The sequence below is a fragment of the Taibaiella koreensis genome, assembly GCF_003545715.1.
Taxonomy (GTDB): Bacteria; Bacteroidota; Bacteroidia; order Chitinophagales; family Chitinophagaceae; genus Taibaiella; species Taibaiella koreensis.
Genome location: NZ_QVNU01000006.1, coordinates 57672 through 457986, shown reverse-complemented (window position 1 = coordinate 457986; position 400315 = coordinate 57672). Strand labels below are relative to the sequence as shown.

Annotated in this window: 321 protein-coding genes, 4 tRNA genes and 1 pseudogene (1 of these 326 running past the window's edge); 165 read left to right on the top strand and 161 right to left on the bottom strand. The window is 47.8% G+C overall.

Annotation, left to right across the window (positions count from 1 at the left end; all coding sequences use genetic code 11):
• Positions 1-211: hypothetical protein (locus DZK30_RS26000; RefSeq protein ID WP_162903281.1), on the bottom strand; the 211-nt coding region annotated here is incomplete at its 3' end.
• Here DZK30_RS26000 and DZK30_RS20220 point away from each other — a divergent pair.
• Positions 210-620: a ribosomal maturation YjgA family protein gene (locus DZK30_RS20220; protein ID WP_118975986.1), complete on the top strand. Its 411-nt coding sequence runs from the start codon at positions 210-212 to the stop codon at positions 618-620. The two genes, DZK30_RS26000 and DZK30_RS20220, sit on opposite strands and share 2 nt — an antisense overlap.
• A gap of 70 nt (positions 621-690) precedes the next feature.
• Here DZK30_RS20220 and DZK30_RS20215 read toward each other — a convergent pair whose 3' ends face one another.
• Positions 691-1602 (bottom strand): T9SS type A sorting domain-containing protein, encoded by a 912-nt coding sequence (locus DZK30_RS20215; RefSeq protein ID WP_118975985.1) that lies wholly within the window; start codon positions 1600-1602, stop codon positions 691-693.
• A gap of 26 nt (positions 1603-1628) precedes the next feature.
• The gene (locus DZK30_RS20210) at positions 1629-2276 is read right to left on the bottom strand and encodes a hypothetical protein (protein ID WP_118975984.1); all 648 of its coding nucleotides are present in this window, start codon (positions 2274-2276) and stop codon (positions 1629-1631) included.
• 346 nt (positions 2277-2622) lie between these two features.
• Here DZK30_RS20210 and DZK30_RS20205 point away from each other — a divergent pair, with 346 nt between their 5' ends.
• On the top strand, positions 2623-2841 hold the full coding sequence (locus tag DZK30_RS20205; RefSeq protein WP_118975983.1) for a hypothetical protein: 219 nt from the start codon (positions 2623-2625) through the stop codon (positions 2839-2841).
• 350 nt (positions 2842-3191) lie between these two features.
• Here DZK30_RS20205 and DZK30_RS20195 read toward each other — a convergent pair whose 3' ends face one another.
• On the bottom strand, positions 3192-3932 hold the full coding sequence (locus DZK30_RS20195) for a hypothetical protein (protein ID WP_118975981.1): 741 nt from the start codon (positions 3930-3932) through the stop codon (positions 3192-3194).
• A 291-nt stretch (positions 3933-4223) separates the two neighbouring features.
• On the opposite strand from DZK30_RS20195, the gene DZK30_RS20190 reads away from it, so the two are divergent.
• Positions 4224-5990 carry an ATP-dependent nuclease gene (locus tag DZK30_RS20190; RefSeq protein ID WP_118975980.1) on the top strand — a complete coding sequence of 589 codons (1767 nt, stop codon included), beginning with the start codon at positions 4224-4226 and terminating at the stop codon, positions 5988-5990.
• A 267-nt stretch (positions 5991-6257) separates the two neighbouring features.
• On the opposite strand, the gene DZK30_RS20185 is transcribed toward DZK30_RS20190, so the two are convergent.
• Positions 6258-6785, bottom strand: coding sequence for a hypothetical protein (locus tag DZK30_RS20185; RefSeq protein ID WP_118975979.1), 528 nt, complete (start codon positions 6783-6785; stop codon positions 6258-6260).
• A gap of 161 nt (positions 6786-6946) precedes the next feature.
• On the bottom strand, positions 6947-7357 hold the full coding sequence (locus DZK30_RS20180; RefSeq protein WP_118976008.1) for a helix-turn-helix domain-containing protein: 411 nt from the start codon (positions 7355-7357) through the stop codon (positions 6947-6949).
• Positions 7358-7517: 160 nt separating this feature from the next.
• Between DZK30_RS20180 and DZK30_RS20175 the strand changes: the two genes are divergently transcribed.
• The 3 genes from DZK30_RS20175 to DZK30_RS20165 all read left to right on the top strand — a co-directional run bounded on the left by DZK30_RS20175 (position 7518) and on the right by DZK30_RS20165 (position 11854).
• A complete protein-coding gene (locus DZK30_RS20175; protein WP_118975978.1) occupies positions 7518-7775 on the top strand; it encodes a hypothetical protein in 258 nt (85 codons plus the stop codon).
• Between the two features lie 1011 nt (positions 7776-8786).
• Positions 8787-9077, top strand: coding sequence for a GIY-YIG nuclease family protein (locus tag DZK30_RS20170; protein WP_118975977.1), 291 nt, complete (start codon positions 8787-8789; stop codon positions 9075-9077).
• Positions 9078-9838: 761 nt separating this feature from the next.
• Positions 9839-11854: an FG-GAP-like repeat-containing protein gene (locus tag DZK30_RS20165; protein WP_162903280.1), complete on the top strand. Its 2016-nt coding sequence runs from the start codon at positions 9839-9841 to the stop codon at positions 11852-11854.
• Between the two features lie 737 nt (positions 11855-12591).
• On the opposite strand, the gene DZK30_RS20160 is transcribed toward DZK30_RS20165, so the two are convergent.
• Positions 12592-14835 carry a hypothetical protein gene (locus DZK30_RS20160; protein ID WP_162903279.1) on the bottom strand — a complete coding sequence of 748 codons (2244 nt, stop codon included), beginning with the start codon at positions 14833-14835 and terminating at the stop codon, positions 12592-12594.
• 544 nt (positions 14836-15379) lie between these two features.
• On the opposite strand from DZK30_RS20160, the gene DZK30_RS20150 reads away from it, so the two are divergent.
• The 3 genes from DZK30_RS20150 to DZK30_RS20140 are packed head-to-tail and all read left to right on the top strand — an operon-like array spanning position 15380 to position 19745.
• A complete protein-coding gene (locus DZK30_RS20150; protein ID WP_118975973.1) occupies positions 15380-15694 on the top strand; it encodes a hypothetical protein in 315 nt (104 codons plus the stop codon).
• A 3-nt stretch (positions 15695-15697) separates the two neighbouring features.
• Positions 15698-18244: an Hsp70 family protein gene (locus DZK30_RS20145; protein ID WP_118975972.1), complete on the top strand. Its 2547-nt coding sequence runs from the start codon at positions 15698-15700 to the stop codon at positions 18242-18244.
• Between the two features lie 43 nt (positions 18245-18287).
• A complete protein-coding gene (locus tag DZK30_RS20140) occupies positions 18288-19745 on the top strand; it encodes a hypothetical protein (RefSeq protein ID WP_118975971.1) in 1458 nt (485 codons plus the stop codon).
• A gap of 39 nt (positions 19746-19784) precedes the next feature.
• Here the strand turns inward: DZK30_RS20140 and DZK30_RS20135 are convergent, their stop codons facing one another.
• Both DZK30_RS20135 and DZK30_RS20130 read right to left on the bottom strand, forming a co-directional pair.
• On the bottom strand, positions 19785-20417 hold the full coding sequence (locus DZK30_RS20135; protein WP_118975970.1) for a response regulator: 633 nt from the start codon (positions 20415-20417) through the stop codon (positions 19785-19787).
• Positions 20418-20463: 46 nt separating this feature from the next.
• Positions 20464-22515 (bottom strand): tetratricopeptide repeat-containing sensor histidine kinase, encoded by a 2052-nt coding sequence (locus DZK30_RS20130; protein ID WP_118975969.1) that lies wholly within the window; start codon positions 22513-22515, stop codon positions 20464-20466.
• 291 nt (positions 22516-22806) lie between these two features.
• On the opposite strand from DZK30_RS20130, the gene DZK30_RS20125 reads away from it, so the two are divergent.
• The gene (locus tag DZK30_RS20125) at positions 22807-24699 is read left to right on the top strand and encodes a T9SS type B sorting domain-containing protein (RefSeq protein ID WP_162903278.1); all 1893 of its coding nucleotides are present in this window, start codon (positions 22807-22809) and stop codon (positions 24697-24699) included.
• Between the two features lie 118 nt (positions 24700-24817).
• On the opposite strand, the gene DZK30_RS20120 is transcribed toward DZK30_RS20125, so the two are convergent.
• On the bottom strand, positions 24818-27241 hold the full coding sequence (locus tag DZK30_RS20120; protein ID WP_118975967.1) for a T9SS type A sorting domain-containing protein: 2424 nt from the start codon (positions 27239-27241) through the stop codon (positions 24818-24820).
• A 536-nt stretch (positions 27242-27777) separates the two neighbouring features.
• Between DZK30_RS20120 and DZK30_RS20115 the strand changes: the two genes are divergently transcribed.
• The 3 genes from DZK30_RS20115 (at position 27778) to DZK30_RS20105 (ending at position 39585) form a co-directional block, all read left to right on the top strand.
• The gene (locus DZK30_RS20115) at positions 27778-28554 is read left to right on the top strand and encodes a LytR/AlgR family response regulator transcription factor (protein ID WP_162903277.1); all 777 of its coding nucleotides are present in this window, start codon (positions 27778-27780) and stop codon (positions 28552-28554) included.
• A 91-nt stretch (positions 28555-28645) separates the two neighbouring features.
• Positions 28646-31600, top strand: a complete 2955-nt coding sequence (locus DZK30_RS20110) for a sensor histidine kinase (RefSeq protein WP_162903276.1) — start codon at positions 28646-28648, stop codon at positions 31598-31600.
• Between the two features lie 524 nt (positions 31601-32124).
• Positions 32125-39585 (top strand): Ig-like domain-containing protein, encoded by a 7461-nt coding sequence (locus tag DZK30_RS20105; RefSeq protein ID WP_118975964.1) that lies wholly within the window; start codon positions 32125-32127, stop codon positions 39583-39585.
• A gap of 111 nt (positions 39586-39696) precedes the next feature.
• Here the strand turns inward: DZK30_RS20105 and DZK30_RS20100 are convergent, their stop codons facing one another.
• The 5 genes from DZK30_RS20100 to DZK30_RS20080 form a co-directional block, all read right to left on the bottom strand.
• Positions 39697-41715: a M3 family metallopeptidase gene (locus DZK30_RS20100; protein WP_118975963.1), complete on the bottom strand. Its 2019-nt coding sequence runs from the start codon at positions 41713-41715 to the stop codon at positions 39697-39699.
• 207 nt (positions 41716-41922) lie between these two features.
• Positions 41923-42516 carry a DUF1684 domain-containing protein gene (locus DZK30_RS20095; RefSeq protein ID WP_118975962.1) on the bottom strand — a complete coding sequence of 198 codons (594 nt, stop codon included), beginning with the start codon at positions 42514-42516 and terminating at the stop codon, positions 41923-41925.
• Between the two features lie 68 nt (positions 42517-42584).
• Positions 42585-43634, bottom strand: a complete 1050-nt coding sequence (locus tag DZK30_RS20090; protein WP_118975961.1) for a fatty acid desaturase family protein — start codon at positions 43632-43634, stop codon at positions 42585-42587.
• 99 nt (positions 43635-43733) lie between these two features.
• On the bottom strand, positions 43734-44609 hold the full coding sequence (locus tag DZK30_RS20085) for a lysophospholipid acyltransferase family protein (protein WP_118975960.1): 876 nt from the start codon (positions 44607-44609) through the stop codon (positions 43734-43736).
• A 92-nt stretch (positions 44610-44701) separates the two neighbouring features.
• Positions 44702-45382 carry a hypothetical protein gene (locus DZK30_RS20080; RefSeq protein WP_118975959.1) on the bottom strand — a complete coding sequence of 227 codons (681 nt, stop codon included), beginning with the start codon at positions 45380-45382 and terminating at the stop codon, positions 44702-44704.
• Positions 45383-45534: 152 nt separating this feature from the next.
• Here DZK30_RS20080 and DZK30_RS20075 point away from each other — a divergent pair, with 152 nt between their 5' ends.
• A complete protein-coding gene (locus DZK30_RS20075; protein WP_118975958.1) occupies positions 45535-47811 on the top strand; it encodes a serine hydrolase in 2277 nt (758 codons plus the stop codon).
• 27 nt (positions 47812-47838) lie between these two features.
• Here the strand turns inward: DZK30_RS20075 and DZK30_RS20070 are convergent, their stop codons facing one another.
• On the bottom strand, positions 47839-48180 hold the full coding sequence (locus DZK30_RS20070) for an MGMT family protein (RefSeq protein ID WP_118975957.1): 342 nt from the start codon (positions 48178-48180) through the stop codon (positions 47839-47841).
• A gap of 153 nt (positions 48181-48333) precedes the next feature.
• Between DZK30_RS20070 and DZK30_RS20065 the strand changes: the two genes are divergently transcribed.
• The 4 genes from DZK30_RS20065 (at position 48334) to DZK30_RS20050 (ending at position 51947) form a co-directional block, all read left to right on the top strand.
• The gene (locus DZK30_RS20065) at positions 48334-48990 is read left to right on the top strand and encodes an outer membrane beta-barrel protein (protein WP_118975956.1); all 657 of its coding nucleotides are present in this window, start codon (positions 48334-48336) and stop codon (positions 48988-48990) included.
• Between the two features lie 309 nt (positions 48991-49299).
• Positions 49300-49512 carry a hypothetical protein gene (locus DZK30_RS20060; protein ID WP_118975955.1) on the top strand — a complete coding sequence of 71 codons (213 nt, stop codon included), beginning with the start codon at positions 49300-49302 and terminating at the stop codon, positions 49510-49512.
• A 3-nt stretch (positions 49513-49515) separates the two neighbouring features.
• The gene (locus DZK30_RS20055) at positions 49516-50166 is read left to right on the top strand and encodes a hypothetical protein (RefSeq protein ID WP_118975954.1); all 651 of its coding nucleotides are present in this window, start codon (positions 49516-49518) and stop codon (positions 50164-50166) included.
• 356 nt (positions 50167-50522) lie between these two features.
• Complete coding sequence (locus DZK30_RS20050) at positions 50523-51947, top strand: T9SS type A sorting domain-containing protein (protein ID WP_118975953.1); 1425 nt, start codon at positions 50523-50525, stop codon at positions 51945-51947.
• Between the two features lie 138 nt (positions 51948-52085).
• Here the strand turns inward: DZK30_RS20050 and DZK30_RS20045 are convergent, their stop codons facing one another.
• The 7 genes from DZK30_RS20045 to DZK30_RS20015 all read right to left on the bottom strand — a co-directional run bounded on the left by DZK30_RS20045 (position 52086) and on the right by DZK30_RS20015 (position 60845).
• The gene (locus DZK30_RS20045; RefSeq protein ID WP_118975952.1) at positions 52086-53954 is read right to left on the bottom strand and encodes a phosphatidylinositol-specific phospholipase C domain-containing protein; all 1869 of its coding nucleotides are present in this window, start codon (positions 53952-53954) and stop codon (positions 52086-52088) included.
• 81 nt (positions 53955-54035) lie between these two features.
• Complete coding sequence (locus DZK30_RS20040) at positions 54036-55022, bottom strand: helix-turn-helix domain-containing protein (RefSeq protein WP_162903275.1); 987 nt, start codon at positions 55020-55022, stop codon at positions 54036-54038.
• A 458-nt stretch (positions 55023-55480) separates the two neighbouring features.
• Positions 55481-56230 carry a carbon-nitrogen hydrolase family protein gene (locus DZK30_RS20035; protein ID WP_118975950.1) on the bottom strand — a complete coding sequence of 250 codons (750 nt, stop codon included), beginning with the start codon at positions 56228-56230 and terminating at the stop codon, positions 55481-55483.
• A gap of 27 nt (positions 56231-56257) precedes the next feature.
• Positions 56258-56617 carry a cupin domain-containing protein gene (locus DZK30_RS20030; protein WP_118975949.1) on the bottom strand — a complete coding sequence of 120 codons (360 nt, stop codon included), beginning with the start codon at positions 56615-56617 and terminating at the stop codon, positions 56258-56260.
• Positions 56618-56976: 359 nt separating this feature from the next.
• The gene (locus tag DZK30_RS20025; protein WP_118975948.1) at positions 56977-58755 is read right to left on the bottom strand and encodes an RCC1 domain-containing protein; all 1779 of its coding nucleotides are present in this window, start codon (positions 58753-58755) and stop codon (positions 56977-56979) included.
• 743 nt (positions 58756-59498) lie between these two features.
• Positions 59499-60182, bottom strand: a complete 684-nt coding sequence (locus DZK30_RS20020; RefSeq protein WP_118975947.1) for a CPBP family intramembrane glutamic endopeptidase — start codon at positions 60180-60182, stop codon at positions 59499-59501.
• Between the two features lie 75 nt (positions 60183-60257).
• On the bottom strand, positions 60258-60845 hold the full coding sequence (locus DZK30_RS20015) for a Crp/Fnr family transcriptional regulator (protein WP_118975946.1): 588 nt from the start codon (positions 60843-60845) through the stop codon (positions 60258-60260).
• Between the two features lie 375 nt (positions 60846-61220).
• Here DZK30_RS20015 and DZK30_RS20010 point away from each other — a divergent pair, with 375 nt between their 5' ends.
• The 4 genes from DZK30_RS20010 (at position 61221) to DZK30_RS19995 (ending at position 65983) form a co-directional block, all read left to right on the top strand.
• Positions 61221-61682: a hypothetical protein gene (locus tag DZK30_RS20010; protein ID WP_162903274.1), complete on the top strand. Its 462-nt coding sequence runs from the start codon at positions 61221-61223 to the stop codon at positions 61680-61682.
• An 8-nt stretch (positions 61683-61690) separates the two neighbouring features.
• Complete coding sequence (locus DZK30_RS20005; protein WP_118975944.1) at positions 61691-62401, top strand: hypothetical protein; 711 nt, start codon at positions 61691-61693, stop codon at positions 62399-62401.
• A gap of 642 nt (positions 62402-63043) precedes the next feature.
• Positions 63044-65080, top strand: a complete 2037-nt coding sequence (locus tag DZK30_RS20000) for a gliding motility-associated C-terminal domain-containing protein (RefSeq protein WP_162903273.1) — start codon at positions 63044-63046, stop codon at positions 65078-65080.
• 309 nt (positions 65081-65389) lie between these two features.
• The gene (locus DZK30_RS19995; RefSeq protein ID WP_162903272.1) at positions 65390-65983 is read left to right on the top strand and encodes a carboxypeptidase-like regulatory domain-containing protein; all 594 of its coding nucleotides are present in this window, start codon (positions 65390-65392) and stop codon (positions 65981-65983) included.
• A gap of 326 nt (positions 65984-66309) precedes the next feature.
• On the opposite strand, the gene DZK30_RS19990 is transcribed toward DZK30_RS19995, so the two are convergent.
• Positions 66310-68178 (bottom strand): energy transducer TonB, encoded by a 1869-nt coding sequence (locus DZK30_RS19990; RefSeq protein ID WP_118975941.1) that lies wholly within the window; start codon positions 68176-68178, stop codon positions 66310-66312.
• Positions 68179-68764: 586 nt separating this feature from the next.
• Positions 68765-68838: transfer RNA gene (locus DZK30_RS19985), tRNA-Asp, on the bottom strand.
• A gap of 86 nt (positions 68839-68924) precedes the next feature.
• On the opposite strand from DZK30_RS19985, the gene DZK30_RS19980 reads away from it, so the two are divergent.
• The 7 genes from DZK30_RS19980 (at position 68925) to DZK30_RS19950 (ending at position 76846) form a co-directional block, all read left to right on the top strand.
• On the top strand, positions 68925-69953 hold the full coding sequence (locus DZK30_RS19980) for a glutamate--tRNA ligase family protein (RefSeq protein ID WP_205529510.1): 1029 nt from the start codon (positions 68925-68927) through the stop codon (positions 69951-69953).
• 178 nt (positions 69954-70131) lie between these two features.
• Positions 70132-70530, top strand: a complete 399-nt coding sequence (locus DZK30_RS19975; RefSeq protein ID WP_118975940.1) for a hypothetical protein — start codon at positions 70132-70134, stop codon at positions 70528-70530.
• Between the two features lie 334 nt (positions 70531-70864).
• Entirely contained in the window at positions 70865-73165 is a 2301-nt protein-coding gene (locus DZK30_RS19970) for a gliding motility-associated C-terminal domain-containing protein (protein ID WP_118975939.1), read from the top strand.
• Between the two features lie 144 nt (positions 73166-73309).
• The gene (locus DZK30_RS19965; protein ID WP_118976006.1) at positions 73310-74089 is read left to right on the top strand and encodes an enoyl-CoA hydratase/isomerase family protein; all 780 of its coding nucleotides are present in this window, start codon (positions 73310-73312) and stop codon (positions 74087-74089) included.
• A 183-nt stretch (positions 74090-74272) separates the two neighbouring features.
• A complete protein-coding gene (locus DZK30_RS19960; RefSeq protein WP_118975938.1) occupies positions 74273-75316 on the top strand; it encodes a WD40/YVTN/BNR-like repeat-containing protein in 1044 nt (347 codons plus the stop codon).
• A gap of 151 nt (positions 75317-75467) precedes the next feature.
• Positions 75468-75541 (top strand) — tRNA-Asp (locus tag DZK30_RS19955).
• A gap of 444 nt (positions 75542-75985) precedes the next feature.
• Complete coding sequence (locus DZK30_RS19950; RefSeq protein WP_118975937.1) at positions 75986-76846, top strand: RteC domain-containing protein; 861 nt, start codon at positions 75986-75988, stop codon at positions 76844-76846.
• 77 nt (positions 76847-76923) lie between these two features.
• Here DZK30_RS19950 and DZK30_RS19945 read toward each other — a convergent pair whose 3' ends face one another.
• The gene (locus DZK30_RS19945; RefSeq protein ID WP_118975936.1) at positions 76924-78591 is read right to left on the bottom strand and encodes a recombinase family protein; all 1668 of its coding nucleotides are present in this window, start codon (positions 78589-78591) and stop codon (positions 76924-76926) included.
• Positions 78592-79435: 844 nt separating this feature from the next.
• On the opposite strand from DZK30_RS19945, the gene DZK30_RS25995 reads away from it, so the two are divergent.
• The 3 genes from DZK30_RS25995 (at position 79436) to DZK30_RS19925 (ending at position 81106) form a co-directional block, all read left to right on the top strand.
• Positions 79436-80038: a hypothetical protein gene (locus tag DZK30_RS25995; RefSeq protein WP_162903270.1), complete on the top strand. Its 603-nt coding sequence runs from the start codon at positions 79436-79438 to the stop codon at positions 80036-80038.
• Positions 80039-80215: 177 nt separating this feature from the next.
• Positions 80216-80806, top strand: a complete 591-nt coding sequence (locus DZK30_RS19930; RefSeq protein WP_118975934.1) for a YciE/YciF ferroxidase family protein — start codon at positions 80216-80218, stop codon at positions 80804-80806.
• An 81-nt stretch (positions 80807-80887) separates the two neighbouring features.
• Positions 80888-81106 carry a hypothetical protein gene (locus DZK30_RS19925; RefSeq protein WP_118975933.1) on the top strand — a complete coding sequence of 73 codons (219 nt, stop codon included), beginning with the start codon at positions 80888-80890 and terminating at the stop codon, positions 81104-81106.
• A gap of 660 nt (positions 81107-81766) precedes the next feature.
• Here the strand turns inward: DZK30_RS19925 and DZK30_RS19920 are convergent.
• Positions 81767-82528 carry a DUF72 domain-containing protein gene (locus DZK30_RS19920; RefSeq protein ID WP_162903269.1) on the bottom strand — a complete coding sequence of 254 codons (762 nt, stop codon included), beginning with the start codon at positions 82526-82528 and terminating at the stop codon, positions 81767-81769.
• Between the two features lie 441 nt (positions 82529-82969).
• On the opposite strand from DZK30_RS19920, the gene DZK30_RS19915 reads away from it, so the two are divergent.
• The 6 genes from DZK30_RS19915 to DZK30_RS19890 all read left to right on the top strand — a co-directional run bounded on the left by DZK30_RS19915 (position 82970) and on the right by DZK30_RS19890 (position 88870).
• Positions 82970-83770, top strand: coding sequence for an SDR family NAD(P)-dependent oxidoreductase (locus DZK30_RS19915; RefSeq protein ID WP_118975932.1), 801 nt, complete (start codon positions 82970-82972; stop codon positions 83768-83770).
• A gap of 1 nt (position 83771) precedes the next feature.
• Positions 83772-84947: a zinc-dependent alcohol dehydrogenase gene (locus DZK30_RS19910; protein ID WP_118975931.1), complete on the top strand. Its 1176-nt coding sequence runs from the start codon at positions 83772-83774 to the stop codon at positions 84945-84947.
• Between the two features lie 33 nt (positions 84948-84980).
• Positions 84981-87149, top strand: a complete 2169-nt coding sequence (locus tag DZK30_RS19905; RefSeq protein ID WP_118975930.1) for a catalase — start codon at positions 84981-84983, stop codon at positions 87147-87149.
• A 105-nt stretch (positions 87150-87254) separates the two neighbouring features.
• A complete protein-coding gene (locus DZK30_RS19900; protein ID WP_118975929.1) occupies positions 87255-87743 on the top strand; it encodes a low affinity iron permease family protein in 489 nt (162 codons plus the stop codon).
• On the top strand, positions 87709-88194 hold the full coding sequence (locus DZK30_RS19895) for a CinA family protein (protein WP_118975928.1): 486 nt from the start codon (positions 87709-87711) through the stop codon (positions 88192-88194). Before DZK30_RS19900 ends, DZK30_RS19895 begins: the two co-directional genes overlap by 35 nt.
• Position 88195: 1 nt before the next feature.
• Entirely contained in the window at positions 88196-88870 is a 675-nt protein-coding gene (locus DZK30_RS19890; RefSeq protein ID WP_240432958.1) for a DUF6766 family protein, read from the top strand.
• A 135-nt stretch (positions 88871-89005) separates the two neighbouring features.
• On the opposite strand, the gene DZK30_RS19885 is transcribed toward DZK30_RS19890, so the two are convergent.
• From DZK30_RS19885 to DZK30_RS19870, 4 genes are all read right to left on the bottom strand, one after another.
• Complete coding sequence (locus DZK30_RS19885; protein ID WP_118975927.1) at positions 89006-89746, bottom strand: SDR family NAD(P)-dependent oxidoreductase; 741 nt, start codon at positions 89744-89746, stop codon at positions 89006-89008.
• A gap of 92 nt (positions 89747-89838) precedes the next feature.
• Complete coding sequence (locus tag DZK30_RS19880; RefSeq protein ID WP_118975926.1) at positions 89839-90393, bottom strand: YciE/YciF ferroxidase family protein; 555 nt, start codon at positions 90391-90393, stop codon at positions 89839-89841.
• A 65-nt stretch (positions 90394-90458) separates the two neighbouring features.
• Positions 90459-91982, bottom strand: coding sequence for an FAD-dependent oxidoreductase (locus DZK30_RS19875; protein ID WP_118975925.1), 1524 nt, complete (start codon positions 91980-91982; stop codon positions 90459-90461).
• 10 nt (positions 91983-91992) lie between these two features.
• Complete coding sequence (locus tag DZK30_RS19870; RefSeq protein WP_118975924.1) at positions 91993-92442, bottom strand: hypothetical protein; 450 nt, start codon at positions 92440-92442, stop codon at positions 91993-91995.
• A gap of 611 nt (positions 92443-93053) precedes the next feature.
• Between DZK30_RS19870 and DZK30_RS19865 the strand changes: the two genes are divergently transcribed.
• From DZK30_RS19865 to DZK30_RS19845, 4 genes and pseudogenes are all read left to right on the top strand, one after another.
• Complete coding sequence (locus tag DZK30_RS19865) at positions 93054-93938, top strand: SDR family oxidoreductase (protein WP_118975923.1); 885 nt, start codon at positions 93054-93056, stop codon at positions 93936-93938.
• Between the two features lie 199 nt (positions 93939-94137).
• Positions 94138-94568 (top strand): annotated as a pseudogene (locus DZK30_RS26635) (inorganic diphosphatase).
• The gene (locus DZK30_RS19850) at positions 94565-95044 is read left to right on the top strand and encodes a DUF421 domain-containing protein (RefSeq protein ID WP_118975920.1); all 480 of its coding nucleotides are present in this window, start codon (positions 94565-94567) and stop codon (positions 95042-95044) included. Before DZK30_RS26635 ends, DZK30_RS19850 begins: the two are co-directional and overlap by 4 nt.
• Before the next feature lie 319 nt (positions 95045-95363).
• Entirely contained in the window at positions 95364-96653 is a 1290-nt protein-coding gene (locus tag DZK30_RS19845) for a PQQ-dependent sugar dehydrogenase (RefSeq protein ID WP_118976003.1), read from the top strand.
• A gap of 65 nt (positions 96654-96718) precedes the next feature.
• Here the strand turns inward: DZK30_RS19845 and DZK30_RS19840 are convergent, their stop codons facing one another.
• The gene (locus DZK30_RS19840; protein WP_118975919.1) at positions 96719-101266 is read right to left on the bottom strand and encodes an AAA family ATPase; all 4548 of its coding nucleotides are present in this window, start codon (positions 101264-101266) and stop codon (positions 96719-96721) included.
• Between the two features lie 664 nt (positions 101267-101930).
• Between DZK30_RS19840 and DZK30_RS19835 the strand changes: the two genes are divergently transcribed.
• From DZK30_RS19835 to DZK30_RS19820, 3 genes are all read left to right on the top strand, one after another.
• Positions 101931-104753: a DEAD/DEAH box helicase gene (locus tag DZK30_RS19835; RefSeq protein WP_118975918.1), complete on the top strand. Its 2823-nt coding sequence runs from the start codon at positions 101931-101933 to the stop codon at positions 104751-104753.
• An 898-nt stretch (positions 104754-105651) separates the two neighbouring features.
• On the top strand, positions 105652-107943 hold the full coding sequence (locus DZK30_RS19825; RefSeq protein WP_118975916.1) for an argonaute/piwi family protein: 2292 nt from the start codon (positions 105652-105654) through the stop codon (positions 107941-107943).
• A complete protein-coding gene (locus tag DZK30_RS19820; RefSeq protein ID WP_118975915.1) occupies positions 107931-109157 on the top strand; it encodes a PD-(D/E)XK nuclease domain-containing protein in 1227 nt (408 codons plus the stop codon). The genes DZK30_RS19825 and DZK30_RS19820 overlap by 13 nt, the downstream gene beginning before the upstream one ends.
• Before the next feature lie 603 nt (positions 109158-109760).
• Here the strand turns inward: DZK30_RS19820 and DZK30_RS19815 are convergent.
• Entirely contained in the window at positions 109761-110924 is a 1164-nt protein-coding gene (locus DZK30_RS19815; protein ID WP_162903267.1) for a recombinase family protein, read from the bottom strand.
• Positions 110925-110957: 33 nt separating this feature from the next.
• A complete protein-coding gene (locus DZK30_RS19810; protein WP_118975913.1) occupies positions 110958-111419 on the bottom strand; it encodes a recombinase family protein in 462 nt (153 codons plus the stop codon).
• A gap of 121 nt (positions 111420-111540) precedes the next feature.
• Here DZK30_RS19810 and DZK30_RS19805 point away from each other — a divergent pair, with 121 nt between their 5' ends.
• From DZK30_RS19805 to DZK30_RS19790, 4 genes are all read left to right on the top strand, one after another.
• The gene (locus tag DZK30_RS19805; RefSeq protein WP_118975912.1) at positions 111541-114591 is read left to right on the top strand and encodes a DEAD/DEAH box helicase; all 3051 of its coding nucleotides are present in this window, start codon (positions 111541-111543) and stop codon (positions 114589-114591) included.
• A 225-nt stretch (positions 114592-114816) separates the two neighbouring features.
• The gene (locus DZK30_RS19800) at positions 114817-119991 is read left to right on the top strand and encodes a DEAD/DEAH box helicase (RefSeq protein WP_118975911.1); all 5175 of its coding nucleotides are present in this window, start codon (positions 114817-114819) and stop codon (positions 119989-119991) included.
• Position 119992: 1 nt separating this feature from the next.
• Positions 119993-122815: a helicase-related protein gene (locus DZK30_RS19795; RefSeq protein ID WP_118975910.1), complete on the top strand. Its 2823-nt coding sequence runs from the start codon at positions 119993-119995 to the stop codon at positions 122813-122815.
• A gap of 4 nt (positions 122816-122819) precedes the next feature.
• Complete coding sequence (locus tag DZK30_RS19790; RefSeq protein ID WP_240432957.1) at positions 122820-126668, top strand: Eco57I restriction-modification methylase domain-containing protein; 3849 nt, start codon at positions 122820-122822, stop codon at positions 126666-126668.
• Here DZK30_RS19790 and DZK30_RS19785 read toward each other — a convergent pair.
• The gene (locus DZK30_RS19785) at positions 126665-127669 is read right to left on the bottom strand and encodes a type IIL restriction-modification enzyme MmeI (protein WP_205529509.1); all 1005 of its coding nucleotides are present in this window, start codon (positions 127667-127669) and stop codon (positions 126665-126667) included. The two genes, DZK30_RS19790 and DZK30_RS19785, sit on opposite strands and share 4 nt — an antisense overlap.
• A gap of 182 nt (positions 127670-127851) precedes the next feature.
• Between DZK30_RS19785 and DZK30_RS19780 the strand changes: the two genes are divergently transcribed.
• Entirely contained in the window at positions 127852-128976 is a 1125-nt protein-coding gene (locus DZK30_RS19780; RefSeq protein WP_240432956.1) for a site-specific integrase, read from the top strand.
• Between the two features lie 673 nt (positions 128977-129649).
• Positions 129650-129958 carry a hypothetical protein gene (locus DZK30_RS25990; RefSeq protein ID WP_162903266.1) on the top strand — a complete coding sequence of 103 codons (309 nt, stop codon included), beginning with the start codon at positions 129650-129652 and terminating at the stop codon, positions 129956-129958.
• Positions 129959-130074: 116 nt separating this feature from the next.
• On the opposite strand, the gene DZK30_RS19775 is transcribed toward DZK30_RS25990, so the two are convergent.
• Positions 130075-130148 (bottom strand) — tRNA-Arg (locus DZK30_RS19775).
• Between the two features lie 79 nt (positions 130149-130227).
• Between DZK30_RS19775 and DZK30_RS19770 the strand changes: the two genes are divergently transcribed.
• On the top strand, positions 130228-130701 hold the full coding sequence (locus DZK30_RS19770; RefSeq protein WP_118975907.1) for a 23S rRNA (pseudouridine(1915)-N(3))-methyltransferase RlmH: 474 nt from the start codon (positions 130228-130230) through the stop codon (positions 130699-130701).
• Positions 130702-130708: 7 nt separating this feature from the next.
• Here the strand turns inward: DZK30_RS19770 and DZK30_RS19765 are convergent, their stop codons facing one another.
• From DZK30_RS19765 to DZK30_RS19755, 3 genes are all read right to left on the bottom strand, one after another.
• On the bottom strand, positions 130709-132046 hold the full coding sequence (locus DZK30_RS19765) for a DUF58 domain-containing protein (RefSeq protein WP_118975906.1): 1338 nt from the start codon (positions 132044-132046) through the stop codon (positions 130709-130711).
• 72 nt (positions 132047-132118) lie between these two features.
• On the bottom strand, positions 132119-132661 hold the full coding sequence (locus tag DZK30_RS19760; protein ID WP_162903265.1) for a calcium-binding EGF-like domain-containing protein: 543 nt from the start codon (positions 132659-132661) through the stop codon (positions 132119-132121).
• A gap of 193 nt (positions 132662-132854) precedes the next feature.
• On the bottom strand, positions 132855-133757 hold the full coding sequence (locus DZK30_RS19755) for an ABC transporter ATP-binding protein (RefSeq protein WP_118975904.1): 903 nt from the start codon (positions 133755-133757) through the stop codon (positions 132855-132857).
• A 172-nt stretch (positions 133758-133929) separates the two neighbouring features.
• On the opposite strand from DZK30_RS19755, the gene DZK30_RS19750 reads away from it, so the two are divergent.
• Positions 133930-135459, top strand: a complete 1530-nt coding sequence (locus tag DZK30_RS19750) for a lipopolysaccharide biosynthesis protein (RefSeq protein WP_118975903.1) — start codon at positions 133930-133932, stop codon at positions 135457-135459.
• Positions 135460-135618: 159 nt separating this feature from the next.
• Complete coding sequence (locus tag DZK30_RS19745) at positions 135619-137037, top strand: T9SS type A sorting domain-containing protein (protein ID WP_118975902.1); 1419 nt, start codon at positions 135619-135621, stop codon at positions 137035-137037.
• Positions 137038-137292: 255 nt separating this feature from the next.
• Here DZK30_RS19745 and DZK30_RS19740 read toward each other — a convergent pair whose 3' ends face one another.
• From DZK30_RS19740 to DZK30_RS19730, 3 genes are all read right to left on the bottom strand, one after another.
• On the bottom strand, positions 137293-138156 hold the full coding sequence (locus DZK30_RS19740; protein WP_205529508.1) for a helix-turn-helix domain-containing protein: 864 nt from the start codon (positions 138154-138156) through the stop codon (positions 137293-137295).
• 125 nt (positions 138157-138281) lie between these two features.
• Positions 138282-139025, bottom strand: a complete 744-nt coding sequence (locus tag DZK30_RS19735; protein WP_118975900.1) for a L,D-transpeptidase family protein — start codon at positions 139023-139025, stop codon at positions 138282-138284.
• Between the two features lie 117 nt (positions 139026-139142).
• Positions 139143-139874, bottom strand: coding sequence for a Bax inhibitor-1/YccA family protein (locus DZK30_RS19730; protein WP_118975899.1), 732 nt, complete (start codon positions 139872-139874; stop codon positions 139143-139145).
• 267 nt (positions 139875-140141) lie between these two features.
• On the opposite strand from DZK30_RS19730, the gene DZK30_RS19725 reads away from it, so the two are divergent.
• The 3 genes from DZK30_RS19725 (at position 140142) to rsmI (ending at position 142127) form a co-directional block, all read left to right on the top strand.
• Positions 140142-140939 carry a CDP-alcohol phosphatidyltransferase family protein gene (locus DZK30_RS19725; RefSeq protein WP_118975898.1) on the top strand — a complete coding sequence of 266 codons (798 nt, stop codon included), beginning with the start codon at positions 140142-140144 and terminating at the stop codon, positions 140937-140939.
• A gap of 53 nt (positions 140940-140992) precedes the next feature.
• A complete protein-coding gene (purS, locus tag DZK30_RS19720; RefSeq protein ID WP_118975897.1) occupies positions 140993-141244 on the top strand; it encodes a phosphoribosylformylglycinamidine synthase subunit PurS in 252 nt (83 codons plus the stop codon).
• Positions 141245-141416: 172 nt separating this feature from the next.
• Positions 141417-142127 carry a 16S rRNA (cytidine(1402)-2'-O)-methyltransferase gene (gene rsmI / locus DZK30_RS19715; protein WP_118975896.1) on the top strand — a complete coding sequence of 237 codons (711 nt, stop codon included), beginning with the start codon at positions 141417-141419 and terminating at the stop codon, positions 142125-142127.
• 163 nt (positions 142128-142290) lie between these two features.
• On the opposite strand, the gene DZK30_RS19710 is transcribed toward rsmI, so the two are convergent.
• A complete protein-coding gene (locus DZK30_RS19710; protein WP_118975895.1) occupies positions 142291-143898 on the bottom strand; it encodes a tetratricopeptide repeat protein in 1608 nt (535 codons plus the stop codon).
• Between DZK30_RS19710 and DZK30_RS19705 the strand changes: the two genes are divergently transcribed.
• The 4 genes from DZK30_RS19705 to DZK30_RS19690 all read left to right on the top strand — a co-directional run bounded on the left by DZK30_RS19705 (position 143889) and on the right by DZK30_RS19690 (position 149594).
• Positions 143889-144284: a VanZ family protein gene (locus DZK30_RS19705; protein ID WP_118975894.1), complete on the top strand. Its 396-nt coding sequence runs from the start codon at positions 143889-143891 to the stop codon at positions 144282-144284. The genes DZK30_RS19710 and DZK30_RS19705 overlap by 10 nt on opposite strands.
• A gap of 127 nt (positions 144285-144411) precedes the next feature.
• Positions 144412-146082 carry a coiled-coil domain-containing protein gene (locus tag DZK30_RS19700; RefSeq protein ID WP_118975893.1) on the top strand — a complete coding sequence of 557 codons (1671 nt, stop codon included), beginning with the start codon at positions 144412-144414 and terminating at the stop codon, positions 146080-146082.
• Positions 146083-146092: 10 nt separating this feature from the next.
• Positions 146093-147145 carry a lytic transglycosylase domain-containing protein gene (locus tag DZK30_RS19695; protein WP_162903264.1) on the top strand — a complete coding sequence of 351 codons (1053 nt, stop codon included), beginning with the start codon at positions 146093-146095 and terminating at the stop codon, positions 147143-147145.
• Between the two features lie 109 nt (positions 147146-147254).
• Positions 147255-149594: a T9SS type A sorting domain-containing protein gene (locus DZK30_RS19690; RefSeq protein WP_118975891.1), complete on the top strand. Its 2340-nt coding sequence runs from the start codon at positions 147255-147257 to the stop codon at positions 149592-149594.
• Between the two features lie 81 nt (positions 149595-149675).
• Here DZK30_RS19690 and DZK30_RS19685 read toward each other — a convergent pair whose 3' ends face one another.
• Positions 149676-151304 carry an acyl-CoA carboxylase subunit beta gene (locus tag DZK30_RS19685; RefSeq protein ID WP_118975890.1) on the bottom strand — a complete coding sequence of 543 codons (1629 nt, stop codon included), beginning with the start codon at positions 151302-151304 and terminating at the stop codon, positions 149676-149678.
• Positions 151305-151492: 188 nt separating this feature from the next.
• Here DZK30_RS19685 and DZK30_RS19680 point away from each other — a divergent pair, with 188 nt between their 5' ends.
• Positions 151493-152572, top strand: a complete 1080-nt coding sequence (locus tag DZK30_RS19680) for an endonuclease (protein WP_118975889.1) — start codon at positions 151493-151495, stop codon at positions 152570-152572.
• Between the two features lie 412 nt (positions 152573-152984).
• On the opposite strand, the gene DZK30_RS19675 is transcribed toward DZK30_RS19680, so the two are convergent.
• Positions 152985-154655: a glycosyl hydrolase family 28-related protein gene (locus DZK30_RS19675; protein WP_118975888.1), complete on the bottom strand. Its 1671-nt coding sequence runs from the start codon at positions 154653-154655 to the stop codon at positions 152985-152987.
• Between the two features lie 332 nt (positions 154656-154987).
• Here DZK30_RS19675 and DZK30_RS19670 point away from each other — a divergent pair, with 332 nt between their 5' ends.
• The 3 genes from DZK30_RS19670 to DZK30_RS19660 all read left to right on the top strand — a co-directional run bounded on the left by DZK30_RS19670 (position 154988) and on the right by DZK30_RS19660 (position 158547).
• Positions 154988-156979: a glycosyl hydrolase family 28-related protein gene (locus tag DZK30_RS19670; RefSeq protein ID WP_162903263.1), complete on the top strand. Its 1992-nt coding sequence runs from the start codon at positions 154988-154990 to the stop codon at positions 156977-156979.
• A gap of 267 nt (positions 156980-157246) precedes the next feature.
• Complete coding sequence (locus tag DZK30_RS19665) at positions 157247-158083, top strand: helix-turn-helix transcriptional regulator (protein ID WP_118975886.1); 837 nt, start codon at positions 157247-157249, stop codon at positions 158081-158083.
• An 11-nt stretch (positions 158084-158094) separates the two neighbouring features.
• On the top strand, positions 158095-158547 hold the full coding sequence (locus DZK30_RS19660; protein ID WP_162903262.1) for a DUF1440 domain-containing protein: 453 nt from the start codon (positions 158095-158097) through the stop codon (positions 158545-158547).
• A 46-nt stretch (positions 158548-158593) separates the two neighbouring features.
• Here DZK30_RS19660 and DZK30_RS19655 read toward each other — a convergent pair whose 3' ends face one another.
• Entirely contained in the window at positions 158594-160705 is a 2112-nt protein-coding gene (locus DZK30_RS19655; protein ID WP_118975884.1) for an FG-GAP-like repeat-containing protein, read from the bottom strand.
• A 275-nt stretch (positions 160706-160980) separates the two neighbouring features.
• Between DZK30_RS19655 and DZK30_RS19650 the strand changes: the two genes are divergently transcribed.
• The 3 genes from DZK30_RS19650 to DZK30_RS19640 all read left to right on the top strand — a co-directional run bounded on the left by DZK30_RS19650 (position 160981) and on the right by DZK30_RS19640 (position 162730).
• Positions 160981-161427: a DUF1801 domain-containing protein gene (locus tag DZK30_RS19650; protein WP_118975883.1), complete on the top strand. Its 447-nt coding sequence runs from the start codon at positions 160981-160983 to the stop codon at positions 161425-161427.
• A 256-nt stretch (positions 161428-161683) separates the two neighbouring features.
• Positions 161684-161830, top strand: coding sequence for a hypothetical protein (locus tag DZK30_RS19645; protein WP_240432955.1), 147 nt, complete (start codon positions 161684-161686; stop codon positions 161828-161830).
• A gap of 81 nt (positions 161831-161911) precedes the next feature.
• The gene (locus DZK30_RS19640) at positions 161912-162730 is read left to right on the top strand and encodes a helix-turn-helix domain-containing protein (RefSeq protein WP_118975882.1); all 819 of its coding nucleotides are present in this window, start codon (positions 161912-161914) and stop codon (positions 162728-162730) included.
• A gap of 650 nt (positions 162731-163380) precedes the next feature.
• Here DZK30_RS19640 and DZK30_RS19630 read toward each other — a convergent pair.
• The 7 genes from DZK30_RS19630 to DZK30_RS19605 form a co-directional block, all read right to left on the bottom strand.
• Positions 163381-164508: an FAD-dependent monooxygenase gene (locus DZK30_RS19630; RefSeq protein WP_118975880.1), complete on the bottom strand. Its 1128-nt coding sequence runs from the start codon at positions 164506-164508 to the stop codon at positions 163381-163383.
• Positions 164509-164575: 67 nt separating this feature from the next.
• Positions 164576-165145, bottom strand: a complete 570-nt coding sequence (locus DZK30_RS19625; protein WP_118976001.1) for a Crp/Fnr family transcriptional regulator — start codon at positions 165143-165145, stop codon at positions 164576-164578.
• 259 nt (positions 165146-165404) lie between these two features.
• Complete coding sequence (locus DZK30_RS19620) at positions 165405-165632, bottom strand: hypothetical protein (RefSeq protein WP_118975879.1); 228 nt, start codon at positions 165630-165632, stop codon at positions 165405-165407.
• Positions 165633-165900: 268 nt separating this feature from the next.
• Positions 165901-166179 carry a hypothetical protein gene (locus DZK30_RS19615; RefSeq protein WP_118975878.1) on the bottom strand — a complete coding sequence of 93 codons (279 nt, stop codon included), beginning with the start codon at positions 166177-166179 and terminating at the stop codon, positions 165901-165903.
• A 179-nt stretch (positions 166180-166358) separates the two neighbouring features.
• Positions 166359-166616 carry a hypothetical protein gene (locus DZK30_RS19610; RefSeq protein WP_118975877.1) on the bottom strand — a complete coding sequence of 86 codons (258 nt, stop codon included), beginning with the start codon at positions 166614-166616 and terminating at the stop codon, positions 166359-166361.
• A 160-nt stretch (positions 166617-166776) separates the two neighbouring features.
• On the bottom strand, positions 166777-166911 hold the full coding sequence (locus tag DZK30_RS26500) for a hypothetical protein (protein WP_262706917.1): 135 nt from the start codon (positions 166909-166911) through the stop codon (positions 166777-166779).
• A 435-nt stretch (positions 166912-167346) separates the two neighbouring features.
• Entirely contained in the window at positions 167347-167589 is a 243-nt protein-coding gene (locus tag DZK30_RS19605; RefSeq protein ID WP_118976000.1) for a 4a-hydroxytetrahydrobiopterin dehydratase, read from the bottom strand.
• A gap of 111 nt (positions 167590-167700) precedes the next feature.
• Here DZK30_RS19605 and DZK30_RS19600 point away from each other — a divergent pair, with 111 nt between their 5' ends.
• Positions 167701-168465, top strand: a complete 765-nt coding sequence (locus DZK30_RS19600) for a M90 family metallopeptidase (RefSeq protein ID WP_118975876.1) — start codon at positions 167701-167703, stop codon at positions 168463-168465.
• Positions 168466-168468: 3 nt separating this feature from the next.
• Here the strand turns inward: DZK30_RS19600 and DZK30_RS19595 are convergent, their stop codons facing one another.
• Positions 168469-168930, bottom strand: a complete 462-nt coding sequence (locus DZK30_RS19595) for an SRPBCC family protein (protein ID WP_118975875.1) — start codon at positions 168928-168930, stop codon at positions 168469-168471.
• The gene (locus DZK30_RS19590) at positions 168927-169391 is read right to left on the bottom strand and encodes an META domain-containing protein (RefSeq protein WP_118975874.1); all 465 of its coding nucleotides are present in this window, start codon (positions 169389-169391) and stop codon (positions 168927-168929) included. Before DZK30_RS19590 ends, DZK30_RS19595 begins: the two co-directional genes overlap by 4 nt.
• Before the next feature lie 213 nt (positions 169392-169604).
• Between DZK30_RS19590 and DZK30_RS19585 the strand changes: the two genes are divergently transcribed.
• From DZK30_RS19585 to DZK30_RS19575, 3 genes are all read left to right on the top strand, one after another.
• Positions 169605-170237 (top strand): deoxynucleoside kinase, encoded by a 633-nt coding sequence (locus tag DZK30_RS19585; protein WP_118975873.1) that lies wholly within the window; start codon positions 169605-169607, stop codon positions 170235-170237.
• Between the two features lie 192 nt (positions 170238-170429).
• On the top strand, positions 170430-171140 hold the full coding sequence (locus DZK30_RS19580; RefSeq protein WP_118975872.1) for a response regulator transcription factor: 711 nt from the start codon (positions 170430-170432) through the stop codon (positions 171138-171140).
• A 99-nt stretch (positions 171141-171239) separates the two neighbouring features.
• On the top strand, positions 171240-171503 hold the full coding sequence (locus tag DZK30_RS19575) for a hypothetical protein (RefSeq protein WP_162903261.1): 264 nt from the start codon (positions 171240-171242) through the stop codon (positions 171501-171503).
• Positions 171504-171505: 2 nt separating this feature from the next.
• On the opposite strand, the gene DZK30_RS19570 is transcribed toward DZK30_RS19575, so the two are convergent.
• From DZK30_RS19570 to DZK30_RS19560, 3 genes are all read right to left on the bottom strand, one after another.
• Complete coding sequence (locus DZK30_RS19570) at positions 171506-171823, bottom strand: hypothetical protein (protein ID WP_118975870.1); 318 nt, start codon at positions 171821-171823, stop codon at positions 171506-171508.
• Positions 171824-171825: 2 nt separating this feature from the next.
• Positions 171826-172293 (bottom strand): hypothetical protein, encoded by a 468-nt coding sequence (locus tag DZK30_RS19565; RefSeq protein ID WP_118975869.1) that lies wholly within the window; start codon positions 172291-172293, stop codon positions 171826-171828.
• A 94-nt stretch (positions 172294-172387) separates the two neighbouring features.
• On the bottom strand, positions 172388-173836 hold the full coding sequence (locus tag DZK30_RS19560; protein WP_118975868.1) for a glycine--tRNA ligase: 1449 nt from the start codon (positions 173834-173836) through the stop codon (positions 172388-172390).
• A 78-nt stretch (positions 173837-173914) separates the two neighbouring features.
• Here DZK30_RS19560 and DZK30_RS19555 point away from each other — a divergent pair, with 78 nt between their 5' ends.
• The 4 genes from DZK30_RS19555 to DZK30_RS19540 all read left to right on the top strand — a co-directional run bounded on the left by DZK30_RS19555 (position 173915) and on the right by DZK30_RS19540 (position 179552).
• Positions 173915-174121, top strand: a complete 207-nt coding sequence (locus tag DZK30_RS19555; protein WP_118975867.1) for a hypothetical protein — start codon at positions 173915-173917, stop codon at positions 174119-174121.
• Between the two features lie 362 nt (positions 174122-174483).
• Entirely contained in the window at positions 174484-176562 is a 2079-nt protein-coding gene (ppk1, locus tag DZK30_RS19550; RefSeq protein WP_118975999.1) for a polyphosphate kinase 1, read from the top strand.
• A gap of 97 nt (positions 176563-176659) precedes the next feature.
• A complete protein-coding gene (locus tag DZK30_RS19545; protein WP_118975866.1) occupies positions 176660-177559 on the top strand; it encodes a Ppx/GppA phosphatase family protein in 900 nt (299 codons plus the stop codon).
• Positions 177560-177725: 166 nt separating this feature from the next.
• Positions 177726-179552: a T9SS type A sorting domain-containing protein gene (locus DZK30_RS19540; RefSeq protein ID WP_118975865.1), complete on the top strand. Its 1827-nt coding sequence runs from the start codon at positions 177726-177728 to the stop codon at positions 179550-179552.
• Between the two features lie 142 nt (positions 179553-179694).
• On the opposite strand, the gene DZK30_RS19535 is transcribed toward DZK30_RS19540, so the two are convergent.
• The 6 genes from DZK30_RS19535 to DZK30_RS19510 form a co-directional block, all read right to left on the bottom strand.
• Positions 179695-180831, bottom strand: coding sequence for a hypothetical protein (locus DZK30_RS19535; RefSeq protein ID WP_162903260.1), 1137 nt, complete (start codon positions 180829-180831; stop codon positions 179695-179697).
• Positions 180832-180848: 17 nt separating this feature from the next.
• Positions 180849-181493: a hypothetical protein gene (locus DZK30_RS19530; RefSeq protein WP_118975863.1), complete on the bottom strand. Its 645-nt coding sequence runs from the start codon at positions 181491-181493 to the stop codon at positions 180849-180851.
• 41 nt (positions 181494-181534) lie between these two features.
• Complete coding sequence (locus DZK30_RS19525) at positions 181535-182065, bottom strand: RNA polymerase sigma factor (protein WP_118975862.1); 531 nt, start codon at positions 182063-182065, stop codon at positions 181535-181537.
• 109 nt (positions 182066-182174) lie between these two features.
• Positions 182175-183410, bottom strand: coding sequence for a BaiN/RdsA family NAD(P)/FAD-dependent oxidoreductase (locus DZK30_RS19520; RefSeq protein WP_118975861.1), 1236 nt, complete (start codon positions 183408-183410; stop codon positions 182175-182177).
• A complete protein-coding gene (locus DZK30_RS19515) occupies positions 183400-184842 on the bottom strand; it encodes a serine hydrolase domain-containing protein (protein ID WP_118975860.1) in 1443 nt (480 codons plus the stop codon). Before DZK30_RS19515 ends, DZK30_RS19520 begins: the two co-directional genes overlap by 11 nt.
• Entirely contained in the window at positions 184843-186558 is a 1716-nt protein-coding gene (locus DZK30_RS19510; protein WP_118975859.1) for a glycoside hydrolase family 3 protein, read from the bottom strand.
• Positions 186559-187066: 508 nt separating this feature from the next.
• Here DZK30_RS19510 and DZK30_RS19505 point away from each other — a divergent pair.
• Complete coding sequence (locus tag DZK30_RS19505; RefSeq protein WP_118975858.1) at positions 187067-190153, top strand: DUF7619 domain-containing protein; 3087 nt, start codon at positions 187067-187069, stop codon at positions 190151-190153.
• 83 nt (positions 190154-190236) lie between these two features.
• Here DZK30_RS19505 and uvrB read toward each other — a convergent pair whose 3' ends face one another.
• The 3 genes from uvrB to DZK30_RS19490 all read right to left on the bottom strand — a co-directional run bounded on the left by uvrB (position 190237) and on the right by DZK30_RS19490 (position 197031).
• The gene (uvrB, locus tag DZK30_RS19500) at positions 190237-192267 is read right to left on the bottom strand and encodes an excinuclease ABC subunit UvrB (protein WP_118975857.1); all 2031 of its coding nucleotides are present in this window, start codon (positions 192265-192267) and stop codon (positions 190237-190239) included.
• A gap of 656 nt (positions 192268-192923) precedes the next feature.
• Complete coding sequence (locus DZK30_RS19495) at positions 192924-194702, bottom strand: T9SS type A sorting domain-containing protein (RefSeq protein ID WP_162903259.1); 1779 nt, start codon at positions 194700-194702, stop codon at positions 192924-192926.
• Between the two features lie 313 nt (positions 194703-195015).
• Positions 195016-197031, bottom strand: a complete 2016-nt coding sequence (locus DZK30_RS19490; RefSeq protein WP_118975855.1) for a T9SS type B sorting domain-containing protein — start codon at positions 197029-197031, stop codon at positions 195016-195018.
• Between the two features lie 150 nt (positions 197032-197181).
• On the opposite strand from DZK30_RS19490, the gene DZK30_RS19485 reads away from it, so the two are divergent.
• From DZK30_RS19485 to DZK30_RS19465, 5 genes are all read left to right on the top strand, one after another.
• Positions 197182-199341 (top strand): S46 family peptidase, encoded by a 2160-nt coding sequence (locus DZK30_RS19485; protein WP_118975854.1) that lies wholly within the window; start codon positions 197182-197184, stop codon positions 199339-199341.
• A 109-nt stretch (positions 199342-199450) separates the two neighbouring features.
• Positions 199451-200200: a 3-deoxy-manno-octulosonate cytidylyltransferase gene (kdsB, locus tag DZK30_RS19480; RefSeq protein WP_118975853.1), complete on the top strand. Its 750-nt coding sequence runs from the start codon at positions 199451-199453 to the stop codon at positions 200198-200200.
• A gap of 161 nt (positions 200201-200361) precedes the next feature.
• The gene (locus DZK30_RS19475) at positions 200362-201438 is read left to right on the top strand and encodes an iron-containing alcohol dehydrogenase family protein (RefSeq protein ID WP_118975852.1); all 1077 of its coding nucleotides are present in this window, start codon (positions 200362-200364) and stop codon (positions 201436-201438) included.
• Positions 201439-201591: 153 nt separating this feature from the next.
• On the top strand, positions 201592-202293 hold the full coding sequence (locus tag DZK30_RS19470) for an outer membrane beta-barrel protein (RefSeq protein WP_118975851.1): 702 nt from the start codon (positions 201592-201594) through the stop codon (positions 202291-202293).
• 246 nt (positions 202294-202539) lie between these two features.
• Positions 202540-205971 carry a T9SS type B sorting domain-containing protein gene (locus tag DZK30_RS19465; protein WP_118975850.1) on the top strand — a complete coding sequence of 1144 codons (3432 nt, stop codon included), beginning with the start codon at positions 202540-202542 and terminating at the stop codon, positions 205969-205971.
• 11 nt (positions 205972-205982) lie between these two features.
• Here DZK30_RS19465 and DZK30_RS19460 read toward each other — a convergent pair whose 3' ends face one another.
• The 5 genes from DZK30_RS19460 to dnaN all read right to left on the bottom strand — a co-directional run bounded on the left by DZK30_RS19460 (position 205983) and on the right by dnaN (position 210604).
• A complete protein-coding gene (locus DZK30_RS19460) occupies positions 205983-206438 on the bottom strand; it encodes a hypothetical protein (protein WP_118975849.1) in 456 nt (151 codons plus the stop codon).
• A gap of 93 nt (positions 206439-206531) precedes the next feature.
• Positions 206532-207017: a hypothetical protein gene (locus DZK30_RS19455; protein ID WP_162903258.1), complete on the bottom strand. Its 486-nt coding sequence runs from the start codon at positions 207015-207017 to the stop codon at positions 206532-206534.
• Between the two features lie 121 nt (positions 207018-207138).
• Positions 207139-208203 carry a hypothetical protein gene (locus DZK30_RS19450; protein ID WP_118975847.1) on the bottom strand — a complete coding sequence of 355 codons (1065 nt, stop codon included), beginning with the start codon at positions 208201-208203 and terminating at the stop codon, positions 207139-207141.
• A 13-nt stretch (positions 208204-208216) separates the two neighbouring features.
• Positions 208217-209398: a carbamoyl phosphate synthase preATP-grasp domain-containing protein gene (locus DZK30_RS19445; RefSeq protein ID WP_118975846.1), complete on the bottom strand. Its 1182-nt coding sequence runs from the start codon at positions 209396-209398 to the stop codon at positions 208217-208219.
• A 63-nt stretch (positions 209399-209461) separates the two neighbouring features.
• On the bottom strand, positions 209462-210604 hold the full coding sequence (dnaN, locus tag DZK30_RS19440) for a DNA polymerase III subunit beta (protein WP_118975845.1): 1143 nt from the start codon (positions 210602-210604) through the stop codon (positions 209462-209464).
• Positions 210605-210768: 164 nt separating this feature from the next.
• Here dnaN and DZK30_RS19435 point away from each other — a divergent pair.
• Positions 210769-210841: transfer RNA gene (locus DZK30_RS19435), tRNA-Phe, on the top strand.
• Positions 210842-211095: 254 nt separating this feature from the next.
• Here the strand turns inward: DZK30_RS19435 and DZK30_RS19430 are convergent.
• From DZK30_RS19430 to DZK30_RS19410, 5 genes are all read right to left on the bottom strand, one after another.
• A complete protein-coding gene (locus tag DZK30_RS19430; RefSeq protein ID WP_118975844.1) occupies positions 211096-212529 on the bottom strand; it encodes a T9SS type A sorting domain-containing protein in 1434 nt (477 codons plus the stop codon).
• Between the two features lie 39 nt (positions 212530-212568).
• Positions 212569-213207 carry a hypothetical protein gene (locus tag DZK30_RS19425; RefSeq protein WP_118975843.1) on the bottom strand — a complete coding sequence of 213 codons (639 nt, stop codon included), beginning with the start codon at positions 213205-213207 and terminating at the stop codon, positions 212569-212571.
• A gap of 95 nt (positions 213208-213302) precedes the next feature.
• On the bottom strand, positions 213303-214055 hold the full coding sequence (locus tag DZK30_RS19420; protein ID WP_118975842.1) for a LytR/AlgR family response regulator transcription factor: 753 nt from the start codon (positions 214053-214055) through the stop codon (positions 213303-213305).
• Positions 214052-216283, bottom strand: a complete 2232-nt coding sequence (locus DZK30_RS19415) for a sensor histidine kinase (RefSeq protein WP_118975841.1) — start codon at positions 216281-216283, stop codon at positions 214052-214054. Before DZK30_RS19415 ends, DZK30_RS19420 begins: the two co-directional genes overlap by 4 nt.
• A gap of 382 nt (positions 216284-216665) precedes the next feature.
• A complete protein-coding gene (locus tag DZK30_RS19410; protein ID WP_162903256.1) occupies positions 216666-217538 on the bottom strand; it encodes a retropepsin-like aspartic protease in 873 nt (290 codons plus the stop codon).
• Between the two features lie 592 nt (positions 217539-218130).
• Between DZK30_RS19410 and DZK30_RS19405 the strand changes: the two genes are divergently transcribed.
• A complete protein-coding gene (locus tag DZK30_RS19405) occupies positions 218131-218523 on the top strand; it encodes a VanZ family protein (RefSeq protein ID WP_118975839.1) in 393 nt (130 codons plus the stop codon).
• Positions 218524-218762: 239 nt separating this feature from the next.
• On the opposite strand, the gene lpdA is transcribed toward DZK30_RS19405, so the two are convergent.
• The 4 genes from lpdA to DZK30_RS19385 all read right to left on the bottom strand — a co-directional run bounded on the left by lpdA (position 218763) and on the right by DZK30_RS19385 (position 222175).
• Positions 218763-220166 (bottom strand): dihydrolipoyl dehydrogenase, encoded by a 1404-nt coding sequence (lpdA, locus tag DZK30_RS19400; protein ID WP_118975838.1) that lies wholly within the window; start codon positions 220164-220166, stop codon positions 218763-218765.
• A 180-nt stretch (positions 220167-220346) separates the two neighbouring features.
• Positions 220347-221111: a metallophosphoesterase gene (locus DZK30_RS19395; RefSeq protein ID WP_118975837.1), complete on the bottom strand. Its 765-nt coding sequence runs from the start codon at positions 221109-221111 to the stop codon at positions 220347-220349.
• On the bottom strand, positions 221112-221654 hold the full coding sequence (locus tag DZK30_RS19390) for a hypothetical protein (protein WP_162903255.1): 543 nt from the start codon (positions 221652-221654) through the stop codon (positions 221112-221114).
• Between the two features lie 68 nt (positions 221655-221722).
• The gene (locus DZK30_RS19385) at positions 221723-222175 is read right to left on the bottom strand and encodes a GNAT family N-acetyltransferase (protein ID WP_118975835.1); all 453 of its coding nucleotides are present in this window, start codon (positions 222173-222175) and stop codon (positions 221723-221725) included.
• Positions 222176-222461: 286 nt separating this feature from the next.
• Here DZK30_RS19385 and DZK30_RS19380 point away from each other — a divergent pair, with 286 nt between their 5' ends.
• Positions 222462-222689, top strand: coding sequence for a hypothetical protein (locus DZK30_RS19380; RefSeq protein WP_118975834.1), 228 nt, complete (start codon positions 222462-222464; stop codon positions 222687-222689).
• Positions 222690-222777: 88 nt separating this feature from the next.
• Here DZK30_RS19380 and DZK30_RS19375 read toward each other — a convergent pair whose 3' ends face one another.
• The 3 genes from DZK30_RS19375 to DZK30_RS19365 all read right to left on the bottom strand — a co-directional run bounded on the left by DZK30_RS19375 (position 222778) and on the right by DZK30_RS19365 (position 228950).
• Complete coding sequence (locus DZK30_RS19375) at positions 222778-226080, bottom strand: hypothetical protein (RefSeq protein ID WP_118975833.1); 3303 nt, start codon at positions 226078-226080, stop codon at positions 222778-222780.
• 150 nt (positions 226081-226230) lie between these two features.
• A complete protein-coding gene (locus DZK30_RS19370) occupies positions 226231-227751 on the bottom strand; it encodes a sulfatase-like hydrolase/transferase (protein WP_118975832.1) in 1521 nt (506 codons plus the stop codon).
• Positions 227752-227969: 218 nt separating this feature from the next.
• Positions 227970-228950, bottom strand: coding sequence for a GlxA family transcriptional regulator (locus DZK30_RS19365; protein WP_118975831.1), 981 nt, complete (start codon positions 228948-228950; stop codon positions 227970-227972).
• Between the two features lie 170 nt (positions 228951-229120).
• Here DZK30_RS19365 and DZK30_RS19360 point away from each other — a divergent pair, with 170 nt between their 5' ends.
• The 3 genes from DZK30_RS19360 (at position 229121) to DZK30_RS19350 (ending at position 230958) form a co-directional block, all read left to right on the top strand.
• Positions 229121-229612, top strand: a complete 492-nt coding sequence (locus tag DZK30_RS19360) for an SRPBCC family protein (protein ID WP_118975998.1) — start codon at positions 229121-229123, stop codon at positions 229610-229612.
• A 91-nt stretch (positions 229613-229703) separates the two neighbouring features.
• Positions 229704-230192: a DUF1572 domain-containing protein gene (locus DZK30_RS19355; RefSeq protein ID WP_118975830.1), complete on the top strand. Its 489-nt coding sequence runs from the start codon at positions 229704-229706 to the stop codon at positions 230190-230192.
• Between the two features lie 163 nt (positions 230193-230355).
• Entirely contained in the window at positions 230356-230958 is a 603-nt protein-coding gene (locus DZK30_RS19350) for an ankyrin repeat domain-containing protein (RefSeq protein ID WP_205529507.1), read from the top strand.
• Positions 230959-231010: 52 nt separating this feature from the next.
• Here DZK30_RS19350 and DZK30_RS19345 read toward each other — a convergent pair whose 3' ends face one another.
• The 6 genes from DZK30_RS19345 to DZK30_RS19320 form a co-directional block, all read right to left on the bottom strand.
• The gene (locus tag DZK30_RS19345) at positions 231011-232600 is read right to left on the bottom strand and encodes an ABC-F family ATP-binding cassette domain-containing protein (protein ID WP_118975829.1); all 1590 of its coding nucleotides are present in this window, start codon (positions 232598-232600) and stop codon (positions 231011-231013) included.
• A 141-nt stretch (positions 232601-232741) separates the two neighbouring features.
• A complete protein-coding gene (locus tag DZK30_RS19340) occupies positions 232742-233155 on the bottom strand; it encodes an EamA family transporter (protein ID WP_118975828.1) in 414 nt (137 codons plus the stop codon).
• Positions 233156-233171: 16 nt separating this feature from the next.
• Positions 233172-233843: a phosphatase PAP2 family protein gene (locus DZK30_RS19335; protein ID WP_162903254.1), complete on the bottom strand. Its 672-nt coding sequence runs from the start codon at positions 233841-233843 to the stop codon at positions 233172-233174.
• Positions 233844-233879: 36 nt separating this feature from the next.
• Positions 233880-236330, bottom strand: a complete 2451-nt coding sequence (locus DZK30_RS19330) for an outer membrane beta-barrel protein (RefSeq protein ID WP_118975826.1) — start codon at positions 236328-236330, stop codon at positions 233880-233882.
• Between the two features lie 56 nt (positions 236331-236386).
• Positions 236387-237637 carry a sensor histidine kinase gene (locus DZK30_RS19325; protein WP_118975825.1) on the bottom strand — a complete coding sequence of 417 codons (1251 nt, stop codon included), beginning with the start codon at positions 237635-237637 and terminating at the stop codon, positions 236387-236389.
• Between the two features lie 11 nt (positions 237638-237648).
• Positions 237649-238329 carry a response regulator transcription factor gene (locus DZK30_RS19320; RefSeq protein ID WP_118975824.1) on the bottom strand — a complete coding sequence of 227 codons (681 nt, stop codon included), beginning with the start codon at positions 238327-238329 and terminating at the stop codon, positions 237649-237651.
• Positions 238330-238417: 88 nt separating this feature from the next.
• Between DZK30_RS19320 and DZK30_RS19315 the strand changes: the two genes are divergently transcribed.
• The 3 genes from DZK30_RS19315 to DZK30_RS25985 all read left to right on the top strand — a co-directional run bounded on the left by DZK30_RS19315 (position 238418) and on the right by DZK30_RS25985 (position 241228).
• Positions 238418-239452 (top strand): sulfite exporter TauE/SafE family protein, encoded by a 1035-nt coding sequence (locus DZK30_RS19315; protein ID WP_118975823.1) that lies wholly within the window; start codon positions 238418-238420, stop codon positions 239450-239452.
• Between the two features lie 148 nt (positions 239453-239600).
• On the top strand, positions 239601-240881 hold the full coding sequence (locus DZK30_RS19310; protein ID WP_118975996.1) for a TCR/Tet family MFS transporter: 1281 nt from the start codon (positions 239601-239603) through the stop codon (positions 240879-240881).
• 194 nt (positions 240882-241075) lie between these two features.
• Positions 241076-241228: a hypothetical protein gene (locus tag DZK30_RS25985; protein WP_162903253.1), complete on the top strand. Its 153-nt coding sequence runs from the start codon at positions 241076-241078 to the stop codon at positions 241226-241228.
• 108 nt (positions 241229-241336) lie between these two features.
• On the opposite strand, the gene DZK30_RS19305 is transcribed toward DZK30_RS25985, so the two are convergent.
• From DZK30_RS19305 to DZK30_RS19275, 7 genes are all read right to left on the bottom strand, one after another.
• Entirely contained in the window at positions 241337-242080 is a 744-nt protein-coding gene (locus DZK30_RS19305; RefSeq protein ID WP_205529505.1) for an SDR family oxidoreductase, read from the bottom strand.
• Positions 242081-242149: 69 nt separating this feature from the next.
• Complete coding sequence (locus tag DZK30_RS19300) at positions 242150-242722, bottom strand: Crp/Fnr family transcriptional regulator (protein ID WP_118975822.1); 573 nt, start codon at positions 242720-242722, stop codon at positions 242150-242152.
• 177 nt (positions 242723-242899) lie between these two features.
• Positions 242900-243349, bottom strand: a complete 450-nt coding sequence (locus tag DZK30_RS19295; RefSeq protein WP_118975821.1) for a GNAT family N-acetyltransferase — start codon at positions 243347-243349, stop codon at positions 242900-242902.
• Between the two features lie 57 nt (positions 243350-243406).
• Complete coding sequence (locus tag DZK30_RS19290) at positions 243407-244291, bottom strand: cupin-like domain-containing protein (protein ID WP_118975820.1); 885 nt, start codon at positions 244289-244291, stop codon at positions 243407-243409.
• A gap of 472 nt (positions 244292-244763) precedes the next feature.
• Positions 244764-246713 (bottom strand): peptidylprolyl isomerase, encoded by a 1950-nt coding sequence (locus tag DZK30_RS19285; RefSeq protein ID WP_118975819.1) that lies wholly within the window; start codon positions 246711-246713, stop codon positions 244764-244766.
• A gap of 370 nt (positions 246714-247083) precedes the next feature.
• Positions 247084-247368 (bottom strand): hypothetical protein, encoded by a 285-nt coding sequence (locus tag DZK30_RS19280; protein ID WP_162903252.1) that lies wholly within the window; start codon positions 247366-247368, stop codon positions 247084-247086.
• Positions 247369-247657: 289 nt separating this feature from the next.
• Positions 247658-249088, bottom strand: coding sequence for a S1C family serine protease (locus DZK30_RS19275; RefSeq protein WP_162903251.1), 1431 nt, complete (start codon positions 249086-249088; stop codon positions 247658-247660).
• A 251-nt stretch (positions 249089-249339) separates the two neighbouring features.
• On the opposite strand from DZK30_RS19275, the gene DZK30_RS19270 reads away from it, so the two are divergent.
• The gene (locus DZK30_RS19270) at positions 249340-251136 is read left to right on the top strand and encodes a T9SS type A sorting domain-containing protein (RefSeq protein WP_118975816.1); all 1797 of its coding nucleotides are present in this window, start codon (positions 249340-249342) and stop codon (positions 251134-251136) included.
• A 254-nt stretch (positions 251137-251390) separates the two neighbouring features.
• Here the strand turns inward: DZK30_RS19270 and DZK30_RS19265 are convergent, their stop codons facing one another.
• Positions 251391-252302: a T9SS type A sorting domain-containing protein gene (locus tag DZK30_RS19265; protein ID WP_118975815.1), complete on the bottom strand. Its 912-nt coding sequence runs from the start codon at positions 252300-252302 to the stop codon at positions 251391-251393.
• A 139-nt stretch (positions 252303-252441) separates the two neighbouring features.
• Here DZK30_RS19265 and DZK30_RS19260 point away from each other — a divergent pair, with 139 nt between their 5' ends.
• The 3 genes from DZK30_RS19260 to DZK30_RS19250 all read left to right on the top strand — a co-directional run bounded on the left by DZK30_RS19260 (position 252442) and on the right by DZK30_RS19250 (position 256105).
• Positions 252442-252711: a hypothetical protein gene (locus tag DZK30_RS19260; RefSeq protein WP_118975814.1), complete on the top strand. Its 270-nt coding sequence runs from the start codon at positions 252442-252444 to the stop codon at positions 252709-252711.
• The gene (gene clpB / locus DZK30_RS19255; protein WP_118975813.1) at positions 252698-255319 is read left to right on the top strand and encodes an ATP-dependent chaperone ClpB; all 2622 of its coding nucleotides are present in this window, start codon (positions 252698-252700) and stop codon (positions 255317-255319) included. The genes DZK30_RS19260 and clpB overlap by 14 nt, the downstream gene beginning before the upstream one ends.
• Positions 255320-255427: 108 nt before the next feature.
• Positions 255428-256105, top strand: coding sequence for a hypothetical protein (locus tag DZK30_RS19250; RefSeq protein WP_118975812.1), 678 nt, complete (start codon positions 255428-255430; stop codon positions 256103-256105).
• 67 nt (positions 256106-256172) lie between these two features.
• Here the strand turns inward: DZK30_RS19250 and DZK30_RS19245 are convergent, their stop codons facing one another.
• A complete protein-coding gene (locus tag DZK30_RS19245; RefSeq protein WP_118975811.1) occupies positions 256173-256436 on the bottom strand; it encodes a hypothetical protein in 264 nt (87 codons plus the stop codon).
• Between the two features lie 273 nt (positions 256437-256709).
• Positions 256710-257516: a universal stress protein gene (locus DZK30_RS19240; protein ID WP_118975810.1), complete on the bottom strand. Its 807-nt coding sequence runs from the start codon at positions 257514-257516 to the stop codon at positions 256710-256712.
• A gap of 245 nt (positions 257517-257761) precedes the next feature.
• Here DZK30_RS19240 and DZK30_RS19235 point away from each other — a divergent pair, with 245 nt between their 5' ends.
• A complete protein-coding gene (locus DZK30_RS19235) occupies positions 257762-259291 on the top strand; it encodes a GH3 family domain-containing protein (RefSeq protein WP_118975809.1) in 1530 nt (509 codons plus the stop codon).
• A 110-nt stretch (positions 259292-259401) separates the two neighbouring features.
• Here the strand turns inward: DZK30_RS19235 and DZK30_RS19230 are convergent, their stop codons facing one another.
• Positions 259402-260283, bottom strand: coding sequence for a cyanophycinase (locus DZK30_RS19230; protein WP_118975808.1), 882 nt, complete (start codon positions 260281-260283; stop codon positions 259402-259404).
• A gap of 133 nt (positions 260284-260416) precedes the next feature.
• Between DZK30_RS19230 and DZK30_RS19225 the strand changes: the two genes are divergently transcribed.
• Both DZK30_RS19225 and DZK30_RS19220 read left to right on the top strand, forming a co-directional pair.
• Positions 260417-261241, top strand: coding sequence for a hypothetical protein (locus tag DZK30_RS19225; RefSeq protein ID WP_118975807.1), 825 nt, complete (start codon positions 260417-260419; stop codon positions 261239-261241).
• Between the two features lie 173 nt (positions 261242-261414).
• Positions 261415-264459 carry a fibronectin type III domain-containing protein gene (locus DZK30_RS19220; protein ID WP_118975806.1) on the top strand — a complete coding sequence of 1015 codons (3045 nt, stop codon included), beginning with the start codon at positions 261415-261417 and terminating at the stop codon, positions 264457-264459.
• 146 nt (positions 264460-264605) lie between these two features.
• On the opposite strand, the gene DZK30_RS19215 is transcribed toward DZK30_RS19220, so the two are convergent.
• Positions 264606-265457 (bottom strand): N-acetylglucosamine kinase, encoded by an 852-nt coding sequence (locus DZK30_RS19215; protein WP_118975805.1) that lies wholly within the window; start codon positions 265455-265457, stop codon positions 264606-264608.
• Positions 265458-265569: 112 nt separating this feature from the next.
• Here DZK30_RS19215 and DZK30_RS19210 point away from each other — a divergent pair, with 112 nt between their 5' ends.
• From DZK30_RS19210 to DZK30_RS19175, 9 genes are all read left to right on the top strand, one after another.
• Complete coding sequence (locus tag DZK30_RS19210; protein WP_118975804.1) at positions 265570-266271, top strand: phosphodiester glycosidase family protein; 702 nt, start codon at positions 265570-265572, stop codon at positions 266269-266271.
• Positions 266272-266321: 50 nt separating this feature from the next.
• Positions 266322-267707 (top strand): tRNA uridine-5-carboxymethylaminomethyl(34) synthesis GTPase MnmE, encoded by a 1386-nt coding sequence (gene mnmE / locus DZK30_RS19205; protein ID WP_118975803.1) that lies wholly within the window; start codon positions 266322-266324, stop codon positions 267705-267707.
• Between the two features lie 253 nt (positions 267708-267960).
• Positions 267961-268815, top strand: a complete 855-nt coding sequence (locus DZK30_RS19200) for a helix-turn-helix transcriptional regulator (RefSeq protein WP_118975802.1) — start codon at positions 267961-267963, stop codon at positions 268813-268815.
• A complete protein-coding gene (locus tag DZK30_RS19195) occupies positions 268790-269929 on the top strand; it encodes a site-specific integrase (protein ID WP_118975801.1) in 1140 nt (379 codons plus the stop codon). Before DZK30_RS19200 ends, DZK30_RS19195 begins: the two co-directional genes overlap by 26 nt.
• A gap of 344 nt (positions 269930-270273) precedes the next feature.
• Positions 270274-270786, top strand: coding sequence for a hypothetical protein (locus DZK30_RS19190; RefSeq protein ID WP_118975800.1), 513 nt, complete (start codon positions 270274-270276; stop codon positions 270784-270786).
• Between the two features lie 157 nt (positions 270787-270943).
• On the top strand, positions 270944-271237 hold the full coding sequence (locus DZK30_RS25980; RefSeq protein ID WP_162903250.1) for a hypothetical protein: 294 nt from the start codon (positions 270944-270946) through the stop codon (positions 271235-271237).
• 121 nt (positions 271238-271358) lie between these two features.
• Complete coding sequence (locus DZK30_RS19185; protein WP_118975799.1) at positions 271359-271622, top strand: hypothetical protein; 264 nt, start codon at positions 271359-271361, stop codon at positions 271620-271622.
• 28 nt (positions 271623-271650) lie between these two features.
• A complete protein-coding gene (locus tag DZK30_RS19180) occupies positions 271651-272460 on the top strand; it encodes a GLPGLI family protein (RefSeq protein ID WP_118975798.1) in 810 nt (269 codons plus the stop codon).
• Positions 272461-272465: 5 nt separating this feature from the next.
• The gene (locus DZK30_RS19175) at positions 272466-275132 is read left to right on the top strand and encodes a carboxypeptidase-like regulatory domain-containing protein (protein ID WP_118975797.1); all 2667 of its coding nucleotides are present in this window, start codon (positions 272466-272468) and stop codon (positions 275130-275132) included.
• A gap of 54 nt (positions 275133-275186) precedes the next feature.
• On the opposite strand, the gene DZK30_RS19170 is transcribed toward DZK30_RS19175, so the two are convergent.
• The 14 genes from DZK30_RS19170 to DZK30_RS19095 all read right to left on the bottom strand — a co-directional run bounded on the left by DZK30_RS19170 (position 275187) and on the right by DZK30_RS19095 (position 295402).
• On the bottom strand, positions 275187-275864 hold the full coding sequence (locus DZK30_RS19170) for a hypothetical protein (protein WP_118975796.1): 678 nt from the start codon (positions 275862-275864) through the stop codon (positions 275187-275189).
• A 656-nt stretch (positions 275865-276520) separates the two neighbouring features.
• On the bottom strand, positions 276521-277288 hold the full coding sequence (locus DZK30_RS19160) for a metallophosphoesterase (protein WP_118975794.1): 768 nt from the start codon (positions 277286-277288) through the stop codon (positions 276521-276523).
• Positions 277289-277373: 85 nt separating this feature from the next.
• Positions 277374-278537 carry a hypothetical protein gene (locus tag DZK30_RS19155; protein ID WP_118975793.1) on the bottom strand — a complete coding sequence of 388 codons (1164 nt, stop codon included), beginning with the start codon at positions 278535-278537 and terminating at the stop codon, positions 277374-277376.
• A 647-nt stretch (positions 278538-279184) separates the two neighbouring features.
• Complete coding sequence (locus DZK30_RS19145; RefSeq protein ID WP_205529503.1) at positions 279185-280141, bottom strand: hypothetical protein; 957 nt, start codon at positions 280139-280141, stop codon at positions 279185-279187.
• Between the two features lie 12 nt (positions 280142-280153).
• Positions 280154-281053 (bottom strand): hypothetical protein, encoded by a 900-nt coding sequence (locus DZK30_RS19140; RefSeq protein ID WP_118975790.1) that lies wholly within the window; start codon positions 281051-281053, stop codon positions 280154-280156.
• 488 nt (positions 281054-281541) lie between these two features.
• Entirely contained in the window at positions 281542-282111 is a 570-nt protein-coding gene (locus DZK30_RS19135; RefSeq protein WP_118975789.1) for a hypothetical protein, read from the bottom strand.
• Between the two features lie 115 nt (positions 282112-282226).
• Positions 282227-282853, bottom strand: a complete 627-nt coding sequence (locus tag DZK30_RS19130) for a hypothetical protein (protein ID WP_118975788.1) — start codon at positions 282851-282853, stop codon at positions 282227-282229.
• 1 nt (position 282854) lies between these two features.
• Positions 282855-287183: a DUF6443 domain-containing protein gene (locus DZK30_RS19125; protein WP_205529502.1), complete on the bottom strand. Its 4329-nt coding sequence runs from the start codon at positions 287181-287183 to the stop codon at positions 282855-282857.
• An 11-nt stretch (positions 287184-287194) separates the two neighbouring features.
• Positions 287195-290614, bottom strand: a complete 3420-nt coding sequence (locus DZK30_RS19120; RefSeq protein WP_118975787.1) for a hypothetical protein — start codon at positions 290612-290614, stop codon at positions 287195-287197.
• A 305-nt stretch (positions 290615-290919) separates the two neighbouring features.
• Positions 290920-291993 carry a grasp-with-spasm system SPASM domain peptide maturase gene (gene gwsS, locus DZK30_RS19115; protein WP_118975786.1) on the bottom strand — a complete coding sequence of 358 codons (1074 nt, stop codon included), beginning with the start codon at positions 291991-291993 and terminating at the stop codon, positions 290920-290922.
• A 195-nt stretch (positions 291994-292188) separates the two neighbouring features.
• Positions 292189-293175 carry a grasp-with-spasm system ATP-grasp peptide maturase gene (gene gwsG / locus DZK30_RS19110; protein ID WP_118975785.1) on the bottom strand — a complete coding sequence of 329 codons (987 nt, stop codon included), beginning with the start codon at positions 293173-293175 and terminating at the stop codon, positions 292189-292191.
• Between the two features lie 3 nt (positions 293176-293178).
• Positions 293179-294114 (bottom strand): hypothetical protein, encoded by a 936-nt coding sequence (locus tag DZK30_RS19105; protein ID WP_162903248.1) that lies wholly within the window; start codon positions 294112-294114, stop codon positions 293179-293181.
• Positions 294115-294183: 69 nt separating this feature from the next.
• The gene (locus DZK30_RS19100) at positions 294184-294426 is read right to left on the bottom strand and encodes a hypothetical protein (RefSeq protein WP_162903247.1); all 243 of its coding nucleotides are present in this window, start codon (positions 294424-294426) and stop codon (positions 294184-294186) included.
• Positions 294427-295171: 745 nt separating this feature from the next.
• Positions 295172-295402 carry a hypothetical protein gene (locus DZK30_RS19095; protein ID WP_118975782.1) on the bottom strand — a complete coding sequence of 77 codons (231 nt, stop codon included), beginning with the start codon at positions 295400-295402 and terminating at the stop codon, positions 295172-295174.
• A 454-nt stretch (positions 295403-295856) separates the two neighbouring features.
• On the opposite strand from DZK30_RS19095, the gene DZK30_RS19090 reads away from it, so the two are divergent.
• Both DZK30_RS19090 and DZK30_RS19085 read left to right on the top strand, forming a co-directional pair.
• Positions 295857-296915, top strand: coding sequence for a histidine kinase (locus tag DZK30_RS19090; RefSeq protein ID WP_118975781.1), 1059 nt, complete (start codon positions 295857-295859; stop codon positions 296913-296915).
• Positions 296890-297576: a LytR/AlgR family response regulator transcription factor gene (locus DZK30_RS19085; RefSeq protein WP_118975780.1), complete on the top strand. Its 687-nt coding sequence runs from the start codon at positions 296890-296892 to the stop codon at positions 297574-297576. Before DZK30_RS19090 ends, DZK30_RS19085 begins: the two co-directional genes overlap by 26 nt.
• Before the next feature lie 80 nt (positions 297577-297656).
• Here the strand turns inward: DZK30_RS19085 and mobC are convergent, their stop codons facing one another.
• The 4 genes from mobC to DZK30_RS19065 all read right to left on the bottom strand — a co-directional run bounded on the left by mobC (position 297657) and on the right by DZK30_RS19065 (position 302422).
• Complete coding sequence (gene mobC / locus DZK30_RS19080; protein WP_118975779.1) at positions 297657-299645, bottom strand: conjugal transfer protein MobC; 1989 nt, start codon at positions 299643-299645, stop codon at positions 297657-297659.
• 22 nt (positions 299646-299667) lie between these two features.
• Positions 299668-300957 (bottom strand): relaxase/mobilization nuclease domain-containing protein, encoded by a 1290-nt coding sequence (locus DZK30_RS19075; RefSeq protein ID WP_118975778.1) that lies wholly within the window; start codon positions 300955-300957, stop codon positions 299668-299670.
• Complete coding sequence (locus DZK30_RS19070) at positions 300941-301333, bottom strand: plasmid mobilization protein (protein ID WP_118975777.1); 393 nt, start codon at positions 301331-301333, stop codon at positions 300941-300943. Before DZK30_RS19070 ends, DZK30_RS19075 begins: the two co-directional genes overlap by 17 nt.
• Before the next feature lie 183 nt (positions 301334-301516).
• Positions 301517-302422 carry a toprim domain-containing protein gene (locus DZK30_RS19065; protein ID WP_118975776.1) on the bottom strand — a complete coding sequence of 302 codons (906 nt, stop codon included), beginning with the start codon at positions 302420-302422 and terminating at the stop codon, positions 301517-301519.
• 153 nt (positions 302423-302575) lie between these two features.
• Between DZK30_RS19065 and DZK30_RS19060 the strand changes: the two genes are divergently transcribed.
• Both DZK30_RS19060 and DZK30_RS19055 read left to right on the top strand, forming a co-directional pair.
• Entirely contained in the window at positions 302576-302869 is a 294-nt protein-coding gene (locus tag DZK30_RS19060) for a hypothetical protein (RefSeq protein WP_118975775.1), read from the top strand.
• Between the two features lie 140 nt (positions 302870-303009).
• The gene (locus DZK30_RS19055) at positions 303010-303552 is read left to right on the top strand and encodes a hypothetical protein (RefSeq protein ID WP_118975774.1); all 543 of its coding nucleotides are present in this window, start codon (positions 303010-303012) and stop codon (positions 303550-303552) included.
• A 328-nt stretch (positions 303553-303880) separates the two neighbouring features.
• Here the strand turns inward: DZK30_RS19055 and DZK30_RS19050 are convergent, their stop codons facing one another.
• The 13 genes from DZK30_RS19050 to DZK30_RS18995 form a co-directional block, all read right to left on the bottom strand.
• Positions 303881-304687 carry a PRTRC system ThiF family protein gene (locus DZK30_RS19050; protein ID WP_118975773.1) on the bottom strand — a complete coding sequence of 269 codons (807 nt, stop codon included), beginning with the start codon at positions 304685-304687 and terminating at the stop codon, positions 303881-303883.
• Positions 304684-305400 carry a PRTRC system protein B gene (locus DZK30_RS19045; RefSeq protein ID WP_118975772.1) on the bottom strand — a complete coding sequence of 239 codons (717 nt, stop codon included), beginning with the start codon at positions 305398-305400 and terminating at the stop codon, positions 304684-304686. The genes DZK30_RS19050 and DZK30_RS19045 overlap by 4 nt, the downstream gene beginning before the upstream one ends.
• Positions 305397-306257 carry a hypothetical protein gene (locus tag DZK30_RS19040; RefSeq protein WP_205529501.1) on the bottom strand — a complete coding sequence of 287 codons (861 nt, stop codon included), beginning with the start codon at positions 306255-306257 and terminating at the stop codon, positions 305397-305399. The genes DZK30_RS19045 and DZK30_RS19040 overlap by 4 nt, the downstream gene beginning before the upstream one ends.
• Before the next feature lie 101 nt (positions 306258-306358).
• A complete protein-coding gene (locus tag DZK30_RS25975) occupies positions 306359-306529 on the bottom strand; it encodes a hypothetical protein (RefSeq protein WP_162903246.1) in 171 nt (56 codons plus the stop codon).
• Positions 306530-306533: 4 nt separating this feature from the next.
• Positions 306534-306752 carry a PRTRC system protein C gene (locus tag DZK30_RS19035; RefSeq protein ID WP_118975770.1) on the bottom strand — a complete coding sequence of 73 codons (219 nt, stop codon included), beginning with the start codon at positions 306750-306752 and terminating at the stop codon, positions 306534-306536.
• A 23-nt stretch (positions 306753-306775) separates the two neighbouring features.
• Positions 306776-307288: a PRTRC system protein E gene (locus DZK30_RS19030; protein WP_118975769.1), complete on the bottom strand. Its 513-nt coding sequence runs from the start codon at positions 307286-307288 to the stop codon at positions 306776-306778.
• 58 nt (positions 307289-307346) lie between these two features.
• The gene (locus DZK30_RS19025; protein ID WP_118975768.1) at positions 307347-307664 is read right to left on the bottom strand and encodes a hypothetical protein; all 318 of its coding nucleotides are present in this window, start codon (positions 307662-307664) and stop codon (positions 307347-307349) included.
• A complete protein-coding gene (locus tag DZK30_RS19020) occupies positions 307639-307929 on the bottom strand; it encodes a hypothetical protein (protein ID WP_118975767.1) in 291 nt (96 codons plus the stop codon). Before DZK30_RS19020 ends, DZK30_RS19025 begins: the two co-directional genes overlap by 26 nt.
• Before the next feature lie 24 nt (positions 307930-307953).
• Positions 307954-308439 carry a hypothetical protein gene (locus tag DZK30_RS19015; protein ID WP_118975766.1) on the bottom strand — a complete coding sequence of 162 codons (486 nt, stop codon included), beginning with the start codon at positions 308437-308439 and terminating at the stop codon, positions 307954-307956.
• Between the two features lie 20 nt (positions 308440-308459).
• Positions 308460-308864 (bottom strand): hypothetical protein, encoded by a 405-nt coding sequence (locus DZK30_RS19010; protein WP_162903245.1) that lies wholly within the window; start codon positions 308862-308864, stop codon positions 308460-308462.
• A 46-nt stretch (positions 308865-308910) separates the two neighbouring features.
• On the bottom strand, positions 308911-309981 hold the full coding sequence (locus DZK30_RS19005) for a DUF932 domain-containing protein (protein ID WP_118975764.1): 1071 nt from the start codon (positions 309979-309981) through the stop codon (positions 308911-308913).
• Positions 309982-310025: 44 nt separating this feature from the next.
• The gene (locus tag DZK30_RS19000; protein ID WP_118975763.1) at positions 310026-310421 is read right to left on the bottom strand and encodes a single-stranded DNA-binding protein; all 396 of its coding nucleotides are present in this window, start codon (positions 310419-310421) and stop codon (positions 310026-310028) included.
• A gap of 395 nt (positions 310422-310816) precedes the next feature.
• On the bottom strand, positions 310817-311284 hold the full coding sequence (locus tag DZK30_RS18995) for a JAB domain-containing protein (protein WP_118975993.1): 468 nt from the start codon (positions 311282-311284) through the stop codon (positions 310817-310819).
• A 368-nt stretch (positions 311285-311652) separates the two neighbouring features.
• On the opposite strand from DZK30_RS18995, the gene DZK30_RS18985 reads away from it, so the two are divergent.
• Together DZK30_RS18985 and DZK30_RS18980 are read left to right on the top strand one after the other, a co-directional pair.
• A complete protein-coding gene (locus DZK30_RS18985) occupies positions 311653-313095 on the top strand; it encodes a toll/interleukin-1 receptor domain-containing protein (RefSeq protein ID WP_118975761.1) in 1443 nt (480 codons plus the stop codon).
• Between the two features lie 95 nt (positions 313096-313190).
• Entirely contained in the window at positions 313191-313454 is a 264-nt protein-coding gene (locus DZK30_RS18980; RefSeq protein ID WP_118975760.1) for a DUF6965 family protein, read from the top strand.
• 33 nt (positions 313455-313487) lie between these two features.
• Here the strand turns inward: DZK30_RS18980 and DZK30_RS18975 are convergent, their stop codons facing one another.
• The 5 genes from DZK30_RS18975 to DZK30_RS18955 form a co-directional block, all read right to left on the bottom strand.
• On the bottom strand, positions 313488-314069 hold the full coding sequence (locus DZK30_RS18975; RefSeq protein WP_205529500.1) for a hypothetical protein: 582 nt from the start codon (positions 314067-314069) through the stop codon (positions 313488-313490).
• A 6-nt stretch (positions 314070-314075) separates the two neighbouring features.
• Complete coding sequence (locus DZK30_RS18970; protein WP_118975759.1) at positions 314076-315119, bottom strand: ComEC/Rec2 family competence protein; 1044 nt, start codon at positions 315117-315119, stop codon at positions 314076-314078.
• A gap of 181 nt (positions 315120-315300) precedes the next feature.
• Entirely contained in the window at positions 315301-318528 is a 3228-nt protein-coding gene (locus tag DZK30_RS18965) for an error-prone DNA polymerase (RefSeq protein WP_118975758.1), read from the bottom strand.
• A 15-nt stretch (positions 318529-318543) separates the two neighbouring features.
• Positions 318544-320043, bottom strand: coding sequence for a Y-family DNA polymerase (locus DZK30_RS18960; protein WP_118975757.1), 1500 nt, complete (start codon positions 320041-320043; stop codon positions 318544-318546).
• A gap of 2 nt (positions 320044-320045) precedes the next feature.
• Positions 320046-320771, bottom strand: coding sequence for an ImuA family protein (locus tag DZK30_RS18955; protein ID WP_118975756.1), 726 nt, complete (start codon positions 320769-320771; stop codon positions 320046-320048).
• An 85-nt stretch (positions 320772-320856) separates the two neighbouring features.
• On the opposite strand from DZK30_RS18955, the gene DZK30_RS18950 reads away from it, so the two are divergent.
• Complete coding sequence (locus tag DZK30_RS18950) at positions 320857-321654, top strand: XRE family transcriptional regulator (protein ID WP_118975755.1); 798 nt, start codon at positions 320857-320859, stop codon at positions 321652-321654.
• Positions 321655-321751: 97 nt separating this feature from the next.
• Positions 321752-322828: a PAS domain-containing sensor histidine kinase gene (locus tag DZK30_RS18945; protein ID WP_118975754.1), complete on the top strand. Its 1077-nt coding sequence runs from the start codon at positions 321752-321754 to the stop codon at positions 322826-322828.
• A gap of 255 nt (positions 322829-323083) precedes the next feature.
• Here the strand turns inward: DZK30_RS18945 and DZK30_RS18940 are convergent, their stop codons facing one another.
• The 4 genes from DZK30_RS18940 to DZK30_RS18925 all read right to left on the bottom strand — a co-directional run bounded on the left by DZK30_RS18940 (position 323084) and on the right by DZK30_RS18925 (position 325962).
• Positions 323084-323761 (bottom strand): methyltransferase family protein, encoded by a 678-nt coding sequence (locus DZK30_RS18940; RefSeq protein WP_118975753.1) that lies wholly within the window; start codon positions 323759-323761, stop codon positions 323084-323086.
• A 193-nt stretch (positions 323762-323954) separates the two neighbouring features.
• Positions 323955-324371, bottom strand: a complete 417-nt coding sequence (locus DZK30_RS18935) for a hypothetical protein (RefSeq protein WP_118975752.1) — start codon at positions 324369-324371, stop codon at positions 323955-323957.
• On the bottom strand, positions 324359-324859 hold the full coding sequence (locus tag DZK30_RS18930; RefSeq protein ID WP_118975751.1) for a hypothetical protein: 501 nt from the start codon (positions 324857-324859) through the stop codon (positions 324359-324361). Before DZK30_RS18930 ends, DZK30_RS18935 begins: the two co-directional genes overlap by 13 nt.
• A 254-nt stretch (positions 324860-325113) precedes the next feature.
• Positions 325114-325962, bottom strand: a complete 849-nt coding sequence (locus tag DZK30_RS18925; protein ID WP_162903244.1) for a LytTR family DNA-binding domain-containing protein — start codon at positions 325960-325962, stop codon at positions 325114-325116.
• Between the two features lie 124 nt (positions 325963-326086).
• Between DZK30_RS18925 and DZK30_RS18920 the strand changes: the two genes are divergently transcribed.
• Positions 326087-326464: a hypothetical protein gene (locus DZK30_RS18920; RefSeq protein WP_118975749.1), complete on the top strand. Its 378-nt coding sequence runs from the start codon at positions 326087-326089 to the stop codon at positions 326462-326464.
• 219 nt (positions 326465-326683) lie between these two features.
• Here DZK30_RS18920 and DZK30_RS18915 read toward each other — a convergent pair whose 3' ends face one another.
• Positions 326684-327208: a YciE/YciF ferroxidase family protein gene (locus DZK30_RS18915; RefSeq protein ID WP_118975748.1), complete on the bottom strand. Its 525-nt coding sequence runs from the start codon at positions 327206-327208 to the stop codon at positions 326684-326686.
• 17 nt (positions 327209-327225) lie between these two features.
• Complete coding sequence (locus DZK30_RS18910; protein ID WP_118975747.1) at positions 327226-328173, bottom strand: manganese catalase family protein; 948 nt, start codon at positions 328171-328173, stop codon at positions 327226-327228.
• Between the two features lie 368 nt (positions 328174-328541).
• Between DZK30_RS18910 and DZK30_RS18905 the strand changes: the two genes are divergently transcribed.
• The 5 genes from DZK30_RS18905 to DZK30_RS18885 all read left to right on the top strand — a co-directional run bounded on the left by DZK30_RS18905 (position 328542) and on the right by DZK30_RS18885 (position 336622).
• The gene (locus tag DZK30_RS18905; RefSeq protein ID WP_118975746.1) at positions 328542-329138 is read left to right on the top strand and encodes an RNA polymerase sigma-70 factor; all 597 of its coding nucleotides are present in this window, start codon (positions 328542-328544) and stop codon (positions 329136-329138) included.
• Between the two features lie 126 nt (positions 329139-329264).
• Positions 329265-330419 (top strand): FecR family protein, encoded by a 1155-nt coding sequence (locus DZK30_RS18900; protein WP_118975745.1) that lies wholly within the window; start codon positions 329265-329267, stop codon positions 330417-330419.
• A 180-nt stretch (positions 330420-330599) separates the two neighbouring features.
• Positions 330600-333905, top strand: coding sequence for a SusC/RagA family TonB-linked outer membrane protein (locus tag DZK30_RS18895; protein WP_162903243.1), 3306 nt, complete (start codon positions 330600-330602; stop codon positions 333903-333905).
• A gap of 10 nt (positions 333906-333915) precedes the next feature.
• Positions 333916-335304, top strand: coding sequence for a RagB/SusD family nutrient uptake outer membrane protein (locus DZK30_RS18890; RefSeq protein WP_118975743.1), 1389 nt, complete (start codon positions 333916-333918; stop codon positions 335302-335304).
• Positions 335291-336622, top strand: a complete 1332-nt coding sequence (locus DZK30_RS18885) for a TlpA family protein disulfide reductase (protein WP_118975742.1) — start codon at positions 335291-335293, stop codon at positions 336620-336622. The genes DZK30_RS18890 and DZK30_RS18885 overlap by 14 nt, the downstream gene beginning before the upstream one ends.
• 34 nt (positions 336623-336656) lie before the next feature.
• Here the strand turns inward: DZK30_RS18885 and DZK30_RS18880 are convergent, their stop codons facing one another.
• Positions 336657-336989, bottom strand: coding sequence for a hypothetical protein (locus tag DZK30_RS18880; protein ID WP_118975741.1), 333 nt, complete (start codon positions 336987-336989; stop codon positions 336657-336659).
• Between the two features lie 841 nt (positions 336990-337830).
• Here DZK30_RS18880 and DZK30_RS18875 point away from each other — a divergent pair.
• Together DZK30_RS18875 and DZK30_RS18870 are read left to right on the top strand one after the other, a co-directional pair.
• Positions 337831-338844, top strand: coding sequence for a sensor histidine kinase (locus tag DZK30_RS18875; protein ID WP_162903242.1), 1014 nt, complete (start codon positions 337831-337833; stop codon positions 338842-338844).
• Positions 338841-339542, top strand: coding sequence for a LytR/AlgR family response regulator transcription factor (locus DZK30_RS18870; protein WP_118975739.1), 702 nt, complete (start codon positions 338841-338843; stop codon positions 339540-339542). Before DZK30_RS18875 ends, DZK30_RS18870 begins: the two co-directional genes overlap by 4 nt.
• Here DZK30_RS18870 and DZK30_RS18865 read toward each other — a convergent pair.
• Entirely contained in the window at positions 339517-342285 is a 2769-nt protein-coding gene (locus DZK30_RS18865) for a lantibiotic dehydratase (protein ID WP_118975738.1), read from the bottom strand. The genes DZK30_RS18870 and DZK30_RS18865 overlap by 26 nt on opposite strands.
• A 382-nt stretch (positions 342286-342667) precedes the next feature.
• On the opposite strand from DZK30_RS18865, the gene DZK30_RS18860 reads away from it, so the two are divergent.
• The gene (locus DZK30_RS18860) at positions 342668-343516 is read left to right on the top strand and encodes an RteC domain-containing protein (RefSeq protein ID WP_162903241.1); all 849 of its coding nucleotides are present in this window, start codon (positions 342668-342670) and stop codon (positions 343514-343516) included.
• Positions 343517-343611: 95 nt separating this feature from the next.
• Here DZK30_RS18860 and DZK30_RS18855 read toward each other — a convergent pair whose 3' ends face one another.
• A complete protein-coding gene (locus DZK30_RS18855; RefSeq protein ID WP_162903240.1) occupies positions 343612-343908 on the bottom strand; it encodes a hypothetical protein in 297 nt (98 codons plus the stop codon).
• Between the two features lie 443 nt (positions 343909-344351).
• Between DZK30_RS18855 and DZK30_RS18850 the strand changes: the two genes are divergently transcribed.
• The 20 genes from DZK30_RS18850 to DZK30_RS18750 all read left to right on the top strand — a co-directional run bounded on the left by DZK30_RS18850 (position 344352) and on the right by DZK30_RS18750 (position 361057).
• Positions 344352-344801, top strand: a complete 450-nt coding sequence (locus DZK30_RS18850; RefSeq protein ID WP_162903239.1) for a hypothetical protein — start codon at positions 344352-344354, stop codon at positions 344799-344801.
• A 79-nt stretch (positions 344802-344880) separates the two neighbouring features.
• Positions 344881-345996, top strand: a complete 1116-nt coding sequence (locus DZK30_RS18845) for a hypothetical protein (protein ID WP_118975734.1) — start codon at positions 344881-344883, stop codon at positions 345994-345996.
• A 268-nt stretch (positions 345997-346264) separates the two neighbouring features.
• Positions 346265-346600, top strand: a complete 336-nt coding sequence (locus DZK30_RS18840) for a DUF4134 domain-containing protein (protein ID WP_118975733.1) — start codon at positions 346265-346267, stop codon at positions 346598-346600.
• A gap of 8 nt (positions 346601-346608) precedes the next feature.
• The gene (locus DZK30_RS18835) at positions 346609-347028 is read left to right on the top strand and encodes a hypothetical protein (RefSeq protein ID WP_162903238.1); all 420 of its coding nucleotides are present in this window, start codon (positions 346609-346611) and stop codon (positions 347026-347028) included.
• A gap of 1 nt (position 347029) precedes the next feature.
• Positions 347030-347461 (top strand): hypothetical protein, encoded by a 432-nt coding sequence (locus DZK30_RS18830; RefSeq protein ID WP_118975731.1) that lies wholly within the window; start codon positions 347030-347032, stop codon positions 347459-347461.
• Positions 347462-347471: 10 nt separating this feature from the next.
• A complete protein-coding gene (locus DZK30_RS18825; RefSeq protein WP_118975730.1) occupies positions 347472-347825 on the top strand; it encodes a DUF4133 domain-containing protein in 354 nt (117 codons plus the stop codon).
• Positions 347803-348612, top strand: coding sequence for a hypothetical protein (locus DZK30_RS18820; protein WP_162903237.1), 810 nt, complete (start codon positions 347803-347805; stop codon positions 348610-348612). Before DZK30_RS18825 ends, DZK30_RS18820 begins: the two co-directional genes overlap by 23 nt.
• Positions 348613-348638: 26 nt before the next feature.
• Complete coding sequence (locus tag DZK30_RS18815; RefSeq protein WP_118975728.1) at positions 348639-351110, top strand: TraG family conjugative transposon ATPase; 2472 nt, start codon at positions 348639-348641, stop codon at positions 351108-351110.
• 2 nt (positions 351111-351112) lie between these two features.
• On the top strand, positions 351113-351790 hold the full coding sequence (locus tag DZK30_RS18810; RefSeq protein ID WP_118975727.1) for a conjugal transfer protein TraI: 678 nt from the start codon (positions 351113-351115) through the stop codon (positions 351788-351790).
• A gap of 17 nt (positions 351791-351807) precedes the next feature.
• A complete protein-coding gene (locus DZK30_RS18805; RefSeq protein ID WP_162903236.1) occupies positions 351808-352449 on the top strand; it encodes a hypothetical protein in 642 nt (213 codons plus the stop codon).
• Between the two features lie 7 nt (positions 352450-352456).
• Positions 352457-353089 carry a TerB family tellurite resistance protein gene (locus tag DZK30_RS18800; protein WP_118975725.1) on the top strand — a complete coding sequence of 211 codons (633 nt, stop codon included), beginning with the start codon at positions 352457-352459 and terminating at the stop codon, positions 353087-353089.
• A gap of 13 nt (positions 353090-353102) precedes the next feature.
• Entirely contained in the window at positions 353103-354323 is a 1221-nt protein-coding gene (traJ, locus tag DZK30_RS18795; RefSeq protein WP_118975724.1) for a conjugative transposon protein TraJ, read from the top strand.
• Positions 354324-354329: 6 nt separating this feature from the next.
• Complete coding sequence (traK, locus tag DZK30_RS18790; RefSeq protein WP_118975723.1) at positions 354330-354947, top strand: conjugative transposon protein TraK; 618 nt, start codon at positions 354330-354332, stop codon at positions 354945-354947.
• Position 354948: 1 nt separating this feature from the next.
• Entirely contained in the window at positions 354949-355407 is a 459-nt protein-coding gene (locus DZK30_RS18785; RefSeq protein ID WP_118975722.1) for a hypothetical protein, read from the top strand.
• Complete coding sequence (locus DZK30_RS18780; protein WP_118975721.1) at positions 355404-356228, top strand: DNA-methyltransferase; 825 nt, start codon at positions 355404-355406, stop codon at positions 356226-356228. Before DZK30_RS18785 ends, DZK30_RS18780 begins: the two co-directional genes overlap by 4 nt.
• Positions 356229-356234: 6 nt before the next feature.
• The gene (gene traM, locus DZK30_RS18775; RefSeq protein ID WP_118975720.1) at positions 356235-357491 is read left to right on the top strand and encodes a conjugative transposon protein TraM; all 1257 of its coding nucleotides are present in this window, start codon (positions 356235-356237) and stop codon (positions 357489-357491) included.
• Positions 357492-357522: 31 nt separating this feature from the next.
• Complete coding sequence (gene traN, locus DZK30_RS18770) at positions 357523-358356, top strand: conjugative transposon protein TraN (RefSeq protein ID WP_118975719.1); 834 nt, start codon at positions 357523-357525, stop codon at positions 358354-358356.
• Between the two features lie 37 nt (positions 358357-358393).
• Positions 358394-359299 (top strand): hypothetical protein, encoded by a 906-nt coding sequence (locus DZK30_RS18765; RefSeq protein WP_118975718.1) that lies wholly within the window; start codon positions 358394-358396, stop codon positions 359297-359299.
• Between the two features lie 7 nt (positions 359300-359306).
• Complete coding sequence (locus tag DZK30_RS18760) at positions 359307-360311, top strand: hypothetical protein (RefSeq protein ID WP_118975717.1); 1005 nt, start codon at positions 359307-359309, stop codon at positions 360309-360311.
• Positions 360312-360622: 311 nt separating this feature from the next.
• Positions 360623-361057: a helix-turn-helix domain-containing protein gene (locus DZK30_RS18750; RefSeq protein WP_205529499.1), complete on the top strand. Its 435-nt coding sequence runs from the start codon at positions 360623-360625 to the stop codon at positions 361055-361057.
• 50 nt (positions 361058-361107) lie between these two features.
• On the opposite strand, the gene DZK30_RS18745 is transcribed toward DZK30_RS18750, so the two are convergent.
• A complete protein-coding gene (locus DZK30_RS18745) occupies positions 361108-361350 on the bottom strand; it encodes a hypothetical protein (RefSeq protein WP_118975715.1) in 243 nt (80 codons plus the stop codon).
• Between the two features lie 455 nt (positions 361351-361805).
• Between DZK30_RS18745 and DZK30_RS18740 the strand changes: the two genes are divergently transcribed.
• On the top strand, positions 361806-362063 hold the full coding sequence (locus DZK30_RS18740) for a hypothetical protein (RefSeq protein WP_118975714.1): 258 nt from the start codon (positions 361806-361808) through the stop codon (positions 362061-362063).
• A 261-nt stretch (positions 362064-362324) separates the two neighbouring features.
• Here DZK30_RS18740 and DZK30_RS26630 read toward each other — a convergent pair whose 3' ends face one another.
• The 5 genes from DZK30_RS26630 to DZK30_RS18725 form a co-directional block, all read right to left on the bottom strand.
• Positions 362325-362504 (bottom strand): class I lanthipeptide, encoded by a 180-nt coding sequence (locus DZK30_RS26630; RefSeq protein WP_205529498.1) that lies wholly within the window; start codon positions 362502-362504, stop codon positions 362325-362327.
• A gap of 93 nt (positions 362505-362597) precedes the next feature.
• Complete coding sequence (locus DZK30_RS25970; protein ID WP_162903234.1) at positions 362598-362963, bottom strand: class I lanthipeptide; 366 nt, start codon at positions 362961-362963, stop codon at positions 362598-362600.
• 652 nt (positions 362964-363615) lie between these two features.
• On the bottom strand, positions 363616-364068 hold the full coding sequence (locus DZK30_RS18735) for a DUF1579 family protein (protein WP_118975713.1): 453 nt from the start codon (positions 364066-364068) through the stop codon (positions 363616-363618).
• A 384-nt stretch (positions 364069-364452) separates the two neighbouring features.
• Positions 364453-364776, bottom strand: coding sequence for a nucleoside triphosphate pyrophosphohydrolase family protein (locus DZK30_RS18730; RefSeq protein ID WP_118975712.1), 324 nt, complete (start codon positions 364774-364776; stop codon positions 364453-364455).
• 210 nt (positions 364777-364986) lie between these two features.
• Entirely contained in the window at positions 364987-365883 is an 897-nt protein-coding gene (locus DZK30_RS18725) for an NAD(P)H-binding protein (RefSeq protein ID WP_162903233.1), read from the bottom strand.
• A 214-nt stretch (positions 365884-366097) separates the two neighbouring features.
• Between DZK30_RS18725 and DZK30_RS18720 the strand changes: the two genes are divergently transcribed.
• From DZK30_RS18720 to DZK30_RS18695, 6 genes are all read left to right on the top strand, one after another.
• Positions 366098-366499 (top strand): winged helix-turn-helix transcriptional regulator, encoded by a 402-nt coding sequence (locus tag DZK30_RS18720; RefSeq protein ID WP_118975710.1) that lies wholly within the window; start codon positions 366098-366100, stop codon positions 366497-366499.
• Between the two features lie 115 nt (positions 366500-366614).
• Positions 366615-367001, top strand: coding sequence for a hypothetical protein (locus DZK30_RS18715; protein ID WP_118975709.1), 387 nt, complete (start codon positions 366615-366617; stop codon positions 366999-367001).
• Positions 367002-367243: 242 nt separating this feature from the next.
• On the top strand, positions 367244-369481 hold the full coding sequence (locus DZK30_RS18710) for a right-handed parallel beta-helix repeat-containing protein (protein ID WP_162903232.1): 2238 nt from the start codon (positions 367244-367246) through the stop codon (positions 369479-369481).
• 257 nt (positions 369482-369738) lie between these two features.
• Positions 369739-370464, top strand: a complete 726-nt coding sequence (locus tag DZK30_RS18705) for a hypothetical protein (RefSeq protein ID WP_118975707.1) — start codon at positions 369739-369741, stop codon at positions 370462-370464.
• Positions 370465-371188: 724 nt separating this feature from the next.
• Positions 371189-371488, top strand: a complete 300-nt coding sequence (locus tag DZK30_RS18700; RefSeq protein ID WP_118975706.1) for a hypothetical protein — start codon at positions 371189-371191, stop codon at positions 371486-371488.
• A gap of 17 nt (positions 371489-371505) precedes the next feature.
• Positions 371506-372993 carry a calcineurin-like phosphoesterase C-terminal domain-containing protein gene (locus DZK30_RS18695; protein WP_118975705.1) on the top strand — a complete coding sequence of 496 codons (1488 nt, stop codon included), beginning with the start codon at positions 371506-371508 and terminating at the stop codon, positions 372991-372993.
• Positions 372994-373073: 80 nt separating this feature from the next.
• On the opposite strand, the gene DZK30_RS18690 is transcribed toward DZK30_RS18695, so the two are convergent.
• Complete coding sequence (locus DZK30_RS18690) at positions 373074-373673, bottom strand: FMN-dependent NADH-azoreductase (protein ID WP_118975704.1); 600 nt, start codon at positions 373671-373673, stop codon at positions 373074-373076.
• Positions 373674-373781: 108 nt separating this feature from the next.
• Between DZK30_RS18690 and DZK30_RS18685 the strand changes: the two genes are divergently transcribed.
• From DZK30_RS18685 to DZK30_RS18665, 5 genes are all read left to right on the top strand, one after another.
• The gene (locus DZK30_RS18685) at positions 373782-374138 is read left to right on the top strand and encodes a winged helix-turn-helix transcriptional regulator (RefSeq protein WP_118975703.1); all 357 of its coding nucleotides are present in this window, start codon (positions 373782-373784) and stop codon (positions 374136-374138) included.
• Positions 374139-374227: 89 nt separating this feature from the next.
• Positions 374228-374683: a GNAT family N-acetyltransferase gene (locus tag DZK30_RS18680; protein ID WP_118975702.1), complete on the top strand. Its 456-nt coding sequence runs from the start codon at positions 374228-374230 to the stop codon at positions 374681-374683.
• A 363-nt stretch (positions 374684-375046) separates the two neighbouring features.
• Positions 375047-375607, top strand: a complete 561-nt coding sequence (locus DZK30_RS18675; RefSeq protein WP_118975701.1) for a hypothetical protein — start codon at positions 375047-375049, stop codon at positions 375605-375607.
• 47 nt (positions 375608-375654) lie between these two features.
• Positions 375655-376284, top strand: coding sequence for a hypothetical protein (locus tag DZK30_RS18670; protein ID WP_118975700.1), 630 nt, complete (start codon positions 375655-375657; stop codon positions 376282-376284).
• Between the two features lie 287 nt (positions 376285-376571).
• Complete coding sequence (locus DZK30_RS18665) at positions 376572-377066, top strand: VOC family protein (RefSeq protein ID WP_118975991.1); 495 nt, start codon at positions 376572-376574, stop codon at positions 377064-377066.
• An 8-nt stretch (positions 377067-377074) separates the two neighbouring features.
• Here the strand turns inward: DZK30_RS18665 and DZK30_RS18660 are convergent, their stop codons facing one another.
• From DZK30_RS18660 to DZK30_RS18650, 3 genes are all read right to left on the bottom strand, one after another.
• Complete coding sequence (locus DZK30_RS18660; protein ID WP_118975699.1) at positions 377075-380242, bottom strand: right-handed parallel beta-helix repeat-containing protein; 3168 nt, start codon at positions 380240-380242, stop codon at positions 377075-377077.
• Between the two features lie 119 nt (positions 380243-380361).
• On the bottom strand, positions 380362-380985 hold the full coding sequence (locus DZK30_RS18655) for a response regulator (RefSeq protein ID WP_118975698.1): 624 nt from the start codon (positions 380983-380985) through the stop codon (positions 380362-380364).
• Between the two features lie 10 nt (positions 380986-380995).
• Positions 380996-382933 carry a tetratricopeptide repeat-containing sensor histidine kinase gene (locus tag DZK30_RS18650; RefSeq protein WP_118975697.1) on the bottom strand — a complete coding sequence of 646 codons (1938 nt, stop codon included), beginning with the start codon at positions 382931-382933 and terminating at the stop codon, positions 380996-380998.
• A gap of 206 nt (positions 382934-383139) precedes the next feature.
• Between DZK30_RS18650 and DZK30_RS18645 the strand changes: the two genes are divergently transcribed.
• The 4 genes from DZK30_RS18645 to DZK30_RS18630 all read left to right on the top strand — a co-directional run bounded on the left by DZK30_RS18645 (position 383140) and on the right by DZK30_RS18630 (position 389554).
• Entirely contained in the window at positions 383140-385752 is a 2613-nt protein-coding gene (locus DZK30_RS18645) for a T9SS type B sorting domain-containing protein (protein WP_118975696.1), read from the top strand.
• 51 nt (positions 385753-385803) lie between these two features.
• On the top strand, positions 385804-387777 hold the full coding sequence (locus tag DZK30_RS18640; RefSeq protein ID WP_162903231.1) for a T9SS type A sorting domain-containing protein: 1974 nt from the start codon (positions 385804-385806) through the stop codon (positions 387775-387777).
• 141 nt (positions 387778-387918) lie between these two features.
• A complete protein-coding gene (locus DZK30_RS18635; protein ID WP_118975694.1) occupies positions 387919-388338 on the top strand; it encodes a hypothetical protein in 420 nt (139 codons plus the stop codon).
• A gap of 127 nt (positions 388339-388465) precedes the next feature.
• Entirely contained in the window at positions 388466-389554 is a 1089-nt protein-coding gene (locus DZK30_RS18630; RefSeq protein WP_118975693.1) for an aminotransferase class V-fold PLP-dependent enzyme, read from the top strand.
• A 79-nt stretch (positions 389555-389633) separates the two neighbouring features.
• Here DZK30_RS18630 and DZK30_RS18625 read toward each other — a convergent pair whose 3' ends face one another.
• The 4 genes from DZK30_RS18625 to DZK30_RS18610 all read right to left on the bottom strand — a co-directional run bounded on the left by DZK30_RS18625 (position 389634) and on the right by DZK30_RS18610 (position 395995).
• Positions 389634-391067, bottom strand: coding sequence for a TolC family protein (locus DZK30_RS18625; protein WP_205529497.1), 1434 nt, complete (start codon positions 391065-391067; stop codon positions 389634-389636).
• A 23-nt stretch (positions 391068-391090) separates the two neighbouring features.
• Positions 391091-394312, bottom strand: a complete 3222-nt coding sequence (locus DZK30_RS18620; RefSeq protein WP_118975692.1) for an efflux RND transporter permease subunit — start codon at positions 394310-394312, stop codon at positions 391091-391093.
• A gap of 24 nt (positions 394313-394336) precedes the next feature.
• Positions 394337-395416 (bottom strand): efflux RND transporter periplasmic adaptor subunit, encoded by a 1080-nt coding sequence (locus DZK30_RS18615; protein WP_118975691.1) that lies wholly within the window; start codon positions 395414-395416, stop codon positions 394337-394339.
• Positions 395417-395584: 168 nt separating this feature from the next.
• The gene (locus DZK30_RS18610) at positions 395585-395995 is read right to left on the bottom strand and encodes a hypothetical protein (protein ID WP_162903230.1); all 411 of its coding nucleotides are present in this window, start codon (positions 395993-395995) and stop codon (positions 395585-395587) included.
• A gap of 144 nt (positions 395996-396139) precedes the next feature.
• On the opposite strand from DZK30_RS18610, the gene DZK30_RS18605 reads away from it, so the two are divergent.
• The 5 genes from DZK30_RS18605 to DZK30_RS18580 form a co-directional block, all read left to right on the top strand.
• On the top strand, positions 396140-396688 hold the full coding sequence (locus DZK30_RS18605) for a GNAT family N-acetyltransferase (protein ID WP_118975689.1): 549 nt from the start codon (positions 396140-396142) through the stop codon (positions 396686-396688).
• A 199-nt stretch (positions 396689-396887) separates the two neighbouring features.
• A complete protein-coding gene (locus tag DZK30_RS18600) occupies positions 396888-398507 on the top strand; it encodes a T9SS type A sorting domain-containing protein (RefSeq protein WP_118975688.1) in 1620 nt (539 codons plus the stop codon).
• Between the two features lie 323 nt (positions 398508-398830).
• Positions 398831-399367, top strand: coding sequence for a hypothetical protein (locus DZK30_RS18590; RefSeq protein WP_118975686.1), 537 nt, complete (start codon positions 398831-398833; stop codon positions 399365-399367).
• Between the two features lie 145 nt (positions 399368-399512).
• Positions 399513-400094, top strand: a complete 582-nt coding sequence (locus DZK30_RS18585) for an RNA polymerase sigma-70 factor (protein WP_118975685.1) — start codon at positions 399513-399515, stop codon at positions 400092-400094.
• Positions 400078-400315, top strand: the start of a protein-coding gene (locus DZK30_RS18580; protein ID WP_118975684.1) for a FecR domain-containing protein. 737 nt of this gene lie beyond the right edge of the window; only the first 238 of its 975 coding nucleotides appear in the window; its start codon is at positions 400078-400080; the stop codon falls past the right edge of the window. Before DZK30_RS18585 ends, DZK30_RS18580 begins: the two co-directional genes overlap by 17 nt.

The window sequence follows — 400315 nt, the reverse complement described above, 5'->3', positions numbered from 1 at the left end:
TTTTATGGCCATAACCGCCGCGGCCGGAACGTGCTTGCTGCAAGCTGCAGCAGGAGCCGCAACGCGTCTGTGAGAAGGGTATCCCCAGGGATAGCTGAGCGCGCAGCGATCTGAACGGATCTGGATGATCTTCCCCCACAATCATGCTCCAGGTGCCGCCGCCGTTCAGGCCGCTATGCGTCCCGACCGGCTTGCTTATCTTTGGACCCATGAAGCTCCGTTTTCATCTTCCCGCTTTTATTGTTTTCCTCATCCTGCTGCTCGTAGAGATCTTTATTGCCCTGTATGTCCACGATAGAATCATCAGGCCTTATGGTGGTGATCTGCTTGTGGTGGTGCTGATCTATTATTTTATCAGGAGCTTTATCGATAGCAAACCTGTACCAACTGTAATCGCAGTTTTTCTTTTTGCCTGCGCGGTAGAGATGGCACAATACTTTAACCTGGTAGCACACCTGGGCCTGCAAAAGAGCCGCTTCTGGAATATCGTTATTGGCAACTCCTTTCATTGGCTCGATATATTATCCTACGCTTTAGGCGCTATCGCAATATTGATTATAACGCTTGTTGGATCGGCAAAGAACAGACAACCTGGCTCACCGGATACACTTTACCCCTAAAAGCAAAACACCTTCTGTTGCAAGAACAGGAGGTGTTTTTTATTGATGCGCATTCCGGGGAAGGTCTCGGTTATTGGATGCTCACACGCTGGCGCAGCGGTGTGCCGTTCAGCTGCAGGAAATAGATTCCGCGCGCCCAGGACGATACATCGATGCTCAGCGTATGTTTACCCTGGCCCAATGATGTGCTGTACACCTGGCGGCCGGTAGCATCGCAGAGGCTCAGCGCACCTTCCTGTCCTTCAGGAAGATTGATCACGGCATTCAAGCGGTTGCTTGCCGGGTTGGGATAGCAGTTGAGACTGGGCTCGGCGCCGGGTGCAAAGGCGCTGATGTCGATAGGCGCCTGGCCTTTATTGTAAATAGTACCATAGGGAGCGCTATTGTCCATGCGCAGCGTATGTGTCCAGGTGGCGCTGCCATACGAAGTGCTGAAATTGGCATAGCTCCATATATAGGCGCTGCTCGACAAGGGGTTGTTGAAATAAACATTGCCGTCTTTGTAGCGGTTGATCACCACAAAGTGACCGCCACCGCTGTTCCAGCCCCAGCGGGCCACCATATGCTTGCGGGCAGCCGTAGCGTTGGCCACATCGGTAGCAGAAAATGCGTAGCCGTAGCCGGTGGAAGAAATGCCGTAATTATCCAGGATACTTTCGATGGAGCCATCGCAGCCGTAGATGCTCTGTGGCGAGTTAAAGGTAGCCGGACTGGTGCAGGGACTGGCCGTGCTATTGCTCAGGCTATTGCAGCCGCCAAATATATTGCCGTTCTCCTTGTCGCGCGCTACGCCCACCAGCGTACACTGGCTTTGTGTGCCCGAGCCATAGGCCCAGTACAGCATCGCGCTACAGGCGGCCCAGCACCATTGTGTTTGTTCCTGTACATATACCGGCACATACGATCCGGTAGTTTGCGCGTTCACCGCGCCGCTCAAGGGCAGCAATACCACCCCTAAGATATAAGTATAGATCCTTTTCATGTTTGGAATGATTTTGATGAATGAAATCAGCTACCGGCATCTTCTTTTACCGTAGCCCTGGCTTCTGCCGCAATACGTACCGCTACGCGGAAAGCCTGGTCGGCCTGTAGTACCTGGCCATTGTTGTGACCGGGGCCTACGCTAATGTCTTGCCAGTTCCGGCTTTCTGTTTGCCACAGGTAATCGGCATTATTTTGCGGTATATGCAGCAAGGTAAGGTAGCCCGCAGTTGTGGCTTCTTTACCCTTCATCATAGCGTCCCAGCTGATAGCCTCGTTGTGGCCGCCCAGACCATTGGTACTCCACCGACCCTCTTCATTAGGGCTCAGGTAGATAAAGCAACGCGCAGTGCCTTTCAATACCAGTGGCAGCATAACCATATGCGTTTGCACCATGGGATTACTGCCGGCAATCACCGACTCATCGGAGAAGGCCGTAACATATAGCGGCGTACCGATGCTGATCGCAGAAAAATCGTCCTGGTCGGAGAAACCGTATACTTCCAGGTGATCGGGCGGAAGCCATTCCAGTACCCTGTTGAGGTCGTGCACGGCAATGTCGCGGGCCTGCATAGGGCTCAGGGGCAGTGTGGGCGACTGGGCAGCGGCATACAGCGGCAGCGCCAGGCCCAGACCCAGCAGCAAGGCCTTCCAGCGGGGGGATCGTTGTAACATAGTTGGGGTGTTGTTTAGTTACCTTAAAGATAATATCGCTTAAAGCCCTTTACACCCCATCATTGCTGGTTTTAACAGAGCCTTCCGGTTTTGCCTGCGTTATGGAAGCCGCCACAGGCCTTCTTTATAGCCTGTTAAGTTTTTATAGATCAGCAGCTAAGCAGTTGTACCCGAAAAGAAGTTCTGGCAATCACCCGGAAAAATAGCTGGTATTTGACGGGGGTAAACAGCCGCACCATGAAGGCAACGTATATCTTGTTCCTTAACCTCAAAATACCGAGGCATAGGTATAGCAGCGCCGGTAAGAAAAGCCAAACTTTACACGGCCAACACCTATCTATAACCTATGAACCGTATGCTGCTTATCTGCCGGCTGTTGCTGCTGAGCTGTTTTTGCGCCTGCAATGGCAATAATGTATCTGTAACAGTGGTAGAAGAGCATAACGAACCGGCCCATAGCCGTAGCTGGGGCTGCAGCGGCGATAAGCATTGCCAGGCCTGTAAAAATTGTAAATACTGCAAGCATTGCAGCAAGCGGGGCGGTACCTGTGGGGTATGTAAGTGAGGTGCGTATCCGGAATACGGGACTGAAATATCCCGGAACCTTATTTTGAAATTGTGGCGACCTGTTCTGAAATGATGGGAAGCTATTCTGAAATTTCAGAAGCCTTTTCGGATTTCCCGGGTAGCTATTCCGGAATTGTTGGCACCTTTTCGGATTTCAAGGAAGGCTATTCTAAAATTTGGGGAGCTTATTCTGAAATCATGGAAGGTTATTTTGAAGTCACGGGAGGTTATTCTGAAATTCAGGAAGCTTGTTTGGTTAATACGGAAAGCTATTGCAACCCAAGGGCAGGGATATACAACTTGGCGCCCCTTGTAAATCGATATCCCATACCGGGATGCAACAACGCACTAACCGGCCGAGGTAAAGTGCAGACCTGTAACATGCTTGTACTGGGCCGATGTGGCGCCGTACACACTCTTAATATACGTCTTGGCGGCCCTGGCTACATCGGCTACGCCAGTACCCGGCGTATAGAGCAGCGCATCGCGCTTGTCGCGCGCTTCCTGCAGGCCCGCCAGCGCTACCGACACCTCGCGATGGCTTTGGCGCATATCGTTGAGCCGTATTTCGAGACCGGCTACCGACAGGTGTTGTTCGTTGGGCTGGTATAGACCGCCCGATCTCAGGGTTTCGATCAGCAGGGCAAAGTTGTCGATACGGTTGGCATAGCTCATTTGTGCAGTCGATATCGTGCTTTTGGCATTGACAGGCATACCAGCCTCGGGAGCAACCGGTGCTTTAGGCTTGGTAGCGCGTACGCCCTTAAGCCGGCGCAGCACCGACTCGAGTGTAGCCTGGTCCTGGGCAGTGGTACCGGCAGCCTTAAAAGCATTACCTATATGGGTAGCCAGGCGCGAGAGATCGGTAAAGTTAAGCTGTTGCTTATCCACCGCCAGGCTATAGGCCGACTTGCGCTGGTTGCACAGTTCTTGTGCCTCCTGGGCTTTCAGCAGTTGTACTTCCATAGCCGGCAGTGCCAGCAGCGGATTGACCGGCCGGTAAGTGGCGCCAAAGGTTAGCAGCACATCGATCAAGGCTGCGAAGTGGGTGAGGTTTTTGGCATTGGTGCTTTCTGATTGTTTTGCCATGATGCTTGTTTTTAAAGCGTGAACAATACCCAAAACGCATCAAGCGCTGTGCCAAAAGGAGGAAATGCGTGCCAAAAGAGCGGAAAATCACCTGTTAGGGTGATGGGAGGGACGAATGTGGGGGTTGTGGGAATGGGCGGAAATGATAATCTTTGATTTCTTAAATAAAACCAATCTTATGAATGACAAGCCTGATTTATCCACAGCTAAGAAATTGCCTGCTATAATGGATAAAACTGTTAAGGCTAGTCCACAGTAAAAAAAGAATTTAAATCTAACCTTCTCACTATTATGATCATTAAGCAAATAACTATTAAATATTTCCGGTCGATTGGAAACATCACTATCGACTTGAATGACCTTTCTCTATTTGTTGGCAAAAATGATGCTGGAAAATCTAATGTTCTTAAAGCTCTTAATTTATTCTTTAATAATGAAACTGACTACGGTAAGCCATTCGACTTTGATCAGGATTATTGTATTTATGCTCCACAAAGAAACAAGAAGGCCCCGGAGATTTTTATTGATCTAATAATTACTCCACCCAAAACTTATAAGGGAAGTAAAGACATTAAATGGTCAAAATCATGGAGGAAGAATGGTTTACAACCTGATAATGTGACCTTCGCAAATGGAACACGTTTCCCTCGTAAATCGAAATTGTTCTCTTGGCTAAGCAACATAAGATATGCTTATGTTCCTGCGATTAGAGGAAATACTTATTTCCAGATTTTACTTGCACAATTGCATGATTCTTTAGCTGAGACAGTTGAAGATGATTTAAGAAACGCCGGTGATGATTTTATAAAAAAAATTAAATTGACTACCTCGTCAATGATTTCTGAAATTGATGATAGACTCTCTCTAAAAAGTCAAATTCGGTTACCTCCAAATTTGCAAGCTCTATTTAAAACATTAGATTTTTCAACTGTGGATGGAAAATCGGAAATTTCACTTGATAATAGAGGTGATGGCATCAAGACAAGACACATTCCAGTTATACTTAAATTTGTTTCCGATCAACTTAATAGAAATAAAACTAAGGGTTCTCCAAACATAAACATGATTTGGGGATACGAAGAACCTGAGAACAATTTAGAAATGTTTACCAGTTTCAAATTGGCAGAAAACTTTCAGGAGTACTCGAAAGGTATTCAAATATTAATCACTACACATTCTCCTGGCTTTTATTCACTATTTACAAAACATGTAGGGAAGGTTTACTTATACAAAGTTTTAAAAAGCCCGGGAATTGAATCAAGTTTGCAGATGATGCAAGAAACTAATGAAATGGATACCGAGATGGGACTAATGCCAGTTGTGGCTCCTTATGTTGCGAAAAAGAGCGAGGAGATTGAAACCTTGAAAGCAGATTTACAGCAATACAAGAAAAAACTGCAGCAAATACATAGCGATGTTCTATTCGTAGAAGGACGGGACGAGGTGAGGATATTTCAATGGCTATTGGATCAGAAATTTCCACACCTTAATCTGAAAGTTAAAGATGATGGACTTGGATGTTCTGGTGTAAAGAATCAAGTTATGGCATGGGCTTGGATATCGGGAGCTACTGAATTTAAAGCTTTGGGGATTTTTGATAATGATGAATCTGGAAATAGGGAATTATTAAAACTAAGGAGTGAAGACGCCTATAAAAATGCTGAGAGCAATAAGAGAGTGAAGGGCCTGAAATATAAAGTTCCGGGGCATTTGATAAGGATTAAACAGAAAGTTTCAATTTTTCCTATTGAATTGGAAGAAATGTACCCTCCTGTTGTATGGAATATGGCAGCAAAGAAAGGATGGCTTGAAGAAAGAAGTATTGAAGAATTAAATTCATTTGTTAAACTAGATAGAATCGATCAAACAATTGATGAGAAATTAGGGGCATTTAAATTTTCAGAAGAGGAACTTCTATATATAAAAATGAAAGTACCGGATGGGAATAAGGATAAACTCTCAAAATTTATGATTACAACTCAACCTGACAGTCTTGGATTTGAGCCTATTCTAAAGTTTGTTAGTGATGAAGTTGTGCCTTTTTTTAGAAATAGATAATGATGAAAGTTCGTTATTTGGACTTGCATTATGCTTCTCCTTGATCAAACTTTCCAACTTTTCTATCATCTTAGCCCGTTGGAACAACGTTCTTAAAGCTGCAGCAGTCATCATCGCCAACCTAACGGTGGGGCATCGAAAAAGCGGGAATGGATAATCGCAGCTTTCTCTTTTCGCATTCTCCTGTATAAATAATTACTTTTTCTTAAGCGGAATTGTTCCTCGTTTATGGTTCCTTCATAAGGAGCAGAGAGATATAGGGTTTCATTATTTTATTCTTACCCTGAGTTTCGTTTTAAAGCTGCCGGTGTACTTATGAAATAGAATAGTAGCAAACTCACCAGGTCTTATTTTGAGCAACCAGGTACCATTGCCGCAAAAGTCGTACACCCGCGCTTCTATAGGCCACCAATTGCCTTTTTTGTCCATAGCTTCTTGTATGGCGAAGGTGTAGCTGTCTTTTCCTGCAAAGGCCCTGATTGTTCCCGTAGAGTTGACAAGATATACGGGGTAAAACGTAACGGCAATATCAGGAACATATTCATTCTTTAGTACGGTGGTATTGTAGTCGGGAACTACTTTTAGGCTGTCGAAACTAAAGGTTTTCGGATCGGCTTCAAATTCCCATTCTCTTATCACATCGCTGGTATAGGTGGTTTTTAAGTCTGTTTCTTTGCAAGGGATCAATAGCGTATCGGTAAAGGCAGATTTGCCTGCAAATATATTGGCGCAATCTTCCAGGCTTTTAAGTTGGTAACAAACAACTGTATCTTTAACTAAGGGCTGAGCAAGCACTGGTTTAACAAAGGGAGGGATTGGCTTAGCTATTATTGTGCTCAGTGTTCGTTTCTTTTGCTGCACCGGATTACAGGCAGCCAGTAGAGGAACCAATAACAAAAACTTCATGGCTTTCATAGGCACTTAACGAATAGAAGAAACAGACCTTTGGTGTCATCTCACTTCTCCTTTATCAACCGTTCGAGCTTCTCAATCATCTCGGCCTGCTGGGCTATCATGCGCTCGTAGAGTTCCACCATTTTATCGAGCGGGTTGAAATTGCATTTGTAGTTATCAATATTACCTACAGCAATAGCTTCGTCATTATCAGTAAATGTATTTGCAATAATATTGATTGCACCTTCATCATCCATATTTTCGAGGGCTGCTACGGGTACCTTGAGTATAGCGGCCACCTGTTGCAGCAGGGCTGGCTCTATGGTCTCCTTGGTCTCCAGGTGCGATACCTTTTTCTGCGTCCAGTCGTCGCCCAGCTCTATGGCTATGGCTTCCTGCTTGATGCCCAGCATTTCGCGAAAGCGCTTGATGTTGCGGCCCTGGTGGATGTGTTTTTCGGAATGGCTTGTCATGCCACAAATATAAAGATTTAATGCTATCCCAGCGGGCGGCTTGCTGAAATATGCCACTTTTTTGCTGCGGTATCCGGGCATGGGCTTGGGTAGTTAATGGAGGTTACCTTGCTTTGTACTTACCAATACCGCCGCCAAACATAAACACAATCTTGTTTTTATGAACCGGCTGATTAAAAAAGAACTGACTGCGCTGCGGCGCAGCAACCGCCTGCAGCTGCGAGCCACACATTCCCACTTTCTTCAACAGTATTCGCACGAGCGTTGCCATGCTTTACTGGAAGTGTTGTTTAACAGCTGGGCCACGGGCAAGCTGCTGCGCACTGAGGATGCGACGGCGCTGGAGCTCATGCGTTTTTACAAAGATCTATCGGTACTGCTGGAGGCCGATTATTTACTGGCGCTAAGGGAGGGGTAATTTTAGCTTCTTCCCCAAGGTAGTAGCTAAAAGTACTGCTTCACAGTTGAGATCCTTCACTTCGCAAGCTGCGCAAGCTACGATCAGGATGACAATGGGGTGTTTATAGTTGGGATTGGCGTTAAATCATAAAGACGCTATTACTGAGGTTTGCGGGCGCCACCGAAGCATCTTGATCGTTATATTCACTGGCACAGTAGGAGCCAAGAATGTTTGTCGTTGCTTTTTGGGTTGCACTTGATGCAACTGCATTATTGAGATCCTTCACTTCGCATGCTGCGCAAGCTACGTTCAGGATGACAATGGGGCGTTTATAGTTGGGATTGGCGTTAAATCATAAAGACGTTATTACTGAGGTCTGCGGGCGCCACCGAAGCATCTCTGTTATTATATGGGCTGTGGAGGCAAGGTTGTTCATCGCTGTTTTTTGGTTGCTTTTGTACGAATGCATATTTGAGATCCTTCACTCCACATGCTGCGCAAGCTACGATCAGGGCGACAATGGGGAGTTTACAGTTACGTTAGCCCCAACCATAAACATCGCATTGTCATGCTGAGGTCTGCGCAGCTACCGAGGCATCTTGATCATTATATTCGCTAGCGCAGTAGGAGTTGAGAATGATTATCGTTGCATTTGTGATGTACTTGCTTCTGCTGCATCATTGAGATCCTTCACTCCGCATGCTGCGCAAGCTGCGATCAGGATGACAATGGGGTGTTTATAGTTGGGATTGGCGTTAAATCATAAAGACGTTATTACTGAGGTCTGCGGGCGCCACCGAAGCATCTCTGTTATTATATGGGCTGTGGAGGCAAGGTTGTTCATCGCTGTTTTTTGGTTGCTTTTGTACGAATGCATATTTGAGATCCTTCACTCCGCATGCTGCGCAAGCTACGATCAGGATGACAATGGGGCGTTTACAGTTACGTTAGCCCCACCATAAACTTCCTATTGTCATCTCAATCAAACATAAATGCATTTACTATCTTCGAAGAAATACAACGCTGGATATGCGAAGCTATTTTGTATATATCCTTACAAACAAGACAAAGACGGTTTTATATACTGGTGTTACAAACGACCTTTCGAGAAGGATTGATGAGCACATGCAGGATGCGTTGGGAAATAAACAGTCCTTTTCGGGGAAGTATAATTGTATTCATTTGCTCTATTATGAGGAGTACAGAGATATTCGTGAGGCAATTTCACGAGAGAAAGAAATAAAAGGATGGACAAGGGCAAAAAAAGTAACGTTGATAAAATTGGCCAATCCTGAAATGCAGTTCTTGAATATTGGCTAAAAGGTAAATCAAGATCCTTCACTTCGCATGCTGCGCAAGCTACGATCAGGATGACAATGGGGTTTACAGTTACGCAAGCCCCAAGCATAGACATCGTATTGTTATGCTGAGGTCTGCGGGCGCCACCGAAGCATCTCTGTCATTATATGGGCTGTGGAGGCAGGGTTGTTTATCGCTGTTTTTGGTTGCTTTTGTATGAATGCATATTTGAGATCCTTCACTCCGCAAGCTGCGATCAGGGCGACAATGGGGCGTTTACAGTTACGTTAGCCCCAAACTGTAAACATCACATTGTCATGCTGAGGTCTGCGCAGCAACCGAAGCATCTTGATCATTATATTCGCTAGCGCGGTGGGAATCGAGAATGATTATCGTTGCTTTTGTGATGTACTTGCTTCTGCTACACAATTGAGATCCTTCACTCCGCATGCTGCGCAAGCTACGATCAGGATGACAATGGGGCGTTTATAGTTGGTGTTGATGTCGTGCCGAGGTCTGCGGGAGCTACCGAAGCATTTCTTCTCCTTTATTCATCCTGGATTCTTCACTCCGCTCTGCCAGGTGCGGGATGACAATGGGGCGTATTATTTTCTCGTGGCGGCGCAGTGTCTCTTTGTATGCTGGTGCACGCGCCATCGCGTGTGCCTATTACCCCATATACTGATGGTAAACCAACCATCTTATTTCAATAACAATAAATAAACATAACGCATCCATTATGTATGATACTTTTGTGCCTTGCCAATAATCACATAACCAATATGCGCTTCCTCTACACCATGCGATACTGCCTGCCGGTATTGCTCCTGCTGCTATCTGTTAGTGGCTTTGCCCAAACACAATTCAGCATTGTTCCCAGTACGCTCAACATGACTATGGCTTTTCGCGGTCGCCAGCTCTTCGGCGATTTTGATAAGGATGGCGACGTGGACGTGCTATACCAATCGGCCAATAATATGGGTCAGGGTTTCGGTTATATGAAAAACAACGGCAGCGGTACGTTTACCAATTATCCCAATGCGAATGTTGCCGGCACACCTTTTGCCACGCTCAATCTTACCCACCAGCAAATTTCTACCGCGAGTATGTTCGTGTTTGATTACGATCATGACGGGGATGTCGATATTGTAGACCGGGATAGTGTTGGTGGCGGCGAACAGGATGTATGGGTTAACAATAACGGCGTGTTCCAGTATGCTGCGGGCAATCCGCTCCCGATGACCATGGCTTTTGGCGGTCGCTTGCTCTATGGCGATTTTGATAATGACGGCGATATCGATGTGCTATACCAGTCGAGTAACGTTATGGGCGCCGGTTTCGGTTATATGAAAAGCAATGGCAATGGTACTTTTACTTCGTATACCAATGCCAATACCGCGGGCACTCCTTTTGCAACGCTTGATCTGACGCACCAGCAAATTGCCACGGCGACTATGTTTGTGTTTGATTATGACCACGACGGGGATGATGATATTGTGGACCGGGATAGCGCTGGCAATGGCGCATTGGGCGTATGGGTAAACAATAGCGGAGTATTCCAGTATGCTGCTTCCAACCCTTTTACGATGACGATGGCCTTTTCGGGCCGTTTGCTTTATGGCGATTTTGACAGCGATGGCGATGTTGATCTATTGTACCAGGCCAGCAATACAGCAGGCGCTGGTTTTGGTTATATGAAAAATGGTGGCAACGGCACTTATACCGATTACCCCAATGCCAATGTCGCAGGTACGCCTTTTACCTCGTTTAATTTTGCCAACCAGCAATTGGCATCCGCGTCTATGTTTGTATATGACTACGACAACGATGGTGATGTTGATATCGTAGACCAGGACACCACAGGCGGTACTGGTATGTGGACGGTGGCGGGCAGTCCCCCCCGGCTGGTATCGAGCAATCCGGCTAACGGCGCTGTGAATGTAAGCACTACGGCCAACCTGGTACTCACCTTCTCGGAGCCGGTAGTATCCGCCGGCGGGAATATGTACATTCGCCGTACTGCGGACAATTCAATTTTTGAAACCATAGCCATAGGCGGCGCTGCCGTAAGCGGATTGAATACCACGACTATTACGGTGAACCCGGTAGGCAACTTAAGCGGCTCTACGGGCTACTATCTTACTTTCGATGCTACGGCATTCAGGGATAACGAAGGACATCTCTTTGGTGAGATACCGCCGGGCGACTTTGCGGTGGCGCCGATCAGGCGCAACAACTTTATCGCTTTTACCACCGGTACTGCACTGCCGGTAACTTTGCTTTCCTTTACCGCACAAAAGCAAGGGACGGCAGCGGTATTGGATTGGGAAACGGCATCTGAGCTACATGCGGCTTATTTCGAGGTGCAGTATAGCACCGATGGAAAGAACTATACTTCCCTGGATCAGGTGGCCTGCAAGGGCGGCGAGGGTTTGACGGCATCTTACCATTATGTGCATGCAAAGCCCGGGGCCGGCAAGGCTTACTATCGCCTGAAGCAAGTGGATCTCGACGGGCAGGCTATGTATTCGCCGGTACAGCAATTGTTTTTTGAACAAGAGGGCCTGGTGCAGGTGCATCCTAATCCTGTTTCCGGAAGATTGTCGGTTGATGTGGTCGCAGGAAATTACCAGCAGGTACAATTATCCGATATCAGCGGAAAGGTATGGTACCATATGGCTATCGCTGCGGAAGCGCATCACCTGGAATTGGACCTGAGCAATAGAGCGGCGGGCGTGTACTTGCTACAGCTGAAAGGAGCATCGGGCGATCGTGTGATCAGGATACTGAAACAATAATGCTGCTATTCGGATAGCAGTCGATCCCTATACACCTGCCGGCACGGATTTCCGTCGCCGGCAGTTTTTTTAGTCTTTATTGTTTGCCTGTTTTTTTACGTTGCGGCATTTCTCCCGTAACGTGTTATTCTGTTGCAGGCCCTTCGGATTGGGGATCACCCTGTTCTTCCTGGCCTTCCGGTATTTACGGCATTTTTGTCCCATGAAGATATAACGTAGATCGAAGTATTAAGTTGAAACATCGGATAGGGGCATGGGCAACAAACGCAGAGGGTGCAAAGATTGCAAAGTAGGCTAACCGCAAAGATCGCAAAGGTCGCAAAGCAGGCCAGGTGCAAAGGGTATGAGAATTAACACCAGATGGTGATGTGTCTAAAACGGCAAAGGGCGTGAAATGGGTAACCGCAAAGATCGAAAAGGTTCACGCAAAGGTCGCAAAGCAGGCCAGGTGCAAAGGGTATGAGAATTAACACCAGATGGTGATGTGTCTAAAACGGCAAAGGGCGTGAAATGGGTAACCGCAAAGATCGCGAAGGTTCGCGCAAAGGTCGCAAAGATGGGACGCTGCAAGGAGCTTCAATTTAGAACATAACAAAAGCCGGAGCAGGTATCCACCTGTTCCGGCTTTTTGCGTTATTCATGTCCTGGATCCTGGCTCTTGAATTCTGATTCCTGATTCTTGAATCCTGAAGCCATCTAACATCTAATCTCTAACGTCTCACATCTAACGTCTCCACCTAAGGCTCATTGCCATTAATGATCTTCACGGGGAAGTAATAGTTGCCGTTGTTGTGGTTGGTGTACTCACTCACGATAGTCTTGTCCTGCACATACAGGATGAAGTTGTAGTTACAGCTGGTGCCCTCGGCCAGTAGCTGATCCATGGGCCAGCCTGCAGGATTGGTCGCCATATCGAGATTGGCCAGGTTGAAGCTGGTGAGGCTGCCTTCGACGGGCGCCAAGGCCGGCCTGGCCGGTACGGGGCTGGTGCTGTGTACGAGCTGTGGCGGCGCCGACACCGAGCTTTGCTTCTGGATCACCATGCGGTAGAAATCGAAATTGTCGCTGGTAGGGGCCGAGAAGTCGGTGGCGATGATGAGCGGATCGAAGGCGATGCCTTTGATATCGATGGTCTTGAAATTGCCATTGCGGTCGCGCATATACAGGTCGGTGCAGGGGGGCTGGTCGCCGATCTTGGTAATGATGCCGGTAATGGTCTCGTTGTCGACCCATACCCGTTGGATATCGTAATAGTAGCTACCTCCGGTGTCGGCCACTTCGAGCAATACGCTGTACCGACCGCTGGCGCCAGTGCCCCAGGAAGAAGGGTTAAGCTTGGGTGTGGGTATGTGTATCCAGGTATGCAGCAGCGGGAAGTAGACCGGCATCTGGTAGGTATAGAAGCCGCTGTTGGTGAGGCGGGATAAAGGTCCTGGCAGCTCGTTGTTGCCTATGAGCTCGGCCGGTGTAAAGGTAGAATAGCTGCTGTAGTCCACATGGCATATCTGCGTCCAGCCATTGGCCGAGGCATTGTACTGCGGACCGGTTGGGGGCTGTGCGCTGCCGAAGTCGTCTTTCTTATAGTATAGCGCGTATTCTTTTATTTGCTCGTTGCTGCAACCGTATACCCTTGCGGCGCCATAGACGCCTACGCTGCCACCTACGGTACCGAGGTCGGCCGCGGGATTGTCGCCTACATGGAGCTGCTCGGCGGGGTTGAGCACATCGGGCGCTGTACGTCCGCCAATGTTTTTGATATATACTTCGGCAGTGTCCAGTTGGAAGCTTATGGTGGCATGGGCGGTGCTGCCGTTGCCGCTATAGGCGTCGAGCTGCACGGTAAAGCTGGTGGAGGTGGCCACACGTGCGCCGGCATTCTCGATTGCCTTCTGCAGATCGATAAAGCCTAAGGGCCCGTTGAAGACGCTGTGATTGCCCTGTGACAGGCTGGTGTCGGGATTGCCGGCGGTGTCGGCGTATACGATGCTATTGGCGATGGTATCGGTACCATCCCACAGCAGGGCCAGCTCGTAGCGTTCCATGCCACAGCCGCTCGCAGTGCCGGTAATGGGAATATACTTGCCATTGAGCAATTGGAAACTGCCGTCGTAGCAACCGGAAGGGGCGGTAAGGCCTGCTACCAGAGAACCTTTGGGACATTCTACGCAGAAGTCGATGCAGAAGCAGTTGGACAGGTTGGCGCGATCGCGATCGTGTCCGCGCTGGCGGTTCTCGTTGAGCAGCACGGTGCCGTCGGCAGCCTCGATGCGGAAATACACATCGGGACCGGCGGGCCATTCCACGTTAAGCCAGCTGAAAATGGTATGGCTGTAATCGGCTATGGTATAGTAGATCTTAAAATGCCCGTCGTTGGCAGTAATGCCATAGCCCAAAGGATCGTCCTGGATGAGGTCCACATCGAAGGCCGATACTTTAACGCCACCCACAGGTTGTTTGCCTTTACAATCGTTTACCTGTCCACAGATGACATACAGGCCGAAGAGACGCAGGATATTGCACCAGAACCGGTGAGGAATGGCATACTCCCAATAGGCGGTAACTACATCCTGCTGCTCACGGATGCCGCCTTTCCAGGTGGGTTGCAGGGTGGTGATGTGAAACTGTAAAGGGCCCTCTGCTTTAGGCTTCAGCGTATCGCGTTGCCTGATGTCGAGCGGTAGCGTATCGCAGGCAAAGTCGATTTCCACTGGCCCGCCTTTGTAACCGGTCTTTTCGTCGTCGAATACAAAAGTAAAATTGCCCTGCGCATCGGTCTCTGCTTCGGCGATAAGCCGCTTGTCCAGTGCCTTTAGTTCTTCTTTGCTGCGCAGGTGAAAGGTGTCTTTCTCGCTGGCAACGGCCAGCACGGTAACCTCGGCGCGGGGATCGGCCTGGTATAGGCGCACTTTTGCATGATAAAGCCAGTCGGCGCAATCGCCGCAGTAGTACGCTTTAAGATTGCCTCTGAATTGGTGTTTCATAGGAAGGGTAAATTTGAAGAAGCATGCCTACTCTATACCCTTTTCGGCTTCCGGGCGCTTACTCTCTTTAAAGGATTTTGGGCTTCCTCCTTGATGGATAATGACCGGCATGATCAGGTGGTCCCGGCACGATCGGTACAGGGGACTTGCCGGAGGGGACAGCAGCCTGAGTGTCATCAACAGATGATGGCAAACGGCCGGATAGCGTACAGAAAAGGGATCGGGAGTAGCGTAATTCGTTTCAGGGTTCTACAGGTCGGGATCAGATAGGGCCGTTTTTTTCTCCTGGTGATGAAGAAGGAACCATAAGCTCCGGAACAAAGGTACGGCCGTGCAAAGGCGTAGCAATACGTTTTAAAACGTAATTATCGTTATCTGTTTTGCCGGGGAACAAATACGATACGGTCTTTCAGTTCATTTTTGTTGCTTCGACAGGCTCAGCAAACGAGCTTCGGCGGGCTCCGTTACTGGGCCGGGAGGTATGGTAATTGTTTGTTGCGCCATATTTCGGGGACACGCAATATCTTTACCAAAATTCTACACTATGGATGCTATGATCGCGGTGATGAACCAGGTATTCGAGATCAGTCAGAAGCTGGATCAGGATAGCCTATCGTCCCGTTTTGAACGTAACCTGAACCGGCTCGCGCATATCTTTGAGGAGGAAGGCTATACCTGGAATAATCCCCTGGGTGAAAAATATACCGATGCCCGTACCGATTGCACGGCCAGTATTGCGGGCGATGAGGGAAGGGACATGGTCATTACGCAAGTGATCAAGCCGGTGATCTATCAAAAAAAAGAAGGTACGCTTAGCCTGGTGCAGAAAGGTATCGTGATCGTAGAAAGAAAAAAATAAGTTATGATGAAGCCTGTCAATTTCGGCATCGATCTGGGTACCACCAATTCCCTCATCAGCCGGTTCGACAACGGGAATATAACCGTATATAAAAATCCTATTGGCCATAAGGAAACGCTTGCTTCTGTAGTCGCCTTTCGCAACGATCGTATACTTGTGGGCGACAAGGCCAGGGAGTATATGCTCAAGGATGCCGTAAATGTATTCGGCGGCTTTAAGCGCCGTATGGGTACAGAGGAGCGGTATTACGTGGTGAACCTGGACGAAAATGTAACGCCTGTACAGCTGTCGGCCTATGTGCTCCAGGAGTTGCAGCAGTTTGTACACAGCGGCGAAAAGCCGGAGGCAGCTGTTATCACGATACCTGCTTCTTTTGATACCATGCAGAGCAATGCTACGCGTATAGCGGGTAATGAAGCCGGATTGAAAGAAGTATTTCTGCTGCAGGAACCCATCGCCGCCAGCCTGGCCTATTTCAACCAGCAACAGGGAGAAGACCACGAAGGTTATTGGCTGGTGTATGATCTTGGCGGCGGTACCTTCGACGTGGCGCTCGTGCAGATCAAAGAAGGCGAAATGAAAGTGGTTGATCACGAAGGCAACAATTTCCTGGGTGGCCTGGACTTTGACCTGATGATACTGGAGCAATTAATTGTTCCGGAGATCGTGCGGCAAACGGGCGCTTCCGGCTTTGAAGCGGAATGGAGTACACCTTACGGGCCATATGAAAAGCTGTATTACGAGCTGCTGTATAAAACGGAAGAGGCCAAGAAGGAGCTTTCGACCTATGCTTCGGCTATAGTCGAGTTTAGTGCGGTGATCGATGACCGCAGACATGATTTTGAAATAACGATCAGGAGGGAGGCCTTTAATCAATTGCTGGAAAAGCGGGTAAAGGAAACCCTTAATATGCTGCAGCAGGTGCTGGATCGCAATCACCTTAAGGTGGAACAAATAAGGCAGCTGATCCTTGTGGGCGGCAGCACCTTTATCCCTTATGTGCAGGAAACATTGGAGCAAAGTACAGGCATTGTGGTGAATAAAAGCGTCGATCCGACTACAGCTGTTGCGGTGGGTGCCGCCTACTATGCAGCCAATAAATATTATACGCCGTCGGCAGTGGATAAGCCCACGGAGCATGCTGATATAGATGCTTTGCTGGAGGGCATTGCCGGCGGAACCGAAACGGAGTTGCCGGATATACAGCTGCTGCTTTCGTTCAGCAAGATGAGCAAGGAGCCGGAGGAGGTGTTGCTGGTGAAGGTGAACGGCAATTATTTTGACCATAGCTATCGCATCGTAAGGGGCGACGGTGGTTTCGACACGGGCTTCGTGCCGCTGAAAGCCAAATTTACCGAGTTCCTTCCCCTGTTGCCCAATGTCGCCAACCCCTTCCGCCTGGCAGTATATGATAGCCAGAACCGGGAGCTTAGCACCCTTGCGCAGGAGCTGGTGATCACGCAGGGGCAATATAATATTGCCGGCCAGCCCTTGCCGAAGGATATATGCATCGAGGTGGATGACCGCGAAAACCATACGACGCGGCTGGAACTGATCTTTGAAAAGAACAGCGTGCTGCCTCTGAAGAAGACCTTGTACCGCGAGGTATCCAAAACAATCAAGAAGGGTAGCGACGATAAGATCATCATCAATATACTGGAAGGCGACCGCTATGCACGGCCCTTGTCCAATCTTACCATCGGTTGTATCGAGATACAGGGAAAAGACCTGAAGTCGGACCTGATCAAAGGCTCCGATATCGAGATCGGACTGTTCCTGTCGGACAATCGTGAATTGAGCACCGAGGTATTCCTGGTGATGACCGGACAGGATTTCAAAAATGTATTTTCGATAGCTGAAAAGCGTATCAGCATTGCCCGCCTGAGGGAACAGTTCAACGACCTGGAAACAGAAGTAAGGAAAACCGTGAAAGCCTTCAATTATGAAGACAACGAGATATGGGCAATACAAGCCAATGGTCTGCTGGACGAGTTGCTAAGTCATAAGCCGGCGTTGTCAAAGCTTAAAGACAAAGAGCGTTCCGACAAAAAATATGTGATCGCGGAGGCGATCGGCCGTATCTCACAAGAATACGATAAGATCGGTGGCAACGAACGGCTGCAGCAATTGCAGTCGGAATACCTGCATGCCCGCGACTATGCAGAACAGCAGCTGCCGGCTTGTGATTTTGAACAGGACCGGCTGAAGGCCAAGTTCCGGCAATTGGTTCAGAACGAAAGCCTGGTATTGCGTACCCGCAATCCTTCTATATTGCAAAAGGCGATCGAACAGCTGAATGAGCTGATATGGGAGATACTGACCAATACGACCAGCTACCTGATCGTATATTTTCATCGCATCAAGGCAGCACCCGACGATGCCTTTACTAACTCCGGCGGGGCGCAGACCATAATCCGAATGGCAGATAAAGCACTTGAGCAGGAGCGCTTTTTCGAATTCAGGCAGCACGTATATAACCTTTCGCACCTGCTGCGCCAGGCACAGCCCATGAAGGGTATTACTGATTTTAAAGGCACCGGGATAGGGTAGTATGCAGTATCGATCGTTGATCCGTTTTTTTGAATACGCTGGCATGGCGCCGGAAACCATAGCGGCGGCAAGCCTGTCCCGTATGAAGAAGCTGGCACAGGCCGAGTTTGCGCTGCAACCCGATGGCGTGATCACGCTCGACGGGATCAGCTTTACCGGGAACGATGTGCTGCAAGAGCTCGACCAGGCCGATGCGCAGCAACGATTGCACTACCACCTGTTGCTGTGGGAACACAAAGAATTGCTGGAACTGCTGGAAAAGGATCACCTGCATATGGATAACATGGGGCAGTGGTATGCTTTGCACCGGGATGAAGGGTTCCGCGATTTTGTGTCGCCTTATTTCGCGACGGCATTCCATAGCGCCATGAATACCTTGCTGCACAACCAGGATCTTTATAGCGCTGCGTCCTGGATGGATTTCCTAGTATTTGTAAGGCCGGAAGATGAAGAGCAGGCGATACGCAGCGTACGGGTGTTTCTCGAGGAAGCGTTGCGGCTGTTCCGCAACCTGAACGACAAGTCCTATCGCGACCGTTTGCCGGAGCTGGCCCCCTGGCGCGATAGCTCCTGGAGCCTGCTTATCAATAAGCTGCCCTCCTCCCTGATGCCTTATACCGACGAGCTGGCCAATGCTATCATTAACTTTACCGTCAGGATACAGAAAGCCAATCCAAAATTGGGCTTTGAGATCAGCGCGGGGTTAATGGGATTGCAGCGTGTAGACCCTTCTTTAAGACGATTGATCAACAGCAATCATGAAGTGTACCGGAAAAAGAATAATCGTGGCGTTTTCAATATGCCTTCGCTGTATCCGGTCGTGGTCGGTCTCATTATCCTGGTCCGTGTATTGTCGAGCATAGATTTTTCGGGTGATAAGGCCAATAGGAGTACCAGTACTTTTAAGGTGGAAGACTATCAGTCGGCAATGGCCGACCTTAGCTACGAAGGCATTCGCCTTTTTTACCAGCAGCAATACCGTGACAGCAAATCGTCAAAGCTTCCTGTAGATTTCGATGTGAATAAAGCTATTTTTTCAGACCGGCCTATCTATCTCCTCGTTGAAGCGGGACCCCTGGATAGCCTGTATCCTATGGCCCTGGTCAACAATACCGGAGAACGCATCAAAGTCGATGTCATCAGCGCCGGCAATGTGTCCAATGTCGCCGTGGGCGAGCACGATATACTGGCGATACGGGCGTATCAGAGCCGGAGCATAGATATGATGCTTACTTTTCACCAGGCCGATGTCAGCAAGGTCATTGTACCTGCTACAAAGGACCTGCAATACCTGCATGTGGCTGCCGATGCACGGCAACCTTATCATAAGCTTAATTTGGTCGACGGACAATCTATAGATCTGCCTTCGGTGCAAAGAGACAAGCTTAAAAACATGCCACTGGTAGTGACCATCGACCAGCGTAACAGCGGCTATGTGCTCTCTCTGAAGGGTAAAGTCCAGGCCGTAAACTACAGGGCACTACCCTTCGTTAAAAACTGAACGCTGAATTTTTCATCCGCTGGCCCCGGGTAAGATTCCCTATCCCAGTAATTGATCTTCTATGGCTTTGCGGACTAATGAAGCCGTGTTTTTTACGGCGAGCTTTGCCATTAAGTTTAAGCGGTAGGTTTCTACCGTACGCTGACCCAGGAATAAGGTGGCTGCAATTTCCTGATTGGTTGAACCCGCTACAATTAACTGTAACACCTCTTTTTCCCGTCTGCTCAGGGAAGGCAGTGTTAATGCTTTTTTCCGCTCTGCAATAATATGAGCCTGCAAAGGGGCTTTCAGCAAAGCATCTATATACTGCTTGCCGGCGTATACTTTGGTCAGCGCCGCTACCAGCGTTTCCTGGTCGGTACTCTTCAGCAGATAACCCAGAGCGCCTTGTTCCATCATTTGTTTCACCTGGTAGGGTTGTTCCACGTTGGTGAGCACCAATACCGACAGGGCAGGATAGAGGCCGATGATTTGTGGCATTAGCGTATTGCCGTTAGCATAAGGCATGTGTATGTCCAATAGCAATACGTCGGGTTGTTGTTGCTTCAAACCATCCATGAGTTGTTTCCCGTTTTCATATACCTGTCCTATGCTAATGTGAGGATAGTCGCGTAGCATGTTTTGAATACCTTTGATCACCATGGGATGATCGTCAGCTATGGCTATTTGCATGTTGTTTTTTATTTGGCCTCACTTGATATTTCATCAGATGAAGGAATTACAGGAACACATTGCTTTCTTTTTTTGTCAAATAAAATTCCAGGTTAATCGTCGTTCCTTCGCCTGGTACAGAGTCGATAAAGCAAGTGCCTTGCAGCAATTGCACACGCGTTTTTAAGTTACTTAATCCCATTCCATCATTATTTTTTTCTTCCCATTGCACGGGTAGTCCCGTCCCGTTATCCTCTACCATTACCTGCAGCTGGCCATGGTGCGCGTTCAACTGCACCAGTGCATGCGTGGCATGAGCATGTTTCACAATGTTCTGTATCAATTCCTGTACAATCAGAAAAACCGCTCTTTTTAGTCCTTCGGTCAGCAGGTCTTCTGCCATGTACGCCTGGAATTCCACGACGAGCAATTTCTGGCCCGCATTGATTTTATCACAATATTGTTGCAGTGCGGTTTTTAGTCCCTGTTGTTGCAACAGGCCTGGCATGAGGTTGTGAGCGGTTTTGCGTACTTCGTCAGCTGTACTATTAAGCAGATGAAGCGTGTCCAGGTAATCGGCCGAATCCCTGAGCGGGATATGATGGTGCTGTAAGATGCTAAAATTCATTTTTACTGCGGCCAGCATGCCTCCTATGCCGTCGTGCAGCTCCTGGGCCAGGCGGGTACGTTCCTTTTCTATGCCTTCCATTTGGGCGCTTAATATATTTACCTGTTGTTCATGTTGCAGGCTGTGCATCTTTTCCGTTTGCAATTTTAATTTGTGCCGGTAAGAACGGTAGAAACTGAAAAATACAGCAAGGCACAGTATGGCTGCGCCGGTCATGACGATGACCACCATATTTTTATCCTTTAGCTCGATCTCCCTGCGGGCAAGCAATAGCTGTTTTTGAACCAGTTCCTTATCCTTTTCTGAGCTGCGGTATTGCACTTCAAGGGTATTGACGATCCTGGTCTTATCTGCATTGAGCAGACTATCTTTCAGCTCCAGGTATATATTCTGGTATTGGTAAGCCTGTGCATTGTCGCCTACATGATGATAGCTCCCGGCAAGTTGCTGGTATATAGCCATGTCATTACTATTGGTTCCTTTTTGCAGGATAATAGCCAGCGCCTTTTTATAATAAAGTATAGCCTTATTATAATTTCCCGCGGAAGCGTATACAGAACCATAGCCTTGCTGCAGGAATTCATTACTCCGGGCTCCTCCCGGGTCTTCCCTGGTTGCTGAGTCCAGGTATATCTTACTCCATTTCAGGTTGTCCTGCCCCTTCCAGCTGATGCCCATATTGATATACGCCGCCTGTACCCGCTTTTTATTGTTCTGCCGGCGATACAATCTTATAGCGTAGCTGAGGTAATGCCGGGCAGAATCCGGTTGCTTTAGGAAGATGTAATTAGTACCCAGGTTCATATAGTTTTGGGCAAGGAGGACACTATCCTTTAATTGAAGCGCGAGGTCGGTACTTTTTTTGTAATAGAAGACAGCCTTTTCATGTTGCTCCACATTACTTAAGGTGGCAGCAGTGCTGGAATAGACCTGCGATACCATTGCCGTGTCTTCACACTTATCCTGGTCCAGCCTGGCCAGCGACTTCTGAAAGAGATAAATAGCGGAGTCGAACTGGCCCCGTACTTTAAAGATACTAGCCTGGAGCAAGTACAATTTGGGGATAAGCAGCTTATCTTCAGACGAGGCGGTAAGGCAATAAGGCGTTGCCTCCTTAAGACAACGGGATGCCCTGGCGTATTCTTCCTTATTAAAATAATAAGCCGTCATGTTGAGTAAAGACAGCGCAATGCCCCTCTGGTACAAAATACCCCTGCTGGCCGTTAATGCTTCGGTGGCCAATAGCAGCGCACGATCTGGTTGGCTATGCAATAAACGCTTCGTGCGTTTCAACAGCTGGTTAATGGTGGCAGTATCGGTCTGCGGCGGCAGGTTACTGAATATGGTGCTTTCCCTGAAACCATTTTGTGCTGTTACGGCATAAGGCAGACAACAGGCAGTGCCCCATTGAACCAGGAACAATACCCAAAGATGCCGGCAGAACAGCAGGCATCTTAATGGGCTTGCAGGGCGCATCGTTATCGGAAACATGGGTTAAAGGAATGACAGATATATAGACGGGTAAATGCCTTGTTTAAGCAGGGACTTTCATTTTGCTGTTTGGTTCCTTGTAAATATAACGAAAAACAAGGCAAAAACTGTAGTTATACGGTAGTGGGAAAATATGGGGGCTACTAACTTTGGCTGAGCGCCTTAGGGTAAATGCCGATGCCTGTAATGTAGTCGCATGAACGGAGATGAAGACCAGGTGCTGCTCTTGACTATCCTGTTGTAAAGCCTTAAGCCGTCCGAAAAACCAATAAAGACAATAAAAGCATGCGTATGAATTATCTCTCCCTAAGCAAGAAGTATTGGCTCTTTTTTTTCCTGCTCTGCAGCGCTCAGTTCTCCTATGCACAATTGCCCCAGGCCGATAAGGTTTACCTCCTGGTTTTTGATATGACACTATTCGTACCCCGGATCTATACTTACGATCCGGCCCAGCCCATATCTGCAGGCAATCCTTCTTTAAACAGTATTACGCTGCCGACTGCCCTTAATTCTTTGGGGCTACCGGCGCTGGCACTTACTGTGAGCCCGGTTTTAGGATCGGGAGATCCTACTTTGACCTTTTATACCGTGGCGGGTAACACCTACTGGTATTATAATCCTGTTACCCTGTCCTGGGTGAATACCGGTCATTCTGCGAGCGGGCTCAACCTTGGCTCCTCAGGGCTCAGCGCAGCGGGTACTACGGAAGTGATATACAATTTAGAACCATTTTCATCTGCCATTTATAGATATGATGGTACGGGGAATGATGTATTGGTGGCTCTAACCCAAGATAACCTGGGGGATATTGTCGGAGACTGCGAAGGTAATTTTTACGTGTTGCAGCTTGCAGCTTCAGGTTCAGGCGGAACTTCTACATCCTATCTGGAAAAATACGGTCCTACCGGAGCAATATTACAAACATGGACGGTCAATAATCCTAATAATTATACTTCTCCTTTCGGCCTGGGCATAGTGGGTAATACCCTGTATTTTGATCATTTTGACACCGATTATGATACGACAAGCATTGCCTCTGGTACCATAATGGGCGCCTTACCCATTGATTTGAATGCCACCACCTCTATTACAGCACAAATCAATAACGGTTTAGTTGCCGATATTGGCACACGTGGCAGGGCCATGCTTCCTTCAGTCATCACAATCGCAGCGTCCGCAACAGCGGTTTGTAGCGGAAGCCCGGTGTCCTTTACCAGCACTGTAACGGCAGGGACCGATCCGCAGTACCAATGGTTTGTCAACGGAGCAGCAGTTGCCGGCGCTACACTCAGCACCTTCGATTATGTTCCCGGCCAGGGCGACCAGGTGCGCTGCCAGCTGGCCAGTAGCACCTGGTGTGTCACGGTCATGAGCAATGTCATCACGATGCAGGTAGAGACTCCCGCTACCCCTCAGCTTTCCTTCGATACCAAAAAGTTCTGCCTGAAGGGTAGCGGTAGCTATACCCCGGTCTTTACCCCGGCCGGTGGTGTGTTTTCCGCTGCGCCAGCCGGTCTGTCGCTTAATACGACCACGGGAGAGATAGACCTTGGGCAAAGCGTATCAGGTACCTATATCATCGCTTACGCTTCGTCCCCAAGCTCCCTATGCCCTCCCTGGAGCCTGTCGGATACTATCCTGCTGGCGCCCGTACCCCTTGCTGAGATCAATCCTGTGCCGGAAGGGGACAGATGCTATTTCGATACACTTCAACTATCCACTGTTTTTACAAACGGTTATACTTACTTATGGTCGCCGGCTACTTATTTCCCGCAATCCAGCACAAGCAGTGCAACGGTTGTAGCGCACCTGGTAAACGCCGGGCAGATCGTCTTAACTGTGACGAGCGATAAGGGATGTATCAGTACCGACTCTCTTGCTGTCGATCCCATCGATTGCTGCGATGTACTTATGCCAAGCGCTTTCTCTCCCAATGGAGATGGCTTGAACGACATATTTGGCCCGGTCATCCGGGGCGAATGCCCGGTGGGTGGCTTTGTACTGGACATTTACAACCGGTATGGCACCCGTATCTATTCGGGACATGATGCCAGCAAGGGCTGGAACGGCTATGCCGGAGGCCAGCAAGCTGATGTGGGAACGTATATGTATGAAATAAGATTGCTCCGGGGCGTGAAGCAGACCCAATATTATCGCAGGGGAGATGTAACACTGATACGATAAATGCATCGGGACAATAAACAAAAGACCGGCTATAAATATAGCCGGCCCGAACCTCCAATGAAAACGAAACAGTCTTTGTGCTGCGAGGCGTATTGTAGCCGCCTCATTTAGCCTGGTACTATTTTTTAATGATCTTATAATTCATTTTTCTGCTGCCGCTCTGCGACCGTATATCCAGCAGGTACATACCCGGTTGCCAGGCGCCCATATCTATAGCTGCCTTGCCGTTATCCGAAACGCCTTTCCATAGCAGTAGTCCTTCCAGGCTATATAAAGATAGCTTGCTGCCGGCGTCGAGGTGGTACACCTGCAGTATATCGGTCACCGGTATAGGATATACCTGGGGTATTGTTTCACTGCCGTCCAGGACCAGGGTAGCCACGGGAGAATACTCATAGACACTGTTTTCTTCTGTGATGCGGATGCGGTAATAATTGACCCTGCCGGGCGCGGGGCTATGCGTCAGGGAATAGCTGGCGCCGGTAGCACCCTTACCTTTTGCCGGCAAGGTACCAATAGCCTGCCAGTCATTATTGCGCCCGCCGGTAATGCTCCATTCTGCGGTAAACGATCTGATGTTCTCTTCAGTTGCGGTAGCCCAATTGAGCTGTGCTTTATCGTTTACTTTCCTCACCGTAAAGGCGGTCATCTGCAACGGCAAGGGGTTGCTGCAACCGGTAGATGCTACAACAATTACGGTGTCTGCATATATAGGGCAGGAATTATTGGAGTCGCTGGTAGTCCAGCTGAACATATAGGTTCCCGACAGTGCGGTAGCAGTAGTACCGACGGTAGTACTCGGGTTGTGGGCATTAGCGAATTGCAACACTGTAGGTCCGCTTATCTGGGTCCAGGTACCGTATGAAGGAGAAGGGATCACATTGCCCACCAGCGAATAATTCTGGATGCAGGCTACGTTCTGGTCCGTACCGGCATTGGCGCCGGTAGCGTTGTACACGTTAATAGAAAAGGTATCTGCATCCGGCCCGGGACTGCAGGCCACTTCATCGGCAAAAGGACTGTTGCTCAAGGGTTGGATCTTATACGTATACTGTCCTGCAGTAAGACCGCCAAGCACTGCGGTTGTCGCATAATAAGCGCCTACTAAAGTGCCCGGGCCAGCTACGGGGCCAGATAGCTTGGTAAGCCTGTACCTGGGGCCGTAATCGGCCGTAAGATAAGGTGCGTAGCCGGGCAGCGTCACCATAGCATCAACAGTCGTATTACCCGTAGGGATGCAGACATTCATATCTGCAACAGACATACTGATAGGCAGACTATCGTAGACAACGATGAGTGCTGTAAACATTTTGGGACAATACCCGCCGGTGTCCTGGGCACTCACTGCTTTAAAGTTCAGGTAGTAATCGCTGGGCGCCCAGCCCGTATTAGGCGTTACCGAAAAAGTCCTGTTGTAACCTGTGCCCGACTGGGTAACATTGATCGGGTCGGCGCCAGTAGGAACAGCGCTGCTGACCAGGGTAAGCACAGTAGTGGAATCGGCGAGCGTAAAAGGGAACGACACCGTGGAGGGTATGGCTTTGATACAATAGGCTACGGAGGTGCTGCCGGTTACCGTAGGTGGCGGTGGTAGCACCGTAATATCGAAAGGGCCTACGGTAGTATTACCACAGGGCGAGGCCAGCGACGCATTGAACGTGTAGTGCCCTGCCATCGTAAGGCCATTTACACCAATGTCTCCGCCTACAGTAGTACTGAGTGTTACGGTACCGGTAAACCCTGCAGGCGCGCTGGTTACAGTGGTCGTAAAGACGTAGTCGGGATTATAGCCACCCCAAAAGCCGCAACCACCGTTTTTAAAGAACAGGATGGGCGCACCCATACAAACCGTCACGGGGGGCGTATTCCATTGGAGGGTAGCCGGATCGGGATTCCATATACCGTGAACCGATTGGGTATATTGGCACAGGCCATTGGGGCTGGTCACTTCCCATTTAAAGGTATAGCTATTAAGCGGGCAGCCCGGGTTGCTATACGTTACAGTGCTGGTAGGTGAATGAATATCGGAGAACGTAAAACGGAATGTCTGATCGGAACCGGGGTTCGTGGCGTCACCCACGCTCCAGGTACCTGTCCAGCCTGCCGGCAAGGTTGCATTCATCGTCTGGACGCCCGAAGTACCACAGAAGGCAAAGGGCGTGCCGGCCGTAAATGTTGGCATCGCATTGGCAGTAACATTAACGTTTTGGGATACGGTATCTCCCGACTGGCACGCCAGGCTCAGTTTGAATGTATAAACACCCGAAGCAGTCATACCGGTTACCTGGCTATTGAGGCTGGCAGGAGATACGATGGTAGGCGTTACCGGCCCTGATACAAATGTCCATTCCGGGCTGGCGCTATAGTTGCCGTTCGCGTTGCCGGTAAGACTGGTACTGCTGGTACAGATGCTTTGCGCGACACCTGCATTGACGGTACAATTCTGGGCCTGCACGGAGGTGTTAAAGAACAGGCACAGGCATACCAGCCAGGCAGGTAGCGTGATGCGTACATTTTTCTTTGGGGTAAATTTTGTTTTCATTGCTCTCGTTATTTTTTTATTGCTATAGTAATTACTCCTGGCGACGCCGTATTGCCGGCACAGATCACGATCATTGGGTGAATGCACCTTACCCTTCGCACTGCGGCTGTGTTACCGGAAAATGATTTTTAATGATTTCAGGAGGCATGGGACTTGTCCGCCGGCAGGTAGATGCATTTTTACAAGACGCTTTCGTTTCCTGTTTACAATGCAAAATTAGAATCTGTATCAATGAAATTAAAATAAGTGATATATATAAACTACAAAATACCAAATTCGTTAAGCGAAATGCAGATTCTGTTCGACGAAATGTGCATTCTGATTCAAGCCTGTATTTCACCGGGAACAGGTAGTGATCTTCGTTTGTAATAGCCCTTGATCACTTGCAAATCATTGACGCTTTTGTTATTGTATTTGCTGTTAAAATGATATTTTTGAGCGCAGCTATCTATCGCTTCTGGTATCCACCTGGAGAAAGGGCATGGATCTTGATATTATTCAGGCAGAGCATTACCAATAAACAATTACCAATTTTCATGAGTCCCGCATCTGCAAAACTGAAGACCATATATGTGGAAGACGATCCCGCATACAGCAAAATGCTGCAGGAGGCACTTGCCGCCACCGAACAGTTTGCGTTCCTGGGCGATTTTAGGACGGCAGAAGAAGGCCTAGCCTATCTGCAACACAATGAAATTGATCTTGCATTTATAGATATAGAGCTGGGCGGTGCACAAAACGGATTGTGGCTGGCAGAGCAGATCCGGGATATGCCGCTGGCAGTTGTATTCCTCACTTCTCATACCAACTACGCCATACAGGCTTTTGAAGCCTGCGCCATAGATTACCTGGTCAAGCCGGTTTCGGCCGGAGACATTGCCGGCATGATGGAGCGGATACGTATAAAGCATGCTGTTCCACTTTTTAGCGAACAGATAGAAGAGCTGCATTACAACTATATGGCTGATCAGGCTGTTCCCAAACGCATCTTCCTGAGCATGGTGGGCGAAATGATCGTGGTGCAGCTCAGCGATGTACTTTACTTTACCTCGGTGAACCGCTATACCAATATCCAAATGGCCGATGGCGCCAAACACTTATCCAGCAAGCACCTTAAGGTCTACATTGAATCGCTTTCCGGCAATACGGACTTTGTACGTATCCACAGATCTTCCATCGTAAATAAAAATTATGTGCGGTCTGTAATACGGGACAGTAAGCTGAACCAGTATTATGTAGTGATGGCCAATAACCAGAAACTTGAGATGTCGGCTCTGAAGAAAAAAGAGATATTGGAAGAGCTCAAGCGCTGAGGTTGCCCCGTAACCTTCGTTAAAAAGATATACCTACATCATTTCACTTATGCATATCCTATTCCATCGGCTTCGGCGGCAATGTCTGCGTATGTACCGTATAATAATGCTATTGCTCATTATATGCTTAACCACTACTGCCGGGCGGGCGCAATTTGTAGAAGGCGGCTATCACCAGAAAAAATTCGGATATGCCGAGGGCTATACGGGTGCTAGATGTGTTAATACGTACTTTGATCATACGGGACGCTTCTGGTTTGTAAATAACCTGGGTGTAAGCAGCTTTGATGGTACAGAATTTACTAACTATACTATTAAAGACGGGCTGAACAACGAAAATCCCTCATTCTTTTCAGAAGATATAAATGGTGTGCTGTATATCAGCGACGATCATACCATCTGTGCCTGGATGCCAGGCCGGAAGCCGCAGTTCCGTACCTTTTACCGGCTGCCGCGCGCCAGTATTCTCGGTGATATTACGGTTGTTGACAGCAATGATTTTTATTATACAGGCGATGATTACAAAACCATCGGCCATGTGTTCCACAAAAAAGACGCACCCGTGGCCGGTATCACGGAACAGATCATCCGCCTTACCCACAATGGCAATGTGGTCTATGGCATTTCCGAAGAAGGGAATGTTTTTGTCATCCGCAACGGGCGGCAGATCGCTAAGTACCCTGTTCCTATAGGCCAGCTAAGCATTAGCCTTGCACTGCCGCCTTTCGTGACCGATAAAAAAGGCTACAGCTGGTTCATAGGCCCCAAGCTCTACCGGCTTAGTCCTTCCGGCATCACCGACAGTCTCCCCATGCCGGAAAATGCCGCAACAGAATACTACCGTGTCGCATTCGACAGCAAGGACCGTTGCTTTTATGCCATGGCGCGCAACTGGCTGTATTATTATAACGGTAGCACCATGAACATGGTGCCCGGGCAGCTCAGTGTCACCGATTCTGCGCTCGCCGTCGCATCGTCTATGTCCCGCGGGCTGTATACAAATGGGAGGGGTGTCGTTTACAAGATTGAGGATAAATTTGGATTGGCGCAGCTGACCAAGCTTAATTATGCTACCCCGCAAACCACACTCTGGTTTGCCAGCTCCGACGGGCATAACGGCAGGGTATTCAGCTATGATACCAGCCTTCGCCGCCACCCGTATATGCAGCAGTATATAATGCCTGCTATCGGTAATAGGATAATCAGTGCCTACGACGACCGGCAGGGCAATACCCTGTATTGCCTGCTCGATGGCCTGGCCATCCAGAAAAAAGGGGAAAAGACTTGTAGCTACCTGTACAGGGGCGATAGCAGCCAGAGTAGTGTTGTGGGAGATCAGGCTATCGGTATCGTGATGGAAGACCGGGAAGGCAACCTCTGGGCCAAAGGCGAGACCCGTATCGTGCGCTTGTCTGGTAACAGTCGTAAAGTATATGAGACGGAAGCCAGTCACTTTAAATTATGTCTCGACAAAAATGATCACCTATGGACAGCCGGGACGTTCCACCTGTATGTATGCGATGAGGATACGATACATGATGTGACTGCTAAAATGCCTGTCAGGCTAAAAAGCATTACCAGCCTTGCCAACGACCGGAACGGAGATGTATGGATCAGTGGCTCCAACTATACGATCTATAAACTAACTACCGCCGGCAAGGACCGATACCTGTGTACAGATAGCGTTGTACTGGATCAGCGCAATAAAACCGTTGACGTGCAGAGCATCCAGTTCGACAGCCGGGGCAATCTCTGGGCCGCATTTCCCGATTATCTCTATGTATTCTTTGCAGACGGTAAAGGAAGCTATGACAAGGAGCACTATCTATGCCTAACGGAAGAAGATGGCATCGGTAAGCTATTTGAAGGAAACCTGATCAATATGCAACGGACCGTCGAGGGTAATATGCTGCTTATAGAGCCCCCTATGCCGGTGCTGCGCGTAGATGAGATATTGGAACGGTACCGCCGCGAGGCGCCTCAGGTATACTTTACCGGCCTGCAGCTCTTTGGCCATGACCAAAATTGGGCTGCGGACGGTTTTCGCCTGCGGGCAGACGGGCTGCCGGACGACCTGCGACTGCCTTACGACCAGAACACCCTTACTTTCCGTTTTAGTAGTATAGTCTTTCACAATGCAAGCTATTGTCACTACGAGTACCGGCTGGAGGGCATGGGAAACAACTGGCAGGAAGCAGATGTTGCCCGCAAAGTAACGTACAACAATCTTCCGCCTGGGCATTATACCTTCCAGGTACGTGCTGCCAATGAGAATGGTTTTATGAGCGCGCCGTTGAGTTACTCCTTTACGATCGCGCCGCCCTGGTACAAAAGCTGGTGGGCCATTACGCTCTGGATAGTATTATCCTGCGGTCTGTTGCTTGTTGCTTTTTACCTGCGCCAGCGTGCTATTGTGCGCAAATACCAGGCAGAGCAGATGATCACCGAACAAAAGCTGATTGCACTGCGTGCGCAGATCAATCCTCATTTCCTGCAGAACACATTTGCCTTCCTGGCGCAGCATGTACTGTACGAAACGAAGGAATCAACCGTAAACGCCATAAAAAAAGTGTCGGCCTATCTGAGAGGCGTATTACGTGGCTCAGACAGCAGTGTGGTGACGCTGGAAGAGGAGCTGGAATTTACCGAAGAATACCTGCGTCTGCAGCAAATGCTGCTTCATGACCGGTTTGTTTATGCTGTGGATATAGCCGACGATGTGGATACCTTAGGTATCCAGGTGCCCTCCATGCTCTTTCAACCACTCGTGGAGAATGCGGTTAAGTATGGCGCCATGCACAAGGATGCTTGTACGATAACGCTGCAGGTTACCCGGGAGCTGCCTTATACCGTATGCACGATAAGCAATACCGGCAGCCGGGAGCAGGGTGCGGCAAAAGAGGCCGGCCATATCTCGAAAGGAATGCAGCTGACCCGTAACAAGCTGGAGCTGGTATTCGCCAGGTCAAAACACAAACCTGTATTTACTGCGGGCTATACTGGTACCGATGTGTACACAGTCGTTATAAAAATACCGCTTGCCTAAGGTTTCGAAGTGTATTTATTGTCTACCTCTTCATAATAACAAGACCATTCCCGTTATGGTCCAATAGCTGATTTTACAATGGGCATTTCGTCGAACGGAATGCCCATTTCGTTTAATAGAATTGATATTTTGTTATTTATGAATATTATTTCTAATAAATTAAAGAGCCTCTTGCCTAATTTTGCCTTGGAAATAGATACGATATCCTTATGCTTAGACTTCTGGTTGGGCACATTCCCGGAACAACTCAAATCGGCTATAAGCGTATAGGAAACATTGGGTCAGGCTACGACATCTGCGGTTGCTGCGCTTATTGAGGCGACACGCTACAGTGGGGCGTGATGCCCGGTGATAAAGGTTCGGTGATGCCATGCCGGGGTGATGTGTTTCCTGTACGGCGTCAGCATTTAAGGAGCCATTTCCCGCTAGCAATCTTTGCGATGAGCGTGATAGGCCCGTTGTTGACCGGAATGCTCGTCGGATATCGGGAATAACCACAATAAGAGACCAATAAACGAAACGAAATGAAAACAAAATCTACCTCAGGAAAAAATGCACGCAGGGCTTTCTCAGTCCGGCCGGCGCTGTTATTGGCGCTGATCTGCTGTCTTGCGGGTGTGCAGCTGTATGCTCAGCCGCCGGCGCCTGCCGTTACCGGTACTACAGTCGCCTGTACCGGTACTACTATTATGCTGACCGCAAGCGGGCAGGCCGGCGCGAGTTTTCAATGGTGGGATGCACCTACCGGTGGGGCGCTGCTCGGCACCAATGCCAGTTACAGTCCCGGTTCACAAACTACAGCAGGTACTTATCACTGGTATGTACAACAGACGGTCAACAACCTTACCAGTGCCCGCACGAATGTAACGGTAACCGTTAACCAGACGCCTGCAGTCAGCGTTTTGCCGGCAAGTCCATCCGTTTCCTGTCCGGGCAATAATATTGTGCTTACTGCATCCGGCGCTACTACCTATAGCTGGTCGCCCGGCGGTGCTACAGGAAGTGCCTTATCCGTCAATCCGGTGGTAAATACAAGCTATACCGTTACCGGCACAGCGAACGGTTGCGCTGCATCTGTTACAAAAAACATTACGGTAAATGGCATTACGACCGCATCTGCCAATGTAGCGATTTGCCGGGGAGATACGGCCATCTTATCGGCTACCGGCGCATCCTCCTATGTATGGAGCCCGGGTGGTCAGAGTGGCAATTCCTTACAGGTGTCACCAACAAATACGACCACCTATATTGTATCCGGCACCAGCCCCGGTTGTACCTCAACCGATACCGTAGTGGTTACCGTACATGCGCCTGCGGCTGTTCCTACAACAGGTTATAATATCTTTATGGCCGAAGGTACCATCGCAAACCTGACTTGTTCCTCAGCTTTGCCCGCTACTTATGTCTGGACACCCAATGACGGGAACGCCGGTACCTTATCCGGCAATTCAGTAATGGTAGTACCTACACAAACAACAACCTATACGGTTACCGCCACCGATGGCCTGGGATGTAAAGCCACGGCGACCCAAACCGTTACCATAAACCGGCTGCCGGTTGTAAGCGGCACGGCTACGGTATGCAGTGGTACGGCTACCACACTGACGGCTTCCGGTACAGGCCCCTTTGCCTGGTACGATGATCCCGGAGTCGGTAACCTTTTGGGTACCGGTGCTACCTTTAATACCGGCAACCTGAGCGCAAACAAATCGTACTGGCTATCGGACAACAGCAGTACGCGCAAGGAAGTAAAGGTTACCGTCGCCGGCTTAGTATCCTCTATATCGGCTACGCCTTCCAGCCTCTGCGGTAGCGGTACCAGCAAGCTGAGATCAACTTATGCTCTGGGACCTGTCAACTGGTATGATGCGCCTACTGGTGGTAACCTTATTGGCACTACGGCATCAGATACATCGTCGTTATCCGTAACGCCCACCGCCACGACTACTTATTATGCCCAGGCGGGTGCGTCTTCGCAATACAACCTGACCTTTAATTATACCGGCACTGTACAAACCTGGACCGTACCGGCCGGGGTGACCAGCATTACTATTGACGCTTATGGTTCGGCCGGTGCGCGGCCTCCCACTGCAACGTCCAAAAACTATATAGGTAAGGGTGGCCGGGTACAAGCCACCATGAATGTAACACCTGGACAGGTACTGAACATTTATGTGGGTGGAAAAAATATGTTTAACGGGGGGGCAAACGGGCCACAGGGCTATGCTTTCAGTGGTTCGAAGGGAGGAGATGCCACTGATATCCGTATCGGTGGTACCGCCCTTACCAACAGGGTACTTGTTGCCGGCGGCGGCGGCGGTATTGGCGCCTACAGCGCTACCGGAGTTGCAGTCCCCCTCAGGGGCAATGGCGGCGGACTTGTTGGCCAGGATGGCGGCTACTATAATACTTCATCCATCAGGGCCGGCACCGGCGCTACGCAAAGTATCGGTGGTAACCCCGGGAAGATTTATGCAAGCGATGTTTTCCCCACTGCAGGGTTGCCGGGCGCCTTCGGGCAAGGCGGGCAGGCAGGCGGAAGTGTAGGCGTCGGTGGTGGCGGTGGTGGTGGTGGCTGGTATGGTGGTGGTGGTGGCACTGATATTGGTGACGGTGGTGGTGGCAGCAGCTACGCCAACCCGGCGCTATGTCACAATGTGATCCATACACAAGGCGCCTGGGATACTACAGGCGTGCTGTTGATCAGCTATGGTATTTCCTGTGCCGGTACTACAGCCCGTACACCGGTTACGATAACGGTGAATCCCGTTCCGGCTTCTGTATCCTTAAGCGGCCCTCATTGTAGTGGCGATACGATAATGCTTACAGCGCCATTTATGCCGGCGCAGATACAATGGAAATCGGGCAACACCGTAGTGCTTAACGATGCCCCGGCTACCTGGAACGCCAGTGCCAATGTGGCTCTTGCTGCGGGCAATGGTACCCTTGGCCCGGACCCGAACCAGCTTTATTGGCCCCGTCATGCTTTCGTAGATGGCGCGGGTAATGTTTTTGTCGCCGACCAGAACAATAACCGAATAGTTAAATGGGCGCCGGGGGCTACCTCCGGCGTCACGGTAGCAGGTGGTAATGGTCCGGGCTCATCCCCCGGCCAGCTTTACTGGCCTTATGGTGTTTGTGTAGATGCGTCGCAAAATGTATATGTCGCAGATTATAACAACGGCCGCATTCAGAAATGGGCTCCGGGCGCTACTTCCGGCGTTACAGTAGCGGGTGGTAACGGCACAGGTCCCGGCGCCGATCAGTTCTACCACCCGGTTAATCTTACAATAGATACCAGCGGTACTCTATATGTGGCCGATTACGGCAACAATCGTGTCCAGAAGTGGACGCCGGGCGCCACACAGGGCGTTACCGTTGCAGGCATGATCAATGGTACGCTTAGTGGCCCTACTGCGGTTAAGCTGGATGCTGCAAACAATATCTATGTATCAGAAGAAAACAACGGACGGGTAACCAAATGGACGCCAGGTAACAACAACAGCGGCACTATTGTGGCCAGCGGGCTTAACGGTCCTTCAGACCTAGATATAGACGGCGCGGGCAATCTGTATATCAACGACAAGAATAATTACCGTATCCAACGCTGGGCGCCCAATGCCGCGTCGGGTACTACTGTGGTAGGTGGCGCTTCGGGCACCGGGCCTAACCAGCTCTCCGATCCCTTAGGTGTTGCGCTGGATAAAGCAGGCAATATATATGTGACGGAATTTGGCGGCCGCGTAAAGAAATTTATGCTGCAGTATAACACTGACTCTTCATCCTTCGCCCCCACGGTAGCAGGTAACTATACCGTTAAGGTAACCAACTTTGCAGGATGCTCTACTATAGCTACCAAAGCAATAGACCAACAAGCAGTGATCGGCACAGAGCCTGCGGGTAAAACAGTATGCAGCGGCAGTGCTATCGCGCTTAGTACAACAGCCACGGGCGCTACCGGTTACCAATGGCAGAAGAACGGAACCAACATACCCGCTGCGACAGGAGCTACTTACAACTTGACCAACAGCACTACGGCCAATGACATTGGTCTGTACAAGGTAATTGCAAAAGGTGGCAACGGTTGTAACGATACTTCTGCCAACGCTGCCGTAATCGTAAATACGGTACCTGTCGTATCCCTGGCAGGACCGTCCTGTAGCGGCGATACGCTGAATCTTACCGCTTCATTTGTGCCGGCACAAATACAATGGCAGTCGGGCAGTAATCTGCTACGCACCGATACCGCTACCTGGAATAGTAATGGAACAACTGTGATCAGCGGCAGCATCAGTCCCGCACCGGCGCAGCTATTCGGTCCCCGTCACGCCTTTGTTACGGCTACAGGTAACCTATACGTGGTCGATGCAGGTAATAACAGAGTAGTGAAATGGGCCGCCGGCGGATCTTCCGGCACGGTAGTAGCGGGTGGCAACGGCCAGGGCGCCAATGCCAATCAGCTCAATCAACCCTATAGTGTGTATGTAGATGCAGCGGAGAATATGTATATAGCAGACTTTGGCAATCACCGTGTACAAAAATGGGATAAGAACGCCATTACCGGGACTACCGTAGCAGGTACCGGAACTGCCGGTACAACACCCGCTCAGCTCAATGGCCCGGATTATGTTACCATGGATGCTTCCGGCAATCTCTATGTAACTGAATACAACAATCACCGTGTTACCAAATGGGCGCCGGGCGCCACACAAGGTACTACAGTAGCCGGTATTGGCAATGGTGCCAACGGATCGGGCAACAATGCGCTCAACGCGCCCAATGCAGCAAGAGTAGACAGTGCCGGCAATATTTATGTAGCCGACGGTGGTAATAACCGTGTGGTTAAATGGACGGCCGGCAATGGTACTCCCGTTGTTACCGGCTTTGCAGGTTGGGCTTCTGACCTGGAGATCGACAGGAAGGGCAATATCTATATCACCGATGAAACCAATAACCGTGTGCAACGCTGGACACCGGCCACAGCTTCCCTTGTTACCATAGCCGGAACCGGTACAGCCGGCACTGTTGCTAATCAGTTGAACAGCCCCTCAGGTATTGCACTGGATCAGAACGGCAACTTATATGTATCAGATCGGGTGAACAACCGTGTGCAGATGTTTGCCATCAATAATACTTTCCTGTATTCTTCAACCACGTCAGCAGGTAGCTATACGGCTACAGTAACCAGCTTTGCCGGATGTGCAGCCACAACAGCTGTCAAGACGATCGGTCAAAAGGCCATTATCAGCACCAATCCTGTTGGTGGTACAGTTTGCTCCGGTAGCGCTTTTGCGTTCACGCCGGTTATTACCGGTGCTATCGGTGGCTACCAGTGGACGAAGAACGGAACGAATATTCCTGCTGCAACCGCTGCTGCTTTGAACATAGTCAGTACTGCAGACAGTGATAATGCTATCTACCAGGTGATGGCGATCGGATCGGGCGGCTGTAACGCTACTTCTGCTAAGGTTACACTGACTGTAAATCCCACGCCTGTCATATCGTTGAGCGGATCGCTCTGCAGTGGCGATACCATCAATCTCAACACTTCATTTGCCCCGGGGCTGCTGCAATGGAAGTCGGGCAGTACGGTAATGCGTACCGATACGGGTTTCTATAATGGTGGTATCAGCTTTACCGCGTATGGCGACGTTTATACCAACCAGGGCCTGACAGGATTAGCAGGCGCCCGTAATATTTACGTGGATCATGCACAGAATTTGTACGTGGCTGACGATAATAATGGCTTGGTGATTAAATGGCCTCCGGGGGGCTTGTATGGAATGGGGGCAGGTATAGCAGTAGCTGGAGGCTATTTTGGCTCAGGTCCCTCTTCCAACCAGCTCAGTCAGCCTAATGGCGTTTATGTAGATGCTGCAGAGAATGTTTATGTGGCGGATTTCGGCAATCATCGTATCCAGAAATGGGCGCCCAATGCTCCGTATGGTGCAACAGTAGCGGGTATCAGTAGCTACCCCGGTACGGGAGCCGATCAGTTGAATGGTCCGGTACACGTCACCATGGATACTGCAGGCAACCTGTATGTAACCGAGTACTACAATAACCGCGTGACCAAATGGGCGCCGGGTGCCACACAAGGGGTAACTGTAGCGGGTAGCAGCAATGGTGCTGCCGGCTCTGGTAATAACGAGCTGAACCATCCGCGTGCGGCAAAAGTGGATGCCGCTGGTAATATATACGTAGCCGATAACGGCAACAACCGTGTGGTTAAATACACGGGCGGCACAGGTGTAGTTGTTGCCGGTATGGGCGGTAGCGGATCGGGCCCTGCTCAGCTTAATTCACCTATGGCCCTGGACGTTGATGCAATGGGTAATATTTATATTGCTGATGAGAACAACAATCGTATACAGCGCTGGGCGCCAGGCGCGGCTTCCGGTACTACCATAGCTGGTCCCGGCACCGCGGGGTATGGTTCTAACCAGCAGTTGAATGACCCTGTGGGTGTGGCGTTGGATGCAAATGGTAATCTTTTTGTATCGGACAGGGGCAATTACCAGGTGGCGGAATACCCGATACATATGAATACACTTTCTCCCCCTACTACTGCAGGCAATTATACGGCTACAGTCACCACCCTTACCGGATGTGCGGCTACTACGCCTGTTCAGGCGATCAACCAAAGTGCAACATTCGGTACAGAGCCGGAAGCAAGTAAAATGGTATGTACCACCAACCCCATCGTTTTAACCTCTGCAGCCACCAATACCAGCGCTTATCAATGGCAGCAAAACGGAACAGATATTCCTGCGGCAACAACCGCTGTGCTGAATAAGGCCAATAGCGTGATCGCTGATGCGGGTACCTATAGAGTGATTGCAACCGGCGCTGCCGGCTGTAACGATACCTCTACGATCAGCATCGTGTCGGTAAACATTATGAGCAATAGCCTGCCTTTAATCAATACAATGGCCAGTAATATGCACATCGATGGATTGGCGTATAACTACACCGATAGCTCCTGCCGCCCGGTTGCGGGTATTACAGATGCAGCGGGAGGCAATGTACTGGGTAGTGTTGATGCTTCGCTTGTATTCGATAGCACAGTACAGGTGTTTAATGGTACGCCTTATGTGCAGCGTCATTTTAACCTGCAGCCATCCAGCGATGGTGCCGCTACGGTAGAGTTGTATGCCTTGCAATCGGAATTCGATGCTTACAATACCTACGTTGCTGCGCATACGCTGGGCCTGCCGCTACTTCCTACAGGACCTTCTGATTCGGCCGGCAAAGCGAATATAATCGTCGCACAATACCATGGAACACCCGCTTCCGGCACTAGCGGTCCGGGTGGACAATATAATGCAGGCCAGTCAGAACAGATCCCCAACAATATGATCACTACGAGCTGGAACGGCAGCTACTGGACGCTTGCTTTCCCTGTCAATGGTTTCAGCGGCTTCTTTATCAGTACCGCCGATATCGGTACACCCTTGGTCATTCGTTTAAAGGATATCTCAGCCAGAAACGCCGGCAGTCGCAACATTGTTGACTGGCAAACCGCTGCAGAAGATGCCGGCGATTATTTTGAAGTAGAACGCAGCCTGGACGCTAAGCTGTTCTCCAGGATCGGTGTGGTTGCAGCACGGTATAGGACAGGAGGGAGCTACCAGCTTATTGATGAGCATCCCGGATCAGGTATCAATTATTACCGGTTAAAGATGATGGATGCATCGGGCGGCAGCAATTACAGCAAAGTGGTTACGGCCAATGTTAATGGCGCCGGTTTTGTGATAGAAGTGTTTCCCAATCCCGCAAAGGGCGTTATCAACGTCCGGACCAATGGAAAGACGGATAGTGAAGCGACCATAACGCTGTCGGATATATCCGGCCGAACGATTTACAGCACACCGGTCGACGGCAATCAGACCACGCTGGATGTTCAGGGACTTGCGGGTGGCGTTTACCTGCTCCGTTATCAAAGCGGATCATACAGCCAGAACATACGGTTTACCAAAGAATAAAAGCAGCTGAGCGGGTGGGGAAGGATGGCAGCACCGATGGCCATTTGTTGCGTGAAACATTAAGGCCCGGTTTATCATTTAAACCGGGCCTTAATCTTAAATTGCTTACAGCTATTTTAATCCCGCTCGTTCCAGCAGCGCGTCTACCGTCGGTTTCCGGCCACGGAAAGCTACATACAAGTCCATTGGATCTTCGGTGCCGCCCTTGCTCAGCAGGGTTTTGAATTTAGCCGCCGTTTCGGGACTAAAGATGCCTGTCTCTTTGAAATAGGCAAAAGCATCGGCATCCAGTACTTCCGACCATTTGTAGCTATAGTACCCCGAAGAATAGCCGCCCGGGAAGATGTGTGAAAAAGAGGGGCTCTGTGCCGTTCCGGAGATCGTGGGATACAGTTGGGTTTCTTGTGTTGTCAGTTTTTCAAAGGCTTCTATGCTTTCATTAGCCTGCAGCTTACCGGTATGGTAAGCCATGTCGAGCAAGCCAAACGAAAGCTGACGCATGGTCTGGTAGCCTTCCATGAAATTGGCTGAGGCCACGATCTTATCAATCTTTTCTTCAGGCAATATCGCGCCTGTCTCATAGTGGCGGGCAAACGTGGACAGGAATTCTTTCTGGTAGCAATAGTTCTCCATGAACTGCGAGGGCAGCTCCACAAAGTCCCAGTAGACATTTGTGCCGCTCAATGTTTCGTAAACGGTATCGGCCAGCATGCCGTGGAGTGCATGACCAAATTCATGGAACAGCGTAGTGACTTCGTTGAAGGTAAGTAAGGAAGGTGTCTCACCTGCAGGCCGGGAAAAATTGCACACGATAGAAATATGCGGTCGGTGATCGGCACCCTTGCTTTTGCTTTGTCCTTTGAATGAGGTCATCCAGGCGCCGGCGCGCTTGCCTTCGCGGGGATGCCAATCGGTATACAGCAGCGCCTTGTGCTGCCCGTTTTCCATTACCTCGTATACGGTCACCTCTTCGTGGTAGGTCGCAATGTCGTTGCGCTCCTTAAAGCTAAGGCCATACAGCTTACCTGCTGCGTCAAAAGCAGCTTGAAGCACCTGCTGCAGCGGGAAGTAAGGTTTCAGCTCCTCTTCGGAATAGTCATATTGCTGTTCCCGCAGGCGTTCGGCGTAGTAAGCATGGTCGTAGGGCATCATGGTATCGACGCCATCTTTTATAGCCAGCGGCTGTAACGCCGCCACATCTTTACCTGCGTGCGCTTTGGCCTTATGCAGCAAGTCGTTTAGAAAATCGAATACGGCATCCGGTTGGGAAGCCATGCGCTCTTCCAGCACGAAGGCAGCATGAGAACCGAAGCCCAGGAGCCTCGCCCTTTCGTCGCGCAATTGCACGATGCGCCTTATGTTTTCCTCATTGTTGTATTCATTGTTTTTAAAGGCTTTTTGGCCATTGGCGAGGTGCAGCTCTTTGCGCCGTTCCCTGTTGGCCGCGAAGGTAAGGAAGGGAACAAGGCTCGGGTATTGCAGGGTAACGACCCAGCCTTCGAGCTTGCGCTTTTCGGCCTCCTGGCGGGCCTGTGCCCTGATCGAATCCGGCAGGCCGGCAATATCCGCTTCGCTGGTGAGGTGCAGGCTATAGGCATTGGTCTCCTGCAGCACATTCTGCGAAAATTTTACCTTCAGCTGGGCCAGCTCTTTATCTATGCTGCGTAGTCTTTCCTTGGCAGCCTCGTCCAGCAGCGCGCCGTTACGGGTAAAGCTTTTATAGGTCTTGTCGAGCAGGCGCCGTTCTTCTCCGCTCAGGCGGGTTTGATCCGTATGTTCGACCACGTATTTTACTTTCCGGAAGAGGCCCTCGTTTAAGGTGATGTCATTGCCGTATTCCGCCAGCAATGGCGACACCTCTTCCTGTACTTTTTCCAGGTAGTCGCTGGTTTCGGCTGATGTAAGGTTGAAAAAAGCCTCGGTTACACGGTTGAGCTGCTTGCCAGCGCCTTCGAGCACAGCGATGGTATTGTCAAAATCAGGCGTTGCTTCGTTGCCGACGATCATCTGGATCTCCTCTTTCGCCGCTTCAATCAGCTGCAGTATAGCCGGTTGGTAATCTTCTTCTTTGATCTGGTCAAAAGGTACACTCTCAAAAGGGGTCTGGAAAGGTTGCAGTAGTATGTTCATGTTAGATATTAGACGTTAGATGTTAGACGTTAGATATGAGATGTAAGTGGTATTAGGTATTAGGTATTAGTATTAGGTATTAGGTATTGGATATTAGGTATTGAGTATTAGGTATTAGGTATTAGGTATTGGGTATTGGGTATTAGGTATTAGGTATTGAGTATTAGGTACTGATACTTGGTACTTGGTACTTGGTACCTAATACAATCAATGTTTGAAATGTGCCGGACGGTAGCGCTCCCCGGCTTTAATGGCAACAGGCAGGCTATTCTCCCTGGGCGGTATGGGGCAATTGTATCCGGTTGTAAAGGCACAGTAAGGATTATACGCTTTGTTGAAGTCGATTACGATCCTGCCTTCGTGTATATCTGTCAGCTGCAGGTCGATGTATCGCCCACCGCCATAGCTTTCTTTGCCACAAGTGGGATCGATAAAGGGCAGGAACAGCTCATTGGCGGTCTCCGCCTTTTCTTTGAGCGCCAGGAGCTGGTATGCATATAGCTGGTAAGGCTTGCCGTTGAGCGAGAAGCGCAGCAAAGCGTATTTCTGCGCCTCTTTGGTTTTTCCCGATGAGGTGGTCAGCTTAAAGGGCTTCTCATTGGTCAGCTGCTCCACGGTGGCGGTAACGACCATTTGTCGATTGGCCGGAAAAAAGGACAGGAATGCCGTATCGTCTTTAATAATAGGATAGAGGTCGGCGGTATATTGCCGGCGGTGCTCCTGCAGGGAATCTTTATAATTTTTTTGTGCCAGGGCGCCGAAGCCCGGCAGGCAAAGGATGCAAAATAGAATGCCTTTCATGCCGCGTTTTTATTTTTTCAAAAATACGGATAGCGGGGCAAACCGGCTTATTGAAATTGGTAATGTGCCTAAATGGCGGCGCCAGCTTTTTTGGCCGTCAGGCATACCGGCTGGCCTGCTGCGAGACCTACCATTTGCTGCAGCTCAGGATCCCATACTTTAAGACGCAGGCAGGCGGCGATATCCTTGATGGAAAGGGTGGTTATCTTAGGCTGCTGCAATTCGGGCAGGGCCTGCATTACCTCGGGCAGGCGATAAAAGGGAATGCGGGAATTGAGGTGGTGAATATGGTGGTAGCCGATGTTGGCCGTAACCCAGCGCCAGAAGCCGTTGGTCTTCATATAGCTCGACGACTGCAGGGCCGCGGTCTCGTAGGCCCAGTCCTGGTTGGATTTGAAGATCACACCGGGAAAGTTGTGTTGGGCATAAAAAAGATAAGCGCCGATGGCCGTGGAAATGAAAAACGGGATCATAATGCCGGCCAGCCAGGATGTTGCACCTAGGAACAGGATGGTTACGGTGATGAATGCGGCATGCAGGATAAGTGACAGTAGGGAGTCCAGGTGACGGCGCGGGCTGCTGAGCAGCGAATTGATGCACATGCCGAACATGAACATGGAAAAATAGCCCAGCAGGATCGTGAGCGGGTGCCGGATCATCAGGTATTCCCGGCGTTCTTTGGTGCTCATGGTCTCAAATTTGCGACGTGTAGCAACCGGATACGAGCCGATGCTTGCGCTGAAGAGCTTGGAATTGTGGCTGTGGTGGTAATCGTGCGACCGTTTCCAGATGCTTTTTGGCGCCAGGATATAGATGCCGAAGGCCGTCATGATGGCATTGGCCAGCGGCGATTTTTGAAGAATGGTATGATGAAGGTAGTCGTGATAAATGACGAAGAAACGGACAATAATGAGTCCCTGGGCAATACCTGCCACCAGCTGAAGCCACAGCCAGGGCGCAAAAAGCGCTACAGACATGGCTCCCAGCATCAGGACAAAGGTCGATAGCATGTACCACCAGCTCTTCTGCCGGTCTTCTTTGGCAAAAGCCTTGGTAGCCAGGATCAACTCTTTTCCCTTCCTGAGGGGCTTCGGTTCCGACGCTTCAGTTACTAACATGATACTTATTGTAATATTGGTCTGACTAAGATACTAACATAACGGTAAAGATCCTGTTTTTATTAGACAATTCACCGCTTAATTACCCTACATGAAATTTTACGGCCGTTTATGTTTCCAGCGGCGATGCGACCATAGCCAGGTTTCGGGCTGCATCATGATGTCTTGCTCTAGGCGGTGCGTATGAGCCTCAGTAATCTCGCCATCGCCTGTAGTGGCCGGGTTTTCAAATAGATTTTCTACATGAATTTGATAGTAACCCCGCTTAACTTTTCTTACAAAAGCATACACTACGGGATATTTGAGCTTACGGGCAATCCGCTCGGTACCCAGAAATACAGGCGTATCCTGGTGGAGAAAGGTCATCCAGTGCGCATTGTCGGGTTGGGGCGTCTGATCGGCGATAAAGGCCGTAGTGGTCACCTGCGACCGGTGTGCCACCATTTCCTTGAAGGTATCTTTCATGGCGATCAGGTCGGTGCCGAAACGGCGGCGCATTTTGGTGATCAGGCCGTTCATGTACGGATTGGCCAGGGGGTGGTAGATCACGTATAGCTGGGAGCCGGGCACTTCGAGGCTGCAGGTATTGCCCGCCCATTCCCAGTTGCCCTGGTGTCCCATCACCAGGATCACGCTTTGTCCCTGCGCAGCATAGTCGTTGAGTAATTGCTTCGAGGCGGGTTCAAAGCTGCAATGGCGCAGCATGGCCGCACGGCTTATGGTCAGGGTCTTGAACGTTTCCAGGAAAAGATCGCAGAGATGACGGTAAAACTTCCGGCGGATCTTCTTCAGCTCTACTTCTGTCTTTTCCGGGAAAGAACGCTGCAGGTTTTGCAATACCAATCCTTTGCGATAGCCAACCATGTAAAAGAGGATCAGGTAAAACAAGTCGGAAAGCGCGTAAAATAAGGGAAAAGGCAATAGCGAAAGCAGGTACAGGAAGGGCAGGGAAAGGTAATAGAAGACAGCTCTCAAGGACGATTGCGTGTTTATGATGAAAAAGCAGGGCAAAAATAACAAAAAAAGCGCTTTTGTTTGCTTGAGGCCTTGAGACAGCCTCGTAAGGCTTAATTTATATCTACCCTTACCCCAAGCTGGGCCATATAGTTGTTAAAATCCTTGCTGCTGCCAAAATGGGCATTGCCGATAAAGAAGTTGTACGCTGCGCTGCCTTCGATCTGTATACCGGGTGTTATGCTATAGCGCAGCACAAAAGCCGGCGCCACGCGCATAAAGTAATTGTTGTCGATCGACAGCGCCCTTTCGCCTTCGTAAGCAAAACCATTCTCGTCGTACCAGGTGTAGGGAACCTGGATCGAATTGTCGGCCAGGTGAAAAGCGGCAAAGCCGGTGTAGAGTCGTACCGCAGCCTGCAACCGGCCCCATTGCTGTACCTTGAATTCGTTGAACAGGCTGATGTCGTAATAAGTAAGCAGCGGCTGCCCGATAGCATAGCCGAAAGAGGGCGTTACCTTACGCCCGGTTATGGTGAAACTGAGACCGACCGACAAGTCTTCTGTATACCAGGTCTGCATATCAACGCTGGCGCCAAAGGATTGTTGTTTCATAAAGGGGGTGGTAACGCCGTGGATGCCCGTTTGCGTCCTGGGATGCTCAAGCAGCCGGAAGGTGTTGTGTTGCCGGTAATTAACATATTCGTCGCCGTCGGGCGTGTTGGTCTCATCCTGGGCATTGGCTGCAAGCGCCAGGAAAAACAGCGGGAAAAGGATATAGGTAAAGCTTTTCATAAATCAGGGATTATATCGGTTTTGTTTTTTTGATCAACCAGGTTGAGAAAAGTTTAATCTGCCCGCAAAATCCCCCGTTTTGCGTTAGGGACAAGATACCGGCATTCCTGTAACCTTTGGCGATCAGCAACGATATAGGCTAAAATTAAACCATGATCCGATACCATTGCTTGTTGCTATTTTTACTTGGCCTTACCGCCGGGACTGTCTCCGGCCAGCCGGCAACAACACCAGTGAGCGGTATTGTGACCGACAGTGTCAGCGGAGCCCCGCTGGAAGGCGTCAGTGTTGGCGACCAGAAGGGCAACGGGACCATAACCAATAGAGAAGGCCGTTTTGTGCTTTACCTGCCGGCGCCGGCCGATTTCCTGTATTGCAGCATGCTCGGTTATGCATTGCAAAAGACGGCCTTAACCGGGGCGGCCGGTTGGGGCAACCTGCATATTAATATGGCTACTGATCCTACGATGCTTACCGAAGTCGTAATCCGGGATGTGAGCGCCTTGTCCATCGTACAAAGAGCCATTAAGGCTATACCGGCGCATTACCTGGCGCGGGGACATGTGCAGCACGGCTTTTACCGGGTAGCCACAAAAAGGGATGCAGCTTATATTCAGCTGTCTGAGGCCGTATTCGATATTTATCATTATGGCTACGGCAGTCCGAAGACCAGCCAGCTGCGCCTTGAAAAAATGCGGGCGCTCAAAGATGAGCAACAATCGCATGGTATTGATCTGGGATTACGGCCGGAATCGCTTTTTGAATACGATGCGTTGCAACGGGTGGCCGACCACCCGCTACTGGATAAGAAGGGGCTACGCAAACATCGTTTCACGCTGGACGGCGTGGTCAACTACAAGGGGCAGCAGGCTTACAAGATTGATTTTGACCAGATCGAAGGGCTACACGAATCGCTTTACCGGGGTACGATCTATATACTGACGCAGGACGATATCATTGTGGCCATGGACTACGGACTTAGCCCCAGGGGGCTGGCTTATGCGCAATATGGCAGCCTGGCTTACCGGGGCCTGCTACAATTGATGGGCTTGTCCATCCAGCTGAAAAAAGAGGAAAATCATATTGAATACCGGGCCATGGGCGACAAATGGGTATTGTCCAACGTGCGCAACAATACAGTGCTCCGGTTCCGAAGCAAGCGCCGGCAGTACGATTTTACCGCCGACGCAACCGTCGATTATGTTACTACCGGGATCGATACTATGCACAGCAACCCTTTCCCCGCAACCACAATACTGGGTAATGGTAAGTTTATCGAGCACCAGGAGATAGCGCCGGACACACAATTCTGGAAAAACTATACCATCGTGTTGCCCGACTTCCCGGTAGATACGGTGATTAGGAGGATCAATGCGGCCAATGAAAGCAATAACCTGAAGCAAAGCGCAGCCCGGTCGATGAAGCAGTGGCAGAAACAGCCGGGAGAGATCGACTCGCTGTTGTCGTTTTATGCCGGGCGGGGCCAATTCAACGGAACGGCATTTGTCGTACATAACGACCAGCTGGTGCTGGACAAAAGCTACGGCTATGCCGATCGTACAGCGAAAAGGATTGCAGATAAGCATACCCGTTACCGTATCGGCTCGCTTTCCAAAGCCTTTACGGCGATCGTGATCCTGCAGCTCGCAAGGGAAGGTAAGCTTGCCCTGGACGCACCGGTCGGTCGCTATTTGCCGGGGTACAAGCATCCCGGTATTACGGTATCGCAGCTGCTGACACATACTTCCGGTCTGCCTAACTGTACCGGCAACCCGGCTTATATTACAGCGCTGATGGACCGGCCATTGCCCCGGCAGGATATCATCGGCCGTTTTTGCAGCGATCCGCTTGAAGCCGATAGTGTGGCTACGCTGCACTATTCCAATTCGGGTTATATGCTATTGGCCTTCCTGGCAGAAACCCTGGAGCAGAAAGACTTTGCCACGATCTTAAGTGAACGCATTTTTACACCGTTGGGTATGCACGAAACCTATCTGGGTTGGGCGCCGCAGCAAGACAATACGGTACGGGGCTACCTGTATGGCGAGCCGGAAAAAGATTACCCGGTGACCAATCTTGCCGGCGCCGGCGGCATTACCAGTACCGCCTGGGACCTATGGCTCTGGTATAAAGGCCTGCAAAGCGGCAAGCTGCTGACAGCGCAGGAACGGGCCTTGATGTATGAGCCGAAGGCAAGCTATATCGACTGGAATGCGGGCTACGGCTATGGCTGGATGACGGACAAGGGCCTGTTTGCCATATCGTCGAAGGATAAAGTGCGTTATCATCCCGGTACAGACTTCGGCTGTTATACGATGCTGGCGCAAGTGGAAGGTAAGGGAGACCTCGTTATCCTGTTGAACAATACAGGCGATTTTCCCCGCTTCGATCTTACCGATCTTATTCTTTCCAGCCTGGATAAAAAGTAGGTTCTGGTCGTTCGGACCTGTTGCGCCTCAAAAGCCCAACTCTTCAAGCGGATCCCAGAACCGTTTGGAAAAGTCGACGATCTTGTTGCCTTTAACCATGACGCCTTCCGCTTCCAGCTTCTTTTTCCGGCCGCCGCCCTCGTCACCGTTGAGCAGGCCTGAGGCGCTCACGACGCGCTGTACGGGAACCACCGGTTTTTGGCCCATGGTATAGCCCATGGCCCGGGCTACCATGCGGGCGCCCGATGTAAGGCCCATGGCTTTGGCTATGGCGCCGTAGGTGGTGACCCTGCCTTTGGGGATGCTGCGTACGATCTCGAAGATCCCTTTGTAGATTTCTTCGTTATCGGGTTTGCTATTGGCTGTCATCGTATGCGGTTTTATAGGTAAGCAAGTTACAATAGTTTGGGGTTTAATAGGGTTTCAGTCTTTGATTTTCCAGTCTGTTTTACAGAGCAACAGCGTTGTGAAAATTGGACCCGGGCGGCAGCAATAAACCGGCCGGCAATGCGTTAATGGGTTATGCGCCTGATCTCCCTGTTCTTCAGCTTTGCTCTGCTGTTACCGGCAATGCCGCTTCATGCCCAATGGATGCATGTAGGCCTCGATGGCATTCTCGGTCTTCATTACAATACCCTCGACGCCGCTTCCTATAAAACACCGGTGTGGAACGCTGCCGTGGGGGCTCACCTTACCATTGCCGATCCCGACAACCCCCGTAAGGCGTATTTTAATGGCCGGCTAACCTTCGAAAACGACTTCGAGACCTATACCGTATGGGGCAATATCAAGCAGGATTTTTCCTTCCGCGACCTTGTCGGTTCCTTGCAGGTGCACCAGCGGCTGAATGATGCATTGTCTGTCTATGTAGGACTTAACTTGTCTGTTAATGTGATCAATACTGTGGCGCTGCGCTCTGAGGGTAGTGTGTTTAAGTACTGGGGACAACGTTCGGGGCAGCTCGAAGCCGAGGTGCGGCAAAGCATCCGTAAGCTCAATGCCGGGCTGGAGGCCGGTTTTATGTATCCTCTTGGCAATGGCTTTAACGTGGGATTGCATGCTACTTATTATCTGCTGAAGCGATTGAATGAAGATCTCGATCTCGTATATCCCGAGGGGGCTTCCTTAAATTTCAGACCTGTGGCGCTTAAGGCGCAATGTACCTTCGACTTTCTCTGATGCCACTATGCCATCAACGCTGTCACTTTGCGTCGGTATGACCTGCATCGAAAGGCGAACTTTTCCATCCCGGATAAATGCTGCCGGGACGGCAATATAGCCGGTGTATATTCATCAGTACAAAAGCAGCAAATTCCTCACAGCTATGTGGGGCTTTTTTGTGTGGTAATGCATGCAGGACCGGGCATTTGCACCATCTGAATATTGCGTATTTCCACGCACGAAAAAGAGGCGGTTTTACGGAGGATGAGACATGAGCGCCGTGTTACTTTTGTAGAGCATTCATTGGTCAGGCTAAACTTAAAGCATATGGAAACATGGAAGGCAAAATGCCCTGTTTGCGGCAGCCCTGCGTATTATTATCCGGCAAAGCTGCTCCTGGAAAGGACGAAGGCTGCAAGGGAAAGGGATACGGAGCAGAGGAGCAGCTCCAGGATCGTTTCCTGCAATTGCACCGGAAAAGAAGGCGGTGTGAAGCATACGATAGATTATTCATTCCCCGAAGATTTTCAAAAAATATAGCATATGCCAGGAATAGACAGGGATTATTGGCTGGATTTTGCCAAGGAAAGTGTTGCGAAAAGTATTCAAAGCAGGGAAGATGCTGCGATCAAACTGGACGATTTCCTGGCCTGGCTATGGGGGATCTATACTTCGATATTTGCACTGGCAAGCCTGCTGGGCTATATAGGTAACGACGTTAGCCAATTGGTTGCGGTAAGCCAGCCTATCCTCGTGATTATGCTGGCGAGGTTTGCTTGCAAAATGGTCCTGATGCCTGCCACCTCAGATAATGAGAGCGCCGATCCTAATGTGGTGCCGGAGATCATTGAAAGCTTTATCATAATCGTTTCCAGGAAGAAAGAGAAGCTCCGGTTTGCGGTAGTCCTTACCTGGATATCTATATTCAGCCTGTGCTTCGCCTTGGTTGGATACAATCTGTTTGACGCGAACAAAGAAATCAAATTGGCGATTCAGCAAGCGAAGCTTAAGAAGGAATTGCGTGATCAGGCGGTTGCGGTTCAAAAACAACAACAGGCAATAAACGATAGCCTGAAGCTGATCAATGAGTTCTATGAGCAAGCCATTCAAAGTGAGATAAAAAAGCGAAAACTCGATTGTATCAGAGCGAATGACGGGAGATGCCTGGATAGCCTGAAAAAGTGGGAAAAATAAAATGATTGGTTTTAAGGGGCGCGGTTGGTTTAACGGCGCCGAGCCTGAGCAAGACAAAAATTTCTGCAAAAGATTACTACCTCTTAAATAATTGTCATTGGCAACGGAGTCGAAGCACGACAAAAATGACGGTTCAAGCCTGTTTACATTTCGAATCGCTCGATGTGACAGGCTTGATACCTTTTGAGGCAGTCTCGTTTATTCCCGGCCATGAACCATACCGCAGTACCTGCACGAAAACAGGCCGTAAGCCCCTGCCGGCCGTTCTACCTTACCGCCATAATTTAACATACAGCCGATACGGATGCGGGTTATTTTTAGGGTAGTAATACTTTAAACCAAACCCCCAAACGATTATGAAGAAGCTCTTCTTCCCTGCGCTGCTTTCCCTGGCAGCACTGGTGGGCATGTCTCCCGCTGCAACAGCCCAGGCGCCAGGCCCGCAGAAGCTGGCCTACTATTGCAATCCCGGCCCAGGCTTCAACCGCTTTACCGAAATGCCGGTCATCAGCGATACGGATCCCGATTCGATCAAAGTGGCTTATAACCTGCTGTACCGCCAGGCACAGCCCTGGAATGCGACCACGTTGCAATCGCTTTATATGGATGTGTATTACCCCGATACAACCCTGGATCCGCTCCGGAAGAGGCCTTTTATTCTCCTGGTCTTCGGCGGCGGCTTTACCGACGGTGACCGTACTATGATGAACAACTACTGCTATGAGTTTGCCAAACGTGGCTTCGTGGCAGCTACGATCGACTATCGCCTGGGTAAAAACACCAAAGATTGCACCGACCCCATCACAGGGGATCCCGATCCTTATTCGGACGAAAAGGCGCAATACAGGGCCATACAGGATGGCGATGCCGCGATGCGCTATATCGTAGCGCATGCCGCCGACTTTAAGATCGATACGGCCTGGCTGTTTGCCGGTGGCTACAGTGCCGGCGCCGGCATATGCAATGGCCTGGTGTATGTGGAGCAATCGGAGGCCAATACCCTGATCCCCTTATCGCCCAATATCGAAGCGCAGCTGGGACCGATCAGGGGAACCGGCAACAAGTATAAGATCAAGGGCATTTTCAACAACTGGGGCGGTATCAATCTCGATTATTTCGATGCCGGCCAGGCCGTGCCCATGGTGGGCTTTCATGGCGCCAATGATAAGGTGGTACCGGTAGGTGTCGATATCAAGTATGGCGATAAGGTGCCGGCGTGCGGCATGAACGACTCTATTATGGGAACCGTAGGATTGTTCGACTCCTTAAGTGCACACCACATTTGTGTAGACATCAGCATCCTGGGCGGCACCGGACATGGCGCCTGGAACGGCACCCAGGCAGGACTGCTGTTCCGCGTGGGCAGAGCCGCCTGCTTTTTCAAGCAGCTGATGTGCGGTACCTGTAATCCAAACAATCCGTATTCCCAGCTGATCGATAAAAGCCATGCTACTGATTTTGATCAGCCCGGAGGGCCCGCGCTGGCACATTGCTCCCAAAACAGCTCACCGATGAATGGGGCTTTTATTGCCGGTGTGAGCGGGACGCCCGTCGTTTATCCCAATCCGGCTACCGGTGATTTTCAGCTGCTTCACCTGGATCATGCTGCGGCCTACCATGCTGCGCTGTACGATTTGTCGGGCCGCCTTATCCGCAGCTATGTCCCGGTGGCTGCGGGCGCCAGTCTTTCTTTGCAGGGCATTCGCCCGGGCATTTATTTCCTGAGGATCATCAACCGTACACAAGCGGCAACTACCAGCCTGAAGGTGGTGGTAGAATAGTCTTTTGAAAACAATTCGCAGGTAAGCCCTGTGTCCGTAATTTGCGATCCTAAAGGAGGCTGTCTCCTACATTTGACAAGGCAAACATAGGAGACAGCCTCTTTACCTGTAACGCTTGTGTCCTGGGTGTTTCAGGACCTATAGCTTTACGAGTTCCCATTGGGAAGCCAGGTCCCCTTCATGAAAGGTATAAATCACCAGGGGCTTGCCATTGCTGCTATCATAACCGTAAAGATTGAGCGCTTTATCGGGGGCATGTTTCGGGCTGATGCGGAAACGCCCGTTCCCCAGGTTAGTAAGGCGCCATTTTTGGTTGTCTCCGCGATGCAGGGAATGGATAATAACGGCTGTCTGGTCGGTTTTGGCTCCGCCGCTTACATCCAGCACGGCAGCGGGCGCATGGCAGGGATGTATGTAGTAATAGCCTTCTCCTGCATCTTCAAATGTCCATTGCTGGTTGGCGCCGTTATGGGCATCATAAATAATAACGGGTGTGCCCGCTTTGGTTTTACCACCCTGTACATCCAGGGTCTTTTGCAGGTTATACAAAGGCCGGATTTCGTACCGGTCTTTGGTGCTCACCACCTGGTTGAAAGCCGCTTTCAGCGAAAGCTCGTTTTGCATGATGAGCTGGGGAATCAGCAGACCCTGGTAAGGCGTCTCCGGAAAGTCCATGGGCAATATGCCGTATTTCCGTTGTGTGGTCAATGCTACGTAATCAAACAGCAAGCCATTTGTTCCCACGAATTGGGACATATAGCCATTGGCCAGCGTTTCGGGGTATATGCCACCGGTGCCGCTCATGAAATTCACATACAAATGCTGAGGGTCCCGATCGGCGACCGCTTCTTCCAATCGCTTTTTCGCATAGTTGTTGAACTTGTGATCCAACTGGCCAAGCACATAGTTGTTGTATTCGTCCTGTACCCTGATCTTTACCTTATTGTTCAGCCACTCGCTGCTGTTGTCGGGCCATCCGTCATATGCATTAATACCAAAGTCAGTAGCGCCATGATTGGCAAATCGCCGGAAGAGCACTATTTTACCCCGCACCTCTTTGAGCCTTGGCAACTGGTCGGCAGTATGCCACGAAGCGGCTTTGCTTATGGTGTCAAAGATTGCCTGGTAAAAGGCTTTATCGTTTGTCCTGCTTTCGTCCTTGATGGACATAATAATGGTTTCGCTCTTGTTTTTGGCGAGGAAGTCGTAGCAGCATCGCAATACTTCGTCAAAATTGATGTGCAGCCGTATGCCGCCATGATAGGCTTCCAGTTTACTACCATCGCGTTTCAGCCGGATATCCAGAAAACGGATACCTTTATGCAGCTGCTGTACCAGGCTGAGCCGCTGGCATTGTGTGGCATGCAGGATAATTTCGGGGGTTATACCGGCAGCGATTGTCAGAAAGCCGTTCATCGTGGCGCTGATAGCGGCGGCAAGCCCCGACAGCACATCGCCGGGCAAGCCTTTGATCAGTCCCTCATTCAAGCCGTATGTAAGTGTGTCGTGCGTGCCCGGGATCGTTAGCTCGGAAATAAGCTTTTCACCATCGGCAAATTTCATCCAGTTCGGATTTTCCTGCTCCCGGTCAAAAAACAAAAAGCCATCCGTTTCGTTACCGGCCAATCCGAGACTCACCCGTAACTCCTCCTGTTTGATGAAGTACTTTTTTCGCTTTTTGCCCAGCAACGGCGCAAAGCCATTGCCAACGGGAGCAAAGCCTTCCAGTTCCGTATAAAGCGCTGCTTCGTCGCTGTATACGCCATGGAGCTTGAATTTAAGGGGTCGTTTGGTGCCCAGCATCGTGAAGGTAACCCAGGCCTGGTCGTCGCTTTCAACCGTGAATGGCCCTTCGTGAAATTCTACATAGGCAGAGATGCCTGATCCCGGTTCGATATATTCCGGAAAAGAGTGATCCCAGGCATCCAATTGGTAAGAAGAAACATCTCCTCTTTTCCAGCGGTACGGGGTTTTGTTCACCAGGATAATTTTTACGCCTTGTCCCATAATCTAAATTTTTGAGGGGTTTGAAAGCCGTAAAATTAGTATGGCGGGTACCCGGGGGCGGTACCCGGAACGCATTATTATTTACCCGAAAAGCATTTTCTTTACCTTGCCCGGCCTATACCCAAACTCTTTAAAAAATGCACGTGAAAAAGCGGCCGCATTATTGTAGCCATAGTCGATGGCAGCCTGTGTTACATTGTAGCCGGCATGGGTGAGCTGATCGTGCGCTTTGTACAGTAATTGCTGCCTGTAGTACCGGATCACCGTGGTATTGAACAGACTTTGAAATCCCATGTTTAGCTTAAACCGGTTAATGCCATAAGCCTTGCAAAGTTGCGCAATAGAAACATTGCTCAGGCTCGCAGCGGATAAGGCCTTCTTTATCTCCTGGAGCTTGGCGATGTCGGCGCCGGAAAACGTGATTTCTTTTGCTGCGCCTTCGGTTATGGATTGGAAATAATAGGCCAGCAGCTCAAATAATTTGCATTCGAGGAACACACGCCTGAAGTTGGCGCGTAGCCTGCAGCTCAGTATTTGCCGGACAATGATTTTTACATCCTGCACAATCTCGTGGGTATTTCCCTGTAGGTTGCCCGAAAATATTCCCGCCTTCAATGCTTCTTTTTTCAACGACTCATCGGGAGAGAAAAAGCGGTCGAGACATTGGTCAAAAAAGGCATGATCGAAAACCAATGCTGCCATTTCGAAACGTTTTGTGGCAGGATAAGCGACATAGGAGATGTCTTTAAGAGTGGCATAAATAAAGGACTGTCCCTGTGCGACGGGTTGGGTAATATGTGTTCCCAATGAGTGCGTAGCCGTCCCGGAGATCATAAGGCTGATCATGATCTTATCCTGGAAGTACTGGCTGTAACGTAGCTTAAATGCATGTTCGGGAGCACCTTCGTTATAAACAAATATGGCTTCCGGTGCCAGCGGAATGAAGGCGGTAAGCCCTTTACCCATAACCGGGGCACTGAAGCGAAGCATTTCGTCTTCACAGTCGAGGCGGGCAACTTCATAAAAAGCGGCATCCTTCATCTCGTCAATAACAATAATGTTTTCCATAATGCGCCGGGATTTATAATGGGCGAAGTCTTTTAAGGATAATGCAAAATACATTAAAGCAGGAATGGGAAGTCGCTAACCTTAAAAAAATAAGAAGGAACCTATTCTTATTTAAAGCCAACAGGACCGGGCTCTAAACAGAGGATATCAAGGGAATGAGAATATACGTTGTAGTGTTAGTTCTACAGCTCTATCATGCCTGTACGGCGTATCTTGCGTCCGGTTTATATCCCTATGGGTTTATTGGTTATGTACAAGTCTGCCTTTTGGGGCGGACTTGTTTTTTTAGGATTATAGTACCATCGTAGCGTAAAGTGAAGATTCCGTTTGGTCCGGTCCACATTGCGCAGTCACGGCGCAGCGGTAAGCAGGAGACTATCAAAAGGAAAACCCCACATCAGTGAGGCTTTTTGCGGAGAGCATTATTGCAATGTTCAATCCATTTCAAAAGACATGCTTCATTTGGTTCCCGGAATATTACCTTCTACAAGTATTGAAACTTGTTCCGTTTCTGTGTCAAATACAATTATCCCTTCGTCAATATCATTTAATTGTGCGAGCAATTGCCCGTTTTTTGACCAAACAGCGCTTTGTCCAACACTCAAGAAATTATCGCAGTAGCCAACAGAATTCGTCATTAAGACAGGTATTGAATATTGCGTGGCTATTTTCGGGTAATGAGTATATGCTTTACCAATTCCATTTTGCGATTTCGCAACGCTTGCCACATAAATTTCTGCACCAAGTTTGTTTGCATTTTCTGCATGATCATTTTGTAAACTTTCATAACAGATAGCAGGTGCAATGCTATTGTTTTCAACGTTCAAAATGATTTGCTTTTCTCCATTTACAAAATAGGGAAATTCATCAGCGTGCAATTGTTGTTTAGCATAAGTTTGTCTTGGTGCGTTTGGTTGGAAAGCGATCATACCTATTCGAATGCCAACATCTGTCTTTATGGGCATACCAAGCCCAATTGTTATTTGATTTGTATTACTGATTTCTTGAAAACTGTCAAAAATTTTGTCGTCTTGACTTGTTGCCAGATTTATTGCTAGCTCCGGCTCATAACCTGTTATTGAAAGCTCAGGAAAGAATATCGAATTCGCGCTTAACGAGACAGCGCGCTTAACCAAAATTTTATGCTTTTCAATATTGGCTGAAATATCGCCTTTAATTGGTCTCAATTGTGCCACTGAAATTTTCATACCATATCTGCATTAGTAAATGTTTTTTCAAATTGACTGCAAGTCATGTCTTGTCAGGTCACTTTGTGTGTTACCTGTATTTAAAGTCGTCATTGGTTCAAACAGCATTACAGAAACTTCTTCTTCTGCAACGGGTCTATGCTCCATTCCCCTAGGGACAATAATAAAATCGTTTTCACTAAGTTCAACCTGTCTGTCACGGAATTCCATCCTAAACCGACCGCTGACTACAAGAAACATTTCATCTTCGTTATCGTGCTTATGCCAAACGAACGTTCCTCGAAATTTAACTAATTTAACGTGTTGTCCATTCAGCTCCCCAACGATTCTTGGATTCCAATAATCGTTGAACAGCGACAATTTTTCTTTAATATTGATTGCTTCCATTCAATGGTGTTTTATTATTTGAATTTACTGCATATTAAGTTGTCGTTAGTGGTTTAAATTTTGTCGTTCCTATTTTTAGTTCTTTGTAAAAATTGTTTTTCGTAACAAGTAGCATCGCAAAGATAGTAATGCAAGATTGTTTTGTTTATCATCGTCGTACCAGCGTTGTAAGCACAGAACCGATGTGGAAAATGGCCGGCAATGAAGGTAACACAGCAATTCACCAGAGATTGAGGGAACCACTTATGGTAATTGCAAATGGCCTCCCCGGAAAGAAGGAGACCATTTGACGTTCACAGTAAAAACGCGAAGGGACCTTTTTAAAACCAGCAAAAGGGTACTACGCCTTCACACGGATGTTATTCTTTCACTACTTTTTGTCGTTCGATTTTCTGTTCATGCTCCAGGGTAAGTATATAAACACCGCTGCTGAGTCGTTGGAGATCTGCTATAGTCATCAGATCGGCACCTTTGGCTATTGTGCGTGATGTTTCCGCAACCATTTTTCCGGTTATATCATACAACCTGCAAGTGCAACGGCCGCCGTCCTCAGAATAAGTTGCGATACTCAGTGATGTGCAGAAGGGCGAAGGGCTTACCTGCATTGCTGCAGGCAATAAACCTGTTTTCAACCTTACCGCACGGACTATACTATATTCGCTTTTGCCGTCAATGTCGACCTGGCGCAACCGGTAATAAGCATAGGGACTGGCCAGTTGACTTACGGTCTTATCAAGATAATCATATTGTTGCCGTACCGCGCTATTGCCATGCCCTTTCACATTGCCGATTTTTTGAAAATGCTGGCCGTCTGTACCTCTTTCAATATCAAAATAACCATTATTGGTTTCTTCGGCGGTTTCCCAGAGCAGTTGCGTGCCCCTTTCTGTCGCCTGGGCGGTAAACAATACGAGCTTCACGCCCAGCGGCGTAGCGGGCGTTATGGTCAAAATCAGATTTTGATTTAAGGGTAGACCATTAATAGCCATGGTATGATATGAGCCGGAAGAAATGGCAGCCCAATGTGTATCCTCACTGATCTTGGTGGGTATAAGAATATCATCGGTAGAAGTGCCGCTGCCTTCGTTGTAGCCATTGTACCCCCATTTCCACAGCGTATGATCGGCCTTAAGGGCGCCGGAACCAAACCAGGAAGCAGAGATGGCGGTCCAGTTGGTTTCGGTACCGATTCGCGTGGGTATGGTTACATTGCTGTTGGCGCCCGTTCCCAACTTCCCGTTACTACCTTCGCCCCAAGCCCATAGGCTGCCATCAGCCTGCAGACCCAGGCAATGGTATTCGCCAACAGATACGGCGACCCACTTCTGGGTCAAAGAGCCGATCTGTGCAAAAAGAGGCTCATAGGCGCCTGTAGTGCCGGGGGTGCCGTTGCCTAGCTGTCCATAGGAATTATTGCCACAGCTCCATAAGGTGCTATCGGAGCGGATGGCAACGGTATTATAACGACCTACGGCTATTGCAATCCATGTATCGGTACCCACCTGAGTCGGTAAATATATATTGCTGGTACTACCCGTCCCCAGCTGTCCCCAATTGTTCCAGCCCCAGGTCCACAGCGTGCCATCGGCCTTGATGCCGGCGCTATGATAGTCGCCTGCATCAATGGCTTTCCACTTATCGGTACCGATCTGGATAAAAGACAATTTATCGGAAGAGGTATTATCACCCAATTCTCCATACCCGTTATACCCGCTCGCCCATAAGGTACTATCTGTCTGGATGGCCAGCGTATGGTAATAGCCGGTGGCGACTTTAAGCCAGGAGCCGCTGCTAACCTGGGTCGGGGTTTCGATATAGTAAGTTGTGTTATTTAATCCCAGGTTTCCATAATTGTTATAACCCCATACCCAAAGGCTCCCATCGTCTTTGATGGCAGCAGTACTGTAATACCGGCTGGAGATCTCTTTATAGGTACCCTCGGTTCCAACCCGGTAGGGCTGCTGATGATTAGTATCGCTGCCGTCTCCGATCTGGTAGTAGCCGTTATAGCCCCAGCCAAAAACATACCGGTCCTGGGAATGTGCGGGAGTGAAAGTAAGGAAGATTGCAAATGCGAGGAGTGAACTCGTGGAGAAGAACCGCAACAATGCTTTTGAGGAATTGGATAAATGTTTCATAAGAAATCGTGTTTGGGTTAGAAAATGAGTCCTTGATAACTATTATTAACGCACAGGCAGATTTACAAGTAACAATATATCCGGCGCCGGTTAACATAGAATGCCGGCAGCGAACCAATAACTTATGGGCAACAGGATAGCGACACCTTGCGATCTGATACCGAAGTACCCAAGCTCCTTACCGGGTACATCACCATGAATACCTAAACACAAGGAGTCCCCCCCACTTTCCGAAATGAAACAAACTTAAAGAAACGATACACGATAGCCCGGCACAGCGATACATTGGCAAGCCTGTAATGAAAGCAGATTTACAGGAGCCAGGTTAAAAAAACAATAGCTTGCACACAAGTATGTTGAAGACAATCAGGGCCGGAAAATGCCGGGCGTGTCATAAATGTCAATCGAAGATAGAACATCTTTTGGCTGGGCACATCAGGCAAAAACCAGTGATTTGCTTTTTGATCCGCATCACCGGACCTGGAGGCGATGGGGTTATCGCTCATGCGAATGCAAAGAATAGGATATTGGAATTTATCCAGGAAAAGAATTAGCGATCGGGATTTTCAACGTCTATATCTGTATCCGGCCGGTTTATCCGGCATCTGCACAGGGTCATCTGCTCTGTTGCACAGATGTACAATAAGGGTTGGGGTAGCAACAGACAGAAAGGACATTGGAATTGCCCGTGCGAGGATAAACAACAGGCATGTTTAACTGATTGGCGGGTGGAAATGGTAAGCTTACTGCAGAGTAAATCTTTTCCCCCGAAAGTTCATGATCATAACGGTACCTACCCATATGATTACCAATGTAAGCAGGATGAATAATTTAGTTGTATCAAAATCGAAGAAAAAGTTATTTAACGAATGAAAGGCGGAAACGGCCAGTAACGAATGGGTTTTATCTGCTACTTTACCGATACCCCATGTTCCTGCAATTAGAATTACAAAGAACATTACGTTGGCGGTAGTTAATTCAAAATTCAAATGCCATATAAACCATAACGCTGCAACGGTGATAATATTCACTATTTTGGGTAATGACTTCAATTCATTTTGCAAAAATCCTCTCCACCCCAGTTCTTCTAAAAGCCCATAGAGCAATACAGTTAAAACTGCGCCAAAGGGAATGGTACCTTTCGTAATATAAGCTACAGTCGATATAAACACGACAGGCACTACTGCGAAGACGGCAAGGGGTATAATAATATTTCTAAAGTTGCCTTTAAAGGATAGCCAAGGTTTAATATTAAACAGCTTAAAAACAACAATGGCGCCAATCGCGGGACCTATCCCGTCAAGGGCGGTTTTTATCAGGCCGTTATCTATACCGTTAAGTAAATCAGTTCGGGTGGTTAAGTAGCGAAAGGTAATCGCAATAGCGTAGAATATAATTACAGCGGGGAAATTGATTTTGGGCTTCATCTTTTTATGGTTAATTATGACCCAAAGCTACTGCCTCTAATATTGTATAAAATTGACTTTAGGTAAGAAGTCGTATTATACAATGCGCTTGCGAATCCTGCTTAAACTTTCCGCTGTTAATCCGAGATAGGAAGCAATTACTTTTAGAGGCGTTCTTTGAACAATTTCCGGACGTTCCTTTATCATCTTTAAATACCGTTCCGTTGGTGTAAGGGTTAGAAGGTCGGTCTGTTCCATTTGTTTTTTGATAAACAAGGCATCGGAGATGGCTTTACCTATCATGATGCCTCTTACTGATTTCGAAAACAACAGGTTCAAATCCCTGTGGTTAACAGACCAGGTTATGGTATCTTCCAACGCTTCAGATTTAAGGACAGTTGGTTTTTGACTAAGAAAGGATAGATAATCGCTGAAAATATTATTTTCGTAATATAGGCTGATACAAATGTCCCTGTCTCCATTCCATACAAAGTGAGCAGCAGAACCTTTTATGAGAATGTTTATATACTTCTCCGTGGCATGATAATCTTTGATGACCTCATGTTTTGCGAAAGTACGGACGTTGATATATTTTGCAAACTCGCTCCATACTTCAATATCTGCCACAAAAAAATTATCAAATACCTTCTTGATCCCTTCAGGTGTTGGATTTTCGTAGACCATTCTGAAAAATGTTAAACAATATCAATTTGATGCAATTTTTCATTCTTTTTAAAGCGCGTCAAGTAATCAAAATGGAATAGGTAGTGAACATCATAAATGCCCTTTACTTTTTGTCTTTTCTCTCCACATTGCCGTTAACCATCCGGTGCTATCAGTTGATGGCAAAATGGTGCTCTTTTTGCTCCAGCCTCTTTAGCAGTATGGCTACGGTGATGGTTATGGGATCTTATTTGGTCGGAGCAAGGAGCAAATTACCTGATTCCCGGTATTAATTGTGCAATACAAAATAGTAACTTCATATAATAAAATTTGTGAAAACATGAATGTCCGCATTGAATCGGATAATATTAGAAATCTACAGATAAATTTTAAGGTATGAGGCAAGTTCTTTTGTACATGATAACAGGTATTGCCATTACCACTCAGAGCTACGGGCAAGAAACTGAATTTCAAAATTCTGCTATGGAGCGACGGTACCAGAGAGACAAGGGTTTCGCCGAGGGTAAGAGGATCAGTTTTAATCAATCCACTTGGATTGGTGCAAAATTATCGGATTTGATTGCTTCCTGGGGGAAACCGACAAGCGCTTATACTGACGAAGGGGGAGGGAGGGTAATACTGTATGAACGGACCAGTGTTTATAATTCGGGCAGCTATGTACCCGGATATAAAGTGGTGAATGCCGCAAACCCCAATCAGGTTATCGAAGAGCATGATGCTATTGATACCAGGCAGTCCTATACAGATTACAATGCAACCCGGGTTCATGCGGACAAGAATGATATTATTACTAAAATTGACTTTGTTATTGATACCAAGGATAATTTAAATAGATAGTCTCGGATATGAATAAGAAGATGCGGTTTTACGCGATAGCGGTGATGATTTGCTTATCTGCAACTTGTTTTGGGCAAGAGAAGTTTTTTGAGCTAAAATTCCATGGAGAGGACCGTTCTTTTATCTATGCACAAATGGAGTCGGTTGTTAGACCCGGCAAACAATACATTAATATCAAATTTAAAGGTAAGACCAGGCAACAGCTGGTTGCCGCGGTGCTTAAATATATAAGAGACCGGCCAGCCTATGTACTTCATGATGCGGACTCAACCGGCGCATCAGCCTTCGCTGGTATACCGCATATTAGCTACAGGGACTTCAGACTTGTTTGTCCGGAGAAAACCTGTAAGGCGGACATAGTGGCTTTAGCCTATATCCATATTTATTTTGCAGGCGATACCGTAAACGTAAATCTTCAAATGGATACGGAAATATACGCAACAATATTCAAGGCAAAGTTGCGCATTACCCCAGAAGGTAAAGTGGCTTCTGACGACGACCTGCCCTTTAATGTACTTATGCTTGTACGCCCTGAGTCAAAAGTTAAAGTCGGTAAATTCAAAAATAGCAGCGATGGCGACGCCTATCCCGACAGTATTTTTGACTCGAAGGGTAATATACTGAATCAGCCTGCTAAAGAAGCGCTTGAATTGTACTACAATGATTTGATGAATGACCTGAAAAGTTACATTACTAATTACCTTCAAAAGCAAAAGTAGAAGCCGTTTATCCTGCACATTTCCCTGCGATCCTGACCTGCTTGCCGGTAAATACGCGTGTCCGGATCCCGATCTTGAGCGGATTCGTTATTGCTATTGGGCTTCCCACCTTATTCAAAATCCCGGTAGTTTAGATTAATCTCCGAGCAGAGAAAAGAGCCAGTTACCTATTTGCCGGTAGACATTAGTACCTGAGAATAGGTATATATGAAAAATGTCCAACCGTTTCGCCATAGCTATGGTCTAACCTGGTATTATGCCATAAATCATGTGACGAAATTAAATGCACAGAAATGGGCAAAAACTATTGACGGCATATAACAAGTCTGCCTTGTATTTCGGCTGTTCGGGCATAACAATGGCGCTGGCAGGCAAACTCATGTTGTCCATTGGGTTGTCGCATCGAAATCGGAGAGGGATTCGATTCCGGAACGAATATCTTTTGCATGGCACGGCGTCCGGAGGACGGCATGAACCATATCAATAGGTGTTCCCTGTTCAATGTAGCAATTCCCGGGCACTTGTTGCTGTCCACAGCTGCGTCCCGAACTTCAAATGCAGCGGCGCAATACCATAATCAACAGCCTGACTTATTGCACATATCATACTTCAGTTGGCGTAATTAACCAAACATCTGCACTCATGAAGAAAAATTTCCTATCTCTATCCGGCTGTTTGCTATTCCTGGCCTGTAGCCTATCCTCATGGTCGCAAGGAGAGAACACAAACTGGTGCTTCGGGTATCATGTCGGTATCAGTTTCGGCAGCGGAGGCCCGGTTTTTTTTCAAGACAGCATGCAGGTACGTGAAGGTGCGGCCAGTGTATCCGATGCTGCAGGCAACCTCTTATTCTATACTTCCGGTTCCAAAATATGGGACCGTAACCATAACCTTATGCCTAATGGCTCAGGCTTGTCCGGCAATATACAGTCAGGCTACAATAGTGTCGCCATAATGAAGTCTCCGGCCAATCCCAATCAATATTATATAGTCACCACTGACGAGATAGAAAGTGGGATGCACAATGCCTATTATACCGTAGTGGACATGAGCCTGAATGGTGGCCTGGGCGATGCGATACCGGCGCAAAGCAGCGTGGTGCTCAGCACAGGTGTTACCGAAGGCGTCTGCATCGCACCTGCCGGCGATTGTGTAAGCTACTGGATTATCCTGCATCGCTTTAGTGCCAACGAATACCGGGCCTTCAAGGTGGACGCCTCCGGAGTGAGCACTGTGCCAGTCGTTTCGGCAGGGTCAGCGGGCTTTCTTGGCGGACTCAGCGGCTATGGTAATTTTGGTAATATCCAGTTCAATAATGCCTTTAACCGGATTATACGTACAGGCGGCTCCAAGACGGAGACGGCAGCATTCGATCGCAATACCGGCATCTTTTCCGGCTTTGTCATGCTTAACACTGTTCCCAATATCGCCTGGTATGCCTGTTTTTCGCCTGATGACAACCTGGTCTATTTTTCCGGTTATCCCAATCTTTGCCAGATGAACATTTCTTTGCTACCAAGTATTGCTGCCGTGGAAGGCTCCATCCTGCCCTTGGGGCTGGGCTTATATTCCGGTATGCGCAGAGGGCCTGACAATAAAATATACGCGGTCAATTTTAATTCCCATTACATCGGCCGCGTGAACAACCCCAATGTCCTGGGTATGGGCTGTAGCTTAGACCCTACTGCACTTACGCCACCTCCTTATGCACTGTCGTCAGGCCTGGGTAACATTGACTTCCTTGAACTCGGAAACCCCGTGATAGTCATGCAGCCAGATACGCTGCCTGGCGTTACCAGCGATACTTTGGTCTGCTTTCTCCAGCAGCTTACCCTGCATGGCAATTCTACCTATCAATCGTATCAATGGAGCACCGGGACTACCGGCCCCACGACCATCGCCGCTGAGGATGGTGTCTACTGGTTGAAAGGCACCCGGGATTGTAAGATCTATACGGATACCTTCCATGTGCATTTTGCCAATTTTACCCTCGACCTCGGACCGGATACGGGAATATGCGCCGGTCAGACAAAGCTTATCGATGCCACCGTTCCCGGCGCTGCTTATCTGTGGCAGGACGGTAGCACCAATGCAACCTATACAGCAAGCAGTGCGGGTACCTACCGTGTCAGGGTCAGCAAAGATAATTGTACTGCGCAGGATACACTCAACCTGGATGTATTTCAACCTTCCTTGCGCATCCTGGAACCCGATACGGTTCTTTGCAAGGGGAAGCCAGTTATGCTACATGCCATAGCAACACCTGCGAGCCAGTTCCTTTGGAGCAATGGAAGCACCGGAAACCAGACAGAGACCAAAGGGACGGGCATTTATTCTGTAATAGCCACCAGCCTTTGTGGTACATTAAGAGAAGAGGTGACGATAACCGAACTGGAATGCAATTGCATACCGTTTGTGCCCAATGCCTTTTCGCCTAATGGTGATAACAGGAACGACCAGTTAATGGTAAGGCTTATTTGCCCGGGATTATCCGGTTTTTATTTTGCTGTATATAACCGCTATGGTCAGCAGGTTTTCGAAAGCTGGAGTCCGGATAAGGGATGGGATGGGTTACAAAACGAAAAATACGCCGATGAAGGTACTTATTACTATTCCTTGAGGTATAATATCGATGGGCAGCAGCGACAGAAAAAAGGAGATATTACGCTGCTCCGCTAGGAGAATGTAGCTATTCCCAGCTGATAATTGGAAAAAGAAGGTATCGATATGGAGGTAAGATCAAATGAGCCTTGGCTTAATTGAAGCGTCCGACATAACTAAATGCCATTAAATGAACATCTCTTTTGGCTATCCAAAATTATGGAGCAACACAGGACGCGGCATTTGGCAAATCAACTTTTTTTAGTTCATGACTACTCAGAATTTTATCAAGCGCGCCTGGAATGTCTATCTCCCTATATTGAGAAATCTCCTGCAGACTTGCATAAGTTCATCAACGACTTCACCGGTAAAAATTAGAATAATAATATGGCAAAATCACTATTGATAACATTTGCATTCCTATTTACGATAGGTAACACTGCTATTTTTGCCCAGGGCAAAACGGAATTATGCCCGCAATCGCCATTTGATTCCTCGGCCGCCGAAACCATGCTGGGCCGTGGCACATGTACTATAGAAGGCACGGCTCAGGCAACAAGAAATGCCCAGACCTGGTATGCAAATGGTATTGAAATAAGACTGTATCCTGTAACGCCTTACCTGGAAGAATTCCTGGAACTGCACAAGAAAAAAGCCGGTGGAAAAACAGCTGTCTATATGTCTGACGTAGCTTATAAAACAGCCCTTTCAGTTACCTGTGATGAAAACGGCTTTTTCCGGTTTCGGGGACTTAAGCCCGGAAAATACTACCTCCTGGCTTATTTCGACTTTGCAGAAAAGGGGATAAATGTTGTTGATGATGGCTCTGTGCGGAATGGCCCCGAAATAACACGCTTTTATCATGAAGAAGCTTACACCAATAATTATAGTCATCGGCTGGAGATTATTGTGACCCTGGACAAAGAAGGCAGCACTGAAAAAATTAAATTAAGAAGGAGACCAGGTATATCTGGCAGATAATCGTACCCTCAGCGGCTTATGCGATGGAGTGTTGCAGACAGTCTTTTATATTCGAATCTAGATACGGGGTAAGGGTTTTCCATTGAAAAGTAAAAGGACGCGATAATGAGCGGTAGGGGATTCCTTTTACAGGAAAAAGCAGGAGAATTTTTTCAATTTTCCCGCTCAGCGGACGGGCCGGGAACAAACCCGTCCCCACCTCTGTTGGGGGATGATAGGGCAGTATGCTAATGGACAGGCAGGGCTGTAAAATAGCTTTCAATGCTCGGAAATGCCGCTTGATCCTTGAGCATCAACTTATTTCAGGATGGGATACACTTTTGAGCCTAGTAAACATCATAATCTGTAAAAGAAGGTGGCTCCGTATCTGTAGCGGCAATAAGGTTATGATCACGTAAATAGGTTATCCATAAGTTCCTACGTTCGGATAGGAAGGTTTTAAAGACAGGCCCCCATCGGTGCTCATTTCTGGCTGGCATACCTAATCTCGTGTCAAATGTCGATTCTAATATCTTGATGACTGCAAATACCCCAAAATCACGTTTACTCTGGCCTGTAAAGGGTATGCTAAGGTCAAACTTTAAAATCTCGTACACCTTTTTATAATCAAGGCTGCCCTGTTCGTCCTTTATTTGAAGACCGGTTTTATTAAGATAGTATTGATACAGACCTATCTCGTCCATCTTGTTGTACATAGACAAGAAACTATCAGTTATATCGGAATCAATTCCGTTATAATCCACAGGCACTCCGAAAAACTTTTGAATGAACTCCGTGTTGTTCCAATTAAATGTTCTTTTTAGTTTTCTAAGATAGAGGAGTGTGGTGCCTAATTGATTATAATCTGCAAATTCTGCAAGATCGTGTATCTTGGTTTCTATATCCTTTTCGGGAATAGTAAGGTGCGACACTTTTTCCATACTATCCGCAAGGTTAATAACAACAGGAAGTACATCCAGATTTTCAGGCCATTTGTTGGGGCGTCCGGCTTGGAACTTTTTAACGCGTTCTTCCTTTTGCCATTTTCTTACTTCAATCTCATCTATGTAGCTTCCGGAGAGAACCGCCCGTATATTCTTTTTAATATCATTATCTTCTGCTTCTTTTTCTAAATTTCGAAGCAGAGCGCGCGTAGCCTCATTACAGCCATTGAATTTCGTAAGGTAAAGATTGAGGCTTCCAGCTATACTTATACGGCTATAGATGCGAGCTTTTTTAAGAAATGAATTTAATTGCCGCTTATCGGAGACGATTAACTGCCATTTCAGGCTGTAAAACTTATTTAATATACGCCCCGCTGATTGGCCGGCTCGCCATTGCATTTCATTGATCAAGGCCCAATATTCGACTGCGGTAATCTCTTCAGGTGTAAGAGTATTAATTAACTTATTTTCTATCTCATAGACAGTTGCGTAGTCTATTTTTCCTGTACATAAGGAATCCAATGATCCTTGTAGCCTAGCGCTGCCTTTGTAGTCAATATTATTAGATCTGCAATATTGAGTCAGCTCTGCTATTGGTACCAGGAAGCGATCTGTTAAAAAATGTTTGAAGAAGTTGTAATTGTCCTGCTTTGCTTTGATTGCTACTTCTGAAACTACTTTTGGATCAATTTCCGTTAGCATTATAAAAGCATTTCGCGCTGAGTCCGCATTCTCATCTTCCATTTTTTTGTATAACAATTTCGCATCGGAATAGGTGACAGTTGTTTCTTCTTTATTATTATAAGTGTTCGAAGATTGAGAGGCGGAATATGCTGCTTTGTCGCTCTCTTTATCCCGTAATCTAAAATTTACAGGCAGGGTATAAAATGATCTTTTCGCTCTGGTAATCATCTTGCCCTCCTCCATTTTTGTAGATTTTCCCGGCTCCCACTTTGGCATAGATTTTATCATCCTAATTACTTCTTTATCGCAATCAGGAGCAATACCTTTAATGATTTCCACTTCGTCGGTTGTACCATCTTCCGTTATTACAAACTTTGCTACAACCTTTCCTTCTATCCCTCTTTTTTTAGCTTTGGGCGGATAAACGAGATTGTTAGCAACGAATTCACTTAAAGCTCCCGGCTCTCCTGAAAATCGTGGCTCCGTTTCCATAGTAATGTAACTCTCAGTAGGTGATTTCTTTTCCTGTGCCAGAAGCGTTCCACATAGGAAAGACAGAATTATTACAAATATTGTTTTTATGCTCATGATACTTTTCGATTCAATAGTCCATTTTGTTTGTTGCCTATGCTGTTGCTGTTGTTTGAATCAACAACATGATAGCCTTATCTCAACTTGTCCACCTTTTTCTTTATCAACTCCGAAGGTTTCATAATAAAATCTACAGCAACACCTTGATAAGTTCTTCACAATCTCAACAGGCCTTTTCTTCATTAGCGATCAAATATAATGCAATGCTTGAATTAGTGCTACTCAATAATTAGTCTCTCAACTAGTCATACCTTTTTTAGCCAAAAGAGATTTTAGCCTTAAGTGATTAATAATGATGACATGCAAAATGAGCTATTGAGGAATAAAACGACAAAACCCGTTACTATCGCGGTTTTTACTCTTTTTTTGGCGGGCCGGGAACGAACCCGTTCCGACTATCGTTGGGACCATTACAAGGCGGCATGCTAACCAACTATAAACTGAGTAGCTGTATTTTAGGGCTGGCAGTAAAGCCGGAATGCGCATGGCTATATATTTTCCCATTCCACCGCGCCGCTGCGTGCGCCGCGAGAAACAAAACTTACCATAAACAAAAAAGCCCCACATTTCTGTGAGGCTTTTGCGGACTGGACGGGACTCGAACCCGCGACCTCCGCCGTGACAGGGCGGCATTCTAACCAACTGAACTACCAATCCATTCCCCTTTCGGGAGCGCAAAGGTAAATGCTTTTCTTGAAATTGCAAATTATCGGGCAATTTTAATGTTTTCCCCGTCCGGATGCTTGAAATGGATTATCCTGCGACCGGTACGGAGCATAGCGCTGCAGACCTTCCCGGCCGGCGCGGCGATGCTATTTTTCCCCGATCTTTACCGGCCTATGAATAGCGGCGAAAACAAGGAAACAGGTAGGGCAGACAAAGGACCACTCCAACGCCTTAAAACGAGGATCGCACCTACTCCCAGCGGGTACCTGCACCTGGGCAATGTCTTGTCCTTTGCACTGACCGCCTTGCTGGCAAAGCTCTATGATGCTGCTATTGTGCTGCGGATCGATGATATGGATCAGCAACGGGCGCGGCCTGAATACGTACAGGATATTTTCGATACGCTTCACTTTCTGGAACTACCCTGGGATGAGGGCCCCCGAGACGCTCAGGACTTTAGCAGGGCGTATTCCCAACAGCACCGCATGCCGCTTTACCGTCAGGCTATGGCGCAACTGAAAGCAGGTGGGAACGTATTTGCCTGCGATTGTTCCCGCAGCGATATATTGAGAAGGGACGCTTCTGGTTCCTATACCGGCGCCTGCCGCGAACGTGCTCTTGCCCTGGATGATGCGCCGGGCCTTTCCTGGCGTCTCGATACCAGCAGGCCTGTACCGCTGTCCTTAAACACGCTACAAGGCAATACTACGGCCAGATTGCCTTACGATCAACAGTACTTTGTGATCAGGAAGAAAGACGGCTATCCCGCTTACCAGCTGACTTCCCTGGTGGACGACCTGCATTTCGGCATCAGTCTTATTGTACGGGGGGCAGACCTATATGGCTCTACGCTGGCACAGCTCTACCTGGCGAGGGTCCTGGGCGATCAGGTATTTTCCGGCAACCTCTTTTACCACCATGTCCTGCTTGTACAGCCCAACGGGGACAAGCTTTCCAAGTCGGCCGGCGCGACTTCTGTACGTTACCTGCGGCAGGAAGGAAAAACAGCGGCCGATATCTTTACCCTGATCGGTAACCAGTTGGGCATTCACGGTACGATAAGGGGCTGGCAGGAACTGCTTCCCCTGCTGCCGGCATTGTCCTGACAAAGCCATACTTTCTCTCGAGCACCTCATCATGCATTTACTGTAGGCAGTGTCGGTCAGTGCGTCGGTCCATTTTTTGCCACAGATAAAGACCCCGATCATTTTCATCAACCCTTTGTACTTTTACCCACCGCTGATTACATCGTGATTCAAACATCAGGAAAGCGGCAACATATCTATGGGCTCTTCTTACCTGGACAAATGGCTGCTGTACTCCCGGAGCATAGGCAATGCTAACAGCCACGATGGGCTGATACATCCGGACGATCTCCTCAAGGCAGCACAAAAAGAACCAGGCATACTGGAGTGTATTGGTGAAGAAGGGGAGTATCTTATTCTGAAAAGATTGGATGGGGTCACGATCCGGGCGAAAGCGGCAGGTATCCACTGTGTATTGCCTTCGCCCCGGTTCCGAATGGGCGACCGGGTACAGGAGATCGCCCGCCCCGGCGTACAGGGACTTATCTCCGGTATGCTGTGGCATTATAAGGATGCCGCCTGCAAATTCTTTATCATGGTTGATGGCAAAAAGAAGAGCCGGCGCTATCGCGCTGAGGAGCTGGCAGTTCTTCCCTGAGGGCGCATCCCGCCAGGGGGCGCAGTATATTCAGCCTTCGGAGGGGCAGCTGCGCCATTCATTGTTGCAACAGGTATTTTGCGCCAGCCAGTTAATGTTTTTCCTCTGTATGAGGAACTTAAAGCAGGCTATGCGGTTGCTCCTGTTCCGTGGCGGCCGGAGGTATTTCAAAAAATAATTTTTAAATTAACTTTAACCCAACGGATGAGAATTTCTTGAAGTCTTATCTGTAAGGACAGACCAAGCCTGATAGAATTATTGCACCATCGTTCTCCTTAGGTCGGCCAGAGATTCATCGATTGTTTTTGTTTTAACCCCAAAAACCAGCATTCACATGAATAGAGGTTTACGATTTTCTTTTTTGTTGACATGTTGTGCCCTTTTGCTCTTTACCGGTACGGTGCGGGCACAGTTGCTTCCCCCCAATTTACCGGAACAGAATGCCTGCGATGCGCTGCAGCTCTGCGGCAATTTCTTTTCGCCCTATAGCTATCAGACCGTAGGCACCGTAAACGACCTGCCTTTTACCCCTTGTGGCAATGGGGAGGCCAACTCTGTATGGTTCCGTCTCGAGATCACCAGCCCGGGTATTCTGGTATTCAAGATCGTTCCGGTAGATACCGCCGACGATTATGACTTTGCGGTGATCGATATTACCGGCGGCGATTGTGCCAATATCCAGCAAGCGCAGGTGATCCGCTGTAACTTCAACAACAATATCCAGCCCAATACTTATTATTACGGCGGCGTTGTGGGGCTCAATACGACCTCCACCCTTACGTCCGTTTTCGGTGGGGCTTATGGTCAGCCTTTCCTGCAGCAGATCAATGCCAATGCAGGCGATGTATACCTGATCATGCTGAATAACTACGGTCACGACGATTGCTCCGGTAACTGTCCCGGATCGGGTTTCCTGCTTGACTTTGCCGGTAGCACTGCCCAGTTCAACCAGCCGCCGCCTCCTAAATTACTGGAAATCGCCCCTGTTTGCGATATGTCGCATGAAATAACAGTGCACTTAAGCACTAATGCCTTGTGTAGCTCCATTGCTACCGACGGCAGCGATTTCTTCCTTACACCCTCAGGTACCATTCAGTCCGTAACCGGCATCAACTGCTCCGGTACGGCCGGCTATACCGACAAGATCAAGATCACCTTCAATAGCCCCTTACCCAACGGAGACTACTCCATCCATGCGAAAACCGGGACCGACGGCAATACCCTGCTGGGGCTCTGCAACGCAGCGCTCCAGCTACCCGATTCCCTTAGCTTTCATGTGGGTATCGATCCTATTGCCTATCTCTCTCTCGATTCGCCGGCCTGCCAGCACTTGAAGATCAACTTCAATACGCCTGTGGCCTGCAACTCCATTGCGGCCGATGGTTCCGACTTCACCATCCTCGGGCCTTCAGGGGTAACGATCGCGTCTGCTACCGGACCAGGTTGTGTTCCCGGCGGCTTCGCTTCTTCGGTGGTGCTTAATCTCTCGGCCCCCATTGCGGTCGACGGCCTGTACAGGATCCGGTCAAAGATAGGTACAGACGGTAACTCGCTTAACGATACCTGCGGCCGTATTTTGCCGCCACAGCAGGACCTGCCGTTTATCGTCAATTCATTTAACGGGGTCATACAGGCTTATCCCGACAGTACGACCTGTGCTATCGGCGATGTGGTCAACTTGTATTCTGTCAATAATGGGCCACCGCCTGCCGGGGGCTTCAGCTACCACTGGACGCCGGCCACGGGACTTTCCGACCCGACGGCTCCTGCAACACAGCTGACGGTACCCTATATGCGCAATTACTATGTGCTGGAAACGATAGATGCCAATGGCTGCTACCTCCGCGACTCGGCACACCTGATCGTGACGCCTTTTGTTGGTCAGATCAACCCGTCAAAAACAGCCATTTGCCTCGACGATCCCTTTGTTATTCACGCCTCAGGTGGCGCGCAGTATGCCTGGTACGACAATCCGGGACTTACCGGCACGCCGCCTACGCTCAATTGCAGCGACTGCGCCGGCCCCGAAGCTTTGCCACCACTGGGGGTTAATAATTACTACGTAGTGATTACCAATAGCGCGGGCTGCACCGATACACTGAAGTCGGAGATTACGGTGAATCCCAAACCGACAATTGAGTCGTTCCCTGTTGATACAACGATCAAATATGGCAGCAGTATTGCCTTACACGCTTTTGGTGGCACCTTCTATACCTGGTCGCCTACCAGTACACTCAGCGACGGCTTCTCGGGCAGTCCCATGGCAACACCTAAGGAGACGACCGCTTATGTAGTGACCGGAGCCAATGAGTTTGGCTGTATTGCTATGGATACTTCATTGATTCGGGTCGATTTCAGAAGCCCTGTACTGATCCCCAATGCATTCTCTCCCAATGGAGATGGCCTGAATGACGTGTTCGGCGTGCAGAACTTCAAGTTCCAGAAATTGCTTGAGTTCCGCGTATTTGACCGTTGGGGCAAGCAGATATTTGAAACCAACAATCCCGCCAAAGGCTGGGACGGTACGATCAACAACAAGCCGGCCAACCAGGATGTGTACTACTATATTATCCGGCTCGGGTATGCCGACGACTATGTCGAAACCTTTAAGGGCGATGTGACCCTGATCCGGTAAAGCATTGTAATAAGCCATGAGAACCGCCCTGCAGTCCTATGTGACTGTAGGGTTTTCTCTTTTAAGCCAATAGCCTTATATTTGACAGCGTTAAAAAAGCGGCTTGCCGTTTCTTTCTTTTTTCAAAATTTTTCTTACAGCAAAATGTATCAGACCCTTAAAACAGAACTGTCCGAAGGTATTTACACCATTACCGTCAATCGTCCCGATAAGCTGAACGCCCTCAATAAAGACGTGATCAACGAGCTGGGACAGGCGCTGGATGAAGTATACAACAATGCCGAAATCCGTTCGGCCATCATTACCGGCGAAGGCGCCAAGGCTTTTGTAGCGGGCGCCGATATTACCGAGTTTACCGATCTGGATGCGCAGGGCGGCGCCGCATTGGCGCAGGCAGGACAGGATAAAGTATTTAGCAAGATCGAGCAGGCGCCCAAGCCCATTATTGCGGCGGTAAACGGCTTTGCTCTGGGTGGTGGCTGCGAGTTGGCCATGGCCTGCCACTTCCGTACTGCCAGCGAGACGGCACGGTTTGGCCAGCCGGAAGTGAACCTGGGCCTCATTCCGGGCTATGGCGGCACACAGCGCCTGGTACAGCTGATCGGTAAAGGGAAGGCCATGGAGCTGCTGATGACTGCTGATATGATCAAGGCTGATGAAGCCAAAGCGCTGGGATTGGTTAACTATGTATTCGGAGCGGAGGAACTGCTGCCCAAAACCCGCGAGCTGCTGCTGAAGATACAGGCTAAAGCACCCCTGGCCGTGAGCAAGATCATTGCCCTGGTAAATGAAGCAGCTACAGCCAGCGATACCGGCCTCAGCAATGAGATCAAGGCTTTTGGCGAGTGCTTTGGCACCGAAGACAAGAAAGAAGGTACGGCTGCCTTCCTCGAAAAAAGAGCAGCTGTATTCAGCGGTAAATAAATAGTCTGGTTGATGGGCTATGCCCTAAAGGATACTTTACAGGAGCCGGTCCCGGATAAGGGCCGGCTTCTCTTGTTAAACATAGCACTTATCGGCCGGGGACCCAACGGGGACTACATTTTTTGTCGTCTTCCTTTGTACTTTAGACTTTTTTTTATAATCTTGAGAAAAAATTACAAGTACATGCAGAAAGGATTTCTACCTTCCGTTTTAATAGCCTCGGCCATTGCTTTGGTTACATTGCAGGGATGTAAAAAAGACAATGGTATAGGCGTGGATAACGACAAGGTAGTCAAAACGCCTTACAGCCTCTATGTCGCCGACGATAAGGGCTGGCTCGTGAACAGCACGGACGGTACAACCTTCTCCGGAATATTTCCCCCTGACGGCTATGCGCCCAACCTTATCCTGACCTCTGGTACCAACCTGCTGATGCTGAAGCAAAACCTTCACCTTAGCGCCAACAACGGGAAGAATTTCAACCCGGTATTTACCAATGTAAAGCATTTCCCCTGGCAGACCATGGCTTATGATTTCCCGGGACACAAGAGCATTTATATCTGTAGCAATACGGAGAAAGGGATTTCGGTAAGTAAAGACAATGGTAAAACCTGGCAGGAAGACCTCGCTTGGGACGATAACCTGCCACCGGCTTTCAATATCTCCAGCTTTTCGGGACTGGGCAACAATGTCGTGTTTGCCTATTCCAGCCTGAACAACCTGATGTTCCGCAAAGATGGTTCTGATGCCAATTGGAAACCTGCGCTGATGGAAGGTGATTTTCTGCGGGCCGATGGCACCGATTATTTTCTGACCTCTAATGCCAATACACTTTTCTTAACCGACTATATGGGACGTGGCGGTGTATGGTACAGCACCAATGAAGCGCTTAACTGGACCCGCATAGGGCAGGGAGCGCTGCCTACCTCTCATCACTGGAACTGTGCGCTTTCTCCCGATGGCGGCAACAGCCTGCTGGTAGGAACGGATACAGTGGGTGTATATCGTGTTGAAAATGGTGCTTTCGTATCGGCAACCGTGGGCCTTGAAAAAAATACCAGCGTATACCGTATGGCCCTGAAGAAAAATATTTACAAGAACGATGCCACGAGGACCTATGTATTCATTGCCACCAATAAAGGGATTTACCGCAGCGAAAACAGTGGCCGTAGCTGGGACAAGATGACCTTTGGTGCTTTTGACGCTTCATACAAAGCAGCTTACTAAGGATTTTTACAGACTAAGAATATGCCAGGGCCTGCACCGAAACGTGCAGGCCTTTGTAATAGATGTTTTTTTAGAAAAGAATTTTGCGATTTAAAAACCAGCCCTTATCTTTGCACTCCTTTCGACAGAGAAAGGTAATATTGAAAGTGTTGGATTGGTAGTTCAGTTGGTTAGAATGCCGCCCTGTCACGGCGGAGGTCGCGGGTTCGAGTCCCGTCCAGTCCGCAAAAGAGCAAAAAACAGTAACGTTTTTTGCTCTTTTCTATTTCACTTAAGTTCAACTATTTGTAGTTCTATAAAATAGGATATTCTTAATTTCGAGCATATTGTTTCAATTTTTAATTTGTTTTCCATAATCTCTCGCTGAATCCATTTAAATAATTGAATTTCAAATGCTCATTTAAGCATAATATAACGGGCAACTATCGCTATTACATATTACATCTTAACGTTATTAATAAGAGTAGAGTACGGGATTTGAACCGCTATCAACTAATTTATAATCAACAAATTTCAACGCCATAAACACAGTGTATATATTGGATTTTGGCCGAAGAGCATACATTCAGCTAAAAACAAGGGAACGTTTGAACCATAATTGTTCCGATAGCTTGTAAATTCTTTTATGATTATCATTTTTCTTCAACGAACTACATAGATCCAACTTAAATGAATTTTAAGGCTACCAGCGATCACCTCTATTCAGAAATGCAATCCGAGCTTTACAACTTGAAAGCAAAGTCGCTTTCAAATATTCAAAGGGCAAAGGATTCAGCGCTAATATCTAAAAGGTATCTAAATGAGCTAAAGAATTTCATAAATAGCCACAATTTTGAGGACAAGGAAGAAGAAATATGTTATTTCAAACGAGTGCGGCCTATGTTTTCACGCGAAATGGATTACTATGCAATGCTTTTGGAAATTGAGTCTCGGTGTCCAATTGGAGATAATAAAGCAATTTTAGATTATTACAAAAGCCAAATTGATTTGTTAAGCGTTAGACTTAAGGGGAATGCCTTCCTTTATCAATATTATACATTTAACGAAGATTGTGACGATTCACTATTTTTTGTTAGAAATCCAGAAGGATGCGCACATGTAATTCTGAATGATCTCGACTTTGATAATCATACTTCCAATGTTTACAGCGCAAAATTTGGGGAGATGCAGGCAATTGAAGATTTAATCTCATACTTAGATCTTGAAATAGTTAACCAGAGCAAAGATAAAAACGGTGATAGTGAGACATCCAAAGAATCAAAGTCTAATCGAGTGTTTTGGAAAGGTTCTCTAGCCCATTTTTATGAACTGGTCTTTGCTTTAGTAGATGCACAAGCTGTCACCGGAAACATTAAACAGGTAATGACTGTACTTGGACATTGTCTAGATGTAAAACCTGGAAATTACTATGGATATTATCAAGCTATGAGAATCCGTAAAAAGGACAGGACTCCTTTCCTAAATTGGCTAATTAAATGCCTCTTAAAAAGAATGGATGAAGGTGATGAATATCCTCTCTCAAAAAAATAGTGAACATACGTTATAGCCGAAGCTTAGAAGCCAATAGACGCAAGTAAAAACTTGAATAATAATCCATCACACTTGTTTTATTCTTTCCGAAAAAAAGGCCAAGTTATTCTCAATATCAACAAAACCATGTTAGCCATAAAATCAAGAATATACTGTGCCTTTTGAGCATCAATGGTTCTATTCTTCGATTGTTCGCAAAGTATGATCTCCGATATCATTTCTTGATTAATTGAGTCTAGCTCATTAACCCAATTGAATCTTTGGGCGTCCCTGAACACTTCCTGGCAAGCTACACCATATACCATTTGTGCTTGCCAAATTAAACTGTTGGCCATTTTGAAGTGTTCTGATAGTATAATTTCCTGGTCAATTAAAAGGTATAGAAATTGCCTTTTATTGAGAATGTCTGCGGTGGCCCAAAAATAGCCTGGATTCGTTAATTTCTTTAGGGTTGATTTTAAAGCTACTTTCGCCAGCTTCTCTTGCCTTTTGGATTCTTGAAAATCCATTGCAAGTCGCTTAATGTGGCTTTCGCAATCAGCCTTTATTAGCAGGAAGTCCTCAACCGTTATTTCATTCGTTGACTGAAGCATATTGGCCTTAACAATACGATCAATTAGCTTATGAATACTATTTGAAAGCACGACTTTTGTTCTGGCTACATCTTGCTGTTGCTGCTGCAGAAAACTGTTCAGGATACGATGAAAGATATTGGTATATCCTTCACCAGCGACTATCGTTCCTATTTGATTTTGGAACTGCTGGTTTACCTTGTCTGCACGGATTCTGAAACTTTTACAACGATAGCAGTGATAATAGGAATAGTGTGCATATCGTCCTTTTGAACGGCTTCCTGTTAACCTCTTACCGCATTGGGGGCAGGAGACGAATCCTCTTAAAATGAGCTTTTGGTTTGTTGACTCGGAAATACCTGACTGTCCCCGCTTACTCCTCAAAGTCTGCTGTACCTGCTTAAATAGGAGTTCTGAAACTATCCCCGTATGCTTGCCGTTGACAAAGTGCGAAGGTTTATCATCAAAAGCTGGCACATAGACTTTGCCGCAATACGCCGGATTTTGGAGAATTCTCCAGAAGTTACTTCTGCTGCATTGCATTCCCTCGGCAAGTAATTGTTCATATATGGATTGAATACTACGTTTTGGGTTGGCCGCGATAAGTATAAAAGCGGTTTCGATAAATGATGCTTCATACTCCTTAATGCTCAGACATTTTTCTCCCAGGCAAGTGTAAGTATAAGTATAGCCTAAGGGTGGATGAGAAGTCCATCTTCCTTGTTCTCTTGCCTCATGTATTCCTTGTTTGACATTTAAGGAGCGCCTTTCGTTTTCTACTTCAGAGGTAGCTATGTATACAGCAAGAAGAATCTTATTCTCTGGAATTGACAGGTCAAGCGGTTGATCGATTGCTTGCGTCATTACTCCCATTCTTTTAAGCATTGCAATTGTAGCAAAAGCCTCAGATGCGTTCCTGCTAAACCTATCCCACTTAGTAAACAAAAGGAGATCTGGACACGCCGCATGCCGCTCTTTCAAGCTACGCATTAATCTGTTCCAAGCCGGTCTATTAAACGTCTTAGCAGAATGATCTTCTCTAATGATATCAATGACTTGTATCTTATAAAGCGAGCAATACTCTTGTAGTTTCTTTTCCTGAAATGGAAGTGAGTACCCCCTGAGCGCCTGCTCATCAGTACTTACTCTAACATATAGGAATGCAGATGACATGTGCCAAAGACATTTCGGGGCAGTAAATTAAGCTGCGGCACATAGCTATTGCAAAAATAAGGATAATTATCCCTATGTCGAATTATCCTTAAAATCTTCTTTTGTGCAGTGCAAAGGAAGATCAGGAAGCCCTATTATAGAGATGATGTCTTTCTCCAGAAGTTAGGAGAAAACATCAGGGCTTTGCGTTTGAAAAAGGGCTTAACCCAAATGGAGCTCGCCTTTGCTTGTGGCGATAAAGACTATTCTCAAATCAATAGATAGAACTTGGGAAGGTCAACTTCTCCGTTTCTTATTTATCACTATTGGCTAATGCGTTAGATGTCGAACCAAGGGAAATACTAAGCCATTGTTAATATGATCGTTTGCTTTATGGCACTTTAACTTTCGAACCTAGTCCTCAAGTATCTATTCATATAATTAAATGTAAAAACTGCAAACTTCCTTAGGAGTAAATCTTATGAAATTGCTCTTATCAAGTTTCAATTTGTCCAAAATCTTCTTGTTGTTATTCGAGCTTACATGAATAAAAACTCCGTAATTTCTCCTGCACCATTACGAAAAGCTTCTAAAAGTTATGGTTTAATTCGTGATATTCTGCCAACGTTAGCCCTATCAAATGCGCAATAGCACTGTCTGTTAGTCGTGTCCGGTACCTTTAGTCTATAAAAGGTTAATATCAGTACAAACACTTAAGGCCTCACCCAGACATCTACCAATTCAATTCTTCTGCGCTATTCTATTGTACCATATGTTTCCCCGATCGGGACTTATTGAGGCCTCCCTTTCCCTGCTGAAAAAAAGTTGCTACTGATAGATAGCTATTTATATTTAGGTACTGTTTTTGGACTTATCCTGGTATCTCTATACTATTTTAAAATCGACACAATGGCAACGACAAACAATCGACGCAGCGGCCGGTCAGGCGGTCAGGGTACATCTTCCAATCGTGGTGGAAACACCTCACGCAGTAACAGTAACAGTTCCGGCAGAAACAGCCGTAGTAATGATTATGAAGAGGAGGATGACTCTTTCGAAGAAGGCTACAGAGCGGGCTATGAACAAGGCTATGAAGATGGTGAGAACGGTGATGACTATGATGATGAATACGAAGAAAGCTATGAAGACGAAGATGATGATGACTATGATGAAGATTACGATGATGATGAAGATTACGATGATGAAGATGAAGATGATGGCCGCAGCAGCAGGTCAGGTAGAAGAAGAGCTTCCGGTCGTTCGTCGGGTACATCCGGCAGGACCCGTACCAACAGTTCATCTGGTCGATCGTCTAATAGCCGGTCATCACGGTCTTCCTCGTCTTCGGGTAGAAGTTCCTCCGGCCGGGGATCCGGGTCGGACAACAATTTTTCCGGCCGTAATGGGGCGTCGAGCAGAAAATCATCTGGTTCAGGTGGATCAAGCAAAAGAGGATTTGCCAGTATGAGTAAGGCTGAACGTACCCGTATATCCTCTATGGGAGGAAAAGCATCCCATGGCGGCGGTAGAAGCGCCAATAACGGACGCTCCGGATTTGGCGGCCGCAACCGTTAAGTTTAATATTCAAGGGGGAATGATCGATTCTCCCTTGATACTTTTTATCCCTTTTTAAAATTTTGCCACAATGAAATCAGAAACCACAACTGCTGTCTCAACAGCAACTGAAGATACAGCAAGTAGCTCACCCAAAACTTCGAAAACAATTGCCAAGTCGAATGACAGAGATCCGCTAAATCTATTTTTCCTGAACGCGCTCAAAGACATCCTCTGGGCAGAAAAGGCGCTTACCGAAGCTTTGCCAAAAATGAGAACAGCTGCCACTACAGAGGCGCTAAAAGATGCATTCGAAGATCATGAATTACAGACGCGAAAACACATTTCAAGACTGGAGAAAATATTCTCTTTACTGGGGCAAAAAGCTGAAGCGAAGAAGTGTGATGCTATGACAGGCCTGATTAAGGAAGGAGAGCACGTGATCGAATCTACGCCAGAAGGATCAATGACCCGGGATGCTGCCTTGATTATTGCGGCGCAAAAGGTAGAGCATTATGAGATCGCTTCTTATGGAGGCCTGATACAATTGGCCTTGACGCTCGATCACGAAGATGTTGCCGAAATATTGGAGAGAACCCTTCAGGAAGAAGAAGACACCGATAACCTGCTTACAGATATTGCCGAAGGCGATATTAATTTTGAAGCAGGCGAGGAGCATTGATTACTATAAATATAAGCGAAACCACCGCTGAAACTATAGAATCTTTTGGCAAATTTCTTTATTAAACTTAAAAAAATAATTATGGCACACGAAGGTAAAACAACGGAAGCAATAGAAAGTCAGACCGCTAAGATTCCATCTACAGTATTTCTCGGCGCTGCGATTGCATCAATGGGTGTTTCACTCGCACTAAAAATTGCAGGATGTAAGCATACCGCATTATTTGTCGGACAGTGGGCATCTCCCTTTTTGTTATTGGGGATTTACAATAAAATTGTAAAGACGGAAGGTCATGATTAAGCAGCGTATGAGTTGATGGGCAATATTTGTCCAGGCTTCGCCCCCTAAGGCTTCATTACATAAAGCCTTAGGAGAGTTGTCTTGATGAGATCATTTAGATGCTCAGAAGGATGTTAGCTGGTACACATTATTCTGATAATAGGCTAAGTATAACTATGTTTAAAATATAAGCCTCCCAATTGGGAGGCTTATATTTTAAACATACATTTTAAAAACTCGCTTTGGATCAAATCTTACGAAATTGCTATCGTCAAGATTCAATTTATTCAGTAATCGGGGAGAATTATTGGAACTGACACGGATGTAGAACTCTGTTATGTTCCCTTGTGAATCCGTGAAAGCCTCAATTGGTCTGTGGTTTAATTGTCCATATTCCTCCAGGCTAAGGCCTAGCAATTTTGCTATCGCAAAATCTGTAAGACGTACCCTATACTCTGGCACATCTGGTGGTGTGGTATACATATTGTAAGCTACTTATTAAATCTAGTAAGGCGTAGCATTTGTGAGAACATTGTATTGATGTTTAGACGTTCTTATGACTACAAAAAATGCCAACACTTGCGATCTTTAAATCTTGTTTTATCAGGATTTGCTTTGATAACCAATTAGCATAATTTATCACTCTCCTTAAGCTTAAAGAAAACAACGAATGGCATGCATTCAAACAATCTGAAAATCATCGTGAAGAATTTTTTTTAAGGTTCGCAGATTATCCAATGCCCCGCCCATAGTGTTATTAAAGTAAACGTATACGACCTTTCCGGCACGCAACCACTCCACAATATATCCAGCATATTCAAACAGGAATCCCTGGTCATAGCTCCCTTTATAATTTCCCTCCGGTCCGTGAAACCGCAGGTAAGTATGTGGTGCGTACAGCTCCGGATGAGGGGAGGCGCTGCCCGATTTGTCGTGAAACACCATAGCAGTATTGTATGTATTTAGCATATCATAAGTTGGCTCACAATACCAGGAAGGGCTCCTGAATTCAACCGCGACTGACCACCGATCGTGGTTGATCAGCTGCAATTCGGACAAGAGTGATGCTACCTTTTTTAGCATTGGATACCGGACCGATGCCGGGAATTGTATAAGAATGCAACCTGGGTTGTTCCCGGCGCCGGTGATCACTTCAAAGTATTGTTCTAATGCAGCTTGATCAAATTCCAGGTTCGGGCTATGCGTAATTTCTTTCCAGAGCTTAAATGTAAATCGAAAGTCCCCACCTACGGAAAGGACCCACTGCCCTATGGTCGAGGCTTTGGGAAGCTTATAAAATATGGAGTTAATTTCAATAGAATTGAATAGCGTACCGTAGATGTTCAATCTGCTCTTTCCTTCAAGCGAAAGGGGATAAGCCTGGCGGTTTTTATAAGGCAGGACCAGTCCACTGGTTCCCAGGTACAATTGCTGTCGATCCATATCTATAAGGGTTATTTGATAGATTGATACAATCTGCAACAGCAATGGTAAGTTAATGTTCGGGTTAATGCAAGAAGCATTTTGCCCTTTAGGGAAACTCCGGTTATACAGTGCTGAAGCTTCTGCTACAAGTACGAGATAGGCTGAACTTTTTTCAGGACATGTCAGCCTAATAAGCGTTACAGATATTCCCCGACACGGGAATTTAATTTCGTTTCTACATGGCCCTATTGAAAATAGCTGGAGCTTCCGAGAATTGACTTCTAAGGATTTAACTAAAAATCCTGATTAATTATTTCCCGGCATAAAGATTGTTTCTACATACATACTGCAAGTTCGATACTAAAGTTGAATTCAATTGCGGCATTAATCCGAACCCCATGTTTCTATCCCATTTAGAGCGGCTTTAGCTGATGACCAATTAACCAAAACGAATAAGCAATGGATAAGCATTCAAACTACACGCTAATTACCGGTGGCACTTCGGGTATCGGTTACGAATTAGCTAAGATCTTCGCCAGTAATGGCCACAATCTCGTCATCGTAGCTCGGGACACTGGCGAACTAGAACAAGCAAAGAGCTCGCTGCAAATTCACGGGGTGACTATACTTGCCATTTCGAAAGACTTGTTTGATCCTACGGCTGCTTTTGATTTGTATGATGAACTAATACAGAAAAATGTTGTCGTCGATATATTGGTCAATAATGCCGGCCAGGGGCAATACGGAGAATTTGCAGACACAGATATACAGCGCGAGCTGGATATCATTCAGCTCAATATTGCTTCTCTGGTTGTGCTCACCAAGCTGTTCCTTAAGGATATGCTTACCCGCAAGGCGGGACGCATTTTAAATCTGTCTTCAATTGCCGGCAAAGCGCCTGGGCCTTTTCAGTCGGTATACCATGGCACCAAAGCGTTTGTACAATCCTTTACAGAAGCGATCCGGGACGAAAACAAGGATTCTGGCGTTACGATTACCGCTCTACTGCCCGGCGCCACCGATACCGATTTTTTTGCTAAAGCGGACATGCTGGAATCAAAGGTAGTACAGGAAGGAAAGCTGGCTGATCCCGCCCAAGTGGCCAAAGATGGTTATGAAGCATTGATGAATGGCGATGACATGGTAGTATCTGGCTTTATGAATAAGCTAACCATAGCACTTAGCGCCCTACTTCCCGATAGTGTAAAGGCCGGTCAGATGCACAAACAACAGGAACCGGTTAACCCTAAAAACAAATGATATGAAAGCAGCTGTGATACACGGCCCCGGAAAAGTAACCTGTGATACGGTAGCTGACCCGGGGATAAAAAATGAAACGGATATTATTCTTAAAGTGACTGCGACCGCGATCTGTGGCTCCGACCTGCACATTTACTCGGGCAGTATTCCTCAGCCACGCCCCATGGTGCTCGGTCACGAATTTATGGGCATCGTAGAAGAGACCGGTAAAGCGGTAACTCATCTTAAGAAGGGCGATCGCGTTGTCGTACCCTTTCCTATTGCCTGTGGCCACTGCTTCTTTTGTACTCATCATCTGCCAGGTCAATGTGAAGAGAGCAATCCGGAACATTACGGCCCAGAAGGTGGATTACTGACCGAGAAAGGCGGCGCACTTTTCGGTTATACCGATTTGTACGGTGGCTACGATGGCGGTCAGGCGCAGTATGTGCGGGTCCCTTACGCAGATGTAGGCCCGCGCAAAGTGCCGGATGGATTGACTGATGAGCAAGTGCTGTTCCTTACCGACATCTTTCCCACAGGATATACCGGGGTCGACTGGGGAGAAATAAAAGGTGGGGAAACGGTAGCTATTTTCGGAGCGGGGCCGGTAGGGATCATGGCCGCAAAGAGCGCGCGGCTTCGGAATGCAGGTCGCGTCATTGTCGTCGATACGCTGGCCTATCGGCTTGATATGGCAAGGAACGCCGCTGAATGTGACACCATCCTTTGGGAAGGCAACACGGCAAAGGACGTAGTAGAACAAATACGGAGCCTTACCGGCGGCCGCGGCGCAGATGTGTGCATCGAAGCCGTAGGTTTTGAACCCGATCGTTCGTTCCTCGATCGCGCAAAAGCAGTGATTCATATGGAGAAGGGATCGCCTAAGGTAATAGAAGCCTGTATGAGTGCGGTCCGGCGAGGTGGTATTGTTTCGGTGCTGGGTGTCTATCCTACTACCTATGACAATTTTCCGCTGGGCCAGTTCTTTGATAAAGGGATCATCATGAAAGGCGGGCAGGCTCCGGCGCACAAGCATATCGATAAACTGTTGGGCTATGTACAGGAAGGAAAAGTGAAACTTAATGATATCATCACACACAGGCTGCCGCTGACCAGGATAGCAGACGGCTACGCCATGTTTAAAAACAAAGAGGATAACTGCGTTAAGGTTGTGCTTGATCCCTGGGCTGAATAAAACAATTTTCCTCCATCTGCTAAAAGAAAAATTATGTCAGACACCTCCGCACCTAATTCCGCCGAACCGAATAAAAAAGCAGCAGATCTTACGCCGGATACCGAACAGGGTTCGGGTCAAGAAATGACCAGCAACCAAGGTTTGAAAATCAATGACGATCAGAATTCGCTTAAAGCAGGCGATAGGGGTCCAACATTAATGGAGGATTTTCTCTTCCGAGAAAAAATGACCCATTTCGATCATGAACGTATCCCGGAACGGGTTGTGCATGCCCGTGGTTCGGCAGCGCATGGCGTTTTTAAATTGTATGAGCCGATACCCCAGTTGACCAGGGCTGGTTTTCTAAATGATACAACAGTCGAAACGCCCGTATTCGTTCGCTTTTCTACCGTTGCCGGCTCAAGAGGTTCTACGGATCTTGCGCGCGACGTACGTGGCTTTGCCGTAAAATTCTACACGCAGGAAGGCAACTTCGACCTGGTAGGTAACAACATGCCTGTGTTCTTTATCCAGGATGCAATCAAATTCCCGGACCTTATCCACGCGGTTAAGCCGGAACCTCATAACGAGATGCCGCAAGCAGCGTCGGCGCACGATACCTTTTGGGATTTTATTTCCCTGATGCCTGAGTCGACGCATATGATCATGTGGCTGATGAGCGACAGGGCTATCCCGCGAAGTTATCGCATGATGGAAGGTTTCGGGGTACATACCTTTCGCCTGATTAACGAATCGGGCGAATCCCATTTCGTTAAATTTCACTGGAAGCCTCTGTTGGGCGTTCACTCCGTCGCCTGGGACGAGGCGCAAAAACTATCCGGTAAAGATCCCGACTTTCACAGGCGCGACCTTTGGGACGCTATCGAGCATGGCGCTTTTCCCGAATGGGAGCTGGGTATACAGGTCGTCGCCGAAGCCGATGAACATAAGTTCGATTTTGACCTGCTCGATCCTACGAAGATCATTCCCGAAGAATTGGTACCGTTGCGGCGCATTGGTAAAATGACCCTTAACCGCAACCCCGACAATTTCTTTTCTGAAACAGAGCAAGTAGCCTTTCATGTGGGCAATGTCGTTTCCGGTATCGATTTCACCAACGATCCGTTGATGCAGGGCCGGCTCTTTTCCTACACCGATACGCAGCTCATACGTCTGGGTGGGCCTAACTTTCATGAGATCCCCATCAATAGACCGATAGTGCCGGTGCATAACAACCAACGCGACGGCTTTATGCGGCAACAGATCAATAAAGGCAGGGTGGCCTATCATCCCAACTCATTGGGAAGCGGTTGTCCTTTCCAGGCAGGCATGGCCGATGGTGGCTTTACTTCTTTTGCTGAAAAAATCGATGCACAAAAAGTAAGGAGCAGGAGCCGCAGCTTCTTCGACCATTTCAGTCAGGCAAAGCTGTTCTTTAATAGTCAGTCTGAGCCGGAAAAACAACATATGATCGATGCGCTTTCCTTTGAGCTGGGAAAGGTAGAAACCTTGGCAATACGAAAGCGCATGCTGGGCATTTTGTCCCTGGTAGATGGCACACTGGCGGCAAGCGTTGCGCTTAAGCTGGGCCTTGAGGTACCAGAGCCGGAACAGCCGATCAACAAAAGTATACCCGCTGATGGCAACCCCGAAGACTTTGAGCCAGTAATTACAGCGCCTTCGCTGGAACGCTCGGAGGCTCTCAGCATGGAGCATACCGCTAAGGATACGATCCAAACCCGTAAAATAGCGATACTCGTGGCAGATGGGGTCGACAGCGCTACCCTGATAAAGATGCAGGATGCGCTGAGTGATCAGGGCGCCGTTACAGAGATCATTGCTCCGCGGCAAGGTGTGGTTATAGCCGAAGACGATACAATGGTGCCGATCAATCACAGTTTCCTCACTGCTGCTTCCGTATTCTATGATGCTGTTTATATTCCGGGAGGTACAAACTGCGTGGCGACGCTGGCCGCAGATTCCGATGCCATCCATTTTCTTAATGAAGCCTACAGGCATTGCAAGGCAATAGCCGCCGACAAGCAGGCGATGCAGGTGTTGGAACAAACTTATTTTGCAAAAAGTGTGACAAAGGGTACAGCCGGGAAGAATGACGGTTTAATAGTGAGCGATGATTTGACGGTGCTTGAGGATAATTTTATTGCGGCTATAAAATTACATCGTTTCTGGGAGCGGGAAACAGCGCGAAAAGTGCCTGCATAGCTTTAATGAGAAAAAATGATTAATTCACCAAATATGCTTCAATAGCACTCAATAAAAGATAACCACAGGGGAGAGACTTTCGTTTCTCCCTTTTAAATCCATCATATGAGTACTAAGAAAAAAGAAAGCGGGTTTGAAAAGCTTGCCAATAAAATTACTTGCTGGACGGGATCTTCAATGGCCTTTGGTTTTGCTGCAGGTGCGGTATTAGTTTGGATTATCACTGGTCCGGTTTTTAAATTTTCCGATACCTGGCAGCTGGTAATCAATACAGGTACCACCATTATCACATTCCTTATGGTATTTCTTATTCAGAAGACCCAAAATAAGGATAGCAAAGCAATCCAGCTAAAGCTTAACGAATTGATCGCAGCCAGTCAAAAAGCGAGCAATCGCATGGTGGATATCGAAGACTTGCAGGAATCTGAACTGGATACACTACATAGCTACTACCAGCGCTTGTCGGACAAGGCAGAGGAGGATGATGATATTCACAAGTCGCACTCTATTGATGCGGCGGACGACCTACAGGAAGAAAAAACAAAAGCCAGAAGAAAAGATGGCAGCGTACCAACAGATAATCGAGACATGTAGCGAGCTAATAGCCGAACGGAAACTGACCATTGCATTTGCCGAAAGTGCTACGGCCGGAAAGCTGGCCTATGCATTTTCCCAGACGCCTTTTTCGGGTGAGGTTCTGAAGGGGGCATTGGTATGCTACAATGCGTATATCAAAGAAGAAGTACTGGGTATAACTGTCGCAATGATCAAACAATTTACGCCTGAATCTGCAGAGGTAACTCGGGAAATGGCTGTTCGTATACAGCAATTGATGAGCGCAGATCTGGCTGTGGCTGTTACTGGTCTGACGACAACAGGTGGAAGCGAACAACCGGGAAAGCCGGTTGGGACCATGTTCTACTGTGTGTTGTATGGTCGTGAGATCCTCGAGCGAAAGAAGATCTTCACAGGTGAGCCAGCAGAAATCATTGATCTGACCATTGAACAGATCGCGAAAACGATTATTCACTTATTGGAAAATTAACATGATGGCGAAGTATAAGCAAAAAAGCTTTTTGTACCGGAACAGCCTTTCAGTTGTTTTTATATCCTTGTTCCTGCTGGCCCTGGCAGCACAAGCCTTTTTTGGATGGCGCGAACATAATGAAATCCTGTCCGATTCTGGTGTAGCGGAAACCGGCTTTTTAAGCTATTTGGGCAGCGGTCATTTTTACGCGGCAACTTTTGAAAATTTCCAGAGCGAGTTTCTACAAATGGCTTTATATGTTGTGCTCACGATTTCGTTGAGACAGATCGGTTCTGCAGAATCGAAAGATATCGGTAAGCCGGAGGAGGTAGACCGTGTTCCTGATCCGACGCGCCCCGATGCACCTGGTCCTGTAAAAAAAGGCGGATGGCGGCTGCGGCTTTATCAGCATTCTCTGTCCATTGCTTTTCTTTTGCTATTCCTGATCAGCTGGGCCGGCCATTTGTATGGAAGCTACAGGGAGTTCAATGAACAGGAAGGCTTAAAGCACAAGCCGCCGAAAAGTATTGTTGATTTTCTACAAGAGCCTCAGTTCTGGTTTGAGACCTTCCAGAACTGGCAGAGCGAATTCCTGTCAGTAGCCTCTATCGTTATCCTTTCCATCTTCCTGAGACAAAAAGGATCACCGGAGTCCAAGCCTGTCGACGCGCCGCATATGGAGACCGGAAAGTAAGAGGCGTTAGGGTTGTCCGGTTACTTTTTTCGAGCGTCTTTTTCTTTCTTCATCCTTTCTTTCAGGCCACCTTCAACACCTTGCGTTGGTAAGGTGTGGTAGAGATTGCCGGGGCCTGGTGGCTTTTCTGGTGTTTTAGTCGTCTGGTATTTGTGTGTCATATCCGATCCTATCCGCTCCACGCGGCCAAAGCGGTTTTCGCCTTCCAGCCCACAGCAATTGACCGGCGTCCGCGTATACAGGCGTGCACGGTACATTCACGGCCTTACAGGCGGGATCTAGTGCCATCATGCGGGGAGCATGCCCGATATATGTTGCCGCATGATCCCATAGCGGAGTATCCAGCGCGTAAGGCAATATGGTCACCACCCTGATCTTTTTATAACCATTCAGGCGCAGCTCCTGCCGTCTGGTATTGCCAATATTCTGCACGCCGGCTTTCGATGCCGAGTAGGCGGCCTGGTAAGCGGTTGATATATTGCTTTCTACCGATGCGATATTGATCAGCACGCCGGAACCCTGGAGGATAAACTGCTTCATCGCTACGCCGGCATTGTTGATCCAGATGTCGATGCGGCCAAAGCGTTTGCTCACAGTGTCTGCCAGGCTTGCCATTTGCTCATCCGAAGAAACGTCGGTAAGAAGCACGAGGGCCCGCCCGCCTGCAGCTTCGATCTCAGCCGCGACCTTATTCAGCTCCAAACGATTCCTGGAGGCCAGCACCACAATAGCCTTACAGCGGCCGGCTTCCAGCGCAATACCCCTGCCCAGGCCGCTGGAAGCGCCGGTGATTACAAAAACCTTTGAAGAGAGCTGTTCCCTTTGGCGGCCGGTTTCCGGTACGGCACGAAGCCAGCAGCAAAAGGAGCCCAGCAAGCAGCAGGAATCCTTTCAACATAATTTTGTTTGGCGGCGCAACAGCAAGGTCCGCGACATCGGATGGATGGTTCATAAACCTTCGTTTTCCATTATTCACTTGCCGCTGCTTCGTTGACAGAGCCTTCCGCGATCTGGGTAAGCAGCTGGTCCGTTTGCTTTTCCTCGTCGAGCGTCTGTTGCAACAACTTTTCTGCACCTTTCAAACCCAGTGTAGCCGACAGCGTACGTAAAGTGCCATAGGTCGCCATTTCATAGTGCTCTACTTTCTGGGCGGCGGCGATAAGCGCGACATCTCTTACTTCCGAACCTTCTTCTGTTTCTTCGATGAGCTCTTCCGCCTCTTTGATCAGGCCTTCCATGGCCTCGCATTTCTTAGAGGCCGGTCTTTTGCCGAGGTGTTCAAATACCTGTGCCAAACGCTCTACATGGCCCTCTGTTTGTGTCATATGGTCTTCGAAGGCTTTGCCCAGCTCTTCCGATGTCGCAGCTTTGGCCATCTTCTTTAGCGCTTTGACCAATTGTTTTTCTGCCCAGTTAATATCTTTGAGAGAATTGACGAACAACTCCATGAGGGCTCCCTCTTCCTGCGTCGTACGCTTTTTGCGTGTAGTGCCTTTCGCCGGCGCTGTTTTGGTTTGTGTCATAATACTATCGGTTTTTATGTGGTGAAAAATAAATTTTTAGCTTTCGTTTGCCGGTGTCCTGGTCCTTAATCGTCGAGCCCTATGTGGCGTAATCCCCTTGAAGCCGGCCCATTGAGCAGCTCTCCGGTCGCTGCATATCTTGCACCATGGCAGGGACAGTCCCAGCTCTGCTCGGCACTGTTCCATTGCACAATACATCCGGCGTGCGGGCATACCGGGTGTAGGGCATAGACCTTACCATACTCGTCTTTATATAGCGCTACCTGCTTTTCCTGGTATTTAACAACACGACCTTCTCCCTTTGCCAGCTCCGACAGTTCGGTCAGGGATTGTTGTGAGATGCGATCTGAAACAAAATGTTTCAGCACATCAGCATTTTCTCTGATGAATCGGCTAAAACCGGCCACGGGCTTAATCCTTGATGGAGATAGCAAGGTGGTATACGGACTCTCTCCTGAAACGATGAGGTCGCACAGGATGCGGCCTGCCAGTGTGCCGAAGATCATTCCGTTGCCGCTGTAACCGGTGGCAACAAATTGATGATTGCCACCGCCGGGCAGATGGCCGATGTAAGGCAGGCCATCTGCCGGTATGTAGTACTGGGACGACCAGCGGTAAGCGACAGCTTGCACTTCGTAGTATTTACGGGCGTATGCTTCCAGTTCGCTGAAGACATGTTCAGCCTTGGCCTCGTGTCCTGTTTTATGATCGTTCCCGCCGACAAGCAGGAGCGGCCGGCCATCATGGATAGCAGTCCGGAAATAATGATACGGTTCTTTGAGGTCGTAAGCCAGACCATCGGGATATTTATCCCTGGCTAGTTTAAGCGCAAGCACATAAGACCGATAAGGCGCACAGCGGAGGTGTAGAAGATTGAGACCCGGCGGAATGTGTGTGGCATAAACGATGTCGGTTGCCTGATAAATAGCCTTGCCCGCAGACACCCTTTGAACAGCACCATCCGAATCAACATGGTCTACAGCTGTTTGATCCAAATAGTTGCCGCCGTCTGCTATATATTGCCTCAGCAATGCGGAAAGGTACTTTGTGGGATGAAATTGGGCCTGTCGTTCAACCTTGATAGCATTATCGAATGGAAGCGGTACCGGAATCCCATCCGACCATTCTGCCGAAATACCGACAACTTCAAGTGCTTTGGATATTTCAGTCAACTGCTGGCTTTCCCGCTCGTTCTGTGAAAAAAGATAGCCCGTTTTGTAGGCAAAATCACAGTCGATAGCATATTTGTCCACATGCCCTTTTATAATGGCAATGGCCTCTGCCGCCCCCTGGGCGGCGAGCATGGCCTTCTGCTTTCCAAATTTACTGATAACGTCGGGATAAGGTGTATCAAGCAGGGTATTCAAATGCGCAGAAGTGCCTGATGAGGTTCCGAAGCCTGCATTATGGGCTTCCAGCAGCAGGCACTGCTTACCTGATTGCTGCAACAGCAAAGCCGTGGTTACCCCGGTAATGCCCGCTCCTATAACGACCACGTCGAAGGTATAGCCAGGCATAGAACGTTGTGCAAGTTCCGCCTGTGCTTCATTTTGCCATAAGCTTTTAGAAAAGCCATCTCTGTTTATCATATGATCAGGATTAAAAATAGCCGGAGTATAAATAGTGAATCAGTGCCAGTACTATGCCGAACACGATATGGCCTAAGTAGATTGCGCAAAGGAAAATACCGATCCGTATTCTCGGCGTCAGAGGATGTAGTTTCAGTAGCAGCAACCAGGTCGCTACCGCCACAATTCCGGCAATCGCACCAAAGGCTATTCCTCCTAAAATTCCGTTGGTTAATGAATGTCTTGCAAGACAAAGTGCATAGACCATTGAAAAGAAAATGCCTATAGCATAATGTAATAGGTTACCCCAAATAAGGGCAACAAGCCTGTTGGACACTTTACCGGAGGGTGTGGTGGTAAACGTAAACAACGTACCCAATATACGTGGTACAGCTAGCTGATATCCTGTTGCAGCGCCGACCATCCATACAAACATCGTCATGATAAAAGTACCGGCGATCCCGGAAAGAATAATGGCCATACACAAAAGCTTTCCTTACACGGACAAAGACAGGTCCGTAAAAAAAGTAAAGCAAGAAATATACCGCGTTGCATATCTCACCATAAGCAGAAGACAGTCCTCTCCTTCTCAGGTCAATGTGTCTGAAAAGTTAGCTTCATCGTCTAACATATTACTAAATGAATGGGGAACGTTAATACCGATAAGGGTAAATTCTTGCACTGCATGCTGAAGAGGAAGTATATTAGAATGGCAAACATATAGACGATGTTCAAGTGCTTACTTGAACCGAGTTACATTCCAGATTAGAGAATTTTCAGTAATTAATCTTTTCATAATGTAGTAAGCCTTTAAATTTCCATAAAGTCCCAAAGAATAAGACCATTTTCTTTAATAGCTCGGGTGACACCACCAAGCCTTTTCTCTTTTTAGCCTACATTATCAATCATATACCTTTCTGCTGAATGTGTTGCAAATTATGGTTCACCGTGCAGAATAGGCATTCTAAGCCTTCTTATCTGCCTGGAATTTACGACTTGATACGCCGCTCAACTTTTTACTTTTTTTTAAAAACTATTACTTGCTCACACGGTTTATTAACCAAAATCCAACAACCTTCAAACCAAATTACGATGGCTACCTTTTCTAATCCTCATACCAAATATGCTATTCCTCCTTTTCCCAAACAGCGACAGGAAATACCTGGCCAGGAGTCACGGATGAAACCCAGTGCAGACCATGGAGAGGAGTCTTACAAAGGAACAGGTAAGCTTAAGGGTGCAAAAGCAATTATTACAGGTGCTGATTCCGGAATTGGAAAGGCTATTGCTATTGCTTTTGCAAGAGAAGGCGCCGACGTTGCCATTTGTTATGGCTATCCATCTGAAGAGGCCGACGCGCTTGAAACAGCGCACTGGGTAAATGAGGCAGGGCAACAATCGCTCCTGATCCAGGCAGACATCCGTAAGGAAGAAGATTGCCAAAAGATCATTGATACCATTATCGACGAATTTGGCCAGATCGATATCTTGGTCAATAACGCCGCCTTTCAAATGGCCCACGAAAAGCTGTCAGACGTTTCTTCTGAAGAATGGGATCGTACCTTTTCGACTAATATCCGCAGCATATTTTATTTATGTAAAGCAGCGGAGCCTTGGATGAAGCCCGGTAGCTCTATTATTAATACGGCATCCGTAAACTCTTATCATCCTAATGCCGTGCTACTGGCCTATGCCGCATCGAAAGGTGCGATACAGAATTTTACAGCGAACCTTGCCCAAATGCTATTGGAGCAGGATAAAGGTATCCGGGTAAATGCAGTTGCTCCTGGGCCAGTCTGGACTCCACTTATACCGTCTACCATGCCCGATCCGGAAAACTTCGGTAAAGAATCACCTATGAAGAGGCCAGCTCAACCGGCCGAAATAGCCCCTGCTTTTGTGTTCCTAGCCTCTGATGAAAGCAGCTATATTGCCGGTGCAACGATTGCCGTGACGGGTGGCAAGGTTGCAATTTGAGCTTCCGTATGGCATTCTGGGGCAGCATGTTTTCAATCCACCAAACTGATCATTTACTATCTGCTGTACTACTCTGCAGCTCAGAGAAGGGACGAAAGATGATTGATATGCAGCAAATACGGTTTAATCCCTGAACAGATGAAAAACAATTCCAAAATTAATGTCATTATAGAAACGCCTAAAGGCAGTGTGCAGAAATATGCCTACCAAAAGGAAACCGGCTTTTTTCCTGCTTAAAAAGATCTTACCTGCGGGCATGGTTTTCCCCTATGATTTTGGGTTTATACCTGATACTCTCGGTGAAGATGGCGATCCCTTGGATGTGATAGTCATTTCTGAGTTCCACAGCTTTCCGGGGTGCAGATGGAGTGCCGGTTGGTGGGTGGGTTCAAGGCTAAACAAGGTAAGTCAAAAGGTAAGATGGAAGAAAACAACCGTTTCATTGCAGTGCCCGTAGCCTCAACCATTTTCAAGCAGCTTACCGATTGGGAAGAAGTACCGGTGTCAATCGTGCGGGAACTGGAAGACTTCTTTATCAACTACAATAAAGAAGAAGGCAAGCTATTTAAGGCCAAAGGTTACCTGGGCGTAGATCAGGCGCTAAATATCATTAACCGGCAAACAGCATGAACGGTATCGAAGCGCTTTGGGAAACCGATGAACAGTTGGGACCGCTGCCTATGGCGGTCCGCGCGCTGGTTATGTTTCTTGTTGCCTTGATCCTCCTGCGGATCGGCGGTATTAGGATATTCGGCCAGAAGTCGGCGCTGGATAACGTCATTGTTATTATGTTAGGTGCGGTAATGGCTCGCGGTGTTGTTGGTGCCTCAACGCTACAGGCAACCTTTATTGCCGCAACCATTATGATTCTCACCAATAGGATACTTGCCTGGCTATCTTGCAAAAGCGAAATGGTGAATAAGCTGATCAAAGGTTATCCTATAAATTTAATCGAAGCCGGAGAAATTAAATGGGAAGCAATGAAAAAGGCCAATTTAAGCGAGTCCGATCTTAAGAAAGCTTACGCCTGGAAACCCGGCAGGAAGATTTTGAGAAGGTGGAGAAGGCTGTTCTTGAGACCAATGGTCGGATTAGTTTCATTTTAAGATCTTAATTCTAATCTTTCACGCGACAAGGATTAGGTAAGAAAATTTCACGTTATTCGAATTCACAGATTCAGACATGGAACTACTTCTTCAAAAGATACAGAAGGTAGACCCGTCGATTACTACCATTCTTAAGTTAAAGGACTTTTGCCTTACTTAGCAACAAGTCAAGCTGAAATGCTCTCTTTACATCCTTCAATTGTTGGAATTAACCGGCCACCGATACCCAACTAAAGCTTCTCCAAACATGTTAAATGTCATACTGGCATTTTGTTTCCTCTTTCCGCTGGGATTGATACATGCCACTAAACATCAGAATATGAAAACGACCTTTCTTTTACTTCTCCTGCTTTCGCTTTTCACGGAAGTTTCAGAGGCACAGCAATCTGTTCAAAATAATCCGGATAGTTTATCTCAGCCCTTTGCCACTAAGTCCGTCAGGGACTTCAGCAAAGTTATCGGTTGGGAAGATGGGGCCGCACCCACGGCTCCGCCGGGCTTTACTGTGACCAAATATGCGAATGGCTTTGACAATCCCAGGTCGACATGTGTAACGCCATTAGGAGATGTCTTGGTAGTGGAATCGAATACCAATTACAGCTTGCCGAAAAAAGTAGGTGCTACCCTTATCGGCGCAGGCCGGTCTGACAACCTCAGTAAAAGTGCCGACCGCATTATGCTTCTTAGAGATAAGAACCGGGACGGCATCCCTGAGCAACGGGATACATTTCTCAACAATTTGAATCAGCCGTTCGGCATGCTGTTCCTGGGCAACTGGTTTTATGTGGCCAATACCGACGCGCTGTGGCGGTATCCATATAGCAAAGACAGCATGCGCATTACCGGAAAGGGTAAAAAGATAATCGATCTTCCTTCAGGAAAGTACAACCAACATTGGACCCGCAATTTGCTGGCTAATCCAAAAGGCACCAAAATATATATTGCTGTGGGCTCGTCTAGCAACATCGGGGAACATGGACTTGAATACGAAATGCTGAGAGCCGCCATACTGGAAATCAATCCTGATGGAACGGGGTTGCGTACCTATGCCTCCGGACTCAGAAACCCGGTGGGGATGGATTGGAACCCAGAAACCAATATGCTATGGACCGTAGTGAATGAAAGGGATGGATTGGGTGACGACTTGGTCCCGGATTATCTGACCGGGGTGAAAGAGGGCGGATTTTATGGCTGGCCTTATATCTATATGGGTAAATATGCCGATCCAAGAGTAAAGGATCATAAGCCGGAGCTCGCCGCCAGGGCTTTGGCGCCCGACGTACCGTTGATCGCTCACACTGCTACATTGGGATTAGTCTTTTATACTGCTAAGGCATTCCCGCAGCAATACAAGAACGGTGCTTTCCTGGCACAGCACGGCTCTTATAATAGGTCGGTTCTGTCGGGATACAAAGTATTATTTCAGCCTTTTAAGAAAGGCAAGCCAAAGGGTGCGCCTGAAGATTTTCTTACCGGGTTCATTGCTGACCTTGATAAAAGAGAAGTGCGTGGCCGCCCGGTTGGTCTTACCCTATTGCCTGACGGGTCCCTATTACTTACCGATGATGTAAGCAATGTCATCTGGCGAATTACGTACAACCACCCTTAAGCTATCCCATTCTGCTACTGTAAAAAGCACCATGGAACAATGGAATGAGTGCTGGGGACCTTCGATTAGGTTAATTCACCGAGAATTTCCGCTTGATTTCTTCTCATCCCTAAATCAGCTATCAATTTGTCAAATGACAAAAGAAGCTTGCCTCTGATTGCTTTACTAACATCATCAGACCCAGTTACAGCTTCTAAGGCAGAAAGAATAAACTTGATTGTCTTCTCCTCAAACTGAAAATTCTGTAGAGGATCAATCTTCGATTTTAAGTATACCATAGCATGCTCAAATAATTCAATAGCTAAAAAAGGAAATCTTGCACATTGGCCATGAAGATAGTCTATGAAGTTTTCTGTAAGCTTGAAAAAGTCAGAATTAATAAATCTTTTGGCAAATCCGTAAACGTCATTTAGGGCAACATGCCCGGTTTCATAAAAATTCCAAGATATATCATCAAAATCTCCCCTCTCAGCGCCGGACATTATATAATCTAATAGCTGGTCATTTTTACTTTTTGTGTTTGTAACAGCATAATAGTGCTCCATTATATCATCTATCATTCTGGACCTGGTGCCTTGTCCTTTGTCGATTAATGTTTCAAGTAACTCTTTTGCCCCTTCTTGATTATGTAGGTAAGACCCTAATAAAATAGTAAACAGGTAATCACTGTCATCGTTGCCCATTAAACCGGATTCGATTAATAGCCGAAGTGGTGCATCTAGCACTTTCAAGCCTCTGGTTCTAAAATACTGCATGGCTTGAATTGAAGAGGCAATGACATGGATATCGGTTTCGACATTTAGCGACTCAATAAAAAGGTCATGGGCCGTTTCTCTATCTAGCCTAGTTAGATAATGAAAATGAAAGTAAATTGCGGCACGAGATTCCACTGGGCCATTTCTTAAGATGACGTTAATGGTTCGAAAGATGAAATCTTTAAAACTTACATCCCCAACAGAAGTCAAATAATATGCGGCCGAACCATATGGCGTATTGATTGCTTTAGTTACAAGCCTGTCAATACTGGTCTTTTCATCGTCCGATTCAATAGAATATTCAATTCCCTTTTCAAACTGCAAGCTTTGCTCTATAAGGAAATTGATCAATTCAGGAGCGACTTCTTCAAGACTAGCAACTCTTCCAATTAAAGGTATGGTATATGTATCATGATTATATCCACCCTTTCTAAGAACTCTGATACACGCCGCTGAAATAATTCCTAACTCTGCTGAAGATTGCGTCCAACCAAAAAGCCCGCTGATGGCATACTCTATAGGAATTTCGTCAGAGTCAATAATTGCATTGATGATTTCTAGTTTCTCTCCCGATGGGTTCTTTTCTACTTCTGCTCTAAATGCAGAAGAAAGCTCCGTTATTCCTCCTTTAAGACCCGACACCCATCTATCGCGCTCGCTATTGTACTTATTAAACGATCTGAGCCAATGTTTTTTCCTCATAAACTCATGGGCATTCGCTGGAATAGGACTATGGATAACGCCAGCTAGACCACCTCGTCGCATAGGCTTATCCTTCTGGCCCGGGAATTTCCTCCTTAATTCCATTAGTACTTTGCATAACTCTGGATCCGCATGAATACGATGTGCAGGGATACGTAATAACCAAAAATATTTAGCTGCACCCCAGCGAGAATAAATTGACTTTTTGCCCTTGTCATCTATCCAAATTCTTAACTCTGTTTTGTCCTGATAGTTGCGGATCTCATTCAGGATTGAATCTTGCTGGGCTATGCTCATGTATATAAAACCAGCCTCCACTATTGACCGTAAATCATACTCTAAATCATCACCATCTTTCAATAGACCAAGATATTTAAAGAGGTCAAATATCTCAAAGATTTCACCGGCATACCATTTTTCATTTCCAGCCAACGAAAAAAGAATAAGCCTCAGTACCGAGTAGTGATGGGAAGATTTATTTTCGTGAAAGAATTTTAAAAAGACCTCTGTATGGTATCTTGCCGTTGCTTTTAGACATGATGCAAGTAATTGGTAAAAAAACTCCGTGCCACCATAGTGCTCATCATCTCTTAAATCTGTATAGCTGTAGGTCCAATCCCTGATTACACCATCACAAATATCGGTGTTACGGCAAAGATCATTCAACATACTTTGGTAGAGTATAGGAAATAGTTTCTCCGGAGCGGCTTTGGCTATCGATTTTAAAAGTTCCCGTTCACTATATGCTTCTTGTCGATCCCCTTTTTGGTAATGTAGCGGCAGTATATCACTTAGGGCATTAAGCACAAAATCCATATTATGTGCAGAAATATGTTCTAGGACACGATAAAAGTTCCATGGCTCCGAAATTATAAAATCTGGACATTTTGCCAACATTTCATAAGGGTCACTATGGCTCCAATCAGCTACAAAATATAGTATTTTTTGTATTATCGTTGCATCATCAATTTTTTTAAAATAGGCCCAGGCTTCTTTTTCATTAACTGTAATATGCCTTTGCAAATACTGGGTTTTAAGATTGCATATTATCTGTCTAGGTTCTTCTCCTAGTTCAGAGACTAGTGTTTGGAACTCACTACGCTCTCCTTTTATTAATTCGAGAAGTCGATTGGAAATAGCAAACCTAAGCCACTGGCCTCCGAAGGCATTTTCTAGAAATAGAACAGTATAGATCATTCCTTTTTTAAGACATAGTTTTACCAAGGTTTCTTCATCTCTATCAGGATTAGGTTGCGTGATAATATTAAGAAAAATGATGTGCTTAATGTGAAAAAGAACTTCATGTCTGTCAAAGATATGCTTTGCATAGTTTTGGTAAGCAGGCGGATCGTAATCCCGCAAATAGCTAATAATCATCTTCACGGCAGAACGAATGTGAATCGACTGCTCAGAATTCTTAATGTAGCTCAAGAGGTCCTGCCCGGTTTCAACGAACTGTTTTGCGAACACGAAATCATAAAAGGACTGGTGAAAGAATTGTAGATGTTTATCTTCCCTCTTTATCAGTTGTTCGCTTTCCAGATATTTTATTTCATCTGAAAAATCCTCAAACTGGTTGACAAAAACAGTTATCCGTTGTGTCTGAAACATTTTGCCAGCTATTGCGTAAAGAGCGTTCCGTACTTTGAATTTGTCAGTATTGACACGGTTGGAAATACGCAAAACTTTTTGATTCCAGAGTTCGCTATAAAGTTCTTCAATTGATGTAATCCTTAAACTGTTACCTCCTGAATAAATTCGCGAAAATATATTTAGATTATTCGGAATTCTTAATAGCTCAAGGAGCTTGGATGAAACACGGTCTTTTGTAATTCCTAATTTCCCAAGTTGCCCCAAGACGTCTTCCGTATGGAGAAGCCCTACTTGGATGGTGTTCTTTCTCCTCAGTTGTCGCAAGGTTGGATCATAGTTCAGATCCTGATTTCGGACCGAAATGATTATCTTGATATTTAGATCGTTCTCGAAGCGGTCTATGAGTCCCTTAAAGACATCTAAAAATCTCCGATCGGATGACATTGATTGTGAAAGAGCGTCGATTTGATCTATCACTATTATCGTAAGCGAATATAATGCTATGCACCTTTCTATAAAGTCGAAAACTGGTAAGGTTAGCCCGATACTGTGTTGAAGTTCAGTTATTGTGTATGAATAGAGCTTATCTGCCTTCAATCCTAGCACGGGAATTCGCAATGTTTGGCATTCCATGAAAAAATCCTTGAGAATCACAGTCTTTCCGTAACCTGCTGGCGCTGCTAGCAGACATACATTCTGAATTCTCCCATTTTCATCCTTTTGCAGGGGTATTTGCACCCAGTTTACCAACTTTGTTGTTTCTGTACGTACGATATGGGAATCATGAATGTCTTCAAATGAGTTTCTTTCAGACAGTAGGCTAATTGATCCGTTGTGGAGTTGTCTTGAAATTTCTTCCGCTGAAAGACTTCCATTTAGGATATCAAGGATTTTTTCGGTGACTGTGTTATCGGTTACGGACCTTACAGAAAAAAAGAGGGATTGCAAATCCGGTTTATTCTTCAGCTCAATATCCAGATCTTGCGGGACGATTTTCTTAACCTTAATTTTTGAAAGAATATCTAGTACTTCTTCTTTATAGTTCCCGATTGCCAATGTTCGAAGCGTTGGCATCTGCAGATTACTGGACAACCATGCATCTAGATTCGGTTCAATCAGTATATGGTTCGTAAAACCATCGATAAACGAGCGGCAGTCAGCCGTAAAATCCTTTGAAACAGCGATATAATAGGTGAAATCTTTCGGATCGGAGATCAACCTTTCATCCAAAAGACTGTATAGAACAAATTTTGTGATTTCGCATCCAAATTCGTCTTTGCCAAGATTACTTGCATATTTTTTGCACTGAATAACTCCATGGGCTTTCCCTGTTCGAAATAAGACGCAGTCTCGGCCCTGTTCTGCGACACCACCCATCAAGCTTACGTCGTCGTAGTCACTGAGCTCTTGTTTTTCGATTTTTAATTTAAATATACTATAGAGCAATTCCTCAAATCGTCGCGGATCAGCAATGAAATTGTATGGAAAAGACTGATTATCAATAGCAAATGGTTTATTTGTATCTTCAGCTATTTCGGGTTTGAAAAAATTGATGAGCGGCATTCTGTTTGAATTTCAACAAGTAGTCAAATATATCCATTTAATCAGATAAGGAAGAACCCAAAAAGACTTTAAGGAATGGGGCACAGGACAAATTATTTCTTTATGTGTGCTTTAAGTATATATACATCTAGCTTTCTACCTTACCCGATGATATCCAAATAGCATTTACTTTGTTGCTCCGGCAACAGTAGTAAACTTCCAACAGGTTGCGTTGCATAGCTAGGACTATATTGTATCGCTATATGGACAATTCCTAGCAGTGTCTTTATGCCAATTTTCGGCATTTAATTCAAAAGAACCTATAGGTACAACTGCGCAAGTTGATGAACAAAATTGCATTTGAAATTCAAACCGAATTTCTTCTCTCCGGAGGTTAGAATTCGATGCTAATAACTTGAATTTTTCGGCAAGCCATATCTCTTCATGTAGTCATACTAGAGTGATGAATAATTCTGTCTTTTAAACCGGTAATTTAAACTATAGTCTTTGTTCAGCGTGCTTACTTGAACTGGGCTTATATACCAGCTTATAGAACTTTCGTCAGTAACCAAGTATTTTCATAATATATTAAGCCCTTAATTTTTCATAAAGTCCCAAGGAATAGTACTATTTTCTTTAATTTGGAAATACCAACCCAATATTCACCATAATCAGTGTTTAACCAATGACAAAAAAGTTTCTAAACGTTTTCCAATCACGGAAAGATGTAACAACCTCCAATTTGTCTGGAGAAAAAACTACTTCAATAAACGTTCTCAGGCTTTGGAGAGATGTGGAGATTTTTAATTTACCCGACCGGGACAAGAAAGCGGTTCCCTTGTCATCCTTACCCTGTCTACCTTGGGAAAATATCAATGAGCGCAAAAACGATAAGAAAGTACAACGGCATACATTGTTTATAGGTGTGCTCCAGAAGCAAAGAGTGATAGAGCAACTTAACGCGATATTGAAAGTTCCGGTCAGCAATGAGGACTATCAGGAACCGATAATAGGAGAAACCTGCCTGGCAGCTTTGGTTGTTGATGAAGACGGGCGTCCCGACTGGAACAGCTATGTTCAAACCTCCTTTATACATGGGATATATTGTTTGAAGCAACGTAAACCATTTTCCTCTATAAGCACCTTACTTGGGGAGGTTCAGGTCAACTTTGAGACAAGGTTAAATATCGAAAAATTTAGCCACGAAACTACTGGATCGGGATCGTTGAGGAAAGGGGATGTTGTTTCGGAGAAAACCCTGCTTAGAGAGATCAAAGAATTAAAAAACATTGTTGGCTCTTCCTTCGAATTTGAGGAAGAAGTATATATTCTTTCCAAAGAGATTTCAAGGGAAAGCGAGGTAGAACCTCCTTTTTTAAATAGCTTTTATCTGGAGGATCTGAATTTCCTTATTGATAATCCCCAATTGCATAGTGTTGCGCTCAACAAGTATCTCTCATTAAAAGAGGATACCGGAAACCGGCAGGATTTAATTGCTAACAGGGAATTGTTATTAAGGACTTTGAACCCGAACGTCCTTCCACCAGGCAAATGGCCTTCCTCGGTTACTAACGGCCTTTATACGGCGCAACAGGCTGCTATTAATACTATGGTCGCTGAACTTCAAGGCAAAGCGGGTATAATGAGCATTAATGGACCACCCGGCACCGGAAAAACCACTTTACTGTTGGACCTTATTGCCAATGCAATTGTTTCGAGAGCTGAACAGCTAAGCAAACTGAATACTTCAGAGATCTTCAGCCGCAAAGCCCTGAAAGTAGAAAGAGAAAACGGTTTTACCAACTACTACTATAGTTTTGAGGACCCAACCGCTTTGAGCGATCATAGTATAGTGATAAGCAGTAATAACAATGTAGCAGTAGAGAATATAACTAAGGAATTACCCTCCCTGGGAAAAATAGATGAGGATGTATTTGGTGACGAAGCTGATTATTTTTCAGAATGTGCGGGAAGGCTTTTGCAACATACAGATGCTTGGGGCATTTTAGGCGCACCATTAGGCAACAAAGAGAACCGAAGGGCGTTTAAGAAAAATTTTTGGGAGTCCGAAGGTTTACTTCCGGGGTTTCAGCAAATCTTAAAGAATGCACAAGCTGAGGAAGACCAAAGTACTTTTGAAGAGGCATTTGAACAAACAAAAGTTGAATTGTCGGATCTTTTCCGGGAATTTGATAAGTTCCGGACGGACGCATATAACTTTCATAAAACGACAATGTCGGCCGTCCGGGGTAGCCATCACAAAGTTGGGTTAACAAGAAAGCAGTATGACACAATGAGATTTAAATTGGGCAACGAGTATGATATTGCCGACGAAAACATTGTGGATGTCAACTTCTTCAATAAAACACATGAGCAAATACATCTAAGTGCGCCCTATACTTCAGAATATATAAATACCCTTAGGGGGCGTATCCTGCTTAAAAGCTTAAAGCTTCACAGATACGCTATATTGTCCAATGCAAAGCAAATCAAGAACAACCTGCAGCTATTTTTTGATGTCATTAATGGCAGAGCGAAAATTTCAAATAACGATACGCTTACATTATGGAACACTTTCTTTTTTTGTGTACCGGTAGTCTCCACTACGCTTGCCTCTGCCTCCAGGCTCTTCAAAAACTTTAAAAAAGAAACGATCGGATGGTTGCTTCTTGACGAGGCGGGCCAAGCTACGCCACAATCGGTAGCAGGGATTTTATGGAGAGCTAAGCGTTGTATAGTGGTCGGAGATCCACTTCAGATCAAACCTGTTGTTATCCAGCCTGAGCATTTGATCAAAATGCTCAGGGCGAAAAATAATGTGAAAGATGTCTTATGGTCTCCTTTAGCATCCTCAGCCCAATCATTGGCAGATCGTATATCTGCAATGGGGGCACATAAACGGGAAGGCGAGGATGTGATTTGGTCCGGGTTTCCATTACTTACACATCGGCGGTGCGATAATCCTATGTTTAATATTGCAAACAGTATCGCTTACGGTGGGCAAATGGTTAAAGCCAGAAAAGATGCGCCTTTTAAATGTATACTGGGAAAGTCTTGCTGGTTTGACATTAACGGTATACAGGTGGAGGACAAGCATGTGATAAGGGAAGAAATTGAATTTTTGAAAGAGCGAATTGTTGATCTTGTCTCGTCCGGTTATACTAAGAATATCTTTATTATCACCCCGTTTGTTGCCGTCAAAAATGCGTGTGAAGAAGCGGTGGCGCCCCTCAGCGCAATGAGCTCCATGAACCAAGGCAAAATTGAATGTGGCACTATTCACACATTTCAAGGCAAAGAAGCAGAAATTGTCTTTTTAGTATTGGGGAGCGATCCTAAAAAAAATGGCGCCAGAGACTGGGTTACACAAAGTTCCAACATATTGAATGTCGCCGTGACACGCGCCCAAAGAAGAATCTTTATTATTGGTAATGCTAGGCTTTGGGGAAATATGGATTTTATAAAGCAATTCAGCGAATTCATGCCAATAAAAAAATGTGACGTTTAGTGAATAGCCTGGCATCGTTTATGCAATACAATTAGGCTATGGTGGTGAGCAAATGCTCTCCCTTTGCTTTGCGAGACGGTAACCTGTCCGTGAGCTTACGCTATAGCGGTGGCTCAGCGCTGGTGCTACTGACGCTCTATTATCTCGACCTTATCTAGGTCGATTATACTCGTGATCTCATAACCCAGTTCAGACGGAACGATACTCAGTTGCCAACGCTGGATATTTCCTGCAACCGGGCTTTATCCAGGGCGGAAGCAAATGGATCAGGGGCCTGGGAGAAATAAAGTATATATCGGGTCTCTTTGCCGAATTGGTCTTCGACATACAGCCGGAGAAGCCCCAAGCCTTTATCAAAACGATACTGATTGGGAGCAACGCCGCTCTTTATACCTCAAAGATCGATACTATGGCTCAACGAAAGGGCTATCTCTACCTGGCTTCTTTCTTTAAAGGTGTCTGGCCTTGCGTAAAAATGGACGTGACTCAACAATCCGACCAAAACGCCTACCGTTTTAGTAACAGCCCTATGTTTACTTTTGGAGGGTTGGCCTGAACAGCAACTGCGTCAGTTTGTAAACAGCAAGGTAGTTAATGTATCCTCGGTGAATTTTACAACGCTTTAATTTTGAGCTATTATGTGTTCACGAACCGGAATTGGATTTCAGTCTTCACAAACTAATTAAGACCCTATTTTACAGGTTTTTTTTAATTTCGTCGTATATACTATTATTCGCAACTAACATCAATCATGTAGGTTTAGGGGATGCATAATTTTATGGCACTAACGAGCTAAATAAATAATGCAGATGATGGTTAGGTTAAGCAAATTTCAGAAGCCAATTAGCTAAAAATCAGTATATTGTTGTTATATTACAATTTGATTTAAGAAAGGTATATGTCCCAAATTTTAAACGTTGCTCCAATTATATATGACGAGGCATCAATAATAATTGAAAAGATCCCCTACAGCGATGAATTGTTTGATCAACTTCGTCAGTCCCTTACTACACACTTGGTTAAGCGAAGGGATAATTCCATCTTACTTGTTCCATTAACCACCAAGAGCCCAAGTTATGGAGGAGAAAGGCAACTGGTTAATCTGAAGGAGGATCTTAGCATTGTGTCTTCATTAGCTAGGGACTCCATCTTTAGGATGTTGATGTCTAGAAATGTTCATATCTCAGAACTGAATCCGATTAAATATATGGTCGTTGGAAGTGGTAAGAACATTCTGGATGGCTGTCTTCCCCCAAATGTGAAACCTATTAACGGCCTGTGTGTTTTCGCAAGATGGGAAATTGACTTCCGGGTTATTGCACCGAATGGTCAATCACCTTTTGTGAGTATTAGCCTAAATATATCTACGGCACCACGAATTAACTTAAGCTGCCAATCATTGATTTCATCAGGATTTCCATTTACCGGATATTACGTTGGTATTAGTAGAGTCAAAAGAAATAAAGAATTAAAGCCACATTTCTACACAATAGGTAAAGTTACTCGCATCCTTGACAATGGTATGCTAGAATTGGATGATGTTCGCGAAGGCCATTCCTCCTGCGTAGATCCAATTGACGTATTCCTCGAGCCCCGAGAGGATATATTGGAAAATTGCATTCGCCATTTCTACAAGGCTGATGCAGAGCAAATTTTACGCAATCTTGAATTCGTCGCAGGTTCGTTTCACAGGGGAGACCAAAAACTAAGAAAGCTCAATGAAGGACTGAGAGTATTGCAACAATCCAACCTTACCCTTGCGGGGGTTATCCCATTCAAGATTGGTGATTTTTTAACTGACAATCCACAGCAAGCCCGATCATTACAAATAGGTATAGCAGAGAAACCGACCTTTGTGTATTCTTACGGAGGTAGTCAGCACAGTCAGTATAATGATATTGGACTTATGAGGTATGGACCTTATTCAAAGGAATCTTTTTCTCCTGCAAAGCCACGAATATGCGTTATATGTCAAGATCGCAAGAAGGGGCAGGTAGAGTTAGTATTGCAGAAATTTCTTAATGGCATGCCTCCGGTCTCATATGGAAAAGGAGACAGAACATTTGAGTATACTGGTTTAAAGACCAAATACTATTTACAAGATTGCATTCTAGAGTTTTTCGGCTCCAGTGATGATACGGTTGATGGTTACAATAGAGCTATAACCGCAGCCATGCAGGCGGGTTCTATGGGGCAAAACTGGAACTTGGCATTGGTTCAGATAGATGGGAGCTTTCGACTTCGCACAAGGGACCATAATCCTTATTTGACCAGTAAGGCTCGATTTGTGGGACAGGGTATTCCCGTTCAAGAATTTACCCTAGAGGCATTAGGTCTTTCAGATCAAAAAGTTGTATGGTCTATTAACAATATGTCGCTTGCCACGTATGCCAAACTTGGTGGTGTACCTTGGCTATTGGCGGCAGATAGACCAATCGCACATGAACTTGTTTTTGGTATAGGTAGCTCAGTAGCTCAAGATAGCCGTCTTGGAGGAAAAGAACGTATGGTTGGCATAACAACGGTTTTTACAGGCGATGGAAACTATTTCATTAATAATATTTCTGCTGCTGTTCCAGCAGACCAATATTTTCAAACGCTTCTTGTGAACCTTCGTGCTACTATGGTTCGAGTTCAGAGTGCGTATAACTGGCAGCCACACGACACCGTACGCCTAATTTTTCATGCTTTTAAAACCTTTAAAAATGCTGAAGCTGATGTCGTAAAACAAGTTGTTAGCGAGTTGGGGGATTATAATGTTGAGTTTGCTTTTGTGCATGTAGCTGAATCGCATCCATATTTAATATTTGATGTCGGACAATATGGTTTGGGTAGTAGCAAGAAAGGAATTTTTGCTCCGGACAGAGGCAAATATTTACAATTATCAGAGCATACTAGCCTCGTATCTCTTACAGGTCCGCAAGAGCTCAAAAAAAGTAGCGATGGATTACCGGCTCCTCTTCAGTTGATATTACATAAGGATTCGACTTTTAAGGATCTTACTTATCTTTCCAAGCAAGTCTTGAAATTCGGCGCACACTCCTGGCGGAGCTTTACGCCGGCATCAATGCCGGTATCCGTATATTATTCTCAATTGATGGCCCAAATGCTAAGCCAATTAAACGGAGTAAGCCAATGGAGCTCTGACGCATTGTACAATAAAATTGGCACAACAAGATGGTTCCTTTAACAAAAAAATTTGCTGGCAATCTTTTGCCGGATTTATATCACGCCTTAACTGAAAAGCTAAGGTTGGTTACTCTTGGCGAAGTAGAAAAAGTATTTATAGCATGGATATTCGAAGGAGATGTGGGACCTGCTAAATCATATTTTCCCAATGGCTACAATGTAACAGATTACCACCATGTTGCTGAACTTTCATATTTAAATGAAGTAGATCCTGTAGGCTGTGAAACTTACCGCACAGAACTTGAAGATGGATTGAACAGAATGTCAGGTAGATCCAGTAAGCTACCTGACGATCAGCCTGCCCCATTTTGTAATGATGCCATTGCAATACTAGGACTTGCTCTTGGTGCTAAGAGGGTCGGTGGGACAATTGAAACAAATATTCGGCGTTGGCTAGAAGGTTTTGTTAGACCAGATAGTGATGTGCTACCGTGGAAACGTCTATTGCTATTCGCAGCGTTGAGTTTTATTGGAGCAAAGCCTAACGAGCGAGATGTTGCAAATTTACAGGACCTTGATGACTTAAAGTTGGCCCTGTTAGCCAAAGGCGCAGCGTTTTGGGAAGAAATTGACCTAGATTCAGCATATCGAACGGCTGTCGGCATGGCCTTAACGGAAGATGCCGAACCAGCAGTAATGGCGTGCCGCGCAGCGGCAATCCGCTACCTTGCAAAGCAGTTGCCAGCAATTTCACTTAGCAAGCCAACAGTAGGCCAAGTAGAAACGATATTAAGCAATATTTCGGTCGGCCTCAAACGTTGGCCTTGGGAAGATAAGGCCAAAACAAAAACGGGCACACCTCAACAATGGGACTTACAAAACGAATATCATATCCAAAGCCTTGCCTATTTTTTATTGGCACCTATTTTTCCTGATATTGAATCCGAGTTTTACTTTGAGCCAGCAGGACAAAGGAACTCACGTGCTGATCTTGGGTTACCTTCTTTACAGCTTGTCATTGAAGTTAAATTTCTACGTTCTAATGGTTCATTTGCTGATATGATTGAGCAAGTCGCTTCAGATGCAAGTTTATACTTCTTAAAGAATTCAGTCCACTCAAAGAAGTATTCACAAATGCTCGTATTGTTATGGGATAATTCCTCACGTACTCAGGAACATCATGAATTTAAAAAGGGAGTTCTGCGGCTACCAAATGTTATAGGTGTAGTGGTAATACCTAGACCTGGAAATATGCAAATTCATTCTAGCGCATAATAATTACAATGTATTTTAATGAATTTATTCCAAAGAAACATCTATTTCTTTTAAGCCTCTCAGGAAATATTCACATTAACCTTCTGATTGGATATTGCTTATGCTAGTATTTACAGTCATTAGCACAAAATTTAGGCGGGATAAGGTTTCATTTGAATTCAATTTTTAAATACAATGGTAATTACAAATTCACAGTTACTTTTCAAGTTAGATTCAGCCTACCGTGCTGTGCCTTAAGTTCTCGACTGGAAATTTTTAAACCTGATTGCCGTTTGGGTTCAAACCCAATCCCCCCTTCCCCGCCTCAAGCGAGAATTTGTTCAATACGGACAGATTCTCGCTTTTTTATTTTCCATTTGATTGTAATACAGCGTATTAAGAGCGACGTAAAGTGTTCGATAAATATTCTGTGATCATACAAAATATAAATATTGAAATACATAATACAAAATTATGTTTTGTCATTTAACTGTATATCAATTACTTATAATAAGTTCATGTTTTCTTAAATATTACTATTCACAAAAATGCTTTTAGTAGTGAGCGGGACTCGAAACCGCCTAGAAATGGTTTGGTCCCACTTTTTAAGGTTAGATGATATCTTTAAGAGTGATTTTTGCTAAACATTTTGGCGAAAATGATAAGAAAATCCAAAACTAAGGCTGTTTGCCGACTTTCCGCTTGGCCTTTCCGGGTCAGTAGTGTCTCTTGTATCCTTGACTGTGTCTGTTCATAGAATGCCTGATCCATAGATTCTGTATAAGTGATACAACGTTCCGGCAAGCGGCTTTGGCTTAAGCTATCCAGATCAAATAGCAAGCCCATATCCGCATTGATCATATCATTTATGCTTAACCCTTCATTGAGAGTAATCGAAGGAGATAATAAAATCTCCATAAGCGTTCTCCTTTCTGATGTGGATAGCGCTGTGAATGTCTTACCAAACTGCGAGAGTTGAAATGTTGCTTTCTTCAAAGAATCTGATTTTGTTCTTGACGCTATTTCGGATCGCTGAAGATCAGTCCCCAGAAGATGGATCTTAGCTTCGCTGTCCTTTTTTAGAAGTTTGTAGTCTTCATCGTCTATATCACCCTTTATCAATAACACCTTTGCTCTGACGATTCTTTCAATTAGTTTGTCGATGGCAGCCGAAATACTTTTTTCGGAAGAAGTGCTGCTATCATAAATATCCCTACGGATATGCCTAAGTATATCCCTGTAGATTTCAATATACTCCGATACTACATTAAGCTTCCCGATTTCCAGCATAAAGTGGGCATTGATTGCGTCGGCTCTCGTACGAAATCTGCAGCGACCATTGCAGTGATAATAGTAGTAGTACTTACCTTTCTTGCCTTTTGATGCACTACCTGTAAGCCGCCTGCCACACTGCGGACAATTGAGAAATCCACGAAACAATAGCATATCATTGGGGCTATTATCTAGGTGAATATTTTTAAGTCGAACTCGGCCTAAGACCTTCTGCACATCTGCGAATAGAGAGTCGCTGACAAGTGGTTCATGCAAACCTTTTGCCAGGAAAGCGGTATCGTTTTCAAAGGCCGGGACAACTATCATCCCCCGGTAAACCGGATTTCTGAGCATCCTCCTGAAATTGGAAATGCTGCATTTTAATCCACTTGCTCTTATCCGCCGATATACCGCCTGAACCGTGCAAAGATTTTCGGCAACCAGTTGGTATGCTCTTCTGATAAATGTTGCTTCCGGCTCCTTCGGGATAATGTCACGCTTTCCATCCGAAGCCAAATGGCATTTATACCCTAATGGCACGTGAGCTGTTCATCGGCCCTCTTTTTTAGCCTTGTGAATGCCTTGCTTTACATTGAGAGATCGCCTGTCGTTTTCTGCTTCGGATGTAGCAAGATACACCCCAAGGATTATCTTGTTTTCCGGAACGGCAAAGTCAAGTTCCTGGTCAATGGCCTGGGGCTGAATATCAAGGTTCCGTAATTGGGTAATCATATAATACGCATCACCGGCGTTCCTGCTGAAACGATCCCATTTTGTGAAAAGGATCAGGTTCGGGCGTGATCGTTTGTTCCGTCTGATTCTGGCCATCATAGCCAACCAGCCAGGCCGGTTGAATGTTTTTGCCGAATAATCCTCGAAAATAGTATCCCAAATGCTAACATCTCGAACAATACAATATCGTGTCAGGCGATCCAATTGACTTCGCTGCGAATAGCCTTTAATTGCCTGTTCATCTGTGCTCACCCGTATATAGAGGTATGCGGTCTTCATACAACATCCTTTCAATCAAAGGATGAAATCTGATGGTTGTTTCCATAAAATAAAATAGTCTTATATTGCCTATATCGAAGTCCGAACCAAACCTAATTTATAAAAAACAGAGTCCTTTGCCATGCCAGCAGACCAAAAAGCGATATTAAGTTTCTGGAGAGCTATCGAAGTATTCAATCTTCCAGATCTGCCTACAGAAGCGAGACCTTTCCAATCCGGGGCACCATTGCCTTGGGAGCTCCCGCGTGAAAATGAAAAAGACCTCAGATGGCATCATATAATCTTTTTAGGCAGGATCCCCAAGCAGGACATAACCACTAAAATTGAAAAGGCGATCTCCTATGTCCGCTCAGAAGAAGAGAAATGGGAAGAAACGATAAGCGGTGATACATGCCTAGCGGCCTTGGTAGTTGACGAAGAGGGACGCTGCAGTCCAGATAATGGCTATATCCAGGCATCTTATATTCATGGTCTGTTATGTCTTCAGAACAATAAACCGCTATCCGTGATTGATGCTGAACTCGAAAAAGTACAAGGAGCCTTTCGAGACAGGTTTGGTATAAATCCGGCAGCCGAACGCCTTGAAGACCTGCGAACCACAACAATTGATTGGAGGCATTTGGACAGAGAACTAAAGGTGTTAGAAGGGGTGGAGATTAAAGACCTGGATTGGGAGCAATTCGTATTTATCAAATCATTTAGATTGTCTAAGCATGCCAAACCAGATACTGCCTTTTTAAACAGCTTTTACCTTAAGGATCTTAATGAACTTATCGCTGGTCAAAGAAAACATGGCAAAGGATTGCAGCAAATGCTGATTAAAGAAATATCTGATTTTAAAAGGACCGATTTGTTAACAGATATAAATGCGTTTTGGAGCAAATTAGATCCTAAAAATATGCCAGCAGGGCGATGGCCCTCCGATCCTAACCATGGCCTGTATAGTGCACAGTTTGGAGCGATAGCCGCTTGCTTGTCGACGCTAAAAAATAACAACGGCATGTTAGGCGTTAATGGACCTCCAGGCACGGGAAAAACTACGCTACTGTCGGATATTGTTGCGGAAGTAATTGTAATGCGAGCGCAAAAACTGCTTAAAAAAGGCGATAAAAAACTTTTCGGAACCTGGCAGAAAATAGAAAGACCCGATTTTACATTCCACCATTACGAGCCTAATGCAGATATCTTTTCCGATGCAGGGATTGTGGTTGCGAGCAATAATAATGCTGCCGTAGAGAATATATCAAAGGAACTGCCTTCCGCAAGTAAGATAGATAGGCATCATTTTCCACAGGCCAATTATTTTGTAGATCAGTCAAAAGATCTCATTGAAGGCGACAGTTGGGGCCTACTCGCTGCAGCCCTTGGCAATGCAGAGAACAAACAAACCTTTAAGAAAAACTTTTGGTATCCAGGTGAAGACAGGATGGGATTCATGAAGTTTCTGTCTTTTCAATATAACAAGGAAAATGATAAAACTGTTGAAAACAGTGATCTCTTTGATAAGACAGCAAACGAACTAACAGCACTGTTGGGTCAATTTGAAAAATTCAGAAAGGAGGCGACGACCTTTCATGTCTTGTTAGGCCAGTACCTTGACGATCTTCAATCGCAGCCTATCGAACAGAACGCACTTAAGAACCTTATAAAGAACAAGACAAAGCTGGAGGAAACCGATCAAATCTTAAACAATGATCTTCAGGCAATAAGCGCTCGCATTTTGTCGCTACAGCGAAGCGTTTCGCTGCATCAAAAGGCCAAACCCAGCTGGTTTTTTATTCAAAAGATACTTAAGACGCCGGCTTACAAACGATGGAAAGAAACAGAAACAATGTATTTATCGAGCCTTGCCGAAAACACCCAAAAACTAATCAGTATACAACGGGAACTGGATAGTCTTGTGCAAAACATAAAATCGATAGTTAGTCAGATTGCCGAAAAAACAAGGCTTGTAGAAACGATCAAAAACCGCCTTATCAAGTACCAAAATCTGAAGAAAGAGTTGCATGAATGGTATGAGATTCCGTTGGAGAATATTCCTGATGATAATCAGATAAAAAACTATTTCCATGATAAAGATGCCTTCCACAGAGTGAGCCCCTGGTCCAGCATAAAAATTAATACACTACGTTCCAATATATTTCTTCTTAGTCTTAAACTGCATGAATATGCTATACTGAGTCATGCCAAACCGTTTTGGAATAACTTGAATTTGTTCATGGAATACCTCGATGGAAAGGTTATTGTGAGTGCTGATATAGCGGAAAACCTATGGAAAACTTTCTTTTTTTGTGTCCCCGTAGTTTCTACCACATTGGCATCCGTATCCAGGTTATTTCAATCGATGGGAAAAGAGAGTATTGGTTGGCTACTGATAGATGAGGCTGGACAGGCCACCCCGCAGTCGGCAGCGGGAATCATTAACCGTTGTCAAAAGAACATTATCATTGGCGATCCCTTACAGATAGAGCCCGTAGTAAGTGTAAATTCCAAACTGGTAAAAATGCTGAGCGACACCTACCATACTGATCTCCTATGGTCACCCCTCCAGAATTCTGTTCAGACCCTGGCCGATCGTACCTCTCCTCTTGGAGCCTGGCTTGGTGAGCAGGACGAGGGAGCTACCTGGATAAGCTTTCCGTTGCGTGCTCACCGGAGATGTAACAACCCGATGTTCGATATAGCGAACAAGATCGCCTACGACGGGCAAATGGTAAAGGTAATGCCAGATGTTCCTTTTGATTGTGAATTGGGCGCCTCTACATGGTTTGATGTTAAAGGAACAACAGTAGAGAACAAACACATAATTGGTGAAGAAATGAAGCTCTTGTTGGAAAAGATTACACGGTTGAAAAATACAGGATCAGAAATATTCGTCATCTCCCCGTTTAAATCGGTAGCAGACAAATGCGCTGAGATTTTCAGAAGCAACAAATTGGTACGTTGCGGCACCATACATACCTTTCAAGGCAAGGAGGCCGATATTGTATTTCTTGTTTTGGGAAGCGATCCGGCAAAACCTGGTGCCAGGGCATGGGCATCAAAAAAACCGAACATGCTTAACGTGGCGCTGACAAGAGCAAAAAGACGGTTTTATGTCATTGGAAATATAAGCTTATGGAAAGGGTATAATTATTTCAGCGAGTTAGCAAAAGAATTACATAACACTTAGGAGCTAATACATAAGGATGCTTTAGTTTCGTAAATTACAAAAGCAGGATTACTTAATTAAAATGCTAAATTGTATGTTTTTTTAAATATAATATCATAATTGTAACCGCCTTCCTTTGTAAAAAGAGCTTACCCAGGCAGTTTATGCTTTTACTGCTAAGGTGAAAATGCATTAAGCCGATGCACTTGATGTTACAATTGAGGAATTTAATATAAACAAACCACTATGGATGCTTTCTTGACGCACAATAGCATTATATCTGACTATCGCAGTTACCTTAAATCCTTTTTGGCGATCGCCGATGGCAGGATTTTGGAAGAAGTAAGCCAGTCATTTGAAGGCTCAGGCTTTATTCCGGAGCCCTTAATCCAGTTCAACCCGGCCTATGTTGAAGGCAAATCACTTTCTGATCTGGCAATTGAAAGCGATAACAAGATTAATAATCAATTGCCCCAGGCTTTAGGAGATTACCGGCTGTTTCACCATCAAATAGAAGCACTGCGGATGGGGCTGGAAGGCAAAGGGTTTGTTGTTACTTCCGGAACAGGATCTGGTAAATCGCTCACTTATCTATCCACTATATTCAATGATATTTTTAATGCGGGGTCCGGCAAAACGAAGGGTGTAAAAGCCATACTGGTTTATCCGATGAATGCACTGATCAACTCCCAGGAAGAAGAGATCAAGAAGTATTCAGAAAATTATAAAAAAGCATCCGGAGCTGAATTTCCCATTTCATTTGCCAAATATACCGGACAGGAAAAAGCAGAGGAGCGGCAAAAAGTAGAACTGGAAGAACCGGACATTATCCTGACCAATTACATGATGCTCGAATTGATAATGACCCGGGCATCAGAATCATGGCTGCGCACATTGTTGAAAAAAAACCTGAAATACCTGGTATTTGACGAGCTCCACACTTATAAAGGTAGGCAGGGTGCAGATGTGAGTATGCTCATTAGAAGAATACATAACCATTGTGATCAGTCCCTTATCTGTATTGGCACCTCCGCAACCATGGCTTCGCAAGGTACACCCGAAGAAAAAAGACAGGCTGTAGCTAAGGTAGCCACTCAGATCTTTGGCACCACTTTTACCCAGGATCAGATTATTGATGAAAAGCTAAGAACCTGTACCGAAGGAAATCTACCCGATGCTATGACGCTGCATAATGCAGTAATGGATGGTATCGATAAAGACGCAGACGAAGCAGCGTTTATACAGCATCCGCTCAGCAATTGGCTGGAGCTAGAAATAGCCCTGAGTGATAACCAGGATAAACTGGAACGCGGAAAGCCCAGATCTGTTCCTGAAATAGCAGAAGCATTAAAAAAAGCTGCTGAAATTGATACTTCCAAAGCACAGATTACCATTACGGATTTATTGCAATGGGCAGAAAAACTCAACGAAAGAAACCGCCATCAGCGCAAATCCTACCTTCCTTTTCGGTTTCACCAGTTTATCGCGCAAACAAGTACCGTAGCCGTTACACTCGAATCCCGTGCACAACGAACGATCACCATTCAATCAGGCCGTTATGTGAAAGATGAAGAGGGTGAAAAACTATTGTATCCGCTCCTTTTTAGCCGCTATTCAGGTATCGATTTTATCTGTGTAGAAAAAGATACCAAGAGCCAGACATTACTTCCTCGTAATCCGGAAGCCGCGGTAACGGTTCTTACACAAAAAGAATTAACCGGAAATCAATTGAATGAACACAATCTTCGCTTCGGCTACCTGATACTGGATGAAGGAGAAGAATTCTGGAGAGATGATCTACTGGACTTGGCGCCCGAAGCCTGGCTGAATAACGCCAATAATGTATTTCGCCCCTACTATGAATGGCATATGCCCCGTCAGATCTATTTTAATGCTGCAGGTCAATATTCTCATCAGCCTATTTATCCACTTAAAGGCTATTACCTTCCTGTGAAATTAAGGGTAGACCCTACAGCAGGTATTTTTTACGAAGATTCAAAAACCAACGAAAACACCAAACTGATGAGCTTGGGACACGAGGGCCGGAGCACCGCCACCACCATCATGTCTTACAGCATTATAAAATCGCTGCTCCAACAAGGGGAAAAAACAGCGGATCAAAAGCTGCTCAGTTTTACCGACAATCGCCAGGACGCTGCTTTACAGGCAGGGCATTTCAACGATTTTATTGCCACAGTACGTCTTCGTGCCGGCTTGTACCAGGCAGCACAAAAAATCTCGGATGGCCTGGACATTAACAATATTGCCGAAAAAGTACTGGAAGAGCTGAAATTAAAAGAAACGGACTATGCACATCCTAATTTTGTGAGCAAAGATCCTGATTTTCCGGAGCTGGAAAATGAAAAGGCTATACGCATTTATATCCTTATCCGCATTTTCCAGGATCTGAAAAAAGGCTGGCGCTATACCTTACCCAACCTGGAGCAAACAGCTTTATTGCAGGTAGATTATAGCCGTCTGGACAAATTGATTAGCCTGGACGAAAAATTCCGCGGACTGCAATTGCTGGATCAGGCTGCCCCCGAAAAAAGGAAGCATATCCTTATCCAATTGCTCAATTATTTCCGAACCAATTTTTCTATTTATCACCGCTACTTGTCGGAGGAAATAACAGAAGTGGAAAACCTGTTGCGCAACCGCCTGGATGAAAATAAACTCTGGGCCCTGGATCATAATGAAAAGATAGACCGCCCTACTTATTTGGTTTCGGCAGTACCCGGACGTAGCACTCAAAGAGGCGTGTACTTTGCTTCTATGGGTTCAAGATCAGGTATAGGTAAGTTTTTTAAACGGGAATTCAGAGAAGCCGATATTACCTGGCTCAACCAGGATCAGTTCAGGAAGTACATCGAACAGCTTTGCGACCTACTGGTAAGCACTACTTTCCTGATCAAACAAGAAAACTTGCGAGGCGAACGAGGCATGATCAATGGCTACCTTTTGCGGTCTGACTGTTTGCGTTGGCAAGCGGGAGATGGTAGTACAGTACCCACTGACAATACCCGAATGAACACCTATCGCCCCCTACAGATAGCTCCCAATCCTTTTTTCAAGGAATTGTACCAAACCAATTTCCAGCAATTCGGCAGGGAATTGATGGGGCGTGAACATACTGGTCAGCTCAATGCAGAAACCCGCATTCAGCGGGAAGAGCAATTCAGGTCCGGCAAGCTGGCCAGCCTGTACTGTTCCCCTACTATGGAACTGGGCATTGATATTGCCAACCTCAACATTGTGCATATGCGTAATGTGCCACCCAACCCGGCCAACTATGCACAACGTAGTGGCCGTGCCGGACGTAGCGGGCAAACAGCTGTAGTCATTACTTATTGTTCTGCCTGGTCGCCTCACGATCGACACTATTTTAAAGAAGCAGGTAAGATGGTGGCAGGTGCTGTAGTGCCTCCCCGGATCGATCTGGCGAATGAAGAACTGTTGAGCAGCCACTTCAATGCTTTTATATTAATGGAGCTGTCCCTAAAAGAAGTAAAGGTTTCCGTATCAGCATTGCTGGATATCAGCAACGATCAGGTTATTGCGGTAAAAGCAGCCCTTTTAGCCAGCATTGATCATGGGATACAAACACAAAAAGGACGCTGGATAACCGAGTTTAAACAAATAGTAAAGACAATTGCGACTGATTTAGATAAAACTTCCTGGTATACGGATAATTGGCTCGAGCATAAAACGAGATCTTTTAAAAAGGATTTTATCAAAGCCTTTGACAGGTGGATCCATTTGTATAAAGCTGCTCGAAAAATGATCAACGAAGCTCGGGCCATCCTTGACGATGTGACGATAAAGCAGGACAGCGATTTGAATAAAGATGCTAAGCGAAGGCATAATGCCGGATTAAAGCAAGTTGAATTATTGCTGAACGACAGTAATAGAGAGTCAGGAAGTGAATCCGAGTTTTATGTTTTCCGTTACCTGGCTGCCGAGGGTTTTCTACCCAGTTATAACTTCACCCGTCTACCGGTTCGAACCTTTGTGGGCTATAAACATGCCAGCCAGGGTGAATATATTTCTCGTGCCAAAGGTGTGGCTTTAAGAGAATTTGCCCCGCAGAATATCCTTTACCACAATGGCAGCAAATACGAAGTAAACCGGATGAACCTGCTCAATCCCGAAGAGCTGCAACGAAAAATAAAAATCTCTCATAGTACTGGCTATGCCTTTCTTGACGATGAGGCCGAATGGGCCAATAATGATCCCATTACACATGCCGAATTAAAGGGAGGCAATATGGAGTATAAGCGAAACCTCATCGAGCTAAGTGAATCGGAAGCCAGACCCAGAGAACGGATCTCCTGTATTGAAGAAGAACGCTCTTCCAAGGGCTATAAAATCGAAGAGTATTTTCACTACACTTCCGGTATAGAGAATTGCAAACAGTCTGTGATCAAAAAATCGGGAGCCGAATTATTGAAACTGATTTACGGCCAATCCACCGATCTTATTTCACTCAACCGGCAGGCAAGGCGGGCAACCAGTGAAGGATTTGCGCTGGACACTAGAAACGGCAAGTGGCTTACACAGAAAGAACTAGAAAACCCAGATACGCTTGCAGCAAAAAGAGAGGTATTACTTTTTGTAAAAGAAACAGCCGATACGCTGTACCTGCAACCTTTGGCTAACCTTCAATTGAGCCCGGCACAGACCATCAGCCTGAGCTATGCGCTCAAAAGAGCAATAGAGATCAAATATCAGGTGGAAAGCAGCGAGATCGGCATTAGCATCATGGGTAATCCCGATACGCCCAACCTGTTGATCTTCGAAGCCGCACAAGGCAGCCTGGGTATCCTTTCCCAACTGGTGGCAGACCCCGCACAGTTGAAAGATCTATTTGCAACGGCCTACCAGGCAATGCACTTTGATCCTGAAACACGTACAGAAACAGCCTATGGCCAAACACTGCCACGTGCTTCTTATGAAGATCTGTTAAGTTATTATAACCAACGCCATCACGACATTCTGGACCGGCATTGCATAAAGGAACCGCTGCAACACCTGATGGATTGTGACGTATCGCCACTAAATGAGGGCAACGATTATGAGCAACAATACCAGGCATTGTTGCAAGCTTATGATAAGAACAGCCATTCAGAATTGCCTTTATTGAAATACCTGTACCAAAATAAGCTGGCCCTGCCCCATAAAGCCCAGGTAAATATGGATGACTACTACATCAGTGTGGACTTTGTGTACAATACCACTAACGGCCCTGTATTGGTGTTCTGCGATGGATCAATCCATGACGAATCAATTTTACAGACACAGGACGAACATAAACGAAACCTATTAAAAGATGCCGGCTACGATGTATTGGTATGGCATTACCGGACCCCGATAGAAGAATTTATTAATACACGAAAAGACATTTTCAGAAAACAAGGATAATATGCCTCTAACCACTGAACATAAACCCGGCACCCTGGTACATTATCGCCAACGAGATTGGATGGTATTACCTTCCGATAATGCTGACCTGCTTTGCATCCGCCCCCTGGGTGGTTCGGAAGAAGAAACCACGGCGGTATATTTACTCCTTCAGCTTCCGGCCGAAAAGATAGCAACAGCACAATTTCCGGCACCCCAGGCCACAGAAATTGGCTCTTTTGATACCGCACGGCTTTTATACGATGCCTTCAGGTTATCGTTTCGCAATGCCTCCGGGCCTTTCAGGTGTATGGGTAAGTTATCTTTCAGGCCCAGGGCTTACCAGCTGATCCCATTGGTAATGGCTTTAAAGCTCGATACACCAAGATTATTGATTGCCGATGATGTTGGTATTGGCAAAACCATTGAAGCCCTGATTATTCTCAAAGAATTGATGGAGCGGGGCGAAGTAAAACGATTTGCGGTGATCTGCCCACCACACCTCTGTGAGCAATGGCAGCAGGAACTAAAGGACAAACTGGATATCGATGCTGAGATCATCCGCTCCAGCACAGCAGCCAAACTCGATCGTCAATTGCCCGACGACCGGAGCGTATTTCACCATATGCCCTATCAAGTCATATCCATCGACTATATCAAGGCAGATAAACGGCGTGGCATTTTCCTGAATGATTGCCCGGAATTTATTATTGTAGATGAAGCCCATACCTGCACCCTGCCATCGGGTTCCAAAAGTAAATCGCAGCAACAGCGTTATGCTTTACTATATGATTTAGCTGCCGATCAGAAACGGCAGATTATACTATTGACTGCAACACCCCATAGTGGTAAAGACAGCGAATTTGCCGCTTTGCTGGGATTGTTAAAACCGGAATTTGGCAAGCTTCACTTTGATAACCTAGAGCGAAAAGAACGCGAAAAAATAGCCCGTCATTTTGTACAGCGAAAGAGGGAAAACATCCGGCGCTGGCTAAATGAAAAAACAGATTTTCCCGAAAGAGATTCCAAAGAAATAGGCTTCTTCTTAAATGAAGATTATCAGCTTTTCTACAACAGCCTGTTGCAATTTGCAAGGGGCATTTCGGCAGATGGGGCCACCAATGAGCAAACCAAGCTATTGCGTTCCTGGGCTGCCATATCGTTGATAAAGGGCGCCATGAGCAGTCCGGCTATGGCCAGGGAGATGTTGCAACGCCGCAGGGAAAAACTGGACGAGGGTATGGCTGAATTAACCGGTGAAGAACCGATCGAACTCAGCCTGTTTGAAAACCTCGAACAGATAGAAGATATGCCGAGACAGGATATTGTAGAAGCGATCGCTTTTTCCCAAAGCGAAAAGACAACGCTGGAAGTATTGTATCAGCAGGCTGATGTCTTATACCGGAATCACTCCGATCAAAAGATAGAAGTAACCATCAAACTAATAAAGCAATGGATAAAAGAAGGATACGACCCAATCGTATTTTGCCACTATATACCTACAGCCAACTATGTGGCCGAGCAATTGAAAGCAGCCCTTCCCAAGAATGTACACGTTGAGGCCATCACTTCCGAGCTGGCTGATGAGCAACGGCGCGAGCGGATAGATATCATGAGCACTGCTACCCGGCGGGTACTGGTGGCAACAGATTGCCTGAGCGAAGGTATTAACCTCCAGGAGCATTTTACCGCGGTACTGCACTACGACCTGCCCTGGAATCCCAATCGGATTGAACAGCGGGAAGGCCGGGTGGATCGTTTCGGACAAGCTGCCCCTACCGTAAAAACCTATGTTTTATATGGCGAAAACAATGAAATGGATCTGTTCATACTGGAAGTATTGATCCGGAAAGTACGCGACATTCAGCGATCTACCGGAGTGTCCATTATTATCGGCGAAAACAGTAAGTCTATTATGAGCGAGGCCGCACAACGCCTGTTGCGCAGCGACCGGAAACAAGGAGGAAAGCAGCAGCAGCTATTTCAGGATACCGAAGAGGTCATCACCAATGAGCTGGAACTGGCCCGTAAACGTGGTGAAAACATACGCAGTATTTTTGCACACGAAACCGTTGATCCCAATACGATCAAAGCAGACCTGGAACAGGTAGACGAAGCCATCGGGGATTTGCAGAGCCTGGCCCATTTTGTAAGCAGTACCGTACAACAATTAGGCGGTGTTTGCCAGCCGGACGGACAAAATGGCTATACGCTGCAACCAGATAACCTACCGGCCCACATCAGGGCTTGCTTTAAACAGCAAGGCCCGATAAAAATAAGCTTTGCATCACCAACCCCTAAAGGATATACCTACATCGGGCGAAACCATAAATTTACCGAAATGCTATGCCAGTTTCTCATTGCCCTCTCTTTTGAACCAAAGCCTAACTATGGTAAAATAGCCCGGGTATGTGAAATACAGACGGATAGCGTGGTTACCAAAACGGTACTGGTAATGTTCCGCGTAAGAAATGTAATTAAAGAAGTGAACGCTTCGCGGGAAAGCATTGCTGAAGAAATGTATCTGTGGGGTTACCAAAGCATAGCCGACAATATAGAAGTCCTGGATTTTGCTACTGCAAAGAACCTTTTAATCCAATCAAAAAGCTTAAGCAACCTATCCATAGATCGCCAACAAAACAATATAGCCGAAGAGTTGCAACGCTTTGCTGCTATGAAACCACATTTTATGGACTTAGCTAACCTGCGGGCAGACCAGCTCGTAGCTGCTCATGCACGGTTTAAAGAACTGGTAGGCGGCCGCCGTTATGAGAAAGCTACTCCTGTACTACCCCCAGATGTAATGGGTGTATACCTGTTAATGCCTAAGCCTAAAGACCTATAAGATTATGACATTTACTTCCATCCTGATACAAGGTAATATATTAAGTACCGAAGTGCTGGACAAAATCCGCACGGAGGACATCCGTTTCCAAACATCCAAAGACTTTCGCCTTGCTCCCAATACCACAGTAAGGGATGAGATCAGCATTGCCTGGTCTCTGGCAACATCGCACTGGGAAGTGTTTAAAAAGAAAAGGGAGCAACTGGGGGAGACGGAAAGCGGCACATCCGAAACACGTAAATACTGGATGCTACCCTTGATGAGTCTGTTGGGTTATGAATTGGGTAGCGCAACAGCCGAACTGATCAATGAGAAAAGCTATGCCATCAGCCATAGAGCAACCAATCTTGATAATTTCCCCGTTCACATTATTGGCGTTCAGCAATCACTTGACAAACGGGCCGATACAGGTGGCCCAAGATTGTCGCCACATGCCTTGGCGCAGGAGTACTTGAACAATCAGGAGCATTTATATGCACTGGTGAGTAACGGCAAGTTTTTACGCCTGTTGCGTGATGCCACTCGTTTAAGCCGACTCAGCTACCTGGAGTTCAACCTGGAGCAGATCATGGAAGAGCAGCTTTATACGGAGTTTGCGTTACTGTTCCGCTTACTGCATGCCAGTCGCATGCCTCAGCAGATGGATGCCGGTCCGGACAGTTACCTGGAATATTATCACCTGGAAGCCCTGGCACATGGCGGCCGCATACGCGAAAAGCTTAGCCTTGCCGTAGAAACATCCATTAAAGAAATAGCGAACAGTTTTTTACACCACAAAACAAACGAAAACCTACAGGAAGCAGTTGCTACCAATTCCATAAGTGCAAAAGACTATTATATCTATAATCTCAGGGTTATATACCGTCTCCTTTTCCTGATGGTGATTGAAGAACGAAAATTGGTTTTCCCAGAGACAAGAAATGCTGAATTGGAAGCCAAACGTAAAATCTATTATGATTATTACAGCGTCAGGCGCATCTGTAGCCTTGCCGGTAAACGGGTATTTGTAGAGCCCGAAAAATGCGATCTCTGGCTTTCTCTTCAAACTTGTTTCTCCCTGTATGAGCAGGATAGCTATGGCCGGGCATTGGGTATAGCCCCCCTGGGCTCAGGTCTTTTTGCGCCCGATGCACTAGGTATTCTGACGGGACAAATGCTCAGTAATCAACATTTATTGAGCATACTCCGGCACCTCACCAACTTCATCAATGAATCAGGTCAACTGGTTCGTGTAAATTATGCCGATCTGGACGTAGAAGAATTTGGTTCCGTGTATGAAGGCTTGCTGGAATACGAACCCGAATTTAGTGGCGGGATGTTTATCTTCAAACAAGGTACCGATCGCAGCAAGAGTGGAAGTCACTACACGCCCGAAGAGCTGGTTAAGCCATTGATACAACACTCTCTGGAACACCAGATACAAGACAAGCTGAAAATGCCCGACCCGGAAGCCGCTTTGCTATCTTTAAGAGTATGCGATGTGGCTTGTGGCAGCGGGCACATCCTGTTGTCTGCCGCTCGGAGAATAGGCTTTGAACTGGCCCGTTTACGCAGCGGAGAAGACCAGCCATCGCCAACAGTACAGCGCCATGCTATCGGTGATGCCATACGAAATTGTATCTATGGAGTGGATAAAAACCCATTAGCAGTTGAACTCTGTAAGGTGGCCATGTGGCTGGAAGCACACGAACCGGGTCAACCGCTTAATTTTCTGGATCACCATATTAAATGCGGCGATGCCATAGTTGGACTGGGTATTAGGGAAGAACTGGAAAACGGAATTGCTAACGAGGCTTTTAAGACATTATCAGCCGATGATAAAGAAATTGCTGCCGGCTTGCTTAAAAGGAACAAACAAGAGCGTAAGCGCATGGAATCGGCCCAGGCTGCACAGCAATTAACTACCGATGCGCAAGTGGATACGACTTTGCAGGAAACAATGGCTGTGTATAAAACATTTAGTCACCTGCCTGAAACCACGCCGGAAGAGATTAACAGAAAAATCAAAGCCTATAAAAGATTTGTGGACAGCAAGGGTTTTACCTTTTTAAAAACGATGGCCGACCTGCAGGTAGCCCAGTTTTTTATTCCTAAAACCGAAAGCAACAAGCAAGCATTGATAACCGATGCCGATTACCGTCTGATATTAAGTGGGTATAAAGGCTGGCAGATCCCTTCAACGGCAAAAGCGGCCGCTGTGGCACTTGAAGAGCGTTTTTTTCATTGGTTTATTGAGTTTCCTGAAGTGTTCAACGAAGGCGGCTTCGATTGCATATTGGGCAATCCACCATTTTTAGGCGGGCAGAAATTAAGTGGAAATTTTGGAGATCCTTTTTTGGAATTTATCAAACACCAGTTTGCACCGATAGGCGCAGTCGATCTCGTTACCTATTTCTTCAGAAGAATATTTTCCATTATAAAAAATGGCGGTTTTCAATCACTGATATCTACAAATACCATTGCGCAAGGCAAAGCCAGAGAAGGTGGTTTGGACTTTATTGTAAACAATGGTGGAACCATCAACCATGCCATACGAAGCATGCGTTGGCCTGGTGTAGCCGCAGTAGAAGTCTCTTTAGTAACTATCATCAAAGGCAGTTGGGACAAAAAGTACTTTTTGGATAATAAACTGGTACAAACTATTACCCCTTATTTAGATGATTCCCTGGTGATAGGAAATCCATTTCCTCTGAAGGCTAACGCCAAGAAGAGTTTTCAGGGCAGTATTGTATTGGGTAAGGGGTTTGTGCTTAGCCCAGAAGAGGCCAAAGAACTTATTGCCAAAGATCCACGTAATAAGGACGTGCTATTTCCATATTTGAATGGAGATGACCTGAACAACGACCCGGAACAGAGGCCTTCTCGCTGGGTGATTAATTTTTTCGATTGGAGCGAGGAAAAAGCACGGACCTACCCGGATTGCTTTGAGATTCTTGAAGAGCGTGTAATGCCAGAGAGGCAAAGATGGAAAACAGACGAGGAAGGAAACGAAATCATAGGTACTTATGCATTGCGCAAGCCCCTACCACAGAAATGGTGGATTTATGGAGAGAAGCGCCCCGCATTATACGAGACTATATCTCAGTTAGACCAGGTCATGGCGGTTGCCCTGACAAGTAAAACCGTTGCAATTACTTTACTACCCTCTAATCAAGTATTCTCTCATTCATTAGGCCTTTTTGCTTATAATGATTTTGCTTCCTTTTGCGTTATACAGTCTACAATTCACAATATATGGGCTTGGTTATATGGCTCATCTATGAAGAGCGACCTGAGGTATACTCCTTCAGTTTGTTTCGAAACATTTCCGTTCCCGTTAAAGGTTTCTGATAAATATATAGAACAAATGAAATTTATTGGGAATAACTATTATGGGGCTCGAAAGACATTAATGAAAGAAGCCCAAATAGGTTTAACCAAAGTTTACAACCTGTTTCATGCGAAAAAACTTCAAAAAATAAACGGAGAAGAAAAAAGTTTCACGGACAATTCTTTCTTAAAAGAATTTGGTAAAGAATCTATATTTCTTAAAAAGCACTTGGAATTTATTGAAGGTATTACTCATGATGGAGTAGTCGAGCAAATAGAGTTCTTAAGATTATTACATGTTAAAATGGACATAGTAGTTTTAAATGCTTACGGTTGGAATGATATTCAATTGAAACATGATTTTTATGAATTAGAATTTCTTCCAGATGGCGACAAAGTGCGGTTTACTATACATCCCTTGGCACGCAAAGAAATTTTAAAACGATTGCTCATGTTAAATCATCAACTGCGAGCATTTGAACAGTGTAAACCAATTATTAATAAAGCGGATTTGCAACAGGAGAATATTTCCACGCTCTTCTAGCCATCAATTGGATTAGTAAATAAATTAAGTGAATCAGACAATTTTTGTAACCTATTGTTGCCAGTAGTTGTTTTTGCAGGGGCTTCAGTAATATGTCGTTCTTGATTTAATATTAAAAGACGTTTAAGTATTTCTCGTCGTGCATCGGGATGTATAGAGAGTCGAACACGATCATTTTCAGGCAAATACTCTATGTCATAAAAATCGTGTTTCAATTGAATATCATCCCAATTGTACGCTTTTAGAATAAATTTATTTATGTCAAAATGAAGTTTACGTAATTGTAAAATATCAGAATACAATTCATGTGTAGTTTCGAGTTTAGGATTATGAAATAGGTTATATAATTCTGTTAAACCCATATTAGCTTTAACCATTAAGCTCTTGCGAAAATTAATTAAAGAGTTTCCTATTTCTTCTAGGTTGTTCGATTCTGTTTTTGGAAAGGGGAAAGATTCAAATGCTTTACTAGCAGAATATCGTAATGTTGAAGCACCCATTGTCGAGCTGTTCTTCCAAGCCCATGCGTCATGGATTACAGAAGAGAGGATCGTAAATTGACTATAGGAACTCAATGCAATAACCACTATTGAATCTGAGAAGACAATATTTATCGGTTGAAAATCCGGAGTTAAATGTTTGGAATATCGATTTATTACCATGACCTGGTCTAACTGAGATATGGTCTCGTATAACTCGACACCTCTTCTGTAAAATTGCCACCATTTGTTTCTACCCATATTATTATTGGGTCTTTGCCTCTCTGGTTTCACAAGACGTTTTACAATCTCAAAGCAATCTTGATAGGTACTTGCTTTCTCCTCCGACCAATCAAAAAAGTTTATTATCCAGCGAGAAGCCTTCTGTTCAGGATTATTATTAAGATCTTCTCCATTTAAATATGGAAACAACACCTCTTTATTACGAGGGTCTTTCGAAATCAATACTTCCGCGTCTTTTAAGGAAACAATAAACCCTTTGCCTAACACAACACTTCCCATAAAGCTTTTACCATAATTCTGCTTCAGAGGAAATGGATTTCCTATCACCAGGGAAAATCTTCAAAGTCCACTAAAAGCTCATAAAATCAGTTAAAATAATTCCTCATTGAAATTATATTGGTTATTTAGACTTCAGAAATACTTCATAAGAAAATATGACAACTCGTATAACCTACAATTTCGTGCTCAAACCAGAGGTAAATAAAAATGGCCTTAATCCTATATACTTAAGAGCATTTCAATACGGAAAGAAAATAGAAATGGCTACCTCGGTAGCATTATCAAAAGAAGACTGGTCTGAAAAGAAACAGCGAGTAAAGAGGCGGAATCTTGCCCATGAAAAATATAATGCTATTTTGGAAGCCTTTGAGAAAAAAGCGCTGAAAGTTATCTTGAACAACTTTGTGCACGAAAATACGCCTTTGACCTTAGGCCAGTTTAAAGATTATATGCACTCTGCAGGACAATCAGAAGAGAGCTTTACCAATTACATTCTTCATTACCTGAATGAAAACAAAGCCCGTCTAAAGTTGGAATCTTGGTGGAGCTATAAGTCGCAGATAACAAAAATGTTGAAGTTCAAAAAGGAAGTTGCTTTTGCAGACATCAACGAGAAATTTATTAACGATTATCATCACTATATGCTACATGTGCTACATAATAATGAAAATACCGCAAGTAAAAGTCTTCGTTCCCTTCGAACCTTCGTTAATATCTCCATGCGGTATGGGCACATTAAAAACAATCCCTTCAAATATATAACAATTAAAAAAGTAGACGGGAAGAGAGACTTTCTTACCTCTGAAGAATTGAATAAACTGGCACAAGCCTACCTTACAGGTGAAATTGTGGATGTCAAGGAAAAAGAGATACTACAATATTTCCTGTTTTCCTGTTATACTGGTTTGCGGTACTCAGACCTAAAGGGACTTAAAACATCGTCAATTGAAGGAAACAGTCTACAGATAAAAATGCATAAAACTGGGTATATGGTAGGTATCCCATTAACAAATAAAGCCTTGCAGCTACTTCCTGAGCCTTCCAAGTCTCAAACAGTATTCCGCGTGTATTGCAATAAAGTCACCAATCGTATTTTAAAAGCATTCGGACAGCGATACAACATCCCTAAAAAACTGACTTGTCACGTAGCAAGACATACTTTTGCTACCGTATCTATAACCTTAGGTATTCCCATTGAAGTGGTCAGCAAATTGCTTGGTCATACTAATTTAAAGACGACTCAGGTTTACGCTAAAATTGTAGATAGTGTAAAAGAGAGAGAAATGACGAAATGGAATAGCTTATGACTGGTCAATTGATCGCTTAAATTAATACAGGCACTTTGTTAGCACTTCTTAAAATGTTCGATAACTCTCCCGTCCACTATCTTACTCCTTCAGAAAATTATACCTTGGGCCCTCCCTTTTTTCTTTTTCTAATAGCGTGACTGTCTAAAGGATTATTTTGACATGTTTGGTCTAATTTTATATCTGGCTTATTATCAATTAATTTATTTAAGTCGATGCTATTTATAAAGGTCAAAAGCGGCACAAGGGGTTCGATTGTAGCCCCGTCCATTCCGCAGAAGCCTCACAGAAATGTGGGGCTTTTTTGTTTATGGTAAGTTTTGTTTCTCGCGGCGCACGCAGCGGCGCGGTGGAATGGGAAAATATATAGCCATGCGCAGATTCTGGCTTTACTGCCAGCCCTAAAAACAACGCTACTCAGTTTATAGTTGGTTAGCATGCCGCCTTGTAATGGTCCCAATGATGTCGGGACAGGTTCGTTTCCATCCAGTCCGCAAAGGCCTCACAGGTATGCGTACGCTCAATAAGCCAGACATTTCCTGAGATGATATTGCGTATAGTTGGTTTTTGCTTTTGGTGAAATAGGCAACACCGTTGGGAGGCGAGGTTAATCCCACTGAAAAAAACTTTCAGTAGCCGGTGCGACCTTTACGGCTCACAAAAAAAGAGCCATATGAAACGAAAAAAAATTGCCCTGGGAAAGAAGCTGATGCTCGTTAAAGACCAAATAGTCGATCTGAGCAAAAGGGCACATGTGCTGGGAGGTGGAGACTCTGCAGCCATAAATTGTGCCACGAATCCACCCGGAGAATCGTGTGCTGCCAACTGTCCTACGCTGCAGGACTCGCTTGTAATGGCTAATTGCGGTACCAAGCCATTTACGTATCATCCCGGGCAAATATGCCAGTCGCCCGAAACAAACGACTGCCAGCCTTTAAGCCAGATATGTTTAAACACGTATACTTGCCTTTACTGTATGTAGAGCCGATGGTATTAAGGAGTGTTTCCGGTACAGCCGTCTATGCGCCCCGGCCGGCCTTGCAAGATTGTTTTGAAATAAAAAAGGAGATCGATTGATCTCCTTTTTGTTGTTTCTAGTGACCGCGTCAGGATTCAAACCTGAAACCTTCTGATCCGTAGTCAGATGCTCTATTCAGTTGAGCTACGCAGCCATTCCGTTGATGGGAGTGCAAAGGTAAATAATTTTTTAACTTCGCAGCAAATTTTTTTCTCTTTTTTTTCAAAAAAACCATGAATATCGAGATCTGGTCTTTAGGTAAAGGTAACGAAGATTTTATTGAAAAAGGGCTGCAATATTATTTTCAGAAGACAAAGCCCTGGAACCCGGTATCCCTGGTTATTCTTCAGCCGCCACGCAAGGCCGCTTCTACAGACGTAGCACGTGTCAAGCTGATCGAGGAAGAAATGATATTGAAACGGCTGCAGCCCGGGCACTACCTGGTATTACTCGACGAGCGGGGCAAAGCCCTGGACTCGCCGCAGTGGGCGAAGCAATTTCAGCAATGTATGAACCAGGGTGTCAAAACATTGGTACTACTCATTGGAGGCGCCTTTGGGGTTACCGATGCGGTAAGAGCAGCCGCCAGGCAAACATGGTCCTTGTCTGCTCTTGTGTTTCCCCACCAGATGGTGCGGCTTATCGTGGCCGAACAGGTATACCGGGCCTTCAGCATCCTCAACAATTCTCCCTATCACCACGAATAGATAAGGATCATACCATTTGCCGGGCTTTCAGCTCCAGGTACTTGTTGATTACATCGACGGTAAGCTCCTGAGGCGTAGTGAGCACCGAGAGAATGCCATGACGGCGCAGCTCTTTGACGATCTGCTTCTTTTCAAAGCTGAAGCGGTCGGCGATGGTTTTGATATAGATGCCTTCCAGCGAATCGGGATGGGCATCGTGTATTTCTTTCAGCAGGGTATTTTCAAAGAAGACGACACAAAGCAAATGGCGCGATGCCAGCTTACGCAGGTAGGGTAGCTGCCGCTCCAGCGACGACATGGTCTCAAAATTGGTAAACAGCAACAGGAAGCTGCGCTGCGACAGTTTGTGGTAGATCGCTGTGCCCAAGGCCTCCAGGCTGCTGTCCTTAAAGTCGGTCTGCTGCCGGTACAAGGCTTCGTTGAGCTTGCTGATCTGCATATGTCCGCGCTCCGAAGCGATGATATCGTTCACTTTTGCGCCAAAAGTGATGAGCCCCGCGCGATCCTGCTTCAGCAAGGCGATATTCATAAAAATAAGCGCTGCGTTGATCGAGTAGTCGAGCAGGCTCATGCCATCGAAGGGCATCTTCATCGTGCGGCCTTTATCGATAATGCAATAGATCTGCTGGCTGCGGGCATCTATAAAATTATTGACCATCAGGTTGCCCCGCCTTGCTGTGGCTTTCCAGTTGATGGTGCGTATATCGTCGCCCTGAACATATTCCTTGATCTGCTCAAACTCCATGCTATGTCCCAGCTTCCGGGTCTTTTTAACGCCGATATACTGATTGCTGTCGCTCAGGGCCAATAGCTGGTATTGCCGCAGGTAACGGGTGGAGGGGTACACCTTGATGGCTTGTGTAGCCGGAATAATGCACCGGCGCTCCAGCAAGCCCAGCGGACTGCTTACATAGCCCAGTATGCGACCGAAAATATACTCTCCCCGCGCCACCGGCCTGAGGCTATAGCCCGCCGTTTGCTTTTTGCCTGCCGCCGCACGCAGCTTCAGATTAAAGTCCCGCTTCTGGAATTGCACAGGCACTTCATCGATCAGCCTTATCGCTACGGCAAAGGGAAAGCTGCTCACCAGGCCTATGCTCACAGGGTTTTCCTCGCCAAGGTTCAGCCGCTCATTCACGATACGTTGCGCCTGAAGCCCGCGTTTGCCGGCAAACAGGAGCACATAGTCCATTACCGTAAGCGCTGTCAGCACCAGCAAATACACGAGGGCGGCATACCAGAGAATAGTTATAAAGAAAGCAGAGAGAAACAGGAATATGCCTATGATCAGCAACAGGTACCAACGGTTATGGACAAACAGGTCGGCGATATAGTTCTTCTTCATGAACGGCGCATTGGGGCAAAAAATAAAGCCCTTGCTAAAAGGGCTTTACAAACATAAGTATTTTATGCCGGATTATTTGGTCCATATGGAGGCATTGGTAGCGCCACCCATACCGAATTCGTTGATGCTGCCATCAGACGAGGTTACGCGGTAAGAAAGCACCAGCTTTCCGTGCAGGCCGTAAAAAGCTTCGGGAACGGCATAGCCTTTGCCTTCGATCACTTTTTCGTCCTCACCTACCTTAACGGTTTGGCGGGCGATATAAATAGTATCGCCTTTCACGGTAGCATCCACTACAGGATTGAACAGGTTGTAGAAGTTGCGGATGATCACGCGCTCAATAGCAGTACCATTTTCGATAGAAGTAGCATATTGAGCAGGGTTGCTGGCGGTACCATCTTCGGTAACGCGCCATGCACCTTTAAACTTGTCGCGGGTAATGGTCTCGCAACGCTCTCCCTCATAACCTACCGGGCACTGGCAAGATCCGTCGTCCTGACACACGCCACCGTAAGCACAAACCGTAGCTTTACATTTATCCTCTTTACAGGAAGTAAGCGTCATCGTAGAGAAAATGGCGAAAACGCCCATTGCTGTAAGTAAAAAAGTCTTCATCAGGTTGCGTATATTTTTAATTTAACTTAAAACAGAATTAACCGGCGGCTACACCGTTTTGGTTATATTTCGAGGCTTAAAAATAGACAAAGAATTTGAAAAAGCAAACTTTAGCGGAAAAATTACAGAACCTTGTCTACACCCTCATCCCAGCCTAAGACAGCGCCTGTATGGCAATACGTTGGCTGGCCGTCTAGCGTACTTCTCCTCCCTTGGTCAGCTCTCTGAATTGCGACTCAAGACTCTTCTTCTTTAATTGCAGGTGTTCCAGCACAATACCCTGCTCAAAGCAGAAGCGATTGACCTCTCCGGGGCTTATGTCTTCTGTGAGCGACAGCGATAGGGTCTTGCCATTAGCGGCCATACTCTTCAATCCCGGCAAATGCTGTAGCGCCTCCTGCAGCCGGTTCATATCGCCCGCGCCAATCTCCAGCAGGCTTTCGGCCCGGAAGGCATCGCCTACATTGCCCGATACCAGCAACTCGCCTCTTTGCAGCACGGCTACATGCGTGCATACCTTTTCTACCTCGTCGAGCAGATGACTGGCCATGATCACAGTAATGCCTTCCCGGTTGAGCGTCCCGATCAATTCCCTGATCTCCGCGATACCTTCGGGATCCAGGCCGTTGGCGGGCTCATCGAGCAACAATACGCGGGGCCCACCCAGCAAGGCGTTGGCAATAGCCAGGCGCTGCTTCATACCCAACGAATAGGTGCTGAACCGGGAATCTTTACGGTGGTTTAACCGCACCACTTCCAGCACCCGGTCGATATCGCCGGCGCCGCGCCCCTTGATGCGTGCAGTGATCTCCAGGTTGCGCACGGCGCTGAGGTAATGATAAAAATTGGGTGTTTCGAGCAGGGAGCCAATCTGGCGGCGGGCAATTGCCGGCGGCATACCGCCAAACCAGGAAAAAGTACCTTCATCTGCATGCAACACATCCAGGAGAATGCCGAGCAAGGTCGTTTTGCCGCTACCGTTGGGTCCCAGCACGCCGAATACGCTGCCTTCGGGTACGTCGAAAGAAACGCGCTTAAGGGCCTTTACCGGCCCGTAGGATTTAGATAGCTCTTTAATGGAAAGGATAGCGGCCATACCGTGAAGAAGGCCGGTTTACAAGCCCCCGGCATCAAAGATACTCTTAAAACCTATTGCTCCTGAGTGTATCCTCTTCATTTTACAGGCTGCGGGCTTTAACGTTACCGAAGACAAATAAACACCCGGGCTATCATTAAATCATTAATTTTGCGTCCAAATTTCTGACGTATTGGCTGCTATAAAACAATTGGCCGGACAGACGCTTTGGTACGGGATCAGCAGTATCGGCGCCAAATTTCTGAACTACCTTCTTACCCCGTTACTGACCTATCTCATGCACGATGCGGCTGGGGTACAGGATTACGGAGCCTATAGCTTGTTTTATTCCTGGATCGCCGTAGCCAATATTCTATTTACTTATGGATTTGAGACCGGCTATTTTCGCTTTTCCAATAAAGAAGGTATTGACCGGAGTGCACTATTTCAAACCTCGTTCGGCTCGCTGCTTATATCAACAATAGGTCTTGTTTTTCTTTTTTCATTTTTTAGCGTACCGATCAATCAGTTCATCAACCCCGGTGGGCCTTCCAAATATGTGATCTGGTGCCTGCTATTGGTGGGCCTCGATACATTATCTGCCATTCCCTTTGCCCGGCTGCGGCAGGAGAATCGTCCGCGCAAATATGCATTCGTTAAGTTGGCGGGTATTGTGATCAACATATTGCTTACGGTACTGTTCCTCGTATATCTCCCTCGCTATACAGCCAGTCATCCCGGAAGCGGATTGACCCAGTGGTATACCGGAAATAACAGAGTGGGGTTCCTGTTGATGGCTAATATCCTGCAGAATTTGTTTGTCTTTCTTATCCTGTTTCCAGAATGGAAGGCATTTCGTTTCAGGATCAACACCCGGCTTTGGAAGCAGGTATTTGCTTATAGTGCGCCCATGATCGTAATCGGCCTGGCCGGTATGATCAACGAAGTAATGGACCGGCAAATGTTGGCCCGTTTCCTGCCCTTGCCACCAGCGGCCGCCAAAAGCATTGTAGGCATTTACTCGGCCAACTATAAGCTGGCAATCTTTATTACCTTGTTCATCCAGGCCTTTAAGATGGCAGCTGAGCCGTTCTTCTTTAATCAGGCAAAAGAAAAGACAGCTCCCGTACTATATGCCCGTGTGATGAAATGGTTTATTATCACGCTTTGCCTGGCATTTCTTTTCTCGGCGCTGTACCTGGATATATGGAAATACTTCATCGGTACCGCCTATCGTAGCGGTTTGGGTGTGGTGCCTGTATTGCTATTTGCCAATATTTGCCTGGGTATCTACTACAACCTTTCTGTGTGGTACAAGCTTACCGACCGGATGCGGATGGGCTTATATATTACCGTGATGGGCGCTGTAATCACTTTGCTGGGCAACTATTGGTTTATACCGCGCTGGGGCATGTATGCCGCAGCATGGACTACCTTGGTTTGCTATGCTACGATGGTCGTAGTTACTTATTTCATAGGGCAAAAATACTTTCCCGTGCCTTATCCGGTTAAAAAGCTCCTCGCCTATCTGACCGTAATGCTGCTGCTATTCTTCTTCAAGACAGGTGTAAATGCCATCACTGCCGGTCTGAGCGAGCTGCCGCAGCTCTGTATCAGGTTCATAGCCGCAACGGCAGGCATGCTTCTATTTCTTTTATTGGTATTAAAAGTGGAAAAAGCGGAGCTGAAGGCCATGCCTTTTATCGGGAAGTTTATTAAATAATAGCACCCCTCTCAGATATTTTGACGGTTTCGTGCCAGGCACGCAGGCCGTCATTTTCTTTTATGCTTTTGGCTCCGGGTGCTGCTTCACTTATGTAAGGGGTTTGGAAACGACCTGGCAAATACCTATATTGCATGAAACCAAACCATTTTTTTTCTTATGAAAAAAATATTTCTACTAAGTAGCATGGTGCTCGCCGGCACCACATTTGCCCAAACTACCTACGAAACAGGGCTAAACGCGCAATCACCACTGGACGGACAGGATGCCGCTATCTTTAGCCTGAATCCCAACACCAATTACGGCAACTACACAGACATTGCGATGTCGGCCTGGACCTACAACGGCGTGCCCGGCACACTGAGATCCCTCATCCGCTTCCCGGCGCTGGCCATACTGGCATCGGGCCACTCACGCCGCCAGATCGTAAACTCGGTGCTCACCTTCCAGCCTATTAAAATTTTATCGGCAACCCTGTCCATGAACGCCTTTAACAGCGGCAGCACCAATTGGGGCAGCAACTATTTCCCCGGCACACCATTGCCCAATCCCAATCCCTGCTATATCAAAAGGGTACGCTCGGGTAAGGGAAATGCCGCGAACAACTGGAGAGAAGATGTGGTGACCTGGAACAGCGCACAGGCAATGACTTTCGAAACCGCACCGAACTGGGCTACCATACCGGTGACCTCCAGCAGGTACGATGGTAACTTTGCCGTCGACGTTACGGCAATGGTGCAAAGAATCATTGACGAGTTGGTAGGCACCACCAATATCAATACCAGTATGGGTACCGTTGCATTGCTGCCTGCAGACCCTTTGGCCAATAATGGCTTCCTGCTGCAGCTACAGGATGAAACCTACTACCGGTCGCAATTCTACGGATCAAGCGATGGCGCGGCCACCTACAATACACCCCGCCTGACCATTACTTACCAGAACAATGAATTCTCCTGCGATGCCGGCTTCGCCTACTGGCACAATAACCCGGCCGATCCCTATACCGTCCAGTTTGCGCCGCTTGCCGGGCCCATGATCCTGGTGCCTGCCGGCCTGTATGAATGGTATATCGACAAGCCGCTCACTACCACAGCGCCGCCCGATGCTACTACCTGGTATCATTTCCACACCTTTACCCCCGGCACCCATACCGCCTGGCTGAAAAGGTATAGCTCACCGGGTGTAGAATGCTCCCGGTCAGGATTGATCACCATTAATATGAATGCCGATGGCAGCTGGACGCAGACACCGGAAAAACCCGGTCCCGGCGCTACTCCGGAGTATGACATCAACAATCCCGATAAGCCGCTTCAGGCTTTGGAAAATGCCGGAACATTTACGGCTAGCCCCAATCCGACCAAGTCAGACTGGAACATAAGCCTGCATGTATCCCAGGCCGTCACTGCCGAGGTATCCCTGTATGATATAGCAGGCCGGAAAGTATTTGGTGAATCGAAGCCATTTGTAAGCGGAACCAACCAATTCGTTACGCCGGCCAAGGAACTGCCCGCAGGTATCTACTTTATGGAGCTTAAAGGCGCTAACTTAAATATGAGACAGAAACTTGTTAAAAATTAAGCTTAACGGCAATTAATGATAATGGCGGGGAGATGATCCCCGCCATTATCATTTGCCTCAGCGAATGCGCTTACCAATCCGGATCGTTGCGCATGCTGCGCAACAGGCTACACGACTGCTCCAAGGCGCGACGGGCTAAGTAAAACACAAGGTTGCGTCATTTCAGGTAGCACTATTGCGACTTTGCGCCTTTATGGCGAACAAATAGCGCATTTGTGATATCCGCTTAAGTAAAAATAACAATGAAAAAATAGATTAGCGCAGCAGCTCGCAGGGCTTCATGCCCGCGATCTTTTTGAAGGAGGTGCTGAAATGGGAGGCGCTGCCAAAGCCCATTTTAAAGGCCACTTCGTTGATGGAACAGTTACCTTCCAGCAGCAATTCCTTGGCGCGCTCGATGCGCTGGAATTGTTGGTACTCGTGGATTGTTTTTCCAAACATGGCTTTAAAGCCCTTTTTCAGGTAACATTCGTTCATAGCCACTTCACGCGACAGCTCGCGGATCGTCATCGGGTGATCGAGATGCTCCATGATGAGACGCTGCGTTTCCAGCACCTTGTCCCGTTCGCTGTTGTTGGACAGGAAGCTGCAGGCGGGTAGCTTATTGGCTTCATCGGGCACCAGGAATGCTTCCAGCGCAAAGCGGAGCAGGCCGATGGCCATTTCCTGGCGACGCAGGGACTGAATGAAATCCAGGTTATCCTTATCCCTGATCAAAGCCTCCAGGGCATCACGGCCCTGGCTGTTGAGCGTAAAGGCCTGCTCGGTACAACGGTCAAAACGGAACGGTTGCTTACCGCAAACAAGTCCTTCGGGCCATTGCTCAAAAAAAGCCGGCTGAAAGACCAACTGTGCCACACGGTACGACTCATTGGCCTTACCATTACACTCGGGCAGAAAAGAAAGCTGAAGGTAGTAATTGCCGTCTGCTACGGGATAAAAATGCATATAAGCCATTTCTTCGGGCTCATCCTGCGCGGGACAAAGCAGCACATCGGCATAGTGCAACTGGATACCTGCGCTGATGGTGACACTGCTCACATCGGCCGTCACCGTCTCATCGCCCAGGAAACGTTGCAGGAACTCCGCCTTGGGGCGGATAATACCTTCTGTCGTCATGCACTTACTTTGCTTCATCGCGCACAAAGATAATTCAAAAAAATTTCCGGCCCTTTGATATTGGCTATAAGCCCATTTCCTGACAAAGGTCAAGGCAAAGCGACCAGGCTGGGGTAGGAGTAGGATTACCGCTTGACATAAACGCGCGTGCCGGGCCAAACAAATTGATAAAAGTCTTCTATATCTTCCGGCTTCATCGCGATGCAGCCGTCGGTCCAGCCCATACCCCAGTCGATCATCTTCACACCGCTCTTAAATACGCCATGGATACCTACCGAGCCGCCGATCTGGGATCCCGAAGGGATAAGGCCTTGCTGCCGGCGCCGGTTGAACCGAGCATAAGAGGTGTCGTTGGGATAATCGATCAGGATAAACTTCTGCCAGTTGCTATGCTCTTTTTTGCTCACGATCCGGAACCAGCCTTCGGGTGTACAACGGTCGCCTTCGCGCATTTTATCCTTAAGACGGTCGGGGCCGAATACCGCCCGGTACTGGCGTATCCGCTTCCTGCGATAGATGAGCGCGACCAGGTAATTGGTCTTATCCACATAAACCATCATGGAGTCATGTATCAGGGTATCTATATTGATCTTTTTGCGCTCCCCAAGCCCCGGAAAGGGGGGGATGATCACCGTTTCCGTCACTTTCAGACTACCATCGTAATACTGGATCGTGCGCTGGATGTTACCGTACTTATCCTTTTTCTCGCTCAGCACTTTTATATCCTTGACCTCTTTTTCGGGCGCCGGCTTAGCAGCCGGCGATGCGCCTGCTTTGGCGGGTCCTTGTTGCAATACCTGGGCAGGAGCAGGAAAAGCAGGCAATAAAAACAGGGCGAATACTACAGCAGGAAAACGGAGCAATTTCATTGGGGCACTACTATTTTTAAACAGGGGAATCGAACGAAGATAAAAATTTCCTATCAAAACAGGAATAGCAAAGGTGTACCATAAGTACACCTTTACTCCATTTTTCTGATAATCAGATCAATTTCTCCGGCCACCGAAGAGGCGCAGCAGAAAGATGAACAGGTTGACAAAGTCGAGGTACAGGGCTAAGGCACCGAGAATGGCGCCTTTTTTACGGTCTTCCTCATTAGCCAGCAGCGCATACGCTTTAATCTTTTGCGTATCGTAGGCGATCAATCCTACAAACACCGCCACACCTACATAGGAAATGATCCAGTAAAGCGACTCGCTGCGTAGGAAGAAATTGACCAGGGAAGCCAGCACAATACCGATAAGCCCCATAAGCATGATGCGGCCGAAGCTGGTAAGGTCCTGCTTGGTAAAATAGCCGACTGCCGACATGATACCGAAAGTACCGGCCGTGATACCAAATACCGTTACAAGCGAGCCCGTGGTATACCGCAACAGCAGGGCTGAAAAAGTAATGCCGGTAAGGATGGCGTAGCCGATGAAGATCGCTGTCGCTGTCGAAGAGGACATATGCTGCACCCTGATGGCCAGGAAGCCGACAAGGAAAAGCTGGGCCAGGATAAGCACGATAAACAACGGCGTGCCGTAAAACAGGTTAATGGCGGCTTCCGATGAAGCTACCAGCATAGCGACCACGGCCGTGAGGCTGAGGCCAAGGAACATCCAGCCGTATACTTTGGACATATAGCTGGCGATATAACGTTCGTTGATGGAAGCGGGATTATGTTGCTTATGTTGAATATTGTCGTAAGCGCTCCCTGAAAACTGATTAGGATCCATATTGTCTTAAAAAAATTTGTTGCTCTCAAAGTTACGCTATTCCGGCGACTTTACATATATCGCCGGCAAAGCCATCGGGCCAAATAACAAGTCTATAGGAAAAAAAAGAGCAGGGTAATTTATCTTGCAAACGTCCCGGTCCGTGCAGGTTTCCCGGCCGTGCTACAGGTCTGTAAATAAAAAACTATTTTCGTGGGCCTTTTTAAATAATTTATCTTTGCCCGCCCGCAGGTATTAACGGCAGGCACCGAATACAGCTCAATATCAATGAAACATTTACCCAATATATGTACGCTGGCCAATCTTTTCTTTGGTTGCATCGCCATTGCCTTTATTCTCAACGCCCCCGCCTTCCTTACCACTATTAATGAGGAGGAGTACCGGCCGGTGCTGGGACTGGAGCAGATGTACTGGGGTAGCTTTTTTATAGCGCTGGCCGCGCTCATGGATGTGTTCGATGGCCTCGCTGCCCGGTCGTTGGGCGCCAATTCGCTTATTGGCCGCGATCTCGACTCCCTGGCCGATCTGGTATCTTTTGGTGTAGCGCCTTCCATGATCGTGTTCAAGCTCCTTTGGCTTGCCTATATGGCCGAACCGGGTGCTATGGATGCACCACTACTGGCTACCACGCCCGCCTTCCTGCTCGCTTGCTTCGGCGCGTTGCGGCTGGCGCGTTTCAACCAGACCAGCACGCAGCAACGCGATCATTTTTCAGGCATGCCTATACCGGCCGCTGGTATTATAGTCGCTTCCCTGCCATTGCTGAGCTGGTACCACAATCCCGTTTTCAACTTTGATGCCCTGCTGCAGAACAAGTGGTTCCTGTACCTGCTTATTGCCGTTCTTTGCTTCTTTATGGTGAGCAAGATCAAATTCCTTAAATGGAAAGCGCCAGGTAAGGGTGCTTCGGCCTGGTGGCCCCAGATCATTATGCTGCTGGTGCTGGTGGCCGGCATACCGTTCCTGAAATTTGCTGTCATCCCGTTGGTCTTTGTGCTGTATATCCTGTTCTCTGTGATCTACCGCTATCCCGAAGCCAGTCCACTTACCGAGGCCCGGAAATAACCAGACAAAAGCGCTCAGTCATATATTATCATTATTTATACAATACGCATCCAATGAAATTCACTGCACACATCGACGTTATGCCATTGAAAGAGCTGCTGGACCCCCAGGGCAAAGCTGTAACCGAAAGCCTGCACAATCTGGGCCTCGCCAGCATAAACCAGGTAAGGGTAGGCAAGCACATTACCCTGTCGCTGGAAGCTGCCAGCCAGGACGAAGCCCGCAATAAAACGGAAGAAGCCTGCAAAAAGCTCCTGGCCAACCAGGTAATGGAATCCTATACTTTCGAGATTACCGAAGGATAAGCTTTTTTGGAACGTTTTTTTATCAAACAGAAAAAGCTATCCCCAAAGATGGCCATTTTTGTACTATTGAGCGAACTCGAAATACAATAAATTACGTCTCAAGCCTGTTTACATTTTGAACCGCTCAATGTGACAGGCTTGCGCTTTTTTGAGCCAGCTTCTTTACACTACTATGAAGCTCTACCTTGTTCCCACGCCTATCGGCAACCTGGCCGACATTACGCTGCGCGCGCTGGATACGTTGAAGCAGGTCGATGCCATCCTGTGTGAAGACACCCGCACCAGCGGCGTGCTGCTGAAGCATTACCAGATACAGAAGCCACTATATGCCTATCATCAGCATAATGAGCACAGGGTGCTGGAGCAAATGATAGAGCAGATCCGTAGCGGCAAAACACTGGCGCTGCTTACCGATGCCGGCACCCCTGGTATTTCGGACCCCGGCTTCCTGTTGTTGCGGGAATGCATACGCCAGGGTATCGCCGTGGAATGTCTGCCGGGCGCTACGGCTTTTGTGCCGGCCCTGGTGCAAAGCGGCCTGCCCGCTAACAGTTTCGTGTTTGAAGGATTCCTCCCGCTGAAAAAAGGACGCAAAACGAAGCTGGAGCAGCTGGCATTGGAAGAGCGCACGGTCATTCTTTACGAATCGCCGCACCGGCTGGCGAAATCGTTGGCAGAAATGGCCGTTTCCTTCGGCGCCGAACGGCAGGCTGCTGTATCCCGCGAGCTGACCAAGATGTTTGAGGAAACCCGCAGAGATAGCCTTCAGGGTCTTGCGCAGCATTATACACAGCATCCGCCCAAGGGCGAGATCGTGATCGTGATCGAAGGGAAGCAGCCGGAGAAAAAGAGAAGGCAGTACCCCGAAGAGGAGGAGGAATAAACGCTGCTCAAGCGCTAAGGCTTGTTGAATGTCCCGCTGATCAGGACGCTGTCGCCGGCGTCGAAATAATTTACAAACCAAGCCCGGGCCAATTCATAACGCAGCCTTCCATTGACATGGGCTTTATGGGATTGCACCGATCGAAGCATGCTTTGCTGTTAAGCTACTTATTCCCGCCCAGTCGGTCTATACCCGCCTTGGCCTTCTGGTCGAGCGAAGATTTGTAATCGTGGTTCTTCATGCCGATGCATTGACGGTAACAGGCGATCGCCTTATCGTTGAGGCCCTGCTGTTCGTAAATCTGACCCATTTCCAACGCCGAGCGCGCGGCAAAGTGCTCCTGTCGGTTGGCGCCCATCCTGATGGTCGCTTCGTAGAACGGGATGGCTTTGGCGGGCTGCTCCATCAATGTATAGATCCGGGCATAGCGGTAGTTGTACTCCAATTGGTCGGCCGTATTGGGAAAGTCGGATACCTTGGAGCCTTTCAGCTCATCGAGCGCCCTGCTGTAATAGCCGCCGTCGCTCAGCAGCCTTGCTTTCAGCAGGAAAGGATTGGGCAGCTGGAGATTGCCTGCATAGCGCTGCGCCTGCTTGTCGGCATCGACCTGGGCATTGCCGGCCTTCTGTATTTTGTTCTTGTACCCCATTGCCTGGGGGAGATCGCCCAGGGCCAGGTAGTAAAAGCTCATTTTCTGGTAAGCATCTTTAACAAAAAGCTTTCCCGTGTAGCGGTTCAGGAATTTCTGGAAATAACCGATGCAGTCATCGTCCATCTTTTGCAGCAAAGCCGTACCCAGTTGGTAGTTGAATATGGGCGCCTCGAGGTATTCACTGCCCGGGTTCCGGCCCTTGAGCACCTGTTCGGCCAGCTGCGCCTTATTGTCGTTCAGTGCGAAGTTGGCTTTCATGAAGACATAAAGATGGTTGTTGCGGAAGTCCAGCGTGCTTTCGTCCAGGTATTTCCATACGCTCTTATGGTCGGAAAGCAGGGAAAATTTGAGGTAGCAAAAAAAGAAGATGGCCTCCTCCCGCATTAAAGCCGCACTGCCGTCGCGGTGGTTCAGAAAATCCACGATCTGCGCAGTGCCTTTGCGCACATCTCCCTTCATGCCCAGCATGCTTGATATCCATTTATAGCTATCCGGGATAGTGCCTACGATGGCCTCCTCCAGGCCCAGCAATACCTGGTTGTTGCGAAAAGAGGGGAATTGCTTCCGGTTATCCTTTAGCTCAATAAAAGATTTGCGGAACGCCATGCCGGCGCTCCAGTACTCATTGTAGCGGATGCGCACGGCGGCCCACTGAAAGTGCAGGGCGCCGATACAATATTGGTACCAGGGCGATTGCTCGTCGCCCTGCTCCAGCAGCTCCAGCCTTTTATCCAGGTTACCTTTGCGCCGGCTATACTCGCCGGCGTCGCCATTGAACAGGAGCGTGAGGCAGTCGTCGTAATTGGCCAGGAATACGGGGATCAGGTTGTCGGGATGCTCTTTCAGTTCCTCTTTCAACAGGGCATTGCCTTCCGCTATGCGCAAGGATACCAATGCCTGGTAGGCCTGCTGACAACGGTCGTTGAAGTCGTAAACATATTTGCCCCCGGCGAAAGCACCGGCGACCGGCAGCAGGATGAGCACCAGGCTAAGGACAACCGGACGAAACGTTCGATGCATAATGGCCGCAAAGATAGCCGAAAAAAAGCCACGGCCTTGCCCAAGAGGCAGAGACCGCTTCTTATCTTTGCCGCTGTCAAGCTCCTGCCATGAAAGCATTCTTCCGTTTTTTCGCTGCACATAAAAAAAGAACGGTTGTCATCGCCGTTTTGTGGACCATAATGATCCTGGTCGCCTGCCTGATACCGGGCAACGAGATCCCCGATGTCAAAGTTCCCCTGGCAGATAAGTGGGTCCATTTCGTGATCTTCGGCGGCTTTGCCTTCCTCTGGATGTGCGTGTACCGGAAGCCCAATGCCCGGAAAGGTGTCTTTATGGCCCTGCTTACTGCCGCTTTTGGGTATGCAGTGGAATGGCTCCAGGGCAGCGGCATCACCCGTGGACGGTCATACGACCTTTATGATATGCTGGCCGACAGCATCGGCGGAATAATAGGCCTGGCGGCCTTTTTCCTGCTTCGGCGTATTGCTGTAACCACTACGTAAAAAGACTGATTTTTGCCTCTGGGCAAGGGTGCTCATGAGCAGATAGGCTAAATTTGTAGGGCACTATACGCCCCGCCTGATGACAAACTACCCTGCATGCCGGCTTTTTTTTCTCCTGCTTTTGTGCATGAGCCGCCCGGTCTCAGCTCAGAATATCGTGGGCTATAAGATCCTGATCGGCGCCGATGCGCCAGCCTTCATCGCCTTTCCTTCGGAGGTAGACAATGCCCGTTGGGACAACAATGAAATGAGCGATTATTTCAAGTTCAGCACCCGCAACGAGAATACGATGCAGATCTCCTACAACGGGAAGGAAAACCCACCGGCAACCGGTACCGGCTTTTCCGTGATCCAGGGTAAAAACACGCACATCTTTACATTAATCTTTAAGAAAGACTACGACATCAACAAGGATCCGGTACTGTATTACGACTTTTCCGACAAAGCAAGGCTGAAAGCCGCAGCAGAGCAATCCCGCAGCCAATCTGCCGGCCGGCAGCAGGGCGAAAATGAAGCCACAGCCATAGCTTCAGCCGGAGACGCCGACCTGGCCAAAGCAAAAGCGGCACGGGAACAGGAGGAGGCGCAACAGAGAAAGGAAAGAACCTTGGCTCAGCAGCAAAAGAAGAAGGATATCGAGGCGCAGCAAAAGGCGGAGACAGACCAGGAAAAACAAAAAGTAAAAGCCAGGGAGCAGGAGATCGCCAGGGCCAAAGCAGAAGCAGGACGGGTAGCGGCTGAACAGGAGAAGGCTAAAGCGAAAGCGGAAACTATAGCCAGGGAAAACGCCGCAGCAGAAAAGAAAAAGACGGCAGAAACCTTGCGGCAAAATCAGCTGAAGGAAGAGGAGGACCGGCGTATTGCGGCCGAAATGGCAAAACAGCGGGAGCTGGAGCGGCAGGAGCAGGATAGAGCCAAAGCCGAGCGCGACAGGGTAGCCCGGGAAGAAACGGAGCGGAAGCGGATCGCTGCCCGCGAAGAGCAAGAACGTAAAGCACAGGAACAGGCTACGAAAGCAGAAGCAGCGCGCCTGCAAAAAGCGGAAACGGCCTGCCAGGAAGCAGAAGTCAGGCAAAAAGCAAAAGAGGAGGCAGAAGCCCGCCTGGCAATCCTGCAAAAAGAGAAAGAGGAAGCAAAGAAGAATGCACGATATACCCTGGCCGGACTCTGGGAACGCTATGGAAAAAAAGGGATCAACCTGTACGATATTCCACCCGAGCAAAACCAGTTTAACAATACCGATTTCTATATCGCCGGCGATACCCTGCGTCTTTCGGTGCAAAGTGAACGCTTTATGAAGGAGCCGGCCCGACTGGATATTGCAGCGGAACCCATCAATGGTGTGCGGGTAGCGCTTAAAAGTATCTCCTTCAGCGATGCTATGGCTTATTACCGCATCGAGATACAGAACCAGGGTACCGACGATTACCTGGTGGGCGCCAACAACCTGGCCTGGTACAACCCTGACCGTTCGCCCAAGGTCTTCCTGAAATGTAGCTACCTGACCTATATCGGTTTCTTCCCCCTGGTGAGGCCAGGCGAGACACGGGACTATATTTACGTTACCCGGGCTGCCAATATCAACGACGACGACAAGCTGGTCTTCACGCTTAAAGAGCGACGGCACGAAGCGTCCGGATTCGAGCTCTTTTTCGACGGGTCGGTATATCGTAAGGAGCTGGCGCGGATAGAAAAGCCCATTGGTGTATCGGCAGCGGGCGACGATGGCAAAAAAGAGCAAAAGAAAGAACGCAAAGAGCGCTCTAAAAAGGATAAAAGAAAGAAAGACACCAAATAAATTCCGGCCTATGCAAACCTTACGCAAAACAGCATTATTGCTACTGATAAGCCTGCTCTCGGTAACCGGGGCGCAGGCAGGTCCGCACGAAGTAATCTTCTGCGGGGAGCGGATACCCGTTGACAATAACTTCGTAGCGAGCCGGCTCATGAATGTGATCCGCAAGCAGGTTCCGGTGGTGAACCTGCCCAGACTGCGGCAACAGGCCAATGCCTGGTTCCCCGTATTTGAGCGCTATCTTGCCCGGCACGGGCTGCCTATGGACCTAAAGTATATTCCTGTAGTAGAAAGCGGCTTCGCCAATGCGACATCGCATGCAGGCGCTGCCGGCTACTGGCAGCTGATGCCTGAAACGGCCCGTGGGCTGGGTCTTAAGGTCGATGATATCGTGGACGAACGCAACGACATTGCCAAATCTACCGATGCCGCCTGCCGCCTGCTCAAAAGCTATTATACCTCAATAGGCGTATGGGCGCTAACGCTGGCGGGCTACAATTTCGGCATCGGCAATATTTCGAAAGCGATCAAGCAGCAAGGCAGCAATTATTTTTCCATGCAGCTCAATCCCGAAACTGCCGTTTACGTTTACAAGATCATTGCAGTAAAAGAGCTGTTTGAATATCCTGAGCTGTATATGAAAGATTTCGGCTATAACGTATTCAATGCCGATGCCCGGCCGGTAAATGCCCGCGGCGGCAGCGACAATGACGAGGAGTTCAAAACGATGTCGGTGAAGGTCATGAGCAAAACGGCGAAGACGCCCAAAGTCAAGCTATCTTATTACAGCGCTCACATAGAAAATGCCCGCAAATTCAGCGATGGCGACCTGGTCAAGATCGTTTTCGATGAAGATATCTATACTTCTTCCGGCCTTTCCAAAAAAGGCTATGGCTTCAAGGCCACCGGCTGGCTTATCGACGGCCGGGTATTTATAGACCTCAATATGGGCCATGAGCTTACGGTATTGGCCATGGACAACCAAAAGGGTATTCCCTTGTCTGAGATCAAGAGCAACAAGAAAACGGAGGTAATCCTTAAGCAGGAGGAACAGGCTGATAATTAACGTAATGCATTAAAGGGATACTTTATTTATAAGTTTTACGCTTTAAAAATGCGCAAGATTAGATATTAGAGTACATTTGTATTCAAACCAATAAATTTCCAACACAATCATGAACAGTACATTTACCCTGCGCAGGCGCATGCCTGGTATGGCTATATGCTATACCCTCTTTTTTTCCTTAATGTCCTATACTGCACTATCGCAGATCCAGCTGGTACAGTGGACGAATTTTTTTTCCGGTCCTCCGGTTGATGCCACATCATACTTGGCGATGAATTCCGGCAAGCAATTGACCAATGGTGGACAGGGATCGGCCTTCGTCTCGGGTGGCCAGTATATCGCCAACAACTGGAGCGTAGGCAATTACTTCCAAGCCAACTTTTCTACTGTAAACTATTCGTCCAACACCATTACCTTTCTCCTTGGCGCTTTTGAATTCGGTGCGAAGAATTTCAAGCTTCAGTATGCTACCGGAACCGCGACTAATTTCCAGGACTTCGGCAACACGATTACCTTCCCTTCACCCGGCGGCGAGGGTACTTACACCTATAATCTGCCGACAGCCTGTAATAACCAGGCCAACGTGTATATCCGCATCACGGCCACATCGGCCTCAAACGGAGGCGGCGATTATTGGGACGATGTGGAAGTAAAAGGCCTGGCTATGACTGCCCCTTCTATTACCAGCCAGCCTTCCAACAGCACAATATGTGAAGGCGCCGACGCTACCTTTACCGTAACAGCCAACAACGCCATTTCGTATCAATGGCAGTTCCGGTCATCTTCTTCCGGCACTTTTGCCAATTGCCCCAGCAATACCATCTATGATAATGAAACTACAGCAACATTGACAGTGAACAATGTAACCACTGCCATGAGCGGCTATCAGTTCCGTTGCGTTGTAACCGGTGGTACCACACCCAACGCCACCAGCAACAATGCAACCATGACCGTGAATGCCTACGGTACATGGAACGGATCGATGAACGCCAACTGGGACAATCCCTCCAACTGGAATTGCGGACAAGTACCGACCGCTACAACCAATGTAACCATCAACAGCGGCGGTACGCAGCCCATTATTAATGTAGGCACCGCTACCTGCAACAACCTTACCATCAACAGCGGCGCTACGCTCAGCTTTACCGGAACGACCAACCAACTGGACATTAAAGGCACAGCAAGCGGCGCCGGCACACTGAACGGCACGGGCGGCAAGGTGATCTTTTCCGGTACTGGCGCACAAACCATTCCCGGAGGCACTTACAAGGATCTGCAGATGAACGGCGCGGGTAGCAAGACCCTCGGCGGTAATGCTACAGTAAATGGTATCATGACTTTCACCAGCGGTACCCTTACACTTGGAAGTAATAACCTTACCATCAGCGCTACCGGTTCCATTGCTTCCGGCGCAGGCCCCAACTCTTTCGCGGTAACCAATGGCACCGGTATGTTGGTGAACCAGAATATTGGCGCAGGCGGCAAAACAGGCAGCTACAACTTCCCGGTAGGCGCTACCGCCACCTCTTATACGCCACTCATCCTGAACAATGCTACCGGCACTGCCGATAACTTCAGCGTACAGGTAAAGAATGGTGTTTACTCCAGCTATAGCGGCACAACCGGCACCGGCGCGATCACTGCCAATGTGGTGAACAAAACCTGGTTTGTATCGGAAGGTACGGTCGGTGGCTCCAATGCTACCGTGCAGCTCACCTGGAACGAGATCGATGAAGCGGCCACCTTTGTCCGTGCGGCTTGTTGCGTGTCGCACTATACCGGCGGCGCCTGGAATCCTGCTCCCCTGGGCTTTGCCGGCGGCGCCGATCCTTATTCGATGTCCCGCTCCGGTATTACCAGCTTCTCTCCCTTTGGCGTAGGCAGCACAAACAGCCCGCTACTGCTTGACCTGCTTACCTTTTCCGGTAAAAGGGTGAGCAGCGATATTGCCCTGAGCTGGGAGACCGCCAATGAAAAGGCCGTAAGATCCTTTGACATAGAGCGCTCGGCCGATGGCGAGCAATTTGCCGCCGTAGGTACAGTAGCTGCTGCTAATCGTGATGCAAAGAACAGCTATAGCTATACCGACAGGAATGCACCCGCCAGCGCTTTGTATTACCGTCTTAAGATGATCGATATAGATGGCGCGAGCAAGTATTCTACCGTTGTGCGCATTGCCGCCGCCGGTACCGATGCTGTCGTCCTCTATCCCAACCCGGTTAAAGACGGCGTGCTGAACATCCAGCTTAATGACAAGATCACTTCGGGCCTTGCGCTCATCATTACCGACGTAGCCGGCAAGGTCGTGCGCTCGGAGCAAAGGACCGGCGTACAGGGCAACGGACAGCTGATCGGCATTTCTGTAAAAGCCCTGCCCGCAGGCAGCTACTTCCTTCGTATCGATGCCAATGGCACTACCATCAGCAACACACGCTTTGTGAAGCAATAGGCATTACGACTACCTTTTAAAATGCAGAAGCCCGCGACCGTAAAGGATCGCGGGCTTCGCTTTTTCTTAATCTGAGAAAAATCAGACCTGGAATACACCGGCTTTCCATTCCCTTTCTATAGGGGCATGATTGGCCGCGGCGATACCTTCGGAAATAACCTTGCGGGTATCGGCCGGATCGATGATCTCGTCTACCCAAAGCCTTGCCGCTGCATAGTAAGCCGATGTCTGGTTGTTGTAACGATCAGTGATCTTCTGTAACAATTCCTTTTCCTTTTCCGGATCGATCTCTTCACCTTTCGATTTAAGCGCGGCCACCTGTATCTGGAGCAAGGTCTTTGCCGCCTGCTCGCCGCCCATTACCGCGATCTTGGCGTTGGGCCAGGCATAAATAAAGCGGGGATCGTAAGCCTTTCCGCACATGGCATAATTACCGGCGCCATAGCTATTGCCGATCACGATCGTGATCTTGGGCACCACGGAATTGGCTACGGCATTCACCAGCTTGGCGCCATCCTTGATAATGCCTGATTGCTCGCTGCGGGTGCCTACCATAAAGCCGGTCACATCCTGGAGGAATACCAGCGGGATCTTTTTCTGGTTGCAGTTCTGGATAAACCGAGCGGCCTTATCGGCACTATCGTTATAGATTACACCGCCCAACTGCATTTCCTTCTTGCCGCTTTTGACGATCGTGCGCTGATTGGCTACGATACCAACCGCCCAGCCATCCACACGACCATAGCCGCAAACGATGGTCTTGCCGTAATCCTCCTTGAACTGATCAAATTCTGAGTTGTCGACCAGCCGCTCGATCACTTCCACTACATCGTAAGGTTTGGTATTATCGGAGGAAACGATGCCATAGATCTCTTTGGTCTCCTTTGCAGGCAATGCGGGCTTTGCTCTGTCGAAGCCGGCCCGGGGCTGCTCGCCCAGCTTATCGATAATACGCCGTACCTGGTCAAGGCAATCCTGTTCTGTGTCAAATTTATAATCGGCTATGCCGCTGATCTCGGTATGCATTTTGGCGCCGCCCAGGGATTCTGCATCGGCATCCTCGCCTATGGCGGCTTTGACCAGGTAGGGACCTGCCAGGAAAATAGAGCCGTTGCCTTCGACCATAAGCGTTTCATCGCTCATGATGGGCAGGTAAGCGCCGCCGGCGACACAACTGCCCATTACAGCAGCGATCTGCGTAATGCCCATGGCGCTCATTTGCGCGTTGTTGCGGAAGATGCGGCCAAAATGTTCCTTATCGGGGAATATCTCGTCCTGCATGGGCAGGTATACGCCCGCGCTGTCGACAATATAGACGACCGGCAGGCGGTTTTCCATGGCAATTTCCTGCAGGCGCAGGTTCTTTTTACCAGTAATGGGAAACCAGGCTCCTGCTTTTACGGTATTGTCATTGGCTACAATCACACACTGCCGCCCCTGGATATAGCCCAGGCCGCCAATGGTACCACCGGCAGGACAGCCGCCTTCTTCCTTGTACATATCGTAGCCGGCGAAGGCGCCGATCTCGATGAACGTGCTGTCTTTATCAATGAGGTATTGGATCCGCTCGCGGGGCGCCATTTTATTTTTGGCCCTGGCCTTATCCATAGCCTTTTTGCCGCCGCCTTCCTCTATTTTGGCGAACCGCTGCCTGAGCTGGCTGAGGGCCAGGCGCATAGCATCATCGTTTTTATTGAATTCCAGATTCATCAATGCTCATTTTAAGGCGGTAAAAATAATAGATTTATCACAGCATTGCGGCATTTAACCCCGGCCGGCCCGTTAATTATCCCAATTTTTTTAAAGACAAAGCAGGTTACCTTAATATTAAGAATGTGGGATGCGGCGACCGAAAAATACATTTAGGTCTACCTTTGCCAGTCAATTTCTTCCATTGCATGCATAAATATCTATTGCTGTTGAGCCTGGTCTGCTGCCAGCTCAGCTATGGCCAGGCCCCCACCGGTTACTACGATGCTGCCGCCTCGCTTCATGGCGTTCCGCTAAAAGCCGCGTTGCACAACATTATTAAAAACCACAACGTAATTTCTTATAATGATTTGTGGACAGCCTATCAGACTACAGATAAGAAAGCAAACGGCAAAGTATGGGATATCTATTCCGACCGGCCGGGAGGTACACCGCCTTATGAATATAGCTTTGTCAGCGACCAATGTGGCAATTATACCGGTGAAGGCCAGTGTTACAACCGGGAGCACTCCTGGCCCAAGACCTATTTCAACGATGTGCCGCCCATGAATTCGGACCTGTTTCACATCTATCCCACCGATGGCGCAGTGAACGGCAAGCGGGACAACGATCCCTATGGCGAAGTAGACGCCCCGTCCTGGCAAAGCCAGAACGGTAGCCGCTCAGGCCCCAATAACTATCCGGGCTACTCGGGCACGGCCTTTGAGCCTATCGATTCTTTCAAGGGAGATCTCGCCCGTACTTATTTTTACATGAGCACCCGTTACTATACCGAAGATAACGGCTGGAAGGACTGGGCCATAGCCGACAAAGCCGACCTGAAACCCTGGGCCATCGCCATGCTGCTGGAATGGCATCATATGGACCCGGTAAGCCAGAAAGAGATCGACCGCAACAATGCTATCTATGTTCTGCAGCATAACCGTAATCCCTTTATCGATAACCCCGACTTTGCCGACTGCATCTGGGGCGACGCCTCGGCTTGCACCACGACGCCGGTATCTATCGCTTCGGTAGATGTATCGGGTAAGATACGGCTCTATCCCAATCCCGCTACGAACCAGGTCCGGGTCGACCTGTCGCTGCTGCCGCCCGCCGAAACCCTGGCATTGGATCTGCTGAATACACAAGGCCAGCTGCTCTATCACAAAGATCTGAACAAGGCAGGTATCACCACGATCGACCTGAGCAGCTATGCTAAAGGACTCTACTGGCTGAGGCTTCATTCGGCACGTGCTACAGGTATTAAGAAGCTGGTGATCCGCTAAGCAACATTTCTTTTGATAAAACCGCTATAAAATGTACAAGCGCCTCACGCTGCTGTGGGGCGTTTGATGTAAACTATCTTCCGGCGGTGGCGAAGCCTGGTATCCATAAGAAAAAAGTGACCCCAGGGCCATTTTTTTTGTTGAACGTATGAGATCAAATAGTGCTGAACGGCGCCCAACTGCCGGGGCTTCCTGCAGTTTGGCAAACCCATCCAAGAGGATCGGAAGTAGTATATCCGTGTTATAAAAATTGCTCAGGGCATTTAGGCGATAACGAGGTTAGATAACATAAAAAAATGACCGCCCCTGCATTTGCTTGCGCAAATAGAGAAGGCGGCCATTACTTATGGGATATTCTGGTGGCGTTTTGTATTGACGATACCATCGTTACCCGGTAATCGATTTGGAGGGGTTATAGAATGCTCAGCGGCTCCCAGGTTCCCGGCGTTCCGGCTACAGTGCATACCCAACCGGAGGGGCTTCCCGAGGCAGGTGCATCGTTGAAGATCACATCGCTTGCTTTGAACGTGCCGCTCACCGGTACCGAAGACATCTGATAAAAATCGGGACGCCGTACAATGTGCAGGTTGTTTATGTTGGGGAATGCAGGGTTGCCCGAATTGGTGACGATCAAGCCATTCAGCGTATTATTGCTGACTTCTATCTCGGCCGAAGAATCATCGAACCAGAAATGATTCCCGGTTATACCCGCGCTCTTATTGTTTTGTGCAACCATTTTTCCTTGTCCGTAAAAAAGATAGCCTACAAAGTTAGGGTACCCGGCGTTGTAGGTTGGGGTAAAACTATTGTGCTCACACAGCACCAGACTGGCTGCAAAGGCGCTGTAGAACTGACAGGTATGTACATTGCCACGAACCTCAAGGTAACTATTGGTCTCATAAGATACCGCCCTGATGTCAAAATTGGAAACGGTGTTGGTATTGTTGCTGACGAGCACATAGCTAAACCCACCGATATTCAGACCACCGAAATCACTGTTGTTGCAGAAATTGTACCGTCCTTTAAAGGTTATTCCATCTCCGGAGGGAATAAGACCACCACCTTTGTTGTTATAAAAGCTAAAGTCAGAAACATAAAGCGATGCCGGGTCAAGCGGAAATTTACGCACGGTAACTACAGGGAGGTCTGTATTGCCTGTGAAAGTAACCTGCTTGCAGGGGCAGCCGATAACGTCTACAAGATTGGTGTTGTTCTCAAATGTATTTTCGGCAAAGAGCAGATTTTCGGAAACATTGATTACTATCGGCGCCGCATAAGAATAATCCTTCGCTTCCCCATAATTCGCATTACCGCAATCGTCCAGGATATTGTCGCGACAGACGATATTCGCAGTGGCTTCCACATGAATACCACTACGACATTTGACAATGTGATTGTTTTGGATGAAGGCTTCTCCCTCACAGATATCCACGGTAATACCTGCCCTGCTTATGGTGGAAATAAAACAGTTCTCTACCCGAAATCCTTTACCACATTTGTAAAATAAAATACCATCGGCAGAAAAGGCCGTATTGGTATCACCGATACAGGTAATACCACTTATACGAATAGAGGAAGTAGCCGAACCGGTAAAATAAACACAGTGACCTCCGGTATTCTTCACGGTTAATCCGGGCAGGATAGTGACATTGCGTACGTTAGTTCCCGAAAGGGTACTGTTTAGCGAGCCGTCCAAAATAGCACCCCGCCCATTTATTGTTATGCCATCCTTGACGGCAATGCCACCTGTTATCGTGTAAGTGCCTGGTGGTATCAACAATTCCCCGCCTTCTGCGGCTAACGCTTCTATAGCCTTATTCATTGCCTGTGCCTGGTCTGTAGGAACGCCGGTTTGTGCGCCAAACCATTTCACACTTACACTCTCGTTGAATATCCTTTTCCATCGTCCGGTGGTAGTGGTAGAAGACGCAATAATCGTACCGCCGTTGTCTGTTGCCGTGTTGGAAGCATCCCAGTAAAATGTACCGCCGCCGCCGTCGCCGGGATTATAATATCCCAGTACGGTAACTACATCCGTTCCTGTAGTAGCTGCCCTTAAGGCAGTAATGTTGTTCAAAGTCATAAAATCAATTTTGATTGGTGAATAATAGATTTATGAGGCAAAGTAAAGCAACGCTTACGCCATGACACGGCGTTTGGGATCGTGATCTCAGGGCTTTTTCTCCTGTATTGTAGTAATAGCCGGAGTTACTTGCTGTCTGGATTAAGAGAGGCCATCATAAAGTCCTGGTCGTGACGACCGCCATCCTTTTTCTATGCTATTCCTGAAAGAGTAGGCACCGCCATCTGATGCACCAGGAACGCGCAATATTTTTTACCGGCCTCATCCTATACGCCGCATCCTGGCGGCCGGCGATAATAGATTTGCGTTATTCTAAAATCCTAAACCCTTTTATGATGACGATTACAAACATTGCTGCTTTAACCAGCACGACTCCTTCGGGAACAGATACGGCTACCGTATTGGGCTACTACCAGGCCGGCGACGGTGGCGGCGGTACATTTTATTGGGACGCTCTTTCCACCGAAGATGCCGATCAGGGCACGATCTTCCTGTTAAATGGCTCTTCGGCACCAGGTCGCTGGAAGCGCCTTTACGAACCACCGCTTAACGTCAAATGGTTCGGCGCCAAAGGCGATGGCGTTACCGACGATTTCGCAGCCATCCAGGCTACCATCAATTACCGTGGTGTGCTGACACCGGGAAGCACTATCGGCGAAATCTCTGCCCGCGGTGCCGGCTATACTGTTCTGCTGCCTGCTACAAAAGAAGGCTACAGGATCACTGCTCCGGTAAGGCTTCCCGGCTACTGTGCTTTAACCGGTGAAGTGGGCGGCGGCTATGATTTCCTGGGTATCCAGCAACAATCGGCGCTGATCGCAGATTTCGCCTCGCCTTACCATTGGGCAATAGAAACCGATACCTATATGAGCGCAGCAGGTACCGGGCCTATAACAGCCATACCCTACGACGGCATTGCCGTCACAGGAGCGGTAGGTAATGGCTGGATCAGTGCCTGCAGCGGCGTCAGGGTCGAGTATGTCAGCATTGTTGTGCCCAGCGGCAAGCGCTTGTTTGGCGGCATCCGTATCCTGAACGGCGGTGGCGCCAAGATCAGGAATTGCTTTGTGTTTGGCGCCGATATTGGCATCCTGCTGTCGGCCTGCTGGGGCGCTACTGAGGTTCAGGCTCAAACACTGACGTATAAGGCCGGTGTGATTGCGATGAACTCCAATAATAATTGTACGGTCAACGGCTATTACGATCGCGTTGATGTGACGCCGCTTCCCGAGACAACGACCTTCTTACAAGAAGTCTTCCCCATTGATGCCGATATTCCTGCAGGATATGCCGCCAAGACCTTCGGCTTCCTGAACAACTATAGCTACGGGTCTTCTTCTACCTCGCTCATTACGGAGCATTGGGACGTAGGCGTGGCGGTATGCAATGGTACTTATTCCTGCAGCGCGCTGTATGCCGAAGCCTGCCATGATGAAGCTATCATGACCTTTACCGCTCATGCCGTCTTTAACGAAGTGACCGGGGCCAGCAATGGGAAAACGTTGCGGGCCGGAACCCTGAGCGATCTGTTTTTCGGTGTGGTCGATCAGCTCGACACACCTTTTACTACGCATGACAGCATTTCCCGCTACCAGAGTCAGATCTCCGTACCGGCTACCATCGCCGCCTTTTATCCCGACAGGAATATTATTCCGCGTGTAGAACGGGATGTTATTTACTTGCAAAGCACCGGTAGCGACGACAACCACGGCTTCCTCGAAACGTGCCCGGTCAAGACCCTGGCCACGGCGTTAAAACGTGCCATGGCCGGACAGACGCCTTACTACAACAGCACAAACCCTGCGGAGCAAACAGCGGCCGCAAAAAAGATCGTGATCCTCGATACCGCCAATTATTCGCTGGATACTACCGTTTCCTTAGAGAGCGCAAAGGTGGTCATCGTTGGTGGGCAGGCAACCCTTACTTTTGGCGGCAGTTGGATATACCTGTACGATGCTACCCTGGTATTGCGGAACCTTAACATCGTAAATAGTGCCCCAGGCAGCTGGAACAATATGTGTATCTGGACAACAGAAGGCAGCAACAGCCTGACTTTCGAAAGCTGTACGGTAAGCCTTGATCCTGGCAAGGCGCTGGTTGGTCTCGACTACTACGGCGCGTCGATGCTGCATGTATCGGTTAACAACACCACGATATCGGGCGATTCATCCTCGTTGGTAGTGCAAACCAGCTATGCCAATACCACGCCGCATTTCCTTACCTATATCTTCGGCAACCAATCGGCGCTCGCTTCGGGCCTGGCGGGGAGGAGCGACAAAGGCATTAATCTGCCTGCAGCGTGGATCATTAAATCCAATGCCTGATAGCGTTCAGTCAAAACAAGTGTGGCTGGGCCGTCTAAAGGTAGCCGTCGGGTTTACCTGGAGCGATCCGGCTCGCAAAAGAAGTCTCAAGCCTGTTGCATCTGGTTCCACCCGGTGTGACGGGCCTGAGGCCTTTTGAAGACAGCCTCATAACGTAAAAATGTAAGAAAAGCCATCGGGTAGGGGCATTGCCTGTTTACCAGGCATATTCGCGGCTGCATCACTGCAACAGCATGCAGTGATGCCGATAATCCGTAATTTTCCGGAATGAGTGTTGTCGAAGTTTTACCAGGCGCGCATTGGCGTGCGCATATCGCAGCCTATTGGGTAAGGCAAACGGAACCGGATACAGGGCCTTCCGGCAGAAGGGTCTATGCCGATGGCTGCGCCGACCTCATTTGTAATGCTGGCGACAGCATAGCTTATTTTCACCCGATGGCACAGGGACAGCACGCAATCCCTCTATATCCGGGACAATTATATCTTGGTGGAACGATGACCGCCTATGGCGTGCTCGGAAGCGAGGCGTGCTGCTTGCTAACGGGCATCCGCTTTTGGCCAGGTGGCTTTTATGCCCTGTTCTCACAAACAATGCAGCCTGCTGTCGATACGCTCGTTGCATTTCCCGATGAAGGCCTGCGCACGCTGATGCGTGATGTTGAAAATCTGAGTACAAATCTGGACCAATGGTGGGAACAGCAATCTGCGGCAGGAGTACTGCATAGTGCCGGCGGCTACGATTTCACATGGCTCCGGGAGCGGATGTACGCTTCGGGAGGCCAGGTATCGGTTGAAGCACTGGCGCAGGAGATGCATGTGAGCAACCGGACACTGGAACGCATCTTCAAAAAAAATGTCGGTATTCCGCCTAAGGAATTCCTGCGCATTGTCCGTTTCCAGGAAGTATTGCGGCGCCTGCGGGAAATAGCGGGGAGCCCCGCATCAGCATCGGCGACAAAGGAAAGCCTGTTACGGATCGCCTTCGAACTAGGCTATTACGACCACGCGCACCTCACCAACGAGTTCAAAAAGTATGCAGGCATTCTGCCATCAGAATTGTCGCATTTTTACAAAACAGGGATACCAGGTGGCCAGTACTTTTGATCAAAAAAATTATGGTCATTCTGATTACAGGACTCATCGCAGGCAGCCTGGATTTCATGGCGGCAGTACTGCTTTTTGTTTCCCGCAGCAAGCAAAGGCCTTCGGTATTGCTACGGTATATTGCCAGCGCGGCTTTTGGTTCCCGGGCATTCAGCGGCGGCTCAGGCATGGCATTGCTGGGACTAGGCTTTCATTACCTCATCGCCTTCTTCTGGGCTGCTGTCTATTTTGTCGTTTTTCAACGGATATTTACCTGTGGCACGGGAGTGCTTGTCAATGCGATCGTATACGGGCTCTTCGTATGGGTGATCATGAATCTTGTGGTGCTCCCGCTTTCGAAGGCAGCACCAAGGCCGTTTTCGGCTCCGGTGGCCCTCATCAATATTTTGATCCTGATTGTTGCGATCGGCTTGCCCTGCGCCTATGCAGCCAGTCATTATCCCTTGTTCTGGTCTGGTCTCTAAGTAGATGGACAATATGGGCGCCAGAGAAACATGCGAACCAGAGTAATTACTTCTTTTCCAGTTTGAGCGCGGTGGTTTTTCCCCCTTGCTTTATCCGGACGATATACATGCCCGGCAGGAGCGTGCTGATATCCATAGTGGTCGCCATGGCATTCACGTTCTTTTCCCATACGACCTTGCCGCCCATGTTTACCAGGTCGATCAGGGCCGGCGTATTGTCAAGGCCTGTGATGACAATCGTATTGCCTGCGGGATTGGGAGCAATCGCGGGCAGGGCTTCTATTGCCAGATTGATCCTGAGTACCTGGCTATAGGTAAAGGTTTCATCCCGGTCGATCATGCTCAGCCGGTAATAATTAGCAGGAGATAAGTTAGCATGGATGCAGGAATAATTGTTGGTTAAGCCGCTGCCATTCGTGGCGGGCACCGTCGCTATCCTTTCCCAGCTTTTACCATCAGGGGACCATTCTACTTCGAACCTGCTTACATTCTGTTCCGCTGTTGTTTGCCAGGAGAGCTGTACCTGCCGGTCGCCATTGATCAATTTGCCGGTAAAAGCGAGCAGTTTCAGTGGCAGCGTACCATTATTGTTGTTGGCCAATACCGATACAGTTGTGCCCGAGTATAAGTTTGTATTAGGATCATAGCCCGAGTTGGATACCACGAGGTCTGCTTTGCCGTCGTTATCCATATCTCCGATCACGGCGCTGTAAGGTGCCGTGCCGGTAGCAAAATCCACCTTAGCCGCAAAAGAGACCGTGCCGGGAGTAGAAGTATTGCGCAATATGGAAACGGTATTGCCTGCTGGTGTGCGTCCCCAATCTGGGATGGCTATATCGGCCTTACCATCGCCATTCATATCCCCGATACCCAGCAGGGATGGGCCGATGCCTGTGGTGAAGGTTTGCTGCGCCGCAGCAATGGTGCCGGGTACAGAGGTATTCCTGAGCACGGAGATTGTATTGTCATTATAATTGGAGGTGACGATATCGGTCTTGCCATCTTTATCGATATCGCCCAGAATAATGGAATAGGGCTGGTTACCAACGGTAAGGTCAACTTTGGGCGCGAGGCTGATCGTTCCGGGAGCAGACAGGTTGCGGAGAACAGACACCGTATTGCCCTGTGTCGCAAATTCACCTGCATTGGCAACGATTACCTCGTTCTTACCATCGCCGTCGATGTCGCCAATTTTTACATCGGCCGGGTTCCTGTTGGTCGTGTAATCGGTTTTCGCTGCAAAGCTGATGGTCCCTGGTACCGAAGTATTCCGTAGTACAGATACCCCTGTGATAGCAGGGCCCGCTCCGGTATAATAATTATTGACTACTGCCAGATCCGGCTTGCCATCGCCATCAAGATCGCCGATAGCAGCTGCATAAGGAGAATAAAAAGCCGCAAAATCGCCGGCATTCACAAAGGAGAGTGTTCCGGGCGTGGAGGTATTGCGATAAACGGTCACCGTCGATGCTAGTCCGGTAATGATTACATAATTGGTGATGACAAGATCGGGCTTGCCATCGCCATCCAGGTCGCCGGCCGTTACGTTGGAAATGCTAACCGTGGTAGAACCTGCCAGGTCCACCTTGTTGGCAAAGGATATGTTTCCGGCAGTAGAAGTATTCCTTAAGATCGAAATGAAATTGGTGGTATAACCGGAAGCCGTTATAATGTCTGCCTTTCCGTCTCCGTCCAGGTCGCAGGACAGGAGGCCCGCTGGTCCGGTAGTCACATTGAATGTTTGCTGGGCATTCAGATCTGCAGTCGTGATCGTAGGCTTGGGCGGCGAAAAGCTGTTGAGGTAACCGAATGGTGTATTCGACATGCCTGCCAGGTGCGTCGCCGTATTCAATACGGTAACGGGCTGGTAGGTTGCACCCTGGGGCGCTGTTACGGTAAGGCTCGTCGCAGATGCCGCCGTAACCGTAGCCTTTGTTGCGCCAAAAAACACGATGTTATTGGCCATCGTGGTATTGAAATTTGTGCCCGTTATCGTTACCGGGATACCTGTTGCACCGGCAGATGGTGTAAAGGAAGTGATCGTGGGCTGCGCAAGGACCAGCTGCTTACCGGTGTAAAATATTGTGAACAGCAGCAAAAGCCTTAGGCCCTGTAACCTTGGTGTAGCTACAGCAGACGTCTTGTATAATGGTATCATACCAAAACAGCATTTTAAAATAAATGGATAAGTTTGATCAAAGCGCACCAGTCCTTATTCTTCCACAAGCTACCGGGAAGGAATCGCTGTTACCAGCACGATCAGGAAGAGAACAGGTAAGGTTAAATTTCGATACGAAGTAAAGAAAATTTCAGGAAGCTAGACAATAACAAAAGAATATTTTTCGAATTTATCACGGCCGCTCTGTCGCCGCGCACAAAAAAAGACGAAATTTGAGAGGGACTATACAAGCAACCCATAATTTGATATTTTCTATGAACATACAAGAACAAATCCAGGCCTATATCGCCGGCCAGCCCGAACCCAAACGCACAGATATGCAAACGCTGCACCACATGGTTCTGGAAATAATGCCGGCATGCAAACTATGGTTCCTGGATGGTAAAAACAGTGATAACAAAACGGTTTCCAATCCCAATATAGGATATGGCGGTTATACCATAAAATACGCCGATGGAACCACCAAAGCATTTTACCAAATTGGCATGAGCGCCAATACAACCGGGATATCGATCTATATCCTTGGTATCAGCGATAAGACCTACCTGGCCAGAACGTTTGGTGAAAAATTGGGCAAAGCGAGTGTGACCGGGTATTGTATCAAGTTCAAAGCGTTAAAGGACATCAACATTGACGTGCTTGAAGCAGCTATACGGTATGGGTTCCAGGCTCAGGATGAAAAAGAGGAGCCGAAACTATAATTGGAGTGAAAACATGGGCTGAATACCGGTGATGAGTGCCTGGGAAATAAAGGAGGCACCTACTTCAAGATCAGCAAGAATAAATGGTATGCGCACCGGCATACGTCAAACATAAGCCTCCGGATAGCACAGACCACTTAGCGCTTTATAACGTAAGGAATTTACGTGATCCTTTAAACAAAGCAAATTAGGTCTTTTAAACAAAGTCACTGATGAGCAGGCCCTCTACTTTTGTTTTGGTAAAAACATTGAAAAAATGGAACAGAACAATTATCAGGGAGCTTTACAACAGCCAATTGGCTCCGGCTTCAATGTGAAGTCAACTGCAAACGATGTGATCAAAGGAATTGACCTTACCGGGACAACGGCAATCGCAACCGGTGGTAATATTTTTCTTCCTTGATTAAAATGCTTTTTTGAACAAAACGAAGCGCATACTATTTCTATTTTTGCAGTACTGGTTTCGTTCTTAAACAAAAAGATCGTGGAATACAAAGCCCGGTATATCACCGAAGACATAAAGCTTTCCAGTTATGAGGACAAGTTCTTCAAGTCTGACATTATGTTTGACCAGCACATGCTGGTGTGGTTCCTTTCGGGAGAGACCAAGATAGTTCAGGCCGATGCGACTTATTTTTTCGGGAAAGGCGATATTTTCCTGATACCCAGAAATCAGCTGGCCACCATTATCAACTATCCCAAAGACGGGCAGCCGCACAAAACCGTGGTGATGCATTTGTCGGTGGAGCGGCTCAGGGACTTTTATGCAAGCCGGAACATCAGATCCAAACCTTTAAAGGCGCAAAAGATCTACAGCTTCAGCAAGCATCCTTTACTGGAAAGCTGTCTGGCATCGCTCATCCCGTATTTTGATATGAAGGATATACCGGAAGAAATTGCTTCTATTAAGATAACGGAAGCCATCAGTATTCTGAGGACACTCGACAAAGAGATTGATCATATACTCGGCAATTTTGAAGAACCTGGTAAGATCAACCTGGTCGATTACATGGAAAGGAACTTCATGTTCAATTTGCCGTTGGAAAAATTTGGTTATCTCACGGGCAGAAGCCTCACTACTTTCAAACGGGATTTTAAAAAGGCCTTCGGCATGACACCGCAACGCTGGCTTACGCAAAAACGTTTGGAGCTGGCTCACTATCAGCTTGCCGAAAAGAAGAAAAAGCCATTAGATGTCTGTTACGAAGTGGGTTTTGAAAACCTGTCTCATTTTTCGTTCGCGTTTAAGAAGCAATTTGGATTTGCACCCAGTCATCTGATGGACAAAAATGTAGGCCCTTGATTGTAACAAAACATCCGCCGGTCCGGTCCCCAAAGCCAGGGATGGGTTTCCTCTATTGAAATAGCGCCGCATGTCAATTGCATTATGCGTACCTTTAATGTATGAGACACCAATTAAGGGAATCGTTCAGACTCCTGATACGCGCGAAGTTGTTTCGAGGTTCCCTTGGTGCCCCGTACGAATTCCTCTCTGCCCCACAATTTATGCTTGGTCTGGTGATGGCAGAATTCATCAAACGGTATCAGCGTAGCTTAAAATCGCATGATGAAATAATGGGCAAACTCGAGAACCTTTTGGGAAGCCCCGATGCCATCTTACGAACAATCCGCCATAATTAATATAGCCAGGTACTGCATCTTTGAATACAAGCTAAAGCCAATCGATATTCGACGCACCGCTTTATGCCCGGTCTATAGAACATTTTGTCCCCCACAACGCCTAATTACCACGCAGTAAAAAAGAAGGGTTGCGCAGGGCCCGGAAGGCTATCAGGAGCATCAGGTACAGGCAAATATATTTGATCATGAAACCATTTGATACGGCCGTTTCTAATAAATGGCGAAACTATGGAAACAGGATCAATGAGAAGGGGCGACCAGGAAACGCGCTCTTTCTACTCCCCGGCTATCCGGCCCCTTCCTTCTTCCCTGTCATACCTCATCCAGCGCAAATATTTTTTCGAGTTGTTTTGAATTGATCCGTGCCGGTGTGGCCTTCATGATCATATTGCGCAAGGCAATGCCCCAGGGGTTTTTGAGCTGCGCCAGCTTGCCTATGCGCCAGCTGGTATTGACAACGTAATGTGCCTTTTGCTTCCTGATATCGGGATACCGCAGTAAGGCCTCCGCTATAGAATATTGTCGCAGCAGCTTGCCTAATACGTAGGCGTCTTCGATCGCCTGGCAGGCGCCTTGTCCCAGGTTGGGCGTGGTAGCATGCGCTGCATCACCCACCAGGCATACCCTGTCGCGTGTCCATTGGTGTGCGGGTTTCAGATCCAGTAGCGGTGCTACGATCCATTGTTCTTTTGGCGTTGCCCGTACCATTTGCGCCGCTAAGGGATGAAAGTCTTCCAGGAAAGGGAAAATATCGGTAGCAGCATCGGCAGGCGGGCTGTCGATCAGCAAATACCAGTATGTCTGATGTTCGTTCAATTGCACGAAGCCGAAGCGTTTGCCTTTGCCCCAGGCTTCGTTGAGCTCATGACGATAGGCGCCGGGTAAGGTAAGTCCGGCCACGCCTCTCCAGCAGGTCTGCCCGGCGTCCCTAAGCTCGTTTTCTGGAAACAAGGTTTTTCTCACCATGGACCGTATACCATCGGCGGCGATCGCATATGCCGCTGTGACCTGCGATCCGTCCGCGAAAGAGAGGAGGCAGCTATCTTTTTCAAGGCTTATCTGTTTCAGCTGCTTGCCTGTTACGATATGCTCCCGACCCACGGCTTCCATGAGCACACGGTGCAGGTCTGCCCGGTGAATGGCAATATTGGACAGGCCATATTTCTGCTCAAAGCAGGCCAGGTTGCTGGACGATAGCTTTTCCAGCCCGGGCCGGGTAAGGTTCAGCACCGAAATGCGATTGCCTTGCTGTGCAACGGCTTCCGCGATACCCCAATGGCAGAACACCTGCATAGCATTACTGGCAATGATAATGCCGGCGCCAACCGGTCTTATCGCAGCCGCGCTTTCATAAACGGTGAACGGAATACCTGCTTGCTTTAATGCCAGGGCGGTGCTCAGCCCGCCTATCCCGGCCCCGATAACAGTTACTTTTGTCATAAGCTATGCTTGTTAGGTTATAACTGCAAAATTGCGGCGGCGGCGGCCACAAAGACGTTCACCTAAGTTAATTAATAAGCCGCTTGCGTATGCGGCTCAGCGATTGCGGTGTAATACCCAGGTAAGTCGAAATGTATTTCAACGGTATCTTGCAAATGATCTCCGGCGATTTTTGCAAAAGATTGAAATAACGTTCTTCGGGGCTGAAAAACAGCAGCTCCTCTATCCTGCGTTTTGCTTCCAGGAAGCATATATCCGATATGGTCCTGCTGAACCGGAGCCAGGAAATATCGCTTGCGATCAGCTCGTCGAGACGCTTCTTATCAAACAGCAGCACCTCCGTATCCACCGCCGCTTCAATAATGAAAGCCGACCGTTTCCCGGTGATATAGCTTTCATAATCCCCGAAAAAATCGCCATTGACCTGCAGCAAAAAGCTGATATCTATGCCCTGGTCGTTGATGCAATAAGTCCTTACCGCACCACTCTTGATATAACCCAATTGATTGTATACCGTATCCCGTTCAAACAGGATACTGCCTTTTTTATAGCATCTTGTTTCAGCGGTCGAGAGAAATGCCTGCAGCATTTCTTTGTTTAATCCTAATCTTTCGGAGAATGAAATGTGCTGTATCATGGAAGCCGGCATTCTTTTGCCGCTGTAAAACTAAGAAAACGCAGCGCCTGTTTTGCTCAGTCTCGTCCCATTTGAAAGCGACGCAAAAGGCCAGAACTATGAAAGAGGGCGGTAGTTACGAATTTTGCCCGGAATGGAAGGAAAGGGAATGGCATAAAAAAAGCCAGGCTAAAAATAACCCGGCGCATACTCACCTTTTACTCGTAGAACTAGCTACGGTTGATATAACATAATTATTCAAATTAAGTTCGCCCTCCTGTCAGCTTAACTGGTATGCTGACCGAAAAACCTTTTCCTGTGCTACGGCATAGGCTGTGACCAGCCTGCCAAAAAATTTAAGGTTCTCTATGCATTCCTCTCGATCGTAAAATGAACCGGCCGAGCTACCCAAAAGGGCGCCGGTTTGCGGGTGCCTGATGCTCCAATGCCAGTCTTTCTGTTCCTCATTCTGATAAACCTCGATAGTCGGTAGCTGTTGATTGTGCATGATTTTAATAAATTAGAAATGCAAAGGTCACGGGTTTTGTTTATATAAATTAGCCCTAATATCTATAATTTATAAACCCCGTTTATGTATCCTCATAAAGTTACTACAGTATGAGTCAAAATATACAGACAACAGGTATTTATCTTTTTTATCGTAAGATAAATATTGGATACTAAGCTGCTTTTTGACTGTGTTTAAACCAGGTACAGCAATAAAAAAAAGTCCCGCTGGGGGACATTTTGAAAATTTTAACGTATCGGTCTTCCGGTTAGGCCTCTGCGGGCACTTTTTCGATCTCCCGCCCGATAATCGTCGCCAGATCTTCCGGCAACATATTATCGTTGATAAAATGCCAGCAATAGCCTTCCTCCTGTTGCCTGCTCCCCTGAAGCTCATAAAGCTTGTCGTAAAGGATCACAGAAAATAAGCTATTCTGTGGCGTGCGGTAGCCTGTGGCTTTGAACCGCATATCGTAGTTGCCGATCTTTACGGTAGCATCGATATGGATCTTGTTTGCTGTGTTGTTGTTGCTGTTATTCCATTCCATAATTGGACCGCTCGTTTTTAGGTATCGATTATCAATGCTACAACGAACAGCAAGCATGATGGTTCACACGGCGCTGTTCCTTGTGTATGCTATTTTAACGGAGGAAGAGCCAACTTATTTTGCGCCCATGAAAAAGCCCCGCTGGAGCAGGGCAGATGAAACAATCGCAGCATGGGAATTCAGATGGTGGACTCAAAGGCATCCGGTGAAAAATAGATCATTCGCCTATTGTTCATTTTTAGCTTCGCGAGGATGACTTCCGGGTTGAAGGGGCTGATGTGGATATAGTATTGCAACAATTCTCCCCTATCGTCTGTTAGCGTACGTAGTTCACTGCAATTCAAATGCGCGAACTCGTCGTAGGTAAGACCAAGTAAGCTGGCCATTTTACCCTCGGAGGGTAGCCTCCGGGTTACAATTGTCCTGTTATAGCGCATAGTCAATGGTTTGGTGCCATAAAATTACGACAAGGCGTAGCTATACGGGACAATTCCTGCGAAGATTTATGATTTTTTTAAATATCGGAGCATAAAAGACCGATAGCCTTTGCCTGGAAAGGCATTGACCGGTATCGTTATGGGCTATATGGCCCTGCATCTAGGCAACAGAGGCTTCATCCTCAGGACTTACTGTCAGAATTAGCTCTATAAGCTTTTTCTCCGTGCGCAGGAGCTTTTGATAAAGCTGGTATTCCGGCATATTTTCCAGGTAATTTCTATCTTGAGCATTCATGGCTTAAAATTATTAAAGCTGGTCGCTGGTTTCTGTTAAGAATAACCGAGCATCTTTAAAAAAAAATGTTATTCGACACCATAATACAGAACAAGAACTGTGCCATTTTCGGGAAAATAATGAGCAGTTGGCCCGACGGTAAATTTACTGTTAAAATGCGATTCCCCTCAGGACCAATAAGGGGTTGTCATATGAATAAATACGGCTATTCCTTCCGGGCGCCTTTTATAAGTGTTTTGTAGTTTTTATATGACAACCGCAAGCGGCGTTGGTACCAGCTGCTTTTTAAAAAAAGCAAGTAATGAAAGACAGTATCGGCTCCTGATCTAACAGCATTACGCTACCCGGGACCGAGGCGCAAGACTATGCTGCAGTTCCGGCAGGGATAAACCGCTTTTCATAGCCGTCTCTGTACCTAGGAGCGAGCCGTCAGGTCTATGGCACAGCCGGTAGCAATTTATCGATCGCATCGGCCATATCTTGGTCTTTTTGGGTAACCACATTACCGGCATCATGCGTGCTGAGCCATATTTCTACCTTGTTGTACGTATTGGTCCAGGTGGGATGATGGTCCATGTCTTCGGCCAGCCCGGCCACGCGGGTCATGAAGGCAAAGGCTTCTTTGAAATCCCTGAAAGAAAAGGCGCGATAAAGTTGGTTATTCTGTTCCAGCCACATAGTTTTGATATTTAAGAAGGCGAATATAAAACAACATTGCCTTCGGAAAGTTTTTCCCTGCAGGAGCATCCGTCGATGGGTCCTGTTTCTCTTTCCTGAAAATGCCAAGCCATGCGTGTAATGTTCATTGTTCTCGTTACGATGTTGATCCTGTTTTATCTGCGTAGCCGGAAAAAAAAGCCTGCCGTGCTGCAACCGGTCATAGCACCGGATCACATGCACACTATGCTGGAAGCCCATGTCGCGTTTTATCGTAAGCTGGACCAGGAAAGTCAGGGGCGTTTCCGCAGCAGGGTGCAGCATTTCCTGGACACTACCCGCATCTCCCCGGTAGACGGCGTGACGGTAACGGAGCTGGATCGCTTGTATGTGGCCTCCAGCGCGATCATTCCTATTTTTCATTTCGACGACTGGGCCTATAACAATCTCGACGAGGTATTGCTGTACCCTGGCACCTTCAGCCAGGATCTCGACCATGAAGCAGCAGAGCGCAATGTGCTGGGCATGGTAGGCGACGGCGCCATGCACCGCATGATGATCCTCTCGCAACCCGCGCTCCGGTCCGGCTTTGAGCAATCCGGCGCAGGAAACACAGGCATCCATGAATTTGTACACCTGCTCGATAAAGCTGATGGCGCTACAGATGGCGTACCCGAGTACATGATACCTAAAGACCTGGTGGCGCCCTGGATGAGGCAAATGCACCGGACGATACAGCAGATCCGCGAAGGTGAGTCCGATATCAACCCCTATGCCGGCACCAATGAAGCCGAATTCTTTGCCGTGCTTTCAGAATATTTCTTTCAGAAACCGCAATTCCTCAAAGAGCATCATCCGGAGCTCTATGCAATACTCGATAAAGTATACCACCGCTGAGCATTAGCCGGGAAATTGCTTCCGTATTGCTTGCTCACGATAATCGAAAATACCGGCCAGTTGCCTCTTTACCCCGAGCGCATGCGCCAGGCGGCCCAGGATTCCCAAAGGCATTACATAGCGCACCGAATCTTTCATTAAAGTATGGTTGCCTTGCGCCGCAAAAGTGTGGGTATGTTCCCATAGCCGGTAAGGCCCTTTCAGCTGCTTGTCTGTAAAACAAATACCCGCCTGCACCTTTCGGATCAGGGTGATCCATTGCAGTGGAATGCCGGCGAGCGGGCGTACCCGGTATTCGATAAGCATACCCTCGTAGAGTTCGTTCGTGTCGGGGCAGCGGATCACCCGGAAGCGCATATAGTCTGGCGTGAGTCGCGACAGGTTATGTGGATCGGAAAAGAAAGACCAGACTTCGGCGAGCGGCGCTTTGATCAGCGTTTCGCGTTCCAGCAGATACGGTTTCATCGCCCCTTTTCGCCCTGTTTACGGTGAAAGCGCATCAGCGCAATATCGCCCTGGATCAGCGTAAGCGTACGGTTGTCGCTGCTCACATCGTATTTGTTGATCCGCTTAAGCTGTTGCAGAAAGGTGGCCTCGCCTTCTCCCCGGCAGGCCATAAGGGTGAGGGCAATATCGCCCCGGAAGCTGATGGTGTGGTCTGAGCTCACCAGCGGCCCATTGAGGCTGTTACAGCCGGTATAGCCGCTGAAGCGTTTGTTGCGGGTGTCGAACGTCAGCTCGGGCTTTCTGCCGGGATACAGGCTGTCCAGTGCAGCGACGGGCGTAGCCAGCAGGTCGAGGGTCCAGCTGCCGTCCAGTACGGCCAGGGGAGTGCTCGTTTCTTTGGAGGGGCGGCTTCCTTTAAATGTGGCGCAGCCGGCAGATAGCAATAAAGTGCCTGCCAGCAGGAGTAAGATTGGTTTCATAAAGTGTTGGTTCGATGTGCTGCTAAATTACCAAGTTTCCGGGTATCCTGCCGGATAATCCTATGGGTTAAGTGCAAATGATGCTATCAATAGGCAGATGGCTTTCTTTTTTATGTAGCAGAGAAAAAAACGTTTAATTTTGGCCCCTGATCATCCGGCGCCCCTGAAAATAAGGTTCGCTTGTCTATTCTAAACGCACTTACGCCAGTACCGATGCCTCAAAAAAAAATTAAGCATGTCGCGATCGCCGGAAATATAGGAGCGGGAAAAACGACACTGACCCAGATGCTGGCCAAGCACTACAAATGGATACCACAGTTTGAATCGACTGAAGACAATCCTTATCTTAACGACTTCTACAACGACATGCATCGTTGGTCGTTCAACCTCCAGGTATATTTCCTCAACAGCCGGCTGCGCCAGCTGCTGGAGATACAGAATGGCAAGCATACGGTGATCCAGGACCGGACCATTTACGAAGACGCGCATATTTTTGCACCCAATCTGCATGAGATGGGATTGATGTCGCGCCGCGACTTCGAAAACTATGCCCAATTCTTCCAGACCCTGAAAAAGATGGTGAGCCCGCCCGATCTGCTTATCTATCTTAAAGCCTCGATCCCTACGCTGGTCGACCGTATCCAGAAGCGGGGCCGTGAATATGAGGAAAATATACGCCTCGATTACCTGAAACGCTTGAACGAGCACTACAACAACTGGATCGACAAATACAACGATGGTCCCCTGCTGGTGATCGAAAGCGACGATATCAATTTTGATGAGACGGAAGACGGTTTTGCACGTATTATCGGCAAGATCGATGCCCAGATCAATGGCCTGTTTTAATGGCATTTTTGGCGTGTTGGCTGTGTAGAGACGTTGCATGCAACGTCTCTACACAGCCAACGGCAATACACATTGGCGTCTGCAGTCCGGTCCCAAAAATGACAGAACTATTACAATAGCTGATAGCGCTATTTCTTGTTTCCCTGGCTAACTTGCTACCTTTGCAGCAATTTTAAATCCCCTACCGATCTTATGTTCAAAAGCGATCCCAAAGCCTCTTTGCTGGTGGTGGAAGATGAGGAAAGTCTCAGGGAGGCGATCAAGCTGAATCTGGAGCTGGAAGGTTACGAAGTGACCACCGTTGATAATGGCGCTGCCGTGCTCAAAGCGGTAAAGAATGAGTATTTCGACCTCATCATCCTGGATATCATGCTGCCCGAAATGGACGGCATTACCGTGTGTGAGAACATCCGTATGCAAAACAACGAGGTGCCGATCCTTTTCCTTTCGGCCCGCAACAGTGGGGCCGACCGTATCGAAGGACTGAAAAAGGGTGGGGACGACTATATGACCAAGCCCTTTAACCTGGAAGAGTTGCTGCTGCGGGTAGAGAAGCTGGTGGTTAAGAACAAAAAGCTGAAAGAAAGGAATGCCGCTCCGGACGTTTACACCTTCGGAAAGTGCAGGATCGACTTCACCGCACAGTCGGGAAAGGACAAGGACGGTAAGAGCCTGGAGCTGAGCAAGAAAGAGATTGCCCTGCTGAAGCTGCTCGTAGAGCACAAGAATGAGGTAGTCTCGCGGGAACACATCCTGCAGGTGGTATGGGGCTACAACGTATACCCGACTACACGTACCATCGACAACTTTATACTCAATTTCCGCAAATATTTCGAGAAGGATACCCGCAATCCCCGGCACTTCCACTCGGTACGCGGCGTAGGCTATAAATTCACGGAATAAGTTTGCTATTCCGCCAGGATTTTATATTTTTATCCGATCAATTCCAATCCGATGATGAAAAAATACGCTTTGGTGCTTTTGGTGGGATCCCTTGGGTTCTTGGCTTGTAACAAGGATAAAGATATGGTGGAGGCCACTGTGGTCGATACCGGCGATATTACAAACGAAGGTTGCGGCTATGTGCTGCAACTTCAGGATAACGCGCTGCTACAGCCCGAATACCTTCCCTCTGCCTACCAGCACGGCGGTTTAAAGGTCAAAGTGAAATACACCCACACCGGTGTCCAGGACACTTGCAAGTTCGGTAGCGTAGTTTATGACCTGGTCTCTATCCAGGATATCAAGAAGAACATCGACAGATAAGCTTACCAGGCGAGGTCGTCCTCGGGCGTTTCGCTCCGGAAATGTTTCCGCGATATAATTTTCTCCAATTGCCGTTCGTAGATCAGAACGGCAATTTTTTTGGTCACTTCCGTTTCGGTGGCCATAGCTTCCTTGATCTTACGTTCCGAAATATCGAGCCGGTACAGCATGGAAAATAGCTGGTCGGGATTGCCGGCGATCAGCTGGTCTACCCGCCAGGTGAGCGCCGCGATGATCTTTTCCCGCGATACCAGGTCGTTTACTTCCAGGCCGAAATCGCTGGACAATGTATGCAATAATTCCTGCTCGGTCGTAGACATTACTAATCTGCCGTTTTTACAATCATAAGGAAATCATAGTGCCTGCAGCCTAAATCGAAAGGCCCTGAAGTGCTGACCTGTGCCATATAAGACCTTTCAATGCGGAGACGGGAGAGCGAATCTTCCGCTACCATGGCGCCATCCATCAGGACTACTACACCTGTTTCTTTGGTTATATCCCGGGCAGCGAGATAATCAAACGAAAGGAAAGGAATAAGGCTATCCTGGTGCTTTAGCGTCACCTGTTTCCGCTTCCTGTCGACGGTGCCTGCTGTAATATGATCTTCATTGAAAAAAGTGCGATGCATGTCTATGGGCTCATCGTTCAGGCAAACTATATAACCGTTATCCTGATAGCGGCATAAGCTGGCACGATCAAAGCCGGGTTCAACGCCAATACAGCCGCTTAAAAGCAGGAGACATACCAGAGCAATTACAAAAGCTTTGAACGTGAGAAACAAAGTAACCATAACGACAAGTTAAAGGTAGCAAGAATTCAGATACATCTATTACACAAACACCCGGTTGTATGACCGGGTGTTTGTGTAATATTTATTGCTGGAATTATTCGTTGATCGCTTGCTGCACGATGTTCCGCACGGCGCTCATGGGCACTCTTTCCTGCTCCATGCTATCGCGGTAGCGGATGGTAACTGTCTGGTCTTCCTTGGTCTGATGATCGATAGTTACGCAGAAAGGCGTGCCGATCGCATCCATGCGGCGGTACCGCTTACCAATGGTGTCCTTTTCCTCATAGAAGCATTTGAAATGCTGTTTGCATTCCTGCATCAACTCACTGGCAATTTCGGGAAGACCATCTTTCTTGGTCAGAGGTAATACCGCTAGCTTTATCGGCGCCAGCTTAGGAATGAACTTCATGACCACACGGCTATCCTGTTTCTCCGCGGTGCTCAGGTCCTGCTCTTCATAAGCCTCGCTCATGAGCATGAGTAGGGTACGGTCGAGGCCAATGGAGGTCTCGATTACATAAGGAATATAGTTGCCGTAGGCCTTACCGTTCTCATCGAGATCAGCGTCGAAATACTGCATTTTCTTTTTGCTGTATTCCTGGTGGCTCTGCAGGTCAAAGTCGGTGCGGCTATGGATGCCTTCCAGCTCCTTGAAGCCCATGGGAAAATCATATTCGATATCGCAGGCGGCATCGGCATAGTGCGCCAGCTTCACATGGTCGTGGAAGCGGTAGCGCTCTGCAGGTATACCCAGGGTCATATGCCACGCCATGCGCTTTTCTTTCCAGTATTCGTACCATTGCTGCTGTGTACCGGGACGCACGAAGAACTGCATTTCCATCTGCTCAAATTCGCGCATCCGGAAAATGAAGCCGCGGGCCACGATCTCGTTACGGAAGGCCTTTCCTACCTGCGCAATGCCGAAGGGTATCTTCATACGGCCGCTCTTCTGTACGTTAAGGAAGTTGACAAAGATGCCTTGCGCGGTCTCCGGACGCAGGTAAATGGTGTTGGACTCATCGGCAACCGAACCCACCTCGGTGGAGAACATAAGGTTGAACTGGCGCACATCGGTCCAGTTGCAGGTACCGCTTACCGCGCACTTGATCTTATTGTTTTCAATAAGTGTCTTGAGGCCGGCAAAGTCGTCGCCGGCGATCAGGCGGTCCATGTCGGCCAGCAATGCGTCGCCTTGATCTTTTGGAAGCGTTTCGGCAAAGCCTTCGATCAGGTGATCCACGCGATAGCGCTTCTTGCTGTCCTTGTTGTCGATCATCGGATCGCTGAAATTATCGACATGCCCGCTGGCTTTCCAGGTGGTCGGATGCATAAAGATCGCAGCATCGATACCCACAATGTTCTGTTCGTTCATTTGGGTCATCCAGCGCCACCAATAGTCACGCACATTGCGCTTGAGCTCCACACCCCATTGACCATAGTCGTAAACGGCGCCAAGACCATCGTATATTTCGCTGGAAGGGAATACAAAGCCGTATTCCTTAGCGTGGGCAATAATTGCCTGTAATTTATTTTCGTTTGCCATAAAATTCGAATCGCGGGCAAATATACGGCGAATTTGCAGGACCTAAAATCCTGCGCCACAACCCGTAATTATTTGATCATGGTAGCAGGAATAGCCATTAAAGGTTATGGCAGCATGCAATTAAGGAATGCCGGCTCTGCAGGTACCGTGAGCCAGGTCTGCTGTTTCCCATCAAAAGGCCTGTTGCTGATGCGTGGGCTGGTCGTGCCTGCGTTTTCCCTGGTAAACCGGCATAGGGAAAGCGAATATTCCTATCGTAATAGCTTATTTTTTGCGCTCTGGTAATTGTTGGATCTTTGGGTTGTTCCCTCTATGTTGAAGGGACATGGCAGCCGGATTCGAGCGGACTGTTTTCAATTGAAATAATGTTTCTGTGATTTGTTAGAGCGAACCGGTTATCCCTCCTGGGATGCCGGTTTTGCTTTTGGCCACCGGCTTGTTGAAAAGAATTGAGATAGGGCTACGGCAAATTCAGGAAATACATTGCTTTCGCTTAAGTTTTACTAAAAAGAAAAAAGATAACGGTTTATTTCTTAAAATTGTTCTGGTTACGAAAACTTAATATTTCGCTGGCGCACAATAAAATATATTTGCCGCAATCGCGCCGGCGATAAAATATGCGGCCGGCCCGCACCAAAACGAATTGCATGAAAAAGAAAAAAGATGCACCCATTATCAGGGACCTGAGCTGGCTGGCCTTCAACGACAGGGTCATGCAGGAGGCCAAAGATCCTTCCGTCCATATTTACGACCGTTTACGCTTCCTGGGTATTTTCTCCAACAACCAGGATGAGTTTTTCAGGGTTAGGGTGGCGGCACTCAACCGTATGGTTCGCATGGGAAAAACGGCTAAAATGCATCTGGAGCAGAACCCGGACAAGATATTGCAGGCAATACAAGAGAAAGTACTGCAGCAAAGCGCCGATTTTGACCGTACTTACGCGGGCATCATCAGGGAGATGGCCAAGAACAATATTTTTATTAAAAATGAAAAACAGCTTAGCAGCAAGCAGGAGCACTATATAAAATCTTATTTTGATGAAAAGGTGCGTACGCAGATCGTGCCGCTGATGATCGAAAGTATGCCGCAGGCGCCCTTTCTGCAGGACAATGCGATCTATCTGGCCTGCGTGCTGGGGAGCAATGAAAACCCGATGATGCAGCGCTATGCGCTCATCGAAATACCCTTGTCCAACCTGCCGCGTTTTGTGCTGCTGCCTTCAGAAAAAGATACCAAGGATATCATTCTGCTGGAAGACATCATCCGGTGGAACCTGCCCAACCTCTTTGCTGCCTTCGGTTTCAACCGTTTTCTCAGCAATATCATTAAGGTAACCCGCGACGCCGAGTTTGAGCTCGATTACGACGTCAACAAGAACCTAATACAGGAACTGGAAAAGGGGATCAAGGACCGGAAAAAAGGTCGCGCCACGCGTTTCGTTTATGACCGGAATATCGATCCGGGTCTGCTGGCTTACCTCACCAAAAGGTTGAGCCTGGCCAAGAAAGATAACCTGATACCCGGCAGCCGTATCCATAACTTCAAAGATTTTATGAATTTCCCGGCATCCGTGTTCCGGGACTTCGATCCGCGCCAGAAACCTTTTGTGCATCCGCTGCTCATTCAGCCCTGCCGCATTATGGATGTGCTCAATCATAAGGATGTCATGCTGAATTTTCCTTATCATTCTTTCGATTCCATCATTGACCTGTTACGGGAAGCCGCGATTGATCCCTTTGTACAAAGCATCAAGATCACCTGCTACCGCCTGGCCAAGGATTCCAAAATCGTGAATGCATTGGTGAATGCCGTGCGCAACGGAAAGGATGTAACGGCGGTAGTGGAGCTGAGGGCCCGGTTCGACGAGGAGGCCAATCTTAAGTGGAAGGCCCGCCTGGAAGACGAAGGGGTGAAAGTGATCCTGGGCTTGCCCGATCAGAAAGTGCATGCCAAGCTATGTGTGATCAAGAAACGTGAATTTGAACATACCAAAGAATACGGCTTCATCAGTACCGGCAATTTCAACGAAGGATCGGCCCAGTACTACGGGGATCATTGCCTGCTGACCGCCGACCGTAAAATACTGCTCGACGTTAATCGTATCTTCAACTATCTCGAAGATCCCCTGCATAAGATCTCACAGCTAAAAGCGATCAAAACGCTGGCTGTGGCGCCTATCAATATGCGTACTTTCTGGTTCCCGCTCATAGATAAGGAAATCAGGACGGCAAAGGCCGGGAAAGAGGCCTCGATCATCATCAAGCTGAATAGCCTGGTCGACGCACAGCTCATCGATAAGCTGTATGAGGCTGCCACAGCAGGTGTTAAGGTCAACCTGATCGTAAGGGGCATCTGCTGCGTGCTGACGAAGCAAAAGGCCTTTGTGCAGCCGATCTTTGCCCTCAGCATCATCGATGAATACCTGGAACACGCGCGCGTATTTGTATTCCACAATGAGGGCAAGCCCAAAGTATATATATCCTCTGCCGACTGGATGGTACGCAACCTGGATCACCGCGTCGAAGCGGCCTGTCCCATTTTTGATAAGGAGATAAGCCAGGAGCTGATCGATATCCTCAACATACAGCTGGCCGAAAATGTAAAGGGCCGTATACTGGACAACCAGCAGCGGAACGAATACGTGGAAGCAAAAGAAGGCGAAGAGGATGTAAGGTCGCAGATCGAAATATACGATTACCTGTTCAAGAAGACAATAGCGATCTAGCATGACCCGGTCAATTGCCGGGCTTTGACAACTCGCTATTTTATCTGAACTTTATCGACCCGAAACGAATGTATTCCCACGCTTAAATTGTTCAGGATTGATCTTAGCTGCTATCGATATTGGATCCAATGCCGCCCGACTGCTCATTACCGAGGTGACGCCTTATAAAGACGGGACTGTTGACTATACCAAGCTGAACCTGCTCCGTATACCGCTGCGCCTGGGTTTCAGCGTATTTGAAAGCGGTGTGATTCCCGAAGAAAAGGTCACGCAGCTGATCGATACGATGAAGACATACCAGCTGCTGATGAAGATATACAAGGTGGAAGCTGTGAAAGCTTGTGCCACATCGGCTATGCGCGATGCCCGTAACAGCCCTCAGATCGTAGAGCAGGTACGGGAGCTGACCGGCATTGAAATCAATATCATCAGCGGTAGTGAAGAGGCAAATGTTATTTACGAAACGCATATCGCCGAGAATCTCAGTTCCGGGCAAAGCTACCTGTATATTGATGTAGGCGGTGGCAGTACCGAGCTGACGATGTTCTCCGACAATCATATCGTATTCAAAGAATCCTTCAATATAGGCACCATCCGCCTGCTGAGTGAAAAAGTGACCGAAGCGCAATGGGAGCATATGAAGTGGTTTGTGAAAACGCATACCCGCAATCTTCAGCCGGTTATCGCCATCGGATCGGGAGGTAATATCAACAAAGTATTTTCGATCTCCAAGCGAAAGGAAGGCCGCCCGCTGAACCTGGAGTTGCTGAAAGATTATTTCAAGGAGCTGAGCAGCTGCACACTGGAGGAACGGATGCACATCTATAACCTGCGCCGCGACCGGGCCGATGTGATCGTGCCGGCCCTGCAGATCTACACTTCGGTGATGCGATGGGCTGGGGCCGAGGAGATATTCGTACCTAAGATAGGCCTGGCCGATGGCCTGATCAAAGTACTATACCAGGAGCGCATGAGCAGCCATACCTTATTGTCTTAATCCTATCCCGGGGTTATTGTAGAAGGCGTCCTGTAAGGTCGCCTTCTTGCTTTAGTCATATTTTTAGTGCGGTTGACCCGATGCATCTTCATCTGGCGGAGAATAACGCTTCCTTTCTAAGAAAAGGTTGGTCCTGCTACGTCTACTTTATATAAACGTTATTGCTATGAAATCAATATTGACTGTGCTGATCTGCTGCCTGTTCTTTTGCAGCAGCGGCCGCAACCGCACCTTCGACAAACTGAATGAAGTGAATGCCTGCTGGGCGAAACAGCCGGAAGCTGCTACAATGCCTTTGCCGGCTTACCGGGAACTATCCGAAGGAGAATGGATACGCCGGCACCTGTCGCTGGTGGAACAAGTGCTGCGCGCGCGCAGCGTAAGCGCCCTCAGTGCCGGTCAGCGGGCGCAACGCCTCCGTGCTCTGGACCATCTGCATGCTTATTGGCAGGAAGGGCGTTTCCCCGTTAATATGCACTATGCTTATCGTACGCCGATCTTCATCGACCAGGACGATAATTTCTGTGCGGTGGGCTATTTGCTGAAAGCATCCGGATCCGAGGCCGTTTCCCGAAAGATTGCTGGCCATACCAACCTGGCCTATGTGGCGCAAATGCATTATCCCCAGCTGGATAGCTGGGCGCATGCGCATGGTTTTACCAAAGAAGAGCTGGCCTGGATACAGCCGACTTATCCGCCCAGGAACCAGGTAGTGACATTGGGTAATGGTGTGAGCGGAACCGTTAAGGAACTATGCGTGGATCCCGGCGGTGATAAGCTTTATGTCGGCGGCGCCTTCGACCAGGTCGACGGCAACATCGGCAGCCGTAATATTGCCTATGTAACACAGGCAGATCCGGACCACTATACCTGGCATGATATGGCAGGAGGCGTCAATGGTGAGGTGCACGCAATTACGGCTCACGAAGGAAAGATCTTTGCCGGCGGACGGTTTACCATGGCCGGAACGGTGATGGCACGCAATGTAGCCTGTTGGGAAAACGGTAGCTGGCAGCTGGCGGGCTGTCTCGACGGAACAGTGGAAGATCTGGCCGTGTACAATGGTCGCCTGTACGCTGCGGGGACATTCAACCTTTGTGCCGCATCAGACGAGGTTAACCTTGCCTGGTGGAATGGCATGGGCTGGGTTGCTGTGCCGGGTCTTAGCGGCACGGTTAAAACAATGGAGACTGCAGGTGGGCGGCTTATCCTGGGGGGCAGCTTTCAACACTTGGGAGCTGCAGCCAATGCCATAGCCTGGGATCAGAACAACGGCTTCCAGCCTTTTGATCATCCTGTGGACAATACCATACTGGACTTTGAGCTATTCAAAGGTGTCTTGTATGCCGTGTGTGAGCAGGTTACGACAGGCAATACCCGCCTGTTGCTGCGATTGGAAGGCAACGAGTGGCGTTCGCAGTATGATCCCATCGGATTCCCTTTTCAGCCGGTCGATGGTCAGCTGAGTATGCGCACGCTACTAGCCGACGGCGATTATCTGCTTGCCGGAGGGCTGTTTACCGGCAACGAGCTGGTGGGTACCTTGGTCAGGAACAATGCCGATGTCAGTCCTGCGCCTGGCGAGCAAAGCAAGCGCTTCTTCTGGCTGGATGATGCCGTAAACAAAATGATATGGTTTAAGGGCGAGATGATCGTAGGCGGCGCCTTTCGCAACGGTTTTACAGGACCGGTAGGTAGTATAGGCCGCCGGGCGCTGTTAGGCACCGGCATATCTCCTTCTCCTGAATTCCATACTTTCTCGGTAACCCCCAACCCGGTCACCGGATCGGCGGTTATACTACGGAACGGGTGGGGCGCCAGCGGGTACAGCCTATTGGATATGAACGGCCGTGTACTGGCGGCCGGTACATTGAAAGAGGACAGGGATGAGCAACAGATCCGGTTGCCGGCTACCTGCGTCCCTGGCCTGTACCTGATGCAATTGAACAATGAAAAAGGAATAAGGGCAAACCAAAAGCTGCTGGTAAGATAAAACGCCGGCAATGGCAAGGAGGACTATCGATCAAATAATGCTTTAAAAATCACGTTTCAAGCCTGTTTACATTTAGAATCGCTCAATGTGACAGGCTTGAAACCTTTTTAGATAGCATCTTCTGCTATTGCTCCTAGGTTGATTACAGGTTGAACTTGAAATTGACATAGAGCAAACCTTCCTTACTGTCTTTTTTGAAATCTGCCGCGAAGCCGAAGCCGGAGGAAAGGAAACTATTAAAGCCAAAGTTGAAGCCCATATGAAACAGATACCTGGTCGAGTCCTGGTAAAGGATGGTCATTAATCCTAATGCCACGGATGTCCGTTGCTGGATAAAGCCGTAGGGCTGCGGTTTGCACAGACCATATTCCAGGTTATAGCTCACATAGCTCTTCCGCAAAGTGCTGTTGTTGATATACCCGAAGCCTGTCAGGTTGAAACCCACATAACGTTGCATCCTGCTGCGCGTGTGCAGCATGAACGCGATGGATTCGTCGAAGAAGGGCGATATGGCATTGTTGCTATAGATAATAGCCCCGATGCCCATGAAAATACGGATACGTTTTCCGAAAAAGCCTTCGTTTTCATTAATGGTCATCTGTTCTTTGGCCTCGGGATCATAGGTCATTGTAAGCGTATGATGGCTGGCATCCTGGCGCGGCCAGTGCCGCCTTTGTTTGTCGATGGTCTCATCGGCAAGGTCGCCGATACGGCTCAACACATTGGGATCTTCGGAAAGGGCGATCATATCGCTGATGTCCTTTAATACGAACGTATATTGAACCTGAACGAGCCCGGAGTCTGCGCGTGGCTTTTCCCGTATCCTGACATTTTTGATCACCCTTATCGTATCGAAAGCGATCTTCAGCTGGAAGTAACTGCCATCCTTATAAGCCATCTGCTTTTTACCCGTCAGCGCTTCATTATAATTGAACGCTATGATCTTGTTGTCTATGGGCACATTGATCTCTATAAGCTTGGTCGAATAACTGCTGCTGAAGGAGTCTTTCAGGAATTTTACCTGATCGGCCGCTATATCGGTGATCTGCTTTAGCTGGTTCTTTTCGCCCCAGTCGCTTAGTCGCAGGAAGTCGATATAAAGCTTGCCGTCGTTGGGCAGCTTGAAGTCGAAGTGGTTGTTATATTGATCCGTGTTAAGCTGAAACAGCTGTGTGGTGCGCTCTTTGCTCAGCGCCGCGTTGAAATCTTCTGCTATTTGCGCCTGGCTATGCCTGCTCCCTGCCATGAACAAGCAGAGGCACATTAGTATTTTCTTCATTGGGGTAGCTTCTAATTTCAGTTTTGGGTAAATAATCCGGCTGCGGCGGCAGATAAGGCTTTCGCATTACCTTCCGGCTGCCTCAGGTTGGCTGGCACAAATTCGCCAAATGCCGTTTTATTCCTGCCTTTAGGCAAGGCATTTTCATTATCCATATCGGCCAGGTGCAGTACCTGTGGCGCCTGCCGTGCTGTCGTTGCGATTACCGGCTCTTCTCTGACCATTTCAGGCTGGCTTTCCGGCATTTCGGGTACTGCAGGCAATGGGGGCGTCTCCGTCGTCGTTGGCCGGACGTCAGGTAACGAAGATGTCGGGTGGTGCTTGTTGTGCTGTGCAACGGTCGTGCCGGCGCGATGATCCTCTTCAGGTCCTGCCTGTGGCGGCGATACCGTTTGCGGCCTGGTTGCAGCTGGTTGATGAACGGCAACCGGCTGTTGCTCTGGTCGCGTTTTTTCTTCCCGTGACAGGAAGAAAAAACCTACTGCCAGACCAGCTGCTACCGCAGCCGTATGACTCAGCCAAAGAGGGATCAGCCTGGTCTTCTTTTTCCTTTTGGCTTCTACCTGTTGCCATAGCTTTTCCCTGTCGGGCCGGAAGCCTAGAGACTCGGGGCTTTGCCCGGCCAGCTTTTGCTTCAGTAAACGGTCAAATGAATTGTCCATTGTCATACGTTTTCGCGGTAAAGAATGATCTTCTTCTTTGGTCAGCCGCCATTCATTTTTTGTTTCAGCAGGGCGCGGGCTTTGAACAATTGCGATTTGGAAGTATTCTCCGAGATCTGCAGCAGGGCTGCTATCTCTTTATGACCCAGCTCTTCAAACACGAACAGGTTCAGTACGGTACGGTAGCCGGTGGGCAACTTCCGTATGTAATCCAATATATCGCTTGCATGCATCTTGTCCAATGCCGTGTCGGATGTATCGGCCACCGGCAGCTCCGGTCGTTCCTCTATCGAGATCACCAATTGTTTTTTACGGCGCAGAAACATGAGGCATTCATTGATCAGTATCCTGCTGAGCCAGGCTCTCATGCTACCTTCCCCGGCATATTGGAACTGGTGCATGTTTTTAAAGCATTTTAAAAAAGCGTCCGACAACACCTCTTCCGCATCGGCGGTTCCCGGAATATAGCGCAGGCAGAGGAGGTACATGCTGTCTACATACCGGTCATACAAAAGTCGTTGGGCAAAAGACTCCTCTCTTTTGCAGCCCTCAATCAATTGTACTTCGGTCATGACAGGATGTTGCGGCGATATATTTTGGGGGTTATCGTTTGTTTCATCTGCGATGCTGCTAATATAAATGCGGTTTTATAAAGGGAGGTTGCCCGGGAGGCAAAAAAAATCAGGAACGGGCAATACTTTGTGCAGCGATATAGCTGGTGGTCCATGCATTCTGGAAATTGAAGCCCCCTGTGATCCCATCGATATCCAGTATTTCGCCGGCAAAGAACAGGTTCGGAACTTTTTTGCTCATCATGGTGCCGGCATCGACTTCGTTCAGCTGGATACCGCCTGCCGTGACGAACTCTTCCTTATAAGTGGTCTTACCCTTAACGGCAAGGGGGTAGGCGCAAAGGTTCCGGATCAGCAGGTTTTGAGCCCTGGCCGGTAGCTCGGCCCACCGGCAGTCGGCTGGCACTTCCGATTGTACCAGCAGGAACTCCCATAGCCGGGATGGAAGCCCGAATGGGTTGCGGTGCCGTACCTGCTGTGCCCCCAGCGATTGCCTGCGCCGGCTGATATCGGCCCTCAGGCTTTCCTCATTAAACGCAGGCAGCCAGTTGACCTGTATGTCGAAATGCCAGTTTTTTTCCTGCAATTCGCGGGCGCCCCAGGCGCTCAGTCGCAGTATGGCCGGGCCACTGAGCCCCCAATGCGTGATGAGCAGTGGGCCTTGTTCCTTCAGCTTGCTGCCGTTGATCTTTACCTGGGCTTCGGGCAGGCTGATGCCCATCAGCGACACGATCGGGTGCTGCGGAATATTGAAGGTAAATAAGGATGGCACCGGTGCGACAATGCTGTGCCCGAGCGCTTCCAGCCAGCCAAACATGGCCGCTTTGGGATAGCCGCCGCAGGCGACCGTTACATAGTCGGCTGCTATGCTGCGCCCATCGGCCAGTTGCAGGCTAAAGCCTTCGGATGCTGGTTGGATCGCATTTACCCCCGCCCGTAACCGGATGTCGACGCCATAGCGCGATGCTTGCTGTAGGAGGCAGTCGATAATGGTTTGCGAGGAATCTGTTACCGGGAACATACGGCCATCGGCTTCAGCCTTCAGGGTTACGCCCCGCGAAGCGAACCAATCGATTGTATCCTGTGTGAAGAAGGTATGAAAGGTTTTTTTGACGAATTTTTCGCCGCGGGGATACTTCTTAGCCATGTCGCTGATGCTGAAGCAGGCATGGGTGACGTTGCAGCGTCCGCCGCCGCTGATCTTTACTTTGCTCAGCAATTTGTCCGACTTCTCCAGCAGAATCACCTTCAGTTGCCGGTTCTGCGCAGCAGCATTGATCGCGCAAAAGAAGCCTGCTGCACCACCGCCGATCACGACCAGGGTTCTGACGGTATTATTTGTCATAACCCAGCGCTTCGTAGATATAGGATTGCGCTTTGAATCTCACCTTCAAGCTATTGATCAGCCCGTTGTCGGCCGAAGGGTATACGCGGTTAGACAAGAATATGAATGTGATGCCGTTCTCCGGATCGGCCCAGGCACAAGTGCCGGTAAAGCCCTGGTGGCCAAAGGTGGTTTTGCTGCAAAGGTCGGAGGCCGGGCCACCGTCGCCCCGTGCTTTTTCGGGCTTGTCGAAGCCATAGGCCCTCCGGCTGATGCTGCTGCGGAAACCGGTAAAGGTCTGGAGGGTTTCCTTTTTGAGATAGCGCCGGCCTTTGTATTCACCGCCGTTGATGAGCATCTGGAGGATCACCGCGAGCTCGCGTGTATTGGAAAAAATGCCGGCATGACCCGCTATGCCGCCCAGCATAGCCGTGCCGGGGTCGTGCACATAGCCTTGCACCAGCTGGAACCGGAAGTACTGATCGTTCTCCGTAGGCGCGCATTGTCTTTTCAATCCTTTCTTCCAGGGATTATACATGGTATATTTCAATCCCAGGGGACGGTAAAACTGCTCGTAGACATACTGGTCGATCGGCTGTCCGCTTACGGCCTCCGCTACTTTCTCCAGGAAGTAGAAATCGAGATCGCTGTACACATAACGTCCCCTGTTGTCCAGGTTGCTGTTCAGTATCTCGTTCCAGATCGTATCCCGGTAGCTGTTGAGCAGGTAAAAATTGGCCGCCACGGGGATCGTGAACTGTTTTTCCGCTACTCTACTATAAAGATCGCTCCGGGGGCTGCCGGTCAGCTTATCGACAGTCGTCTTGTAGAAGGGGATAAAGGCCTTTAGCCCCGCCTGGTGCAGGAGCAGGTCTTTTATGGTAAGGTAGGCTTTGTCGGTACCATTGGTAAAGGGAAGATAGTTTTTGAGATAAGTGCTCAGGTTGATCTTACCCTCTTCATACAACTTCATAATGGCCAGCGTAGTCGCCGCTACCTTGGTCACCGAGGCAATATCGTAGAGTGTTGTATCCGTTACCGGTTGGCTGCGGTCGTAAGTGAAATAGCCGAAATTCTTTTGGTAAACGACCTCCCCGTCTTTCACCGCCATGATCTGGCAGCCGGGGAAAGCGCCCCTGCTGATGCAGTTGTTGATGAAGGCGTCCAGGCCTTGGAGCGCAGCAGGGTTGGTGACGAAAGCGGAAGCGCCACTACCGCCATGCAGACTGTACACTGTATTAAAGTCGCCCGTGCTCTTCAGCGGGGGTAGCGGCGCCGCCACGGCGACTGCCCTGCCTTTTTTCCTGCCGGCAGATTTCCCTTTTTTCTTTTTCGCGGCAGCTTTGGCTTGTTTGCTATGTGTGGTGGACTTGCTTTTTCTCTTTTGGGCCTGCGCTTCGGGTGTGGCCAGGAGCAGGCAACAGGCCAACAAGTAAAAAAGGATACGTTGCATTTAAGGTTTCGGGTTTTCAGGATTCGCATTCGGGCGCGCTGCTGTCTTTGCCTGTGCTGCGCAAGGCTTCACCGGAAGCCTACCTTTGGCTTTAAGCTTTCCGGTGAGCACCTCATACGCGGCTTCTTCCGTATAGGTGTCATCCTCATAGCCTACCAGCACACTTTTGGCATTACAGATGTTCTTCATCATATACGCATTGCCCAGTATTGCGAAGATCACGTTTTTCTTTTGAGAAAGTTGCTGCAGCGCAGAAATTTGTGTAGCGTCGAGACCATAATAGCCGTCCTTGCCCGGATATAGCGCCAGTTCGTGAATACCGACCACGATCACATCTGTATCCTTGAGCTTAGCGATCATGGCTTTCACCTGCGCGGCATTACTTTTTTTAGGCAGGTTCTGTGACTCAAGCGCCGGGTAATTTTTTTTCAGCGCATGGTACAGGTACGTGCTGCTGCTGCCGTTGATATTGATGTAGCTTACCTTTGCGCCGGCTTTTATCTTGCTCAGCAAGCCGCCCTGGTCGCGAACGAGGGTAATAGCGGCCCGTGCGATCTTCTCCTTCAGCTCATCGGTGCTTTTGTTCAGATCGGCCGTTACATTATGCTCTTTTACCGGCCGGTATTGATAGAGCCCGGCCTCGTACTTGGCTTCCAATATCCGTTTTACACGGGTTTCCAGTCCGGTATCAGCTATTTTGCCTGTACGCAGCGCCCATTGTATCTTACTAATGGCCAATGGAACATTCTGTGAGAATAAGAGCACATCATTGCCGGCCAGGAAGGCCTTAAGGTCCGTTTCGCCGTCGGGATAGTACTTAGTCAATCCCTTCATGTCCAGCGCATCGGTAAAGATGAGTCCACCGAAGTGCATATCCTTACGCAGCACACCTTCGATTACCTTAGACGAAAGCGTGGTGGGCAGGTTTTTGCTGTCGTCCAATGCGGGGACGCTCAGGTGGGCGATCATCACACTTTGCACGCCGGCGGCGATCATTTGCCGGAACGGGAAAAACTCGGTTTCCTCCAGTTGCTCCCTGCTTTTTTTGATCACCGGCAAGTCCTGGTGCGAATCCACGGCTACGTCGCCATGACCGGGAAAGTGTTTGGCGCAGGCCATAATGCCTTTATCCTGTAAGCCCTTCATATAGGCGATGCCCAGGCGGGCTACCCATTCCTTATCGTCGCCAAAGGAGCGGAAATTGATCACCGGGTTCCTGGGATTATTGTTGATGTCTACTACAGGGGCGAAGTCAATGTGCACGCCCAGGCGCCGGCATTGGTCTGCAATGGCGCTGCCCATGGCATACATCAGCGCTGTATCCCGTGTGGCGCCGATCATCATCTGCTTCGGCAGGTTCTTTACACCGGTAAGCCGCATGCCCAGGCCCCATTCCGCATCCATGCCTATTAGCAACGGTACCCGGCTTATTTTTTGCAGGTGATTGGTCATTTTGGCCTGAGCCTCGCCGTTGCCCTGCATGAAGATAACGCCGCCTATCTGCCTGTTCTTTACCAATTGCACTATTTTGTCCTGATTGGCCTTGTCGCCGCCGCTATAGGCAGCGACCATAAACAGCTGCCCGATGCGTTCGGTTTCGCTCATGGATTGGTATACACTATCGATCCAGCGACCCTTGAACTGGAACCGCTGGGCATTGGCGGCGCCTGCACCTGTCAATAGTAAAAGGCAAAGTAATTGAAGAAGATACTTCATGTATTTATGGTTTGTGGTCAGCGGTAGGGGCAAATGTGATTGATACACACAAATGTATACGTGTATGACGATATTTTCATCTGTATCATCGGTTGAAAGATACAAAATTGCGTTAATGTTGCTTGATATGTCGTCGTGTTGTAAAAAATAAATATCCCGCCGGTAAGGGTTTGGGAAAGCCTGGTCTATCTTAATTATAGTTGAGCCTTAGTTGATGTATTAAATGTAAACAATGCGCGAAAGCGGTATGGTAGGTCTGCCTGCCACTTTTGTAAGAGCTTGCCATGAAAAAAACAAGGTTGGAGATGTTCAGACAGGCCGGATGAAGAGCGGAGAAGAAAAGTGAAGAGCGTCCGGGTGCACGGACGCTCTTAATGCATTAACAATTGATAGAATAAAATTAATATAATAATTAGTAAAAAAAATATTCTTATTAACACTATCTTATTTGAATTATCACCCGTCTTTCAGTTCAGGTTTAGACCAAAACCATTAAAATTCCGATCTCATGAACAAGAAACTACTATTTTTCCTCTTGTGCCTGCTGGCTTTAGGCCGGTTCGCCCAGGCACAGTCTGTCAGCCTTGTGCTAACACAGGCCCCTTGTAATGCCAATGGTATTGTTACGGCCAATTTCTCCGGCCTTGTGTCGCCACTGCTTGTATCCTGGCACATTATCGGGGGACCATCTATTACGCACAGCAATGTGAGCGGACCTTCCGACGTCCTGAACAGTTATGCCGGCGAGCCATTCACCCTATTGGTGCAGGATGCCAATGGTGCGATTGCTGATGCCTATTTTCCGGGAGCGCCGCCTTTCCTCATTTCCGTAAATATTGTCGATGGTATTTGTCCTGCGCCAGGATCGGCTACGGCAACTATTAGCGGCGGTACGGCGCCTTTTGCCTATGAATGGACACCGCAGGGCAGCACAACGGTGGTGAGCACCGTTAATCCGGCTAGTCTACCCGAAGGTAATTATAATCTTAAGGTTACGGATGCTAACGGCTGCACGTTCACTTTGAACGACTCTCTGGCGGTACACCCAGAAGCGCCTTTTAACTACACTGTCAACGGTACCGTGGCCAGCTGCACCAACGGTACGGCCACTGTAACAGGGATCACCGGGAGCGGCACACCGCCCTATAGCTACCTTTGGTCTAACGGGGCGACTACTCCGGGGATCACCGGCCTGAGCCAAGGCTCCTATAACGTAATCGTAACCGATGCCAATGGCTGCGCCAGGCAACGATTCCGGCAGGTAACCCAATCGCCCTTCATTACGGCCAATGTTACGCCTACCAATCCCACTTGTACCCAAAACAATGGCGCATTGATGACATTCGGCGCAGGCGGCACACCGCCCTATACTTACCTGTACAGCAATGGGGGTACTACCCAAGGCCAAAACGGACTGGCTCCCGGAGCCTATGTTGTAACCATAACAGATGCTAACGGCTGTACCGGCCAGGCTTTCCCTTACCTTTCTGCCACTACACCGGTAAATGTAACCTATAGCACGGTACCCAGCTCCTGTACCACACCCAACGGCTCCGCCACATTGGTTGCGTCAGGAGGACAGGCTCCCTATACTGTATCCTGGAATACTTTCCCCGCACAAACGGGACTTACCGCCAGCAATCTGGCGCCCGGCAGTTACGGGTTTACGGTAACGGATGCCAATGGTTGTGTCCGTACAGGTACAGTGGAGATCCCGCCTGTTAATACCATTATAGCAAACCTGACCGGCACGAGTGCCAGCTGCCTGGCTGCCAATGGCACAGCGAGCACGGTTCCTTCCGGTGGTACCAGTCCTTATACTTATCTCTGGAGCAATGGCGCCACTACTCAGAACCTGACTAGTCTGCCCGCCGGAAATTATTCTGTAACCATTACCGATGCAGCGGGCTGTAAAGTAACCAAAAACTGGAATGTGGAAGCATCATCTCCGGTTAATGCCGGCCTTGCTTCCGTGCCGGCCTCGTGCCGGTATACGGCCGACGGCAGTATCGGAACATCTGTTTGGGGCGGTACGGCCCCCTATACTTACAGCTGGAGCAATGGCCAGACCGGCGCGACAGCCACGGGCTTGCTGCAGGGCGACTACTGGCTGCACGTAACCGATGCCAACGGCTGTATTGCGAATAAATTTTCCCACGTAGGTTATAGCAACGGTAATGCCTGCTATTGCACCGTTACCGGTACTGTTTTTCACGACCTGAACAACAACTGTGTCAAAGATCCCGGAGAAGCCGGTATCGCCAACATCCAGATCCATTGCGCCGGCTTCGGATACACTTATACCGATGCTAATGGTCAGTATACTTTCCAGCTGCCCACAGGCACCTATACACTGTCGGAATCGGTACAGGGCATGTATCCTCTTGCCGCTTGCCAGAACAATACGATCCCGGTTACCGTTACTGCTGCTGCGGGTTGTACGCAGACCTTCGATTTCGCAAACACTGTCAATCCGATACACGATATCCATATCAGCACCTGGAACAGCAATTTCGCGGTGCCGGGAAATAACTACCAGCAGCTTTGCATTATCAGCAACGATGGAACAGTGCCCGAGAGCAGTATCCTTTCTACTTACCTCAACGATGGCCAGCTGAACGCAGCATCGTTTTCACCTGCCGGCATCTTTGCACCGCTTAGCGGCCGGTACTACAGTACAGCCGGTAACACTTTCCCCGCACTGGCTCCCGGTAGCGCGCAACCATTCCATATCGGCTATAGTGTGCCTACCAACATCCCGATGGGCACCAGTCTCCTGTTCAGCGATACTGCGGTGGCCTCCGGACCACTCAGCAACTGGCTTAACGATTATAGTCCCTGGAATAATGTAGGTGTACTCAATACCACAGTAGTCAGCTCTTACGATCCTAATTTCATGGAAGTAAATCCTAAAGGCGTAGGCCCCGAAGGCAATATTACCCGGGCCGATTCTGTGCTGGAGTACATGGTCCATTTCCAGAACCTGGGTACTTATAAAGCCCAGAAGGTAGTAGTGGTCGCTATGCTCGATCCCAATCTCAACTTTTCTTCGCTACGCCCGGTGTATAGTTCGCATAAAGGCAATGTGACCATTAACGAGCAGGGCGAGCTCCGGTACACCTTTGACAATATCAATCTTCCAGCGAAGATGTATGATGAAGTGGGCAGCAACGGTATGTTTACCTTCACCATTAAGCAGAAGCCCAATCTGCCCTTAGGCACAAAAATAAAGAACAAGGCCGGCATCTATTTCGACTATAACGAGCCGGTGATCACCAATGAAGTGGTCAATACTTTATACAAGCCAACTGGTATAGAAGAAGAAAATGAGAAAAAGCAACTCTCCTTTGTGTTGTATCCCAATCCTGCCAATACGGCCTTTACGGTGATCGTAGAGAATAATACAGCTAATGCCGATACCCGCCTCAACATTACCGATGCAAGCGGCAGAGTGCTATTGGCCAAATCGATGCGCCTGCAGTCTGGCAAACAGATGATCGGGATGAATACTGCGTCGCTGAGCGCAGGTGTGTATTTCGTCCAACTGGACATCGCAGGACGGAAGCATACCCAAAAGCTGGTTGTTGTTAAGTAAACCTTGTATAGACGCTTTAATCTCTAAAACAAAAAAGACGCCGGTTCTATAGCCGGCGTCTTTCATATGGTACGTCCTGATCATTATTTCAGGTCATCCAGTATTTTCTGGTAGCCGAACATCTGGTCGCGCAAACGGGCTGCTTCCATAAAGTCCATGTCCTTCGCCGCTTTCTCCATTGCCTTCTTCGTTTTGACGATAAGCTTTTCCAGCTCCGGCTTGCTCTGGTAAGGCACTTCGTCCTCTGCTACTGCCGACAAAGGCATATCTTCCGCGATAGCATAAGGGTTTTCCTGGTCGTACCCTTTGATGTCCAGCACCGAGGTCTGCTTCATGATCTGTTCTACCGATTTGCGTACCGTGGTTGGCGTGATGCCATGCTCTTCATTATAGATCATCTGCTTACTTCTTCTCCGGCCCGTCTCATCTATTGTACGCTGCATGCTTTCCGTGATCTTGTCGGCATAGAAGATCACGAGGCCTTCGGCGTTACGTGCCGCACGCCCGGCCATCTGCGTCAGCGAGCGTTCGTCGCGCAGGAAGCCTTCCTTGTCGGCATCCAGGATCGCCATCAGCGATACTTCGGGGAGGTCAAGCCCTTCGCGCAGCAGGTTTACGCCTACCAGCACATCGATATTGCCCAGGCGCAGATTACGCAGGATCTCAACGCGTTCCAGGGTATCTACTTCCGAATGGATATAGCGCGAGTTGACGTTGATGCGCTGCAGGTATTTGTCGAGCTCTTCCGCCATCCGTTTGGTGAGCGTGGTCACCAGCACCCTGTCGCCCTTTTTCACCCGCTTATCGATCTCTTCCAGCAGATCGTCGATCTGGTTTATAGAAGGTCTTATCTCGATCGGCGGATCCAAAAGGCCCGTGGGACGTACGACCTGCTCCACCACAATACCTTCGGAATGGTCGAGCTCGTAAGCAGCCGGTGTGGCGCTGACAAATACGACCTGGTTTACCAGGCTTTCAAATTCGTAAAAATTCAGCGGGCGGTTGTCCAGCGCAGAAGGCAGGCGGAAACCGAAATCCACAAGGTTAAGCTTACGGGAGCGGTCGCCGCCATACATACCGCTGATCTGCGGAATGGTCACATGGCTTTCGTCGATAAAGAGCAGGAAGTCCTTGGGAAAATAATCGATAAGGCAGAACGGGCGGGCGCCGGGGCGCCGGCGGTCCAGGAAGCGGGAGTAGTTCTCTATCCCGTTGCAATAGCCGAGCTCCTGTATCATTTCGATATCGTAGTTCACGCGTTCTTTAATGCGCTGTGCTTCGATATGCTTACCTATACTCTTGAAATATTCAACCTGCGCATTCATCTCATCCTGGATCTCATGGATGATCTGCGCCATCTGGTCCTTGGGCGCCATATACATATTGGCGGGGAATATGGCCGCGTGCTGCATCTTGCTGATCCGTTTACCACTTTCGAGCTCGAAGCTTTCAATCTCTTCAATCTCATCGCCGAAAAAGGTGATCCGGTAGCCGTAATCCACATAAGGCAAATTGATATCGACCGTATCGCCTTTCACCCTGAAGGTGCCCCTGGTGAAGTCCCCCTGGCTACGGTTGTACAGAGAATTGACCATACTGTGCAGGAAAGTGTTGCGCGGCACTTTGTCTCCGGTGGCAATGCGTATGATCCCGTTCTCGTATTCAGTAGGATTACCCATACCATAGATACAGCTTACAGAAGCGACTACCAGTATATCCCTGCGTCCACTCAGCAGGTTGGTTGTAGTCCGGAGCCGCAGCTTTTCCAGCTCTTCGTTGATGGCCAGGTCTTTTTCAATATAAGTATCGCTGACCGGCATGTAAGCCTCAGGCTGGTAATAATCGTAATAAGATACGAAATATTCGACAGCATTGTTGGGAAAAAACTGTCTGAATTCACCATAGAGCTGGGCCACAAGAGTCTTGTTATGCGTGAGCACCAGCGTGGGCTTTTGTACTTCCTGAATGATATTGGCCATAGTGAAGGTCTTGCCCGACCCGGTTACGCCCAATAGGGTCTGGTATTGTTCTCCTTCTGTGATGCCCTCGCTGAGGGCTTTTATGGCATCCGGCTGGTCACCGGCAGGTTGGTATGGTCGTTCGATCTGAAACATAGATAACGAAGTTAAGAAGAATAGCGTAGCCGCCGGCAGACTGGAGATCCGGACCGAAGCCTGAAAGAAAAACAGCACAGGAAGGGCAAGCGTCCTTCCTGTGCTGTTTAAACGGGCTGGGGTAGCCCTTCTTATTTCAAATCACAATCGCCCGCAAAAGCTTCTGCATTCCGGTCCGGTATGTAGCAGGAATCGATCTGCCGGCTACGGGTAAGCGATTGCAGATCGTATTCTCTTTTGTCGCCACTCAGGTAGTGGCAATAGCATATGCCGGGTTACTTCTTTTTACAGGAATATAAAGAGGCCAGGCATAATACGGTCATTCCCGCCAGCAATAGCGCTTTCGTAGGTTGGGCATTTTTTATGATAACAAAATAATGAATCATGTGCTGGCTCCTGCCGGTGATTATTTTTTGGCAATACCGATAGCAATGAGATATGAGATAAAATGAGCAAAATGGGCAAAAATAGTAGAAGCGTCCTCCGGAACCGCATGTACGGGTCCGGAGGACGCTGATCTTCCCATTTCAGGGGATCTGCTATAATTTTTTATGCTGACTATGCCGAAAAGGCGCCGATACTTCGACAGGCTTCAGGTAACCGGGATTGCGACAATGTTGCGCAATGTTTCCTATATCGGCATGGTCAGATTTTTATTATTGATGCTGTATCATAACCTTCCTGGAGATGGTCGCGTGGCCATTGTTGATCCTTACCAGGTAAGCGCCATTGGCATAGCCGTTCATATTCAGGGAATAATCGCCGGCTGTGGTGTTTCGCAGCCGGTAGGCGCCCTTCACGGATCCGGTAATATCATAAACAGATACTTGCAGGTCGGCGCTGTGCCTCATGTTGATCTTAATACGCAGCACGCCGTTCACGACGGGGTTAGGATACAGCGCCACTGCCTGTTCCAATGCGGTTTGCGCACTGTTGATACCTGTTGGGTCGGGAGCGCCATTGCAGCTTGAAGACGCTATGGCATTGGTAGTCACGGCGCCTGTATTATTGGGGTCGAGCCAGGGTTGCAGTTGCTGGTTCGTTGCGTCATTGCTTTCGGGATAGGCCCAGTTGCGATCAAACTTGCTGTACATAGCTACATTGCCCATTCTCGTCGGCTGTCCTAAGGCGTTGACACCTTGCGGGCAAGCTTGAATACTCAGTCCCCCTGTCAGGTCGCCAACCAGCCGTCCGTTGACATCGAACAGGCCGCTACCGGACGAGCCCCCTTCCGCGCCTCCTTCGGTAAAAGTAGTCAGCCAGTGGGTATCCGGCGTTGCAATCTGGTTGTACACATCGCTCAGGATATTGTTCGCCTTGGACAATTTCTTTACATCGCCGGCAGGGTGGTGGAAGCCAATATAGGTGGTATTCTGGGTAGGCAATACCTGTGAACGGTCCCAGCCGGCAAGATAAACCCCGTAAGCAGCCGGTATGTCCTGGTTCAGTTTCAGCAGCAGAAAGTCGCCAATCGCGATCGTGTTATGAATTGAGCGGGCGGCGAAGCTGGCGCCGGTCATGGTCTGGTTATCGGGTGCGTTGCCGGTTCCGGAACAATCAGGCGTTTCAAAGTTGAAATAGAACAGCCATTGCGAAAAGGTGCTGCTGGACATACTGCTTGTTTCTTCGCAATGGGAAGCGGTCAAAAAGTAGGGCTTGCAATCGGCTTTGGTATTGTTGAGCAAAGTGCCGCTGCAAAGGCCTAAAAAGCCATTGCCGGTGGGTGCAACAATGCGGGCCGTTGCTTTCCGCTGACTGGGATAATTGGCGCCTTGCGGACAAATGGCGTTGATCTCGCAAACGGACGATGAACCCAGTAACTGATCACTTAGCAATACGTCATTTCCGCTATATTGCTTCAGGTGTTCTGCTCCACGGAACATGACCGCCGCTTCGTTGATATGCCACTTTATGGTTTCCGGATCGACATCCCTGTCCATATCGATCTCAAAGTTCACGATGCCGCCCTGTACTTCCTGTGTAGCAAAGAGGCCATCCCGGGAGTTGTTTGCAGCGGTATAGGCGCCCAGCACCTGCCTGTTGTTGGCATTGGTGATATAATAGCGCACCCCTTCCGGAAGGGCGAAGTGGTCATAGTAAAACAGCAGGCCAGGCACTTGTCCCATATCTACCTGTGCTGTCCATATCTTTCTGCCGTCAGGGAGCTGGGTCATCGTACCTGAACGGGGAAAGGACAGGTCGACAGGGATGCGCTTACCGCAAAGGTAGGGGCCGGGACCCTTTTGCGATTGTTCCTGTTCTTCGGCCAGGAACGTCTTTATATCCGGCGCCTGGTAATAAACCGGTATTGCCGGTTTTATTATAGTCCTCGCCTCATTGACGCTCCATTGCAGGGGAAGCCCACCCTGGCTGATCTGTGCCTGTACAGCATAAACAGGGGCGAGCATTGAGATGGCTATCCATATCTTTTTCATACAGTCATTTTTAGATTGATCTTTAATATTGAGAACGCAATGCTGGGCAAGCATTGCACATTTTGGTAAGACACAGCGCTTATCTGGAAGTCCTTCGCTGTCCAGGGTGTTCTTTAGGGTGATTCTCTTCTTTGCAAGTATGAATATTCCTTTACAGAATTCGATGCTATGGCCAGACTGCATTGATACTGAACAGGATAGCAGATCAAAGGCATACCGCTGCTATCTCTGCGGATAGCGCATTGTGTGCTATATGCAAAGAAGCCCGGTCGTCGACCGGGCTTCTTTGCATATCAATCAGTAAGATATCGTTTTATCTTATCAGGGTTACGGTCCCCGATCTCCGGTAGCGTTGCTGGGTATTGGCGCATACAGCATCTACCTCCCAAACGTATACACCCAGGGGGGCATCTTTGCCATCTACCTTGCCGTCCCATTTTCCTTGCGAATCGGTAGTGGTGAACACTTCTTTGCCCCAACGATCGTAGATCTTAAAATAGTTGATCTTTACAAATTGCTGGTTGAGCAGTCCAAACCTTCCGGTGCCATAAGCGCTGGCGGGTTTAAAGGCATTGGGCAAATGGATATCGTCGCAGGGTACCGTTACTTCTACCGAGTCGATGGTTTTACAACCGTCGGTATTGCTGATGTTCAGGTAATATGTGATGTCGTAAGGCGGTCGTGCCGTCGTTACCGGGTTGAACCGCGAACCGGTAAACCCGATATCGGGCGTCCATTCATAAGTATATTGCGTACCCAAAGTAGTGCCCGGTCCACCCAGTATAGTGCCGGAGCCATCTCCTATCGTACGGTCGGGGCCGGCATCGGCTACGATCTTGCTCACGGTGACCATAATCGGGTTCTTCACAATACAGTTGTAGTCGTAATAGGTTGTTACTGTATATTCGGTAGACAGTACAGGGTTCACTTTTACAAACTGGCCCGACAGGGTATCGATACGGTAGTCCGGCGCCCATTTGAAGCTGTCGGCCCCGAAGGAGAGCGCAGAAAGCTGCAGGGTATCTCCCTGGCAAATAAGCGTATCGCGGCTTACGGTCAATGGCGGGTGTGCATAGACATATACCTGCTCGCAGTCGGTACGTACCGTAGGCAAACCTTCGTCGATGGTCAGGAATACAGTATATAAGCCCGGCTCATCTATTTTGAAGGAGGGCGGCAGGCGAAGATCGGAATAGGCGGGCGTAGCATTGGTGCAGGAGTTGAAGATCACTTTGCTTACGGAGTTGTCCGCATTGGTCGACAGCAGATAAAGCGCGCCATTGTCGCGGGCAACACCTGTCATGCAGAGCGGTTGCGCAAAGCCGGCCACATTGCCATGGTTTTGCGCCGAGGGGGGATTGGCGATGGAAACGTCGTCCCACTTGAGCGTTACCAGGCTGGCGGTACCGTAATTGAGCACAAAAGCATAATAAGCGTTACAGTCGCGGGTTACAGCAATGCCCACCGGCGCATTGATGCGGTTGCCCAGGTTGCCGAGATCGACTACAAAGGGGGTATTGGTGAGCGAGTTACCGAAAGAAATACGGTTTACGCTGTTGGTATTGCGGTTGGTGATCAGCAGGTGCCAGTTGTCCAGTTCTACGAGACCGGTAACGGCAGTTACATTGGCAAAATGGCCGTCGATATTGCCCAGGTTCTCCAGGGTGGGGGTATTAGCCAGGTCGTTGCCGAAGGAGAGGCGTATCAGCTCATCTTTTTTGGTAAAGGTGAAGGCAAACCAGTTGTCGCCCTGTTTGGCCATGAACAAATGCTTGGGGCCATTCAGGCCGCCGCCCAGTCCGCCCAGGTTCACTTCTGTAGGCATGGATTTGAGGCCGTTCTCATTAAAATCATAACGTACCAGCCTGGAATTGCTGCTGTCGGTACCGGCTACTACGAAGAGGTGCCACCGGCCGTTATTGGCCAGGTACAGACCGCCGGGATTGGCCAGGTTGCTCATACCGGTGATCATGGAAGGCATTCCGCCAAGACCATCAGCATACTTCATGCGTATGACATCCGCGCCTGCATTGATGTGAAAGGTATAGTTAAAGCTATCGTCTTCGGCTACGATAATACCTTTGGCATTGTTAAAGGACTGCACCGGGCCTATGTTGTTGCCTGTGGGGGCAATGCCGAGATTAGGCGGACAGAAAGTCCAGAAATAATTGCTCGCAGTCTGAATAATATTGAAAGGTACTATTTCATGTCCGTTACAAACCGTATCCGGTAACTTGAAAAGATTGGGGTCGGTCTGTGCCTGCACTCTCCCCAGGGAAATCAATAAAAAGAATAATGCCGAAGCAAGTAACAGTAATCTTTTGCTCATACCGGAGTTTATGAAATCGAAATAAAGTACACGAATTAAATATGGTTTTCAAGCACCAGGCACCCTTCACGAAAAGTTTGGCTAATGTAATAAGTTATTTGGAGATTTTTGCAAACAATTATTAATTTTATTTCCAAAATATTAGGAATCATGATGAAACGAAAACACCAAAAGGTTGTTTTGATGTTGGCATTAGCAGGGTTGCCGGCAGCCACAGTCCTGGCCAAAGATGGCATGTGGCAGCCCGCACAATTGAAAAGACAGGAATCGGATATGCAGAAGTTGGGATTGAAGATACCGGTAGAGCGATTGTACAACGATAGCGGCACCGGACTCAACAATGCGGTCGTGCTTTTTGGCAAAGGCTGTACCGGTGAGCTGGTATCTGCCAACGGACTGCTTTTCACCAATCATCATTGCGCCTATGGTGCGGCTCAGGAGCTGAGTACAAGTGAACATAATTATCTCGTCAATGGTTTCTGGGCCATGAGCCGCGAAGCAGAGCTTCCCTGCAAGGGCCTTACCGTTGCCATTGTAAGGAAAATGGAGGATGTGACGGAATATGTGCTGAAAGGGCTTGCCGATACCATGCCGGAAAATATCCGTAATGCCCGGATCAAGAGCCGGATCGCGGAGCTGGAAAAGGCTTACCATAACCTTAACGGACTTAAAGCAGAGGTCAAATCCTTTTATAACGGAAATCAGTATCAGGCGGTGCTGAGCGAGGTTTTTACGGATGTGCGCCTGGTCGCTTTCCCGCCTAACGGCATCGGCAAGTTTGGCGCCGATACCGATAACTGGATGTGGCCCCGCCACACCGGCGACTTTGCCGTGTTCCGTGTCTATGCGGGAAAAGACAACAAGCCGGCGCCTTACAGCCCGGGTAATGTACCCTATAAGCCCAAGGCTTTTTTCCCTATCAATACCTCGGGCTACAAGGAAGGTGATTTTACGATGGTTTACGGATTCCCTTTCCTGACACAGGAATACTTGAGCTCTTATCAGCTGAACCAGATCCAGTATATTATCGATCCCATACGTATAGAAGCCCGGGAAAAGCGGTTGGGTGTGCTCGATGAGGCGATGCGCGGCAACCCGGATATCTTTCTCAAATATGCTGCCAAGCAATCCTTGCTCAGCAACGGGTATAAAAAATGGAAAGGCGAGGTGCTGGGACTGACCAATAACGACGTGCTGGGCAAAAAGCTTCGCTACGAACGACTGTTCGACGAGGCCGCAGCAGGCAATACCGATAATCCCGGCGATAAAATGCTGCTTCCCCTGATCCAGGTAACGGTGAGCGGCAGCGACAATGCGCTTATTGCATCGGAATACACCAAGGAAACCGTGCTGGGTGTAGAAGCGATACAGCAGGCTGCCAACCTGGCCAAGGTGCTGACCTTCTATCGTACTGCCCTTCCTGCCGATATCCTGAGTGATAGCCTTCTGGCGATCCGGAAAAAAATGGATGAGTTTTATAAGGATTACGATGCTGCCACCGACCATAAAGTATTCGATGCCCTGATGCCCCTGTACCTGATGCAGGGCGACCAGGTAGTAGCGCCGCGGATGAAGACATTGATGTACAATTCGGGCAATAACCCCGTATCCTGGGGTAAAAATATATTCAGCAACAGTATCGTTATCAGCCAGGACCGTATGAATGAGTTGCTCGACAGAGCCCAGCGCGGCGATACGGCCCTGATCAAGCAAGACCCCGCTTTCCAGGTCTACGATGCTGTGGCCAGCTTTCAGAAGGAAAAGATCGACCCGGTGATGCGCCAGTACAACGAGCGGATCGCGCCGCTCAATCGCCTGTACATGAAGCGCCAGATGGAATACCTGAACAGTGGCAGAGCCTTTTGGCCCGATGCCAACCAAACCTTAAGGCTTACTTACGGGAAGGTGGAGCGGGCCGATATTCCCGGCAGCAATATTTACCAGACTACCTTGGAAGACCTGATCCCCAGGCATAATGCGTCTGTGGCCGAATTTGATATTCCCCAGGGGCTGCGCAATCTCTACCAATCAAAAAATTATGGTAAGTGGACTGTGAATGGCACGGTTCCTGTCGACTTTATCGCCAGCAACCACACCAGCGGCGGCAACTCCGGCAGCCCGGTGCTGAATGCGAAAGGCGAGCTGATCGGCATCAATTTTGACCGCATATGGCAAGGTACCATGAGCGATCTGTACTACGATCCGGCTGTTTGTCGCAATGTAGCCGTGGATATGCGTTATGTGCTGTTCATCATCGAAAAGTACGGCAATGCCGGCTGGTTGCTGAAAGAAATGAAGCTTACCAAGTAACCGGCATTAATTCAATGTAAAGTTTTACGACCTTTGCGTCGGGACCGGGCCGCTTCCATGCGGCCCGGTTTGTTACCAGTACCCGGATATCCGTTTCAAAAGAAATCTCTTGAAGAAAATAGCTTTAATCCCCGCGCGCTACGCGGCTACCCGTTTCCCGGGAAAACTGATGCAAAAGCTGGGCGACCAGACCGTGATCCTATCTACTTACCGCTCTACCGTACAAACCGGCTTATTTGACGATGTAGCCGTGGTTTGTGATAGTGAGATCATTTATAACGAAATTACCGGCAACGGCGGCAAGGCGGTGATGAGCCGCCGGGAGCATGAGTGCGGCACCGACCGCATAGCCGAGGCGCTGGACGCCTTTCCCGATGCGGAGATCATCGTTAATGTGCAGGGCGATGAGCCCTTTACCAGCAAGGCGCCCATGGAAAAGCTGCTCCGGGTATTTGAAGGCGCCGATGGCGCGGCGGTGCAGGTGGCTTCGCTCATGCAGGTACTTAGCGATCCTGTCGCCATTGCCGATCCCAATTATGTAAAGGTGGCCGTCGATCTGCGGGACAATGCCCTGTTCTTTTCCCGTTCACCCATACCTTATCATCGCGATCAGCAGGCCAAACCGGTTTATTACGAGCATATCGGCATCTATGCTTTTCGCCGGCAAACTTTGATCGATTTTACACAGTTGCCGGTAAGTCCCCTCGAGGCGGCTGAGAAGATCGAGTGCCTGCGCTATCTGGAAAATGGCATCCGCATGAAAATGGTGGTCACAGAATATATGGGCGTTGAGATCGACACGCCGGAAGACCTGTTGAAGGCGGAGCAATATCTGGCGGGGAAGAGTGCTAAGTATTAAGTATCAAGAACCAAGAACCAAGTATCAAGTTAGGTATCGAGTACCAAGTATCAGGTACCAAGTATCAAGAACCAAGTATGATACGTAATACCTAATACGTAATACGTAATACCTAATACCTAATACTTACAATTTCTAACATCTAATATCTCACATCTAATATGTCTTTCAGAAATTTCAAAATGGTCGATTATGTGGTCTATGGCCGCGGTGCGCTCAACCAACTGGATGAAATACTGGCGCCCAGGCGCAAGGGCGATGCGCCCATGATCTTTTTTGTAGATGAGTTCTTTACCGGCAACCAAGCCTTCCTGAGCCGCCTGCCCCTGAGGGGAAAGGACAAGGTGGTAATTATCGATGTTACGCACGAACCCAAAACGACTTATGTTGATGCTCTGAAAGACGAGCTGAAAGCCGAATTCGGGACCGTGAGCGGTATTATCGGTATCGGCGGTGGTAGTGTAATGGATATGACTAAGGCTGTTGCCCTGATGATGACCAATCCCGGCTCATCGGCCGACTACCAGGGCTGGGACCTTGTGAAGCTGCCTGGTGTATATAAAGCCGGTATTCCCACTATATCGGGTACCGGTGCAGAGGTGAGCCGTACTACGGTGCTCACCGGCCCTGTGCGGAAGCTGGGCATGAATTCCGATTATACACCCTTCGACCAGATCGTGCTGGATCCCGACCTGCTGAAGACTGTGCCGGTGAACCAACGGTTCTATACGGCTATGGATTGCTTTATCCATTGCGTAGAGTCGCTGACCGGCACTTATCTCAATGCTTTCAGCAAGGCCTATGGCGAAAAGGCCCAGGACCTTTGCGAAGAGATCTTCCTGCACCGTTCCGACTGGGACGAGACTTCTGATGAAAAGCTGATGATGGCTTCTTATGCGGGGGGGATGAGCATCGCCTATTCACAGGTTGGGGTGGCGCATGCCGTAAGCTACGGTCTTTCTTACCTGCTGGGCACCAAGCATGGTATCGGTAACTGCATCGTGTTTGACAAGCTGGAAGAATTCTACCCCGAAGGCGTGGCTAAGTTCAGGAAGATGGTGGCGATGCACAACATCGACATCCCTCAGGGGATCACCAAAGGCCTTAGCGATGCCGATTTTGACAAGATGATCGACGTATCCTATGGCTTGCCGCCGCTATGGGAAAATGCCCTGGGCAAGAACTGGAAGGAGCAAATGCCCAAAGAAAGGTTGCGGGCATTGTACGAGCAGTTCTGATGACGCTCCGGCTTATGTTTATCCAGACCGGAAACTTGCTGCACTTGATTTTCCAATGGCCACTCGAATAGAGTGGCTTTTTTTTATTCCTGTTGAAATCTGCCTGATCAATAATAAATTTTTCAGGGCTGGCGTTTTAGAAAAAACATCTTCATGAAATACGTCCTTGTTCTTCTTTTGGCATGCCCCTTTGCCACTACGCTTCATGCCCAAAATGGCCTTTATCTTGCCCCGTCTATTGGTGCCGGCCTCAGCAACGCCAATAGATCTGTTCTTACGGGTAGCGGAGAAATGACTATGGGCAATGCAAAAGGTCCTGTCTTTAGTCAAACGGCTCAGTTAGGCATCGGTTATCAATATAAACACTGGCGTTTTCAAAGCGGTATCCAGTATTTCCAGGGTGGCTATAAAACCGATGACCCGATCTTCAGACCTGCGACCGATAATCCGGCAATGCCTGTGTCCCTGAAGGATGAATACCGTTTTGTTGTACACCAGGTTGGTATTCCGTTACAGGTAGGGTACGCTATAGCGTTGAGCCCAAGGCTTACCCTGGTGCCTTATGCCGGTATAACAACTGCTTTTGCCTTTGCCGGCAATGCAAGGCTCAGCAATGGCGCCGGAACAACGGGTGGCGGGCTTGAAGGTATAGCGGTCAATGATTACGGACGCTTTACCTTGTGGGGGCAGGCGGGCTTGCAGCTGGAGTATAAGCTCAACAACAGGATCTCCCTGACGGGCGGTCCATCGGTACAATACAGACTGGCCGGTACCGGCAACCGTGATGCCAAGAATTATTATAATCTCAATTTTAACCTCGGCGCCAAAATCAATCTGGGAAAAGCACGGAAGTGATCTTTTCAGGTCTTGTGGTAATGTATATTTATAACCAGCAACAGGCTGTTTCCTATGTTTGCGTTGTCAAATGTAGGAGACAGCCTCTTTTTATGTGCGGGAATACCGGGTTTAGCTATTTTGCTTTTTTGCCCCGAAATACAAGACATGGCCTGGAAATACCGGTCTTCATGGTTAATTAATGTGAAGTGAAAAAAAGATATAGGTGAAATAACGTTATATTCACATTTTACTTGATAATAACCTATGAAATCGGGAAATATCTACCATAACGCTAAGCGCTGGTCGGGGAAAATGAAGGAAAAGATTGCAGCAGCGGCTGTTGTTGTACTGTTGCTTTGCTTCACATTGCCGGCGCAGGCCAATCATATCTTCGGCGGTGAGCTGTTTTACACCTATGTCAGCGGCAACATCTATAAGGTGACCATGGTCCTGTATGGGGATTGCGCCAACGGCTCCGGGCCATTTGCCAATTTGCCCCTGAACACGCCCGAGGTAGAAGTCTACAATGGCACCAGCTTTATCCAGACGCTTACCCTCACCCTCCAGGCCGGCAGCAGTGTAGAGGTGTCTCCGGTATGTCCCGATGAAGCGGCAAATACGGCCTGTATCAATCCCTTCAACCCCTTGCCGGGCGTGAAGAAATTCATCTATGCGACCAATGTTACCCTTAGTGGCGCTTCGGCCGGCTGGCGGTTCGTAGCCAATGGCAACCTGGGCATGAGCAACCAGATGGGCCGCAGCTCCGGTATTACCAACGTGGTCAATGTGGGCGGCACGATCATATCGCTGGAAGCCACGCTCAACAATCTTCCCGGGCCCAATTCTTCGCCTACCTATACCACGATCCCTACGCCGTTCTTTTGTATCAACAAGCCGCAGGAATTCAACCAGGGCGCTGTAGACGGCAATGGCGACAGCCTGTCCTTTTCGCTGATCCCGGGCATGGACGCTATGAATGGGCTGCCGGTGAGCTATATCGCACCAACCTCTGCCACGGCGCCGCTGCTGTGCGCACCGGGCACCTTTGTTTTTAATAATACCAGCGGCCAGCTGAGCTTTAATGCCAACGCGGTGCAGAAAGCGCTGGTGGTGGGTAAAGTAACCGAATACAGGGGCGGGGTAGTCGTTGGTACCAGCGTGCGCGAAATGACCTTTGTGGTGCTGAACAACTGCAATAACAACCCACCCGACGGCAGCATTACCAATCCTGTGAACGGTACGCTGGTGAATGGAACGACCGTTAAAGCCTGCGCCAATACCGGTACATTGAGCTTCAATATCAATAGCTCCGATCCCGATGGCGACAACGTGACCCTTTCTGTACAGGGTGTCCCGGCAGGCGCAGTGACCAATATCACCAACAATGCAACGCCCACGCCCGGCTTTTCTTTTAGCTGGAACCTCAACGGTGTAGCGCCGGGTACCTACAACTTCTTTGTTACCTTCAACGATGACGGCTGTCCGCTCGTGAGCAAGCAGGTAGTCGCCTATACTATCCAGGTCATGCCGGTGCCGGGTATCCAGTTTGCCCTGGTGTCGCCGGCAACCTGCACCAAAAAGGCGGTATTTAATGTAACGCCCTTGGGCACTGATGCGCCTTATACGCTTAACGTAAAGCAGGGCACGGCTACCATACTTACGCGCAACAACATTACAAGTCTCATTACCGATAGCGTTGCGGCCGGCACCTATACTTTCCGGGTTACCGGCGTCGGCGGCTGCTTCCGCGATACCTCGATCACTTTTGCGCAAGTATCAAGCATCTTCCCGCAGGTGAGCTGGACCCAGCCCTTTTGTCCCGGTGGCAATACGGGTACCATTACGGTAACGGCTACCGGCAGCAATCCGCCGTTCATGTATGCGGTCAACGCATTGCCTTATGGCACAGCTACTACGCTGAGTGGCTTTGCTGCCGGCAGTCATGTGGTGCACGTGCGCGATGCGGCAGGCTGTATCAAGGATACGTCCATTACCATTACCAACCCTCCAGGAATGAGCCTGAGCCTGAATATTAAGAAGCCGGTATGCAGTCCTGTCAGTAACGGGCAAATCACCGTATCGGCTACCAATGGTACGGCGCCTTATCAGTATGCGATCAACACAGGCGCTTACTCGGCTACCAATACCTTCGGCAGTCTCGCGACAGGCACGCATGTACTGCATATTAAAGACCTGAACAATTGTATCAAGGACACCAGCATCACGCTTACCGATTCTATGCATATGGCTTTGTCGTTGACGCTTACGCCGCCGCTTTGCTTCGGCAATACCAACGGCACCATCGTGCTCAACCCTTCCGGAACTACGGCGCCTTATAGCTTTGCCCTGGGTACGGCGCCCTTTGCGGCATCCAATACGTATGCATCCCTTGGCGCCGGTACCTATGTATTTCATATCCGGGATCAGAACGGCTGTCTGAAGGATACGACGGTTGTGCTAAGCCAGCCTTTGCCGCTTACCTTCGACCTGGCATTGAATCATGTGCCCTGCTTTGGTACCAACGGAGGATCGGTTATGGTAACGGCTGCAGGCGGTACACCGGCCTACCAGTACGCCGCCGATGCCAGTGCTTTCCAGCCCGGCGCCCTGGTGGCCAACCTTACGGCAGGTAGCCATGCGATCCATCTGAAAGATAATAACGGGTGTCTTAAAGATACTACCGTGGTGCTGACACAACCGGCTTCGGCGCTGGGCTTTGCTGCGGTGAGCCTGACCGATCCTACCTGCGAAGGCTTTACCGATGGCGCTGTGAGTTTCGGGGCCACCGGCGGTACGGCGCCTTACCGCTTTGCCCTCAATGGCAATCCTTTTACCACTTCAGGCAGCTTCAACGGGCTGGCTGAAGGCAGCTATGTGCTCCACCTGAAAGATAACAACGGCTGTACAGAGGATACGGTGATCAATCTGAAGGGCTTTCCGCATATACTGATCGATGAAGTAAGCTTTATCCAGCCCTCCTGTTTTGGAAAAACGGATGGCAGCCTTACCGTATCGGCCAGTGGCGGCCGGCCTCCTTTCTCCTATCAGCTGGGGGGAGATGCAACCTGGCAAACAGCGACGAACTTCAGCAATAAGGGCGCCGGCGAATATGTGATCAAGGTCAAGGATGGCAACCAGTGTATCAAAGACACAACCGTAACGCTTGAGCAGCCCGGTAAGCTGGTTGCCGACACTTCTTTCATCGGCAACGATTGTAATGGCGTCGACGACGGCGGGGTGATCGAAGTAACGGTTGGCGGTGGCACGCCGCCTTACCAGTATGCCTGGCTGCACGACGCAGCGCTGCATGAGGCTAAGATCACAGGGCTGGTCAACGGCCGCTATCATGTGCAGGTTACGGATGCGCATGGCTGCACCGACTCGGCTACCATCAATATCCTGTACAACAACTGCTGCACGCCCTATATTCCCAATGCCTTTACACCCAACGGCGATGGACGCAACGACCAGTATAAGGTGGAGTATAAAGGAGACATGGACCTAAAGGAAATGTACATCTATAACCGCTACGGACAACGCGTATTCTCCAGCTCCTATGTGGGTAAGACCTGGGACGGCACCTTCAATGGCCAACCTCTGGACAACGGTACTTATTACTACTACATCCGTATTCTCTGCGGCAATGTACGCAAGAAGGAACTGTTATTTAAGGGCGATCTGACGCTGATCCGTTAAGGGTTGGGGTTTCAGCTCCCGGTGCTGAGAATGGCATAGCGATTGCCGTTGAGCACCACTTCAGTGCCTGCTGCCGTCCCGGTCAGCTTGCTGCCCAGCGGAGACTGCGGCGATAGCGCGTACACGGTATGCCCTGCTACTTCCAGCTTGCCCAGCGCTATGCTCAGGAAGAAATAACCTTTAGAAGTGTGGACAAGGCTGCCTGGTCCTGCTGTACCGGGCGCAGGCTGCTCTCTTAATTGTTCCAGCGCAGTCCTCTGTTCCAGCAGGGTATTCAGCTGGCGCCCGGTATTTTCTTGTTCTATATGGATCATGGCGCGCCCGGTCTCATATTTATCGCCGGCAGTGCTTTTTGTTTCCTGTTTCAGGCCTTCGCGGAGATCGTCCAGGTGCTGCTGTATGGCGGCTATCTTTTGTTCAAGCAGGTGCTGAACATGCTCGTATACTTCTTGTCTGAATGAGGTCATAAGAAAAGCAGGCGGGAGCGCCCGCAGTGTATTCAATAAGGCGTAAAGGTGGGAAAAAACAGCCTGCCACGGTTTGGGAAGACAGGCCTGACGTTATTTTTTTACAGTCGTGGTGTCGTTCGTTTGTACCAGTCCCTGTATACTGAAGGTATAACTATAGAACCCGCCGATCATCACTGTTTCAATAAAGGGGCCAAGACGATCTGATGTTGCTAGTATAACGCCGATACCGCCGTCGCTTTGCGCTACCACATCGACTATCCTGCTGTCTTTTCCCGTAGTAGAAAAGGGGAGCGATTGCCCGGCATCCCTGGGGATGTTGATCAGGGACGACATGCCCTTGCCGTAAAAGCGGACCCGGACCACCCATTCCGGCGAAAGGGAGTTTACCTTGAACATAACGTTTGGCCTGGAATCCAGGATACAAACGTAATCCCGGCTCAGGATATCGCCCCAATTGACCTTAGGGGCCAGCTTACCGGATTTGTTGTTCTTTCCAGCGTCCTTCTTTTCTGCATTCTTCTGGGCATAGGTAAAGAAGGGAAGACTGAGCAAGACAATCAACAATAAGCGTCTCATGACAGATGTGATTAGTACACTAAGTTACGAAAGATATTGCGTTGAAAATGTTATTTAGGTGTTTGCAGGATAGACATAGAAATAAGCTATGGTAGCCATGAATTTCTATTTTCTTTCATTTTTAAAAAGCCTGCAGGATAGTCTTCAGATCAGCTGGCTGGTAGGGCTGTATGGCTGTGCTGTCCAGGTGAAAAAAGGCTACCCGGTAGCTGCTGTCACGGATACGGCTACCGATATAGCCGGCCATTTCCTCCAGGTCATCGCGGGAAGGCTGTTCAAAGCGGATCTCCTGGCCTGCGACCAGCCGGTAGCCGCCCCATGTTCCTGTTTTTTCCAATCGGTACAGGTTACCGCCTACGGATCTAAGATCGTCATGCCCGAATTGTTCCCGCGACAGGTTGTACAGGATACCTTTAAATTGTTCCCGTTCAAAGAGTACGGCCCAGTGATAGGTCGGCAGGGCCACATCAAGAGGCAAGGGGTATAGTGCGAGCCGCTTGAGGTACTGGCGGGCTTCTCCGGGATCCAGTATCGAATTGTGCTTGCCGTAGCGGGTCAGGTTGCCCATATTATAGACCATAAGTAGGCCCTTGTCTACAGGTGGCAGGCCGCTGGCCGACACATATTTGACCTGGTGGAGCCGTATGGTACAGGAGAGCAGTTTGTCTTTGAAAAATGGCCGTCGCCTCAGTTGCTGCAATAGCGAAAAATAGAGGTTGGCGCTGCTTCGGGTCCAGTCGCAATCCAACTGGAGCTCGGTGGGTACGATACCGTAACGACGGCAAAGTTGCCCGGCAAGGGTATCGACGCGGGCGGTCAGCAAGGGCAAATCTTCTTCCTTCAGGCGCGTGAGACAAGATTGGGTAACATAGATCACCGGGATGTACTGCAGGCTGGTATCCTTAATACTGTCCGACTGCAGCACACCCAGGGGGGCGGCCTGCTGCTGCCTTTCGTCCCAGCTTACATCAAACAGCCGCAGGTACAGCGTGTGTGCGCCTATGCCTTGCATCAGCTGCCGCTCGTAGGCGCCGGTACGGAAATTCGTTTTCCAGAAATAAAAGGCCGGCCTGATATGCCTGTTTTTAGGAGTGGTGCAACCGGTGACAAGCAGGAGTAGCAAAAAGCCCGGAATAAGGACTATCCGGGCTTTTTGCAGGAAATAATATGATCGTTCTCCGTTCATGGAAAAGGGATAGCTATTTGCTCAGGTGCATGCTTCGCTCTTTGTACAAAGTACGGAACCAGGGATCGCGCAGGTCTTTGATGAAGCGAATGGCCTCGCCTGTGCTCTTCATCTCGGGGCCCAGCTCCTTATTCACATTGGGGAATTTATTGAAACTGAACACCGGTTCTTTAACCGCATAGCCTTCCAGCTTTTTGTCGATGGTAAAGTCCTTCAGCTTCCTGTCGCCCAGCATAACCTTGGTAGCGATATTGAGATAAGGCACGCCGTATGCTTTGGCAATGAACGGTGTGGTACGGCTGGCCCGTGGATTGGCCTCAATTACGAACACTTTGCCGTCCTTGATGGCGTACTGGATATTGATGAGCCCGCGGATATTGAGCTTCAGGGCAATCTTTTTTGCAATATCTACCATTTCTTCCACTTCAAGCTTACCCAGGTTGAATACCGGCAGCACCGAATGGCTGTCGCCGCTGTGGATACCGGCCGGTTCGATATGCTCCATGATGCCCATGATATGCACCTCTTCACCATCGCAGATAGCATCAATCTCGGCTTCCTGGCAACGATCGAGGAAATGGTCGATCAGTATCTTGTTGCCGGGCAAGTGCTTGAGCAGGCTCAGCACGCTTTTTTCAAGCTCGTCGTCATTGATCACGATGCGCATACGCTGGCCACCCAATACGTAGGAGGGGCGAACCAGCACGGGATAGCCCACTTCGTTGGCCACTTCAATGGCATCGTCGGTAGAGTAGGCGGTGCCGTATTTAGGATAAGGAATGCTGAGTTCTTTCAGCAGATCGCTGAAGCGGCCGCGGTCTTCTGCGATATCCATATCGTCAAAGGAAGTGCCGATGATCCTGATGCCTTTTTCGTGGAGGCGTTTGGCCAGCTTCAGGGCTGTTTGGCCACCCAGTTGCACCACCACACCTTCGGGCTGCTCGTGCTCAATGATCTCCCAGAGGTGTTCCCAGTATACCGGTTCAAAGTAGAGCTTATCGGCGATGTCGAAGTCGGTCGAGACCGTTTCGGGGTTGCAGTTGATCATGATCGCCTCGTAGCCGAGCTCTTTAATGGCGATAAGGCCGTGGGTGCAGCAATAGTCAAATTCGATACCCTGGCCTATGCGGTTAGGGCCGCTTCCCAGTACAATGATTTTTTTCTTTTGAGAAGGAATGGATTCGTTATGTAACATTTCGATTTAAGAATTCAATGTCATGCGCAGGCGCCACCCCGCAAAATATACCGGCGCTACGATTTATACACCCACCATCAGGGGCATCAGCAGCATCAGCAGGTCCTCGTTCTCCGTCTTTTCTACCGGGCGGAAGATGCCGGCGCGAGATGGCATGCTCAGTTCCAGCCTGATCTCTTCGCCTTCCATATTGTTCAGCATTTCGATCAGCAGCTTGGCGTTGAAAGCGATCTTCATATCGTCGCCGGTGTACTGGCAGCTCAACTGTTCTTTACCCTCGTAAGAGAAGTCGATGTCCTGGGCGCTGATGCTGACCGTATTGCCTACGATATCGAAAACCACCTGGCTGGTGCTTTTGTTGGCGAAGATGCTTACACGGCGCAGCGAGCTGATGAGATCGGTGCGGTTGATGGTGAGGTTGAACGGATTGTCGGCCGGGATCACCGCCTTATAGGGCGGGAATTTACCCTCGATCAGGCGGCAGCTCAGGCGTATCTTATTGTTCTGGATAAAGAGGTGGCTACTGTTGTAAGACACTTCCAGCGGGCTGTCATCCGAAGGAATAATGTTCTTCAGCTGCTGCAGCGGTTTGCGCGGAACGATGATGCCGCCTTCTTCGGGACAACTGATATCGTTGCGTGTCAGCTTTACGAGGCGGTGTGCATCGGTAGCTACAAAGGTAATGCCATCCTGTGCCAGCTCGAAGTACACACCGGTCATGGCCGGGCGCAGCGTGTCGGTGCTGGTAGCGAAGAGGCTCTTGTTGATGGCCTCGCCCAGGCGCAGGGAGGGTAGGGTAAAGGAGGTCGCATCGTTGGGTTGCGGCTCCTTGGGGTATTCGTCGGCTTTTTCGCCGCCGATCTTGTATTTGCCGGTATTGCTGGAAATCTCGATCGAGCTATCGTCTTTGTTGATGGTAAAATGTACCGGCTGCTCGGGCAGGTTTTTCAGGTACTCGAGCAGGATCTTGGAAGGGATACAGATGCGACCGGTCCGGTTGCTGTCGTCGGTATCGGTGAGCTCGCGCTGGATCTCCATCTGCACTTTGATCATTGTTTCCATGTCGCCGCCGGTAAGCGTCAGCATATTACCATCCAGTTCAAACAGGAAATCTTCCAGGATGGGTAGCACTACATTGGCGCTGATGATACCGCCCACAAGCTGCAAATTTTTCAGCAGAGAAGTTGAGGAAACAATAAAGTGCATAGACAGATCTATAGTTGATTAAGGAATTTGAAATTTTGCGGCACAAAGATAGCCTTTTTGACGGTACATTAATGTAGATTTTACACCGGGCTGTTTTCGGAAAGCGGAAAAAAAATTTGGCGGAACGGAATTAAACCTTACCTTTGCACTCCTTTCAACAACGAGGTGCGGTAGCTCAGTCGGTAGAGCAATGGACTGAAAATCCATGTGTCGCCGGTTCGATCCCGGCCCACACCACAAGAAAGACAAGCCTTTCAGCGTTTTAGCTGAAAGGCTTTTTTCATTTGGGTCGACTTGGGTTTGATAAATTATATTTATCCCGGATCAAGCGGAAAATCGATCAAGCGGTATTCCGGGGGACTGGTAAAATGCGTTAAGCGGGACCGGTATCGGGTTCCGGGATACCACTATTCATAAAGCGGTCGCAGGCTATCCTGACCGGTGGCTGAACTGAAGGCACCTGATTATGTTGTCAAAAGGTAATGGCCCGGTTATCTGGTTACCGTAAATACCTTGTTTGCTGTCTGGTTTCCGCTGCTTAGCTTTATCATATAGTTGCCGGCTGCAAGGTGCTGTACCGGCAGGGTACGGTTGTAGGCGGCAGTGACGGATTTGTCGGTCCAGCGCTGGATAATGTGACCATACATATCGCAAATGGCAACTTCTACTGGTTTGGCAACTTCCCATTGAACGCTAATATGAAGTACATCGCTTGCGGGCACAGGATAGAGTACACAGTTTACAGTATTGGCGACCGGTGCAATGCCCGTAGTGCTATAGGTTTCGTAATAGAAACGGGACCGGCCCGATGAGCTGGTATTATATTGCCAGGTAGCTGTAGCTGCATCCCATCCTTTTGTTTCCATAAAAACAACATCGTTACCTGCTGTATAGGTATAAAGCGTCTGGTATCTATTTTCCATAAGAAGTGTACTGGTGTTTAGCTGCTGGTTCACATTAGCTATTTTGTTGTGATTGGCATCCCAGGTACTCAGGTCTCTTGATTTACTTATCCAGGTACTAAACCCGGCATCCCAGTCTTCGCCCGTCACGTTGTCCAGGTCATCACCCGGGGTATAGATGTAGAGATAGCGCCGGTCATTGGTCCAGCTTCCGGCAATCCATTTCTGACGGTCGTCTATACTTATTTTATGGGTAACTGTATAAGTATAAATGTCCTTCTCATAGTTATCCCATATGCCGGCGCCGGTATTCCATAATTGTAATATGGAGAAGTCAAGATTAGTACCGGTATAGCTATATATCCAGTGTAAAGAGTTGACCCAGGTATTGCTGCCTGTATTCCATGTTTGACTTAGAAAATCATCACGAAGGTTATTGCTGTTGTAGGTATAAATAGAATTTGACAGCAGATTCCAGACGCCGCCGCTCGTATTCCAAACAGACCTTATTTCCGAAGTCATATTACCGTTAATATCATAAGTGTATACGCTTTTTGCGACATTATCCCAATTGCCGGATGTTGTATTCCACAATTGATTGACATATGTTGCCAAGCGATTTTCCGTCGTGTACGTGAAGGATCTTTTGCTGTAATTTTCCCATGTGCCTGCTGCCGTATTCCAATTCTGATGTACTTCGGTAAGTATATTATCGTTGGCATCAAAAGTATGGAGATACTTATTGCGGTTATTCCATATGCCGGCACTTGCATCGTAAAGGAAATCTGTTTTAATATCAAAACTAATCTTAGGAACTGGCAACGCCGGAATTCCGGCAAAAACATCAATTTTGCCACCTCGTGTACCTGTATAGGATAGGCTGGAGCTATCCAGATACTCGAATCCAAGACTGCGATATGTATCGGACGCCCGGGCAATCAGGCGTGTCATTGTTGTTTGTGCATATGCCTGTTGGGCGATAAGCAAAGCGAATAAGGCAAGTATAGATAATGTCTTTTTCATGGTTTTATATTTAGGGGTTAAAACGGATAATACAACAGCCTATTCATTTTTCTTTCTACCCAGCACTGTCACCTTCAGGTTGTCAAAACGGCCCTCGGTAAATTGAAGCGTCTTGTCTTTTGCTTCGTTTACATAATAAGATACAACGGGCAACGTTCCGCTAAAGGTGCCGGATACCAGCCACTCTTCGCCAACAGGCCCATCGGGAAGCTGTTCCATTTTGGTCAATTCGAGGCTAAAGGTTCCTTCTTTGCTGCTATACACAACGATCTTACCCCCGTGTGCATCCAGGTAACGGGTATAGCTTGCTCTTGCATTCTTTACCACACCTGCAGCTTTGGTAAATGCAGGGCAGGTAAAGCTGAGCATACCTCTTTTAGTATCCTTTACATTATCGCCGAAAAGCGTTAGCGAAAACTGATCGTTCATAGCATTGATGCGCCCGCCGGCTACATCATCTTTTTCAATAGCCGTCAGGGCTGCGACCCCGTTAATTTTAAAAGATACATTTCCGGGATCAGCTGAAGAGGCAACCGTTTCCTGTGGTACGCCGGCGGGACTGGTTGTCGTTTCTGCAGTGACGTTGGTCGATGACCCGGTATTACAGCCAACCAGCATTACGACAACGAAGAACAGCGTTTTGGAAGACAGTAATAGGGGAAGTGTCCATTTGTTCATAGCCATTATTTCCCACAAACATAAACAGCTGTTCCGTACCGGGAATGGGCTATTGACTGTACTGCATCAATGATTGAGTATCGGTAGTCTGCTATTTAGTAGATGGGTCCGAAGAGCCGGGTAAGTTCGTCTTTTCGCTGGCGGCTTACGGGGAGTTGGGTGCCGTCTTTCATAAAAATGATGCCGCCATCATTTTTGCTGTACTTGGCAATGCATGCGATATTGACCAGGTGCGACTGGTGTATGCGGATAAAGCCATAATCTGCCAGCAACTCTTCTACACCTTTGAGTGTTTTTGCCATAAGCAGTTTATGTTTGTCGGTAAAGAAAATGATGCAATAGTTGCCGGATGCCTCTGCCCTGGTAATTTCGTGTGGACTGACAAATATAATACCGTCGGCTGTAGACAGGGAAACCCGCTCTATGGGTGGTTTTGCCGGTTTGTATTCCAGCAGCAATTGTTGCAATTGATCCTTCAGTTGTTGGTGCAGTTGTTTTTTTTCATGGCGCGCTATAGACCTCATAAGGTCATCGGAGTCTATAGGTTTTAATAAGTAATCCAGCGCCGCCGCGCGGAATGCCTGCAAGGCAAATTCATTGTAGGCTGTAATGAATATAATATCGAATACAGGATCGGGAAATGCCCGGATCACGTCAAACCCGTTCTTGTGGGGCATTTCGATATCCAGGAAAATAAGCTGCGGCTGATGAGCCTTTATTGCAGCGATACCTTCATCTGCCGAATAGCAGAGTGCTGCAACCGTTACACCGGGACAATATTGTTTCAACTGCCATGCCAGTAGTTCCAGGGCATGTGGTTCATCATCTATCAGAATGGCTTTGATCATATATTTTCTGTTGAAGTCCTGTTTGCCATAAAAGGTATCGTAATCAATACACGCGTTGTTACATCCGAAGGTTCTTTAGGGTCCATATCTGTTATGGTTACGGTTGCGGTAATGTCATACAGTTCTTTGATAAGCTCCAGCCGGTCCTTGGTGATTTGCAAACCTTTGGGTCTGTTTTTCGCAACGTCCTTGTTTTTCAGCCTGGCCGACATTTCCCTGCCAACACCATTATCGGCGACTATTATTTCCAGCAAATGGTTATCCGTTTTCCGGAAGGTAATTTGCAGCAGGCAATCATCATTTTTCTTATGTAGTAAGCCGTGCCAGATCGCATTTTCCACATAAGGTTGTATCAACATAGACGGTATTTGTATCATTTCCGGCACCAATCCGTCATCTATCATGATGGTATAACTGAATTTATTCTGGAAACGCATGGCCTCCATCTGGATGTACAGGTCTAGCGCCTCCATTTCCTTTTGTAAAGAGATAATACCCGAGGCTGAATTATCGAGGATCAAGCGGATCAGCTTGGCAAATTTCGTCAAATAGCGGGAGGCGGCAATATGATCGCTAACGACGATATAACGGTTAATGGAGTTGAGGCAATTGAAAATGAAATGGGGATTCATCTGTGCCCTGAGCGCTTTCATCTCTACCTCGGCTATCTTTTTTTCATAAACCGCTTTCAGCTTTGCCTTTTCTCTTATCCTACGTACTTGCAGATAGTATATCAGGCTCAGGATAAAAGTAGCAGCAATCAGCAGGAATAGTTTAAAATAAAGGGTTTGCCACCATTTTGCCGCTATCGACAGAGGCAGTGTACATGTTTCTATAGTAGTAGCCAAAGGACTCCTGGCGATTTTTATTTCGAGGGTATAGTTGCCATGCGACAGGTTATTGTATTGAATGTGGGTATCATAGGTATAGTGCCACTGTTCTTCGAATCCTTTTAACCTGTAGGCAAACAATACACTGTCAAGCCGGGTGGCGTCTTTGCAGGAAAACCGGAAGTGTACATTACCTTCTTCATTCTTCAAAGAAAGCCGGCCGACGGGCAAACTCCGTTCGGCGTCGTTTACCCACAATTTATTGAGACGCAAGTCCAATGACTGCTTTACCGGTTCAAAGGCCCCGGCCTGGGCACTCAAGCTGTCGCCGGTGCACAATGCAGGCACATAAAACCGGTAAAGCTGGTTGATGTTAATGGCCCAGATATAATTGCCCGACCGGATCATATTGTTGTATTCACGGGTCACGAAGGGTGATTCAATATCTTTTAAAAACCGGAACGTTTTGGTGTTGCTGTTAAAGATGCCAAACCCCGCCTCTGCGAAATTGTCTCTTTTTAGGAAGAAAAAAGTGGTGTCCGTCAGCGAAAGGACATCTATCATCACACTATAGGCGTCCCGTTCTGGCAGGTAATAATGAAATGTTTTAGTGATGCTATTAAAAATGTCAATTCCGCCACCCCAACAGCTCAATATAAGCTCAGTACTGTCTTTACCTTTTTGAATCCCGTGTAAAGCACATATGTTACGGTACCGGGGCATTTGGGCCTTAAATATTTTTATTTCCCCTTCCCTTGTCAATAGTAAAATGCCATGATTGGTAGTGAAGTACAGGTCGCCATTTGCCATTTCCAAGCCCTTGTTTAACCATTTCGCAGACATATAATCTGAGTATTGCGCAGTATCCTTTACAGGATAGAATATAGCTTTCCGCGACAGTTCCTCAATACAGAGTAAGCCATATCCGTTTAGGGAAAACCATATCCTTCCCTTGCTATCTTCCAACAGGATTCTAGCAGTAATTTGCCTTATATTGATCTGCCTGAGTACCTCGTCAGGTAGCTTGAAAGGCGTAAATTGTCCGCTAATGGGATTGAAGGTATAGAGCCCGTTGTTGGCAATAAAAGCCCAATAAGTGCCTTGCTTATCCTGATAGACAAAAGGGACAAGCGAATGGTCTTTATACGGGTTCAGGTGATCTGGTAAACGATAAGAAGTGTAATTGTAACCGTCAAACGAAATGAGCTTGTCGTCGCTGCCCCACCAAAGCACTCCTTCCAGGTCTGCATTGAGTTCGCCGGGATGCAGATGCATGCTTACGTATTCGGTAACCGTGAATATCTGTATTGCTTTGGATGACTGGGCAACAACAATAGGAGCCGCTACGCAAAGTAATAGCACCAGGATGCACTTGGTTATCTTTTTAAGAAGTATCATCAAATACGCACCGTTTACGGAAGATACGAAATTACTGGTTCCCTGTATGCCGCAAGGTATGATTGAGTAATCTATAAGTTCTGTTTATTATTCGGAGCGGTCTTGGGCTTTATCCTGGTTAAGTCCCGGATATGGGCGGCGGACCAGTGGTTTATTCATTCTGGCTACGTAACACTAATAGCTACCTTTCTCAAGATACAAATCAGAAGCTATGGTAGGGTGTCAAGCCTATATTTCAACAATCAATAAGCTCATTGATTTTGAGTAAATAATTGACAAAAGTTCGACGATTTCCCGCTCACCTCCAAGAAAGACAAGCCTTTCAGCGTTTTTGCTGAAAGGCTTGTCTTTCTACGTATAGGGCACGTGCGGCTTCACCAATTTATTCTTTAATGAATATTTTCCTTTTAGCGATATCAATAGTAAGCACCTTTCCCAACCAATCGATACCGGTTTTGCCTTCGTATATCAATCCGTCTACAAAGGCGACATCCAGGCCTTCAATTTGATGCAGGCCATTGGGTGCATTCAGCTTTGCCAACTTGCCCATGTAATAGTTGTTTTGCTTTTTAAAGTCGCTGGTAATGGGAACGATTTTGAAGTCTGCCTTATTCAGGTGAAGCGGCTCCATTAGTTTGGAACTAAACCAAAACGATTTTTTACCAGAGCCGCTATCCAATAAGGTTTGAATGTTCAAGGTATCATTCAATTGAACATAGGTGAAGATATCAATAGCACGGCCGGCATAATCGCCAATCTGTATATCAATACTTTTTTCGTTTTTGGTAGGCTTATCAAAGAGGATTTTCTGATTTTGATAATCAATAGTAACAGGCGTGCTTCTGAAGGGCTGCAACGAAATGAGCCCATCTATATCGCCGAATTCCAGGTCAATGATGGCGTATTGCTGATGGTCGAATTTTTTGTTATTGACTTCGAGGCTGTTGGCGTCATATAAATCAACACTTAATTCCTCTCCGGTTGCTCTATGCGCTACAAAAAAATTGTTGGTTTTCTTATTTTCTATTTTATGGGAAAACTTTGTAAACACCGCATTGACACCCGCTCCTGTATCAAAAATAAACTTCCCTTCTACGCCGTTTATTTTGGCCTTGATGATAATATGCCCGTTTTCATTGAGCTCAAAAGGAATTTGCGCATTCATTTTTGATGCGAATAATAAAAGTATCAACAGGCCTGCAGCGGCAAAAAATCTCTTTGTCATTATCGTTTCTTGTAAGCATTGGTAGCGCACAAAAATACAGATATTATAAGGAACGAGGTTGGGAGCAGTGGTTGCACTTTGAAGGATTATCTTATTTGTTATCCAATGTCATTTAGTTAAGCACTTATGGAAAAGTCATGTCTTTAACCGCCGAGAGCGCTGAGTTGTACGAAAGACACAAAGGATGGGCGTGAAATGCATCATTAAAAGCATTTCACTGCTAAATGGATATGCCGGTGGCTAACAATAGGCCTTGACCATCTGCGCCTTTTAGGGCATTGTCTTCAATTGTTTGAAGGTTTTGAGATGCTTCGGTTGCTGCGCAGACCTCAGCAAGACAGCGTGATGTTTTTGCGTAGTATCCGATTTCGTAAATGCCCCATTGTCATCCTGAATCGCTTGCGCAGCTTGCGAATGAAGGATCTCTTCCTGTTGAAAAAGGATATTGGCATACGTTAAAGAAAGCTGTTCCCCTAATTAAGAGATTGCCCTCGCGGGACGAAATTTTGAAAGGCTATAGATATCTTGTTTCTTAAAAAGCGACATTGTATTTGTTATCCGGGTTTTTAAGATAGGTGCCAGGCATTCCGCCTGAGCATTGAATAGGTTACCTTTGGCAAATATGAAGCAAAGCACTGCAATACGATTGTCGCTGTTGATCGTATTAATGATGAGTGTGGCAATGGAACTTGGCTTCAGGGCTTTTCTTTTCAGGACCTGGGGAAAACACTCCATTATAGCGGGCTCGCTCCCCAATTTTGTCGCTGTGATACTGATCGCCCTGGCCAGTAAGGTCATTAAAGGAGACAAGCCCGGCAATAGCCCTCTTAAAATGAGCTTAATGGCTGTATTGGCAATGGTTTTTTACGAAGGGGCACAACTCTTTATTCAAGGGCGAACATTTGATTGGTTCGATGTCCTGGCATCGGTTTTGGGAGGCGTGTTTGTTTACCTCCTGTTATCTTTGATTGAATCGTATGCTAAACCAGATCGCGGAAGCCCATCGCAGGAGTAGCAGGCTCCGTCTGTAAAAAGCGCAGCAACCGCCGTCTCCCAAAGCACCTTAATAAAAATAGATAATACCCTTGCATCGAGATAATGCAAGGGCATTTTTGCTTAATGACTGAGGCAGAGGGGGCGCTATAAAACTGTTTAGAAAGTGCCTTTGTATCCCAACAAACAGGAAAGGAGGCCATCCCCTCAGTTTTTAGGGACGGCCTCTTTCCTGTTTGAAAAAATTGTGAACTTTACCGCTTACATATTGATGGCGCCACGGCCGGAAGCCGCCAGGAAAGCGTCTTTCAGTGTTTCGGCGTAGGTGGGGTGGGCATAACATATTTTACCCATCTCAATATCGGTGATCTCAAATTCCATAGCGGTTACCGCCTGCGCAATCAGGTCTGCAGCACGGGCGCCTATGATCTGCACGCCCAGCACTTCGCCATACTTATCGTCCGAAAGCACTTTTACGAAGCCGTCAAGATCGCCGGCGGCGCGGGCACGGCCACTGGCCAGGAAGGGAAATTTACCTTTACGATAGCTGACGCCCTTTTCCTTGAGCTGCTCTTCCGTATAGCCCACGCCGGCTACTTCGGGCCAGGTATAGACCACCGAGGGAATAAGGTTGTAATTGATGTGCGGGGTAAGACCCTTAATCGTTTCGGCGACAAAAACGCCTTCATCCTCAGCCTTATGGGCCAGCATGGCGCCGGCAACCACATCTCCGATGGCATAAATGTTGGGTTCCGCCGTCTGCAGATCATTGGTTTGCACCCGGCCACGCTCGTCCAGCTGTACTTTGGTGTTTTCAATGCCCAAACCGGCAGTATAAGGTTTACGGCCTACCGCTACAAGGCAATAATCTGCAGTGATCTCTTTCTGTTCGCCGGCGGCGTCGAGGTAAGAAACAGTAGCCTTGTTGCCATTGTTCTTTGCCGACTGTACCCTGCTGTTGAGTATAATCTCAATGCCCGATTTTGACAATATTTTGTGCAACTCCTTACCTAGCTCGCGATCCATGGTCGGGATCAGATTGTCGGCGTATTCCACAATCGTGACCCTGGTGCCGATGCGGCTGTATATCGATGCCATCTCTACGCCTATTACGCCGCCGCCGATGATGACCATATCTTCCGGCTTGTTCTTCAGCGACAACGCCTCGGTCGAAGAGATGATACGGTCTTTATCGATGGCAACGCCCGGAATGGTGGCCGGTTTGGAACCTGTAGCAATAATGAAATAAGCGGCGGTTATAGTCTGTTCGCTGTTGTCAGCAGCTGTTATCTTGAGCTGTGTATTGCTGACGAAAGCACCCGTACCAAAGAATACCTGTATTTTATTCTTCTTCATCAGGAAGTTCAGGCCGTCGGTATTTTGTTTTACCACATCGGTCTTGCGTGCAATGAACTGTGTGAAATCAAGCGAGATATTATCGGCATGAATGCCCTGCTTCTCTGCCTTATGCGTAAAAGTATGGTAGTGTTCCGATGTGTCCAGGAGGGCTTTGGATGGAATACAGCCTACATTGGTGCAGGTGCCGCCCAGCACATTGTATTTTTCTACGATCGCGGTTTTAAAGCCAAGTTGGGCCGCGCGGATCGCCGCTACATAGCCGCCGGGGCCGGAGCCGACAACGACGATATCGAAATCTGTTTGCATATTACTTATTATTTTGTACCGGTTTGATGGTTTTATGATGTAGTAAAAAGTGCTTACCCCTGCAACAACCGCGCATTCTATGCTGTAAATTTAATCCGGACCGATGCCTTCCGCCTTATAAAAGTAGGTGTTTTACGGTTTTGTATTGCCAGGCAGATCTTAATGACAGATAGCTTTTTATTATCGGCTGTCTATGGCAAGGGCGGCATGCGGATCAAAGCCATTTTGCTCTCCTGCCCGCACATAACCCAGCTGGTTGGTCAGCATAGTGGTTTCACCAATTGTAAAGGCCGGCGTGTTATGGTGATGGTGGCCGTATAGCCAGGCTGCGATGTGCGATTGCTCGATGAATGGGAACAGTTCCGTAGCAAAGGCCTCGTTAAGGAGCGAATGCCTGTAAGCGGCGGGGTAATGCATGAAAGTCGGTACATGATGTGTAGCAACGCATATCGGGCCTTTGGCAGCTGTTACTGCCTGCGTAATGAATTGCCTGCAGGTCTTGTGCAACCTGAAAGTATGTATGGGGCGAAACCGCTCGCCATGCTTACGGATACAACGATAATCAACCATGCCTTTGGCGATATCCCATTCCGTAGCAGGGCTGATAAAGCTCCAGAGCGTCGAACAGATCAGGGTCATGTTGCCATGTTGCACGGCTTCGTTATTCAACAGCCAGACGTTGGCTCGTATGGCTTCTTTAAAGCTGCCGCTCCGTTCGTCGATATAGCTGCCGTAATATTCGTGGTTGCCGGGCAGCCAGTATACCGCTTCGTATTGCTGCGACAATTTGTCGAAGAACCAGCCATACTGCTCCATTTGGACAAAAGGCACGATATCCCCTGCCAACACGAGTACCTCGCCGGCCGGTATTATCGGGTGCTCTTTCAGCCAGTTCTCATTTTCCGGAAATTCCAGGTGCAAATCCGAGCAATACTGTATCGTCATTTATTTTTTTATTTGCCGTGTTGCTACTTTTCGTTTTGTCAGCTTGCCATGCTTGTCGTTTATATCCGTCTCCAGGTAATAGATATTACCCTGCTCCGCAAAGATCCGTTGCCGGAGCTTTGTGTCACTGAGTGGCTCACAAGCCGTTGGAATCAGGAAAGTGGGCACGAGCAGCTGCCATTTCCCTTGCTTCAGCGTATAAGTCTTCATGGAATAGGTACAGCCATTCATGGGCGCCTGGAACAGGGATAGTTCATCGGCGCCGTCGCCATCGAGGTCGCCTTCGTTAACCAGGCGGACCGTACAGCAGCCCGCCGCGATCGGGCTAAGGCCAGTGCCGGGAAAACGGATCTCGTATTCATCCGGTGTACCATCTTCTACAGGATTGCCTTGTCCCTCTTTCGTCTTTACGACGGTTGCCTGTGCTATTTTGCCATCGCCGTTGAAATTGCCATTGACTTTGCTACCTAGGTATGAGTGCTGCTGCGCATGGGTAGTATAGCAGCAGGCTACCATTGGGAATAGTAAAAAGAGTTGTTTCATATTATTGTGACCGGTTAAGGTTGCGTAGCGCTTTTTATTGTTGAGTTGCCTGCTATAAAGATAGCGCATTAAAAGTGTAGCTTCATCCCCTCATGGGAAGCGATGAAGCCAAGCTGTTCATAAAACTGTTTGGCTTCCGGCCGCTGCTTGTCGGTTGTCAGCTGTATCATATGGGCGCCTTTTTCTTTTGCCCGTGCTATGGCCCATTCAAAAAAAGCGGTACCATACCCTTTGCCTCTGTCTGCCCTTCTTATTCTTACGGCTTCGATCTGTGCTCTCATACCACCACGGTAGGTAAGGTAGTGCAGGTAGCTCAGCTGCAGTGTTCCCATGAGAAAGCCTTCGTTATTTTCCACAACGATAAGCTCCTGGTTAAGGTCCCTGTTAATTTGTTCAAATGACTTATAATAGGCATCGGGCAGTGGTTCCCGGAGCGCTTCTCTTGTGCTGCCCAACGGATCGTCGGCCAGCATGGCGACGATCTGGGGTATATCGTCCCGGGTTGCTTTTCTGAAATGCATGGGTTAAAGGATGATTTGTTGATTAAATTAAGAATAAGACATACCTGGTGACAAGGCGAAGGTATCCCGATGCATCGGGAACGCCAAAGACGGCGATGTTCTTTTGCAACGCTCAGCCACACCAGCAGCCTATGCCAGATAGAAGGCCGGTGCGCATTTTCCCCTGAATATAGAAACGGGTGTTTTTACGCTTACATCCCCGCCTACACGGTTCGTAAGTTTGTGTATTCGCTTTTTTTAAGCAGCGAAAGAATATACCTTTTGGTCACGACTAAACAACAACATTATGACACAGCACGAAAATGACATCACATCCAAAGCCGGTGGCGGCTATCCTGGCTACCAACTGTATGAAGACAATACCGGTACCACTTATTGCAGCAAAAATAAAGTGAAGAGCCATGCAGAAGGTAACGGCTGGGTGAAAGCCTGCCTGGCTGCACATCCCGGTACCAGCTGCGATGGCAAGCCCTGGATCAGTAACAGCCAGAGCGGCACCATCTGGTGGCCGTAGTATCCTGGCGCTGTTGATCGCATCAGTAAATGGAAACGCGCCATGGATTCGTCCATGGCGCGTTTTGGTATTGTTTTGCCGATAATGATCAACGTACGATAGTAAGTGTTGTGCCTAAAGTAAGACCGGGATGTTGAAAGGTCATCCGGTACAGGCCTGCAGGTAATGAAGCCGGAAGGGGCAGCCTGTAGGTCCATGCCTGGGCCGCTACCTTTACCTGCTCGCTGATGAGCAGTTGTCCGGTTACGGAGTAAAGGCTTAGCTGGTAGGCGCCCGCAGGCATGCCTGCGCTACCGGAAAGGGTAACCTGGTCCCGCGCAGGTTGCGGGTACACCCGGAAGCCATATTGCTTGCTGGTCTCGCGAATGCCCGTAGTAACCTGGATGGTGAGCGCCGGCGAAAGTGCGGTATTCACCGCAGCGCAGGTATCGCTCCGTGTTACTTTTACCTTTACGGCATCGCCATTGTTCAGCGTGCTGGTGGTAAAGCTTGATGCTGTTGCCCCGGTAACAGGATTGTCATTCACCAGCCATTGGTATTGCGGTGCGGCGCCGCCATTAGTAACCGAAGCGGTAAAGGTAACCGGCTGTCCGGAAGGAACGGTTGTGCCCGGTGCCGCGGTAATATTTACCGATGGCGCTGCAGAAGGAGATACTGCAACAGACAAGGCATTGCTCATGGCTACTGCCGGAGCGCTACCGCAAGCAGACAGGCGCGTGAACCTGCAGGTAACCGCATCGCTGGCGCTGAGGGAAGCGGTCGTGAATACGGAATCCGTAGCGCCGATTACTGCTGTGCCATTGATCAGCCACTCATAAGTATACCATACCCCGGGTTGTGTTGCCGTAGCGGTAAAGGTGACCTCGTTACCCTGGCAGGTGGCCGGCTTGTCTGAGGCGATGTGTACGCCGGGCGCCGGTAATCCGGGCACATCGATCAATAATGTTGCCGGCGTGCTCATCGCCGGAACGTCACAGGCGCCGGTATAAACACAGCGGAACTGGTTCCCGTTCATGGCTGCTGTTGCCGCGGTCACCACAAGGGTAGCGCTGTTCACGCCGCTATAGGTCGCATTGGCAGGTACATTGTTCCAGCCCTGGCCGCTGTTCATTTGCCAGCGATAGCCCGAAGCGCCATTGGCTGCTGTCAAGAACGCAGCATTGGCGCCATCGCACACTACCGTGTCGGCGGGCGCCTGTGTGATTACAACGGGAGTGGCGCAGCTGTATTGGTAGGCAAAGGCAGCGCCATCGGAAATGGTGGTAAGCAATTTATTATTGTAGAACAGCAATTGCGGGGCATAGGATGTCGTCACACTGAACAAAGGCGACCCTACGTTTTGCCAGGCATTGCCGGCTAGTCGTTTTACGGTTGCTGAAGCGTAGTACTGGTCGGCCTTTTGAGCATAGCTGAGATACAGGCTGCCGTCCGGTGCAAACTGGATCTGGGGATTCTGGCCATTGGGCGCGCTCCCTGCCGGTACCACATCTGTAAAGGTATTGGTCGCTGTATTGAGCTTACGTACGGCTATAGCAGGCATACCATTGTTGAGGAAAGCGACATGTATCACATCTGCTGTATCGAATGCAAAGTCGGGTGTGCTGCCGGCAGGTGCGCCGTTATTCGAAGTGACCTGGGGCGCTGCCGAAGCCCAGGCGGTACCGGTATAATTATAAATCCAAAAGCTATATGCGAGACCGGTTGTACTGTAATGCACGCCTACGAGCAAGTGCGGCACGCCATCATGGTTCACTTTTATGCGGACATAATCGACGGAGGTATTACTGGGTATAGGCGAGCCGTTGAGGGTACTCCAGCCCGATCCCTGGGTATACTTCTTGACAAAGAGAGGGCCTACATAAGGCATGTTGGCAAAATAGGCATTGCCGGCGCCATCGAAGCAGAGCGACTCCGCGCCACCCAGAGTGGTCAGGTTGATCTCTGTATTGACCCATCCGGTATCGGTATGGCGCCATACTGTGTATTCGGTAGAGAAGGGTACCGTATCGGCAACAACGATCCAGGGATGCCCGTTGGGATGCACGGCAATGTCCATTACTCTTCCCCGCCAGGAGGCAGGGTTTGACGTGCCGATCACGGTCCAGGCTGTGTCGTCGAACCGGCATACCCGCGAGGGCGTAAAATTTGCCGTAAATTGATTCGTGGCAACACAGTAGGCTTTGGCGCCGTCGGGAGATGCGGCAGATACGGTTAAGCTGGCAGGCACTTTGGCAAGGCCTTCACTGGCGCCCTTTATCTTCCATTGACTTCCCTCAAGCCTGCGCATCACCATTTTGTAGTAGCCATCATTGTCTCCGGAAAGTACACAAGGCGCATGCGCTGTGTCCAGATCGAATGCAGGTGTAGGCGTGGCATTGCTTACAATAAAGCTGTCTGGTCCCGCAACTTCCCAGCTGGTGCCATTGAAATGCCGGATCATCGGATATATCGCTTCGCTGGATCCCGGATAATAGTTGGAAAGACAAAAGAGATAAGGGCCGTTCAAAGGATCGACCCTGAGCTGTATCTCAGCTGCAGGATTGGGAGAAAAGCCGGCTGCTCCAACGTTGATCCAGGCAGTGCCGTTGAATTCTTTTACCGTAACCTTCTTACCGAGGCTGTTATCGGCGAAGGCTACCATTGGTATATCGAGGGGTGATATAGCGAGGTCTGCTGTCTTGTCGGAAAAGCTGACTGAGGTTTGACCGGCAACCCCCAGGGAGTTCCAGGCCGTACCGTTATAGGTATAGACTTCGCTCTGACCACTGCTGCCGGAAGCATATTGGGCCAGTACATATGGCTGCCCGCTGCTGTTCAGCCGTATTTTCAGATCGCCTATAGCAGGTGGTGTGAACCCGGAGGTGCCTACAGGCTGCCATGTTGTGCCATCCCATTTTTTTACCGTAATACGTCCGCTGAGCAGACTATCGGCATAGGCAACATAAGGAACGCCGGCGTTATCAATCGTAATGAAGGTATGGCTGGCGCCACCGCCGGATACCGGGCCACCCACATTTACCCAACTGCTGCCATTGAAGGTCATCACTGTGGCTTTCCCGGTCGCGCTGTAGTCTTTGTAAACGACATAGGGTGTTCCGGAAGGGGCTGCAGCCAGCGCCAGGTAATCGACTACGCCACCCGAAAATGAGGGCGCGCCTACGGGTTGCCAATGGCTGCCATCCCATTTACGTACAGAAGCTTTGTTGTCCAGTAGTTCTTTGTAGGCATAGATCATGCCGCCGGCATGATCTGAGACAATATTGGCAATGGTAGTAGCCTTACTTGGCTGGTCCATAGCATCGGGACCAGCCGGCGTCCACGACTGGGCATGAAGCAGGGTGCCACCCAGCAAGACGCTTGTCCAGCACAAGGCAAGACGTATTATTTTCATGGTGTAAAATTTTAATTCAAAGCAAAAATATGCAAAAAATAGCAGATGAGTATCTCGTTATTCAAAAGGAATGGTTAAGGCCAGCCGGCGCAAAATGAATACAGCAGCCGTATTCGAAAGGCTGCTGTATTCATTTTATCTTGTCTAAAGCTAATCCTGCCGTTGATACCAATCGACAAAGGCATCCTGTTCAAAGGATTCGGGACGAATGGCGAGCTTTTGTTTGATCTGGTCTTCCAGCAGTTGCGCCATCTTTTCCCTTATTTCCCCGAATGCCGGGTCATAGGCCAGGTTCTCGTACTCCAGCGCGTCCGGCTGGCGCAGATCGTACAACTCATACTCGTCTGGGTAGCCGCCGAGCGCATCGAAATAATGGCTGTATTTCCATTCGGTGGTCCGCACACTGCGGATCCGGTTGGCCGCCTTCACCACGCTGGCCTTATCGGCAGCACTGGCTTTGGTATCGTCGAAGGTAAACAAGATCGCATCCTGTACCGGCTTATCCTGCTCCAGCAACGGTGCGAGGCTGGTGCCTCTCAGGCCCTCTGGCGGCGCAACACCAATAAGGTCGGCAATCGTTGGCAGAATATCGATGAGCGAGGCCAGGTTTTGGGTAGCCTTGTAAGGCGTATTTTCCGGGAACAGAATGGGATTGGAAAACACCATGGGTATGCGCAGGGCTTCTTCATAGGTAACAAAAGCCTTCTGGCGCATGCCGCCATGTGCCATGCCCATTTCGCCATGGTCGGCAATACGTATCACCAGCGCCTGGTCGGCCAGCCTGCTGCCTTCTGCTTCTTTATACAGCTCATCGATAAAGAAGCCAACCTCTGTATCGATCACGCGCAGCAGGTTGCCATAGAAGTTGATGTAATTAGTTTGCTTCTCCTGCGTGTTCAATGCACCCAGGCTTAAGGCTGCTGTAGCCTTTACCTGCACCTGGGCCGAAGGCTTCTGTTGGGTGATCAGGTCTTCGTTTGCCGTTTTGGGCAAGCCTATAGGCCCATTCAGGAAGTCGGCGTTGTAGCCATACTGAAAGTCCTTAGGATAGCAGAGCACATCGTGCGGATTGACAAGAGAGAGCACCATGCAATAAGGCTGCATATCGCCCTTTGCTCTTCTTTCCCTTACCGATTGCAGGTAAGCGATGGCTTGCTGTACATAAGCTTTGTCGTGATTGGCAAAGCCGCCGCCGAAATTCTCCGGTGCGGTGTTTTCACCGGCATCGGGCGCTACCCAGCTTTTGAAGCCATACATGGCAATATCGGAGGGCTCGGGACCACCGCCGTCTGCACCTTTGCTCACATGCCATTTGCCACGGTACTGCACATCGTAGCCCGCGTCGAAGAGCACACGGGCGATGTTGGGCAATGTATTGTCCAGCGTTACTTCGCCGGGCGAGTACCTGCCGCCCTCAGTGAGGGTTTGCGTTACATGATGCTGTGCGGGATAGAGGCCGGTGAGCAATGTGGAACGGCTTGGCGAGCACATACAGGTGTTACAAAAGGCGCGGTCGAAGCTGAAGCCGTTTTGTTTCAGGAAGGTCAGGGTCTTAAGATTATCCTGCTCCCAGTTGTCGGGAAAATGTTGGGTGGCCCTTTCCTGATCGGAAATGATGAGGATGATGTCCGGTTTGCCGGAAGGATTGCCGAGGCGTTCGCGAAGGCTCATTAGTTACGGTTTTTGGAGAATGGTTATGGAATGATGATGGTCACGTACTCAGAATAAAGTATGCTAAGGTACTAATGTTGTCCAACCGCTCAACCCCCATTTTCGTACCCCTTCCGGCGACCTTCGGCCGGCGCAGGCATCTCTGCTGCGCTTGTATATTTTCCCGGCCATTTGCAGGAATGTAAAAGCTCAAGAACGCCGGGATGAATACCGCCTTATTATGCTGCAGCGTTTTCTTTACTATACTTGTTTTTGTATTCCAGCGGCGACAGGCCGGTGATCCGTTTAAATACTTCCCGGAAAGCCTTGTTGTCGTTGTAGCCCACATCGAGCATGATCTCCAGTATGGTTTTGCGCCCCTTTTCCAGCTCCTTCTTAGCCGCTTCCACTTTCACGCGTTGCAGGTATTCGACTGGTGTATTGCCCGTGGCCTTGGTAAATCGCCGGTCAAAGTTACGCCTGCTGATTGCCAGCTTGGTCGCCAGCTTTTCGAAGGATATCCGCTCTTCGATATTTTCTTCAATGTAAGCCTGGGCCCGGCCGATCAGCTCATCATCATGTTCCTTCTGCGTCTCAAAAATACTGAAGGGCGATTGCGAGCTGCGTTCGAGATCGATCTGGAAAATTTTGGAACAAAAGATAGCGGTCGTCCGGTCGAATAGTTGCTCTACCAGGTAAAGGAGCAGGTGCAAAAAGGAGTATGCGCCGCCGTTGGTGTAGATGCCATTGGCTGCAGTAATGATCTTTCCCGCCTCGGCTTTTACTTCGGGAAAGAGCTCCCGGAATAGTGCCAGCTTATTCCAATGCACCGAACAGGCTTGTCCGTCCAGTAGCCCTGTCGCAGCGAGCAGGAAAGCGCCAGAACACATGCTGGCAATCTCTGCACCGGCCTTATAGCGTTTATGTATCCAATCGATAAGTGCCTTGTTCTTCGCGATGGTTTGTTCATAGTCGCCCAGCAGCGCCGGGATCATTACCATGTCGGCGCGACGGATACCTTTGATATCCATGGGATGTACAGAAAGATAGCCGTTGTGCGACCGTTGTTCCTTTACAAATCCGGCGACACTTACCTCCAGCCGGGCAGGATTGCCCTGGCTTTCCCAGTAAGCGTTTGCCCTGCTCAGGATGTCTAAGGTGCCACCGATCGTATTGGCATTGATGGGACCCTCCGGAACGACTATGATGACCTTTTTCATGCCAGGCTGTTTTTACAAAGTTAGCCAATGATCCTGGCCAAATCAACCCATGCTAAAGTCTATTTCTCCCCCTCGGGGTGGCCACGCAGGACAGTACCTTTGACATAGGAAATCAAGCCGGTAAACAAAGATCAGGCCGGCGCTTTATTAATCGCTACAAACAAAAAAATATGAACAACCAGGATTTCAGCACTACCATCATAGTAGATCAGACTGCAAAAGAAGTTTTCGATGCCATTAATAATGTACGCGGATGGTGGTCGGAAGATATTGAAGGCCCTACCACGGAACAGGGCGATGTGTTTCTCTATCATTACAGGGACGTTCACCTGAGTAAGATAAAGCTGGAACAGGTGGTCCCGGAAGAGAAGGTCGTCTGGCACATTTTAGATAACCGTTTTAATTTTATCGACGATCAGGCTGAGTGGAAGGATACAAAGGTCATTTTCGAGATCAGCCACAATGAGGGGAAAACGACGCTTCGCTTTACCCACCAGGGGTTGACCCCGGCATATGAATGCTTCGAGATATGCAATGATGCCTGGACCAATTATATCCGCAAGAGCCTGTATGAGCTGATTACAAAGGGTAAGGGACAGCCTAATCCTAAGGAGGGTGGCTTTAATGCTTCGCTATTGGAAAAATGGAAGATAGCAGAATAGCCGGCCTCCTGGAACATGCCGGGCCTGCCCGCATGCTGGATTCCGGTCTTTTCTGAATTTTGATTATTTTAGCTGTGTTCAACACACAGCTATGAATACAGCAGCACAGATCGCGAAACACTTGCGCGACGTACATTTCGGGGGCAACTGGACTTCGGTCAACCTTAAGGATACCCTGACGGACGTTACCTGGCAAGAGGCGGTGATGAAGGTACATTCGTTCAATACGATCGCGGTGCTCGTTTTTCATATCAACTATTACATCAGTGCCGTACGCAAGGTGCTGGAAGGTGGCCCCTTGGAAGCAAAGGATGCGCTGAGCTTCGCTCTGCCGCCCATTACCGGTCCTGAAGAATGGGAGCAGCTGCAGGAAAAGACCTGGGCCGATGCAGAAGCTTTCGCTATACTCGCCGGGCGTTTACCAGACGAGCAACTGGATGTCCTTTTTGTTAAGGAACCCTATGGCAACTACTACCGCAACCTTCAGGGTATTGTCGAACACACGCATTACCATCTGGGGCAGATTGTCCTGATCAAAAAGATCGTGCAGTCGGCTGAAGGCTTGCCGGATACGGTTTAACGGTGCAGTTTTTTTCAAAACCTTCCCGGTCGATCAAAACATATTCAAACAAGGAGCTGTCTGTGCCAGATAACTCCTTGTCGTCTGGTGTTATTGTCTCCGGGCAAAGCGATGAAATGGAACTGCTACCTTTGTGGCCGGAACAATAAAGTCGATCTACTACATGATGGATAATAACGAGCAGCTAAGAGACGCCATCAGGCAAAATGATCCCGCCCATGTAAAAGCGGCGCTGGCGGCGGGCACAAACAAAGAGGCGAGGGATGCCCATGGAAAGACACCCTTGCTGTTTGCCTTGTCGCTGAGAAGCCTGGATGCCGCTGTCGTATTGATCGATGCCGGCGCCGATGTGAATGCGCAGGACGATATTTCCGATTCGCCTTTTCTATATGCTGGTGCAGAAGGACTGACGGATATCGTGCGACGCTGTATGCAAGCCGGAGCTGACTATAGGGTCTATAACCGCTATGGCGGCTCAGCACTTATCCCCGCTTGCGAAAGAGGACATGTGGCGACCGTTGCTGCTATATTGGAAGATCAATCATTTCCCATCAACCATGTTAACCGCCTGGGCTGGACCGGCTTGCTGGAGACGGTGATCCTCGGCGATGGGGGCGCGGCGCACCTGCGTATCATGGCGATGCTGATCGCCGCGGGCGCCGATGTCAACCTGCCCGATAAAGATGGCGTAAGCGCTTTGCAGCATGCGATACAAAAAGGACAAAAGGAAATGGCGCAGTTTCTGGAGCAGGCCGGCGCCAGGTAAAATATTGCCGCAACAAACCGTTCCCGGTCCATTGCGGCTGCCCGTTCCCTGCTTATACCAATACTATCGCTTCGTTGACGCCTGCCTGTTCCAGGAAGAGGGCGTCATGGCTCACCACGATCAGGGTACCCCGGTAGCTATTGATGGCTTCGGTAAGGATCTCGATATTCTGGATATCCAGGTTATTGGTCGGCTCGTCGAGCACGATCATATCGGGGGCCTGCGCACCTATCGTAAGACAGCAGAGGATCAGCCGCATCTTTTCACCGCCGCTTAAGGCGGCGCAGGACTTATGCCATTGCGTAGCCTGGAACAGGAAGTGTGTCAGCCGGCTTTTGACCTCATGTTCCTGCAACCGTCCTGTATTATACCGCTCTGCCTGCTCGTATACGCTGAGCCGGTTGTCAATAAGCGAATAGTCCTGGTCGATATAGATCGCATCGGTTGCAGTCCGTTGTATCGTGCCTGAAGACGGTTCCAGTTGACCCAGGATGATCCGTATCAGGCTTGTTTTGCCCGACCCGTTATGGCCCTTGATCGCCAGGCGCTGGCCGCTCGTGATCTGGAGGCTTAAAGGCGTTTTCCACAAGAAGTGTGTGCCATAACTGCAATTGATTTCTTTTGCCGTTACCAGTATTTTGCCGTTGTGCAAAGCCGTGTCTCCAAAGCCGAGCTTCATTTTGTCCTTGTCGGGTAGCTCCCGGCGCAGATCGCCTACTTCCTTATGCAAGGCCTCCACTTTTTCCGCATGCACTTCCTTCGTTTTGGCAGTGCTTTTCTCTGCGTTGTTCCTGAGCGTATTCATAGCAATGGTCGGAATGCCGGCTTTTTCCTGCTTGCGTTTGCCGCGGGCATCCAGTTTTTGCTGCCGTTCAATAGTTTCCCGCTCTACCTCCCTGGCCTTCCGCAGGGCTTTTTCTCTGTCTTTCAGTCCTTCCTGCAAGGCCTGTACTTCTATCGTTTTTTGCATCGTATAGAATGTGTAATTGCCCCCGTATATGGTAATGCCCTGCTTGCCGAGCTCATAGACTACAGGAAGGATATCGAGCAGTGTTCTGTCGTGGCTCACAACGATCAGCGTGTCGTTGGTAGATTGTATGTAATCATAAAGAAGCATCCTGCTTTGTGTGTCCAGGTGGTTGCTGGGCTCATCCATAAGCACCAACTGCGGGCGATGTATCCGGATACCGGCCAGAAATACCTTCGTCTTCTGCCCGCCGCTTAACGTGCTCATCGGCTGCGACAAGTCGAGCGCTTCAAGGTCCCAATGGGCAAGGGCTTCGCGGCAACGCTCCTCGATATCCCAATCATCGTCGAGCGTATTGAAATGCGCTTCAGTGACCTCGCCGGCAAGGATGGCATGCAATGCTTCTAGCTTTTTGCCGATGTGGAGCGCTTCGGCAACAGACTGCTGGTTGAACTGACCAAAGTGTTGCGGAATATAGTAAGGCAGTGTTTCCGTCTGCAGCTCGCCGTTAAGGGGTAGCAGCAATCCGGCCATGATCTTTAATAGCGTGGATTTCCCGGCGCCGTTATTGCCTATCAGCGCGATCTTTTCGTTTTTATTAATGGTAAGGTTAAGCTGATCGAAAAGCACATCCTTATTGGGATGCGCATACGTGATCTGTTGTAACGTAAGCATAGAAAATTACTTTCTGAAGATGAAATAATAGAAACACCGCCTGGTACAGGCAGGGGTTCAATATCCGGTTGAAAGCAATTTTTCTACATGTTGTATCTCGTGTGAAGAGCAGCAAAGATACGAAATTTGCTGGCAGCAGGCCTAAAGAATAATGATGATAGCGCCGGCAACGATAAGTAATCCACCCAGGATCGTTTTTAGATCAGGCTGCTCCCTCAGCAGCAGGAAAGCCAGTCCCATAGCGATGGCAACACTGAGCTTGTCTAACGGTGCGACCTGAGATACTTTGCCCGTTTCCAGCGCTTTGAAATAAAAGATCCAGGACAGCCCGGTAGCCACGCCTGAAAGCGCCAGGAACAACAGGTTGTTTTTGCTGATCGTCCGTACTTCCCGTAGCTCGCCGCTGAACAGGACAATGCCCCAGGCGATAAAGAGGATCACTACGGTACGGATGGCTGTGGCCACATTGCCATGAATGCCCTTGATCCCTATTTTGGCCAATATCGCCGTGAGCGCGGCAAAGAAAGCGGATAGAAATGCGTAATATTTCCACATAAGATGGTGTTTTGGGCTATGGCTGCAAGTTACGAACAGGCCGTCGTCTTTTATGCTTTCCCCACAGGTAGCGATGGGTCCAGTACGAGACTTTCATAGACAATATGCCCAGCCCGGCGCCGGTAAGCACATCGCCAAGATAGTGTTTATTGTTGGCGATACGCAGCACCCCTGTGGCTGCTGCCATACCGTAAGCCGCATAGGGGATCCAGGGTAGCCGCGCTTTATACTCTTCACTAAGGAAAGTGGCTGCGGCAAAGGCCTGCGCGGTATGGCCCGAGGGAAAGGAGTGGTTGTTGCTACCGTCGGGGCGTTGTTCTCTCGTGGTATATTTGATCAGGTTGACCGAGGCCAGCATCAGCAATTCCCCTTTGACCAGAATCAGGCTTCTGTTCCATACATCATTTCGCGAGGGAATACCGATAAGGTCAAGCCCGTAGGCCAGGGGTATCGGTGCATATTGCAGGTAATCGTCCACACGCGTATGAAAGCCATCCCACTGCCGGCTGCGCCAGGATGCGATCTTGTTGCTGGTTGCATTTTCCAATACCGTTACACTGAGCACACCTGTAGTGATCAGCGCTGCGGGAACAGTGAGCTGCTGCATGCTGAAGCGCGTTGCCGGCGGAGCAACCATACTGTCAGCCGGCTGCGCCCTTACGCAGACGGAGCAGGTTAGCAGGATCATTGTTAAGAGACTATGTCTATCCATGAGTCGTACATTTTAATTCTCGGAAGGCAAATGTTCCGTCGTTACGGGGAGCTTCTCTTTTTTGCCTGTTTCCGTTTTGCCGAATTTGTATCCGAATGTGATGCCGATAGACCGGAACGGCAAGTCCCTTACAGCATAAGAGGTATAATTGTCTGTCTGTACCGTGGTCGTCTGGCGCACATACCGGCTGAAAATATTTGTAGCCGTAAGGCCTACGCTGGCGCGGCTATTCCGGAATTGTTTCCTGACTGCGAAGGTATAGGTCAGCAATTGTGGTTGCCTGCCTTGTATGCTCACAAATCCGGAACGATAATTGCCGGATGCTTCGGCCAGAAACCCGGCCGGAAGGGTATAGCTGGCATTAAGATTTATCCGCGTGGTAAAAGCATTGGTTACCGCACTGGCTCCGGGAAGCTCGTTTACGATGTGTTTGTGGATGAACATCGCATTGGTACGTAGGTTGAGTGCGCCTATCGGAACGCTTCCGGAAAGCGTAAGGCCCGAGTTATATTCTTTTCCTATATTCCGCTTGTCGGTTACCGACACATTATAATAGGCCGAATCGCCGACGGTATATACAGGATAGAAAGTGGTAAAGGACTTTACATCGCTGGTATTGATGCGTTCGGTAAGTGCTGCAAATATATTCACACCATTATCGAAAGAGCGGCTGTATCCGAGCTCGAAGTTGTTGGCGATCTCAGGCCGGAGGTAGGGATTGCCGGTAACAATGTTATAAGGGTCGCTGAGGTTGAGGAAAGGATTGAGCTCCTCGTACTCCGGGCGTTCCAGGCGACGGCTAAAGCTAAGCCTGATGAGTTGCCGGCCCGCGAACTCATGCGATAACAGCAGGGTAGGTACAGGGGTGGTATAGGAGGGGATGAGGTTTTTGTCGCCATTGAGACGGATATGAGTGTATTCCAATCGTAGTCCTGCTTTCAGATCGAGCCAATGCCAGAGCTTCGCCGAAGCCGATACATAGCCTGCGTACACCGAAAGGTCATAACGAAGCAGGTAGGAGAGCCCGGGCGAAAAAACATACTGTTCCGGTCCGGCTGACAGCAGGCTTTGACGGTTATCGCTTTCGATATGCTGCAGGCTGCCCTTGAGCCCTGCCTCCAGCTTGAGACCATCTGAAAAAGGATGGCTGTAATCGATCGAGAGGTAATGCTGCTGATCCTTCCCGGGGTTGATCACGTCGTTGCCGGCATAGGGCTGTGTAGCGCCGGGCATACTAAGGCTCTGCCGGGAATGCATCTCGGGATTGCCCAGGCTGGCCGTGTACAGCAGGTTTAACTCATCGTCTTTGCCGCCTAATTTACTTTTATAGCCCAGGCTCCAGTCGACGGCACGGCTACGGAAGCTGCTCAGCGTGCTCCGGGTGGCAGGCTGATCCGAAAGAGCTTGCCCTGCATCGTTCAGAGTCGTTTCCAGTTGTTGGGTCTCTCCTGTTTTGCGCATGCTGAAATCACTATATTGCAGTGTGGCTGTAAGCACATTGTCGCGTGATAAGGTCCAATCCATACCTAAGCCGGTCTGCAGCCCTTTGCGGATCATGTCGGTATAGCCCTCCTGTTGCAGCCGGGTATATTGTTGCGCGCTGGCATCATAGCCCGTCCTGTCCTGGCTGGCAGGTGAGCGGGAGTTGATTTGCGCATTGCCGCTAATGAAGGCGTTGAAGCCGATGTTGTTTTTCCGGTAGTTAAGATTGGCCGATCCATTTTCCAGCCTGGTGCCGGCAGAAAGATCGATGCTACCATTGCTCCCGGCCCGGCGATTCTCCTTAAGCTTGATGTTGATGATCCCTCCGGTGCCCTGGGCATCATATTGCGCACCCGGATTGGTAATGACTTCAATACTCTGTATCCCGCTTGCGGGTATGGAGGCCAGCGCATCGGTAAGGCTGCTGCCAAACATACCCGATGGCTTGCCATTGATCAGGAAACGGATATTGGGATTGCCCTGCAGCTCTACATTGCCATCGGCATCTACCGATACCTGGGGCACTTTTTTAAGCACATCAAGCGCTACGCCGCCCTGGGCGGTGACATCGGCGGCGGCGTTGTATATGAGCCTGTCTACCTTGTTCTCAATTACTGCGGCCCTGGCGCTTACCGTAACCATATCCAGGTTGTGGCCATCGGCCATCAGCGTCATAGCGGGCAAGGTTGTATTGCCTTGTGTTCCCGATATCCTGATAGTGTCCGATACCGCCTGTTTGTATCCCAGGAAATCGGCTTTGACCAAATACCTCCCCTGAGGGACATCGTTGAGTATAAAATGTCCGGAACTATCGGTCAGGGCGCCGTCGCGGATTTTTCCCTGTGACAGGTCGAGCAGCGATACGGTGGCATAGCCCAGGCCCGTAGAACTGCTGCCGTCATAAAGGGTTCCCGAAAGTGTATGTTGTGCTTTGCTTTGTATGGTGCTGACCAGTAGGACGATCATCCAGAAATACCTCATATGCTGGTTTGTACGGCAAAGCTATAGCCCGATTCTGGAGACTTTCTGTAGCCTGTTTACCAGGTTAACGTAAAGATGTGCTGTGCCCCTTCGTGTGTATAGTGCAGGCCAGTACTGCTTTGCAGGCATATCTGATGGGCTATGGACAGGCCCAGCCCATGCCCGCTGCTATGCTGTTGCTCTTTACGGAAACGGCGGAAAACATGAGTGGTGTCCAATGGCTGCTCTTGTCCCGTATTGGCAATACGCAGGGCGCCGGGACCAAGACGGACGGTAACACTACCACCCGGTAGATTGTGCCGTATGGCGTTGCCGAGCAGGTTGTTGAGCAGGATGTCCAGTAAGGTCTCATTGAAACGGATCATTGCCGCTTCCAGGTTACTGTGTATTGTAACCCCTGCACCCCGCGCCAGCTCCTGCATTTGCTCCAGCTTCTCAGCTGTTTTGCTTTCCAGGTCGATGAGCGATTGTTCACCGTATTGGCGGTTTTCAATACGGGCCAGCAGCAGCAGCGAACGGTTGAGCTTGTCGAGGCGCTTAATGCCGGCATAGGCGCTGTGGATGGCCTGGGCTTGCTGTTCCGAAAGACCTTCCTGCTGGATCACAAGGTCCAGCTTGGACCGGACGATGGCCAGCGGTGTTTGCATTTCATGCGCCGCATTTTCTGTGAATTCTTTTAATATCCGGTATTCCTGCTCGGCCAGGCCCACCATTTGTTGCAGGCTGCGATGAAGAAAACGGAATTCATCAATAGTGGTGTCGGGCAGCTCCAAAGGGGCATTCTTACCCAGCTGGAAGCCGCTGAGCCGGTCCAGCGTTTGATAGAAGGGTTTCCAGGTATTGGCCAGCAGCAGGCGGTTCAGCAATACGGAGATGAGGATCACGAGCAGCAGTAACCCCAGGGTAGTGGCCAGTATGGCCTGTATCATCAGCTTGGTGCCTTCAAGAGGTCTGGCTACAAGGACCTGGAAATGCCTGCCCTCGCGGTCTACGGTAAAGGTCAGCTGCCGGTAACGGTGCAGCTTTCGCTTACCCGGTACCGGCAGATTGGTGAGGGCATACTGATCGGCTTGTGTCGCTGCTGCGGGGGTATACCGAACATAGGTTTCGCCGATGGGGCTTTCTGCAGGAAATTGTTCATGGGCTTCCGTATACACAATGATGCGTTTCTTGCAGTCATCCAGCGCTTCGTCCAGTTCGTGGATCACGATCTGTCGTACCAGCACATAATACAGTACACCCGAACAGATGAAAAGAAGCGCCATCAGGATGAGGTGGTAGCGATGGTACCTGCTGAATAATTTCATAGACGCCTGGATTAATGGGGTATGGCAAATTTATAGCCCATGCCATATACCGCTTTGATATAATCGGGACAGCCGGCCTGCATCAGCTTTTTCCTTAGGTTCTTGATATGGGAATAAATAAAGTCATAGCTGCCGGCCATTTCTGCTTCTTCGCCCCAAAGGTGCTCCACTATGGCTTCTTTGGTCACCACCTTGTTCTTGTTGCTGACGAAATACAAGAGCAGATCATACTCCTTGCGGGTCAGGCTTATGGGGACGCCATCATGCTTTAATGTCCTGTCGTTGAGGTCAAGTATCAGGTGGTCGATGACTACCTGGCTTTTGCCACCAAAAGATTTACGTCTAATGATCGCCGCAACCCTTGCACCCAGCTCGGCGAGGTGGAATGGTTTGGCAAGATAGTCGTCGGCGCCCAGCTTCAGCCCGGTGATCTTGTCTTCCAGCGAGTCTCTGGCGCTGATGATCAATACGCCATCCTCTTTCTGTTCCCGCTTCAGCGCTTTTAAGATGTCAAGGCCATTTCCGCGCGGCAGGGTAATATCCAGGACGATGCAGGAGTATTCGTTCAGGTATACCTTTTCCATAGCCGAATCGAAATCGCCGGCAAGATCGCAGCTGAACTGCTCCGAATCGAGGTATTGTATGATGCTGTCTGCCAGCTCTTTTTCGTCTTCTATGATCAGGACCTTCATCAGCTGCAAAATAAGTGATCAATTCTGGATTTTGTCTGAAGAAGCAATACTCCCGAATGTATACAGAATCTGGTGGTAGTCTTGCATTATGTTTACTGTTTTCGTGCTCGTTTTTTTGACAGCGACGCTTGCTTTTATGCTTAGCGCAGTCTGCGGTGGCGGCGCAGGGCTCCTGCTCTTGCCGGTATTGGGGATATGGCTACCGGCAGGCCAGGTGCCGGCCGCGCTTTCATTGGGAACCTTTTCTTCGTCTGCAACGCGGCTCAAGGTTTTTTACCGGTCGGTCGATGGTTACATCGTACGGCGTTTTGTGCCGGCCGCTATTCCCGCAGCAGTGCTGGGCGCTTGGCTGTTACGGTACCTCAATCCGGTATACCTGAGCCTGCTGATGGGCCTGTTCCTGGTAAGCAATTTACCTTTTCTTTTCCGGAAAAAAGCGGGAATAGTCCAGCGAAGCCGGCCACATAGCCTGGCGCTCCTGGCCATAGGCCTCGTTGCGGGGTTCCTTTCCGGGCTGACGGGTGCGGTAGGTCTCATCTTTAACCGTTTTTATTTTCGCTATGGTCTCAGTAAGGAAGAGATTGTGGCTACGCGGGCAGCAAACGAGCTGTTGCTACACCTGGTGAAGCTGGCCCTGTACCTCGCTTTTGGCCTGTTACCGGCACAGGCGTTCGTCATCGGCCTGGCGGTAGCCCTGGCCGGTATTGTCTCGGCTGTGGTATTGAAGCGGGGGCTGGCCCGCGTGAGTGAGTCCCTGTTCCGGCGCATGGGCTACCTGGCTATGGTTGCTTCCGGTTTGCTGATGTTATACCAATCCGGAGGGCAATTAATGCGTTCGAAAAATGCTTACTTCTCTTTTCACCCCGTAAACAAAGGGACGGAGGCCACACTCCAATGGCAAGGGTCAAAGATCGCCTTCGAATTTTCCTGGAACGACGGTCTGGAATACGAGCACACCCTGCCGTTGAACGCATTGACGCCCGACCGGCAAAAACATGTGCTGGCGGCAAAGGGCCGGGCCGACCAGGTCGTAGTAGAAGAGGTGAGATCCCTGGAAGGCCGTTCTTATGAAGCCTATTACTTCATTCAAGGCCGGCTGATAGCGAAGATCGATTTTAAGTAGTCATACAACATTCATTTCCCTGAAGTCGTATCTAGCCTGCAATTTGTCGCAACCGCACCCTTCACAATCGGGATTAATGTTGCAATTTGCACCCGGTTGCGGCGCTTATTCCGGCCCTTCCGATAAACCTCTACAACTTACCTGCTTTATGAACACTCCGAAAAAAGCTGCTATTGGCTTTATTTTCATCACGCTCCTGATCGACGTTATGGGTTGGGGCCTCATTATTCCGGTAATGGCCGACCTGATCGCACAGCTGAAGCGCATCCCCGTCAACCAGGCCAGTACCTATGGTGCGCTGCTGCTATCAGTATTCGCTATTACTCAATTTCTGTTTGCGCCGGTCATAGGCAACCTGAGCGACAGGTTTGGACGCCGGCCCGTGCTGCTCCTTTCCCTGCTGGGCTTTGGTATCGATTATGTGATCCTTGCCCTTGCCCCTGCTTATGGCTGGCTATTCCTGGGCCGTGTGATTGCGGGCATTACCGGAGCCAGCTTTACGACCGCCACGGCCTATATCGCCGATGTGAGCACTGACGAAACTTCCCGGGCAAAGAATTTCGGTATGATCGGCGCTGCCTTTGGTCTGGGCTTCGTGCTGGGTCCTGCGCTGGGCGCTTTGCTGGCGACATGGGGCATTCGTGCGCCCTTTTATGCAGCAGCTGTACTGTGCCTGGTCAATTGCCTGTATGGTTATTTCTTTATGCCGGAATCGCTGGATAAAGCCCATCGCCGCCCCTTTGAATGGAAAAGGGCCAATCCCTTCGGTTCCCTGAAGTTCCTGACCAGGCATCCTGAGATCGGCGGACTGGCATTCAGCTTTTTCCTCATTTACCTTGGAGCACAGGCGGTACAAGGCAACTGGAATTTCTTTACCATTTATCGTTTCCACTGGACCGAAGGTATGGTCGGCATTTCGCTTGCGGTGGTAGGTGTGCTCATTGGCGCTGTGCAGGCAGGACTTACACGTGTGGTCAATCCCCGTCTCGGTAATGAAAAGAGCATTTACCTCGGACTTTTGTTGTATACACTGGGACTCGTGCTCTTTGCCTTTGCCACCCAAAGCTGGATGATGTTTGCTTTCCTTATTCCCTACTGCCTGGGCGGGATCTGCGGCCCTTCGCTCCAGTCGGTGATCTCGGGGCATGTCCCGGCCAATCAGCAAGGTGAGCTGCAAGGTGCGCTTACCAGTCTTATGAGCCTTACCACGGTTATAGGGCCGCTGATCATGAATAGTACCTTTTCTTATTTTACCAGCAATAAAGCACCGTTCTACTTCCCTGGCATTCACTTCCTGATCGGCGCCGTATGTATGCTCCTTAGTGTCGTCATTACCAATAGGGTGCTGAACCGGGAAAAGAAAGAGCGGCCTGAATTGCTTGAAGTGATCGAAGGCGGAGGAGATGCAGGTGGCACGCCAATGCACTGATGTTCTTTTGAACCTATTTTTACGGTACCAATAGCCTTTCTGCTGATCAGTAGAAAGGCTATTGGTTATTGGGAAATCAAGGCAGATCAAGAATTGCGTGTCATGCCGTTTTGTCCGGGGAGGGTTACAGTGCAGGAATATATAAATATCATTGCTACATTTCAAAAGACTACCTTCACCGAAATATATATAATATGTCAAAAGGTAACAAGAAAAAGCCGAAGCTTTCCCGTTTTAAGGATGCAGTGACCGGAAGGGTATACAAGAAAGCTGTTGACAATGCCAAAGCCTCGTCGGCGGCAGCAGCCTATGCTATCGCCAACCCCAAGAAAGCATTTTACGCATAGACGAAGATTGCTCCGGAAGCAGGTATCCTGTTCTCATAAAGAAAAGCATCTGATCTTAAAAGAAGAGACTATCTCCCCAAAAGAGGTAGTCTCTTCTTTTTTGGGCGGCTATACAAGCAAAGCACCGCCGTCGACCACCAGGTTTTGCCCGGTGGTGAAGGACTGCTGCATCAGGTAAAGATGCGCCTGGGCTACATCTTCGGCCTGGCCGGCACGCCTTACCAGGTAGCTTTCCGCTACCGATTGATACAACGCTTCACGATCGGCCTCAGGCATATCACGCCATAAGCCGGTCTGGATCACAGCCGGCACCACGCTATTAACCCTTATAGGCGCCAGCTCGGCGGCGAGCGCGCGGGTAAGCCCTTCCATAGCGCCGCAGATGCTGGCTGCAATGCTCCAGCCGCTGCCCGGCCGCTGTGCAGCAGTGCCGCCGGTCAAATTGACGGAGCCGCCGGTCCTGATCTGTGGCGCAGCATATTTGACGGCCGCAAAGGCGCCCCAGTAACGTATATTGAAAAAATTGCGGGCCTGTTCGATATCCGTTTCGGCGATAGAACTGAGACTGAGCGGTTCCCCGGCTGAATAGACCATGTGGTCGAAGCGGCCCGATGACGCAAAGAAGTCCCTGATCTGAGCGGTTTCCGAGAGATTCACTACATGCCCTTCCGTGTCTTCGGGGAGCTGTTGTAAGGCGGCTGCCATCCGTTGCGGGTTACCTGAGACAATACAAACGGCTGCGCCTGCTGCAGCTGCGGCTTTGGCGGTGGCCAACCCTATGCCTGTACTGCCGCCGAGGATCATTACCCTTTTGCCTTCCATAGACCCGCTTCGATGATTAATGCTTTCCATTTTGTCTTTTTTAGAGGGCAAAGCTATATTGACGCGCCGGATGGGGACTTATCCTAGGGTAAAAAATGATCAAAGCAGGTTTTTGCGCAACCGGCTTAGCGATTGTGGCGTAATGCCGAGATAGGAGGCAATATCTTTTAAGGAAACGTGCAGGAGAATGCCGGGCACCTGTTCCAGCAGGGCCTGGTAATTGCCCGGCGCATCGCGCTCCAGAAAACGGTTGCGCAGATCGATCTTTTCCATAAGCTGCCGCTGCAATAGCTGTTCCAGCGTGTGCCGCAGCCAGGGAAGCTGCTCGTACAGCGTATCCAGTGCGATGCGTGTAACCGAACGCAGGCGAACCTCAGATGCGGCAATGATCTGTTCTTCTGCGATAATGCCGTCCTGGAAGCTTTTCAGTATCGTGCAGAACTGCCCTTCTTTCAGGAAAAAATAAGTGATATCGTTGCCCTTGTCGTCGGTGCGTCCCAGGCGCAACACGCCGCTATCGATAAAGAAAAGCGTGCGGCAGACCTTGTCGCCGGGAAACAAGACCTCGTCGCGCCGGGCTTCCCTTTCTGTAAAAGCAGATAAGATGAGCTGCTCTTCCGCAGCAGTGAGGGTTCTGCCGGTCTGCAGTAGGGCGATCAATGCATTTCCCATAGAGCAAATGTAGGCTATACCTGATCATGGACCTGAGAAGATTCTTCTTCTTTCTCTCCTGTAGCTGTGCCCTTGAACTCGTCGAAAGGGCATGTAGAATGATGCTTCTAGAGCAACCGTATAGGAGGTCAGAATGATTCTACGTTTCCTTTATACGGATAGCCAATTTCAGATACTTTATTCCGCAGCCGGCAATCGTTCCATGTGCAATATAGGGTAGGGCTTGCCTTGCCCATCGTATTCTGAGCGGCCTGTTACGGTAAAACCTGCATGCTGGTAAAAACCGAAAGCCTGCTCATTCTCTTCGTTCACATCTACTTTGGTCACGCCTTGTTTATTTGTCGCGTATGCCAGGAGCAATTTGCCAACGCCTTTACCACGGGCTTCGGCAGAGACGAACAGCATCTCGAGGTTCCCTTCTGCAACGCCGGAAAATCCGAGGATAGCGCCATGCTCATCGCGCGCACAGCTGAGCTGTACCAGGTGCAGGTAATGGGCAGCCAGTTGTTCCTTGTAAAAAAGAATATCTTCTTCTTTAAGAAAATGATGGGTCGCCCGCACAGACGACTCCCAGAGGAGCACCAGTTGCGGATATTCGGCGATAGTGGGAATGTCTATGGTCAACATGTCCGCAAAGATAAGGTGTGAAGAAGAAGTAGTAATCTTACAACCTGTTGCAGACGGTCAGTTCCGACGCTTCAGCCGTTCCACGGTCCTTTCGGCCGTTACCTTCGCCGAGCGGCGTTTGTATTGGTACCACCATTGGGGACGTAGTCTTATCATCATGTTGTTGAAATTGCGGAGGCCTACCAGGTGATAGAGGCCGTTAAGCTTGCCCGCAATCGTTTCGGGCATTGCCCTCAGGCTCATGGCACAGCCGCTTTCGAGGTATTCCATATGATGCCAGTAGCCGCTTGGCATAAAGAGCGTATCGCCGTGTTCCAGTACAGCAGTGTAGCCCCTGGCCAGTGCCAGCGCCGGAAACTGTTCGGTATCCAGCCCCTCCTGCCAGTTGACAAAGCTGGCAGCGCTTTCCACCGTACCGGGCATGCGGTAGATAAGGCTGGACTGCTCATTGTCGAGCAGCAGTATGCGTTTTCTTCCGATAAACTGGGTATGGAAAATGTGTGCCAGGTCAATATCGTAGTGCATATGGGCAATAGAGCCAGCACCGCCCACGAAGAGCATAGGAAAGGAGCGCAGGAACCCTTTAAGCAAATGGCCGGGAAACCGGAAGTCTTCTTTTAGCTGTGGCGCGTGCTTGAATAAGTTAAACAGGAAAATGCGCCACTCCGACGGTCCCTGCCTGATCATATCGATATAGTCGCCAAAGGCCATGGTATCGTCGCCGCCATTGACCAGCACCTTAGCGCCGGCCCTGCTGTTATTGTACACCGGTACGTCCACGGCACCTGCCAGGGACTTAAAATAATCCCATGTCCACTTTTCGTATGCCGCCCATTGGTGGGAAAGCGTTTCGATAATGACCGGCCTGGCCGGGATAAGGTAACGCTCGCGGAAATCGGCAGGACTGATCTCCTTCACGCGGTCGATTGGTTGTACCTGCATGGCTTACGATATAAGCTACGAAAATATTCAGAATTCCCCGGCAGAAGGTCGTGTTCATAATTTCTTTATATAAAGTTCACAGTAACGAAAGGTGTGATCTGGAGAGGCCTTATGTAGGATAACGTCTCTGGACAAGAAAATAATTTGCCCTGGCTATTTATCTGCTTACTTGAGAATAGGTAAGAATTTTAATATTAACCAGGTATATGGAGGCGGGAAATATGAATTATTTATTGTCCTTTTATTTTCCGGTATTGATAGATGCTACATCCGGAACATGAGAAAAATCATTCTCCTTATGGCATGCTTATCCCTGGTCGTCAACCCCGGCTGCGGGCCACGAGGCAACGGTTTCAGGATTGTGAAAGTAGAAGTATTGCGATAGCCTCGCATTCCTATAGTAAAAATGCCGCCCCGGAAAATCCGGGGCGGCCTCTTTCTGTTTCCTATGTCATTTGAATTCCCTTCGGAATTACTTAACGATCGTCTTCATGGTCTTTTCATCCACTTTTACCGGGTAGCGGCTTCTCAGCTCCTGGTTCCAGCTTTTTTCCAGGTAATCCTGGTAATCGGCTACAACAAAACCCCTGGCTTCGTCAAGAGACTTGGATTCTGCTTTGGGATAGCGTTTGAAAGTCATGGCCATGGTATAGGTGCCATCTTCGTTTTTGAAGATCTTGCTCGGCTTTTCCTGGGGGAAGGCATCGGCGTCGGCATGGAAGCGGCTAAACTCAAACCTACCGGTTTGCTGACTGATCCTGGAAGGGTTATCGGCCGTATTGATCTGCTCTACAGCATCCGACGCGGCGGTGCCTTTATTGATCGCTGCCTGGAGCTTTAACAGGTCGGCCTCATTTGCTGCCTGGTATATAGTCCCTTCAAAGCCGGGTTGCCATTGGTATTTATCCTGGTGTTCTTTGTAGAAGCCGGCGAGACCCACAGTATCTTTCGACGCCTTGCTCCATACATTTTTATCCATCAGATCAAACAGCAGGATGCCGTCGCGGTATTCGGTAACCAGGTTGCGGTATTCTACATTCGATTTTTCCAGGTCTTCCTGCTGCAGATCGTTCAGAACGGAATTCTGGTACATCTTGTACAGATCGCCAAGGGTTGCTTTCTTATTGCCTACGATATTGCCGCGTATATAGCCGCCGGCATAGGTGGCGAAATTATATTGAGTATATTTCTTTCCGCCCAGCTCAAATAAGGTTTCCGTACTTGATTTATAATCCTCAGGTTTGAATTCCTTGGTGCCTTCGGTACCGGCCACAATGTCGTTTACCAGCTTGTCAAGGTGCTCGGGGTACTCTTTGAATCCGAATTGTTTTTTGATCCTGACCTGGTAGGCTTCCTTGGCTACAGCAGCCCGGCTATCGTTGTCGACACGGCGGGTAATATAGTCCTGCAGGCTGTCGAAGGGTTGCAAAGGGATCTTTTTCACCAGCTTGACCAGGTGGATACCATATTCGGTCTGGATCGGCTCCGACAGATCACCCGGCTTCTTCAGGGCAAAAGCGGCAGATTCAAATTCGGGCATTAGCTTACCCACGCCAAAGGGCTCCATAAGACCACCGTTGTCTTTGGAAAATTTATCTTCGGAGTATTCTTTTGCCAGCTGATCAAATGCCTTCCCGCTTTTCAGCAGGCCCTGCACTTCGGCAATCTTCTTGCGGGCGTCGATAACGCCCTCTGCGCCCTTGGATTTGGGTGTAGCCACCATGATCTGCGCTACCTGCACCTGGCCGCTGTTCTTCCGGCGCTCCTCAACCTTAAGGATATGAAAGCCGAATTGGGTACGGAAAGGTTTGGATACCTGGCCTACAGGTGTATTATAGGCTGCATTTTCAAAAGGATAAACGACCTGTAGGGCAGTAATGAAGCCTATGTCGCCGCCCTTGGCGCCGGAACCTTTATCTTCAGAATATTGTTTGGCCATTTCCGCGAAATCGGCTTTCTTGGACACGATAGCATTGTATATGCTGTCAATCTCGTGGTAGGCACGGGTGGAATCATCGGTAGGTCGCACGGCGACCAATATATGCGCCACTTTCACCTCCTCCTTCATGCGGTCGTAGGCCTGCTTTACCAGGCCTTTCGTTACTTCCTTGTCGGAGAGATAGGTGCGGGCCAGCTGGCCTTTGTAGTTGCTTAGCTCGCCGCGTACGGCAGCGGTAGTGTCGAGGTGTATCTGCTCGGCTTCCTTTACCTTCATCCGGAACAAGGAATAGAGATCTACATACTCATTAACGGATTTAGCGCTGAAATCAGGCTTCTTTTGTACGTTGTTCTTTTGGTACACTCTCAGGAATTCCTCTTTGCTCACTGCATTGGGACCATAAGTAAACAAGGTTTGCGCATTAACGGAAAGGACCGTGAGTACGGAACTTACACCGACAGCGATAGAAAAAAGGACACGCATTGTATAAGATATTTTTTATGTGGTTGGCTTTTTAATGGGCGTAAAGATAGAAAAGTATTTTTTTTGATAGGGGTATGGGTGTTAATCTGAATGTTAAGGATTTTTATGGTGCGAAAAGCCGTTTTTCAGGACCGGGAACTGCAGCATACGCCGGCCTGCCATGCCATCGCAGAGGCCCTGCGGGCCCTTGCCTACAGGATAACGCCTTAATTTCACATACAACCGGAAGCGGATAGGAGAAGGTATTTGTACACTTTGAAAGCACAAAAGGCGTGAGATCGCCTCAAAATATAACCTCCGCTACGGATTGTAGCGGAGGTTATATAGGAATACCATAGTCCTGGCATTCTGTGTTCTGTATTACCGGCCCTTATTGGGGCGTTACGGTGTCTTTCTTAGGTTCGGTGGGCTGAGCGGGCTGCTGGTTGGGATCATATTGCTTTTGCTGATCTTCCTTGGCTTTCTGCTGTGCATCGTTGCTCATCTGTTGTTCCTTGGTGTTCGGATCTTCTTTTTTCAGCTCGTCTTTTTTCATGTCTGCAGGTTGCTCTTGCTTCGGATTGTCTTTCTTCTTATCCTTATTCTGATCCTGAGCGTTTACAGTTCCTACGGCTACCAGACCCAGCAGGGCCATTGACAAAAATACTTTTTTCATAATACCCAGATTTGTGTTCTCACAGGTTGTATTAAAGTAACAGAAAATACGGCTGCTGAAAACGATTTTTAGTTTAAAATGATTTACTTAAAAAATTCAGGGTTTGAATCCCATTGTTACTTTAAGTGTCCGGGCCAGCAATATTTGTTGCTATCGAACGACATCAAAATAACAGGTAATTGCCTGGAAGGGTTACCAAAAAACTGTTAAACCATTAACCAGCGATTAACGATTTAACGGCGCCTTTTTATTGTGGCAACGTTCCTTTGGTCTTTTCTAAACATAATTTTTAATTGCGCATCTGTTGTGTGATGCCGTATTTGCGAAAGATCTCCTCGTTATTTTCCTGCAGATGCGTGGCATCCAGCACATAACGATTCCCGTCACTATCGATGATGGTGTAATAATCCGATGGCCGGTCGAAAGCCCGTATAAGATCGTTGAAATTACGGATGTCGTATCCGTTGATCTGTCTTACGATCTTATTGTTTACGTCGTGATAGCCGACATTGGATTTATCGGGCAATACCGAAGAGATAATAACCACCTCCTCCATTTCGGGATTGTTGAGCACCTTGGCATAATAATAGTAGCTGAGCTCGGGGTAGTAATACTGCCAGTACGACTCATCCTGGAAGTAATAGTAAGAGGGTGTCATAAAAACAAAGCCATCCTGTATGTAATACTTGGGAGCCAGATCTACCTTGCCCACCAGCAACTCCTTGGACCGGCTGTATTGCAGCGGCTGCCTGATTACCGTATCGAGCCCTTGCCGCAGCAGGTGCAGGGTTACAGTATCGCCTACATTCTTATTCTTGATGATCGTTTCAAAAGTCGTTTTGACATCGTTGCTCACATATACCGATCCGTCGTTCTGGATATCCAGGCTATCTATCGTCATCAGGATGTCGTCGGGCTGTATGGCGCCTGCCAGGGCCGAGCAGAAATGGACCTTATTGATCAGCACGCCGGTAGCGCTGTCGGCTATGCCAAAGCAATGACGCAGAGCGCTGTTTTCCAGGCTTTGCCATTGCAACCATACCGGAACAGGTCCGTCGTATATACTGTCGGCGATATCCCGCAGGAAGGCCTTTATTACGGAAGTAGGTATCATATAGCCAATGTTCTGGCTGGAGGTCTTACCTTGAAATGCCACACCGGCCAGGGCCGTGTCGCCGATTACAGGACCGCCGCTGTTACCGGGATTGATAGCGGCATCGATCTGTATACCCAGGTCGTTATAGTTGTCGTAATTGAAATCAATGTTCTCGATACGCGATACAATACCGGAGGTCACGCTCATGTCGTTGCCGCCCGTGGGAAAGCCGTAAACAGTAACCTTATTGCCGATTTCGGGAAGGTCGCCTATCGGTAGCGGCTTCGCTTTGTTAAAAAAACTTTCGTCGTCGACAGTGAGTACCGCCAGGTCGTACTCAGGCGCTATATAGGCGATGGCCGCTGTGTAGCGCCGGGAGTCTTTTGATTTCTTCACTTCGATGAACGACCCGAATTCTACCACATGAGCACAGGTCAGTATCCTGTTCCCTTCAATGATACAGCCCGATCCCGACGACTTGGACTGTTTCGATTTCTGCCAGGGCTGATTGTAATCGTATTCCTGTTTGGTAACGGATATCTTGACCACACTTCGTTCCAGGCTTTGACCATGCAAATGCACGGCAGGCAGCAATAGCAGGACCAGGAAAAGATAAAGACGCATACGATAGGTCGTTTTATAGGAAATCGCCAGTTGTAACCAGATAAGGAACAGCTGGCTAAATAATGAATATAAAGAAATATTGTTGGTTAACCGCTTCAAATATAGGCACTAACAAAAAAGAGGCACAAATCGTTTAGCAAAAAAAATGTGAAACAACTGTAGCAACAATAATTCTGTCGGTATTATAGCTAGTTTTGAAAGATAATTTTTTACATCTACGGCTCAATCCAATTTTTTCAACTTTCATTCTAATGAAGAAAACAATTTATGCGCTGATCCTGGCCACGGGCTGTTGCACCATTGCCCAGGCCCAGATCAGCAAGGGGGGATTACCGCTCAGTCTTATCTCGACCGAGCCCGCTATAAGCAATCAGGTCTTTACGCCGGTATATGCCAAGACGCCTGACCTGAAAAGGCTGAAGCAAGAAGATAACAAAGTATCGCGCAGCAAACCCGGCGCCTATCACGCTGGTGTACTGGCTCCGGTCGACATGGCTTTCCCTGCCTCGGGCACCATGGTAACGCTGTCCGACGGCCGCAAGGTTTGGCGCGCCCAGATGAATATGGGCGATGTACCTTCCATGGTCCTTTATTACGATCACTTCAAGCTGCCGCAAGGGGTGAAGTTCTTTGTCAGCAATAGTAATGGCAAGCAGTTGCTTGGGGCTTATACAGCAGAGAATAATAATGAAGATGGCCTTTTTGCCAACCAGGAGGTACAGGGCGGTATCGTAAACTTTGAATTGGATATCGATAAGGGTGTCAATACCGACGATATCAGCTGGCATCTCAACCAGGCCGGCGTTATGTATTATCCCAGCGTCGACCTGCAGCGGTATGCAGGCAACGAGGATATTGGTACGGCAGCGAAGCCGACCGATGATCCGTTGGCCGGACGATCGTCTGTATGTGAGATCAACGCGATCTGTCCTGAAGGTCAAAGCTATCCGCAGCAACGTAAAGCGACGATGAGAATTGTGATGCCTCTTGGCGGCGGATATGTGGGTTTCTGTACCGGCACCCTGATCAATACCACCAAAGGCGATTGTACGCCTTACGTGCTCACTGCTACACACTGTGAAGACAACAACAGCAAGACCAATACGCCTTACTCCCAATGGATATTCTATTTCAACTTTGAAGCGCCCGACTGTGCCGGCAACACCGTAGCCCCCAACAACCAAACGTTGACCGGCGCACAGTTCGTAGCCCGCGCCGATTACAATCCCAATTCGGCTTCTATATTAGGCGACTTCCTGCTGGTGAAGCTAAACAATAAGGTGCCGGCAACTTTCGGCGCTTATTTCGCCGGTTGGAACAGGGCCAGCTCTCTGCCTTCGCCCAGCACTTACATCAATTTCCACCATCCCTCCGGAGATATGAAGAAGCTGGCGATAACCAATACGATTGCGGGCAACGGTACTTTCAACCAATGGAGTGTTCCCGGTACCCACTGGGCGGTTATGTTCAATACAGGCGGTAACGAAGAAGGTTCTTCGGGTAGCGGGCTCTTCGATGTGAACGGCCGCCTTGTAGGCGACCTCAGCGGCGGCAGCGATAACCAATCCTGCGATGCCGATACCAATAAATTGGGCGATCAGGCCATCCTGGGCCAGGATGCCGTGTACAGCAAGCTTAGCCGCAACTGGGAATACCCCGAAGGTAACGGCGTGCAGAATGCGCAACTGAAGCCCTGGCTCGATCCGACCAATACCGGCGCCATGACTACCAATACCATCGAAGCGGCAGCAACCTGCAGCTCGCCTACTACGGGCATCAGCAAAAGCGCAGAGCTGGACAACGCGGTAAACATATTCCCCAATCCTGTGGTGAACGGTACGCTGCGTATGCGCGCCAACCTGGATAAGGCAACCGATCTGAGCGTAACGATATATGACATTACCGGCGCACGCAAAGCGGTGTATACCGTGGCGGCGCATAATGGTGAGTATACCTTTGACCTGAGCAGCTATGCCAATGGCGCCTACCTGGTGGCTATCAGCAATGGTACGGCTACAACTTCCCGCAAGATTGTGGTGAGCCATTAATCGTAAGTGACTATCCGGATATAGGAAACAAAGCCGGTCCCTGAACGCGTCGAACTTTTCTCACCGAAGGTAAAGGACAAAGATGATGCTTCGAAAAGCTCCGCAGCCATTAATTGGAGGCAATTTGTACCCTGTTCCTTATATCCGCATGGTTAGATAATCGTAATCCTTGTTTTCAATAAAAAGCCTGCCTCTCGTTTATGAGGCAGGCTTTTATTATATCCGGCAGGCGGCCCGGCGTCGCAGGGAATGCTCTATTCGCTGCGGGTTACTTTTTCGGTAAGGGTCTGGCTGTCGTCGGTGTAGCGTATGAGGTATACGCCCGCCGCCCGCTTACTCAGGTTGAAGACGGGCATATCGCTGTTGTCTTTGGTCAGCTTGATCAGGTCGAGCTGTTTGCCCGTAAGGTCCAGCAACTGCAGCGACGCCTCGTTACCCACAGGGCCGGCAATATGGATCATGACCTGGTCGCGGGTGGGATTGGGATGCAGGTGCAGCACCAGGTCCCCGGCACCTTTGCGTGCAATAAAGCAGACATTGGAATAGCTCTGCTGCCCGTCGTTATCGGTTTGCTGCAGCCGGTAAAAGGCCCGTGTTGCCAATATCTCCTTGTCGGTATAGGTGTAGCTGATCGGCTCCTTGCTGAAACCACCCCCGGCCTTGGTCGCCTGTACGCCTATGGTCTTAAAGCTGAATCCGTCGGGCGACTGCTGAATGGCGAATTGCTTGTTGTTGGTTTCCGTAAGGGTTTTCCAGCTCAGCTGTACCCGGCCTTCTGTAGTCAGTTTGGCGCTCAGGGGTTCCATCTTGACGGGTAAGGGTTGGGATACGGTAAAGGTGCCCGCCATTGCCGGGGCATGCGGCGTGCACAGATAGTTGTATACACCCGTTACTGCAGGAATGTAATCAAAATTACCCGCCGCAGAGCTCATCGGCTGGTCCCAGGCAACCGCACCCCCGGGAATGGTTGTACTCGTGCTGGTATGGAAATTGCCTGCCCATTGCCAGCGGACCGTATCGCCAAGAAAGATGGTGGCGCTGCTGGGCGAAAAAGTGTTGGAAGCGCCGCCGACGGTAATTACCAATATTGCAGCGGAAGCGGAGAGGGTGCCGGCAGCGGCCAATACAGCGGAAAGCGCCAGTTTTTTGAATAGAGATAGAAGCATAATCTGTGATATTTGGTTGGTTTAAAAATGAAGTACTGCTACGAAGATATCCTAGGCATTCCCGGATAAGTACCAGTGTGCCTGTAATATGTTGTTAATTTATGATTTTAATTTTTATATGTTTATATTTCAATGAAGTATGAATTTTCGTCTGATTTATGTAAGGTTGTCAGCAGCAATTGGCAGGAAACTGCAAATATTACGCGAACCGGTTGCGCACGCCTGTATTTTAGTCACCGGCTTCCTGTTGAAAACTGTCTCTTTTTCCGGGAAAGCAGATTGGTTAGCTTTTTGCAGCACTATGGAGTACCGGCCGGCAAGCAACAAAGCGGGAACGAATATTGTTATCGCTGAAGGTGTGCCGGTAGCGATTATCAAACCTACAAAGACGACAAATGAATCTGAATAATTTCACAATCAAAGCCCAGGAGACCCTGCAGCAAGCACAGCAGGAAGCTTTTAATAAGGGTAACCCCACCATCGAGTCGGGGCACATACTGAAAGCCTTGCTGGAAGATAAAGACGGGCCTATAGAATTTTTGCTGAAAAAAAGCAATGCCAACCTGAATATCATTCATACCCGGCTTGAAGAAAACCTGAATAAGCTGCCCAAGCAAACCAGCGGCGACGCCGGCCAGATGCTGGGCCGTGATGCCAATAACGTCGTGCTCCGTTCGGGGGCGGCATTGAAGGAGTTTGGCGACGAATTCGTAAGCGTGGAGCACATGCTGCTGGCTATTCTCCGGGGCAATGACGATGCTTCGAAAATATTAAAGGATTCGGGCCTTACCGAAAAAGCCCTTATCACCGCGATCAAAGACCTGCGCAAAGGCGGGACGGTAAATTCGCAAACAGCAGAAGCAACGTTCAATGCCTTACAGCGCTACGCCAAGAACCTGAACGAAATGGCACAGAACGGCAAACTGGATCCCGTGATCGGCCGCGATGAAGAAATACGCCGTACCCTGCATATCCTTTCCCGCCGTACCAAAAACAATCCTATCCTGGTGGGAGAGCCGGGTGTGGGTAAAACGGCCATCGTAGAAGGGCTGGCCCATCGCGTGGTGAACGGCGATGTTCCCGAAAACCTGAAATCAAAGTTGATCTTTTCGCTCGACATGGGGCTGCTCATTGCCGGGGCCAAGTATAAAGGTGAATTCGAAGAACGCCTGAAGTCCGTGATCAAAGAAGTGACGGAAAGTGAAGGCTCGATCATCCTGTTCATCGACGAGATCCATACCCTTGTGGGCGCAGGTGGCGGCGGAGAAGGCGCCATGGATGCCGCCAATATACTGAAACCTGCTCTTGCCCGCGGCGAACTGCGGGCCATAGGCGCCACTACGCTGAACGAATACCAGAAATATTTTGAAAAAGACAAAGCGCTGGAACGCCGCTTCCAGAAAGTAATGGTCAACGAGCCTAGCGAAGAAGATGCGATATCGATCCTGCGCGGACTGAAAGAACGTTATGAAACGCACCATCATGTGCGCATCAAGGACGAGGCAATTATTGCAGCAGTGGAGCTGTCCAGCCGTTATATATCCGATCGCTTTTTGCCCGATAAAGCCATCGACCTCATCGACGAGAGCGCAGCCAAGCTGAAGCTGGAAATGAACTCGATGCCGGAGCCGCTGGACGAGCTGGATCGCCGCATACGGCAGCTGGAGATCGAGCGGGAAGCGATCAAGCGTGAGAACGATGACGAAAAAGTAAAATTCCTGTCCACAGAGATCGCCAATCTTTCGGTAGAGCGGGATACCTTCAAGGCCAAATGGTTGGAGGAAAAAGAACATGCGGAAAAGATACAGGCTGCCAAAGCGAGCATTGAAGACCTGAAGCTGGAAGCGGAAAAAGCAGAGCGCGACGGCGATTACGGCAAAGTAGCGGAAATACGCTACGGCAAAATGAAGGAGCAGGAAGAGCTGATCGTCAGACTGACACAGGAAATGGACGCCTTCTCCGAAAAACGCTTGCTGAAAGAAGAAGTGGATGCAGAGGATATTGCAGAGAATGTGGCCCGGGCAACAGGCATCCCGGTACAACGGATGATGACCAGCGAACGGGAAAAGCTGATGCACCTGGAAGAAGAGCTGCACAAGCGCGTGGTAGGGCAGGATGAGGCGATCGAAGCGGTTGCCGATGCTATACGCCGTAGCCGCGCCGGTCTGCAGGATGCACGGAGGCCGATAGGGTCCTTTATCTTCCTGGGGACTACCGGTGTGGGTAAGACGGAGCTGGCCAAGGCCTTGGCAGAATTCCTCTTCGATGATGAGGGTATGATGACCCGCATCGACATGAGCGAATACCAGGAAAAGCATAGCGTAAGCCGCCTGGTAGGCGCGCCTCCGGGCTATGTGGGCTATGATGAAGGCGGACAGCTGACTGAGGCGGTAAGACGTAAACCTTATTCTGTAGTATTGCTCGATGAGATCGAAAAGGCGCATCCCGATGTCTTCAACATCTTGCTGCAAGTGCTGGACGATGGCCGGCTGACAGACAATAAAGGCAGGGTAGTAAACTTCAAGAATACGATCATCATCATGACCAGCAATCTGGGCAGTCATTTGATCCAGGAAAACTTTGACAACATCAAGGAAGAAGATGATATCGATGCCGTAGTGGCATCGACCAAAAATGCGGTGATGGGTCTGCTGCGCCAGACCTTGCGCCCCGAGTTCCTGAACCGCGTGGATGAGGTGATCATGTTCCATCCGTTGATGAAAAAAGAGATCAGGGGTATTATCCGTATACAATTGGAAGACCTCAAGAAGCGTGTAGCCCAGCAAGGATTGCAACTCGAATTTTCCGACTATGCCCTGGACTATTTCTCCGAGCAGGGATTTGATCCGCAATTCGGGGCCCGGCCGCTGAAAAGGCTGATCCAGAAAGACATCATCAACCTGCTGAGCAAGAAGATCATTTCCGGCGAGTTGGATAAGACCAGACCTGTGCTGATCGATGTGTTTGACGGCGTGGTGGTGGTGCGCAATGAAGCTGAGCACCAGCAGCAGGCATAACAAGATAAAAGGGTTAGTAATATAAAAGATCCCTGCGGCAGCAATGCTGCAGGGATTTTCTTTTTAAACGGGCTGGCTTTGTATATTTGATCTGCCAAATCCTGAGCCATGAAACCCTTTTTACTCTTCCTGATCCTTTCAGGAGCCTGCTGCCTTGCCTGGTCGCAGGAGCCTTTTTACCCCAAGCAATATAGCTTCGGCCGGCGACACGTTTTTTTCGAAGATCAGTTTAATGATGACCGGAATGGATGGCTGGATACCAGCCGGAGAGATGAAGAGGACCCGCCAAGTAAGGATACAATAGTCTCCCGGCGTGTGATCGCCGGTGGTTATTTGGATTATCAGGTCATTAAAGGTAAAAGACCTTACTCCTGTGTCATCCCGGTAGCTATTGATCAGCAGAAAGATTTCGAGATCGAATTGTCGGTAAAGCTGGAGGCGCTTAAAAAATACAGAGTAGCTGGTACCCTTGTTTGGGGGCGGCGCAATATGGAACGGTGCAACTATCTTTATATGTCTACCGAAGGGAAATTCCTGATGTTGTCCTGCGATACGGAGCCCGGTGGGAAATGTTCCAGTAAAAGCAGGCGAGTCTGGGATTTTAATCCCCGGGAGTTCAAAAAGATCACCTTGCGCCGGTACCAGGACCGGTACTATCTTTTTGTCAACGAGCGCTTGGAGGGAACGTTCCCTTTCCGGCCCCTGAAAGGCAATAAGCTGGGCCTGGGCACGGGGCCGGGTGGGCACATAATTTGTGACTATATCAAGGTCAGTTACCTGGATTAGCCATCATTTCCATGCATACAAATGGTTTCCGGTTGTGCTTCGGGAACCATTTGTACGCATAGCGGTATCAGCAGATAAAGGTACAATTGACCGAAAGGATCACAGAGCCGGTACAATCTACAGCGCGGGTATCGCCGCAGGTAAAAGACTGATCGCAGCCACCCTGGCAGGCCGAAAAGCAATGGCCATCATAGGAACCGCAAACCCAGTTAACGGAATGGCAGCCGCCGCTGGTAGCGTTGAGGCCGCCTGTAGTATGCAGCTGATCAAGCCTGCCGACCATTTCTTTGGCCAGCTGCAGCTTTTTAAGCGAGATATTTGTCTTTTTCATCGTTGAGATGTTTGGTGTACCCAAAGCTAGCCCACCGGACTGCAGGAACGCTGCAGTATAGAAAAAAGCCACACGATTGTGTGGCCATCAATCCCTCTTGGCTCTTACTGCCAAATATCCTGATTCTTGCTTCCAAAAATCCTGACTCCTGCTTCCAAAAATCCTGATTCTTTTTCGTAGTTCCCGCTTTTAAATATCCTGGTTCCTGTTTCCAAAAATCCTGTTTCTTTTTCCTGGTTCCTGTTTCTAAAAATCCTGGCTCCTCTATCCAAGCTACTCCTGGTGCAGGGCCAGCACGGGTATATTGCTAACTCTTGTCAGCTGCTTGGTACGGCTCTTGTGGAAGAGGTTTTCGAAGAATCCGTATTTGCGGGGGATCACCAGCAGCCAGCCTATGGCATGCTCCTGCAGGAATTCAGATACACCGCCCTCAATATTTTCATTGATGATGGCATGGTACTGCGGCTGCAGGCTTTCGAGCATCTGCACCAGCGCCATAGGCGGTGTTACGGCCTGCTCGGGTTTGTCTACGTGGATCACATCGAGGCTGGCATCCATTTGCTGTACCCATTTCCGTATCTCTGCTGCCGGCGTGTGTTCCGATACCTGGTCGTAGTCGGCGGCAAAGCAGATCTTATGTACAGGTTCCCAGTGCACCTGGTCGGGCACTACGAGTACCGGCGCTTTGAGGTTACGCAGTGCTTTCACAGCCATACTGCCCCAGAGCATGGAGTCCGGCTCTTCGCTGGAAGTACCCATAACGATAAGCGTGGGCGCCTGCTCCTCGACGATCTCTGTAAGGCAGTCGGTAATATCGCCGGGTAGTATTTTGGAAGTGATCGATAGTTCCGGGGCCAGGCGTCTCAGCCGGGCTAGTTCGGTTCCCATGCTATCCTCTGCGATCTTCTGGATCTCATCGATATTCAGCAGGGGGACCGGGCTGTCGGTATAGGCAAAGGGAATAACGTAGGCGTGAAGCAACTCCAGGGAAGCATTCATTACCCTCGATAGCTCAAGGGCATATACAGCGGCATTTTGTGCTGCCGGAGAGTAGTCGGTGGCTAAAAGAATCTTATTCATGACGGCTGGATGCGATGTTAAAAGGGAGCATATTATTTGAAAATGGATATCGATCCTTATGCTATAACGAAGCACTTTAAAACATAAGACATTGAAAAGTATGAAATTGTTGTGGGTATATTGTGTTAAAAATAGATGAACATTGCCGGACCGAAAGTGTTATTGAGCAGTAGCCCGACAAATAGCTTATTTTTGTCCGCTTATTGAAAAATACCTAAACCCTCAGGATTTATACCCCATCATTCATGGCTCTATTAGGGAATCTTATCTCTCGGTCACTACGAATACGCAGGCAATTCAGAATCAAAGTTGCCTCGCCCCAGGTTTACCAGATGCGTACCTTGCGTTATTTGCTGGAACGCGGACAGTATACTGCTTTTGGCAAGCATTACGGCTTCGATACTATGCTTTCCGAATCGCTCGACTGGGAAAAGGTTTTCCGGGAAAAAGTACCCTTTCACAACTACAACAGCATGTTTGCCCAATGGTGGCATAAATGCCTGGAAGGCCAGGAGAATGTGACCTGGCCGGGTAGGGTAAAATACTTTGCGCTCAGTTCCGGCACTTCCGAATCGGCGAGCAAGCATATTCCGGTTACGCAGGATATGATCCGCTCGACCAAGAAGGTAGGCTTCAAGCAATTTTACAGCATGACCAATTTCAATATCCCTTCGGGCACTTTTGAAAAAGGCGTGCTGATGCTGGGCGGCAGCACCTCGCTCATGAAGCAGGGCGACTACTACGAAGGTGATATGAGCGGTATCAGTGCCAAGAACATGCCGCGTTTTCTTTCTAATTTCTTTTATAAGCCGGGACAAAAGATATCGCGTAACCCGCAATGGGAAGAGCGGATAAAGCTGATCATCGAAAACGCGCCAAAGTGGGATGTGGGCATCTTATGCGGTGTGCCCGCCTGGGCACAGATCGTGCTGGAAGAGATCGTAAAGACCTATAAGCTGAACACGATACACGACATGTGGCCCAACCTGCGTATTTACATACATGGCGGCGTCGCGTTTGAGCCTTATCGTGAAAATTTCAAAAAGCTTTTTGGCCAGCCGGTAAATTTTATCGAGACCTATATGGCCTCGGAAGGCTCTTTCGGCTTCCAGGCCCGGCCCGGCGTACCCGGCATCAAGCTGGTGCTGAATGCAGGTATCCTGTTCGAATTTGTGCCTTTCGACGAGGCGCATTTTGACGATAAAGGCGAGCTGATCGGGCATCCCAGAACTTATTTTATACACGAGGTACAGCCCGATATATCGTATGCCGTACTGCTGAGCACCTGCGCGGGCGCATGGCGCTATCTTATTGGCGACGTAGTGCGGTTTACCGATGTAAAAGAGCATGAGATCGTGATCGTGGGGCGTACCAAACAATTCCTCAGCCTGTGCGGGGAGCATACCTCGGTTGATAACCTGAATAAAGCGATCGACGAAGTGAACCGGCAGCTCAAGGTACAGATCAAGGAATTTACGGTTGCCGGCTTTCCTTATCAAAATCTGTTTGCCCACAAATGGTTCATTGGCTGCGACGATCCCGTAGATGCCGCCGCTGTTCGCACAATCGTAGACGAGACTTTATGCAAGATCAACGACGACTACGCGGTGGAGCGAACTTCCGCTTTGAAAGAAGTATTTGTGGAGGTGTTACCGACCGCGGTATTTATCGATTACCTGCGGCACACGGGCAAGTTCGGGGCCATGAATAAATTTCCCAGGGTGATGAAAGGAAAGCAGCTGGAGGAATGGGAACAGTTTCTCGACGAGAAATAATGAGATATCCAGCATCCATTCATTGAAATGAAAATGGTGATATCATTCCCCGTATAGAAGAAAGGCAGCCCTTATACCGGCTGCCTTTTCTTATTTTATGCAATTTTGTATTACTTTGTTACTGCTGGCGCTTCGAGCTCGGCAAGCGTAGGTTCAAATCTACGGGTCTTGATATCGTAGGCGTTTCCTTTTTCCATAATGTGTACTTTAAGATTCTCTACGGAAATGGGCTGGTTGAATTCGGCGTCGCCGATATTGTTGTAACCCACGCTGCGGCCGTCGATAATGATCACACCACCCGAACCAATCGCCTCCAGCTGGTGCCCTTCGCGGATAATGATGCCGGTATCTTCGCCAAGGCCGATACCTATAGCGCCAGGATTAGCGGCTACGGCCTGCGCCAGTCGCATAAAGCGGCCCCGCTTGTCGAAATGGGAATCGATGATCACATTCTGAACAAAACCCAGGCCCGTAGTGATCTTTACTTCTCCTTTAAGGTGCGATAAGGCCGCATTGCCCTCGTAGATCATGGTATTGCTCATGGCCATAGCGCCGGCGCTGGTGCCCGAGATCACGAAATGTTCTTCTTCGTAGCGCTGCCGGATGATGTCCAGTATTTCAGTACCGCCGAAAATAGATGAAAGCCTTAGCTGATTGCCCCCGGAAAACATAAGGCAGGAGCACTCCCTGACGCGCTGGATGAATTCTTCCTTGTGCGCGTCTTCGCGGTCGCGAATATCAAGATGCCCCACATTATGATAGCCCAGTTTGACAAAGGCATCTAAATAATTTTGTCCTACTTCTTCGGGAATGGAGCTGGCGGTAGTCACCACTTCGATGCGGCTTTCGGGACCTTGCAGCAGACCGGTAACGGTTTTAAGGATGCCGATCTCAAAAAAATTAAGGTTATTCCGTTTGATGACGCCTTCTTCCAGGTCTGTGCCCTTGTCCTCCGCCCCGCCGACTGAAACCAGAATGCCTTTGATATCCATACTATATGTTCATGAAAAAATAATATCAAAGGTATCCTTTTTACAGCTAAAAGCGGGTAAAGCAGGGGTTAAAGCTATCCACCATTTGTGGAAAACCCTACAAATAGTACCTTAGCGCAAATTTTGAACGACATTGAAAACCTATACAATTTATATTACCATCCTGGCGTTGCTGCTGGCTTCCTGCGGCAGCAACAGCGGTAGCCGAAACCGGGGACCTATTGTCCTGGGCGATTCCGGCACCATCATTACGGAGACGGATTCCCAGTACCTGAAAGACGATGTGCTCGATATAGAGCCGCGTCATCAGCAGCAGGAGGCTCCGAAGGCGGCTCCCGGGGAACACCAAAAGGTTGCTACACCGGCAAAGGACACAACACCTGTGACCCGGCAACAACCCGAAGCAGCGGGGCAGGGGATCGACCTGGGTGGCGCCAGACTGGTGCTGGCCGGCTTGAAGCTGAAGGAGCCCCGCAGGCAAAATCCGGTGCAGGAAACCAGCCTTACCTATAGCCTGCAATCGGGTAAACTGGGCGCTTCCAAGCTGATCGTCTATGGCGGGAAGAACATTACGGTAAAGCAACGCTACCAATCGCGCCTGCTCCTCAAGTCCGAACTCGGTACTGTCGACCTGCGGGAGCTGGGCCTGTACACTTCCGCATGGACCAATATATCTGCCGGGCATAACGGCGATGCGCAGAGCTTTTCGCTAAGCACGCTGAACAATGCCGGCTTCTCCCAGGTGAACAACAATAAGATAAAGAATGCGGCCGACCGCGAACTGCGCAAACGGCGTACCAATAGCCGCACGATACAAAGCTGGATGAAAGAGATCCACAGGACCCGTTCGGCCAATGACGAGCCTTGCGAAATCGAGCTCGACAACGTACAGTGGCAGATATCGGGTACCGACGAAAAAGGAAAGCCTTTTCATAAAACGATCAGGGTCGACGCCTGACGCGGTTCGTAACGATTTAATAATAGAATAAAAACAAACGGAGGTTGCTATTGCAGCCTCCGTTTCGTATGTCATAGCGTTTGTTAACACGGAAGTAATGGATTCGTAACAATGAAACAACGGGAAGGCAACATTGACCGGCTAATTTGCGCCCGAATTGTAAACAATACGTTATGAACCAACCTTTACTTAAGCTGCTGCTTTATTGCGGTATGCTCTTCTTTCCTTTTGCAGCGGGTGCACAAACCATCGATCCTTACCTGCAGGCCATTACATCAAGCTCCATCGCGGTCAATTGGAAAACCAACACTGCCGTGAACCCGGTAGTCCGCTATGGAACCAATCCGGCGACCCTAAGCACAACAATTACAGGCACCACCCAAACGATGACCGATGTAGGTTACAACAACGATTACTTTTATCACACTGTTAAGCTGCAGGGACTGCAGCCTGCTACCAAGTACTATTACCGTGTCGTAAGCAACAACGATTCCAGCATTGTTTGCTCCTTCCGTACGCTCCCGGTACCAGGCATGGCGCCCAATGCCAGCGGACACCTGCGTTTTCTTATCCTGGGCGACAACCAGATTAAGGCGCAGCCCCGCTACGACTCGCTGATGATGGCTGCCAAACGGAAAATGACCGAGCTGTATGGTCCCAACTTCAACGACTCCGTTTCCTTTATCCTCAACCTGGGCGACCAGGTGGATGTAGGTACCCTGGACCATTATGAGAATGTGCATCTGAGCAAGTCCCGCTACCTGTCGCCCTACCTGCCCATCCAGACTGCAGTAGGCAACCACGAGACCTACGGTACACTGCAGATGCAGGCTTATTACAACCACTTTGTGATCGACAGTATGAATTACAAAGGGATCTATTCCGGTACCGAAGACTATTATGCTTTCCAGGCCGGCAATCTCGTGATCGCTTACATGAATACGGAAAACACCGGCGGCAACCAGTTCAACTGGATCAAAAAGGTAATCGATACGGCCAATGCCGATCCTACAGTGAAGTGGATCATTACCATCGCGCACCGCCCCTACCAGGCCGAGCAATATGTAGGCGACATTTCTCCATGGATCCGTAATACCGTAGTGCCTTATGCCATGCAATCGCCCAAGTTCTTCCTGCACGTGGGCGCGCACCACCATCTGTATGCCCGTGGGCAAATGAAGGATGTACCCGCCTATAATATCATCTCGGGCGGTACCGCATGGGACCAATACTGGGGTATGGCTACGGAGCAGAACTTCGACGATGTGCAGAAGACCATTTCCAACTGGGCGTACCAGTTGGTTGATCTCGATATGCCCAATGATAAGATCAATGTGACCACTTATTCTATCGGCAGCATTTACAAGCACCTTGACAACAGAGTGATCGATTCCTTCCACCGGTATCGCGGCAATGGTATCCCGGCCACGCCGTCTATTACCAATACCTTCCCCGATTCGCTGCAGCTGCCCCTGACGATTACAGGATCGGCTTTCCAGTCACCTTCCGGCGAACTGCTGAACTCAACCGAGTTCCAGGTGGCGCTCGACCACAGTTTCAATGCCATGGAAAAAAGTGGCTACCGTCACTACGAAGACCTCTTCGGTATCGTAACCGGCGCTACACCCGATACGACCAAAGATCAGAACCTGGGTGTGAACATCAACGAATTTACCCTGCCCACCGGCGCCATACCCAATGGCTGGCATTATGTTCGGCTGCGCCATCGCGACCGCAACCAAAGCTGGTCGGCCTGGTCTGCAACCGATTCCTTTAAGGTCTACAACAGTGTGGTGGTCAACCCGGCCATCGTCCTGGACACCAATCGCTATCAGCCCGGCCAGACGATCCATGTCACCTTCACCAACGGATCGCAGGATCCCGGCGCCTGGATCGGTATCTATAAGAAAGGACAAACACCCGGCTCTGTGAATTCTACTACCTGGAGCTATACCAATGCGGCCAGCGGTACCAAGGATTATACCCTTAGCCAGCCTGGCGAATATTATGTCGCCTACTTCATCAATAGCGGGTATACAGAAGGTGCATCCCGTCAGCCTTTTTACTATGGTCCTACGGTGCAGCTGAGCACGCCTGCCGCTAATTATAATGTAGGAGATGCTGTTCCGGTCAGCTTCAGCAATGCGCCGGCGCTGGCCAAAGACTGGATCGGCATCTATAAGATTGGCATGGTGCCCAGCGGCACAACTCCATCCGTTAAATGGGCATATACGACCGCTACGCCTTCCGGCACTGCCGGTACCAGCGTACCTGCCGCTACTTTTAATGTCAACGGATTGGGCAAGGGCTACTATTTTGCTGCTTACCTCCTGGGTGATCAGTATTTCGAAGGCGGACCGCGTACGTACTTCTCCGTAGGCGATACCATTACAACACTTACGACCAACAAAAGCACTTATAATCTGGGTGAATATATTTCGGCTACCTGGGTCGACGGTCCCGGCAATCCCAAAGACTGGCTGGGTGTCTTCAACGAAGGTGATGATCCCAATTCCGATCCATTGCTGAGCTATACCTATATCGACGGTCAGCCCAACGGAAGCCGCGACATTCCTCAGGCTAACATGCCCCAGCAGGCAGGCAATTACTTCCTGGTGCTGTTTACCAACGACTCGTACAACGAAGTATCCAACCGTGTTTCTTTTGAAATGATCGGCAATCCGCTGCCCCTGCACTTGCTCGATTTCAGCGGCAAGGTGGAAGGTATGTCGCATCTGCTGAGCTGGCAGGTGGCCGGCGAAGATCCGCAGGAACGCTATACCCTGCAGCATGGCACCGATGGTAAAGTATTTACCGATATCTACAATACCCGTGTCAATCTTCCGTTGAACGGCCACTATAGCTATATGAATGACGCTACAGCGAAAGGCGAGAACTATTACCGCCTGAAGATGACCGCCGCTGACGGCAAAGAAACCTTCTCTAAAGTGGTGAAGATCCATCAGAATGAACAGGGCGAGAATACCGTGAGCGTGTATCCCAATCCTGTTAAGACCAGTAACCGCAGCGTCATCGAATCGCCCTATCCCATCGACCAGATCGATATCCTGGATATTGGCGGGCAAATGATCTACCAGTCGAAGAATATCAACAACACCCGTTTTTCGCTGCTTCATCAGGACCTTCCTGCCGGTACTTATATCATTAAGATCCACTCGCGCAAGCTGTACACAGCCAAGCTGGTGATCACCAAATAAGTTAGAAGAATAATATCAGAAAAGGCCGCTTCCCTCAGGGGAGCGGCCTTTTCGTTATTGAAACAATGATCCTGGAATGTGGGCTGTTTTACCTGCACTGTAGAGTCGTTGCAACGCAACGTCTCTACAGTGCAGGTCGTATTCTATCAAAGTTCCGCCTTATGGTATTTGATCAGGCCCTCTTGCGGGCTTTTGAGAATATGACCCGTTTCCAGTCCGTACTGTTCGTGCAGTGACCGGATAATATCGCGGAATTCGTAAGCCACTGTGCCAATGAAGTGAATGGGATATTTCCAGCTTTCACGGTACTTCAGCACATGGCGCTGGTGAAAGTCGATAAAGGCATCTTCGATGATATTCTCCACCATGTAATGCCCGCGTTGCTCGATAAGGAATTGCGTAAAGGAAGCCAGGTAGCGATTGGCCAGCGGGTCTTTATACACCTTGTGCAGGATATCGGACAGGTCGTCACCGTATTTGTTACGGAACGCGTCTCTCAGATCGTCGTCGAAAGTATTGTAAAAAAAATATTGCAGCACCCTTTTGCCCAGGTAGGTGCCACTGCCTTCGTCGCCTATAATATAGCCCAGCGAAGGGTTCTGGACCATGATCTTCTTACCGTTGTAGAAGCAGGAATTGCTGCCGGTGCCCAGGATACAGCATACGCCCTTTTCCGTACCGCCGGTAGCGCGCGCTGCGGCCAGCATATCTGAGTGTGCTTCGGCCTGTTTTACTTTGAAGTGTTTTTTCAGGATGTTTTCGATGAAAGCCGCCTGCTTCCTGTTTTTAACGCCTGCCCCGTAAAAGACGATGCGATCGATAGACACTTTTGCCGGGTCCAGCTTCAGCTCTTCCGTCAGCAGGCGATGGCAATCTTCCTCTGTTCTGAAGAAGGGGTTCAGGCCGGAAGTCTGGAAGTGTTTTACCCGTTTATTGCTCCCGATCAGGCTCCAGTCAGTCTTAGAGGAGCCACTGTCGGCAATTAATATGGATGACATTGTTGATATGATTTGAATAGCGAAAGGTAAAGCATGTTTCTTGATCGGGCAAAAGTTTGCTTTAAATTAATTCGTTAATCTTTTGACTTATCTTTAGAAGACAATACTTCCCATGTCCAGAAGCCTTATCCTGCTCCTGCTGTTGCTGCAATACTCTTTGGCCTGGGGCCAGATCGCCGATAGCGAAATGATTAGCTTTACGCCTTCCGCGGGGCAACAGCTACGGTTGTACTGGAAAGATGACCAGGGCCGGGTGATAGGCAGCTTGGGCCGGTTGAAAGATTATACGGCTGCAAAAAAGCAGAAGTTGGTCTTTGCCATGAACGGCGGCATGTATACGGAGGATCGCAGCCCGCTGGGCCTCTTTATACAGGATAGTAAAACCCTGAAAGCGCGTAACATCAAAAAGGGTTATGGTAATTTTTACCTCGCGCCCAATGGCGTCTTCTATACTGCCAGTAACGGGAAAGGATTCGTTTGTACTACTAACGAATTCAGGCCTGACAAGGATATTCGCTATGCTACGCAGTCGGGCCCAATGCTCGTGATCAATGGTAAGATCCACAGTGCCTTTAAAAAAGGCTCTGTAAACCTGAACGTACGCAATGGTGTAGGCATATTGCCTGGTGGACGTATGCTGTTTGCCATGTCGAAAAAAGAAGTGAATCTTTATGATTTTGCTGAATATTTCCGGCGCAAAGGCTGCCGTAATGCGCTTTTCCTCGATGGCTTCGTATCCCGCACTTACCTGCCTGCCCTGAGCTGGCTACAGACCGATGGCTACTTTGGTGTCATCATAGGCGTGACAGGGTAGGTGGCTTGTAAGCTGAGGCGTTTCGCGCCGGCAGCGTACCTTTGTACTTTATGATAGCCAACGAACAAACCATAGCGGCCATCGCTACCGCGCCCGGTATTGGCGCCATCGGCGTTATTCGCCTTAGCGGCAGCGACGCCATTACGATCGCCGATCTTATCTTCAAGGGAAAGAAGCTGGCGGCGCAGCAGAGCCATACCCTTCATTTCGGGCATATCGTATCGCCTGCCGATGGCGCGGAGATTGATGAGGTGGTGGTATCGTTGTACCGTGCGCCGCGCAGCTATACCGGCGAAAATGTAGTAGAGATCAGCGGTCATGGTGCGCCCTACATTTTGCAACGCATTCTCGAAGTCTGTATACAGGCAGGCGCCCGGCTGGCGCAGCCCGGTGAATATACCCAGCGTGCCTTTCTCAACGGCAAGCTGGATCTGGCTCAGGCCGAAGCCGTAGCCGACCTGATTGCTGCCGACTCTTTCGCCGCACAGCAAACGGCCTTGAAACAATTGAAAGGTGGCTTTTCCAACGATCTGAAACAGCTGCGGGAGCAGCTCATCCACTTTGCCGCGCTCATTGAGCTGGAGCTCGACTTTGCTGAAGAAGACGTTGAGTTTGCCGACCGCAGCCAGTTCCGAAACCTCATCGACCAGCTGGAAGCCGCCACCACACAGCTTATTCTTTCCTTTGGCCTGGGCAATGCCATTAAGCATGGCGTGAGCGTTGCCATCATCGGTAAGCCTAACGCCGGTAAGTCTACCCTGCTCAATGCCCTGCTCAACGAGGAGCGTGCTATTGTAAGCAATATCGCCGGCACTACCCGCGATACCATCGAAGAAGTGCTCAACATCAAAGGCCTGCTGTTCCGCCTGATCGATACAGCAGGTATCCGCGAGCATATCAGCGACGAGATTGAGCAGATAGGCGTGGGGCGTAGCCTGGAAAAGATGCGCAGCGCCGATGTGGTCATCTATCTCTTCGATGTGCAGGATACGACGCCGGAAGAGTTGATATTGCAGCGTGACCTCCTGCGCAGCGAAGGCCTGCGTTATCTTCTGGTCGCCAACAAAACCGACGAGCAGGGTGAGAAAGAAGCCCGCATGCAATTTGCAGCCCTTGCCAATGAAATTCTATTCATCTCCGCAAAAAGCCGCGTAGCCGTCGATCAGCTAAAAGAACAACTCTATAATCTGGTAAGCGAAGGTGAGCTCAACACCGAGAACACCATCGTGACCAACGCCAGGCACCATGCAGCCCTGCTCAAGGTAGCCGAAAGCCTCAGAGATATAGAGGCCGGTATGGACAACCGTATCAGCGGCGAATTGATGGCCCTCGACGTGCGCCGCTGCCTCCACTACCTGGGCGAAATCACCGGCCAGGTGGAAGTGGATCGCGATATATTAGGGACTATTTTTGGGAAATTTTGTATCGGGAAATAATGCAACAAAACATCGACAAGTAACGATAAATAAAATTGTTTAAGTGGTTGTAAATCTGTTAAATAATAAGATTTACAGCCACTTTTTATTTGGATATCTGTCGCTGTTTTAGATATATTTGTCCCCTATTTGTCCCCCAGCGGAAGAATGTCAATAAAACATAGTGAAGGCGTGTTAGATATGGTGATACATCTTTACTTACCGATACTTATTGATACTTATAGATGCTTATGGGAACCTAAATTGAGGAGAGATGAGCAGCAATATTTCAATAACGAAAAAATGTGAGTACTGTGGAAAATCGTTTGTTGCACGAACGACGATTACAAGGTTCTGCAGCCACAGTTGCAATTCCAGAAACTATAAACAATTGGTAAGGGAAAGTAAAATCCAAACTTCAAATAATGCAACAACTAAACAGTCTTTCGATTGGAAAGTAAATGAGATTCTTAGTAGCCGGGAAATTCTCAAAGTGAAAAATGTTGCTCAATTATTTGAAACCAGTTCGCAAACGATTTATGATATGATTGAGGCTGGCAAGCTTCGGGCGATAAATTTAGGCATTAGAAAAACCAGGATTTTACGCGCCGATGTTTATGCACTTTTTACAGACTTATATTCGCCAGATAAAATAGTAAAGGTCCCCAAAAAGATCAAAGATGGAACTGATCTTGTTCGCGAAGATTGTTACGCCATAGAAGAGTTGATCCTTCTGTTTAGTAAACCAAGGGAATATCTTTATATACTATTGAAAAGAAAATCAGTTCCCAAATTAAAGCTTGGCAAAGAAGTCTTCTTTAAGAAAACAGCGGTAGATAAACTGCATCGGGATTTACAAAAGCCGAGAAAACTTGGTCATGAAAAAGAGCGTGAAGCAAATATTAGGCTTGCCGCTACGCCTCTTAAAAGGGAAGACTGTTACACTATTGAAGAAAGTGCCGCGCTATTAAAAAGAGCTAGGGGATTGGTATATGGGATTTTCAACAGAAGGAAGGTCCCCAAATTGAGGATAGGACGGGAAGTATTTCATTCAAAGAAAGCTGTCCACAAGGTTTTAAAATCATTAAAAGAGGAGGAGAAAGGTGAGCAAGGTAAAATTAAGGAGTAAAGCTATTAGCCAAGGCAGAGAAACATTGTTTTTAGATATTTATCCGCCGGTGCCACACCCGGACACAGGTATTCTAACCAGGAAGCATTATCTAAAGGTTTTTGTTTACGCTAAACCTAAAACAGAGCTGCAGCGATTTCACAACAGAGAGACCCTTGAATTGGCTGAAACGGAGAGAGCAATAAGGCAGATTGATGTACAGAATCTTCGGTTTTCGTTTCTTTCACAAAGGATGAAGCGAGGAAATTTCGTAGAGTTCTTCGAACTTGAACGGGATAAAAGGCCAAATAAATCAAACAGTTTTAACTGGAGAATGGCGGTGGCCTATTTTAAAAACTTTGCTGGTGAGAAGATTTTATTTCCCCAGATAAATGAAACGCTTTGCGAGGAGTATGCCGATTATCTCCTAAGTGCGCCCGCCTTGGGAAGAAGCAAAAAGCCCATTTCTATTAATACCGCTGTAAGTTACTTTGCCAAATTTAAAGCAACGCTAAAACAAGCTTTTAAAAAAGGATTTTTTCCAGTGAACCTTGGAGAAATCATTGACAGCTTAACCCCACAGGATACACACAGAGAGTTTCTATTTCAGGATGAGCTGCAACTACTGGCAGATGCCCATTGTGAATCGGAACTGATCAAAAGAGCATCACTTTATTCGTCATTAACTGGTTTCAGGTTCTCAGATTGCCATACGCTCGATTGGTCAGAAGTGAGAGGTTCTAAAGGGAATTATTTTATCCAGTTTTCGATAGATAAGACAGGTAGTGCGGAGTTTATGCCGATTTCAGATCAGGCATTTGAGCTTTTGGGTGAGCGACAAGAGGGGCTTGTATTTAAAGGACTGAAATATCACCGGGTCAATAAAATTCTTCCTATATGGCTTAGGGAAGCAGGCATTGGTAAACATATCACTTTCCATTGTTTTAGACATACATTCGCGACACTACAACTTTTATTAGGAACCGATATCGTAACACTATCTAAGATGCTAGGGCATAAAGATATAAAGACAACAATGATCTACGTTAAGATTGTGGATAAACTGAAACGAGACGCCTCCCATAGAATTAAACTAGACTTAGAAGGAGGTTGGTTGATGCTTAAAGCAAGTTGAGAGGGACAACTTCCCAAACCCGAAGCTGCGTTGATAGTGTTACTTTAAATGCTTCTGCTGGATCACGGAAGGTATGGAAAAATAGCCTTGGAGGCATTAAAATTGATGATTAAAAAAATGGGTCCCAAGGGTCCCATTTTTTTTTGACCTGTTTTAGCTTGTTTTAAAGAGCTTTTTTTACACGAAGTATAGATAATCAAATCCTGTGTTTAAAGAAAATCAAAAATAACAAAACCTAGTTCTCTACTCCTGAAATTGAAATCACATATTCTTCAAGGGGCATTCTATTTACATGAAAATACAAATACTTTTACTACATTAGTTTACACATTAAATACCATTATATGAAAGTCTTATTTGTATCTCTATTGGTTTTAATTTCCTTTTCTGCTGCCTCAATTTTACCCACCGCGACAACTTCTGTTAAAAGGCATAATAAAGTACATTTTCAAGGGACTTCTACGCGGGCGGAATTAATTAAAGCGATCCAGGACATTGAACCGACACTATCCTTCAAACAGGGTACAGACATCAATCAATTGCCGCACTATTTCGCAAACCAGGAAGGTAAGTTTTCCGTTGCCCTTATTGGCACAGGACAGTCTGTAAAGACCGTTAAATTCATCATCATCATCGATAACAACAAAAACCAGGGAAGGCACCTTGACCTGGTGGAGCGTATTGCAGAGCGCTTGTCCGGTTTGCCGGCTAAAGCATGGTTGCACAAATACGCAGCGCAATTGTCAGCCATTCCTGCCAAAGATTTTCAGAGTGTATGGACTGAGGGGACCTATGGTAGCAAGTTAGGCTTTTTATCGAAGAATAGGCTGCTTACCGTTGAATTTACAAAGAAGTAAATGCTATGCTGGTAACATGCGTTTAAAAATTAACTGTAGAACTAATAAAATAATCCCTGTTTCGGTATATTAAATTATATTAATATGTATGTATCTTGCAAAAGCCAATTTTGCATTTTAATTAATTTAATTCCAATTCACCTTAATCACTGACCAAATGAAAAAACTATTTTCTTTACTTGTTTTACTTACCTGCGTGGTAAGTTTCTCTATTGCGCGTTCTGCTGATAAACAAGCAGCGATCTCCATCCCTACAACATACGTGACTACTCAGATAGGAACGAATACAAATGCACTTTCTCCTAAAAAACTTCAAGATCCGCACGTTTATATTTTTCTTACTTCCTGCGGCTTAGGTTCTTTAACAATGCCTGGCGAATTAAGCCCCCAACAATGGGTTGCTATGTGGGCGACTTTTGAGTTATTATGCCACATACCTGACGCTGAATAATAAGATACGTTGCAAGATTGGCTATTTCAATTTGCTTATCCTTTAAGGAGCTGAAGCAAAAATCATTGCTATATAAATCAATTCTGGAGAAAAACGTCAATAAACCTTAACATTAAAAAACATGAAAAAACTACTAATACTATTGGTCGTAACAGTTGCGTTTGCAACTTCGGCCTTTGCTACCCCACATAAAATTGACGCTAAACTTGCGACAATTTCTAAACTTAAAAAATTCCAGCTTCCGCAAAATTATTACTACGCGTTTATGACTACCTGCGGCCAAACCGTCTTTATGACTACAAATTATAAGATGTCAGATGCCCAGTTTTTAATTTTTTCAACCGCGTTCGATTACGTCATTTGTACTATACCAGAAAACAATTAAACCTATACCAGAATTGATTTATATAGTTATGAAACTGCACGCTACTTTCCGCATTACAATTTTTACTGCATTCCTTTTATGCAGCATACCGAATTTGTATGCCCAAAAAAAAGAACCCGTTCTTGCCAAAGCATACTATAGCTTCTCTCATATTCCAGACACGCTGAACCTTAACTATGCCGTCACCGACAATATGGTACTGCTGCTGGGAAAAACGTCTACCATCTACCGGAGCATTGACCGCATGAAAAGCGATTCAACAATATTGGCAAAATTCAAATCAAAAGCTACGGGTGCCGGATCGCCTGTTGCCAATAACGGCAGCCATACGGTACTTTATCTGGAGAATGACACCCACAAAGCCTTTCAGCAGGACTTCCTGGTCAACAAGTATATCTACCCTATTGAGTATCCAACAATAGAATGGCATATTGCGCCAGACACCGCCACAATAAAAGGTCAACTGTGTCAAAAAGCTACCGGCGATTGGAAAGGCAGAACTTATATTGTTTGGTTTTGTAAGGACATTCCCTTCCGGGCCGGGCCCTGGAAACTGAACGGTTTGCCTGGGCTTATCCTGCAGGCCTATGACACAAAAAAACAGGTGGAATTTCAATTGGTCGCTTATGAAAGCAATGTTAACCCACCCGTTGTTATTGACCATGACCCGGGACTCGTGGTAACGACCAAGCCGGAATATCTGAAAATGAGGGAATTGTTTTTAAGCAATCCTACAGCCTATATAAAGGCTTCGATGCCTGGTGTTACCAATATAAAACTGCCCGCTCCATATGTGCGTAAACCAGCCCCGAATAACCCGCTGGAATTAGTGAAGTAATTGTGATGAGCTATATCAGGCATATTTGCGCCTGTGTTCTTTTTGTGGCCTTCTTAAGTCCTGTTTATGCACAGACCATTCAGGGCATCGTAAAAGACACTACAAATACAGCACTGGCTTCTATTTCGGTTTATATCATGGACGGTAGTCAGATGGTGAGCTATACGGTGTCCAACGAATCGGGTGCGTTCACCTTTAGAAACATTCCCCACATTGCAGGTAGGCAATACCGTATCGAAGCCAGCTCGGTTGGTTATACCAAAATGAGCATTCCCCTTCTCCCCGATAAACACGACTACCTGCTCATTTTGCGTCCCAACACGACGGCGCTTAAAACCGTAACGATAAAGGACGACCGGCCTAAACTAAAAGTCCGCGGTGATACCCTAAGTTATAAGGTGGCGGACTTTTCGGCCAAAGGTGACAGGGTGATCGGAGACGTGATCAGAAAACTGCCGGGTATCGAGATGTCCAAAGAGGGCAAAATATTTTATAATGGGAAGGCCATTTCCAACCTCTTTATTGATGGCGACGATGTACTGGACGATAAGTACAACATTGCCACAAGGTCAATTCCCAACGGGGTTGTTGATAGGGTTCAGGTATTGCAAAATAACCAGCCTATCAAGATGCTGCGCAATAAGGTGGTGAGCAGGAACACGGCCCTGAACCTGACGATAAAGGATTCCGCCAAAGTAAATATTGTCGGCCAGGAAACCGTAGGGGGTGGTTTGCCTGGGAACTACTATGCCGATCTCAACGCGCTGCTATTAAAAAAGAAATTCAAGGCAATAGATAACCTCAAGGCCAACAATACGAGCTATGATCTGCAAAGCGATATCATTTCGCACAACTATTTGGATTACCTCAACCAAACATTCAACTCGAAGCCCCACAATCTACTTTCTTTAGGAACGATTCAAAAGCCGGAACTACCACTAGAAAGGTATTTGTTTAACCGATCGGCAATCATCAACCTGAACAACCTGGTAAATCTCAGTCCGACCAGGCAGATAAAGGCAAACGTTTATTATCTGAGGGACTTTCAGAGGCAGGAGTATAGCAGCAGCAAAGAAATTTATCTGCCGGGAGATACCATTCATTATACCGAGAAACAAAGTAATCGCCTGCGTCCCGATATTATGCATGCGCAGGTGACCTTCCTGGATAATAGAGACAAGTCCTATATAAAAAATGACCTGATACTGAATACGACACTCAATAGCAACTACTCGAACTTGCTGAGCAATGGGGCAGGTCTTAGTCAAAAGTACTACGATAATGTGTATGACTTTTCAAACGAGTTCAATTTGATGACGACCTTAAAATCAAAACAGGTAATCGAGTTTTATTCGTTTATCAATAGTTATAAAGAGCCGGAAAAAAGGATCATAGAACCCGGTATCGCGCCGGCGATTTTCAACAGCAATATTCCCTATGCCAGCATCACCCAACAAACCGAGATCCCGACATTCTCCCAAAATGCCTATGTATCGGTCAGGTTTCTGGAAGGGACGATCAAGCAAAGTTATAAGGCCGGTTACTACCTGCAGTCGCAAAGGTTAAAGTCTACGCTCTTTGGAACGCAGGTTGATGGGCAGCAGCTACCGGCCATAGACAGCAGTATCAATAATTTAATGTGGACCAAGAGTAAAGTGTACTTCGAGGGAATGTATGACTATATTGGCGACCGCATTCAGGTCAACTTAAAAGTTCCCCTCAATTACCAGAGCGTCGCCTACAGCGACAAAGGATTTAGTTTTAGTAACACCGTCAATCGGCTGTTTGTGGCTCCCGATCTGTACCTGAAGGTGGCGTCGGGTAATGAAAATAACTTCACGCTGAACTATTCTTATAAGAATGAGTTCGGGACCGTTGAAGACAATTACCGGGGCCTGGTACTGACCGATTACCGGTCACTGCAAGCCAACAATGCCAATCTGAACGAGCAAAAGATACACAATGCCAATGTTGCCTTTAATTTCAGGCGTGCCGTCAAATTGCTTTTTGTGACGGTTTCCGCCAACTTCAAACATACAAATGCCAATTCTATCTTCAACAGCATCTTAACCAATACGTTCAGCAGGACGGTGACGCTTCCCTACAATAATGCGACCAACGAATACTTCTTCAATGGGAGAATAAGTAAATACATTTACGGCCTGCGGTCAACGGTATCCAGTACACTATCTTATCAGATCCTACAGACAAACCTGTTTCAAAATAATAACTTACTGCCTTATGTCACTACGATCCCGTCGGTTTCGTTCAATACCGATACTAAAATTTCCGAGCGGCTAAACTTCACCTATAAGGGCGCCTACAATAATATAAACAGCAAGCTTAAAACGGATGCCAGTAAAACAAGGATCAATATTTTTCAGCAGTCAGCGACCTTAGAATATATCCCTGCAACAAATATTTACCTGGCCTTATCGGATGATTACCGGCATGCTTCACAAAGGGGCGGTTCGAATGTGAACTACAACTTTGTGGATGCCAGCATCCGGTATCAGATCAGTGGTTCAAAATTAGATCTGGAATTAAGCGGGGCGAATATTTTCAATGTCAAAAGCTACAATGTGCTTATGCTGTCTTCCAATAGTTTTACCTCAAGCACCTACCAGCTCCCGGGCAGAATCATTCTTTTAACGGCAACATTTAACTTGTAACCTATGATGAATAGTTTCAAAGAAGGGGAAGCTTTAGCTTCCCCTTCTTTGTTCTTATGAGTTCGGATTCTCTGTTATTGGAATGTACATCTCCCTTGTCTCAAATTTCCTATACTCGTACGTCAATTTTTTGATTGTGTAGCACTGCAGGCTATCGATAACCTTAAAGGATGTTTTGGGGATATCAATCGATTCCGAAATCCTATAATAATTCTCAGTAATCGATAACTTTTCAGAGAATACCTTAGCAAGTTGCTCTTCATTTAATGACCGTACCAATTCAAAGGATTTAGGGATCTTTGCATGAGTAATAAACATTGACACACTTACCTCAATGTTGCAATCTCTTTCTCCACTCACGGATATAGTAATGCTATTGAACCAAAGACCTCTAGGAAAACAGATGTCTACGGAACACTCAACTTCACTCCATTTTGGTAAACAATAATTGTCGGTGCCGAAAAAGCATTTTTTATCCGGGTCATAGATGACCGTACCTTCGGTTAAGTAGCTGTCTCTCTTGTTACCATATCCAAGTGCAAATTCTACTACTCTTAGAATATCCAATTCGATAGGGCTTGGATCATTTATCTCTTCGTCATCGATTAAAACCCACAGATCGCCGTCCTCTTCTTCAGCTTTCCAATAGACGGAAAGTTTTTTGCCGTCTTCGGAAAGTTTGTCGCAATACTCCTGCATTGCTTTCATCGAGAATTCTTCCATTTCGTTCATAGCATTGATTGTTTAGCGTTTCGGCCTGCCTGGCCTCATCGGTACCGGAAGCATACCGGCAGACGCCCTTTTTACTCGGGTAGCGAACAATTGGGACAAGTCAACCAATCCGCTGTCTCCGATGTCGGGCGCTTACTGAGCTATTTGCTGTTCAGGGAGCCAATCTGCCCGGTTTTTGCCACTGCGGGAACTCGACTACTATGCCCCCGGTCATTGTGGGGCTTGAAAATGAGCTGGACTGCCTTTTCAAACCGAGAAAAGGAAACGAGCTGGCAGAGGCCAGAGAAAGTTTTTTGAAAAAAAATACGACCGGTCTCCGCCCAATTTTCACTAGGGGCGGAATAAGAACGGTGGAGATTTTTTTTCTAAAACCGAAGGCGAGGCGGCCCCTTCAGGTCGACTCAGACTTTCGGCGGCTCGGCGCCAGATCGTAGTTTCGCGGGAAGTTTGAAAAAAAGACAGTTCAGGTTGAACACGCACCAGGGGTTGGGGGCAGTGCCAGATCTTGCGGGAAAAAGTAAGCAACGCTCACGAATAGCAAATAGGTCCTGTAGGGACTATGTGATTCAGTGGGGTTGAATGGCCCATTGATTGCCTGAGAAAAGAAACGAACAAACGCGGGATAAGGTCAGGGGCAGAGCTTCTGTCGATAGGGATTATGCACTATCCCGGTAATTTTCAGGATATAGAGTAGACACGGGATCGGACTGCCAAAATTCTTTTGAGTTGATATCCATAATTGTCAGCCTACCCTGATGACCTGCACCAGTGTCCATATTGATAATATTGTATTTTTTGAGTGGCTTGTCCTTACCAAGTTTTGTAGTTGGGGTGTGCCCTACGTAAATTTCTTTAAACTTGGTTGCGATTTCAAAGGCCTCGCTTTTGACGCCATTTTCTTTACTTTTCAAAGCATCGGTCCAAAGTGTTCGGTCCCAATAAAAATCCGTAGGCTCTTGCTGCGCAAATGGAATATGCCGCTTAAAGCCACCATGCACAAAGCAGCGCTTTTTCTTATCAATGTGGTATGGCTGTTGTTCGCTAAATAATTTCTTGTGACTGTACGGAATATCGCTTGCGACGAGAGCGGTTTTGAAGCCGCTGCCGGACGCAAAGTATATGCCTTCCTTTCCTGCAATTTTAAGGTAGGAAATTAGCGTTCCCTTACCTCCGTAAGTCCAATAACGAGGATGAAAATCAGTCTGGTTAAATTCGCAAAACCAGTCATCGTGATTGCCTTTGATCGCTATCAAGTTTTTTACCTTAAGTAATTCTTCTACGCATTCGAATGCTTCAGGATACCCGTCTACGATATCTCCAACTTGTATCAATAAGTCATTTTCGAAATCAAATCCAGATCTTTCCAGACATTGAACCATAGCCTTATGAGCACCATGAATATCGCCCATTACAAACTCTCTCATACACAAATTTTCTTCCCGCTAATTTACAAAACTTGCACGGCAGATTAAAATGAATGCAAAAATGGATGCAGCTACGCGAGGGATGTCACTTCAATTTTGTCACCCGGTTTGCAGCATCTATCTGCCATTGCTCTTGATTTTTATAACTGATAGACAGTTCACGTATGATGAAGTCTTTTAGCAGTAGACCATGTTTTTGATCAAAGTAATAATACCGCATCCGCCTCAATATATCATCGCCGTCGTCATAAGCCACCAGTACTTGACCGACAATCTTGTTGCGCGAAACAGAAATCCAGATTTCCATAGTCCTGTATTGGTCGTTTTCACAACTTTTACAAGGCACCTTACCGGCTGTAGTGATAGAGTAGAGGCTATTAACGCCGCGCCGCAACAATAACACACCGAAAACAGTCGAATCTGACAGGACAAAATTTTCTTTGAAAACGGTAGGAATGATCTTTGCCCTTAGCGCATTGTCAGCACGGAAATATTTTCGGTTAGGTGAATTGACAGCCTTATGCAGCAAATAATTTAAACTATCGATATACCGGGTATTGGAGGCAGTTATTTCTTTCTTTTTATCGTAAGTGGAAACAGACCAGTTGACCGGAAAATCTCTTAATATCAGGTTCGATCCCGTGTGTCCTGATGGGGTTAACTTAAGGCTGTTTAACCAGGATGCCATATTGTTACTACTGAGCCTTGGCAACTGCCGATCTGCATTTATAGTATCGTTACCCCTGTAAACAATTGCGCTGTTACTTACCCATTCGTTGTTCTTGTTCCAGGCACCATCGCAATCAGATTGAAGATAATGTACAACTTCGGCTTTCTTTAGATCGATAATAACACAACCATAATTTTCATGAAGTAAGCTATCCGTTTGCGATGGATGAACATACCCTTTGATGATATTCTCCATAACGAGGTAAGCACCGTCAGGTGAGATCTTTACCCGTGATGATGAAAAGTTGTTATCATCATAGCCCTTAATTTTTCTTACAAGGCCCTCAGCATTTATCCTGGGCTGTCGGTATAAATTGGCCTTTTGCTCTTTTTCTAAAAATACGAGCGTATAACCATCCTTCAGTGGTATAGTAAGCGCGGGATGCACCGAAAAGACAGTTTGTGCAAAAGTGTTGCTGCTTAGAAAAAACAAGTATACGATCACCCGTAGTTTCGTCCCCAAAGCTTGTGTAAATAGACTATTATACACTTTACTCAATGTTCCTGTTTGTCCGTACATCTTTCTCCGATTCTATTGTTTTTGAAGTAATGTTCGTACCTCCTTATACTGGTCCGCCAAAAGCCATAATTTTTGTTTTAGCATAAAAATGCAGTTTACGAGATCTGACGAGGCATCTTATTAATAATGAACATAAATTTCTTTTTTGAGGGGTAAAGCTAGTCATCGTTAAAAATTAGTATCACATCCATTAAACAAAGTGTCAGGCTGATAATAATTACCCCAATTATTAAAAAAGCGGAGCAATCCTATCTGCTTGAGAGAATCGTTCGGGCAGGGCATTAAGCCAAACGATGCGACCTTATCCTGCTCATAAAAATCGAAATCTTCACTGAAGTGTCCACCTGGGTCTGGTTTGTGTCTGATAAAATAGGCCGTATTTCGTGAGTATTGGTAGAAATAACTATCCGATCGGTAGTTTCCCTTTTTTCTCTTGTCCTGTATAAAGGCTGCAATTTTCTGTATTAAAGCCCTTTTATCTTTAGGTGGGTTCTGAATCAGATAATAGTTACTGACAGTTGTCGGTATGAACTTAGTATGGTCTGAACCGCACGAAGGAAGCAAAAAAGTAAGGCAAGCTATTAGCATTGCAAAAGTTCCAATACATGTTGCATAATTCTGCCATTGTGTTTTGTTACTTGCTACACTCATCGGATCATTTCAAGTTGGCCTGAAGCATTGCGCATCAGGTAGCAGTACATAAATTCGGTAACCGTCTTGCCGTTTTTGTCTTTATATTCTATACGTGTTACGGGTTCGCCTTTATTGGGTGGATCAGTACGCTCAAGAGCCACGATCTTTCCGTTGCCATAAAACCGCATCCGGTAGTGCTCAACAGGCAGGACATTTGGCGAAGGAAAACTCAGAAATTCTTTATAATCCTTTATAGTTTCCTTACATCCTTCGGCGTCCAGGAAAAAGTACTGTGCACGTTCCCGTTCTTTGGCTAAGACTGCCGAATAGATACCTTCGACGTTTTTCTCGTTATAAAAGCCGGCATACTTTTGATAGTAGGCCAATACCTCACGCTGCAAGGCCAGGGAATCTTCCTTTTGCAGATCCTGCCCTTTTGTCCAACCCGGTATGTTATATGGCACCGACGCAGGAAAGGAACCTTCATAGACAACTATCCTTTTGCCGGCATCCGCAAACACCTCCCTGCCATCCCTTTTAACAAGCGACGTAGTTACCAGCTTTTTTACCGCGCCTGCTTCCTGTTGGCTGCCGCCCTTTGTTATTTTCTCGATCTCGATATCGATCAGCACATTTGGCGAGAGCTCTTCGAGTTGCTTGCCCTTCCGCTCGCCAGGATAAACGATCAGCTTCCAGTGCTGAGCGCCTGTCTGCAAAATGGCGTCATTTATTGGAACACTGGTATTTACTGTGCCTTCGGCATCCCCGAAATATTGTTCTACCGGCACATCATTGATCAGGAGCTCGAAATTGCAGGCGCCCACCTCGATATTTGTGCGATATTCTACTGCCCGATCCCGAAACCTGACCTGCTTATACAATGAGGCCAATTGATTTTCCCCGTTGTTGGTTTGTCCTTTGCACATCGTAAATGCCATTGACAATATGATGGTTGCTGCCTGTTTTATCATAACGGTTCTCTATTAAACTCTGGACCTTAGCAGCTGGCTCTTTTCGGAAAGCTCAAATTGCTGATCTATAAATGGTATAAAGGTTTTAATCAAGGGATTGTTTATAAAATTGTTTGACAAACCATTTTTTGCTCTTAATGTCAACAACGACAATATTTCGACAGGGAAATATTGCCAGATCAGATTATTAAAGGGCAAAGTCCAGTCATCTTTGCTCCCTGCAATATGAAATGCAACCATATCATTTACCCAATTGCAAACGGTGTCTTCATCACTTGAAAATACATGATCCATAGCGGCCTGATAGATATTAGCCGCTGGGCTGGTGCTTACTGATGCAATAGTATTAATGTCGTTTATATTGGTTTTTTCTACGACAAAAGAATATAGCGGAAACAAATGTGTATAGACCGCGCTGCGACCGGCTAAATTTGGAGATAGTTCCTTCTCCTGTTGCTTGTACAAACTAAAGTAGTCAGCAAGCGTAGGAAAATCTTGGGGAAAGTAAAGGGCAGAGAGTAGCATCGATAACACTATATCCGGCAGGAACACGGCGCTGGCAAGCAGCTGTTCACGTTGTGCCCGAAGCTGAAGCAAAATGAAATAGTAATAGCTGTTGATCAGCTGGTCAAAACTATGTTGGTCTTGTCGCTTCTGGAAATGAAGTATGGCCGCTTCTATATGCAAGCTACCTACGTTTTCCAGTATTCCGAGTACATCAAAAGTGGTCGTAAATGTTTCACCAAATTCTTCGAAAGTCGTGGTGAACTCTTCTTTATTCATTCTGATAAAAGAGGTTTCACTTGCTTCTAAAAATTGGACATAATCCGGATCATATTGTCGGCTGCTAAAACTCTTTTCTATTGATTTCAGTAATCTCTTTAAAAAGTCTTTCTCGTCATTTGAATTCATACATTTTTTCTCTGGCAATTTGTGATAGCCCTATTTGGTATAGGTCATCCTTACAGTTAACTAAATGGATAATCTTTGCTATAACTTTTGAACAAAAAGAGTACCATTTAAATAAATTCGCAAAAATCTAAAACCGAACATTCAACAAAATGCGCTTTTGATTTCTACATATTTACCGCCAACTTAAATTTCCTTTAGAGATGCAACGGCTGTTCCAAGAGCCATTCGGCTAACTGCGTTATCTTAGAAATTTAAAATCGCACGATATGATGGGAGATAGAATTTCCTTTTTATTCTTAGTTACACCGAGACTATCGAATAATGGAAAATCAAATGGAGATAAGGAAAGATTTTTCCATTGTAGGAATGATAGATGCTTCCCGCATTTTTTTTGCAACTAATAACGCTGGTTGCATTTCAAACCTTTGTAGTATCTGAGGGTGTGTTTTAAAAAGCCGGCACAGTAATACTGCGCCGGCTTGTTTTAGTTATTCTTTGAGACGCGCTTTGTCGACCCTAGTTAATTTAACAGAGATGTCCTGGGCTTTTAACCCAAATTGGAAATTATAGAATTCATCACTTTGCGAAGATGGAAAAGAAAGAATAAGACTGTTGTCCCTTGTGCCAATTTGATATAGCTGGAAGCTTTTCGATTGACTTTTTTTGTTCGCTTGATCATCTGTTAGGAAAAACACCTCCTCTGATTTATAATGTATTCCAGTCGTAAAGAAGTTGTTTGGATCGAAAATGATGAATGTATCTTTCAGCGGAAATATTGGTAAATCAGTAGCTGACAATATATCAACTTGTTGTTGTTTTGATAAACATTTAAATTTATCAAGGGCTTTTGATGCGGGACCATACGCAATTGTTTGTTCGCCGCTTATAGGATCTGTCAGCAGCTCCGTACCTACTAGTTCCTTTCTTAGAATAAAAGCCTTATTCTCCTCAATTAGCTTATTACACAACTGTCTAAACAAACTCTGCTCAAATTTTTGAGAGTTGACATTTGAGATGCACATCAGAACGATAATGGCAGAACACAAAAACCGTTTCATGTTTATATCAGGTGCTATTGTAGACCTTGGAAGTAAAATGATTACTGAGGATAGCTATTGAACAAATTTTTTGCTCAAAAGTGATAAGTCCACTTTGTTAACTATACCATTAGGACTAGCGTGAAGGCTCAAATACTAATTCTACAACTGTCCATTTACCTCGATTTCTACGAAGCAGCATGCCCCAAATTTCATCTTGTTTATCATAATTAATCGATATGAAGTCACCCCATAAGACGGCCTTTGTCTTGTCTTTGGAATACATGATTTGGGACATCGAAAGCAATTTCGTTGATATCTCTGCTGTTGGATATTTATCGCAGGACCTTTTCTTATTTAATTCAGTTTCAGTTGCACTATCATCATATTCAAAACAGAAGTCAATATTTGACGTGTCTATTTTTATGATGCTTGTTTCTTGGTTAGGTAAATAGAACTTTGTTTCCGTTCTATTCTTTTTGAGCATTTCAGAGGTTATTATCTTTGCCATGCCTTGCGTGTTCTTTTCGGGCTTTCGTTTTATGCGCATTATAAATGGGTCATTTGCCTTGATTTTTTCAATTGATTCTGTGGAGACAGTCGGATCTATTGGTTCATTTACCTTTGAGTAAACAATATGCGATTGTCTATTATAAATAGCAGTCGCTGCCGCAGACCATATCTTGGTCTCCTCTTGACAAAAGCACAGTTGCGGCGTCAGTGCGAATACAATAGCTAAAAAGCTAAAAATTTGGTTTCTCATATTAGTCCAATCCTAAGGTGTGTGAAATATTGTTGTTTTTTACGTTTGACGGAATCTCAGTAGGAATTTGTGGAACATTTGTTTGATTCAGTGTTGGATACTTGTTGTTCGCAGCAGGAGTAATATCAAATTTCCCATTCTCTCGACGAGATGTAACATTAACGCCAAATCCATAAACATCGACGTCATGTCCACGTTCTCCAGTTAGTGAAGTTTTATAGTATTGTGTACCTGCTTCCTTCGAATCCTTGGCTACTTTTCTTTCTGTTTTGGTGTTGCCTTTAGCATCAGTAGTGGTTGATACATTGAAGTTACCTGTATTTCCTCCATTAGTAGTTTGATCACCATAATGATCGTACTCATGTAATAAGGTTGTCCCTAATCCTAAAAGCTGATTATTGTATTCATCCGAACCAACTGGAACTTTTGATAAGTACGTTACCATTTTTGAATCGATTACGATACCACTCTTGCCCCCTCTAGCCCCTGGAAGATACTCCGTCAAATTTACATCAGGACCATTACCAGGCTTTAGATCATTTAAGATGGTACCCGGACTTAAACCTGTGGTCTTTGACATTACGTCTAAAGCCTGAGGATTGTCGTGGAGCATATTTCCAACGTTTGCTACAATAGTTCTAAAGGTATTTAGGTCACTTTGAGCTACACCCAACCGCCTAAGCTCCGCTGCATCATACGTTAGTTTTAGATTACCACCAAGGTCTATATTTCTTACAGGATTATTACCCGCATATACAAATGGTGATTCGTACGGAAATTTCTCAGCCATTGGATCAATAGCATGCCAAACGCCCAATTGAGGGTCTTGCATCCTTGCACCGTAATCATACATTTCAAGTCCAAAGTGTTTTTCCAGTTCTTTACCATTATACTTAAACGGCTGATCTTTGTGATTTAAATCCCGGTCTATATTCACTGCAAGTCCATGCGGATAATAATGGTCTTCTTCTAATATTTTGCCAGTATAGTGCTCGATCATGATGTTGTCAAACCATACATCTTTGCCGATGCTCTGGTTATCGACATATACCAATACATAACCCTCCCCATTGCTCACTACACCAATATCTGGGGGGCCATTGAATTCAGGTATTGGTCCAAAAGTATTCCAGCCGTTAATTCCGCCGGAAGGTACCTGAGTAACGCTGCTTCCCCGCTCTACCAGCTGTAGCTTCTTATCAAAGAACAGCACATTTAAATGCGCCTTCGGACGCTCCGGATCATCGTTGGCAGACAGTTTATTGAGCTGACCGATCAGCGAAGGATTTGACAAAGCATTTTTAACGATCCGTACATTTTCGGGCAGTTCTGCGATGGGCACACCGGCGTAGGTATTGCCGCCTAATAAAGCGCTCATTAATGATTCCACCATCGCCTCCGGTCCGCTATCGCCGTTGGGCTTGAAGCCACCTTCATAAAAGGCATCCGATTTAACGATAAAGCGGTCACCGGGCATGGTCTTCAGCATAATAGCCGTTCCTACCTTTTTATCGCTGCCGTTCAATTTGGCGGCCATACGGTCTTCGGGATCGTTACTTCCGGGTTTGCTGTCGCGCACGGCGGGTATATTGTCAAAGACCATTTGTTCTATACCGGCCAGGGCTATTTCGTGCCGGGCCAGGTAAATTTCATCGATGGGTGTTGCATTAACCGTGCTGCGCACATTGCCCAGGTGATCTTTTACAAAATAATCGTAAACAAACTTTGTCTGTCCCGTGCTATTGACAACTGGTCTAGCTCTTCCTTCACTATTTGTTATGTATTGAAGGGTGTCATTCTTGTAGACGAAGTTACCAATATAATCATATATATCCTTCATACCCGTGCTATAGGTCTTGAGTCTTTTTTGGATGCGAACTCCGGAAGCGTCACTGTAATAGCCAATTTCACCCTGTGGAAGTACTATAAATGACGGCTTGTTCAGATAGTTATAGGTAATTGGGTTGTTGATACCTTTATTGGCATCGGTGAGCATATTGCCGTTGGGGTCGTAGCTGTACTCCTGGGCCGAGTTGGCATTGTCTTTGAAATCGGGCAGCGACATTGTTGCAGATGGCGCCACTGCATCCTGCACTTTCACCAGACGATTGCTAGCCGGCGCATAGGTATAGGTCAGCTGGTCCATGTCGATCGGGGTATTGATCCCCGGCGGATCGATGCCCCGCTGGTTCATGTGCAGGATATTGCCATTGGCATCGTAATCGATGCCGGAGGCGGTATAATCGTAGGCAGCATGGGACCATTGGTTCAGGGTGTTTTTTTGCCGGTATTCGGCATGGCTGAGCCGGTTCAGGTTATCGTAGCTGTAACCGTAAGCCTCTACAGGTGCATTATTGCCGGCCTTGCGCCAGGTAATGCCTGCTATATTGCCGTTAAACAGCCGGTTGCCAAACCCCTGATCATAGTATAAGTTTTCTTCGAATAAGTGCGTGCTGTCCGGATCGTTATTGGCATTGGCCACATCGATATGGTTGAGGAAGCCACGTACATTATACTCCTGCAGGGTATTACCTGCAGGCGTCTGCTTGGTGACCAGGCGGCCCATATGATCGTAAGAATAGCCGGCCAGGGTATATTCGATACCGCCGTCGATCTGCTGCGTGATCTGTATCAACTGCGTTCCGCCATTGCTGCCCATATTGCGGTCGGAGGTGGTGATGAGTTTGATCTGGGTATGCGCGCCATCTGTAGCGCCGGCTACCGGCTTCGCATTGGGCTGCTCATGCCGTAGGATATTGCGCCAGAGCGCACCCTGGAAATAATAAATATTGGAGCTGATGTCCAGGCCGCCTTTACTGTTTTGCGCTTGTGATTGCAGCAGGCGGCCCTTGTCATCGTAATAATTGACCGTCGTCAACCAATCGCCTACACTATTATCAGATGTTATTATTTTTTGCATGGTGCCTGTTACCGAGCCCTTAGTCGTCGAAGCAATTTTAGGATATACGATCTTCGGATCACCCACGGGTACTTGCCCCGTGAATTGACCTGCATCGAAGTTGAAACCAGACAGCTTGCCATATTCATCATAATAGGTATAACGCAACAGGATGCAGCCGGCAAGATTCTCTGGTGGATAGACTTGGTAAAGGTCATATGTCTTAAGGTAGTACAGCAGATCGGTATTGGGCCAGGTGGTATTGTTGTCTATATAATCGGCGGTCTGCCCACGACCTAGGCTGCCCACCATCAAGCCACTCGATAGTTCCCGGTCCAGGGCATCATAAGTATGGAAGGTCCAATTTTGCTTCGCCCTAAGATTACCATCCTGGTAGAGAACCAATCGGTCTCGTTTATCATAGATATAGTATTCCACTTCTTTTCCCGGTGTCTTTTTCTCTACCCTACGGCCACGGGCATCGTACAAATAGCTATAGCAAAGACCGTCCGCTACAGCAGCAGAGATGCTCCAGGTATTGCCCGATTCAGTATGTTGTTCCACAGCCATCGGCGGGATCATATAGCGCAGCCGTTGCATGTCATCATAGACATAATAGGTACAGGCGTAGCCATTATGGGCCGTCTGCGGCTGATGGTTGTCGTACATGTACACTTTCTTCAGTACGATCCGGCCTTCCTTGTCTTTATATTCAATGCCGAACTTCCCGTCTTCGTCGGTAGTTGTTACGATGCTGATCTCCCCGGCATTATAAAAGCCATTGGAGACGGGCAGATCGGTTGCTGCGTTACCGATAGTCCACAGCCTGATCTCATTGGCTTCGTTAAAGCGGTATTCGTGGCGGATTCCTCTTCCGGCGCCTACCCAGCCGGCGCCCGGCGCAGACTTTCGCAAAACCCTGTTCAATGGAGAACTTTCGGTTTCTACCCGGCTATAAGGTGGCTCTCCTGCACCATTGTAAAAATTACTCAGGTTGTAGTAAGCTACATGATCTGCTATACCATCTGACAGAAAAGGCTGCCTGGTGTAGGGCAGGTATTGGTACTGCTCCCGGCCCAATTCATCGTAAACATGCGGCTGTACGATATCGGCACCGGTGGCATGGGCTTTCCGTAAGACGGTCTGCAACGGGCGGCCCAGGCCATCGACCAGCTCCTTACTTTGCTGGTAGGCCTCTGCGGGCGGCGGCCAGCTCTTGACCGGCACATAAGGTGCCTGTGTCGTAACCGCATTGTACAGCCGGTCTGCCGGTTCGTCGTGCAGGTAAGGATAGGTCACCGGTCCGGAGTTGCTGACGGGCGTCTGCGGTATATTGGTCGTAGGATCGCTTAGCTGCTGGGCCGTTGCCGCTAAGGGCCCGGTCAATAAAGTAAGCAGTACAAGGCGCGTAATATTTATAGCTGATTTCATGGATAAACTATTTATTGAGCTACCTGGTATTGATAGTCGTTCTTTTTAAGGATGTTATCAAAATGATCTTTGACATAACGGAGCCGGCCCAGGCCATCGAATTCAAATTTGGTCCCGATGCCGTTATCGCCCACTTTGGCCTTTATTCCTACGCCAGGTTCATTGGAGTAGCTAGTAAGCGATGAAGCAATCGGTCGAATAGCCACCTCGTCGATAATGCTGCCATTGCCGACCTGGATGCTTGCAATACCGTTGTGGTACAGCGTTTCGGACTGATAGGTCCAATCTGTACCGTCAAACTGCCACCAGGTTTTCAGATAGGTGCCCGGCGCGAGTGCCAGTCCGGCGATGGTAAATACACCGCTATAGCCATAGGAGCCATATTTGGCCGTAGCTATCGCGCCAGAAGGCGCTTCCTCGAAGCCATTATAATATACTTCTCCCAGCTTCGCATTCTTTACGTAGGCGACCGGCAGCAGGGCGTTGTGCGCGTAGAGCATGCTGAAACTACGATCTGTTTCATCGGTCAGCTCGCTTAGCTGCCCGGTAGTGTTATAGGTTCTGTACTCGGCGTTAAAATGGTACCGGCTATCCTGGCTGAAGGCCGTTCCGGTAGATGTCGCCAGGTTCAGGTAAGGGATCGCTGCTGTGGTTTCCAGCGAAAAGCTTTTCCAGGGATAAACCCTACCGGAAGGAAATATTTTATAGGTGGTGAGTGCGGAACCCAGGATATATTCCTGGCCGCCTTTGATCACCGATTCTGTTTCCGATATCGGTACCCCCAACCGGTTTTGATGCTTCAGTTGATCCAGGGCGCTGGTCATGGCATCGCCCGAGGCGCTGGTTGCATAATCCAGGGGATAAGTGATCCGCTGCACCTTGATACTGCCATCGCTGGCGGTGGTTTGCGTGCGGGTCAATTGGATGTGATCGGGATTATCGTAAAAATAGCTGGTCTCTTCGCTTTGGGTGCCGCCGTTAAGATAGGTTTTCGTTGTGCTTTTACTTAAATAGCTCCATTGGGAAATGGCGTGTGTAAGTGCATAGGTCAATTCGACCTGGTAGGCACGGTAAGGACAATTCATTAGAAACCCGAATTTGGCGCTTTTAACATCGGCAAAATTGGTCGCTGAGTTGACGTATTCATTAATTTCCTCTTTTACCGGCACATTGCTTGCACTTAAGTAGACGGTATTTATTGGCAGTCCTCGCCGCCAGCTATAATCCGTTGGTGCATTGTAAGGAAAAATAGCATCCTGGGCGTCGTTAAAGAAAGAAAAACGATGATCGATAGAACCACCTTCGCCGTTATTTCCTATTGTTTCCAATACACGGGTATAACTCACTGGGCTACCATCGCTAAATACAATGCTCGAATTGCATTCTGAGGTTAGATTGACATAAATCTTAGTGGTGTTGCAGGCAGGTGCTGCATTGCCCGTGCAATCGCTGCCGGAACGGCTCGTATAAGTATACTCTGGCTCACGTGGAACAATACCTGACGAACGACTGGGATCGATGGGATCTGTATAACTAAACTTTCTGACGGTATAACCGGAGAACTGATCATAGTTTTTAATGGATTTGATTCGCAGGCCCCCGGCGTTGGGTTTGTAGCTATATCCCTGAACCACTGGATAAGTTACCATGACCTTGCCATAATCCAGGGTTTCAAAGGTTGTAATCGTAATGGTATACGTACCCGCTGCGAGGAACATATCTATTTCCTTCCATACGGTCGACGCGCCATTAAGGCTTGTATTCACCGGTAATCCCGGCCCGTTTAGTGTCATTTGGGTTTGGCAGGGCTCAATGGTGCAATTCTGCCCGCCATTAGGAGGGTTGCCATCACAGTTATCCCTTTTTGTAGCAAAATGAACTACTCCAGAAATGGCTGTGGTAAACGTACAGGTAGTGGTTCCGGCACCGTCTTGAGTAGTCCTTCTCATGCATTGAGTCCCACCTGTCCCGAGGACCGCAACGGAGACATTCCCTGCTGGCGAGTTTTTGCCGATCCTACCGTAATCGTTGAGCTCATACTCAAATTCGGTCGCACCACCTGTAGGGTAAACAATCTTATTTAATACGCCGTTCAAAGTAACATTGGTTGCGCTCCTGTCTACATCGCCTATATACTGCATGGTATACCACATCTTCGGGAATAGTGAAGAAACATTGTTTAAGGTATAGGCATAGCCCCAGTGATCCTTTCCCTTGCTGTTGATGGGCAGAATATTGCCCGGGTTGTAAAAGAATTTATGTTTATTGATGCTGCCGGTATTGTCAAACAGCTCAATTGAATCGAGCCGCAGCTTATTGGCAGAAGCATAATAACCGTGATAGAATTTATAGCCCTGCTTCAGAGTATTGTCCTTACGTACCAGCACCATCGAATCGATCCGAAGTGATTCGTCGTTACGAGGAGCGTAGGCCATCCGTAAGTCTTCAAAAGGTGTTTTGATCCTGGATACCAGTAGGGAGCCGTAGTGGATCGTGGTGTTGGAGGTGCTGCCGCCTGAAAGTTCCAAATAAGGAGAGGTTGACGAAGAACAATTAGGGCCACCAATAGATTGAATAGCTTGCAAATAGCGCTCGGTATAGCTATATTTATTGACATCCAGTAAGAGGTTATCCTGGATGTATTCCAACTCAATCTCTGTGATGTCATCAGGGTTGGTAATCTTTGTGAGATACCAATGACCATCATAGATATCATTTGTAAAAGCATCCCCGGACGATGTACTTTCAAAAGAGGTTTTAACCTTCCGGTCAAAAGTGTACCGGTAGCCTTCTTCGTCCGTAAGAATAAAATAATCACCATCGTTCGGAACGGGGATCTTCTCGATCTTCAGCTTCGAATAAGGTATGGTATAATACTGGCCGTCCTCCGGGTTAAAAAAGAATTTTCCGCTCCGGCCGTTGAAGCTAAACGTAAAATTATCCGCCTGCAGATCAAGAAAGCCAACCGTTGCCCTGTAATAAAGATCATTAAAACTGGCGGGATTATAGTTGGTGCCGGGCAAATTATTCCCTGTTATAGCCGCATAATTCGCATTAAAACCAATACTTGGCTTTTCGTCTGACCAGCCATTCATCGTTTTTGAAATGTTTCCCATGAGTGAAATGACCCAATTCTGCCCGGCACTGGTGGCTCTTTCATCGACCTGGATACCCTTATGATCGTAGTTGAGGGAAATGGGATATTGTATTGTGGCGCCGGAAAGGGTAAATAATGGTACGGTTATACCTACCTGACCGGTCGACAGGTTGAGGTTGTAGTTGCCGTACTTGCCAAGATTCCCGGCTTCAGGGTCCGGCTTGATCTGTCGTTCGATTTTAGCGGAAGGATCTTGTGCTTGTGCATTAGCCTTCACCAGACCAAATAACCCGCAACAAACCGCTAAGAGGCCAACTTTGAATAGCTGCTTCATAGGAAAGGGGATGTGATATTTAATTGTTGATTTATATTTCTAATTATTTGCAAAGCTTTAATTCAGCACCGCCATAAGTTGGCGGAGCTAACCGCCCCATACAAACCGTAATAGGAGGGGACTTCTATGGCCTTCGTGATGCTCCGTTTCATTCAAGGAGGTTAAATGAAACGGACGCAAAGTGGAATTTCTGATATCAAAGCAAAGGGTACGTAATTCAATTTCCAAAAACTTAAAAGGTAAACATTACTTGTCATGGACTTTTAATGTTAGGAGACAAAATCAAAGCATTATGAATAACAAATTCATTCGATAGAATGGATTCCGTATTGGATAATGATATTCTCCTTCAATGGATTTTTACTCCAGTCCTCCCATGTACAGGTGTATGGGTCATAACCACATTTTAGTGGCTTGCTGTAAACATTTGAAGGATCTTCAAGATATGCGCGACAGTCAGTACAAACGTGCCGAAATTCGCAATCTTTACAAACCTCTATTTGATCTTTGTTGATGTTCCAATATTTTTTAAAATGCGGCTGACATATTGCTTCTTCAAGAGTGATATCCTTAATGTTGCCAAAGCTTTCATTAAGTGAGGGACAATTCTTGATGTTACCATTTACATCGATTGCTATTTTTCTATTCAGACAAGTATTATGCTGAAGGGATTCCGAATGGTGCACTAAATCCGGAATAAAATATTTTTCGGCAATTATACCACAGTGGCGATGATCACGAAGGTCTTTTGTAGAGAATCTAAGCGTGCAGCTATCGCCATTAAGGAATATTTCCTCGTTAGTGGGCGCATTGCATATCGTTACAGAACTGAGGAAGCAATACTCTTCAATAAGTGCTTCATAATCTGTTTCCGGATTAAATGGAATGTATAAATTAACTTCGTCCAGCTCTTGGCCTTTACAGAGTTCGAGAATGTGTGACAAAAATGAGAGGGGGCAATCCGTCATAACTACTAATTCGAAAGCTTGACAGCCAAGTAGTTTTAACTGTGCGAGAGTATCAACAAGATATTCCGCCTTTTTCCCTATCTGGACTATTGCATTGGCTATAATTGCCGGCACATCGAATTCGTATTTTATTGGAGTAAAGTTATCTGCTAAATCCTCTCTACATAGAAAGATCAGCTCATGTTCAAGTAAGAAGTTGAAATAAGATTTCAAAATTTCTGCTTCTTCCTGATCTTCGCAAATAGCTAGCGTTTCTTCAATGCTTGCTTTTTTTTGCTCTGCGATTATCGAATATAGAGATAAGGGTATGGTATAATAATTGCCCCTTTGCGGGTCGCAGATAAGTGCGCGGGTACTGCCTGCGGTAAGCAGGCAGGATGAAAACAACCGAAACACGATCTTGTCAGACATATCAACCTCTTCTTGAGATGTATTTGTAATATTTTTTGTATTTATATTCCCTGGTTCCGAAGCTTTTAACTTCCCGCGGTCCTTTGAACGGAATTTGAACAGACGTTGCTGTCCATAAGCGTACAGAGAAGGGAAGGCTCTCAGTATTGATAAGTAATCCTTCTTTTAGATGCATTTTATTATTCATGGCCTATGTTATTGGCTTAATATCTCAGCAATTCTCTTTTCCAGGTAATAATTACAAGGGTTAGACACCATGCCGAATTGTCCCACAGGATTAACTTCCAGAAATACAAATCTTCCGTCGGCAGTTACGATCATATCCAAAGAGCCACAATTGAGATCGATTTCTGCCATGAAAACTTTTACTTTTTGAGCGATTGAGGCAGGTAAAATAAATGGGACATTACGATTTGAATATTCGTGATCATAATTCCTAAAGTCAAATTGAGTTTTTGCGTTGAGTTGTGAAAATATTGCCATTGAATAAATTTCTCCGAGTATATAAAACACACGTAACTCGAAGAATTTTTCAACATAAGTTTGAAAAAGTGTAGGATAAAAAACTTTATTGCCTTCCTGGATGTCGCTTTGCCGTACCTCATTTGTCAGGTTACGGTAGCACTTTCCATCGTGGGTGAAAGAGAACATTTCATTTATGCTTTTCGTTATCAAGCTGCCTCTACCGCTCTCGTCACTGAATCTTTCAAGATCTTTTTTTTGTGTGGCAATTAACGTGTCAGGAAGGTCGAAACCAGCCTTCGAAGCAACATAATGATAGTAGGTTTTATTATTTTTAGCGCTCAAATAAGAGTTGATACATTGCTTTTCACTTTGCAAATACCGATGGACAAATTCCATCACATTATCAAGCTCTTCTTGTAAATATTGGTGCATATTTTCATTCACCAAACTATGATTTGAAATCTTACCAGAAATATACTGAGCTCCATAATGTAACCAGCCACGTCGGTACCAATAAGATTTTACTTCAACCAAATTCAATGGTTTCCCATTAATCGTGATAACTAACCCTGCAAGTTGATTGCCAGCAAATTCAAGGCAATCGAACCGGACTTCATCGTCCTCGTTAATCCTTATCCACGTTATTCCGAAATGGTTTAGCCACTTCAAGACTTCTACAGTACTAGCATCCTGATGTTCTGATAAAATGAGTACCATGATTTAAGGGAATTGGTAATAGTAATCAGGGAGGTTGTACTCTTTTCTTATTTCAGATTCCCTCTGCTCCAGATCAATCAAAAATTGACGTGGCCCTTTATCTTGCTTTTCCGTACGAAGGATAAAATCGGGTACTCTTCGCAACTCACAAAGGCCTTGCTTAGCACCGGCCTTGATTAGTTCGAGATACCATTTCCGTCGCTCGCGGTTCCCCTCATGGGCGAAAAGAAAAAATTGCTCATTGTGAAGGCCGGCACCAATTTCAGCTGAACTGAATATGTGCCCCGATCTCTTATACACGTTGAATTGTTCTTCTAAATTATTTTCGTTTGCGATTGCAAACTCTTCTTTTCTTTCTGGTGCTTTAATATTTTGCCCTCTTATATATTGGTCTTTCAGTAACAAGTGCCATAGTTCCATTGAAGCCCGCCTGTTTTTTGGCTTCTCCAATCGCTCATAATGTTCGAATACTAACTGTTCTACTTTTTTCCAATTTTGAGAATTGCTCAGATATTCCTGCATGGCCACGTTGTAGCCTACAGCATTCATACACGTGGTAGCATTATAGGTGCTGAAAGTACTATCGGCGTATTTAAGCGTAACTTTTAGCATACTGTCGCTTTTAAAATGGCTGCCTATAGCATAATACGCCCCTACCAAATAGCAATTGACATCCGAATTGAGATAATCCAGGTCGTATAGCTTACAAGTCTCTATTATGTCAGCATATTTTTTCTGATTAAAAAGCGCGTTATTGATCGCTCTAAAGGAAGCGGTAACGCTATCATGGTTACGGATCTCTAACTCGCGCCTGGCAGTTGCACTATCTAATTTGTATTGTTTTACGCTATCAATTGTAATAAACGTTTTTAAGTTCTCTTGAGCTGCAGCTTGCGATATCGGTAAAAGAACCATGAGGCAAAGGTTTTTGAGACGCATGACTTCGAATTGGTGTTAAACGCGCCTGCCCGATATTGGCAGGCGCGTTGTGTTATTTAATACACATTATTACTGGTAATCGCCTGCGGAAGTGTTGTCGAACATCTTAAGGCTTTCGCGACGTATCGTCATGTTGCTACCGGGCCATGTAGTTGTGCAATCAAAACGACCTTCCCCTGTGCAGGAATAGGTATAAGTGTCTGTCACTACTTTGCCATCTGCAATATCGGAGCTCGTCCTGGAGGAGCCTCCGCGGATCATGCTTAACACCTCGTCACCTACTTTCGTCTTGGTGAAAAGGGCAGAATTCATACTTTCCAATTTGATTTTTTTCATCTGAATATTAAAATGTTAGCTTGTCCCATTTCTTTACCGCCTATGGGAGCATTCGTTCAGCGTGCATCTGTTTTAGGCAGGTTATTGATGCCATCCTGATTGTTGCGGCCGCTTTCAATTTTTTAGAAATACATTTAATAGTCAATCAGAGTTATGCCTTTTTATTGAGATTTAAAGGTAAATGTGGCAAAGCCAAACTGACATTCCCGGATTAAACTGCCTCGTGAATCGGTTGTGTTGAACAGCTGTGAATCGAATCTACCTGCGGAACACGCAAAGAAGTTCAATAGAATGTCTTGTATTTACACGACGCGAATTAGTTTGTATAGAAAATAATATCTATCAAATCGTCACAAATATTACTCATAAACCCAAAACAGCAGCAGGTAGATATACCTGTTTTAGCTTCAACTTGTTCATTGAAAACGTCTGTTTTGCAAGCGTTAATCTTTGTAAAGGAATCAGTACTAATCCATTAACACTGGATAAAAGTTAAGTATCTGAAATATTTAACCTGAAAAAATTACAGTCAAAAACCTGGTGCTTAAGCCCAACCTATCATTATTTTTACCCCCGAATTTAAAATTTACCCGGCTAAGAATAGCCAGGTCTAACCAAACACCGCGTGCACGAACTAAACAATCAACAATCAAATGCAGCATGTAACAAGAATGGCCTACTGCAAATAGGGTAAGTGATATAAACTACCAGATGCTAGTTGTTATAAGAAAAAAGAAGAAGCATCAGGAACTTTGAATGAATGCAACCAGTTTTTAAATGCAACCGGATCTTTAGGTTCAAAATGCACAATGTTGCCGTTTTGCAAAAGGATCGAATAGGCTCCGGCAGTTTCCTGGAAGCGCTTCAGAGATGTAGCGGGATAGCCAAAGCCTGGGAATGATGCGGCCGGATCGACCCTTAATTGAAAAGAAGTAGAGATATAAGTTTCCATATAATTCTGTTTAGTTTGGTAACTTCTTTTAGAAGATGAGGACAAAGTAATTTGGCTTTCCTGTCATAAAAAAAATATTGCGCTAGATAACAGGAAATCGAGCCAGATAACGGTTTTTTGAGCTGAGTAACGTTTTTTTAAGCTGAATGACGCGTCATTCAGCAAACCGAAATGCTTTTTTGGTCGAAAGCAAGGTAATTTTACTCATTAGCTAACCAAAAAAGCACCCTTTATGAAAAAGAAACAACCCAAAAAGCTCGACATTAAAAAGATTAAGATTATTCAATTACGGTCCCGGTCGAACCCAATAAACGGCGGTGCAAGTGTTCCACTTAACTGCAATTTTACCGTTGGATGTCCCGCGACATGGGGATGTCCATAATGAAGCGATCATATTTATTCAATTCAGCGCTACCGTTCCGGTGGCGCTGAACTAACCCAAACACCAAAGATCATGTCCAGAACTAAAGAGATAACCATTCATATTTCTCTGTGGATACTGTATATCACTTTTGCGATTTTTGTTTACAGATCATATCTAGGGTCTACGCAATCTATAGTGTTTGAAACAACTGGGTCATATTTGGTGCTGATCGGTCAGTTCTACATTAATGCATTTGTATTGCTACCACTGTTTTTAGGAAGAAATAAGATATTCATTTATTGTGCTTCGGCAATTCTCCTTTTCCTTTTTAATTTTACTGTTAAGTACCTGGGAGGCGAGTTTTTACTGCCTTTCATAACAGGCAAACCTTCTTCTGTGTCAGAACTGCCTATCGTCCATTTAGCGCTTGTATACAGCTGGCAACTGTTGCCTTTCTTTATGTATTCGACAGGTTATTGGCTTGCCAAAAAGATAATTCGCCAACAAAAAGAAGCCCGGGTAAGGGAACAGGTGAGGTCGGAGAATGAAAAACTAAGACTCGAAAATGCCGCACTTCGAGCCCAGATCAACCCGCATTTTTTTGTAAATACTATGGAATATTTCAGGGTCGGAATTGAAGACACTCACCCTGAAATTGCTGAGGGTATCGCCGCGATGACCACCTTTGTAGGTAATAGTATTGTGTCAACCGACGAAAGCGGTAGGATATCCTTGTTCAATGAGCTAAGGGCAATGGACAGCCTAATCACCATTTTCAGACAACGGTATCCCAATGCGAATATTGAATATACAAACAAAGTCTACGACGATATACTGATAATCCCCCATGTACTGGTCGCGCCGGTTGAGAACGCCTTTAAACATGGCAGCTTCACGGGTTCCAACAATAAATTGGCCATACACATTGAGCAAACAGAAGAGGATTTAATCTTTAGGGTCTCAAATACGAAAGGTGGATTGCAAAAGGACGAGTCAAGGGGAATAGGCATGCGATATATCAAAAGTCAACTGGATAAATTTTATCCTGAACAATATTTCCTGAAAACAGAGGATAAAGAAGGACAGTATAACCTATCTCTTACGATTCAAAATATAATGACACATGGCGATTACCTGCTTTATAATTGACGACGAACCCGCATCAATTAAAGTCCTGACGCGGCTTATAGAGAAAACGCCAAGCCTCCAATTGGTAGGGGCGACGACCGAGCCACATGATGGACTAAAGTTTCTCAAGGCCAATAAAGTTGACGTGGTATTCCTTGATATTGGCATGCAAAAAGTTTCGGGGCTTGAACTGGTCGAGATGATCGACAATCGTGTCGTATTTGTAACGGCAAGTGACGGCCTCACCAATGACGCGCTTAGCCATCCCAACACAATTGACTACCTGGTCAAAAGAGTAGAGTTCGATCGTTTTGTCATCGCTGTTAAAAAGATCGAAGCAAACTTTCCTCAGAAAGTAGACAATACCGGTTTTGAAAATGAAGCTGCTTATCCGTTTTTAACGGATGCGGGAGTACAAAATATAGCCTTCAGCAGGATCATTTATATAGAAGCCAAGGGCTATTATACTTCCGTCTACTACGACGAAAGCAGCTCAGCAAAACTTACTCTAAAACTTAAAGACATAGAATCAATTTTTCCATCCTCCATATTCGCAAGAGTCCACAGGGGCTTTATTGTGAACAAGAAAAAGATCGTTAAGACAAAGTATGACGAGGTGGAATTAATTGGTGGGATAAGCCTGAGTGTGAGTCGTTCTTACAGAGACAACCTTTTACTATAGCAAAATTAAACCTCCGTCGTAAGATAAAATCAAAAAATGGATGGCCCTACAGCCATCCATTTTAAATCGCCGCGACCTATTTATGCAGCCTTCTTCCTGATAACAAGATGCCTCAACTCCGGATCATTGGACATCCGGTCCAGCTCAATATCTATCAGGTCTTCGATCTCCCGTTTGATGCTCATGTAATTATTTTGCACCATTTGCTCGTCCACCTGCCTTACCAGTGGTAAGGACTTATAGCCTTTTATCTCTGCATTAATCGCATCATGATCGTTGATAATTGCTGCGTGAAATGCCTTCAATTCAATTTTATTATCGGGATCATCGGCGACCATGCCCACAAATTCGCCCGAAGATAAAGAAGAGATCCTCGAGGGTGGAACAGCCGCTTCGAGTTGCGTAGATTTGCTCACGCTGGTGTCCTGGCTATTGATCGAAAGGCTCTGCCTGTCCTGCATGATCTTACCGATCCTGTCCGACAAGGCCTTAGCCGTGTCACCGGTAACCTGGCCGGAAATAACATTGCCGACAATACCCATGATCACATCCGACTGTTCCCTGCCGTAATCTTTTCTAAGTTGCGAGAGGTCCTGCAGGCCCAGTGTAGTAGAGACTTTATTACTCCTGGCGGTGGCGATCAGGCTATCAATACCGTTTAAGTATATGGTGGGAAACTCGTCAAAAACGAGGCTGCTCTTAAGTTTCCCGGGTTGATTGACTAGCTTGATCAGCCGGTTGACATATAAGGATAGTACCGCGCCGTAGATCTGTATCTTTTGCGGGTTGTTGCCCATGCAAAGGATCTTTGGTGCGTCGGGGTTATTGATATCCAGCGAAAAATCGCGCCCGGAAAGCACGTAGTAAAGCTGCGGGGATGACAACCTGGCTATCGCGATCTTGGTAGAACCGATCTGGCCTTCCAACTGTTCGGCAGCATCGTTCAGGTAAGCCTTTACAAAAGGATTGATGTAAACAGCAATCTCCTTTTCAAGCTGCAGTACGCTAAATAAGCTATCGTAGTCTGCCTGCATGAGCTCGATCACATGCGGTAAAGTGCAGTAGATCCCGAACTTGTATTTGCGCAGAAACCAGATGATGGCGGTCAGGAAATTGATACTCGACTCTATGAAAAAATCCCCTTGTTTTGTTATCCAGAGCTTGTTTAGCCCTAACAGAATGGTCCTGGACGATTCCGCTGCATCGGTAATATCACTCATGGCTGCCGGGTCCAGCGGGTTGCAACGATGGCTTCTTTCCAGGTCGTCGAAGTTGATAAAATAACACTCGCTTTTGCTTTTATAAACATGCTTGTGCTTTAGCCAGGTATTATAGACGATCACCGACAGGTCGGGCATCTTGAAGTCGTAAACGAACATCGCAAAACCCTTTTTGATGTGCTGAGTAATGATGTGGCGGATCACGAAATAAGATTTCCCGGAGCCGGGAGTACCGGAAACCAGGATGCCCCTGAAGGGATTGATGATCGATATCCAGCTGTTGCGAACCTTGCTTTTCAGCCGGTATTTTGCCGGCAGATTAATGCTGTATTCATTTTCCAGCAAGCGCTCCTCCTGGGGGAACGTTTCGTTTTCGCTATTGAAAATATCGTGCTTCAGGTTGTTCTTGATGATCCTGGTCAGCATCGTGCCGCCCGACAATACCAGCAAAAAGCCGAAGCCGGTCAGGGCCATGTAGAGCATGGCAACGGCCTCAACGGAAAGCGAAAACCGCAGTAATAAGTAGCTGATAAAGTAGCAGGTCAGCCCGGTGATCAAATACGCGAAGCAGGTTTTGTAACCCATCTTCTCGTCTTTTCGGCCCTTTGCCCCAAGCAGGGAGACTGCCAGGAAGCCCAGGGCGATTAGCTTTGCCTTGTGAAAGCTGGAAAATAAACCGGTCCTGACAATATTGGACAGTACGCGGTCGGAGAAGGCCGACTGTACATGCCATAAACTAAAAGCAGCATAAAGCTGGTAATAAAAATGAAGGAAAAGGACGACCATAGCGATCAGCCTGGTCATGTCCACTATCTTCCTTAAAGCCTGTTCGTTTTCACCTGTCTGCATCACATTTGGATTTAAGTGTTGTTTATTTATTGATTCGTTTTCTTTTCTTGCGGCGTGTCCTGCGCAGCTCGTAGGGCAGGTAATTGCTGGTATATTCCGGTTGCAGGAGCATTTCGATGATGGATTTTTGTTGATCGCCGGGGGCTGTGGAGAAGGGATAAGGGCCGTTTACATTAGTGTAAATCCGACCGGCATCAGCGTTTTTGTTTGTGCTTTGTCGCTCTGCGATGGCCAGTACCGCCTGTGGTTTTTCCCGGATAAATGTTTCGGCAAGTCTTTCTGCAATGGCCTTTGCACTGTAGTTGCCCAGGTCGCTGCCGTTGAATACAACCTTGTTACGGTGGTCGACATAGGTCAGGCCATAGATATAGCCGTCTTTGTTTTGTCGCAGAACGAGGTCCACGCCGGCCTTCTTCAGTTCCTCCTTAAGGGCAGTAAAATCAGTTACCCCAGGCTGCCGAATGGCTTTGTCGATGGCAAGACGCAGCGCAGGTTTGCTGCGCTGCCTTTCCACATCACTCCGTAAAAAGCGTTTCTCGATATCCGCCAGCTTTGCTTTGTAGGCAAAGGCGCTGGCTTTGATCGGCACGCTAATACCTTTACCATCCGGCCCGATCACCTTGTAGATCAGCCCACGAAAATTGTGTAACCGGCTTTCTTCCTGGCCGCCATCAGCATGAACATTATAAAGGTTGAGCACAGCATTAAGCTCCTGCAGGGAGCAGTATTTATACTGTTCCAATACCTTAGAAAGGACGTTGCCTATAGCCCTTTTGGTGCCGGTCTTTCCGTATTTTACTGCAGTGGCATCGATCGGGTTAAGCTTAAAAAACTCCTTCTTATGGTCAGCCCATCTAACCAGATCATACTTTTGTTCAAGGGCCTGCACGGCCGGCACGGACAAGCGTTTGCCAATGTTAAAGGTGTCTATGTTGGTCCCATCAGGCCTTACGCGCAAGGTCACAATGTGTACATGGGGATGGCCCGCGTCGAAGTGCTGGTAGAGCAGATAAGGCTGGTCGCCGAAACCAATAGCCTCCATATATTCCCCGCTGATCTGTCGCAGCTGGTCTTCCGAAAGCCGTTCTTCCTGCGAGAAATTCAAAGAAATATGGATGCCGGGAACCTTCACATCAGGGTGCAGCTGGCTCGTGCGCTCAAGCATATTGAGCCTTAAGAATTCAGAAAGTTCGTCGGTATTCAATGGATAATTAACCGCGTCCAGCAGGACCGCGGCACCCTCGCTAACCTTATTTTCATTATAAAAAAAGCTCTTGCGCAAGGACCTGCCGGGCTTAATAACGGCTATCATCTTCCGTGATCTTTCGGATCAATAACCTGATTTCTGCGATGTTTTCCAGGAGCATTTGGCCAGTTTCGGACTGGCTAAGCAACCATGCCCTGACCTGCGGATCGTGGTCGAAAGTATGCAGGCGATGTACGCTTTGATTGTAATTATTGGCAATGCCATTGAGCGTTTTGTTGAGCTGAACGAACGCTGTAAGCAGGCTGTCCATCGATAAATTCCGGTACGTTGCGATCATCGGTTTGCCCAGTAAAATGTTCCTGGCATACTTGCTGATCTTCTTTTCTGTGGTCTTTGAAAAGGCTTTCTGGAGCTGTAACAGCTCTTCGTTGGACAGGCGCAGGTGCAGCCATTTGTCCTTAATGATCTTCTTGTCGTTCATCACAATATCTTTTTCACGTTTACATAAAATGATTAAAAAGCATGGCCCCGCGAGTTCCGAGCATGGGGGCCCTAAAAACCCAAGTGATACTTGGGAACACCTTGCCGATTTCGCATGAAATAGGAAATTCCTATCAGCTACATGATCGTAGCATGCTTTCGGCCAAAAATGTTGGCTTATTGATTAGCGCCGGAGCTTCCGGCTTTTCTGTGGCAGCTTCTGGCTAACGGGATCGGTATGCTGGTGATACTCGTTGATGTCATCATAGGGGCTGAAAAGATGACTATAGCTTACCGCCTTCGGAATAGCCTGGGTAATCGCCTCGGTAGCCTTCAACCCGGGCGCGTTGCCATCCAGCAGTAAGGCAACCTCATTATAGTTCTGCAGTACCGGTAGCGCCCGCTCGACGAAGGAGAGACTGTTGAGGACGAGTATATCCCGACCAGGTTGGTCCCACTTGCTTTTGAGCTGCAGGTAGGAAAGCATATCCATAAAGCCCTCCACAACTGCGACATTGTTATATCCAAGACCGATGCGGGAGATATCCTTTGGTGTACTTGCCCCTTTAAAATAGCGGTTGCGCAATTCGTAACCGCCGGAGTCGTTGGGAAAGCCGATGGCAAAGTATTTTTTACCGCCGTTGAAATAATGAACCTCCTTACAGTACTGGCCGGCCAGAGAAAGAGGGATCTTCCTTTGTGTCAGGTAATCGGTCAGGCCGGCGTGCGTAAGCGATTTAACCAGGTCAATCGTGATCTGCGGTTCACTGCTTTTCGCAGCTACCCCCGCAAATGGCTTTGTACTTTGGCTGGGTCCATTGTTCAGCCGCAACAGGAAGTCACCAACACTACATTTGAAATACCGGGTGCCGAATTCCACCAGGTCGCCGCCTTTACCTTCACCGAAATCATACCAGCGGTTCATCGAAAGGTTGATCTTGAAGCTGGGTTCACCTTCCTCCCGGAACGGGGAATGGTACCAGGCGTTTCCTCCCTTTATCTTCTGCGGCTCATATCCCAGGGAGCGGAGATAGGCCACGAGGTCCATTTGTTTTGCCTGCCGGCAATCTATCCAGTTTGCATTTTCCATATCACAAATCTTTACCACTGCTCAAACTAAACAGTGATGCAAAACTATCCACGGGATATGGCAGAGCAATGAGTTAGGTAAATTCTACCTAAGTAAAGGAACAGGAAGCATTTTATCTTTGGGGCATTGTTTAGTGTTGACGAAAAAGAGATTATGATGAACAATCAAATGGAGATGCTGTACAGTATGCTGCTAAGCGTACCGGGCATGAATGAAAAAGTAAAGATCGATCTTAGGATCAGCCGTAACCATGTACTACTGCTGGCCCAGGTCATGCAGAGTGGCCTGAAAAAAGAGAACCCGGATATCGTCGGGCTGTTATCTGCGATGCCGGAAGGAAGCCTTGCTGAAATGCAGGCGCTGGTAGGGGACTGCTTGGCGAAGGCGGAGCTGACCGAGCTGAACGGCAAGCTGCTAACGTTTAGCAAGGCCGGTCAAGCGAGGTAATGGTGGAGGATGGCCAGATGTATTCTTGTATGAATGCAGATGGAATTTAATGGCTATAAAAAGCAAGGCGGGTATAGAGGAAATTCCTGAAGACTTGTATGTTTGTAGGACACACGAAATCCTCATAGCGGAAGATTGAAATGAAGAAGAGAAACGGTATGGTATTGCTAGTTGTCCTCCTGTTGCTGGCGCTTGTCGTGGTGTGGTATCTGTGGAGCCACAAAAGGAACCGTCTAAAGGCAGCGGCTGATGAGGCCCGGTACGAAAAGATCTGTGATACGGTCCAAACCATTTCCTCGAAGGTGTATATCAGTTTCGAGGGATTTCAGCGGAACGAGATCACAAACCTGAAGTACTTTCTTGTCCGGGGTCATCGGATTATTGCAAATACCCTTGTCCGGGAAGCCTTTCAGGGTAAGGACAATTACTATTCGGGGATCATACCGTTTGCAATATTCAAAAAAACAGACACTGTTGTTGTGCAAACCTCGGGAGCAGACCGCAGGTATTTCTGGGTTTCCGGTTTCCGCTACCGGCCTTACCTGTACAACGGGGCAATGGGCTACCTGGGTGAATGTGACTGTCGCCTTTTTGACGGCGACTACCTGGTAAACGGTAAAAAAAGTTACGGTGCGCTCCGCAAAGCTGATGGCATGAGGCAGAATCCGTTGACACCCCGTTAAAAAGCAAACGGTATAGCAAATGATCAACCCGCAGCCCCGACTTTGTTCAGCCCCTATACCATGAACAAGGACGGGGCTGCACCGCTTTCGCCGCCGCATGCGGGTCCAGGAGTGTGGCGGGGTAAATATAGTTTCAGGTAGCCGGCGAAAGAAAAAATGGCCCGTGCTTAAAAGAAACAGCTAATGGAATAGCCAATATAAAACCTGCAGCCCTGGCATTAAATCCCCATCACAAAACAGACAAGGGATTTAATGCCGGGGCTGCGCCAATTTTGCGGCGGCCTGCTTCTCCGGTACGGAGGTGCAGGCTGCCGCCGCGCTCAGGGGCTTATGCGGCCACAGACAGTGGCTGGGTGACACCAGTGTCCATGTTGTGAAAAAGTCCCCGTTTTGCGGTCATAGCGTGGCGAAAAAGGCTAAACAGGAGGGATGCCCCCATCGTGGCAATCGTGGAATTAATAAACAGGTCTTGTTTTTCCAGTGCTTCGGCCAATGAGCAGGAGGGTTCGCTGCTTTCGTCCTGGCTTTGGAGTAGTTCTTTAAACTCGGTGGTCACTTGCGGCAGGCTGTCCACCGTAATATACAATTCCGAACGTGGCTGCCGGATGGGCTTTACCGTAGACAGGATAACCTGTCCGCTGCTACGGGAATTACCACAATCCATCCAGTATAGCGCATTGTCCCTGCTTAATGCGTTGCGGTTTGCCAAAGCCTGCAAAATCTCCGCAATCTCAAACCTTGCCTGAGCGGTATCAACACAGCTTATGAAAAGGTTTGCCTCGCTGTGGGCGGGCAGCCGGTCGTCCGGCGTCCATGCAAACAAATTTTCGGTAGCCCGCCAATCCGTACCGAAAAAACGGTTGATGCGGTTCGTAAGCGCAACGCCTTTATTCATGCCGAGTTCGCTTTCGGCGAAAAGCTGCCTGCCGAGGTTGGCATCGCTCACCTTGTCGGGGTCAAAGGTCGTAACCTGAAAACCGGGGTGGCCAAGCTGGCGCAGTGTATGGTGCATACGGGCAAGACAGGTGAGCATCTGTGAGCCGGTACCGCCTGCCCCGATCAGGTTCACCTTTACGGGGTTGGTCGGTTCTAAAAAATATGGGTGTGTAAAATGCATATAGGAAGTAGTTTTCATCGGATTAAATTTTGAAGGGTGAACGGATGTTTGCGCAGGATATCAACAGGGAATGCTTCTGTCTTGTCCTGTAGGTTTAGGAAACAGTCGATAATATTGCCTTTAACGGGGCTGGTATTTCGCAGCAGATGACTAAAGCTGCTTGCCCAAAAAAAGTGCTCCCATGTCCGCATAAATTCCTCCATACCTGCTTCCGGCGGGATACGGGTCTTTGTCGTTCCCATACAGACCTTTCCGTCATCATAGATGTTAAAAAACGGGGCATGATAGATAACCGTTTTCATTTTTGGTTTACAGTCTTGTTTTAAGGCAAAAACCTGCAAGGCATTTTTCCCCGCTTTCCAAAGCATCGGGGGAACAGGGTAAACGGTATCGGTTAATCCCATGCTTGACGTAAAACTCAAATGCCTGTGAGCTGCGGGTGTATGCCATAACAGGTAGGCGTTGCTCCCTGCGGAGAGGTGCAGCACATTATCCGGCATTAGCCCCTTTGATTTCAGGAAATTGCTGTTCAAATCACCTGCGCTGTCCAGTACGGTAGCCAGTTGCCCTGCCTCCGCAATAGTCAACGGGTGGCCGTTGACGGCGCAGCCATTGCCATCCATACCGTAAGCCTCTACATAAACCTTGTCCCCTACATTTTTGCTTTGGTAGAGGATGATGGCAGCCTGCGGGAAATAGAGTCTGCCAAATTGTTCCGTTATATTGTTCATGGTAATTCTTCTAAGAGTGTTATCAATTCGCCCACAAGTCGGAGCAGGCGGTATTCATAGGTAATATTGTCATCGATTTCCTTCCTGCTATCATCCATCAGCAAATGACATTCAGGTTCCCTGATGTAACTATATTCCGCAAGGCAGTTATTGACATTGCTGAAAACACTTTCCCAAAGACAGCCTTTGGTGTCCGCCACAAAAGAGAGGTAGTGACAGGGCAGCATCACATGGTCATCATTGTAGTCCCCGTTGTATTCCTCTTCAGAGGGAATGGTAACGTGGCTGTAAATGCTCGCCTCGGGAAATTCAGCATATAGCTGTAAAAAATCCTTTGCCAATTTCCCACACCTGATTTCCCAATCATTCCGTGGCTGAAACGCTTTCAGCCGCCTTTCAAAAAGGCTCAGATTGTTTTTTTTCAGGATGATTTTAAACATGCGGTCGCCGATAGCCTCCGCCTTGCGAAATTCCTCCAGTTGCAACAGGTTCTCATCGTCGTAAGTTTCCTCCTCGAGCCACATGCCAACACAATCATACTCGCTGTAGAGATAAGTTCCCTCATCCCGGTAATAACATACCCCGGCCTCCCTGAACAGGTAGGAAAAAACCGATACCAACAGCATACCCGCTTTCCTGTTTTGTTTCAGGAGACAGCACAAAGGCAATACGGGGATATAGTAAAGGCTATGGCCGATATCGATATATTCCGATACGCAAAGGGCTGTTCCTTCGTCGGAGATACAAAGCCTGCGGTAATGCCGTTGTTTGACCAACTGCCGTTCGGCATCCCATAGGCTTAGCAGGACATTGGCGGGGTAACTGTATTCCGATACAAACGGCTCAACGTGATACAAGCCGCACATCTTTTCATAAGAGCGAAAGAATGCCGCTTCTGCCTGCTCTTGCGGGGGCAAGTCCCTGCCCCCTGTCTGACACAGGGGCAGGAAAGATTGCCTTAAAAAACCATCGGCAGGAGTTCCACTGGGGCACATTGCGGCCTGTCCTGTAACGCCTGTTCGGCATCCTTCGGGCTGTGCATGGCCTGTAGAAAATGGCTGAGGTCTTGATGGAGTTTGCATTGCTGGTTGTTTATGGGTTTGACAAATACTTGCTTCTTCTTTTTCATAAGGCTATCCTTTTGTGCCGATGGTGTTGACAAAACGGTACCTGAGCTGGTCGTCCTGTACTTCCGGCCCCTCAATGGTTGCGGTGGTCAGTACAGGATAAGTATGGCTGTAAAAGTCCCTTACCCGTTCTTTGGAAAAAGAGGGTTCAGGGTCGGTCAGGGTGAGTTCCGTTCCTTTTTCGGTCATCAGGAACACACGTTTCAATGCTGTTGCTACTAACATGATTTCAAATTTTTGGTGAACGGTTAAAAAAGACTTGGGGCGAAGTGGGCGGAAAGTGCTTCCCTTTTTTGCCGGATTTCTTCGGCATGTTCGGGGTACAGCGATGGGTCAGGGACTTTCATCCAAGCCTCACGGTGCTTACCTTCTGCTTCGAGTTCGGCAGCTTTCTTAAGCCCCTCGTCGTATTTTTTTTCTTTTTCGCTTTTGTTCTTTTCTTCCTGCGCTGCTTTTTCCTTTGCCATTTTTGATGCTGCCAAGGCGACTTCCTGCTGTTTCAGGTAAACCTCCATATTGGCAAAGAGGGTGTCGGTAACTTTGAGGGGTTGCCCGATATTGCTAAAGAAGCTGCTGTCAAAATCTTCGGGGCTACCCTTTAGGTTAAGGGGCGGTATAAGCTTGGCGGCATCGTCCCCGCACTGGTCATCACTAAGGCGAACAGTAACCACCATATAGTTTTCACGGGGCTGGGCAATGGCGATATGCAGGTCAGCTTTAAGACCCAATGCGGCAAGCTGTTTAAAGAATGTTGTTTCCATAATTTTAAGTATTGATTGAATAATTGATTTTGCAGGCAAAGCCTGTTGTTCGCCTGCTCTACAGGTCTTTCTTTTTGGGTAGCTTTTGCAGCACCGCATTCAGGTCTTGAGGGATGTCCGGCGGGAAGTCCGAGAGATTGATGTCTGCCCGTTTTAATGTACCTTTTTCAAAGGCGAAGGTGATACGGAATGCCCTTGCTTCGCTGATAGACAGTATTTCCGCTTTGTTTCTTTTCAGTTTAAAAAAGGCTGTCCATACGGCATTCTCGAAATTCATGCCCGAAGCCTGTTCTATGTGGCGTTTATAAACTTTGCCGTTGCGTTTGCGTACCGACATGGTCAGGGCAAACTCATAACAGATGATTAGCTTTTCCATAAATTTTAGTTTGTGGTGTAATAATTACGGCGTGGCTTTTTCCTGCGGGCTTCCCGTGGCCGCTTTTGCTGTGGCCTGTGCGGGAAATGATGACAAATAGCAGGGTGGCGAACAGTAAAAGCCAAAACAGTTTCTTGATTATCCACAAGCCAGCTTGCAATAGGATACCGTTGCTGTAGCCTATTACCCGCACAGTCAGAATAAGCAAGATGACGATAAGCCATGCGACGTGAAGTGAGGATGCGTGATTTAATGTATTTTCCATTTCCTTTAATTTTTAGCAATGTGGTCAATAGGGAATCGATGAGCTTTCTGCAAACGTTTTGTAGATAGTTTCAACTTCCCGTTCAGTTTGGCAGGCATTAAACTGCTGCACCAGACTTTCAATTTCTCCAATAGGAATTAGTGGGGAAAATTGATACTCCCAACATAAATCCTTTAACCTAACCCTAAGCCGATAGGGTTTAGTCATATTAGCCTGTAGCTTCATCGCCTTAATAATTAGTTTTTCATCTTTGGTACATTGATAGCGGTCTTTAAGTTGCAACATGCGCCAGTACCTTCCGTACCGTGACAAAGGGGTTTTGCTGAACTTCTTTTTCTTTTTTGTCCTCCGGCGCAGGTCGTCCTGAAATTCCGTTATCGTATAATCCGGGTATTCGATGCACATGTTATGAAAGGCAAACAGCGGCTCTTTTTTAAATAGCCTTCGTGCTTTACGAAGCCTGCGAATTTTAAAAAGCCGTTCCGGACTAAATGTTCTACTGCTCATCATCTTTGATTTGTTGATTTGGGCTAATTGTTTTGGATGAAATTGTTATGGCCTTCTTCCTCAAAGAGCATCTGTACGGCAAGCCTGAATTTCTTTTCGCCTTCCAGTGCCATCGCATAACGCAGCACATATTCGATGCTTATTAAAGCCCGGAAGCTATAGAAGAGATTATCACTGAATACTGCCGCGCTCCTGCCGATATTCCTATGGGCGGTTTTCAATGTGCCTGCTACGTCCGTTGCTACCTGTAGCCAAAAGTTGGCAGTCAAGATGGGGTTATCCCATTCCTCTTTAACGATGTCCGTGTTGTTGAGCAGATAATGGCAGCCATCGCTTATCGCTTCTGACATCGGCTGTATGTGTTCAGGGAAAAGGGATGCCAGTAGTTTTGCCTTTTCTGTATTGTTCATTTCTTTTAATGATTTCATAAAGAATGTATTTAGGGCAGCCCCCGTAGGGACTGCCGTTAAGGAATTAGTTCAATTGAAAAATGCCGTTGCCTTTGCGGGTGTACTGGTCGCACAGGTCAAAAGCTATCTGTGTCCTTTTCTGAGCGTTACCGCCTAAGAGGATAGATTTTACTTTCGCTTCGCTGTTATCGTATTCGCAAACGTTTTGGAAGTAACCCGTAACCGCATTGTATGCGCCGAACACCGTGCCCTTCGTGGTTTCCAATAGTTGAGTGTCGCTGGTCATGGCGTATTCGAATACATCGTCACAGGTATTCTTGAACTTGGTGGATAGTTCTGTTTCCTCGCCAATGGAAAGGCTGTTGTAAACCTCCTTGTTCGGGGCAAGCGCCAGTTGTATCAGTTTTTTCACCTCATTGTCGGTGATGCGCACTTTTGCCCATTGATTGAATATCGTCTCTAATTGTTCGCCCATGTCGCAGGCGATACCCATAATTTTGTGGGCATTTTCCAAACGCTCTTTGGCGTTCGCCGTATGGCGGATGCGGACAGCACCGGTCATTTTACCCAATGCTGCGCTCAGGGTGTTGGCGCAAACGATGCGGATAGGCGTAAAGGCTGCGGTAATACTACCGCTACCGTCATGGGAAGTGGTCAGGAAAAGGTATTTGCCGATATAATCATTGCTGCCGACCTTGATATCGTCGTCTAATTTGGCGGTAATGAAAATACGTTCACCCTTGCCCAATGCCCCGGCGGTTTCGTACCGGACACCCTTGCCACTGCCTACGATGCTGTCGAAAAAGGAAAAGGCGTCACGGTTCTGTACTATCTCGTAATCCTTGCCGACTACACCGAGCACGTTATTATTATCCGTGCGCAGGGTAGCGTATGCTGCAGGGACTTCGATTTCCTCGCCCCATATGGTTTCGCCACTGCTCGATATAGCAATACGGTCATTCTTCGTATACAAGGGTGTTTTAATGACCTCATAATCCAGCCCTGCTAATTGCATCGCCTCTGCGGAGGTGGGGTGTTCCTGTACGATTTGGCCTAAGCCGTGCCAGGCGATTTCCTTAACGCTGAAATAGCTGTATTGTCCTGTCTGTTCGTTGAAATTCAATTGATGTGCCATGATTTGAAAATTTGAGATTTGAAAATTGATTAGGAGGGATGAGGTTAAAAGGGCAGGTCATCTTTGTCTTTGCCCTGCGGTTGTACCTCCTGCAAATCGCCAGCACCTGCGTTATCCGCAGCTTTCGCAGCGTATTTGATAATCTGTATATCTCTAACTTTGAAATTCAAGGCGGCGCCAATTTCATCGGTGTTGGTTCGATAGATACGTGTCTTTATTTGTCCCTGTAGCAGTACTTCTGTGCCTTTGCGCAAAACCTTTGCTATGGCTGTCCTGCCCCAATAGGCGCAGGAAAAGAATGTCGGGTTCTTCACCCATTCTGTAGCGCCTTTGGGTTTGTAGTCCTGATTGTCTGCGATAGAAAAGTTTACTACCACCTGTCCGCTTTCGAGCATTTTTACTGTGGCATCTGCGGTGAGCCTTCCCGTTACCTGTTGCATAACTTTGTTGTTAATGGTTAAAAAATCTGTTCATTTCTTTTCTTTTTGGCCGGCTTTCCCGTGTTTATGTTTTTTGGGAGAGAACCGGTAAAAAGAAAGCAGATACAGGGGGTGCCGGCCGGCCGTGGAGAACAATAAGTCCTTTGGTGCCGGGGCCGGCAGGACCGGCATTATGTGTTCGCAGCGGGCGGCGGGCAGCCCCATCTTAGCTGCCTTTTGGCCGGTTCGAGAAAAGAAAATGGCGCGGTGAGGCGCCAAAGAAAATCTTACAGGCTTGGGAATAGGATGATCAGGAAGCAGGGGAGAAAAGAGTAAGGAAGTCAGGCTATACGACACGCCCGTAGCAATGGATAATCAGAATAATGATTGCAGAAAAAAGGGAGAATAAAAAATTGCTACAAGAGCCCTTCATCACTAAAGGAGAAAAAGCCTCCGCTGGTGATAATGATATGATCTGTGACCTGTATTTCCAGGATCTTGCCCGCAGCCTGGAGCTTATGTGTTATACGTTTGTCACATTCGCTGGGCTTAAGGTTCCCGCTGGGATGATTGTGACAAAGAATGATCCTCGCCGCACTGGCCTTTAGCGCTGCCGCAAATATGATCCTCACATCGGCAACCGTGCCGCTGATGCCGCCGCTGGAGCATTCGTAAATGCCCAGGACACGGGAGGCAGCATTCAGGAGCATGATCTTGAATTGTTCCTGCAGGTGCATTTTACCGGCATTCCAGTTATCCCGGAAAAGCTCATAGGCATGCAGGGACTTACCGATCTCCGGCATCTCGCATGGCAGTAACGTTGGGTTATAAGAAAGCTCGATCTCGGCGACCACCATCGTTGAATTACTTTGAAAAAGTTCCATAATTTCTGAATTGAGGTTAAAGAATGAATGATGGAACAGCACCAGGTAAGGCCTGATCAAGCCGTGAAGGAAACGGAATAAATAGCGCAGCGGTTTATGCCGTAGTCTTTACGGCGCTTCAGAAAGGCCTTGCCTGATTTTGTGATATGATTGATTCGATACCGCCACCCATTCCCGTTAGGGATAGTAGTGGAAAGCCCACAGTCCCAGCCATCGGTGGGGACGAGGACTTGCAGCGGATAGCCCGGCCCGAAGGGAACGGCCAATATAAAGTCACTATAGACCAACGACAGTGTATAATGATGCGGCACTTATGGCTATTACTGATTTTCTCTTAACTTTAGAGGTTAAAAAATGAGTTCGTCAGAATGGAAAACAAAAAAGTGTTTATATCCTATAGCTGGTCAACGCCGGCGCATGAAGATTGGGTGGTAGAGTTAGCAAACCGCCTGGTACAGGATGGTGTTGATGTGGCTTTAGATAAATGGGACCTTAAAGAAGGGCACGACAAATATCACTTTATGGAATCGATGGTAAAATCACCTGATATTTTTAAAGTATTGATCATACTCGATAAAAAGTATTCCGAACGTGCGAATGATAGAAAAGGAGGCGTAGGAACGGAAACTATGATAATAAGCCCGGAGCTTTATAACGATGTCGTTCAAGAAAAATTCATTCCGGTCGTTACAGAAGTTGATGAAAACGGGAAAGCCTTTCTCCCTGTTTTTTTAAGTGCAAGAATATACATTGACCTTTCGGACAAAGATCATTTTGAAGCTAACTATGAAAAGCTTCTAAGAAGTATTTTCAGCAGGCCTAGCTTAACCAAACCAAGTTTAGGAAAGCCACCAAAGTACCTGTTTGATGATTCTCCTATCAGGTACAAAACAACTGCTATGGCGCGTGGTCTTGAAGCCTTATTGGATAAAAATCCATTCAGAGCCAACAGTTATCTAACCGATTTTCTTGAAGAATATTTTGAGAATTTGAAACAGTTCAAATTAGACCGAGTAGCAAGTAATTCCTATCTTGATGTTGGAGAAGCCGTATATAATAAGTTTAATCAATACAAACTGCTTAAGGCCGATTATATCGACTATATAGGCAGGCTGATAAAAAGCGGGGTCCTTTTCGATCACGATCTCTTACTGCACTTCTTTGAGCGTTTGCCCATGTTATTATCGGCATGGGAGGATGATAGCTCAAATTTGCCTTCATATAGTTATGACCATTTTAAGCTCATTATTCATGAACTTTTCCTTTACACGGTCGGCCTGGCATTGAAATATAACAGCTTTCAACTTTTGGCAGATGTTTTTCATTCCAGGTATTTTATAAAGGATAAATATGCAAGGCCGCAGGAGTCGAACAATTTTACAAAATTTCGCTATTACTATGAAACAATGGACCAGTTTTACAAAAAACATTTCGGCAGGAACTATTATAGCCCGCATGCTGACTATATTACGATCAATGTTCCTGAAGGTGTCTCACCAAGTCTCATCGTAAACGCTGACCTGCTGTGTTATTATATTGCTCAACTGAATGACTGGACTTGGTTCCCGATCACCTACATATATCGAAGGGATGAGAGGGATGCTTTTGATTTCCTTTCAAGACTGGTGTCTAAAAAGCACTTTGAAAAAATAAAAGGAGTCCTGGGAATTGATAACATCGACGTTTTAAAACTTAAAATGCTGGAGATAAACGCACAAGGTAAAGATCGTGGATATACAAGTGGTCTTGCAGATCCTATTCCTGGTTTTAACTATTATATTAAAGTAGATGATATAGCCATTTCTGCATAAATTTTAGATAAAAATCGGGAAATACGTTCAGGCATTTCTGCAGATGGAGTAAGTGATAAATCGTGATCAAATAAAACCGGCCTACCTTTGCATGGATGCAAAGAAAAATATCCCAAGACCCGGCGATCCTTGCCGAAGTCGAACGACTAAGAGTATTTTTTGAGACAACGCCGATCCTGATCTCCGAATGGCGCGAGGGCTGCATGGTGGTAAAAGACATCCCACAATTTATTAGGCTGGAATTGAATGCAGCCGCCACCTTTAACCCCAGCCATCCATTCAATCCGCCGTTAAAGCGCCTGCAGCAGTTGGAAAAGGCTATTCAAAACCAGACGGGGACATCATCGCAAGCCATGTAGGCCGATTCATAGTTCTTAATTCAGGAAATCGAACTAAGGAGTTTTGGCCTTTAGGTATACGTTCAATACCTCTCTGACATAGTAATAGGCTCGTTGTTTGGACCTTAACCATACAATTATCAGCGAGGGAATTAAGACAATATAATATCTCCAGTCATTATGATTTTCTATAAGTAAAAAAATTGTGCCTAAGAGGGTTGTAGTTAACAGCGCTCTGGAAAATGCGTACAAAGTATTAAAATCCTCAACTCTTGTATCCTTGATGCCATTTACAAGTCTTACAGCAATTAAAAATAATTCATTGTTGGACGCATTGGGGTTTCCGGCATCAATCAGCAGTAATGCTTTTGCTTTACTGCCATGATAGAAATTGACTTTCCAGATGTTTTTTCCATCGAGCATTTTGGAAGAAGGTTTCCCACCCCAAGTCATAAAATAGAATCCTTCAAGCCAGCTGGAAATAGTGTTCAATAGATAACCCAAAAAGAATGCAATGGCGGTATACCCTATAACAAAGTCGTTGTCATATTGCAGGTTAAAGAAATTAAGTAATACTAGCAAGGCTAAAAAACCGGGGACCAACGAGGAAAGTATATCGTAAGCTTTGAAATTCATATGAATCTATTTTGCGGTTATCTGAAATAAACCATAAGCATCCAGTTCCTTAAAATAACTGGGCGCTCCCCAGTCCCTGCTACGTTTTTGATTATTACAATAGTAGTTTGCAAACGTTTGATTCTTAACGCAAACCAGTAGCCTGTCTAAGTTTGTGTTCAGAATAACATAACCAGCTTGGTTATTCGTGATTCTTGTATTTCTTGACGAATTGTAGTTGCCATAAGCCAAATGCTTTGAACTTGCATTGCCAAAAAGAGTTACCTGGGGATTTAGAACTTTAAAAAACTCATAATCGCGATCAGAATCCCGGCCATGATGAGGGGCAAATAAAACATCTACATTGGTAATCTCTTCTTTGTATGTGTTAAGGATATGATCCCATGTGTTATCATGACTATCACCTGCAAAGATAATTTTCCACTTACCGCCGTTTTTTTTGGGTGGAGTAAAAAGGAGTACATAAGATAAGTCATGGATATTTCCCTCGTTACTGTTTGCCAATTGTAGCAATTCCTTTGACGGTGCAAGTATTTTGATGTCATCCTGATTCCAGTACAAACTGTCGTCAGTATCAAAATAGGTCAATCTCTTTGTTTGAGAATATTTTCCGGCACGTAAAGTTTCGTAAAAACTCCAATCTGCTCTATTGAATTTATAAGGAAATTTAAAGCTCTCGATTTCTTTGTTATTATCTGTATCCCACGTGTTTGCAATATTAAATTCCGAATACAAATCTCGAATCCCGTCAATATGGTCCATATCGGGATGCGTTATTATAAAGCGAAAAATATTTGAGATGCCCAGTTTCTTCAAATAGTCAATTGGATTATCAGGAATCTTTTTCTGGCCGTAATCAGTTTTACCAGGAGGAACATTTGTGCGATTAAGCATTTCCTGTCTTGCATTTGAATTTTTCACAATAAGCTCCTCCTGTGTATCATCTTCGTTATAGGCATTACTGACGTCAATCATAGATATCCTACCGGAATCATGTTGAATAATGTTGCAATCTCCTTCTAGGACATTTAAAAAATGAATTGTTGCCATTTGGTTTAGGTTTAATGGATTAAAGATAGTAGTTACTTATTTATACGCAAATATCACGATGCAAATACACTATGCATTAATTGCTATTGTAGTACATGATTGTTGTTAATTGAATGAAAATCAGTACTGTATATCGTGTTGGCCACTTTTATTTAGAATGTAACTTCATAAATCGGTATGATCACTTAAAATTCCTTCCACCCGGGAACATATCCATCTGCACCGCTTTTTGAACCGGCTTTTTCTGTCGCGGATCGGGCCTATCTTCGCCACGTTCATCAGCGCGGGCCAAGGTTGGCACCAATGGGTCTTCTGTATGCGTTTCGCTTAGTCGCGACAACAGCCCGGAAAGGTTATAGCAACGGTGAACCATCACATGCGTTACTTCGCCTTCGCGCTGCAACTGGCCTTCTACCATCAGCAGCTTTGAGCTTACGATCTCCCTGCGGTACCTGTCAAAGAGCTTTTGGAAAACGACCAGGTTGGCCGAGCCGGTTTCATCCTCGATGGTAATAAAGCAGATCCCGCTCGCGGTACCGGGCCTTTGCCTGACGAGCACAAGACCGGCAACCCGGAGCAACGTACCGTCCGGCCATAAGTCCAGTTCCTTTGTAGAAAGGATACGTTGCTGGTATAGCTGCCGCCGGACAAAGCTGACCGGGTGGGCTTTTAAGGATAAGGCCATCGAGCTGTAATCCTGCAATACATGCTCGGAAAGCGGCATAGCCGGCAGGGTTATATCCGGCTCAAAAGCGCTTTCCGAAGGCTGCCCGGCAAATATGCCCTGCGGACGATCTTTTAAAGAAGATACCTCCCAAAGCGCTGCCCGACGGTCCAGGCCGATAGAGCGGAAAGCATCGGCGTCGGCCAGCAGTTCCAGGGCGCTTTGCGATATACCCATGTCCAGCAGCGAGTGGATATTGGTAAAGGGCGCGTAGCGGGCCGCAACCAAAAGTTGCATATCCTCCTCTTTCAGTCCCTTTACCTGACGAAAGCCCAGCCTGACGGCGTGAAAGCTACCAGCAAGCTCTTCGAGTACGCTATCCCAATCTGAATAGTTGATATCGACTGGCCGGATTGTTACGCCATGATCCTTTGCATCCCGGACGATCTGCGCAGGCTGGTAAAATCCCATCGGTTGACTGTTGAGGAGTGCCGCACAGAATACATCCGGGTAATAACATTTCAGCCAGGAGGAAATATAGACCAATAAGGCAAAAGAAGCCGCATGGCTTTCGGGGAAGCCATAGCCTTCAAAGCCCTGCAACTGTTTAAATACCCGCCTGGAAAAATCTTCCTCGTAGCCACGCGCCACCATACCGTTGACCAGCTTCGTTTCATATAGATGTAGCTTACCATTGGCTTTAAAGGATGCCATACTACGCCTGAGCTGATCGGCTTCGGCTGGTGTAAAGCCGGCAGCAACGATCGCTATTTCCATTGCCTGCTCCTGGAACAGCGGGACGCCCAATGTTCTTCCCAGTATTTCTTCCAAGTCTTTTGATGGATAGACCACCGGTTCTTCCCCGTTCCGGCGCCGCAGGTAGGGGTGGACCATATCGCCCTGGATAGGTCCCGGCCGTACAATGGCCACTTCGATCACCAGGTCATAAAAACATTTCGGGCGCAGGCGCGGCAGCATGGACATCTGCGCGCGGCTCTCGATCTGAAAGACTCCAATGGTATCGGCATGGCTCACCATCTCGTAAACTTTTGGATCATCCTGCGGCACATTGGCCAGCGTTAGCTTACGGTCGTAACGTTGCTCCACCAAATCAAAAGCCTTACGGATCATTGTCAGCATACCCAGCGCCAGGACATCTACCTTCAGGATGCCCAGGGCTTCGAGGTCATCCTTATTCCATTCCAGCTGCGTCCGGTTCTCCATCCGGGCATTGAGGATGGGGCAGATATCGGAAAGCGGGTTCTCCGTAATAACAAAGCCACCGGTATGCTGCCCCAACTGCCGGGGAAAGCCTATGTATTGCTGAGTCAGTTCTAATACTTTCAGCAGGTGCTCATCTTTTGGATCAAAACCTTCGCTGGAACCGGTCTTGCCGGCCAGCCAGTCTTCCGTCAACTCATAGCCCGATTTGGAAAGCCGGTCCACCGCATCCACGGACAAGCCCATTGCCTTGCCTACATCGCGTACCGCACCCTTCCAGTGCAGTTGGGTAACCGTTGCCACGATCGCGGCGTGCTCCCGGCCATAGTCCTCATAGATGTACTGCATGATCTCCTCGCGGCGCTCGTGCTCAAAGTCCACATCGATATCGGGCCATTCTTCCCGCGCGTCCGACATGAACCGTGAAAAAAGCAGGCGGGACTTCATCGGGTCCACGGCGGTAATCGCCAGGCAATAGCAGACCGTCGAATTGGCGGCGGAGCCGCGGCCCTGGTAGAGGATACCCAGCTCCTGCGCCTTTTGGGTATATTTATATACCCGCAAAAAATAAGGAGCCAGCTTTCGTTTTTCGATAAAGGCGAATTCAAAGTCCAGCTGTTTGCTGATCTTCTCCGGTATGATTTTCCCATAACGGAGGTGTGCACCTTCCAGGGTATATTTGACCAGCCGCTCCTGCGGTGTCAACCCATCAACGATCTTTTCTTCCGGCTCGATATATTTCAGGCTGTCCAAAGAAAAAGTACAGGCATCGGCAAGGACCCGCGTGTTTTCTATCGCTTCGGGATATGCCCGGAAAAGGCGCTCCATTTCCTCCTTTGGCTTCAGGTAACGCTCAGCGTTCTGAAAGAGCAAGTAACCGGCATTATAGATGGTACATTTCTCCCGTACGCAGGTAACGATATCCTGCAGTTCCCTGCGACTGCGGCAGTGGTAATACACATCGTTGGTGGCTACCATCGGGATATTTAGCAGCTCCGAAAGTTGCGACAGCCGGTACAGCTTTTTCATATCGTTACCGGTATAGGAGCGGATCGTGCCGAGGTACAGGTCCCGGCCAAGCTTTTGCCGGTACTCTTCGAGGTGTGCTTTAAAAGCTGGCTCGAAATCAAAGGCGGCATTTAATTCGGCAGGAGGGATAGCAATGAACTTGATGCCCTCGGCGTGTTGGTAGACATCCGATTTGTATAGCTGGCAATCGCCTTTCTCCGTCCGGAGGTTACCCAGGGTAAGCAATGCCGATAACCGGGCATAAGCATCCCGGTCTGTAGGATAAGCCAACAAGCTTGGCCCGTCCAGCAGGTCTAGCCTACAGGCGGGGATCAGGCGCATACCTTTTTCTTTTGCCGCGACATGGGCGCGGACGATACCGGCCAGGGTATTATGATCGGTAATGGCAATCTGTTTGTGACCCAGTTCAAAAGCCTGTTCGATTAGCTCTTCCGGGTGAGAACCGCCGTGCAGGAAGCTAAAATTGCTGGTTACCTGTAATTCTGTATAACTCATAACAATGTTATTTGATCAGGCAAAAAAGCCATGAATAAACCATTGGGGATCGCCCTCATCATAATGGCCCAGGCGGAACAGCCAGTACCGCGCCCCTTTATCATCCTCGACCTGGTAATAGTCCCGGTGCAGGCTGTTTTCGATCCACCATTCCTGTTCTATACGCTCGGGGCCGTCCGCCCTGGTGATCTTATGTACCGTTCCTTTGTAGATAAAAAGCATCGGCGGATAATCGGGTATGGGCGCCGCTACCTCTATGAGTTCGGGAACCGGCAGCAGGTGTACCGGCCGAGGCAGCTCCGTTCGCCAGGCAGTAGCTGGCTTTTCGTCAAGGGAGACCGCAACTTTGACCGACCGCTCCGGCCAGTAATGTTCCGCGGGCAGGTAACGGTGAATGATATCCATACCGCCCCTGGCCGTCATGCGGTCCAGCAATTCGGCTATCTTTTTATCGGCCTGCTCCCGGCCACTTTGCCACATGGTTTGCTGCACTTTGGAAAGATCTTCCACTACCGGCGCTTCCAGGATAAATAGCTCGATGCCCAGGGCGGGCGCAATGGTCGTGACCTTTAGTTCAAAAAGGCGGAAAAGGTGATCGACGTTACAAGAGGCAGCATTGGTGCCGATTTCGATCTGCTGCAGTTTGCCGTCAATACGATAGCCTTTGAATACCGCCTTACGCAAACCCTTACCTTCCATGACCAGCCGTTTGCAAAGCGTTTCCAATAAGCGCTGTAAAGCGATCTTGATACCCGTAGCCGTCCGAATAGGCTCCTGGCTGGGCAGGCGCTCCTGGTAAGGTTCAACAGGCCGGATCGGCTCTATAGGTTCCTTTAGCTGCCCGAGGGCCTGGTCCAGCCGTTCAAGCAGCAGCGGGCCGAAACGCCTGCGCAAAACATTGCGCGGCATTTGTATAAAGCTGCTGATCCTGTAAAGGCCCAGCTTTTGCATCCGTTGCAAAGTAGCCGGTTCCAGGCGCAGGGCGGCAGGTGGTAAGGGCAGCAGGGCTTCCAGTTGCGCGCCTGCGTCAACAAAGGGCGAAACCTTGCCATAACGGCAAACTGCCCAGGCCGCGCCAATGGTATCGGCGATGGCAGCCCGCGCATCGTAACCCATATTATTGAGCTTGGAAAGTATGTCTTTTAAATAAACCTGCTCACCGCCCCAAAGGTGCGCGCAGCCTCTTATGTCCAGGATGAGGCTATCCGGCAGCGCTACGGCCACGACAGGCGTATAGCGCAGGCACCATTCGGCCAGGTAGGCCAGCAGCTTCCCCGCCAGCTCGGACCGGTCGTCGATCACCACCAGGGAGGGAAGCAGCGCTTTGGCGTCGGCCACTACCATACCTGATGTTATGCCCGATGCTTCCGCAGGGATACTGGCGGCCCTGATGACCATGCGGCCGCGTTCCGGTGCAGCCAGGACAAAGGACATATCCTTTAATTCCGGCTGACGGGATATAAACCTGTCTGTTGTCAGGTGAGGAAACCATATGACTACAAAACGCCCCGCCATTGCTATCCCACTTTTTGTAATGGTTTGTGCGCGGTTGCCGCGGCCCGCCTGCGGCTATGACGAAAGCCACCATTTGCCCATTGCATGACCCAGGTGCCAGGCCTGCCGTTGCGAATTTTTATTAATTCCACCCGCCAGCTTGGGTCGCCGACACCGGGCAGGCCGTCCTGCAGGGTACCCGGTAATGAAGATATCTTCCAGCGGGCGACAAATGTATTGGTACCCATGTTCCGCGGCTGATACCGATGGATAAGGCCGGTCACCCGGCTATGTTCGACTGCCAGTTGGAACCTGCGGGATTGGGCAAAATCTATTTCGGAAATATCGCCGAAGACAGCGGCCAGCGCTTCGCATTTGAGCGCTTCTTCCACCATCCAGAGGATATCAGATGTTTTACTGAGGTCGATAAAAATGACCTTTTCGGGGTCGATCCCGAAAAGGCGCAAGGCAGGCGGGAACAGCGTGCGCCGCGTGCTGATCCAAAGACAAATACCGCCATCCCGCATCAGCCCGCTAAGCAAACCCGCGATAAAGCCGGTGGTTGCCGCGGCATCCTCTTTTGTAGCGCTCAGGAATTCATGCACAGCGCCACAGGGAAAGGTTTCTCCGGGGAAGGCTGCGGTCATTGGCCCCAGGTCAAGCTTCAGGCGCTTGCTTTCATCAGTCAGCTTAAACCCCTCCATAGCAAGGATATCTTTTCGCAGCCTTTCGATCACTTCACTTTTCATAACGATGCTATTTGTAAATCCGGATAATTTTTTAATTTTGTCACCAATGGTGACAATTTGTTGTTATCAATAATAACATTACAAAATGAATAACCAAAAAGTTTTTTTTTCCGTTAACATCAAATTCCTCCGGGAACGTAAAAAATTGAGCCAGGAAGCTTTGGCTAACCAATTGGCATTCACCCGTTCTAAGCTGGCCGCCATTGAAAGCGGTGCAACCAAAGCGCCACAACCTGAGGACCTGATCATGATCTCGGAATTTTTTAAGATCAGTGTCGATAGTTTGTTGAAAGTTGACCTGGGCAAACTTGGAGGATTGAAAATGCGGGAACTGGAGGCCGGCAACGATGTCTATATGACCGGCAGCAAGATCAGGGTGCTGGCGATCACGGTTGACAAGGACAACAAAGAAAACCTGGAGTATGTACCGGTCAGGGCAAAGGCCGGTTACCGGGCCGGGTACAACGACCCGGAATTTATCGCCACGTTACCGAAATTCAGCATGCCCAATCTTCAGGGCAAAGGCACTTTCAGGATGTTCCCCACTACGGGCGATTCGATGCTGCCGATACCGGAGAACAGCGAAGTTATCGCGCAGTACATCGAGGACTGGAAAGCCATCAAGCCGGACACGCCCTGTATCGTGATCTTAAAAGGCGACCAGGAGTTTGTATTCAAACAAGTTACCGTACAAAATGATGGGACATTACTGCTCAAGTCGCTTAACGACCTGTTTGCTCCTTATACGGTACAGATATCGGAAGTACTGGAAATATGGAAATACTATAAGCACCAAACCAACGTATTACCCGAAAAACCGACGGAAGTGCAGGAAATAAAAGTCATGATCGACCAGGTATTGCAGGAACTGAAAAAGAAATAATCGTTTTTTTTAAAGTAAAAAAGTGGTTATAGTATTGGTTTGTAGTCGACTTTATTTTAAAATTAACGGAAGTATTATTTAATTTGCTATTAGAAATATGAAGCAAAACTTACCGGATTCCGATTCCACTTTTAATGTTTCCCAGGAGCAACTGTCGTTGGCGCTCAACCAGGTTTCGCTTGGCTTTTGGGAAGTTAATCTGGTGGAAGGGAATTTTATGGCTTGTACCGATCAGTGCAAAAGAAATTTCGGGTGGGATACGAAAGAGACATTCCGCTATGACGATATGCTGGACTGTATACTACCGCAAGACAGAGGCGGTATGCAGGAACGGGTAATGCAGGCGATCATGAATAATGAAGCCTACATAGCACAATACCGGGTGAGGCATCCCGATGGCAGCCTCCATTGGATTGAAGCGCGTGGCATGGTAGCTTATGAGAATGGGATACCTCAAAAGATATCGGGTACCACCCAGGACATTACCGAAAAAAAAGACCTTGAAATTCTACGTGACGAAATGCTCAGCGTAGCCATGCATGAACTGAAGACACCGCTTTCCGCAGTCAAGGGATCACTACAGATCCTGGAACGCCATCTCGACGGGCAACCGGAAGACCCGATAACCAAAATTGTTTCCAGGGCGCTGAAGTCAACAGACAGGATCACCAGGCTCTTGGATGAGATGGCGACCCCGATACTCGCGAAAGGAAAGGAAATTTTCCTGGATAAATCGCCATTTGACCTCGAGAAATTAACGCATGAGATCGCGCAGAACGCGGTCATGGTCCATCCGGAATTAAGGATTACCGTTCACGGCCCCCAAACGGGCATCCTTGTCAATGCCGACCCATACCGAATCGGACAGGTACTCACCAACCTGATCAATAATTCCGTAAAGTACACCAAGGAAACGCCGGAAGTTGATGTATACTTAAATGGGAGTGAAAATGAAACATCTATCATTGTGAGCGACCAGGGTCGCGGTATCGCAAGCGAGGACAGAAGGAAGGTATTCGATAAATTTTACCGCGCTGCAAATACCGGACCTGTTGAAGGACTGGGTATCGGTCTTTTTCTATGTTCAGAAATCATTGCCCGGCATGGTGGCAGCATTGCAATCCAGGAAAAAAGCACTCCGGGAACGGATATCATTTTCACATTGCCCGGCTAAATAGCAGCCTTGTTTAAAGATATTGCGTTCGCATAAATTATTCCGCTACTGCTTCTGCATTCACCAGGTATTTGACTATGCCGGTTTGTAATAATACCGCTACGAACTCGTGTCCCATTGATATTCCAGATTTCATTGACATAAAGGATCAAAAGAATTACATAGTATTTCGACGCGTCGCCCGGCTTTATGTTTTTAACAGCTGATACTTTGATCGAAAGGGCAGACCTTACAACCGCTTAAATTTCCTGATTTTTAGAATACTCCCGGAAGTAGCCTCCATTTGACCTTGAGACAATAGTCGGTATAGCCGGACAGGTTTTTTTTAAGAAACCGTTCCTCGTCCATTAACCTGGCGATGATGACCACGAACATCGGCAGCACTGAAAGTAATGCCCACCAGGAATTCAATGCAACAGGCGTGCCGAGGAGCAACAGTAGTGCACCGCTATACATGGGATGCCGTACAATAGCATAAGGCCCGGTAGTGATCACCGTTTGCGCCTTGGCTACTTGTATGTTAGCTGCCGTAAATGTATTTACCGCAAAAGTTTTAAAAACAATATAAAAACCGACAAGAACCACGGCATCGCCAATGATGTACAGATATTTCGGCAACAAAGACCAACTGCAGCGCCTGTCCAGGCCGGCTACGACATATATTGCGATAAAGGCAAGCTGTGCAATAGACTGTATGATCTTCTGGCTTTTTTCCTTTTCTCCTGCCGGGCCGGCACTTAACCGCCTTTTCAGTAGTTCCATATCTTTTTTAACCAGGTAACCTGTGATCGCAGCGCAACAGAGAAAGAACACCGATAGGTAAACCCAGCCCGCCCGGTAATGCAGCGTCCCTACAGCACTAAAAAGCACAATACCCATGACGACGATCAGGAATAATAAACCGACAAAAGCCTTTAATATGGTCTTGTTCATAATAAAACCTGTTATTGAAGTTTATAACAACCGGATGGTCCATTGGTGTTCAGATCATTTAATGCCTGCATCCAATACCAGAGCTAAAGGAAATAACAATGGTGTTTTAAACTGGCCCGAAAACTCACCTCAGATAAACACCAGTAGAAAAAGCCTCCAATTGGAGGCTTTTTCTGTGTAACAACTGTAAAGTCTATTTCGATTCTCCCTTCGAAGGATAAATGTCTATACGTGTTCCATGTACAGCGCTGAGATAGGCAAGTTTATCTTTTAGAGATTGCATTGTTGCCTCGATATCTTCAACAGAAATATGGTTTATATCGATTGTGTTGAGTTTGTCTTGCTCCATTATGGCTGTTTCCGTAGCTATTTTTTTTGCTTGTTGAAACTTAAGTTCTGCATCTGCAGTGGTATTCAACGCTTCGGCTTCTCTTTTCCGAACTTCAGCTTCCAAAAGCCTTTCAGCAAGGAGGCGCTTCTCGTTAAGCCATGGCGTAATAAACTCTATAAACCTTTTCCATGCAGACTTTACCTTTACGGATGAGCCATTAGGTATACCGGTATAGCGCTCTATCTCAGTTCGAATAACGGGATCTTTTATTTCATGCATGGCTCATCGTTTTCGAGGTTGAAGATTCCGGTTAACTCAAAATTTATTCCTGATCCACCCATCATACGATTAAGCAAAGACAATTCAGATAAGATATCCGCAATCTGTTCATCGGAAGCTGTCCCTCTATCAATATCAACATCGACTTTATCGATTGGTAAAGCAGTTGAGATGTTCCAAAAAAAAGGCCGCTGTTCGGAGATTCCATGAGGAAGCTTCCAATCTTTCCAATCATCGCAAACTGAATCTGCTGGCCCAACTATAACTCTGGGTACGTCGTCAATATCTTCAGGAATAAGAGTGCCTGTATCAAAAAATGTCGGGTTAAGCTTTTTATATTTTATGCTATAACCGTTCTCCGTAAGGGCATTAACAACTCGAAAACCTTTAAAGGCCGCAGCTATCTTCGCGATATCTTGATCCGAAGGTTGCTTTGGAATATCCTCTGCAATTTCGCTTGTGTTTTTATCAGGTTTCTTTTTGCTCATATCATTGTGTTGGTGGCGACATGCCTGTTTATAAATAAACTGTCAACCTAAAATTCGATAATTATAACAAAAGAGGGCTCTTGCAGAATTGATACAATAAACGACGATCTTTTAATTTATAGGGATTAAAGATAATGAGGTTTATGGGGCTTTAAATTGCACAGCGGCTCACCTGAAATTTCAAATTGCATGGATATTCAAATGCCACAGGTTTTTTATTGATTTGATCGGGCGACCTTGTGTTTGGAATATGGTTATGCCGCAGCATTTTGTTCCAGCCATTTTTTGAACTGTACGGCACGTTTCTGGCTGATGACAGTATTTGTACTCATATCAGGATGCAGGCGCAGATCAAGCTTACCATAACTCAGCAAGTCAAAACCCTTGCAGGCTTCGCGGTTTACGATCAGTTGCCGGTTCGCACGAAAGAAATTATCTTCCGGCAGAACCGCGGTAACTTCATCCAGCGTCTCCTCAATGAAATATTCCTCGTTCTCAAAAGTGCGGAGCTTATTCAGGTTCTGATCCCGGTAAAAGCACGCAATGGCGTCCATCGGTAGCAAAAAGTTTGTTGCGCCTTTGCTCACCTGGTAAGTTGCACGCTTTGGTTCCGATATCGAAGTATGCGGTATAGAACGGATTAGTTGCTCGGCTTGCTTCCAGCGGGCGAAAAAGGAATAAGCGACATAATAAAGGTTGATCATGACCAGCAGTGAGACGATGAACTCGAAATCATAGCGGATATAAGAAGTGTGCAGGATGTTAACCCCGCCGCGTAGCTGAAAATATGCCCAGGCCAGCAGGAAGGCCAGCAAAGCCGGTAATCCCAGGCCAGCTACCAACTGCATACCGGCACGCTGAGCTGGATGCCGGTTCCAGTCAAAGTTGTGGTCAAGCCGTATAATAATCCAGCGCATCAGGGAGAACAAGACAAAAGCGATGACGAAGCTGCCGGCCAGCGCCAGGTAGTAGGACTTCAATAGCAATATTTCGAAAGTGGATCGTGGATCGCCATAGACCACGACAATATGGGCGCCGATAAGACAGGCGGTAAGTCTGAATATAAGATCGTGGTATTGTACCGGCTTTAGGTGAGCTTTCATTACCGCGGATGTTTGCATGATATTTCTCCTAATATAATATTTTTGTCAAAAAGGAAACTTGGGTTAATCTGTTTAAAACAAACGACGATAGATTTGCTTTATTGTTAAACCATATTCCTTTACTATGACACAACAACCTTTTACCCAGGCGGGTGTGAACGCCAAACTCAAAGAACTAGCTTTACTACCCGGCCCAGAACGATTAAGACAGACCGACACTTTAACTTCCAATTTCAGGGGCTGGATGGCCCAGCATTTCAAGCTTTCGGACCAGCAGAACAAATATCTGTCCGGACTTGATGAACGGTTCGTCCGCTATACCGCCGCGCAGCTGTACGTTGGTATCAATTCAGATGTACCTGTCGGCGTTGTCGTCCCAGACCCGAGCGACCCGAGGAGCAGCAAGCTGACATTAACCGACGGCTTCGCCCAAGTAGGTGACGATACCAAAGGTGGCTATGCCTTTACAGGAAAGGCTACAATAGTTTTTCGTTACCAATAAATTTGGGAAGGGACTGCCATTCTGCTTTACCTTGTATGTTAAAATAATGGGAGGCCAAAAGGTTCTCTAATACGATTTAAGTACCCCTTCCAAAACAGCCTGATCGCGTAAACACTACCTGCCAGCACAGGTAAGAACGAATCATAATTGATTTTTGAAAACTTACAAAAAAAGGCCGCCATTTGGCGGCCTTTATTAAAAATATCTTGTTCGATTACCTTATTCGGCTACGGCACCCGCATTTACCAGGCTTTCGGCTATGCCTGTTAATGCTTCGTCGGTTGCTTTTTCGTTATCCAGTGTTTGCTGTAATAATGCTGCGACGTCCTTGTGTCCCATCGTGGTCGCCAAAGTACGCAACCCGCCATAAGTTGCGATCTCATAATGCTCTACCTTTTGTGCGCCTAGAATCAGCCCGCAATCACGGATCATGGTATCTTTTTCAGTATCCTCAATGATGCTGCTGGCTTCCGCTAAAATACCGGCCATGGCATCACATTTTTTTGCTGCAGCTTTTTCTCCCAGTAGTTCAAATACTTTTTCCAAAGTTTCCACGTGTGTTTTGGTTTCACCCAAATGTTTATCAAAGGCCGCAGCAAGTTCAGGGCTGGTCGCTGCTTTCTTCATTTTAGGTAGCGCCGTAACCAGGTGCTTTTCCGCCCAATAGATATCCTTTAATTCATCTACAAAGAATTTGTGGAATTCGGCGTTTCCCATTTTGCCGGTTTTTGCTGTTGTTGTCATAATATTTCCGTTGTTTGTTAAACTTTATTTTTGTTGTTTTGATAATCGCTCCACTGCGCAACGCCTGAGGGCTCTGCTTTTTTCTCTTCCATACTTTTCATTTTGCTCATTTTCTTATCGAGCTTTTCTGTGTCTTTTACTTCCTTGCCGAAATCATCTGGCAGTTTGGTTTGCCCAACCGTTTCCCTGGCTTGCGCAATCGGGTCTGAAACGTAAACCCAGTTTTTATCCATGCCTGGTATTTCGCCTTCGTTCCAGGGGCCTTTTACTGTACCCGCAGACATGTTATAGACGTTTTGTAAAAACCTCGGATCTGCAGCTAATACGCCCGGCGGGAAATTATCCGAGATGCTGTTTAAGGCAGCTTCGAACATTTTATAGTGGGTTACTTCGCGCGTCATCAGAAATGACAAGGTTTCATGGATATAGGTATCATCGGTGAATTTCATCAGGTGCTCGTAAACCAGTTTGGCCCGGGATTCTGACGCTAAATTGGTGCGTAGATCGACTGTTAAGTCACCATTCGAATTAACATAGGATGCGCACCATGGAATGCCCTGGCTATTGCGAGGGGTTACCCCACCTCCGGTAATAATGGCAAACTGTGGGTTAGCAGATAAGGCCGCATGGATCACACTTTCCTTTTCGGCTTTGCCATTCATGGCGACCATGATCTCGCTTTGTTCGGCGGCATCTTTGAGATCACCATTCACTCCTTTGAGCAGCATTTGGATAGTAGCCCCAACGATCTCCAGATGACTGAATTCTTCTGTAGCGATATCCATGAGCATATCGTATTTATCCGGGTGCGCAGCTTTCGCGCCGAACGCCTGAGTGAAATATTGCATTGCTGCGGCTAGCTCTCCATTCTCACCCCCGAATTGCTCCAATAATAAATTGGCAAAACGTGGGTCTGGCCTGGATACCCTGGCATTAAATTGTAAGTCTTTTACATGATGAAACATGATGATCGTTATTTAGCGGTAAATGGATGGTAGTTCCCAGAATAAATCCCGGTGAGGAGAGTTATGATGTGCTAATACAACATGTCCAGGCCGAATAAGTTTTAACCATAGCTTAATTATTTATATAAATAATTAAATCCGCTTATGTAATCATGTCAGACAATAGTATCAATGAATATTTTATCATGCTCCAATAGTTGCAATTTCAACAGGTGTCACCTTAGAGGCTTGCAATGGCGTACATGGGAACAACAATAACAAAGGAGCTCTCCATCTAAAGGGCAGGCACACTCAATTTTACTTAGCAATAAATTTGCAAAGGGCCTTTCGTCTTGCTATATTTAAAATTCCAAGCAGCGGAGGGCCCTATGGCGGGATATAAAGATCTTTCAGATAAGGAATTAATAGCACTGCTCAAAAAGAGTGATGAACAGGCGTTATCTGCGCTTTACTTTCGGTATTGGGATAAGCTATTTGTTAAGGCCGCCCAGAATACCGTTAAACCGGAAGATGCTGAAGAAATCCTGCAGGATATATTCATCCGTCTTTGGGAAAGAAGAACAGAGCTGGAGATCACACATAACCTTTCTTCCTACCTTGCCGTTGCAGTTAAGTATAAGATCATCGACTACCGCGCAAAAGCTCACCGGCTGAATAATAAAATTGCCTTTGCTTCACTCGATGAAGCTACTGAGGCAAGCGTACTTTCTACAGAAGACCTGCTGCTTGAAAAAGAGTTATGGCAAAGCATCCAGCAAACCATCGACAAGTTGCCCGAAAAATGCAGGATCGTTTTTAAGATGAGCCGCGAAGAAGGCAGGACCAATAAGCAGATCGGCGCTGAACTCGAAATCTCTGAAAAAGCTGTAGAGGCGCATATTTCCCGCGCGTTGAAAGGTATCCGCAGTAACATTACTACTGCCAGTGCTGTATTACTCATGTACCTTATTGAAAGCAATAAGTAATCCACGTCCCATTCTAAACCATTCTTTCCGATATCTGTGTAATGCTGTTAATATTATTTTCATAATTTCTTTACATGGATGTAGGGTAAGCCAAAGAAATGCCGACTATATAAGAAAAGCACCTTTATGGCGGAACCCTATAACGAAGCGTACATTAACGAGCTGGCAGATAAATGGCAGCGGGGAACTCTTACGGAAGAGGAACGGGCGTATTTTAACCGATGGTACGATCGGTGGCGCTCGGGCGAGATCGAACTGCCGGAGGGCTATGCCAGTAACCCGCTGGAAATACGCGACCGTAACCACCGGATGATCCTGGAGCGTATCCGTAATGAGAATAAGCGGCCGCCTTTAGGGCTGGAGCTATGGCAATGGGTGGCTTTGGCAGCTGCTATAGCATTGGCGATCGGTGCCGTTACCTTATATCCTATTTTACAGATCCAGCAGCGACCCGTTATCGATCCACAAGCCAGCCAACGTACTATTCGCCCCGGCAGTAACAAGGCAACCCTTACCCTCGCCGATGGGAAAGCCATAACGCTTGATGATGCAAAAGCTGGTGTCATCGCCGGGCAAGGCGCTACGCAGATCAGCAAGACCGGCTCCGGCATCGTGGCTTATCAAAGCACCAAGGAAGCAGGGAACGCACCAATTTTATATAATACGATCAATACACCCAACGGCGGTACTTACCAGGTCGCTTTACCTGACGGTAGCCACGCCTGGCTGAACGCCGCATCATCCCTGCGGTTCCCAACAGCATTTACCGGTAGCCAAAGAGAAGTACAGATCACCGGCGAAGTTTACTTTGAAGTCGCCAGGGACAAAGCCCATCCCTTTGTTGTAGCAACGCCGGGCCAGACCATTACCGTGCTCGGAACCCATTTCAATGTGAACGCCTATGCTGACGAAAAGAAATTTACGACGACGCTCCTTGAAGGTTCGGTGAAGGTTACTGTCGGACAACAGGTCAAGATCCTAAAACCAGGCCAGCAGGCTGGGGTAAGCAATGCCGCCATTCAAATCTCAGATGCAGATACGCAGCTTGCCGTAGCCTGGAAGGATGGCCGGATCGCATTTTCCCATACGCCTGTACAACAGGTGCTTCGAGAAATATCGCGCTGGTACGACATCAGGATACAGTATGAAGGTGCCGCACCCGACTATACCATTTCCGGTGAAACGCCCCGTAATGCAGACCTGGATGCCATTCTAAAATTATTGAAGAGTAGCGACGTGCATTACAAGCTTGCCGGACGGACATTAATTATCACGCCATGAAAATAATCAACCCATCATAAACCAAAACAGTTTGCCTATGCAGAAATAAGATTCGTTTAGTTAATTAATAAGTTCCCCAACATAAAAATGGCCGCCCGGTGCAACGAACACCGGCGGCCGAAGTTGGGTAGCTCACAACACCTAACAGAGTTTAATCACTATTCCAACAAAAACAAAAGTATGAATTTAAAATTATGCCCGGCGCACCCTTTGGGGCAAAAGCGCTGCGGTACTTCATCCCCATTACTCGTTATGCGGCTGATCGTTTTCCTCACCCTTTGCCTCTCGCTACATACGACCGCATCGGTAGGCCAGCAGATCAGCCTGAACGTAAAAGATGCTTCGATAGAAAGCGTATTTACACAGATCAAAAAGCAAACCGGCTATACGTTTTGGTACAGAGACGACGCGTTGAAAAATGCGAACAAGGTAACATTATCACTAAAGAACGTCAGCCTGAAAACTGCACTGGAAGCCTGTTTTAAAGATCAGCCTCTTAGTTACGAGATCGTTGGTAAAACTATTGTTGTCAAAAGCATTATACCAACAGCTATACCACAGAAAAAAAATAATGCCAAAGAAGATAGAAAGGTCACCGGCACTGTTACCGATACCACTGGTACTACAATTTCAGGTGTCAGTGTACGCGTAAAAGGTACAATGCTCAGTACCGTAACTGCCGCCGATGGAGCTTTTAGCCTGGTAGTCCCGGAAAAAGCTGTTTTAGTATTTACTTATATCGGCTTTGAAACACTGGAAGTGTCCGGCGATTATCCAAGTCCTATTAAAATTGCACTTCATAAAAGCTATTCAAAGCTTGACGAAGTAAAGATCATAGGTTACGGTATTACAACCCAAAGATTAACTACTGGTTCCGTAACCAAAATTACCGGATCGGAAATAGAAAAGCAGCCCGTGTCTAATCCAATTCTGGCACTGCAGGGGCGAGTTCCGGGTCTGTTCATTACACAATCAAACGGCCTCCCTGGCTCTGGGTTCAATATTTTGATTAGGGGCAAAAATTCGATTTCCCAAGGTACCACACCACTCTACATTATAGACGGCATACCATTTGACGCATCCAACCCGACTCAAGCAGTTGCCACCGGGCAAATGAATATTGTCAATCCGTTTAACTCAATCAATCCTGGAGATATTGAAAGTATAGAAGTCCTCAAAGATGCAGATGCGACTTCGATATATGGTTCCAGGGGAGCAAATGGCGTTATCCTTATTACAACTAAAAAGGCCCGCCCGGGAAATCTAAACGTTAATTTTGATCTTCGCACTGGCTGGAGCAAGGTAGCGCGGTCGCTGGATTTGCTAAACGGGCAGCAGTATCGTGCCATGCGTCGCGAGGCCTTAGCTAATGACGGCGTTGTGCCGGATATCAATAATGCTTATGATCTTGTTGCATTTGACACTACTATCGTAAATGATTTTACGAAAACACTGATCGGAAGGACTGCATCGACTACCAATGCCCAATTACGAGTTTCCGGTGGTAATGTAAATACACAGTTTACTGCAGGCGCTAACTTTTTCACGGAGGGGACGGTCTTTCCTGGTGACTTTGGCAGTAACCGGAAATCGATCAATTTCGCGGTTAGTCATTCTTCTACGGATAAAAAATTCAATTTACAGCTATCCTCAAGTTATGCCTATAATCAAAGCAAACTCATCCCAGATGATCTTACACAAAGGCTTCCCATACCTCCTTACGGCTTTACCTTTAAGGACCCCAGTGGAAGATTGATATGGACCGGGGCAGCGGAGTATTACGGCAATCCTTTAAATGTCACCTTAAAACATTACAATGGCTTTACCGATTTGGTTACAACCGGTGTGGTGGTTAGCTACCGACTACTACCTGGCCTGGTTCTTAAGGCAAACGGCGGATATAACTTATTGGATTATAATGAGAACCTAAATAATCCTATCGCTGCACAAAATCCAGTCAATAACGTAAAAGGGAGTGCAAGCTTCGGACATACGCTTACCCGCAACTGGAGCGTCGAGCCGCAGCTGCAATACTCAGGTTCCTTTAAAAGTAAAGGCCGGTTTGATGCTGTTATTGGTACCAGCTTTCAACAAAACGAAAGCATCAAAGACTATATGGCCGGTTCTGGCTATGTAAGCGACGCGCTGATCAATACGATTGGCGGCGCAGCTACGATAAAGGCACGAAACGCTTATAATTTATATCACTACAACGCCATTTTCGGTAGACTCACCTTAAACTGGGAGGATACTTATCTACTCAATTTTACAGGTCGTAGGGATGGTTCTTCGCGATTTGGTCCCGGAAACCAATTTGCCAATTTTGGTTCGATAGGCGCGGGATGGATCTTCTCGCAGCTTGATTTCTTTAAGGAAAAGCAAACCTTTTTAAGCTTTGGAAAGCTTCGGTTGAGCTTTGGAACCTCGGGCAACGACCAGATTGGAAATTACAATTATTTGGATAGTTATGCCCCAAGTACGTTAACCTATCAACAGGCACTCAGTCTGCTGCCAACACGGCTCTTTAACAAAGATTACAGCTGGGAACAATTTACAAAATTAGAGGCGGCCGTTGAATTGGGCTTTTTTAATGACAGGTTTTATATATCGGGAAACTATTACCGTAACCGAAGTGATAACCAGTTGATCGATTACTCTCTTCCCGGGCAAACCGGCTTTGCTTCCATTTTATTGAATTTTCCAGGCAGGGTAGAAAATAAAGGCTGGGAGATCGAATTAAGATCGGATAATATCAAATCCGGTAAATTTTCCTGGACAACTAATTTTAATATTACTGTTCCCCGCAATAGGCTTTTACGCTTCCCTGACCTGGCAAATTCCAGTTACGCTAACAGCTTTGCCATAGGCCAGCCGTTAAGCGTCCAATTCGGATATCAGTACCTTGGGGTAGACCTGCAAACAGGTGTTTATAAAGTCAAGGATCAGAATAACGATGGTGTCTATAATGATAAAGACTACGTAATTATTGGCAATACCGACCCACGATTTTATGGTGGTTTTCAAAACACCTTCACTTTCCGTGGCTTCGCGTTAAGTGTCCTATTTCAATTCACCAAACAAATGGGACGTGAGCCAATATTTAGCACTAGTTCCTTGCTTGGTGGGATTGGCAATATCCCCAAATACGTGGTAGACAACCATTGGACCAAAGCGGGAGACCAGGCCAGGTATGCGAAATTTACGCAAGCCTACGGGACGGAATTGGCGGATTCCTATGACAGAGTATCTAATTCCAGTGCGCAGTTAACTGATGCTTCTTATATCCGGCTTAAAACGGCATCGTTAAGCTATCAGTTCCCCGGCCATTGGATAAAGCCGGCAAGGATCAAGTCTCTGAACGTTTATCTGGAAGGACAAAACCTGTTGACCATTTCCAAATATCCGGGCCCTGATCCCGAAGTCCAGTCCACTTACATTTTGCCTCCTTTGCGTACTATCACAGTTGGTATCAAAGCAGGACTTTAATTAATTGAGCATGAAAAGAAAATTATCAAAAATCACTATAATGGCATTAGTTCTGGTATGGACTGTGCTCGGTGGCGGCTGTAAAAAATTTGTAGAAATACCACCTCCTAAAGATCAGATTGTGAGCCAGACCGCATTTGCCGATGATGCTACAGCCATTGCTACGCTTAATGGCATCTACAGTAAAATGATGGGTAGCTCCGCATTTCCCACAGCGAGTTCCATTACACTTTACACAGGTATGTCGTCGGACGAGCTTGCATACTACACGACCTCTAATCGGGATGAATTTATGCAAGATCAAATTACAAGAGCCAACAATCTCACGATAGAAAGTTACTTCTGGAACCCTTTTTATGCCCTTGCCTATCAGGCAAACAGTTGTATCGAAGGGGCAGAAAAATCCGTGTCCATTTCCGCTGCAACAAAAGACATGGTAATAGGAGAAGCCTTATTCGTCCGTGCATTTATTAATTTTTACCTGGCTAACATTTTCGGGAAAGTGCCTTTGGTAACCACAACAGATTACAGGATTACTAAAGATTTGGGACAATCCATGCCAAACGAGGTATACAAACAGATTACGACTGATTTATTGCGTGCCATTAATCTTTTAAAAGATGATTATCCATCCGCAGGCCGTGTAAGGCCGAACAAGGCTGCAGCACAGGCACTATTGGCCAGAGTATATCTCTATTTAAAAGACTATACAGCTGCTGATCAGATGGCCGGATCGGTTATCGACAATTCAAAGTATCAAATCGTAGAGGATCTAAATAACGTTTTTTTGGCTAATAGCGGGGAAGCAATATGGCAACTGGCTCCGGTTACGCCAAATTATAATACCTGGGATGCCAGTTTTTTTCTACCCGCTTCTACTTCAGCTGCGCCCACCTATATAGTGTTACAAAATCTTGTTTCGGATTTTGAACCGGGTGACAAACGACTTGGAAACTGGATCAAATCGCGGGTCTACAATGGAGCGACTATTTATTACCCGTTTAAATATAAAGTCGGTAAAGGCGTAACGGCCGTAACGGAATATAACATGGCCATTCGCTTGGCTGAACTCTACCTTATAAGGTCTGAGGCAAGGACAATGAATAACAACTTGGAAAGCGCCGTTAGAGATTTAAATGTAATTCGGAAACGCGCTGGACTAGACCCTTTAAGCCTTTCTATCGGAAAATCTGATCTTACTAAAGCCATAGAGCATGAACGCAGGATAGAACTATGTTTTGAATGGGGCCATCGCTGGCTGGACTTAAAACGAACCGGTCGAATCGATGACGTAATAGGTGCAATAAAGCCTACCTGGAAGTCATATGCGGCCTGGTACCCGATTCCCTATGCGCAAATTTTAATCAATACCAAACTGATTCAAAATGAAGGATATTAATTTAAGTTATTCCAGGCTACATGTTGTGGCTTTATGTTTATTATTTTTTCTTTCAGGTCTTCCTGATGTGCATGCTCAGGTTAAGGCCATCCGGCAGGATGAAGCGATCGGAAACTTCGGTATCGGGCATTTTCTTAATCAGCCGGAAAAGAAAATGCAATCAGCGCAACTCAAAGGAAAAGTATTGCTGTTTGATTTTTTTAGCATCTGGTGTACCAGTTGTATTGCGGCCATGCCAAGGATGGATAGTCTCCAAAAAGAATTTGGCAATAAAATTCAGATCATTCTTGTAACAAGAAATACCGATAAAGAGGTTAATAAGCTGTTTGATCGGATCAAACTACGTATTCCAAATTTGGCTGTAATTACGCAGGATACTTTATTGAACAAATTGTTCCCTCATTATGGAGAACCTCACCATGTTTGGATAGACCAGCAAGGGATATACCGTTTGGCAACGTTTGAATACAACGCGACACGGCAAAATGTGCAGGATTTTTTAGACCGGAAATCTATGAAGATGAGCCACAAGAAAGACAATATTTATAAAGATGCACCTCTCATTGAGCAAGCTGGCACGTTTAGTAATCTGGTAGATTCATATTCCATTTTAATGCGTGGGCTATTTGAATATACCTTTGATAGCCCGATTATTGTAGAGAAAGATTCCGTAAGCGGGTTTCCACGAGCTTTTAAGGCGGTAAATGCCAATCCGCTTAATCTTTTACAATCAGCCTATAATACTGAAGTATACGGCTACGATTACCCGATTTTTGGAAGTAAAGTCAATAAGCGGCTAATTATTGAAGTGAATGATCGAATAGCTCTGTCAGAGCCTCGTAACACCAGGCAGTTGGACGACTGGAAACGAAAGAACCTCTGGAGCTATGAGGTGAAGGTAAGACCAGACTCGTCTGGTCACTTATACCGTAAGATGCGATCAGATCTGGAGGCCGTACTACCCTATAAAGGCGTAATTGAATCTCGCCGGACAAAATGCTATGTCTTGATAAAGACAGCAGATAGCTTAGAGCGTAAAGGTGCAAGCCTGAGTTCGGAAAGTAAAGTACTGATGCAAAAAGGAACTTTTACCCTTGTAAATTCCTCCTTGTTACCATTTGTATCAAAGCTTAACCAATCCGACCGGCTGGCCAATCCGGTAATTGATCAATCGGGAGTTACAGGGCCGGTAGATCTGCAAATAAAAATTCATTCGCTTTCAGATATCGAGATGCTCAGGGAAGAGTTAAAGCGGTACGGCTTAGCAATTACTGAAAAAGAATTAATGATCAAACAATTAGTCATTCGTGATAAATAATAAAAGAGGCTTTAAGCCTCTTTTATTATAGCGTTTAAGGAGTAACCCTTGTTCTTGTCTGCTGGATGCTCTGGGACAGGTCAGGTTGATTACCCGTTGAATTGGACAAAATTTTAATGTCACAACGGTAGTCCTGAGGATTGTTATCCGGGCAAGTCGGAGCATCCTCGGCTTGGTACATTGATGGATCACTTAATTGATCGTCGTCCGTAGCGTCACCGGTAAAGTGAAACCATTTCACTACGGCGCCGGCCTCTGTTTCAGATTTTGCGGAAGATGCGTCTTTCGCGTCTCCTTTAGGAGCGCCGGCAAAAACAGCAGCGGAAAGGCCCATCATCAGGGCAGCGGAAAAGATTACTTTTTTCATTTTCAATAGTTAAGAATGCTTGGAATGAAAATTTTGATTGAGGTAAATCCGTGATGTGCCATCCCGGCACCGGTGAGAACAGGTATCATCATGAACAGTGTACTGTTCTGAGGTATTGTATAACTATGGCCATGTTATACTTTCAAGGTGATAGGTGCGAATGTTAATGAATAGCTAACAATTGATAAAGGCTTATAAGTGGCTGATTGCAAGTATTATGCTTTTAGATACTTCCTGTAAAACAGAATGTAAGGTAAATTTATGAAGGGGAGATATTGGTGCACCGTGGATTGGTACACCAATGATCGGAATTGTAAATTTTCTTAGCAGAAACGAGTGATTGTTGGTATTGTAAAAACAGTAGAACCCGTAGGGTCAGAGGCGTCTTTTGCATTTGTCTGGGCCTGACGTCCCTTGAAGGTGAACGAGTTCTGCTCTTTGATTCTCGAAATTTTTCTTTTGGTGTTCATAGAATTGTGATTAAAACGTACTGATTTTTTAGCAAAATTTGGTCAAGGTAGGAATGGTGAAAATAGTATTGCCGGTTGGATCGGAAGGGCCCATCGTGGTGCCCTGGCCACTACGTTTCTTAAATGTGAACAGATTTTTCTCTTTAATAATGCCAGTTGTTTTTCTTTTTGAATTCATTGCTTTTAATGCTTAGTTAGTAAAGATTTAATTGATTTCCTACAGTAAAATTATGACGGTTTTTGATCCGATTTCCCGGATAATTGCCAACGACATGCATTATCGGGTAGACGACATGGTTCTTGGAGTAAACGACAATTTATTTTCAGGTGAGCGACAATCAAAACGTCTGTTAAATGCAAAACTTTATATTATGCGCCCTGTATTTCCTGGTTGGTTTGCCCATGTTATAGCGATCATACTGTTTATTGGCTACGAGGTAACATTTATATTCTTTATGGGACACAACATCGATTATTCGATTTACATCCCATATTACGCCCTGGCTATTATATGGTTTTATGCTAATGCGTACTTGGTCATGCCACTATGGGAAAAGGGTTACAAACTTTTGACTATTGTTCTTGTAGTTCTGGAAACACTGCTGTACTTCCTTATCATTACCGTAATTGGAGAGTGGCAAGGTGGTACAAAATTTAACCAATTGCTGGCCGCTATTTTACAGGACCACGTTACGCTCTTAAAGAATATTTACCGGAGTATTTACCTGCTTGGACTGAGCATTACTTATTGGCTCGGACGGCGGATGCTTGCCCAAAGAACGACCTTGCTAAACCAGCAATTGACGATAGCCAGATTAGAGCTGGATTACTACAGGGCGCAGGCCAATCCCCATCTTATATTCAACGTACTCAATAACCTCAGGGAAGACATTATCGCCACGCACCCAGGAGCAGCAACGACCATCACCAACCTTGCCGAGCTGATGCATTATGCTTACCGGCAGCCGGAGCCCGACGGGAAGGTCAACTTCGATGACGAGGTGCGATACCTCCGCACTTACCTTGCCCTGCAGCAAAGCCGTAAAGAATCAGAATTGCAGCTAAATGTATTCATCGACGTTGCCGATGGGGAACGCTTGCGTATCCTTCCGCTCATCCTGATTACGCTGGTTGAGAATGTCTTCAAATACGGTGTTACCGATGATCCGTCAGAGATAGCCGATATACGGATCACATTAGCGGAAAAACAGCTCAAGATATTTACGCGTAACCACAAAAAGGCTGCCGGGGGCTTTAAGAGTAGGTACGGCATAGGATTAGCCAACCTGCGGCTTCGCCTTGACCAATTCTACCCGTTGAAGCACCAGCTGCTGATCAAAGAAGACGCTATACATTTTGAAGTTGCCCTGAGTATCGAACTATGAAGTACGTTTGCTATGTCATCGATGATGAAGTAAGGAGTATCACCGCGCTGGAACGATTGATCGAAGGCCATCCTGATCTGACTTTCCTGGGTTCTGATACACAAGCCGGGCGTGCCTTGAATAGATTCCGCAACGGAGAAATTCAGGCGGATATTACCTTTCTGGATATCGAGATGCCGAAAACCTCGGGCATTGAAGTTCAGAAACCACTTTCTCAGTTTACCACTATCGTCTTTGTAACGGCCTATCCTGATTTTGCAGCCCAGGCTTATGACCTGGATGTGGTCGATTACCTGGTTAAGCCGGTTTCTGCCGAACGGTTCAATAAGTGTATTGATAAAGTATTATCCAGGCTGCGGGAACGGAAATCAGAAGAACAATACTTGGTAGTTTATGCCGACCAAAGAAAAAATAAGGTAAGGATAAAGCTGGAGGACATATTGTATTTAGAAAGCGCAGATACGTATACACAGATCAAGACTGTTGCAGGAATACATGTGGCGCATCACAGCATGAATTACCTGGAGGAAGCGTTACAGCAAAGTGATCATTTCTTAAGGGTACACCGGTCTTATATGGTTAACCTGAAAAAGCTAAACTCCTATAGTTTCTTTTTCATCAAACTGATCAATGGCGACCGAATTCCCATCGGCCGCAAATACAGGGAAGCGCTCAAGCGAAAGCTGGGATTTGGTTAGCGGGCTGCTTTGCTTTACTTTTCTCAGCCTTTGCTGCCCGTTCCCAAAAGTAATAAACCAGCAGTTCATAGGTGCGCTGGTGTTCCGTAAAGAGCCGGTTACAATGCATATGTATCAGGTTCAAATAGAGCTGTTTTTGTCTTTCCGGCGGGCAGGTCGTTAGAGCGTTCTTGAACGAAAGTGAAAAGCGACTATATAGCTTCTCCTGGTAACTATTAAGTTCATCACCATGTATTTGCAGATATGATTTGTAATTGTCATTGAGCTCGCTGAACTCTTTGCCGCTTAGCCGATGCTCTTCAGCGAATACATTGCATGAAAAGTGATTCAGATCATCAACCATACCATCCGGCAGCACCCTGGATTGCCTGATGTCGTTCATGAGCCGATGGCAAAGGCAAATGTACCGGAACGGATCAGAAGAATCACGAAGCATTGCCAGGACAAAACGGCTGTCAACACAGAAATGACTTTCTGTTCCGTCTATATCATGACCGTAACGCTCCATCTCCCGGTGATAGGTCCGCAGGGTAACATCAGAGATGATACCTGTCTGTAAGTCCTCTTGAAGCAGTTCATTCAACCCCAGGGTAATGATACCCTGATGCGACTGTTCCTTTAGTAGCATTCTAAACCGGATGTGATGCCCAGCTTCAAAGTAGCGGATGAAAAACCATTTACGGATCATTTTATGGTGACGCTTTACAAACCGGGCTAGTTTGTTTTGAAGCAGGTCGTTCGCACGGCAGGGGTGACAGAAGATCTCATAGTAAAGCCAGCCCTGTCCAGGCATGAAATCGCTTTGATCGCTTTCCCGCTGTGGTAGATCAGGAATAAACGGCCGGAATATACTTTCGTTATGATACAAGGGAATAACGAACTCCACCGCATAAGGCTTATTGTGAACATCTATTACCCGGGGCGTTTCTGCTGAAAGCGGTGATTCTTCGATAACCAGTGATAATTTTTTCAGCATTCCCGCCAGGATTTTTAGATCAGTATCATTGTGAACATCAAACTGAAGGCGCTGGTCGCCGTTGACTGTTCGGAAATTAGCCGGCACTCCCAGCGTCAGTAAGTACTGTTTAAGTGAATCTACATCAAAGCTTTGCTTCTCTAATATCCATTTAGCCCGCGAAACGATAAGATTTTTAAAGGTTACGCGTGGGTAAAACTGCTTTCCCGGAAAATACTCCTGCAGGTCGAATGTTAGGCGGTTATGTAAGCCCTGATATTGTAGATCTGCCAAAAGACGGAACAAAGAAAGTTGCGACCGGCTGAAATTATATGCAGATGCCATGCGCGGTATCAACCGTTTGTTCATGCTACATGACCGTAATTGCAGCTCACCCTTAACCATCGCTATCCTTATATCGCTGATGGGAATACACCCGGCGCCTTCGCCATAATTGAGGATATTGACCTGGTGATTGTAGATATTCCTTCGCCGGTTTACATTGTCGATCTGCGGTTCGGCGCTATAGGCGATATCAAAAAATAGAACCTCCGGGTTGGCGTCCTGTTCGACCTGGGCCAGTTCCCGGGCCAGTTCATGAAAATCCTGCCCCGCGTGACTGAACCTGCCGAGCAGCGCTGTTGCCGTTGCCCCTCCGGCAGTCTCAATACAAAGCCCTTCACCAAAGGGCGAGGCTATCACATTAAAGGTATTTGGCAACAATTGCGGATTATCCGTAAAATCTGGAAACTTTTCTAAGGAAAACGCCATATTCTCATCGGACCACCCGGAAAATTTTGCAAGGTGGTCTAAAAGCTTCTGATCTTCCCGCTCTCCGGATGGGCTGCGCCGGTTCGCCAGTTCCGAAACCAGTTCCGGTTCTTGTGTATTTAAATCCAGGCTACCATAGCTTATGCCTAGCTCGGGATCGAGCGCTCTCATGAGCGGCACTTCCCGGAAGTCAAATTTCTTTTTGAAAGCGACTTTGAAGGCTTCGAGGTCTGTTTGTTTTTTTACCGGTATTGTTCGTCTTAGTTTTTCGATCAATTCCGGAAGATGGCGAATGGTAACCGGATCAAGGCCGCCGGCTTGCCATGCCCGTGTAGCAATGATATAGGGAGGCTGCGCTCCAGGAGGTATTGAATGCCGGGTAAAGAAATCTTCACCGATCAGGTTTGGCATCTTATTGGAATATATCAGCTGACGTTCCTGAAGATTAGCCAGCAATCCTTGTAGCGTCCTCTTGGTAAAATCGGCCTTTACTATTAGCGATAAGTCCTCGAACGAAATACCATCCTCCGCTGCCCGAAGGATCTTTTTTATCTGATCGTCAACTTCAAGTTCCGTCAATTCAAACTGACCGTTACGGTTACGCAGGTAACGAATGCGATTTTTTACAGTGTACAAGGCTGTATTGGCCCGGAAAATGGTTTGAGCCTGGCATTGCCTGTCTTCAATAGGCTCAGACCAACCAGTCATCACGTATAGGCTCTGTGAAGCGAATATCTGCAACGGGGCCGGGTCGATCGGGCAAATCCCGACGCCGGCAAATGCACCATAAGGAGTTGCCCGGTACTTTGCACGGTTGAAGTATTTCCACAGCGTCTGCTGAACGGGTTCCGGTAAAGTGTTTATTTGATCTTGTGTTGTATCCGCAATGAGCTCGTAGAAATCGCCGGAGGACTTGGCAATGGCCGCTTTAAGGTCTTCCCACTTATCGGACAGGGTTTCCTCAAGGGAAAAAGCTGGTACGCGAAAAAGTACCCTTGGATAAATACGGACTTTCATAACGCCTTAAGGTAAAAGGCTTAAGGAAGTATTGAAAAAATAATCGTCAACAACAATGATTATCCTGTGAGCGACAATCAATTGTAAATTTCATTAGCATCTATTCAGTCACTTCAGCATAAATCAAAAATTTGTTAAGCGGATAAAAATTTAAACATTTTTATAGGTATAGTTAAACATTCGTATAAATATGATAATGTAAATTGCTTAGAGCGCTTCGTTGTGAAATGAAGTACTTCAGTATTTTAATTTACCTGCTTGATTCAATTACACCCAAAAACGAACATGATATTGTATTGCTGCCCGTTACTTTCGTCTTGTCGCTTTGAAACATGCATGTAAAGAGTAAGCGTTTTTTATAACCAAACACCCAATGCGAATTATGAAACAATTCACGGACACCCTTCTTGGTGAAATGACAGAAGGGCTTCAAAAAATTTCACTCGGCGCAGAAAATCAACTCCAACAAGCCGAACGTTCATTTTTCTTTATATCCTCGCTTATTAAAAGATTAAAGGAATATATATTAGATTACGACTTTAAGGATGAAGCAGAGGAAATCCTTTTTTTCAAAAAGATCAAACCGCAGTTTCAAAGTGAGCTCATTTATTTTCAGAAACTATATTACTTTGAAGCGAACAGACCGGTTGGGGCTGAAGCAGAGATGCGGAAGTATTATAAGCAGGAATTAAAAAAAATCGACGGATTCTTCCTGCAATACCGGCCGCTTCGCTTGTATCATCTTTTAGGGACCAGCAAAAGCGATGCACATTACTTCGTAAGGAATGAGGAGAATCCCGGATCACCGCCGCTACTAATGGCGACAGCAGAAATGGACCACAATTTCTCCACGCCTCATAGTTATAACCTGGCTAAGCTACAAGCTTACGATCAGTTAAAGAATTATATTAACAACCTGCTCCGGAGAAAGCAGGAAGTCGAGCCAGGTGCGGGGCAGGAACCCGCGGCCGCTAAAAGACGCCGTACGTGGACCGGGCCAAAGGCTGCGGCCGAAGAAATGGTTATCGGTATTGCTGAAATGGGCTGGGTAAATCATGGTGATGGCGGCATTAAGGAATTGGCCGGGGATTTCGAGCGCATGTTTAATATCAAACTCGACAACATCTACCGGGCGGTTTTGGGTATGGCCATCCGTAAAAAAGACACCACCCCATATATCAACGGGATGAGGGTTGCCGTCGAAAGAAAAATACAGCAAAAAAATGAATGATCGAAGAGCAATGTAATGAATGAAGCCGCCATTTAACTGGCGGCTTTTTTTATTCCTCGATAGTTCTCTTAAAAAGTCTTGAAGCTACTTATCATTTACTGTGAGGATTTCTTCTTGCCATTACCGGTATGACCGCCCTCAGCTTTATTGCCTGCAATGTTCTTATCACTCTTTCCCATTTTCGGAGTTGTTGCACTTTTGCTTTCAACAGATTTTGCAATGCTCTTTTCACCTTTTGCATTGTTTGATTTGTTCTGGGTTTTGGGTGCTTGCTTTGCATGTTTAGATCTACCGTCACCTCCGGTCGATCCTCCCTGTGCCATAGCCCGTGAGTGTCCTATGCATAACGTTGCAGTAAAAAAAACAGCGGATAAAAGAATTTTAGTTTTCATAACAATGGCGTTTTGGGTTTTAACGAAGATAAGTTAGAATAATAAAATTCCGCAGAGATGAGATCTAATCACGTATTTCTACGCATTTGTATTTAGCATGAGTACATAAGCCTTTACTGCTTCACGGTTGTTTGTATAGACCGCAACCAAAGCAGCCTTTTTTGTGCCAATAATTCACCGACGATCCAACAATCAACCTATTTTAAGATTTTTTTGACAGAAATAAAAAATCTGAACCTTCAGATTACTTCCAGTTCTACTTAAAAATCTCCCCCTGAAATAAGCTTTAAACGGAGGCTTTGTCGGGTTCTACTCCTTTTATCTCTTTTTTCTTTCAGAAATAAATTTTCTGAACCTTCAGACGGGTTGTAAGAGCACGCTCATTTTCCACCGCACTTTTGCTTCAGACAATCAGGGAATGGTCCCGAACAAAACTGAAGACAATGCTACAATCAATCTCATGGAAACAGTACCTGGAGGCGGTCCTTATCCTGACCGCGATCTGGTACCTGGTGGTAGGATTTATTTACTACCGCAAAGAGGCCAAGGCCTTTATTAAAAACGGCCCAAAGCTGCCTGGCCGTAAAGCTGCAGCTGCAGAAGAAATATCCCCTGAAGATCAGTTTGAAGAAGATCCCGAAGCGGCCTTCACCGAACTTGAAAACATCGTTACAGACATACGCCACAGCATACTGGAAGTTGCAGGCAAAAGCGCCAACAAGGATAAGTTGCTCCGGCAGCTTCAGTCCCGCCTGGCCTACTATGATGGGTTACATTTGCCTGCCTTCCGGCTTGCTATCAACAATTTCATTATTAAAAATGGCGAAGAGATTTGCGGGCTCACGTTCAGTGAGGCGGAACTGAATACCGCCTGGGACGAGTTACCCGGCTAACACAAAGGCAGGAGATGATCCGAACCTGCCGCAACAAAAAGAGTACACCAAACAATTCATCTATTTAAAATCAAATCACATGAAAAAAAACTATGCAATCGGCCTCGGCCTGGGATTATTGCTTGCCGGCTTTATATACAGCTGTAAGCGGGAGGAAGTAAGTATGCCCCAGTCTGGGGTGAGCGGCAAAGGCGCAACAAGCAATTTCGCCAGAAGTGTTCCGGGCAGTATCAAGCTGAACTATGGCTGGCTGCAATTTCAGTCACTCGAACATTTTCAAAAAGAGATGGAGATGCTCCAGCAAAAATACCAGGACGCATCAAAGCTTAGCCAATGGGAAGCTCCGTACGACGCGGCCGGTTTCTCTTCCCTGCGGAAGTTTTATGAGGACAACGACAGGGATACATCCGATAACAGGAGGAACCTAACCACGGACTCTCTTATGAGATCAGGAAAGATCTTGGATTGCCCCGATAGCTGGTTCGCTACCATGCTTAGTAAGGACGGCAACATACAGATCGGCGATACGGTGTATTGCTTCAGGGGCGGCACCAAAAATGGTGAGTCGTATTCTGTACCGGCTACCCAGTCGCCCGCTATTGCAGGCGGTAAGAGCCCAAAATTCTTGCCAGGCGCCTTGCCTCATGACACCTCTTTCGGTCTGCCATTACCAGTTCCTGAATGGGTTAGCGGTGACGGCCCGGACAGGCCAAGCGGTAAACCGATCTGTGAGTATCCGTCAGGCCTTATGCCGCAATGGTGGGGCAAAGTAGGCGGTGATATGTACCGGGACGACAACGGTAACCCTTTCCCTGAGCATAACGGGAGAGAGGTCAAGCTGAACTATCATCGCTGGCGTGTCGGCTATATCTTTTATGCCTCGACCGGGGCAAGGGTTCAGATGCTCAAAGACACCCGTTTCGCTGGCTGGCTCAGCAATACCTATGCGGATGAAATTGTCATGGAGGCTTGCGCAAAAGGAAAGGTTATGATCCCCGGTATACCATTGATCAGTTGGAGCAATCAGACCAGTCCCGGGTGGCCGTCCTTCAATAGCTATGCGGAGAACAAATTTGAGAAAACGATGAAATGGACCGCCAATGGATTTTTTAACGAGATCATTCTGCAGCACTTCAACTTCCACTTTAAGGTTACCTATCGTGGCCAGGTGGTTGATCGTGAGGTAAGACAATAAAGAAATTTTAATTAGTGACCGGGCAAGCCTGATGTGCGTTAGGCAGGGGTGATTGGGAAGGCTTGCCTGGTTCTTTCGGTTGCGGCCGGTGATCGGTTTGGTTGGTGAAGTAGCGCCGCGACCACTTTCCCGCTCCCCGCCCTGACAGGCGGGGATGCCGGAAAGAAAAATATAAATGCCGGGAGCGCCGGAAGTGGGTGAATAGTGGTGGTTGGTTGGCGCTCCCCGGTATTTTTTTAAGCTCTTTTATTACAATAATTATTTGAAGATGGGAAACGTGAAGTGGGGAGCTGAAAGACTGCTCCGTAGGGCGAAGCATGCCCTGGCCGTGGCCGTAATGCTTGGTTTATCAATCTATACCTATGCTCAGGACGGTTCCGCGGGCATACGGGAGGCCAACACAAAGGTCCGCGGTTATTTCGATGACGGTACCGACCTGATGTATGCAGTAGGGGCCGTCCTTGGCCTGATCGGCGCCGTAAAGGTTTATCAGAAATGGAATGCCGGGGACCCGGATACCTCAAAAGTCGCGGCGGCCTGGTTTGGCAGTTGCATCTTCCTGGTGGTGGTGGCGACGGTAATCAAAAGCTTTTTCGGGATATAACGATGGGCATGGACGATTACTTAGGCTTTCCGCAGCTACAGCATGTGGAACAGGAGGCGCCGCGGGCGCTGCCACAGGTGGACATTGACGGCACATTGTTTTTCGCGGACATTCAGCGTCATGAATTTCGCCAGGTGGACAATGCCGGCAACCGCATGACGATGGGCAGTATCAAGGAGGAGATGGGCTTTTCCCATTTCCTCTACGATACCCAAACAAAGAATTTATACCTCGGCAATATTGAGAAGACAAGCGCGATACCGGATCATGTACGCATCATTATCGTACCGCCGCTCAGGCATATCGATCCTGATGGCCTGGCCCAGCGCCAGGGGTATAAAGCAGCAAAGCAGATCGAGCGGCCGCCAGTGCAGTTAACAGCTTTGGCGAGCAACAGAAAGAAAACGCATAAACCAAAGCGATATTAAGATGCTCAATTATTTGAAAGAAAAACTAAAAGCCTATATCACGGTCAACAACCCAGATCTGTTGGTCAAGCTGCAAAATGATAATGACCTGAACGGTTACCTGGAACGTAAGGTTAGCGCTGGCATACGGCTGATACTCGATTTGCTGGCAGAAGATAAGCCGGGATATGTGATAGAGGAATTAGTCATGCAGCAAATGACCGCCGATCTCCGGCCGTCCCGGTATAACTATATCCTGGAAATATTAAAGGGGCGTTTTGAAACACACTATCAGCGGTTGTCTGAGATTGGTATGTTATCCTACGTGACGCTGGAAATCCTGACGCACTCGGGAGATGTATTCGATCAACAGGGCTTTAGCGAAAAGAACAAGGAAAACGCGTGCCTGGAAGCCCTCATCCGTATCCGCATCCGTGATTACTTCATTCAATAAGACAACGCATATGTCCAATAGCATTTATGCCATTAACAAAGGCATCAACAAAAGCATAGAGTTTAAGGGCCTTAAGGCGCAGTACATCTGGTATCTCGGCGGCGGTGTGCTCGTATTGCTTGTTCTATTCGCGGCAATGTATATCGCCGGCCTCAACCAGTTTCTGTGTATCGGTATCATACTACTTGCCGGTTCCGGCCTGGTCTGGAAGGTTTATGGCATGAGCCATAAATACGGCGAGCATGGCATGATGAAGATGATGGCCCGCAAACGGGTACCGAAGGTAATCAAGTGTAACAGCAGGAAAATATTTATACAATTAAAGGAAAAGGAGGATGAAAATGGAAAAAAGACCGGAATATGAAATCGAAGGGACTGTGTTCAAAGTGGACGTGGCAAGGCAAGTGCTGACAGAGAAAGAAAATCCTGAAAACGAAATCTCCTTTTTGGAAATGCGTGATTTGGAAACACATTACACGCTGCAGTATAGCCGCAAGGATAAAAATCTCCCTTCTAGTTTTAACGATGAATCCGTTACGACCGTTATCGTCCCCAGGCTCAAAGACCTTGATCCGGAAGGTATGAAAATCGCCTATGGCTGTACGTACCGGGACCTGGAGCATCTTTCTGATTTTGAGATCGTCATTGATCAGCGAGTGATCGCCCGGCGCATGAATGGGTTGCTTCCTAAAATCGATATCGCAGGAAGACTTTTATTTGTAGACTTACGTATGGGTTATTTGCGGCCGGAAAATGATTTCTCAAGACCCGGCATGTCCCTAAAGGTCCTTGATAGTGTTGGTGAATCAGTAAACCAGGACAATGCTTACCGGATAGCTTATAATCCAAAAACTTTTGAAATCGTAATGTTGGATTGGGATAATCTAACGGAGATACCTAAAGATGAGATCGTCGTGGAAATACCTGCACCGCATGCACTTGATCCTATTAGGTGGGCTGACATCCATGGATTTGACTATAAGCAAATTGCGCGGGAACACCCGCCACAGGAACTGTATACTGCAAAGATCATTCCATGGTCTGACACGCCGATCAAAGAAGTTATAGCCGAAAATTTAAAGCGATTGCAAAAACAATCACAAGAGACAGAGAGCCCTAAGCTGCGCAAACGCGGACGGCGGATAAAATAAAGATCATCTAAAAAGATTTGTGAAGTATGGAAAAGTGGATGGATGATATGCTCCCCTTATGGGGAGTGGAGCACGATTGCCTGCTCAGTAAACAAGGCGATATAACGGTAGCCTTTAAAATGGAGCTGCCTGAGATTTTTACCCTGTCGGACAATGACTATGAAGCGTTGCATCAATCCTGGGTAAAGGCGATCAAGGTGCTACCCAAACACAGTATCCTGCATAAGCAGGACTGGTTTGTGGATAGCAAGTACAAGCCGGACTACGACAGGGCCGGAGATAGTTTCCTGTCCCGGGCAAGTGAACGTTTTTTCAATGAACGCCCCTTCCTGGATCATAGCTGCTACCTGTTCCTGACCAAAAAACCTGCAAGCAGGAAACCGGTCAGTTCGATGTTTTCGAGCCTGCTCAAAAGGACCATCGCGCCCCAGCAATCGCTTAGCGCTAATATGCTCCAGGATTTTTTGGACAGCTGCGGGCAGTTCCGCCAGATCATGCAGGACAGCGGTTTTGTCAAGCTGCACCGCCTGCGTGAAAACGAGCTATACAGCAGCCAAAGAAAAATGGGTGTGGTAGAACGGTATTGTTTCCTGGCAGAAACCGAAGATAATTTTATCGTAAAAGATATTCAATTCAGCGGAGAGAAAATGCAGGTAGGCGGCCAACACTGCCAGCTCTATACCCTCGGTGATGCCGCCGATTTGCCATCCCTTTGCGGCAGCCGGATCAATTACGACAAATACAGCACTGACAAAACAAAGTTCAGCATCGCTTTTGCCGCGACACTCGGCCAGTTATTGCCCTGCAATCATATCTATAACCAGTATATCCTGATCGAGGATGCGCAGAAGACGATACAGAAACTGGAAAGTAAGCGACTTCGCCTGCAGTCTTTATCAGCCTATAGCCGGGAGAACACTATAGCACGGGATGCCACAAATGATTTTTTAAATGAGGCGATCTCAGAGCAGCGCCAGCCAATAAAGGCGCACTTCAATGTGCTGGTCTGGACTGATGACCCTGAGCAGTTAAAAGACCTGAAAAACCAGGTAAGCTCAGCGATGGCGCAGATGGACGCGGTTGCCAAATTGGAAACGGCAGGCGCGCCGCAGATATTTTGGGCTGGAATCCCGGGCAATGCCGCAGACTTTCCAGTCAACGACGCTTTCGACACGTTTACGGAACAGGCGGTTTGTTTTTTCAACCAGGAAACGGGGTACCGTACTTCCATCAGTCCTATAGGCATCCGGTTGAGTGACCGGCAAACCGGAAAGCCTGTTCATGTCGATATCAGCGACGAGCCTATGGAACGCGGTATCTGTACCAATCGCAACAAATTTATCCTTGGCCCTTCAGGTAGCGGCAAGTCTTTTTATACAAACCACATGGTGAGGAGCTATTATGAGCAGAACACACATGTCGTACTGGTGGACGTCGGTCACAGCTACCACGGTCTTTGTAAAATGGTGAAAGGCTATTATTTCACCTATGAAGAAAAGAACCCGATCAGGTTCAATCCTTTCTTTATCAGCGATGGGGATAGCCTCGATACCGAAAAGAAGGAAAGTATCAAGACACTGCTGCTGGCGCTCTGGAAAAAGGATGACGAAGAGTTCCGCCGGAGCGAATACGTGGCAATGTCCAACGCGATCCAGCTCTATTTTGAAAAGCTGGATAAAGACCCGGAGCTGTTTCCCTGCTTTAATACCTTCTATGAATTTCTACGTGATGAATTCACAGCAGTACTAAAAACCGATAACGTAAAGGACCGGGATTTTGATGTAAACAATTTCCTTTATGTCCTCCGCCCATACTATAAAGGCGGCGAATTTGATTACCTATTAAATGCCCATGAAAATCTTGACCTGCTTCATCAAAGGCTTATTGTATTTGAGCTTGATAATATTAAGGACCATCCGATCCTCTTTCCGGTGGTAACGATCATCATTATGGAAGTATTCATCAATAAAATGCGAAAGCTCAAAGGTGTGCGCAAGATGATCCTCATCGAAGAAGCCTGGAAGGCACTGATGAAAGAAGGGTTTGCTGAGTATATCAAGTACTTGTTTAAGACCGTCCGCAAGTTCTTTGGTGAGGCCATCGTGGTTACCCAGGAAGTAGAGGATATCATTTCCTCGCCCGTGGTCAAGCAGGCCATTATCAATAACAGCGATTGCAAGATACTGCTCGATCAGAGCAAGTACCAGAATAAATTCGACCAAATCCAGGAGCTCCTCGGGCTTACCGATAAGGAAAAGGCGCTTGTCCTTTCCGTCAACAAGGCAAATGACTCCGCCCGCAAGTACAAAGAGGTATTTATATCCCTGGGGGGTATGCAAAGCAAAGTGTATCGTACAGAAGTATCGCCGGAAGAATATTATGCTTACACCACCGAGCAAAAAGAAAAAGTTTTGGTGGCCGAATATGCCGAGCGATTTGGTGGCGATATCCGCAAAGGCATTGCCGCATTGCTTCAGGATTTAAAACAAGCCGCATAGTTATGAAAAAAACAATATTGATCTTCCTGCTTGTCCCGGCGTTACTACTGGTGCCGTTACAAAAGGCAAATGCCCAACTCGTGATCGCGCAGGTTATAAAAGCCGCCATTACAAAAGTGATCAAAGCCGTTGACCTGGCTATCCAGCGCCAGCAAAACAAGATCATCTGGCTACAGAACGCACAGAAGACGCTGGAGAATACTTTGTCGAAGCTAAAGTTGGATGAAATTTCCAACTGGACACAAAAGCAAAAAGACCTGTATCAGAAATATTTTGATGAGTTGCAGCAGGTCAAGGCTATCATCAGCTACTATAAGCGCATCCATAATATCACGGATAAGCAGGTACAGCTTGTCCGTGAGTACAACCGGGCCTGGGGATTGCTATCCGGTGACAAACACTTTACGCCAAAGGAAATAGAATATATGGCTAAAGTCTACCAGGGCATCCTTTCAGAAACGACAAAGAATATTGATGAAATGATCCTGGTGATTAATTCTTTCAAAACGCAAATGACGGATGAAAAGCGGCTGGAGATCATCAACAAGGCCGGGGACCATGTAGACCGGAATTTTGCCGACCTGCAGCGGTTCAATACCGAAAATGCTGTGCTCAGCCTGCACCGTTCCTCCTCAGACGCCGAATATGATCTGATCAAGCGGATGTATGGTATTCAGTAACCAAAAAATCAGAGACAATGAAAAAAATAGTATTGCTGCTTCTTTTATCGGTGATGGCCTTCGCCAGCCAGGCGCAGACATTCTCCGAATGGTTCTTTCAAAAAAAGACCCAGAAAAAATATCTTCTTGCCCAGATCGCGGCCTTGCAGGTATATATAGGGTACCTCGAAAAAGGCTATAAGATCGCCGACAAGGGACTAAGCACCATTAGTGACATTAAAAACGGTGACTTTAGCCTTCATAGCCTGTATTTCAATTCGCTTAAGGCAGTTAACCCGGCAGTAAGACAGTATCCCCGCGTCGGCGATATCATCGACCTCCAATCGGCCATTTCCAGGGAAGTGAACAGAAGCAGGGATGCGGTTGCCGATGCCGGGGTTTACACTCCGTTTGAGCAGGATTATATCAAAGGCGTGTACGAGCGTTTACAAAAAGACTGTGATCAAACCATTACCGACCTGGAAATGGTAACGACACCTGGCAAACTGGAAATGAAGGATGACGAGCGGATCAGGCGCATCGATAAGCTTTTTGCCGATAGCCAGAGCCAATACGGTTTCATCAAGAGCTACTCGGCATCGTTAAGCGGAATGACCATGCAGAAACGCTCCGGCTTAAGGAGCCTTAGTCAACTCAACAATTATTACGGTATCAAATAAACTCATTATGAAAAAGAAAATCGTATTCGCGCTGCTTGTCATTTGCTTGCCTTTCACTAACCGAGCTGCAGCACAGGCTACAGAAGTCGTGCAACTGTTGTTGAATGTAGAAAAGCTGAGCCAGTTTAAACAAATACTCAGCGATATGAAAGCCGGTTATGATATTTTGGATAAAGGCTATGGCACCATTAAGAATATCTCTCAGGGCAACTTCAGTATGCACGAACTTTTTTTAGATGGTCTTTACGCGGTAAATCCTTCGGTGCGCAAATATGGCAGGGTAACAGACATCATCAATGACCAGGTGTTTTTGGTCAGCGAATACAGACGGGCTTATGACCGGTTCCGGTCTGCTAATATTTTTCAACCGAAGGAGATCAGTTATATCGGTAATGTTTATAGCAGGCTGGTCAGTTCGTCACTCGATAATCTCGATGACCTTATCAATGTCATTACGGCAAACAAGTTACGTATGTCCGACGACGAAAGGATAGCGAGCATCGACCGGATCTACACCGATATGCAGGACAAGCTGCAGTTCCTGCGCTCATTTAATAATTCGACTTCCATTATGGCCATGCAGCGGAAGAAAGCTTTACTGGAAAATCAGACGGTCGAAAAAATATACGGGATAAACTAAGTAAACAGATTATATGAACAGAATTTTTAAAGCCGTGTTTATCGCGGCCCTGGGGCTCTTTGTCCCCTTACTCAGCCACGCGCAGAGCAACGGTGGCGGCCTGGCAGGTGATATCAAAGGTTTGCAAGGCGTACTGGAAACATTGTACGACCAAATGCTTCCGATGTGTTCACAACTGATCGGCGTTGGTAGTTGTATCGCTGGATTTGCCGCCATATGGTATATCGCATCCCGTGTATGGAGGCATCTTGCTAATGCCGAGCCAATAGACTTTTATCCATTATTCCGACCCTTTGTTTTAGGGTTCTGTGTCATCAATTTTAGTATGACGATCGGAATCATAAACGGTGTGATGAAACCTACTGTCTCCGGGACGGCGGCTATGGTTGACAATTCCGACAAAGCCATAACCACATTGCTGCACCAAAAGGAAGAAGCGCTAAAGAATACCGAAAACTGGAAGATGTATGTTGGCGAAGACAAGGAGGGTGACAGGGAACGCTGGTATAAATACACCCATGACGGAACCAGCTCTGACGAGGAAAATATTTTTACCAGTATCGGTAACGATGTAAAGTTTGCTGCTGATAAGTTTGCCTACAATTTCCAGAATTCGGTAAAGCGGTGGATGTCGGAAGTGTTGCAAGTACTTTTTGAGGCAGCGGCATTATGCATCAATACCCTGCGCACTTTTCAGCTCATCATCCTGGCGATACTCGGGCCACTGGTCTTCGGAATTGCCGTCTTTGATGGGTTTCAGCACACGCTCACCGCCTGGATCGCTCGCTATATCAATGTCTTCTTATGGCTGCCGGTGGCTAACATCTTTGGCGCCGTTATCGGCAACATCCAGCAGCAAATGCTTAGGATCGATATCAACCAGGTCAATCAGACCGGGGATACCTTCTTTAGTACAGCCGATACGGGTTACCTCATTTTCATGCTCATTGGCATTGTCGGCTATTTTACCGTGCCTTCGGTGGCTAACTCTATCGTTCAGGCGGGTGGTGTCGGCTCCATGCTCCAAAAGGTAACCAGCTTTAGCGTAGGTAACGTCAGTAACCGAGCAGGGAAAACGGCGGATGCGATCGGCAATTTTGGAAAGTACTATAACCAAGGTCGTAGCGGGAATGACGGTGGCAGCGGGATCGCCGGTTCTATTGGCTCCAGCATCGGTTCTAATGCAGCTTATTTAAAAGATAAGCTATCCGGTAATTCTTCTAATCCTAAATAAGCAACCATGTTTACCAAAGCAAAAAATATTGATACGGCATTTCGCCAGACCCGCAGCTTTTTTATTATAGCCCTGGCCTGTGTCGTGGTGTTGGCAGGTTACGGAATCTATTCAGCGTTTAAGATCGCAAGTCAGGCACAAAATAAGATCTACGTGCTCAACGACGGCAAAGCCCTGGTGGCAATTGCCGCAGAACGGGGAGAAAAACTTCCCGTAATGGCGCGTGATCATATCAAAACTTTCCATCAAAACTTCTTTACGCTGACCCCGGACGATAAACAGATACAGGCAGGTATTAACCAGGCACTGTACTTGGCTGACGGCTCTGCCAAACGGGTTTATGATGACCTGAAGGAAAGCGGCTATTACACCAATGTCGTATCCGGCAACGTGAGCCAGACGGTAAAAACCGACAGTATCGTAGTTAACATGGAACATCTGCCCTTTTACTTTCGGTACTACGGCAAGCAGCTGATCACCCGTTCCACCAGCATCGTTAGCCGCAGCCTTGTCACGGAAGGCTATCTGCGCCAGGTAGACCAAAGCGACAATAACCCCCACGGATTCCTCATAGAGCGCTGGAAGATCCTTGAAAACAAAGACCTCGACATAAAAAACAGGTAGTATGAAAAAGAACAAACAAATCACGCGGGTTGCTTCCACAGGAAAGGCAGCCGGCTGGATCGCCGGAAAATTCCGGTGGATTCAGACCAAATGGGCCAGAGGTATGGACCGGCTCATTAACAGGCTTACGCTTCGGAAAAGAGCTATTGTAATGACCTTAATACTTATACTGATGGTCGGGTACAACATTTTTGTTGTGGCACGGACATTCGGCAGGAACGGGCAAAACTTTAACCGGCCGGTTGATATCAGGATGCCTGTAAATCTTGACCGGGGCCGGGCCGCGAATATGCCGGCACAATTGCCAAGGGTCGTGCTGCGGGTGATCCGGTACCATAAGTACCTGGATAGCCTGAGCGGGACAGATTCGGGAGAAAAGATGCGGGACAGTTTGCTCCGGGGGCATCCCGGACTTTTAGATAGTATTAACCAGATAGAGAAAATATACTGCGAAAGATGAATTACGAAGATTTTAAGGGTAAGGTCTGGGAGGCAGATTGCCTTGAATTGCTGCCATTATTACCAGACGGCTGTATAGATATGGTTCTTTGTGATCTTCCATATGGAACTACCCAAAATAAATGGGATTGCCGGATAGATCTTGTTTTACTCTGGAAGCAGTACCGGCGCGTGATAAAGCCAAAGGGAATTATTGTATTGACCGGCCAGGGCTTGTTTACAGGCTGCCTGATCTTAAGCAACCCGGAGTGGTTCAAGTATAAGATCATTTGGATAAAATCTAAGGCCACCAACTTTTTGAACGCCAATAAACAACCACTCCGAAAGCATGAGGATATATGCGTTTTCTGCGAAGGACAAGGTTATTATGATCCGCAGAAAATCGATGGCCTGCCTTATAACAAAGGTGTAAGGAAGGACAGTCGGTCTAGCAATTATGGTTACTTCGGGGCTATGCCGATTATCAACAAGAATGGGCAAAGGTTTCCATCTGATGTGCTCTTTATCGAGGATATGGAAACGGACTGGATTTATTTCCCTACAGCTGAACGGGAGGGCTCATTTCATTCTACCCAAAAGCCTGTCGCTTTAGGGCGCTGGCTAGTCAGGACTTACAGCCGTCCGGGCGATATAGTTCTGGACAATGCCTGCGGCAGCGGTAGCTTCTTGGTTGCTGCTATTTTGGAGGGCAGGAACTTCATCGGAATTGATAAAAATAAGAATGCTTTCCACATGGGTGAACCGGTAGATTTCGTAGCAATCAGTCGGGAAAGGATAGCGCGTGCCATTGAATATAGAAATAGACAAATAAACTTCAAATAAGATAGTATGAAAACACAAGTAAAGCAAAAACGCAGGTTCCTGCTCATATTGCCATTACTCATTCTGCCCTTTACAACGTTTGGCTTTTGGGCAATGGGAGGGGGCAAAGGAACGGCTCAGAATGGCATGGTGTCCGATAGCGGCTTAAACAAAAAATTGCCGGGCGCTCATAACGGCGACCGGCCGATGGATAAATTAAGCTACTACGAACAGGCTGCTGCCGATTCTATAAAACGTAAGGAACAGGGAAACCTGGACCCTTACTATAAAGGTACTGCTCAGGGCACTGGGCGCTCCGACCTAGCGACCGATAGTAACATCCCGGTCCCTGGCGGTATCAGCGGGAACATCGGTATTGGCTATCATGATCCTAACGGGGATAAAGTTGTCGAGCGGTTGGCCGCATTACAAAGAGCAATGAACCAGCCATCGGCTCCAAGCAGATATAGCAATCCCCCTGCTGTTTCAGGCCCAACGCCGGGCACCGTTAACCCCGCGGATGTGGATCGGTTAGAAAAAATGATGAAGGCCATGCAGGCGGGTAATACCGAAGCAGACCCGGAGACGGCACAGCTGAATGGTATGCTGGAAAAGATATTGGAGATCCAGCACCCAGAACGGGTAACGGATAAAATCGCGGCAAATGAGCAGAAAAGAAAGGGAGGTGTATATCCGATAGACGAGCCTAAGAAACCCAACCGTGTAACAACATTGGAAGCACCCAAAGATTCGGGCAGGGCCGGCGTGACCTCTGGTTTTTACGGATTGGATCAAATTGATAAGCCAAAGGAAGAGCAGAACGCTATTTCGGCAGTGGTGCATCAAAGCCAGGTCATCGTTGACGGCGCCACCGTCAAGTTAAGGCTTACCTCTCCAGTCATGGTCAACGGCGTAACTATTCCGAAGGATAATTATGTATTCGGATTGGCGCAGCTGGCTGGCGAAAGGCTTACGATCAAGATCACCAGTATCGCCTATAAAAAATCTGTTTTTCCGGTGCAGCTTTCTGTTTACGATATCGATGGCCTTGATGGTATCTATATCCCTGGCGCTATCACTCGTGATGTTGCCAAGCAATCGGCTGATCAATCTATACAAAGCATCGGCTTGAATTCCTTTGACCCTTCACTTGGTGCGCAGGCAGCGAGCGCGGGCATTGAGGCAGCTAAGCAACTGCTTAGCCGCAAGATAAAGCTGATCAAAGTTTATGTGAAGGCGGGCTACCAAGTACTGCTTCATGATGAACGCCAACAGGATCAATAACAACAATTATCTATTAACATAAAACACCATAATGATGAGAAAGAAAAGTGTAGCGGGGATTTTGTGGTTACTATCTGTAATCTTTACCCTTCAGGTAAAAGCCCAGGCATCCCAGCCTGAAATTAAACCGATGCGCCTGAACATCACATTTGAGAAGACGACCAACCTGATCTTCCCTTATGCAGTAAAGAGCGTTGACAAGGGAAGTAAAGACGTATTGGCGCAGATCGCCGGCGGCGTCGAAAATATCCTTCAGGTCAAGGCAGCGAAACAGGGTTTTACAGAAACAAACCTGACCGTGGTTACGGCCGACGGTAAGTTATATAGCTTCCTTTTAAGCTACACGTTAAGCAATCCTGACCTTAATATTCGCCTGGACAACCATGCCCGTACGCTAAAGCCGGATGCCCTGTTTGCTGTCTCGACGGATAACGATGCCCGTATACAAGATCTTGCCGAACAGGTCGCCGTTAAAAAAGGCATTCTCAACAAAAAGGATAAGAACAGCGGCATGTCGCTGGGGCTGACCGGCATTTATATTCATGGAGATATGCTTTACTTCCAGCTGCAGCTGGAAAATAATTCACAGATCAATTACGACATCAGCCAGCTCAGATTCTTTATCCGGGATAATAACCAGGCTAAACGGACTGCCGTGCAGGAGCAGCAGTTGCAACCGGTGCAATATGCGGGTAATACCCGCCTAATCCGTGGCAATACCGCGCAGACGATCGTTGTCGTCCTTCCCAAATTCACGATACCGGATAAAAAACACCTTGGTATTCAGCTCATGGAGCAGAACGGCGGCCGTAATCTTTCTATGGATATCAAAAACAATATCCTGGTCAAAGCCAGGTCAATTTAATAACAACAATAATTATTTACCTCAAATCAAAATTAAGATGGAAGAGAACAGAAATGAGCAGTTTGAAAAGAATTTTGAACACCTGGTAAAGCAACTGAAGTTTACTGGTATGCCTGAAACGCTTCAGTTTGAGCTCAGGGAAAAAATGCTTAAAGGAGATACAGACTTCAGCATAAATTTTAAAACGGGAATGGGCCGTCATCCGGCTGAGGTTGCGCTAAACTTTCGCAAAAGCGACAAGGGTAATTATTTCTTCAATAGTTATGACCTGGAGGTTAAACCAGAGCATGGTGAAGCTTTGACACAGCGTTTTTACGTTCGCGGTCCGGAAACAGGAAAGGCAATCGATGCCCAGGGACAGGTTGTAGATAAGACGATCAATAGCACTATTACTTTAAAAGAAGCGGTTAACTTGTTGACGCCGCAGGATGAACGCCAAAGATCCGTCCTCAAAAACTATGTCACTAAACAAGGGGATGTGTACAGCGCTTATGTGAGCCTGGATATGACCCAAAAGGAAAACGGTAACTATCCATTGGTTAAGCGACCGGATTTTCCGCTGGAAGAAAAATTGCAATCCCTGCCGGTAAGGATTAAAGAGATGGAAACGCCGGAATCGCGCCGGCAATTCGTCGAATCGCTGCAAAAGGGAAACAGGCAGATTGGAACTATCATCACACCCGGTAACAATGAATACAAACGTTCCTTTGAAGTTAACGCTACTCATAAGACGGTGAACATCTATGATGGGGATATTAAGCTCAGCCCTTCTAAAGCGATCCCAGTTGAAAAGGAACAGGTGGCAGAAAAACAATCGCAGGAACAGAGCAAAAACAACCGTCAGAAACAATTTGTAAAGCGAGAAAATGATGGGGAAGATGCATCCGGCGATGAAGGCACGACAGCCAAAAAGAGAAAATCGACAAAAAAGTTAGCCGCATAATCAGGTTATGGAAGCTGAAAGTAAATTGGAAAAGGCGATGGCCGAATGGCAACAGTGGGAACAGCGATTGCAAAAGCTGGTCCCCGGCCATATCGGCAGCAAAGAGCATATGCGGCAAACGCTGGCACATTATGAAGTGTTGCGCGCAAAACACTACAACACAATTGATGGATTTGACAGGATAGCCCTTAAGGCTTTAAAGGGGGAACAAAGGAAGTTGGAACGTAAGCTGTACCCGAACCTGATCGTCCGTTTGTTGCGCAGGATGATAGTTGAATCGGATATTAAAGCCCGCGCCAATCGTTACTCGCGGTCCGATGATACCAATCTTCGGAGCAATTATACCGACATGAAAAAAGCAGGGCTGGAAAGACATTATATGTCGGCTGCGCAAAAGATGCGGCAAGCTGTTAGCGATTTTTCCATGCCTGTTGCCTTATCGACAGCTGACAAGGAAGTTATGGATCTCCAGGTGCATTTTAAAAACAGGGAACTTGGGTACGCCTATGACGGTTACCAGGCGAGCATTAAAACTGCCGAAGGAAAGGTACGTTCGGCTGATTTTAGGGAATATGGCGATATAAACCAGACGCAGGCTTATAACCTGCTGAAGGGAAGAGCGGTGTTTAGTGAAAGCCGGGGATGGTGCCAGCTGGACCCCAACGACAAGGACGCAATGGGCAATAACAAGATCAGGCAGTTCCCGGAACAGTTTGGCCTGGATGTCCTAAAAGCATTACAGGATATACCTCTGAAGATTACCGATGAGCAGCGGTTAAAGATAGCGGAAAGGCTGAAACAAGGCGAGCAGGTCGATGCGATATATGTAATCGGTAAAAAGGAAATCCCGGTAGTACTCGAAGCCTCGCCTTCGAGAGGTATTGTCCGGATCATAAATGATGGCGCATTAAAGGAAGAAAAGAAAGCTAATTCTATAAAAAACAATGTTGTTGCCATGCAGCCGAAAATGCAGCCCCAGCAGCGACAAAGGACTTTAAGAAAATCAAAATGATGGACAAAGGAGAAGAAGTTTGGGATGCTTTTTTAATAAAGGCATCAGGAGATTGCCGAATGGGGCCGGCACACGTTGCCTTGTTTGCTGCTTTGCATCGGCTATGGCGATTGTATGCCTGTCCCGAAGGTTTGGATATAAATGTTGTAGAGGTTATGCGATACGCAAAATTCCACACGGCAAAAACATATTACTGCATTTTGAAAGAGTTGCATGAATACCACTATCTGAGATATGAGCCATCCTTCTGTCGGAAGCGAAAGAGTAAGATTTATATGAACACAGGATAATTTAGTTTAAGACTGATCCGGGTGAAACCTATTGGATACGGCGTGGGAGTAAGAAAAGCCTCTATAATAGAGGTATTTATTTTTGTCAATGTGAAAGAGAAACAAATGATGAGTGAGATAACATTTGAACAGATCCCCCTGATTCTTGGGGAAATAAAGAATAGATTGGATCGAATTGAAGGTATGTTGACGGGAAAAGAAATTCAGGAGCATCTTGAAGAAGGTTTTATGAATATCACTGAAGCGGCTAGTTTTTTGAATTTAGCAGAATCGACTATTTATGGAAAGGTTTGTCGGTCTGAAATACCGGTTAATAAAAAAGGTAAACGTTTATATTTTGAAAAAGAAGAGCTGCAGAAATGGGTTCTGGAAGGTAGAAGGAAGACTGTAGAGGAACGGATTGGAGAAGCAAATAGTCAATATTTAGGGAGCAGGGGAAGACGTAGTCAGTATTGAACACGGGGAGCAAAAGCTCCCCGTGTTATTTGTTGCCTTTTAATTGGACTTTAAAACTGAACAAGTTCTAGCGCGTCAATAATTTTCTCTGCTAATTCCTTGTCGGCCATTTCATTTCTGGTTACCTGTGGTGACAACACTCTAAAGCTATGCTCATCATCGCGTTCGAAAACTAATTCAATACCATCTACTATGACAAAAAACTTGTAGGTGTATGCAAAGGTTACTAATCGTGCTTTCAAAAGCAATTCCTGCTGTTTGTAGCTAATTAGTAAATCAAAAAAATGTTCCATCTATGGGTTTAATTCGGAGTTGCAAAAGTACGAACCAAAGCCAAGTATGCTCCGCTGAATTGAAGTCCACTTAATCTAATAACCTTTTCGCGAATTTTTAATTTTAATCCGTTTCCCCAAGTATCCTGTCAGTTTTGTTAATTTTTATGTTTATACAGATGTTTTGATTTGTTTGTCGATTTTTTGATTTTATTTGTCCCCTGTTTGTCCCCTGAATTTTATAACTTATTGGTTTATAGAGATAATAAAGTTTTGTATCGGGAAATAAAGCTACTTCAGCAAACAGGGACCGATCCTGTCTATACAGCAAAAGGCTTACTAAATCGGTATCAAAAATAAAGAAAGCGGGGGAATTATTGGTGTCCTATATTATTTATTGACTTGTTTGGTTTTTTTTAGGCCTTGGTTTGACTCAATAAATCTTCTTAAATTCACGTTAACCAAACTTCATTATTATGGGAAAGCTAACCAAAGAATACGTTGCCGCGCATCGCAATTCAATGATTGAATCAAGTCAGTTTGAGCAATCAATCTTTGAACTTATTTTGGACGGTGTGGCAGAACAAGTGGGAGATGATGGCGTAGACGAGGCGACCGTTACCCTCAAATTTTTGGTAAGACCAAACGATGACAAAAATTGTATTTATTCGTGTACGATTAATCCAGTGACCGGTCTATTGGGAAATTGCGTTCACATTCTTAACAATGCTTAGCCTGCCGGGGAAATCTGTCGCAAAGGGAGGCGCAATACTATTTATTGGTGCTGTATTTTAGAGGACATTAATCTTCGCTCCAACAATGTCCCTTTTATTGATAACCGATGTGGACTAAATAATGATGTATCGTCTAATCCACATCGGTTAATTGCATCGAAAACTTACAAATCGAATGGCGAACTTTAAACTTGATTCCTTGAAGAGAAGCGACTATGCATCCTGTAATGTAATTTACAAGTTAATGCTTTTATTGAATTTTCAGGCGCAGGTCTGTGGGGGACAATAGGTCACACAGGCAGAATAGTTAACCGTTTGACACCTACAGTAAGTAACAGTGGCGCCACCTATGTATTGACCTTGTTCCCATACATTTAGTGGGAAAATATCTCTTTTCTCTAAAATTAGCTTTTTAGATAAGCTGATCTTTTTCGATTTCATAAAATTGATGTTTAGTTACAACAAAGTTACAGTCGACATATACGGCAGAAAATAGTAGAAAATATCTATTTTTTACAAATGAAAATTCAAAAATTATTGCGGGTTCAAGGGAACGGTACAAGGAAGCTTGAAAGTTCCTGGACCCGGACCTCCTGTAAAAGGACCACAGAAAGCAGAATAGCAGAATTGTGATCGTGGCGCACAGCCACCCTGTGATTCAGGACATAGACATTCGGATTGGCAGGAATAATGGCAAACGCTGGCAAAATCGGTATCGCTTCCCGCTCCTATAATCCCGGTTTGTTGATTGCGATCCAAGGCTGAAATAGTTTCTTTCCCAAGGGATAATTTCTGTAAAGAGACCTTTTTCCTTTTCATAAGAATTGATGTTTTGTTTTTACGAAGGTATTCAGCAACGAAAGGATCAGAAATAGATGTAAGCATCCATTTTTCTTCCAATGGTTTCCAGGTACACCTTACCAGGTAAAAACTGCAAATAAAGAACGCTACAAACCAGCGCTGTTGTCAAGATGGATGTCCCGGCATCCTTTCACATCTTCTCTATGCCATACTATACATATGAACGGGGATCATAGGCACACCTATGACGGTTACCAGGCGAACACAGGGCATTGCAGGTAAAGAAAAGCACATCCGGCAGCATGGAGTGCTGCCGTCCTGATCAAAGCTTGCTTAGATGCGGCGAGAAGGGCCCAGGCACTTTATCATAGCTCAGATTGTTCAACAAGTGCTCTACCGCATAATTGGCGCCGGTTGGTCCCAGGCCATCCGCTTTGTGCGCACCAATGCTGCTTAAGTTAATTACCTTGCCGACTCCGTTGGCTTTAATAGAACCGGCATAGATTTGTCCGGTTGTTTTGATATAGCCTATTCCCCCCCTATAAAGTTAGAATTAGCAGAAGCGCATTCGCAACTTACACGTGAGGCGTGCTATTCTATTTCTGACTTGGTGACTGCTGCTCTATGGATGAATGTGTCGCCCTTTTTAAGGAAGATAGGGCGCTTGTGTACGGAATATTGAACAGATTCAAAAGTTATTTAAGAGCAAACATACTGTAGGCATTTAGAGTAAGAATGGATTTTTTTGATTCTATAAGATTTTTGTATAAGTGAGATTAAAGTCATGCTCCCAGTTTTCACCATCTACAGACTTCTCCCAATGTCCAGAGATGATGTTTTTATCTTGGTTAGTCTCGGCTGTAAAGCGTTGTATAAATTGTGGTCCATTGCGCCACATCTTCCATATTCTGTTTTCAAAACTCATTTCATATACCCGAGAAGATTGTTGATCATCAATGTAAAGTACGGTGTAGTTTTGTGTATCTTTATCATGACCAATAAACCATATCGCCCAAGGCGTTCCATTATTTTTTGTGCCCTGCCGCAAAATTAAAAATTCACCTTCTTCAAACCATTCAAAGGATGCTCCTGCCTTAATTGTTGCTTTGGCATCCGGTAGGAAAGATGCATTTGATATTTCCATTTCCCATGTGCCAATAAATTGCTCTAACTCTTGTAATTCCGGATTGATATTGTTTTTCATAGGAAGATAAGTTGGTAGTTATGTTTATGGTTATTCTCCTTTATTGTTTTTTTTATTCTGGGATTCACTTAACGAAGTTGATCTATATACAAAGATCGGAACTAATATAGCGTCAGGTGATGTGCAAAAGCGACAATTTTAGGGGTGATTACGTCAAAAATTATCCATTACACAACTTTTTAATTTGGATAACTGGTCTATTCTTTAAAAGCTCCTTGCAGCCACTGTTCAAATCTTCGTTTGCATTTGCTGATCAATCTTTTTGGATAAAATCAAATACCTCTTATTTCAACTATCGAAGCATCTGGTTAAATGAAGGGAGTATGGGCCATTAAATAAAGTAAATGCTCAGTTTAATCTTCTGCATTCTCAAATTTAATGTTTTTACCCGGGCATTATTGCTTCTGTTTTATCCAGAAAATTGTCAACTGCTTGCTTGATATCTATCCCTGAGCGTTCCGCAATAACAATCAACCACCAGACATTTTCACCAAGTTTATGTTCCAATTCCTTTTGAGAATTGTTTTTTGGCCATCTATTTTGCTGCGACATGACATTTCTGCCTACCAGTGCAGCATCAGTTAAAAATGCGAGTGCATCTTCTTCTACACTCCATTCGCTACCGTGATTTGTAACCTCAAGCGAATGATACTTTTCCCTTAATTCCAGGGAACGGGCGATAATTGTTTCAAATGAATCGTTTTTCATATTGTTTTAGTGTATGAGGTCAGCCTTTACAAAGAGATCTTTCCTTTCTTAAACGTAAGGTCGAAAAGACTGCCAATGCTTCCCGCGGAAAAATTGTCAGAAAACTTTACTTCGATATGGGCCTGGTTCTTACTAATTAAATCCAAGTTTACCAGATCAACAGGGCGCCTGCAGCATATACAGGCGCCCTGTTACCAATATATGCATTTGTCAGCTAGTGGTAGCGTATGCGTAAGCAAATGTTTTGGCAAATTCCTCGAATTTTGTTCCGCCTGCTGCTTCCTCCCGGTGCCGGTAATAGTCTTCAAGGAGGGAGTTGTTGCGCAGGGCAATACCGATTTCAATGATGTAAACATTGGCCATTTCTGCCGACATACCGCTTTTCAATAATTCGGGAAGCAAGACCTCATCCGGAAACGCGATCCAGGGCAGGTGCGGGATGCCAATGGCCTCGCCCAATATTGCCGCTATTGCGCCGCCGGTTTTTAGATCACTTACTACATACTCCACCTTTTTTCCTGAAAATGCCGGGGCGTTTAATGTATTGGCGATAGCAGCCGCTATATCTGCCGGATCGGTTAAGGCCACAGTAACGTCGGCGTCAAAATTGTTGCCCATTATCCCCTGGTATTTGATCACCGGTATACTGCCATAAAAATTACTGTAGAATAATCCAGGGCGAAGATGCAGCACATCGACGCCTTCCAGATTGTTCAATAGGTGCTCAACCGCATAGTTGGCGCCGGTTGGTCCCAGGCCATCCGCTTTATGCGCACCGATGCTGCTTAAGTTGATTACCCTGCCGACGCCGTTGGCATCGATAGCATCGGCATAGATTTGTCCGGTTGCTTTGATATAGCCTTTCACGTCGGCCGTTGAAACATTCGGGGGTGTCATCAGGTACACGGCGTCTGCACCTGCAAACGCGGCGGATACAAATGCAGCGTCCGTTACCGACCCGATAAGCGGCGTGGCTTGCAAGGCTTCTATGGCCGTAGCCCGCTCAGGGCTATGACTGATCACTTTTACCTGGTGGCCAGCCGATGTTAATTTTCCAATGAGTTCTTTATTGATATTGCCCAAAGAACCCGTAAGTGTGATATTCATGCGCTTTTTTTTATGGCCCAAAACTACATGTGCTGTTATTGGCGCACAAGTACGCACGCCATGGTGGGTATAATGGCAATGATCTGCGTTCCTGTTTGTGCTGCCTGAGACTCGTTTTTTAATTGTACTAACCCTAGAGTAAGTACTGTGCTGAGCTTATCAGAGCCAAAGGATACTTACTTTTGTATTAGTACTGACATTAAGGAATATAAATATGACGGCAATAAAGGAAAGCTCGACCATCCAGGAGAATAAGCGATTTGTTTTTGACGAATGCCCCATAGCTTATGCGATGGACCGTATAGGAGGCTATTGGAAACCGATCATCCTGTATCATTTGCTGGGCGGTAGCAAGCGCTATAGTGAGATCAGAAAATGCATTCCCACAATAACCGAGAAAATGCTGATACAACATCTTAAACAACTGGAGAATGACCAGCTTATTATCCGGGAGGCTAAACCCATTGTGCCACCGCATGTAACCTATAGCCTGACCGCTTCCGGCAAGGCTTTGCGGCCCGTGTTATATGCCCTGGCCGAATGGGTAGTTGAAGACAGCAAGATCACCGCGAAAAGGATAAGCAAGGATTTGAAGGATTTCCCGGTGTCAGTGTAAGCAGCAGTCCAATTATTCCGGGCCTATTATCTGGTCTTTCGCAGTCTTTTTCACCCGGGGAAGTAACAATCATTTGTATTACACTTTTGTCTTAAAAAATTTCAGGTCTATTAAAATGGCAACAATAGCATCCAGGAAAATTTTATTGATCGGTATCGATCCCTCACTAATTGATTTCGGCAATTCAACTTCAGGCCGGACTCCGGAAAGTATTAATGCAGCAAGAGATAAAATTCAGGAAGAGCTCGATGCGCTGGGCTTTGAGGTACATCATTGTATTGTAGACCTCGGGGCAACTGCAGTTGCGCAAGTAAAAGAGGTTCTGGAGAACGATAAGTTTGACAGTATTATGATAGGCGGAGCGGTAAGGGCATTGCCGCAGCACACGATACTGTTTGAGGAGATCATTAATCTTATCCATCAGAAGGCCCCCGCTTCCAGGATTTGTTTTAATACCGGGCCCGAAACAACCGTAGCCGCTATTCTTCGGAGTATTGGTTGACGGGTTGTACCTGGCAGCTTATCAGGAACTAAAAGTATAATTTGACGATCCCGATACAGGAAACAAATGATTTCCTGTATCGGGATCGTTACTCAGCGTTCATCAGACTTTTTGTGCCCTCCCAACTACCATGGCAGAAGCGGCGTCTTTAATATTTTGGAATTAAAAATGGAAAACTGATGAAATATTAGTAATATACTAATGGATTATCGTCCCGGACCAAACAACTGAAACACCCCTCCATGAAAAAAGGACCTTTACCCCGTTTTCGAAAGTCGTTTGCAGCAATGGCTTTGCTGCTGTTTTTTACACAGGCAGGCTTTGCACAAATTACGCCCAATGCCAGCGGCGTACTATTTGTAAACATTAATGTGAACGGCGGCAATAGCAGCGGTAATAGTTGGGTTAATGCCGTACCCCAACTGGCAGATGCGTTGACAGCGGCACGCAACAATACAGCCATCCGTCAGATATGGGTGGCCAGGGGTGCTTACACGCCACTGTATAGCGCCGGCTCCGATGGCATGAATCCATATCTTCAGTTTGGCGTTCCCGGCGGATCCTTTAATTCTTTCCTGCTGGTAAATAATGTGAAGCTTTATGGGGGTTTCCAGAACGCCACTGAAACCAATATTGGCCAACGGGACACGATAAATAACAATACACTCCTAAATGGTGCGGGCTGCAATCATGTAGTGATGAGTGTAGGTAGTGTAGGCACGGCGGAGATCAACGGTTTTACGATCAGTAATGCCACAGGAGTAGTGGCCCAAAACCTCACGGTAAACGCGATGATAACTTATGCTGCCAGAGGCGGAGGGCTGTACAGCGAAAGCAGTGGTCCTGTGATCCGTAACTGCACCATTACAGGTAACAATACAGAATGGGGTGGCGGTATTTATGCCAATAACAGCTCGCTGACCGTTGACAATACAACAATAAGTAACAATCACGCTACTGGCGGATCCGGCAATGTCACAAACGGCAACGCGTCGGCTTTTGGCGGTGGTATTTATGTAAGAAATGGTATTTCCGTGTCCATCAAAAACTGTGACATCAGCAATAATACGGTAAGTGCCACCAGGATCGGGGTTTGGGGTGGCGGCCTCTGCATCACAGGATATACTTGTACGGCTACCATTGGCAATACCACCATCAGCAACAATACGGTCAGCGCTGTTGTTACCGGTAGCAGCAACGAAGGTGGTAATGCTACCGGAGGTGGCATCTACCTGGTTACAGCCGCTACCACAATCGACAACTGCACGATTAGCAACAATAGCGCTACGGTATCGACCGCAAATGCTACAGCAACGGGTATCAACTATAATCATGCAGGCGGCGGCGGCATTTTGAACGGCAGTCCGCTTGTGATCAATAACAGCATCATCAGCGGCAATCATATAGCTGCCACCGTCAATCCTTTCAACAACTCTTTGGGCTGGTGTTCCGGCGCCGGCATTATGAATGATGGCTCTTTGATACCCGGTACCGGTGGCGGCATCGTAACCGGCTGTAACAGTGTTGTCAATAATTGTATTATTGAGGATAATTCGGCGGCAGGTAATTTTAATCCGTCGGGCGGCGGTATAGCATATAATACGCCATTGCTATTGGTAACCCCTGTTGTACCCAAAATCAATAATTCCGTTATCCGCAATAACACAGCAGACCAATATGGTGGCGCTATCCATTGTTTTGCATTATCACCTCTGATCAAAAATACATTGATAACAGGTAATTCCGCTGCTGAAGGTGGCGCTATCTGCAATGTGGGATATAGCCAGGCATCCAAACCTTTATTAATAAACTGTTCTTTGTATGGCAATGCTACGACCACTGCCAACGCAAACATCATAACCAATAACGACAATTGCGCTACATTCCTGCACAACTGTATTCTGTATGGCAATAAGGGCAATATAACGGATACCGGTACTACCATAACCTACAGCATTGTACAAGGTGGCACGGGCTACCCCGGCGTGGGCAACAGTAATGCAGACCCCATGTTTACCAACGCGGCCAACGAAGACTTTACATTGCAGACGAACAGCCCGGCAGTAAATACGGGCAGCAATGCCGCTTATAGCCCGGCGGGTAATATGGCTGCTGATACAGACCTTGCCGGCAATCCACGCCTGTATGGAAACGCTATAGATATGGGGGCTTTTGAATCACAGAAAAATAAGGACAATCCTCCCGCTGCGATCGCTCCGGTAAATACGGTTGCGCGCCATTTGATGGCTTATCCTAACCCGGTTCGTAGAGGACAGGCATTAACGCTGCGCTGCGACTACGGCCCGGCTGCACTTGCCGGCGCACACCTGGTGGTGACAGATGTGACCGGACAGGTGCAGGCGCCCCACGCTTCCGTACAGCCTGAAGAAACCCTGGTAATGTATTCTGCAGGTATATATTTTGTAACCTTGACGTTACCCAATGGTGAGAAAGGAACAATATCCATAGTGGTAGAATAGGAACCGCCATGGTATGAAGCATATAAGCAGGTAAGTACAGATTATAAAAAAGGAAATGATGAGGGACGAACCCGGCATAAAATTTGAAGTTTGTACAGGGGGGCATTGACACGAGCCACGGTGTGCGCTAAAGCGATTGGGTAGCTCAAGCAACAAAAGCAGAAGTGTTTTGTATTGACATGAGCGGTATTTGTGTGATAACCGATTGAAGGTTATTCTTCCGGTACATTTGCCCGGTGTCATTTAAACCTTAATATTTGAAAAGCCAACCAAGCCTGATATTGCTGCTGCTTGTTATCTGTTCCTGTGGCGAACGGAAGCAGCCGCATCTTCTTTCGGATATCCGGGCAGAGATCGGCATCGTACAAAGCCTGCAGCGCAAAGAAGACAATGAGATCCATATCGATTTAACGGATAAAGAGGGAAGAGCCATCAAAAGCGATTCAATCAGCATTTATGTGAACGGATCAGAAGTGCCCTTTACCATAAAGAAGGAATTGTATTATACCGAGACGACTTATTATCTAAAGGCGAATGCGAGACCGCAAGGCAACCAGTTCCTTTTTGAAATAGCTTTGCCCGGCGCTCCAAAAGCCTTTCTGGCAAAGGTTACCGCATTGGACCTGGTGGATCCGCAAAACATCAGTTATCCTGAAACCGGCGATCTGAATAAAGATGTTGTGGTAACCTGGAAAGATCTTCCCGGAATCGCTTATCTCTTCATAAGCAGGAGTGTTAACTTTAAAAAGAAAGATGAGCCCAATATCACTTATTCCGAAGAAGAAGCACCAGATACCGTAAAAGTCACTTCAAACGGAAAATACACGGTTGCCCGATCGACTTTCGGCAATACTCAAAAGCAGATCAGCACGCTGTCGTTTACATTTGTTGCGGAGCGCAATGGAACAATGAGCGCACAGGCCGCTAAAGGAAGTATGATCCATATCTATGGCAATATCGAACAGCGTATACCATTCGAATAGCTATTATCATTGCCGGATCCCGACCCGGATGATGCACATTATCGAAAAACCGGTGTCATTCCAGCTTTGTGCGCAAGCAGGATTGTTACTGCGCTGTGAATAAACCAATCCCCACAGGGCCATCATATAAGCCGTTATTGGCTCGCCATTTCATTTCTTAACATTTACGTAAAACGTAAATGCTTTCTTTGCAGCGTTTACCATAAGCAGGTTTTGAATTGACCATGGGGCTGCGGGGCAAGACATCAATGCATAACGTGTTGAGTGGCGCCTGGCGGCATAAGCTATATGGTATAGCTTGTGTACGGACGACCGGCTGGAATAAAAGGCATGATATGGTATGGGACGTTTTTCTTAATGTTTAGGAAAAGTAAAAAACGATACCACCAACAAGGTGACCGAATTTGCCTCCTGCAAGCCCTACGCTATAATATCCTGAATTATTATCACGCCCAGGGCCGTCAGGAAGTGTCGCTGCAAACCGACGAAACAGTATCGATATGAAAACAGATGGCCGGAGCTGTACACCGCCCCTGCGTAAAGCGACCTTTTCTTGTGGCGCCAATTATACCGGGAGCATCTTTTAGGCCGGAACACCCTTAGGGTAGAGGGCTTTCCCGGGAACTTTGGTATTTAGCGGAAAGCCGCCTGCCGGGCATCTCGCCGCATACTGCAAGCAAATTTCCTTAAGCAAAGCATTAAACAACAACAAACACCAGACGCTATGACTTCGATCAGCAATGCCAAGCACCAGGCTTTTCACAAAGGTGTAAAGGAGCTGCTTTCCAAGCCGGGCGGCCTCAATACCCTTACAGACCGGAAGATAGAAGAGCGGCTGCAGCATATGGAGCAGCTGTATGGGGAGTATGTGCAACACCTGCGGGCCCTTCAGTCGCTGGTGATCCGGTACGAGGCGGCACGCAAAGAAGCCCGTATCCTGCTGCGCAAGCGTCTTTCGGCACTCAAGCAGCAAGCCGCCAGAGATATGAAGGTCATGAGTAAAACAATAAGCAAAGCATCTTAAATAGTCAATGCCTGATTATGAAAAGGAGAAGTTTTATCAGAAATATAGGGCTGCTTTCTGCTGGTCTCGGTTTTTCTGCACCGGCTGTATTTGCGGGGGAAAGGGAAGAGCAGGAAGACTATATCTTCCGTAAAATAAGCGGGAGGATCAGCGCCGATGGGAAGGGCATCGCCAATGTAACGGTAAGCGACGGCTTTTCCGTAACCCGTACCGATACCAAAGGAAATTATGTATTGGAAGCGCATTACGATGCCCGTTTTGTTTTTCTATCCCTGCCGGCGGGCTACGAGATCCCCCATGATCAGGGAATCGCAAAGTTTTATGCGCCGCTGCAAAAAGGTGTAAAGCAGCAAAAGGCAGACTTCGCGTTAACCCTTTCTGCCCAGGACGATACCAGGCATACCTTCGTTGTTTGGGCCGATACCCAGATCAAGGATGAAGTTGATGCGGAAAAGCTGCTGACGATTTCGGCGCCCGACGCATCGGCACATATCCATACCCTGAAAGACCGGCCTGTTTTCGGTATCGGCTGTGGCGATCTCGTATGGGACAATTTCAACCTGTTCAAAGATTACCGTAAAGCGGTACATATGGCCGGCGTTCCGTTCTGGCAGGTGATCGGTAACCACGACATGGATTGTGAAGCCCGCACCGATGATGGCTCCCAACGAAGTTTCGGAGAGCAGTTCGGGCCTTCTTATTATTCCTTCAATAAAGGCAGGATACACTATGTGGTATTGGACGATGTATTTTTCATCGGGGCAGGACAACGGTATATCGGTTACCTTACCGAAACGCAGCTGAAATGGCTGGAAAAGGACCTCAACTATGTGCCAGAGGGCAGCACTGTAGTCGTAGCGCTGCATATTCCTTCCAATACCGGTGATAAACGGCGCTATAAGAAAAAAGAGGATGAAACGGGCGGCGTGGTCATCAACCGTAAGGCCTTGTACGACCTTTTGAAGCCTTATAAGGTAAAGATTGTTTCGGGGCATACGCACTGGAACGAGGTTTGGGAGGAAGACAATCTTACCGAACATAACCTGGGTACTGTATGTGGCGCCTGGTGGTCGGGGCCTGTATGCGGCGATGGAACCCCCAACGGCTTTGGCGTATTCGATGTTGATGGCGACGATATTTCGTGGTATTATAAATCGACGGGCTATGAAAAGCAGCACCAGCTGAGGCTGTATAAGCCCGGCTCCGACATGGAGCGGGCTTCAGCGGTGATCGCCAATATATGGAACCACGACAAGCAATGGACTGTAACATGGTTTGAAGACGGCAAGCCGAGAGGCACTATGGCACAATATACAGGCTACGATCCCGCGGCAGTAGCGCTCTACAAAGGCGATGCCTTACCGGCATCCCGCAAGTGGGTAGAGCCTATCCTTACCGACCACTTGTTCAGCGCGGTGCCTGCGGCCGGCGTCAAAGAAATTATGGTAAGGGCCAAAGACCGTTTTGGCAATGTATACGAAGAGAAAATTAAGCTGACGATATAAGTAGCGATCAAAGAGGCTGTCTTCTATGTTTGCGCAGGCAGGCGAAGGAGACAGCCTCTTATTTTCAGCCTGTCGGCGGATCAGATGCTGATGCCCGCCAACCCTTTTTCCACCGCAGTATCTTTCACACCGGGCATAGAAAGTCCTTCAATCCGGAATACAGTAATGTCGGTCATGCCCAGGAAGCCCAGCATAAACCGCAAATAGGGTTCGCCATGGTCCATTGGCTTCATCGGGCCCTCGCTGTAAACGCCGCCGGAGCTGATAGCCAGGTATACCTTTTTGCCTTTAACCATACCCTCGGGGCCGCTTTCGCTATATTTAAAGGTATCGCCGCCGCGCACGATATGATCGATCCAGGCTTTCAGCGATGAATGAATGGAGAAGTTATACACCGGCGCACCAATAACAATAATGTCGGCTTCCATTAGCTCCTGTATGGCCTTGTCGGAATGCTTCAAAGCTTCCAGATGCTCCGGGGTCCTTTGTTCTGCCGGCGTATGAAAGGCGTTCGCCTGTGCGCTCTCGATGTGCGGCCAATAGTCGGCTACCAGGTTGTTTTCGGTAACCGTGCTGCCGGGATAGGCCGCCTGCAATTTTTCAATAATAGCGTTACCCAGCTTCCTGCTCATAGACCCTTCCTGTTTAGGGCTCGATATGATGTGCAATATTTTTTTCATCAATTGATTTTTATGAGCGCAAAACTATTTACATTCGCTTGTAAAAGGTTAGCAATATACAAAAGGTTAGTACTAATCTTTTGTATAGCTTTTGAAAATCAAATATTTATGAATGATGAAATTGTGCTTGGGACACAGGAATGCGTAAGATCACTTTCTTATGTAGGCGACGCCTTGTATGTAATCGGTGGCAAATGGAAGCTACGCGTCATCATTGCGCTGCGGGAAGGCAACACACGCTTCAACGAGATCCAGCGGGCTGTCGAAGGCATCTCGGCCCGGGTATTGTCCAATGAGCTGAAGGAACTTGAATTGAATGGCTTTGTCAGGCGCGTTGTACACACACAATCGCCGGTAGTGGTAGAATACCAGGTAACCACTTACGCAGATACACTGAAGGACGTGCTACATGCCTTGTCGGACTGGGGCCAGATACATCGTGACAAGATCAGGAAGGGGTGGTAAGAGAACAGGGATCACATGTGTCATCCTTTTGGAAACGAAGTACAACATTGCTTTGACAAGAAGCGTTTATTGCAAAATTTAAATAAAGTATGCCTGTTACGATACGGAAAGCCATTGAGAAAGATTACGAACAGCTCTGGATTTTAATGAGGGAGCTGGCCATATTTGAACAGTATATCGATTCGTTTGCCATTACGCCAGAAATTGTGCGCGAAAGCGGTTTTCGTAAAAACCCACCCGACTTTTATTGTATCGTAGCCGATGACCACGATACCCTTGCCGGAATGCTGGTGTATTATTTTCTGCCTTATACGGCGCAGAACAGGCCCGCTATTTACCTCAAGGAGCTTTATATTGCAGAACCGTACCGGGGACAGAAGATCGGCGGGCAATTGATGCATGCTTTAAGGAAGGAAGCAGAGCAAAACAACTGTGCGCAAATTAAATGGACGGTAGCGCCCTGGAACGAGGCCGGTCTGAAATTTTACCAACGACTGGGCGCCCGGGAGAATAAGGACTGGCTGAGCTATGAGTGGAACCTATAACATAAGCGGTTGCTATTGGGTATGGGGGATGACATTATTTATTAAGTGACTATCCGGATATAGGGAACATGATACAATTTGCTTCCGGCTAACGATTGCTGAGCTTGTCGAAGCACCATCTTTGTCCTTTCGACAAGCTCAAGGACCGGCTTTGTTTCCTATATCCGGATACTCAGAATTTATTATATTGGCAATCCCTGGCTCACAGAAGACAACATGCATTTCCGGGGAAATAAAAGCAGGTATACCCTGGCAGACCAATCGGACCGGCGAAGAGCAGATAAGAAAAGGGCGGCCATATAATTCAACCAGGCGCGTGAAGAATAAAATCATTTTTAAAAGGCCCGAATAAATCGTATAGATATGGACAGTAAAGTATTTAAGGAAAACCTGGGGCGGAACGACATCCCGGACGCAATGGAACAGCTCATCCATTTTCAAAATAACATTTCCGGTTTCGAATATTATGCGCAGGGTTTTGGCCTCTTCGTCGATAATAAATCGGGGCTTAGGTCCTGGAGTGAAAACGAGGCCTTTTTGGAGCGCCTCATACCTTTCGCCCAGGCAAATGGCTCCGGTTCGTTTTATACCTTTTGGGATAACGGAACAGGAAAGCCATTGGAAGCGATGCCCATCCTTGTTTTTGGAGACGAGGGTGGTGTTCACATCGTGGCCGAAGATTTTCGGCAGTTGCTGCAGCTGCTCACTTATGATACCGAAATTTCCGTCGACTTTGAGACCGCTTATTTTTACAAGCATGAAGAGGACCATGAACCCAGCGATGACCAGCCGGCCTTTCGCGAATGGCTGAAAGAGAATTGCAATCTTGATCCGGTACAGGAACCTAACCAAACGATCAAAGCGGCGCAAGATAAGTACCAGCAACCCTTTGAAGTCTGGTTTAAACAATATTATAGTATTTAGGTAGGGGACCTTATGTCTGGCTGCACATCCATTTCAATCAGTGCCACATGAAAATACTGTTTTCAGTTGTTGCTTTATTGACCGTTCATATCGCTTTCGGGCAGTGTAAGCATACCTGGATCAGGCATTCGGGCGAAGCCGTTGATACCGTTATGCGGGCAAATGGCCGTCTGGAGCCAAACCCGATAAGCCAATCGGAGACAATTGATGCCTTTATTCAAAAGGTTGATGGACATATAGCTGAGAAGAGAATAGAAGGCACTACAATACCAAGGGAGTTAGATTCGCTTAAACAGTTGCCCGGAGATTCTGATGTTCTTTTGGAAATACGATATCTGGAGCACGAGTTAACTTCTCAATTCCAGATCATTTCTTCGGATAGTATCGGATATGCATTATATGCAATGGATACTCTTACTATAATGAGTAATCCCATTGTTATATACGCCTTCTCCTCAAATTTTGAATCTGAATGGAATGAGGATTTTGGCAACTGGTTCTTCTACTATACCAGGGAATTTGGTATTGTTGAAGCAACCTATGTTTGCACTATGGACTGGAACGGGCCTTGTTTTGATGAAGTAACCCTGATCGATAATTGCAAGATCAATGATCAAAACAGGGCCATTTTTGAAAAGGTAAAACGCCATGTTTTAGAAACCAGAAATAGGAATTGAGTAGCCTGTTTTTTTCTCCATGTGAAAAAAAGCCTCCTTCGCCTTTGGCAAGATTATCAACCAACCGGCGCCCGGGTCGTTATTGTTTCATCTGAAATGATAACCAATAAGTCGATTTTATGAAGGCCATTATTCTCCTGGGGATCCCGAAACGCGGGGGCCTTCCAATACCGAAGCGCTGGTTGACTTCTTCACCGGTTATTCTATATTGACCGTCCCGGGTACTTAACGTTTCGTTGGTATCTTTTCCCTCCTGAGATTATGTAAATTTGGTAAAAAACCTGAACATGAGCCAAACCTATAAAGGATTTTCCCGTGCCAATCATGTCGGCATTACAGTGAGCAGCCTGGAAGCCTCCATTGCTTTCTATGAAGCACTTACCGGCACAAAGGTGTCGAATGTAGACCAGATAGGCGGCGCCAGGATGGCCAGAGTGCAGGGTCTGGAAGATACGCAGATCAAATACGCCAACCTGCAACTCGATAACCTGAATATCGATATTCTCGAATACGTCGTGCCGCAGGCCGAAAAGACTTCTTACCGCAACAACCAGATCAGCGCCATGCATCTTTGCTTTGAGGTCGACGATATAGACGCGGCCATGGCCCGCCTCAAAGAGATCGGTGTGCAGCCCGAAGGGGAGCCCATCGTTTTCGGGGAAGAAGACGGGTTGCGATCCGGTTTCGGTACGGCGGTAGCTTATTTTCGCGATCCCGATGGCGTGAATCTCGAGATCATTTCACCGCAAGGTCCTTTCCGTCGTAAGGCAGAACAGGCTTAATGTTTGCTTTACCGTTTCTCAAGCTTAAACACAGTGCCGTCGGGCAGCTGCAGCAGGTAAGCGCCGGGCCTTAGGTTGGCCAGCGAAATACGTTGCCCGTTGCGGGTGATTGATGTTTCCAGGAGCAAGTGACCAGGCATATCCATGATCCTTATCCTGCATGGGACCGGTACGCCTTTCGCGTTACTGATAACAACACTTTCCAGCGCCGGGTTAGGGTAGACCTGCCATGCCGTTGCGCCCGCTTGCCTGTTGTTGATGGCGTTGGTCCAAAGGATATGAACGGAATCCATAGTCTGGCAGTTTTCACTATTGGTAACCCATACCGTGTATGTGCCCGCCTGCGTTACTGTAATTGTTTGGGTTGTCTCCGCCGTATTCCATAAATAGCCTGAACCTGGATTACCGGCATTAAGGACGGCGCTAGCGCCCTGAGCCAGGGTAATGTCGTCGCCGAGATCAACCACCGGCCTGGCCTTTACCCTTACAGAAAGCGTATCGTAGCTGGTACATTGGTTACCATCGGTAACTGCCACGCTGTATATGCCGCTTGCGTATACCCTCAGCATGGGCTGTACGGAGCCATCGCTCCACAGGTAAGTAGCGCCGGGATAAGGTACCTCCAGCAGCAATGTATCTGTCCTGCAAATAGCGGTATCGGGGCCCAGGTCGATAAGAGGTAAAGGATATAAGCCGATATTGATGGTATCGTAACCCACGCAATAATTAATGCCGGTGACCTTTACGGAATAGATACCGGGTGTAAGAGCGGATATGTGCTGTGTCGTGTCGCCGGTGCTCCACAGATACGACGATCCGGGATACCCGGCATCGAGCAGCACACCGGTGCAACGTATGGTATCGTTCCCCAGATCAGGAGTGGGAGGGTTCTTAAAGCCAATGTGTATGGTGTCCGTGATCGTGCCGAAGCTATTGCTTACCGATACGCTGTAATAGCCGGTATCGCTGATGCGGATCGATCGTGTTGTATCGCCTGTATTCCATAGGCAGGCGGCGCCGGGATTACGGGCATCCAACATGAAGCTGTCGCCCGGGCAAATCGTAGTATCATTGCCGAGATTGATGGCAAACCGGTATTCGTATGCTCCCCTGTCGACGATGCTGTTTTCTATCCTGTTGTTTCCTGCCAGATCATTGGTGAGTGTCACCGGGACATTTATGTTATGCCCATTGTCGATACAAGGGCTATTGAAGCGCAGGCTGAAATCGGCAGCGGTTGTATCGGCAAACAAAGGGTCTGTATTGCCGTCTATATTGTGTTCGGGGATGCTCCCGTTAATGCCTTGTACCAGGCTATAGGTAACCTGGGGTGTAGAAGCGCCGCTACTCAGCATGCCGCCGCTATTGGCCCATACGATCGTGTTGACGAGCATGGGCGCTGAATTGGCTGTATTATAGATGGCGCTCCCGGGGGCTCTGTTGCAGACTATAGTGCTATTGCTGATCCTGGGCGAGGAGGAACTATTGTAGCAAGCGGCGCCAAAAGAGTCGGCGACATTGCGGTACAGGAGTGCACCGGCTATTATAGGAGCAGCACCCTGGCAATAAATAGCCGCGCCATTCTTCGCAGAGTCGGCGGTAAAAATGCTGTTGCTGATGGTTGAAACGGTTGTACTTCCTTCAATGTATATGCCACCACCGGCGTTCAATGCTTTATTGTCCCGTATGGTACAATAGGCGAGCTCCAGGCTATCGCCGGAATGATAGATGCCGCCGCCAAGAGCACGGTAGAATATGAGTGGGGTGCATTCGGCGATATTACGGCTGATAAGGGAATGGCTGATCTGCATCGGCGCGGTAGCATCGTTGTAGATGCCGCCACCGTAACTGTTAAAGTGATAGGTGCTGATCTTATTATCGGTAATGCTGCAATCGTTGATCCCAAACAAGGCTTCTCCGGCATTATATATGCCGCCGCCTTTACACTCCGTCTGGTAGCTGGAATATGCGGTGTTCCGGGCAATCCTGCACCGGTTGAGGCTGACCGGAGCAATTCCGGCATTGTAAAAGCCGCCGCCATAGCAACGGTAAACAGCGTCGGTATAGCCCATGTTGTCCGTAATATCACAGTCGCTAATGGTGATAGTAGCGGCGCTCCAGTTATATATCCCGCCACCGAAGGCATTGGCGCCCTCAGCCATATTACCGCTAAAGGTAGAATGGGTAATGTTGACTGGGCCGTACCCGGTTATGGCGATCCCGCCGCCGTAGGGCTGGCTTGCGGTAGCCTTATTGCCGCCGATGATACAGCTGTCGATCGTGAGTGTCTGCCCCCAGTGCAGTAGGCCACCGCCATAGGCATAAATGTTGTTGTATGCGGCTATATGGTTGGCGATAATACGCGAATGCCTGATCAGCAACGATACTGCAAATTGGTTGCATATTCCGCCGCCATAGCCACTGGCATACAAATTAGCGTCACTGCTTTGATTAGAGTCGACAAGGCAATAGTCCATGTATAAGCTGCTACTGTCGTTATAGATACCACATCCGGTGCTGGCGATATTGTTCCTGATGATGCAGTGCAGGAGGGTGTCGCCGGCGCTGCCGATATTGTAAATGCCACCGCCCTGGGTGCTGTAGCCGGTACTATTTATAGCGATATTTCCGATAATGGTTGTGTGCCGGATATCCAGTTTTCCCCGGTTGTATAACCCGGCGCCGCTAAGAGCGGCATTGTCTTTAATAACACAGTTGCTGATACGTGGCGACGCATAATTGTTATAGATCCCGCCGCCTTGGCCGGCATTGCCTCCTGAGATGGTAAAGCCATCCAGTAATGCGGCGGCAGTTAATCCTGTCGCATCGTTCCGGATAACGCTGTTCCCGTTCCCCTTAAGTACAGTAAGGTTGCCCTGGAAGTCGCGTTGCGTCGCAGCTGTATCGGTGTTTAAAAAGCCTCCGAGGATCTTTACACCTTCTTTCATCTGAAAGGATGCCCCGGGGGGAGGCTGATAAGTTCCCTGGGCCACCCATACGCTATCGCCGCTTTGCGCGGCATCGATACCGCTTTGAAAGTGCTGAAAGGCTGTAGCCCAGGAGGCGCCTGTCTGAGTACCGCCGGCATGTGCGCTGTCGACATAAATGATCGCCGCCCGGCTTAGGGAAGGGCAAAGGCACAAGAAGATGAGCGCCAGGTGATGGATTCTTTTCATGGGTTGGTCCGGGGATAGTTATACGAAGATAGATTTTATTACATGCAATCCAATGAACAAATGTAATGCGTATCTTATCCATATATTTTACTATTTCACCGGGAACCAGCTGAACAATATCAGATCAGGCCCAGCTCCATCGCTTTTCGGATCAGGCTGGCCGAGTTCTTGACATCCAGCTTTTGCAGCAGGTGGGTCCGATGGTTCTCTACCGTACGTTTGCTGAGGCAGAGATGATCTGCGATCTCCTGGCTGCTACAATTGTGCGTCAGCATTTTCAGGATCTCTTTTTCCCGGCGGGTTAGCGATGGTGATAAAGTGCGGCTTTGCCGTTCCTGCAATACCTGCCGGCGGATAGCAGGATCAAAGTATTCTGTACCACGGGCCACGGTACGTATGGCTTCCAGCAATACCTGCTCATCGCTGCTCTTAAGCACATAACCCTTGATTCCGTGCTGCAGCATCGATTTAATGTAATAGCGGTGTTCGAGGTTGGTGAGCACCAGTACCATCACCTCGGGGTATAGCCGGTGCAGCACCGGCGCCAGCTCATCGCCCATCTGCCCTTGCATTTGTATATCCAGGAGCAACACATCGGGTTGCTTCGACTGCAATGCTTTCAGCAGGCTGTTCGCCTCCTGGTATGCGCCGATAATCTCGATGTCGGGGTGATGGCCAAGCATGCTTTGCAGTCCTTTGATCAGCAGGGGATGGTCGTCTATTATAGTGATCTTGATACTCATATCGCTTGGTTTAGCGGGCAGGCTGCGCACAGGAAAGCGTGGATACTTCCAATTCTACACTGGTTCCTTCACCAGAGCGGGAATTGAAGCTAATGTGGCCACCAAGGTCTTTTACCCTGCTGCGGATACTTTCGAGCCCAAGGCCCTTCATTGTTTTACTTGTATCGAAGCCGTTACCATTATCCTCTACCGTAAGCTGCAGCAGATCGTCCTGGTAGAGTAGGGCGATGAGCACTTGTGTGGCCCCCGAATGTTTGACAATATTGTGCACCAGCTCTTGTACAACGCGATATACGGCAAAGCAAAATTCCGGCTTCAATGCGGTAAAAGAGCCGAAAGTTTGCAGCTCAATATGTAAGCGATTGCTCTTCTGAATCAGTTCGCAGAAAGTCTCAATGGCATCGGGCAGGCTTTGCTGGATCAGCAGCTCCGGTACCAGCTTGTAGGTGATCGTGCGCAGTTCCAGGCCCATATGGTTCAGCAGCGACATGATCTCACCATAGGTTTTTGTGTCGGGCAGGCCTTTGTGCTCTTTGCCTAGCGCAGCATAGTTCATTTTAGTGGCAGAGAGCAAGACATTAACGCCATCGTGCAGCTCCCTGGCGATGCGACTACGTTCTTCTTCCTCGCCCTGCATTTTGGCGTGCAATTGTTCTATTTTTTGCTGCTGCTGCAGATCACGGATCTGTGCGGCCTGTAGCTTTTGCTTTAGCCGTATGCTGCGCCAGAAGCCGGCTGCCACACCCAACAGCAACAATCCGGTCGCGGTGCCCAGTATGATACCCCGTTGCAGCCGGTAGAGCAGGGCTTTGTTTTGCGCCAGCTCCTTATCTTTCTCCGCAGTCCTGTATTTAAGCTCCAACCCGGCTATCTCCCTGGCTTTAGCCACATCCTGCAGGCTGTCGTTAAGGTCGGCATAGGCCACTTGGTAGCGATAGGCCTGTTCGTACTGCCCCAATTGTCCGTATATAGCAGAAAGTGCCGAATAATTGGCTATACGATGCATGACCAGCCCCTTAGTGGTGCACACCTGCTGTGCCTTCAGATAGTAGGGAGCTGCGGCGCGTAGATCGCCCAGCCGGTAATACACGCTTCCTATCGCCTGGTACATGCCTGCGGCAAAACCTGAAGTGCTGTCGTAAGCCAACGCATAACGGTAATAAGGGATGGCTTTGTTAAGATCGCTTTGCACATTGCCCATAGCATAGTATACAAATTTAATGCTCCGGTTTTGAGGTTGTTTCAGCAATACCAAACGTGCCTTGCCCAGGTATTGCATTGCCCTGGCACTATCCTTCGATGCCGCCCAGGCAAGGCCTTTGTTGATATAGATGTCAGGCAGCACCGTAGCGTCGTGTATGCGTACAGCAATGTTTTCGGCCTGCTGCATATAGCCAATGCTCTTGCTCAGAGCACCTTTCTGCATCCAGGCGACACCCAGGTTGTCATATACCTGTGCCAGGATTATGCTATCCTTGCTTCCGTTTTGCGTGATTTCGGTGAGGGCTTTATAAAAGAAGTGGATAGCGCTGTCGTTATTGCCCATCAGGTTGTAGGTACCGCCCCAACCATTATACAGGGCGGGGAGTATCCGCTTATTGTGCTCCGATATGCGTAGGCAGTGCGGATACGCAAGTTGCAACAGCTTTTGCGTTTTATCATAGTCACCTTTGTCCTGGTAGCAGAAAGCCATGCTCAACAGCGCGCTGGCTATGCCGTCCTCATGACCAAGCATACGGCTGATCTGCAAAGATTCCTGCAGCAAGGATATGGCGCTATCCGGCTGCAAAGCCCTTGCCTTTCCTGCTGCCTGCATCAATTTTCTGGCACGAAGCGTATCCGCTACTGTGCTCAATCCGGCGGCTTGCTCCTGGGCTGCAAGCGGCAATCGGAGCTGTAGTGCGCATAACAGTGCAAAGCAAAGCAGGTATCTTCTTTTTAGGAACATGGTTGGTCTTTTCTGGTCAGGCAGTTGGATCAAAAGTAATTTTTCTTTTTAAAACGGCTTTCCGTCAAATGAGTGTTTTTACTCTTTTTTGCCGGAAGCGACCCTTCTAATTTTGAAAGCAGCCTGGAAAAAGGTTGGACCAATACCCGCAATATCGCTTGTCTGTGGCGAGGCGCCCGTCACAGTACGGTAAACATAAACGAACCATGATCTCTTTCTCTTTCCGTATGCAAAGCCTGGCTTGCTTTGTAATGATTACACTGCTGTCATTATTTGCCGTCGTGACCACTCATGCGCAATACAATGCTGCAGCAAACCGGATCTGGTGCTTTGGGCATAATGCCGGTTTGAACTTCAGTTCCGGTGTACCGGTGGCCATGCGTACAGGCATCGATGCGGTAGACCCCTCCGGTACCCTGGAAGCCAGCGCTTCGGTGTGCAGCAGCACCGGTATCCTGCAACTGTACACCGATGGCTCGCAGGTGTGGGACCGTACCGGCGTACTAATGAGTAATGGCGCGGATCTTACGGGCCTGGGGCCGGGAAGCACCAATAGCACAAGTCAAGGTGCATTGATCGTTCCTATGCCCGACAGTAGTCACAAATACTATATTTTTTCGCTTACAGCAGTTGATCAGGCGGTTGCCATAAGGGGAAAGCTCTTTTATAGTATTGTTGATATGACATTGAATGGCGGTATGGGTGATGTAGTGGCCGGAAGCAAAAGCATCTTTGTTGATTCGGGGCTTACAGAAAAGATGATCGGTATTGTGGGCGACCGCTGCAATATTTGGATACTGACTTGTGTAAAAGGTATGGCGCGTTATAAAGCTTTTGAGCTGACGTCGGCCGGACTCAACACCACGCCGGTTATTTCCAATGCAGCTACCGCTAAGAATCTTTCCTTCGGCTATCTTGCCGTTTCGCCTGACCGCAAACATATCGCCGCTTCGGAGCAGGCACTTTTCGGAGGCAACAATGGATTGGAGCTGGCGCGGTTCAATGCCGCTACCGGCATGGTTTACGATGCCATTCAACTCGAACCGCAGCTGGGCTATTACGGCGCTTGTTTTTCACCGGATAGCAAAAAGCTGTACGGCAGCTCCTTTCAGGATATCTACCAGTTTGACATCACAGCACCGGCGCCGGCTACTACCAGGGTACAAGTTAGCAGCAACGGGCGGAATACCAGCCTTCAATGTGGTCCGGATGGGCGTATCTATTTTCAGCATTCGGCTACGGCGGGCGATAAAGTGTCTTTTATCAGGCAACCTGATCTGTCCGGAGCGGCTTGTGAGGTAATTGTAGATGGACTGACGTTGCTACAGGGTACCTCGATGAGCTTCGGTCTGCATAATATGACACCCGTTTTTACGAGGGATACCCTATACACAGCCGCCGGCGCTGCTGCGGGCTGCTTTGCGGCAGACTACACACTTAGTGCCATGGACACCTCTGGCTGGAGCTATGAATGGAATACCGGCAGCGCTGACCGGAAACTTACAGTAACCGCACCGGGTTTATATTGGGTGCGGTATCATACACCGCCCTGCGTGTTCCATACCGACACGTTCCGTCTTAGCTTTCCTTATGGAGCCCGCCCACAGCTAATCGTCAACAACAGCTGCAAGGGAATGGCGGCGGGCAGCGCCCTGGCACTGACGTATAACGGTGATACCGTACAGTACGATTATACCTGGCGCAATGCATCCGGTGATACCTTATCGCGTACAGATACCTTATCGCATGTGCCGGCCGGGAATTATACCCTTCAGGTGCACACACCCCATTGCGATACACTGTTACATGTGTATATACCCGATGAAGAGCATCATGTTTCCTTTGTGTCGGATACCCTGGTTTGCCTGGGAACGGATATTGTCTTTCAAAATACATCGGATGCTTACTATACCGACTTCCGTTGGCAGTTTGGCGAAGGCAATACGAGTATACTAAGAGAACCTGTGCACCTGTATACACAACCGGGAAGCTTTATGGTCAGGCTTAGTGGTAGCGGGGCGTTATGCCGGGATACTATCGCCCGTCGCATTACCGTAGATGCGCCGGCAGCAGGACTTGGTTTTACCAGGGACAGGGATAGCCTTTGTACCGGAGAATTCTTAATGCTGGAGCCGGGGTACGACAGCACGGTAACCCGGTTGCATTGGCAATTGGGCGATGGCTACGGGCTTGCTACGGGAATGGAGCCGCTGCAGCATGCGTACGATATACCCGGTACGATGCCCCTATCGATGGCAGCCGTATTCCGCGTATGCCCTCAACGTATATTTTACGATACGATAATCGTATATCCTTTGCCCATGGTCGACCTGGGGCCAGACAGTATATTATGCCTGCATGGCCAACCCTTGTCCTTATCCGCGCGGACTGCTCCCGCAGACGGCGTTGTTTACCGGTGGAGCACCGGTGAAACCATTGCCACTATCGTTGTCCGTCATGAAGGGAGGTACAGTCTTAGTATCACCAACACACATAGTTGTACGGCATCGGAGTCGATTGTGGTAGGTAAAGATTGCTATATCGATATACCCAATGCCTTTACGCCCAACGGAGATGGTAGCAACGATTATTTCTTCCCGCGGCAGATCCTTTCCCGTAAGCTCAGCGGATTCTTCATGCAGGTGCTCAATCGCTGGGGGCAGGTGGTGTTTGAGACCACGCGTACGGATGGGCGGGGATGGGACGGGCGTTTCAATGGTAAAGCGCAACCCGGGGGCGTATACCTCTACCGCATTACTGCCTGGATCGATCAGGAGCACCGGGAAGTCTATGAAGGTAATGTAACCCTGATCCGCTAACCCGATTTTTAACTGCTTTCTATATATCCAAAACCGTTTAACATGCAATTGATGAAAAGATGTCTATGTGCCTTGCTATTGCTTTGCCTGGTAACAAAGAGCCGCGGCCAGCAACCCGCCTGGACGCTTAAAGAAAACAGCCACTGGAAATTTTACCAGTATGGCGGTCTGCATTTCGACAATAACAATCCGGAGCCGGATACTTCCGCTATGCGTTTTCAGTACACTTCCGGAGCGACTCCCGTGTCGACGATCAACGCGGCTTCGGTAGCTGATGCCGACGGCAACCTGCTGTTCTATACCGATGCCTACAACGTATGGGATAAGGAACACCACCTGATGCCGGCGGGTACCGGCCTTTCTGGTGGCAATGCAATGGATGCTGCATTGATCGTTCCTGTGATCGCCAATCCGCAACAATATTATATTTTCTACATGTGCGGCAGCATCGACTTCCTCGGAGCAACCACCAATGCCTATGAGCTACGGTACACGCTTGTGGACATGAGCCTCAACAATGGTCTGGGCGATGTGGTTGCCGGTCAAAAGAACCTGCTCCTGGAAGATAATCTTTCGGGGGCGATGAAGGCCGTGCCAGGTACAGATTGCAACGTTTGGCTGATCACCCATGACCTCTACAATACCGAATTTAAAGTGTTTGAGATCAATAATGCCGGTGTCAACACAACTCCGGTTTCTTCAACTGTTGGCAATGGCGCCGTTGGCTTTATGGGGCCCCTTAGCTTTGGCGGGAATATGGCTATATCGCATAGTGGCACAAAGCTGGCTTTTGGTCAAAATGGCGGAGAATTGGTACCGATCGTAGAGCTTTTCGATTTTAACCGGAGCACAGCTGCCATCACCAATCCCGTCGTTATCGATACGTTGAGCTTTGCCTTTGGCATGAGCCTTTGCTTTTCGCCCGATAACCAGAAGCTGTATCTCTCGCTGCTCAATCCCGGCGGTATGAGCCCGGCCAATCCTAATAACCAGCATGTAGAATCTTCCTTGTTCCAGTACAATACGGCGCTCGGAAGCGGAATGGCCATTAAAAACTCACGTGTATTGCTTTCCGATTCCATTTCCTCGTACAACAATGTGATGCGCCTGGGACCCGATGGTAAAATCTACCTGCCCGCTTCGTATGGTGGTGATACCTCCGGTGTTGATGGCTACTTTTATCCACCGGCAAGCGGCCCGGGCAGCTATTTCGGTGCACCGTTCCAGGCTTACCTGGGCTGTATTCAGCATCCCAATATCGCCGGTGCGGGTTGTAGCTTCAATCGCAAGGCGGTGGCACTTCCTGCTTATTCCAGTGGCACCGAGACCATGGGAGGTATTTTTGTCAAGCCTGCCATAACAGATACTGTTTATGCCCGTCATGATACGATGGTATGTAAGCCTGCCGGGGATGCCTTTGTGCTGCAAGGGCCTGCTGGAGCATATCATTTCCTCTGGGACGATGGTAGCACGGGCGATCAGCGTACCGTAAGCGCTTCGGGGACATATTATGTGCGCAACGGCAACTATTGTCACTATCGCGTCGATACTTTCGCAGTCGTTATTGGTAACCCGGAAGCCGTTATTATGCGGACCGACAATACCCTGAGCACCACACAGCCCTTCGATACCTACCAATGGTATCGTAATGCCAATGAAGTACCCGGAGCGACCAACAGCACCTATACCATTACACAAGGCGGACAGTACCAGGTAGCCGTGGCCAAAGGTCGTTGCAACGATACTTCCGGCATCTTCGATGCAGCGTGGAGCGGTATCGAGGACCTTAACGCAAAAGCCCGGCTAGTCAGCATTTTCCCCAACCCTGCAAAAAACATCGTACATATCCGTGCACCCTTTGCCATAAAGGTGATGATTGCCGGCATAGATGGTCGCATCATCAGTAAAGAGGATGATGCAAAAGACATATCCCTGAGAGGTATGGACAACGGCATTTACTTCCTTCGGCTGAGCGATAAAGAAGGCCGCTTGCTCAAAGTAGAGAAGCTGGTGAAGGCGGACTAATAAACCAGGTGCTAATACAATGGATTGGCCCTGCCAAAGGGGCTCAAGCCTGTCATATTGAGCGCAGTCGAAATGTAAACAGGCTTGAGCGGTAAACGGCCTCTTGTTCGTATATGTATCTTTGCTGATCAAATATACTTTATGCCTATAGTCCGTAGCTCAGAACAAAAGAGCATGACCCTGGAGGATTTCTATGCTGATCTGTCTACTAGTAGTCCGCCCGGCTATGAGGACGTAGGTAGGGGTATGTTGCTCTTGATTAATATGATCAACAGAATGTTTACGGAGACAAAAATATGGGGGCTTACTTCTCTTGCAAGGTTGGTGCTCCGGAACAAAGATGATTTTGCAAGCGAATGGTATATCATCATTGGTAACGCAGGAAATACTTTTTATATCGAATACCTACTTCCTGAAGATAAGCGGCCCTGGCATAATGCCTATGTCCGGGGAGAGGCGGGTTCGCTGGAGGAGGCCGGAAAGTACTTGCTGATTGCTATGAAGGAGTGCGAAGGGTGGGTGGGCAATGTTGAGCTGGAACAGTTGACCTCAGCATTGTGAAAAGCGGTTCATAACGACTAGGTCAAGAGCACTTACTACCCGCTGTGGATGCTCTGGTGCTTAAACGATAGTGGTCGTCTGTTATGAGCTTGATCCGTTACATTTGCATAACGCTAAACCTGATCTTATGCCTGACTCCTTTCGTCAAGTCTATCTCAACACCGCCGGCTGCGGTCTTATTTCTGAATCCCTGCGACAAGCCGGTATAGCCTTCTACGAACGATTTGAGCAGGATAGTTCTGCGGCGAGCGAGGAATGGCGGGCACTCCGTTATCCCGAAATTAAACGCAATGCAGCCCGGTTGATGCGTACGGAAGCCGGAAATGTAGCCTTCCTGCCCAATTTTTCCTTCGGGATCAATGCCCTGGTGCATAGCCTGAAGGGCAACGAAAAGGTATTGCTGTACCGGAACGATTTTCCCTCTTTATACCTTCCCTTTGTCCCTAACAAATTTGATATTACCTGGATCGACAGCGAAGAGGGCTTCCGGATCGATATCGAAAAAATTGCTGCGATCATTAAGGCGCAAAAGATCGATGTGGTCGTTCTGAGTCATGTACAATGGCAGAGCGGTTTTAAGATCGACCTGGCGCAGTTGGGAGCGGTATGCCACGATAACAATGCTTTGTTGATCGTCGATGCGACACAAAGCCTGGGCGCTATCGATATAGACTTGTCTACGTTGCCTGTCGATGTGTTGATGGCCAGCAATTATAAATGGATGAACGCGGGCTTCGGTACCGGCCTTATGTATATGCATCCGGCCTTTCTGGACCGGTACCCGCCAATGGTCGGCGGCAATGCCGGTACCCGCTTCCACTGGGACAACAATACGCTGGAAAGCATACCTTCCGTGACGGACTATGAGCCGGGCAGCCCCGATATGTTCAGCCTTACCATTATGAGCCATGCGATCGAAGAGAAGCTGGCCCGGGGATTGCTGCAGATTGAGGAACGCAATATGCAGCTTACTCAGGTGCTGCTGGACCAGCTCATCGCGCTTCCCGTACGCCTGACCGGCGATCGGGATACGCTGAGCCGCGCCTCGATTGTTTGCATCGATGCGGCGCCGGGCTTACACGATTTCCTGGCCCTACGTAACATCATCACCACTTGCCGTCACGGACTGATCCGGATCAGCATTCATATGCATAATACTGAAAGCGACATCCGGGCCATCACGGATGCCATCGGAGATTGGGGAAAAACACAATAACACTGCCGGTAAGATAAAGCAAAAGGGGACTGCGAAGGTCCCCTTTTGTATTCATTCTTTTTTGTAGTATTCAGAAGTTTTAATTCCAGCCGCCGCCCAAAGCCTGGTAGATATTGACCACCGCGCTCATCTGCGCTTTACGGGTCTCGATCAGTTCAAACCGTGCTTCCAGCATATCCCGCTGTGTCAGCAACACTTCCATATAGTCGGCCCTGGCCGATTGGAACAGGCCATTGGAGATATTGACCGAACGGCTAAGTGCATCGACCTGCTTGGTCTTGAGGTCGTAACTCTGTTCCAGGTTGCCGATTTTAGCCTGTTGATTGGCCACTTCTATATAAGCATTCAGGATCGTGCGCTCATACTGGTATAATGCCTGTATTTGTTTGGCATTGGCGCTGTAGTAAGTAGCCTTAATGCCATTACGGTTCACCAGGGGCGCCACCAGGTCGCCTGCCAGTGAGTACAGCAGCGACTCGGGCGTCTTAAGCAGGTAAGAAGGATTGAAAGCCTGGTAGCCGATAGACGCGGAAATACCCAGCGATGGATAGAACTGAGCCTTGGCTACTTTGACATCCAGCTTGGCGGCAGTAAGCTGCAGCTCAGCTTGCCTGATGTCGGGGCGATTGGCCAGGAGCTGCGGCGGTAAGCCCGTATGGACCACAGCAGGGATGATGGTGGTCAGGTCTTGCTGACTTCTTGCGATGTGCCGCGGATAGCGGCCCAGCAGGAAGTTGATCTTGTTTTCCGTTTCGGTTATCCGTTGCTGGATATCGTATTGCAGGCTCTGCGTTTTCAGCACTTCCGCTTCAAACTTGCGTACGGGAAGCTCTGTTACCCTGGTCGCTTCTTTCTGCAGCCTGACAATCCGCAAGGCGCTGTTCTGCAGCTCGATGTTTTGCTGCAGGATGGCCAACTGGTTGTCGAGCGCCAGCAGTTCGTAATAGGAATTGGCGATCTCAGCCACCAGGTTAGTGATCACGAAATTACGGCCCTCCATGGTCGAGAGATAGCGCGACACGGCTGCCTTCTTGGCATTATGCAGCTTTTGCCATATATCGATCTCCCAGGTGGCAACGGCCCTGATCTGGTAATCAGGCAACGGATCGGGCATCTCCTTTCCGGGCTTGATCTCAGTATTAGCTTCCATAGCGCCGATATTGGTATAGCGTGCTACCTTATCTACGCCACCGCCTGCCTGTATCCCAACGAAGGGAAGGTATTCGCCTTTCCGGGCCCTTACCTCGTTCCTAGATATTTCGATCTCCTGCAGTGTAATGTTCAGCTCCTGGTTATTGGCCAGGGCCGTATCAATAAGTGCAGCGAGGTTGGGATCGGTAAAGTATTCGCGCCACCTGAGCCGGGCGGTATTGACAGAATCCTGGGCGCCGTTGGCGTAGTGCTCCGGGATGGCCTGGCTTTCTTTTTTTCCTGCCAGGGAAGGCAGCTTGCAGGCCGTATAGGCCAGCGACAGGCAAGCGATCCCCAGTAGCTTATATTTCTTTTGCATCATTATGCCGATGTTTTTTCAATGAATTAGTTTTCTACATTGGACCGGAAACCGAAGATCTTCAGCTTTCTTTTCTTCTTCTTGCGTTTGGATTGTGTGAGGTCTTCGGTCAACGGCACTTCATCCTCATCGCGGATGAGCTTGCGGCCGGCAGCCATTTTACCAAACACATAATACAATCCCGGGATAATGATCACGCCAAAAATGGTACCCAGCAGCATACCGCCGGCAGAAGATGCGCCGATCGTACGGTTGCCCAGTGCACCCGGGCCGGTAGCAAACAACAGCGGAATGAGACCGGCGATGAAGGCAAACGAAGTCATCAGGATCGGCCGGAAACGTACCCGGGCGCCCTCGATGGCGGCCTCGGCGATCGTTGCTCCCTGCTGATGCTTCTGTACGGCAAATTCCACGATCAGCACCGCGTTCTTACCGAGCAGACCGGCCAGCATGACCAGGCCCACCTGAGCATAGATATCGTTGGAAAGGCCCATGACTTTAAGCAGCGCAAAGGCGCCGAAGACCCCGACCGGTAAGGAAAGGATAACGGCCAGCGGAATGATGAAGCTTTCGTACTGTGCGGCCAGCACCATGTATACGAAGGCCAGCACGATAAGGAAGATATACAACGCTTCGTTGCCGCGCCCTACCTCATCCTTGGACAGCCCCAGCCAGTCGATGCCATAACCACGGGGCAGCTTGGCTGCTACTTCCTGGATGGCTTTGATCGCCTCGCCGCTACTGTATCCAGGAGCAGGTGCACCGTTGATCGCCGACGCCGTGTACATATTGAAACGGGTGATCTCGTTCAGGCCCTGTGTTTTCACCACCTTCATGAATGCGGAATAAGGCACCATTTCGTCACGGTTATTCTTTACGTAAAGCTTGAGCAGGTCGTCGGGCAGCGCGCGGTATTCAGGAGAAGCCTGCACATACACTTTAAAGAAGTTACCGAAACGGATAAAGCCTTGCTCGTAGGTACTACCGATGAGGATGGAAAGGTTGTCCATCGCTTTAGCAATAGAGACGCCCTTCTGCATTGCCGCTTTGTTGTCGATCTGTAGCTCATACTGCGGATAGTTGGCGGCGAAGAAGGTGAACAGCCCCGAAAGCTCTTTGCGCTTGCGCAGCTCGGCCATGAATTCATCGTTGACCTTTCCGAAGGATTTATAATCGCCGGAGTTGGTCTTATCCAGGAGTCGTAGCGAGAAACCACCAGCGGCGCCATAGCCCGGTACGGCCGGGGGCTGAAAGAATTCGATGGTAGCGCCAGGAATTACTTTCGCCTTTTCTTCAAGCTCTTCAATGATCTCCACGGCAGTATGCTTTCGCTCCGACCAACCTTTAAGGTTGATGAGACAGGTACCGGCATTGGAGCCGCGACCTTCGGTAAGTACCTCGTAGCCGGCCAGCGCCGAAACCGATTGCACGCCTTCGACATGCTCGGCAACCTTCTGCAGCTTGCGGGATATATCATTCGTCCTTTCCAGTGTAGAGCCCGGAGGGGTCTGGATGATCGCATAGATCATACCCTGGTCCTCGTTGGGGATAAAGCCGGTAGGCAATGTTTCCGAGGTAAGCCAGATGCCGCCGCAGAAGGCCAGCAGCAGGCCAAAGGTAATCACGCGCCGGTTCACGATGAGCTTCAGCAGGCTCGCATAGCGGCCGGTAAGACGTTCGAACCAGTTGTTGAAACGATCGAGCAGCCAGTTGACAGGGTTCTTGCTTTTGGGCTTTCCGTGTGTATTTTTCAGGATCATGGCGCACAGTACCGGAGTCAGCGTCAGTGCTACAAAGCCCGAGATCACGATAGAAGTAGCCATGGTAATGGAGAACTGGCGGTAGAAGATGCCCACGGGGCCGCTCATGAAAGCCACCGGGATAAACACGGCTGTCATCAACAGGGTGATCGCGATGATAGCGCCGCTAATCTCCTGCAGCACTTTCTTGACGGCCTTGTACGGCGTCAGGTGCTCTTCCGCCATCTTGGTATGCACAGCTTCAACCACTACAATCGCATTATCCACCACAATACCGATGGCCAGCACCAGCGCAAACAGGGTGATCAGGTTGATGGTCAACCCGAACAACTGCATGAAGATGAAGGTACCGATAAGCGATACAGGTACAGCGAGCGTGGGGATAAGTGTAGAGCGCCAGTCGCCGAGGAAAAGGAATACTACGATCGCTACCAGGATGAAGGCTTCTGCCAGCGTATGTACCACCTTTTCGATAGAAGCATCGAGGAAGCTGGAAACGTCGTAGCTGATCTGGTAGTCCATACCTGGGGGGAAGGAACTGGCTTTGATCTCTTCCAGCTTTTCTTTTACTTCCTTGATTACATCGCTTGCATTACTACCATAGGTTTGCTTCAGGGTAATGGCCGCAGAAGGATGCCCATCCATATTGGAATAGATATCGTAGAACTCGCTACCCAGCTCCACATCGGCAATGTCTTTCAGGTGCAGGATCTCGCCGTTGGCATTGGCGCGGATGATCACATCCTGATATTGTTCCGGTGTATTGTAACGACCCTGGTAGGTGAGTACGTATTCCAGCGATTGGGAGCGTTTACCTGTTGCCTGGCCTATACGGCCCGGCGATCCGATGATACTTTGCTGTGCCAGCGCTTCCATCACTTCATCGGTCGCTACGTTGTAAGCACGCATCCTGTCCGGCTTCAGCCATACACGCATGGCATATTGCCGGCTACCGAGGATCTTGGCACTGCCCACGCCGTTGAGGCGGCTCAGTTCCGGGATAAGGTTTACGCCGGCAAAGTTATATAGGAAGTTCTCGTCCGCTTTGGGATCCTTACTATACAGGTTCACATACATGAGCATGTTGGGCGAGGTATAGCTCACCACCAGGCCCTCGCGCTGTACCAACTCGGGCAGGCGGTTGGTCACCTGCTCGATACGGTTCTTCACGTTCACTACCGCCTGGTTGGGATCGGTGCCCAGGTCAAATACTACCTGGATGGTTGCTTCACCGGCGCTGGTGGCATCAGAGGTCATGTACTTCATGCCGGGTGCACCGTTGATGGCTTTTTCCATAGGAATAAGCACCGAGTTGACCAATACATCGGCGCTCGCGCCCGGGTACGCCACGTTTACCACAACCATAGGTGGCGCGATGGAAGGGAACTGCGATACCGGAAGCGTATTGATGGCCAGCACCCCCATGAAGATGATCACCACCGATAAGATGATCGCAAGGACCGGCCTTTTTATGAATTTATTGAACATCGTCTTGCTTTTTAGGTTGCTTAATTATTCTGCATGCAGCTTTAGCTGGGCGATCACCGAGCGTGGCGCTTCGTATTCATAAGTGATCTTATCATTTTCTTTCACCTTCCGAAGACCTTCCAGCAATATCTTCTCATTATCCTTCAGGCCGGCAGTAACGGCATACAGGTCTTCCATCTCGGCGCCTACTGTGATCTCACGTGCTTTTACACGATTGTCGGAGCCTACGACATAAACATATTTTTTATCAAGGATCTCGAAAGTGGCTTTCTGTGGTATGATGGTGGCATTCTTAATCGGCGCCAGCATATGGATATTGCCGGTTTCGCCATGGCGCAGCAAGCCTTCGGGATTAGGGAAGGTGGCCCTGAAAGGGATATTGCCCGTTTCGTTATCGAAGTCGGCTTCGATGGTCTCCACTGTTCCGGGATGACCAAACTCTTTATGGTTGGCCATCTCGAGACTTACCGAAGGATGTTCGGCGCTTATCTTACTCTTGAAATCCAGGTATTCCGCTTCGGGCACGTTGAAGTAAACCCACATCTTGCTGTTGTCGGAAAGTGTAGTCAGCAAGTCGCCTTCGCTCACCAGGCTACCCGGCCGCACCATAAAGCGGTCGATCATGCCGTCGAAAGGCGCTCTGATCTCGGTGAATTGAAGATGGACCTGGCTCAGGGCCGACTCGGCCTTGGCCTTGTCCAGCTTGGCTTTGGTCATGGCCAGTTCGTTGGGCGCCACTACGCTGCTGTCGGCAAGCCGTTTGGTGTTCTGGTATTCGATCTCGGCAAAGCGTACTTCGGCCTGCGCTTTTGAAAGCTCTGCCTCATAGAGCCTGGGCATGATCTGAAACAGGAGCTGCCCTTTTTTTACAAATTGTCCTTCATCGACGAATATCTTCTCTATATACCCTCGTTCCTGGGCCCTGAGCTCGATATGCCGTATCGAACGGATCTGGCACACATATTCGTTAACGATAGTCGTGTCCAGCGTGATCGGACTCGTTACCAGGAGCTTGGTTTCAGGCTCCTTCTCTTCCTTTTTCGAACGACAGCTTGTGTGGCACAATAAGGCGCACAAGCTCATCAGCATGAGTGTTCTCTTCATAAGATTTCAGCTTTGAAGCAATCTTGGATTTTCTGAATGTTTATTTATGGACGGTTGGATACAGGCAAAATATTCCCAGCAACCCTTTTTCGGCGTACTTGCAAGGGTTGATCAGGCAGGAATATAGGAAAAGCGAAAAGCCGGGCGTAATGCGCCGGCAGCAAGGAATTATATCCTGATCACACGAAGCAGGATATATCTCTGAAGGGAAGAATAGGAAAAAAGATGGTGAGAAACGGGCTGTATATCGGTAGCGGTATAGGCACCTGGCGCCCTGGCAAAGTAAGCAGCGAAGTAATTGCCATTATACAGGCATTTCTTTACTGCCGTTACTTCTTCTTCCTCATCTTCATTGTCTGTGGTTTCGAGTTTTTCTTTCCCTCTTTCGGCAAAGGTTTGCCAGATGGTAAGTTGAGCATCTGCTTGCTGTACCCCGATCGGAGGCAGAAAAAAATCAGCTGTCGTGATCAACTGCGGGCAAAGGTGTAACTCATCCTGATGCCCTTGTGCATACAGACTATAGTATCCGCTAAACAGCAGTAAAAACAGTGGGAGAACCACTCTGATGAGCCACTTCATTACAGTAGGCAAAAGTAGATAAACTTGTACATGCCAGCCAAGAGGAATAATGTTAAAGAATGGCAATTAAGGGTTACGCAATCCTTATCATTCAAGGGTTACGCAATTGGAACCCTACCTTTGTGCTCTTAAATTTATATGCGAATGGACTTCTCTATACAACCGGTATTGGAAAATGAAAGCGTATTGCTAGTGCCCTTGTGGGAAACAGATTTTGAAGATCTATATGCGGTGGCGGCTGATGAGAAAATATGGGAGCAGCATCCTAATAAGGACCGTTGGCAAAAAGCGGTTTTTCGTTCCTTCTTTGACGGCGCCATACAGAGCAAAGGTGCGTTTAAGATCGTCGATAAAAGCTCGGGCGCGATCGCGGGCAGTACCCGCTTCTACGATTACCGTGAAGAAGACAGAAGCATTTTTATTGGCTATACATTTTATGCCCGTCGCTTCTGGGGCACAGGCCTGAATCCCATGGTCAAGCGCCTTATGCTGGATTATATTTTTCAGTTTGCAGATAAGGTACGCTTCCATATCGGCGCTACCAATTATCGTTCTCAAACGGCTATTGGCCGCCTCGGTGCGGTTAAGATTGCAGAAGAAGAGGTAGCTTATTATGGCGAGCCTCCGCGGCTTAACTTTGTTTATGAGATCCGTCGTGAGGACAGGCAGCCCGGGCGGAGTATCCCGGAATAATTTAATGATCAATATTCATGAAGAAGCAGAGCCATAACGGCTCTGTTTTTTTATAACAGCAGTAGATCACGGACAGTAAGCATAGCTATAATCAAGATGGATGTTTGAGGCAAATAATGTATGTAAGGCGGGAGCAAGTGCCGGTTTATACCTTAAGTTTATACTGAATTTATTTTTTCACGCATGAAAAACCACTTCTATGCACAACCAACCAAAACAATTTTCAGGAAAGCTTAAAACGCTCTTCCTGGCCTGTGGCACTTTGCTTATGGGCACACAAGTCCAGGCTCAGGTGCCTGTATTTCCTACTACTACGGATCTTAGCTATGCGTCCTTTACACAGCAGATCTACACCTTGAATGCAGACATGCTGGAATTGCCCGGCGGCAACCAGATCAAAGCCGTAGCCTGGGATCCCTACCCACCTAATTCCGGTGTCGATATCAAAGTCACCAATAATATCGGCGGCAGTGCTTCTCTGCATATCCCTTCCTTTGTTGAATGTGTTCCCGATGTGGTAATCGCACACGATCCTACCAATGGCAGATATGTTTTGTCAGTAGTATACCTCAACAGCAGCCAGTTCGTTACCTTCGACACGTATTTTATCCTTGGGGCCAATACCGGTTCCATCACTTTGCAGCCTTTCAAATCGGTGGTGCTAACCTCTAAGAGAGGCTATTTCCCGCACATAGATATGTTGCCCGATTTTACGGCCCCTATATCCGGCCTGCCTACCATGCACAAGTTCGTGATCACCTACGGACAGCTTGACGATCCTACGGTATCGCCCTTTGTGATCAATATCTACGAGGTTCATGGCGATATCTCCAACCCTGGCGCATTGTCGCCGGTAACGCCTATTACCTCCGGCGGGCATTGTGGCTCCGGCGCAGATGTGGCCGTATCCTTCGACCCTGTGACCAACCTGCAACATATTTACCTGGTTTATGGCGATGCTTTTCTTGGTTTGTTCCAGGCAGAGTTGCGTATGAATGCCGCGGCATCGCCCATTGCACCGCCCATAGGTGGTACCGTTATCAATCCTGTTCCTAACCCTCCCGGTACCACCGGCGCCCTATTGCCGCGTATCGAGGCCATGGCTTATAATCCTACCGGTTCGGGAATGGTTCCCTGGGTAATCGGTGGCATCTTCTTCGATGGTACCACGCACCAGATCTACGAGATCAATCCTGCGATCGGTGGTGGTTTTAATTGTACAGCGGCGATGGTGCCAGGCTCAGATAATTATGCCGTAGCCGTGTGTGCCGGCGCAGGACGCCCCGGCGGCGCGGTCTGCAACCGCAATTATAATATCGGGTGGTACAATACGCAACTGGGCTATGTGACCCAGGCTATCGATGCCTTTAGCGGTATGATCAGCACTTCTGCTCCTAACTATTACATTGCCAATTCAACCGCAATTGGTATGGCGGTAACCAAAGTACCCATCGCCATCAGCAGCTGCAGCAATTCCGGTAATTTCATGTTTACCGCCTGGTGGGATGGCGGCACCGGTGTTTGGTACAAGCTGAAGCCAACCGTTACCGGCTATAAGCCAGGGGCTACCGGTATCGGCGAAGCTACCGGCGAATCGGCTTTAAAGCTGTATCCCAATCCAACCGCGGGAGGCTTAACCCTCGAAGGCGCGGATAAAGCGGCGTACCGGATCGTTAACATCAGCGGCAGCCTGGTTGCCGAAGGCCGTGTTTCGGGAAGTACTGCTTCGCTGGACGTGGCGGCGCTGGTGCCGGGTATCTATTATATCACGCTTGCAGACGGAGGTCGTATCCAACGGCTGGAGTTTGTAAAAAAATAAAGTGACTATCCCGATATAGGAAACAAAGTAATCTTCGGTCCTTGAGCATGTCGAAAGGACAGCTATAAATGGTGCTTCGACGGGCTCAGCAGCCGTTATCAAGACGAATTTGACCAATGTTTCCTATGTCGGGATAGTTAGTAAAAATAATATAACACGTTAACGATCAGAAAGAGCGGTTGCCTGTATATAGGCAGCCGCTCTTTGGTTTCGATAAATCCGGCAACAGGATAGTATAGCGGGGCACCAAAATGGGGGTTGCGGTTGCTTCCCTTAATCCGTAACTTGTAGGCGCCAACAAACCATTTTAAACACACCTGACGATGGAAAAGATTATTGCTATTATCCTGGCCGCGCTCAGCTTCCTTGTTTTGCTGTTCATTGGTCTGCGCTCCGATCTGCTGAAAGAAGGAAGCGCTCCCGGGAAGCCCTACAGCTTCCATAAATTCCAGCTCTGGATATGGACGCTGGTCATCCTGCCGGCCTTCGTTCTCTACTGGGGTTTTTCTCCCGATCACATACCCGGCATCAACAATACGTCGCTCGTTTTGCTGGGCATCTCAGGCGCCACAGCCATGACGGCAGAAGTGATTGTTGCCACGCAGAAGACGGGCACTGCGCCTTCGCTGAAGGCCGTACACCTGAACAGTAGCGGATTCTGGACCGATCTGCTTAAAGACGATAACAACCAGCTGTCTCTCGTTCGGCTACAGCAGCTCATTTTCACATTTGTCTATGTCGTGATCTACGTCAGTGCCTTCCTGCCGCATATGCAGTATCCCGAATTTGACACTACCACCTATACGTTGATGGGGATTTCTACCGGAACGTTCCTGCTGGGCAAGGGATTGAATAAATAAAGATGTATCCTGCTGTGCAAGTGTTATTTACTCCCGGCAGGATCAGAATGCTTAGTTTCGCAGCGGCCATGCCCCCGGGGTAGGGTAAGGATCCGGTGAGACGTCTTTACCTTAAACAGCCCCGACGGCGCCTTCCCGGCAGTACATGGAGTATTTGAACCACGCGGTCACGCATTTATCGGCTGAAGTATTTGAACAGGCTTTCAAAACACAGTTTGAGGCGTTGCATGCCTATGCCTGCAGCCTGGTAGCCGATCCTGAGGAGGGAAGGGAGGCGGTCCAGCAAGTATTCTATAAATTGTGGAAAAAGCGGGAGGAGCTGCGGATTGGTCAATCCCTTACGGCCTACCTCTATCGTTCCGTACATAATGAGTGTATGGATCAGTATCGAAAAAAAGAGAACCGGAGAAAATACGAAGTACATAGCCGGCTGCGGCAGGAGCATACGATGGCCGGGGTGCCAGGAGAATTATCGGAGCTGGAGCAAAGGCTTGCCGCAGGTATCGCAGCGCTGCCGCCGCAATGCCGTCAGGCCTTCAACCTTAGCCGCACGGAGGGCTTGCGTTACCGCGAGATTGCCGATCGTATGGGTGTTACCGTGAAAACAGTGGAAAAGCACATTACCCATGCGCTGAAACAGCTACGGGTAGCACTGAGTGACTATTTACCCTTGCTGATCTTCATTTATACAGGACTAAAAATTATTTTTTGTGCAACAGGACCCTAATAACCCGGTAAGCGATGAGTTGCTGACCGGCTATCTCTACGATGAAGCGACGCCGGAAGAGCGGGCGCAGGTAGAGGCATGGCTGGCAGCGTCGTGGGACAACAGGCACTACCTGTCGCAGCTGGCTTTCCTGAAGCGGCAAAGCATGGGCCTGTCCCGGGCGCCTTCTGTCGATATTGAAGCAGAGTGGCAAGCATTGCAGCAGCGGCTGGCAGAAGACA

Coding starts and splice junctions, on each gene's coding strand:
- clpB (WP_118975813.1), top strand. CDS start 252,698: ATGAATCTGAATAATTTCACAATCAAAGCCCAGGAGACCCTGCAGCAA.
- DZK30_RS19600 (WP_118975876.1), top strand. CDS start 167,701: ATGCGTGTAATGTTCATTGTTCTCGTTACGATGTTGATCCTGTTTTAT.
- DZK30_RS19840 (WP_118975919.1), bottom strand. CDS start 101,266: ATGCCGCTCATCAATTTTTTCAAACCCGAAATAGCTGAAGATACAAAT.
- DZK30_RS19220 (WP_118975806.1), top strand. CDS start 261,415: ATGAACCAACCTTTACTTAAGCTGCTGCTTTATTGCGGTATGCTCTTC.
- DZK30_RS19140 (WP_118975790.1), bottom strand. CDS start 281,053: ATGAATTCAAATGACGAGAAAGACTTTTTAAAGAGATTACTGAAATCA.
- DZK30_RS18810 (WP_118975727.1), top strand. CDS start 351,113: ATGAAAAAAACAATATTGATCTTCCTGCTTGTCCCGGCGTTACTACTG.
- DZK30_RS19810 (WP_118975913.1), bottom strand. CDS start 111,419: ATGAAGACCGCATACCTCTATATACGGGTGAGCACAGATGAACAGGCA.
- DZK30_RS20165 (WP_162903280.1), top strand. CDS start 9,839: ATGCGCTTCCTCTACACCATGCGATACTGCCTGCCGGTATTGCTCCTG.
- DZK30_RS18590 (WP_118975686.1), top strand. CDS start 398,831: ATGGAAAAGATTATTGCTATTATCCTGGCCGCGCTCAGCTTCCTTGTT.
- DZK30_RS20080 (WP_118975959.1), bottom strand. CDS start 45,382: ATGAAAAGCTTTACCTATATCCTTTTCCCGCTGTTTTTCCTGGCGCTT.
- DZK30_RS20125 (WP_162903278.1), top strand. CDS start 22,807: ATGAATTATCTCTCCCTAAGCAAGAAGTATTGGCTCTTTTTTTTCCTG.
- DZK30_RS18845 (WP_118975734.1), top strand. CDS start 344,881: ATGAAAAAAAACTATGCAATCGGCCTCGGCCTGGGATTATTGCTTGCC.
- DZK30_RS19805 (WP_118975912.1), top strand. CDS start 111,541: ATGCCAGCAGACCAAAAAGCGATATTAAGTTTCTGGAGAGCTATCGAA.
- DZK30_RS20220 (WP_118975986.1), top strand. CDS start 210: ATGAAGCTCCGTTTTCATCTTCCCGCTTTTATTGTTTTCCTCATCCTG.
- DZK30_RS19120 (WP_118975787.1), bottom strand. CDS start 290,614: ATGAAGCAGCTATTCAAAGTTGGCCTCTTAGCGGTTTGTTGCGGGTTA.
- DZK30_RS20105 (WP_118975964.1), top strand. CDS start 32,125: ATGAAAACAAAATCTACCTCAGGAAAAAATGCACGCAGGGCTTTCTCA.
- DZK30_RS20000 (WP_162903273.1), top strand. CDS start 63,044: ATGAAGAAAAATTTCCTATCTCTATCCGGCTGTTTGCTATTCCTGGCC.
- DZK30_RS19065 (WP_118975776.1), bottom strand. CDS start 302,422: ATGGAAAATGCAAACTGGATAGATTGCCGGCAGGCAAAACAAATGGAC.
- DZK30_RS19875 (WP_118975925.1), bottom strand. CDS start 91,982: ATGATAAACAGAGATGGCTTTTCTAAAAGCTTATGGCAAAATGAAGCA.
- DZK30_RS19025 (WP_118975768.1), bottom strand. CDS start 307,664: ATGGAAAAGCTAATCATCTGTTATGAGTTTGCCCTGACCATGTCGGTA.
- DZK30_RS18740 (WP_118975714.1), top strand. CDS start 361,806: ATGGGAAAGCTAACCAAAGAATACGTTGCCGCGCATCGCAATTCAATG.
- DZK30_RS19385 (WP_118975835.1), bottom strand. CDS start 222,175: ATGCATTTCAGAAAAGCAACCCGGGACGATATACCCCAGATCGTCGCC.
- DZK30_RS19070 (WP_118975777.1), bottom strand. CDS start 301,333: ATGAACGACAAGAAGATCATTAAGGACAAATGGCTGCACCTGCGCCTG.
- DZK30_RS19705 (WP_118975894.1), top strand. CDS start 143,889: ATGAAAGCATTCTTCCGTTTTTTCGCTGCACATAAAAAAAGAACGGTT.
- DZK30_RS19290 (WP_118975820.1), bottom strand. CDS start 244,291: ATGCAGGTACAACCAATCGACCGCGTGAAGGAGATCAGTCCTGCCGAT.
- DZK30_RS20120 (WP_118975967.1), bottom strand. CDS start 27,241: ATGAAAACAAAATTTACCCCAAAGAAAAATGTACGCATCACGCTACCT.
- DZK30_RS18765 (WP_118975718.1), top strand. CDS start 358,394: ATGGAAGAGAACAGAAATGAGCAGTTTGAAAAGAATTTTGAACACCTG.
- DZK30_RS20140 (WP_118975971.1), top strand. CDS start 18,288: ATGGCGCCGGAAACCATAGCGGCGGCAAGCCTGTCCCGTATGAAGAAG.
- DZK30_RS19920 (WP_162903269.1), bottom strand. CDS start 82,528: ATGGATCGACAGCAATTGTACCTGGGAACCAGTGGACTGGTCCTGCCT.
- DZK30_RS19960 (WP_118975938.1), top strand. CDS start 74,273: ATGCAGAAAGGATTTCTACCTTCCGTTTTAATAGCCTCGGCCATTGCT.
- DZK30_RS20205 (WP_118975983.1), top strand. CDS start 2,623: ATGAACCGTATGCTGCTTATCTGCCGGCTGTTGCTGCTGAGCTGTTTT.
- gwsG (WP_118975785.1), bottom strand. CDS start 293,175: ATGGTACTCATTTTATCAGAACATCAGGATGCTAGTACTGTAGAAGTC.
- DZK30_RS19295 (WP_118975821.1), bottom strand. CDS start 243,349: ATGTTGACCATAGACATTCCCACTATCGCCGAATATCCGCAACTGGTG.
- DZK30_RS19360 (WP_118975998.1), top strand. CDS start 229,121: ATGAACAACCAGGATTTCAGCACTACCATCATAGTAGATCAGACTGCA.
- DZK30_RS20115 (WP_162903277.1), top strand. CDS start 27,778: ATGAGTCCCGCATCTGCAAAACTGAAGACCATATATGTGGAAGACGAT.
- DZK30_RS18625 (WP_205529497.1), bottom strand. CDS start 391,067: ATGATGCAAAAGAAATATAAGCTACTGGGGATCGCTTGCCTGTCGCTG.
- DZK30_RS18820 (WP_162903237.1), top strand. CDS start 347,803: ATGGAAAAAAGACCGGAATATGAAATCGAAGGGACTGTGTTCAAAGTG.
- DZK30_RS19625 (WP_118976001.1), bottom strand. CDS start 165,145: ATGATACAGCACATTTCATTCTCCGAAAGATTAGGATTAAACAAAGAA.
- DZK30_RS18745 (WP_118975715.1), bottom strand. CDS start 361,350: ATGGAACATTTTTTTGATTTACTAATTAGCTACAAACAGCAGGAATTG.
- DZK30_RS20020 (WP_118975947.1), bottom strand. CDS start 60,182: ATGAAGCCCAAAATCAATTTCCCCGCTGTAATTATATTCTACGCTATT.
- DZK30_RS18680 (WP_118975702.1), top strand. CDS start 374,228: ATGCCTGTTACGATACGGAAAGCCATTGAGAAAGATTACGAACAGCTC.
- DZK30_RS20130 (WP_118975969.1), bottom strand. CDS start 22,515: ATGTTTCCGATAACGATGCGCCCTGCAAGCCCATTAAGATGCCTGCTG.
- DZK30_RS20190 (WP_118975980.1), top strand. CDS start 4,224: ATGATCATTAAGCAAATAACTATTAAATATTTCCGGTCGATTGGAAAC.
- DZK30_RS19725 (WP_118975898.1), top strand. CDS start 140,142: ATGAAACATTTACCCAATATATGTACGCTGGCCAATCTTTTCTTTGGT.
- DZK30_RS19005 (WP_118975764.1), bottom strand. CDS start 309,981: ATGGCACATCAATTGAATTTCAACGAACAGACAGGACAATACAGCTAT.
- DZK30_RS20055 (WP_118975954.1), top strand. CDS start 49,516: ATGCCAGGAATAGACAGGGATTATTGGCTGGATTTTGCCAAGGAAAGT.
- DZK30_RS19740 (WP_205529508.1), bottom strand. CDS start 138,156: ATGACGACAGAAGGTATTATCCGCCCCAAGGCGGAGTTCCTGCAACGT.
- DZK30_RS20090 (WP_118975961.1), bottom strand. CDS start 43,634: ATGTTAGTAACTGAAGCGTCGGAACCGAAGCCCCTCAGGAAGGGAAAA.
- DZK30_RS18995 (WP_118975993.1), bottom strand. CDS start 311,284: ATGGAACTTTTTCAAAGTAATTCAACGATGGTGGTCGCCGAGATCGAG.
- DZK30_RS19915 (WP_118975932.1), top strand. CDS start 82,970: ATGGATAAGCATTCAAACTACACGCTAATTACCGGTGGCACTTCGGGT.
- DZK30_RS19795 (WP_118975910.1), top strand. CDS start 119,993: ATGCCTCTAACCACTGAACATAAACCCGGCACCCTGGTACATTATCGC.
- DZK30_RS18900 (WP_118975745.1), top strand. CDS start 329,265: ATGGCGGAACCCTATAACGAAGCGTACATTAACGAGCTGGCAGATAAA.
- DZK30_RS20215 (WP_118975985.1), bottom strand. CDS start 1,602: ATGAAAAGGATCTATACTTATATCTTAGGGGTGGTATTGCTGCCCTTG.
- DZK30_RS18610 (WP_162903230.1), bottom strand. CDS start 395,995: ATGAAGTGGCTCATCAGAGTGGTTCTCCCACTGTTTTTACTGCTGTTT.
- DZK30_RS19380 (WP_118975834.1), top strand. CDS start 222,462: ATGACACAGCACGAAAATGACATCACATCCAAAGCCGGTGGCGGCTAT.
- DZK30_RS18815 (WP_118975728.1), top strand. CDS start 348,639: ATGGAAAAGTGGATGGATGATATGCTCCCCTTATGGGGAGTGGAGCAC.
- DZK30_RS19210 (WP_118975804.1), top strand. CDS start 265,570: ATGTCCAGAAGCCTTATCCTGCTCCTGCTGTTGCTGCAATACTCTTTG.
- DZK30_RS19190 (WP_118975800.1), top strand. CDS start 270,274: ATGAAAGTCTTATTTGTATCTCTATTGGTTTTAATTTCCTTTTCTGCT.
- DZK30_RS19620 (WP_118975879.1), bottom strand. CDS start 165,632: ATGCACAATCAACAGCTACCGACTATCGAGGTTTATCAGAATGAGGAA.
- purS (WP_118975897.1), top strand. CDS start 140,993: ATGAAATTCACTGCACACATCGACGTTATGCCATTGAAAGAGCTGCTG.
- DZK30_RS19880 (WP_118975926.1), bottom strand. CDS start 90,393: ATGACACAAACCAAAACAGCGCCGGCGAAAGGCACTACACGCAAAAAG.
- DZK30_RS18920 (WP_118975749.1), top strand. CDS start 326,087: ATGACACAACAACCTTTTACCCAGGCGGGTGTGAACGCCAAACTCAAA.
- DZK30_RS18860 (WP_162903241.1), top strand. CDS start 342,668: ATGAAACAATTCACGGACACCCTTCTTGGTGAAATGACAGAAGGGCTT.
- DZK30_RS19105 (WP_162903248.1), bottom strand. CDS start 294,114: ATGCGTCTCAAAAACCTTTGCCTCATGGTTCTTTTACCGATATCGCAA.
- DZK30_RS19495 (WP_162903259.1), bottom strand. CDS start 194,702: ATGAAAAAGATATGGATAGCCATCTCAATGCTCGCCCCTGTTTATGCT.
- DZK30_RS19370 (WP_118975832.1), bottom strand. CDS start 227,751: ATGAGCCTTCGCGAACGCCTCGGCAATCCTTCCGGCAAACCGGACATC.
- DZK30_RS19770 (WP_118975907.1), top strand. CDS start 130,228: ATGAATATCGAGATCTGGTCTTTAGGTAAAGGTAACGAAGATTTTATT.
- DZK30_RS19390 (WP_162903255.1), bottom strand. CDS start 221,654: ATGAAACAACTCTTTTTACTATTCCCAATGGTAGCCTGCTGCTATACT.
- DZK30_RS20095 (WP_118975962.1), bottom strand. CDS start 42,516: ATGAAAGGCATTCTATTTTGCATCCTTTGCCTGCCGGGCTTCGGCGCC.
- DZK30_RS19690 (WP_118975891.1), top strand. CDS start 147,255: ATGAACAGTACATTTACCCTGCGCAGGCGCATGCCTGGTATGGCTATA.
- DZK30_RS18930 (WP_118975751.1), bottom strand. CDS start 324,859: ATGAGCAAAAAGAAACCTGATAAAAACACAAGCGAAATTGCAGAGGAT.
- DZK30_RS20060 (WP_118975955.1), top strand. CDS start 49,300: ATGGAAACATGGAAGGCAAAATGCCCTGTTTGCGGCAGCCCTGCGTAT.
- DZK30_RS19520 (WP_118975861.1), bottom strand. CDS start 183,410: ATGACAAATAATACCGTCAGAACCCTGGTCGTGATCGGCGGTGGTGCA.
- DZK30_RS19665 (WP_118975886.1), top strand. CDS start 157,247: ATGAGTGTTGTCGAAGTTTTACCAGGCGCGCATTGGCGTGCGCATATC.
- DZK30_RS20070 (WP_118975957.1), bottom strand. CDS start 48,180: ATGACAGCCAATAGCAAACCCGATAACGAAGAAATCTACAAAGGGATC.
- DZK30_RS19800 (WP_118975911.1), top strand. CDS start 114,817: ATGGATGCTTTCTTGACGCACAATAGCATTATATCTGACTATCGCAGT.
- DZK30_RS19835 (WP_118975918.1), top strand. CDS start 101,931: ATGACAAAAAAGTTTCTAAACGTTTTCCAATCACGGAAAGATGTAACA.
- DZK30_RS19650 (WP_118975883.1), top strand. CDS start 160,981: ATGAACATACAAGAACAAATCCAGGCCTATATCGCCGGCCAGCCCGAA.
- mnmE (WP_118975803.1), top strand. CDS start 266,322: ATGATAGCCAACGAACAAACCATAGCGGCCATCGCTACCGCGCCCGGT.
- DZK30_RS19610 (WP_118975877.1), bottom strand. CDS start 166,616: ATGCGCTATAACAGGACAATTGTAACCCGGAGGCTACCCTCCGAGGGT.
- DZK30_RS19870 (WP_118975924.1), bottom strand. CDS start 92,442: ATGGCCATTATTCTTTCCGGGATCGCCGGTACTTTTATCATGACGATG.
- DZK30_RS19265 (WP_118975815.1), bottom strand. CDS start 252,302: ATGCTTCTATCTCTATTCAAAAAACTGGCGCTTTCCGCTGTATTGGCC.
- DZK30_RS19765 (WP_118975906.1), bottom strand. CDS start 132,046: ATGAAGAAGAACTATATCGCCGACCTGTTTGTCCATAACCGTTGGTAC.
- DZK30_RS19465 (WP_118975850.1), top strand. CDS start 202,540: ATGAAATCGGGAAATATCTACCATAACGCTAAGCGCTGGTCGGGGAAA.
- DZK30_RS18970 (WP_118975759.1), bottom strand. CDS start 315,119: ATGGCAACAATTCATTTTTTAAATGTCCTAGAAGGAGATTGCAACATT.
- DZK30_RS18945 (WP_118975754.1), top strand. CDS start 321,752: ATGAAGCAAAACTTACCGGATTCCGATTCCACTTTTAATGTTTCCCAG.
- DZK30_RS19490 (WP_118975855.1), bottom strand. CDS start 197,031: ATGAGCAAAAGATTACTGTTACTTGCTTCGGCATTATTCTTTTTATTG.
- DZK30_RS19090 (WP_118975781.1), top strand. CDS start 295,857: ATGTCCAGAACTAAAGAGATAACCATTCATATTTCTCTGTGGATACTG.
- DZK30_RS19735 (WP_118975900.1), bottom strand. CDS start 139,025: ATGAAATTGCTCCGTTTTCCTGCTGTAGTATTCGCCCTGTTTTTATTG.
- DZK30_RS18635 (WP_118975694.1), top strand. CDS start 387,919: ATGCCTATAGTCCGTAGCTCAGAACAAAAGAGCATGACCCTGGAGGAT.
- DZK30_RS18640 (WP_162903231.1), top strand. CDS start 385,804: ATGAAAAGATGTCTATGTGCCTTGCTATTGCTTTGCCTGGTAACAAAG.
- DZK30_RS18605 (WP_118975689.1), top strand. CDS start 396,140: ATGGACTTCTCTATACAACCGGTATTGGAAAATGAAAGCGTATTGCTA.
- DZK30_RS19475 (WP_118975852.1), top strand. CDS start 200,362: ATGTCTTTCAGAAATTTCAAAATGGTCGATTATGTGGTCTATGGCCGC.
- DZK30_RS19525 (WP_118975862.1), bottom strand. CDS start 182,065: ATGACCGAAGTACAATTGATTGAGGGCTGCAAAAGAGAGGAGTCTTTT.
- DZK30_RS18685 (WP_118975703.1), top strand. CDS start 373,782: ATGAATGATGAAATTGTGCTTGGGACACAGGAATGCGTAAGATCACTT.
- DZK30_RS20040 (WP_162903275.1), bottom strand. CDS start 55,022: ATGGAAAACATTATTGTTATTGACGAGATGAAGGATGCCGCTTTTTAT.
- DZK30_RS18785 (WP_118975722.1), top strand. CDS start 354,949: ATGAAAAAGAACAAACAAATCACGCGGGTTGCTTCCACAGGAAAGGCA.
- ppk1 (WP_118975999.1), top strand. CDS start 174,484: ATGAAAAAGAAAAAAGATGCACCCATTATCAGGGACCTGAGCTGGCTG.
- DZK30_RS20030 (WP_118975949.1), bottom strand. CDS start 56,617: ATGGAAGCAATCAATATTAAAGAAAAATTGTCGCTGTTCAACGATTAT.
- DZK30_RS19250 (WP_118975812.1), top strand. CDS start 255,428: ATGAAACCCTTTTTACTCTTCCTGATCCTTTCAGGAGCCTGCTGCCTT.
- DZK30_RS18650 (WP_118975697.1), bottom strand. CDS start 382,933: ATGTTCCTAAAAAGAAGATACCTGCTTTGCTTTGCACTGTTATGCGCA.
- DZK30_RS19020 (WP_118975767.1), bottom strand. CDS start 307,929: ATGGAAAATACATTAAATCACGCATCCTCACTTCACGTCGCATGGCTT.
- DZK30_RS19865 (WP_118975923.1), top strand. CDS start 93,054: ATGGCTACCTTTTCTAATCCTCATACCAAATATGCTATTCCTCCTTTT.
- DZK30_RS18675 (WP_118975701.1), top strand. CDS start 375,047: ATGGACAGTAAAGTATTTAAGGAAAACCTGGGGCGGAACGACATCCCG.
- DZK30_RS19675 (WP_118975888.1), bottom strand. CDS start 154,655: ATGACTTTGAACAACATTACTGCCTTAAGGGCAGCTACTACAGGAACG.
- DZK30_RS18975 (WP_205529500.1), bottom strand. CDS start 314,069: ATGAATTTCAAAGCTTACGATATACTTTCCTCGTTGGTCCCCGGTTTT.
- DZK30_RS19565 (WP_118975869.1), bottom strand. CDS start 172,293: ATGGTTACTTTGTTTCTCACGTTCAAAGCTTTTGTAATTGCTCTGGTA.
- DZK30_RS19230 (WP_118975808.1), bottom strand. CDS start 260,283: ATGGATATCAAAGGCATTCTGGTTTCAGTCGGCGGGGCGGAGGACAAG.
- DZK30_RS19135 (WP_118975789.1), bottom strand. CDS start 282,111: ATGAAACGGTTTTTGTGTTCTGCCATTATCGTTCTGATGTGCATCTCA.
- DZK30_RS18660 (WP_118975699.1), bottom strand. CDS start 380,242: ATGAAAAGAATCCATCACCTGGCGCTCATCTTCTTGTGCCTTTGCCCT.
- DZK30_RS20210 (WP_118975984.1), bottom strand. CDS start 2,276: ATGTTACAACGATCCCCCCGCTGGAAGGCCTTGCTGCTGGGTCTGGGC.
- DZK30_RS18630 (WP_118975693.1), top strand. CDS start 388,466: ATGCCTGACTCCTTTCGTCAAGTCTATCTCAACACCGCCGGCTGCGGT.
- DZK30_RS20050 (WP_118975953.1), top strand. CDS start 50,523: ATGAAGAAGCTCTTCTTCCCTGCGCTGCTTTCCCTGGCAGCACTGGTG.
- DZK30_RS19930 (WP_118975934.1), top strand. CDS start 80,216: ATGAAATCAGAAACCACAACTGCTGTCTCAACAGCAACTGAAGATACA.
- DZK30_RS19280 (WP_162903252.1), bottom strand. CDS start 247,368: ATGAAAAAAGTATTTTTGTCAATGGCCCTGCTGGGTCTGGTAGCCGTA.
- DZK30_RS18700 (WP_118975706.1), top strand. CDS start 371,189: ATGACTTCGATCAGCAATGCCAAGCACCAGGCTTTTCACAAAGGTGTA.
- DZK30_RS19200 (WP_118975802.1), top strand. CDS start 267,961: ATGAGCAGCAATATTTCAATAACGAAAAAATGTGAGTACTGTGGAAAA.
- DZK30_RS19240 (WP_118975810.1), bottom strand. CDS start 257,516: ATGAATAAGATTCTTTTAGCCACCGACTACTCTCCGGCAGCACAAAAT.
- DZK30_RS19100 (WP_162903247.1), bottom strand. CDS start 294,426: ATGAATTCTGCCCTTTTCACCAAGACGAAAGTAGGTGACGAGGTGTTA.
- DZK30_RS19510 (WP_118975859.1), bottom strand. CDS start 186,558: ATGAAGTATCTTCTTCAATTACTTTGCCTTTTACTATTGACAGGTGCA.
- DZK30_RS19540 (WP_118975865.1), top strand. CDS start 177,726: ATGAAATCAATATTGACTGTGCTGATCTGCTGCCTGTTCTTTTGCAGC.
- DZK30_RS19470 (WP_118975851.1), top strand. CDS start 201,592: ATGAAATACGTCCTTGTTCTTCTTTTGGCATGCCCCTTTGCCACTACG.
- DZK30_RS18940 (WP_118975753.1), bottom strand. CDS start 323,761: ATGAACAAGACCATATTAAAGGCTTTTGTCGGTTTATTATTCCTGATC.
- DZK30_RS18645 (WP_118975696.1), top strand. CDS start 383,140: ATGATCTCTTTCTCTTTCCGTATGCAAAGCCTGGCTTGCTTTGTAATG.
- rsmI (WP_118975896.1), top strand. CDS start 141,417: ATGAAGCTCTACCTTGTTCCCACGCCTATCGGCAACCTGGCCGACATT.
- DZK30_RS20015 (WP_118975946.1), bottom strand. CDS start 60,845: ATGGTCTACGAAAATCCAACACCTGAAGGGATCAAGAAGGTATTTGAT.
- DZK30_RS19925 (WP_118975933.1), top strand. CDS start 80,888: ATGGCACACGAAGGTAAAACAACGGAAGCAATAGAAAGTCAGACCGCT.
- traK (WP_118975723.1), top strand. CDS start 354,330: ATGTTTACCAAAGCAAAAAATATTGATACGGCATTTCGCCAGACCCGC.
- DZK30_RS19455 (WP_162903258.1), bottom strand. CDS start 207,017: ATGAGACGCTTATTGTTGATTGTCTTGCTCAGTCTTCCCTTCTTTACC.
- DZK30_RS19130 (WP_118975788.1), bottom strand. CDS start 282,853: ATGAGAAACCAAATTTTTAGCTTTTTAGCTATTGTATTCGCACTGACG.
- DZK30_RS19010 (WP_162903245.1), bottom strand. CDS start 308,864: ATGAAATCATTAAAAGAAATGAACAATACAGAAAAGGCAAAACTACTG.
- DZK30_RS19905 (WP_118975930.1), top strand. CDS start 84,981: ATGTCAGACACCTCCGCACCTAATTCCGCCGAACCGAATAAAAAAGCA.
- DZK30_RS20110 (WP_162903276.1), top strand. CDS start 28,646: ATGTACCGTATAATAATGCTATTGCTCATTATATGCTTAACCACTACT.
- DZK30_RS18985 (WP_118975761.1), top strand. CDS start 311,653: ATGGAAAACAAAAAAGTGTTTATATCCTATAGCTGGTCAACGCCGGCG.
- DZK30_RS18870 (WP_118975739.1), top strand. CDS start 338,841: ATGAAGTACGTTTGCTATGTCATCGATGATGAAGTAAGGAGTATCACC.
- DZK30_RS18950 (WP_118975755.1), top strand. CDS start 320,857: ATGAATAACCAAAAAGTTTTTTTTTCCGTTAACATCAAATTCCTCCGG.
- DZK30_RS18730 (WP_118975712.1), bottom strand. CDS start 364,776: ATGAAAAACGATTCATTTGAAACAATTATCGCCCGTTCCCTGGAATTA.
- DZK30_RS19035 (WP_118975770.1), bottom strand. CDS start 306,752: ATGTTAGTAGCAACAGCATTGAAACGTGTGTTCCTGATGACCGAAAAA.
- traM (WP_118975720.1), top strand. CDS start 356,235: ATGAAAACACAAGTAAAGCAAAAACGCAGGTTCCTGCTCATATTGCCA.
- DZK30_RS19825 (WP_118975916.1), top strand. CDS start 105,652: ATGTCCCAAATTTTAAACGTTGCTCCAATTATATATGACGAGGCATCA.
- DZK30_RS18840 (WP_118975733.1), top strand. CDS start 346,265: ATGGGAAACGTGAAGTGGGGAGCTGAAAGACTGCTCCGTAGGGCGAAG.
- DZK30_RS19710 (WP_118975895.1), bottom strand. CDS start 143,898: ATGCTTTCATGGCAGGAGCTTGACAGCGGCAAAGATAAGAAGCGGTCT.
- DZK30_RS19325 (WP_118975825.1), bottom strand. CDS start 237,637: ATGAAATTATTCAGCAGGTACCATCGCTACCACCTCATCCTGATGGCG.
- DZK30_RS20195 (WP_118975981.1), bottom strand. CDS start 3,932: ATGGCAAAACAATCAGAAAGCACCAATGCCAAAAACCTCACCCACTTC.
- DZK30_RS19615 (WP_118975878.1), bottom strand. CDS start 166,179: ATGGAATGGAATAACAGCAACAACAACACAGCAAACAAGATCCATATC.
- DZK30_RS19000 (WP_118975763.1), bottom strand. CDS start 310,421: ATGCAACAGGTAACGGGAAGGCTCACCGCAGATGCCACAGTAAAAATG.
- DZK30_RS18905 (WP_118975746.1), top strand. CDS start 328,542: ATGGCGGGATATAAAGATCTTTCAGATAAGGAATTAATAGCACTGCTC.
- DZK30_RS19570 (WP_118975870.1), bottom strand. CDS start 171,823: ATGTCTACGACCGAGCAGGAATTATTGCATACATTGTCCAGCGATTTC.
- dnaN (WP_118975845.1), bottom strand. CDS start 210,604: ATGCACTTTATTGTTTCCTCAACTTCTCTGCTGAAAAATTTGCAGCTT.
- DZK30_RS18980 (WP_118975760.1), top strand. CDS start 313,191: ATGCAAAGAAAAATATCCCAAGACCCGGCGATCCTTGCCGAAGTCGAA.
- DZK30_RS18665 (WP_118975991.1), top strand. CDS start 376,572: ATGAGCCAAACCTATAAAGGATTTTCCCGTGCCAATCATGTCGGCATT.
- DZK30_RS19125 (WP_205529502.1), bottom strand. CDS start 287,183: ATGAAATCAGCTATAAATATTACGCGCCTTGTACTGCTTACTTTATTG.
- DZK30_RS25985 (WP_162903253.1), top strand. CDS start 241,076: ATGTCAAAAGGTAACAAGAAAAAGCCGAAGCTTTCCCGTTTTAAGGAT.
- DZK30_RS19320 (WP_118975824.1), bottom strand. CDS start 238,329: ATGAAGGTCCTGATCATAGAAGACGAAAAAGAGCTGGCAGACAGCATC.
- DZK30_RS19215 (WP_118975805.1), bottom strand. CDS start 265,457: ATGTCATCCATATTAATTGCCGACAGTGGCTCCTCTAAGACTGACTGG.
- DZK30_RS19245 (WP_118975811.1), bottom strand. CDS start 256,436: ATGAAAAAGACAAATATCTCGCTTAAAAAGCTGCAGCTGGCCAAAGAA.
- DZK30_RS18800 (WP_118975725.1), top strand. CDS start 352,457: ATGAAAAAGAAAATCGTATTCGCGCTGCTTGTCATTTGCTTGCCTTTC.
- traJ (WP_118975724.1), top strand. CDS start 353,103: ATGAACAGAATTTTTAAAGCCGTGTTTATCGCGGCCCTGGGGCTCTTT.
- DZK30_RS19330 (WP_118975826.1), bottom strand. CDS start 236,330: ATGAGGTATTTCTGGATGATCGTCCTACTGGTCAGCACCATACAAAGC.
- DZK30_RS19270 (WP_118975816.1), top strand. CDS start 249,340: ATGAAGAAAACAATTTATGCGCTGATCCTGGCCACGGGCTGTTGCACC.
- DZK30_RS19700 (WP_118975893.1), top strand. CDS start 144,412: ATGAGCCGCCCGGTCTCAGCTCAGAATATCGTGGGCTATAAGATCCTG.
- DZK30_RS18895 (WP_162903243.1), top strand. CDS start 330,600: ATGAATTTAAAATTATGCCCGGCGCACCCTTTGGGGCAAAAGCGCTGC.
- DZK30_RS19420 (WP_118975842.1), bottom strand. CDS start 214,055: ATGATCAAAGCCATTCTGATAGATGATGAACCACATGCCCTGGAACTA.
- DZK30_RS19745 (WP_118975902.1), top strand. CDS start 135,619: ATGAAAAAAATATTTCTACTAAGTAGCATGGTGCTCGCCGGCACCACA.
- DZK30_RS19460 (WP_118975849.1), bottom strand. CDS start 206,438: ATGACCTCATTCAGACAAGAAGTATACGAGCATGTTCAGCACCTGCTT.
- DZK30_RS19655 (WP_118975884.1), bottom strand. CDS start 160,705: ATGATACCATTATACAAGACGTCTGCTGTAGCTACACCAAGGTTACAG.
- DZK30_RS19820 (WP_118975915.1), top strand. CDS start 107,931: ATGGTTCCTTTAACAAAAAAATTTGCTGGCAATCTTTTGCCGGATTTA.
- DZK30_RS19355 (WP_118975830.1), top strand. CDS start 229,704: ATGAATACAGCAGCACAGATCGCGAAACACTTGCGCGACGTACATTTC.
- DZK30_RS19945 (WP_118975936.1), bottom strand. CDS start 78,591: ATGTCATCTGCATTCCTATATGTTAGAGTAAGTACTGATGAGCAGGCG.
- DZK30_RS19350 (WP_205529507.1), top strand. CDS start 230,356: ATGATGGATAATAACGAGCAGCTAAGAGACGCCATCAGGCAAAATGAT.
- DZK30_RS19505 (WP_118975858.1), top strand. CDS start 187,067: ATGAACAAGAAACTACTATTTTTCCTCTTGTGCCTGCTGGCTTTAGGC.
- DZK30_RS19155 (WP_118975793.1), bottom strand. CDS start 278,537: ATGTACGGACAAACAGGAACATTGAGTAAAGTGTATAATAGTCTATTT.
- DZK30_RS19395 (WP_118975837.1), bottom strand. CDS start 221,111: ATGACGATACAGTATTGCTCGGATTTGCACCTGGAATTTCCGGAAAAT.
- DZK30_RS18585 (WP_118975685.1), top strand. CDS start 399,513: ATGGAGTATTTGAACCACGCGGTCACGCATTTATCGGCTGAAGTATTT.
- DZK30_RS18670 (WP_118975700.1), top strand. CDS start 375,655: ATGAAAATACTGTTTTCAGTTGTTGCTTTATTGACCGTTCATATCGCT.
- DZK30_RS18615 (WP_118975691.1), bottom strand. CDS start 395,416: ATGAAGAGAACACTCATGCTGATGAGCTTGTGCGCCTTATTGTGCCAC.
- DZK30_RS19965 (WP_118976006.1), top strand. CDS start 73,310: ATGTATCAGACCCTTAAAACAGAACTGTCCGAAGGTATTTACACCATT.
- DZK30_RS18620 (WP_118975692.1), bottom strand. CDS start 394,312: ATGTTCAATAAATTCATAAAAAGGCCGGTCCTTGCGATCATCTTATCG.
- DZK30_RS25975 (WP_162903246.1), bottom strand. CDS start 306,529: ATGAAAAAGAAGAAGCAAGTATTTGTCAAACCCATAAACAACCAGCAA.
- DZK30_RS19645 (WP_240432955.1), top strand. CDS start 161,684: ATGGAACAGAACAATTATCAGGGAGCTTTACAACAGCCAATTGGCTCC.
- DZK30_RS19555 (WP_118975867.1), top strand. CDS start 173,915: ATGGTAGCAGGAATAGCCATTAAAGGTTATGGCAGCATGCAATTAAGG.
- DZK30_RS19785 (WP_205529509.1), bottom strand. CDS start 127,669: ATGGGAAGTGTTGTGTTAGGCAAAGGGTTTATTGTTTCCTTAAAAGAC.
- DZK30_RS18955 (WP_118975756.1), bottom strand. CDS start 320,771: ATGAAAAGTGAAGTGATCGAAAGGCTGCGAAAAGATATCCTTGCTATG.
- DZK30_RS20010 (WP_162903274.1), top strand. CDS start 61,221: ATGAGGCAAGTTCTTTTGTACATGATAACAGGTATTGCCATTACCACT.
- DZK30_RS19235 (WP_118975809.1), top strand. CDS start 257,762: ATGGCTCTATTAGGGAATCTTATCTCTCGGTCACTACGAATACGCAGG.
- DZK30_RS20180 (WP_118976008.1), bottom strand. CDS start 7,357: ATGACAAGCCATTCCGAAAAACACATCCACCAGGGCCGCAACATCAAG.
- DZK30_RS19895 (WP_118975928.1), top strand. CDS start 87,709: ATGGCAGCGTACCAACAGATAATCGAGACATGTAGCGAGCTAATAGCC.
- DZK30_RS18890 (WP_118975743.1), top strand. CDS start 333,916: ATGAAAAGAAAATTATCAAAAATCACTATAATGGCATTAGTTCTGGTA.
- DZK30_RS19760 (WP_162903265.1), bottom strand. CDS start 132,661: ATGAAGACTTTTTTACTTACAGCAATGGGCGTTTTCGCCATTTTCTCT.
- uvrB (WP_118975857.1), bottom strand. CDS start 192,267: ATGTTTCAGATCGAACGACCATACCAACCTGCCGGTGACCAGCCGGAT.
- DZK30_RS18735 (WP_118975713.1), bottom strand. CDS start 364,068: ATGAAAAACAATATCAATCCGGAATTACAAGAGTTAGAGCAATTTATT.
- DZK30_RS19755 (WP_118975904.1), bottom strand. CDS start 133,757: ATGGCCGCTATCCTTTCCATTAAAGAGCTATCTAAATCCTACGGGCCG.
- DZK30_RS19605 (WP_118976000.1), bottom strand. CDS start 167,589: ATGTGGCTGGAACAGAATAACCAACTTTATCGCGCCTTTTCTTTCAGG.
- DZK30_RS19590 (WP_118975874.1), bottom strand. CDS start 169,391: ATGAAACCAATCTTACTCCTGCTGGCAGGCACTTTATTGCTATCTGCC.
- DZK30_RS19315 (WP_118975823.1), top strand. CDS start 238,418: ATGTTTACTGTTTTCGTGCTCGTTTTTTTGACAGCGACGCTTGCTTTT.
- DZK30_RS18715 (WP_118975709.1), top strand. CDS start 366,615: ATGGCAACAATAGCATCCAGGAAAATTTTATTGATCGGTATCGATCCC.
- lpdA (WP_118975838.1), bottom strand. CDS start 220,166: ATGCAAACAGATTTCGATATCGTCGTTGTCGGCTCCGGCCCCGGCGGC.
- DZK30_RS19415 (WP_118975841.1), bottom strand. CDS start 216,283: ATGATACTTCTTAAAAAGATAACCAAGTGCATCCTGGTGCTATTACTT.
- DZK30_RS18850 (WP_162903239.1), top strand. CDS start 344,352: ATGCTACAATCAATCTCATGGAAACAGTACCTGGAGGCGGTCCTTATC.
- DZK30_RS18760 (WP_118975717.1), top strand. CDS start 359,307: ATGGAAGCTGAAAGTAAATTGGAAAAGGCGATGGCCGAATGGCAACAG.
- DZK30_RS19950 (WP_118975937.1), top strand. CDS start 75,986: ATGAATTTTAAGGCTACCAGCGATCACCTCTATTCAGAAATGCAATCC.
- DZK30_RS19260 (WP_118975814.1), top strand. CDS start 252,442: ATGAATTTTCGTCTGATTTATGTAAGGTTGTCAGCAGCAATTGGCAGG.
- DZK30_RS19050 (WP_118975773.1), bottom strand. CDS start 304,687: ATGAAAACTACTTCCTATATGCATTTTACACACCCATATTTTTTAGAA.
- DZK30_RS19340 (WP_118975828.1), bottom strand. CDS start 233,155: ATGTGGAAATATTACGCATTTCTATCCGCTTTCTTTGCCGCGCTCACG.
- DZK30_RS19660 (WP_162903262.1), top strand. CDS start 158,095: ATGGTCATTCTGATTACAGGACTCATCGCAGGCAGCCTGGATTTCATG.
- DZK30_RS20170 (WP_118975977.1), top strand. CDS start 8,787: ATGCGAAGCTATTTTGTATATATCCTTACAAACAAGACAAAGACGGTT.
- DZK30_RS20005 (WP_118975944.1), top strand. CDS start 61,691: ATGAATAAGAAGATGCGGTTTTACGCGATAGCGGTGATGATTTGCTTA.
- DZK30_RS19445 (WP_118975846.1), bottom strand. CDS start 209,398: ATGTTACATAACGAATCCATTCCTTCTCAAAAGAAAAAAATCATTGTA.
- DZK30_RS19850 (WP_118975920.1), top strand. CDS start 94,565: ATGAACGGTATCGAAGCGCTTTGGGAAACCGATGAACAGTTGGGACCG.
- DZK30_RS26630 (WP_205529498.1), bottom strand. CDS start 362,504: ATGAAATCGAAAAAGATCAGCTTATCTAAAAAGCTAATTTTAGAGAAA.
- DZK30_RS19300 (WP_118975822.1), bottom strand. CDS start 242,722: ATGGGAAATGCATTGATCGCCCTACTGCAGACCGGCAGAACCCTCACT.
- DZK30_RS19890 (WP_240432958.1), top strand. CDS start 88,196: ATGATGGCGAAGTATAAGCAAAAAAGCTTTTTGTACCGGAACAGCCTT.
- DZK30_RS20100 (WP_118975963.1), bottom strand. CDS start 41,715: ATGAACATACTACTGCAACCTTTCCAGACCCCTTTTGAGAGTGTACCT.
- DZK30_RS19430 (WP_118975844.1), bottom strand. CDS start 212,529: ATGAAAAAGACATTATCTATACTTGCCTTATTCGCTTTGCTTATCGCC.
- DZK30_RS18855 (WP_162903240.1), bottom strand. CDS start 343,908: ATGAAAACTAAAATTCTTTTATCCGCTGTTTTTTTTACTGCAACGTTA.
- DZK30_RS19530 (WP_118975863.1), bottom strand. CDS start 181,493: ATGGACAATTCATTTGACCGTTTACTGAAGCAAAAGCTGGCCGGGCAA.
- DZK30_RS19305 (WP_205529505.1), bottom strand. CDS start 242,080: ATGGAAAGCATTAATCATCGAAGCGGGTCTATGGAAGGCAAAAGGGTA.
- DZK30_RS18885 (WP_118975742.1), top strand. CDS start 335,291: ATGAAGGATATTAATTTAAGTTATTCCAGGCTACATGTTGTGGCTTTA.
- DZK30_RS19085 (WP_118975780.1), top strand. CDS start 296,890: ATGGCGATTACCTGCTTTATAATTGACGACGAACCCGCATCAATTAAA.
- traN (WP_118975719.1), top strand. CDS start 357,523: ATGATGAGAAAGAAAAGTGTAGCGGGGATTTTGTGGTTACTATCTGTA.
- DZK30_RS19045 (WP_118975772.1), bottom strand. CDS start 305,400: ATGAACAATATAACGGAACAATTTGGCAGACTCTATTTCCCGCAGGCT.
- DZK30_RS18925 (WP_162903244.1), bottom strand. CDS start 325,962: ATGAAAGCTCACCTAAAGCCGGTACAATACCACGATCTTATATTCAGA.
- DZK30_RS19685 (WP_118975890.1), bottom strand. CDS start 151,304: ATGAATCTGGAATTCAATAAAAACGATGATGCTATGCGCCTGGCCCTC.
- DZK30_RS19900 (WP_118975929.1), top strand. CDS start 87,255: ATGAGTACTAAGAAAAAAGAAAGCGGGTTTGAAAAGCTTGCCAATAAA.
- DZK30_RS19630 (WP_118975880.1), bottom strand. CDS start 164,508: ATGACAAAAGTAACTGTTATCGGGGCCGGGATAGGCGGGCTGAGCACC.
- DZK30_RS19160 (WP_118975794.1), bottom strand. CDS start 277,288: ATGAGAGAGTTTGTAATGGGCGATATTCATGGTGCTCATAAGGCTATG.
- DZK30_RS18965 (WP_118975758.1), bottom strand. CDS start 318,528: ATGAGTTATACAGAATTACAGGTAACCAGCAATTTTAGCTTCCTGCAC.
- DZK30_RS20025 (WP_118975948.1), bottom strand. CDS start 58,755: ATGAAACATTTATCCAATTCCTCAAAAGCATTGTTGCGGTTCTTCTCC.
- DZK30_RS18915 (WP_118975748.1), bottom strand. CDS start 327,208: ATGACAACAACAGCAAAAACCGGCAAAATGGGAAACGCCGAATTCCAC.
- DZK30_RS19175 (WP_118975797.1), top strand. CDS start 272,466: ATGAGCTATATCAGGCATATTTGCGCCTGTGTTCTTTTTGTGGCCTTC.
- DZK30_RS19310 (WP_118975996.1), top strand. CDS start 239,601: ATGAACACTCCGAAAAAAGCTGCTATTGGCTTTATTTTCATCACGCTC.
- DZK30_RS19450 (WP_118975847.1), bottom strand. CDS start 208,203: ATGAACGGAGAACGATCATATTATTTCCTGCAAAAAGCCCGGATAGTC.
- DZK30_RS19910 (WP_118975931.1), top strand. CDS start 83,772: ATGAAAGCAGCTGTGATACACGGCCCCGGAAAAGTAACCTGTGATACG.
- DZK30_RS19375 (WP_118975833.1), bottom strand. CDS start 226,080: ATGAAAATAATACGTCTTGCCTTGTGCTGGACAAGCGTCTTGCTGGGT.
- DZK30_RS19975 (WP_118975940.1), top strand. CDS start 70,132: ATGGGCTCTTCTTACCTGGACAAATGGCTGCTGTACTCCCGGAGCATA.
- DZK30_RS19145 (WP_205529503.1), bottom strand. CDS start 280,141: ATGATAAAACAGGCAGCAACCATCATATTGTCAATGGCATTTACGATG.
- DZK30_RS19670 (WP_162903263.1), top strand. CDS start 154,988: ATGATGACGATTACAAACATTGCTGCTTTAACCAGCACGACTCCTTCG.
- DZK30_RS19060 (WP_118975775.1), top strand. CDS start 302,576: ATGATGAACAATCAAATGGAGATGCTGTACAGTATGCTGCTAAGCGTA.
- DZK30_RS20145 (WP_118975972.1), top strand. CDS start 15,698: ATGATGAAGCCTGTCAATTTCGGCATCGATCTGGGTACCACCAATTCC.
- DZK30_RS19275 (WP_162903251.1), bottom strand. CDS start 249,088: ATGCGTCTTTATCTTTTCCTGGTCCTGCTATTGCTGCCTGCCGTGCAT.
- gwsS (WP_118975786.1), bottom strand. CDS start 291,993: ATGTCTGACAAGATCGTGTTTCGGTTGTTTTCATCCTGCCTGCTTACC.
- DZK30_RS18690 (WP_118975704.1), bottom strand. CDS start 373,673: ATGAAAAAAATATTGCACATCATATCGAGCCCTAAACAGGAAGGGTCT.
- DZK30_RS19695 (WP_162903264.1), top strand. CDS start 146,093: ATGCAAACCTTACGCAAAACAGCATTATTGCTACTGATAAGCCTGCTC.
- DZK30_RS20065 (WP_118975956.1), top strand. CDS start 48,334: ATGCGCCTGATCTCCCTGTTCTTCAGCTTTGCTCTGCTGTTACCGGCA.
- DZK30_RS18780 (WP_118975721.1), top strand. CDS start 355,404: ATGAATTACGAAGATTTTAAGGGTAAGGTCTGGGAGGCAGATTGCCTT.
- DZK30_RS19030 (WP_118975769.1), bottom strand. CDS start 307,288: ATGGAAACAACATTCTTTAAACAGCTTGCCGCATTGGGTCTTAAAGCT.
- DZK30_RS19335 (WP_162903254.1), bottom strand. CDS start 233,843: ATGATCCTGCTAACCTGCTCCGTCTGCGTAAGGGCGCAGCCGGCTGAC.
- DZK30_RS19095 (WP_118975782.1), bottom strand. CDS start 295,402: ATGGAAACTTATATCTCTACTTCTTTTCAATTAAGGGTCGATCCGGCC.
- DZK30_RS20160 (WP_162903279.1), bottom strand. CDS start 14,835: ATGAAACACCAATTCAGAGGCAATCTTAAAGCGTACTACTGCGGCGAT.
- DZK30_RS20135 (WP_118975970.1), bottom strand. CDS start 20,417: ATGCAAATAGCCATAGCTGACGATCATCCCATGGTGATCAAAGGTATT.
- DZK30_RS18720 (WP_118975710.1), top strand. CDS start 366,098: ATGACGGCAATAAAGGAAAGCTCGACCATCCAGGAGAATAAGCGATTT.
- DZK30_RS18695 (WP_118975705.1), top strand. CDS start 371,506: ATGAAAAGGAGAAGTTTTATCAGAAATATAGGGCTGCTTTCTGCTGGT.
- DZK30_RS19170 (WP_118975796.1), bottom strand. CDS start 275,864: ATGAACGAAATGGAAGAATTCTCGATGAAAGCAATGCAGGAGTATTGC.
- DZK30_RS18725 (WP_162903233.1), bottom strand. CDS start 365,883: ATGAATATCACACTTACGGGTTCTTTGGGCAATATCAATAAAGAACTC.
- DZK30_RS18835 (WP_162903238.1), top strand. CDS start 346,609: ATGGACGATTACTTAGGCTTTCCGCAGCTACAGCATGTGGAACAGGAG.
- DZK30_RS18805 (WP_162903236.1), top strand. CDS start 351,808: ATGAAAAAAATAGTATTGCTGCTTCTTTTATCGGTGATGGCCTTCGCC.
- DZK30_RS19995 (WP_162903272.1), top strand. CDS start 65,390: ATGGCAAAATCACTATTGATAACATTTGCATTCCTATTTACGATAGGT.
- DZK30_RS19485 (WP_118975854.1), top strand. CDS start 197,182: ATGATGAAACGAAAACACCAAAAGGTTGTTTTGATGTTGGCATTAGCA.
- DZK30_RS20035 (WP_118975950.1), bottom strand. CDS start 56,230: ATGAAAATTTCAGTGGCACAATTGAGACCAATTAAAGGCGATATTTCA.
- DZK30_RS18600 (WP_118975688.1), top strand. CDS start 396,888: ATGCACAACCAACCAAAACAATTTTCAGGAAAGCTTAAAACGCTCTTC.
- DZK30_RS18655 (WP_118975698.1), bottom strand. CDS start 380,985: ATGAGTATCAAGATCACTATAATAGACGACCATCCCCTGCTGATCAAA.
- DZK30_RS19075 (WP_118975778.1), bottom strand. CDS start 300,957: ATGATAGCCGTTATTAAGCCCGGCAGGTCCTTGCGCAAGAGCTTTTTT.
- DZK30_RS20175 (WP_118975978.1), top strand. CDS start 7,518: ATGAACCGGCTGATTAAAAAAGAACTGACTGCGCTGCGGCGCAGCAAC.
- DZK30_RS19990 (WP_118975941.1), bottom strand. CDS start 68,178: ATGAGCATAAAAACAATATTTGTAATAATTCTGTCTTTCCTATGTGGA.
- DZK30_RS19580 (WP_118975872.1), top strand. CDS start 170,430: ATGTTCAAAAGCGATCCCAAAGCCTCTTTGCTGGTGGTGGAAGATGAG.
- mobC (WP_118975779.1), bottom strand. CDS start 299,645: ATGCAGACAGGTGAAAACGAACAGGCTTTAAGGAAGATAGTGGACATG.
- DZK30_RS19365 (WP_118975831.1), bottom strand. CDS start 228,950: ATGAAAAAGGTCATCATAGTCGTTCCGGAGGGTCCCATCAATGCCAAT.
- DZK30_RS26500 (WP_262706917.1), bottom strand. CDS start 166,911: ATGAATGCTCAAGATAGAAATTACCTGGAAAATATGCCGGAATACCAG.
- DZK30_RS19730 (WP_118975899.1), bottom strand. CDS start 139,874: ATGGATCCTAATCAGTTTTCAGGGAGCGCTTACGACAATATTCAACAT.
- DZK30_RS19790 (WP_240432957.1), top strand. CDS start 122,820: ATGACATTTACTTCCATCCTGATACAAGGTAATATATTAAGTACCGAA.
- DZK30_RS18865 (WP_118975738.1), bottom strand. CDS start 342,285: ATGAAAGTCCGTATTTATCCAAGGGTACTTTTTCGCGTACCAGCTTTT.
- DZK30_RS25980 (WP_162903250.1), top strand. CDS start 270,944: ATGAAAAAACTATTTTCTTTACTTGTTTTACTTACCTGCGTGGTAAGT.
- DZK30_RS20045 (WP_118975952.1), bottom strand. CDS start 53,954: ATGGGACAAGGCGTAAAAATTATCCTGGTGAACAAAACCCCGTACCGC.
- DZK30_RS19535 (WP_162903260.1), bottom strand. CDS start 180,831: ATGAAGAAAATACTAATGTGCCTCTGCTTGTTCATGGCAGGGAGCAGG.
- DZK30_RS19405 (WP_118975839.1), top strand. CDS start 218,131: ATGAAGCAAAGCACTGCAATACGATTGTCGCTGTTGATCGTATTAATG.
- DZK30_RS19425 (WP_118975843.1), bottom strand. CDS start 213,207: ATGAACAAATGGACACTTCCCCTATTACTGTCTTCCAAAACGCTGTTC.
- DZK30_RS19180 (WP_118975798.1), top strand. CDS start 271,651: ATGAAACTGCACGCTACTTTCCGCATTACAATTTTTACTGCATTCCTT.
- DZK30_RS19055 (WP_118975774.1), top strand. CDS start 303,010: ATGAAGAAGAGAAACGGTATGGTATTGCTAGTTGTCCTCCTGTTGCTG.
- DZK30_RS18880 (WP_118975741.1), bottom strand. CDS start 336,989: ATGAAAAAAGTAATCTTTTCCGCTGCCCTGATGATGGGCCTTTCCGCT.
- DZK30_RS19560 (WP_118975868.1), bottom strand. CDS start 173,836: ATGGCAAACGAAAATAAATTACAGGCAATTATTGCCCACGCTAAGGAA.
- DZK30_RS18875 (WP_162903242.1), top strand. CDS start 337,831: ATGCGCCCTGTATTTCCTGGTTGGTTTGCCCATGTTATAGCGATCATA.
- DZK30_RS20150 (WP_118975973.1), top strand. CDS start 15,380: ATGGATGCTATGATCGCGGTGATGAACCAGGTATTCGAGATCAGTCAG.
- DZK30_RS19185 (WP_118975799.1), top strand. CDS start 271,359: ATGAAAAAACTACTAATACTATTGGTCGTAACAGTTGCGTTTGCAACT.
- DZK30_RS19970 (WP_118975939.1), top strand. CDS start 70,865: ATGAATAGAGGTTTACGATTTTCTTTTTTGTTGACATGTTGTGCCCTT.
- DZK30_RS19595 (WP_118975875.1), bottom strand. CDS start 168,930: ATGAAACCGTATCTGCTGGAACGCGAAACGCTGATCAAAGCGCCGCTC.
- DZK30_RS18825 (WP_118975730.1), top strand. CDS start 347,472: ATGTCCAATAGCATTTATGCCATTAACAAAGGCATCAACAAAAGCATA.
- DZK30_RS19515 (WP_118975860.1), bottom strand. CDS start 184,842: ATGCAACGTATCCTTTTTTACTTGTTGGCCTGTTGCCTGCTCCTGGCC.
- DZK30_RS18830 (WP_118975731.1), top strand. CDS start 347,030: ATGCTCAATTATTTGAAAGAAAAACTAAAAGCCTATATCACGGTCAAC.
- DZK30_RS25990 (WP_162903266.1), top strand. CDS start 129,650: ATGAAACGAAAAAAAATTGCCCTGGGAAAGAAGCTGATGCTCGTTAAA.
- DZK30_RS18960 (WP_118975757.1), bottom strand. CDS start 320,043: ATGGCGGGGCGTTTTGTAGTCATATGGTTTCCTCACCTGACAACAGAC.
- DZK30_RS20075 (WP_118975958.1), top strand. CDS start 45,535: ATGATCCGATACCATTGCTTGTTGCTATTTTTACTTGGCCTTACCGCC.
- DZK30_RS18910 (WP_118975747.1), bottom strand. CDS start 328,173: ATGTTTCATCATGTAAAAGACTTACAATTTAATGCCAGGGTATCCAGG.
- DZK30_RS19015 (WP_118975766.1), bottom strand. CDS start 308,439: ATGATGAGCAGTAGAACATTTAGTCCGGAACGGCTTTTTAAAATTCGC.
- DZK30_RS19345 (WP_118975829.1), bottom strand. CDS start 232,600: ATGCTTACGTTACAACAGATCACGTATGCGCATCCCAATAAGGATGTG.
- DZK30_RS19585 (WP_118975873.1), top strand. CDS start 169,605: ATGCCTCAAAAAAAAATTAAGCATGTCGCGATCGCCGGAAATATAGGA.
- DZK30_RS18710 (WP_162903232.1), top strand. CDS start 367,244: ATGAAAAAAGGACCTTTACCCCGTTTTCGAAAGTCGTTTGCAGCAATG.
- DZK30_RS18935 (WP_118975752.1), bottom strand. CDS start 324,371: ATGCATGAAATAAAAGATCCCGTTATTCGAACTGAGATAGAGCGCTAT.
- DZK30_RS19845 (WP_118976003.1), top strand. CDS start 95,364: ATGAAAACGACCTTTCTTTTACTTCTCCTGCTTTCGCTTTTCACGGAA.
- DZK30_RS19285 (WP_118975819.1), bottom strand. CDS start 246,713: ATGCGTGTCCTTTTTTCTATCGCTGTCGGTGTAAGTTCCGTACTCACG.
- DZK30_RS19680 (WP_118975889.1), top strand. CDS start 151,493: ATGCATAAATATCTATTGCTGTTGAGCCTGGTCTGCTGCCAGCTCAGC.